The 451,389-nt window shown below is 64.3% G+C and carries 437 protein-coding genes, 11 tRNA genes and 1 other RNA gene (2 of these 449 only partly in view); 250 read left to right on the top strand and 199 right to left on the bottom strand.

All coding sequences use genetic code 11. From position 1 onward, the window contains the following. Both H6P80_RS12065 and H6P80_RS12060 read left to right on the top strand, forming a co-directional pair. Positions 1-785: the 3' portion of a winged helix DNA-binding protein gene (locus tag H6P80_RS12065; protein ID WP_185801613.1), read on the top strand. 145 nt of this gene lie to the left of the window's left edge; only the last 785 of its 930 coding nucleotides appear in the window; the start codon falls outside the window, past its left edge; it ends in the stop codon at positions 783-785. A 105-nt stretch (positions 786-890) separates the two neighbouring features. Continuing rightward, positions 891-966: transfer RNA gene (locus tag H6P80_RS12060), tRNA-Val, on the top strand. 387 nt (positions 967-1,353) lie between these two features. Here the strand turns inward: H6P80_RS12060 and H6P80_RS12055 are convergent. From H6P80_RS12055 to H6P80_RS12045, 3 genes are read right to left on the bottom strand one after another with little or no spacing between them, the layout of a single operon-like run. After that, the gene (locus H6P80_RS12055) at positions 1,354-1,647 is read right to left on the bottom strand and encodes a hypothetical protein (RefSeq protein WP_185801612.1); all 294 of its coding nucleotides are present in this window, start codon (positions 1,645-1,647) and stop codon (positions 1,354-1,356) included. 12 nt (positions 1,648-1,659) lie between these two features. Continuing rightward, a complete protein-coding gene (locus H6P80_RS12050; RefSeq protein WP_185801611.1) occupies positions 1,660-4,839 on the bottom strand; it encodes a type ISP restriction/modification enzyme in 3,180 nt (1,059 codons plus the stop codon). Between the two features lie 44 nt (positions 4,840-4,883). Beyond that, a complete protein-coding gene (locus H6P80_RS12045) occupies positions 4,884-5,447 on the bottom strand; it encodes a helix-turn-helix domain-containing protein (RefSeq protein WP_185801610.1) in 564 nt (187 codons plus the stop codon). Positions 5,448-5,703: 256 nt separating this feature from the next. Between H6P80_RS12045 and H6P80_RS12040 the strand changes: the two genes are divergently transcribed. Both H6P80_RS12040 and H6P80_RS12035 read left to right on the top strand, forming a co-directional pair. Then, positions 5,704-6,252, top strand: coding sequence for a DUF6456 domain-containing protein (locus tag H6P80_RS12040; protein ID WP_221892997.1), 549 nt, complete (start codon positions 5,704-5,706; stop codon positions 6,250-6,252). 56 nt (positions 6,253-6,308) lie between these two features. Beyond that, positions 6,309-7,016, top strand: a complete 708-nt coding sequence (locus H6P80_RS12035) for a 2OG-Fe(II) oxygenase (RefSeq protein WP_185801609.1) — start codon at positions 6,309-6,311, stop codon at positions 7,014-7,016. 121 nt (positions 7,017-7,137) lie between these two features. On the opposite strand, the gene H6P80_RS12030 is transcribed toward H6P80_RS12035, so the two are convergent. Further along, on the bottom strand, positions 7,138-7,500 hold the full coding sequence (locus H6P80_RS12030) for a PRC-barrel domain-containing protein (RefSeq protein ID WP_235973878.1): 363 nt from the start codon (positions 7,498-7,500) through the stop codon (positions 7,138-7,140). 89 nt (positions 7,501-7,589) lie between these two features. Between H6P80_RS12030 and H6P80_RS12025 the strand changes: the two genes are divergently transcribed. Continuing rightward, the gene (locus tag H6P80_RS12025; RefSeq protein ID WP_185801608.1) at positions 7,590-7,913 is read left to right on the top strand and encodes a hypothetical protein; all 324 of its coding nucleotides are present in this window, start codon (positions 7,590-7,592) and stop codon (positions 7,911-7,913) included. 46 nt (positions 7,914-7,959) lie between these two features. Next, positions 7,960-8,604, top strand: coding sequence for a glutathione S-transferase family protein (locus H6P80_RS12020; protein ID WP_185801607.1), 645 nt, complete (start codon positions 7,960-7,962; stop codon positions 8,602-8,604). Positions 8,605-8,632: 28 nt separating this feature from the next. Here the strand turns inward: H6P80_RS12020 and H6P80_RS12015 are convergent, their stop codons facing one another. Further along, positions 8,633-9,271, bottom strand: a complete 639-nt coding sequence (locus H6P80_RS12015; protein ID WP_185801606.1) for a YiiX/YebB-like N1pC/P60 family cysteine hydrolase — start codon at positions 9,269-9,271, stop codon at positions 8,633-8,635. 8 nt (positions 9,272-9,279) lie between these two features. After that, positions 9,280-9,669: a DUF4878 domain-containing protein gene (locus H6P80_RS12010; RefSeq protein WP_185801605.1), complete on the bottom strand. Its 390-nt coding sequence runs from the start codon at positions 9,667-9,669 to the stop codon at positions 9,280-9,282. A gap of 149 nt (positions 9,670-9,818) precedes the next feature. Between H6P80_RS12010 and H6P80_RS12005 the strand changes: the two genes are divergently transcribed. After that, positions 9,819-10,565, top strand: a complete 747-nt coding sequence (locus tag H6P80_RS12005) for a class I SAM-dependent methyltransferase (RefSeq protein ID WP_235973877.1) — start codon at positions 9,819-9,821, stop codon at positions 10,563-10,565. Between the two features lie 21 nt (positions 10,566-10,586). On the opposite strand, the gene H6P80_RS12000 is transcribed toward H6P80_RS12005, so the two are convergent. Continuing rightward, positions 10,587-11,168 (bottom strand): YqaA family protein, encoded by a 582-nt coding sequence (locus H6P80_RS12000; protein ID WP_185801604.1) that lies wholly within the window; start codon positions 11,166-11,168, stop codon positions 10,587-10,589. A gap of 159 nt (positions 11,169-11,327) precedes the next feature. Here H6P80_RS12000 and H6P80_RS11995 point away from each other — a divergent pair, with 159 nt between their 5' ends. Then, positions 11,328-14,168 carry a TonB-dependent receptor gene (locus H6P80_RS11995; RefSeq protein WP_185801603.1) on the top strand — a complete coding sequence of 947 codons (2,841 nt, stop codon included), beginning with the start codon at positions 11,328-11,330 and terminating at the stop codon, positions 14,166-14,168. A 13-nt stretch (positions 14,169-14,181) separates the two neighbouring features. After that, complete coding sequence (locus tag H6P80_RS11990; protein ID WP_185801602.1) at positions 14,182-15,216, top strand: phytase; 1,035 nt, start codon at positions 14,182-14,184, stop codon at positions 15,214-15,216. A gap of 30 nt (positions 15,217-15,246) precedes the next feature. Here the strand turns inward: H6P80_RS11990 and H6P80_RS11985 are convergent, their stop codons facing one another. Next, positions 15,247-16,830, bottom strand: coding sequence for an alanine/glycine:cation symporter family protein (locus H6P80_RS11985; RefSeq protein WP_221892996.1), 1,584 nt, complete (start codon positions 16,828-16,830; stop codon positions 15,247-15,249). A 120-nt stretch (positions 16,831-16,950) separates the two neighbouring features. On the opposite strand from H6P80_RS11985, the gene H6P80_RS11980 reads away from it, so the two are divergent. The 7 genes from H6P80_RS11980 to H6P80_RS11950 all read left to right on the top strand — a co-directional run bounded on the left by H6P80_RS11980 (position 16,951) and on the right by H6P80_RS11950 (position 22,971). Then, positions 16,951-17,307 carry an ArsR/SmtB family transcription factor gene (locus H6P80_RS11980; protein ID WP_185801601.1) on the top strand — a complete coding sequence of 119 codons (357 nt, stop codon included), beginning with the start codon at positions 16,951-16,953 and terminating at the stop codon, positions 17,305-17,307. Beyond that, positions 17,304-17,879 (top strand): SRPBCC domain-containing protein, encoded by a 576-nt coding sequence (locus H6P80_RS11975; RefSeq protein ID WP_185801600.1) that lies wholly within the window; start codon positions 17,304-17,306, stop codon positions 17,877-17,879. Before H6P80_RS11980 ends, H6P80_RS11975 begins: the two co-directional genes overlap by 4 nt. A gap of 50 nt (positions 17,880-17,929) precedes the next feature. Next, positions 17,930-18,487, top strand: a complete 558-nt coding sequence (locus H6P80_RS11970; protein WP_185801599.1) for a DUF4287 domain-containing protein — start codon at positions 17,930-17,932, stop codon at positions 18,485-18,487. A 48-nt stretch (positions 18,488-18,535) separates the two neighbouring features. Further along, positions 18,536-19,009 (top strand): MgtC/SapB family protein, encoded by a 474-nt coding sequence (locus H6P80_RS11965; RefSeq protein ID WP_185801598.1) that lies wholly within the window; start codon positions 18,536-18,538, stop codon positions 19,007-19,009. 129 nt (positions 19,010-19,138) lie between these two features. Next, complete coding sequence (locus H6P80_RS11960) at positions 19,139-20,332, top strand: PepSY-associated TM helix domain-containing protein (RefSeq protein WP_185801597.1); 1,194 nt, start codon at positions 19,139-19,141, stop codon at positions 20,330-20,332. Between the two features lie 92 nt (positions 20,333-20,424). Then, positions 20,425-22,203 carry a patatin-like phospholipase family protein gene (locus H6P80_RS11955; RefSeq protein ID WP_185801596.1) on the top strand — a complete coding sequence of 593 codons (1,779 nt, stop codon included), beginning with the start codon at positions 20,425-20,427 and terminating at the stop codon, positions 22,201-22,203. Positions 22,204-22,245: 42 nt separating this feature from the next. Then, positions 22,246-22,971, top strand: coding sequence for a CPBP family intramembrane glutamic endopeptidase (locus H6P80_RS11950; protein ID WP_235973876.1), 726 nt, complete (start codon positions 22,246-22,248; stop codon positions 22,969-22,971). A 64-nt stretch (positions 22,972-23,035) separates the two neighbouring features. On the opposite strand, the gene H6P80_RS11945 is transcribed toward H6P80_RS11950, so the two are convergent. Further along, positions 23,036-23,668, bottom strand: a complete 633-nt coding sequence (locus tag H6P80_RS11945; RefSeq protein ID WP_185801595.1) for a hypothetical protein — start codon at positions 23,666-23,668, stop codon at positions 23,036-23,038. A gap of 144 nt (positions 23,669-23,812) precedes the next feature. Between H6P80_RS11945 and H6P80_RS11940 the strand changes: the two genes are divergently transcribed. The 4 genes from H6P80_RS11940 to H6P80_RS11925 all read left to right on the top strand — a co-directional run bounded on the left by H6P80_RS11940 (position 23,813) and on the right by H6P80_RS11925 (position 27,756). Then, entirely contained in the window at positions 23,813-24,397 is a 585-nt protein-coding gene (locus H6P80_RS11940; protein WP_185801594.1) for an SOS response-associated peptidase family protein, read from the top strand. 133 nt (positions 24,398-24,530) lie between these two features. Then, positions 24,531-25,760, top strand: coding sequence for a GGDEF domain-containing protein (locus H6P80_RS11935; RefSeq protein WP_185801593.1), 1,230 nt, complete (start codon positions 24,531-24,533; stop codon positions 25,758-25,760). A gap of 144 nt (positions 25,761-25,904) precedes the next feature. After that, positions 25,905-26,435 (top strand): hypothetical protein, encoded by a 531-nt coding sequence (locus H6P80_RS11930; RefSeq protein WP_185801592.1) that lies wholly within the window; start codon positions 25,905-25,907, stop codon positions 26,433-26,435. Further along, entirely contained in the window at positions 26,428-27,756 is a 1,329-nt protein-coding gene (locus H6P80_RS11925; protein WP_185801591.1) for a DNA-packaging protein, read from the top strand. Before H6P80_RS11930 ends, H6P80_RS11925 begins: the two co-directional genes overlap by 8 nt. Positions 27,757-27,760: 4 nt before the next feature. Here the strand turns inward: H6P80_RS11925 and H6P80_RS11920 are convergent, their stop codons facing one another. Beyond that, the gene (locus H6P80_RS11920) at positions 27,761-28,321 is read right to left on the bottom strand and encodes a hypothetical protein (RefSeq protein ID WP_185801590.1); all 561 of its coding nucleotides are present in this window, start codon (positions 28,319-28,321) and stop codon (positions 27,761-27,763) included. 49 nt (positions 28,322-28,370) lie between these two features. Between H6P80_RS11920 and H6P80_RS11915 the strand changes: the two genes are divergently transcribed. Genes H6P80_RS11915 through H6P80_RS11905 form a run of 3 tightly spaced genes read left to right on the top strand, consistent with a single transcriptional unit; the run spans position 28,371 to position 30,177 of the window. Then, on the top strand, positions 28,371-29,483 hold the full coding sequence (locus tag H6P80_RS11915; protein ID WP_185801589.1) for a phage portal protein: 1,113 nt from the start codon (positions 28,371-28,373) through the stop codon (positions 29,481-29,483). After that, positions 29,480-29,794 carry a DUF6127 family protein gene (locus H6P80_RS11910; RefSeq protein WP_185801588.1) on the top strand — a complete coding sequence of 105 codons (315 nt, stop codon included), beginning with the start codon at positions 29,480-29,482 and terminating at the stop codon, positions 29,792-29,794. The genes H6P80_RS11915 and H6P80_RS11910 overlap by 4 nt, the downstream gene beginning before the upstream one ends. Beyond that, positions 29,791-30,177: an HK97 family phage prohead protease gene (locus tag H6P80_RS11905; protein ID WP_185801587.1), complete on the top strand. Its 387-nt coding sequence runs from the start codon at positions 29,791-29,793 to the stop codon at positions 30,175-30,177. Before H6P80_RS11910 ends, H6P80_RS11905 begins: the two co-directional genes overlap by 4 nt. Here the strand turns inward: H6P80_RS11905 and H6P80_RS11900 are convergent, their stop codons facing one another. Beyond that, the gene (locus tag H6P80_RS11900) at positions 30,178-30,666 is read right to left on the bottom strand and encodes a DUF2165 domain-containing protein (RefSeq protein WP_185801586.1); all 489 of its coding nucleotides are present in this window, start codon (positions 30,664-30,666) and stop codon (positions 30,178-30,180) included. Positions 30,667-30,807: 141 nt separating this feature from the next. On the opposite strand from H6P80_RS11900, the gene H6P80_RS11895 reads away from it, so the two are divergent. Continuing rightward, positions 30,808-31,212 carry a hypothetical protein gene (locus H6P80_RS11895; RefSeq protein WP_185801585.1) on the top strand — a complete coding sequence of 135 codons (405 nt, stop codon included), beginning with the start codon at positions 30,808-30,810 and terminating at the stop codon, positions 31,210-31,212. Here the strand turns inward: H6P80_RS11895 and H6P80_RS11890 are convergent. Beyond that, positions 31,209-31,481, bottom strand: coding sequence for a DUF3297 family protein (locus H6P80_RS11890; RefSeq protein ID WP_185801584.1), 273 nt, complete (start codon positions 31,479-31,481; stop codon positions 31,209-31,211). The two genes, H6P80_RS11895 and H6P80_RS11890, sit on opposite strands and share 4 nt — an antisense overlap. A gap of 57 nt (positions 31,482-31,538) precedes the next feature. Continuing rightward, complete coding sequence (locus H6P80_RS11885) at positions 31,539-32,042, bottom strand: hypothetical protein (RefSeq protein ID WP_185801583.1); 504 nt, start codon at positions 32,040-32,042, stop codon at positions 31,539-31,541. Between the two features lie 154 nt (positions 32,043-32,196). Here H6P80_RS11885 and H6P80_RS11880 point away from each other — a divergent pair, with 154 nt between their 5' ends. The 5 genes from H6P80_RS11880 to H6P80_RS11860 all read left to right on the top strand — a co-directional run bounded on the left by H6P80_RS11880 (position 32,197) and on the right by H6P80_RS11860 (position 35,222). Further along, the gene (locus H6P80_RS11880) at positions 32,197-33,369 is read left to right on the top strand and encodes a phage major capsid protein (RefSeq protein WP_235973875.1); all 1,173 of its coding nucleotides are present in this window, start codon (positions 32,197-32,199) and stop codon (positions 33,367-33,369) included. Positions 33,370-33,582: 213 nt separating this feature from the next. Beyond that, positions 33,583-33,864, top strand: coding sequence for a phage fiber-tail adaptor protein (locus H6P80_RS11875; protein WP_185801582.1), 282 nt, complete (start codon positions 33,583-33,585; stop codon positions 33,862-33,864). Further along, positions 33,864-34,406, top strand: a complete 543-nt coding sequence (locus H6P80_RS11870) for a head-tail connector protein (protein ID WP_185801581.1) — start codon at positions 33,864-33,866, stop codon at positions 34,404-34,406. The genes H6P80_RS11875 and H6P80_RS11870 overlap by 1 nt, the downstream gene beginning before the upstream one ends. Beyond that, on the top strand, positions 34,403-34,795 hold the full coding sequence (gp17, locus tag H6P80_RS11865) for a tail completion protein gp17 (protein WP_185801580.1): 393 nt from the start codon (positions 34,403-34,405) through the stop codon (positions 34,793-34,795). Before H6P80_RS11870 ends, gp17 begins: the two co-directional genes overlap by 4 nt. Positions 34,796-34,814: 19 nt before the next feature. Next, positions 34,815-35,222, top strand: coding sequence for a phage tail tube protein (locus H6P80_RS11860; protein WP_185801579.1), 408 nt, complete (start codon positions 34,815-34,817; stop codon positions 35,220-35,222). 15 nt (positions 35,223-35,237) lie between these two features. Here the strand turns inward: H6P80_RS11860 and H6P80_RS11855 are convergent, their stop codons facing one another. After that, positions 35,238-35,837 (bottom strand): pyridoxamine 5'-phosphate oxidase family protein, encoded by a 600-nt coding sequence (locus H6P80_RS11855; protein WP_185801578.1) that lies wholly within the window; start codon positions 35,835-35,837, stop codon positions 35,238-35,240. A gap of 61 nt (positions 35,838-35,898) precedes the next feature. On the opposite strand from H6P80_RS11855, the gene H6P80_RS11850 reads away from it, so the two are divergent. The 9 genes from H6P80_RS11850 to H6P80_RS11810 all read left to right on the top strand — a co-directional run bounded on the left by H6P80_RS11850 (position 35,899) and on the right by H6P80_RS11810 (position 44,714). Further along, a complete protein-coding gene (locus tag H6P80_RS11850; RefSeq protein WP_185801577.1) occupies positions 35,899-36,219 on the top strand; it encodes a gene transfer agent family protein in 321 nt (106 codons plus the stop codon). Next, positions 36,216-36,419, top strand: coding sequence for a phage tail assembly chaperone (locus H6P80_RS11845; RefSeq protein ID WP_328805000.1), 204 nt, complete (start codon positions 36,216-36,218; stop codon positions 36,417-36,419). The genes H6P80_RS11850 and H6P80_RS11845 overlap by 4 nt, the downstream gene beginning before the upstream one ends. Then, positions 36,412-36,990 (top strand): tail tape measure protein, encoded by a 579-nt coding sequence (locus tag H6P80_RS11840; RefSeq protein WP_185801576.1) that lies wholly within the window; start codon positions 36,412-36,414, stop codon positions 36,988-36,990. Before H6P80_RS11845 ends, H6P80_RS11840 begins: the two co-directional genes overlap by 8 nt. Before the next feature lie 14 nt (positions 36,991-37,004). After that, positions 37,005-39,326, top strand: coding sequence for a DUF2460 domain-containing protein (locus tag H6P80_RS11835; RefSeq protein WP_185801575.1), 2,322 nt, complete (start codon positions 37,005-37,007; stop codon positions 39,324-39,326). 37 nt (positions 39,327-39,363) lie between these two features. Then, a complete protein-coding gene (locus H6P80_RS11830; protein ID WP_185801574.1) occupies positions 39,364-40,185 on the top strand; it encodes a DUF2163 domain-containing protein in 822 nt (273 codons plus the stop codon). Continuing rightward, entirely contained in the window at positions 40,185-40,586 is a 402-nt protein-coding gene (locus H6P80_RS11825; RefSeq protein ID WP_185801573.1) for an NlpC/P60 family protein, read from the top strand. Before H6P80_RS11830 ends, H6P80_RS11825 begins: the two co-directional genes overlap by 1 nt. 2 nt (positions 40,587-40,588) lie before the next feature. Beyond that, positions 40,589-42,784, top strand: coding sequence for a phage tail protein (locus tag H6P80_RS11820; RefSeq protein WP_185801572.1), 2,196 nt, complete (start codon positions 40,589-40,591; stop codon positions 42,782-42,784). A 15-nt stretch (positions 42,785-42,799) separates the two neighbouring features. After that, positions 42,800-43,300, top strand: coding sequence for a DUF2793 domain-containing protein (locus H6P80_RS11815; protein WP_185801571.1), 501 nt, complete (start codon positions 42,800-42,802; stop codon positions 43,298-43,300). 226 nt (positions 43,301-43,526) lie between these two features. Beyond that, positions 43,527-44,714: an OmpA family protein gene (locus H6P80_RS11810; RefSeq protein WP_185801570.1), complete on the top strand. Its 1,188-nt coding sequence runs from the start codon at positions 43,527-43,529 to the stop codon at positions 44,712-44,714. 183 nt (positions 44,715-44,897) lie between these two features. Here the strand turns inward: H6P80_RS11810 and H6P80_RS16715 are convergent, their stop codons facing one another. Continuing rightward, positions 44,898-46,904, bottom strand: coding sequence for a glycosyltransferase (locus H6P80_RS16715; RefSeq protein ID WP_185801569.1), 2,007 nt, complete (start codon positions 46,902-46,904; stop codon positions 44,898-44,900). Positions 46,905-46,962: 58 nt separating this feature from the next. Here H6P80_RS16715 and H6P80_RS11800 point away from each other — a divergent pair, with 58 nt between their 5' ends. The 7 genes from H6P80_RS11800 to H6P80_RS11770 all read left to right on the top strand — a co-directional run bounded on the left by H6P80_RS11800 (position 46,963) and on the right by H6P80_RS11770 (position 55,729). Continuing rightward, positions 46,963-48,270 carry a glycosyltransferase family 2 protein gene (locus H6P80_RS11800; protein WP_185801568.1) on the top strand — a complete coding sequence of 436 codons (1,308 nt, stop codon included), beginning with the start codon at positions 46,963-46,965 and terminating at the stop codon, positions 48,268-48,270. Positions 48,271-48,281: 11 nt separating this feature from the next. Further along, positions 48,282-49,964 carry a hypothetical protein gene (locus tag H6P80_RS11795; RefSeq protein ID WP_185801567.1) on the top strand — a complete coding sequence of 561 codons (1,683 nt, stop codon included), beginning with the start codon at positions 48,282-48,284 and terminating at the stop codon, positions 49,962-49,964. A 73-nt stretch (positions 49,965-50,037) separates the two neighbouring features. Further along, positions 50,038-51,354 (top strand): UDP-glucose dehydrogenase family protein, encoded by a 1,317-nt coding sequence (locus tag H6P80_RS11790; protein WP_185801566.1) that lies wholly within the window; start codon positions 50,038-50,040, stop codon positions 51,352-51,354. A 4-nt stretch (positions 51,355-51,358) separates the two neighbouring features. Further along, a complete protein-coding gene (locus H6P80_RS11785; protein ID WP_185801565.1) occupies positions 51,359-52,216 on the top strand; it encodes an ABC transporter permease in 858 nt (285 codons plus the stop codon). A gap of 5 nt (positions 52,217-52,221) precedes the next feature. Further along, positions 52,222-52,881: an ABC transporter ATP-binding protein gene (locus tag H6P80_RS11780; RefSeq protein WP_185801564.1), complete on the top strand. Its 660-nt coding sequence runs from the start codon at positions 52,222-52,224 to the stop codon at positions 52,879-52,881. Then, a complete protein-coding gene (locus tag H6P80_RS11775) occupies positions 52,878-54,038 on the top strand; it encodes a hypothetical protein (protein ID WP_185801563.1) in 1,161 nt (386 codons plus the stop codon). Before H6P80_RS11780 ends, H6P80_RS11775 begins: the two co-directional genes overlap by 4 nt. Before the next feature lie 200 nt (positions 54,039-54,238). Beyond that, a complete protein-coding gene (locus tag H6P80_RS11770) occupies positions 54,239-55,729 on the top strand; it encodes a polysaccharide biosynthesis/export family protein (protein ID WP_221892995.1) in 1,491 nt (496 codons plus the stop codon). 48 nt (positions 55,730-55,777) lie between these two features. Here H6P80_RS11770 and H6P80_RS11765 read toward each other — a convergent pair whose 3' ends face one another. Beyond that, positions 55,778-57,097: a capsule biosynthesis protein gene (locus H6P80_RS11765; RefSeq protein ID WP_185801561.1), complete on the bottom strand. Its 1,320-nt coding sequence runs from the start codon at positions 57,095-57,097 to the stop codon at positions 55,778-55,780. 151 nt (positions 57,098-57,248) lie between these two features. On the opposite strand from H6P80_RS11765, the gene H6P80_RS11760 reads away from it, so the two are divergent. From H6P80_RS11760 to kdsB, 3 genes are read left to right on the top strand one after another with little or no spacing between them, the layout of a single operon-like run. Then, positions 57,249-58,232 (top strand): KpsF/GutQ family sugar-phosphate isomerase, encoded by a 984-nt coding sequence (locus H6P80_RS11760; RefSeq protein ID WP_185801560.1) that lies wholly within the window; start codon positions 57,249-57,251, stop codon positions 58,230-58,232. Beyond that, positions 58,225-59,058, top strand: coding sequence for a 3-deoxy-8-phosphooctulonate synthase (gene kdsA, locus H6P80_RS11755; protein WP_185801559.1), 834 nt, complete (start codon positions 58,225-58,227; stop codon positions 59,056-59,058). The genes H6P80_RS11760 and kdsA overlap by 8 nt, the downstream gene beginning before the upstream one ends. Further along, entirely contained in the window at positions 59,042-59,788 is a 747-nt protein-coding gene (gene kdsB, locus H6P80_RS11750) for a 3-deoxy-manno-octulosonate cytidylyltransferase (RefSeq protein WP_221892994.1), read from the top strand. Before kdsA ends, kdsB begins: the two co-directional genes overlap by 17 nt. Here kdsB and H6P80_RS11745 read toward each other — a convergent pair. Beyond that, positions 59,785-61,056: a nucleotide sugar dehydrogenase gene (locus tag H6P80_RS11745; RefSeq protein ID WP_185801558.1), complete on the bottom strand. Its 1,272-nt coding sequence runs from the start codon at positions 61,054-61,056 to the stop codon at positions 59,785-59,787. The two genes, kdsB and H6P80_RS11745, sit on opposite strands and share 4 nt — an antisense overlap. Before the next feature lie 142 nt (positions 61,057-61,198). On the opposite strand from H6P80_RS11745, the gene H6P80_RS11740 reads away from it, so the two are divergent. Next, positions 61,199-61,729, top strand: a complete 531-nt coding sequence (locus tag H6P80_RS11740; RefSeq protein WP_185801557.1) for a superoxide dismutase family protein — start codon at positions 61,199-61,201, stop codon at positions 61,727-61,729. Here the strand turns inward: H6P80_RS11740 and H6P80_RS11735 are convergent. Beyond that, on the bottom strand, positions 61,726-63,324 hold the full coding sequence (locus H6P80_RS11735) for a spinster family MFS transporter (RefSeq protein ID WP_185801556.1): 1,599 nt from the start codon (positions 63,322-63,324) through the stop codon (positions 61,726-61,728). The two genes, H6P80_RS11740 and H6P80_RS11735, sit on opposite strands and share 4 nt — an antisense overlap. 103 nt (positions 63,325-63,427) lie before the next feature. Here H6P80_RS11735 and H6P80_RS11730 point away from each other — a divergent pair, with 103 nt between their 5' ends. Beyond that, positions 63,428-63,883: a low molecular weight protein-tyrosine-phosphatase gene (locus tag H6P80_RS11730; RefSeq protein WP_185801555.1), complete on the top strand. Its 456-nt coding sequence runs from the start codon at positions 63,428-63,430 to the stop codon at positions 63,881-63,883. Between the two features lie 37 nt (positions 63,884-63,920). Here the strand turns inward: H6P80_RS11730 and thpR are convergent, their stop codons facing one another. After that, positions 63,921-64,391, bottom strand: a complete 471-nt coding sequence (gene thpR, locus H6P80_RS11725; RefSeq protein ID WP_328805032.1) for an RNA 2',3'-cyclic phosphodiesterase — start codon at positions 64,389-64,391, stop codon at positions 63,921-63,923. Positions 64,392-64,581: 190 nt separating this feature from the next. Here thpR and H6P80_RS11720 point away from each other — a divergent pair, with 190 nt between their 5' ends. Continuing rightward, the gene (locus tag H6P80_RS11720; RefSeq protein ID WP_185801553.1) at positions 64,582-65,334 is read left to right on the top strand and encodes a Bax inhibitor-1/YccA family protein; all 753 of its coding nucleotides are present in this window, start codon (positions 64,582-64,584) and stop codon (positions 65,332-65,334) included. Between the two features lie 85 nt (positions 65,335-65,419). On the opposite strand, the gene H6P80_RS11715 is transcribed toward H6P80_RS11720, so the two are convergent. Beyond that, positions 65,420-66,049, bottom strand: a complete 630-nt coding sequence (locus H6P80_RS11715) for a glutathione S-transferase family protein (RefSeq protein WP_185801552.1) — start codon at positions 66,047-66,049, stop codon at positions 65,420-65,422. A gap of 146 nt (positions 66,050-66,195) precedes the next feature. Here H6P80_RS11715 and H6P80_RS11710 point away from each other — a divergent pair, with 146 nt between their 5' ends. Continuing rightward, the gene (locus H6P80_RS11710) at positions 66,196-67,440 is read left to right on the top strand and encodes an adenylate/guanylate cyclase domain-containing protein (RefSeq protein ID WP_185801551.1); all 1,245 of its coding nucleotides are present in this window, start codon (positions 66,196-66,198) and stop codon (positions 67,438-67,440) included. A 24-nt stretch (positions 67,441-67,464) separates the two neighbouring features. Here the strand turns inward: H6P80_RS11710 and H6P80_RS11705 are convergent, their stop codons facing one another. From H6P80_RS11705 to H6P80_RS11695, 3 genes are all read right to left on the bottom strand, one after another. Beyond that, the gene (locus tag H6P80_RS11705; RefSeq protein WP_185801550.1) at positions 67,465-69,591 is read right to left on the bottom strand and encodes a transglycosylase domain-containing protein; all 2,127 of its coding nucleotides are present in this window, start codon (positions 69,589-69,591) and stop codon (positions 67,465-67,467) included. 61 nt (positions 69,592-69,652) lie between these two features. Continuing rightward, positions 69,653-71,983, bottom strand: a complete 2,331-nt coding sequence (gene clpA / locus H6P80_RS11700; protein ID WP_185801549.1) for an ATP-dependent Clp protease ATP-binding subunit ClpA — start codon at positions 71,981-71,983, stop codon at positions 69,653-69,655. Positions 71,984-72,128: 145 nt separating this feature from the next. Then, entirely contained in the window at positions 72,129-72,326 is a 198-nt protein-coding gene (locus H6P80_RS11695; RefSeq protein ID WP_185801548.1) for a DUF1192 domain-containing protein, read from the bottom strand. Positions 72,327-72,400: 74 nt separating this feature from the next. Here H6P80_RS11695 and H6P80_RS11690 point away from each other — a divergent pair, with 74 nt between their 5' ends. Then, the gene (locus H6P80_RS11690) at positions 72,401-73,402 is read left to right on the top strand and encodes an NAD(P)H-quinone oxidoreductase (protein WP_185801547.1); all 1,002 of its coding nucleotides are present in this window, start codon (positions 72,401-72,403) and stop codon (positions 73,400-73,402) included. Beyond that, complete coding sequence (locus H6P80_RS11685; RefSeq protein WP_185801546.1) at positions 73,399-74,019, top strand: glutathione S-transferase family protein; 621 nt, start codon at positions 73,399-73,401, stop codon at positions 74,017-74,019. Before H6P80_RS11690 ends, H6P80_RS11685 begins: the two co-directional genes overlap by 4 nt. A gap of 17 nt (positions 74,020-74,036) precedes the next feature. Here H6P80_RS11685 and H6P80_RS11680 read toward each other — a convergent pair whose 3' ends face one another. After that, positions 74,037-74,744, bottom strand: coding sequence for a cysteine hydrolase family protein (locus H6P80_RS11680; RefSeq protein ID WP_185801545.1), 708 nt, complete (start codon positions 74,742-74,744; stop codon positions 74,037-74,039). 167 nt (positions 74,745-74,911) lie between these two features. On the opposite strand from H6P80_RS11680, the gene H6P80_RS11675 reads away from it, so the two are divergent. From H6P80_RS11675 to H6P80_RS11660, 4 genes are all read left to right on the top strand, one after another. Next, positions 74,912-75,775: a UDP-2,3-diacylglucosamine diphosphatase gene (locus tag H6P80_RS11675; protein WP_221892993.1), complete on the top strand. Its 864-nt coding sequence runs from the start codon at positions 74,912-74,914 to the stop codon at positions 75,773-75,775. After that, entirely contained in the window at positions 75,772-76,797 is a 1,026-nt protein-coding gene (locus H6P80_RS11670; RefSeq protein ID WP_185801543.1) for a glycosyltransferase family 4 protein, read from the top strand. Before H6P80_RS11675 ends, H6P80_RS11670 begins: the two co-directional genes overlap by 4 nt. 108 nt (positions 76,798-76,905) lie before the next feature. Beyond that, on the top strand, positions 76,906-77,670 hold the full coding sequence (locus H6P80_RS11665; RefSeq protein WP_185802120.1) for a DUF1013 domain-containing protein: 765 nt from the start codon (positions 76,906-76,908) through the stop codon (positions 77,668-77,670). Positions 77,671-77,748: 78 nt separating this feature from the next. Then, a complete protein-coding gene (locus tag H6P80_RS11660) occupies positions 77,749-79,416 on the top strand; it encodes a long-chain-fatty-acid--CoA ligase (RefSeq protein WP_185801542.1) in 1,668 nt (555 codons plus the stop codon). A 10-nt stretch (positions 79,417-79,426) separates the two neighbouring features. On the opposite strand, the gene H6P80_RS11655 is transcribed toward H6P80_RS11660, so the two are convergent. After that, a complete protein-coding gene (locus H6P80_RS11655; RefSeq protein WP_185801541.1) occupies positions 79,427-80,791 on the bottom strand; it encodes an NAD-dependent succinate-semialdehyde dehydrogenase in 1,365 nt (454 codons plus the stop codon). A 98-nt stretch (positions 80,792-80,889) separates the two neighbouring features. On the opposite strand from H6P80_RS11655, the gene H6P80_RS11650 reads away from it, so the two are divergent. From H6P80_RS11650 to tgt, 6 genes are all read left to right on the top strand, one after another. After that, entirely contained in the window at positions 80,890-81,141 is a 252-nt protein-coding gene (locus tag H6P80_RS11650) for an exodeoxyribonuclease VII small subunit (RefSeq protein ID WP_185801540.1), read from the top strand. Between the two features lie 44 nt (positions 81,142-81,185). Continuing rightward, entirely contained in the window at positions 81,186-82,043 is an 858-nt protein-coding gene (locus tag H6P80_RS11645) for a polyprenyl synthetase family protein (protein WP_407947247.1), read from the top strand. Then, a complete protein-coding gene (gene coaD, locus H6P80_RS11640; RefSeq protein ID WP_185801538.1) occupies positions 82,043-82,552 on the top strand; it encodes a pantetheine-phosphate adenylyltransferase in 510 nt (169 codons plus the stop codon). The genes H6P80_RS11645 and coaD overlap by 1 nt, the downstream gene beginning before the upstream one ends. A gap of 145 nt (positions 82,553-82,697) precedes the next feature. Continuing rightward, on the top strand, positions 82,698-83,384 hold the full coding sequence (locus H6P80_RS11635; protein ID WP_235973874.1) for a peptidylprolyl isomerase: 687 nt from the start codon (positions 82,698-82,700) through the stop codon (positions 83,382-83,384). A gap of 7 nt (positions 83,385-83,391) precedes the next feature. After that, positions 83,392-84,417: a tRNA preQ1(34) S-adenosylmethionine ribosyltransferase-isomerase QueA gene (gene queA, locus H6P80_RS11630; protein WP_185801536.1), complete on the top strand. Its 1,026-nt coding sequence runs from the start codon at positions 83,392-83,394 to the stop codon at positions 84,415-84,417. Positions 84,418-84,426: 9 nt separating this feature from the next. Next, a complete protein-coding gene (tgt, locus tag H6P80_RS11625) occupies positions 84,427-85,551 on the top strand; it encodes a tRNA guanosine(34) transglycosylase Tgt (RefSeq protein WP_185801535.1) in 1,125 nt (374 codons plus the stop codon). Here tgt and H6P80_RS11620 read toward each other — a convergent pair. The 4 genes from H6P80_RS11620 to H6P80_RS11605 form a co-directional block, all read right to left on the bottom strand. After that, positions 85,530-87,074, bottom strand: coding sequence for a flavin-containing monooxygenase (locus H6P80_RS11620; RefSeq protein ID WP_185801534.1), 1,545 nt, complete (start codon positions 87,072-87,074; stop codon positions 85,530-85,532). The genes tgt and H6P80_RS11620 overlap by 22 nt on opposite strands. A 49-nt stretch (positions 87,075-87,123) precedes the next feature. Beyond that, positions 87,124-88,125 carry a glutathione S-transferase family protein gene (locus tag H6P80_RS11615; RefSeq protein WP_328804998.1) on the bottom strand — a complete coding sequence of 334 codons (1,002 nt, stop codon included), beginning with the start codon at positions 88,123-88,125 and terminating at the stop codon, positions 87,124-87,126. A 4-nt stretch (positions 88,126-88,129) separates the two neighbouring features. Continuing rightward, a complete protein-coding gene (locus tag H6P80_RS11610; protein WP_185801532.1) occupies positions 88,130-89,518 on the bottom strand; it encodes a DEAD/DEAH box helicase in 1,389 nt (462 codons plus the stop codon). A 108-nt stretch (positions 89,519-89,626) separates the two neighbouring features. Beyond that, positions 89,627-90,073, bottom strand: a complete 447-nt coding sequence (locus H6P80_RS11605) for a hypothetical protein (RefSeq protein WP_185801531.1) — start codon at positions 90,071-90,073, stop codon at positions 89,627-89,629. A 108-nt stretch (positions 90,074-90,181) separates the two neighbouring features. Between H6P80_RS11605 and H6P80_RS11600 the strand changes: the two genes are divergently transcribed. Together H6P80_RS11600 and H6P80_RS11595 are read left to right on the top strand one after the other, a co-directional pair. Continuing rightward, a complete protein-coding gene (locus H6P80_RS11600; protein WP_185801530.1) occupies positions 90,182-91,621 on the top strand; it encodes an FAD-binding oxidoreductase in 1,440 nt (479 codons plus the stop codon). Positions 91,622-91,690: 69 nt separating this feature from the next. Further along, positions 91,691-92,497 carry a SapC family protein gene (locus H6P80_RS11595; protein ID WP_185801529.1) on the top strand — a complete coding sequence of 269 codons (807 nt, stop codon included), beginning with the start codon at positions 91,691-91,693 and terminating at the stop codon, positions 92,495-92,497. 180 nt (positions 92,498-92,677) lie between these two features. Here H6P80_RS11595 and H6P80_RS11590 read toward each other — a convergent pair whose 3' ends face one another. Then, complete coding sequence (locus H6P80_RS11590; RefSeq protein ID WP_185801528.1) at positions 92,678-93,568, bottom strand: N-formylglutamate amidohydrolase; 891 nt, start codon at positions 93,566-93,568, stop codon at positions 92,678-92,680. A 137-nt stretch (positions 93,569-93,705) separates the two neighbouring features. Between H6P80_RS11590 and cpdR the strand changes: the two genes are divergently transcribed. Both cpdR and H6P80_RS11580 read left to right on the top strand, forming a co-directional pair. Further along, positions 93,706-94,083: a cell cycle two-component system response regulator CpdR gene (gene cpdR / locus H6P80_RS11585; RefSeq protein ID WP_185801527.1), complete on the top strand. Its 378-nt coding sequence runs from the start codon at positions 93,706-93,708 to the stop codon at positions 94,081-94,083. Between the two features lie 56 nt (positions 94,084-94,139). Continuing rightward, positions 94,140-94,214: transfer RNA gene (locus H6P80_RS11580), tRNA-Val, on the top strand. A 28-nt stretch (positions 94,215-94,242) separates the two neighbouring features. On the opposite strand, the gene H6P80_RS11575 is transcribed toward H6P80_RS11580, so the two are convergent. The 3 genes from H6P80_RS11575 to H6P80_RS11565 all read right to left on the bottom strand — a co-directional run bounded on the left by H6P80_RS11575 (position 94,243) and on the right by H6P80_RS11565 (position 96,299). Next, entirely contained in the window at positions 94,243-94,662 is a 420-nt protein-coding gene (locus tag H6P80_RS11575) for a hypothetical protein (RefSeq protein ID WP_185801526.1), read from the bottom strand. Between the two features lie 184 nt (positions 94,663-94,846). After that, on the bottom strand, positions 94,847-96,043 hold the full coding sequence (locus tag H6P80_RS11570) for a thiolase family protein (RefSeq protein ID WP_185801525.1): 1,197 nt from the start codon (positions 96,041-96,043) through the stop codon (positions 94,847-94,849). Positions 96,044-96,068: 25 nt separating this feature from the next. After that, positions 96,069-96,299: a DUF6356 family protein gene (locus H6P80_RS11565; protein ID WP_185801524.1), complete on the bottom strand. Its 231-nt coding sequence runs from the start codon at positions 96,297-96,299 to the stop codon at positions 96,069-96,071. 179 nt (positions 96,300-96,478) lie between these two features. Here H6P80_RS11565 and H6P80_RS16535 point away from each other — a divergent pair, with 179 nt between their 5' ends. Together H6P80_RS16535 and H6P80_RS11555 are read left to right on the top strand one after the other, a co-directional pair. Beyond that, positions 96,479-97,039 (top strand): DUF484 family protein, encoded by a 561-nt coding sequence (locus tag H6P80_RS16535; protein ID WP_235973873.1) that lies wholly within the window; start codon positions 96,479-96,481, stop codon positions 97,037-97,039. Continuing rightward, complete coding sequence (locus H6P80_RS11555; RefSeq protein WP_407947246.1) at positions 97,024-97,953, top strand: tyrosine recombinase XerC; 930 nt, start codon at positions 97,024-97,026, stop codon at positions 97,951-97,953. The genes H6P80_RS16535 and H6P80_RS11555 overlap by 16 nt, the downstream gene beginning before the upstream one ends. Positions 97,954-97,966: 13 nt before the next feature. Here H6P80_RS11555 and H6P80_RS11550 read toward each other — a convergent pair whose 3' ends face one another. From H6P80_RS11550 to rsmI, 4 genes are all read right to left on the bottom strand, one after another. Then, on the bottom strand, positions 97,967-98,563 hold the full coding sequence (locus tag H6P80_RS11550) for a DedA family protein (protein WP_235973872.1): 597 nt from the start codon (positions 98,561-98,563) through the stop codon (positions 97,967-97,969). 3 nt (positions 98,564-98,566) lie between these two features. Beyond that, complete coding sequence (gene gshB / locus H6P80_RS11545) at positions 98,567-99,511, bottom strand: glutathione synthase (RefSeq protein WP_185801521.1); 945 nt, start codon at positions 99,509-99,511, stop codon at positions 98,567-98,569. Positions 99,512-99,575: 64 nt separating this feature from the next. Then, positions 99,576-99,926 (bottom strand): YraN family protein, encoded by a 351-nt coding sequence (locus tag H6P80_RS11540; protein ID WP_185801520.1) that lies wholly within the window; start codon positions 99,924-99,926, stop codon positions 99,576-99,578. Next, positions 99,923-100,762 carry a 16S rRNA (cytidine(1402)-2'-O)-methyltransferase gene (gene rsmI / locus H6P80_RS11535; RefSeq protein ID WP_185801519.1) on the bottom strand — a complete coding sequence of 280 codons (840 nt, stop codon included), beginning with the start codon at positions 100,760-100,762 and terminating at the stop codon, positions 99,923-99,925. Before rsmI ends, H6P80_RS11540 begins: the two co-directional genes overlap by 4 nt. A 13-nt stretch (positions 100,763-100,775) precedes the next feature. On the opposite strand from rsmI, the gene H6P80_RS11530 reads away from it, so the two are divergent. After that, entirely contained in the window at positions 100,776-101,957 is a 1,182-nt protein-coding gene (locus tag H6P80_RS11530; RefSeq protein ID WP_185801518.1) for a penicillin-binding protein activator, read from the top strand. A gap of 11 nt (positions 101,958-101,968) precedes the next feature. Here the strand turns inward: H6P80_RS11530 and H6P80_RS11525 are convergent, their stop codons facing one another. The 6 genes from H6P80_RS11525 to H6P80_RS11500 form a co-directional block, all read right to left on the bottom strand. Next, the gene (locus H6P80_RS11525) at positions 101,969-102,259 is read right to left on the bottom strand and encodes a YMGG-like glycine zipper-containing protein (protein WP_185801517.1); all 291 of its coding nucleotides are present in this window, start codon (positions 102,257-102,259) and stop codon (positions 101,969-101,971) included. 114 nt (positions 102,260-102,373) lie between these two features. Further along, on the bottom strand, positions 102,374-103,510 hold the full coding sequence (gene hemW, locus H6P80_RS11520; RefSeq protein WP_185801516.1) for a radical SAM family heme chaperone HemW: 1,137 nt from the start codon (positions 103,508-103,510) through the stop codon (positions 102,374-102,376). Further along, positions 103,503-104,117: an RdgB/HAM1 family non-canonical purine NTP pyrophosphatase gene (gene rdgB, locus H6P80_RS11515; protein WP_185801515.1), complete on the bottom strand. Its 615-nt coding sequence runs from the start codon at positions 104,115-104,117 to the stop codon at positions 103,503-103,505. Before rdgB ends, hemW begins: the two co-directional genes overlap by 8 nt. Beyond that, complete coding sequence (rph, locus tag H6P80_RS11510; protein ID WP_185801514.1) at positions 104,114-104,827, bottom strand: ribonuclease PH; 714 nt, start codon at positions 104,825-104,827, stop codon at positions 104,114-104,116. The genes rdgB and rph overlap by 4 nt, the downstream gene beginning before the upstream one ends. A gap of 98 nt (positions 104,828-104,925) precedes the next feature. After that, positions 104,926-106,785, bottom strand: a complete 1,860-nt coding sequence (locus H6P80_RS11505; RefSeq protein WP_185801513.1) for a M56 family metallopeptidase — start codon at positions 106,783-106,785, stop codon at positions 104,926-104,928. After that, positions 106,775-107,191, bottom strand: a complete 417-nt coding sequence (locus H6P80_RS11500; protein ID WP_185801512.1) for a BlaI/MecI/CopY family transcriptional regulator — start codon at positions 107,189-107,191, stop codon at positions 106,775-106,777. Before H6P80_RS11500 ends, H6P80_RS11505 begins: the two co-directional genes overlap by 11 nt. 152 nt (positions 107,192-107,343) lie before the next feature. Here H6P80_RS11500 and hrcA point away from each other — a divergent pair, with 152 nt between their 5' ends. Continuing rightward, positions 107,344-108,387 carry a heat-inducible transcriptional repressor HrcA gene (gene hrcA / locus H6P80_RS11495; protein WP_185801511.1) on the top strand — a complete coding sequence of 348 codons (1,044 nt, stop codon included), beginning with the start codon at positions 107,344-107,346 and terminating at the stop codon, positions 108,385-108,387. A gap of 9 nt (positions 108,388-108,396) precedes the next feature. Continuing rightward, on the top strand, positions 108,397-108,987 hold the full coding sequence (grpE, locus tag H6P80_RS11490; protein ID WP_185801510.1) for a nucleotide exchange factor GrpE: 591 nt from the start codon (positions 108,397-108,399) through the stop codon (positions 108,985-108,987). Between the two features lie 6 nt (positions 108,988-108,993). On the opposite strand, the gene H6P80_RS11485 is transcribed toward grpE, so the two are convergent. The 6 genes from H6P80_RS11485 to H6P80_RS11460 form a co-directional block, all read right to left on the bottom strand. Beyond that, the gene (locus H6P80_RS11485) at positions 108,994-109,965 is read right to left on the bottom strand and encodes a hypothetical protein (RefSeq protein ID WP_185801509.1); all 972 of its coding nucleotides are present in this window, start codon (positions 109,963-109,965) and stop codon (positions 108,994-108,996) included. A 64-nt stretch (positions 109,966-110,029) separates the two neighbouring features. Then, entirely contained in the window at positions 110,030-111,199 is a 1,170-nt protein-coding gene (locus H6P80_RS11480) for a PrnB family protein (RefSeq protein ID WP_185801508.1), read from the bottom strand. Positions 111,200-111,562: 363 nt separating this feature from the next. Then, a complete protein-coding gene (locus tag H6P80_RS11475; RefSeq protein WP_185801507.1) occupies positions 111,563-111,742 on the bottom strand; it encodes a hypothetical protein in 180 nt (59 codons plus the stop codon). A gap of 7 nt (positions 111,743-111,749) precedes the next feature. Continuing rightward, positions 111,750-112,217, bottom strand: coding sequence for a vgr related protein (locus H6P80_RS11470; protein ID WP_185801506.1), 468 nt, complete (start codon positions 112,215-112,217; stop codon positions 111,750-111,752). A gap of 79 nt (positions 112,218-112,296) precedes the next feature. Further along, positions 112,297-113,202, bottom strand: coding sequence for a hypothetical protein (locus H6P80_RS16400; RefSeq protein WP_221892991.1), 906 nt, complete (start codon positions 113,200-113,202; stop codon positions 112,297-112,299). A gap of 118 nt (positions 113,203-113,320) precedes the next feature. Then, complete coding sequence (locus H6P80_RS11460) at positions 113,321-113,800, bottom strand: copper chaperone PCu(A)C (RefSeq protein WP_185801505.1); 480 nt, start codon at positions 113,798-113,800, stop codon at positions 113,321-113,323. Positions 113,801-113,965: 165 nt separating this feature from the next. Between H6P80_RS11460 and dnaK the strand changes: the two genes are divergently transcribed. The 4 genes from dnaK to H6P80_RS11440 all read left to right on the top strand — a co-directional run bounded on the left by dnaK (position 113,966) and on the right by H6P80_RS11440 (position 119,510). Next, the gene (dnaK, locus tag H6P80_RS11455; RefSeq protein ID WP_185801504.1) at positions 113,966-115,882 is read left to right on the top strand and encodes a molecular chaperone DnaK; all 1,917 of its coding nucleotides are present in this window, start codon (positions 113,966-113,968) and stop codon (positions 115,880-115,882) included. A 70-nt stretch (positions 115,883-115,952) separates the two neighbouring features. Then, entirely contained in the window at positions 115,953-117,077 is a 1,125-nt protein-coding gene (gene dnaJ / locus H6P80_RS11450) for a molecular chaperone DnaJ (RefSeq protein ID WP_185801503.1), read from the top strand. Positions 117,078-117,147: 70 nt separating this feature from the next. Further along, positions 117,148-118,089, top strand: coding sequence for an MBL fold metallo-hydrolase (locus tag H6P80_RS11445; RefSeq protein ID WP_185801502.1), 942 nt, complete (start codon positions 117,148-117,150; stop codon positions 118,087-118,089). 107 nt (positions 118,090-118,196) lie between these two features. Further along, positions 118,197-119,510 carry a calcium-binding protein gene (locus H6P80_RS11440; protein ID WP_185801501.1) on the top strand — a complete coding sequence of 438 codons (1,314 nt, stop codon included), beginning with the start codon at positions 118,197-118,199 and terminating at the stop codon, positions 119,508-119,510. Between the two features lie 25 nt (positions 119,511-119,535). Here the strand turns inward: H6P80_RS11440 and purB are convergent, their stop codons facing one another. The 4 genes from purB to radC form a co-directional block, all read right to left on the bottom strand. Continuing rightward, entirely contained in the window at positions 119,536-120,852 is a 1,317-nt protein-coding gene (gene purB, locus H6P80_RS11435; protein WP_185801500.1) for an adenylosuccinate lyase, read from the bottom strand. A 97-nt stretch (positions 120,853-120,949) separates the two neighbouring features. Next, positions 120,950-122,416, bottom strand: a complete 1,467-nt coding sequence (locus H6P80_RS11430; protein ID WP_185801499.1) for a DUF692 domain-containing protein — start codon at positions 122,414-122,416, stop codon at positions 120,950-120,952. After that, positions 122,391-122,618 (bottom strand): hypothetical protein, encoded by a 228-nt coding sequence (locus H6P80_RS11425; RefSeq protein WP_185801498.1) that lies wholly within the window; start codon positions 122,616-122,618, stop codon positions 122,391-122,393. The genes H6P80_RS11430 and H6P80_RS11425 overlap by 26 nt, the downstream gene beginning before the upstream one ends. Before the next feature lie 197 nt (positions 122,619-122,815). Beyond that, positions 122,816-123,499 (bottom strand): RadC family protein, encoded by a 684-nt coding sequence (gene radC, locus H6P80_RS11420; RefSeq protein ID WP_185801497.1) that lies wholly within the window; start codon positions 123,497-123,499, stop codon positions 122,816-122,818. A 53-nt stretch (positions 123,500-123,552) separates the two neighbouring features. Here radC and H6P80_RS11415 point away from each other — a divergent pair, with 53 nt between their 5' ends. Genes H6P80_RS11415 through H6P80_RS11405 form a run of 3 tightly spaced genes read left to right on the top strand, consistent with a single transcriptional unit; the run spans position 123,553 to position 127,318 of the window. Further along, complete coding sequence (locus H6P80_RS11415; protein ID WP_185801496.1) at positions 123,553-126,702, top strand: intermembrane phospholipid transport protein YdbH family protein; 3,150 nt, start codon at positions 123,553-123,555, stop codon at positions 126,700-126,702. 11 nt (positions 126,703-126,713) lie between these two features. Then, a complete protein-coding gene (locus H6P80_RS11410; RefSeq protein ID WP_407947245.1) occupies positions 126,714-126,938 on the top strand; it encodes a YnbE family lipoprotein in 225 nt (74 codons plus the stop codon). Beyond that, complete coding sequence (locus H6P80_RS11405) at positions 126,935-127,318, top strand: YdbL family protein (RefSeq protein WP_185801495.1); 384 nt, start codon at positions 126,935-126,937, stop codon at positions 127,316-127,318. Before H6P80_RS11410 ends, H6P80_RS11405 begins: the two co-directional genes overlap by 4 nt. A gap of 6 nt (positions 127,319-127,324) precedes the next feature. Here the strand turns inward: H6P80_RS11405 and H6P80_RS11400 are convergent, their stop codons facing one another. Next, positions 127,325-128,071: a polysaccharide deacetylase family protein gene (locus tag H6P80_RS11400; RefSeq protein WP_185801494.1), complete on the bottom strand. Its 747-nt coding sequence runs from the start codon at positions 128,069-128,071 to the stop codon at positions 127,325-127,327. 176 nt (positions 128,072-128,247) lie between these two features. On the opposite strand from H6P80_RS11400, the gene H6P80_RS11395 reads away from it, so the two are divergent. The 5 genes from H6P80_RS11395 (at position 128,248) to H6P80_RS11375 (ending at position 130,786) form a co-directional block, all read left to right on the top strand. After that, the gene (locus tag H6P80_RS11395; protein WP_185801493.1) at positions 128,248-128,568 is read left to right on the top strand and encodes an AtpZ/AtpI family protein; all 321 of its coding nucleotides are present in this window, start codon (positions 128,248-128,250) and stop codon (positions 128,566-128,568) included. Between the two features lie 66 nt (positions 128,569-128,634). Next, positions 128,635-129,387 (top strand): F0F1 ATP synthase subunit A, encoded by a 753-nt coding sequence (locus H6P80_RS11390; protein ID WP_185802116.1) that lies wholly within the window; start codon positions 128,635-128,637, stop codon positions 129,385-129,387. A 50-nt stretch (positions 129,388-129,437) separates the two neighbouring features. Then, positions 129,438-129,662 carry an ATP synthase subunit c family protein gene (locus H6P80_RS11385; RefSeq protein WP_185801492.1) on the top strand — a complete coding sequence of 75 codons (225 nt, stop codon included), beginning with the start codon at positions 129,438-129,440 and terminating at the stop codon, positions 129,660-129,662. A gap of 67 nt (positions 129,663-129,729) precedes the next feature. Next, positions 129,730-130,221, top strand: a complete 492-nt coding sequence (locus H6P80_RS11380; RefSeq protein ID WP_185801491.1) for a F0F1 ATP synthase subunit B family protein — start codon at positions 129,730-129,732, stop codon at positions 130,219-130,221. Then, positions 130,214-130,786, top strand: a complete 573-nt coding sequence (locus H6P80_RS11375; RefSeq protein ID WP_185801490.1) for a F0F1 ATP synthase subunit B family protein — start codon at positions 130,214-130,216, stop codon at positions 130,784-130,786. Before H6P80_RS11380 ends, H6P80_RS11375 begins: the two co-directional genes overlap by 8 nt. A 56-nt stretch (positions 130,787-130,842) precedes the next feature. On the opposite strand, the gene H6P80_RS11370 is transcribed toward H6P80_RS11375, so the two are convergent. Further along, the gene (locus H6P80_RS11370) at positions 130,843-131,232 is read right to left on the bottom strand and encodes a cupin domain-containing protein (protein ID WP_185801489.1); all 390 of its coding nucleotides are present in this window, start codon (positions 131,230-131,232) and stop codon (positions 130,843-130,845) included. A 112-nt stretch (positions 131,233-131,344) separates the two neighbouring features. Here H6P80_RS11370 and uvrC point away from each other — a divergent pair, with 112 nt between their 5' ends. Continuing rightward, on the top strand, positions 131,345-133,282 hold the full coding sequence (uvrC, locus tag H6P80_RS11365) for an excinuclease ABC subunit UvrC (protein WP_185801488.1): 1,938 nt from the start codon (positions 131,345-131,347) through the stop codon (positions 133,280-133,282). A 9-nt stretch (positions 133,283-133,291) separates the two neighbouring features. Beyond that, positions 133,292-134,245, top strand: a complete 954-nt coding sequence (locus tag H6P80_RS11360) for a polysaccharide deacetylase family protein (RefSeq protein ID WP_185801487.1) — start codon at positions 133,292-133,294, stop codon at positions 134,243-134,245. Between the two features lie 49 nt (positions 134,246-134,294). Here H6P80_RS11360 and H6P80_RS11355 read toward each other — a convergent pair whose 3' ends face one another. From H6P80_RS11355 to H6P80_RS11345, 3 genes are all read right to left on the bottom strand, one after another. Next, entirely contained in the window at positions 134,295-136,598 is a 2,304-nt protein-coding gene (locus H6P80_RS11355) for a patatin-like protein (protein ID WP_185801486.1), read from the bottom strand. A gap of 49 nt (positions 136,599-136,647) precedes the next feature. Beyond that, positions 136,648-138,273: a hybrid sensor histidine kinase/response regulator gene (locus H6P80_RS11350; RefSeq protein WP_185801485.1), complete on the bottom strand. Its 1,626-nt coding sequence runs from the start codon at positions 138,271-138,273 to the stop codon at positions 136,648-136,650. A 114-nt stretch (positions 138,274-138,387) separates the two neighbouring features. After that, entirely contained in the window at positions 138,388-139,224 is an 837-nt protein-coding gene (locus H6P80_RS11345; RefSeq protein WP_328804997.1) for an LD-carboxypeptidase, read from the bottom strand. Between the two features lie 52 nt (positions 139,225-139,276). Here H6P80_RS11345 and H6P80_RS11340 point away from each other — a divergent pair, with 52 nt between their 5' ends. The 6 genes from H6P80_RS11340 (at position 139,277) to H6P80_RS11315 (ending at position 145,493) form a co-directional block, all read left to right on the top strand. Continuing rightward, positions 139,277-140,683, top strand: coding sequence for a Mur ligase family protein (locus tag H6P80_RS11340; protein WP_185801483.1), 1,407 nt, complete (start codon positions 139,277-139,279; stop codon positions 140,681-140,683). A gap of 41 nt (positions 140,684-140,724) precedes the next feature. Then, positions 140,725-142,098: a DNA repair protein RadA gene (gene radA, locus H6P80_RS11335; protein ID WP_185801482.1), complete on the top strand. Its 1,374-nt coding sequence runs from the start codon at positions 140,725-140,727 to the stop codon at positions 142,096-142,098. A 9-nt stretch (positions 142,099-142,107) separates the two neighbouring features. Further along, the gene (locus H6P80_RS11330; protein WP_185801481.1) at positions 142,108-142,626 is read left to right on the top strand and encodes a CvpA family protein; all 519 of its coding nucleotides are present in this window, start codon (positions 142,108-142,110) and stop codon (positions 142,624-142,626) included. 77 nt (positions 142,627-142,703) lie between these two features. Then, positions 142,704-143,246 (top strand): hypothetical protein, encoded by a 543-nt coding sequence (locus H6P80_RS11325; protein WP_185801480.1) that lies wholly within the window; start codon positions 142,704-142,706, stop codon positions 143,244-143,246. A 10-nt stretch (positions 143,247-143,256) separates the two neighbouring features. Beyond that, positions 143,257-143,688 (top strand): iron-sulfur cluster assembly scaffold protein, encoded by a 432-nt coding sequence (locus H6P80_RS11320; protein WP_185801479.1) that lies wholly within the window; start codon positions 143,257-143,259, stop codon positions 143,686-143,688. A gap of 62 nt (positions 143,689-143,750) precedes the next feature. Continuing rightward, positions 143,751-145,493 (top strand): monovalent cation:proton antiporter-2 (CPA2) family protein, encoded by a 1,743-nt coding sequence (locus H6P80_RS11315; protein ID WP_235973927.1) that lies wholly within the window; start codon positions 143,751-143,753, stop codon positions 145,491-145,493. On the opposite strand, the gene aroB is transcribed toward H6P80_RS11315, so the two are convergent. Next, complete coding sequence (gene aroB / locus H6P80_RS11310) at positions 145,490-146,593, bottom strand: 3-dehydroquinate synthase (protein WP_185801478.1); 1,104 nt, start codon at positions 146,591-146,593, stop codon at positions 145,490-145,492. The genes H6P80_RS11315 and aroB overlap by 4 nt on opposite strands. Next, on the bottom strand, positions 146,590-147,150 hold the full coding sequence (locus H6P80_RS11305) for a shikimate kinase (protein ID WP_185801477.1): 561 nt from the start codon (positions 147,148-147,150) through the stop codon (positions 146,590-146,592). Before H6P80_RS11305 ends, aroB begins: the two co-directional genes overlap by 4 nt. Before the next feature lie 194 nt (positions 147,151-147,344). On the opposite strand from H6P80_RS11305, the gene H6P80_RS11300 reads away from it, so the two are divergent. The 4 genes from H6P80_RS11300 to H6P80_RS11285 all read left to right on the top strand — a co-directional run bounded on the left by H6P80_RS11300 (position 147,345) and on the right by H6P80_RS11285 (position 152,585). Beyond that, positions 147,345-149,153, top strand: a complete 1,809-nt coding sequence (locus tag H6P80_RS11300) for a hypothetical protein (RefSeq protein WP_185801476.1) — start codon at positions 147,345-147,347, stop codon at positions 149,151-149,153. A 3-nt stretch (positions 149,154-149,156) separates the two neighbouring features. Next, positions 149,157-150,077 carry a tyrosine recombinase gene (locus H6P80_RS11295; RefSeq protein WP_185801475.1) on the top strand — a complete coding sequence of 307 codons (921 nt, stop codon included), beginning with the start codon at positions 149,157-149,159 and terminating at the stop codon, positions 150,075-150,077. 10 nt (positions 150,078-150,087) lie between these two features. Beyond that, positions 150,088-151,032: an acetyl-CoA carboxylase carboxyltransferase subunit alpha gene (locus H6P80_RS11290; RefSeq protein ID WP_185801474.1), complete on the top strand. Its 945-nt coding sequence runs from the start codon at positions 150,088-150,090 to the stop codon at positions 151,030-151,032. A 92-nt stretch (positions 151,033-151,124) separates the two neighbouring features. Continuing rightward, positions 151,125-152,585: a M48 family metalloprotease gene (locus H6P80_RS11285; protein WP_185801473.1), complete on the top strand. Its 1,461-nt coding sequence runs from the start codon at positions 151,125-151,127 to the stop codon at positions 152,583-152,585. Positions 152,586-152,722: 137 nt separating this feature from the next. Here the strand turns inward: H6P80_RS11285 and H6P80_RS11280 are convergent, their stop codons facing one another. After that, a complete protein-coding gene (locus H6P80_RS11280) occupies positions 152,723-152,887 on the bottom strand; it encodes a Flp family type IVb pilin (RefSeq protein WP_185801472.1) in 165 nt (54 codons plus the stop codon). Positions 152,888-153,054: 167 nt separating this feature from the next. Then, positions 153,055-153,228: a Flp family type IVb pilin gene (locus tag H6P80_RS11275; RefSeq protein WP_185801471.1), complete on the bottom strand. Its 174-nt coding sequence runs from the start codon at positions 153,226-153,228 to the stop codon at positions 153,055-153,057. Between the two features lie 77 nt (positions 153,229-153,305). Between H6P80_RS11275 and H6P80_RS11270 the strand changes: the two genes are divergently transcribed. Then, on the top strand, positions 153,306-153,710 hold the full coding sequence (locus tag H6P80_RS11270; protein WP_185801470.1) for a (deoxy)nucleoside triphosphate pyrophosphohydrolase: 405 nt from the start codon (positions 153,306-153,308) through the stop codon (positions 153,708-153,710). On the opposite strand, the gene H6P80_RS11265 is transcribed toward H6P80_RS11270, so the two are convergent. Further along, on the bottom strand, positions 153,707-154,615 hold the full coding sequence (locus H6P80_RS11265; RefSeq protein ID WP_407947244.1) for a methyltransferase domain-containing protein: 909 nt from the start codon (positions 154,613-154,615) through the stop codon (positions 153,707-153,709). The genes H6P80_RS11270 and H6P80_RS11265 overlap by 4 nt on opposite strands. Before the next feature lie 6 nt (positions 154,616-154,621). Here H6P80_RS11265 and H6P80_RS11260 point away from each other — a divergent pair, with 6 nt between their 5' ends. From H6P80_RS11260 to H6P80_RS11225, 8 genes are all read left to right on the top strand, one after another. Continuing rightward, positions 154,622-155,371 (top strand): ComF family protein, encoded by a 750-nt coding sequence (locus tag H6P80_RS11260; protein WP_185801468.1) that lies wholly within the window; start codon positions 154,622-154,624, stop codon positions 155,369-155,371. Positions 155,372-155,416: 45 nt separating this feature from the next. After that, complete coding sequence (grxC, locus tag H6P80_RS11255; protein WP_185801467.1) at positions 155,417-155,680, top strand: glutaredoxin 3; 264 nt, start codon at positions 155,417-155,419, stop codon at positions 155,678-155,680. A gap of 2 nt (positions 155,681-155,682) precedes the next feature. Next, on the top strand, positions 155,683-156,513 hold the full coding sequence (locus H6P80_RS11250; protein WP_185802114.1) for a carbon-nitrogen hydrolase family protein: 831 nt from the start codon (positions 155,683-155,685) through the stop codon (positions 156,511-156,513). Further along, complete coding sequence (locus H6P80_RS11245) at positions 156,510-156,992, top strand: DUF1178 family protein (protein ID WP_185801466.1); 483 nt, start codon at positions 156,510-156,512, stop codon at positions 156,990-156,992. The genes H6P80_RS11250 and H6P80_RS11245 overlap by 4 nt, the downstream gene beginning before the upstream one ends. Before the next feature lie 35 nt (positions 156,993-157,027). Further along, positions 157,028-157,104: transfer RNA gene (locus tag H6P80_RS11240), tRNA-Arg, on the top strand. A 237-nt stretch (positions 157,105-157,341) separates the two neighbouring features. Beyond that, positions 157,342-157,530, top strand: a complete 189-nt coding sequence (locus H6P80_RS11235; protein WP_185801465.1) for a hypothetical protein — start codon at positions 157,342-157,344, stop codon at positions 157,528-157,530. Between the two features lie 105 nt (positions 157,531-157,635). Beyond that, positions 157,636-158,253: a GTP cyclohydrolase I FolE gene (folE, locus tag H6P80_RS11230; RefSeq protein ID WP_185801464.1), complete on the top strand. Its 618-nt coding sequence runs from the start codon at positions 157,636-157,638 to the stop codon at positions 158,251-158,253. A gap of 56 nt (positions 158,254-158,309) precedes the next feature. Next, complete coding sequence (locus H6P80_RS11225) at positions 158,310-158,825, top strand: hypothetical protein (RefSeq protein WP_185801463.1); 516 nt, start codon at positions 158,310-158,312, stop codon at positions 158,823-158,825. A gap of 7 nt (positions 158,826-158,832) precedes the next feature. Here the strand turns inward: H6P80_RS11225 and H6P80_RS11220 are convergent, their stop codons facing one another. The 7 genes from H6P80_RS11220 to H6P80_RS11190 all read right to left on the bottom strand — a co-directional run bounded on the left by H6P80_RS11220 (position 158,833) and on the right by H6P80_RS11190 (position 163,464). After that, positions 158,833-159,495: a Fe2+-dependent dioxygenase gene (locus H6P80_RS11220; RefSeq protein ID WP_185801462.1), complete on the bottom strand. Its 663-nt coding sequence runs from the start codon at positions 159,493-159,495 to the stop codon at positions 158,833-158,835. A gap of 11 nt (positions 159,496-159,506) precedes the next feature. Further along, a complete protein-coding gene (locus H6P80_RS11215; protein ID WP_185801461.1) occupies positions 159,507-160,547 on the bottom strand; it encodes a hypothetical protein in 1,041 nt (346 codons plus the stop codon). Between the two features lie 84 nt (positions 160,548-160,631). After that, a complete protein-coding gene (gene rplI, locus H6P80_RS11210; protein ID WP_185801460.1) occupies positions 160,632-161,387 on the bottom strand; it encodes a 50S ribosomal protein L9 in 756 nt (251 codons plus the stop codon). Between the two features lie 10 nt (positions 161,388-161,397). Continuing rightward, positions 161,398-161,622, bottom strand: coding sequence for a 30S ribosomal protein S18 (rpsR, locus tag H6P80_RS11205; protein WP_185801459.1), 225 nt, complete (start codon positions 161,620-161,622; stop codon positions 161,398-161,400). Positions 161,623-161,647: 25 nt separating this feature from the next. Then, positions 161,648-162,031, bottom strand: a complete 384-nt coding sequence (rpsF, locus tag H6P80_RS11200; RefSeq protein WP_185801458.1) for a 30S ribosomal protein S6 — start codon at positions 162,029-162,031, stop codon at positions 161,648-161,650. 361 nt (positions 162,032-162,392) lie between these two features. Next, positions 162,393-163,088 carry a helix-turn-helix transcriptional regulator gene (locus H6P80_RS16710; protein WP_185801457.1) on the bottom strand — a complete coding sequence of 232 codons (696 nt, stop codon included), beginning with the start codon at positions 163,086-163,088 and terminating at the stop codon, positions 162,393-162,395. Positions 163,089-163,092: 4 nt separating this feature from the next. Continuing rightward, positions 163,093-163,464, bottom strand: a complete 372-nt coding sequence (locus H6P80_RS11190) for a VOC family protein (RefSeq protein WP_185801456.1) — start codon at positions 163,462-163,464, stop codon at positions 163,093-163,095. Between the two features lie 180 nt (positions 163,465-163,644). On the opposite strand from H6P80_RS11190, the gene H6P80_RS11185 reads away from it, so the two are divergent. Further along, positions 163,645-163,881: a hypothetical protein gene (locus tag H6P80_RS11185; protein WP_185801455.1), complete on the top strand. Its 237-nt coding sequence runs from the start codon at positions 163,645-163,647 to the stop codon at positions 163,879-163,881. 27 nt (positions 163,882-163,908) lie between these two features. Here H6P80_RS11185 and H6P80_RS11180 read toward each other — a convergent pair whose 3' ends face one another. The 3 genes from H6P80_RS11180 to H6P80_RS11170 form a co-directional block, all read right to left on the bottom strand. Beyond that, positions 163,909-165,078, bottom strand: coding sequence for a JmjC domain-containing protein (locus H6P80_RS11180; RefSeq protein WP_185801454.1), 1,170 nt, complete (start codon positions 165,076-165,078; stop codon positions 163,909-163,911). 78 nt (positions 165,079-165,156) lie between these two features. Further along, positions 165,157-165,456, bottom strand: a complete 300-nt coding sequence (locus H6P80_RS11175) for a hypothetical protein (protein WP_328804996.1) — start codon at positions 165,454-165,456, stop codon at positions 165,157-165,159. Positions 165,457-165,570: 114 nt separating this feature from the next. After that, the gene (locus tag H6P80_RS11170; protein WP_185801453.1) at positions 165,571-166,233 is read right to left on the bottom strand and encodes a hypothetical protein; all 663 of its coding nucleotides are present in this window, start codon (positions 166,231-166,233) and stop codon (positions 165,571-165,573) included. 65 nt (positions 166,234-166,298) lie between these two features. Here H6P80_RS11170 and H6P80_RS11165 point away from each other — a divergent pair, with 65 nt between their 5' ends. From H6P80_RS11165 to mltG, 6 genes are all read left to right on the top strand, one after another. Further along, positions 166,299-166,769: a PaaI family thioesterase gene (locus H6P80_RS11165; protein ID WP_221892990.1), complete on the top strand. Its 471-nt coding sequence runs from the start codon at positions 166,299-166,301 to the stop codon at positions 166,767-166,769. 78 nt (positions 166,770-166,847) lie between these two features. Further along, on the top strand, positions 166,848-167,783 hold the full coding sequence (gene fabD, locus H6P80_RS11160; RefSeq protein WP_185801452.1) for an ACP S-malonyltransferase: 936 nt from the start codon (positions 166,848-166,850) through the stop codon (positions 167,781-167,783). A gap of 9 nt (positions 167,784-167,792) precedes the next feature. Next, positions 167,793-168,530, top strand: coding sequence for a 3-oxoacyl-[acyl-carrier-protein] reductase (gene fabG / locus H6P80_RS11155; protein ID WP_185801451.1), 738 nt, complete (start codon positions 167,793-167,795; stop codon positions 168,528-168,530). An 84-nt stretch (positions 168,531-168,614) separates the two neighbouring features. After that, entirely contained in the window at positions 168,615-168,851 is a 237-nt protein-coding gene (locus tag H6P80_RS11150; protein WP_176874255.1) for an acyl carrier protein, read from the top strand. A gap of 126 nt (positions 168,852-168,977) precedes the next feature. Continuing rightward, positions 168,978-170,234 (top strand): beta-ketoacyl-ACP synthase II, encoded by a 1,257-nt coding sequence (gene fabF / locus H6P80_RS11145; RefSeq protein ID WP_185801450.1) that lies wholly within the window; start codon positions 168,978-168,980, stop codon positions 170,232-170,234. A 9-nt stretch (positions 170,235-170,243) separates the two neighbouring features. Beyond that, entirely contained in the window at positions 170,244-171,215 is a 972-nt protein-coding gene (gene mltG / locus H6P80_RS11140; RefSeq protein ID WP_185801449.1) for an endolytic transglycosylase MltG, read from the top strand. Positions 171,216-171,232: 17 nt separating this feature from the next. On the opposite strand, the gene H6P80_RS11135 is transcribed toward mltG, so the two are convergent. From H6P80_RS11135 to H6P80_RS11115, 5 genes are all read right to left on the bottom strand, one after another. Next, the gene (locus H6P80_RS11135) at positions 171,233-171,676 is read right to left on the bottom strand and encodes a hypothetical protein (protein WP_185801448.1); all 444 of its coding nucleotides are present in this window, start codon (positions 171,674-171,676) and stop codon (positions 171,233-171,235) included. A gap of 82 nt (positions 171,677-171,758) precedes the next feature. Beyond that, positions 171,759-172,694, bottom strand: a complete 936-nt coding sequence (argC, locus tag H6P80_RS11130) for an N-acetyl-gamma-glutamyl-phosphate reductase (protein WP_185801447.1) — start codon at positions 172,692-172,694, stop codon at positions 171,759-171,761. Beyond that, on the bottom strand, positions 172,691-173,599 hold the full coding sequence (locus H6P80_RS11125) for a C40 family peptidase (RefSeq protein ID WP_185801446.1): 909 nt from the start codon (positions 173,597-173,599) through the stop codon (positions 172,691-172,693). The genes argC and H6P80_RS11125 overlap by 4 nt, the downstream gene beginning before the upstream one ends. Next, positions 173,526-173,882 carry a MarR family transcriptional regulator gene (locus H6P80_RS11120; protein ID WP_235973871.1) on the bottom strand — a complete coding sequence of 119 codons (357 nt, stop codon included), beginning with the start codon at positions 173,880-173,882 and terminating at the stop codon, positions 173,526-173,528. Before H6P80_RS11120 ends, H6P80_RS11125 begins: the two co-directional genes overlap by 74 nt. 94 nt (positions 173,883-173,976) lie before the next feature. Beyond that, on the bottom strand, positions 173,977-175,371 hold the full coding sequence (locus H6P80_RS11115) for a leucyl aminopeptidase family protein (protein WP_185801445.1): 1,395 nt from the start codon (positions 175,369-175,371) through the stop codon (positions 173,977-173,979). Between the two features lie 100 nt (positions 175,372-175,471). On the opposite strand from H6P80_RS11115, the gene H6P80_RS11110 reads away from it, so the two are divergent. After that, positions 175,472-176,029 carry a hypothetical protein gene (locus H6P80_RS11110; protein ID WP_185801444.1) on the top strand — a complete coding sequence of 186 codons (558 nt, stop codon included), beginning with the start codon at positions 175,472-175,474 and terminating at the stop codon, positions 176,027-176,029. Here the strand turns inward: H6P80_RS11110 and rimO are convergent. Further along, positions 176,026-177,378: a 30S ribosomal protein S12 methylthiotransferase RimO gene (gene rimO, locus H6P80_RS11105; protein WP_185801443.1), complete on the bottom strand. Its 1,353-nt coding sequence runs from the start codon at positions 177,376-177,378 to the stop codon at positions 176,026-176,028. The genes H6P80_RS11110 and rimO overlap by 4 nt on opposite strands. 122 nt (positions 177,379-177,500) lie before the next feature. Here rimO and H6P80_RS11100 point away from each other — a divergent pair, with 122 nt between their 5' ends. Next, the gene (locus tag H6P80_RS11100; protein WP_185801442.1) at positions 177,501-177,917 is read left to right on the top strand and encodes a DUF1761 domain-containing protein; all 417 of its coding nucleotides are present in this window, start codon (positions 177,501-177,503) and stop codon (positions 177,915-177,917) included. Between the two features lie 7 nt (positions 177,918-177,924). Here the strand turns inward: H6P80_RS11100 and H6P80_RS11095 are convergent, their stop codons facing one another. The 4 genes from H6P80_RS11095 to serS all read right to left on the bottom strand — a co-directional run bounded on the left by H6P80_RS11095 (position 177,925) and on the right by serS (position 182,135). Further along, a complete protein-coding gene (locus tag H6P80_RS11095) occupies positions 177,925-178,965 on the bottom strand; it encodes a potassium channel family protein (protein WP_235973924.1) in 1,041 nt (346 codons plus the stop codon). Positions 178,966-178,967: 2 nt separating this feature from the next. Next, on the bottom strand, positions 178,968-179,981 hold the full coding sequence (locus H6P80_RS11090) for a M23 family metallopeptidase (RefSeq protein ID WP_185801441.1): 1,014 nt from the start codon (positions 179,979-179,981) through the stop codon (positions 178,968-178,970). 106 nt (positions 179,982-180,087) lie between these two features. Then, positions 180,088-180,852, bottom strand: coding sequence for a 5'/3'-nucleotidase SurE (gene surE / locus H6P80_RS11085; RefSeq protein ID WP_185801440.1), 765 nt, complete (start codon positions 180,850-180,852; stop codon positions 180,088-180,090). Then, positions 180,852-182,135 carry a serine--tRNA ligase gene (gene serS / locus H6P80_RS11080; RefSeq protein ID WP_185801439.1) on the bottom strand — a complete coding sequence of 428 codons (1,284 nt, stop codon included), beginning with the start codon at positions 182,133-182,135 and terminating at the stop codon, positions 180,852-180,854. Before serS ends, surE begins: the two co-directional genes overlap by 1 nt. Positions 182,136-182,219: 84 nt before the next feature. Between serS and H6P80_RS11075 the strand changes: the two genes are divergently transcribed. The 3 genes from H6P80_RS11075 to dksA all read left to right on the top strand — a co-directional run bounded on the left by H6P80_RS11075 (position 182,220) and on the right by dksA (position 184,591). After that, positions 182,220-182,663, top strand: coding sequence for a host attachment family protein (locus H6P80_RS11075; protein WP_185801438.1), 444 nt, complete (start codon positions 182,220-182,222; stop codon positions 182,661-182,663). A gap of 158 nt (positions 182,664-182,821) precedes the next feature. Then, positions 182,822-183,343, top strand: a complete 522-nt coding sequence (locus H6P80_RS11070) for a hypothetical protein (protein WP_185801437.1) — start codon at positions 182,822-182,824, stop codon at positions 183,341-183,343. A 774-nt stretch (positions 183,344-184,117) separates the two neighbouring features. Further along, positions 184,118-184,591 carry an RNA polymerase-binding protein DksA gene (gene dksA / locus H6P80_RS11065; protein WP_185801436.1) on the top strand — a complete coding sequence of 158 codons (474 nt, stop codon included), beginning with the start codon at positions 184,118-184,120 and terminating at the stop codon, positions 184,589-184,591. Between the two features lie 25 nt (positions 184,592-184,616). Here dksA and H6P80_RS11060 read toward each other — a convergent pair whose 3' ends face one another. Beyond that, a complete protein-coding gene (locus H6P80_RS11060) occupies positions 184,617-184,772 on the bottom strand; it encodes a YdcH family protein (RefSeq protein ID WP_185801435.1) in 156 nt (51 codons plus the stop codon). 130 nt (positions 184,773-184,902) lie between these two features. Between H6P80_RS11060 and H6P80_RS11055 the strand changes: the two genes are divergently transcribed. Next, positions 184,903-185,100, top strand: a complete 198-nt coding sequence (locus H6P80_RS11055; RefSeq protein WP_185801434.1) for a YdcH family protein — start codon at positions 184,903-184,905, stop codon at positions 185,098-185,100. Positions 185,101-185,194: 94 nt separating this feature from the next. Here the strand turns inward: H6P80_RS11055 and H6P80_RS11050 are convergent, their stop codons facing one another. Continuing rightward, on the bottom strand, positions 185,195-185,662 hold the full coding sequence (locus tag H6P80_RS11050) for an Hsp20 family protein (RefSeq protein ID WP_185801433.1): 468 nt from the start codon (positions 185,660-185,662) through the stop codon (positions 185,195-185,197). Between the two features lie 248 nt (positions 185,663-185,910). Here H6P80_RS11050 and H6P80_RS11045 point away from each other — a divergent pair, with 248 nt between their 5' ends. Beyond that, complete coding sequence (locus tag H6P80_RS11045; protein ID WP_185801432.1) at positions 185,911-186,378, top strand: DUF1465 family protein; 468 nt, start codon at positions 185,911-185,913, stop codon at positions 186,376-186,378. 16 nt (positions 186,379-186,394) lie between these two features. Here H6P80_RS11045 and H6P80_RS11040 read toward each other — a convergent pair whose 3' ends face one another. From H6P80_RS11040 to H6P80_RS11025, 4 genes are all read right to left on the bottom strand, one after another. After that, complete coding sequence (locus H6P80_RS11040; protein ID WP_185801431.1) at positions 186,395-187,366, bottom strand: NAD(P)H-dependent flavin oxidoreductase; 972 nt, start codon at positions 187,364-187,366, stop codon at positions 186,395-186,397. A gap of 121 nt (positions 187,367-187,487) precedes the next feature. Next, entirely contained in the window at positions 187,488-187,940 is a 453-nt protein-coding gene (locus H6P80_RS11035; RefSeq protein WP_185801430.1) for a hypothetical protein, read from the bottom strand. A 141-nt stretch (positions 187,941-188,081) separates the two neighbouring features. Further along, the gene (locus H6P80_RS11030) at positions 188,082-188,267 is read right to left on the bottom strand and encodes a hypothetical protein (RefSeq protein WP_185801429.1); all 186 of its coding nucleotides are present in this window, start codon (positions 188,265-188,267) and stop codon (positions 188,082-188,084) included. Between the two features lie 229 nt (positions 188,268-188,496). Next, the gene (locus H6P80_RS11025; RefSeq protein WP_185801428.1) at positions 188,497-188,796 is read right to left on the bottom strand and encodes a UrcA family protein; all 300 of its coding nucleotides are present in this window, start codon (positions 188,794-188,796) and stop codon (positions 188,497-188,499) included. Between the two features lie 339 nt (positions 188,797-189,135). Here H6P80_RS11025 and H6P80_RS11020 point away from each other — a divergent pair, with 339 nt between their 5' ends. The 4 genes from H6P80_RS11020 to arsB are packed head-to-tail and all read left to right on the top strand — an operon-like array spanning position 189,136 to position 191,522. After that, entirely contained in the window at positions 189,136-189,483 is a 348-nt protein-coding gene (locus tag H6P80_RS11020) for an ArsR/SmtB family transcription factor (protein WP_185801427.1), read from the top strand. Next, a complete protein-coding gene (locus H6P80_RS11015) occupies positions 189,480-189,929 on the top strand; it encodes an ArsI/CadI family heavy metal resistance metalloenzyme (protein ID WP_185801426.1) in 450 nt (149 codons plus the stop codon). The genes H6P80_RS11020 and H6P80_RS11015 overlap by 4 nt, the downstream gene beginning before the upstream one ends. Before the next feature lie 25 nt (positions 189,930-189,954). Beyond that, on the top strand, positions 189,955-190,461 hold the full coding sequence (locus tag H6P80_RS11010; RefSeq protein ID WP_185801425.1) for an arsenate reductase ArsC: 507 nt from the start codon (positions 189,955-189,957) through the stop codon (positions 190,459-190,461). Further along, on the top strand, positions 190,458-191,522 hold the full coding sequence (arsB, locus tag H6P80_RS11005) for an ACR3 family arsenite efflux transporter (protein ID WP_185801424.1): 1,065 nt from the start codon (positions 190,458-190,460) through the stop codon (positions 191,520-191,522). The genes H6P80_RS11010 and arsB overlap by 4 nt, the downstream gene beginning before the upstream one ends. 43 nt (positions 191,523-191,565) lie before the next feature. On the opposite strand, the gene H6P80_RS16705 is transcribed toward arsB, so the two are convergent. Both H6P80_RS16705 and H6P80_RS10995 read right to left on the bottom strand, forming a co-directional pair. Continuing rightward, the gene (locus H6P80_RS16705; RefSeq protein WP_221892989.1) at positions 191,566-192,093 is read right to left on the bottom strand and encodes a cupin domain-containing protein; all 528 of its coding nucleotides are present in this window, start codon (positions 192,091-192,093) and stop codon (positions 191,566-191,568) included. Continuing rightward, positions 192,090-192,614: a hypothetical protein gene (locus tag H6P80_RS10995; protein ID WP_185801423.1), complete on the bottom strand. Its 525-nt coding sequence runs from the start codon at positions 192,612-192,614 to the stop codon at positions 192,090-192,092. The genes H6P80_RS16705 and H6P80_RS10995 overlap by 4 nt, the downstream gene beginning before the upstream one ends. 78 nt (positions 192,615-192,692) lie before the next feature. Here H6P80_RS10995 and H6P80_RS10990 point away from each other — a divergent pair, with 78 nt between their 5' ends. Continuing rightward, the gene (locus H6P80_RS10990) at positions 192,693-193,466 is read left to right on the top strand and encodes a sulfite exporter TauE/SafE family protein (RefSeq protein WP_185801422.1); all 774 of its coding nucleotides are present in this window, start codon (positions 192,693-192,695) and stop codon (positions 193,464-193,466) included. 263 nt (positions 193,467-193,729) lie between these two features. On the opposite strand, the gene H6P80_RS10985 is transcribed toward H6P80_RS10990, so the two are convergent. Then, positions 193,730-194,383 carry a LuxR C-terminal-related transcriptional regulator gene (locus tag H6P80_RS10985; protein WP_185801421.1) on the bottom strand — a complete coding sequence of 218 codons (654 nt, stop codon included), beginning with the start codon at positions 194,381-194,383 and terminating at the stop codon, positions 193,730-193,732. Between the two features lie 233 nt (positions 194,384-194,616). Between H6P80_RS10985 and H6P80_RS10980 the strand changes: the two genes are divergently transcribed. Both H6P80_RS10980 and H6P80_RS10975 read left to right on the top strand, forming a co-directional pair. Beyond that, positions 194,617-195,504, top strand: coding sequence for a methylenetetrahydrofolate reductase (locus H6P80_RS10980; RefSeq protein ID WP_185801420.1), 888 nt, complete (start codon positions 194,617-194,619; stop codon positions 195,502-195,504). A gap of 97 nt (positions 195,505-195,601) precedes the next feature. Next, the gene (locus tag H6P80_RS10975) at positions 195,602-196,156 is read left to right on the top strand and encodes a 2,4'-dihydroxyacetophenone dioxygenase family protein (protein WP_185801419.1); all 555 of its coding nucleotides are present in this window, start codon (positions 195,602-195,604) and stop codon (positions 196,154-196,156) included. A 51-nt stretch (positions 196,157-196,207) separates the two neighbouring features. Here the strand turns inward: H6P80_RS10975 and H6P80_RS10970 are convergent, their stop codons facing one another. From H6P80_RS10970 to H6P80_RS10960, 3 genes are all read right to left on the bottom strand, one after another. Beyond that, positions 196,208-196,861, bottom strand: a complete 654-nt coding sequence (locus H6P80_RS10970) for a MarC family protein (protein ID WP_185801418.1) — start codon at positions 196,859-196,861, stop codon at positions 196,208-196,210. A 124-nt stretch (positions 196,862-196,985) separates the two neighbouring features. After that, a complete protein-coding gene (locus H6P80_RS10965) occupies positions 196,986-197,300 on the bottom strand; it encodes a hypothetical protein (RefSeq protein WP_185801417.1) in 315 nt (104 codons plus the stop codon). A 122-nt stretch (positions 197,301-197,422) separates the two neighbouring features. Next, a complete protein-coding gene (locus tag H6P80_RS10960) occupies positions 197,423-198,049 on the bottom strand; it encodes a cation diffusion facilitator family transporter (RefSeq protein ID WP_185801416.1) in 627 nt (208 codons plus the stop codon). A 193-nt stretch (positions 198,050-198,242) separates the two neighbouring features. On the opposite strand from H6P80_RS10960, the gene H6P80_RS10955 reads away from it, so the two are divergent. Genes H6P80_RS10955 through H6P80_RS10940 form a run of 4 tightly spaced genes read left to right on the top strand, consistent with a single transcriptional unit; the run spans position 198,243 to position 202,147 of the window. Continuing rightward, the gene (locus tag H6P80_RS10955; protein ID WP_185801415.1) at positions 198,243-198,641 is read left to right on the top strand and encodes a response regulator transcription factor; all 399 of its coding nucleotides are present in this window, start codon (positions 198,243-198,245) and stop codon (positions 198,639-198,641) included. 43 nt (positions 198,642-198,684) lie between these two features. Further along, positions 198,685-199,752: a YaiO family outer membrane beta-barrel protein gene (locus H6P80_RS10950; RefSeq protein ID WP_185801414.1), complete on the top strand. Its 1,068-nt coding sequence runs from the start codon at positions 198,685-198,687 to the stop codon at positions 199,750-199,752. Next, complete coding sequence (locus H6P80_RS10945; protein WP_185801413.1) at positions 199,752-200,723, top strand: HEAT repeat domain-containing protein; 972 nt, start codon at positions 199,752-199,754, stop codon at positions 200,721-200,723. Before H6P80_RS10950 ends, H6P80_RS10945 begins: the two co-directional genes overlap by 1 nt. Beyond that, positions 200,720-202,147, top strand: coding sequence for a glycosyltransferase family 2 protein (locus H6P80_RS10940; protein ID WP_185801412.1), 1,428 nt, complete (start codon positions 200,720-200,722; stop codon positions 202,145-202,147). Before H6P80_RS10945 ends, H6P80_RS10940 begins: the two co-directional genes overlap by 4 nt. A 41-nt stretch (positions 202,148-202,188) precedes the next feature. Here H6P80_RS10940 and H6P80_RS10935 read toward each other — a convergent pair whose 3' ends face one another. The 8 genes from H6P80_RS10935 to H6P80_RS10900 form a co-directional block, all read right to left on the bottom strand. Beyond that, entirely contained in the window at positions 202,189-206,061 is a 3,873-nt protein-coding gene (locus H6P80_RS10935) for a PAS domain S-box protein (protein WP_185801411.1), read from the bottom strand. 162 nt (positions 206,062-206,223) lie between these two features. Then, positions 206,224-206,299: transfer RNA gene (locus H6P80_RS10930), tRNA-Lys, on the bottom strand. A gap of 92 nt (positions 206,300-206,391) precedes the next feature. Then, on the bottom strand, positions 206,392-206,904 hold the full coding sequence (locus H6P80_RS10925) for a hypothetical protein (RefSeq protein WP_185801410.1): 513 nt from the start codon (positions 206,902-206,904) through the stop codon (positions 206,392-206,394). 38 nt (positions 206,905-206,942) lie between these two features. Beyond that, positions 206,943-208,055, bottom strand: a complete 1,113-nt coding sequence (rodA, locus tag H6P80_RS10920) for a rod shape-determining protein RodA (RefSeq protein WP_185801409.1) — start codon at positions 208,053-208,055, stop codon at positions 206,943-206,945. Then, positions 208,052-210,031, bottom strand: coding sequence for a penicillin-binding protein 2 (gene mrdA / locus H6P80_RS10915; RefSeq protein ID WP_185801408.1), 1,980 nt, complete (start codon positions 210,029-210,031; stop codon positions 208,052-208,054). The genes rodA and mrdA overlap by 4 nt, the downstream gene beginning before the upstream one ends. Then, positions 210,028-210,543, bottom strand: coding sequence for a rod shape-determining protein MreD (locus tag H6P80_RS10910; RefSeq protein ID WP_185801407.1), 516 nt, complete (start codon positions 210,541-210,543; stop codon positions 210,028-210,030). The genes mrdA and H6P80_RS10910 overlap by 4 nt, the downstream gene beginning before the upstream one ends. Next, on the bottom strand, positions 210,540-211,460 hold the full coding sequence (gene mreC, locus H6P80_RS10905; protein WP_185801406.1) for a rod shape-determining protein MreC: 921 nt from the start codon (positions 211,458-211,460) through the stop codon (positions 210,540-210,542). Before mreC ends, H6P80_RS10910 begins: the two co-directional genes overlap by 4 nt. 18 nt (positions 211,461-211,478) lie before the next feature. Then, positions 211,479-212,519 (bottom strand): rod shape-determining protein, encoded by a 1,041-nt coding sequence (locus H6P80_RS10900; protein WP_185801405.1) that lies wholly within the window; start codon positions 212,517-212,519, stop codon positions 211,479-211,481. Between the two features lie 336 nt (positions 212,520-212,855). Between H6P80_RS10900 and mutL the strand changes: the two genes are divergently transcribed. The 4 genes from mutL to H6P80_RS10880 all read left to right on the top strand — a co-directional run bounded on the left by mutL (position 212,856) and on the right by H6P80_RS10880 (position 216,140). Continuing rightward, positions 212,856-214,679, top strand: a complete 1,824-nt coding sequence (mutL, locus tag H6P80_RS10895; protein WP_185801404.1) for a DNA mismatch repair endonuclease MutL — start codon at positions 212,856-212,858, stop codon at positions 214,677-214,679. A 4-nt stretch (positions 214,680-214,683) separates the two neighbouring features. Then, complete coding sequence (locus H6P80_RS10890; protein WP_185801403.1) at positions 214,684-215,043, top strand: GFA family protein; 360 nt, start codon at positions 214,684-214,686, stop codon at positions 215,041-215,043. Further along, positions 215,040-215,582, top strand: a complete 543-nt coding sequence (locus H6P80_RS10885; RefSeq protein WP_185801402.1) for an MOSC domain-containing protein — start codon at positions 215,040-215,042, stop codon at positions 215,580-215,582. Before H6P80_RS10890 ends, H6P80_RS10885 begins: the two co-directional genes overlap by 4 nt. A gap of 159 nt (positions 215,583-215,741) precedes the next feature. Then, on the top strand, positions 215,742-216,140 hold the full coding sequence (locus H6P80_RS10880) for a DUF4168 domain-containing protein (protein WP_185801401.1): 399 nt from the start codon (positions 215,742-215,744) through the stop codon (positions 216,138-216,140). Positions 216,141-216,175: 35 nt separating this feature from the next. Here the strand turns inward: H6P80_RS10880 and leuA are convergent, their stop codons facing one another. Then, positions 216,176-217,846, bottom strand: a complete 1,671-nt coding sequence (gene leuA / locus H6P80_RS10875; protein ID WP_185802108.1) for a 2-isopropylmalate synthase — start codon at positions 217,844-217,846, stop codon at positions 216,176-216,178. Between the two features lie 283 nt (positions 217,847-218,129). Here leuA and H6P80_RS10870 point away from each other — a divergent pair, with 283 nt between their 5' ends. Beyond that, positions 218,130-218,528, top strand: a complete 399-nt coding sequence (locus H6P80_RS10870; RefSeq protein ID WP_185801400.1) for a BLUF domain-containing protein — start codon at positions 218,130-218,132, stop codon at positions 218,526-218,528. A gap of 49 nt (positions 218,529-218,577) precedes the next feature. On the opposite strand, the gene ilvC is transcribed toward H6P80_RS10870, so the two are convergent. The 5 genes from ilvC to miaA all read right to left on the bottom strand — a co-directional run bounded on the left by ilvC (position 218,578) and on the right by miaA (position 223,210). Further along, complete coding sequence (gene ilvC / locus H6P80_RS10865) at positions 218,578-219,597, bottom strand: ketol-acid reductoisomerase (protein ID WP_185801399.1); 1,020 nt, start codon at positions 219,595-219,597, stop codon at positions 218,578-218,580. Between the two features lies 1 nt (position 219,598). Beyond that, entirely contained in the window at positions 219,599-219,913 is a 315-nt protein-coding gene (locus tag H6P80_RS10860; protein ID WP_185801398.1) for a hypothetical protein, read from the bottom strand. Positions 219,914-219,925: 12 nt separating this feature from the next. Next, on the bottom strand, positions 219,926-220,441 hold the full coding sequence (gene ilvN, locus H6P80_RS10855; RefSeq protein WP_185801397.1) for an acetolactate synthase small subunit: 516 nt from the start codon (positions 220,439-220,441) through the stop codon (positions 219,926-219,928). Further along, complete coding sequence (locus H6P80_RS10850) at positions 220,441-222,189, bottom strand: acetolactate synthase 3 large subunit (RefSeq protein ID WP_185802107.1); 1,749 nt, start codon at positions 222,187-222,189, stop codon at positions 220,441-220,443. The genes ilvN and H6P80_RS10850 overlap by 1 nt, the downstream gene beginning before the upstream one ends. Positions 222,190-222,274: 85 nt before the next feature. Then, entirely contained in the window at positions 222,275-223,210 is a 936-nt protein-coding gene (miaA, locus tag H6P80_RS10845; RefSeq protein ID WP_185801396.1) for a tRNA (adenosine(37)-N6)-dimethylallyltransferase MiaA, read from the bottom strand. On the opposite strand from miaA, the gene serB reads away from it, so the two are divergent. After that, positions 223,203-224,087, top strand: a complete 885-nt coding sequence (serB, locus tag H6P80_RS10840; RefSeq protein WP_185801395.1) for a phosphoserine phosphatase SerB — start codon at positions 223,203-223,205, stop codon at positions 224,085-224,087. The genes miaA and serB overlap by 8 nt on opposite strands. A gap of 20 nt (positions 224,088-224,107) precedes the next feature. Here serB and H6P80_RS10835 read toward each other — a convergent pair whose 3' ends face one another. Together H6P80_RS10835 and H6P80_RS10830 are read right to left on the bottom strand one after the other, a co-directional pair. After that, positions 224,108-224,416: a hypothetical protein gene (locus tag H6P80_RS10835; RefSeq protein WP_235973870.1), complete on the bottom strand. Its 309-nt coding sequence runs from the start codon at positions 224,414-224,416 to the stop codon at positions 224,108-224,110. Between the two features lie 82 nt (positions 224,417-224,498). Further along, positions 224,499-225,542 (bottom strand): SPOR domain-containing protein, encoded by a 1,044-nt coding sequence (locus tag H6P80_RS10830; protein WP_235973869.1) that lies wholly within the window; start codon positions 225,540-225,542, stop codon positions 224,499-224,501. A 183-nt stretch (positions 225,543-225,725) separates the two neighbouring features. On the opposite strand from H6P80_RS10830, the gene H6P80_RS10825 reads away from it, so the two are divergent. From H6P80_RS10825 to H6P80_RS10815, 3 genes are all read left to right on the top strand, one after another. Further along, a complete protein-coding gene (locus H6P80_RS10825; RefSeq protein WP_185801394.1) occupies positions 225,726-226,451 on the top strand; it encodes a ParA family protein in 726 nt (241 codons plus the stop codon). 79 nt (positions 226,452-226,530) lie between these two features. Further along, positions 226,531-227,442 carry a hypothetical protein gene (locus tag H6P80_RS10820; protein ID WP_185802165.1) on the top strand — a complete coding sequence of 304 codons (912 nt, stop codon included), beginning with the start codon at positions 226,531-226,533 and terminating at the stop codon, positions 227,440-227,442. A 16-nt stretch (positions 227,443-227,458) separates the two neighbouring features. After that, positions 227,459-228,922, top strand: a complete 1,464-nt coding sequence (locus H6P80_RS10815) for an SPOR domain-containing protein (protein WP_185801393.1) — start codon at positions 227,459-227,461, stop codon at positions 228,920-228,922. Positions 228,923-228,944: 22 nt separating this feature from the next. Here the strand turns inward: H6P80_RS10815 and H6P80_RS10810 are convergent, their stop codons facing one another. The 5 genes from H6P80_RS10810 to H6P80_RS10790 all read right to left on the bottom strand — a co-directional run bounded on the left by H6P80_RS10810 (position 228,945) and on the right by H6P80_RS10790 (position 234,570). Further along, entirely contained in the window at positions 228,945-230,174 is a 1,230-nt protein-coding gene (locus H6P80_RS10810) for a dihydroorotase (RefSeq protein ID WP_185801392.1), read from the bottom strand. Beyond that, complete coding sequence (locus H6P80_RS10805) at positions 230,171-231,160, bottom strand: aspartate carbamoyltransferase catalytic subunit (RefSeq protein ID WP_185801391.1); 990 nt, start codon at positions 231,158-231,160, stop codon at positions 230,171-230,173. The genes H6P80_RS10810 and H6P80_RS10805 overlap by 4 nt, the downstream gene beginning before the upstream one ends. A gap of 26 nt (positions 231,161-231,186) precedes the next feature. Next, entirely contained in the window at positions 231,187-232,800 is a 1,614-nt protein-coding gene (locus tag H6P80_RS10800; RefSeq protein WP_185801390.1) for an ABC-F family ATP-binding cassette domain-containing protein, read from the bottom strand. 136 nt (positions 232,801-232,936) lie between these two features. Further along, positions 232,937-233,398 (bottom strand): Holliday junction resolvase RuvX, encoded by a 462-nt coding sequence (gene ruvX, locus H6P80_RS10795; RefSeq protein WP_185801389.1) that lies wholly within the window; start codon positions 233,396-233,398, stop codon positions 232,937-232,939. Continuing rightward, positions 233,395-234,570, bottom strand: coding sequence for a DUF3089 domain-containing protein (locus H6P80_RS10790; RefSeq protein WP_185801388.1), 1,176 nt, complete (start codon positions 234,568-234,570; stop codon positions 233,395-233,397). The genes ruvX and H6P80_RS10790 overlap by 4 nt, the downstream gene beginning before the upstream one ends. A 124-nt stretch (positions 234,571-234,694) precedes the next feature. Here H6P80_RS10790 and gatC point away from each other — a divergent pair, with 124 nt between their 5' ends. Genes gatC through H6P80_RS10770 form a run of 4 tightly spaced genes read left to right on the top strand, consistent with a single transcriptional unit; the run spans position 234,695 to position 238,297 of the window. Beyond that, a complete protein-coding gene (gene gatC, locus H6P80_RS10785; RefSeq protein ID WP_185801387.1) occupies positions 234,695-234,982 on the top strand; it encodes an Asp-tRNA(Asn)/Glu-tRNA(Gln) amidotransferase subunit GatC in 288 nt (95 codons plus the stop codon). Continuing rightward, positions 234,982-236,463 (top strand): Asp-tRNA(Asn)/Glu-tRNA(Gln) amidotransferase subunit GatA, encoded by a 1,482-nt coding sequence (gene gatA / locus H6P80_RS10780; protein ID WP_185801386.1) that lies wholly within the window; start codon positions 234,982-234,984, stop codon positions 236,461-236,463. The genes gatC and gatA overlap by 1 nt, the downstream gene beginning before the upstream one ends. After that, a complete protein-coding gene (gene gatB, locus H6P80_RS10775; protein WP_185801385.1) occupies positions 236,454-237,959 on the top strand; it encodes an Asp-tRNA(Asn)/Glu-tRNA(Gln) amidotransferase subunit GatB in 1,506 nt (501 codons plus the stop codon). Before gatA ends, gatB begins: the two co-directional genes overlap by 10 nt. Before the next feature lie 41 nt (positions 237,960-238,000). Beyond that, positions 238,001-238,297: a DUF1330 domain-containing protein gene (locus tag H6P80_RS10770; RefSeq protein WP_185801384.1), complete on the top strand. Its 297-nt coding sequence runs from the start codon at positions 238,001-238,003 to the stop codon at positions 238,295-238,297. Positions 238,298-238,318: 21 nt separating this feature from the next. Here the strand turns inward: H6P80_RS10770 and H6P80_RS10765 are convergent, their stop codons facing one another. The 8 genes from H6P80_RS10765 to H6P80_RS10730 all read right to left on the bottom strand — a co-directional run bounded on the left by H6P80_RS10765 (position 238,319) and on the right by H6P80_RS10730 (position 245,968). Further along, positions 238,319-239,122: a phosphoadenylyl-sulfate reductase gene (locus H6P80_RS10765; protein ID WP_235973868.1), complete on the bottom strand. Its 804-nt coding sequence runs from the start codon at positions 239,120-239,122 to the stop codon at positions 238,319-238,321. Continuing rightward, complete coding sequence (locus tag H6P80_RS10760; RefSeq protein WP_185801383.1) at positions 239,085-239,510, bottom strand: DUF934 domain-containing protein; 426 nt, start codon at positions 239,508-239,510, stop codon at positions 239,085-239,087. The genes H6P80_RS10765 and H6P80_RS10760 overlap by 38 nt, the downstream gene beginning before the upstream one ends. Then, positions 239,503-241,137, bottom strand: a complete 1,635-nt coding sequence (locus H6P80_RS10755; RefSeq protein WP_185801382.1) for a nitrite/sulfite reductase — start codon at positions 241,135-241,137, stop codon at positions 239,503-239,505. The genes H6P80_RS10760 and H6P80_RS10755 overlap by 8 nt, the downstream gene beginning before the upstream one ends. A 1-nt stretch (position 241,138) precedes the next feature. Further along, on the bottom strand, positions 241,139-241,435 hold the full coding sequence (locus H6P80_RS10750) for a DUF2849 domain-containing protein (protein WP_185801381.1): 297 nt from the start codon (positions 241,433-241,435) through the stop codon (positions 241,139-241,141). Continuing rightward, positions 241,432-242,229: a uroporphyrinogen-III C-methyltransferase gene (gene cobA, locus H6P80_RS10745; RefSeq protein WP_185801380.1), complete on the bottom strand. Its 798-nt coding sequence runs from the start codon at positions 242,227-242,229 to the stop codon at positions 241,432-241,434. Before cobA ends, H6P80_RS10750 begins: the two co-directional genes overlap by 4 nt. A gap of 62 nt (positions 242,230-242,291) precedes the next feature. Further along, a complete protein-coding gene (locus H6P80_RS10740) occupies positions 242,292-242,993 on the bottom strand; it encodes a class I SAM-dependent methyltransferase (protein WP_185801379.1) in 702 nt (233 codons plus the stop codon). 97 nt (positions 242,994-243,090) lie between these two features. Beyond that, positions 243,091-244,530, bottom strand: a complete 1,440-nt coding sequence (gene astD / locus H6P80_RS10735; RefSeq protein WP_185801378.1) for a succinylglutamate-semialdehyde dehydrogenase — start codon at positions 244,528-244,530, stop codon at positions 243,091-243,093. 34 nt (positions 244,531-244,564) lie between these two features. Then, positions 244,565-245,968 carry a protein adenylyltransferase SelO family protein gene (locus tag H6P80_RS10730; RefSeq protein ID WP_185801377.1) on the bottom strand — a complete coding sequence of 468 codons (1,404 nt, stop codon included), beginning with the start codon at positions 245,966-245,968 and terminating at the stop codon, positions 244,565-244,567. A gap of 37 nt (positions 245,969-246,005) precedes the next feature. On the opposite strand from H6P80_RS10730, the gene H6P80_RS10725 reads away from it, so the two are divergent. From H6P80_RS10725 to H6P80_RS10710, 4 genes are all read left to right on the top strand, one after another. Beyond that, positions 246,006-246,896: an alpha/beta fold hydrolase gene (locus H6P80_RS10725; protein WP_328804994.1), complete on the top strand. Its 891-nt coding sequence runs from the start codon at positions 246,006-246,008 to the stop codon at positions 246,894-246,896. Positions 246,897-246,982: 86 nt separating this feature from the next. Beyond that, positions 246,983-247,804, top strand: coding sequence for an outer membrane protein (locus H6P80_RS10720; protein ID WP_185801376.1), 822 nt, complete (start codon positions 246,983-246,985; stop codon positions 247,802-247,804). Between the two features lie 39 nt (positions 247,805-247,843). Continuing rightward, entirely contained in the window at positions 247,844-248,980 is a 1,137-nt protein-coding gene (locus tag H6P80_RS10715; protein ID WP_185801375.1) for a glycosyltransferase family 4 protein, read from the top strand. Between the two features lie 63 nt (positions 248,981-249,043). Further along, positions 249,044-250,447, top strand: a complete 1,404-nt coding sequence (locus H6P80_RS10710) for an NAD(P)H-dependent flavin oxidoreductase (protein ID WP_185801374.1) — start codon at positions 249,044-249,046, stop codon at positions 250,445-250,447. Positions 250,448-250,483: 36 nt separating this feature from the next. On the opposite strand, the gene H6P80_RS10705 is transcribed toward H6P80_RS10710, so the two are convergent. After that, positions 250,484-251,788 (bottom strand): ammonium transporter, encoded by a 1,305-nt coding sequence (locus H6P80_RS10705; protein WP_235973867.1) that lies wholly within the window; start codon positions 251,786-251,788, stop codon positions 250,484-250,486. A gap of 32 nt (positions 251,789-251,820) precedes the next feature. Continuing rightward, positions 251,821-252,810 carry a 2-hydroxyacid dehydrogenase gene (locus H6P80_RS10700; RefSeq protein ID WP_185801373.1) on the bottom strand — a complete coding sequence of 330 codons (990 nt, stop codon included), beginning with the start codon at positions 252,808-252,810 and terminating at the stop codon, positions 251,821-251,823. A gap of 127 nt (positions 252,811-252,937) precedes the next feature. Between H6P80_RS10700 and H6P80_RS10695 the strand changes: the two genes are divergently transcribed. The 14 genes from H6P80_RS10695 (at position 252,938) to gspN (ending at position 265,332) form a co-directional block, all read left to right on the top strand. Then, positions 252,938-253,414, top strand: coding sequence for an SH3 domain-containing protein (locus tag H6P80_RS10695; RefSeq protein WP_328804992.1), 477 nt, complete (start codon positions 252,938-252,940; stop codon positions 253,412-253,414). A gap of 18 nt (positions 253,415-253,432) precedes the next feature. Then, the gene (locus H6P80_RS10690) at positions 253,433-254,230 is read left to right on the top strand and encodes a prepilin peptidase (protein ID WP_185801371.1); all 798 of its coding nucleotides are present in this window, start codon (positions 253,433-253,435) and stop codon (positions 254,228-254,230) included. A gap of 97 nt (positions 254,231-254,327) precedes the next feature. Continuing rightward, entirely contained in the window at positions 254,328-255,197 is an 870-nt protein-coding gene (locus H6P80_RS10685; RefSeq protein WP_185801370.1) for a type II secretion system protein N, read from the top strand. A gap of 17 nt (positions 255,198-255,214) precedes the next feature. Then, entirely contained in the window at positions 255,215-257,326 is a 2,112-nt protein-coding gene (gspD, locus tag H6P80_RS10680; RefSeq protein WP_235973866.1) for a type II secretion system secretin GspD, read from the top strand. 1 nt (position 257,327) lies between these two features. After that, positions 257,328-258,908: a GspE/PulE family protein gene (locus H6P80_RS10675; protein WP_185801368.1), complete on the top strand. Its 1,581-nt coding sequence runs from the start codon at positions 257,328-257,330 to the stop codon at positions 258,906-258,908. Further along, complete coding sequence (gene gspF / locus H6P80_RS10670) at positions 258,901-260,142, top strand: type II secretion system inner membrane protein GspF (RefSeq protein WP_185801367.1); 1,242 nt, start codon at positions 258,901-258,903, stop codon at positions 260,140-260,142. The genes H6P80_RS10675 and gspF overlap by 8 nt, the downstream gene beginning before the upstream one ends. Before the next feature lie 9 nt (positions 260,143-260,151). After that, entirely contained in the window at positions 260,152-260,604 is a 453-nt protein-coding gene (gspG, locus tag H6P80_RS10665) for a type II secretion system major pseudopilin GspG (RefSeq protein WP_185801366.1), read from the top strand. Positions 260,605-260,632: 28 nt separating this feature from the next. Continuing rightward, positions 260,633-261,076, top strand: a complete 444-nt coding sequence (locus tag H6P80_RS10660) for a prepilin-type N-terminal cleavage/methylation domain-containing protein (RefSeq protein WP_235973865.1) — start codon at positions 260,633-260,635, stop codon at positions 261,074-261,076. After that, a complete protein-coding gene (gspI, locus tag H6P80_RS10655) occupies positions 261,063-261,443 on the top strand; it encodes a type II secretion system minor pseudopilin GspI (protein WP_328804991.1) in 381 nt (126 codons plus the stop codon). Before H6P80_RS10660 ends, gspI begins: the two co-directional genes overlap by 14 nt. After that, positions 261,440-262,042 carry a type II secretion system minor pseudopilin GspJ gene (gene gspJ, locus H6P80_RS10650; RefSeq protein WP_185801364.1) on the top strand — a complete coding sequence of 201 codons (603 nt, stop codon included), beginning with the start codon at positions 261,440-261,442 and terminating at the stop codon, positions 262,040-262,042. The genes gspI and gspJ overlap by 4 nt, the downstream gene beginning before the upstream one ends. After that, entirely contained in the window at positions 262,039-263,028 is a 990-nt protein-coding gene (gspK, locus tag H6P80_RS10645; RefSeq protein ID WP_185801363.1) for a type II secretion system minor pseudopilin GspK, read from the top strand. Before gspJ ends, gspK begins: the two co-directional genes overlap by 4 nt. Further along, a complete protein-coding gene (gene gspL / locus H6P80_RS10640; protein WP_185801362.1) occupies positions 263,025-264,128 on the top strand; it encodes a type II secretion system protein GspL in 1,104 nt (367 codons plus the stop codon). Before gspK ends, gspL begins: the two co-directional genes overlap by 4 nt. Next, positions 264,125-264,610, top strand: a complete 486-nt coding sequence (gene gspM / locus H6P80_RS10635) for a type II secretion system protein GspM (RefSeq protein ID WP_185801361.1) — start codon at positions 264,125-264,127, stop codon at positions 264,608-264,610. The genes gspL and gspM overlap by 4 nt, the downstream gene beginning before the upstream one ends. Continuing rightward, entirely contained in the window at positions 264,610-265,332 is a 723-nt protein-coding gene (gene gspN, locus H6P80_RS10630; protein WP_185801360.1) for a type II secretion system protein N, read from the top strand. Before gspM ends, gspN begins: the two co-directional genes overlap by 1 nt. Here gspN and H6P80_RS10625 read toward each other — a convergent pair. Beyond that, positions 265,302-266,240 (bottom strand): XdhC family protein, encoded by a 939-nt coding sequence (locus H6P80_RS10625; protein WP_185801359.1) that lies wholly within the window; start codon positions 266,238-266,240, stop codon positions 265,302-265,304. The two genes, gspN and H6P80_RS10625, sit on opposite strands and share 31 nt — an antisense overlap. A gap of 91 nt (positions 266,241-266,331) precedes the next feature. Between H6P80_RS10625 and H6P80_RS10620 the strand changes: the two genes are divergently transcribed. Then, on the top strand, positions 266,332-267,153 hold the full coding sequence (locus H6P80_RS10620; RefSeq protein ID WP_185801358.1) for a crotonase/enoyl-CoA hydratase family protein: 822 nt from the start codon (positions 266,332-266,334) through the stop codon (positions 267,151-267,153). Next, positions 267,150-268,160, top strand: a complete 1,011-nt coding sequence (locus H6P80_RS10615) for a zinc-dependent alcohol dehydrogenase family protein (protein WP_185801357.1) — start codon at positions 267,150-267,152, stop codon at positions 268,158-268,160. The genes H6P80_RS10620 and H6P80_RS10615 overlap by 4 nt, the downstream gene beginning before the upstream one ends. Before the next feature lie 6 nt (positions 268,161-268,166). On the opposite strand, the gene H6P80_RS10610 is transcribed toward H6P80_RS10615, so the two are convergent. From H6P80_RS10610 to H6P80_RS10580, 7 genes are all read right to left on the bottom strand, one after another. Then, positions 268,167-268,619, bottom strand: a complete 453-nt coding sequence (locus tag H6P80_RS10610) for a c-type cytochrome (RefSeq protein WP_328804990.1) — start codon at positions 268,617-268,619, stop codon at positions 268,167-268,169. 64 nt (positions 268,620-268,683) lie between these two features. Then, on the bottom strand, positions 268,684-271,359 hold the full coding sequence (ppc, locus tag H6P80_RS10605) for a phosphoenolpyruvate carboxylase (RefSeq protein ID WP_185801355.1): 2,676 nt from the start codon (positions 271,357-271,359) through the stop codon (positions 268,684-268,686). Positions 271,360-271,397: 38 nt separating this feature from the next. Beyond that, positions 271,398-272,381: a glucokinase gene (glk, locus tag H6P80_RS10600; RefSeq protein WP_185801354.1), complete on the bottom strand. Its 984-nt coding sequence runs from the start codon at positions 272,379-272,381 to the stop codon at positions 271,398-271,400. Positions 272,382-272,429: 48 nt separating this feature from the next. After that, positions 272,430-273,278, bottom strand: a complete 849-nt coding sequence (locus tag H6P80_RS10595) for a cupin domain-containing protein (RefSeq protein ID WP_185801353.1) — start codon at positions 273,276-273,278, stop codon at positions 272,430-272,432. Between the two features lie 4 nt (positions 273,279-273,282). After that, a complete protein-coding gene (locus H6P80_RS10590; RefSeq protein ID WP_185801352.1) occupies positions 273,283-274,674 on the bottom strand; it encodes an FAD-dependent oxidoreductase in 1,392 nt (463 codons plus the stop codon). 12 nt (positions 274,675-274,686) lie between these two features. After that, a complete protein-coding gene (locus H6P80_RS10585) occupies positions 274,687-276,156 on the bottom strand; it encodes an aldehyde dehydrogenase (protein WP_221892987.1) in 1,470 nt (489 codons plus the stop codon). A 110-nt stretch (positions 276,157-276,266) separates the two neighbouring features. Then, positions 276,267-276,341, bottom strand: a tRNA-Glu gene (locus H6P80_RS10580). A gap of 116 nt (positions 276,342-276,457) precedes the next feature. Between H6P80_RS10580 and H6P80_RS10575 the strand changes: the two genes are divergently transcribed. The 4 genes from H6P80_RS10575 to H6P80_RS10560 all read left to right on the top strand — a co-directional run bounded on the left by H6P80_RS10575 (position 276,458) and on the right by H6P80_RS10560 (position 281,512). After that, positions 276,458-277,141 carry a DsbA family oxidoreductase gene (locus H6P80_RS10575; protein ID WP_185801350.1) on the top strand — a complete coding sequence of 228 codons (684 nt, stop codon included), beginning with the start codon at positions 276,458-276,460 and terminating at the stop codon, positions 277,139-277,141. A 101-nt stretch (positions 277,142-277,242) separates the two neighbouring features. Beyond that, complete coding sequence (locus H6P80_RS10570) at positions 277,243-277,752, top strand: DsrE family protein (protein ID WP_235973864.1); 510 nt, start codon at positions 277,243-277,245, stop codon at positions 277,750-277,752. Positions 277,753-277,861: 109 nt separating this feature from the next. After that, a complete protein-coding gene (locus tag H6P80_RS10565; RefSeq protein ID WP_185801348.1) occupies positions 277,862-279,631 on the top strand; it encodes a sensor domain-containing diguanylate cyclase in 1,770 nt (589 codons plus the stop codon). 72 nt (positions 279,632-279,703) lie between these two features. After that, complete coding sequence (locus H6P80_RS10560) at positions 279,704-281,512, top strand: sensor domain-containing diguanylate cyclase (protein WP_185801347.1); 1,809 nt, start codon at positions 279,704-279,706, stop codon at positions 281,510-281,512. Positions 281,513-281,731: 219 nt separating this feature from the next. Here H6P80_RS10560 and H6P80_RS10555 read toward each other — a convergent pair whose 3' ends face one another. Both H6P80_RS10555 and H6P80_RS10550 read right to left on the bottom strand, forming a co-directional pair. Beyond that, complete coding sequence (locus H6P80_RS10555; protein WP_185801346.1) at positions 281,732-283,108, bottom strand: class II 3-deoxy-7-phosphoheptulonate synthase; 1,377 nt, start codon at positions 283,106-283,108, stop codon at positions 281,732-281,734. A gap of 110 nt (positions 283,109-283,218) precedes the next feature. Further along, the gene (locus H6P80_RS10550; protein ID WP_185801345.1) at positions 283,219-284,652 is read right to left on the bottom strand and encodes an 8'-apo-carotenoid 13,14-cleaving dioxygenase; all 1,434 of its coding nucleotides are present in this window, start codon (positions 284,650-284,652) and stop codon (positions 283,219-283,221) included. A 107-nt stretch (positions 284,653-284,759) separates the two neighbouring features. On the opposite strand from H6P80_RS10550, the gene H6P80_RS10545 reads away from it, so the two are divergent. Beyond that, positions 284,760-285,359, top strand: coding sequence for a TetR/AcrR family transcriptional regulator (locus H6P80_RS10545; protein WP_328804988.1), 600 nt, complete (start codon positions 284,760-284,762; stop codon positions 285,357-285,359). Here H6P80_RS10545 and H6P80_RS10540 read toward each other — a convergent pair. Further along, a complete protein-coding gene (locus H6P80_RS10540; RefSeq protein ID WP_185801343.1) occupies positions 285,356-286,336 on the bottom strand; it encodes a tetratricopeptide repeat protein in 981 nt (326 codons plus the stop codon). The genes H6P80_RS10545 and H6P80_RS10540 overlap by 4 nt on opposite strands. A gap of 146 nt (positions 286,337-286,482) precedes the next feature. On the opposite strand from H6P80_RS10540, the gene H6P80_RS10535 reads away from it, so the two are divergent. From H6P80_RS10535 to H6P80_RS10520, 4 genes are all read left to right on the top strand, one after another. Beyond that, the gene (locus H6P80_RS10535; RefSeq protein ID WP_185801342.1) at positions 286,483-288,927 is read left to right on the top strand and encodes a cyclic nucleotide-binding domain-containing protein; all 2,445 of its coding nucleotides are present in this window, start codon (positions 286,483-286,485) and stop codon (positions 288,925-288,927) included. Between the two features lie 2 nt (positions 288,928-288,929). Continuing rightward, on the top strand, positions 288,930-289,826 hold the full coding sequence (locus H6P80_RS10530) for a hypothetical protein (protein WP_185801341.1): 897 nt from the start codon (positions 288,930-288,932) through the stop codon (positions 289,824-289,826). A gap of 7 nt (positions 289,827-289,833) precedes the next feature. Further along, positions 289,834-291,675, top strand: a complete 1,842-nt coding sequence (locus tag H6P80_RS10525) for a cytochrome c3 family protein (protein WP_185801340.1) — start codon at positions 289,834-289,836, stop codon at positions 291,673-291,675. Positions 291,676-291,740: 65 nt separating this feature from the next. Continuing rightward, positions 291,741-292,610 (top strand): phosphodiesterase, encoded by an 870-nt coding sequence (locus H6P80_RS10520; protein ID WP_185801339.1) that lies wholly within the window; start codon positions 291,741-291,743, stop codon positions 292,608-292,610. Here the strand turns inward: H6P80_RS10520 and H6P80_RS10515 are convergent. From H6P80_RS10515 to H6P80_RS10435, 17 genes are all read right to left on the bottom strand, one after another. After that, positions 292,607-293,188, bottom strand: a complete 582-nt coding sequence (locus H6P80_RS10515; protein WP_185801338.1) for a hypothetical protein — start codon at positions 293,186-293,188, stop codon at positions 292,607-292,609. The genes H6P80_RS10520 and H6P80_RS10515 overlap by 4 nt on opposite strands. Before the next feature lie 180 nt (positions 293,189-293,368). Then, positions 293,369-294,073 carry an alpha/beta fold hydrolase gene (locus tag H6P80_RS10510; protein ID WP_185801337.1) on the bottom strand — a complete coding sequence of 235 codons (705 nt, stop codon included), beginning with the start codon at positions 294,071-294,073 and terminating at the stop codon, positions 293,369-293,371. A gap of 13 nt (positions 294,074-294,086) precedes the next feature. After that, positions 294,087-294,794, bottom strand: coding sequence for an alpha/beta fold hydrolase (locus H6P80_RS10505; RefSeq protein ID WP_185801336.1), 708 nt, complete (start codon positions 294,792-294,794; stop codon positions 294,087-294,089). Between the two features lie 34 nt (positions 294,795-294,828). Beyond that, a complete protein-coding gene (locus H6P80_RS10500) occupies positions 294,829-295,617 on the bottom strand; it encodes an SDR family NAD(P)-dependent oxidoreductase (RefSeq protein ID WP_185801335.1) in 789 nt (262 codons plus the stop codon). A gap of 72 nt (positions 295,618-295,689) precedes the next feature. Further along, positions 295,690-300,033, bottom strand: a complete 4,344-nt coding sequence (locus tag H6P80_RS10495; RefSeq protein ID WP_235973863.1) for a hypothetical protein — start codon at positions 300,031-300,033, stop codon at positions 295,690-295,692. A 1-nt stretch (position 300,034) separates the two neighbouring features. Next, positions 300,035-302,311, bottom strand: a complete 2,277-nt coding sequence (locus tag H6P80_RS10490; RefSeq protein ID WP_407947242.1) for a hypothetical protein — start codon at positions 302,309-302,311, stop codon at positions 300,035-300,037. 3 nt (positions 302,312-302,314) lie between these two features. Beyond that, positions 302,315-304,300 carry a heme-binding protein gene (locus tag H6P80_RS10485; RefSeq protein WP_185802098.1) on the bottom strand — a complete coding sequence of 662 codons (1,986 nt, stop codon included), beginning with the start codon at positions 304,298-304,300 and terminating at the stop codon, positions 302,315-302,317. Further along, on the bottom strand, positions 304,300-305,694 hold the full coding sequence (locus H6P80_RS10480; RefSeq protein ID WP_185801334.1) for a multiheme c-type cytochrome: 1,395 nt from the start codon (positions 305,692-305,694) through the stop codon (positions 304,300-304,302). Before H6P80_RS10480 ends, H6P80_RS10485 begins: the two co-directional genes overlap by 1 nt. A gap of 134 nt (positions 305,695-305,828) precedes the next feature. Then, positions 305,829-307,478 carry an acetolactate synthase large subunit gene (locus H6P80_RS10475; RefSeq protein WP_185801333.1) on the bottom strand — a complete coding sequence of 550 codons (1,650 nt, stop codon included), beginning with the start codon at positions 307,476-307,478 and terminating at the stop codon, positions 305,829-305,831. A 67-nt stretch (positions 307,479-307,545) separates the two neighbouring features. Then, positions 307,546-308,496, bottom strand: a complete 951-nt coding sequence (locus H6P80_RS10470) for a D-2-hydroxyacid dehydrogenase (RefSeq protein WP_185801332.1) — start codon at positions 308,494-308,496, stop codon at positions 307,546-307,548. After that, the gene (cysS, locus tag H6P80_RS10465) at positions 308,493-309,965 is read right to left on the bottom strand and encodes a cysteine--tRNA ligase (protein WP_185801331.1); all 1,473 of its coding nucleotides are present in this window, start codon (positions 309,963-309,965) and stop codon (positions 308,493-308,495) included. The genes H6P80_RS10470 and cysS overlap by 4 nt, the downstream gene beginning before the upstream one ends. A gap of 76 nt (positions 309,966-310,041) precedes the next feature. Beyond that, entirely contained in the window at positions 310,042-318,261 is an 8,220-nt protein-coding gene (locus H6P80_RS10460) for a hypothetical protein (protein WP_185801330.1), read from the bottom strand. Between the two features lie 30 nt (positions 318,262-318,291). After that, on the bottom strand, positions 318,292-320,040 hold the full coding sequence (locus H6P80_RS10455; protein WP_185801329.1) for a ShlB/FhaC/HecB family hemolysin secretion/activation protein: 1,749 nt from the start codon (positions 320,038-320,040) through the stop codon (positions 318,292-318,294). Between the two features lie 227 nt (positions 320,041-320,267). Further along, positions 320,268-320,984: a hypothetical protein gene (locus H6P80_RS10450; protein ID WP_185801328.1), complete on the bottom strand. Its 717-nt coding sequence runs from the start codon at positions 320,982-320,984 to the stop codon at positions 320,268-320,270. Beyond that, positions 320,965-323,010 carry an adenylate/guanylate cyclase domain-containing protein gene (locus H6P80_RS10445; RefSeq protein ID WP_185801327.1) on the bottom strand — a complete coding sequence of 682 codons (2,046 nt, stop codon included), beginning with the start codon at positions 323,008-323,010 and terminating at the stop codon, positions 320,965-320,967. The genes H6P80_RS10450 and H6P80_RS10445 overlap by 20 nt, the downstream gene beginning before the upstream one ends. Before the next feature lie 21 nt (positions 323,011-323,031). Continuing rightward, positions 323,032-326,106 carry a CHAT domain-containing protein gene (locus tag H6P80_RS10440; RefSeq protein ID WP_185801326.1) on the bottom strand — a complete coding sequence of 1,025 codons (3,075 nt, stop codon included), beginning with the start codon at positions 326,104-326,106 and terminating at the stop codon, positions 323,032-323,034. 154 nt (positions 326,107-326,260) lie between these two features. Beyond that, the gene (locus H6P80_RS10435) at positions 326,261-328,855 is read right to left on the bottom strand and encodes a glycosyltransferase family 4 protein (protein WP_185801325.1); all 2,595 of its coding nucleotides are present in this window, start codon (positions 328,853-328,855) and stop codon (positions 326,261-326,263) included. A 103-nt stretch (positions 328,856-328,958) separates the two neighbouring features. On the opposite strand from H6P80_RS10435, the gene H6P80_RS10430 reads away from it, so the two are divergent. Genes H6P80_RS10430 through H6P80_RS10410 form a run of 5 tightly spaced genes read left to right on the top strand, consistent with a single transcriptional unit; the run spans position 328,959 to position 337,568 of the window. Next, the gene (locus tag H6P80_RS10430) at positions 328,959-329,888 is read left to right on the top strand and encodes an NAD-dependent epimerase/dehydratase family protein (protein ID WP_185801324.1); all 930 of its coding nucleotides are present in this window, start codon (positions 328,959-328,961) and stop codon (positions 329,886-329,888) included. Positions 329,889-329,938: 50 nt separating this feature from the next. Continuing rightward, positions 329,939-331,078 (top strand): glycosyltransferase, encoded by a 1,140-nt coding sequence (locus tag H6P80_RS16700; RefSeq protein WP_185801323.1) that lies wholly within the window; start codon positions 329,939-329,941, stop codon positions 331,076-331,078. After that, positions 331,075-331,836: a hypothetical protein gene (locus H6P80_RS10420; protein ID WP_185801322.1), complete on the top strand. Its 762-nt coding sequence runs from the start codon at positions 331,075-331,077 to the stop codon at positions 331,834-331,836. Before H6P80_RS16700 ends, H6P80_RS10420 begins: the two co-directional genes overlap by 4 nt. Continuing rightward, positions 331,833-333,959 (top strand): glycosyltransferase, encoded by a 2,127-nt coding sequence (locus H6P80_RS10415; protein ID WP_185801321.1) that lies wholly within the window; start codon positions 331,833-331,835, stop codon positions 333,957-333,959. Before H6P80_RS10420 ends, H6P80_RS10415 begins: the two co-directional genes overlap by 4 nt. A gap of 39 nt (positions 333,960-333,998) precedes the next feature. Beyond that, entirely contained in the window at positions 333,999-337,568 is a 3,570-nt protein-coding gene (locus tag H6P80_RS10410; RefSeq protein ID WP_185801320.1) for a hydantoinase B/oxoprolinase family protein, read from the top strand. Positions 337,569-337,599: 31 nt separating this feature from the next. Here H6P80_RS10410 and H6P80_RS10405 read toward each other — a convergent pair whose 3' ends face one another. Continuing rightward, a complete protein-coding gene (locus H6P80_RS10405) occupies positions 337,600-337,833 on the bottom strand; it encodes a hypothetical protein (protein ID WP_185801319.1) in 234 nt (77 codons plus the stop codon). Positions 337,834-338,084: 251 nt separating this feature from the next. Between H6P80_RS10405 and H6P80_RS10400 the strand changes: the two genes are divergently transcribed. The 4 genes from H6P80_RS10400 to H6P80_RS10385 are packed head-to-tail and all read left to right on the top strand — an operon-like array spanning position 338,085 to position 341,938. After that, complete coding sequence (locus H6P80_RS10400) at positions 338,085-338,780, top strand: DUF969 domain-containing protein (protein ID WP_185801318.1); 696 nt, start codon at positions 338,085-338,087, stop codon at positions 338,778-338,780. Next, positions 338,777-339,727: a DUF979 domain-containing protein gene (locus H6P80_RS10395; RefSeq protein ID WP_185801317.1), complete on the top strand. Its 951-nt coding sequence runs from the start codon at positions 338,777-338,779 to the stop codon at positions 339,725-339,727. Before H6P80_RS10400 ends, H6P80_RS10395 begins: the two co-directional genes overlap by 4 nt. After that, positions 339,727-340,743 carry a DUF2891 domain-containing protein gene (locus H6P80_RS10390; RefSeq protein WP_185801316.1) on the top strand — a complete coding sequence of 339 codons (1,017 nt, stop codon included), beginning with the start codon at positions 339,727-339,729 and terminating at the stop codon, positions 340,741-340,743. Before H6P80_RS10395 ends, H6P80_RS10390 begins: the two co-directional genes overlap by 1 nt. Positions 340,744-340,759: 16 nt before the next feature. Beyond that, complete coding sequence (locus H6P80_RS10385; protein WP_185801315.1) at positions 340,760-341,938, top strand: BaiN/RdsA family NAD(P)/FAD-dependent oxidoreductase; 1,179 nt, start codon at positions 340,760-340,762, stop codon at positions 341,936-341,938. Positions 341,939-341,973: 35 nt separating this feature from the next. Here the strand turns inward: H6P80_RS10385 and H6P80_RS10380 are convergent, their stop codons facing one another. Both H6P80_RS10380 and H6P80_RS10375 read right to left on the bottom strand, forming a co-directional pair. Continuing rightward, positions 341,974-343,812, bottom strand: coding sequence for a caspase family protein (locus H6P80_RS10380; protein WP_185801314.1), 1,839 nt, complete (start codon positions 343,810-343,812; stop codon positions 341,974-341,976). A 156-nt stretch (positions 343,813-343,968) separates the two neighbouring features. Next, positions 343,969-344,042 (bottom strand) — tRNA-Cys (locus H6P80_RS10375). Between the two features lie 192 nt (positions 344,043-344,234). On the opposite strand from H6P80_RS10375, the gene H6P80_RS10370 reads away from it, so the two are divergent. The 12 genes from H6P80_RS10370 to H6P80_RS10315 all read left to right on the top strand — a co-directional run bounded on the left by H6P80_RS10370 (position 344,235) and on the right by H6P80_RS10315 (position 357,001). Continuing rightward, positions 344,235-344,885 carry a protein-L-isoaspartate O-methyltransferase family protein gene (locus tag H6P80_RS10370; protein WP_185801313.1) on the top strand — a complete coding sequence of 217 codons (651 nt, stop codon included), beginning with the start codon at positions 344,235-344,237 and terminating at the stop codon, positions 344,883-344,885. 11 nt (positions 344,886-344,896) lie between these two features. Continuing rightward, positions 344,897-346,351, top strand: coding sequence for a TolC family outer membrane protein (locus H6P80_RS10365; RefSeq protein WP_235973862.1), 1,455 nt, complete (start codon positions 344,897-344,899; stop codon positions 346,349-346,351). A 15-nt stretch (positions 346,352-346,366) separates the two neighbouring features. After that, positions 346,367-346,888, top strand: a complete 522-nt coding sequence (locus tag H6P80_RS10360; RefSeq protein ID WP_185801312.1) for a DUF2497 domain-containing protein — start codon at positions 346,367-346,369, stop codon at positions 346,886-346,888. 60 nt (positions 346,889-346,948) lie between these two features. Next, complete coding sequence (locus H6P80_RS10355; RefSeq protein WP_185801311.1) at positions 346,949-349,021, top strand: S9 family peptidase; 2,073 nt, start codon at positions 346,949-346,951, stop codon at positions 349,019-349,021. 87 nt (positions 349,022-349,108) lie between these two features. After that, positions 349,109-349,495, top strand: a complete 387-nt coding sequence (locus H6P80_RS10350) for a response regulator (protein WP_185801310.1) — start codon at positions 349,109-349,111, stop codon at positions 349,493-349,495. A gap of 207 nt (positions 349,496-349,702) precedes the next feature. Then, positions 349,703-350,125, top strand: coding sequence for a response regulator (locus H6P80_RS10345; RefSeq protein WP_185801309.1), 423 nt, complete (start codon positions 349,703-349,705; stop codon positions 350,123-350,125). 56 nt (positions 350,126-350,181) lie between these two features. Further along, a complete protein-coding gene (locus tag H6P80_RS10340) occupies positions 350,182-352,830 on the top strand; it encodes a valine--tRNA ligase (protein ID WP_185801308.1) in 2,649 nt (882 codons plus the stop codon). Position 352,831: 1 nt separating this feature from the next. Further along, entirely contained in the window at positions 352,832-353,203 is a 372-nt protein-coding gene (locus H6P80_RS10335) for a VOC family protein (protein WP_185801307.1), read from the top strand. 144 nt (positions 353,204-353,347) lie between these two features. Then, the gene (locus H6P80_RS10330) at positions 353,348-354,826 is read left to right on the top strand and encodes an MATE family efflux transporter (RefSeq protein WP_185801306.1); all 1,479 of its coding nucleotides are present in this window, start codon (positions 353,348-353,350) and stop codon (positions 354,824-354,826) included. Between the two features lie 56 nt (positions 354,827-354,882). Continuing rightward, positions 354,883-355,878, top strand: a complete 996-nt coding sequence (gene hemB / locus H6P80_RS10325) for a porphobilinogen synthase (protein WP_185801305.1) — start codon at positions 354,883-354,885, stop codon at positions 355,876-355,878. Next, the gene (locus tag H6P80_RS10320) at positions 355,875-356,453 is read left to right on the top strand and encodes a GNAT family N-acetyltransferase (protein WP_328804987.1); all 579 of its coding nucleotides are present in this window, start codon (positions 355,875-355,877) and stop codon (positions 356,451-356,453) included. Before hemB ends, H6P80_RS10320 begins: the two co-directional genes overlap by 4 nt. Further along, the gene (locus tag H6P80_RS10315; RefSeq protein WP_185801304.1) at positions 356,450-357,001 is read left to right on the top strand and encodes a gamma carbonic anhydrase family protein; all 552 of its coding nucleotides are present in this window, start codon (positions 356,450-356,452) and stop codon (positions 356,999-357,001) included. The genes H6P80_RS10320 and H6P80_RS10315 overlap by 4 nt, the downstream gene beginning before the upstream one ends. Here H6P80_RS10315 and H6P80_RS10310 read toward each other — a convergent pair. Further along, a complete protein-coding gene (locus H6P80_RS10310) occupies positions 356,988-357,491 on the bottom strand; it encodes a hypothetical protein (RefSeq protein WP_185801303.1) in 504 nt (167 codons plus the stop codon). The genes H6P80_RS10315 and H6P80_RS10310 overlap by 14 nt on opposite strands. Positions 357,492-357,572: 81 nt before the next feature. On the opposite strand from H6P80_RS10310, the gene H6P80_RS10305 reads away from it, so the two are divergent. Beyond that, a tRNA-Arg gene (locus H6P80_RS10305) sits at positions 357,573-357,649 on the top strand. Positions 357,650-357,662: 13 nt separating this feature from the next. Here the strand turns inward: H6P80_RS10305 and rfbB are convergent. The 4 genes from rfbB to rfbA are packed head-to-tail and all read right to left on the bottom strand — an operon-like array spanning position 357,663 to position 360,992. After that, positions 357,663-358,724, bottom strand: coding sequence for a dTDP-glucose 4,6-dehydratase (gene rfbB / locus H6P80_RS10300; RefSeq protein ID WP_185801302.1), 1,062 nt, complete (start codon positions 358,722-358,724; stop codon positions 357,663-357,665). After that, a complete protein-coding gene (rfbD, locus tag H6P80_RS10295; RefSeq protein WP_185801301.1) occupies positions 358,721-359,578 on the bottom strand; it encodes a dTDP-4-dehydrorhamnose reductase in 858 nt (285 codons plus the stop codon). Before rfbD ends, rfbB begins: the two co-directional genes overlap by 4 nt. Next, positions 359,575-360,117 carry a dTDP-4-dehydrorhamnose 3,5-epimerase gene (gene rfbC / locus H6P80_RS10290; RefSeq protein ID WP_185801300.1) on the bottom strand — a complete coding sequence of 181 codons (543 nt, stop codon included), beginning with the start codon at positions 360,115-360,117 and terminating at the stop codon, positions 359,575-359,577. The genes rfbD and rfbC overlap by 4 nt, the downstream gene beginning before the upstream one ends. Next, positions 360,114-360,992, bottom strand: a complete 879-nt coding sequence (rfbA, locus tag H6P80_RS10285) for a glucose-1-phosphate thymidylyltransferase RfbA (protein ID WP_185801299.1) — start codon at positions 360,990-360,992, stop codon at positions 360,114-360,116. Before rfbA ends, rfbC begins: the two co-directional genes overlap by 4 nt. A gap of 117 nt (positions 360,993-361,109) precedes the next feature. Between rfbA and H6P80_RS10280 the strand changes: the two genes are divergently transcribed. Then, the gene (locus H6P80_RS10280) at positions 361,110-362,066 is read left to right on the top strand and encodes an MBL fold metallo-hydrolase (protein ID WP_221892986.1); all 957 of its coding nucleotides are present in this window, start codon (positions 361,110-361,112) and stop codon (positions 362,064-362,066) included. Here H6P80_RS10280 and H6P80_RS10275 read toward each other — a convergent pair. The 4 genes from H6P80_RS10275 to H6P80_RS10260 all read right to left on the bottom strand — a co-directional run bounded on the left by H6P80_RS10275 (position 362,063) and on the right by H6P80_RS10260 (position 365,941). After that, on the bottom strand, positions 362,063-362,311 hold the full coding sequence (locus H6P80_RS10275) for a hypothetical protein (RefSeq protein ID WP_407947241.1): 249 nt from the start codon (positions 362,309-362,311) through the stop codon (positions 362,063-362,065). The two genes, H6P80_RS10280 and H6P80_RS10275, sit on opposite strands and share 4 nt — an antisense overlap. Before the next feature lie 133 nt (positions 362,312-362,444). Next, positions 362,445-363,698: an N-succinylarginine dihydrolase gene (locus tag H6P80_RS10270; protein WP_185801298.1), complete on the bottom strand. Its 1,254-nt coding sequence runs from the start codon at positions 363,696-363,698 to the stop codon at positions 362,445-362,447. A gap of 9 nt (positions 363,699-363,707) precedes the next feature. Further along, the gene (locus tag H6P80_RS10265; protein ID WP_185801297.1) at positions 363,708-364,736 is read right to left on the bottom strand and encodes an arginine N-succinyltransferase; all 1,029 of its coding nucleotides are present in this window, start codon (positions 364,734-364,736) and stop codon (positions 363,708-363,710) included. After that, on the bottom strand, positions 364,733-365,941 hold the full coding sequence (locus tag H6P80_RS10260; RefSeq protein ID WP_185801296.1) for a hydrolase: 1,209 nt from the start codon (positions 365,939-365,941) through the stop codon (positions 364,733-364,735). Before H6P80_RS10260 ends, H6P80_RS10265 begins: the two co-directional genes overlap by 4 nt. A 133-nt stretch (positions 365,942-366,074) precedes the next feature. Between H6P80_RS10260 and H6P80_RS10255 the strand changes: the two genes are divergently transcribed. Beyond that, positions 366,075-368,171, top strand: coding sequence for a malate synthase G (locus H6P80_RS10255; protein ID WP_185801295.1), 2,097 nt, complete (start codon positions 366,075-366,077; stop codon positions 368,169-368,171). Here the strand turns inward: H6P80_RS10255 and H6P80_RS10250 are convergent. Genes H6P80_RS10250 through H6P80_RS10240 form a run of 3 tightly spaced genes read right to left on the bottom strand, consistent with a single transcriptional unit; the run spans position 368,168 to position 370,572 of the window. Further along, positions 368,168-369,067, bottom strand: coding sequence for a DUF481 domain-containing protein (locus tag H6P80_RS10250; protein WP_185801294.1), 900 nt, complete (start codon positions 369,065-369,067; stop codon positions 368,168-368,170). The genes H6P80_RS10255 and H6P80_RS10250 overlap by 4 nt on opposite strands. A gap of 22 nt (positions 369,068-369,089) precedes the next feature. Next, positions 369,090-369,572 (bottom strand): RNA pyrophosphohydrolase, encoded by a 483-nt coding sequence (locus tag H6P80_RS10245; RefSeq protein ID WP_185801293.1) that lies wholly within the window; start codon positions 369,570-369,572, stop codon positions 369,090-369,092. A 10-nt stretch (positions 369,573-369,582) separates the two neighbouring features. Then, positions 369,583-370,572, bottom strand: a complete 990-nt coding sequence (locus tag H6P80_RS10240; RefSeq protein ID WP_185801292.1) for an alpha/beta hydrolase — start codon at positions 370,570-370,572, stop codon at positions 369,583-369,585. A gap of 196 nt (positions 370,573-370,768) precedes the next feature. Here H6P80_RS10240 and H6P80_RS10235 point away from each other — a divergent pair, with 196 nt between their 5' ends. The 9 genes from H6P80_RS10235 (at position 370,769) to H6P80_RS10195 (ending at position 381,666) form a co-directional block, all read left to right on the top strand. After that, a complete protein-coding gene (locus tag H6P80_RS10235; RefSeq protein WP_185801291.1) occupies positions 370,769-372,643 on the top strand; it encodes a 2-oxoacid:acceptor oxidoreductase subunit alpha in 1,875 nt (624 codons plus the stop codon). A gap of 86 nt (positions 372,644-372,729) precedes the next feature. Further along, on the top strand, positions 372,730-373,743 hold the full coding sequence (locus H6P80_RS10230) for a 2-oxoacid:ferredoxin oxidoreductase subunit beta (protein WP_185801290.1): 1,014 nt from the start codon (positions 372,730-372,732) through the stop codon (positions 373,741-373,743). Between the two features lie 137 nt (positions 373,744-373,880). Next, positions 373,881-375,260: a cryptochrome/photolyase family protein gene (locus tag H6P80_RS10225; protein ID WP_185801289.1), complete on the top strand. Its 1,380-nt coding sequence runs from the start codon at positions 373,881-373,883 to the stop codon at positions 375,258-375,260. A 72-nt stretch (positions 375,261-375,332) separates the two neighbouring features. Then, on the top strand, positions 375,333-376,607 hold the full coding sequence (locus H6P80_RS10220; protein ID WP_185801288.1) for an SAM-dependent methyltransferase: 1,275 nt from the start codon (positions 375,333-375,335) through the stop codon (positions 376,605-376,607). A 40-nt stretch (positions 376,608-376,647) separates the two neighbouring features. Then, positions 376,648-377,910 carry a serine hydrolase domain-containing protein gene (locus tag H6P80_RS10215; protein ID WP_185801287.1) on the top strand — a complete coding sequence of 421 codons (1,263 nt, stop codon included), beginning with the start codon at positions 376,648-376,650 and terminating at the stop codon, positions 377,908-377,910. A 335-nt stretch (positions 377,911-378,245) separates the two neighbouring features. Beyond that, entirely contained in the window at positions 378,246-379,121 is an 876-nt protein-coding gene (locus H6P80_RS10210) for an OmpA family protein (protein WP_185801286.1), read from the top strand. Positions 379,122-379,180: 59 nt separating this feature from the next. After that, complete coding sequence (locus tag H6P80_RS10205; protein WP_185801285.1) at positions 379,181-379,576, top strand: GFA family protein; 396 nt, start codon at positions 379,181-379,183, stop codon at positions 379,574-379,576. A gap of 117 nt (positions 379,577-379,693) precedes the next feature. Then, an RNA gene (gene ffs / locus H6P80_RS10200) (signal recognition particle sRNA small type) lies at positions 379,694-379,778 on the top strand. A 178-nt stretch (positions 379,779-379,956) separates the two neighbouring features. Continuing rightward, positions 379,957-381,666 (top strand): NHL repeat-containing protein, encoded by a 1,710-nt coding sequence (locus tag H6P80_RS10195; protein ID WP_185801284.1) that lies wholly within the window; start codon positions 379,957-379,959, stop codon positions 381,664-381,666. Positions 381,667-381,676: 10 nt separating this feature from the next. Here H6P80_RS10195 and H6P80_RS10190 read toward each other — a convergent pair whose 3' ends face one another. Both H6P80_RS10190 and H6P80_RS10185 read right to left on the bottom strand, forming a co-directional pair. Continuing rightward, a complete protein-coding gene (locus H6P80_RS10190) occupies positions 381,677-382,435 on the bottom strand; it encodes a hypothetical protein (RefSeq protein ID WP_185801283.1) in 759 nt (252 codons plus the stop codon). Positions 382,436-382,629: 194 nt separating this feature from the next. Beyond that, on the bottom strand, positions 382,630-383,379 hold the full coding sequence (locus tag H6P80_RS10185; protein ID WP_185801282.1) for an SDR family NAD(P)-dependent oxidoreductase: 750 nt from the start codon (positions 383,377-383,379) through the stop codon (positions 382,630-382,632). Positions 383,380-383,498: 119 nt separating this feature from the next. Here H6P80_RS10185 and H6P80_RS10180 point away from each other — a divergent pair, with 119 nt between their 5' ends. Beyond that, on the top strand, positions 383,499-384,407 hold the full coding sequence (locus H6P80_RS10180) for a LysR substrate-binding domain-containing protein (RefSeq protein WP_185801281.1): 909 nt from the start codon (positions 383,499-383,501) through the stop codon (positions 384,405-384,407). Positions 384,408-384,436: 29 nt separating this feature from the next. On the opposite strand, the gene H6P80_RS10175 is transcribed toward H6P80_RS10180, so the two are convergent. From H6P80_RS10175 to purF, 3 genes are all read right to left on the bottom strand, one after another. Next, positions 384,437-384,664 carry a hypothetical protein gene (locus H6P80_RS10175; RefSeq protein WP_185801280.1) on the bottom strand — a complete coding sequence of 76 codons (228 nt, stop codon included), beginning with the start codon at positions 384,662-384,664 and terminating at the stop codon, positions 384,437-384,439. A gap of 113 nt (positions 384,665-384,777) precedes the next feature. Next, positions 384,778-385,506 (bottom strand): SDR family NAD(P)-dependent oxidoreductase, encoded by a 729-nt coding sequence (locus H6P80_RS10170; protein WP_185801279.1) that lies wholly within the window; start codon positions 385,504-385,506, stop codon positions 384,778-384,780. Then, positions 385,503-386,975 (bottom strand): amidophosphoribosyltransferase, encoded by a 1,473-nt coding sequence (gene purF, locus H6P80_RS10165; protein WP_185801278.1) that lies wholly within the window; start codon positions 386,973-386,975, stop codon positions 385,503-385,505. The genes H6P80_RS10170 and purF overlap by 4 nt, the downstream gene beginning before the upstream one ends. Before the next feature lie 134 nt (positions 386,976-387,109). Between purF and H6P80_RS10160 the strand changes: the two genes are divergently transcribed. From H6P80_RS10160 to H6P80_RS10135, 6 genes are all read left to right on the top strand, one after another. Continuing rightward, the gene (locus H6P80_RS10160) at positions 387,110-387,358 is read left to right on the top strand and encodes a DUF7218 family protein (RefSeq protein ID WP_185801277.1); all 249 of its coding nucleotides are present in this window, start codon (positions 387,110-387,112) and stop codon (positions 387,356-387,358) included. An 8-nt stretch (positions 387,359-387,366) separates the two neighbouring features. Then, the gene (gene hisI, locus H6P80_RS10155; protein ID WP_185801276.1) at positions 387,367-387,723 is read left to right on the top strand and encodes a phosphoribosyl-AMP cyclohydrolase; all 357 of its coding nucleotides are present in this window, start codon (positions 387,367-387,369) and stop codon (positions 387,721-387,723) included. Between the two features lie 85 nt (positions 387,724-387,808). Beyond that, a complete protein-coding gene (locus H6P80_RS10150) occupies positions 387,809-388,252 on the top strand; it encodes a MerR family transcriptional regulator (protein ID WP_185801275.1) in 444 nt (147 codons plus the stop codon). A gap of 22 nt (positions 388,253-388,274) precedes the next feature. Further along, positions 388,275-390,077: an acyl-CoA dehydrogenase C-terminal domain-containing protein gene (locus H6P80_RS10145; RefSeq protein ID WP_185801274.1), complete on the top strand. Its 1,803-nt coding sequence runs from the start codon at positions 388,275-388,277 to the stop codon at positions 390,075-390,077. Continuing rightward, the gene (locus tag H6P80_RS10140) at positions 390,074-390,520 is read left to right on the top strand and encodes an ester cyclase (protein ID WP_185801273.1); all 447 of its coding nucleotides are present in this window, start codon (positions 390,074-390,076) and stop codon (positions 390,518-390,520) included. Before H6P80_RS10145 ends, H6P80_RS10140 begins: the two co-directional genes overlap by 4 nt. A gap of 76 nt (positions 390,521-390,596) precedes the next feature. Further along, on the top strand, positions 390,597-391,292 hold the full coding sequence (locus H6P80_RS10135; protein ID WP_185801272.1) for a hypothetical protein: 696 nt from the start codon (positions 390,597-390,599) through the stop codon (positions 391,290-391,292). A gap of 3 nt (positions 391,293-391,295) precedes the next feature. Here the strand turns inward: H6P80_RS10135 and H6P80_RS10130 are convergent, their stop codons facing one another. Genes H6P80_RS10130 through H6P80_RS10120 form a run of 3 tightly spaced genes read right to left on the bottom strand, consistent with a single transcriptional unit; the run spans position 391,296 to position 394,275 of the window. After that, a complete protein-coding gene (locus H6P80_RS10130) occupies positions 391,296-392,045 on the bottom strand; it encodes an NRDE family protein (protein ID WP_185801271.1) in 750 nt (249 codons plus the stop codon). Between the two features lie 17 nt (positions 392,046-392,062). Next, positions 392,063-392,980, bottom strand: coding sequence for a cysteine synthase A (cysK, locus tag H6P80_RS10125; protein ID WP_185801270.1), 918 nt, complete (start codon positions 392,978-392,980; stop codon positions 392,063-392,065). Continuing rightward, a complete protein-coding gene (locus tag H6P80_RS10120) occupies positions 392,977-394,275 on the bottom strand; it encodes an MFS transporter (RefSeq protein ID WP_185801269.1) in 1,299 nt (432 codons plus the stop codon). Before H6P80_RS10120 ends, cysK begins: the two co-directional genes overlap by 4 nt. A 108-nt stretch (positions 394,276-394,383) precedes the next feature. On the opposite strand from H6P80_RS10120, the gene H6P80_RS10115 reads away from it, so the two are divergent. Further along, complete coding sequence (locus H6P80_RS10115; RefSeq protein ID WP_185801268.1) at positions 394,384-394,992, top strand: hypothetical protein; 609 nt, start codon at positions 394,384-394,386, stop codon at positions 394,990-394,992. 3 nt (positions 394,993-394,995) lie between these two features. Here H6P80_RS10115 and H6P80_RS10110 read toward each other — a convergent pair whose 3' ends face one another. Both H6P80_RS10110 and H6P80_RS10105 read right to left on the bottom strand, forming a co-directional pair. Further along, positions 394,996-396,537 carry a M20/M25/M40 family metallo-hydrolase gene (locus H6P80_RS10110; protein WP_185801267.1) on the bottom strand — a complete coding sequence of 514 codons (1,542 nt, stop codon included), beginning with the start codon at positions 396,535-396,537 and terminating at the stop codon, positions 394,996-394,998. Between the two features lie 59 nt (positions 396,538-396,596). Continuing rightward, positions 396,597-398,870: an ATP-dependent helicase gene (locus tag H6P80_RS10105; RefSeq protein ID WP_328804985.1), complete on the bottom strand. Its 2,274-nt coding sequence runs from the start codon at positions 398,868-398,870 to the stop codon at positions 396,597-396,599. Positions 398,871-398,987: 117 nt separating this feature from the next. Here H6P80_RS10105 and H6P80_RS10100 point away from each other — a divergent pair, with 117 nt between their 5' ends. Continuing rightward, the gene (locus tag H6P80_RS10100) at positions 398,988-399,380 is read left to right on the top strand and encodes a cupredoxin domain-containing protein (RefSeq protein ID WP_185801266.1); all 393 of its coding nucleotides are present in this window, start codon (positions 398,988-398,990) and stop codon (positions 399,378-399,380) included. Positions 399,381-399,393: 13 nt separating this feature from the next. Here H6P80_RS10100 and H6P80_RS10095 read toward each other — a convergent pair whose 3' ends face one another. From H6P80_RS10095 to H6P80_RS10080, 4 genes are all read right to left on the bottom strand, one after another. Next, positions 399,394-399,561: a hypothetical protein gene (locus H6P80_RS10095; RefSeq protein ID WP_185801265.1), complete on the bottom strand. Its 168-nt coding sequence runs from the start codon at positions 399,559-399,561 to the stop codon at positions 399,394-399,396. Between the two features lie 105 nt (positions 399,562-399,666). Then, positions 399,667-400,206, bottom strand: coding sequence for a 16S rRNA (guanine(966)-N(2))-methyltransferase RsmD (gene rsmD / locus H6P80_RS10090; protein ID WP_185801264.1), 540 nt, complete (start codon positions 400,204-400,206; stop codon positions 399,667-399,669). After that, positions 400,203-400,958, bottom strand: coding sequence for a pseudouridine synthase (locus tag H6P80_RS10085; protein ID WP_235973861.1), 756 nt, complete (start codon positions 400,956-400,958; stop codon positions 400,203-400,205). The genes rsmD and H6P80_RS10085 overlap by 4 nt, the downstream gene beginning before the upstream one ends. 42 nt (positions 400,959-401,000) lie before the next feature. Further along, positions 401,001-402,134 (bottom strand): aromatic ring-hydroxylating oxygenase subunit alpha, encoded by a 1,134-nt coding sequence (locus tag H6P80_RS10080; RefSeq protein ID WP_185801262.1) that lies wholly within the window; start codon positions 402,132-402,134, stop codon positions 401,001-401,003. Positions 402,135-402,200: 66 nt separating this feature from the next. Here H6P80_RS10080 and H6P80_RS16520 point away from each other — a divergent pair, with 66 nt between their 5' ends. After that, a complete protein-coding gene (locus tag H6P80_RS16520) occupies positions 402,201-403,895 on the top strand; it encodes an AmpG family muropeptide MFS transporter (protein WP_235973860.1) in 1,695 nt (564 codons plus the stop codon). On the opposite strand, the gene H6P80_RS10065 is transcribed toward H6P80_RS16520, so the two are convergent. From H6P80_RS10065 to H6P80_RS10030, 8 genes are all read right to left on the bottom strand, one after another. After that, positions 403,892-404,308 (bottom strand): DUF6628 family protein, encoded by a 417-nt coding sequence (locus H6P80_RS10065; protein ID WP_185801261.1) that lies wholly within the window; start codon positions 404,306-404,308, stop codon positions 403,892-403,894. The two genes, H6P80_RS16520 and H6P80_RS10065, sit on opposite strands and share 4 nt — an antisense overlap. Positions 404,309-404,373: 65 nt before the next feature. Next, on the bottom strand, positions 404,374-405,690 hold the full coding sequence (locus H6P80_RS10060; protein WP_185801260.1) for a bifunctional folylpolyglutamate synthase/dihydrofolate synthase: 1,317 nt from the start codon (positions 405,688-405,690) through the stop codon (positions 404,374-404,376). Between the two features lie 9 nt (positions 405,691-405,699). After that, positions 405,700-406,554: an acetyl-CoA carboxylase, carboxyltransferase subunit beta gene (gene accD, locus H6P80_RS10055; RefSeq protein WP_185801259.1), complete on the bottom strand. Its 855-nt coding sequence runs from the start codon at positions 406,552-406,554 to the stop codon at positions 405,700-405,702. Continuing rightward, positions 406,551-407,363, bottom strand: a complete 813-nt coding sequence (gene trpA / locus H6P80_RS10050) for a tryptophan synthase subunit alpha (RefSeq protein WP_185801258.1) — start codon at positions 407,361-407,363, stop codon at positions 406,551-406,553. Before trpA ends, accD begins: the two co-directional genes overlap by 4 nt. After that, positions 407,360-408,598 carry a tryptophan synthase subunit beta gene (gene trpB, locus H6P80_RS10045; protein ID WP_185801257.1) on the bottom strand — a complete coding sequence of 413 codons (1,239 nt, stop codon included), beginning with the start codon at positions 408,596-408,598 and terminating at the stop codon, positions 407,360-407,362. The genes trpA and trpB overlap by 4 nt, the downstream gene beginning before the upstream one ends. Next, on the bottom strand, positions 408,595-409,239 hold the full coding sequence (locus H6P80_RS10040) for a phosphoribosylanthranilate isomerase (protein ID WP_185801256.1): 645 nt from the start codon (positions 409,237-409,239) through the stop codon (positions 408,595-408,597). Before H6P80_RS10040 ends, trpB begins: the two co-directional genes overlap by 4 nt. Position 409,240: 1 nt before the next feature. After that, positions 409,241-409,915 (bottom strand): orotidine-5'-phosphate decarboxylase, encoded by a 675-nt coding sequence (gene pyrF, locus H6P80_RS10035; RefSeq protein WP_185801255.1) that lies wholly within the window; start codon positions 409,913-409,915, stop codon positions 409,241-409,243. Continuing rightward, the gene (locus tag H6P80_RS10030; protein ID WP_185801254.1) at positions 409,912-410,286 is read right to left on the bottom strand and encodes a lipopolysaccharide assembly protein LapA domain-containing protein; all 375 of its coding nucleotides are present in this window, start codon (positions 410,284-410,286) and stop codon (positions 409,912-409,914) included. Before H6P80_RS10030 ends, pyrF begins: the two co-directional genes overlap by 4 nt. Before the next feature lie 169 nt (positions 410,287-410,455). Here H6P80_RS10030 and H6P80_RS10025 point away from each other — a divergent pair. From H6P80_RS10025 to clpX, 5 genes are all read left to right on the top strand, one after another. After that, a tRNA-Leu gene (locus tag H6P80_RS10025) sits at positions 410,456-410,540 on the top strand. A 70-nt stretch (positions 410,541-410,610) separates the two neighbouring features. Then, entirely contained in the window at positions 410,611-412,152 is a 1,542-nt protein-coding gene (gene tig, locus H6P80_RS10020) for a trigger factor (RefSeq protein WP_185801253.1), read from the top strand. A gap of 88 nt (positions 412,153-412,240) precedes the next feature. Further along, a complete protein-coding gene (locus H6P80_RS10015; RefSeq protein WP_185801252.1) occupies positions 412,241-413,230 on the top strand; it encodes a glycosyltransferase family 2 protein in 990 nt (329 codons plus the stop codon). 66 nt (positions 413,231-413,296) lie between these two features. Beyond that, a complete protein-coding gene (locus H6P80_RS10010) occupies positions 413,297-413,944 on the top strand; it encodes an ATP-dependent Clp protease proteolytic subunit (RefSeq protein WP_185801251.1) in 648 nt (215 codons plus the stop codon). Between the two features lie 101 nt (positions 413,945-414,045). Then, positions 414,046-415,317: an ATP-dependent Clp protease ATP-binding subunit ClpX gene (gene clpX, locus H6P80_RS10005; protein ID WP_185801250.1), complete on the top strand. Its 1,272-nt coding sequence runs from the start codon at positions 414,046-414,048 to the stop codon at positions 415,315-415,317. Here the strand turns inward: clpX and H6P80_RS16695 are convergent. Further along, complete coding sequence (locus H6P80_RS16695) at positions 415,314-416,894, bottom strand: tetratricopeptide repeat-containing sulfotransferase family protein (RefSeq protein WP_185801249.1); 1,581 nt, start codon at positions 416,892-416,894, stop codon at positions 415,314-415,316. The genes clpX and H6P80_RS16695 overlap by 4 nt on opposite strands. A gap of 201 nt (positions 416,895-417,095) precedes the next feature. On the opposite strand from H6P80_RS16695, the gene lon reads away from it, so the two are divergent. The 5 genes from lon to H6P80_RS09975 all read left to right on the top strand — a co-directional run bounded on the left by lon (position 417,096) and on the right by H6P80_RS09975 (position 421,442). Continuing rightward, positions 417,096-419,504, top strand: coding sequence for an endopeptidase La (gene lon, locus H6P80_RS09995; RefSeq protein ID WP_185801248.1), 2,409 nt, complete (start codon positions 417,096-417,098; stop codon positions 419,502-419,504). 162 nt (positions 419,505-419,666) lie between these two features. Further along, on the top strand, positions 419,667-419,939 hold the full coding sequence (locus H6P80_RS09990) for an HU family DNA-binding protein (protein WP_185801247.1): 273 nt from the start codon (positions 419,667-419,669) through the stop codon (positions 419,937-419,939). A 150-nt stretch (positions 419,940-420,089) separates the two neighbouring features. After that, positions 420,090-420,164 (top strand) — tRNA-Val (locus H6P80_RS09985). A gap of 97 nt (positions 420,165-420,261) precedes the next feature. Continuing rightward, positions 420,262-420,338: transfer RNA gene (locus H6P80_RS09980), tRNA-His, on the top strand. Positions 420,339-420,392: 54 nt separating this feature from the next. Next, on the top strand, positions 420,393-421,442 hold the full coding sequence (locus H6P80_RS09975) for a Glu/Leu/Phe/Val family dehydrogenase (RefSeq protein ID WP_185801246.1): 1,050 nt from the start codon (positions 420,393-420,395) through the stop codon (positions 421,440-421,442). Here H6P80_RS09975 and H6P80_RS09970 read toward each other — a convergent pair. Beyond that, entirely contained in the window at positions 421,439-422,350 is a 912-nt protein-coding gene (locus H6P80_RS09970; protein WP_185801245.1) for a DMT family transporter, read from the bottom strand. The genes H6P80_RS09975 and H6P80_RS09970 overlap by 4 nt on opposite strands. A gap of 133 nt (positions 422,351-422,483) precedes the next feature. Here H6P80_RS09970 and ccmC point away from each other — a divergent pair, with 133 nt between their 5' ends. The 7 genes from ccmC to H6P80_RS09935 are packed head-to-tail and all read left to right on the top strand — an operon-like array spanning position 422,484 to position 427,349. After that, complete coding sequence (ccmC, locus tag H6P80_RS09965; RefSeq protein ID WP_185801244.1) at positions 422,484-423,200, top strand: heme ABC transporter permease CcmC; 717 nt, start codon at positions 422,484-422,486, stop codon at positions 423,198-423,200. A 2-nt stretch (positions 423,201-423,202) separates the two neighbouring features. Next, positions 423,203-423,340, top strand: coding sequence for a hypothetical protein (locus H6P80_RS09960; RefSeq protein WP_185801243.1), 138 nt, complete (start codon positions 423,203-423,205; stop codon positions 423,338-423,340). After that, positions 423,337-423,768 carry a cytochrome c maturation protein CcmE gene (ccmE, locus tag H6P80_RS09955; RefSeq protein ID WP_185801242.1) on the top strand — a complete coding sequence of 144 codons (432 nt, stop codon included), beginning with the start codon at positions 423,337-423,339 and terminating at the stop codon, positions 423,766-423,768. Before H6P80_RS09960 ends, ccmE begins: the two co-directional genes overlap by 4 nt. Next, a complete protein-coding gene (locus H6P80_RS09950; protein ID WP_185801241.1) occupies positions 423,765-425,684 on the top strand; it encodes a heme lyase CcmF/NrfE family subunit in 1,920 nt (639 codons plus the stop codon). Before ccmE ends, H6P80_RS09950 begins: the two co-directional genes overlap by 4 nt. After that, entirely contained in the window at positions 425,681-426,271 is a 591-nt protein-coding gene (locus tag H6P80_RS09945; protein ID WP_235973859.1) for a redoxin family protein, read from the top strand. Before H6P80_RS09950 ends, H6P80_RS09945 begins: the two co-directional genes overlap by 4 nt. Before the next feature lie 41 nt (positions 426,272-426,312). Then, positions 426,313-426,684: a cytochrome c-type biogenesis protein gene (locus tag H6P80_RS09940; protein WP_185802092.1), complete on the top strand. Its 372-nt coding sequence runs from the start codon at positions 426,313-426,315 to the stop codon at positions 426,682-426,684. After that, positions 426,684-427,349, top strand: coding sequence for a tetratricopeptide repeat protein (locus tag H6P80_RS09935; protein WP_185801240.1), 666 nt, complete (start codon positions 426,684-426,686; stop codon positions 427,347-427,349). Before H6P80_RS09940 ends, H6P80_RS09935 begins: the two co-directional genes overlap by 1 nt. Here the strand turns inward: H6P80_RS09935 and ald are convergent. Then, the gene (gene ald / locus H6P80_RS09930) at positions 427,342-428,436 is read right to left on the bottom strand and encodes an alanine dehydrogenase (RefSeq protein WP_185801239.1); all 1,095 of its coding nucleotides are present in this window, start codon (positions 428,434-428,436) and stop codon (positions 427,342-427,344) included. The genes H6P80_RS09935 and ald overlap by 8 nt on opposite strands. 233 nt (positions 428,437-428,669) lie before the next feature. On the opposite strand from ald, the gene H6P80_RS09925 reads away from it, so the two are divergent. The 3 genes from H6P80_RS09925 to H6P80_RS09915 are packed head-to-tail and all read left to right on the top strand — an operon-like array spanning position 428,670 to position 431,566. After that, entirely contained in the window at positions 428,670-430,514 is a 1,845-nt protein-coding gene (locus H6P80_RS09925; RefSeq protein ID WP_235973857.1) for a potassium transporter Kup, read from the top strand. Positions 430,515-430,526: 12 nt separating this feature from the next. Next, on the top strand, positions 430,527-431,063 hold the full coding sequence (locus H6P80_RS09920; protein WP_185801237.1) for an NTP transferase domain-containing protein: 537 nt from the start codon (positions 430,527-430,529) through the stop codon (positions 431,061-431,063). Next, the gene (locus H6P80_RS09915; RefSeq protein ID WP_185801236.1) at positions 431,060-431,566 is read left to right on the top strand and encodes a 2'-5' RNA ligase family protein; all 507 of its coding nucleotides are present in this window, start codon (positions 431,060-431,062) and stop codon (positions 431,564-431,566) included. Before H6P80_RS09920 ends, H6P80_RS09915 begins: the two co-directional genes overlap by 4 nt. Here H6P80_RS09915 and H6P80_RS09910 read toward each other — a convergent pair whose 3' ends face one another. Beyond that, positions 431,567-431,980: a DUF3775 domain-containing protein gene (locus H6P80_RS09910; protein ID WP_185801235.1), complete on the bottom strand. Its 414-nt coding sequence runs from the start codon at positions 431,978-431,980 to the stop codon at positions 431,567-431,569. A 139-nt stretch (positions 431,981-432,119) separates the two neighbouring features. On the opposite strand from H6P80_RS09910, the gene H6P80_RS09905 reads away from it, so the two are divergent. After that, positions 432,120-432,196, top strand: a tRNA-Met gene (locus H6P80_RS09905). A 106-nt stretch (positions 432,197-432,302) separates the two neighbouring features. Next, positions 432,303-433,256 (top strand): thioredoxin-disulfide reductase, encoded by a 954-nt coding sequence (gene trxB, locus H6P80_RS09900; RefSeq protein WP_185801234.1) that lies wholly within the window; start codon positions 432,303-432,305, stop codon positions 433,254-433,256. Here trxB and H6P80_RS09895 read toward each other — a convergent pair. The 4 genes from H6P80_RS09895 to H6P80_RS09880 are packed head-to-tail and all read right to left on the bottom strand — an operon-like array spanning position 433,253 to position 436,066. Next, complete coding sequence (locus H6P80_RS09895; protein ID WP_185801233.1) at positions 433,253-434,065, bottom strand: hydrolase 1, exosortase A system-associated; 813 nt, start codon at positions 434,063-434,065, stop codon at positions 433,253-433,255. The two genes, trxB and H6P80_RS09895, sit on opposite strands and share 4 nt — an antisense overlap. Then, complete coding sequence (locus tag H6P80_RS09890; RefSeq protein ID WP_185801232.1) at positions 434,065-434,757, bottom strand: alpha/beta hydrolase family protein; 693 nt, start codon at positions 434,755-434,757, stop codon at positions 434,065-434,067. The genes H6P80_RS09895 and H6P80_RS09890 overlap by 1 nt, the downstream gene beginning before the upstream one ends. Continuing rightward, positions 434,757-435,029, bottom strand: a complete 273-nt coding sequence (locus tag H6P80_RS09885; protein ID WP_185801231.1) for an acyl carrier protein — start codon at positions 435,027-435,029, stop codon at positions 434,757-434,759. The genes H6P80_RS09890 and H6P80_RS09885 overlap by 1 nt, the downstream gene beginning before the upstream one ends. Before the next feature lie 35 nt (positions 435,030-435,064). Then, positions 435,065-436,066, bottom strand: coding sequence for a GNAT family N-acetyltransferase (locus H6P80_RS09880; protein WP_185801230.1), 1,002 nt, complete (start codon positions 436,064-436,066; stop codon positions 435,065-435,067). A 58-nt stretch (positions 436,067-436,124) separates the two neighbouring features. Here H6P80_RS09880 and H6P80_RS09875 point away from each other — a divergent pair, with 58 nt between their 5' ends. From H6P80_RS09875 to H6P80_RS09820, 12 genes are all read left to right on the top strand, one after another. Then, a complete protein-coding gene (locus tag H6P80_RS09875) occupies positions 436,125-437,645 on the top strand; it encodes an acyl-CoA ligase (AMP-forming), exosortase A system-associated (RefSeq protein WP_185801229.1) in 1,521 nt (506 codons plus the stop codon). After that, positions 437,642-438,889 (top strand): pyridoxal-dependent decarboxylase, exosortase A system-associated, encoded by a 1,248-nt coding sequence (locus H6P80_RS09870; protein ID WP_185801228.1) that lies wholly within the window; start codon positions 437,642-437,644, stop codon positions 438,887-438,889. The genes H6P80_RS09875 and H6P80_RS09870 overlap by 4 nt, the downstream gene beginning before the upstream one ends. A 112-nt stretch (positions 438,890-439,001) precedes the next feature. Beyond that, the gene (locus tag H6P80_RS09865; RefSeq protein WP_185801227.1) at positions 439,002-439,643 is read left to right on the top strand and encodes an XrtA/PEP-CTERM system exopolysaccharide export protein; all 642 of its coding nucleotides are present in this window, start codon (positions 439,002-439,004) and stop codon (positions 439,641-439,643) included. Between the two features lie 46 nt (positions 439,644-439,689). Further along, positions 439,690-441,243, top strand: a complete 1,554-nt coding sequence (locus H6P80_RS09860) for an XrtA system polysaccharide chain length determinant (RefSeq protein WP_185801226.1) — start codon at positions 439,690-439,692, stop codon at positions 441,241-441,243. 13 nt (positions 441,244-441,256) lie between these two features. Beyond that, positions 441,257-442,246, top strand: coding sequence for a P-loop NTPase family protein (locus H6P80_RS09855; protein WP_185801225.1), 990 nt, complete (start codon positions 441,257-441,259; stop codon positions 442,244-442,246). Continuing rightward, positions 442,246-443,859 (top strand): hypothetical protein, encoded by a 1,614-nt coding sequence (locus tag H6P80_RS09850; protein WP_185801224.1) that lies wholly within the window; start codon positions 442,246-442,248, stop codon positions 443,857-443,859. The genes H6P80_RS09855 and H6P80_RS09850 overlap by 1 nt, the downstream gene beginning before the upstream one ends. 30 nt (positions 443,860-443,889) lie before the next feature. Then, positions 443,890-444,999, top strand: coding sequence for an XrtA/PEP-CTERM system-associated ATPase (locus tag H6P80_RS09845; RefSeq protein WP_185801223.1), 1,110 nt, complete (start codon positions 443,890-443,892; stop codon positions 444,997-444,999). 28 nt (positions 445,000-445,027) lie between these two features. Then, a complete protein-coding gene (locus tag H6P80_RS09840; protein WP_185801222.1) occupies positions 445,028-445,873 on the top strand; it encodes an XrtA system polysaccharide deacetylase in 846 nt (281 codons plus the stop codon). Then, positions 445,870-446,937: a FemAB family XrtA/PEP-CTERM system-associated protein gene (locus tag H6P80_RS09835; RefSeq protein ID WP_185801221.1), complete on the top strand. Its 1,068-nt coding sequence runs from the start codon at positions 445,870-445,872 to the stop codon at positions 446,935-446,937. The genes H6P80_RS09840 and H6P80_RS09835 overlap by 4 nt, the downstream gene beginning before the upstream one ends. Continuing rightward, positions 446,937-448,169 carry a TIGR03087 family PEP-CTERM/XrtA system glycosyltransferase gene (locus H6P80_RS09830; RefSeq protein WP_407947238.1) on the top strand — a complete coding sequence of 411 codons (1,233 nt, stop codon included), beginning with the start codon at positions 446,937-446,939 and terminating at the stop codon, positions 448,167-448,169. Before H6P80_RS09835 ends, H6P80_RS09830 begins: the two co-directional genes overlap by 1 nt. Next, the gene (gene xrtA, locus H6P80_RS09825; protein ID WP_328804981.1) at positions 448,166-449,695 is read left to right on the top strand and encodes an exosortase A; all 1,530 of its coding nucleotides are present in this window, start codon (positions 448,166-448,168) and stop codon (positions 449,693-449,695) included. The genes H6P80_RS09830 and xrtA overlap by 4 nt, the downstream gene beginning before the upstream one ends. Positions 449,696-449,702: 7 nt before the next feature. Then, positions 449,703-451,389 carry the 5' portion of an XrtA/PEP-CTERM system amidotransferase gene (locus H6P80_RS09820; protein ID WP_185801219.1) on the top strand. The gene runs 212 nt beyond the window's last position, so 1,687 of the gene's 1,899 nt are visible here — the first part of the coding sequence; its start codon is at positions 449,703-449,705; its stop codon lies off the right edge, out of view.

The raw sequence follows: 451,389 nt of genomic DNA, 5'->3' as shown, positions 1-451,389 counted from the left end.
CGCCCGGCGAGGCGCTGGACCGGCTCTCCGGTCCCATCGGGCTGGACGTCGTCATGGTCGAGATCGGCCAGGATCACGGTGCCGCCCTCGATGCGCTTGTCGCCGAACTTTCGCGAAGCGCGAAAGCCGGGCGGTATCGCAGCGTCGTTTCGGTTCCGATGGATCTTGTCGACATCGTCGACGCTGCGATCGGCCATGGCGATGTGACGCTCCTTTGCCCGCCCAACGAGATGGACTGCGCGCTCGCGCTTGGCGAAGCCCTGTCCCGCCGGTCGCTCGCGCTTCACGATATCGGCAGCGAGCATGGCGAAACCCGGTTGCAGCGCCTGAGCGAGGAAGTCGGCCGGATCGCCCGCGCGCTGGAAGAGCTGACCCATGACGACGGCCCGCGCGGCGACCGCCATCTCTCCGAGGCACGCCCGGCCTTCCGCACGGCCCCGCGCACATTGGGCGCCGATCATATCCGCGCCAAGATCCGCATGCGCCGCCTGCGCGCCCGCTTTTTCGACGAGGACCTGTTCGCCGATCCCGCCTGGGACATGCTGCTCGACCTGATGGCCGCGCGGCTGGAAGGGCGGCAGGTCGCCGTCTCCAGCCTCTGCATCGCCGCCGCCGTGCCGCCGACCACCGCGCTGCGCTGGATCCGCACGATGACGGAACGCGGCCTGTTCGTCCGCCATTCCGATCCGCGCGACGGCCGCCGCGTCTTCATCGACCTGTCCGACGAGGCGACCCAGGCGATGGAACGCTGGTTCGCCGCGCTCGGCGAAAATGGCGAGGGCTGATCCCGCCCCGGGCCTCCCCCTTCATCCCGGCCTGCAACCACATCTTGCTTTGGGCCGCCGCTTTTGGCAGGGGCGGAGCGCAGTTTTCGAAAGCGGAAACCGTGCGGGCGCTTAGCTCAGTTGGTAGAGCATCTCGTTTACACCGAGAGGGTCGGCAGTTCGAGCCTGTCAGCGCCCACCAGCATCATAAAAAGACGTTCGGGGAACGCCTTTTTGTGATGCTCCCGAAGCGAAGCGGAGGGGAGCCGCGCGAAACAGAAAATGCGCTGGGCGCATTTTCCCCGAAATCTCCCGAGCGACAGCGAGGGGCAGGGCGCAAAATCTCCCGAAAAACTCCCGAGCGATAGCGAAGGGCGGCCTCGAAATCACCCACCTTCCCGCCAAGCCCCGGTTGACACTGGTTGACACAGGTCGGGGGTAATCCCCCCTCTGCTGTCCCCCGCCGCTCTCCTATCCCGTTATCCGCCTCTCCCTGCCCAGGAATCGCACGTCCGCAACGCATCGTTCCTGTGTTTCACGGATTTTCCAAATAGGACAGGGGCGAATAGGACCGCGAATGCGGGAGGGGTTATGCCGCCTTTTTCAGGCGCTCGATTTCCTGCGCGAACTCGAAGCGGAGTTGATCGGCTTCGTCATCCGGCAGCCAGTTTGCCATTTGCGGGAAGATGGTTTCGATGGTGCGCGCCTCGCGTTCGGGCCAAGGCATTGCCCGTGCCGCGCGGGCCTCCGCCAGAAAGCGATTGAGCCGACGTCTTACCCTGTCCGGATTGGCACGAAATTCATAGCCGGGCCGCTCCTCGCTTGCGAAGAGATCGGCCTGGGGCGGGGCGTTGCCGAAAAGGTCCGTATCGTTTCCGTCCATGTCTCGGTCCGGTTATTCGGTTTCGTCGTCGAACAGCTTATCGCGCGACAGGGTCGAGGCGAGCGCCGCTTCGAGCACCGTATCCGCCTGCGCGAAGAGATCAATCAGCTCGGCGATCCGGCTGGTGATATCTGTGATCTGGTCGACGAGTGCCTTGTCGACTTCGAGCCCTTCGCGGGCATCGAGCCAGCGCTTCAACACGCGATAGCCGCTGACCTCGAACTTCCAGACGTCGGCCGGAATGCCGCTCAATCGCCCGCTGCCATCGGCGCAGAGCGTCATCGCGCCTTCGCCCCAGTCCGAGGCGTCGAGCGTTCCTTCGGGCTCGTCTTCGAGCTTGGCGGTCCGAAATTTCGGATCGGGATCGCGCGCGAAAGTCTCGACTGCGCGGATTTCGGCGCCAATTGAGGCCGCGTTGTCGAAAACGGCACGGTCGGCGGGGAAGGGGATATGGGGAAAGACGTCTTCGAGATCCTCGGCGAAGCGGGTCGTGTAGGAGGTCGCCGAGAGCAGCGCGAGGATCGCGTCGAACACGGCCTCGGGTTCGACCGGCGCGCCATAGGCTTCGCCGAGGCCGTCTAAAAGTTCGGACGAGAGGTTTATGGAGTCGTGGCCGGGTCGGCGATCATAAAGCGGGAAGGCATATCCGCCGTAGCTACCGCGGAAGGCATGATTGTCTGGTAGAACGGAATGACACCAGACACTTGCACCCTGTCCAACGCCCGCTGCCAGTGTGTACATGCATAGATTGCCAGTCCCCCATGCAGCCTGAAGGTCTGGCCGTGGCCGATCGATAAACGCGCGTTTGTTGTAGAGAAATCGAACATCCAGAGGACGATAGGCAGCGGGCATTATCAAGTTTTCCTCGATCTCCTCCGCCTGTGCTGCAGAAGCAGAACGAGCAGCCGTTACATGAAATTGTTGGCGTGCGGCTTCCTGCGAAAAAGATTTGAATTTATTCAGTCGAGCTAAAAGCACGTCTTCGGAGCAAGCATAGGCGAAGCTATCTCGTTTTGTTTGAATACCAGACGATCTGAAATCAAAAGCTTTTCCTAGGCTGATCCATTCTCCATTTTGGAATGGGATAGGCCGCATGTCGTCGAGCATGCCTCTCTCGACAACAAGCATATCCGGCATTTCTCCTACATCTGATGTCTCGTAAAGCCATGAAAGCTTTGACTTTTGTGTGAACTGTCCCTGACTCCAGCTGTCGACGTAAAGCACATCCGCCAAGACGTCGGCAGCTTTTTCACCCGTGGAAATTGCAACCGCAATCGCGGTGCCCACTTGAATGTTAAACACACCCTGATCTCCGGTGATGCCGGCACGTTCGCCTAGGCGAACATCGCCGCGCAAGTCGATGACTTCAATTCGGTCAAAGCGTTCACGCATCATCTTGCGTAAGCCGGCATAGGGCTTGCCTTTGAGAAAGGTTCGGTTGGTGATGAAGGCGACAATCCCCTTTTCAGGTGCGTTGTCCGCCTCGAACAGTTTCCAAATTGCCCAGCGCCAAAAAGCGACCGAAAGTTCAGGGAAGGTGTTTAGTTGGTTGCCCCAACCCTCTGCCCGTACCGGTTCCTTCAAATCATCCCACAACTCGTCCATCCATCGGCCGATCAGCGTCTCGTTTTCGCCCGCTTCCAGCCGCCGATAGGGCGGGTTACCGATGATCGCGAGGATCGGCTGTTCGGTCTTGATCCGGTCCGCCTCGCGGCGCTCCTCGCTGATCTGATCGCCGAGCATCTTGCCGAGCGCGCTATCGGGTGCGGTCGTGCCGGGCTCGGCCAACGTGTCGGCGAGATAGACGCCGAGCCGGTCGAGCGCCCTGACCATCGGATCCTTCTCGCCTTCGGGACGGGTCAGCTTGTGATGCAGGCGGTAATGCGCGACGGCATAGGGGCCGACGAGCAGCTCGAAGCCAAACATGCGCGTGGCGAGATCCTTCAGCGCCAGCGCGGCCGCGCCCTTGCCGTCGGCCTTCTCGACATCGGCGAAGACGCGCTCGGCTATACCGAGGAGGAAGGTGCCGGTGCCGGTCGCCGGATCGAGGATCGTGACCTGGTCGTCGCTTAGTCCCTTGGTATCAAGATTCTCGCGCAGCGCCCTATCCAGCGCGCCGACCATATATTTCACCACCTCGACCGGCGTATAATAGACGCCGTAGCGGTCGCGCGCCTCGGGATCGAAGGTTTCGAGAAAGTCCTCGTAGAAATAAAGGATCGGATCGCGCTTGCCCGGTTTCGGCTTCAGCAATTCGGGGTCGAAGCTGTTGACCGTGTCGATCATCACGTCGAGCCCGCTGCCCATCTCCTCCTGTATTTCCGGCTGGCTCAATACCCGGAGCGTCGAGCGCATCAGCGGGTGGATATCGGGCATATGCTCCCAGGCGTGTTCGTCGACCTTTTCATCTATTGCTTCGCGCACGAGGAGCAAGCCGAAGGCGAGCGTCTGGGCGAAGGCCGAAGAGAACATCTCGTCGAAGCTTGAGCCGCGATAGCCGGCCGCTTCGGGATGAGCGAAGAGGATGTTGCGAAAATCCTCGCGCACGATCTGGAGAGGGGCTCCCTTGGACTTCTCGTCGGCCAGTTCCTCAAGCCTGTCGGCGATGATGCCACGCACGATGCGCGAGGCATGGGCGAGATTGGCCGCCATTTCCTCGGCATTGGCGGCGCTTGGCGGCTCAGCCGTGGCGAGTCGCGTAACAATTTGTTCGAAAGGCTGCGGATCGATCTCATCGATCAGTGCATCCGCTTTTTTGTCGGGTGTGTCGGGATCGAGCGCCTTGGCGGGAACGACGGTGGCAGGCGAAAGCAACGGGTCTTCGAGCTGGAAAAGTCGGATCTCGGAGAAATTGCAGGCAGCCCAAAGGTGTAGCGACTGGAAGTTCGCATATTGGCGTTTGTCGTGCTTGAGCTTCCAGCGATCGGGATCGGCTGGCTTTTCGGGGCTCTTGAGCTCCACGAAGGCGCGGGCGGGTTGGCCGGTTTTTTTAAGCGCTATATCGGGTCGACCGATGCCAGGTTTTGCATATTCGGCAATGGCCTGAATTTCAGCTCCGGTTACGAGCGTTGGGATGAGTTCTTCGAGCAACAGCTTGAACTCGGGCGCCAGTGCCTGCTCGACATTGGTGGCGCCTGCACGAAGCTGGTTGCGGCAGCGCAACGCATAATTCTTGAGCAAGGCAATTGTCATCGATCACGCATGTAAGAAAAACCCTAGTCTAGCAAGAAAGCCCCTCACAATCCCCGCACCACCTTCACCGCCATCCCGATCCAGGGCGGGTCGCTGACCACCTGCTGCTTGCCGCCGGCTTCCAGCGGCAGCACCTGCAGCCGGTCTCCCTCGCGCCCGATCAGCCGCCCGAACAGATAGCGGCCGGCGGGGCGGGGGAGGAGGACGTCGCGGTTGAGGGCGCTGGCATAGGCGTCCGGCTCCAGCCGTTCGCACCAGATTTCGTCGCCGGGGCGATAGTCGCCGATGCCGGTCGCGGCCTGGACGGCGACCATGCCCGGGGTCGGGCGCGGCGGGGCGAGGCGGGTTTCGTGGCGCGGCGCCTGCGCGCCTTCGGCAGACAGGATCGCGGCGACGGGCAGGTCCCCCTGTTCGGGCAGGCGCACGAGATCGCTTGCCTCGACGCCCAGCGCATCGGCGATCCGGTTGAGCCAGGCGACCGAGACGGTGCGCATGCCGGTTTCGAGCCGGCCGATCGTCTGGGCCGTGGTCGGCGGCGCGCAGCGTTCGGCAACCTCCTGCAATGTCAGCTTTTTCGCCTTGCGGATCTCACGGATCGCGGTGATCATGACCTACTCCCTGTTTTTCGTCAGACCTTCGGCTTTGCCTCAGGCTCCGCACCGGCCCGCACCCCCACCCGGCCTCCCACGAGTGTACCCTGAATGGGAGGCCGGGTGGGGTGCGGGCCGGTGCGGCGATCTTGCTGCGGCAAGATTCTGACACGTCTCATCCTCTAAACGAACCAATATGGTTTTTCTCTTTCCTACATTATTGCCGAAGTGGCAAGAGTCGCTTTCCTCGATTCTTCGCCGAAAGGGCTCCTCCATGTCGAAATCCCGTCGCGCCCGCTCGGCGTCTCCAGCCAAGCACAGAGACGAGGGGCCCCGGCTGCTGGTCGAACGGCCCTTGCCGCAGGACGGCGCGGCGCCGGGCAAGCGCGGGCGGATGGCGCGATCGGTGACGGTGAACCTTGCCGAATCGCCGCTCTCCTGGTTGCGCGCGCGGGGCCATGTCACGGCGCGGCATTATGATGCGGGGGAGGCGCTGCGCCGCGATTATGAGCTCGCGCAGCTGCCGCCGCGGGTGACGATGCAATGGGATGCGCCGCCGCAGGGCAAGTCCGCACGCAAGAGCGGGGGGCGCGCGCCGCGCGGGCTCGATCCCGGGGAGGCGCAGCTCATGGCGCAGCGCCGGTTCGAGGCGGCGATGGCGGCGCTCGGCCCGGGGCTGGAGGATATCGCCTGGCGCGTGCTGTGCGCGGGCGAAGGGCTGCGGGTGGCGGAGGGCGCGCTGGGCTGGCCGGCGCGGGCGGGCAAGCTCGTGCTCGTCATCGCGCTCGACCGGCTCGCCGATCATTATCGGCTGCCGGGTTAGGCTTTGGCCGCAAGAAACGGAATGAAGTGGGGCGGCGGCGCGGCTATCATGCGCCCATGACCGACACGCCCGCACTCGCCGCCATCGACTGGAACGCCATTGCCGGGCAACTGGACAGCGGTGGCCATGCGGTGATCCCGGGGCTGCTTTCGCGGGAACGCTGCGCGGCGGTGGCGGCGCTCTATGGCGAGGAAGCGCGGTTTCGCAAAAGGATCGTCATGGGCCGCCACGGCTATGGCAGCGGCGAATATCAGTATTTCGCCTATCCGCTGCCGGGCGAGGTCGCGGCGTTGCGCGCCGGTCTCTATCCGCCGCTCGCCGCAATCGCCAATCGCTGGCAGGCGGCGCTGGATCGGGAGACGCGCTTTCCCGATAGCCATGACGCCTATCTTGAGCGCTGCCATGCGGCCGGGCAGGTGCGCCCGACCCCACTGCTGCTGCGCTATCGCGAGGGCGATTATAACCGGCTGCACCAGGATGTTTACGGCGCGCTGCTGTTTCCCTTGCAGGTGATCGTGCTGCTTTCCGATCCCGACCGCGATTTCGAGGGCGGCGAGTTGATCGTCACCGAACAGCGCGTGCGGATGCAGAGCCGCGCCGAGGTCGTGCCGCTGCGCCAGGGCGATGCCGCGGTCATCGCGGTGCGCGATCGGCCGGGGCAGGGGGCGCGCGGCCCGGTGAAGATGGCGATGCGCCACGGCGTCTCGCGCGTCCGTTCGGGCGAGCGGCACACGCTCGGCATCATCTTCCACGACGCCAGCTGAGGTTTCGGCCCGGCTGCAAATCGGTCTTGCGGGAGCGCAAAAGGAAAATCCCCGCTGCGGGGGCAGCGGGGATTCCCGTAGAGAAAGGTTGCGGCGTCCGCGACGCGGAGCCCGCGCCCTTCTACCAGTAGGGGGTGACCGTCCAATATTCGTAGACCGAGGTCTGGTAATCGCGGTCATAGGGCCGCTCCGCGTCATTCTCTGCGAAGCGCGGGGCGTTTTTCAGCTCTTCCTCGGTCACGTCGAGCTTGTAACCGCCGAGGTCCACATCGTAATCGAGCTTGCTCCAGGGCAGGCTGTGCAGGTCGCTGCCGAGGCCGAGAAAGCCGCCGACGGAAACGATCACGTCCTGGACCTGGCCGCCGCGTTTCTCGATCAGCAATTCCTTGACCGAGCCGATATGATTGTCTTCGCGTCCGTACACGGCGGTACCTTCGACGCGGTTGCTGGAGATCAGCGCATGCGTTTTTTCCTTGAGCATCATAGGGGTTCTCCCGTCTCTTCTGACGAAACCCGCGTGGCCGGAAAGGCGAATTTCGCAAGGGTTGAGGCGTGTCCGGCCTTACCTAACCAATGGACAAGCCTTTGATTGGTTGCATATTTTTCCAGATCTGCGCCGTGCCGTGCCGCTTTGGCGATCTGCCGCCGCACCCGGGATCGGCCGAGCTGCTGGCGATCATCTTCGGCATCGTCGGCCTGGGCAAGGAGACCCGCAAAGGTTTCGGCATCGCCGGGATCATCAACGGGGGCGATCGATCTCGGCGAGGAGATCGGCCGCGAATATGGCGGGCAGATCCGCGCCGAACAGGCGGGGCGGGATGCGACGGAGCGCAACCGGGCGGAGGCATCGCCAAGCCGCGGGCTATTTCAGTTGCGAAACGCAACTATCCTGAATAAGATCGGAGCGCCGCCGTGGCCATCCCCTTAGTCAGGAGAAGATTCCATGATCCTTTACGGTGCATCCCTGTCCCCGTTCGTCCGCAAGGTCGGTGCGATACTGGGCGAGAAGGGACTCGATTTCGAGCATAAGCCCGTCGCCCCGGGCGCCGACGATCCCGAGTTCAAGCAATGTTCGCCCTTCGGCAAGATTCCGGGTTTCCGCGACGGCGATTATTGCCTCGCCGATTCGAGCGCGATCACCCATTATCTGGAGGCCAAGCATCCGGGCACGGCGATGATACCCGCAGATGCCGAGGCCCGCGGCAAGGTGCTCTGGTTCGAAGAGGTGGCCGATACCGTGCTCGTGCCGCCGATGGGCGCGATCTTCTGGAACCGCGTCGTCGCCAGGCTGATGGGCACGGAGCCCGACGAGGCCGCCGCCGTCAACGCGGAAGAAAACACGCTGCCGCCGGTGCTCGCCTATCTCGAAAGCCAGCTGGCCGACGGCCGCGACTATCTGGTCGGCGATAGCCTGACCCTGGCCGATATCGCGGTCGCCTCGCCGTTCAAGAATCTCGAATATGGGCGGGCCAATATCGATTGGGGCGCCTATCCGAAGCTCAGGGCGTTCGTCGATCGCATCCTCGCGCGCGACAGTTTCGCGCGGATGCTGGAAGCGGACATGGCGATGATCGGCGCGGTCGCCTAGGCGTCTTCATCGGGAAAAGGCCAAGCGTTCAGGAACGGTCGACTGCGTCGATTTCGGTAAAGCTGCCGGAGCGCAGCAGATCGGCCGGAAACACGACATTATCGACGATGGAAAAGCGGTTTCGCGCCAGCCTTTCGGGGCTGAGCGCGGAGCCGCTTTCTTCATAGGCGATCAGCACCAGCTCGGTGCAGTAGATCGCGCCATCGTCCGCCAGGTCGAAATCCTCGTCGAAGGGAATGCGGCGTTCGGCGAGCCTGCGAGCATGGCCCACGGCGCTCGCTCCGGCTTCGGGCGTCATCCCCGCGTGCCGATAGAAAACGATGTCGCTGGCATAATGCGGCGCGTTGAACGCGGCGAGCGAGACGCGCTCGACATGGCCCCGTCCGCCATTTTCGGGCGGCGCGGCATGGATGACGAAGATCCGGCCGCGCTCGTCCCGCTCGACAATCCCCACATGGGAAAAGACGGTTTGCGACATCACGCGCACGGCATCGGCTTCCCAGCCGCGTCCGGCGCGGAAAACGAGATCGCCGGACCGGAGCAGGGCGGTATCGACCTGCCGGGTTTCGATCCGCGAACCGGAAAGGGCCGAGCTTCCGGGCACCGATACCAGCGCGACAAGCGCGGCGGCGGTCGGCGCGAGGAGCCCGGCCCGTTTAGGCCACATGGCTGCTATCAGCTGCCGTCGGCCTGGATGGCCATATACCAGACGCCGTCGACCTGGGTCAGCGTTGCGCTATCCTCTTCCTCGGTGCCGTCGCCATAATGGGTCTTGTAGGTTACCGTGGCGGTATCCCCATCGACTTCCTCGGAAAGGATCTCGACGCTGTCGAGGCCGCCGCGCTGTTCGGTCTGCTGGGCGGCGAGCGAAGCGATCAGGCCGAGCTTCGGGCGCAGCGTTTCGCGATCGGAGGGCGCGATATGCTCGATCATCGCGTCGCTATCGCCTTCGGAGATCGCGGTGGTGAATTCCTGTACGACGCTGCCGGGGCCGGATCCACCACCCGAACAGGCGGCGGCAAAGGCAAAGAGCAGTGGCGCAAGCAGCTTGAACACGAACTTCATATTTTCCCCCTTAGGATAGACGCCGACCGGCGCGAACGAGGCGGAGAGTATCCCCGGTCCGCGCTCCTGTCTATTACAGGTGCGACATCGACCGCAAAATCGGGGATCGCGGATCCGGCACCGGACATGGATGAAGGCGCCGCCGCGATATGATACGCGAAGCCATGGCCAGCTCGTACGACAGGATCGGGATCAACTATGCCGATCTGCGGAAACCGGACCCGCGCATTGCGGCCGCGATCGAACGGGCGCTCGGATCGGCATCTACCGTCCTGAATGTCGGCGCGGGGACGGGATCCTATGAACCCGCCGGCCGGGCCGTCACGGCTGTCGAACCGTCGGCGGAAATGATCCGGCACCGGGATCCCTCGGCGGCGCCCGCCATTCGGGGCCGTGCCGAAGACCTGCCGTTCGGCGACGACAGCTTCGATGCCTCGATGGCGGTCCTCACCGTCCATCACTGGGCCGACAAGGCGAAGGGCCTTCAGGAAATGCGCCGCGTGACGCGCGGTCCGGTCGTCCTGCTGACATTCGATCCTTCGTTTCGGGGCGCGTGGCTGACGGATTATATTCCGGAGCTCGTGGCATTGGACGAGGCGCAAATGCCCGGCATGGACGACTATGGAAACTGGCTGGGGCCAGTGGAGATTTCGGCCGTGCCCATTCCGCACGATTGTTCGGACGGTTTTCTCTACGCCTTTTGGCGGCGGCCCGAGGCCTATCTCGATCCCCGAATCCGGACGGGCATGTCGTCCTTCTGGGCGATCGACACCGTCGACGAAGGGCTGGAAAGGCTCGCGGACGATCTGGAAACCGGCGCATGGGCGCGGCGCTATTCCCATCTGCGCGATCTCGAAGAATGCGATCTCGGCTACCGCCTGGTTATAGCGCGATGACGGCCGGCTGGGCCTGAGCGGCTAGAAGAGGTAGCGGACGGCAACGAAGCCGCCGATGCCGGCAATGGCCACCGCGGTCGTGATCAGCCCGAAATGCCGGTCGATGATCCGCTTCATGGGTTCGCCGAATTTCCAGAGCAGCGCGGCGACAAGGAAGAAGCGCGCCGACCGCGCGATCACCGAGGCGAAGATCAGGATATGGAGCGGCATCGCGGTTGCGCCCGCGGCGATCGTGATGACCTTGTAGGGCAGCGGTGTGAAGCCGGCGATCAGCACGATGATCCAGCCCTGCTCGTTGAACCGCTCGGCGAAGGAACTGAACTCGGCGGAAAGGCCGTAGAAGCGCAGGATCGGCTCGCCGACCGTTTCGAAAAGGAAATAGCCGATGGCATAGCCGAGCATCGCGCCGAGGATCGAGGCGATCGTGCAGATCGCGGCATAGCGAAAGGCGCGGGCCGGCTGCGCCAGGCACATCGGCAGCAGCATCGCATCGGGCGGAATCGGGAAGAAGCTCGATTCGGCGAAAGACAGCCCCGCGAGCCAACGCTCGGCATGGCGGTGTCCGGCCTTGTCGAGCGTCCATTCGTAAAGCCGTTTCAGCATGGCGGCGGGCTTTATCGCGGATAGATCGGGCCGTCACTCGATTGTTTTTGTGCAACGCAGCAGAAATATCGTTCGTGTCACATACGAGTCACCGAACCATCATCTCCCCGCAACGCAGGCCTCCTATCGCGCGGCCAACTCAACAGGGGGATCCATCTCGTGACCAAGAATTTCGCCGCGCGTTCCGGCGCCCGTTTCGCCACCGCTCTTCTCCTTTCTACCGCGCTCGCCGGTCCCGCGCTCGCCGGCACCATTGTCGGCACGGTGCGGGACGCGACCGACACCCGCGCGCTGCAGTCCGCGCAGGTTCGCATCGTCGAACTGGACCGCGTCACCGAAGCCGGCCGCGACGGCAGCTTCCGCTTCGCCGATGTGCCGGCTGGCGACTATACGCTCGAAACCCGCTATGTCGGCGCCGATAGCGTCACGACGACGATCAGCGTTCCCGATACCGGAGCCGCGAATGCCGACATCGTGCTCGGCACCAGCGACTACGGCATCCTCGTCATCGGCCAGCGCGCCAACCAGGCGAGCGCGCTTTCCCGCCAGCGAGAGGCGGACGGCGTTTCTTCGGTGCTGACCCGCGACGCGATCGGCCAGTTCCCCGATCAGAATGTGGCCGAATCGCTGCGCCGCCTGCCGGGCATCAATATCCTCAACGATCAGGGCGAGGGCCGCTTCGTTTCGGTTCGCGGCCTCGATCCGAACCTCAACTCCTCCTCGATCAACGGCACCCGGATCCCGTCTCCCGAGAGCGATGTCCGTGCGGTTGCGCTCGACGTGATCTCTTCGGACCTGATCGAGTCGATCGAAGTCCGCAAATCGCTGACGCCCGACATGGACGGCGACACGATCGGCGCCTCGATCGAGATCAACACGGTCAGTTCGTTCGACAGCCGCAGCAATTTCGTCACCGCGCGCGTCGAAGGCAGCTACAATGAACTGCGCGACGATATCACGCCCAAGGCAAGCATCGACTTCTCGACCGCACTGTCCGACAATTTCGGCATTTCAGGCGGGCTTTCCTATTATCTGCGCCGCTTCGAGACCGACAATGTCGAGGCCGATGGCTGGACGACGGGCGACGACGGCACCGATTTCGTCGAGGAAATCGAATATCGCGACTATGACGTCGAACGCGAGCGGATCAGCGCTTCGCTGTCCTTCGATTTCCGGCCGAGCGACACGACGACGCTGTATGCGCGCGGCATCTTCAGCCAGTTCGACGACCAGGAATATCGCCGCCGCCTGAGCTTCGACTTCGGCGATTTCGACCAGGTGTCGGGCGGGGCGGGCAACAACGTCCTGTTTTCCGATGCCGACGAAGAGATCGGTACCGAGCGCGATCTGAAGGACCGGTTCGAGCGCCAGCGGATCGCTTCGATCAGCCTTGGCGGCGAAACCGAAACCGGCCCATGGACGATCGACTATGCGGGTAGCTGGTCGCGGTCTTCCGAGCGCGAAAACGGTTCGATCGACCCGGCGACCTTCGAGCGCGATTTCGACGATGAGGGCTTCGCCGTCGGCATCGATTACAGCAACCCGATGATCCCCGGTTATTCGGTAATGAGCGGCGGCAACCTGTTCTTCGATCCGACCGAATATGCGCTCGACGACATCGAATATACGGCGCTGTCGGACTCGGTGGACGAGGAATGGATGGCGCGGCTCAATGTCGCCCATGTCTTCCCGACATCGAGCGGCGATTTCACCGTCCAGGCCGGCGCCCAGGCCCGCTGGCGCGAGAAGAGCTACGATGCCAATGTCGAATTCTACGAAGACGATACCGGGACTTTCACCCTAGCCGATGCCGCGGGCTTCCCCACCTATCGGATCGCCGATATCGGGCCCGTGGCGAGCTTCAGCGGTCCGCGCCGTTATTTCGACGCCAATTTCGGCGATTTCGAACTGCAGGATATCGACACCCAGTTCGATTCGTCGGTGTCCGACTATGTGAACCAGGAAGATATCTATGCCGGCTATCTGCTGGGCCGGTGGGACAGCGACACCCTGCGGGTGATCGGCGGCGTCCGGGTCGAGCATACCGAGAACGACATCAGCGCGAGCACGACCGAGCTGATCGAGGAGGGCGCGACCTTTGGCGGCGTGGTGCTCGACGACGATATCGTCGTGGTCACGCCCAACAATTTCACGCGCAGCTATACCGACTGGCTACCGAGCCTCAACGTCCGCTGGGAACCGATCGACAATCTGGTCGTCCGCGCGGCCGGCTATCGCAGCCTCGTGCGCCCGAATCTCGGCGATCTCGCGCCGATCTTCGCGGTCGAGCAGAATGACGATGACGAGCGCGAAGGCGAGTTCGGCAATCCCGATCTGTTGCCCTATGAAGCCTGGAATTTCGACGCCTCGGTCGAATATTATTTCAGCTCCAACGGCGCGATCTCTGCGAACCTGTTCTACAAGGATATCAACAACTTCATCGTCGATTTCAACGATGGCGACGGCGGCATCTATAACGGCATCGCCTATGACGAAGCGGTGATCCCGATCAACGGCGAGGGCGCCGATATTTTCGGGATCGAGTTCAGCTTCGCCCAGGCTTTCACCTTCCTGCCGGATCCGTTCGACGGGCTGCTGTTCAACTTCAACTATACATATACCGATGCCGAGGGGACGGTGCTCGACGAGGACAATGTGCCGCGCAGCATTCCGCTGCCCTCATCGTCGGAGAACACGTTCAACATCGTGCTCGGCTATGAAAAGGGGCCGTTCTCGGTTCGCCTCGCGGGCACCTATCGCGACGGCTATCTCGACGAGCTGGGCGGCGCGCCGGAAGAGGATCGCTATGTTCAGGATCACTTCCAGCTCGATGCCAGCGCGCGGTTCAACGCGACCGAACGCCTCCAGTTCTTCTGGGAGTGGATCAACATCACCGACGAACCCTATTTCGCCTATCAGAATTATAACGGCCAGCGGCGGATTCTTCAGTATGAGGAATATAGCTGGACGATGAAGTTCGGCGCCCGGATGCGGTTCTGACGGGGGAAGTAGAATGAGGATTTGCGTATCGCTCGCGGCGCTTGCCGCCACCCTAGCCGGCTGCGCTACCATGCCGCCGCCCGATCCGGCGCGCGGCATCCCGGTGACCGCCAGCGGCCAGACCCAGCCCGTCGCCAGTCGTGACGATGCCGCCGACGATCCTGCGATCTGGGTGAACAGCGCCAACCCGGCGGAAAGCCTGATCGTGGGTACCGACAAGCAGGCCGGCCTCTATGTCTACGGCCTCGACGGGACGGTTCGGGCCTTTGCCGAAGCGGGGCGCGTCAACAATGTCGATCTTGTCGATGGCGTGTCGTTCGGCGGCGAGGAAGCCGTCATCGTTGCCGCGAGCGACCGCAACGACATCGCCAATGCCCATGTCGCGCTCTATCGGCTCAATACCGATCCGGTCGCGCTCGAACCGATCCTCCGCGTTCCGGCGGGGCCGGGCGAAGGCTATGGTTTCTGCATGGCGTTGATGCCCGAAGGCGAGCTTTTCGCCTTTGTGAACACGACCCAGGGCTCGATCTACCAGATGTCGATCGCGCTCGAGGGTACGGCCGTTTCCGGGACGGTGCGGACCATGACCGTGCCGAGCCAACCCGAGGGCTGCGTCGTCGATCCGCGTACCAACAGCCTTTATGTCGGCGAGGAAGCGGCGGGCATCTGGCGTTTCGATCTTGCGACGGGGCGCGGGACGCTGGTCGTCCAAGCCGATGGCGCCCGGCTGGTGCCCGATGTCGAGGGACTGGCGCTGGCGCCGCAAGGGGCGGATGGCGGTTATCTCGTCGCGTCGAGCCAGGGCGACAGCGCCTATGCCGTCTATGCGCTGCCCGATTATCGCTATGTCGGCCGCTTCTACGTCGCCGATGGCAACGGCATCGACGGCACGACCGAAACCGACGGCATTGCGATCAGCACCGCCAATCTCGGTCCGCAATTTCCCGGTGGCCTGATGGTCGTGCAGGACGGCATGACGCCGGCGGGGACGCAGAATTTCAAGCTGATCGACTGGCGCGCGATCCGCGCGGCACTCGGCCTCGACTAGGCGGTTCTCTGTTCGCGCGGGGCGATCGCGCTAGGCGTTGTCCCCCGGCGCGATCGTCGCTTCCTTGACGAATTCGCCCGGTGTGTCGCGGCCATAATCGGGGCCGGCATCGCGGACCCCCCTGGCCAGCGCGAACACGACGCCCGAGAGCGCCATCAGCGCAACGATGTTGGGCAACGCCATCGCGGCGTTCGAGATATCGCCGAGCCGCCATACCAGCTCCAGATTCTGATAGGAGCCGATATAGATCACGAGACACCAGAGCAGCTTCCACAGGAAGTGCAGCCGCTTTTCGCCTTTCAGGCTGGCGCCGGGAACCATGTCGTAGAGATAGGTGATCGCGCGCTCGCCATAATAGCTCCAGGTCAGCAGCGTCGTGAAGACGAACAGCAGCAGCGCGACCGAGGCGATCAATGTGCCGATCGGTATCGAGGCGATTTCGAAGGGGAAGGCCGCCGCGAACGCGCCCGAGGTCATCGCGAAGCCGTTAAGGTCCGATTGCCAGGCATGCTCCACCGTCGTCACCGCGCCGGTGACGGCGTCGGTCGATGTGAATTCGCCGCTGACCGTCAGCATGACGAGCGCCGTCATCGTGCAGATGACGATGGTGTCGATAAATGTCCCCATCATCGCGAACCGGCCCTGGGCTGCCGGGTCGTTGGTTTGCGCGACGGCGTGGGCGATCGGGGTCGAGCCTTGCCCCGCCTCGTTCGAGAAGAGGCCGCGGGCGACGCCGGCGCGGATCGCGATCATGATCATCGCGCCGAGGAACCCGCCGGCCGCGGCGTCGTAGCCGAAGGCGCCGGAGAAAATCCGGCCGAAGGTTTCGGGCAGATAGGGGAAGTTGATGATCAGCGCGATGATCGCCATCAGGATATAGGCGCCGGCCATCCACGGGACGATGGTTTCGGCGACGCGGCCGATGGACTTGATGCCCCCGATGATGACCACGAACACCGCGACCGCGGCGATTGCGCCGCCTATCCGTTCCTGCAGGCCGGTAAGTTCATGGACGGAATCGCCGAAGCTGTTGGCCTGGATGCCGTTGCCGGTGACGAGCGCCGAGAACAGGGTGCCGATACAGAAGAGGATCGCCAGCCATTTCCATTTGGGCCCAAGGCCGTAGGCGATGTAGGACATGGGGCCGCCGCGATAGACGCCCTCGGCCGTGCGTTCGCGATAGCGAACGGCGAGCGAGCCTTCGGCGAAGGCGAGCGCCATCCCGAACAGGGCCGTCACCCACATCCAGAAAATCGCGCCGGGCCCGCCCAGGGTGATGGCGGTCGCGACGCCGGCCAGGTTGCCGGTGCCGACCTGGCCCGATAGCGCGGTCGAGAGCGCGGCGAAGGGCGAAATCTCGCCTTCGCCTTCCTTGTCCGATTTCTTGAAGATGCCGGCGAGCGAACTGAACAGCTTGCGCAAGGGATAGAAGCGCAGGCCGATCATGAAATAGAGGCCGGCGCCCAGCAGGATGATCACCATCGGCGGGATGGCCTGGCCCATCAGGCTGATCACCGGATCGCCATTCCAGGTGCCGCCCCAGATGAAATCGCTGACATTCGTGACTCGGTCGATCACCGCTTCCATGCCCGATGCGGGCGCGTCGGTCGTCATCTGCAGGCTCCCCGTAAAACCGTCTGTTGGCGGCAAGGTTTAACGCAACGCGGGACGATGTAAACGCGCGGTGCGCACAGGGGCGCTTGACTCGGCTCCAATATGTAATAATGTAATTACATGATTACCGAATCGGATATGGACCAACTCTTCCACGCACTCGCCCATGAAGCGCGGCGCAAGATACTGGACCTGCTGCGCGAAAAGCCGGGGCAGGGAGTGGGGGCGCTCGCCCGGTCCTTCGATGTCAGCCGGATCGCGATCATGAACCATCTGGCGGTGCTGGAAAAAGCGGGCCTGGTGGTCAGCGAGAAGGAGGGGCGGACGCGGCGGCTCTATCTGAACGCCGCGCCGATCCAGCTCATCCACGATCGCTGGACCGATGATTATAGCGCCCATTGGGCAGGCCGGGTGACCGGCATCAAATTCGCCGCCGAAGCCGCGGCGCGCAAGGCAGAGCAGGGAGAAAAGCCATGAACAGTGCGACCGGGGACACGCCCTTGGCGCAGGCCGGAACGGCCGAACGCGCCTATTACAAGGTGACGATCGAGGCACCGATCGAAACGGTGTGGAACACGCTGGTGAAGACCGACGACGCGCTACCCTTCTTCTTCGGGGCGATCTGCCGCACGCCGGGGTCGCTGGAGCCCGGCGCGCCGATCGCGATGGAAACGAAAGACGGCAAGTTCCGGAGCGTGGTCGGCGAGGTTCTCGAATTCAGCCCGCCCCATCGCTACGCCCATACGTTCAAATTCACCAATATGGAGGATGCGCCCTGCACGGTGATCTACGAGCTGAAGGCAATCGCCGGCGGTACCGAATTCACCCTGATCACCGAGAATGTGCCGGTCGGCACCAAGACCGAAAAGTCGATGGCGCAGGGCGGGCCGTTCATCACCGAAAATCTCAAATCGTTGGTCGAAACGGGCAAGCCGCTGATGAGCGGCAAGATGGTGATGATGCTCGGCCCCGTCATGGGCTGGTTCACGCCCCGGGTCTGTCGCAGCGAAAACTGGTCGTTCGATAGAATTCGGAAGCTGGAAAAGTGACATAGGCCCGCCCCGTGGAGGGGAGAAGAAATCGAGAAAGGGAGGCAAAGATGGCGACACCCGAGGAAATGGCCGCTTCGATGATCGCGAACATGCCGGAAAAGACCGGAAAGCCGCTGGACGCGTGGCTCGGCATCGTCGCGAAGGCCGGCGTCGAAAAACATGGCGCGATCGTCAAGATGCTGAAGACCGAGCACGGCATGAGCCATGGTTTCGCCAATCTCGTCGCGCACAAGGCGCTCGAAGCGGGCGGGGCGACCCAGGCCGGCGATCTGGTGGCCGCGCAATATGCGGGCGACAAGGCGGCGCTCAGGCCGATTTACGATGCCATCGTGAAGGCGGTGCAGAGTTTCGGCGCGGATGCGGAACTGGCGCCGAAAAAAACCTATGTCAGCCTGCGCCGTTCCAAGCAGTTCGGGCTTGTCCAGCCCAGTACGAAGACGCGGGTCGATCTCGGGCTGAACCTGAAGGGCGTCGAGCCATCCGGGCGGCTGGAAGCGTCGGGCAGTTTCAACGCCATGGTTTCGCACCGCGTGCGGCTGGAACGGCCCGGCGACGTCGATGGCGAGGTGAAGGGATGGCTGAAAGACGCCTATGGCCGGGCCTGATCGCGCAGGCCCGGCGCAACCATTTTCCCGCACGGCCGTTTCTCGGTGATGGACTGGTTGCCCGGCAACGCCGAAACGGCGGAAACCCTGTTGGAAATATCCATGCGGCTCGGCATCGCCGTGCTTTTGTGCGGCATTCTGGGCCTGGAGCGAGAGCGCAAGGAGCGCCCTGCGGGGCTACGCACCTATATGATGGTCGGCCTCGCCGCCGCGCTCTTCACCGTGATCACGGTCGAGATGAGCCTCGGCCTTTCCGACGAACAATCCGGTATCCGATCCGACCCCATCCGCATCATCGAAGCCGTGACGGCCGGGGTCGCCTTTCTGGCCGCCGGCACGATCATCATTCGCCGCGGCGATGTTTCCGGGCTGACAACCGGCGCGGGCATGTGGATGTCGGGCGCCATCGGCGTCGCCTGCGGTGCCGGCTATTATGCGGTCGCTTCCGTCGCCACCGTGCTGGCGCTGGTGATCTTCGTGATCGTGCGGCTGTTCGAGAATCGCCTGCCGAAAAAGGAATAGCGGCGCCGTATTGTTGCTATTGAGATTGACTTGCAAAAGCAGAACGCTATGGCGGCGGCCATGGCGACAGTTGCACGATCGGCGAATCTGGACGAAAAGCCCCTCCGCATAAAGAGGAGCCGGGCCCGCATGTGGTTCCGAATACACAGTTTTATCGGGCTCGGCCTGTCGCTGGTCTTCGCCTTCGTCTTCCTTACCGGCACGCTCGCCGTTTTTTCGAGCGAGATCGACTGGCTGCTGACGCCGGAATCGCGCGTCGCGCCATCGAGCGTAAGCGGGGAAACGAACTGGGCCGCCGTGGCGCGGTCCGCCGCCGATTACGAGCCGGATCTCGCCTTCGACCTGATCGAGGCGCCGGTTTCGCCGATCTTCGCCGCCGAAGTCTATATGACCCGGCCCGATGGCGGGCTGCGCGTGCTGTACGTCCATCCGGAGACCGGCGCGGTGCAGGGCGAGGGCGCGATGCTCAGCGCCAAGGCACTGCTGCGCCAGGCCCATCGCAACTGGCTGCTGCCCGATCGTATCGGCATCCCGCTGGTGACCCTGACCAGCCTGTTCCTGCTGGGGAGCCTGATCAGTGCCATGATCGTCTACAAGCGCTGGTGGCGGGGCTTTCTCGCCTGGCCGCGGCGCGGACGCGGCAGCCGGGCCTTTTGGGGCGATCTCCACCGGTTCGTCGGCGCCTGGAGCCTGGCCTTCGGTTTCGTCTTCGCGCTGACCGGCGCCTGGTACCTGGTGGAGCAGCTCGCGGCGCCCGCGCCGGCCTTCGAAACCCCGTTCGTCGACGATGTAAAGCTGACCAACCGGGAGGTCGCCCGCGCGTTGCCGGAAGCTCTGGCGCTCGCCCGGCGCGACTATCCCGAGCTTTCGGTCCGGCAGATCGGCTGGCCGGGCCCTGCAGGCTCCGCACTCGGCTTTTACGGGCAGGACGGCACGCTGCTCGTCCGCCCGCGCGCCAATGCGATCTTCGTCGATATTTTCGGCAACAAGGTGGCGGGGCGGCATTCGGGGAGCGATGCGAGCGCTCACCAGCGGATTTCCGAGGCCGCCGACCCCGTCCATATGGGGAATTTCGCCGGTTACTGGTCGAAGACGCTCTGGTTCCTGGCCGGCGCGCTGCTGACCCTGGTCGCGATGTCGGGCGCGGTAATCTACGCCAAACGCGCTGCCGCGGGGGGCAGGGCGGCGTCCGCCGACGCCCCGCGCGGCCGCTGGGGCTGGCTGTCGCTGCGCAAGGGCATCGGGCTGAGCCTGTTCATGCTGGCGATGTTGCTGATCGCCGCCGGATTGCAACTTCCCGGGCTGATCGCACTGATGCGTTAGCTGCTCTCTTCCCAATCGCGCACAAAGTCCGCTAGAACGAAGGCATTACCCACCAGAGGGTCGCACCCGGGGGACTTGAGAGGGGCGCGAGGATGGCGAACGACTTTTCACAGGTCGAGGCTTTTGCAGGGCTTGACGAAGCCGCGCTGCAGGCCTTGCAGAATGCCGCGAAGGCCGTCCCCATAAAGGGCGGCGATTATCTGGTACGCTACGGCGAGGAAGCCGATGCGCTGTTCCTCGTGCTGACGGGCCGCTTTTACGTGCAGCTGCCCAATGGCCGCGTGGTCGCGGAAATCGGGGCCGGGGAGCCGGTCGGCGAGCTTGCCTTCTTCTCCGGCGGCACCCGCACGGCCGATGTCCGCGCCAGCCGCGACAGCACGGTCTACGAACTGTCCCGCGATGCCTATGACGGCGTCGTCGCCGAGCACCCGAAAATCGCCGATGGTATCCTCGCCGCGGTTTCCGAGCGCCTCGCCATCGCGACCCGCTCCGCCCAGGCGATGGAAGCGAAGCCCGGCAAGGTTCTCGCGCTCATCACATCGGCCAATACCGGCCTGCCCGAAGGCTTTGCCGAGCGGATCTGCGTGGCGCTGCAGCATCATGGCGAACCGCGCATGGTGACGATCGCCGACAAACCCGCCGGAATCGTGCCGGACAGCGAGGGTTTCGGGCGCTGGCTGGGCGAGCTCGAGCGTAGTGCGAAACGCATTATTCTGGTCGCCGCCGGCGATCCCGAATGGGATCGCGCCATCGCCCGGAATTCCGACGATTTGCTGCTTGTCGCGCCTCTGTTCGAGGAGGAATGCGCGCGGTCCGAGCTCGAAGATTACGCCATACCCCTGTTCCTGCGCGCCAATCGCACGCTGATCCTGTGGCGCGAGCGCGAAGCGCAGGAAATCACCGGGTCGGGCCGCTGGCTCGATAGCCGCAATGTGAAGACCCATCATCATGTACCGCTCGATTGCGACGCGTCCTTCGCGCGGGTCGGGCGGTTCCTCAGCGGCAAGGCCAACGGCGTCGTGCTGGCGGGCGGCGGGGCGCTGGGCTGCGCGCATATCGGCGTGATGCAGGCGCTGGTCGAAAACGGCATCCCGATCGATTTCTACGGCGGCACCAGCGCCGGCGCGGCGATGGGCGGGGCGCTCGCCCAGGGGCTGACGCCCGAACAGACGATCCTGCAGATGGAGGAGATGTTCATCCGCAAAAAGGCGATGCGGCGGATGACGATCCCCGTCCATTCGATCCTCGATCCCCGGGTGTTCGACGAGGAGCTGAAGGAGCGCTATACCGAGAAGGATATCGCGGACCTGCCGTATAATTTCTTCGGCGTCTCGACGAATCTTTCGACCAACAGCGTTTACGTGCATCGCCGCGGGCCGCTCTGGCACGCGGTGCGCGCTTCGGGCTCGCTGCCGACGATCCTGCCGCCCTTCATCACCGAGGAAGGCGATATCCTGGTCGATGGCGGGGTGCTGGACAATATCCCGGTGACGATCATGCGGGAGGCCAAGGCCGGGCCCAACGTCGTCGTCTCGCTGCGCAGCGACGCGGGCGAGGACTGGCGGCTGGAAACCAAATATCACCATCTGCGCACGCGCGGGCAGCTGCTGCGCGACGTGCTGTTCCGGCGCAAGGCGAAGCAGGAATTTCCGAGCATCGTGGAGATCATGTCGCGATCGATGGTGGTTTCGAGCGCCAGCGCGGTGCGCGAAAGCCTGTCCCAGGCCGATGTGCTGCTCGTCCCGCCGGTCCCCGAAACGATGAAGATCCTCGACTGGCATCTCGGCAAGGATCTGAGCGAGGCCGCGCGCGTCTTCACCACCCAGCGGATCATCGAGAATTTGAAGCTCGCCGATATGAAGGCGGTCTGACCGGCTCTCGACTGTATTAGAATAATAATACACGAAGTGGTTTTGACCGAAACCCCGCCCGCCGCTCCGCCTTCGCCGCCGAACCGGCTCGCTATCCTCGCCGAGGTCGCCGGCTTCGTCGCGGTCGCGCTGTTGCTGCGCTACGCGATGACCTTCTTCTTCTGGCGCTATGCCGGGCCGGTGTCGCTCGGCGTGATGATCCTGCTCGTGACCTTGTATATGCGGCGGCAGGGGATCGGCTGGCGCGACATGGGGCTCGTGCCGCTGCCCGGCATCCGGGCCAAGCTGATGGTGGTGCCCATGGCGCTGCTCGCGTTCGTCGCCTTCGCTATCGCGGTGGGAGCGACGGCGTTCGGCCTGCCGGCGCTGGGCCTCGATTTCATGACCGAGCTGCCGCAGGGCGTGGAGGATCGCTGGGGAGACATACGCGGCAACCTGCCGCTGTACTTGCTCTGGGTCGCCATCGCCTGGATTTCCGCCGGTTTCTTCGAGGAAATGTTCTTCCGCGGCTATATGATCACCCGGCTGCGCGCGGCGTTCGCCGGCATCCCCTGGGGGGCGCTGCTCGCGGTGATCCTCGCGGCGCTCGTCTTCGGCTATGGCCATTTCTACTATCAGGGCTGGCGCGGGCTGATCGTGACCGGCGCGATCGGCGTCGCGTTCGGCAGCATGTTCCTGCTCTATCGCGGCAATTTATGGCCGATGATCCTGCTCCACGGCGTCGTCGACACGCTCAATTTCACGGCGCTCTATGGGGAGTGGGAGTGAGGGGGGCAGCCGCGCATTTAAAAAGCAGAGACTGAGGTAACGTCTGAGATGATCGAGGCGGAGGCTACTTGCCTTTTTTTTGAGGATGAGCTTTTCGGCGGGTACGCCGTTTCTGCGGTGGGAGAAGTTGTAAGCGAGGTTTTCGGCAGAATGGGTGTGGCCGATCAAGTAAGAGTGCCGTGTCTATGCTGATCGCATAGCTTTCTATGGCGTGGAGATCGCCGCGTAGCGACTTCCAGTATTTTGGGACGGGATTATTTTCCAGACGCTCTATCGCTGGGAGTCTCGCTCCAAATTGCCTGTGTTGGACCCCAAACTTCGGGTCAGCGTGCATTCCGACATGGGCCGCATCGTTCCGGTAACTGGACAATTTTTGCAGTGCTTGGGTGCACCAGAGAACGGCCTTCAGAAGCTGCTTTTTGTCCCTGAGCTTTGCGGTCGCCGTGACTTCAAGCAATTCGCGTTGAGCTCTATCGCTGTAAAGCAGGGACCAGATTGCGCGAGCCTTGTCTTCCTCTTGATTTGTGAACAGATCGGAAAAAATCAAATAGAGCGTGGTGTGTGCTGCGTTCCATGCAAGAACGATTTCCCCGACCATCCATGCCAGATCCCTATGCGCTTTGTTGCCTTCGCCTTCTCTTGTTCGGTTGGGATACCAACAAGGTTCACTTGCAGTGGCGCCGGAGTTCTTAGCCATGACTGATCCTAACCAAAAGAAAGAAGACGCGGTTCTGAAGCGTGTGCCAAATACGCTTTTGATGCCGCATTCGCCCATTAACAATAAGAGGTGCGCCCCGTTTAATCGCGGGTTCTGCGTCCCGCTTCAATTTTCGAGAACCTAATGTGCAACCACTATCACAATTTACCCGAAGCGCTGGCGACGATCGAAGCGTGGAAAGAATATGTCAGCCATTTCGATGAAGCGCCGCCCACCGATGTCTGGCCAAAGCGCAAGGGCGTTATCGCCCGGATAACAGACGGAGAGAGGCGGCTTGAGGCGCTCCAATGGGGCGTGCCGCTCACGATGAAGGGCAAGCGGCCCGGAACGACCGTGACGAAACGCATAACGAACGTCCGCAACCTGAAGAGCAATTTCTGGCGCTCGATGTTGGAACGACCCGAAAACCGGTGCCTTGTGCCGTTCACGCAATTTGCTGAACCGAAACCCAATGCTGGCCGGGAAGAAGTCTGGTTCACCATCTCGGACGCGGACGTGTCCGCCTTTGCCGGGATCTGGCGGGAAACCGAAGAAGGCCCGGCCTATGCCTTTCTGACTTGCGATCCGAATCCGCTGGTCAAGCCGATTCATCCCAAAGCGATGCCGGTGATCCTCCAACCCGAGGATTACGACCGATGGCTGGAAGGGGACGCGGCCGAAGCGTTTCAGGAACCATTTCCATCACAGCTGATGTCTATTGTTCCCTAGACTTGCAGCGGCGTTACCGCTGCTGAGGCCCCCCCTTGTTATGCCCCACAACCTTTTTGAAGGCTTTTTGCCCTATTCATCCGGCGGGGTTTGAGTTTCGGCTATCTGAATCAGCTTTTCGGGATGGGGTCGCGTGGACTGGTCGACGGTATTTTTGGGGATGTTCCTCGGCTTCGTGCTGCTGCCCGTCATTTACAATGCCGGGCTGTATGCGGCGATGCGCGAGCGGTTCCTCGTCTGGCACAGCGCCCGGCTGATCGCGATGGCGGTGATGGCGCTGGTCGGCACCGAGATCTTTCTCGGGGCCTGGCTCGCCGATCCCGCGCTGCGCAACCAGATCAAGCTGTTCGCGCTCGATATCGGTATCGCGATGACCGGCCCGTTCCTTGTCGCCTATGTCGAGGAAGGGAAGCTGGGGCCGCGGCTCAGGCGGGCGCTGCTCTGGTCGCCCGCGCTCATCCTCGCGGTCACCTTCATCCCCGTTCTCGCGCCCGACCAGGCGGTGCCCAACGCGATCCGCCATTTGGTCTTCCTGGGGCTGATCGCGCTGTTCATCGCCGGCAGCGTCCAGGCGCTGCGGCGGGGCAGCCGCGCGGCGCGGTTCCAATCGGCGGCCTGGTCGGTGATCATTGTCGTCAGCCTTGTCGCGGTCGGCCATGAACTCGCCTTCAACGCCGAATGGCCGCTCTGGCATTATGCGATCCTGGTCGGGCTCGCCATCGAGGTGGTGGTGAGCGCGATCGGCGTCGCCGACCGGTTCATGGGGCTGCGGGGCGAACGCGACGAGGCGATCGCCCGCGAAGCCCTGTTCGCCCAGATCGCGGCGACGGATTCGCTGACCGGCCTGCCCAATCGCCGCGGGCTCCATGCGCGGCTGCGCGACGCCGAAGCGCCGCTCCCGGCCGCCGTGGCGGTTGTCGATCTCGATCATTTCAAGCGCATCAACGACAGCCATGGCCATGCGATCGGCGATCGCGTGCTGAAAGCCGCGGCGTCCGCGCTTCTTCATGACGATATGTTCGCCGCGCGCGTGGGCGGCGAGGAATTTGCGCTGCTGCTCTACGGCGCGGACCCGGTGGCCGATGCCGATGCGGTGCGCGCGCGGATCGCCGAGGCCGCGAAGGTACGGATCGCCGAGATAGGCTGGCCGGTTTCGGCGAGCATCGGCGTATGCCCGGTCGGGGATCGGCGGGGCCTCGAGGATGCGATGCGCAGGGCGGACGAGGCATTGTACCTGGCGAAGCAGGGCGGGCGGGACCGGACGGTCGCGCTGCCGATCACGGGCCAGGGCGCCCCGGAGGGCAGGAAATCGCCGACAAAATCCGCGCGGATCGCCGCCCATGGGCTCGCTCGAGCCGGATAATATAACCAAATCGGTAAAAATATCTTGACAGCGTCACGCTGTTTGGGTACAAAAAGCGAACATCGAGAAATGTGAGTCGGGGCCGGGCGCTGGAAAGGCGCTTCCGGCCCTTTGCTTTGCACAGAGGTTTTCGGGCGAGAGTATATGGCCAGAACACAGGCGGCAACACGGCTGGCGCGCAACCATACGGGCGACGCGCCGGGCCGGGCGCAGCTTCGCGCGGTGCGGCACGACGGCTGGACCGAAAAGCGCCGGGAGATATTCCTCGAAACGCTGGCGGCGACCTGCAACATCACGGCGGCGGCGGCCGAAGCGGGCAAGACCGCGAAAACGGCGCGCGATCTTCGCAAGCGCGACCCGGCGTTCCGCCAGGCATGGGACGAGGCGATCGCGATCGCCTATGAACGGCTCGAACTCGTGATGCTCGACCGGGCGATCAACGGTACGCAAAAGCCGATCGTGCGCGGCGACAAGGAAGTCGCGACGATGACCCATTATAGCGACGCTGCCGGCCTGCGACTGCTGCAGGCGCATCGAGAAACGGCGTTGCGCCACCGCGACGGGGACGGGCGGGCCTGCGACCCGGAAGAAGCCTTTGAGGAGTTGAAGCGCCGCCTCGACGAAATGCATCGGCGGCTGAAGAGGGAGGAGGAAAGCGGCGCGAGCGATGGATGACCCGTCCATCGCGGAACAGCTGGCCCGGCTGGATCTCCCGCATCGCATGGAGCTCCTCTCGGATCTCGATCCACTGCAGCGCGCCCAATTCCTGCGCTATTGGGATATGTGGTCGCGCGGCAACCAGCGCGTTCCCCCTGGCGCCTGGCGGGTGTGGCTGCTGCTGGCCGGGCGCGGCTATGGCAAGACGCGGGCCGGGGCCGAATGGGTGCGCGGCTTCGCAAGCCGGCATGGCGCCTGCCGCATCGCGCTTGTCGGCGCGACGATGCAGGACGCGCGCGCGATCATGGTGGAGGGCGAAAGCGGGCTTCTTGCCGTCAGCGACGGGCAGGAACGGCCGAAGTTCGAACCTTCGCTCGCGCGGCTCAAATGGACCAACGGCACGATCGCCATGCTCTATTCGGCGGCCGAGCCGGAAAGCCTGCGCGGCGCCGCCCACCATCTCGCCTGGGCCGACGAGATCGCCAAATGGAAAGAGGGCGTGGCGGCCTGGGACAATCTGATGCTGGGCATGCGGCTGGGCGATTATCCGCGGGTGATGGCGACGACGACGCCGAGGCCGGTGCCGCTGGTGCGGCGGCTGCTCGCCGATCGCCAGGTGGCGGTGACGAGGGGGCGGACCGCGGATAATCGCGGCCATCTTGGCGACGGCTTCGTCGCCGCGATGACGCGCGCCTATGGCGGCACGAGGCTGGGCCGGCAGGAGCTGGACGGCGAACTGATCGAGGATGTCGAGGGCAGCCTGTGGCCGCGCACGCTGATCGAGGCGTGCCGCGCGGGGGAGGCGCCCGAGATGAAGCGCGTCGTGATCGGCATCGATCCGCCGGCCGGGGCGGGCGCCGAACAAGGATCGAGACGCTCGGACGCGTGCGGGATCGTGGTTGCCGGGCTGGGCGCGGACGAGCGCGGCTATGTGCTGGCCGATGCGAGTGTGGAGGGCCTGCGCCCCGAAGGCTGGGCGATGGCGGCGGCGCGGGCGGCGGAACGCTGGCAGGCCGACCGGGTGATCGCCGAGGCGAACCAGGGCGGGGCGATGGTCGAAAGCGTGCTGCGCGCGGTGAAGAAGCGGCTGCCGCTGCGGCTCGTCCATGCGACGCGCGGCAAGAGCGCGCGCGCCGAGCCGGTCGCCGCGCTCTACGAGACGGGCGCGGTGAGCCATGCCGGGGCCTTCCCGGCGCTGGAAGACGAGATGGCGGGAATGACGATCGCGGGCGGCTATGAAGGGCCGGGGAGAAGCCCCGACCGCGCCGACGCGCTGGTCTGGGCGTTGACGGAACTCATGCTGGGCGCCGAGGGCAGGCCGCGGGTGCGGGGGATTTAACCGGTTAGAAGGAGGGATCCATCGCCACGCACTGGCGGAGCATGGCGGCAAGGTCCGCGCTGCCCGCTACCGGAAATGCGTCGACCACTTCCCCATTGCGCGCGACAGTCAGCGTCGTTCCGGTTTCGAGGGCGTCGAGAAATTCCTGCTGGAGCAAGCCGATGCGCCAGATCGGCCGATCGGGTTCGGCCGGATCCCGGCTATCGGAAATCAAGGTGCCGATGTGGTAGGGAACAAGATCGATTTCCAGCCCCACGCCCCAGCCGCTTGATGCCTGTTCTTCCCAGGCGTCGATCGCGTCGGCGCCGGCCTCCTCGCCCGGTTCGGGGTCGGCGATCGGTTGGAGGCCGGGTCGCCAATAGAGCAGGCTGTCGGAAAGGTCGTCCCATTTGGTGAGGGCCATCATCGCATAGCTGCCGTCGTCGCGCTGATAGCGTGCGATGCAATTGTTGCCGGCTTCGCCGAAGACCCAGCCATTGTCGAATGGAACGAGCGGTTGCTCCTCTTGGGCCAAGGCGGCCACGGAGAGTGTGCAGGCCGCCAAGGCGGCAACGGATTTGAACATGAACGGTCGCCCCGGATCGTGAAACGCAACAACAAGGAAAGCCCATAATATGAAACTCTTCGGACGCAAGTCCGGGGGCGCTTCGGCGCGTCCGGCGTTGTTGCGCGCGCCCTGGGGTGCGTTGACCTTGGGCGATTGGCCGCGCGGTTACGAGGCGCAGGTGCGCGCGGCCTATTGCGAGAATGCGGTGGCCCAGCGCGCGGTGCGGCTGGTCGGCGAAAGCGCCGGCGGCGCGCCGCTGGACGGCGGCGCGCGGGAGGTCGCCCTGGCCTCCGCCACTTCCGCCGGGCAATCGCTGGTCGAGACCGCGGCGATCCATCTGCTGCTTCACGGCAATGCGTTCCTGCGCCTGCTCTGCGATGCGGACGGGGAGCCCGCCGAGCTCTACGCGCTGCGCCCCGAACGGGTGACGGTGGAGCCCGACGCGCAGGGCTGGCCTGCCGCCTTTCTCTACCGCGTCGGTGAGAGCGTGGAGCGGCTCGCGGCGAAGGACGGGCTGGGGCGCCCGGGGCTCGTGCATATCCGCGCCATGCACCCGCTCGACGACCATTACGGGCTCGGTGCCTTGGGCGCGGCGGCGGGCGCGGTGGCGATCCACAACGCCGCGACCCGCTGGAACAAGGCGCTGCTCGACAATGCCGCAAGGCCCAGCGGCGCGCTGGTCTACGATCCCGGCGATCCGGGCGCTGCGCTCTCGCCCGAACAATTCGCGCGGCTGAAGGAGGAGATGGAGGCGGGCTTCCAGGGCGCCGCCAATGCCGGCCGCCCGATGCTGCTGGAGGGCGGGCTCAAATGGCAGGCGATGAGCCTGTCGCCCGCCGACATGGATTTCGTCGGGCTGAAGGCTGCGGCGGCGCGCGAGATCGCGCTCGCCTTCGGCGCGCCGCCGATGCTGCTCGGCCTGCCCGGCGACAACACCTACGCCAATTATCGCGAGGCCAACCGCGCGCTGTGGCGGCTCGGCGTGCTGCCGTTGATGACGAAGATCCTCTCGGGCATCGCGCAGGGGCTCTCCGCCTGGTGGCCCGAGGCGCGGCTGGCGGTCGATCTCGACCGGGTGCCCGCGCTGTCCGAGGATCGCGAGCGGCTCTGGAAACAGGTCAGCGCGGCGGATTTCCTCAGCCCCGAGGAGAAGCGGCAAATGCTGGGAATCGCGCCATGACCGACGATACCGAAATGCTCACGCGCCTCGTCGCCCAGCTTGCCGATCGCGGCGGCGATCTCGTGACGATCCGCGCGGTTATCGAGGAGGCGAGCGAGATCGGCGCGGCGCGGGCGATGCACAAGCTCGGCCTGTCCGATCCGCGCGCCGCCAAGGATATCGGCGAGCTGCGCGAACTGCTCTCCGCCTGGCGGATCGCGCGGCGCGGGGCGATCCGGTCCGCGCTTGGCTGGCTCGCAAAAGCGGTGATCGCGCTGATGCTGTTCGGCTTCGCCATACGCTTCGGCCTTATGGACGGCGTCGGGCGATGAGCGGGGTGCGCTTTGCGGGCTATGCCGCCATCTTCGATCGCCCCGATCGCGGCGGCGATGTGATCCGCAAGGGCGCTTTCCGCCGCGCGCTGGGGCAGGGGGCGGATGTGCCGCTGCTCTGGCAGCATGAGCGCGGCCATGTGATCGGCCGGATCGAAAGCCTTGAGGAAGACAGCCGCGGCCTGCGGGTCGTCGCCGAGATCGGCGATCCGGTGCTGGCGGAGAGGCTGGGGCAGGGCGCGCTCGGCGGGCTCTCCTTCGGCTATCGCGTGCGTGAGGGCCGGCAGGGCGAACTGCGCGAGCTTATCGACCTCGATCTCGTCGAAGTCAGCCTCGTCGCCGTCCCGATGCAGCCGCTGGCGCGGGTGCATGCGGTCGTCTGATCAATCGTCCGGCGTATGGCAGACGAACAGGAGGACGATGGCCGACGACATGGCGTACATGAACGCGCCTTGGAGGGCGGCGATCCCGGCGGGGGTCTGCCACATCTGGAAGAAGGCGCCGCCGACGCCCATGAACAGGCCGAACCAGAGGAACAGGGCCAGGCCCGCGCTCGCAATACCGTAGCGCTTGGCGGCCTGGAATGCCGCAGGGTTCGCGTTGCGCGCGGCGAACAGGTCCCAGCCGCCCTTGATGCCGAGCAGGCCGATGGCGAGTTCGCAGGCGATGATGAACCACAGGATGACCGCGTGGAGCGCCGGGCTCGTGATCGCGAAGAACATGGTTTCGGGATAGGATTCATGCCCGGTAAGGCTGAGCGTGCCGCCGACAAAGGCCTGGGCGATTTCGAGATTGGCGATATTCTGGAGCCCGTAGAACAGGGCCTGCAGGCCGACGAACATTATCAGCAAGGATTTCAGTATCCGGATCATTTTTCGCCCCCTCCTGCAAAAATGAAGGGGAGGGTGGGACGAGACATGTAGAATGTAAAGTTGCCGTCGAGTTGCAATCGCTCACTATGAACTTTGAGGTGATGGATTGAGAACTGACCCCAACGGCGACTAATATATAATATGAGCCAATCGCAAGAGGCACTTTCTGGAACGCGGCTTCTCGCCGCCACCGCTGCTGCGGCCGCTGTCGTTGGCGTCATTTACACCGGAAATCAGCCCGCTCCGCTTATCTTTCTTCTGGGATTTGTGTTTGCCTTCGTATTTATTCTCATTATCGGGCTGCCGCTGTACGTTTTAGCACGCGCGACAATCGGAGTTAGCGCCGTGAGTGCCGCGCTGGCCGGCCTTCTAGGAGGCAAGTTATCGATGTTGATACTGGGCGGACCGAGCCGAATCTTCGAATTCGATACCGAAATTCACAGCCTCTTTCTTGGTGGCGGGTTTCTGGCCGCGATTACTTTTTATCTCGTCATGCACGGCTTTCGCTGGCGGGCCGTTTCTAGCTCGTCCGATAACGCGGCTTAGCCCTCGCCCGCATCCTCATACCACGCCTCGACTTCGCCCGAGAGCTTGATCGTCAGCGGGTTGCCGTGGCGGTCTCGGGTCTTGCCGGCCTGGACGCGGATCCAGCCTTCTGAGAGGCAATATTCCTCGACGTCGCGGCGCTCGCGGCCCTTGAAACGGATGCCTATGCCGCGCTCCAGCACCGCGGGCTCGTAAAAGTCGCTCGTCGGATTGTTGGAGAGGCGGTCCGGCGGAGTGTCAGCCGCTTTCTGTTCGGTAGGTTCGGTCATGGCGGTGCGTTTAGGGCCATTTGACGGCCAAGGAAAGCGCTTCCGGCGTGCCCGGCGCTAGCCTTCGAAGTTGGCGATCCGGCCCAGCGCGTGGTCGACGCCTTCGACGAATTCGCCGCGATCGAAATAGGCGGCGGTTTCCTCGGCGAGCTCGGCGCGGAAGTCCTCGAAATAGGCGAGGCCCTCGTCGCCGGCGAAATGGATTTCATGCTGGCTGGTGGAAACGACGATCGCCGGCATGCCGAGATCGAACGACGCTTTGCCGGCAGCCGTCCAGTGGTCGTCGCCTTCGAGGGCCTCGACCACGACTAGACCGAACGGGCCATATTCGTTGGCGAAGTCAGCGAGCCGCGCGTCGATGGCGGCGTGGGTTCCGGGATCCTCGATGCCGGTCCAGTCGGCGGCCTGCGGTTCGGTGGCGCTGTCGGGCGCATCGTCCGACACGGCGACGGCCTCGACATTGTCGCCGTCCGCGCTGGCGGCATCGGTTTCGCCCGAACAGGCGAAGAGGGTGACGGAAAGCGCAGCGAGAGTACCAGAACGAGTAATGATAGGCAGCATGGGCAGACTGATCCTCTGATTGTTTTCAATGCGATGCGTGACCCTCGCTAGGTAGGCCTGGCTTTCGCGTCAACACCGGCATCCCCGCCGGTCCTTCGCCTCCGTGCCGTCCGGCCCGGGGGTTTTTTTGTGCCCCCAACCGATGGAGAAACTGATGGATATCGAAACCAAGATGGATCCGCTCGCGGCGAGCTTCGCGGCGATGGAGGAAGCGCCGCACGAGGAGGTCGCCGAGGACGAAGCCGAGCCGACCGCCGCCGAGGCGCTGGCCGAACATATGGCCGCGATGAAGCGCTGGATGGATGCGCATACGGTGGCCGCCGCGCGTCCCGCGCTGGAAGGCACGAAATCCATGCCGCAGGGCGAGGGCGATTTCGCGCGCCGCTATCTGCGCCGCGGCCTCGAAACGGGGCTGGAGCGCAAGGCCTTCGAAGGCACGTCCGGCCCGGCGGGGGGTTATGCGGTGCCGCAGGAAATCGACGCGGTGATCGACAAGACGCTTGTGTCGATCTCGCCGATCCGCGCGATCGCCAATGTCGTGAAGGTCGGCAGCGCCGGCTATCGCAAGCTGGTGACGACCGGCGGCACGCCCTCGGGCTGGGTCGCCGAGGATGCCGCGCGGCCCGAAACCGATACACCCGATTTCGCCGAGATCGCGCCGCCGATGGGCGATCTCTATGCCAATCCGGCGGCCAGCCAGGCGATGCTCGACGATGCGGCGTTCGACGTCGAAGCCTGGCTCGCCGGCGAGATCGCGACCGAATTCGCCCGGGCGGAAGGCGCGGCCTTCGTGTCCGGCAACGGCACCAACCGGCCCGAGGGTTTGCTTAGCGGAACGATCACGGACGAGGCCGACGATGTCCGCGCCTTCGGGTCGCTGCAATATATCGCGACCGGGGCCGACGGCGCCTTTGCCGGTTCGGAGCCGGAAAACGCGCTGATCGATCTCGTCCAGGCGCTGCGTTCGCCCTATCGGCAGGGCGCGCATTTCGTGATGAACTCGGCGACCCTCTCGGCGATCCGCAAGTTCAAGACGAGCGACGGCGCGTTTCTCTGGCAGCCGGGGCTGGTTGCGGGCCAGCCCGATACGCTGCTCGGCTATCCGATCGTCGAGGCCGACGACATGCCGGACATCGCTTCGGACGAGTACGCCATCGCCTTCGGCAATTTCCGCGCCGGCTATCTGATCGCCGAGCGGGCCGAAACGGCGATCCTGCGCGATCCGTTTTCGAACAAGCCGTTCGTCCATTTCTACGCGACGAAACGCGTCGGCGGGCAGGTGTCGAACTCCGAAGCGATCAAGCTGCTGAAATTCGGGGCGAGCTGATCCTTCCCGACTTCCGTCATGCTGAACTTGATTCAGCATCCATTGGCCGATCCGTGGCGATCCGATCGCATGGGCTGCGCCAATGGATCCTGACCTTCGTCAGGATGACGGGGACGGCGGGAGAGCCTTGGCTTTCCCGCCCGCGCCGCGCCCCGTTGTCCCCCTTCCTCGGGGCGCGGCGCTTTCCTTTTCATCCCTTCGCGGGAGCCCATCATGACCCCCATATTCAAGGACCCCGACGCGGTCCTCAGCTACACCATCGCCTGGCCGGTGACGGTGCTCGACGGCGCGGCGATCGCGTCCGCCGACTGGACCGTCGAACCCGACGAGCCGGGCGGCATCGCCGCCGCCGCGCCTTTCATCGATGGCGGCGAAACCGGCGCGCAATTTTCCGGCGGCGTGCCCGGACAGGTTTATCGCGCGCGGTGCCAGATCGCCCTTTCGGATGGCCGCAGCGACGATGGCTCGGTCGTGATCCGCGTGGAGGAGAGGTGATGCGCGCGGTGGAAGCGATCCCCGCGCTCGCCCCGGTCGCGTTGGACGAAACCAAGGCCTATCTGCGGATCGCGCAGGACGAGGACGACGCGCTGCTCGCCGGGCTGATCCGCTCGGCGACGCAGGTCTGCGAACGGTTCGTCGGCCAGGCGCTGCTGACGCGCGAGGCGGAGGAGACGATCCCCGTGTCGAGCGAATGGCGGCGGCTGAGTCTGACGCCGGTCTCGGCGATCACGGCGGCGTCCGGCGTTTCCGAGGAGGGCGCGTCCTTCGCGCTGCCGGTCGAAGCCTATGCCATCGATATCGACGGCAATGGCGATGGCTGGGTGCGGGTGACATCGCCGGGCACCGCGCGGCGCGTGACCGTGACCTACAGCGCCGGCATGGGGCCGGACTGGAACGCGGTGCCCGAGCCTTTGCGCCAGGGCATCATCCGCCTCGTCGCGCATCTCTTCGCCCATCGCGACGATCCGGGCGAGCAGGGCCCGCCCGCCGCCATCGCGGCCTTGTGGCGGCCGTGGCGCCGGATGGTGTTGCGATGAGCGCCGGGATCGCGCTCGCCGCAGCGGTGCTCGTCGCGCTGCAGGATCATGCGCCGCTGCGGGGCCAGGTGAACGGTATCTACCTGACGCCGCCGGGCCGGGCGACGCCGCCCTTTGTGCTGCTCGGCGAGATCGCCTCGATCGACTGGAGCACCAAGACCGAGGCGGGCCGCGAGATCCGCTTCGCCGTGCTGGTGCGCGAGGAGGCGGAGCGGGCCGAGCGGCTGGGAAGCCTCGCCGAAGAGGCCGAGGCGGCGGTCGCCGCGATGCCCCGCGATATCGAGGGCTGGCGCATCGTCAGCCTCGCGCTCCAACGCAGCCGTATCCTCAGGACCGAGGGGCCGTGGACGGCCTCGATCGAATGGCGGGCGCGGATGCTCGCCGCGTGACTTTTCAAGGAGAAACATCATGGCAGCGGAAAAAGGTTCGGCCTTCTTGCTCAAGGTCGGCGATGGCGGTGGACCGCCCACATACAGCACGGTCGCGGGGATGCGCACGACGCAGCTCTCGATCAACGGCGAGCCGGTGGTCGTCACCAACAAGGATAGCGGGGGCTGGCGCGAATTGCTTTCGGGCGCGGGCGTGCGCTCGGTCTCGGTGACCGGGGCGGGCATCTTTACCGGGTCCGCCGCCGAGACGCGGCTCAAGAACAATGCGCTGGCCGGCGCGCTCGACGATTACGAGCTCAGCTTCGAAAGCGGGGAGCGGATGCAGGGCAGCTTCCTGATCGCCCGGCTCGACTATGCCGGCGACTATAATGGCGAGCGCAACTACACGCTGGCGCTGGAAAGCTCGGGCCCCGTCGCGAGCCTCTAAGGCGCTGGCGGGCCTCTAGCCTTCGCCGTTCAGCACCACGCCCTGGGGTTGCCAATTGTCGGGGCTCACCGGGATCCCGTGGCCCGCGACTTCGAGCCAGTCGGGCACGAAGCGGATCATCGCCGTGTTGGCGGGGAAGTCCGGCCAGAATTCGTCGAGATCGGCACCTTCGTAGAAGATGTTCGCGCGCAGCGTTTCCTCGTCGGTATGGACGGTGGCGCGGCCCATGAAGCTTGCATAATAATATTGCGCATCGTCGCTGAAATAGAGGGTCGCGCGCTGATTGGCGCGGAGCTGGGCGACTTTTCGGGTATCGGGATGGGTCGCGATCCACATCGCCATGTCATAATCGGGCGCGGACACGCCGACCGAACGGCTGCGCGGATGGCCGGCTTCGTCGACGGTGATCAGCGCGCCGACCGTGTCCTCGTCGACGATCGAACGGGCGGCCGAGATGATCACCGTCTCGTCGTTGACGCGATAGACCGCGCCGCGGGCCGGCGCGGCGGCGGGCGCTGCGTCCACCGCCTGGGCGGCGAGGCGCGCATGGACGCCGGCGATCCCGGCGATCGGCAGGGCGGACAACAGGGTGCGGCGGGAAAGCGAACTGGTCATCGGGATCTCCTCGGTGCCTGAGCGATATGCCCGGCGGAATACAGAAACAAGGAAGCATGCGATGAATGACGGTGCATCGGCCAATCCGGTTCGCGGCGAGGCGGCGATTGTCGCCGCTGGAGAAACGCTCCTGCTGCGGCCGAGTTTCGCCGCGCTGGTCGCGGCCGAGGAGGAGCTCGGCCCGCTGTTCGCGCTCGTCGAAAGGGCGGCGGAGGGGCAGCTGAGGCTCGCCGAGATCGTCACGCTGTTCTGGCACTGCCTGGCCGACCGGCCCGAGGCATTGACCCGCGAACGGTTCGGCGAGGCGGTGGCGGGGCAGGGGTTCGCGGCGGCTATGCCCGCGCTGAAGACCTTGCTCGCGCAGATCCTGCAAGGGCGGTGAGCGATACATTTGCGGTCGCGGCGCGGCGGCTCGCCGGCCTGTCCGCCATGCTTTTCTGCTGGCGACCGGCCGATTTCTGGGCGGCGACGCCGGCCGAACTGGCGGCGATCTTTGCCGCAATGCGCGGGGAAGAGCCTGAAGGCGATCCGCTGGCGCCCGGCGATTTCGCCCGGCTGATGGAGCAATATCCCGATGGATGATTTCGAAATCCCGCTCGCAACCGTGCGCGCCGATAGCCGGGCCTTTCGCCGCGATGTCGAGGAGATGCGGCGCACGCTCACCGACGGTCTCGGCGGCGCGGCCGATATTGCCGGGCGCAGGATCGAGAGCGCATTGCTGCGTGCCGTCCGCACCGGCAAGTTCGGTTTCGAGGATCTGAAACGCACCGCGCTCGCGATCCTGAGCGAAATCGCCGGGGCCTCGATCCGTACCGGGCTCGACAGCGCTTTCGGAGGCAAGGGCGGCGGCGGATTGCAGGGCGGGTTGCTCGCGATAGGCACACAGCTCGCCTCGGCCTTTCTCGGCGTGCCGGGACGGGCGGCTGGCGGACCGGTTTCGCCCGGACGCGCCTACCGGGTCGGTGAGCGCGGGCCCGAACTGTTCGTGCCGACGGCGAGCGGACGCATCGAAACGCCGTCCGCGGCGCCGGGCCGCGACGTCCGCGTCTCGATCACCCTCAACGCGCCCGAAGGCCGGGAGCCCGAGGCGCTCGCCCGTTCGGGCCGTCAGATCGCCCGCGATGTCCGCCGGGCGCTCGAACGCAGTTTCTAAGGAAAGCGAAGGCCATGCCCTATTGGCTCGCCCAGCCCGGCGACGCGATGCAGTTCGCCCATATCAAGCGGTTCGATCCGCGCTTCTGGACCGTCAATTTCGCCCAGCCGATGATGGCCTCGGTCGTCACTATCGGACCGCAATCGCTGCGCGCCGAGGCGGTCTGGTACAAGGCGGACGATCTCGCCGGGCTGATCTGGGACAGCGCCGACGCATGGGATCATCCGCTGCTCGCCTACGAAACGGCGCGCGATTATCGCGGCTGCAGACTCTCCTTCCATTGGCGCTCCGGCGGCGTGATGCCGCTCGACGCGGTCGACGGACCGACCTTGACCATCGAAGGCCGCGACGAGGGTGGCAGCCCGCGCACCTGGTATGTGCGGCTCTGGAACTATGCGAGCGGCACAACCCAAGACGCGGATATCACGCTCGATTTCGACGATCTCGACGGCGGCTTCCTGCTGCCGGGCGAGGCCGATCCGGTCTGGGCCGGGGATGTCGACCGGCTGTTCATCTCGCTGATCCCGCCTGGCTATACCGGCGCCGACACGCAATTCGCCTCGGAAGCCACCGGCTGGGTCGAGATCGAGGATATCGCCTCTACCGGCCCGGCATCGACCCTGAAGATCGGCGATACGATGCTGCCCGAACATGGCCTGCGCATCGCGACCGGCTATGACGACGCCTATAACCAGACGCCGGCGCGGCTGCTGCGGAGCGCGCTCCATCTCGGCTATCGCGACCTCATCAACCATTATGTCGGGATGAGCCATTACTACCGGCTTCGCTGGGTCGGCAGCAACGTGCGGCTTCAGCTTTCGGACGAGAAGCTCAACGCCGCCTGCATCGCGTGGCACGAAGATTTTGCCGTGCGGGCCAAGGCGCTCGGCTATGCGCTGATCTTCTCCATCTCCTACGAGGCGCTCGACAGCGTCGTTTATGACAGCTGGAAGCAGCGCGCGGAAAATGGCGATCCGGCGCTGACCTTGTGGGATCCGCCCTCGACCCTGCTGACGCCCGCGCGCCCTGCCGTCGTCACCTATATCGCCCGGGCCGCGCGCGAATTCGCGGACATCCTTGCCGCGGCCGGGCAGCCGGTGAAGATCCAGATCGGCGAGCCCTGGTGGTGGATCATGCTCGACGGCACGGATCGCATCTGCCTCTACGATGCCGATGCGCAGTCGGCGTTCGGCGAGAATCTCGTCTCGATCCCGACGGTCAAGGGCGCGATGACGCCGGAACAGGTTTCGATGCTGGACCAGGCGGGCACCATCCTGGCCGCCTCGACGGCGGCGATTGCGGCGGAGGTGAAGGACGATTACCCGGCGGCGGAGATGCACCTGCTCGTCTATCTGCCGACCGTGCTCGACGAGGCCGCGCCCGAGGCGAAGCGCGCCAATGTGCCGCCGGGCTGGGCCGATCCGGCGTTCGATGTCCTGCAGCTCGAGGATTATGACTGGGTGACGAGCGGCAATAGCGGCGCGACGGCGCGCGGTATTGCTGCGATGACGGCGCGGCTCGGTTATCCGCAGAGCCGCCAGCATTATTTCGCGGGGTTCGTGCTCACCGCCGAGGAGGACGCGCAGTGGCGCGCCATCGATGCCGCCGCCGAGGCTGGCAGGGCGCGCGGTGCCGCCGAAACCTTCTTCTGGGCGCTGCCCCAGGCCGCGCGCGACGGATTCACCCATTTCGATTCCCCCGAGGAGGATGCCGTGCAGGCTTTCGACGACGAAGTTTTTCCACTGGCGCTGGGCCGCGAGGCGATGGCGGAGCCGGGTTTCTCGACCGCGATCGTGACGACCGCATCGGGCGCCGAGCATCGCAATGCGGACTGGTCCGACGCGCGGATGCGCTACGACGCGGGGCCGGGCGTCCGCTCCGAAGAGGATGTCGGCGTGCTGATCGCCTTCTTCCGGGCCCGCCGGGGGGCGGCCCGCGCTTTCCGTTTTCGCGATCCCTTCGATCACAGTTCGAACGGCATGACCGGGACGCCGCATCCCGGCGACCAGTTTCTCGGTATCGGCGACGGCGTTTCAACCCGTTTTCCGCTTGTGAAGCGCTATGGGGAAGTCGCCGACCAGCAGCTGCGACCGATCACCCGGCCCATATCCGGCAGCGTCCGCGTCGCGCTCGACGATATCGAACAGCCGGACGGCTGGACTTTCGATGCCGGCGATATCGTCTTCGATGCCGCGCCCGCCGACACGGTGGAGATACGCGCCGGCTATCTGTTCGACGTCCCGGTCCGCTTTGCCGAAGACCGGCTGGAGATCAGCCGCGCCACCTTCCAGGCCGGGGACGCCCCGCGTGTGCCGCTGATCGAGGTGCGGCAATGATTCCTTCTCCCGCTCGCGGGAGAAGGAGGAGATTCCCATGACGGCTTTTCTCGACGCGCCCGTCACCACGGTCGCCTTTTGCTGGCGCTTGCAGCGCCGCGATGGCGTCGCGATCGGTTTCACGACGCATGACCGCACACTGGAAATCGGCGGCATCGTCTATCGCGCGGCGCCGGGGATGCTGCCGTCGGCGATAACCTTGAACGATGGCTTCGACGCCGGTTCGATGGATGTCGTCGGCGCTTTGACAAGCGACGCCATCGCTGCGGCCGATCTCGCCTCCGGGCGATGGGACGGCGCATCGGTCCGGCTGTTCGCAGTCGATTGGGACGATCCCGAGGAAGAGCAACTGCTGCTGGCCCGCGGCGTGCTTGGCGCGGTGTCGCAGGAAGGCGGGGCTTTCACCGCCGAATTGCGCGGCCCTGTCGCCCAGCTCGACCGGCCGGTCGTGGAGCTGACCTCGCCCGAATGCCGGGCGCGGCTGGGCGATAGGCGTTGCCGCGTCGATCTCGCGCCGCGCACGCGGATCACTACCGTAACCGCCGTCATCGACGAAACGAGTTTCGATGTCGCCAGCGCCAGCGTCGAAACCAACGCCTATGGCTATGGCCGGCTGCGCTGGCTCACCAGCGAGAATAGCGGGCTCGGCGCGGCCATCCTGCGCTCGGCGGGCAACCGTTTGACCTTGCGCGATCCCGTGGCCTTCCCGGTGGAAACCGGAACGCTCGTCGAGATCGTCGAGGGCTGCGACAAGCTATTCGCGACTTGCGCGGGCCGCTTCGCCAATAGCGCGAATTTCCGGGGCGAGCCGCATCTGCCGGGCAACGACCTTCTCACGCGTTATCCGGGGGCGAGTTGATGGACAGCGACATCATTGTCGGCGCGGCGCGGGGCTGTATCGGCGCGCCGTTTCGCTTCCAGGGGCGCGATCCCGCCACGGGGCTCGATTGCGTCGGGCTCGCTGCTCATGCCTATCGCGCCGCCGGGGCGTCGCCGGTCCTGCCGCAAGGCTATGCGCTGCGCGGCCAGCGGCTTCCCGATGTTTCGACCTGGATCGAAGCGAGCGGGCTGCGCCGTATCGATGCGCCGTCCGTGGGGGCAGGGGGCCTGCTCTTGCTCGATCCCGGCGCGCGCCAGCTCCACCTCGCCATCCATAGCGGCGCGGGTTTCATCCATGCCGATCTTGGCCTGCGCCGCACGGTCGAAACGCCGGGCGCACCGCGCTGGCCGGTTCTCGCTGCCTGGCGCTGGAGCGACTGACCATGGCCACTCTCGTCCTCAACGTCGTCGGCACCAAGCTGTTCGGCCCGATCGGCGGCGCCATCGGCGCGATCATCGGCCAGACGATCGATGCCGAAATCTTCAAGCCGAAGGGGCGGCAGGGCCCGCGCCTCAACGACCTGCGCCTGCAGACATCCTCCTATGGCACGCCGCTCCCGAAGATCTTCGGGACGATGCGGGTTGCCGGCACCGTCGTCTGGGCGACGGACCTGCAGGAGGATCGGAACAAGGAAGGCGGCGGCAAGGGGCGCCCCTCCACGACGACCTATAGTTACAGCGCTTCCTTCGCGGTGGCGTTGTCGGCGCGGCCGGTGAGCGCGGTCCATCGCATCTGGGCCGATGGCAAATTGCTGCGCGGGGCGGCGGGGGACCTCAAGACCGAAGCCGATTTCCGCTTCTATCCGGGCGACGAGGGCCAGGATGTCGATCCGCTGATCGCGTCCGCCGAAGGGATGAACGGTACGCCGGCCTATCGCGGACTCGCGCTGGCGGTATTCGAAAATATGCAGCTGGCCGATTTCGGCAATCGCATCCCTTCGCTCACCTTCGAGGCGGAGGCGGAGCCCGGCGCGGTATCGCTGGCGACGATCGTCGGCGAACTGAGCGCCGGCGAGGCGAGCGCCGAAACGAGCGCGACGCTCACCGGCTATGCCGCCCATGGCGACAGCGTGCGCGGCGCGATCGAGACGCTGACCGAGGCATTGCCGCACAGCCTGACCGATGACGGCGTCGGTCTGCGCCTCAGAGAGGATGATGGCGAACCGGTGCCGCTTGACGAACTGCTGCTCGGGGCCAGCCCGGGCGAACAGGGGCGGCCGGCGATCCAGCTCGAACGAGCGGCCGCCGATGCCGTGCCCGACGAGATCGCGCTGCGCTATTATGAGCCGGCGCGCGATTATCAGGTGGGGCTCCAGCGTGCGCGGATCGAGGGGCCGGGGTTTCGCGCGGAACGGATCGACTTTCCGGCGACACTGGCCGCCGGCCGCGCCAAGGCGATCGCCGAACGCCGTCTCGACGCCGTCTGGGCGGGGCGGGCCACCGCCGCCCTGTACCTGCCGTGGCGGACCATGGCGTTGCGGCCGGGAATGGTCGTTACCATCCCGCAACAACCCGGTCTGTGGCGTATCGCCGAATTTTCGCTGGAGAAGATGGCGGTCGGCCTCGACCTCGTCCGCGTTGCCGGGGGCGGACCGCTGGTGGCCGATGCCGCCGCTTCGGGCCGCGCCGTCGTCGATCCCGATCTCGAACATGGGCCGACGGTTTTGGCGCTGCTCGATCTGCCCGCGCTCGATGACATGTTGCACGCAGCGCCGCGCCTTTTCGCGGCAGCCGCCGGGCCGTCTCCGGGCTGGCGGGCGGCGGCGCTCGAATATAGCCTCGATGGCAGCGCCAGTCTTGTCAGCCTCGGCCAGACCGCGCCGCCCGCCATTCTCGGCGAGACGGTGACCGCACTGCCGGACGGCCAGGCTGCGCTGATCGACAGCCGCGCCGCGGTCGAGGTCGAACTGCTCCACGACCAGATGTGGCTGGCAGGCGCGAGCGACGATGCGCTTGTCGCCGGTACGAACCTGATCCTGATCGGAGACGAACTCCTCCAATTCGGAACGGTCCAACCGCTGGGCGCGAACCGCTTTCGCCTGTCCCGCCTGTTGCGCGGCCGGCGCGGCACCGAATGGGCGATGGGCGGGCATATGGTCGGCGAGCGGTTGGTGGCGGTAGACGAGGCGACGCTGCGCGCCTTCGATCTACCGGTCGCGGCTCTCGGTGCGCCGTTCGAGCTGCTCGCCACGGGCCTTGGCGATGGCAGCGCGCCCACGAGTGTGAGCGGCGAGGTCGCGGGCCATTCGATCCGTCCGCCGGCGCCGGTGCATCTCGCCGCGCGGCGAGCGGCAGGCGGCGATATCTTGTTCCGGTGGGTGCGGCGCAGCCGGCTCGGCTGGGCCTGGACCGACAATGGCGACATCCCGCTCGGCGAAGAGGGCGAGCGCTGGCTGGTCACGGTGACGCCCGATATCGGCGCGCCGCGCGTGCTCGAGACTGACGTCGCATCCTTCGCTTATTCGAGCGCCGAACAGGCCATCGACGGCGCCGGGAGCGCAACCAACTTCACGCTCACCGTCGCGCAACTTGGATCGCTGGCCGCCTCGCTGCCGGCGCAGCGCAGTTTCACCCTGTAGCCGGAAGGACCCCGAATGACCGACACCACCGCCCGCTTCGCGCTGCCTCTGCTCCAGCCCGGACAGGCGCAGAAGGAACTCTATCACAACGAGGCGCTGGCGTTGCTCGACAGCGGGCTTCATCCGGTCGCCGAAACATCGGGCGAGGTTGTGCCGCCGCCGAGCCCCGATCCGGGGCAGTCCTGGATCGTCGGATCCGCGCCGACCGGGGAATGGAGTGGGCAGGCCGACGCGCTTGCAACATGGACCGAATCCGGCTGGCGAATCCTCGATCCGGTGGAAGGAATGTCGGTCTGGATACGCGCGGACCAGTTTTTTGCACGCTGGGATGGCGCGGCATGGATTCCGGGCGAAGTTATTGGCGAATCACTCAAATTGGGCGGGGAGCAGGTCGTCGGAGCCCGCAAGGAAGCGATTGAAAATGTTTTCGGCGGCGTAACGGTCGATGCCGAGGCGCGGGCGGCAATCGCCGCTATCCTTGCTGCGCTGCGGGATCACGGGCTTATCGCGACATGATGTTTCGCGCGGTGACAATTAAATAACCACCTTTACTTGCCACTATGCAACCATATCGGCATAGACGCGTTGTTGTTCTGTTGCCGGGTTTTGATGCGGTCATTTGGTTTGTCCGATGAGGCATTTTGGCAACAGAAACGCCAATTGTCCGCTTGCGTGGACGTGTTGGTTTCGATATGGATTTTGCCATTCCTAGGCTAGGAATTTGTAAGAAAGGGGAATGTTTATGCGCAAGTTCGCCATCAAAGCGGCGCTAGCTACATCCGCGCTCACCGTTGCGATGACGCCGGCGCTGGCTCGTGACGATACGTGGTATATCGGTGCTGAGGCTGGTGGAACGATCATCGGTAACACCGATATTGATTCCACGAATTCTGCCGGTGTGTTTCTGAACAACGCCTATAGCGTGAATACGGAGCCTGGCTTCGACGTTGGCGGTGTTCTCGGATACGATTTCGGCTGGTTCCGTCTGGAAGCTGATGTTTCCTACCGTCGTGCCGAAGTGACCACGATCGAGCAGAACCTCGGTTCGATCCTCCCGATTGACGGTACGCCCCGCGCTGACGGCGGTGTGAACTACAATCCGGGCGGCCCCAACGGTAACGCTCCGGGCAACCCGTTCCAGTGGAACGGCGCCATGGGCAGCATCCGGGTTCTCGCCTTCATGGCCAACGGTCTTCTCGACTTTGGCGATGACGACGGCTTCCAGGGCTATATCGGTGGTGGTGTCGGCCTTGCGCGCACCAGCTTCGACAGCATCCGCGTGACGGACGCTGCGCCGATCCAGCTCGACGATTCGGATTCGGGCTTCGCCTGGCAGCTTGTTGCCGGCGTCCGCTATCCGCTGTCCAACAACTGGGACGTCGGTGTGAAGTATCGCTTCTTCAACCAAGACGAAGTCGATATGCGGAGCTTCTACAGCCAGGACGAGACGACGGATGTGCGTACGCACAGCTTGCTCGCGACTCTGACCTATAACTTCGGGTCACCGCCGCCGCCCCCGCCGCCTCCTCCGCCTCCGCCGCCGCCTCCTCCGCCTCCGCCGCCTCCGCCGCCGCCTCCGGCGTGCGAGCCTGGCCCGTTCCTCGTCTTCTTTGACTGGGATCAGTCGGACATCCGTCCGGACGCGGCTTCGGTGCTTGATGCGGTTTCGGCGCAGTACCAGTCCGGCCGTTGCCCGACTTCGGTGATGCTTGCTGGTCACGCTGACCGTTCCGGTTCGGCGACCTACAATGTGGGCCTTTCCGAGCGTCGTAACGCGTCGGTCCGTGCATACCTCGCTTCGCGCGGTGTTCCGGATGCTGCGATGTCCAGCGAAGCCTTCGGTGAGAGCCGGCCTCTGGTCGACACTGCCGATGGTGTCCGCGAACAGCAGAACCGTCGTGTCGAGATTACCTACGGACCTGGTATGTAATCGACGGCATTACGCCTCAAAAAAAGAAGGGCCGGTCTTCGGATCGGCCCTTTTTTTGTGCCTCCTCGGCGTGACATGCGATCAATACGCGCATGGAAAGATGACGAAGGGAAAGAGAAGAAGCGAGTGATCCGGGGCTTTATTCTGAAACTGGGCTCCTGTTGGGGCCGGAATGCGGATCCTCTATTCTTGCTCCGCGAATAGCTCGATCGTTCGATCGATCATCCGGTCCATCGCGAAATGCCGTTCGGCCCAATGCTTCAAGGCGATGCGATCCGCTTCGCGATCGGGTTCGCCGCGCTGCGCCAGCCTCGCAAGATGGGCCGCTGCTTCGACCGCATCGGGATGATCGGCGTCCGCCAGCAAATGGTTCGCGGCCATCGGGGCAACCGCTTCCGCGGCGCCGCCGGCGGGCGTCGACACGACCGGCAACCCGGCCAGCTGCGCTTCGATCAACGCATTGGGCATCCCTTCGTGCCGCGATGTCAGCGCAAGGGCATCCATCCTTTCCAGCCAAAATCCGATATGGGCGCTGCGGCCGACGAATAGCGTCCGCTCTCCCATCCCCTTGTCCTGCGCATAGGCGCGCGCGGCCTCCCGAAGCGGGCCATTTCCGGCCAACACAAAACGCGCCTCGGGAACGCTTTTCGCCAGCGCCGCGCAGATTTCGAGCCAGAACAGCGGTCGCTTGTTTTCGTCGAGGCGCATGACGCCGCCGAGCGTAAAGCCGCCGCCCGTCCGCCGGTCGAAAGCCTGCCAGCGTGCCTGTTCCTCGTCCGAACTCTCCGCCGGTAGCCGCGCGACGCCATTGGCAATTACGGCGACGCTTCCCGGCGCCAGTTCCAGCCATTCTTCATAGGCGCGCGCCACCATCGCCGAATTGGCGGACAGCGTGACGCCCGCCGCCGATAACAGGCCCCGGTACAGCACATGCTGCTCGGGCTTTTGCCGGTCCCGCCGGGCGCTGGGCGGCATCGTGCGGACGTTGAGGATGATGCGCGGCACGCCGGCGAGCAAAGCGGCCAGCCCGGCCGCGAAGATCATGCCATCCTGCCAGATCTGCGCGATATCGGGCGCTTCGTAACGCAGCGTTTCGGTGAGATGGATGATCCCTTCGCGCATCCGGGGTGGGAGAAGAGCGACCAGCGCGCGGAGCTGCTTGCGATCCGGCGAATTCGTCAATCCGCCCCAGGGCGGCGCGGCGAGGTAATCGCCCACGCGAATGCCCGCCTGTTCGAGCCGGGGCAGGTAGAAATCATTGGCGCGCCGCGTATCGAGCTTGCGGCAGAATATGCTGACGGGACCGCCGATACGCCCGTCGCGCCGTGCGGTTTCCCCCTGCAGGCCCATCGCGGTGTTGACGAGTTGCCGTTCCGCGCCGCCGCCGCCCAGCGTTCCCCCTATCAGCACGATACCGCCGATCGCGCGTCCCGCCCGGCGCGGCGGACGCTCCCGGCGCGCGGCCAGCGTGTCGTCGAGGATCGCCTGCAGCGCGGTGACGCTCGGCGGGCCATCATGGCTGGCGCTGCCGAACAGGCGAACGGCCGTCGCGATCTCGCGATCCGCCCCATTACCCGCCTGCGTCAGCGTCCGGGCGGCATCCTCATATCGACCTTCCTCCTTCAGAAGCCGGGCCCGCTCCGTCGCGAACTCCGCCGCCAGAACGCTGCCGCCGTCCCGCCCGTCGAGAATGGTTCGCGCCTCGGCTTTCCGCCCGAGGGCGAGGAAACAGCGCGCCGCCAGCAAGGCGTCGGCATCGTTGGCGGGAGCTTCAGGCACGGGCAGATAGCCGGCAAGCATTGCGCCGGCCGTTTCGACATCGAGCGCTTCCGATGCAGCCTTCATATATTCCGGCAAGATTATGAAAGAAGAAGGGAATCGCTGCGCCATGCAACGCCAGCAGGCGAGGCTCTCCTGCCGGTCGCCGGCAATGGCGATGAGCTTTCCGACATGCCATTGCAGCCGTTCCTCGACCGGGAACTGGGCCGCGAGATCGATGGCGCGGGACAGCAGCCATGGCGTGAATTCCCCCCGGTCGGCTTCGTCGAGCAGTGCCGCGGCTTCCGCCAGAGCGTCGTCCAATGTCATGGCACAGGCGACCGGATCGACAAGCGGTGCGTCGAGCGCGAGGCTCAGCCGGTCGGAGGCCGGGTCGGGGCGTTGCGCCCGGGCGGTGAAGCTGCCAGTCACAGTCATCGCATAGAATGGGGCGGCGCGAGCCGCAACGCGAAGGGAAGAGGGGACGAGGTTGGCGCGGTTTCCGGGCGATACCCTGCTCGAAAAGCTGGCAGCAAGCCGCCATTCCGGGCTGCGGCGCTGGGCGGCGCGCAAGGCGGCGGATCGTGCGCTTCACTGGGCCGCATTGAAGGGCGGCGCGGACGACCCCTATGTGCTAATGCGCCTCGGCCTCTATCCTTATGCGCTGGCAAAGCCTGCCGGTGATCGCAAGGGCGAGGTCGCGCAGACCATTGCCGCGGCGGCGATGGGCGAGGGCGGCCCGAATGCCCCGGTTCCTGCGACACTGAAACAGGTTGCCGCGCGCGCCATTGCGCCCGCCAACCCCAGGGCGGCGTTGGCGCTGCTTCCCGGTGATGCGATAGAGGCCGGCGCAGCCTGTCTCATCGCGATGGGCGATGCCGTCGCCGCAGCCGCGCTCGTCAGCGAGCTGGACTCGCGCGAGGCGTTGGCGATGCGCGCGCATATCGCCGTTGCCGCCGGCGATCCGGGCGGTGCCCGCCGCTTGCTGAACGCGATGTTCGTCAATGACGGGCTGGGCCCGCCGCTGGGCGACGGGGACGGCGCATTCGGGATAGACGCGCTGCAAAGCCCAACGCCCGAGCCGCTCGATGGGCCCCAAGTGTCGGTTGTCGTGCCCTATCACGATGCCGCCGACACGCTCCCCGCTGCCGTCGAATCCCTGCTCGCCCAAAGCTGGCGGAATCTCGAAATCCTGCTCGTCGACGATCGGTCCACGGACGAAAGCCCGGCCATAGCCGCCGCGCTCGCCGCGAAAGACGGTCGGGTCGTTACCCTCGAAAATCGGCAGAACTCCGGCGTTTATGGCGCGCGGAATACCGCGATCGATGCGGCGACCGGCGAGTTCGTGACCTTCCTCGATGCGGACGATTGGTCGCCTGCCGAGAGGATCGCGCGTCAGGTACACGCGCTGGGCGGGCACGCGCTTGCCATCGCCAACCATATCCGGATGGATGAGGCGGGCTGCCCGGTGGCGCCGCGGGTCTATCCGCTGGTCCGGCCCGTGCCGATCACGATGTTGCTGCGCCGCGCTACCCTGGTCGAGGCGGGCCCGTTCGAACAAACCAAAACCGGTGCCGATTCCGAAATGTTCGCACGCCTGGAGATGCTGCACGGCAAGCGTTCGGTGGCGCGCGATGCGGCGATCTTGCTTGTGGCGCGTTGGCGTTCGGGCTCGCTGAGCGATGCGAGCGAAGGCGGGATGCTCGGCACCGAGCGCTACGCCTATCGGGCCGACTGGATGTTCCGGCATGCCGGACTTGCGCCGCCGCGCTTGCCAGTCGCGCCGGGCAATGCATAGACACGGCGGCGATGCAAAGCGATCCTCCTTCCAAGACCTCTTCCCGCGAACCGGGCGATGAGGCGCGCGCGGTGCGGGAAGCGGCGGAGCGCGAAATCGCGGCGCTGAAGGCAGAGAAGCGGTTGCTCGAATATCGCGTCATCAACGCCAATCGCACGCTTGCCTACGGCCTTGGCCGGGCGATGATTGAGGCGCGGAGTTTGAAGGGTTTTTTCACGCTGCCCTCCAAGGTCATGCGATTGCGGTTGAAGCAGAAGGCGAAGCGCAAGCAACGGGTCCCCGACAGCTTCGCCAAGGACATGGCCGAGCGGTTGAAATTCGTCGAGCCGGTACTGGACAAGGCGGCATCGGACGGGGTTGCGGTCGCGGCCGCATGGCTCAGGCAGCAATCCGGCGATGCGGCGGCCAAGGGGAGGGCGCTTGCCGAACTCGCCCTGACGACCGTCCGCGACGATCTGTCTTCCGCCGCGGCCCTGGGTGAGGAAGCGGCATCGCATGCGTCCGACGATCCGCGGCTGATCGCCGTCATGATCGCACTCGCCGACCGGGGGATGGTTCACGCGCCGGCCGCAATCGCGATGGCTATCCGGCGGGAACAGCCCCTGTCCGAACCGCAGCGCCGGCTGATCGAGAACCTGCTGCGCGACGCGCATTTGCTGGACGAAACGGCCCAGGGCTTTCCGGCGCTGCCTGCGCCTGGCGGCGAAGAGAGGGCGCGCGCCGTCGTCATTTGCCCGCAACGCTGGCGCCGAACCCATCGTGTTGCGGAAGCTGTGGTGGCCCTGGAGGAGCAGGGCTTCGATCCCCAATTCGCCGACACGATCGACGATGCCGACTGTAGGCAAGCTGCGCTCGTTCATCTTTTCTGTGACGCGCTCGATACCGCCGAGGCCGCGCTCCGCATGGCGCACCGCGACGGCGCGCGCTTCATCCTCGATCTCGATGGCATTCCTCCGGCCGTTCGCGACACGCCCGGCAGCGAATCGGATGCGGCGGCCAGGCTCCGTCTCACGGCGCTCGGTGCCGCGTCCGAAGTCGTCCTGTTGCGCAATCGATCGCCTTTGACATTCGGCCCGAACGCCGAGCTCCTCGGCGCTTCCGATAGCGAGATGGCCCGCCCCGATGCCCAAGTAGTGGCGGCGGCCTTCGCCGAATTCGGGCTGGATGCCCAGCTCCCCGTCGTCGCCTGCCTTGCCGATCTCGATACTGCGGAGGGAGCGGCCCATTGCTTGCACGCCTTTGCGGATCTGTTTGCGGCGGGCGAGGCACGGCAGCTGCTGCTGATGGGGAAGGGCGCGGCGGTCGGCGCGATCCGGCGCGATGCCAAGGCGCTGGGTCTTGGCGATGCGGTCTGCTTTGCGGGAATGCCTGCGCCGGTTCGCTGGCCCGCCTTGCTCGCCGGATGCGAGGTCGCGGTCTTTGCCGATCCGCGTGACGCCGCGCTCGGCTCCGAGATCGGTTTGGCGATGGAGTGTGCGCGCGCGCTCCGCGTTCCGGTCCTCGCGACCCGTGCAGCCTGGGCGTCGCAGGGCCTTGATTCGGACGAGGTTGACGGGCTCCTTCGCGAAAAAGGCGGTTGGGTATCGATGCTTCGGACGGTCCTGTCTCGGCAACGGCCTGCCGCGCAAAAGGCTCCCTATCGCCGCCCAATCGCGGAAATCTATCAAAATATTCTGCAGGCTACTGTAAAATAAAGATATTATACCGGGCTGGCGCTCGCCGAACGGCTATTGTAACAGCGCCCAAACGCGGTTTTGGGATGGGTTTATGCGTATTGCCATGATCGGCACTGGCTATGTCGGACTCGTGTCCGGCGCCTGCTTTTCCGATTTCGGCCATCAGGTCGTCTGCGTCGACAAGGATGCCGACAAGATTGCGGCGCTCGAGAACGGTATCATGCCGATCTATGAGCCGGGGCTCGACGCGCTGGTCGAAAATAACGCGAAGGGTGGGCGGCTATCCTTCACCACCGATCTTGCGGCGGGTGTCGCCGGGGCCGATGCGGTCTTCATCGCAGTCGGAACGCCGTCCCGCCGCGGTGACGGCCATGCCGACCTCTCTTATGTCCATGCCGCCGCCGAGGAAATCGCCCGTGCGCTGACCGGGCCGGCCGTGATCGTCACAAAATCCACGGTTCCGGTGGGAACGGGCGACGAGGTCGAAAGGATCGTGCGCGAAGCGGCGCCGACTGCCGAAGTCTCGGTCGCCTCCAACCCTGAATTTCTTCGCGAGGGTGCCGCGATCGGCGATTTCAAACATCCCGACAGGATCATCGCCGGCGTCGAGGACGATCGCGCCAAGGACGTGCTTCGCGCGATTTACCGGCCCCTCAACCTCAACAAGGCACCGCTCCTTTTCACGAGCCGGCGTACGGCCGAGATTATCAAATATGCGGCCAACGCCTTTCTGGCGACCAAGATCACCTTCATCAACGAGATCGCCGATCTGTGCGAAGCGGTGGGCGCGGATGTGCAGGATGTGTCGCGCGGGATCGGGCTCGATAATCGCATCGGCCCCAAATTCCTGCATGCCGGGCCGGGCTACGGTGGCTCCTGTTTTCCCAAGGATACGCTGGCCTTGCTCAAGACCGCGGAGGACGAGCAGACGCCATTGCGCGTCGTCGAGGCCGTGGTGAAGGTCAACGATGCGCGCAAGCGGGCGATGGGTCGCAAGGTCGCCAAGGCGATGGGCGGCGATGTCAGGGGCAAGACGGTCGCGGTTCTCGGCTTGACCTTCAAGCCCAATACCGACGACATGCGCGATGCGCCGTCGCTGTCGATCATCCAGGCGCTCCAGGACGAGGGCGCGATCATACGCGCCTATGATCCGGAAGGTGTCGATCAGGCGCGCCCCTTGTTAAAGGATGTTCAATTCTGTCCCGATCCCTATGATGCGGCCGATGGAGCGAACGCGTTGGTGATCGTAACCGAATGGGACGAGTTCCGGGCGCTCGATCTCCAGCGGATGGCGGGGATGCTTGCCGATCCGCTGCTCGTCGATCTCCGTAACATCTATTCGGTGGAAGAAGCCCGTGCCGCCGGCCTTGCCTATGTCGGCATCGGCCGGGGACAGGCCGGGGCCTGACGCAATGGTGAACGGGATCCAGAAGCGCGACACGGCGCGGCGACCGTTCAGCCCCGAATGGATGGCGGAACTGCGCCAGTCCCTGGCGGTCATGGGGCGGGTCATCTTCGCGGTGATCCTGCGCGAATCCCGGACCCGCTACGGCGATTCGAACATCGGCTACGCATGGGCGATCATCGATCCGGCGATCCAGATGACGGTGTTCGTCGGGGCCTTCATCCTGCTGGGGCGATCCTCGCCCGTCGCGGCGCCGCTCAGCGTGTTCTTCCTTACCGGCATAGTCCCGCTGTTTTTCTGGCGCGGCGTGGTCAGCCAGTCTGCGAGCGCGATCAAGGCGAGCCTCGGCCTTCTCACCTATCCGCAGGTGATGCCGGCGGATGTCGTTATCGCCCGGATTCTGCTTGAGTCGGCGACCACCATTATTGTGTTTATCGTTATCGTCATCGGTCTCGCGCTGGTCGCGGATGTATCGCCATCCTTCTTTTTCGGCGATCCGCTCGGGATCGTGCTCGCCACGGCCGGCCTTGTTTATTTCACAATCGGGTGCGGGTTCCTGAGTTCGGGGCTCGGCCGCGTGCTGCCGGTCTGGAGCAATATCTGGGGCTATATGGGCCGCCCGATCTACCTGCTGTCGGGCATTTTCTTCACACTGGAACAGCTACCGGACGGCGCCCGCCAATATATGGCCTATAATCCGGTAGCCCATTCTGTCGAATGGTTGCGGTCGGCGATGATACCGACGTTCGAAAGCCATGCCTATAACCCTTGGTATCCGGCGCTTTTCGGGACGGGCGCCTTGCTGATCGGGCTGATAATCGACCGCATTCTGTTGATGACCGGCGATGAAGAGATAGTTAGCTGAACACGATGGCGATTGAACTGCACAATATTTCGAAAACCTATCGGTCTCGGCGCACTGGAAAGAAAACCGTGCTCCACAACATCAACGCTGTTTTCGAGCGCGGGCACAGCTATGGCATATTGGGTATCAACGGTGCCGGAAAATCGACGCTTTTGCGGATCATATCCGGCGCCGAACGTCCGACATTCGGCGAGGTTCGCAAGGATGTTTCGATCAGCTGGCGGCTCGGCTTCGCCTCATCCTTCAACAGTTCGCTCACGGGGATGGAAAATCTGCGGTTCGTTTGCCGTATCTACGACGCCGATATCGAGGAAGTTTCCGAATTCGTCCAAGATTTCGCCGAGATCGGCGGTGCGATTCACGAACCGGTACGCAACTATTCTTCGGGCATGCGGGCCAGATTGGCATTCGGCCTGAGCATGGCTATCAGGTTTCAGGTCTATATCATCGATGAGTCGATTTCGGTCGGCGATTTCACCTTCCAAGAAAAGTGCAAGGCCGAGTTCGAGCGGCGTAGGGAAGAGGCGGATATCTTGTTAACTTCCCATATGCCGGCAATGATCAAGCAATATTGCGATCGCGGCGGCGTCGTCCATGGCGGCCGGTTGGAAATGTTCGACGACGTCGAAGAGGCCGTCAGCTATTATGAGCAGATAACGCAATGATCTCCCGTCAGGAACTCGTCGGCAAGGCCCGCACATGGTTGAGTGCGGACAGCGAAGGCGCCGATCCTCGCAGAGCGCGCCGTACCCGGCGATTCCGGTACATCGCCGTGGGCATAGCGATTCCGACGTTAATCGCGTTCCTATATTACGCGCTGTTTGCACGACCCGAGTACGACACGGAAATGAAGTTCACGATCCAGGGGCTCGAGCAGCGGCCGCCCGATCTGCTGGCCGGCATCGGCTTGCCTGCCGTTACCGGTGCCGCCAATGATGGTCAGGTCGTCGTCGAATATATCCAATCGGCGGCACTGGTTAGCCAACTGGTCGATGACTATGGTTTCGATGCTGCCTATGGCAATTGGAGCTTCGATCCTCTTGCCCGGGTTTCCCGCAGCGCACCGCTCGAGGACAAGGCCGATTTCTGGTTGTCGCAGAGCAGTGCCACCTACGACGCCACTTCGAACATCATAACCGTGAATGTACGGGCCTTTACGGCCGAAGATTCGCTGAGAATCGCGCAAGGCGTTCTGGCCGAAACCGAGCAGGTCGTGAATTCGCTCAATAGCCGCGTCCAGGATGAAGCCGTTCGCGTCGCGACCGAGGAGGTAGCGGCACGCCGCGAAGCCTATAACGAAGCGCGTCGCGACGTTATCAACGCGCGGGCCAATCGTGCGACTACCTTGGAGGGCGAGGCGGCCCAGCAGGTTGGCCTAGTTGGTCAGATCGAGAGTCAGCTTGCCAATACGCGGGTCGAACGCGCGGCTGCGATCGCGCAGTTCCGGCCCGATTCACCGCAGATCAGGGCCATGGACGAACGCATCGCGGCACTCGTTCGGCAGCGCGACCAAGCGATTGCCGATGCGCGGGGCGGCTTTGGAATGACCGAAGCATCGCGCGACGTTGGCGCGCAAACGGCTCTGCTCGACTACCAGTTCGCGCAGACCGCCTATTATTCGGCTATCGAGGCGCAGCGTGGAGCCGTTGCCAACCGGGCCAACGAGCGCCGCTACCTCGTTGCCTTCGTACCGCCGCGGATTGCCGAGATCTCCAACTATTGGAGCCGTTTCTGGAATGTGTTTGCCGTGGCCCTTATCGCCGGCTTCTTGATGGCGATCGGGTCGCTAGGCTATTCCATCGTCAAGGACCATTTGGAATGATCAGTCTCCTGCGTAGCTTGTCCGGTATTGCCCTCCTCTTTGCGGGGGTGTTGCTGTTTGCAACGGCTATGCCGGCTGCGGCACAAATCGATCAGGACAGCGGCGCGAGCGCAGTCGGAGCGGGCTCGGCCCCTTCGGCTGTTCTGCAAGACGACCAGCGCGGGACCGACGTCCTCGAATCGACGCTGCGCCAGGATCAGATGGCCGGACGGCGGCCGACGCCCTTCGGTTCGGAACTGTTCCTCACTCGGAATGCGCAGGAAGATATCGGCGCCAACGATCCCAATTATGTCGTGCAGCCCGGCGATCAGGTCGACGTGACGACCTTCGGACTCGTCAACGAATCGGCGCGGCTTCTCGTCGACTCGGAAGGCAATATCGCGCTTCCCAATGTCGGGCCGGTGCCGATCGCGGGTACGCGCTCCGAGGACGTCAACGATGTCGTGAGCGCGGCGGCTTCGCAGGTCTACCAGTCGACGGTTCAGGTATACGCCACTGTATCCAATGCCGGACGTATCCAGGTGTTCGTGACCGGGCCGGTTTTGCGGCCGGGCGGCCACCAGGGGACCAGTCAGGCGTCCGAAATCGGCTTTCTCCAAATGGCTGGCGGCATCGATCCGCAGCGCGGCAGCTACCGGCACATCGTGGTCCGGCGTAACGGCGAAACCATCGGTTCGATCGATCTCTACGACTTCCTTCTCAATGGGGCCCTCTCCGGTGTGTCGCTGCGCAACGGCGATGTCATCGTCGTCGGCCAACAAGGGCCGGTCGTGTCGGTCAGCGGCGATGCGCGCGCGCCTTTCACCTTCGAATTCGCGACCGCAGCGGGCAGCGGCGGGGAGCTGCTTCGCTATGCACGGCCGCGTCCGGAAGTCACCCATGTGTCGGTGCTCGGCACGCGCGACGGCGTGCCGTTCAATGCCTATATGACGCGCGAGGAGTTCGCGTCGCTGATGCTTTCGGACGGCGATCGTGTGCGCTTCGAAGCCGATGCGCCGGCAGACACCTTCATCGTCCGTGTCGAAGGCGCGCATACCGGCCCGTCGGCCTATGTGGTCAATCGCGGCGATTATCTGGGGCCGCTGCTTGCGCAGATCCCATACGATCCGCTTGCCGACATCCAGATGATTCATATCGAGCGCCAGAGCGTTGCCGAAACGCAGCGCGTGCTCCTTCAGGAAAATCTCGCCCGGCTCGAACGCGTCATGTACACGCAACCGGCGGCGACGCCTGCCATCGCGCAGGCACGGGCCGCGCAGGCGCCGGCGTTGGCGCAGTTTATCGCCCGGGCGCGTCAGGTTCAGCCGCGCGGGCTGGTCGCGCTTCCCGACGATGCCGATCTTAGCCAGGTCTTGCTGGAGCCGGACGATGTGATCGTCATTCCCTATGTCAGCCAGACGGTCGTCATCGCTGGCGAGGTCGAACTGCCGCAAACGCTTCTATGGACGCCGGGCAACGACGCGCGCGATTATGTGCGGCAGTCTGGCGGCTATACGCAGCTTGCGAACCGGTCCGATACGCTCGTCATTCATCCCGACGGCAGCGTCCAGCGTGGTGGCGATGTCCGCGCCGGCGACCGGATTCTCGTGCCGCCCAAGGCGCCGGGTCAGGTGCTCCAGCTCATCCGCGATATCGCGACGATCTTCGGCCAGGTCGGCCTCGCAGCGGCGTCGTTCACGCGGGTTTTCTAATGGCAAGGTGTGGCCTGGGGGTAGTCGCCAGTTGATTTGCCGGCCGGCTTATCTGCCCGGTTTGGCTTGTCCGCGTGACCAGTCGATCCCGGCCAGCGTGCCGGGGATGTTGATCCGCCGGTAGAAATTTCCGTTGATCTGTGTGCGGTAGATCAGGTGGTGACGGAAGCTCTTGTAAAGATCGACATGGACAGGGAAATCCAGGGCCCGGGTCCAGAACTGGTCGAGCGTCGTCGCTGCCGTCAGCCCGTCGATCCGGTAGATCGCGTTACCGAGCGCCAGCGTCGGCTTGCCGTGATGGATCGCCGACATTCCGGTCGTGCTGTTGATCGTCACGATGCCTGTGGCCCGGTTGAGCAGCGTCGGCAGGTGCGGATCGTGAACATAGATCAACCGGTCGCCCAGCCCGGTTTCAGCCCGCAGTTTCCGGATCAGGCGCGTATAATCCGTATAGGGCCGATCCATCGGATGGTGTTTGAACACGAGCAGGGCGTCCTTCGGCGCATGCGCTGTGAAGGAAAGCGTCGTGTGCCGGATGAACTGCTCGACGGTGTCGAACACGGAATGGACACCGATCTGCGCGTCGTTATGCACCTGTAGCGGCACCAGGAAGAAGGGGGGGTGGCTCTCGGCGGTAAGGCGCGCCACGTCCGGGCGGTTCTTGAGCCGGTACCAGTATTTTCGGGCCGCGCCCTGTACCCATGCGAGCCCCTCGAACCAGCTGAGCGGCCGGTGATGGCGGTAGCGCGGGAAGAAGGGCCACAGGATGATGGCCCAGAAATAATAGGTGAAGGCCCATCCGGTGGCGTGCCAGATCGACTGGCCGACCGTGCTCGTTTCGGCGGGTTCGGGTGCTGACGAGTTCAGGTAGAAGATGCCGGCGCGCGGCATGGCGCTGCGGCCGTTCACGCCGAACCGCTCCATCGTGATATAGTCGGGCCGGATATAGCCCTCCTCGAACACATAAACTTCGATACCGTGTGCCTCGGCGATCTCGCTGGCGATGCTGTGCATCGTGCGGCAATCGCCGAAAAGCATGATTGTATCGATGCGCTTTTCCTCGCACACCCGTTCAAGAAAGCGCGGAAATTTCTCGATACTGTCGGTAAAGCTGCTCGCGCCGCGCGGAAAATAAAACCAGTCGCCGCCATTGAAATTTATCTTGTGGATATTCGCGCCGACCCAGCGCAGGTCTTGGGCAAGGCGTGCGAAGAAGGGGCCGACCGGGCCCTGGAGCATCAGGATATTGCGACCGCGAAAGCAATAGGGCGCATCTGCGGGAATTTCGGGAAGCTGGGGGGCCTTTTCGTGCCGGTCGGCTTCGCCATTGTCCCTGACGAGCCGCGCGGGTGACGAGGGGCTGTCCATATACTTCGCTCCGCTGTTGCCCGCCCGAAGACGTACTATTGTTGCGCTACAGCAAAGTCATCATTAGAAACGAAAAAAGAACTTAAAAGTGCGAAGAGTCCGATGAGTTGTGGCGAAAATGCTTCAATCCGGTTCGCAAAAAGGGGCCCAGATGACTGATTCCATTGCCCGTACCCGGTCAAATCCCGAAAACCAGCCAACCAGCCCATTGCGTGCGGCCGCGCACGCCCTGGCAATCAACGCCGCGGCGGTCGCAACGCTTGCCGGTAGAATAGACGGAAAATTCGGCGAAGCGGTGGATGTGATCCTCGGCCAGCCCGGGCGGGTTGTGGTGTCGGGAATGGGAAAATCGGGCCTGGTCGCGCGCAAGATCAGCGCGACCTTGGCCTCGCTCGGCACGCCGAGCCTTTTCGTTCACAGCGCCGACGCCAGCCACGGCGATCTCGGAATGATCGCGATTGGCGACACCGCGGTCCTGATTTCGGCGAGCGGGGAGACGGAAGAGGTTCTTGGGCTCATTCCCTATCTCCGCCGCCTCAATATTCCGATTCTCGCCCTGACCGGCGATATGCGATCCACGCTGGCTCGGCAGGCCGATGTTGCGCTCGACGGTTCGATCGAGCGCGAGGCTTGCCTTCACAATCTCGCGCCGACGACATCGACGCTCGTCGCCATGGCGCTGGGCGATGCATTGGCGATCGCCTTGTGCGAGGCGCGCGGTTTCCAGGCGTCCGACTTCGCCGAATATCATCCAGGCGGAAAACTCGGAAAGCGGCTCAAGACGCCGGTGCGCGACGTGATGCATAGGGCGGACCTGCCGATATGCGCGCCCGATACGTCGCTTAAGGCGATGCTGCCGACTATGTCGGAAGGGCGGCTCGGCCTTATTCTTGTGATGGATGGCCAGACGTTGCACGGGATCGTCACCGATGGCGATCTCAGGCGCGGGCTGGAGCGCGCCGATGATCCCGGCAGCCTGCAGGCAGAATCGATCATGACCAAGGATCCGCTGACGATCGGTCCGGATGCGACGCTGTACGACGCCGATGTGCAGATGCACGAATCCAAGGTGACCGCTCTCGTGGTCGCCGATCCGGCGAAAAAGGTTCTCGGTGTCATCCAGATTCATGACTGACGTCGCAAAGCCGTCCTGGGCAGGGACGGACATGTTCATCATTGCCGGTCCTTGCGCGATCGAATCGCGTACTTTCGCCCTTGAAACGGCCGAAGAATTGCGCGGTATCTTCGCCGATGCCGGCATCGGCCTTCTTTACAAATCCTCCTTCGACAAGGCGAACCGGACTTCCGCGTCCAGTTTCCGCGGCGTGGGCATGGACAAGGGCTTGGAAATCCTCGCGGAAGTTCGCGAGAGCCTTGGCGTGCCCGTCATCACCGACGTTCACGATGCGGATCAGGCTGCGCCGGCGGCCGAGGCGGTCGATATGCTCCAGACGCCAGCCTTTCTCTGCCGCCAATCGGATTTCATTGCCGCGGTCGCGCGCACGGGAAAGCCGGTGAACATCAAGAAGGGCCAATTCCTGGCGCCCTGGGACATGGCCAAGGTTATCGAGAAGGCCCGGATCGCCGCGCAGGAAGCGGGCGTGTCGTCGCAATTTTTCGTTTGCGAACGCGGCACGAGCTTCGGCTACGGCAATCTCGTCGTCGATATGCGCGGTCTTACCATTATGGCCGAAACGACGGGTTGCCCCGTTATTTTCGATGCAACCCATTCGGTGCAGCTTCCCGGCGCCAAGGGCGAAAGCAGTGGCGGCGAGCGCAAGCACGCCCCCGCACTGGCCCGGGCGGCGGTGGCGACCGGTGCGGTTTCCGGCATATTCATGGAAACCCATCCCGATCCCGACAATGCGCCGTGCGACGGGCCCAACATGCTGCCCTTCGAATGGCTGCCAGGTCTGCTTGCCGAGCTGAAGGCGATAGCCGCGATTGCGCGCGGCGCCTGATACGAGCGCGATGAAGATCGTCGCCCTTATCCCGACGCGCTGGGGTTCGACGCGCTTTCCCGGTAAAGCGCTGACGCCGTTGCTCAACAAGCCGATGGTCGCCCATGTCTGGGAAAAGACTATTGCCGCCAAAGGTATAGACGATGTGATCGTCGCGACCGACGACGAGAGGATCGTTCGCGCGGTCGGAGAATTTGGCGGCCATGTTGAAATGACGCGCGCGGACCATGACAGCGGCAGCGACCGGATCGCCGAAGTCGCCGAGCGGATCGAGGCGGATGCGATCATCAACGTGCAGGGCGACGAACCGCTGGTGCGGTCCTCAGACCTTTCGCGGCTGGCGGAACTGATGCGCGACGATCCCGAAGTGCAGGTTGCCAGCCTCTGCCATGCTATTCCGGCGAAAGAGGCAGCCAATCCCAACCGGGTGAAGGTCGTGCGCAATGCCCTTGGCGATGCACTCTATTTCAGTCGTTCGCTGATCCCGCACCCCCGCGACGAGGGCCATGCCCGCTACTGGCAACATGCCGGTGTCTATGCCTATCGCCGCGAGGCATTGCTCGCTTTTCCGGGACTTCCGGTTCCCTCGGAGGAACGCGCCGAGGCGTTGGAACAACTGCGTTTCCTCGCTGCCGGTATATCGATCAGGCTCATCGAAACCGAACCGAGCGGCCCGGGCGTCGATACGCCCGAAGATGTCGAGACGGTCGAGAAATTGCTGGGCGGCTAGAGCGTCCAGCGAGCGATGCCGCCGAGTGTGCGGTCGCGCCACATACCCTTGAGATCGGCGATGGTACCGCCATCTGCCACCAAAGCTGCAATGGCGTCGTCGCTCAACTCCCGATATCCGCGATGCGGCACGGCGGCGAAGACGAGATCATGGGGGCCGGACGGAGCTTCGCTTTCCAGCGTTATTCCATATTCCACTTTGGCTTCCGCGGGATCGGCGAGCGGATCGTGGACGCACACCTCGTGGCCCAGCGCCTTCAGCCGCTCGATGACATCGACGACGCGCGAATTTCTGAGGTCCGGCACGTCCTCCTTGAAGGTGAGGCCCAGCACCAGCACCCGCCCTGCTTCGCCGTTGCGGGCCGCGTGAAGCCGGTCCGCGATCCATGCGCCCATCCCGTCGTTGATGTTGCGCCCGGCAAGGATCACCTGCGGGTCATGGCCCTGCTCCGCGGCGCAATGGGCGAGATAATAGGGATCGATGCCGATGCAGTGACCACCGACAAGGCCTGGCTGGAAGGGCAGGAAGTTCCACTTCGTTCCCGCAGCGTCGAGCACATCCCATGTCGAAAGGCCCAGCGGCGCGAACACGCGCGCGATTTCGTTCATGAAGGCGATGTTGATGTCGCGCTGGGCGTTCTCGATCACCTTGGCTGCCTCGGCTACCTTGATCGAGGCGGCCTTGTAGGCGCCGCCCTCGGTGATCTTGCCGTAGATATCGGCGAGCCTTTCGGCGACCTCCGCATTCTCGCCGGCGACGACCTTCACGATCTTGTCGATACTGTGTTCGCGGTCGCCTGGATTGATGCGCTCGGGCGAATAGCCAAGGAAGAAGTCCGTTCCGCGCGTTAGCCCCGACGCCTTTTCGAGCGCGGGGCCGCAGATATCTTCCGTCACTCCCGGATAAACCGTCGATTCGAAGACGATGACGGGGAGTCTGTCTGCCTCCAGCAGCGGTCCGACCATTTCCGTCGCGCCCAGCAGCGCGCCGAGATCGGGGCGATTTTCGGCGTCCACAGGCGTCGGCACCGCGACGATGTAAATGTCGGCGCCAGCGGCTTCCGACGCGTCGCTCGAAAGGCCAAGCGAGGAGGAGGCCAGGGCGTGCCGTTCGATTTCGCCGGTCCGGTCATGGCCGTCTTTCAGTTCAGCAATTCGGGTTTCGCTGGCGTCGATGCCGATGACGGAGAAGTGCCGGGCAAGCGCAACGGCGAGCGGCAGACCGACATAGCCGAGGCCGATAACAGCGATATGGGGCGATTGCGTCATCTGATCTCCGTTGCACTCGAGCGCGACGATCCGGCCCTATAGCGGGAAGCATCGGCTTTGCTAAGCCAAACCCTTCTTTGCTATGCGGATCACGGGCACTGCGGGGCACGACGGGAGACTGACTATGTACGGGAAACAGTTCTTGGTTCTGACCGCGGCGATCGGCGTTTCGGGATGCCTGTCGGACCCGATGCCGCCGCAACCGTCCTTACCGCCCATTCAGCAGGCGCGCGCGACCCTAACCACCGAGACCGGTATGCCGGCGGGCGAAGCGAGCTTTACCCAGCTCGACAACGGCATTCGCGTCGTCTTGAACGTCGAAGGCCTGCCGCCGGGTGTCCATGCCGCGCACATCCATGGAACCGGCGTGTGCGCCCCCCCTGGTTACCAGTCCGCCGGGGGCCATTGGAATCCGGAAGGCCGCCAGCACGGTCGCGATAACCCCGAGGGCCAGCATATGGGCGATATGCCGAATATCATCGTCGGCCAGTCGGGAACCGGAACGCTGGAAGTGACGATCAGCTATGCCTGGATCGGCGAGGGCGATGGAACGCTGCTCGACGACGACGGCGCGGCGATGATGATTCACGCCGGGCCCGACGATTACCTGTCGGATCCCGCCGGCAATGCCGGGCCGCGCATCGCTTGCGGGGTCATCGAGCCGGCCGGCTAGACGTTTTCGCCGGCCGCGCGGGCCCGTTCCAGAAGGGTGCGTTCGGCGTCGGGCACGGTTCGGTAGGCGAAGAAGAGCATCGTGATCCCGATCGGAGCGGCGACCAGCAGGCTCAGCACGCCGGTCGACAGGCTTCCGGTTACCGCCGAAACCTGTCCCGCCATATAGGGGCCGAGCGCGAGGCCGATCAGCGTCGTCGCCAGGAAGAAAGTGGCGGTTGCCGTGCCTCGCATCCTCGGCAGCACCAGATCCTGCGTGGTGGCCGCAGCGGCGCCCAGCGCCGAGCTCGCGAACAAGGTCATGATGAAGCTCAGGACATAGAAGAGCGCGGGGTTGGTTGTCGTGAATGCGATGATGAGCGGTATGACCGGGGCCAGCACGCCAAAGGCGATAACGAGGATACGGCCCGAAGGATTGCGCTGCCGTAGCCAGTCCGACACTCGCCCGCCGATAATGACGCCGAGAAATCCGCCGACGGCGCCGGGGCCGCCGAGCCACCAGCCCGCGTCGCCCGGCGCTTCTCCGATGATGCGAATGGCATAGGGCGCTGACCAGAAAGTGACGGCATAGGACGCAAAGGCGACCATCCCATAACCGATGATCGTCGTCAGGAAGGCCGGGTTGCACCATATCAGCCGGAACGTTGGCGGGTCGCGATAGCGAAGCGTGGAAGCCCAGGAAAAGACGGCATAATAGCCGATTCCGATGGCGATCCATTGCTGGATATTGCCCGTGGCCGTCGCAAGGAGCGTGCAGATGAGCGCAATAATGATGGCCGCGGCGACATTCCTTATCAGCTCGGTGCCCCCGCGCTGTCCGGCGGAAAGCAATGTGAAAGGCGGGATGATCGCGAAGAGTTCGCGCAGAAACCCCCGAAACGGATCCGGCGAGGGGGGCGAGGGGATTCCTTCGCTCTGTCCGCGTAGCGGTTCGCGCAAGGTGATCACCAGACAGGCAAGCGCGATGCCGGGCAGGCCGACAATGATGAAGGCCGCTTGCCAGCCAGCGAGGCCCAGCGGCGCGTCGGTCGGATAGGCGGCGTTCCACCATTCGACGATCTTGCCGCCGATCAGCAGCGATACGCCGCCGCCCAGATAGAGGCCGGAGGAATAGATGGCGAGCGCCGTCGCCCGCATCCTTTTCGGGAACCAGTCGGAAATCAGCGAATAGGCGGCAGGCCCCGCTGTCGCTTCGCCGACCCCAACGCCGATCCGGGCGATGCTCAGGGTCGCAAAGTTGCGCGCGAAGCCCGACAGCGCCGTCATGGCCGACCAGAGCGTCAGCCCCGTCGCCATCAGGCGGACTCGGTGCCAGCTGTCGGCGAGCTTGCCGAGCGGAATACCGAACAGCGCGTAGAACACGCCGAAGGCGGTGCCGTAGAGGAAACCGAGCTGGTCGTCGCGCAGGCCCAGATCTGCCTTGATGTCCTCTGCCAGGATCGAGAGGATGTTCCGGTCAATGAAGTTGAGGACGTAGATGACGACGAGAATGGCGAGGACATACCAGGCGTAGCCGGTGGCCTTTGGCTCTTCGCTTGCCGGGCTTGCCGAAACCGGTTCGCCGTCTCCGACGTTCTCGCCGCTGGTGCCTGTCATGAAATGGGATCCCCGATGATGTTTTCTTTTTTTAGATGTGTAACAGCGACCACGGCATTGGCAAAAGGATAAACCGCGTCCGGTGCCGGAGGTTTGGGGATTTATGAGCGTTTCTATTTTGTTTGTTTGTCTGGGCAATATCTGCCGTTCGCCGCTCGCCGAGGGTGCTATGCGCGCGCTGGCCGATGGCAAGGGGCTGGACTGGACCATCGATTCCGCCGGAACCGGGCCTTGGCATATCGGCGAGCCGCCGGACCCGAGAGCGATGCGCGTCGCCGCCGATAATGGCGTCGATATCTCCGAGCAGCGCGCCCGGCAGATCCAGCGGGAGGATTTCCATGCCTTCGACCATATTGTCGCGCTCGACGCCCAGATATTGGCGCATCTCCACTCGTCCATGCCGGACGATGCCAGCGCCGCGCTTTCGCTCTTTTTCGATCATGTCGAAGGGCGTGAGGGGGGCGATGTCGCCGATCCCTATTATGGCGGTGAGGAAGGATTCGCCGTGACCTGGGCGGACGTGAATGCTGGCGCCGAGGCGCTCGCGGCCAAGCTTTGACCGGCCTGACCGGTCGGCTTGCGCGCACAAACGACGTCTAGGCCAGCGGGTAGCGCGCGATGGTTTCGTAGCGGGCGCCTTCCCTGCCCAGAGAGCTTTCGAACAACGCAAAATGACCGACGGCGAACGGATCGCTCGAAAGTCCGCCATGGGTTTCAGCGAACGCGTCGATCGGGCCGGCGTTTCGGTTCAGCCGTGCGATCGTGATATGCGGCAAAAAGGCGCGGCGATCCGGTTCGATGCCGATTTGCCGCAACGCGCTATCGACCTTGGCGTGCAGTTTTTCCAGATCGCGATGCGGCGATACGCCCGCCCAGAGCTGCCGCTGCCGGCTGAGGTCTCCAAAATGGCCGATTCCGCGGAGCGCGATCTCGAATTGGGGAAAGGCGATATGGCCCAGCGCGGCCGCGACATCCTCTGCCCGGTGGCGGTCTACATCACCGATGAACCGCAAGGTCAGGTGCAATTGCTCGTCGGAATGCCAACGCGCGCCCGATATGCCCTGCATGAGAGCGAGAAGCTGCTCGCGAATGGCTCGTGGCGGGCGGATAGCGACAAAAAGCCTGTGCATGGCAAATCCATTCTAGCCGATTCGTTTGCAGATGGCGCGCCCACTGGCCTTGAAAATCACGGGGAAATAGCCGATATTGTGGAGGAATTCAGCAGTTTTGGCTGATTTGACAAGGAGATGACAGGAAATGGCCAACTGGTCCGATCCGAATGCCGGCCTTCAGGGGCAACCCCGGGGCAGGCTCGACACCCGCGAACGGGACGTCACTTTCGACGCCGGTCTCCGGTCTTACATGCTCAAGGTCTACAATTACATGGCTTCGGGCGTGCTTTTGACGGGCATCGTCGCGATGCTGTTCGCGCGCGGCGGCGTGGAATCGCCGGCAGCGACGATCATCCTTGCCGGCGGTCCGCTCGCCTGGGTTATCATGCTCGCACCGCTCGCCTTCGTGCTGGTAATGAGTTTCGGGCTCAACCGGCTTTCCACCGGTGCGCTTCAGGCCTGTTTCTGGGGCTTTGCGGTGGTAATGGGCCTGTCCCTGTCGACCATCTTCCTGCGCTACACGGGCACTTCGATCGCGCAGACCTTCTTCGCGACTTCGGCCGCGTTCGTCAGCCTCAGCCTCTGGGGTTATACGACGAAGAAGGATCTTAGCGGCTGGGGTACCTTCTTGCTGATGGGGCTGATCGGCCTGATCGTCGCGATGGTGGTCAATATTTTCCTCCAGTCCGAGGCAATGAGCTTCGTCATCAGCGCGATCGGCGTGCTGATCTTCGCCGGCCTCACCGCCTACGACACGCAGAAGATCAAGAGCATGTACGCTTATGTCGCGGGTACCGACATGATGGGGAAGACGGTGATCATGGGGGCGCTGAACCTCTATCTCGACTTCATCAACATGTTCCTGTTCCTGCTCCAGTTTATGGGCGGCCGCGACTAGGATCGCTTGATAGAAAAACGAAAAAGGCCCGGCGGGGAAACTCGCTGGGCCTTTTCTTTTTCAAACCGCGTTTTGGTCTTGGCGACTAGCTGGTTGCGGGTTGTTCCTGCGGCATCAGCGCCTGATCGATTTCCTTGGCCTTCTTGTAGGCTGCGCGACCACGCAGGCGCTCGGCATAGGCCGTGAACGCCTCGCATTCGGGAATCGTACCGAAGGTCAGCCCCCAGTCCACTTGTGCGCCGACATAGACATCGGCGGCAGTGAAGCGGTCTCCGCAGACATAGTCGTGCGTGGTGAACCATTGTTCGAGCGCGCCGATCGCGTCATCGAACGAACCAAAGCCGAGAGTCGCCTTCTGCTCGTCGGTCGGCTCCCATTGCATATGTCTGCTGGTCACCGCCGCTTCCACCGGTCCCGCCGCGAAGAACAGCCAGCGGTAATAGTCCGCGCGCTCTTCAGCCGTGGGCGCGAGCCCGGCATCGGGATAGGCCTCGGCCAAATAGGCGCAGATCGCGGCCGCTTCGGTGACGACGTGATTGCCATCCTTGATCGCGGGGACCTTGCCCATCGGATTGATCGCGAGATATTCCTCGCCTTTCATCGTCGTTCCATAGTCGAGGATAACCTGGTCGTAGGGTTCGCCGATTTCTTCCAGCATCCAGCGGGCGATCTGCCCGCGCGACATCGGATTGGTGTAAAAAGTGAGTTCGGCCATGCAAGCGCTCCTTCTGCGTGTGGCGAGAATAGCCGATTTGCGTGACATTGTTGAGAGCCGGACGGGGGACCGATCCGATTTCGCGCTTTTTCCATTGCTAAACGCTTCGGTGCTATGAACAATCGATGTCACGGGAGAGGGGCGGCATGGCAGTTCCGTTGATGGGCCGATTCGACGAGGAAACCGAAACGCGTTTCCTGCGCGCCGAACGCGAGCGGCTGGTACCTTTCGTCCGCGCTTATGCAGTGATCGTTGGCGCGATCCTGATGGTCTATACCGTCGTCAATCCGCTCTTCTTCGACCAGGGCGACGAAATCCGGTTTTCAGGGTTGCTGGCCACCGCCTTGCTCGTGCTCGGCGGCTATTTCGGGGCGACCTTTTGGCACGGTTATCTCATACGCCCGGCCATAGATTTCATCTGCCTGCTCGCCCTTGCGACGATCCTTACGGCCGATAATGTCATCCTCTACAACGAGCTGAACCGGATCGGCGCCGGCGGCCATGCCAGCATCGCGATAAGCGGACTGATCGTCAGCGCCTTCGTCGCGATATCCTTTGCGGGTCGGCCTCGCTGGTTCCTCGGCTGGTTCGCCTGCCATGCTATCGTATTCTCGGTCGTGTTGTTCCTGCTCGAATCGACGGCGGCCGGTCATGTCTATTCGGGCCTCAGCTATCTGACTGGCGCGATCGTGATGTTCGTGCTGAACCTCGCGCTGACCCGCGCCCACCGCCAGTCCTTCGTGCTGCAGGAAGAACTCGATATCGAGCGGGCCAAGACCGAAGAATTGTTGTTCAACGTACTGCCGCAAACCGCCGCGCAACGGATCAGGGCAGGGCAGGTCGTTGCCGACGCCTATTCCGATGCCTCGGTCGTGTTCGCCGATGTCATGGGCTTCACCCAGCTTTCGAAGAGCGTATCGCCCGGGCATCTCATCGATCTGCTCAACTCGCTGTTCTCGGTCGCCGACCGGTGCGCGGCGGAAACCGGGGTAGAGAAGGTCAAGACGATCGGAGACGCCTATCTGGCGATCAGCGGCGGCAATTCGCCGGCCGAGAATAGCGCCTTGTCTGCGATCGCCTTTGCTCGCGCCCTGATAGCGGGCCTGGAAGAGGTGCGAGCATCGACCGGGCTCGACGTGCATGTGCGGATCGGCATCCATTCGGGGCCCGTGGTTGGCGGGGTAATCGGCGAAACCCGGATGGCCTATGATTATTGGGGCGAGACGATGAATATCGCCAGCCGGATCGAGGGCGTTGCCGATCGCGATGGCATCGCCGTTTCGGAAGCCACCTATTTGCGGTCCAAGGGCGAATATGAATTTGGCCCGCCCGAAGCGATCATGCTCAAGGGCGTCGGCGAAATGCCAGTCTACAAGATGGCCGCGCGTTAGCATCGGTATGGGCCCGAAAACCGCCTAATTGCCGTCCGCAGGCGGCTTTTCTCCGGCATTACCGATCCGTTCCAGCTCGTCGAGGCGGCGGCGAATTTCCGGATCCGGTTCAATGTCGATACCGTCATCGTCGACGGTGATGCGCGCACTGCCGGCGCTGGTGCCGATGGTGACTCCGTCCGCATCGATCGTGATGTCCGGCTTGTCGAATTCGGGTTCTTCGGGTTGCTGTACCGGTGCCGGCCGCGGCAGCTGGCGCGGTGCGGCATCGGCGATCGCGCTGGTCATGAAATTGCGCCAGATTCGCGCGGGCGCTCCGCCGCCGCTGGCATGGCCGAGCGGCGTGTTGTCGTCATTGCCGATCCATACACCGACGACAAGATCGCCCGCAAAGCCGATGAACAGCGCGTCGCGGCTGTCCTGGCTCGTCCCGGTCTTGCCATAGGCCGGGATGGGAAGGCGGGCCGCAGTGCCGGTGCCATCGTCGATCGCGGTGCCGAGCAGGTCGAGCAATTGGCCGCGCCGCCGGGTGGACAGGGTGTAGCCGGAATCGAAAATGCGTTCGAAAAATCCCGGATCGGGCTGAACGAGCGCATGTGGTGTGACCGGCGATGCGCCGTTGGCGACGGCGGCATAGGCAGAAACCAGTTCGATCAGTGTCATGCCTCCGCTACCAAGCGCCGCGCTCGCATTGCCGGGAAGCTCGCGCTCGAGCCCCAGCTTCTGTGCGGCATCCGCGATCGCCGCCGGGCCGAGCTGCTGGTAGAGACGAACGGCGACAACATTGCTCGAGCGGGCAAAAGCTTCACGTAGGGTGATCCGGCCGCGATACCGTCCGCCGGCGTTTTCCGGACGGTATTCGCCAAATTCGATCGGGCTGTCCTCGACCATGGTGTCGGGCGTCAGTCCGGCCTCGAGCGCCGCAAAATAGACGATCAACTTGAAGGTCGATCCCGGCTGGCGCACGGCCTGTGTGGCCCGGTTGAAGGGCGAGGCGTCGTAATCCTGGCCGCCGACCATTGCGACGACTTCGCCATTGGTCCGCATGGCCACGAGGGCAACTTGCGCGCCCGCTGGCGTACCCTGCCGCGTCACGCGCTCTGCCAGCGACTGGAAATGGGCGTTGAGCGTGGTGCGGATCTCTATCGTGTCATACCCCGTTGCATGGGTTTCCCTGGCCTCGGCGAGCGCCCAATCGGCGAAGTAGCTGCCGCGCGGCATCGGCGGAGGAGGGCGGTGATCCACGGTTGCAGGTTCCACTGCATCGGCCTCCGTCTGGGTCAGATAGCCGGCATCGACCATCGCAGAGAGCACGATGCGCTGGCGGGCCTGCGCCAGTTCCAGATTATGGGTCGGCGCGAGGCGGGAAGGTGCCTTGACCAGCCCCGCCAGCATGGTCGCCTGGCTGAGCGTCAGATTTTCGGGTTGCCGGTAGAAATAGTGAAGCGAGGCGGCGCGCAGCCCGTACACATTGTCCCCGAAATAGGTGTTCGACAGATAGCGTTCGAGGATTTCGTCCTTGGTCAACCAAAGCTCGAGCCAGAGCGCAATAGGCACCTCGCGGATTTTCCGGAACAGGGTGCGTTCCGAATTCAGATAGGTCAGCTTGGCGAGCTGCTGGGTGATTGTGCTGCCGCCATGCGTCTCGTCCGAGGTAATGTTGGTCCAGAGCGCACGGGCGATACCCTGCGGGTCGATACCCCAATGATCGTCGAACCTTCTGTCCTCGATCGCAAGAAAGGCCTGGCGGACATGGGGCGGCAATTCGCTCATCCGGACCGGCGCCTCCATGATCGGGCCCATCCGCGCTATCGGTGTGCCGTCAGAGGCGGTCAGCACTATCGGCGGCGGGACGAGGGGCTCTGCCGTCCGCGAAACCGGTGCCCATATCAGCAGCCAGCCAATGAGTATCGCGAGCAGTGCCAGGGATATGCGAAGGCCCCACCGCGCGATCCGCCAGCGTCGCCGCCATTTGCCGCGCGGCGGTTCATCGGGGAACTCATCGCCTTCGTCCGAGGGCTCGCCATGGGGCGCGTAATATTCGTCATAGGGATCGTCGTCGTACGGGTCATGGTCGTAAGACGCGCGATCGCCCGGCGCGGATCGCGCGAAGAGGCCGCTCCAGGGGAAAAGGCGGTTGCTCGAAGCCATGCTGTATTATTTATATAATACACAAATGGCGGCCACGCCAGCCCGTGCCGGCGTGCCCCATCTAAGCCTCTTCTTCAGGGGCCTTTTTCTTCTTCTTTTTCGGTGGCTTGCGCTTCGGCGGGGCCGGAGTCAGTTCGAAGTCGAGCGCGCCGTCCTTGAGGCTGACATTGACTTCGCCGCCGTTGACGAGCTTGCCGAACAGCAATTCCTCGGCGAGCGGCTGTTTGATCTTTTCCTGGATCAGCCGGGCCATCGGGCGGGCGCCGTAAAGCTTGTCATAGCCGCGCTCGATCAGCCACGCCTTGGCATCTTCGTCGAGCTTGATGTGAACGTCGCGATCGGCAAGCTGGAGCTCGAGTTCGAGAACGAACTTGTCGACGACCCGCGACACCACGGCCGGCGGCAGATAGCCGAACGGAACGATCGCATCGAGACGGTTGCGGAATTCCGGCGTGAACATTTTCTTCACCGCCTCTTCGCTGGCATCCTCCCTGGAAATATTGCCGAAGCCGATGCCTTCGGACGCCATGTCGGCCGCGCCGGCGTTGGTCGTCATGATCAGGATGACATTGCGGAAATCGACAGTCTTACCGTGATGATCCGTCAGCTTGCCATTATCCATCACCTGCAGCAGCACGTTGAAGAGATCCGGATGCGCCTTCTCGACCTCGTCGAGCAGCAGCACGCTGTGCGGGTGCTGGTCGACGGCATCGGTCAACAGGCCGCCCTGATCGTAGCCGACATAGCCGGGCGGTGCGCCAATCAGCCGCGAGACGCTGTGGCGTTCCATATATTCCGACATGTCGAAGCGCTGGAGCGGAATGCCCATGATATCCGCGAGCTGGCGTGCGACCTCGGTCTTGCCGACACCGGTCGGGCCGCTGAACAGATAATTGCCGATCGGCTTGTGCGGCTCTCGCAGGCCTGCGCGCGACAGCTTGATTGCCGAGGCCAGCGTCTCGATCGCCAGATCCTGGCCGAAAACGACGCGCTTGAGATCGGTTTCGAGCGTTTCGAGAGCTTGTTTGTCGTCGCTCGATACCTGTTTCGGGGGGATGCGCGCCATCATTGAGACGACCTGTTCGATCTCGTTGGGCGTGATCATCTTGCGGCGCTTCGAGGGTGCGACGAGCATCTGGCTGGCGCCGGATTCGTCGATCACGTCGATCGCCTTGTCGGGTAGCTTGCGGTCATTGATGTAGCGCGAGGAAAGCTCCACCGCGGCCTTGATCGCATCGGCCGTGAACTTGACGTTGTGATGCTCCTCATAGTGCGGACGCAGGCCCTGAAGGATCTTGATCGTGTCTTCGATCGTGGGTTCGTTGATGTCGATCTTCTGAAAGCGCCGGAGCAGGGCGCGATCCTTCTCGAAATGATTGCGGAACTCCTTGTAGGTCGTCGATCCGATGCAGCGGATCGAACCCGAGGAGAGCGCCGGCTTCAGCAGGTTGGAGGCGTCCATCGCGCCGCCGGACGTGGCGCCGGCACCGATCACGGTGTGGATCTCGTCGATGAACAGGATCGCGTCGGGAAGCTTTTCGAGCTCGTTGACGACCGCTTTCAGCCGCTCTTCGAAATCGCCGCGATAGCGTGTGCCTGCCAGCAGCGCGCCCATGTCCAGCGCGTAGATGACCGCAGGCAACAGCACTTCGGGAACGTCGCCCTCCACGATCCGGCGGGCTAGGCCCTCGGCAATCGCCGTTTTGCCGACACCGGGTTCGCCGACATAGAGCGGGTTGTTCTTCGAACGGCGGCAGAGAATCTGGACGGTGCGGTCGACCTCGAGCGCCCGCCCGATCAGCGGATCGATCTTGCCGGCTTGCGCTTTCTCGTTGAGGTTGACGCAGAACTGCTTGAGCGCGCTTTCGCTTTTCTTTTTGCCGCCCTTGGGTTCCTGTTCCGGCTCATCATTTTCTTCGGCGCCGCGAATCTCGCGGCCTTCGTTGATCTGGTCGCCCTTGCCGACGCCGTGCGAGATGAAGCTGACAGCATCGAGACGGCTCATATCCTGCTGCTGCAGGAAATAGACGGCGTAGCTTTCGCGCTCGGAAAAAAGCGCGACGAGCACATTGGCGCCGGTCACTTCGTCGCGGCCCGAAGACTGGACGTGGAGGATCGCGCGCTGGACCACGCGCTGGAAACCGCTGGTCGGCGAAGGATCGGTGCTGCCGTCGATACGCAGAGCTTCGAGTTCGCTGTCGAGATAAGTCGCAACCGCTTCCTGCAGTTCGGAAATCTCGACGCCGCACGCGGTCATCACCTGCGCGGCGTGATCGTCATCGGTCAGCGCCAGGAGAAGATGCTCGAGCGTTGCATATTCGTGCTTGCGGTTCGCCGCCTCAGCGAGCGCATTGTGCAGCGTCTGTTCCAGTTCGCGAGCGAAAGAGGGCATCAATTAACTCCTTGCCGGCCCCAAATACTCCGGGGCGAGGGATAACCTATATGGGAATGGTTAACGGAAAAGTTAACAAATCGGTCAGAAAGAGCGGCGATTTTGCCCTGGGCAGTGCCTCCGAGGCGAGAAATCCGCCGCTTCGTCATCGCTTGAACAGCTCATCTGCCGCTTTGCGGTGGGTGACCGCACCATCGAGCTTTTTCCGTACCCGGACGATTTCGCCTTCCAGCGCCTCGATCCGCGCTTCCAGCTCCTCGACCGATAGCGGGTCGAGATCCTGCTTGCACAGCTGTGTCAGCGGTTCTTCAGGCGTCTTGGCGAAAAGTTCGTCCAGATCCATGCACCTAAAGTTGACCCTCGCCCCCCCGGTGTCAATATGGCCGTGTAAATTCACGTGCCTTGTAGGGGAAAATGATGGGCGCGTTTCCAGACGAAATGACCGCAATCGATTTCAATGATCCGGGGCCTCCGGAGGTTCTGCAACCCGTTACTCGACCCGTACCGCGGCCCGGGCCGGGCGAGGTCCTGGTCAAGGTGGCGGCGGCCGGCGTCAATCGTCCGGACGTTATCCAGCGTAGGGGTTTCTACCCGCCGCCGCCGGGTGCGCCAAAAATTCCCGGGCTTGAAATCGCGGGCGAGGTCGTCGCGCTCGGCGAAAATGTCGACAGGCTGCTGATCGGACAACCGGTCTGCGCACTCGTTGCCGGCGGGGGCTATGCAGAATATTGCGCGGCGCCTGTGGGTCAGTGCCTTCCCGTGCCCGAGGCGCTTTCCATGCGCGAGGCCGCAGCGTTCCCTGAAACGCTGTTTACCGTCTGGCACAATCTGTTCGAGCGCGCCTATGCGCGAGAAGGCGAAACCGTTCTCGTTCATGGCGGCACGAGCGGCATCGGTTCGATGGCGATCATGCTCGGCAAGTTGTTCGATCTGACCGTGATCGTGACCTGCGGCAGCGAAGCGAAATGCGCTGCCGCGCTGGAAATCGGCGCGGCCCATGCGATCGATTACAAGACGCAGGATTTCGTCGAGGAGGTGAAGCGGATCACCGGCGACACGGGCGTCGAGATCGTGCTGGACATGGTCGCGGGCGATTATGTGCCGCGCAATATCCGGTGCCTGAAGGAAGATGGACGGCACGTCACGATTGCCGTTCAGGGCGGGCTCGAGGCGACCATAAACATGGCGCAGATTATGTCGCGGCGGTTGACCCTGACCGGATCGACGCTTCGTGCGCGTTCGGTGGAGTTCAAGAGCTTGCTCGCCGACGAGATCGAAGCGACCGTCTGGCCGTTTGTCGCGGAAGGCAAACTCCGCCCGGTGATGGACGAGAGCTTCCCGCTTGCCGAAGCCGCCGCAGCCCATGCGCGAATGGAAGCCGGCGATCATATCGGCAAGATCGTGCTGTCGGTCGAATGACGCGGGACCTGGTCCTCCACGAGGACGCTGGCAGCGGCAATTGCTACAAGATCCGGCTGACGGCTGCGCATCTGGGCATCACGCTCGACCGCAAGAGCTATGACATCATGGCGGGCGAGACGCGAACGCCCGAATTTCTCACGCGCATTAACGCCATCGGCAAGATTCCGGTGCTGCAGATCGGCGACCGCTTTCTCGCCGAGAGCAATGCCGCCTGCCATTGGCTCGCGGCCGGAAGCACGCTGATCCCGTTCGACCGGTTCGGCCATGCGGACATGCTGCACTGGATGTTCTGGGAACAATATTCTCACGAACCAAACATCGCGACGATGCGCTACTACAAACTTTATGTCGGCGAGGAGAATATGTCGGCCGAGCAGCGGGCGTTGGTGCCCGGCAAGATTGCCGGCGGCGAAGCGGCGCTGACCCTGATGGACGAGCATCTGGGGCGTCATCCCTTTCTCGCTGCCGACCGGTTCAGTCTCGCCGACATCTGCCTTTACGGCTATACGCATGTCGCCGGACAGGGCGGGTTCGACCTTGCGCGCTGGCCCCATATCGGCGCCTGGCTGGAGCGCGTTGCCGCGATTCCCGGTCACATCTCGATGGATGCGTAAGCCGGCGACCGGCGATCCTACTCCGCGGCGACGGCCGCCGGGGCTTTCCGCTCAAGTGCTTCGAGAATTTCTTCGGTCGACATCACGTCGCAGAACAGGGCGCACATATTGTTGAGCGTCGCATTATGTTCGGCGTCGGTGAGCGTGGCGTTGGCGTCGCTTGCGAAAATGATCCGGTAGTTGAGCTGCATCGCATCGCGCGCCGTGGATTCGCAGCAACAGTTGGTAAGCGTTCCGGTGATGAGCAGAGTGTCGATACCCCGGGCCTGCAGGATTTCGTGCAGGTTGCACGTATCGGGAATGAAGGCAGAAAATCGCTGTTTGTCGACCGCAAGATCGTCGGCACGCACATCGAGCTCGTCCCAGAGCTGCCAGTAATGTGCGCCCGGGGCAAAAGCCGCCTGATGTGCCTGACGCACCTCCTTCGGAAACCGCTTGTAGAAGCTCGACCAGCCATCCAGGGTTTCGGACGGCGTCGTGAAGCGCACGAAAATATTTGTTCCGCCGGCCTTGCGGATGGCCTCGCTAATCGTGTTGACGTTGGGCACGATCGCCTTGGCGAGCGGGACCTCGACGGGCGCCCCGGGTTCCATGAAACCATTCTGCAGATCGATGACGAGATGCGCAGTCCGCGCCGGATCGAAATCGTCGAAAACATGCAGGCGTCCGCCGCGTTCCACCGTCAGCCTTTCAACGAGCGCGGGATCGAGTTCGATCTTGTGCATGGCACCGCTCCTCCTCTTCCAGAGAGGGAATCCTACACGCTCGAGCGGCCGATTGGCAAAAAAGCATGAAATTGTGCGGCGCGGCAAAAAAACCGCCCTGCGTCGTTCAGCTGTAACAATAAAACGTCATAGGCTGCCAGGCGATGCAACCGGACAAGGAATTTGCCATGGATGCAGCGCGAGATTTCCTCGCCGATACCGCCGTTTTCCGTCTTTCCGGCGATAGCGAAGCACGCCCTGAGCCGAAGCGCGAGCGACGCCGCTACCGGACGATCTGGATTTCCGACATCCATCTCGGCACCAAGGGATGCAATGCCGACATGCTGATCGATTTTCTCGACAGCACCGACAGCGAGACGATGTATCTGGTCGGGGACATTATCGACGGCTGGCGGCTGAAAAAGCGCTTTTACTGGCCGGCCGAACATAACGATGTCGTCTGGCGGATCCTGAAGCGCGCCAAGCGCGGCACCCGAATCGTCTATATTCCCGGCAATCATGACGAGATGTTTCGCCAGTTCACCGGCCTCGATTTCGGCGGCGTCGAAATCCGGCGCAAGGCAATCCACGACACGGCCGACGGCAAGAGGTTGCTGGTGCTCCATGGCGACGAGTTTGATGCGGTCATGCTTGCGCATCGCTGGCTCGCCCATCTCGGCGACATGGCCTACGAACTGTTGATGGGCCTTAACCGCTGGGTCAATGCGGTGCGGCGGCGGCTGGAGCTTCCCTATTGGTCGCTCTCGAAGATGGCCAAACACAAGGTAAAGAATGCCGTCGAATTCATATCGCATTTCGAGGAAGTGGTTGCGGAACAGGCCGGAAAGCGCGGCGTCGATGGCGTCGTTTGCGGCCATATCCATACCGCGGAAATTCGCGAGATCGAAGGCATCGACTATTATAACGATGGCGACTGGGTGGAAGGTTGCACGGCGTTGGTCGAGCATTTCGACGGCCGGATGGAAATACTCCACTGGGCAGAGGAGATGGCGCTGCGCGACGCCGTAGCCGAAGCAAGGGCGGCGGCGTGAGAATCGCTCTCGTCACCGACGCCTGGGCGCCGCAGATCAACGGTGTCGTGCGAACGCTCCAATCGGTCCGGCGCGAACTCGAAAAGATGGGTCACGATATTCGCGTCTTTTCGCCCGACCAATTCTATTCGGTGCCATGCCCGACCTATGGTGAGATCAAGCTTGCACTGGTGACCGCCGGCGCGCTGGGGCAGGCGCTCGCCGCAGTCGTGCCCGACGCGATCCATATCGCGACCGAGGGCCCGCTGGGGCTGGCCGCCCGGCGCTGGTGCCGCCGCAACGGTTTTCCCTTCACCACCGCCTATCACACCCAGTTTCCGGACTATGTCTCGAAGCGGACCGGGTTGCCATCGGAATGGATCTGGCCGTTTATTCGCCGGTTTCATGCGCCGTCCCAGGCGGTTCTGACGGCGACGGATTCGGTGCGGCGGGAGCTCCGCGCCCATGGCATCGGCCATCTGCGCCATTGGGGCAGGGGGGTCGATCTCGACGCCTTTTCGCCCGGTGTGCCGCCGCATCCTTGCTATGCGCAGCTCGCGCGTCCGATCCAGCTCTATGTCGGCCGGGTAGCGGTCGAGAAGAATATCGAAGCCTTCCTGCAGACACGCCAGCCGGGCACCAAGGTGGTCGTTGGCGACGGCCCGGCGCGCGCCGCGCTTCAAGCGTGTTATCCCGACATATTGTTCCTGGGCGCCCTTTCGGGAGCGGCGCTGGCGGGCGCCTATGCCGGCGCCGACGTCTTCGTTTTTCCCAGCAAGACCGACACGTTCGGCCTCGTGATGATCGAGGCGCTGGCATCTGGCACGCCGGTTGCCGCCTATCCCGTGACCGGGCCGATCGACGTGGTGACGTCCGATGTCGCTTGCCTCGACGCCGACCTTGATGTCGCGATCGCCGGGGCACTGATGCGGGATCGCGCGCGGTGTGCCGCATTCGGCTCCGGTTTCACCTGGAGGCGTAGCGCCGAGCAGTTTCTCGCCGCGCTCGCCCCGATCGAGGAGCATTTCGACGAAGCGGCTTAGCGCTCTCTTGCCCCGAACAACGCTTTCTCCTACATAGGCATCATATTCCGGCCGTCCCGTGAGGGGCGGCCCTTTTATTATCCGGAGTTCACCATGGCCCATCCCCTGATGCCCCATGCTACGGCCAGCTGGCTGGTCGACAACACCTCGCTCGGCTTCGATCAGATCGCCGAATTTTGCGGTCTGCATATCCTGGAAGTCCAGGCGATCGCCGACGATACCGCCGCGACCAAGCTTACCGGCCGCGATCCTATCGCGGCGCACGAACTGACGATGGAAGAAATTGAGAAAGGCCAGTCCGATCCCGAATATACTCTCCAGATGTCCAAGGGGCCCGATCAGGTCCGCCGTACCAAGGGGCCTCGCTATACGCCGGTTTCCAAGCGGCAGGACAAGCCGGACGGCATTGCCTGGCTGCTGCGCAACCATCCGGAGATTTCGGATGCGCAGGTCGGTAAATTGATCGGCACGACCCGCAATACGATCAACGCGATTCGGGATCGTACCCATTGGAACATCGCGGAAATCGTTCCCAAGGACCCGGTGACCCTGGGCCTGTGTTCGCAGCGCGAGCTCGACGCCGTTGTCGCCAAGGCGGCCAAGAAAGCCGGCCTTGAAGCGCCGAAGGACGAGACGATCGAAGGCGATCGCGCCGCGCTCATCGAAGAGCTTCGCCACGAGCGCGAAACGGCACATGCCGAAGCCGAAGCGGCGCTGGCCGCGGAAGCCGCGGCGCTCGAGGGCGAGGCTGCGGAAGGCGAGGCGGAAGACACCGCGCCGGCATCCGGCTGGCCTGACCTACCGGCCGACGAAGCCGCTCCCAAGGCACTTCCCGAAGGCGCGGAAGAGCTTTTCCGCAAGAAGGACGACTAGCGAGCCCGCAAATCGTCAGTATTACTTACATAGCTGTAAGTAATTTGATTTGTATTTGTGCGTTGCTATAGGGCGCTCATGGTTTCGATCCCCGACATATGGCGCGATAGTTTTCAGCATCCCGGCCTGTGGGACCGGAGCTACCCGCCGCTGTCCGTGCCGCAGATGTTCGCGGAGAGCGCGGCGGCGCATCCCGACGCCTATCTCGCGGACTTCATGGGCCGCAAATTCAGCTATGCGGACGTTCGGCTGGGCGTAAACCGCGTCGCGCGCGGGCTTCAGCAGTTGGGCGTCAAGAAGGGCGATCGGGTGGGTCTCTTCCTGCCCAATGTGCCGCACTATCTGGCGGCCTATTATGGCGCGATGAAGATCGGCGCGATCGCGGTCAATTTCTCGCCGCTCTACACGGTCGAAGAGCTTGCCCATCAGGTCGAGGATTCGGGCACGAAGATTCTCGTTACCCTGTCGGCGTCGGCCTTGCTGCCGACCGCGCTCAAGGTGCTGGACAACAGTTCGCTCGAAAAGCTTGTCGTCGGTACGGTGGTTGAGGCGCTGCCGATGGCGAAGTCGCTGCTGTTCCGGATGTTCCAGCGCGATCAGTATGTCGATGTTCCCAAACGCCGCGATGTCATCCCCTTTGCCGAACTCGTCGACAACAAGGGCGATTGCGACAAGGTGCCGATCGATCCGCGCAAGGATATCGCACTGATCCAGTATACCGGGGGAACGACGGGAACGCCCAAGGGGGCGATGCTGACTCATCAGAACATCACCGCCAATGCCCGGCAGACCAACGATCTCGATCCCGACCAGCAGGCCGAGGACCGGATTATCGGCGTGTTGCCCTTCTTCCATGTCTTCGCCAACACCACGGTGTTGAATCGCACGGTGGTTCGCGGCGGAGAAATCATCATGTTGCCGCGCTGGAATGCCGCGCAGACCCTAAAGGCGATCGAACGCACCAGGGCGACTGCGCTTCCCGGCGTACCGACGATGTACACGGCGCTGCTCGATCATCCGCGGACCGCGAAGACCGATTTCAGCTCGCTGCGAGTGTGCATTTCGGGCGGCGCGCCGTTGCCGCTGGAAACCAAGACGAAGTTCGAGACGGCGACCGGCGCGAAGCTGGTCGAAGGCTATGGTCTTACCGAAGCTTCGGGCGTCGTTTCCACCAACCCCTACGAAGGCGAAGACCGGCCCGGATCGATCGGCCAGCCGCTGGCCGGCACGATCGTTAAACTGGTCGACAAAGAAGACCCGTCCGAGCCCGCGACGGAGGGCGAACCGGGCGAGATACTGGTCGCCGGGCCGCAGGTCATGCTCGGCTATTGGAACCGCCCCGATGCCGACGAGAAAGTGCTTCACGACGGCTTTCTGCGAACCGGCGATGTCGGCAAGATCGATGCCGACGGCTATATCTATATCGTCGACCGTCTGAAGGACATGATCGCGGTGTCCGGCTACAAGGTGTTTCCGAGCCAGATCGAGCAGATCCTGTACAAGCATCCCGCGGTTAAAGAGGCGATCGTGCTCGGCGTGCCGGACGATTATACCGGCGAAAAGCCCAAGGCGTTCGTATCGCTGCAAACGGGCAGCGAAACGGCGGGCACGGAAATCCTCGAATGGCTCAATCCGCAGCTCGGCAAGCACGAACAGGTCGTGGCCGTCGAGGTCCGCACGGACCTGCCGAAAACGATGGTCGGCAAGCTCGATCGCAAGGCATTACGCGCCGAAGAAGGCGTTTGAGCGCCCTCCCTTATTCGGGCAGCATCACATTCTTCAGGTTCATGAACTCGTGAAGCCCGTAGGGGCCTAGCTCGCGGCCATGGCCCGACCGCTTGACGCCGCCGAACGGTGCGTAGGGGTCGGAGGCCAGCATCTGGTTCACCGCCGTCATCCCCGCCTCGATATCGCGAATAAAGCGTTGTTGCTCGGCCTCGTCCGTCGTCCAGACGCTGGAGCCGAGTCCGAAAGGGATGTCGTTGGCGACGGCCACCGCCTCGTCGAGATCCTTGATTTTGAACACCATGGCGACCGGACCGAAGAATTCCTCGCAGGCGATGGGCGCGCCTGCGGGAATGTCCGTAAGGATCGCTGGCGTCATCCAGGCACCCGGCTTATCGGGAATATCGCCGCCGTAAAGCTTGGTGGCGCCTTGCTGGACCGCCTTTTCGAGCTGCTGCGCGATATCGTTGCGCGCGCCCTCGCTCGAAAGCGGGCCCATTTCCGTCGCTTCGTCGGTTGGGTCGCCGATCTTGATATTCTTCACGCCCTCGACGAAAATCTCCATGAAGCGGTCGTAGACATCCTCGTGAACGATCATTCTCTTGCCGCAGATGCAGGACTGGCCGGCATTCTGGAGCCGGGCGGTAACGGCGGTCCTGGCGGCCTGCTCGACATCCGCGCTCGGCATGACGACATATGGATCCGATCCGCCAAGTTCGAGAACGACCTTTTTGAGATTGTGTCCCGCCTGTTCGGCCACCTTGATGCCCGCGGCTTCGCTGCCTGTGATGGTCACGGCGACGACGCGCGGGTCGTCGATGATCCCGGCGACTTTCGACGCACTGATGTGAAGGTTCTGGAACAGCCCGGCGGGGCCGCCGGCGTCGAGCACCATCTGTTCCAGCATGGCGGCGCATTCGGGGGTCGAGCTGGCATGTTTCAACAGGCCGACATTGCCCGCCATGATTGTCGGGGCGAGGAAGCGCACGACCTGCCAAAAGGGATAATTCCACGGCATGATCGCGAGAACCGGGCCCTGTGGCAGCCAGTGCGATACCGAGCGCCCGCTCACCAGCGGCTTTTCGATCGGCTTCAGCATGTCAGGACCGTTATCGGCGTAAAAGCGGAAACCCTTGGCGCATTTGTCGATCTCGGCGCGGGCCTGCTTGATCGGCTTGCCCATCTCCGCGGTAATGATCGCTGCGAGCTCTTCTCGTTGCGTATCATACTGATCCGCGATTTTTCTCAGAAGGTCCGTGCGCGTTTCATAGTCGGTCGTGCGCCAGCCGCGATAGGTGCTGACCGCCTGGGCGATCTTCGCTTCGATCTGGCCGTCGTCCAGCGCTGGAAAGGTCTTTCCCTCTTCCCCTGTAGCGGGATTCACCTGGGTTGGCATCGCAAACTCCTCCGAAAGATTCCTGAAGGCTGAGCGAATCGCCCAGCCGCGCCCCGACTGGCTTGACCATAGCTCGGTCGCTCGCCCATAGCGACTGCATGACGGACGAACGCGCAGAGGATATTTCGGGCCTTTCTTTCGAGGCGGCATTGGAAGAACTGGAACGCATCGTGCGCCAGCTCGAAGCGGGCGAGGCGCCGCTCGACGAATCGATTACGCTCTACGAACGCGGCGATCGGCTGCGCACGCATTGCGAAGCCCGGTTGAAAGCCGCGCAGGCACGAATAGAGAAGATTCAGCTCGATGCCGACGGCAAGCCGGCGGGTACCGAACCGCTCGATCCGGCCTAGGAATGGCAGTCGTTTCCATAGGATTGAAGCCGGCGCTCGATCGTATGGCAAAAGATGTCGACATCCTGTTCGACACTTGGCTGAAGGTGCCCGGTGATTCGCGGGCAAAACTTTACGAAGCGATGCGTCATGCGGCGATCGGTGGCGGCAAGCGCCTACGTCCGATGCTGATCGTGGCCGCCTGCGAGGTTTTCAACGTCGATCGCGACAGCGCGATGCGTGCGGGCTTCGCGGTCGAATGTATCCATGTCTATTCGCTGATCCATGATGACCTTCCTTGCATGGACGATGACGATCTCCGCCGCGGCAAGCCGACCGTTCACAAGGCATTCGACGAAGCGACCGCAGTGTTGGCGGGAGATTGCCTGCTGGCGCTGGCCTTCGAGATTCTCGGAGAGAAGGCCACGCATGCCGATCCCTTCGTACGGGCGGAATTGATGGCGGAATTGGCCCGGGCCAGCGGCCCGGCGGGCATGGGCGGCGGTCAGATGATGGATCTGGAAGCGGAACATCGCGAACTCGACCTGCCGGCTGTGACGCGGCTCCAACAGCTCAAAACGGGCGCGCTTATCGGCTTCTGTCTTGAGGCGGCGTGTATTATGGCGCGGATACCGCCTGAGCATCGTACGCATCTGCGCGGCTATGCGCGCGACCTTGGCCTGGCCTTCCAGATCGCCGACGATTTGCTGGACGTCGAAGGCGATGAAGAAAATACCGGCAAGCGCGTGGGCAAGGACGCGGAAGCCGGCAAAGCGACCTTCGTGTCGTTGCTCGGTGTCGACCGTGCCCGGCAACAGGCGGAAATGCTTGTCGATCAGGCGATCGATCACCTGCGCGATTTCGGCGAGGAAGCGGATATGCTTCGCGCGATCGCGCGCTTCGCGATAGAAAGGACGCACTGATGGGTACCGACCGCACCGGCGTTTATCCGGGCACATTCGATCCGATAACGCTCGGCCATATGGATATCATCAGGCGCGGGGCGAAACTCGTCGATACGCTGATTATCGGCGTGACGACCAACCCTTCGAAATCGCCGATGTTCAGCGACGAGGAGCGGCTCTCCATGGTGGAGCGGGAGGTCGCCGATTGCGAAGGCCATATCCGCGTTGTGCCGTTCAATTCGCTACTGATGGATTTTGCCGAACGCGAGGGCGCGACCGTTATCATCCGCGGTCTGCGCGCCGTGGCGGATTTCGAATATGAGTATCAGATGGCGGGCATGAACCAGCAGCTCAACGACGATATCGAGACGCTGTTCCTGATGGCCGATGTCGCGCTCCAGCCGATTGCGTCCCGACTGGTAAAGGAAATCGCCATGTATGGTGGCGACATCCACAAGTTCGTGACGCCAGCCGTTGAAACCGAGGTGGTAGCGCGTGTGGAAAAGATAGGCCGCAAGGGAGATTAGACGGTCGCCGTTCATATGGCTTTCAGGCGCACTCTGCTTGGGGTAAGGGAGCTTTCAATTCGTCGGCCGCTGCGCGATAGGCGGCACAATCGAATTCTACGAGGATAGTATGCGTTTGAAATTCTTACTCTTTATATTGGCCTCCATGGCTTTCGGCGCCGCTGCGGCCGCGCAGGACGAAGACAGGCCCTTTGCCGTCGAGGAAGTGACCGATACCGCGCCTGTCGTCGTCGGCACCGCAGCGACCCCTGCCGCCGATCCGGAAAACACACTGCTGTTGGACCTGTCGACCGGCGGGCGTGTGGCCATCCGGCTGCGGCCCGATGTCGCACCGCATCATGTCGAGCGGATTAAGACATTAACGCGCCAAGGCTTCTACAATGGCCTTGTGTTCCATCGCGTGATCGAGGGTTTCATGGCGCAGACCGGTGACCCGACGGGAACCGGGCAGGGCGATTCGCCGCTTCCCGATCTCGAGGCCGAGTTCAACAGGTTGCCGCATGTCCGCGGCACGGTATCCATGGCGCGCACGACTGATCCGAACAGTGCGAACAGCCAGTTTTTCATCATGTTCATGCCGAACCTCAATCTCGACCAGAATTATTCGGTCTTCGGCCGCGTGATCAGTGGCATGCAATTGGTGGATGCTATTCCGCGTGGCGAACCGCCGGCCAATCCAGCGCGCATCATTCGCGCGTCGATCCAGTCCGACAATGTGCCGCCGCCGACCGCTGCAGAGATCGCCGCAGCCAGCCGTCCTGCCGCGCAGAGCGGAACGGCGGCGCTCGAAGCGGCGCTAGCGGCCGAAGGGTCGGGCACCGCGCCGCAATAAACACGCCGTGCGCGTAGACCTTTTCGATTTTGCGCTTCCCGAAGACCACATTGCGCTGAGACCCGCGGACCCGCGGGACAGTGCGCGTATGCTGGTTCTCGAAGGCGACGCGACAACCGATCGCGTGGTCAGCGAATTGCCCGATTGCGTGCGGCCTGGCGATGTCCTCGTTTTCAACGATACACGCGTCATTCCGGCGCAACTTGAGGGGAAGCGCGGCGACGCGAAGATCGGCGCGACGCTGCACAAGCGCGAAGCGCTGCGCCAATGGCGCGCCTTTGTCCGCAATGCGAAACGCCTAAAAAATGGCGACCGGATCGATTTCGGCGAAGGCGTTACCGCCATCGCCAGTGATCGCGGCGAAGATGGCAGTTTCCTGCTGAGCTTCGAAGGCGGCGAGCCGGTGGAGACGTTGCTGGAACGGGCAGGGCGTATGCCGCTGCCGCCCTATATCGCCGGAAAACGCCCCACCGATGCGCGCGACCGCGAAGACTATCAGACGATGTTCGCCGAAAAAGAAGGCGCGGTCGCTGCGCCCACGGCCGCGCTGCATTTTACGCCTGCGCTGATGGAGCGCCTTGAGGCGGCCGGTATCGGCCATGAGACGCTGACCTTGCATGTCGGTGCGGGCACCTTTCTGCCGATGAAGGCGGAGGACAGCGACGACCATGTCATGCACGCCGAATGGGGCCGGATCGACGATGCGACCGCGGCGCGGCTGAACGCCGTACGTGCCGGGGGCGGAAGGGTGATCGCCGTCGGTACGACGAGCCTGCGTCTCCTGGAAAGCGCGACCGGCGAAGAAGATGTCATCCGTCCGTTCGAAGGCGATACGGCGATTTTCATCACCCCCGGCTATCGCTTCCGCGCCATCGACGGGCTGATGACCAATTTTCATCTGCCGCGGTCGACCCTGTTCATGCTCGTCAGCGCGCTGATGGGCCGCGAGCGGATGCTCGCTGCATATGACCATGCGATAGCGGGCGGCTACCGCTTCTACAGCTATGGTGACGCGAGCCTCTTGCTGCCTTAAGGCGCGCTGATGACCAAGCGCTTCGCCTTTTCGATCGCCGCGACCGACGGCCGCGCGCGCACAGGCGCGATCCGGATGAAGCGCAGCGAAATTCGTACGCCCGCTTTCATGCCCGTCGGTACGACGGCGACCGTGAAAGCGATGAAGCCCGCCGACGTGCGGTCCTCGGGTGCCGATATCATCCTCGGCAATACCTATCACCTGATGCTCCGCCCCGGCGCCGAGCGCGTCGCCAAGCTCGGCGGGTTGCACGGTTTTATGGGTTGGGAGCGCCCGATCCTGACCGACAGCGGCGGCTATCAGGTGATGAGCCTGTCGGATCGTACAAAGGTCAGCGAGGAGGGCGTCCAGTTCGCCAGCCATATTGACGGTTCGCGCCATATGCTGAGCCCCGAGCGCTCGATGGAAATCCAGACCTTGTTGGGATCCGACATCGTCATGGCGTTCGATGAGCTGGTGAAGACGACCGACACGCCCAGGGCGCAGTCCGAAGCAATGGAACGCTCGATGCGCTGGGCCAAGCGTTCGCGGGAGGCGTTCGATGCGCTCGGCAATCAAGGTGCGCTGTTCGGTATCCAGCAGGGCGGACTCGACGAGCGATTGCGCAAGGTCTCGGCCGAGGCGCTGATCGATATCGGCTTCGATGGCTACGCAGTCGGCGGGCTCGCAGTCGGCGAGGGGCAGGAGGCGATGTTCGGCTGCCTCGATTTCGCACCGGGCCAGTTCCCAGCAGACAAGCCGCGCTATCTGATGGGGGTCGGCAAGCCCGACGATCTTGTCGGCGCGGTGGAACGCGGCATCGACATGTTCGATTGCGTGTTGCCGACGAGAAGCGGGCGGACGGGACAGGCGTTCACGGGCTCGGGATCTATCAACATCAAGAACGCCCGTTTCGCGGAAGATACCGGTCCTTTAGACCCCGATTGCGCCTGCCCGGTCTGCGACACCTGGTCGCGCGCCTATCTCCATCACCTGATCCGGTCCGGCGAAATTCTCGGCGCGATGCTGATGACCGAGCATAATCTATATTTCTACCAGGCGCTGATGGCGGATATGCGTGCGGCGATCGGCGAGGGGCGCTTCGCCGCGTTCGCCACCGATTTCAGGAGTCGCTATTCGGCAGCGACGGCCTGAGGCTCTTCTTCTTCGCCGGTCCGCGCCGTTTGTCCCACGGGATGGCGCTTGGTGAACTCCATCGCCTCGTCGGCGATCTTTCCATATTTGAGCGCAAAGATGTCTTTCGGGTAATTTTGGAGGTTCTTCCAGACGCCCCTGTCGCCTTGCTTGGGCAGCTTGTCCGCCGCGCGCTGGAAATAGCCGGAAGAAAAATCGACCCAGGGCAGGCGTGCGATTTCCTCGTCCTTGGGTAGGCGCGGCGTCGCGATTTCGGTGCCGGTTGCGTCCATATGGTTGATCAGGCGGCAGACATAATCGCAAGTCAGGTCCGCGCGCAGCGTCCAGGAGGCGTTGGTATAACCAAAGGAGATCGCGAAGTTCGGCACATCGTCGAACATCATCGCCTTGTAGCTGACATGTTCCGCCATATTTACCGGCTCGCCGTCGACTTCCGCGGAAATGCCGCCGGCCATCTGAAGTTCCAGCCCGGTCGCCGTCACGATGATATCGGCTTCCAGTTCCTCGCCCGATTTCAGCAGGATGCCTTTCTCGGTGAAGGTGTCGATATGGTCGGTGGCTACCGAAGCCTTGCCACGCTTGATCGCGTTGAAGAAATCGCTGTCGGGCACGAGGCAAAGCCGCTGTTCCCAGGGATTGTAGCTGGGCGTGAAATGCGTTTCGACATCATAGTCGGGGCCGAGCTCCTCACGCACTTGTTTGATCAGGAACTCCTTGATCGGCGCGGGCTTGGTGCGTGCCCGGCGGAAGATGAGCTGCTGGAGCAGCACATGTTTCCAACGGATGATCGCATAGGCCATTTTTGAGGGCAGGATCTTGCGCAGCCGATTGGCGAATTTGTCGCTGGCCGGCCGCGAGACCATATAGGTCGGCGAGCGCTGGAGCATGGTGACATGTTCGGCCGGCGTGTCGCTATCCACCAGCGCGGGAACCAGCGTCACCGCCGTCGCGCCAGATCCGATGACGATAACCCTCTTGCCTTCATAAGCGAGATCTTCGGGCCAGAGCTGCGGATGGACGATCTGGCCCTGGAATCGGTCGGTGCCTTTGAAATCGGGCGTATAGCCGGCCTCGTAGCGATAATAGCCCGAGCACATGAAAAGGAAGTTGCAGGTATAGCGTTCCGGCTGCTTGTCTTCGCCGATCTCAACGTCGACGGTCCATTGCGCTTCCTCGGTCGACCAGGAGGCGTGGCGCACCATGTGGCGATAGCGGATCTTTTCGTGAATTCCGTACTGGGTCGCCGTCTCGTCGAGATAGTTCATGATCGAGGGGCCGTCGGCGATCGCCTTCTGCTCGGTCCACGGTTTGAACGCATAGCCAAGGGTGAACATGTCCGAATCCGAACGGATGCCGGGATAGCGGAAGAGATCCCACGTCCCGCCGAAATTCTCGCGGCCTTCCAGGATCGCATAGCTTTTTTGTGGGCAGTTTTTCTGCAGATAATAGCCCGCACCAATGCCGGAAATGCCGGCGCCCACGACGATCACGTCGAAATGTTGGGGTGCATCCTCGCGCGCCATGGCCGCGTTCCTCTCGCTATTTAAGTTGCAAAATAGAACGGGTTTACGTTTACGTCAAGGTGCGCGTGGCTACCCCCTTGCCCGAGAGGGCGTCGCGTCCGGGTGGGCCGTCGATGTCGATTTCCGGGCCGATGGGAACGATCTGCGTCGGATTGACCGTACGGATGCCGTAATAGCCGCGCTTGATATGATCGAGGTTCACGGTGCCGGCGATGCCCGGCCATTGGTAGATCTCGCGCAGATAGCCGGGCAGGGCAGCGTATTCGTCGATATAGCGCAGGTTGCATTTGAACGCGCCGTAATAGGCGATGTCGAAGCGGATGAGCGTGACGAACAGCCGGATATCAGCCTCGGTCAGCCATTCGCCCGCGAGATAGCGGTGCGCCGCGAGATGCGCGTCGATTTCGTCCAGCGCTTCGAATACGTCGCGCACGGCCTCGTCATAGGCGTGCTGGGCCGTCGCGAAGCCGGCCCGGTAAACGCCATTGTTGAGAGCTGGATAGATACGGTCGTTCCAACGGTCGATCTCCGGTCGCAGCGCTTCGGGATAGAGATCGAGATCGTTGCCGGCGATACCGATAAAGCCATCATTGAGGATGCGGACGATATCGGCCGACTCATTGTTGACGATGCGGCCTTCGGCGCGATCCCAGAGCACGGGCACCGTCGCCTTGCCGGTGAATGCGGCATCGGTGGCCGTGTAGAGCCGGTGATGGTTGTGAAACGGCCCGGTCGCGCCGCCATTCTGCTCTTGGGCGTAGTGCCAGCCTTCCGATCCCATGAACGGTTCGGCCGCATGGACGGCTATCGCGTCTTCAAGGCCTTTGAGCGCGCGGACGGCGAGCGTGCGCGAGGCCCAGGGGCAGCTATAGGCGATATAGAGTTCGTAGCGGCCTGGTTCGGCAGCAGAGGCGGACTTACCGTCCGGCCCGGGGCTGCCATCGGGTGTGATCCAGTCGCGAAACGGACTTTCGAGCCGGTGAAAAGCGCCACCCTTGATTTCGTCCGCTGCGGGCGGTTTGTCACGCCATTCGCCGTTTACCAGCGGCACGGCGTCAGTCTTTCGTTCCCGGCGAAGCGCTGAGGAAAGAGGGAACCGGACCGTTCCATTCGTCATCTGCGTCGACGACGGGCGCGTCCGGTTGTTCGTTCCGCCTCGCGGCCGGTTTCGGCGGCGATTTCGGCGCGGTGTTGGCAGCCTCGGTTGGCTTGCTACGACCGCGTCCGCGGCGCGCCGGCTTTTCCCGGTCGGGTTTCGCATCCGATTTCGCCTCGGGCTGCGCTTCGGACTTCACTTCGGCTTGGGGCTTTTCGGCTTCCGGCGGCTTTGCGTCCTTGCTGCCGCTGCCGATCTTCTGGCCGGTGAGCTTTTCGATATTTTCCACGGCCTCGTCGTCGGCAGGCGTGGCGAGCGTGATTGCGATGCCCTTGGCGCCTGCGCGGCCGGTGCGTCCGATCCGGTGAACATAGTCGTCGGGATGCCATGGCACATCGTAATTGAAGACATGGCTGACGCCCTTCACATCGAGGCCGCGCGCCGCGACATCCGAGGCGACGAGGATGTTGATCTCACCGTCCTTGAAGCGTTGCAGCTCGGCCGTGCGCGAGCTTTGGTCCATATCGCCCTGAATCTGGCCGGCGCGAAAGCCTTCGCGTTTCAACGCCTGCTCCAGATCGCGTACCGTCGTCTTGCGGTTCGAAAAGACGATCGCCGTTTCCACCTTCTCGTTTTTCAGAATATCGATCAGCGTCGATTTTTTCGAACGCGGGCTCGTGCGAACGATGCGCTGTTCGATGTTGGCCGCGGCCGTTGCAGGGCGGGCCACTTCGATATGCTTGGGATTCGATAGAAATTTGTCGGACAGCTTCTTGATCGGAGGCGGCATCGTGGCCGAAAACAGCAACGTCTGCCGGTTGGCCGGAAGCTTCTGGCAGATGCTCTCGATATCCGGGATGAAGCCCATGTCGAGCATCCGATCCGCCTCGTCGATGACGAGCAGGTTGCAGCCCGAAAGCAGGATCTTGCCGCGATCGAACAGGTCCATCAGGCGCCCCGGCGTGGCGATCAGCACGTCGACGCCCTTTTCCAGCGCCTTGACCTGATCGCCCATCTGCACGCCGCCGATCAGCAGCGCCATGGAGAGCTTCTGATACTTGCCGTATTTGTCGAAATTCTCAGCCACCTGCGCGGCGAGTTCGCGCGTCGGCTCGAGGATCAGCGAGCGCGGCATGCGCGCGCGGCTGCGGCCGTGGCTCAATATGTCGATCATCGGCAGCACGAAACTGGCCGTCTTGCCGGTGCCGGTCTGCGCGATACCGATGATGTCTTTCATCATCAGCACCGAAGGAATGGCCTGCGCCTGGATAGGCGTGGGCTCGGTGTAGCCGGAGTCGCCTACGGCGCGCAGCAATTCATCAGAGAGGCCGAGGTCGGCGAAGTTCATGCGATACCCGATTTGGAGTTGATCGTGCGCGGCACAATATGGGCGCGTTTGCGGGGTGGCGATTGGGCTTTGGGGCTTGAAAAGTCAAGCGGAAGCCGCGCTTTTCGGTCAATTGGCCGAGCGCGGTTCCAGTATCCTGAAATTGGAAATCGTGCACTCGCTGCCAGCGCGCGAGACGATTGCGTCGCGATTGGCGCACACCCGCCCGTCTTCGCCCGGAACCAGGTAGAAGGCCGAATAATATCCGAGGCCAAGGCATTCGCCGTCGAGACGGGCGCGGAGCAGCCGCCGGTCGGTCATCAGCATGTCGACGATGCCCGGCCTGGTAAAGCGCGCCCGCGCGATCGACGAGGCTTGCTGGCATTCGTCGGCCGGCCGCTCGCGCCAGCCTGCGGGCCTTGAATCGGAGGACGAAGAGGGCGTCCGGGGGCGCAGCGAACGGCGCGTCGGGATACGGATGATGATCCGCTGCTCAACCACCTGCATGGCGACCTGATAGGGCGCCATCGGTGCAGGCGCAGCAATCAGCAATATGGCAATTCCGAATGGTGGCACATGCAATCCCGGCTTTTGTCGGCCCAGCTTTTGGTAGCATGTTGCCCCTCGCCGTTTAACCGAAGATGAATTGGCCGCAGGCGTGCGACCGGCTATGGGCGGGCTGCGATGGATGACGGTGAATTTCTCGACAAGCTGCGGGCGGCGCTCGGCGAGGGCGGCGTCACCGCCGATCCCGCCGATCTCGAGCCGTGGCTGACGGATTGGCGCGGCCGGGTAACGGGCAACGCGCTGGCATTGGTGTCTCCCCGAAACGCTGGCGAGGTTCAGGCCGTGGTGCGACTGGCGGCGGCAGCAGGCATCCCGATCGTACCCCAAGGAGGCAATACCGGGATGGTCGCGGGCGGCGTCCCCCGGCCCGGCGATCGGGCGATCGTCCTCTCGCTGCGCAAGATGAACGCAATCCGCGGCATCGACGCTGGCGATAACAGTCTCGTCGCCGAAGCCGGCGTGATATTGAGCGAAGTCCATCGCGCGGCGGAAGAGGTCGGTCGGCGGTTCCCGCTTTCGCTGGCCGCCAAGGGCAGCGCCACGATCGGCGGGCTGGTCTCCACAAATGCCGGTGGTACGCAAGTGCTGCGCTTCGGGCCGATGCGGTCGCTGATCCTGGGTATCGAAGCAGTTCTGCCCGATGGCAGCCTGTTCGAAGGGCTTTCCTCGTTGCGCAAGGACAATCGCGGTTATGATCTGCGGCAACTGCTGGCGGGCGCCGAAGGGACGTTGGGGATCGTTACGGCGGCCAGCCTGAAACTGGTTCCTGCCGCCCCGCACCGGATCGTTGCCTGGCTGGGACTGGGATCGGCCTACGATGCATTGTCGGGTTTGCGCGCACTCGAAGGTGCGGTCGGCGATGCGGTCGAAAGCTTTGAACTCGTGCCCGCCAACGCGTTGGCGCTCGTCCTCAAACATATTCCCGATACGCGCGCGCCGCTTAGAAGCGACCATGACTGGCACGTCCTGGTCGAAATGCGGACATCGGGGGACGTTGCGATGCTGCGCACCATAGCCGAGACCGCGCTCGCTACGCTTCTCGAAGACGGCCTGATCGCCGACGCGGCGATCGCCGAAAGCGAGGCACAGGCCGAGGCCTTCTGGAAACTACGCGAAACCATTTCCGAAGCCGAGCGGATCGACGGAACCGGGGCGAAGCACGATGTTTCGGTTCCCGTTTCGGCAATGCCGGGTTTCATCGAGAGCACGGCTCCGCAGGTAGAAGCCGAATTTCCCGGCTGCCGCGTTATAGCCTTCGGTCACCTCGGCGATGGCAACGTTCATTTCAACGTTCAGCCGCCAAAGGATGCCGCGCCCGGCTGGGTCGCGGAAACCGGCGTACTGGTCAGCCGCTTCGTCCATGATCGCGTGCGCGAGGTTGGCGGGTCGCTCTCCGCCGAACATGGTATCGGCCAGCTCAAGCTCGAAGAATTCGCGCGCCTTGCCGAACCGGCTCGCCTCGCCGCGATGCGATCGATCAAGCACGCGCTCGATCCCAAGGGCATCATGAACCCCGGCAAGCTCGTTCCGCTTGCGAATCCCGGCGAGAATTCATAGAGGGCAGGGCGATCAGGGCTGCTGCGCGAAGCGGCGGCCTACCGTAATTCCGGCCACAGGAGATATTTCATGGCTAGCGCTGCCCCGCAGCAGAATTTTCCGCTGTTGTATAATGATGTCGTTCCGCTCTCGAGCCAGCAGCATGGAAACTACAAGCTGCAGATCCGCCCGAAGCTCCCCTTTCTTACCGGAACCCATGCCGTTCCGGTCACCATCGATGAATTCGTGGTCATCCAGCGCTATATGCCGATCGTGTTTTCGTCCGGCGAAAATCCGGTACCGCTCGCGCTGATGGGGCTCAATCAGGGCGTGAACGTCTTTCTCAACGATGACGGAACGCTGATCGACGGCCGCCCGGTTTACATGCCGGCTTATGTTCGCCGTTACCCGTTCCTGCTCGCGCGCCTGACCGAGGAATCGCAGGAGCTTTCGCTCTGCTTCGACCCGACGACGGATATCGTCGGCGAACACGAGGAGGGGGATCCCCTGTTCGAGGGCGCCGATGCGAGCCAGACGACGAAGGATTTGCTGGGCTTTTGCGAGCAGGTCGAAACGTCGGGCCACCGTACGGTCGCGTTTGTCAAGGAACTGCAGGATGCGGACCTGCTGATGGAAGGCGAAGTGTCCATCGACACGCCGACTTCGGACAAGCCGTTCGTCTATCGCGGTTTCCAGATGGTCAACGAAGAGAAGCTGAAAGAGCTTCGCGGCGACCAGGCCCGCAAGTTCGTCCAGAACGGTATCATGCCGCTCATCTATGCGCACATGATGTCGTTGCAGCTGGTCCGCGATATTTTCGCCATGCAGCTCCAGCAGGGCAAGGTTCCGCCTCAGCCCGACGCCAACGTGCCGCAGGGCGTCGTCGAGCCGAGCTAAAAATCGAGCTTTTCCGGGGCTTTGCGGCGAAGCTTGAAACCCTGCGCAATCGTTAATATCTTGGGGGGGCAGCCGGTTGCGTGCCCCCCTTTCGCAACCGGATGTGGGCGCGCCGAAAGGCGTGTTCCCTCCCTGAACCTGGCCGCCTCGCGCTCCCCTGCGCGGGGCGGTTTTTTTTGTTTATTCCGCCGCGAGGGCGTCTGGCGGGGACAGGGCTTCTTCGGAAAGCCCTTGTGCTACCGCCTCGACCAGCGTGATCATGCGCGCCGCGCCGGGCGCTGGCTTGTCGAGCGCTTGATCGAGATACAGCGAACGGCAGATTTCCAGCTGCAATGCATGGATATCGCGTTCAGGTCGGCCATGCCGGGCCAGAATATGGCCACCTGCATAGGGTGCGTTGCGCGCGGTGCGAAAGCCCTGTTTGCGGCAATGCAGGGATATACGGGCTGCGAAGGCCGGGGCCGCACTCTGGCCGTCGCGATCCCCGATCACGATTTCCGCCGGTGCCTGGCCTGATTTCGGCCGGAGCGGCGGCATCGAATGGCAATCGAGCAATATCGCGACGCCGAACAACCGGCGAGCCGCATCCAGAGCGTCTGACAGCGTCGCATGATAGGGACGATACGCGGTCGCGATACGGTTGGCGAGATCGGCAGCGGCGATCGGCTGGCGATAGATATTCCCATGCCGCGCCAGGCGCCGCGGCACGAGTCCGAGCCCGCCGCGAACCTTGGCGCTGGCCTCCAGGCCGGCGCGCGCGGGCTGCGGAATAATCATTTCGGGGTCGATTTCGCGTTCCGACCGGTTGAGGTCGATCCAGGCCCGCGCGACATTGCCGACAATCACCGTGAAGCCGCTTTCGGCAAGCGGCGTCACCAGCATATCGACATGACGGTCTTCGAGCGCGCGCAGCCTCTCTTCGCCGATACGGGCATCGTGCAGCAGCCTGGCGGGATAGAGCCGGCCGGCATGCGGCACCGAGAGGATCACCGGGAAAAGCGGTTTTTCCGGGCCGAGCCGGATGACGGGATCGGCGGCTGGCGGATCGGGCGCGCGGCCTTTGTCTAGCATGGGCTTGGCCTATTATTCCGCCGCTCCGAACGCAAGCCCGCCAAAATTTCGCGCAAAGACTGGAAAATCTTAAGGGCTGTTGACTATAAGGGGGCTCGATGCGCCGGGGGAGGCGTGGACGCAATAATGGGACAAGCATGATCCGTATCCTTTTGGCAGAGGACGACACGTCGATGCGCGAATATCTGAAGCGCGCGCTCGAACGCACCGGTTATGAAGTCGATGCGGTCGATTCGGGCCTGTCGGCCCTGCCTCTGCTGAAAAGCGAGACCTACGATCTGCTGCTCACCGACATCGTGATGCCGGGCATGGACGGTATCGAGCTCGCGCAGGAAGCATCGACCATCGCGCCGGACATGCGCGTCATGTTCATTACCGGTTTTGCCGCAGTGGCGCTGAAGAACAACAAGACGCCGCCAAACGCCCGGGTTCTCTCCAAGCCTTTCCACCTTCGGGATCTGGTTCTGGAAGTCGACCGGATGTTCGAGGTCGGTGACGCTTCGGGCCTTCAGTAAATCCGAAAATCAGCGGTTGCGCCTTTGCGCGACCTCGCCTAAATGGCCCGTCTCGTGGGCGCGTAGCTCAGTGGTAGAGCACTGTGTTGACATCGCAGGGGTCGCTGGTTCAATCCCAGCCGCGCCCACCATTTTCTCCATAAATCCGATAACATAAGTCTAGAACTCGACGCCCTCGGGATAGGCGAGGGAATCGACCGAGCGCATCACGCCGTCTTCGTGGCTCGACCAGACGGTCAGCGTGCAGTGGTCCGCGGCCCAGGTCTGTTCGAGGATTTCGCGCCAGCCATTTTCCGGCATCGGATAGATGTTGAGCAGCTCGATCGTGAACTCGTTGATGCCCTCTTCGAGCCGGAATCGGTGGTTATTTTCCGCCGGCCCGAGCATCGCCATCAGCTCCGATTGGGATTTGCCCACGAACTGGTTTGCCGCCCCGGGCGTTTCGCAATCGGCTTCCGCCCAATCGAGATGCGGGGTTTCGGTTTCGGTGCTTTCGGCGGCGCAGGAGCGGAGAAGGCCGAAGGAAAAGCCGGCGATGATCAGGGCGGGCAACAGCGAACGCGCGGTCAATCCTGCCATCTTTCGCCTCCCTACCAAACTGGTGAGGGGCCATCACGGCGTCCGGCCGGGTCGCAAAAAACCGGATGAACCATGATGGCCCTGGAGAGGTCGAGCCCGAAGCTTTCGCTCCCCGGAAGCCGTTATGGGGAAGGCGCATGAATAGGCCTGTGACGGAGGTCACAGGATTTCATGGAAGGGTTTCTCAGACGATTTCGAACAGGCCCGCCGCGCCCATGCCGCCCGCCGTGCACATCGACACGACGACATAGCGCACGCCCCGCCGGCGCCCCTCGACCAGCGCATGGCCGACAAGCCGGCTGCCGGTCATGCCGAAGGGATGGCCGATCGCGATGGCGCCGCCGTCGACGTTGAGCTTTTCCGGATCGATGCCCAGCGTATCGCGGCAATAGAGGCATTGGCTGGCGAACGCTTCGTTGATTTCGAACAGGCCGATTTCATCCATGGCAACGCCGGTGCGTTCCAGCAATTTGGGAATCGCGAACACAGGCCCGATGCCCATTTCCTCCGGCGCGCATCCGGCGACCTGGAAACCGCGATAGATGCCGAGGATGTCCTTGCCCTCGGCCTCGGCGGTCGCCCGGTCCATCAGAATCTGCGCCGAAGCGCCGTCGGAAAGCTGGCTGGCGTTGCCGGCGGTGATGTTCCTGCCTTCCTTGATGACGGTTCCGTCTTTCCAGACGGTCCTCAATCCCGCCAGCCCTTCGGCGGTCGTTCCGGCGCGCAGCCCTTCGTCGTGGCTCACCGTGACCGTCTCCATGCCCGCCTTACTGCCGTCCTTTTCATAAAGCTGCTTTTCGACGGTGATCGGCACGATTTCCTCGGCAAGGCGCCCGGCTTCGGTCGCGGCGACGGCGCGCTGCTGGCTCATCGCGCCGAATGCGTCCTGCGCCTCGCGGCTGATGCCATAGCGCTCCGCGACGATCTCGGCGGTCTCGATCATCGGCATATAGGCGTGCGGGACGTGTTCGATGACGGATTCGTTGATGTAGCGCGGCGCATCGGCGGTTACAGTATGGGTGATGCTCTCCATGCCGCCCGCCATGGCGACATCCGTCTCGTCGCAGATGATGGCGCGGGCGGCGAGCGCCACTGCCGTCAGGCCCGATCCGCATTTCCTGTCCAGCGTGAAAGCGGGAATCGTGTCCGGAAGCCCGGCGGCGAACAAGGTCATCCGGCCGAGATTGGCGCCCTGCGTACCCCATTGGTTGCCGGCACCGAAAAAGAAATCGTCGATACGCTCAGGGTCTACGCCCGCGCGCTCGATCGCGGCGTTGACGACATGGGCGCCAAGCGCCGGTGCTTCGGTGGCGTTGAACGCGCCGCGATAGGCTTTGCCGATCGGCGTGCGCGCCGTCGAAACGATGGCGGCTTCGCGCATGTGAATTCCTCTTCCCAAACTGTCTTTAGATTACCCAATGCTCGTCATAGGCCTTGCGACGTTTGATGACCATTTCGTCATGCAGCGCGCTGACCGTGTCGCTCGCCGTTCGCTTGAAGAGGAAGGGGAGGATGCCATGTACGAAGCAGAGAAAGCCCGCGGCCATCATGCGAAGCCCGAAACCGGATGCGGTGACGAGATGTTCGCCATAGCTTTCATCGACTTCGTTCAGATGCTCGGTAATCGGATTGGCCATCATATTTTCCGTTGTTGCGGGCTGGCGGAGCCACGCTCCTAAGACATGTTCGTGGCGAAAGCACGGCCCGCTCGCGCCGTTTATGGGCAAAAGCCGCACCGTTTGCCGCTGCACAAGGGACGCCATCGGGTGGATAAACTCATATCTTCTTAACCATCTTTCCGTTAGAATCCCGAGCCATGGGGACGGTGATAGACTTTGAGACCGGAGCGGTGGCGCAATTGCAGCGCCGCGTGGCACAGGCCGAGGAAGACAATCGCGACCTGCTCGCCTTCGCGCACGGCCATTCGGGCGCGACGGCGGCGATCCACAATGCCGTGCTCGCGGCAATCGAGGCCGACGGACTGGATCACCTGCTGCACATCGTGACGCAGCAATGGCCGGATATCCTTGGCGTCGATGCGGTGAGCCTTGCCCTTTATGTCGGCGATCGCGGCGTGCGTGCCGATATTTCCGGCATGCAGTTCGTGGAGCGGGCGATCATCGAGAAAGCGGCCGGGGAGATCGAGGGCGTCTTGCTGCGCGCTTGCGAACAAGGCCACCCGCTATTCGGCCCGTCTTCGGCGCTTGTGCAGGCCGAGGCGTTGGTCCGGCTCGACAATGCCGCGCCGCTGCCTTCGGGGCTACTGGCGCTCGGTCAGCGCGAAAGCGAAGACTTCGAGACCGAACATGGCGCGGACCTTTTACGCTTCTTGGGAGACAGCCTCGCCCGGCTGATCGGGCGTTGGCTGCTGCCCTGACCCTCGATAACCACTCCGCGTCCCGCCTTGCCGAGGATTGGGGCGCGCATCTTCGCCGTGACCGGCGACGTTCCCCCCATACCGTTCGGGCCTATGTCGCGACCGCACATCGGTTGATCATGTTCCTGGGCGAGCACTTCGCAGAAGCGGTGTCGCCTGCCAGTTTGCGCAAGATCGAGGCCGCCGACTTGCGCGCCTATCTGGCGCGACGCCGTGGTGACGGGCTCGCCAACCGGTCTACGGCGCGCGAGCTTTCCGCCATCAGGGGGTTTTTGAACTTTGCTGCCGAGCGATCGGGTGAGGATGCGGCTTTGCCCCGGGTCAAAGGGCCAAAGCTCAAGCCCGGCGTGCCACGCCCGGTATCGCCGGACGAAGCGCTGGCGCTGGCCGAAGATATCGCGGCCCAGGCCGACGAGCCATGGATCGGCGCGCGCGACTGGGCGGTGCTGCTGCTGCTCTATGGTGCGGGCTTGCGCGTCGGCGAGGCATTGGGGCTGACCGGCGCGGTATTGCCGCTGGGCGAGACACTGAGCGTGACCGGCAAGCGGGACAAGACGCGGATCGTGCCGCTGCTGCCCCAGGTGCGCGAGGCGATCGAAAATTACGTGAAACTCTGTCCGTGGCCGATCGGCCACGACGACCCTGTATTTCGGGGCGCGCGCGGCGGACCGTTGGGCAGCGATATCGTACGCCGGGCGGTGCGCGGCGCACGGGTGCGGCTCGGCCTCTCGGGCCGCACGACGCCGCATGCGCTGCGCCACAGTTTTGCGACGCATCTGCTGGCGCGGGGCGCCGACTTGCGTTCGCTTCAGGAACTGCTCGGCCATGCCAGCCTCAGCTCGACGCAGATATATACGTCGGTAGACGCGGCGCACCTGCTCGACGTTTACCGCCATTCCCATCCGCGGGCCTAGCGCGGTTCCCCCATTAGCGTGGCTTCCACGTCGCCACGCGATAAAGATAGCCGCCGATCAGCAAAGCCAGCACGACGTTGGAGGCGGGATTCAGATAACGCCCGACCGCCGCGTATTGGTCACCCAGCATATAGCCCGCCGTGGCGAGAAGAGCGGTCCATCCCAGGGTGCCCGTTGTCGACCACAGGAGAAAGGGCAAGGCACGCATCTCGAACAGTCCGGCCGGAATCGAAACCAGAGAGCGGATGGTCGGCACCATCCTTCCCAGACAGACGAACCAGCGATCATAGCGATCGAACAGCCGGTCGCCGCGCTCGATCTCTGACCAGGTCAGCGTGAAGAACCGGCCATGCCTTTCGACAAGCGGCTTGAAACGGTTCTTGCCGATGCGTCGTGCCAGCGAGTACCAGAAAAAATTCCCGGCCATCGCGCCAGCGGTTCCTGCGAGAATGCCGCCCAACAAGCTGATCGATCCGCGCTGGGCTTCGAGCCCGGCGAGCGGCATGACGATTTCGGACGGGATCGGCGGAAAGACGGTTTCGAGCATCATCATCAGGGCTATGCCGGCATAGCCCGATTGCTCGATCCATGACGCGACCCAATCGGCCAAATGTCAGACCTTGGCCTCTATCGCATCCCAGATCTTCGCCGCCGTATCGGTGCCGTTGAACGCATCGATCGAGACGATGCCGGTAGGAGAGGTAACGTTGATCTCGGTCAGCTTGCCACCGATCACGTCGATGCCGACGAAGAGCAGGCCGCGCTTCTTGAGTTCCGGTCCCAGTGCCTCGCAGATTTCGAGTTCGCGCGCGCTGAGTTCGGATTGCGCGCCCGATCCGCCGACCGCGAAGTTGGAGCGGATTTCGCCCGCCTTGGGGAGCCGGTTGACGCCGCCGGTCGCTTCACCGTCGACAAGAATGATGCGCTTGTCGCCCTGCGCCACGTCCGGAAGGAAGGCCTGAACCATGAACGGTTCGACCCAGACCTGGCTGAAAAGCTCGGTGAGCGCGGGAAGGTTGCCGTCGTCCTTGCCGATTTTGAATACGGCGGTGCCGGCATTGCCGTAAATCGGCTTGATAACGACCTCGCCATGCTCGCGCTGAAAGGCGCGCACGTCCTCCAGATTGCGTGTGATCAGGGTCGGCGGCATGAATTCCGCGAAATCGAGAACGAAGATTTTCTCCGGCGCGTTACGGACCGAGGCGGGATCGTTGACCACCAGCGTGTCGGGATGGATGCGCTCAAGCAGATGCGTTGCTGTGATGTAGGAAAGATCGAAAGGCGGGTCCTGTCGCATCAGCACGACGTCGATGTCCGATTTAAGGTCGATCCTTTCCCACTCGCCAAATTCGTAATGATCGCCCTCGACGCGCTGAACGGTTACAGGCCGCGCCCGCGCCGTCAGCGTGCCGTCCGCATTGTAGCAAAGATCGTGCACGCCATAATGCCATAGGCGATGACCGCGCGCCTGCGCCGAGAGCATGATTGCGAAGGTCGAATCCCCCGCGATCTTGATCGATTCCATGGGGTCCATCTGGACCGCGACATTGAGCGACATTCGCGTCTCCTGTTCGGATCAGAGGGATAGCGCAGCGTGGCCGGCAATCAACCGCAGACATGCTTTACCCCAGCCAAGCATTTTCGATGTGCTGCGGCCATTTGCCCCGCGCGATCAGAATCACGTCGATGCGGATATCTTCGTCACGCGCCGCGAAACGGGCGCTGAGCATTTCGGCGGCGGCGGCAACCCGGGCCAGGCGGCGTTCGTCGATGGCGAGGGAAAGCTCCGCTTCGGTGTCGCGTGTCTTCACCTCGACAAAGGCGATGGTGCGGCCACGCTTCGCGACGAGATCGACTTCGCCACGCGGCGTGCGCAGGCGTTTGCCAAGGATGCGATAGCCTTTCAGCCGCAAAAACCAGGCGGCCAACCATTCGCCCCGCCGTCCCCGCCGTTCGGCCTGCTCGCGCGTCAATCGCCGCTTCTCAGGGCAAGGGCGCGGTCGTAAAGATCGCCGCGCCGGAGACCGAATTTCGTCGCGACCTCGCCTGCGGCTTTGCCGACCGGCAGGCGCTCGAGCGCGTCGGCAAGCGCGGCATCGATCTCGGTATCGCTTGCTGCCGCCGCTTCGCCCGGCGGTGCGATAACGATGACGATCTCGCCCTTGGGCGGCGTTTCGGCGTAGCGGGCGGCAAGCGCGCCGAGCGTGTCGGTCACCGTTTCCTCGAAGGTCTTGCTGATCTCCCGCGCGACTGCCGCTTCGCGCTCGCCAAGGCCTTGCGCGAGCGCAGCAAGACTTTTGCCGAGCCGCGGGCCGGACTCGTAGAACACCAAAGTCGCGCGGACGGCGCCGAGCTCGGCTATTGCGTCATCGCGCGCCTTGGCCTTGGCCGGTAGGAATCCGGCGAACAGGAATCGGTCGGTCGGCAGCCCGGCCAGAGTGAGTGCGGCGATGGCGGCACAGGGGCCGGGGATACTCGTCACCATATGGCCTTCGGCGCGCGCATCGCGGACAAGCTTGTAGCCCGGATCGGAAATCAGCGGCGTGCCGGCATCCGACACGAGCGCGATGGCCTTGTCGGCCATCTGGGCGACGAGCCCGGGCCGCACCTTTTCGGCGTTGTGATCGTGATAGGCGGCAACCGGTTTGCGGATTCCGAGATGATTCAACAGCTTGGATGTCACCCGGCTGTCCTCGGCAAGGATCAGGTCGGCGCTGCGCAGCGTCGTTTCGGCGCGCGCCGATACGTCTTGCAAGTTGCCGATAGGCGTGGCCACGATATAAAGGCCCGGGTTCAGGGTATCGTTCATCAGGATTCTTGTCATGGCACTACAGCGGCTCGGGGGGCAACGGCCCTCGCTACTTTTCCGGCTTGGCCTCATCGTCGGCACGCTGGCGCTCGCGGGCTGTCAGACCATCCTCCCGGGATCGGGGAGGCCCGACGAAGGCACGCAGCAGCCGGACATCACCCAGGGCATTCCACAGGATGAACAACGCCAGCGCGTGGCCCTGCTCGTTCCGATGTCGGGCAACAATGCCGGGGTCGGCCAGTCGATCGCCAATGCGGCCAATATGGCGCTTCTCGATACCAATGCGGATCGCGTGCGCATTACCACCTATGACACCGCCGGCGCCGGCGGCACGACCGCAGCCGCGAACCGGGCGCTTTCCGATGGCAACCGGCTGTTCCTCGGGCCGCTGCTCGCCGAGAATGTCCGCGCTGCAGCGCCGGTCGCGCGCAGCGCCGGTTTGTCGATGATCGCCTTTTCGAACGACAGCAGCGTTGCCGGCAATGGCACCTATTTGATGGGTTTTACGCCGACCCAGTCAATCGCGCGGGTGACGAGCTTTGCGGCTGGTCGCGGTGCGCGGCGTTTCGCAGCGCTCATCCCCGAAGGTCTTTATGGCCAGCGCGCGCTCGAAGCCTATCGTCAGGCCGTGCGCGATGCCGGCGGCACGCTGGTCGCGACCCGCACCTATTCGCGCTCGGGTCGCTCGCTCCAGCTGGCCGTCACCCAGCTTAACGGGGAAGGGGCCTTCGATGCGGTGCTTATCGCCGATAGCGGCACCACCGCGCGCCAGGCGGTTACGATGCTGCGCGATCGCGGCGCGACCAGGGCGCAGATCCTCGGGACCGAACTCTGGAACAACTCGCCCGATCTTGCTCGCGATCCGGCGATGCACGGCGCACTGTTTGCGAGCGTGCCGGACAGGATGTTCCAAACGCTGAGCAATCGTTATCGCTCGCGGTTCAGCGCCGATCCCTACCGGCTTTCCAGCCTCGGTTACGATGCCGCATTGCTCGTCGTGCGAATTTCGCGCGGATGGAATATCGGACGGCCGTTCCCCGTGAGCGAATTGACCGACAGCGACGGATTCACCGGCGTGGACGGCGCTTTCCGGTTCGGGAGCGACGGCATCGCCGAGCGGGCGCTCGAGGTGCAGCAGATCGGCCCCGGCGGTTTCACCGTGGTGTCGCCGGCGCCGAACGGCTTTGGCGGCTAGATCAGAACGCGCTAATCCCGGTAGCGGTCGGGATATCCCTCGCGGCCATAGCAATCGGGATCGAGACGACCGCGCCGGTCATAACCGTCGCAATCGCCGTCGCGTTCGATTTGTGAGCCGATAGCAGCACCTGCGGCCGCGCCGACAGCGGCGGACGTCTCGTCGTCAAGATCGGTGCTGGCACCGACGACGGCGCCGGTCGCAGCGCCAACCGCCGCGCCTTCAACCGCATAATTGTCAGCACAGGCGGAGATCGCGAGCGCGGAGGCGCAGGCTGCTGTGGTCAAAATCATCTTTTTCATGGTGAAAACTCCTTATTTTACAGGAGATTCAACAGACGGGCCGCGCAATAGTTGCAAAAAAGGCGCTCATTGGTCAGGCAGGGGAGACGGTCCGCCTCGTTTCGCGGCGCGAAATCACGCGGGAAGGGTGGGCGCGTCCGCGATTATTTCGGCAAGCAGGCTGTTGAGAACGAGGCGACCTGGCAAAGTCGCCGCGATCCGGCTCCCCTGCTTATGGAGCAGCCCCAATGCCGCGAGCCTGTCGACATTCGCCTCGTCGATAACGGCTTGGCTCAATGCGGTTCGGTCAATGCCTTCGTTGAGCCGCAGACCCATCATCACCGCTTCGACGGCCTCGTCACGCGAGGCAAGGCGTTCCTCCGCCTGCAGGCCATGGCCGTTGCGCGCAACCGCCATTAGCCAGTTCTCCGGTTTCTTGTGCCTTACCGTGGCCATAGCGGTGCGCCGGCCATGGGCACCGGGACCGATGCCCGCATAGGGCCGGTAGCGCCAATAGGCGAGATTGTGGCGGCTTTCCTCGCCGGGCCGGGCATGGTTGGAAATTTCATAGGCGGGCAGGCCAACGGCTTCGGTCAGATCCTGCGTCGCCGTATAAAGCGCTGCTCCGTAGTCCGGATCGGCCTCCGCAATCTCGCCCCGTGCGGCCAGCGTCGCGAAGCGCGTGCCGGGCTCGATGGTAAGCTGGTAAAGCGAGAGGTGGTCGGTGCCAAAGGCCAGTGCGCTTTTCAGCTCCGCTGACCAGGCCGCTTCCGTTTGTCCGGGCAGGGCATAGATGAGATCGAAGCTGACGCGGGTGAAGGCCTGTTGCGCAGTCTTGAGCGCAGCCAGGCTCTCGGCCACGTCATGCGCGCGGCCAAGAAAGCGCAGCGCCTCGTCGTCGAGCGACTGGAGACCCAGGGAAACGCGGTTTACGCCCGCCCGGGCGAGATCGCCAAAGCGCGCAGCCTCGACCGAGGACGGGTTGGCTTCCAGCGTGATCTCCACAGCGTCGTCCATGCGCCAATGTTGCCCGGCGGCCTCGATCAGGGCCGCGACGGTCTCCGGCGGCATCAGCGACGGTGTGCCACCGCCAAAGAAGATCGATATCAGCCTGGCATCGGGCAGCAGCGAGGCCTCATACGCCAGATCCGCGAGCAAGGCATCCCGCCAAAGATTCTGATCGACATTGTCCCGGACATGGCTGTTGAAGTCGCAATAGGGGCATTTCGAAACGCAAAAGGGCCAGTGGATATAGAGGGCGAGCTCAGTCATCGCTCCGGAACACGGCCCTGATCAATTTCGCGAAAGCGTCGGCGCGGTGGCTGATCGCATGTTTGCGTGCCGGTTCCATCTCGCCGAAGGTGATATCATGCCCCGCCGGTCGGAAAATGGGGTCATAGCCGAAGCCCTTATCGCCGCGGGGCGGCCAGACAAGCGTGCCATCTACGCGACCCTCGAAAGTTTCTACATGGCGGTCGGGCCAGGCGAGCGAGAGCGCACAGACGAAATGGGCGTCGCGCGAGACTTCGGCGCCGATCGTCTGGAGCTTTTCCTCCACCAGCGCCATTGCCGCTCCGAAATTGCGATCGGGGCCAGCCCATCGCGCCGAATAGATGCCCGGATCGCCCCCCAGCGCGTAGACCGAAAGGCCGCTATCGTCGGCAAGGGCGGGCAGACCGGCCGCGGCTGCCGCCGCCAACGCCTTGAGTTCGGCATTGCCGGCGAAGCTGTCTTCGGTCTCTTCGGGTTCGGGCAAGCCCAGCTCGCCGGCACTCACCACGTCCATACCGAAGGGGGCAAGCAGGTCGGCGATTTCACGCACTTTCCCGGCATTATGGCTGGCGATCACCAGCCTGCCGGGTTCGAGCGTGCGGCTCACCGGGTCGCGGCCTCCTGCGCCGCGAAGATTTCCGTACAACCGATCCGCGCGAGACGGAGGAGGCGCAACAGCGTTTCCTCGTCATAGGTATCGCCCTCGGCGGTCGCCTGCGCCTCGGCGATATTACCGTCCTCGGTAAGCACGAAATTGGCATCGGCCCCGGCGTTGGAATCTTCGGGATAATCGAGGTCGAGAACAGGTTCGCCCTCGAAAACGCCGCAGGATATGGCGGCGATCTTCTGGGTCAGCGGATCTTCGGACAGCTTACCGCTCGCGAGCAGCGAATTGATCGCGAGGCGCAGCGCCACCCAGCCGCCGGAGATCGACGCCGTGCGCGTGCCGCCATCGGCCTGGATAACGTCGCAATCGACCGTGATCTGCAATTCGCCGAGTTTTTCGAGATCGGTCACGGCGCGCAGCGATCGGCCGATTAGCCGCTGGATTTCCTGGGTGCGGCCCGATTGCTTGCCACGCGCGGCTTCGCGATTACCGCGGGTATGGGTTGCGCGCGGCAGCATGCCATATTCGCCCGTTACCCAGCCCGAACCCTTGCCGCGCATCCACGGCGGCACGCGGTCTTCGACGCTGGCGGTGCAGAGCACCCGCGTCTCGCCGAAGCTGATGAGACAGGAGCCTTCGGCATGGGTGGTAAAGCCGGGTTCGATGGTGATTGCCCGCATCTGATCGGGGGCGCGGCCGGAGGGGCGCATGGTCTAAATCCTTTTCGGAAAATGTTGGCCATGCCCCTAAAGCGGGCGCGGCAGCGCGTCCACCCGCTTCATGGCGCGATTGACGGTTTGGTGTTGCGTCAGCCCGTGGGTGTAAGACGGAATGTGCCTTGCTGGGTGGGTGTCGCGAAGCTGATCGTGATGACCGGTGCGACCGGCGCTACAGGCGGCTCGGGCGGTGTGGGAACCCGGTTGCGCTGGCGCACCCGGGAATGGTCCACAACCGCGCGAGCGCGCTCTGAACGGGAACGGGCGCTTGCCGCCGCACTGCGGGCGCGTTCCAATGCGCGATGCGTTTCCGCGCTAGCGAAGGTTTCAGCGCCGGCGACCTGTTCTTCGACGCGCTCCATAATCCGCTCAAGTTCCGCCTCGCGCGCTTCGGCTTCGCGTTCCAGCCGCGCTTCGAGGCGCTCCAGCTCGCGCTCACGGCGGGCCTCTTCCCGTTCCTGGGCGCGTTCGCGGGCTGCTTCGGCGCGCTCCAGGCGTGCTTCCCGTCGCGCCATCTCATGATCGCGCCGTTCGTCGCCCGCTTCCTTGTCGTCGCAACGATCTTCGTCCGCCGCTATCTGCTCGTCGAAATGCTCTTCCACATCGGGCTGGTAGACCGCGCTTTGAAAAAGGTTCGGTGCGGATGTTTGTGCGGCAGACCATGCGATCCGCCCGATGGCCTTGGGGATGACGTTCTCCGGATCGGTAAAGCTGATACTCCAGCTTGCCGGAGCCACCGGCTCGGCGTTGCGCGCCCGGCTGCGTTCGCCATTGCGCGCGCCGCGATTGCGATATTTGTCCGCGTTTTCGGCGCCGCTGCGCGAAGCATGATCAGCCGAACGCGCTGTTTCATGCGCTGTGCGCGCGGCGTCGTTGTTCTGCGCCGCGGTGCCGGTCGTATCTTCCAAGGGCGTGGCCGCCGCGCGCTCCGCATCGCCCTTGTCGCTGTCGCTCTCGGGCGGGGCATTTTCGAAGGCGGCCTCCGCCGATACGGCGATGGTCAGGCACGCCGCGAACACCATGGTCAGCGCTGCAGCCGGCAGGGTTGAGCCGCTTTCGCGGCGGAAGGGTCGCTCGCGCAGCCGGGTGATGCGATCGACGATCGGGGACCGATTGCCATTGGCGGCCATAGCAAAGCCGGGCAGCATATCGCGGCTTTCGAGCGCGACCTTGGAAAGCCCCTTGGCCAGCGCTTGCGTATTCCCGGTTTCGCGCACGACCCGCGCATCGCAGGCAAATTCGCGTTCGAGATCTATCTGGCGCGAGATCCAGCCGATCGCCGGGTGGAAGAAGAAGATGTTGCAGATCATCGCCTGGACCAGGCCCATCAGATAATCCTGGCGGCAGATATGCGCGATTTCGTGAACGAGGATCGCTTCCGCCTGGTCCATTGGCAGGCGCAGGAAAAAGCCGGTGGGCACGAGCACGATCGGTTTCAGCGACCCGATGGTGAGCGGTGTCGTGATCCGAGAGGATTGAAGGATGGTGGCGGCGCTATCGGCGCCGAGCCGTTCGATCCAGAGCCGGAACCGCGCTTCCCATTCGGCAGGAACCGGGGCAATGCCTTCGCGGCGCAGCCGGTTGGTGGCGCGCAGCGCCTGAACATAGCGTATACCGAGCCAGCTGAAGCCCAGCGCCCAGGCCAGGCTGACCAGCCATGTCGTCTGGCCCAGCATCTGAATGAGCGCGGCAAAGCCTTCTACCGACGGCATATTTCCGACGACTGGCGCGGTCGTTGCCAGCGTGCGGTAGCTGATGCCCCAAGTCGCCAGGAACGCCAGCAGCGAAGCCGAGAGGCCGCCATAAGCGATCAGGTAGCGAAGCTGCGCATGATGGCGCGGCAGGAATCGCAGCGCCACCGCAATCAGGGCGGCGATCAGCGCGATCTGCCAGATCGAATGAAGCAAGGCCCAGCCGAGGCTGTCGGCAAGCAATCCCGCGTTAACCCGCATCCTCGTTGTCCCCCTGTTCGGCCTCCAGCTCAGCAATGAAGGCCTTGATTTGCTCTATCTCGCTCGTCGAGACGTCTTCGCGCCCCAGCGCGTGCATCACGAGATCGTTCGTCGAATTGCCGAAAACGGTGCGCACGAGCCGGTCGAGCAGGGTTGCGCGGGTTTCCGATGCGGGCTGGGTCGCGACATAATCGAAGGATTTGCCCTTGCCAGGAATCCGGTCCACCAGCCCCTTGTCCAGCATCCGCTGAAGCTGTTTGAGGACGGTCGTATAGCCGACATCGCGGCTTTTGCGGATTTCCTCATGGACGGTGCGCACGGACACAGGCTGGCGCTGCCAGACTATCTGGAGGATTTCCGCTTCGGCCTCGGAAGGCGGGGGTAGGGTTTTGTCGGTGTTGGCCATAGTCGGGACTCTAGGAGTCCGCGCGTATCGAATTTGCCAATTTACGTCAAATGTCGTGGTTCGCTCTTCGACGAACGGTTGGCCAAAGACGCCGAACGGCAGGATGAGCTAAGCCACTGGCGCAATGACCGCGGATTACCTACATCTCCGGAATGACAGGGCCGAGCGTCAACGAATTGTCCGAACGCGCGCGCGAAGTGTTTCGCACCGTTGTCGAAAGCTATCTGGAGAGCGGCGAGCCGGTCGGATCGCGCACGATCTCCAGAATGGCGGCGCTCAGCCTGTCGCCGGCATCGATCCGCAACGTGATGCAGGATCTTGAGGAGCTGGAACTGCTGGCCGCGCCGCATACCAGCGCCGGCCGAATGCCGACCGAACTGGGGCTGCGGCTCTTCGTCGACGGGATGATGCAGGCCGGCAAGCTGACGGCCGCCGAACGCAAGGCGCTGGAATCGCAGATCGACAGCGGCGACCCCGTCGAAGAAGCGGTTTCGCGAACGACGGCGGCGCTTTCAGGGCTTTCTGCCTGCGCCGGCATCGTCCATGTCCCGAAACGCGAACCCGTGCTGAGCCAGTTCGGCTTTGTTCCGCTTTCCGATGGCCAGGCGCTGGCCGTGCTGGTGGGCGGTGACGGCACCGTTGAAAATCGCGTGATCGATCTGCCCAGTCCGGTTCCCGCGTCGACGCTGGCAGAGGCTGCGAATTATATCAGCGCGCGGCTGACCGGGCTGACGCTCGAACAGGCGCTGGCGCGGCTGGAGACGGAGATTTCGCGCGGCAAGGCGGCGCTCGATGTGGCGGCGCAGGATCTGATCGCGCGGGGGCTCGCCACCTGGTCGCGCGACGGATCGCAGCGGCCGGTGCTGATCGTTCGCGGGCAGGCGAATTTGCTCGACGAAACCGCCGCAGCCGATCTCGATCGCATCCGCCAATTGCTCGACGAGCTGGAGGGCAAAGAGGAAATCGCGCTGCTTCTCGATTCCGCGCGCGACGCCCGGGCGATGAAGATTTTCATCGGTTCGGAGAACAAGCTGTTCTCGCTTTCGGGCTCGTCGGTGATCGCTGCGCCCTATCATGATAGCGAGGGGCAGGTGGTCGGCGTGGTCGGCGTAATCGGCCCGACACGCTTGAACTATGCGCGAGTCGTTCCCATGGTGGATTTCACCGCACAAACCTTATCGAAATTAGTGAGCTAGAATACGATTATGGACGGCCAGAAGACCGAGAATATCGAAGACGAGATCCTGTCGGACGAGGCGGAAGCCGAACTGAAGGGTGTACCCGAAAGCATGCGCGACGACGGCGACGAGGACCAACCGTCCGATGCCGATCGTATCGCCGAACTGGAAGAGGCGCTCGCCGTCGCCCAGCAGGATGTGCTGTACGCGAAAGCCGAGGAGCAGAATACGCGCCGCCGGCTGGAGCAGGAGCGGCAGAATGCGAGCGCCTATGCGGCGACCGCTTTCGCCCGCGATATTCTGTCGGTGGCCGACAATCTTGAACGCGCGCTCGGGAGCATTCCCGAAGAGTTGCGCGAAGACGAGAAGTTCAAGGGGCTTGTCACCGGGCTCGAAGCGACCGGCAAGGAACTGATCTCGGTTTTCTCGCGGCACGGCATCGAGGAGATCGAGGCGCTGGGCCAGTCGCTCGATCCCAACAAGCATCAGGCGATGGTCGAGATCCCGGATGGCGAGGCCGAACCCGGCACGATCGTTCAGCAGATGCAGCGCGGTTATATGATCAAGGACCGGCTGCTCCGCCCGGCGATGGTCGGGGTCGCCAAAAAGCCCGAATAGTAGCGGTCAGGCCTGAAGCGTGTAGCGAGACTCTCCCGGCGCGCGGCACATCGTTTTCTGCGCCGTGGTTTCCTGGCCGTCGATGATGACGACATCGGTTACCTCGAGGCACGTCGCGCCGCTGGGTTCGGAATTCAGCGCGGTCACCGTCGAGCTGCCCGAAACGTCGCCGCGGACCGGGCTGGTCCATTCCGCCGTTGCGCCGACCTCTTCCCGCTGGGTCACTTCCTCGGTCGCTTCGGCGGCGAGCTCCTGCTCTTCCGTGGTCAGCTGGCAGGCGATCTCGGCGACGAGCACGCCGGCGAACTGGCCGGCGATGATCCCGCCCAGGGTGCCGATGCCGAGCCGGTCTCCGGCGATCCCGCCCAGAATCCCGCCGAGGATGCCGCCGCCCGCGCGTTCGGTGCCGCAATCCTGGTCGCCATTGCCACCGCCACCGCTTCGTCCGCCGCTCGCCACGGCCGTCGGTGCAGGACGGCCGTCGCACTGGACATAGCTGCAAAACGTATCCTGCAGGTAGGCGCGGTCGCCCTGATAGCGCGTTTCCAAGGCGCGATGGGTTTCGAAATGGGCGCCGTCGGGGTTCGAGGCTTCATGCTCCTGCGTCACTTGCGCGAAGAAGCCGTCGGCCTGTTCCTGGGTATAGTCGAAATCATTCTGGACCTGCTCGGTATAGATCCGGGAAATCTCGCCCTGATGTTCGATCATCGCCGACCGATAGGGGACGAGGACCTCGGCATTATAGGCGTCGAGCCGGGCGATGCAGCGATTGGTTTCCTCCGCCCGTTCATTGGCGTCGCCGCGGCGCTGCCAATCGTCCCGGCATTCGGGATAGGGTTCGTCGGCCAGCTGCGGCGTCGCCGGCAGCTCGGGGAGCGGCGGGGGCGGCGGACGCTGCGAGAACGCGACCATCGGCAGCGCGAAAAGCGCCGCGATTCCAGCCATTACGCCCCAGCGCTTGCAAAAACCGAACGCCATTGAAACTCTCCCCACTATTAGCGGCGAGGATAGCCCGGGCAGCACCCGTCGGCAACGCCAGGCATCAGACGCGCTGGGCGCGGTTTTCGTCGCGATGCTTTTTCAGATATTTCATGAAGGGCGTGCCGCCGGTGCCGACATCGGTGGCGTTGCCGGTGCCCGATTGCGCCTGCTTGTTGATATAGCTGGCCGCATATTCCAGGTGCCGGGTGCGGAAGCGCGCGACATGCTCCACGCAGATATTGAACGCGTCCTTCACGGCCGTGTTCGCTTCCTTGGCAAAGGCGCGCAGGCCGCTCGCCGCTCCCAGATCCTCGATGAAACGGCGATGCGGCACCGGGCGATAGGCGTGAAGCTCGTCCAGATATTCGCGCAGCGGATCGTTTTCATGGGTGACGTTGAACAGCGCGTCCATCGCCGGGACGATCGAGCTTTGCGATCCGGTTTGCCCGCGAAAGGCCTGCGGCTTGCCGCCATAGCGCTCGACGCCTTCATAGATCAGGCCTTCGGAAATCGCCGGATTGTTCTTCCAGCCATGGATATAGGGCCGCACGCGCTGATAATAGATATAGGGATCGCAGCGCTCGGGCATCCGGTCGAAATGCCGGTTGATGCGCCGCCAGACGGTATCCATCGTCTGCAGCAGCTTCTCGACTTGGTCGGCATCGCCATCATCGCTGGCACGGACGAGATCGACGCCGAGTTCGAGCGCGCGGCCCGCTTCCGCCTCGATCGCGACATGGACGAGCACGAACCAGTTCTCGTCGACCCCGCCGAAGAAATTCTGCCGCATCGCAATATTGTCGAGCGCGATATCGCCGGCCTTGTCGAGCCGATACCAATTGTCGAGCACATAGCCCGAATAGGGGAGCAGCGGGGCCTGGCCCAGCGCGTTCGCCAGCGCGTCGATCGGCACCGCCAGATTGGCGGGCAGCACGGTCGGCGCATGATGCTCGCCCCAGACATAGGCCTGGACGAGGAAGGAATAGCGCACCATCGCGACGCGGATTTCGGCATTGCTCGCCTCGTTCAGGAACGCGGCCATGTCCGGCTGGGGCAGGGCTTCGAGCCAACGGCGGACGCGGCCCGAAGTGAGCAGAGCGGAAAGATCGTCGGCCGCGGCGACGATGGGATCGAAAGCGGCGGGCAGGACGATCTCGTCGATTTCGAAGTCCGACAGATAGCCGCGTTCGCCCGACAAGCCGTAATGGCCCAGGTCCTTCAGTGCAGTCATGTCATCCTCAATCTTGAAATTTTGTTATGGCGCAGGCTTATCATCTTTCGCCCTGAGTCGCTACACAGGTCGCCAGATGCCGGGCACGGATCCGGTTGACACTGGTTGACACAGGGCGGGGGTCGCCGGGGCCATTCCCGCCCTAAATTTACAAACTTCACACACAGCGTTGCGTGCGCGGGCAATTATATTTCCCACCCTGTCCGGCAAGTTGCGAAAGTCACGCACCGGAACGGCGGGGTGGCAGACGGGGTCAAAGAGCCTGCGAGCTTGGGGACTCGGAAGCACCATCGTGAGGGAGGTTTTCCTATTTTGGAAGGGAAATCATATTCGGGGATTTAGCAGAACACTGCAATCCAACAGTCAACTTAGCGCCTTCACAATCAGCCAGGCACCCAAACCGCACATGATCAATCGCACCACAATTGTAGCTGCAAGACTGCGGTTCTTGGAAACCGCCGCCACGGCAGCGCACACGACGAAAAAATTCCAAACAACAATAGTCGCCAGAAAGATCACAAAAACGATATTTGCGACGCTCATCTAATTGCTATCCCGCCTTGAACGGCAAGATCGCCTCATAGCTCTTGAGCGACGGCGCGCCCGGCACGGTCTCGCCTTCGCGCAGCAGGAAGGTGTGGCGGACGATTTCGGCCTGCTGCTCGATGCCGTAGCGCCCCAGCGGCCAGCCGGGTTTCAGGCTGTAGGAATAGCGGCAGAAGGGATGGCGTTTCAGCGGCAGGAAGATGCCGCACTGATACTGCCAGACATGGGTCATCTCGTGGAGGAACAGCGCCTGCAGCTTGCGCGGCGCGTCGCCGAAATCCGCGCGCCAAAAGGGGCCTTTGGGATGGAACCAGATGCCGCCGGTCGGCGCCATCAGCACGTCGCGCGGCTGGAAGGGAAACCAGCGTTTCCGGTGCAGCTTCACCCGATCATAGTCGATCGCCTTGCCGAAGATGCTGGCGGCCAGGGCTGTCTCGGCATGGGTGAGGGGGCGGCTAACGGCGTCGGTCATGACGCCCTTTCACCGGCTTTGCGGCAAGAGGGCAAGCCGCTTGTTCGCGGCTCGCCCTCCGTCGCACCCCCCGCTGCGATCAGTTGCTGTAGAGTTCGGATATGTCGAGGATCGCCGATTCCAGCCGGGTGCTGCCGAAGGTGCCGACCCAGATATCATATTGGCCCGAGCGCGGCGTATCGAACCGGATCGACGGGTTGAGCCCGTCGCCGCCATCGTCGTTGCAATACCATTCGCCGCTGGGCCCGTTGACGACCAGGGTGGTATCGGAGCTGGAGGCGACCGAGATGATCAGCGGCAGCCGGCCGCTTGTATAGCGAACCCGGTAATCGGGCGCGCGGGAGATATTGCCGCGGCACGAACTGTCGACCACCGACGCGCTGATCGGCCCGCCGGACTGGAGGCGGATCCGGTGCGGATCGGGCGTGAAGCCGGAACGCAGGGTGGCCGATCCATAGGTGGGATCGAGGCTGAAATCGGGCGCGCCGCCGGAGCCGCCCGAACGGTTGGAAATATCGTCATAGAGTTCCGAAACGCCGAGCACCGCCGCGCGCACGCTGGCGCTGCCATAGGTGCCCACCCAGACTTCGTAGCGGCCCGAAAGCGGCTGGTTGAAGCGGACCGACGGGTTGAGGCCCTCGCCGCTGTCATCGTCGCAATACCAGCGGCCGTCGGGCGCGTTGACGACGAGCGTGGTGTCCGAATCGGAATCGGCCGAGAAGATCAGCGGCAGGCTGCCGCTCGAATAGACCACCCGCACATCGGGCGCATTGGCGACAAAGCCGCGGCACGGGCTGCCGATCGCCGAAGCGTCGATACTGCCGCCGGATTGCAGCTGGACAAGCCGCGGATCATTGTTGAAACCTGCCCGCAGCTCCAGCGTGCCATAAGTCGGATTGAGATCGGCATTCTGCGCGACGGCAGGCGCCGAAATCGCTGCGGTAAAAACAGCGGCCGTAATGGCGAAGCTGCGAAAACTCGTCATGGTAATTCCCCCCTCATCACAAAAAGCTGCGACCCTTATTGCGAATTGATCGCAAGCTAGCCCAAGCCGGCTGGACAATCCAGCATTTAATGCCATCTTTTTCCGATAGTTGACCCGTTCAGTGCGCGCCGTGATCCTGCCCGGATTCCTGCGCCGGCGCGTCGTCGCCGGCGTCGATCGTGGCCGCTTCGATCGAGACATCGCGGCCGCTGTCGAAGCGGAAGTGGAGCGTCAGGTTTGTCCCCGCCGTCACTTCGGGATCGACGCCGAACAGCATCGCGTGGCGGCCGCCGGGTTCGAAGGCGATCGTCTCGCCGGCCGGAATATCGACCGACATGATCGGCCGCATCCGCATCGCGCCGCCTTCCATCGTCGTCTCGTGCAGTTCGATGCTAGCCACCCGTTCGCTGTCGACCGCGATCAGCGTGTCGCCGGCGTCGCCGCCATGGAGCGTGAAATAGGCCGCGGCCGGCCGGCCATCGACCGCCGGAAGCCGCACCCAAGCGTTTTCGACCGGATCGGCAGGGGCTTCGTCGGCGCCTTGACTGCAAGCGGAAAGGGCGATGGCCGCGAACCCGGCCAGGAGAGCATAGCGCATTGAAATCCCCAAATCTTGACGAGGGCTTTCCATTAGTTGCGCCAGGTGCTTGCAGCAAGGAAAAGCCCACCTATATCGCCCAGTGAAGCCGCGCCGCCGGCTCTCGCTTCTTTATAAGGGGAGCCGACGGCTCCGCCAGTTATTGGGGAAATTCAGAGGGATAGAATGGCAAAAGTTATTGGTATCGATTTGGGCACGACGAACTCGTGCGTTGCTGTCATGGAAGGCGGCAAACCCAAGGTCATCGAAAATTCGGAAGGTGCGCGCACGACCGCGTCGATGGTCGCCTTCACCAAGGATGGCGAGCGCCTTGTCGGCCAGCCGGCCAAGCGCCAGGCCGTCACCAATCCGGACAATACGGTTTTCGCGGTGAAGCGCCTTATCGGCCGCCGCTTCGACGATCCGTTGACCAAGAAGGACATGGAACTCGTCCCCTATGACATCGTCAACGGGGGCAATGGCGACGCCTGGGTGAAGGCGGGCGGCGAAGATTATTCGCCCTCGCAGATCTCGGCCTTCATCCTGCAGAAGATGAAGGAAACGGCGGAAAGCTATCTCGGCGAAACCGTCGAGCAGGCCGTCATCACCGTGCCCGCCTATTTCAACGACGCCCAGCGCCAGGCGACCAAGGACGCCGGCAAGATCGCCGGCCTCGAAGTGCTGCGCATCATCAACGAGCCGACCGCGGCCGCGCTCGCCTACGGGCTTGAGAAGAATGACGGCAAGACGATCGCCGTCTACGATCTCGGCGGCGGTACGTTCGACATCTCGATCCTCGAGATCGGCGACGGCGTGTTCGAGGTGAAGTCGACCAATGGCGACACCTTCCTCGGCGGCGAGGATTTCGATTCCAAGGTCGTCGCCTTCCTGGCCGACGAATTCAAAAAGGCCGAAGGCATCGATCTGCGCGGCGACAAGCTGGCGCTGCAGCGGCTGAAAGAGGCCGCCGAAAAGGCGAAGATCGAGCTGAGCTCCGCCCAGTCGACCGAGGTCAACCTGCCGTTCATCACCGCCGACCAGAACGGGCCGAAGCATCTGGTGAAGACGATCACCCGTTCGGACCTGGAAAAGCTTGTCGGCGATCTCATCAAGCGCACGCTCGATCCCTGCAAGAAGGCGATCGAGGATGCCGGCATCGCTTCGGGCGATATCGACGAGGTGATCCTTGTCGGCGGCATGACCCGCATGCCCAAGGTCCGCAGCGTGGTTGAGGATTTCTTCGGCAAGGAACCGCATACCGGCGTCAACCCGGACGAAGTCGTCGCCATGGGCGCGGCGATCCAGGCCGGCGTTCTGCAGGGCGACGTCAAGGACGTGCTGCTGCTGGACGTGACCCCGCTCTCGCTCGGCATCGAAACGCTGGGCGGCGTCTTCACCCGGATGATCGATCGCAACACGACGATCCCGACGAAGAAGACGCAGGTCTATTCGACCGCCGACGACAACCAGAATGCGGTGACGATCCGGGTTTTCCAGGGCGAACGCGAAATGGCGGCCGACAACAAGATGCTCGGCCAGTTCGATCTGGTCGGCATTCCTCCCGCGCCGCGCGGCGTGCCGCAGATCGAGGTCACGTTCGACATCGACGCCAACGGCATCGTCAACGTTTCGGCCAAGGACAAGGGCACCGGCAAGGAACAGCAGATCAAGATCCAGGCGTCGGGCGGCCTCAACGACGAGGACATCGAGAAGATGGTCCAGGAGGCCGAGCAGTTCGCCGATGACGACAAGGCGCGCCGCGTAGCGGCCGAGGCCAAGAACCAGGCCGAAAGCCTCGTCCATTCGACCGAGCAGCAGCTTGCCGAGCATGGCGACAAGATCGACGCCGAGCTGAAGGCCGATATCGAAGCCAAGCTTGCCGAAGCCAAGGCGGCGATCGAGGACGACGACAGCGAAGCGATGAAGACCACTTCGGAAGCGCTCGCCCAGTCCGCGATGCAGATGGGCCAGAAGATCTACGAGACCCAGCAGGCCGAGGCCGGCTCCGCCGAAGGCGAAGCGGGCGCGGAGGAGGCGGCACCGGCCGACGAAGATGTCGTCGATGCCGAATTCTCCGAGGTCGACGAAGACAACAAGGCGTGACACGTAAAGGGGGAGGAGACATGCGCGCTCCTCCCTTTTTCGTCCCATTATACGGCATGCTGGGGCAGCAATGACCGAAGTCGATTTCTACGAACTTTTGCAGGTGGAGCGGGGTGCCGACGGCGCCACGATCAAATCCGCCTATCGCAAGCTGGCGATGGAATGCCATCCCGATCGCAATCCCGGCGATGCCGAGGCCGAAGCCAAGTTCAAGACCATCAACGAAGCCTATGAATGCCTGAAGGATCCGCAAAAGCGCGCGGCCTATGATCGCTTCGGCCATGCCGCCTTCCAGAATGGCGGCGGCGGGACCCCGGGCGGCGGCGATGGTTTCGGCGCCTTTTCCGACATTTTCGAGAATATCTTCGGCGAGGATTTCATGGGCGGCCGGGGGCGTGGCGGCCGGCAGGATGTCCGGCGCGGCGCGGACCTGCGCTACGATTACGAGATCACGCTCGAAGACGCCTATCACGGCAAGGACGCGGAACTGACGCTGGACGTCGCGGCCGCGTGCGACGCGTGCGAGGGTTCGGGCGCGAAGCCCGGCACCGGCGCACAGACCTGCGCCACCTGCCAGGGCCATGGCAAGGTCCGCGCGCAGCAGGGCCTGTTCCTGGTCGAACGCACCTGCCCGAGCTGCCACGGCATGGGCCAGGTGATCGCCGATCCGTGCGACCAGTGCCGCGGCGAGGGCCGGGTCGACCAGACCAAGACGATCGACGTCAAGATCCCGCCCGGAGTCGACGAAGGCACGCGCATCCGCGTGTCCGGCGAGGGCGAGGCGGGCGCGCGCGGCGGGCCGGCCGGCGATCTCTACATCTTCGTCCATCTTTCGCGCCACCAGCTGTTTCAGCGCGAGGGCACGGCGCTGTTCGCGCGCTGCCCGATCTCCTTCACGACCGCCGCGCTCGGCGGCTCGATCGAGGTGCCGGGGCTCGACGGCGAGGTGCATGAATTCGTCGTTCCCCCGGGAATGCAGACCGGCAAGCAGCTGCGGAAACGCGGCGCGGGCATGCCGGTGCTCCAGGGCCGCGGCCATGGCGATCTCGTCGTCCAGTTCGATGTCGAAACGCCCACCAAGCTCTCCGCGCGGCAGAAGGAAATCCTCCAGGAATTCCGCGAAACCGAGACCGGCGAGGAATGCCCCGAAAGCGCGGGCTTCTTCGACAAGCTCAAATCCATGTTCGGCGAGTGACGGGCGCCGCCGGCCAAGCTTCGACTCACCGCCGCTGAATTGATATGGCATCCGCAACAGGAGGATGCCGATGACCCGCTTCGCACCGCTTACCGCCCTTGCCATGATCCTTGCCGCGCCCGCCGCTGCGCAAGACGCCCAAATGGCCGATGTCGAAATCACCGCTACGCAATTGACGCCCGGCATCGCCGTATTGTTCGGCCGCGGCGGCAATATCGGCGTCTCCTACGGCGAAGACGGCACCGTGCTGATCGACGATCAGTTCGCGCCGCTCACCGCGCGCATCCAGGCGGCGATTGCCGATCTCGGCGCAGAGCCGGTGCGCTTCCTGATCAACACCCATTGGCATGGCGACCATAGCGGCGGGAACGAGAATTTCGGCGAGGCCGGCGCACTGATCCTGGCGCACGAAAATGTGCGCATCCGGATGGCCGAAAACGGCGCGGAAGGCCGCACGGTGCCCGCCGTCGCGCTGCCGGTGGTCACCTATGAGGATGGCCTCAAGCTCCATCTCAACGGCGATACCGTCCATGTCATCCATATGCATAACGGCCATACCGATGGCGATTCCATCATCTGGTGGGAGAATGCCAATGTCGTCCATATGGGCGACCTGTTCTTCAACGGAGGCAGCTTCCCCTACATCGATCGCGATTCCGGCGGCGCGGTGCAGGGCGTCGTCCAAGCCGCGACCCGGGTTATCGACATGACCGACGCCGAAACCCGGATCATTCCCGGCCATGGCCCGATGGCGACGCGCGCGGACCTGATCGCCTATCGCGACATGATCGGCGCGCTGATGGGGCAGGTGGAATCGGCGATCGCGGCGGGACGGACCCTGGAGGAAATCCAGGCGATGAATTTCCCGGCCGACTATGCGGACCGCGAGGGCGGATTCATCTCCGGCGAGCAGTTTATCGGTTTCATCTATGAAAGCCTGACGGACCCGCAGACGATGGAGCATCATCACGATCACGGCTCCAGCCATGAAGATGGCGACGATATCCATTGAGCGGCCCGCCCCGCTGCCATGAAAATGCAAGACCAGTGCGCTCGGTCACACCGCCGCTCGCGCCGATTCCCTAAACCTCCTCAATCGAACGATTGTGGAGACGATAAATGGCGACGATTTACGGCACGGCTGCTGCGGACACGATTTTCGGCCCGCTCTGGGAAGCGAATTTCATCTTCGGCGAAGCCGGCAACGACATTCTCTATGGCGGCAACTACCAGGATCCGACCACGCCCGCGGACATGCAGGGCGTGGGGGCGGACTATATTCGCGGCGGGCTCGGTAACGACCGGATCTACGGCCTTGGCGGCAACGACCTGCTGCGCGGCGACGAAGGCGACGACTATCTCGACGGCGGCGACGGCAACGACCTGCTGCGCGGCGGATCGGGCACCGACTATTTCGTCGGCGGCGACGGCGAAGACCGGATCAGCCTCTTCCATCTCGATGCGACGCAGGGCGCCTATGTCGATCTGCGCAAGCAGTTCGTTTACAATGACGGCTATGGCAATGCCGAAAAGCTCGTCTCGATCGAAGGCGTCGGGCAGGGCACCCAGTTTTCGGACACCTTCATCGGCACCGATGCCCGCAACGTCATCCTCGGCGACTGGCAGGACAAGATCGAGGCGCTGGGCGGCGACGATTATGTCCAGGTGGGCGGCGCGCCCGGCTATGCCGATGGCGGCAAGGGCAACGATACGCTCAGCTTCGGCGTCTATACGCTCGGCCCCGATGGCGATGGCGACGGGCTTGCCGATCTCATCTACGCGACCAAGGGCGTTCACGCCGATCTTGCCGCGAACATGATCTTCGACGACGGCTTCGGCCGCAGCGGCAAGATCGTCAATTTCGAGAATCTCACCGGCACGATCTTCAACGATACGCTGGCGGGCGATAGCGGCGCCAATGTGCTGATCGGCGGCGACGGCCATGATTATCTCGAAGGCCGCGAGGGCAACGACACGCTGGATGGCGGCGCGGGCAACGACGCGCTGATCGCGGGCGAGGGCGACGATCACCTGCTCGGCGGCGCCGGCAAGGACAAGCTCTATGCCGGCAAGGGCAATGACAAGCTGGTCGGCGGCGAGGGCGGTGACTATCTGTTCGGCGAGGACGGCAAGGACGCCTTCATCTACGACAATGCGATCGACAGCGATGCCACCGGTGCGATGGACTATATCGGCGACTTCGAGCACGGCGCGGACTGGATCGACATTTCGGGCCTGTCCGACGAAGTGGCCGGCGGCGGGCCGTTGGTCTTTACCGGCGTGTTTTCCGGCACGGCGGGCGAAGTGACGCTGGACCATGTCGGCGGCAGCGTGTTCGAACTCTCGGTCGATCTCGACGGCGACGCATCGGCGGATTTCGCGGTGACGATCAATGCGGTCGTCGCGCCGACCTTCGCCGACATCATCGTCTAGCCGCGGCTAGACCGGGGAGGGCGGCTCAGCCTTCCCCGAAGACGCGCGCGAAGATCGTGTCGACATGTTTCAGGTGATAGCCGAGATCGAACCGTTCCTCGATCTCGGCATCGCTGAGCGCGGCGGCGACTTCCTCGTCGCCCTTGAGCAATTCCATCAGCGATAGCGCGCCGTCCGATTCCCACACCTTCATCGCGTTGCGCTGGACGAGGCGATAGGCGTCTTCGCGCGAAACGCCGGCCTGGGTCAGCGCCAGCAGCACGCGCTGCGAGTGGACCAGCCCGCCCATCTTGTCCAAATTCTTCTGCATGCGCTCGGGATAGACGAGCAGCTTGTCGATCACGCCGGTGAGGCGCGCGAGCGCGAAATCGAGCGTAATCGTCGCATCGGGCCCGATATAGCGTTCGACCGAGCTGTGGCTGATATCGCGTTCGTGCCATAGCGCGACATTTTCCATCGCGGGAAGCGCATAGCTGCGCACCATGCGGGCGAGGCCGGTCAGGTTTTCGGTGAGGATCGGGTTGCGCTTGTGCGGCATCGCCGAGGAGCCTTTCTGGCCCGGCGAGAAATATTCCTCCGCTTCCAGCAATTCGGTGCGCTGGAGATGGCGGATTTCGGTGGACAGCCGCTCGATCGAGCTGGCGATTACGCCCAGCGTCGCGAAGAACATCGCGTGGCGATCACGCGGGATCACCTGGGTGGAGACGGGCTCCACGGTCAGGCCGAGCTTCTCGGCGACATGGGCTTCGACGGCAGGGTCGATATTCGCGAAGGTGCCGACCGCGCCGGAAATCGCGCAGGTCGCGATATCCGCGCGCGCCGCCTCCAGCCGCGCCTTGCAGCGGGCGAACTCGGCATAGGCTTCGGCCATTTTCAGGCCGAAGGTGACCGGTTCGGCATGGATGCCGTGGCTGCGGCCGATGGTCGGCGTCATCTTGTGTTCGAAGGCGCGGCGCTTGAGCGCTTCGAGCAGCGCATCGAGATCGGCGAGCAGCAGCGCCGCGGCTTTGTCGAGCTGCACCGCGAGACAGGTGTCGAGCACGTCGGAGCTCGTCATGCCCTGATGCATGAAGCGCGCTTCCTCGCCGACATTTTCCGCGACCCAGGTCAGGAAGGCGATTACGTCATGCTTGGTCACCGCCTCGATGGCGTCGATCGCGGGTACGTCGATTTCCGGGTTCGTCGCCCACCAGTCCCATAGCGCTTTGGAAGCCGATTCCGGCACCACGCCGAGTTTCGCCAGCGCCTCGGTCGCATGCGCCTCGATCTCGAACCAGATGCGGAACTTGGCTTCCGGTTCCCAAATGGCGGTCATTTCCGGGCGTGCATAGCGCGGGATCATTGCGGGCGAATCCTTGCGAAACGGGGTGTGAGGAATTGAGCCGCGCGCTTAGCAGGGAAGGGCGATTTCGACAAATGGGCGAAGCCCGCCGGGCGGGTCAGGCGGCGACCGGTTCGGGCGGGCGGACTTCGAGCTCTACCGTTTCCGGCGCGATGGCGCCGGGCGTTTCGCCGCTCTTGATCGCGGCGAGCAGCAGGCCGGGATCGCAGCCAAAGGCGATGGTCTGGCATTCGCCCGAGCTGGCCGCGCGCTGGGCGGCGAATTCGAACGCCGCGACATCGGCGAGATAGGGCGCGTCGGGGCATTGCGCATCGACGAAAGTCGCGAAGCTGCGCGCCTCGTCGGCCATGAAGGGCTGGGGCGCGGTGATCGCGAAATATTCGCCGAAAAGCGCCTCGATCCCCGCCTCGCCGTAGAGCATCCAGAGATAGCGGGCGGTCAGCGGCAGCGCGTCGACGATGCTGCCGCGTCGCGCCATGTGGATGAGGTCGTAATAGATTTCGAAGGCGGGATCGGCGGTGTCGGGGTTGGCGCCGCTGCGATGGCGCTCGATGCCGCGGCAGATCGCCGCTTCCCAGCCCGCCGGCGAGCCTTCGGCGTTGAGGAAGCGCTCTTCCCGCTCGCTCGATCCGCGGCTGCTGGGCCAGTGCGGGGCGGCCGGCGCGCCGGAATCGCGCCAGAGGCCTTTCACCCGCGCGAACATGGCGCGCAGCGCGTTCTCGGGAATCGCGTTGGCGTCGATATATTCGGGGATGATTTCGAACAGGATCGCGCGCAGGCTGGGCAGCCGGGGCAGCGCGGCTTCGAGGATTTCGAACAGCGCGTCGGGCGGCAGGCCGCTGTGCGAGTCCAGCCAATAGCCCTTATGTTCCTGCCCGTTGGCGAGATGGATTTCCCACACCCGTTCCAGCGGCAGCGCATTGAGCACCGAGAGGACCGAAGAACGGCCGTTACAGGCATTGGTCCAGATATTGTGGAGATCGAGCAGGATGCCGCAGTCCGCCCGGTCGGCGATGGCGCCCCAGAATTCGCCGTCCGGCAGTTCGCCGGGCTGGGGTGCGAAATAATTGACGCCGGTTTCGAAGGCGAAGGGCAGGCCGATCGCATCCTGCAATTGCTTGATGTGACCCACGATCATCTCGACGCTGTCCGCGCTCTGCAGCGGCGGCATCAGGAAGCCGACGCCGCGCCGCGCATTGCCGTTGCCGACCGAGGAAAAGCTCGCATGGTCGCTCCACCATTGCGGCCGCAGCATCGCCATCGTCTGGCGCAGTCCGTTTATCTGGCCGGGCTCCAGGCCGTTAGAGCCGGCGACGGGCGAGCCGACGCTGTGGACGAGCAGGGGTTTGCCGAGCGCCTGGAGCGCGGCGAGCTTGTCGACGCCGATATCATAGGCGGCGGCATGGGGCCGCCCGCTGTCTGCGGGCCGGTTGCGCCAAAAGGCCTGCGGCTCGACCTCGAACAGGTCGCAGTCCGGGGCAAGGCGTTCTGCCAGGGCTTCGAGCCCCGGCAGATACACCATACCGACGCCGAGGGGCCTAGCGGAAAAGGCCTTGCTCGACATTCAGCTTCTCGTCGACGCGGAAATCGCGGAAGATATCCCACCGGATATCCCAGCCCGAACAGCAGGCGAGACAGCCGAGGCGACCCAGAATATCCTTCTGAACCTTCTGGAACTTGTCGAAATCATACGCGACATTGGCGGGCAGGGAGACGCGGATCGGCGTCGCTGCGATCGCCCTGGAAGCGGTCAGTTCTTTAGGCATTGGTTATTCCTCCATTCTGGGGAGGAGCGGTTTAGGCCGGCCTTTTGGAGATTGATTGGACGGAATCGCCAATAAAATTGTACAAATACGACAGTCTATTTCATTTCGTTCGTGAAATGGTAAATATAGATTAAATAAACTGTCATATTTGTCTTGGTTTTGCCTTGGCCGGATCGGGGCCCCCGTCGAACCGGATTTCAGATCAGGCCCTGGCTGCGCATGCTGCTTTCGCCGCGCAGCCCGACGATCAGATGATCGTGAACCGCGATGTCGAGCGGGCGGGCGGCCTCGATCAGTTCGCGTGTCAGGCGGATATCGGCCTTGCTCGGCGCCGGATCGCCCGAGGGATGATTATGGACGAGGATCAGCGCGCTCGCGTGAAGGTCGATCGCCTTGCGGATGATCTCGCGGACGTAAACGGCGGCCTGGTCGATGGAACCCTCGGTGACGAGTTCGTCGCGGATCAGCACATTTTTCGAATCGAGATAAAGCGCGCGGACCCGCTCGATGGGCTCGTGCGCCATATCCGCGCGCAGATAATCGATCAGCGCCTGCCAGTTGGAAAAGACCGGTTTGTCGCGAATCGGATGGGCGAGCAGGCGCAGCGCGGTCGTCTTGGCGATCATCAGCGCCGCCACCGCGCCTTCGGAAAGCCCGCCGATCCGGGCCAGCGCCTCGGGTTCCGCCGAGAGCAGCGGCCCGAGCCCGCCAAAATCATTGAGCAGTTTTTTCGCCAGCGGTTTGGTGTCGCGGCGGGGAATGGCGAGCGCGAGCAGATATTCGACCAGTTCGTGATCGAGCAGCGCGCCGTGCCCGCCCTCGATCAGCCGCTTGCGCAACCGCGCACGGTGACCGGTGCCGTCGGTAGGAGCGTCTGCCATGCCCTGCTGCTATCGGGATGGCGGCCTTGGTGCAATCGCGCTAATCGTGCGGCATGACCGACGGCGACGCGCCACCCACGGCCCGGCGATGGCGCAAGCGCTACCTATTCGGCGCCTTGCTGGCGATTGCCCTTATTGCGATCGGGATCGTCTGGTCGCAACGCTATGGCATTGCCGAAAATGTGATCGACGACCAGCTTTCGCAGCTCGGCGTCGACAGCAGCTATTCGATCACCGATTTCGATGTCGCGCACCAGCGCGTCGAAAATCTCGTCATCGGCGATCCGGGCAATCCCGATCTCACGGTCCGCCGCGCCGATATCTATTTGCGCTTCGGCTTCGGCTACCCCTCGATCCGCCGGATCGACGCCGAAGGGGTGCGGGTGCGGGGGCGGCTGGTGGACGGCGCGCTGACTTTCGGCGCGCTCGACCAGCTATTGCCCGAACCGACCGGGGAGCCGTTCGCGCTGCCCGACATGGAGTTGACCTTGCGCGATGCCCGGATCGGGCTGGCGACGCCCTATGGCCCTGTCGGACTGGCCGGTGGCGGATCGGGCGATCTCACCGGCGGCTTTCGCGGTTTCGTGGCGGCGGCGAGCCCTGCGCTTGCCGCCAAGGGCTGCCGGATCGCGCAGCCGCGCCTCGCCGCGGCCCTGCGGGTTACCGACCGGCGACCCGAAATCGACGGCCCGATGACCGCGTCCCGGATAGAGTGCGCGGAACGGGCGCTTGCGATCGATGCGCCGGAACTCGCGCTGCACGCGATCTTCTCCGAAAGCTTCGATCGCTGGGGTGGGGAAGCGGGCCTGGCGACGCCGGCCTTCGCCATGCAGGGCCTGACGAGCGGCCCGGCCCGGATCGGCGTTGCCTTCGACGGCGAAGCGGGCGGTGAAACGCGGGGCGCGGCGCAATTGCGCGCCGTCGATTTCAGCAGCGCCGATTTTGGCGCGAGCCTGGTCGCGGTGCGCGGTCACTACCGGGTGCGCGGCGGCGAGATCAGCTTCGATGGCGATGCGGAACTCGACAATGGCCGCGTAGCGCCGGTCCGCCTTGCCAGCGTCACCAGCGGCCTGCGCGGCGCGGAGGGAACGCCGCTCGGGCCGGTCGGCCGGACGATCGGCCGCGCCGCCGAGGCCGCGGCGTCCGATTTCGGCGGGCATTTCGCCCTGAGCGCCGCCTATGTCGATGGCGCGATGGCGCTGCGGCTCGCCGAGCTCGATGCCGAGAGCGCGAGCGGCGCGCGGCTGGTTTTCGAAAGCGGGGAGGGCATCCATTTCGTCAGCCCGCGCCGGGGCGTGCGGCTCGACGGGGTCATGCTCCTTGCCGGCGGCGGCTTTCCCGAAGCCCGTATCGAACTCGCGCAGGAACGTGCCGGGGCGCCGCTCACCGGGCTGGCCGAGATCGCGCCGATCGATACCGGCAATGCGCGGCTTCGCCTGATGCCGGTGCGTTTTTCGGCGAGCGCGGACGGGCGGACCCGGATCGTGACCGCGATCGAGATGTCCGGCCCGCTTGCCGATGGGCGCGTCGAACGGTTGCGGCTGCCGGTGGCGGGCTATCTCGGCAGGGGCGGGCGGCTGGCCTTTGGCGAAGGCTGCGTGCCGCTGCGCTGGGACAGGCTGACCGTGGCGAGCCTTTCGATCGGCGCATCCGAACTGCCGCTATGCCCGATCTCGGGCGGCTCGCTCTTCCGCTATTCGCCGCAGGCCGGGATGGACGGCGGCGCGCGGATCGCCCGGCCGCGGATCAGGGCCAGGCTCGGCAATTCTCCCTTGCTCGTCGCCGCGCGCGAATTTCGCCTGCCGCTGGCCCGGCCCGGCTTCGCCGCCGATGCCGTTGCCGTGCGGCTGGGCGAGACGGGCAGCGAATCCTGGGCCGATATCGGCAGCCTCGAAGCCGGGTTCGTGCCGGGCGGCGTCGATGGCCGTTTCGCGGGAGCCTCGGGCGCGCTCAGCGGTATTCCCGTAAGGATGGGCGATGCGGGCGGGGATTGGCGCTTTGCCGGCGGGGTGCTGACGGTCGATGGCCGCGCAACCGTCAGCAGCGATAGCCCCGATCCCCTGTTCAATCCGCTCGATGCCCCGCAATTTTCGATGGTCATGCGCGACAACCGGATCGCGCTGACGGGCGCGCTGCAGGCGCCGGAGAACGGCACGGAGCTCGCCGCCATCGATCTCCGCCACGATCTGGGTAGCGGGCGGGGCGAGGCTGTGCTCGAAACCGGGCTCGTGCGGTTCGACCAACGCCTGCAGCCCAGCGATCTCACGCCGCTCGTGCTCGGTATCATCGCCGATGTGAACGGGCTGGTGAGCGGTACCGGCACGGTCCGCTGGGGGCCGGAAGGGGTGACGAGCGACGGCGTCTACCAGATGACCGACATCGATCTCGCCGCGCCCTTCGGGCCGGTGGTGGGCCTCAATGGCGAGGTTCGCTTTACCGACCTGATCGGCATGAATACGGAACCCGGCCAGCTGGCCACGATCCGCGGAATCAATCCGGGCGTTCTCGTCGAGGACGGCGTCGTTCGCTACCAGCTGCTCTCGGCCAACCAGGTTGCGGTGGAAGGCGCGCGCTGGCCCTTTGCCGGCGGCGAGCTCGTTCTCGAGCCGACCGTACTCGATTTCGGCGTCGACCGGGAACGGCGTCTGACCTTCCGCGTCATCGGGGTCGATGCCTTCCAATTCCTCGAAGCGCGGGATTTCGAGAATATCATCGCCACGGGCATATTCGACGGCACCTTGCCGATGGTGTTCGACAATGACGGCGGCAGGATCGAAAGCGGCCAGCTGGTATCGCGCGGCACCGGCACTTTTTCCTATACCGGCGAGATCAGCGACGTGAATCTCGGCGTTTTCGGATCGCTCGCCTTCAACGCGCTCGAACTGATCCGCTACACCCGGCTGGAAATCAATTTCGACGGGGCGATCGACGGCGAGATGGTGACCAATGTCGAATTTACCGGCGTCTCGCCCAACCTGGCGCGCGAAGGGCAGGGCTTCATCGTCGGCGGCTTTACGCGGGAGCTGGCGGAGATTCCGATTCGCTTCAACATCACGATGCACGCGCCATTCAACCAGATGCTCTATTCGTTCCGATTGCTCGACGATCCGGCTTTCCTCGTGAATCGCGCGATCCAGGGGCGGATAAGCCGAATGAGAGCCGAACGGGACGTTCAGGCCGGGGAAAGCGACGATCTGCCATGAAGACTGCGATATTGACGAAGAAGGAGTGCAATGCGACCCACGATCTCATGAACCGCTCCCCAGCCATCGCGGCGGCGCTCGTCGCCGCTTTGACAAGCGGTTGCGTGCAGGTTTCGGCTCCCGAAGAGCCGATCGTGATCGAACTGAACATCAATGTTCAGCAGACCGTGGACGTGAATTTGCAGGAAGACGTCGAAAATCTGATCGAGAATAACCCGGAGCTGTTCCCACAATGACCAAGCGTAACACAATCATCGCCATCCTTGCCGCAGCGACCGCGCTGGCCGGCGGCGTGGCGACCATGGCCCCGGCGCAGAACGCGCAGATCAGCCAGGCGATTGCCGCCGGCATCGTCGGCGAGACCGCATCGGGCTATCTCGGCTTCGCGCAGACGCCTTCGGCGGAACTGCGCGCGCAGGTCGATGCCCTCAACCTCAGCCGCCGCTCGGCCTATGCCAACCTCGCCCAACAGCGCGGCGTGACGCGCCAGCAGGTCGCGGCCGAAACCTTCTGCGCGCAGATTCCGCGGATCGATCCGGGCGAAGCCTATCAGCTGAGCGACGGCGTGTGGCGGGTTCGCGGCGCCGCGCCGATTCCCACGCCCGCCAACTGCTAGGCGGCGCTAGCCCTCGGGCAGCGCGAAGGCATCCCGGTATCGGGGAGCCAGCAAATCGATTAGCGGCTGGGTGACGGGCACGTCGATCTCGAATTCGCCGGCCACATAAGGCCCGGCGACATAGGGCGCGATCCGGATCGCGATATGCGTAAATGCGCCGCCTTCCTCGCCCACCGGGAAGATCGTCTGTTCGTGCAGCAACGGGCAACGGCCCCAGAATTCATCCTCGTCCACCGCAATGCCGCGTTCGGCCTGCATTGCCTGCAACTGCGGGCAATAAGCGCGGTCGACGATCGCATAGGCTGCGTAGCGATCGGTGAAGAGGTTGGGAAAATCGGTCCCGCGATCCGCCTCCACATCCCATAGCCGGGCGGCGAATTCGCTGTTGCCGTGCGCGCCGCCGTCATAGCGATAGATGTGCGAGGCGAGGCTCATCAGCCGACCGGCCAGCCCGGCGATTCCCCAGTCCTGGGAATAGATGAGCGGCGGGGCAGGGTAATCGGGAAAATCGATCGCCGTCTGCGCCTGCTCGGCTTGGCGTTCCTCGAAAGCCATGCGCGCCTGTTCGCGTTCGGCGCCCAACTGTTCGGCCAGGCCCGGCAGCGCCATGGCGGCGCCGGGCAGATGATATTCGAAGCTCGGTTCGCTTTCGGCTCGATTGTGCGAATCGTCCGGCTGCGCAGGGGCGGGCGCGGCGAGGGCGCCCAGCGCGATCGCAGCGGCCAGCAGCTTGTACGGATCGAACACAGCCATGGGTTTTCCTGACAAATTCTTGCTGGAAAGACCAGCGAATTTGCCGCGCTCCTTACCCCCATTTTGCGCCGCAGCATGGAGTTGACTTGGCTACACCCCCTCACTAAACGGGCCCTGCCTTGGCGGGGTCGCTCGCCTCCATGCGTGTGTCCGGTGTTCAGGCTTAGGGAGCAAGCATGGCGGAGAACGAACCTGGGCGGGATTCCTTCGTCGCGGAAGATTCGCGGCTTCAGTCGCTCGAAAAGCGATTGCAAGCCGCGCAACGCGCAGAAGAAGTCCGATCGGGCAGGAACGAACAGTCCAGCGGTAACGGCATGAATGTCGCGTCCCGGGCTGTGAGTGAGCTGATCGGAGGTCCTGTCGGTGGCGCCGTGGTCGGTTGGTTATTCGACTGGCTGTTCGGTACCTACCCCTGGTTCTTGATGGGGATGATGTTCCTTGGGTTCGTCGTCGCCGTGGTGAATGTATATCGTATGACGAGCAAGCCGCCTCAATAGGGCGGCTTTGCCGGACTGAGACGGGAAGAGCGCGTGGCTGAGGCTGAAGGTAGCGGCATCGATCCGATGCACCAGTTCCAGATCGAGCCGTTGTACGGCGCCTGGGATCCTGCTGGCGGCAGTATTGCGTTCACCAACTCCACCTTGTGGATGCTGCTCGCACTGGCCGCCGTCTGGATCTTCATGCTGGGCGGTATGCGCCGCGAGCTCGTTCCGGGCCGCTGGCAGATGGCCGTCGAGAGCGTCACCGGGTTCATCGACGATCTTCTGGTCCGCAATGTCGGGCCCGCGGGGCGCAAATATGTCCCATATATCTTCACGATCTTCATCTTCATCCTGTTCGCCAACCTGCTCGGCCTGATGCCGATCGGCGTTCTCGGCCTGCATCCCTTTACCGTCACCAGCCATATCCTCGTCACCGGCGTGATGGCGGTGATGAGCTTCCTGATCGTGCTCGTCGTGGGCTTCTGGAAGCACAAGCTCAAATTCTTCACGCTGTTCGTGCCGCACGGCACGCCGCTGCCGATGGTGCCGCTGCTCTTCTGCATCGAGCTGGTATCCTTCATGGTGCGGCCGTTCAGCCTTGCGCTGCGACTGTTCATCGCGATGACCGCGGGCCATGTGCTGCTGAAGGTGTTCGCGAGCTTCTTCATCCAGGGCATCAACGCCGGGCCGGAATACGGCCTGATGGTCAGCCTGCCGAGCTTCGCGCTGATGCTGTTCGTCAGTGCGCTCGAAATCCTGATCTGCGGTATCCAGGCCTATGTCTTCGCGCTGCTGTCCGCGCTCTATATCAACGATGCAGAAAATCTGCATTGATCGCACGATCCATCAACACCAACTAGATTTACGCAAAGGGAGTTAATTCAATGGAAGTTGAAGCTGCACGACTGATCGGTGCCGGCCTTGCCGCCATCGGCGCTGGCGCCGCCGCCGCGGGTGTCGGCTATATCTGGGGTTCGTTCCTTCAGGGCGCGCTCCGCAATCCGGAAGCCGCCAATGGCGAGCAGGCTCGCCTCTATATCGGCTTCGCCGTTACCGAACTGCTCGGCCTGATCGCGGCCGTTATCGGCTTCATCCTGCTGTTCGGCTAAAAACGTCAGCGCCGCCTGCGGCGTAGCTTCCGGGCTGCGCCGCCGGGCGGAAAAGGGATAACACTGCATGCCACAGCTAGATCAGATCACGGTCAGCTTTCTGTCGCAGCTCATTCCGCTGCTGGCAGTGCTCGCGCTCATCTATGTGATGGCCGCGCTGCTATTGCCGAAGGTCCAGGGCACGATCGACGCTCGCGCAAAGCGGGTGGCCGACGATCTCGATGCCGCGGACAAGGCGCACGCTCGCGCCGACGAAGTCGAGGAAGACTATCGCACGAGCCTCAACGAGGCGCGCGGCGAGGCCAATTCCCTGACATCCGACGCCAAGAGCCGCGTGGCGGCCGAGAATGAAAAGCGTCTGGCCGCCGCCGACGAGCGGCTCAACGCCCGGCTTGCCGAGGCCGAGGCCGAGCTGAACAAGCAACGCGAAGCGGCACTGGCAGAAATCTCGGACGTCGCCGCCGACGCGACCCGGCAGATTGTCGAGCGTGTCTCGAGCGGCAGCGTAACCGCGGCCGAAGCGCAGGCAGCGGTGAAGGAGGCGATGGCCAATGGCTGAGCACAATCCGATGGTCGAACAGCTCGACGCCGACATGCATCTCGAAGCCGGCGAAGAGGCGCATGTCGATCAGACCGCGCTCGGCTTCGACACGACCGGCTGGGTCGCCTGGGCGATGATCGTCGTTATCCTGATCATGATCTGGAAGAAGGTGCCGCAGGCAATCGGCAGCGCTCTCGACAAGCGGATCGCGGCGATCCGCGGCGAAATCGACGAGGCCGCCAAGCTGCGCGCCGAAGCCGAAGCGCTGAAGGCCGAATATGAGGCCAAGACCGCCAATGCCGGCGAAGAGGCCAAGGCCATCCTCGCCCGTGCGCAGGAAGAGGCCGCCGAAATCGTCGAGCAGGCCGAAAAGGATGCCGACGCGCTGATCGAACGCCGCGGCAAGCTGGCCGAGGACAAGATCGCCGCTGCCGAACGCAGCGCCGTCGCCGAGGTTCGCGCCAAGGCCGCCAGCGCCGCCACGGCCGCCGCCGCCGCGCTGATCGAGGCGAAGCACGATGCCGCCGCCGACAAGGGCCTGATCGACAGCACAATTTCCGGGCTGGACGCGCGCCTTAACTAGGCTCTGTACGAATTTTCTCCGCCATTCCCGCGAAAGCGGGAACGGCGGGGACGTGCCTATTCGCCTTTCGGTTCCACGATCAGATAGACGCTCGTCTCGCTGCCGACATTGACGGCCTCGTGCCACTCTACGCCGTCGCTCCACCAATTGCCGCCGCTTTCGGTGGTGACGTCTTCGGTGCCGTCGGCATCGGTGATACGCATCGTTCCGCCCTGCAGGATATAGCCCCAATGCGGCCGGTGATAATGGCGCTCATGGCCGATGCCGGACGGAAAGGTGCAACGCGCGACGCGCATCTCCGCATTCTCGAAAAGCCGCTCGCACACATCTTCTCCATTCCATCCGGCGTCGAAGGCGCTGGGCAGGGTTTCGTCCGATTGCGCGGCGAGCGGGGCGGTTGTGGACAGGGCGGCAGGCAGCAGTAGCAGGGAGGTGGCTTTTCTCATCGCGGTACGCCTCTTTCTTGGGAAGTACGGGATTGATAGGGGCGCCAGCTGTGCCGGACAATGTCTGCGGCAGCCGTTTGCCGTGCGCGGCACGAATGCCTAAATCGATCCCGTGAAAGCCGACCGACCAGACGATCCCAGGGGCGCGAACCGCTTCAACGAGGAAAAGGCCACCTACGCCCTGCGCGGCACGGGACAGCCCGATCTCGATGCCGGCGTCGCTGCGATCCGCGATACCGTGAAGACCTTGCCCGCGCGGCCCGGCGTCTACCGGATGCTCGATGCGCGCGGCGATGTTCTGTATGTCGGCAAGGCGGCGACCCTGAAGAACCGCGTCCCGAACTACACCCAGGTCCAGCAGCTGCCGAGGCGGCTCCAGCGCATGGTCGCCCAGACCCGCGCGATGACGATCGTCACGACCGAGACCGAGGCCGAGGCGTTGCTGCTCGAAGCGCAGCTCATCAAGCGTTTCCGGCCCGCTTACAACGTGCTTCTGCGCGACGACAAAAGCTTCCCCTTCATCCTGCTGCGCGAGGATCATGACTATCCCCGGATCATGAAGCATCGCGGCGCGCGCAAGGCGAAGGGGCAATATTACGGGCCGTTTGCCAGCGCCGGATCGGTCAACCGCACGATCAATGCGCTGCAGAAGATGTTCCTGCTGCGAAGCTGCTCGGACAGCTTTTTCGCCAATCGCTCGCGGCCTTGCCTGCTCTACCAGATCCGCCGATGTTCGGGTCCGTGCGTCGAGCGGATCGACGCGGCCGGCTATGACGAGCTGGTCGAAGACGCGAAAGCGTTCCTGTCGGGCAAAAGCATCAAGATCCAACAGAAGCTGGGCGCGCAGATGGAAAAGGCGGCCGAGGATCTCGATTTCGAGATGGCCGCCGTCTACCGCGATCGGCTGAAGGCATTGACCTTCATCCAGGGCAGCCAGGCGATCACCGCCCAGGGCGTGTCCGACGCGGACGTGTTTGCGCTGGCCGAGAAGGCCGGGACGGTCGGCATCCAGGCCTTTTTCATTCGCGGCGGCCAGAATTGGGGGCATCGCGCTTTCTTCCCGGCGCACACGAAAGACGTGCCGGTGGAGGAGGCGCTGCAGGCGTTCCTCATGCAGTTCTACGAGGAGGTGCCGCCGCCCCGGCTCGTGCTGCTCGATCGCGAACTGCCCGAAGCCGAACTGCTGGAGGAGGCGCTGGCCGAGCGGGCGGACCGCAAGGTGACGCTGAAAATCCCGCAGCGCGGCGACCAGCGCAAATTGCTGGAACAGGCGAAGCGCAACGCCAGCGAAGCGCTGGACCGGCGGATGGCCGAAAGCTCCAGCCAGGCCAAGGTGCTGCGCGAAATGGCGGAGCTGTTCGAGCTCGACGATCTGCCCGACCGGATCGAGATCTATGACAACAGCCATGTCCAGGGTACCAATGCGGTCGGCGCGATGGTCGTCGCCGGGCCCGAGGGTTTCCGCAAATCCAATTATCGCAAATTCAACATCAAGAATCCGGACACGGCGCCGGGGGACGATTTCGCGATGATGCGCGAGGTGTTCCAGCGCCGCTTCGCCCGCGCGGAGAAAGAAGATCCGGACCGCAGCCGCGGCGAATGGCCTGATCTCGTGCTGATCGACGGCGGCAAGGGGCAGGTGAGCGCGGCGGTCGAGGCGCTGGAGGAAGCGGGCATCGCCGATGTCGCGCTGATCGGCATTTCGAAAGGGCCGGACCGCAATGCCGGGCGCGAGCATTTCCATTTTCCCGACGGGCGGGAGCAGATGCTGCCGCATAACAGCGCGCTGCTGTTCTATCTCCAGCGGCTGCGCGACGAGGCGCACCGCTTTGCGATCGGCGCGCACCGGCAGAAACGGGCGAAAGCCATGGGCACCAGCCCGCTCGACGATATTCCGGGGATCGGGCCGGCGCGAAAGCGCGCGCTGCTGCTGCATTTCGGCACCGCCAAGGCGGTAAAAGCCGCGGGATTGGCCGATCTGGAACGGGTTCCGGGGGTTTCCGGGGCGATGGCAAGGAATATTTACGATTATTTTCATGCCAGTGGGTAAAGCCTTCGCATGGGGACGCGGGCACTTATTACCGTCGATACCGAGCTCACCTGGCGCCATCACTGGGCCGGGCGGGGCTGGGCCGACAATTATGCGCGCAGCGTGGAGCCGGCGGCCGTCGGGCTCAGCTACCAGCTCAAGCAGCTCGCCCGCCATCGCCTGAAGGGCGTGTTCTTCGTCGATCCGATGCCGGCGGTGCTGTTCGGGCTCGAGCCGGTCAAACGCATGGTCGATACGGTGCTGATGGCCGGGCAGGAGGTGCAGCTCCATATCCATCCGATGTGGGACGAAGCCTCCCGCCACGGCGTGATCGGCGACGATGCCGATTTCGAACTGACGGGTTTCGACCGCGAGGGCCAGCGGCGGCTGATCGAACAGGCGCGCACCATCCTCGTCGAAGCCGGCGCCCCGGAGCCGATCGCCTTCCGCTCGGGCAGCTATGCGGTGAATGCCGATACGCTGCACGCTCTGGCCGATCTCGGCATCCGCTACGACAGCAGCCATAATGGCTGCGCCGCGCCCTGGCCGAGCGCGCTCGGGCTCGATGCCGAATGGGTCACGCCGGTCAAGCAGCATGGCGTGATCGAGGTGCCGGTTTCCCAAATGAGCCAGCCGGGCGGCGCGCTCCGCCATATGCAGATTTGCGCGGTGACCCTGGGCGAGATGAAGGCCGGGCTCGATTTCGCGGTCGTCAACGATCATCCGGTGTTTACGATCGTCAGCCACAGTTTCGAGCTGGCGACGCGCGACGGCCGCCGCGCCAACAAGATCGCCAAGCGGCGCTTCGATGGGCTGTGCGCCTATCTGGCCGAGCGCCGCGACGAAGCCCCGACCGCGCATTTCGCGGATCTCGGCGACCTGTGCCTCAAGACCGAGGGCGAACCCGCCAGCGTTTCGCCGGTTCGGGTCGCGCACCGCATGGCCGAACAGCTCTGGTCCAACATGGTCGAAGAGCGGGGCTGAGCGGCGCGGGGCACGCCTGCCGTTTTCCGGTCGCCGGGCGGATCGGCCGCTAGCCGATTTCCCCTTCCAGCTCGGCGAACAGGTCCGGGATATTGGTCAGCCGATCGCGTTCTTCCTCGATCACCGCGCGAAAGGCGCGGCGCTTGAATTCGGCGACCCTGCCGGGCGCGAGCCTTTTGCCCTCGGGGATGGTCGAAACGATAATGTCGATCAGCCGCTCGGCGCCGTGCAACCGGCCCCAGAGATAGTCGTTCTCGCGATAGACCCGGCTGAAAAAGGCGCCGAAGCTGTTGAACTCGATCCCCTTGAGCGTGGCCTCGACGCCGCCCTCGCGGATCGACTGCGCGTCCTCCGGCGCGATCCGGTCCACCTTGATCGGATCGAATTCGTCGAGCCCTTCGCCCTGCAGCAGCGGCAAGGTGGCGATGTCGTAAAAGGGAAAGCCGAGATAGGCGAACAGCATCGTCCGCCGTTCGGGTTTGGGCAGCGCCGCCAGCGCTTCGGCGAGGCGCTGTTCGGCACGGGTATCGGCGGATTTGAGGTCGCGCGCCTTGGCCAGCGCGGACAGCGCGGCGGCGGGATCGGCGATCGTCTGCCCGGCGAGCGCCGCGATTTCGGGCGCATAGAATTCGATCCGCTCGCGTTCCAGATAGTCGCCCAGCGTATCATAGACCGCGTCGCGCGCCGCGTTCAGGCTGTCGGCATCGCATTCGCCCAGCTCCTCGATCTGGGAAAGCCGGCGCAGCATGAAGCGCAACCGGCGCACGCGGAACAGCAGGTCATGGTCGCGGAAAAAGGCGATCGCCGCATCGCTGGCCCCGGTGGCCGACAGCGCGTCGGGATCGTTGAGGCCGAGCACGCGGACTTCGCCCCACAGGGCGCGCCGCAGCGCCATATCGTCGTCGCCCTTATGCCCCGCGAGCGTGGTCAGCATCTGCGCAATTTCGTCGACGATGCCGGAAAGCTTGAGCTGTCCGTATGACGCATAGGCATAGCCGGCTTCCGCCGCGGCGAAATTCTGCGCCTTGCTGCGCCAGGCCGCGAGCCGCTGGGGCGTCGGCTTGTCGAGGAAAAAGGTGCGCCCGAAATCGCTTTCTATCGCGGCTTCCACCTGCGGGCGGATTGCGTCGACGATCCGCCGCAGCCGCCGGATGCGCCGCGAGCGCGCTTCGATCGCCTCCAGATTGTCGCGGATCGGCTGTTCGCGGGGGATGTCGGAAAGCGCGCCGAAGATCGTGCGGAAGAAGCCGGGCACCGCGTCATTCTCGCTACCCATGCGGATGCTGCGCACGCCCGGCTTGGGATCGATATAGACGAACCGGCGATCGACCTCGCGATGGGCGGGCCGATCCCGTAGCGCATCGACGGCCGGGCCGAAGGGCGCGTTGGCGAGTACCGATCCGTCGATCAGCGCGGTCGTTTCCGCGGTGCCCGCCGCATAGTGGCGCGGCAGGACGCGCTTCAGAAAGGCGTCGCGGCCCGGCCAGGCTATGCCGCGTTCTTCGAGAACCCCGTCAAGCTCCCCGACCGTGAAGGGCGGGAAGGCGCCCGGGAAGCTGGCCGTCGCGCGCGCGGCGAAGGTCAGTTCGGCGGTCGCGCCCAGTTCGCGCGGTTCCGCGCCATGATCGGTGAAGGGCAGGGTCAGCCGGTGTTCGGTCTCGACGATCGCTGCCGGGCTGTTGAGGCGCAGCCCTTGCGGGTGGCCATGAAAATCCGTCACCGTTACGAACAGGTCGAGCGGCTGGCCCTCGGGCAGGAGCGGCTTTTCGGCGGGCAGCGCGTCCATCGCCTCGAACGCGTCGAGGATCAGCCTGACAAAGCCCTTGCCGCCAAAGGGCGGCTGGAACCATTTGGATCGCACGAAACGCGACAATTTGGCGCTGACTTCTTGCTGCGCTTCGGGCGCCACCGTGGTCTCGACCGGCCCGCCGGTGCGGCGGGCCACCGCCCAGGCGATCGGCGTCGCCCAGAATTTGGTGAAGCGCGACACCGGCCGCTTGTCGGGCGCAAGCAGCACATCGACATCGGCGCGTTCGAGCCACAAATCGGTAAGCGGCTCGAGCGATTTCCCGCTCGCTATCGCCTGCGCCAGGAAAACGCCGTTGATGCCGCCGGCACTGGCGCCCGCGATGATATCGACGAGCACACGCAGCTTCACCCCGGTTTCCGCCTCGATGGCGGCGAGCAACTCGCGATAGACGCGCTGCGATGTGGTGGCTGGCGTTAGCGCATCATGGAAAGCGCGGCTGGCGCGGGCGAGGCGCCAGATCTCCTTGGTGATGCCGTGCATGTAGATGGCGAGGCTGATGCCGCCATAACAGACAAGGGCGAGGCGCAGTTCCTTCTCCCGCATGGCAGGAGGCGATGGCAGGCGGCGGCGATTTTGTCGAGCGTAGCGCGGTTCAGAGTGCGCGATGAACCGGAAGATAAAGGCGCACGGTTGTGCCGATGCCGGGTTCGGATTCGATCTGCACATCGCCGCCCGATTGCTTGGCGAAGCCGTATATCATCGACAGGCCGAGCCCGGTTCCCTTGCCGACCGTCTTGGTCGTGAAGAACGGCTCGAACGCGCGTGCCTTGGCCTCCTCGTCCATACCATGGCCGGTATCGACGGCTGAAATAAGCGCATAGTCGCCCGGCGCGAGTTCGGCTGAGTCGCCTTCTTCGATCGTCACCGGTTCGGTGCGGATCCACAATTCGCCGCCATCGGGCATCGCGTCGCGCGAGTTGAAGGCAAGGTTGAGCAGGACATTTTCAAGCTGATGATCGTCGACGAACAACGGGGCTATACCCGTGCCGGGATCGGCCCGGAACACGATATTCTCGCCGATGGTCCGTTCGATCATATCCGCGAGATCGGCGATCAGCAGGTTGACGTCGAGCGCCTTGGGTTCGAGCGGCTGGCGCCGTGAAAAGGCCAGCAGCCGCTGGGTCAGCGATGCGGCCTTTTTGGCCGCGGCGTCGATGCTGCCCAGATGGCGCGTTACCTTTTCGTCCTCGATATCGCCCAGTCGAAGGTCGAGAAGCTGAAGGCTGCCGAGGATGACGGTCAGCAGGTTGTTGAAATCATGCGCGATGCCGCCGGTCAGCTGGCCGACCGCTTCCATCTTCTGCGCCTGGCGCAGCGCGGCCTCGGCGGCCTGGCGCTCGGCCATCGCCTGTTCGACGCGCGATTCGAGAGTTTCGTTCAGCAGCGCAAGGCCGGCCTCGGCGGCATGGCGCGCAGTATCGTCGCGGATCGTGAGCGATCCGCCGATCTGCTTGCCGCTCTTGTCGTAGATCGGCTTGGCGGTGCCGATCGCGATCACTTCGCTGCCGTCCGGGCGGCGGATCAGCCAGCGTTCGTCGATCACGGTCTCGCCGCTGAGCACGCTGCGCGAAAGGGGCAATTTATGGGGTGGGTAGGGATCGCCATCGATCGTGAACAGGCTATAGGCTTCGGAATAGGCATCGGGATTGACGCTCAGTTCCCGGATGCCGTGGAGCCGGACCGCCGCTTCGTTGATGAAGGTGATCTGGCCTTCCGCATTGGTGACGATCACGCCTTCGCCGAGCTGGTCGAGCACGGTGGCATATTCGGCTTCGCTGAGAATGGTGTCGCCGGGCGAGATTTTGAGCTGGCGCTCGGTCTTTTCGCGCCGGGCGGAATAGATCGACATAGCCGACCAGCGATTGACGCGGCCCTCGGAATCGAAACTGGGCACGGCTTTCAGCGCCCATTCCTGCCAGTCGCTGTTGATCGAGCGGAGGCGGTGGGAATGGGTGAAAACGCGGCGTTCGGCCTCGGCCAGTTGCCAGGCCTCGATCGTCGGCTCGGCATCGTCCGGGTGGATCGCGTTGATCCAGCCATGTTCGGTATAGTCTTCGGGGCCCTGGCCGGTCAGCAGCTTCCAGCCCGGTTGTTCGCCATGCATTTCGAAATCGCGACCCAGCGACCATATAATCGCGCGCGAACCCATATCGCCCGCGACGGGACTGCCGTCGGGATCGCGGCTGTGAAGATTCCGTTCAGAGCTCAAATCGACCAAATATCCGCGCCTTCAATGCGATCCGCAGCGGCGGTTCGCTCGTGTCCGGCGCTTATGGACAATCGTACCTAATTAAGCGTTAAAGTCGGACCATTCTGGCACGAAAATTAACGATCAGGAAGTACCGAACGGCACGATGCGGTTCGCCGCGTCATGGCCGATATCGGCCTCGCCGAGCCAGGCGATGCCGGAAACCCCGCACCAATGGCGGACGACCTCTTCCGCAGTCATCCCGAAATCGGTTTCGTTTTCGGGGATGTCGCTGCACCGGCCGAGCCGGATTCCGGCGATTTTCCGGATATCGGGATTGGCGGTGATATGGTGCATGGCCCGGTCTATCCGATACATATATTCGGAGACCTCCTCGAGCATCAGGACATGGTTTTCGAGGTCCGGCTGGAGCGGCGTGCCGATGATCTGGCTGAGCGAGATCATGTTGAAGGCCGCCGCCGGCCGGCCATCGGCCAGGCTCGGCTCCAGCGTCGCGGGATCGCGCTCGATCAGCCAGCGCAGCGCGCGCTCGATCGCGGCTTCGCCGTCCGTGCGCCAGATATCCTGGCACATCGGGCCATGGGCGACGCGGCAGCCGGCCTTGTAGAGCCCCGCCAGCAGCACGCCGGCATCGCTATAGCCCAGATACTGTTTGGCCTTCGCCGCCGGCTCCAGCTTCGCCAGCACGGTCTCGGCGATCCGGCAGGCGCCATAGCCGCCGCGCGCGAACCACAGCGCGTCGATATCGGGATCGTTGGCGATGGCGAGAAAGGCTTCGGCGCGCGCGGCGTCGTCGCCGGCGAAATGATTGTGGCGCAGGAAGCTGTTCGGATGGACGACGAGCGCGGGCGGGTTTTCCGGATAGAGCGCGGCCGCCAGCGCCTCGACGCGTTCGGCGGTGTCCCGTTCGAACGGGGAGCTTGTGGCGACGATGCCGATCCGCGCCCTTTTATCCGCCACCATATCGCCCTTCCGAATTGAAAAACCGCGCCGCTCCCCATAGCGAGGCGCGATGGACAACGACAAATCCTATTTCTTCTGCGGGATCGGCGGCAGCGGGATGCTGCCGCTGGCGAGCATCCTGCGCGGCCGCGGCTTTACGGTGAAGGGTTCCGATCGCGCGCTCGACCAGGGGCGGACGGGCGCGAAATTCGATTGGCTGCGTGCCCAGGGCATCGCTCTTTTTCCCCAGGATGGGAGCGGATTAACCGATACAAACCAGATACTTGTGGCGTCCGCGGCGGTCGAGGACACGATCCCTGACGTCATGGCGTCACACAAGCTTGCCCTTGATCGGCTCACCCGGCCCGAACTTTTATCCGAACTTTTCAACGGCGCAGCCTGCGGCATCGGCGTCGCCGGAACGTCGGGCAAATCGACGGTGACCGGGATGATCGGCTGGATCCTCCACGCATGCGGCCGCGATCCGACGGTGATGAACGGCGCGGTGATGAAGAATTTCATCGCCGACGACACGCCTTTCGCCAGCGCGCTGGTGGGGCAGGGCGATGCGTTCGTTTCCGAAATCGACGAGAGCGACGGATCGATCGCCCTTTATGCGCCCGATATTGCCGTGCTCAACAATGTCTCGCTCGATCACAAGTCGATGGAGGAGTTGCGGTCGCTGTTCGGCGATTTTCTGGCGAAAGCGGGCCGGGCCATCGTCAATCTCGACGATGCCGAGAGCGCGGCCCTGGCGAGCGCGATTCCGGACGAGAAATTAACCGGTTTCGGGATCGAGAATGACGCGGCGGACCTGACGGCCACGAATATCGTGGAAGCGCCGCTTTCGGTCGCTTTCGATCTTGCCGAACGGGCGTCGGGCGATGGCGCCCATGTCGAGCTCGCGGTTCCCGGACGGCACAATGTCTCCAATGCGCTTGCAGCCATTGCCGTCGCCCGGGCCTGCGGTATCGGGCTGGCCGAAGCGGCCGCGGCAATCGGCCGTTTTCTGGGCTTGCGCCGCCGTTTCGAGATTGTCGGTACGGCCGGCGGCGCAACCGTGATCGACGATTTCGGCCATAACCCGGACAAGATTGCCGCGACCTTGAAAACCCTCCACGCTTTTTCCGGCAGGCTGCTGATCTTCTTCCAGCCGCATGGCTACGGTCCGCTCAAGAAAATGGGCGCCGAACTTGCCGCGTGCTTTATCGAGAATATGTCTGAAGAAGACTGTCTAATCCTCTGTGATCCCGTCTATTTTGGTGGAACGACGGATAAAAGCGTCGGCAGCGATGCGATTGTCGAAAATGTCGCCAAAGCGGGCCGACATGCTGAGCATATCCCCGATCGCGCCGCCTGCGGCGCCCGGCTCGCCGCCCTCGCACAGGACGGGGATCGCATCATCGTGATGGGCGCGCGGGACGACACGCTGTCCACCTTTGCCGCCGACATCCTTGCCGCCGTCGCGCGCGGATAAACCCTCTAGTATTCCCCTTTTGTTCTCGTTATGGGAAGGCCATGGCGAAACCCCAGAAACGCTATGTCTGTCAGGCCTGCGGTGCGGTGGCGTCGAAATGGCAGGGCCAGTGTGGCGATTGCGGCGAGTGGAACACGCTGGTCGAGGATGCCCGCGCGGTCGTCACGCCGTTCCAGAAAAAGCATAACCTGCAATCGGGCGGCGCGACCCTGTCGCTGGTCGGCCTCGATGCCGATGTGCCGCTGCCCGATCGCATGGAAACCGGCATCCCCGAGCTCGACCGCGCCATCGGCGGCGGCTTCGTCACCGGATCGGCGACATTGCTCGGTGGCGATCCTGGCATCGGCAAATCGACGCTGTTGTTGCAGGCTGCGGCCCGGCTTGCTTCGGCGGGCCGGGAGATCGCCTATATTTCGGGTGAGGAGGCGGCCGACCAGATTCGGCTGCGCGCGCGGCGGCTGGGGCTGGGCGATGCGCCGATCAAGCTCGCTGCGGCAACCTCGGTCCGCGATATCCTGACGACCCTAAGCGAAAGCGCGCCGCCCGCGCTTCTCGTCATCGATTCGATCCAGACCATGCATTCGGACCTGATCGAGGGCGCGCCCGGCACGGTGAGCCAAGTGCGCGCTTCGGCGCAGGAACTGATCCGCTTCGCCAAGGAACGCGGCACGGCGCTGGTGCTGGTGGGCCATGTCACCAAGGACGGCTCGATCGCCGGCCCCCGCGTGCTCGAACATATGGTCGATACCGTGCTCTCCTTCGAGGGCGAGCGCAGCCATCAGTACCGCATTTTGCGTGCGATCAAGAACCGCTTCGGCGGCACCGACGAGATCGGCGTCTTCTCGATGGCCGAAGGCGGGCTGGAAGAGGTTTCCAACCCCTCGATGCTGTTCCTGACCCAGCGCGAGGAATCGGTGGCGGGCGCGGTCGTGTTTCCGGCGCTCGAAGGCACGCGGCCCGTGCTGGTGGAGATTCAGGCGCTGGTCGTGCGGCTTGCGAGCGGCGCGACGCCGCGCCGCGCGGTGGTTGGCTGGGACTCCGGACGACTGGCGATGATCCTTGCCGTTCTGGAGGCGCGCTGCGGGCTCAGCTTCTCGACATCGGAAGTCTATCTCAACGTCGCTGGCGGTTATCGCGTCGCCGATCCCGCCGCCGATCTTGCGGTGGCGGCGGCGCTCGTTTCGGCGCTTGCCGAGCAGCCGATCGCGGCGGATAGCGTGGCGTTCGGTGAAATTTCGCTTTCCGGCGAAGTGCGCAGCGTTGCCCATGCGCCGATGCGGCTACGCGAAGCGACGAAACTGGGATTTTCCAAGGCCTTGCTGCCCGCTGCTGTCGACACGCGGGAATCGGGGATCACGCTCGCCGGCTTTTCCACGCTGCGCGGATTGGTTGACCATTTGCTGGGCCGCGCCTAGCGGGCGAATATGACGGCGCTCGATGCGATAGTTTTGATTCTGGTCGGCGGCGGCGCGATCCTCGGCGCGATGCGGGGTTTTACCTATGAGGTGATGACCCTGCTGGCCTGGGTGATAGGCGTCCTCGCGCTGCGGCTTCTCTACGAACCCTTTAACACCGTGATTGGGGGCTTTGTCGGCGCGCAGGGCGCCGCGCCGGTGCTTAGCTTCGCGATCATCTTCGGCGTCTTCTTTTTCGCGAGCCGGTTTGCCGGGCGGCGGCTGGGTATCGGCGTGCGCGAATCCTTTATCGGGCCGATCGACCGCATCCTTGGTTTCGGGTTCGGCGCGCTCAAGGGCCTGATCGCAATTACACTCGTCTTCCTGCTCGCCAATCTCGCCATGGATATCGCCTATGGCGGCGGGTCTGACCGGCCCGACTGGATGCGGGAATCGCGCACCTATCCGCTGCTCAACGCCAGCGGCCGGGCGATTGTCGATTTCGTAGAGATGCGGAAGGAAACCGGTGAAGAGGAGCCGTCGGCCTGATCCTCGCGTTGATTGGTCGAACGGCGCTGGCCTGATCCTCGGCCGCCCCTAGGCTGACATGCGAACGGGGGGCTGCCATGATCCGACATTCCACGCCTTGCATTTTCGCGCTCGCCGCCATGCTTTCGCTGTTTCCCGCCGCGGCGCAGGAGGCGGAACAGCCACCCGCTCCGCCAGCCCAGCCTGGCTGCGAGGGTTTGGCCTATCGCGCTTTCGATTTCTGGATCGGAGATTGGGAGGTCCGCACGCCTGACGGGCAACTCGCGGGCACCAATTCGATCCAGCCGATCAACGGCGGTTGCGCGCTGCTCGAACGCTATTCGCAGGGCGGTAATCCAGCCGGCCAGTCCTATAATTTCTACGATCCGGTCCGCGAGATCTGGACCCAGCTCTGGCTCAGCCCCGGCGTGATTATCCGCATCGAGGGCCCGATCGCCGAGCCCGGTACGCTGACCCTGGCCGGGACCATCACCTACACCAACCAACCCGCGCCGCGGGCCTTTACCGGGCGCTGGACGCTGCAGGAGGACGGCACGGTGCTCCAGGAATTCTGGGAACAGGATCCCGGGAGCGGCGAATGGACGAACTGGTTCACTGGCATTTACATAAGAAGCGACTAAATCGAACGGCATGTCCGCCGCACTCTATAATGCCGAGATACTTCGTCTCGCGACCGAGATACCGCACCGCACGCGGCTCGATGCGCCGCAGGCCAGCGTCGAGAAGCGTTCGCCGGTTTGCGGCAGCCGGGTGACGGTCGATGTGACGATGGGCGCGGATGGCCGGATCGCGGCGCTGGGGCAGGAGGTACGCGCCTGCGCGCTGGGCCAGGCTTCCGCTTCGCTGATGGGCCGCAACGCCGTCGGGCGGACGGCCGGCGAGCTCGCGGTGGCGCGCGATGCACTGGCCGAATTTCTCGCCGGTGATCGCGACGACGCGGGCGATTGGCCGGGGCTCGAAATCTTCGCGCCCGCCATTCCGCACAAGGCGCGCCATGCTTCGATCCGTCTTGCCTTCGAGGCTGTGGCCGAGGCCGCCGCAATGGCCCGGCAAACCGCATGATGGAGCAGGCCGTGGAGGCGACGACACAGTCGGCTGCGGACCACGGCTCGACCGGCATTCTGATGTTCGACGGCTTCGTGCTCCTGGGCGCGGCGCTGCTGTTCGTGCTCCTGTTCCGCAAGCTCGGGCTCGGTGCCGTGCTGGGTTACCTGATCGCCGGTATCGCCGTGGGCCCGTTCGGTCTCGGCTTTGTCGAGGACCCGGAGGCGATGCTGGCGGTGGCCGAAATCGGCATCGTGCTGCTGCTGTTTCTCGTCGGGCTGGAGCTCGCGCCGCGCCGACTGTGGCGGCTGCGCAAGGATATTTTCGGATTTGGGCTGTTGCAGGTAGTGCTGTGCGGGCTCGCCATTTCCGCGCTGATTTACGGCGTAACCGGCTTCTCCTGGGGGGCCGCGCTGGCGCTCGGCCTGCCGCTCGGCCTCTCGTCGACCGCGCAGGTGTTGCCGTTGCTCCAGTCGCGCGGACGGCTCAACACACCGGCGGGCGAGCGCGCCTTTTCGATTCTGCTGTTCCAGGACCTGTCGATCGTGCCGCTGTTGACGGTGGTGGCGGCGCTTTCGCGCGCGCCCGCCGATCCCGGGGCGCCGCCGGGCTGGCTGCTTGCGATCTACGCAGTCGTGGCGGTTGTCGGGCTGGTTCTTGCCGGCCGCTATCTTCTCAACCCGATGCTGAAGCTGGTGGGCCGTATCGCCGAGCGCGAACTGTTCATCGTCGCGGGCCTGTTCACGGTCTGCATGGCCGCCGCGGTGATGGACGCGCTCGGGCTGTCCATGGCGCTCGGCGCGTTCGTAGCGGGGGTCATGCTCGCCGATTCACCCTATCGGCACGAGCTGGAGGCGGATGTGGACCCGTTCCGCTCGCTGTTGCTCGGCCTGTTTTTCCTCGCCGTCGGCATGATGCTCGATGTCGATGCGATCCTGTCCAATCCGCTGTTCATCATCGCCATGGCCGCCGCGCTCGTCGCCGTAAAAGTCATCATCATCTTCGGTCTCGCCAAGGCCTTCGGGACGAGCACGCGGGCCGCCTTCGTGCTCGGCCTGCTGCTCAGCCAGGGCGGCGAGTTCGCTTTCGTCCTGTTCGCGGAGGCGCAGCGCGCATTGCTGATCGCCGAGCAGGCGGCGAGCCAGTTCGGCGCGGTCGTCACCCTGTCGATGGCGACGACCCCGTTCCTGATGGCGCTGGGCCGCCGGTTCGGCGGCGTCCAGCAGCAAAGCGCGGACCGCGACGATCTGGACGGGCCGGAGGCGGCGAGCGATTCCAATGTCATCGTCGTTGGCCATGGCCGTTTCGGCCAGGTCGTCGCGCAGATCATGGCGGCGGCGAATCTTTCGGTGACCCTGATCGATTCCAACCCGGACCAGATCGACGTCAGCCGCGAATATGGCCGCACCGTCTATTATGGCGATGGCACGCGGCTCGATCTGCTGCGGCTTGCCGGGGCGGATCAGGCGGCGGCGCTGTTCTTCTGCCTCGATGGCACGACGCTCGATACGAGCGCGCTCGAACCGATCGTCGAAGCCTTTCCCGATGCGCGCATCTTCGTTCGCGCCTATGACCGGCGGCACGAACTGGCGCTGAAAGGGATCGAGGTCGACGGCATCGTGCGCGAGGTTTTCGAATCCGCGATCGTCATGGCCCATCGGGGGATGCTCGCGATGGAGCTGGAAGACGAGCTTATCGAGCGGGTCGAGGAAGAGTTTCGCGATCGGGATACGCGACGGCTGGAGGCGCAGCACGAAGCCGGGGACCTTCATGCCGGGTCCGAGCATAGTTTCGGGATAGCGGCGTCACGGCCGATGGACTAGCGCGCTTCCCCATCGAGGAACGCCGCGACGTCGGCGAGGTCGACGTCCTTGGCCAGGAAGGTTTCGCCGATTCCGCGAGCGAGCAGGAAGGGCAGCGTGCCGCCCTCCATCTTCTTGTCATGGAGCATATGCCGGGTCAGCGTCGCCCCGTCCGCGGCAACGCCTGCCGAGGCAAGACCGTGCGGGAGGCCGGCGGCCTCGATATGGGCGGAGACGCGCTCGGCATCGGTATCGCTGCAAAGCCCGCGCCGCGCGGAATAGCGGAAGGCAAGCGCCATGCCCGCCGCCACCGCTTCGCCATGGAGCAGGGTGTCGGAAAAGCCGGTTTCGGCTTCCAGCGCGTGGCCGAAAGTGTGGCCGAGATTGAGCAGCGCGCGGCGGCCGGTGCGTTCGGTCTCGTCCTCGCCCACGATCCGCGCCTTGGATTCCACGCTGCGGCGGATCGCTTCGGTCTGGGCCGCGCGGTCGCCGCCGAGCAGCAGGGCGCCATTCGCTTCGCACCAGGCGAAGAAATCGGCATCGTCGATCAGCCCATATTTGACGACCTCGGCATAGCCCGCGCGCATTTCGCGCGGCGGCAGCGTAGCGAGGACGGAGGGATCGATCAGCACGAGCGCGGGCTGATGGAAGGCGCCGATCAGGTTTTTCCCCGCCCGGCTGTTGATCGCGGTCTTGCCGCCCACCGAGCTATCGACCTGCGCCAGCAACGTCGTCGGGATCTGTACGAAGCCGCATCCGCGCTTGAGGATCGCCGCGGCAAAGCCGGTGAGATCGCCGATCACGCCGCCGCCCAGCGCGACGATATGGTCGCCGCGTTCGATGCCAAGGCCGAGCAGCGCGTCCGTGAGTGTTTCAAGCTTTTCCCAGCTTTTCGTCGCTTCGCCCGGCGGCAATATGATGGGGTTCGGCATTTTGCCGCCCGTGAGCAGCGCGGCGTTCAGCCTTTCGAGATGGTCGCGCGCAACATTCTCGTCGGTGACGATGGCGACGCGTTCGCCGCGGAGGAACGGCGCGAGCACGTCCATTGCCCGGTCCAGCAGGCCGTCTTCTATCCGGATATCGTAACTGCGCGCGCCGAGCGCGACGGGAACGGTGGTCATTTCGCGAGTGCCTCTAAAATCCGTTCGACGGTTTCCTCATGCGCGCCGTCATTGCTGCGGACATGAATCTGCGCCTGTTCGTAAAAGGGCCGGCGTTTCTCGGCGAGTTCGCTGAGCACCATATGGGGATCGGTATCCCTGAGCAGCGGCCGTGTGTTGCGGCGGGACACCCGTTCGGTCAGCACGGCGATATCGGCGTCGAGCCACACCGCGATCGCCTCTTTGAGGATAAGCTCGCGGGTTTCCTGCTGGACGAAGGCGCCGCCGCCGGTGGCGATCACCTTTACCGCGCCGTCGATCAGTCGCGCGATCACCCGCCGTTCGCCGTCGCGGAAATAATCTTCGCCGTAATTCTCGAACAGTTCGCCGACCGTCATGCCCGATGCCTTTTCGATTTCGTCGTCGGAATCGATGAAAGGCAGGCCCAATCGGGTGGCGAGCCGCCGCCCGATGGTCGATTTGCCGACACCCATCAGCCCGACCAGCACGACCGGCTTGTCGATATGCGATCGCGTGGCGGCAGGTGCCGGGCTATGTTCGGATGGGCTATGCGTCATGGCGATTGGTGTATAGACAGGGCTTTCATTCGCAGCAAAAGCCCAATTGAGGGTGCAATGAAGGTTTTCCCGTTTTATGTCGCGTAAGTCCGTACTCTGGCTCGTCATTCTCGTGGGTTTGGCGCTTTTCATCTACTATCTTTCCACGATAGATACCGCCGTCGAACCTCAGACAATCGAAGAACCCGTCCCGGATGAAGCGCTGGAAAACTAAATCCCTGATCATTACGCTGGGTGTCGGGGCGAGCGTGAGCGCGCTCGTGCTGCCCGCATTCGGCCAGGATTCACCCGAATCGCTGCTCCCCCCGGGATTCAACGATCCTGTGCCGCCGGCACCGCCTCCGCCACCCCCGCCGCCATCTTCTCCCACGGCGCCGACCCGGCCCGGACCCACGGCTTCGCTGCCGCCGCCGTCATCCGATCCCGATCGGCTTGGCGGGGAAGGGGATATAGACGAATTCGATCTCGCCGAACTCGAATTCGAGGACATTCCGCCCGAATATGAACTGCCGCCCCAGGCGCGGCGTTCGCTGGAATTTGTCGGTCCGCTCGGCCCGAACAATGGCGGTTATGGACGCGCGGCGTTCGGCGATGCCGATGGCCGCTATCTCGAAGCGCTGATGCGTTCGCTCGATGCGCCGGTCGCATCGCGCTGGATGCATATCAGCCTAAGGCGGGCGGTTCTTTCCAATGTGCCGACACCGCGCGGTGTCGTCGCGCCCGATTGGGTGGCCGAACGCGCATGGCTGCTGCTGCGGATGGGCGAGGTCGATGGCGCACGGATGCTCGTCCAGCGTGTCGACAGCGTCCGATTCACGCCCAAGCTGTACGCGGTGGCGATGCAGACCGGGCTCGCCTCGGCCGATCTTGCGACCTTCTGCCCGCTGGTGACGGGCGCGCGCCGCAGCGCCGATTCGCCGGCCTGGGTGATGGCCGAGGGCATCTGCGCCGGGCTGGGCGGCGAAAGCGCCCGCGCCGCCGCCGAAATGGGCGAGGTCCGACGCCGGGGAATCACCAACGGTTTCGATATTCTGCTTGCCGAACGCGCGGCCAATGCCGGCTCAAATCCGGTCGAGATCGACTGGACCAATGTCGAGCGGTTGAACGCCTGGCGCTTCGGCCTCGCCAACGCGACCGACGAGGATATTCCCGACGAACTCTACGCGACGGCGGGCCGCCAGGTTGCCGCATGGCGCGCGCGCGCGCCCTTTATCGCGCTGGCCGATCGGGTGGCGCCGGCGCGCGACGCTGCGGTGATCGGCGTGTTTTCGAGCCAGTCGCTGGTGTCGATGTACAGCGCGCTGCTCACCGATCTCGATCCCGCGGCGATACCGGGCTCGACGACCGATTTGTTGCGCACCGCGTACGTCCAGCCCGATGAAGGCGAGCGGGTCGGCGCGATGCAGACGCTCTGGGCCGGGGACGAGGGGCTCGATCCCCGTTATGCCGGCCTCATTCTCACCGCGCGCGCCGCCGCCCGGATCGAGCCGAGCGACCGCTTTGCCGATAGCGCCGACGAACTGATCGCCTCCATGCTGACGGCGGGGCTCGATCTGCAGGCCGTGCGCTGGGCCGCCGTGGTCGAGGACAGCGACAATGCAGACGCTTGGGCGCTGCTTGCCGTGGCCGCGCCCGAACAGGTCGTGGATACCGATCTCGGCCGGGTCGAAGACTATGCCGAAAACGCCGGCGCCGCCGGTCGCCATCGGGCGGAGCTTCTTGCCGCTGCGCTAGCCGGGCTCGGCCGGATCGATGCCGACGGAGCAGATCGATCCTTCGGCCTGCGGCTCGGCGAACGCAACGTCTGGACGCGGCAGCTCGACCGGGTCGCCCAGCAGCGCCGCGTCGGCATGGTCGCCGTGCTCGCGGCGATCGGGATGCAATCGTCGAGCTGGGACGGAATCCCCCCGCGCCACCTCTACCATATCGTGCGAGCATTCCGGCTGGCCGGCCGTGAACCCGAAGCCCGGATGATCGCCGCCGAAGCCGTTACCCGCGCCTGATCGATGGCCGTTTCGCGCGTCGATCAGCCCGCAGGCGAGGATGCCCGGCTGATTGCGCTTTTTCTCGAAATGCTGGCTGCCGAAGCCGGGGCCGCGCGCAACACGCTGGCGGCTTATGAGACCGATTTGCGCAAGGCCTCGGCCGAATTGCAGGGTGGGCTGGCGTCGGCCGATCGCGCGGGGTTGGAGCGTCTAGGCGAAAGCTGGGCCGATCTTGCCCGGACGACGGTGGCCCGCAAGGCGGCGGCGCTCCGGCGCTTTTTCGGGTTCCTCGCCGAGGAAGGGCTGCGCGCGGACGATCCTTCGCCGGCACTGCCGCGCCCGCCCGCAGGGCGCCCGCTCCCGAAAACGTTGAGCCATGCCGATATCGAACGGATGTTCGAAACGCTGGACCGGGAGGCGGCTTTGGAAAAACCGTTGGCGATCCGCCTGCTCGCGCTGGTCGAACTGCTCTACGGATCGGGGATGCGAGCGAGCGAACTGGTTTCCCTTTCGCGAGAGACCATCCGCCAAGGCTCGCCCTTCCTGATTCTCCGGGGCAAGGGAGGGCGCGAGCGGCTGGTGCCGATATCGGATCGCGCGCTCGCTGCGGTCGAGCGCTGGCGCTCTCATGTGCCGGCCGACAGCCGCTGGCTGTTCCCGTCGGGCAAGGCGCATCTGAGCCGCGTCCGGCTGTACCAGCTGGTCAAGGAACTCGCCGCGCGCTCGGGAATTCCGCCGGAGCGGGTCAGTCCCCATGTGTTGCGTCACGCCTTCGCGACGCACCTGCTGGAGGGCGGCGCAGATCTGCGCACTTTGCAGACCTTGCTCGGCCATGCGGACATCGCCACGACACAGATTTACACGCATGTCGACAGCGCCCGGCTCGTCGCGCTGGTTAACGCCCGACATCCCCTCGTTGACGTGCCCCGCAGGGGAGCTTAACGGCCCGGGTATGCAGCAATTTCTGGATTTTGAAAAACCGATCGCCGACCTGCAATCGCGTGTCGCAGAACTGCGCGATACCGCCGATACCGGGTCGATGGATATCGAGAAGGAAGTCAGCCGGCTCGAGGCCAAGTCGGAGAAAATGCTCCGCGATACCTATGAGCGGCTTACGCCCTGGCAGAAGACGCAGGTCGCCCGTCATCCGGATCGCCCGCACTTCAAGGACTTCGTAGCCGGCTTTGTCGACGATTTTACGCCGCTCGCCGGCGATCGCGCCTTTTCGGACGATCTTGCCATTATCGGTGGCTTCGGCCAGATCGATGGGCGCAAGGTGATGGTGATCGGCCATGAAAAGGGCGACGACACCTCCAGCCGTCTCAGGCATAATTTCGGAATGGCCAAGCCCGAAGGCTATCGCAAGGCGATCCGCCTGATGAACCTGGCGAACCGTTTCAAACTGCCGATTGTGACCCTGGTCGATACGCCCGGCGCTTTTCCCGGCATCCAGGCCGAGGAGCGCGCCCAGGCCGAAGCCATCGCCCGTTCGACCGAAACATGCCTGCAGGTGAAGGTGCCGATCATTGCCGCAATCACCGGCGAAGGCGGATCGGGCGGCGCCATCGCGCTGTCGAGCGCGAACACGGTGCTGATGTTCGAGCACGCCATCTATTCGGTGATTTCCCCCGAAGGCTGCGCGTCTATCCTGTGGCGCACGGCCGACAAGGCCGCCGACGCCGCCGAGGCGATGAAGGTCAATGCCGGCGATCTCAAAAAGCTTGGGGTAATCGACCGCGTTGTGCCGGAACCGGTCGGCGGCGCCCATCGCGACCCCGCCGCCGCGATCGGGATGCTGGGCAAAGCGATCCGCGAGGAACTCGGCAAGCTCAGCCAGATGTCCGGAGACAAGCTGCGCCAGAAGCGCCGCGACAAGTTTCTCGATATGGGGAAATAGCCGGCGCCTCGGCGGTTCTTTGCAGACATGCGGAACGAATTGCCGCAGTTCATGGTTATTGAAGCGAAACGAACTCGCGAGGGAGAGAGACCGTGAAATTCCGCTTGGCCTATTCGCTTACCGCTTTCGTCGCCGCCACCAGCTGCGCCGGCCTGCCGCTTCCGGGATCCGGCAGCGAGCCCGGTGGCGCGATTTCCCAATCCGAACGGCAACAGGGCGCGCAGGCGCATCCCCAGCTGCTGCAACAATTCGGCGGCACCTATGAAGGGCCGCAATCGGCTTATGTCGTCCGGGTGGGCCAGCGGATCGCGGTCCAGTCCGGGCTCTCGAACGCGCAGAATGATTTCACCGTCAGCCTGCTGAACTCGCCGGTCGACAACGCCTTCGCGCTCCCCGGCGGATACGTCTACATCACCCGTAACCTCGTCGGGCTGATGAACAGCGAGGACGAACTCGCTTCGGTGATGGGTCACGAAGTCGGCCATGTCGCCGCCCGCCACGCCGCGCGGCGCAGCAGCACCAACACGATCGGGCAGATTCTGGCCGTCGGGCTCGGCATTCTCACCGGCAGCGGCGATCTCGCCAATCTCGCGGGGCAGGCGGCGCAGCTCTACACGCTGCGCTATTCACGCCAGCAGGAATATCAGGCCGACGAGTTGGGCATCACCTATCTGTTCGGTGCCAATTACGATCCCTTTGCGGCGGCGGACATGCTGGCGTCGCTGGCCGCCCAGACCCGCCTCAATGCGCAGATATCCGGCGGCAATGCCCGCTCGCTTCCCGAATGGGCAAGCACGCATCCCGAGCCTGAGGCGCGCGTGGCGCGGGCACGCACCCAGGCATCGGCAGGCGGCGCAGCGCCGGGCGCACGGGCGCGCACCCGCGACGCCTTTCTCAATGCGATCGACGGCATGCTGTATGACGACGATCCGCACCAGGGCGTGATCGAGGGCAACACTTTCAAACATCCGGACATGCGCCTGCAATTCTCAATCCCCCAGGGCTATACGATGCAGAACGGGACGAGCGCGGTCGTGGTAACCGGATCGAACGGCCAGGCGCAATTTGGCGGCGGGCAGAGCTCGTCCAGCCTTGGCGCCTATGTCGGCGAGGTTTTCCGGGCGGTCGGCGGCGACCAGACGATCGATTATGGCAATGTTCGCAGCGGCAGCGTCAACGGTCTGCCGACCGCGCAGGCGACGGCGCGCGTCACGAGCGGATCGAGCCAGGTCGATGTGACGGTAACCGCCTATGATTTCGGCAATGGCCGCAAATATCATTTCCTCACGGTGACGCGCGCGGGGCAGGGGATCGGCCCGTTCGGATCGATGCTGGGGTCGGTGTCACGGCTTTCGGCTTCCGAGGCGGCGGCAATCCGCCCGCGGGTGATCGACGTCGTGACCGTGCGGCGCGGAGATACCGTCAGCAGTCTCGCGTCGCGCATGGCCTATCAGGATAATCGGGAAGAACGGTTCCGGGTGCTGAACGCGTTGGGATCGGGCAATACGCTTGAAGCCGGACAGCGGGTGAAACTGATCGTTTACGGCAACTAGGACCGCGAAGTGCCAAAAGAAAAAGCGCCCTGGACGCAGGCGGCGCTCCAAAAAAGACCGGCAATTCAGGATCGGCAAAACAAAACGGGCGGCGAATTGCTTCGCCGCCCGTTCCGGTGTCTCATAGCGAGAGTGGCTTAGCCAGCCATCTCGTTCGAAACGTTGTTGAAGGTGTTGCCAAGCGTGTTGCCGAGAGTCGACATCGCGGTGATGGCAGCAACAGCAATCAGAGCAGCGATCAGGCCATATTCAATGGCGGTGGCGCCCTTGCTGTCTTTCAGCATTTTACGGAAAAACTTCATTTCTGGTCTCCTTGAGTTCCAATTGCAGGTCCAAATACCCTGCCGATTCAATTCCCTCGAACCGACCTTCCGGGTTGTATGAGCGAGTTCTTGCCAAACGTTTAAAACCAAACCTTATCGGCCCATTAACCCGCGGCCCTTACGGTTGTGGCTCGTCAGGCGGCCCGCTAACTATTGGATTCGACGGTGTTCGACACATTGTTCCACATGCCGGTCGTCGTATCCGCGAGTACAACAAGGGCGCCGACCATCGCGATGACGACCAGCGAAACGATCAAGCCGTATTCGATCGCCGTGGCGCCGCGTTCATCACGCGCAATTCTTCCAAGCCAATGTCTCATGGCGCTATAACCCCCAAATATTCCATACCCACCTCAGGACCTCGCATTTCCGGATTAAGAAAGAGATAAAGGAAAGCATGAACGCCACGATTTTCACGGTTGTCGCGGCGGCTCTCGTTGATCGCGATGGCCGGATTCTTGTCCAGAAACGGCCGGAGGGAAGCTCGATGGCGGGGCTGTGGGAGTTCCCGGGGGGCAAATTGGAACCGGGCGAAACGCCGGAAGCCGCGTTGGTGCGCGAGCTGAAGGAAGAACTTGGAATCGAGACCGACAAATCCTGCCTCGCGCCGGCGACCTTCGCCAGCGATGCGTTGGGAAACAAGCACTTGGTGCTGCTTCTTTATATTTGTCGGAAATGGCAGGGGACGGTGGAGCCGCTCCATGCCGCGGCCGTCAAATGGGTGTATCCGCGCGATCTCTATGCGCTCGAAATGCCGCCGGCGGACCGGCCGCTGATCGGCTTGCTGGAGGCGTTGCTCTAGCTTTTGGGCTTCAGCACATCGGCCAGCGACGCAGTTCCGCTGCCCCGGACTGCCGCTTTCGGCTGATCGGGGGAAGGCGCCCAGCCCGTTAAGTATAATATGGCGAATTTTTCGGCGGTTTTGCCGTCGACCTGGGCCGACTCGAACGCCGCGGCGGCGGCTGCATAGGCCGATTTCGACAAGGGCGGGCCGCCGAGCAGGCTGGAATTGGCCGATCCGCGCAGATCACCGATCAGCCGTCCGAAACTTGAAAAACGCACCGTCAATTCTTCGCAATCGGCAACCTGCAATGCGAATCCCGCCCTTCCGAGCAGGTCTCCGGCCGCGCGAATATCGATTTGGGGGTGAATGCGCGGGGCAGCCCGGCCCGAGACCATATCGGCCTCATGCATCGCGCTGCGCAGGACAGGAAGGCTGCCGGCGCCCAGGCAGGCGCCGAGAAACAGCCCGTCGGGGCGCAACACGCGTCGAATCAGGTGTAATGCGCCCGGCAAGTCGTTGACGGTATCGAGGAGGCCCGCCGAAAGGACGAGATCGAAGCTTTCCGCCGCGAAAGGCAGCCGGTCTTCGTCGCACTGAATCCCGCCGTCCGATTCGGCGAAGGAAAATCCCGGATCGGCGGTGATATGGGTGATAGTTCGCGATTCGAGCGCGCGGGGCAGGGCATCTCCAGAATGGCCGAGAATCAGGGCGCGCGAGAAATCGCGTTGCACGGTATCGAGCCGCTCGGCCAGCTCCTCGGCCATCGCCTGCTGGAGAAAAGCGTGCTCTGCCCAGCCTGCAAAAGCGCGATCCCGGCGGGTCCGTCGCAAATTACGGTCGAACGGTTTGTCGCCGGGGTTTTCGTTATGGTCGGCCGAGGCGTTCATGGCCGGGCTTGTGCCCGCCGGCGCGGTGCGGAACAAGGTGCCATGATCTCCATGCCCGCCCCGCTGCGCGCCGCCGCCCGCCCGATTGTCGGCTTCGCCTTGCCGTCGCGCTGTCCTGCCTGCGGAACGGTGGTGGAGGGCGATGGGCATTTTTGCATCGATTGCTGGACTGGTCTCGATCATCTCGACCAGGGATGCGCGCGGTGCGGCGAACCCTCGATCATGCTCGCCGATTCCGATTCGCTGTGCGGCGCCTGTCTGGCCGATCCTCCACCCTATGCGACGGCGCGCGCAGCGGTCGCTTATGGCGATATCGCGCGCGGCATCGCGTTGCGTCTCAAATATAGTGGCCGGATCGGCCTTGCGCGGACGATCGCGGCCGCCATGCAGCGGCACATGGCCAGGCTCGACGACGCTCTGTTGATCCCGGTGCCTCTGCATCGCCGGCGGATATGGGGGCGGGGCTATAATCAGGCGGCGCTGATCGCACGGGCGCTTGCCGGCGACGATTCGGAAAAATTGCGACTCGAAACGCTGATTCGCGCGAAATCCACGCCGGTCTTGCGGGGAATGGGCGCAAAAGCGCGCGAGCAGGCCGTGCGCGGCGCCTTTGCTGTCCCCGATGCGCGGCGCGCGGAAATCAGGGGCCGACGGCTCGTGTTGATCGACGATGTCTATACCAGCGGCGCGACGGCGAAGGCTTGCGCGCGGGTGCTGCTGCGCCACGGAGCGGCCGAAGTCCATGTCCGCTGCTGGGCGCGGGTTCCGGCCCATGATGACGCCGCCTATTGACGTAACCTGCTGCGCTGCACAGATGGAGGGCAGGAACCCGAATTTATGGCAAAGGTCGAAATCTACACGAAATTTCTCTGCGGCTTTTGCGTCCGCGCCAAGCACCTGCTCGCGTCCAAGGGCGTAGAGATCGAGGAATTCGATATCACGATGGATGCCGAGAAGCGCGCCGAGATGCTGGAGCGTGCCCATGGCCGGATCACTGTCCCGCAGATTTTCATCAACGGCCGCCATGTCGGCGGATCGGACGACCTTGTCGCGCTCGAGGCCACCGGCCAGCTCGACGAATGGCTGAATACGCAAAGCTGACGATGCGCCTCGCTCTTTTCCAGATGAACAGCGGGATCGAGCCCGCGGCGAATGCCGCCGCGCTGGCGGCTGCAGTGCGCGAGGCGAAGGCCGGGGATGCCGCCATGCTGTTCACGCCCGAAATGAGCGGAATGCTCGACCGCGACCGCAAGCGCGCCGCCGACCATCTCCAAACCGAAGCGGAGGACCAGGTTCTTGCGGCGGTGCGCGAAGCGGCGGCGGAGGCGGGCATATGGGTGCATATCGGCTCGCTGGCGCTGCGTTCGGACGCCGATCCCGACCGCCTCGTCAATCGCGGTTTCGTGATCGGCGACAAGGGCGAAATTCGCGCGCGTTACGACAAGATCCATTTGTTCGATGTCGATCTCGATACCGGCGAAAGCTGGCGCGAATCCTCGATCTATGACGCGGGAGAAGCGGCGCGGATCGCCGAAACGCCGCTCGGCATCCTGGGTCTTTCGGTTTGCTACGACCTGCGTTTTGCCGATCTTTACCGCTCTCTCAGCGATGCCGGGGCGACCCTGCTCGCTATTCCCGCCGCCTTCACCGTGCCGACCGGCAAGGCGCACTGGCATGTGCTGATGCGCGCGCGGGCGATCGAATCGGCTGCGTTCGTTGTCGCGGCGGCCCAGTCCGGCAAGCATGAAGACGGCCGCGAAACCTTCGGCCATAGCCTTGTCGTCGATCCCTGGGGCGAGGTTCTGCTGGACATGGGCGAGGGGACCGGCATCGGCTTTACGGATATCGATCCCGCGCGGCTGGAAGATGTGCGCCGCCGCATTCCTGTCCTGTCGCACCGCCGCGCCTTTGCGGCGCCGGAGAATGCGGGGTGATCGTCTTCGATCTTCAATGCGCTCCCGCCGGCCATGTGTTCGAGGCCTGGTTCGGATCGAGTTCCGATTTCGAGGAGCAGAAACAGCGGGGGCTCGTTGCCTGTCCGGTATGCGGTGCGGAGAACGTTTCCAAGGCCGTGATGGCACCGGCCGTGGGCGCCAAGGGAAACAAGGGCGGCCGCGAGACCGGCAAAAGCGTTCCGATGGCCCATGCGAGCGAGGGCGGCGGGCAGCCGGATCCCGCCGCGATGAAGGCAATGCTCGCGAAACTCGCCGAGGCGCAGGCGAAAGCGCTCGAAAAATCGGATTATGTCGGCAAGGATTTCTCGAACGAGGCCCGCGCCATGCATGATGGCGCGATCGACGAACGCCCGATCCACGGTGAAACGACGCTCGAGGATGCGAAATCGTTGATCGAGGACGGCGTTCCGGTTTCGCCGCTGCCGCTTCCAGTCCGGCCGCCCAAAACGGACAATTGACGCTTTCCGGGCCGCCGCGTAACGAGCGCGGCGAAGCGCCCGTAGCTCAGTCGGATAGAGCATCAGATTCCTAATCTGGGGGCCACAGGTTCGAATCCTGTCGGGCGCGCCATCCTGCAATGCTGGGTTAGCCGACCCACTCGGCTACCGCATCGGCCAGAAACGGCAGGCGGCCCAGCGCTGCAACGGACAATGAGCGGGCGGAAATCGCTCTTTTCGTGACGATCCTTCCAGCAAACCGCGCGAGCAGAACCCGTTTCGAATGGTCGTCGATCCGGGCTTGGTGTCAGCAGGTCGGTTGGCGCAAAACCCTCAAATCTGCTATTCACGGAATCAAGGAGAGTAGATTATGTCCGCCTTTCGTTTCGCCCCGCAGGGGCTGGTTCGCATCGATTCCCCATTTGCCGCGCGCTGCCATCCGGTCGCACGCTATGCCGGCGCTAAGGGCCGCAAGGCATCGCGCCTCATGGTGCCGCGCTCGGCGCCCGATCTGCGCGTCGATCGCGGCCGTCTCGTGCGCGCCGACCGCATGCGCTAGCGCCCGGCAATCGATCCCTGTTTCTGCCGATTTCGCCTTTCGCGGAGACCCGGCAACGCGCGGTTCCTCTGGCATTTGCCGCACATTTCTGGAAAGAGTCGCCCCATGAGCGAATACGACCATGCCGTGGACGGCGATCTTATAGGGGAGCCCGGCAAGATCGCCGTGCCCGATGACGTGCAGGATGCGATCCGCACCCTGATCCGCTGGGCGGGCGACGACCCCTCGCGCGAAGGGCTCGCCGATACGCCCAAGCGGGTCGGCCGCGCCTGGAAGGAATATTGCCAGGGCTATGACGAGGATCCCGCCGCGCACCTTTCCCGGACCTTCGAGGAGGTAGGCGGCTATGACGAACTCGTCCTATTGAAGGACATTCCCTTCCAGTCGCACTGCGAGCATCACATGGCGCCGATTATCGGCACTGCCTCGATCGCCTATATGCCCAAGGAGCGGGTGGTCGGGATTTCGAAACTGGCGCGGGTGCTCAACGGATATGCGCGGCGCCTGCAGGTGCAGGAACGGCTGACCGCGGAGATCGCGCAATGCATCTGGGACCATCTGCAGCCCAGCGGGGTAGCGGTTGTCATATGCGCCAGCCATAGTTGCATGACCGCGCGGGGCGTACGCACGCCGGGGGTCAGGATGATGACGTCGCGGCTGCTCGGATGCTTCCTCGACGACGACCGCAGCCGCAAGGAAGTGCTGTCGCTGATGGGCTATTGAGCCCGTCGGTAATGGGGCCGGAAATACGGCCGGAAACGCGAAAAGAACGGAAGACCATGACTATCGTGAGGCGTAAATCGGCGATCCTTCTGGCGGGCGGCATGCTGGCGCTGGCTGCATGCAGCAGCGGCGACGGAGAAACCCAGGTCACCTCGACCGTCGAGGAGGGCGATTCCCATGCGGTGCAGGCGCTCACGCCGGTCGATGCGCCGCCCGAGATAGAGGCGCCGGCGCTTGCCGCAGTCGCGCGCGTCGATATCGAAGCGGAACTGGAACCGGGGGCGGGGTGCAGCGTGGAGCAGGACGGAAAGTCGCTGCTCGTCGCGGTGGAAGGCGATGCGATCGCACGGCCTTATGGCACGTTGCGTCATTTTGCGTTCGCGGGCGATCTCGATGCGCTGTGGGACGGCGGCGAGTTCACCGCCGGCGCAATCACCATCGTCGTGACTCCCGAAGACGGTGAGGGCGAGCAGATCGACACGGTGACGGTGAAGCAAGCCTCTGTACGGGTTCGCGAGGACGGACAGGAAGGCGAAGCGGAGCTACGCGCCGAATGGCACTGCGGAGCCTAGAAACGCGCTAGCAGTCGCCCCAGCGACGGAAGAGATTCTGCTGCACCGTCTGGAGCCGGGTATAGCTTTCGGTCGATATGTTGGCGCCCTCGATCGCGGCAACCTCGTTCAATTCGTAGATCAGTTCCCGCTTCGCCGGATCCACCACCTGGCTCTCGATGAAGGTGATGCCGACAAGCCGTTCGCCGCGCGTCACCTTTTCCACTTCGTGAAGGGTGGTCGAGGGATAGACGATTGCCGATCCGAGCTCACCCTTGAAGCGTAGATTGCCATCGCCGAGCTTGATGTGGAGCTCGCCGCCTTCATAGCTGGCCGGATCCTGCAGGAAGATCGTGCAGCTGAGGTCGGAGCGGATCGGGCCCTCATGCGTCCGCATGAACGCCATGTCCGGATGCAGGCCATAGCGCATCTCGGGCTCGTAGCGGGTGATCAGCGGCGGCGCGATCTTCTTGGGGATCGCAAATCCGCGGAACTCCTCGTTGCGCATCAGCGCGCCGGCCATGATCGCGGAGGAGCGCTTATAGGCGTCCTCGTCGTTCAGGTGCAGATTGTGCTTCACCTGCGAATGGGGGTTGGAGATCTTGCCGTCGACAAAGGTCGCCGCGGCAGCGATCTCGCGCAGCTCCCCCAGTTCCTGCCCGTTGAGAAGGCCGTAAATATGCTTGAACATCGCTTCCCGCCTCAGCTGTGTGCCGCAATGATGTGTGCGAGCCTATCGTCCATCGCCGCCGCTTCGTCCAGCCACGCCCGGGCTTCAGCCAGATCTTCGGCATGGGCGTCGCGCGTCTCGGCCAGCAATTGTTCGCGCTGCTCCGCATTGTAGCCATATTCCGGCGCTTTCGAATATTGGCCCATGATCGGGCTCTTGGCGAGCGCGATGGCCTGGGCTTCGTCGAGCGCATGGCCGAAATGCCGGGCAATGCCGAGAAGCCCCTCCGCCGGATCGGCGAGGAACATATCGAAATCGAGCCACAGGATATTGTCTTGCGAGCCAGTCTCCGCCGCTGCGCCGAGCGCGGCCATTTCTGACAGCCAGCTCATCGCCGCGCGCGCGGGTTCTGACAGGGCCCATAGATGCCAGGGCTCGCGGCCCATCCTGGCGTGCAGGCGGTTGAGCCGGGTGGTTCCCAGAACCGCCAGCTCCTGCCGCGAATTCTCGCCGGACAGGATGGCGGTGATATAGCGTTCGGCGGGAAGAGTGAGGAACAGCGCCTTGCGGTTGGCGCCCATCAGGTCGCGCGCGATCTCGCTGACGAAGCTCGTCGCCTTGATCATCGCGCGATCGCCGGGATCGAAGGTGCGCGAGAGCCAGCCGACGATCGTGCCGAACCGGTCCTCGAACCGGGCGGGCGGCCAGGGCGATCCGGATTTCGTGCGCAGGGCATCGAGATCGGCGAGGTTGCGGAGGATCTGGGGTTCGCGCAGCGCGAAGACGCCGTCGATCTCGCCGAGCAGGCGGGAGATCAAGGTCGATCCGACATGGCCGATATGGAAGATGAAATCGGCATCGCGGCGCTTGGCCTGATCCGCCGCCTCGAGCTCCGTCCAGGGCGCCCATTGCGGCTGGCTGTGGGGGCCGAACATTCGCTGATCGAGGAAGCTCGCCTTGCGATATTCCTCCTCGGTCACCTTCACGAGCAGGACGCGGTCGGTTGCCGCGTCGAGCTGCTGGGGAAACCAGGTCGGGCCTTGCGCAAAGGCTTCAGCGAGGGGGCTCGTCATGACGCCCTGCCTAAAAGAGAGGCGGGCGGAGCGCCAGACCCGAAAGTCATGGCACGCCGCCCGCCCATAATCGCTTCGAGAGGGCTAGGCCTTCTCTTCGCCGCCTGCTTCGCCGTCTTCGGCGGGCGTTTCGTCCGCAGCTTTGGCAGCAGCCTCTTCGGCCGGAGCCGCTTCTTCGGCGTCCTCGGCGGGGGCCTCATCGGCTCCATCCTCGGATTCGGCGTCCGCAGCCTGGGGAGCCGGAACCGGCTCGGGCGTGTCTTCTTCTTCGTCTTCGATCGCGGCGATCTCGCCAGGTTCGGCGTCGGGGTTGAAGTCCTCGACAATGTCGGCCTGGGCCTGTTCGAACATCTCGGCGATGATATCGATGCCTTGTGCCTGTTTCTCGGCCTCTTCGGGCGAGCGGGCGACATTGACCTTCACCGTCACATCGACTTCGGCGTGCAGGTTCACCGCGATGTCGTACATGCCGATCGCCTTGATCGGGCGTTCGAGAACGACCTGCTGCTTGGTGACGGTTTCGCCTTTTTCGCCAAGCGCCAGAACGATGTCGCGGACCGAAACCGAACCGTAAAGCTGGCCGGTGTTCGAGGCCTGACGGATCAGTTCGATCGTCATGCCTTCGAGCTTGGAGCCTTCCTTCTCGGCGGCCGCGCGGCGTTCTTCATTGTCTTTTTCGAGCTGTTCGCGATTGGCTTCGAAAACGGCCTTGTTCGCGTCATTGGCGCGCAGGGCCTTCTTGTTCGGTAGCAGGAAGTTACGGGCGAAGCCGTCCTTCACGGTGACGATGTCGCCGATCTTGCCGAGATTGCCGACGCGCTCGAGCAGAATGATTTCCATGGTCCTGCTCCTATTTCACGATGTAGGGCAGCAGGCCGATATGGCGGGCGCGCTTGATCGCACGGGCCAGCTCGCGCTGCTTTTTCGCCGAAACGGCGGTGATGCGGGAAGGAACGATCTTGCCGCGCTCGGAGAGGAACCCCTGGAGCAGCTTGACGTCCTTATAGTCGATGACCGGCGCATCCTTGCCCGAAAAGGGGCAGCTCTTGCGGCGGCGGAAAAATGGGCGTGCCATGATCTATATCTCCTCTGTCGCCGGTCTAATTGTCTTTGCGGTCGCCGCGATCGCCGCGATCGTCGTCGCGGCGGCGCTTGTCGCGATCGCTCTTGCGCATCATCACCGACGGGCCTTCTTCATGCTCGTCGACCTTGATCGTGATATAGCGGATCACGTCTTCGTTGATGCGGGTCTGGCGTTCCAGTTCCTCGACGACCGAACCCGGCGCATCGACATGCAGCAAGACGAAATGCGCCTTGCGGTTTTTCTGGATCGGATAGGCGAGCGACTTGAGACCCCAGGTCTCCGTCCGCGTCACCTTGCCTTCATTCGCCTCGATGATCTTGGTCGCTTCCTCGGCGAGGCTGTCGACCTGGGCTTGAGCCAGGTCCTGACGCGCGAGGAAGACATGCTCGTAAAGAGCCATGCTTCTTTCCTTCATTGGCCGATCGCTGACGCCGCACCATGCGAACGCCCCTCCGGCTTTCTTCTCAATAAATCAGGGGCGGAAAAGCGATGCTTCCGCCCCGGAAGCGGGCCGTTTAGGCGAGTGGCGCCCGATTGGCAAGGGAGAAGCGCGGCTTTCCGCGATTCGCGGATCCTTCCTCAAAGGTCACGAAAGACACGTTCCGTCGTTGGGAATGGTTACCAGAAATTGCGCCTTGGTGTTCGATTATTATAGGCGACGATCCCGTAAATCGGGCGTCGACCGGCATCCTATCATGGCCGTCGGCCTGTAGGACAGCGCAATTCTCCGCGCGAACACGAAGCCTTTCGCGGGCGACGGTTTATCGCTGCGGGCCGTATTCCGCTTCAATCTGCCGCAAACACTCGGCGAGCGAGCGCTCCGCCACGGGCGTGTAGCTTCGTCCCGCAGCCTTCATTTCCGCGATCCGATCCAGCCGGAACATGCGGAAATCGTCGCGGAGTTCGCACCAGGCCACGAGCGTCCACACCTTGCCCCAGAACCACAGGCCGAGCGGCTGGACGTCGCGATCGGTCGCGGAGCCCTGTTCGTCGCGATAGGCGAGGGACAAGATGCTGCGCGCCTCGATCGCGGCCTCGCAGGCGTCGATCGCCTGCCGGGTTTCGTCGCTGATGCCCATATAGGGCGCGAATATCTTGGTAGCGGCGACGCGGTCCCGGTCGTTTTCGGGCAGCACGGCCTCGATTTTCACCAGCGCCTCTTCGGCCGCGCGTGCCATCGCGACCCCGCCCCAGGAGCGGACGATGCGGGCGCCGGCGACGAGCGCGACGATTTCGTCATGGGTGAACATCAGCGGGGGCAGATCGAAGCCGCTGCGCATGATGTAGCCGATGCCCGCTTCGCCATCGATCGGCACGCCGGTCGACTGGAGGTCGGCGATATCGCGATAGATGGTGCGTTCGGAGACTTCGAGCCGCTCGGCCAGCTTTGCAGCGGTGACGAGCCGTCCGCCTCTCAGATATTGGACGATCTGGAAGAGGCGGTCGGCCCGGCGCACCCCGTTATACCTTGAAGAAACCGACGGAATTGCCCTCGGTATCGATGGCGTAGAAAAAGGATCCGGACGGGATGGTGATCACGTCGGATGCGATCTCGCCACCGCCTTCGCCGACCCGGGCCATCACGTCGTCGAGTTCGGCATCGACGGCGACATGCACGGTCGTGCCTTCGCCGTTTTTTGCCGGCGTGCCCGGATAAAGATGGCCGGACGCGCCATTGCCGCCGGGATAGGGCAGTATCGCCATCGGGTTGGGGCCGGTATCGTCGCGCGTCAGCTTCTCGCCGATCACGGTTTTGTAAAAGGCGGCGGCGCGATCCAGGTCGGTGGCGGGAATTTCCACCCAGGCGATGCGGTTGGGGTGTCGCTCGGTCATCGATATTCTCCTTATCGGGTTGGGACCGATGCTCCAATCGCATACCCCTACTGACAGCATAGTGTCAGGAGTGATTGGCCGACGCGAGATCGCGATGCGCGTGTTGTGACCTGGCTCACAAAAAACGTCCCTGATCATGCTATGGGGAGGCATGGGAAGCGTATTGAGAAAGGAAAAATCATGGCCGACAGGAAGAAGTCCGATCCCAGCACGCCCGCGGAAATTTCCGAGGACGATCTCGATTCCGTTACCGGCGGCAGCGACGCCGTCCCCGCCACGCAGGTGATTATCCTGCAGCCCGGCGATCTGAGCGCGAACGGATTCGAAGCCGCCGCGGAAGTGACTCCGATCAAGGAAGTCGCGCAGGTGACACCGGCGCGCCAATTTTCGCAGGTTACCCCGATCAAGAAGCGGTAACCGGACCGGCTCCCGCCGGTTCGCGGCCTATCCGTCGCGGCCCGACACGATCTGGACGACGCCGCGGCGCGCGAGTTTGCGCGCGATCGCGACCTTGGATGACGGGCTCAGCACCGAACATATGTCGACGATCCGGAACGGCGATGTCGCTTCGGCGATAAACCGGAACGCCGCCAGCGCGTCGATCGGGCCGCTTATGGGGTCGTCATAGGCGCTGACGAGGAATGCCCTTTCGCCATCGCTGCTGACCAGCGGAGCCGGGCCGGGACGAAGCCGGATCAGCGTATCGGCATCGAATATGTCCACGGCGAGCGCGGTTTCCAGATGGTTGGCGGGCAAACCCTGAAGGGACGCGGCCCGCTCCGCTGCGATCCGCGCCGCAAAAGCCGTCGGATCGAGCGCATCCAGCGCGGCCTTGAGTTTTCCGCGCATCGCTTCGAAATCCCCGGCTATGCCATCGGGCGGCAAGGCCTGCCAAAAGTCGCGGTCGTCGCCGATCGTTTCGGCCAGATAGTCCGCCAGTTTTTCCCAGCTGGGCGGCGCGAACACCAGCGAAGCCGAAATCGCGAGACCTTCGCCTGAATCCACGCGGTGCGCCTGTCCCTTCGGCACGTAGAGCATGTCGCCGGGTTCCAGCGTGACGCTTTCCCGCGGCGGCTGGCCGGGGTCGATCGCCTCGTCGGCCGTCATCGGCGCATGGAAATCGAACAGATGCCAGGTTTTGCGCCCCGCAATCTGCAGGGTGAAAACCTCGAACGGGTCCTTGTGGACCGGGATGGCCTGGCCGGGCGGCGACAGGAAGACCGCTATCTTCTGCGGCTTTGCGCCGATCAGCGCGCCCAGCGCCTGAAACGCGCTGGCGAGCGGATGCGTATCGGGCAGCACGCGCTCTATGCCGACAAATTGCACGGCGCCGCCCTTGGAGAGGTTTTCGTAGACATCGGCGGGCCGGCTCGCGAACGCAGGCGCATCCTGGCCGATTATGCGCAACGCCACGGTGAGCGTGTCGAAAAAGCCCGGGGCGCGCATCAGCGCCTCGATTTCCGCAACCTCCGCATAATCGGTGAACCGTGCAGGATCGGGCGCTGCAAAATGCATCGCGCGGCGCGCATAGGCATCGGCAAGGAAGGTTTCAGCGCCCGTCGGCGCCAGTAGCGCATCGGCGAGCGTATAGCTGTGCGACTGGCAATCCGTCATCGCGCCGTCCTTTCGGAAGCGAGCATAGATGAGCGCGCGCGCGGAACCTAGGGCGGCGAACAGGCGGCGGATTCGCGCCTAGATGGCGAGGAGAAGCGTGTCGTCCGGCTTCGGTGCGGCGGGCTGGAACGAGGGCAGGGGCTCGAAACCTTCTTCCGTCAATTCCGTCCGGGCAAGGCCGTCGAGCTTGAAATGGCCGAGCCGGCGCTCGTCGTCCGACCGCCAGTTCTTGCTCATGTTCAACGCGCTGACGAACAGGTCGCCATGGCGCTCGAACAGCAAATGCGGGGCCAGTTTCATCTGGTTGCCGTTATAATGGGCAAGGACCGCCTTTTGACGCGCAATCCCCTCCATAAGCTGCAATCGTGTCTCGCTCACTTTTTACCGTCCGCCATCTTATCGTTATTGTGCGTTGCAACATAATGCAGCGATGGCGGCAGTGACAAGAGGCAAAGTGTGCCGGCCGACGCATTTTTTTGCGCCGGCCCCGGGCTATTCCTTCGCGCCGGCCTGCCGGGCGACGAGCATCGCCGCCAGGCCTGTAAACAGTGCCGCCGCCGTCCCGGTTGCGCCCGCCGGGAAGATCAGCGCCATGCCCTGCGGCAAGGTCGCGATATTGGCGATGGCCGCAGCCGCGCCGACCAGGATGCTCGATATGGCGACGACCTTCGTCATCGCGGATGGCTCGCGCCAAAGGGCGAGGCCGAAGCCGATCCCGGCGAGTCCGATCAGCGCCTTGGCGAGAAAATAGAAGAAGAAGGCGCCGCTGACGATAATATCCAGCACCGGTTGCAGCTCCGCGCCGCCGGTAGCGGCCGGTTTGAACATGGCAAGGCCCATGCCGAGCTGGATGAGATTGAACGCGCCCGCCAGAGCAAGGGCGCCCCATGCCCAGGACATGGGGGCGCCGCGCGTCATCGCGACCAGCGCGGCGATCGCGATCAGCGCGAAGGCTGCAAGTTCGATCATCCAGACCGCGGCGATCTCGGCCCAACGTTCGGTGAAATAGGCGACGACATCGGCATGGGTCACGCCCGCCGCCGGATCGGACGGTTGCGGTCCGCCCAGCGTCGCCATGTAGAAGATTTGCGTCGCGATGCTGACGATCAGCGCGATGGCGATAATCGTGCCGGCGCCTTTGGTTGTCATGTCCATGGTTTCGTCCCCTTGCGCGTATTTTGTCGTGCTTCGCTGCGCCGGGGCGGAAGGTTACGCCCGGCATGCTTGACAGGCGCGGCATTCGCCCGTCCAATTCATGGATGGTCGATGCTGCCGCAGAAATTCCCGACGGCTTTGAACCGTTCACGCGCGAAAGCCCGCTGCTCGAGCCGTGGCGCCCGCTCTTTTGCCGGATGGAGCCGGACCGGCTGGTGATAGCGCTGACGGTGCGGGAGCCGCACTGCAATTCCCGCGGGACCGTCCATGGCGGGCTGTTCGCCGCGCTCGCCGATCAGGCGATGGGCATGTCGAGCGCCATCAAGCTGCGCGCGGCGGGGCAAAAGGTGCAGAATCTGTGGACCACCTCGATGACCGTCGACTATCTCGGTGTCGCGAAACAGGGGCAGTGGCTGGAGTTCGACACGCTGTTCTCGAAAGCCGGACGAAGCAATTGCCATGCCGAAGCCGATATCCGGGCCGACGGGAAAACCGTTGCCCGCGCACGCGCCGCGTTTCGCATCGTGCTGCTCTGACGAGGGCACGGGACCGGCGAACGCTTGCCTTGCGCCGCGCCGCTGCCTAGTCGAAGCGCAAACGTGAAGGGGTCAATAATGCGCGCATTCATCTTTCCGGGACAGGGCAGCCAGGTCGTCGGCATGGGCAGGGATCTGGCCGACGCCAGCGCGGCGGCCCGCGAAGTGTTCGAGGAGGTCGACGAGGCGCTCGGCCAAAATCTCTCCAAGCTGATGCGCGAAGGGCCGGAAGACGAACTGACGCTGACCGAGAACGCCCAGCCCGCGATCATGGCCAATGCCATCGCCGTGCTGCGCGTGCTGGAAAAGGAAGCCGGGATCGCGCTTGCGGGCACCGCCGATTTCGTCGCCGGTCACAGCCTTGGCGAATATACGGCGCTCTGCGCGGCGGGCGGCTTCGATCTCGCGACGACGGCGAAGCTGCTGAAGCGCCGCGGCCAGGCGATGCAGGCCGCGGTGCCGGTGGGCGAGGGGGCGATGGCGGTGTTCCTCGGCCTCGATTTCGATGCCGCCGAGGCGGTGGTCGAAGAAGCGGCCGAAGGCGATGTCTGCGTGATCGCCAACGACAATGCGCCCGGGCAGATCGTGATTTCGGGCCATTCCGCCGCCGTCGAACGCGCCTGCGATCTCGGCAAGGAACGCGGCGCGCGCCGGGCGATGCCGCTTGCCGTTTCCGCGCCGTTCCACTGCCCGCTGATGAAGCCGGCCGCCGACGCGATGAACGAGGCGCTGGAAACGGTCGAAATCCATCCGCTTGCCGCGATGCTCTACGCCAATGTCACCGCCTCGCCGGTCGGCGAGCATGAGGCGATCCGCGGGCTGCTCGTCGAGCAGGTGACGGCGATGGTCCGCTGGCGCGAGAGCATCGAGGAAATGGCGAAACAGGGCGTCACCCATTTCATCGAATTCGGCGGCAAGGTCGTCGCGCCGATGGTGAAACGCATCGCGCCCGAGGCCGACCAGACCAGCGTCGTTTCGATGGACGATGTCGAGGCGCTGGCGAAAATTCTGTAAGGAAAAATGATGTTCGATCTTTCAGGCAAAACCGCGCTGGTGACCGGCGCTTCGGGCGGCATCGGGTCCGCCATCGCCAAGGCGCTGGCCGCGCAGGGTGCGCGCGTCGCGCTGTCGGGTACGCGCGAGGACGCGCTGAAGGCCGTGGCGGCCGAGATCGGCGGCGATCCCGTGATCCTGCGGTGCGATCTTTCCGATCCCGAAGCCGTGGATGCGCTGGTGCCCGCTGCCGTCGAGGCGCTGGGGCAGCTCGATATCCTCGTCAACAATGCCGGGGTTACGCGCGATAATCTCGCGATGCGGATGAAGGACGAGGAATGGGACATGGTGATCCGGGTGAACCTGGAGGCCGGGTTCCGGCTCGCCCGCGCCGCGATCAAACCGATGATGCGCGCCCGCACGGGCCGGATCGTTTCGATCACCTCGGTGGTCGGCGCGACCGGCAATCCGGGCCAGGCCAATTATGCCGCCTCGAAAGCCGGGCTCGTCGGCATGTCGAAAGCGCTGGCGCAGGAAGTCGCGAGCCGCGGCATCACCGTCAATTGCATCGCGCCGGGTTTCATCACCTCGCCGATGACCGACGAACTGCCCGAGGCGCAGAAAGAGGCGCTTTTGGGCCGGATTCCAGCGGGAAAGCTGGGCGAAGGCGCGGACGTCGCCGCCGCCGCCGTCTATCTGTCGTCGGACGAAGCCGCTTATGTGACGGGACAAACCTTGCATGTGAACGGCGGAATGGCGATGTTATAGGCCTTCGAGAGGAATGAACGGGGCTTGCGCGCGAAAGCGCGGGCTACTAGGAAATTCGGGAATCAGAAAAGCAAAGGATAATTCATGAGCGACACCGCCGATCGTGTGAAAAAGATCGTCACCGAGCATCTCGGCGTCGAGGCCGACAAGGTGACCGAGGATGCCGCCTTCATCGACGATCTGGGTGCAGACAGCCTCGACATCGTCGAACTGGTCATGGCGTTCGAGGAAGAATTCGGCGTCGAAATTCCGGACGATGCCGCCGAGGACATCGCGACCGTGAAGGACGCGATCGCCTATATCGACAAGCAGAACGCCTGATTGCCGAAAACCCGGTAAACGGGGGCAATCATAGCCCGGTCAGCGACCGAGCCGAAATTTGTCAAAACGGCTCTCCGGCCTAGACGATCGGGGAGCCGTTTTTCTTCGCGTTGAGGAGTGTTTGAAATGCGCCGTGTAGTCGTCACCGGACTGGGTCTCGTCACGCCTTTGGGCGGCGATGTCGAAACCACATGGAAAAACCTGCTCGCCGGCAAGTCCGGCGCGGGCCAGATCACCCGGTTCGATCCCGTCGATCAGAAATGCACTATCGCCTGCGAAGTGAAGCCGCCGGAGCATGAATTCGGATTCGATCCGGGCTTGCGGGTCGATCACAAGATTCAGCGCCAGGTCGATCCGTTCATCATCTTCGGGATCGATGCCGCCGGCCAGGCGATCGAGGATGCCGGGCTCACGGACATGACCGAGGAAGAACGTTTCCGCGCCGGCGTTTCGATCGGTTCGGGTATCGGCGGGCTTCCCGGGATCGAAAGCGAATCGCTGCTGCTGGCCGAAAAAGGTCCCGGCCGCGTCAGCCCCCACTTCGTCCATGGTCGCCTCATCAACCTCATCTCCGGACAGGTGTCGATCAAATACGGCCTGATGGGCCCGAACCACGCCGTGGTCACCGCCTGTTCGACCGGCGCGCATTCGATCGGCGATGCCGCGCGGATGATCGCGCTCGACGATGCCGATGTCATGCTCGCCGGCGGGTCCGAATGCGCGATCTGTCCGATCGGCATCGCCGGCTTCGCGCAAGCCAGGGCGCTCTGCACCGATCGCAACGACGATCCGGAAGGGGCGAGCCGGCCCTATGACAAAGGCCGCAGCGGTTTCGTGATGGGCGAAGGCGCGGGTGTCGTCGTGCTGGAAGAATATGAACATGCCAAGGCGCGCGGCGCGAACATCTACGCCGAAGTCGTCGGCTATGGCCTGACGGGCGACGCCCATCATGTCACCGCGCCCCATCCCGAAGGGCTCGGCGCTTATCGCTCGATGGAAATGGCGATGCGCAAGGCCGGGATCGATGCCGCGGATATCGATTATATCAACGCGCACGGCACCTCGACCATGGCCGACCTGATCGAGCTGGATTCGGTCAAGCGCCTGTTCGGCGATGCCGCCGGCTCCCTGTCGATGAGCTCGACCAAATCGGCCATCGGCCACCTTCTGGGCGGCGCGGGCGCGGTCGAATCGATCTTCTGCATCCTTGCGCTGCGCGACCAGATCGTGCCGCCGACGCTCAATCTCGACGATCCCGAAGAAGGCACCGAAGGCATGGACCTCGTTCCGCACCAGGCGCGCGAACGCGAAGTGAAGGCCGTGCTCAACAACAGCTTCGGGTTCGGCGGCACCAATGCCAGCCTCGTGATGAAAGCCGTCTAGGCCAAGCCAATGTGGAAATTCGGTCGTATCGCGCTGGCGCTCCTTTCGGCCCTGGCGCTGTTCGGGGCGGTCGCGGTCTATGGGGGCTGGCACGGCGCCGGCCCGCTGGAAGAAGCGACGACGATCACGATCGACGACGGCGCGACGCTCACCGGCGCAGCGCACCGGCTGGAGGATGTCGGCGTGATCGCTTCGGCCGACCGGTTCCTGCTGTTTGCGCGTTTCCTGGGCGGCAACGCGCCGATCCGCGCCGGCGAATATGAAATGCCGGCCGAAGTCAGCCCCAGCGAAGTGCTGCGCATCCTGCAGGAAGCCGTACCCGTCCAGCGCTTCGTGACGGTTCCCGAAGGCATGCCTTCGGTGCTGGTGCACGACCGGTTGATGGCGAACGAACTGCTGACCGGAGACATCCCGGTTCCCGCCGAAGGATCGCTGCTCGCCGACAGCTACGCCTATGAGCGCGGGGAGAGCCGCGCTGCGGTCGTCGCCCGGATGCAGGCGGCGATGGAACGCGAACTGGCCCGGCTATGGGAAGCGCGCAGCCCCGACACGGTGGTCCGCAGCCCTCGCGAAGCCGTGATCCTCGCCTCGATCGTCGAAAAGGAGACCGGCGTCGCCGCGGAACGCCCGATCATCGCCGGCGTCTATTCGAACCGCTTGCGGATCGGGATGCGGTTGCAGGCCGATCCGACGATCATCTACCCGGTCACCCGGGGCCGCCCGCTGGGCCGCCGTATCCGGCGCTCGGAAATTGCCGCGGAGAACGGCTACAACACCTATGCCATGGACGGGCTGCCGCGCGGGCCGATCGCCAATGTCGGGCGTGAGGCGATCGAAGCGGTGCTCAATCCCGCCGAAACCGACGCGCTGTTCTTCGTCGCCAATGGCGAGGGCGGCCATATCTTTGCCGAAACCCATGCCGAGCATCGGCGCAATGTCGAGCGCTGGTATGCGATCCGCCGCCAGCGCGGCGAAATGTAGGCCGGGCGGCTGACGGCCTAGCGCAGCCAGCCGCGCTTGATGCCCTTATGGGCCATCCAGATTTCGAAAGCGGCGACGGTGATCACGATGATCGGGCTGATCGCGGCCATGGGACCGGCGACGGCGAGATAGTCGCTCAGCGCGAGCGTCCAGAAATGCTGGACGAGGACGCCGGCGAGCGAGAGGATGAACATCGACCGCGCCCACATTTTCCGGGCGATCAGGGCCGTCGAGCCGACCAGGCCAGCAAAGACGGCGATCGCGAAGGCGCCGGTCACCCAGGACGGTACGGTCGCGATGAAATTGTAAATGGCCTCATCTTCGACCTGCATCGCCAGCTGTTGCGGGCTGGCAAGCGAGAACATGAGATATTGGAATACGCCGAAACCGTTCCATACCAACAGGATAACGGCGGTTATTCGAAACCATGACGGCGGTTTGGCGCTGAGAACGGTGTTCACGGCAGCCCCCTTTTGTGCAGACCCAGCTACTCCCTACCGTAATCGGCGGAAAATGTGAATAAACTGGGGATAAGTACGGGGACTATAGTCTTAATCCGGTGATTTCCTCGAACCCTGCCATGATATTGAGGCTTTGGACCGCATTGCCCGCCGCGCCCTTGCCGAGATTGTCGAGCGCCGCGCATAGTCGGGCCTGGCCGGTCGCGGGATTGGCGAAGACCATGATTTCCAACCGGTCCGTGTCGGCGCAGCGTTCGAGGGTCACGAAGTCGAGCGCTGCGGTTTCGGCTTCGCCCAGCACGGTAACGACCCGGCTGCCGGCATAGGCCTCGGCCAGCGCGCCGCGCAGCGCGGGCGCGTCGGCCGCGATCGCCGAAAGGTGCAGCGGCACCTCCACGATCATGCCGCGATAGGTGTTGGCCACCGACGGCGAAAAGAGCGGTGCGGCGTCCAGGCCGGAATGTTCGTGCATCTCGGGAATATGCTTGTGCTGGAGCGCGAGCGCATAGTTGCGAAAGGCGGTCGGGGCGTCGCCGCTTTCGAATTCCGCGATCATCGCCTTGCCGCCGCCCGAATAGCCCGAGGTCGCATTGACCGTCACCGGATAATCGGCAGGCAACAGGCCGGCACGCACCAGCGGGCGGACCAGGGCGAGGAAGGTCGCCGCATAGCAGCCATGGTTGGAGACGCGCGCCGCGCCCGCGATTTCCTCGCGCCGTCCGGCCTCCAGTTCGGGGAAGCCGTAAACCCAGCCGGGCGTGGTCCGGTGCGCGGTCGAGGCGTCGATGATGCGGACATTCGCGCCCTCGGCCAGCGCCACGGCCGCGCGGGCCGCGTCGTCGGGCAGGCAGAGCACGGCGAAATCGGCGGCGTGGAGCGCATCGCGCCGCGCGCCTTCGTCCTTGCGCTCGGCATCGCCAAGCTCGATCAGCGCGATCTCTTCGCGCGCGGCGAGCCGATCGCGGATTTCGAGACCCGTCGTGCCGTGGCCGCCGTCGATAAAGACCGAAATAGTCATAGCTTCACCCTGCGTTTCGCGAGCACGGGCCTATTGTGCTTTTCGGCGATTCGCGCAACCGCCTGCGCCAGCGGCTCGCTCGTCACCGCGCCGGCATGGCCGCTGGCATGAAGCAGCGTCTCGCCATCGGTCATCATCCCGACATGGGCCGGGAAGAAGACGATATCCCCGCGCCGGAGCGGATCGCCCTCGGCGATGTCCGTGCCGATTGCCGCCAGCTGCAGGTCGCTGTCGCGCGGAACGGCAAGGCCCGCCATGCCAAAGGCGATCTGGACAAGCCCCGAGCAATCGATGCCGCGCGCGCTGCGTCCGCCGAGCAGATAGGGCGCGCCGATCAGGCTTTCAGCGATAGCGACGGGATCGTCGACCTTTTCGCCGATCGGCAGCAGGTCGGCGAGCGGGATCGATCCGGTTCCGGTATCGAGGATTTCGCCGTCGATCGTGCCGCCGACGCGGCTTGCGAGGAACAGCCCGCTCTCCGTTTGCGGCACCGCGACGACATGGCTCGGTTCGGATACCGGGCCCAGTGCATCGGGCCGCAGGAAGCCGACGAAACCGTCATGCGCGCCATAGCCCCAGGCCCAGCCATTCTCGTCCGCCAGCAGCGCGAAACGTTCGCCATGGAGAAGCTGCGATCCGAGCTCGGCCTCGTCGGACGGGTCGGCGCGAAGGTCGGCGACGGGCACGACGATCTGGCGTTTGGCCGGCGCGATATAATGGGGCAGGGCCAGCCGGTCGGCGAGCGCGATATCGGCGCGGTCGCCCCGAAAGGCGTGGATCCGTGGATCGAGCGCCGGCGTGCGGCCCAGGGAAAAGCTGGGACGCGAAACGCTAGGCCTTTTTGGCGGTTGCGGGTTTCCGGGCCTTGGGCTTGGCCGGCTGGAGGAGTTTTTCGAATCGTTCAAGAAAGCGCGCCCCGTTTCGTGTGTGGGCGATGATTACACTTCGACGGTCGTTTTCATCGCGCTGGCGCCGCAGATAGCCGAGTGCGGAGAGGGTATTCAAGGCGCGCGTGATGACGGGCTTGGATACCTTCAAGGTCGCGGCCAGGCCACGCACGGTATGCGGGCCGGGCGTGCGGTAGACGATTATCATCAGGGCCATCTGCCGGTTGGTGAGATCGGGCCGGCCGGAGCGGATATAGGCGACCAACGCTTCCATCCAGGTATCGAGGGGGCTCGAAGCCATTAGGCACTCCTGCTTCGCTTGGGGCCGCGGGCCCGGGCTACCGTATCAACCATCGAAGCGAGGCATTGTTTCATCGGCAAAGCCGTTCCCTGTCTTAGTCGTCCCTGTACCGCGCCTTCAGCATCTCCCAGCTCGCCCGCAGGCCCAGCGCCTCGCCGCCCTTGGGGCGCCCGGGCTTGGCCGCCGACCGCCAGGCGAAGGTATCGAAATGCGCCCAGAGCGTGCCCGGTTCGACGAATTTTCGCAGGAATATCGCCGCCGTCGTCGCGCCGGCCATCGGCACCGAGGAATTGTTGGAAAGATCCGCGATCTCGGATTTCATCCATTCCTCATAACCGTTCCAGATCGGCAGCCGCCAAACCGGATCGTCGATCGCCGAGCCCGCGCCGGAAAGCGCGGCGGCAAGTTCGTCATCGTCGGTGAACAGGGCGGGCAGGTCCGGCCCGAGCGCCGCGCGCGCCGCGCCCGTCAGCGTTGCGAAATCGATCATCAGGTCCGGACTGTCCTCGCACGCCTTGGCGAGCGCATCGCCCAGGATCAATCGTCCCTCCGCATCGGTGTTGCCGATTTCGACGCTCAGCCCCTTGCGGCTCTTGATGATGTCGCCGGGCCGGAAAGCATTGCCGGCGACGGCATTTTCGACCGCCGGGATCAGAAGGTGCAGGCGAACGGGCAGTTTGAGGCGCATGACCAGCAGGGCCAGCGCCAATGCATGGGCCGCCCCGCCCATATCCTTCTTCATCCAGCGCATGCCGGCCGCGCTCTTGATGTCGAGCCCGCCGGAATCGAAGACCACGCCCTTGCCGACGATGGCGAGGCGCGGATGCTTGTCGTGGCCCCATTCCAGCTCGATGAGCCTTGGCGCGCGGTCCTGCGTCGCCGCCCGGCCGACCGCGTCGATCATCGGATAGCCGTCGGCAAGACCCGCGCCCTTGGTTGTGGTGACTTTCCCGTCATGGTCGCGCGCGGCCTTTTCGACCGCGTCCTGCAATTCCGCCGGGCCGAGATCGCCGGCCGGGATATTGACGAGCGAGCGCACGAGATCGGTGGCCTCGGCGATCGCGACATATTCGTCGATCGGCGCGGGCTCGCCGGTGTGGAGGATGCGCTGCTGTTCGGGATCGGGCGCCTGCTTATAGTCGTCGAAGCGATATTGGGCGAGCAGCCAGCCGAGCGCCGCCTTGCCGGGCGTGCCCTCAGAAAGCCGGTAATCGCCCTCCGGCAGCGTCGCCGCCGCCTTGGCAAGGCACCAGGTGGAAAGCGCCTCGGGATCGGCGACGCCAAGCACGGCGGACCACTGGTCTGCCTTCTCGCCCGGCAGGATCGCGAGTTCGTAGCCCTTGCCGGCGAATGCCTGCGCGCGAACCGCTTCGCGTTCGCCTTCGGGGCGCGATTTCAGCCAGTCTTCGAACCCGGCCTCGTTGACGAGGTGGAGGTCGTGGGCCTGTTGGCCCTTGTCAGGCTTCAGCAGTGCGGCATAATCGGTCATAGATCGGATTTAGACACAACCGCGCGCGAACCCAAGCCCGTTCGCACATGCGCATCGGGGGGAGGGCGTTATGCGGCCGACACTATTCAGGAATCTAGCCATGATGCTGTTCGCGGCGATGCTCGCGGCCTGCACGATGGAAGGCATGATCGACAGGATGGTCGGGGAGGAAGACCAGGCCTTCGTCCAGCAATTCGTTTCGGACATGCGCGAGGGCGACATGGAGGCCCTGGAGGCCGTCATCGACCCCGATATCTGGAAGGAAAGCGCAGGCGAGTTCGAACAGGCCGCGGCATCCTATCCCGAAGGCGAGGGCGAAACCCGGATCATCAGCTACAGCATGAACAGCACCAGCCTTGGCGATAACGCGCCGACCAACAAGGAATTCACGCTGGTGACGACCGACGACAGCTATTGGACGGTCACGCGCATCAATACCTATCAGCGCGGCGGCAGCCCGACGGTTACCGCCTGGAGCGTCGAGGGCATGGACGAGCCGCCCGCCGAGATGGAAGCGCTCGAAACCGTGGGCACCGTGCTGACGGTGGCCGGAATCGGGCTCCTCATTTTCGTCGGGATCGTGATCTGGCTGGTCGTCTTCCTGGTCCGCCGGTCGAACCGCAAGTCTCGCGAACGGAGAAATGCCGGGATCAGCTAGGCCGGCATTTCCGGCACGCCGAACAGATCGTGCTCGTCGGCGTCTTCGATCCTCACATCGACCATATCGCCGGCTTCCAGCCCGTGGGCGTCGCGCAGATGGACTTCACCGTCGATTTCGGGGGCATCGGCCTGCGAACGGCCGGTTGCGCCGCCTTCGCCGTCGGCCACGTCGATGATCACCTTGCGCATACTGCCGATCTTGGCCTGGAGCTTGGCGGCGGAGATCGCGGCACATTTCTCCATCAGGCGCGCGTAACGCTCCTCGGTCACTTCGTCCGGCACGGCATCGGGCAGGGCGTTGGCCTGCGCGCCTTCGACCGGTTCGAAGCGGAAGGCGCCGACGCGGTCGAGCTGGGCCTCGTCGAGCCAGTCGAGCAGATATTGGAAATCCTCCTCGGTTTCGCCCGGAAAACCCGCGATGAAGGTCGAACGGATAGTGAGATCGGGGCAGATGGCGCGCCACTTGGCGATCCGCTCCAATACCTTGGCCTCGTTGGCCGGTCGCTTCATGGCTTTCAGGATGCGCGGCGAGGCATGCTGGAAGGGAATATCGAGATAGGGCGTGATCAGTCCCTCGGCCATCAGCGGAATGACCTGATCGACATGCGGATAGGGATAGACATAGTGGAGGCGGACCCAGACCGGGTTTTCGGCCGTGCCGAGCTTGCCGAGTTCGCGGGCAAGGTCGGTCATATGCGCGCGGACGTCTCCGTCTTTCCACGGCCATGAGGCGTGTTTCAGGTCGAGCCCGTAAGCCGAGGTGTCCTGGCTGATGATCAGCAGTTCCTTCGTCCCGGCCGCGACCAGCTTTTCCGCCTCGCGCAGCACGGCGTCCGGCCGGCGGCTGACAAGATCGCCGCGGATCGAAGGGATGATGCAGAAGGCGCAGCGATGGTTGCAGCCCTCGGAAATCTTCACATAGCTGTAATGGCGCGGCGTGAGCTTCAGCCCCGCTTCCGGGACGAGATCGACATAGGGCGAAGGCGGCATCGGCGCGGCTTCGTGCACGGCGCCGACAACCTCTTCATATTGCTGCGGCCCGGATACGGCGAGCACATCGGGGAAGCGCGCGCGGATGACGTCCGCTTCCTTGCCCATGCAGCCCGTCACGATGACGCGGCCATTCTCGGCGATCGCCTCTCCGATCGCTTCGAGGCTTTCCTCCTTGGCGCTGTCGAGAAAGCCGCAGGTGTTGACGAGCACCACGTCCGCGCCGTCGAAATCGGGCGACAGGCCATAGCCGTCGGAGCGCAGCTTGGTGAGGATGCGTTCGGAATCGACAAGCGCCTTGGGGCAGCCGAGCGATACCATGCCGACCTTGGGCGGGGAGGGAATTCGGGTTGCCATGATGCGGCGCGGCATAGGCCGATTTGCGGGGATTGTCACTTGGTTTGAGAACGGCCGTTCGCCGATATTTTTGCGCGCCGATTTTGTGATATGCTGCACGGATAACAAGAAGGAGGGGAGCGATGGATATCTTTGCGGTAAACTGGCTGGCCGTCATCCTGGCCGCAGCAGCGGGTTTCGTGGTCGGCGGCCTTTGGTACGGGCCGCTATTCGGCAGGCTGTGGATGTCGGCGGCGGGCATTTCCGAAGACGATATGAAAAACTCGACCGGCGCGGACATGGCGCGGCGCTACGGCTTCACATTCCTGCTGAGCCTGCTCGCTTCATGGACGCTGGCCCATGTCTTCGCCACCTATCCGGATCTGGCGTTCGGCGTGATGGTGATGACGGCCTTCGGCGTTGCACTCGGCTTCATCGTGCCGGCCCTGTGGACCAATTATCTGTTCCAGGGCGCGAAACGGACGCTATTCCTGGTCGATGCCGGCTATTGGCTGGTCTTTTACACGGTGATGGGCAGCGTCCACGCCGCGTTTGCCTGACTGGAGGCTAAATCTCTTCGGGCTTGCCGACGATCTCGACGATCAGGTCGCCCTCCAGGATCTGTTTGGCTTCCTCTTCCCAGAAGCCGAAGGGCTTGCCGTTGCGGTAGATGCGCACGCCGAGGCCGGTCTGGATCGCGCCCAGCGGCAGGCCTTCCTCCATATGGGTCGCCATGCGTTCGCGCAGGGCCACGCGGCCCGTCGCCGAGGCGAGATCGGCCATATAGTCGGAAATATGCGGGCCGTGGCAGGATCCGGCAAGCAGCAGCCCGGCAAAGCTGACCGGGTTGATGACGTTGGTAGCGCCGGCCTGGCGCGCCAGCCGCTCATTGTCCGATGCGCGGACAAGGACGCTGATCGCAAGCTTGGGCGCCAGCGCGCGCGCCGTCAGCACGACAAGGATCGAGGTATCGTCGCGGCCGGCCGATACGATCATCGCCCGGGCGCGCTCGACGCGCACCTGGCGCAAGGTCTTGTCGCGCGAGGCATCGCCCTCCATCACGTTGCAGCCGCGCCGCTCGGCCGCTTCCAGCCGTCCGTGATCGCCGTCGATGACGACGATCTCGGTCGGGTCGATGCCGCGTTCCAGCAGTTCGTCGACCGCTTCGGAGCCCGAAATGCCGAACCCGGCGACCACGATATGGTTGTGAAGATTTTTCTGGATGATGCTCATGCGCCAGCGGCTCCAGCTCTTTTGTAGCAGAAAATCATAGGCCGTTCCGAGAAAGATCAGCCAGATGAAAAGGCGGATAGGGGTGACGAGTACGGCCTCGAACAGCCGCGCGCGGTCCGACACCGGCACGATATCGCCATAGCCGACGGTCGTGATCGTCACCATCGTGAAATAGAGGACGTCGGGAAAGCTGATATTGCCGTCCGAATGATCGACATAGCCCGCGCGGTCGAACCAGTGGACGCCGATCGCGATGCCGACGAGGAAGAACACGACCGCGGCGCGCAGGACGAGCGACATCCAGCGCGATAGCCCGCTCTTGCGGCGGATTTCGCCCGTCGTTTCCTGTTGGGGTTGGCGGCGATCGAACATCATCACTATCCGAGATCCGGCAGATGGAGCGCCGGGTCAACCGGCTGGCGATTGCGGCGGATTTCGAAATGGAGCTGCGGACGATCGACCTGGCCGGTGTCGCTGGCGCGGGCGATCATCTGGCCGCGCTCGATGCGCTGGCCGCGGGCGACCTGCAAATCCTCCAGATGGGCATAGGCGGTGATCCAGCCGTCGCCGTGGCTCAGCAGCACCAGCCCGCCATGCACCTGGATTTCGTCGCCGGCATAGAGCACGACGCCCTCGGCCGAGGCGAGGACCGGCGTGCCGCGGGCGGCGGCGATGTCGATGCCGTTGTTGCGCAGCCCCTCGGTGCCGCCGACGCCGAAGCGCGAGAGGATCGGGCCGGTCATCGGCCAGCCGAACCGTCCCGCGAAATTGGCCGGCGAGCGAACGGCGGCGTCGGGCGGTAGCACCCGTTCGGCGGTACGGACCGGCGGGGTCGTCGCTTCGTTTTCGGCCAGGGCCGGTTCGCCGCCCGTCACGATATCGTCGATATCGAGATCGAAAGCGGCCGCCCGCTGTTCGCGCGTCATCGACGAGACTTCGGCTTCGCTGGGCAGCCGGATACGCTGGCCCACGCGCAGGATATAGGGTTCGTCCAATTGGTTCAGCGTTACGACCCGGGACCAGTCGACCCCATAAGCGCGGGCGATGGCGATGCCGGTCTCGCCGCGGCGAACCTCATGATAGCGGCCCCCCGGGATATCGAGCGTCTGCCCGGGCCGGATCAGATAGGGCGGCGGAAGCGCGTTCGCGCGGGCGATGGCGTCGACACCGGCGCCGGTCTGCCGCGCTATGCCGCTCAGCGTGTCGCCGGGCTGCACCGTGTAGCGGGTCGCCTGGACGGTGTCGGCATTGGCGAAAACGGATTGTGCGCGCCAGACCGGCTCCTGCGCCGTCGGTTGCACGCTGGCGGGCGGGGACGGCGATGGCGGAGGGGCCACTCCGGGCGGTGCCGAGGCCGGAATGCAGGCGCTGAGCAAAAGCGCCGATGCCATCGGCAAAATCCATGGTGCCCGCCCTCGCATCCGCCGCTCTTACCACGATTTCCGGGCGTTTCCAGCGTCGCCGAGGCGTCGGCCGGGGATGGCGGCGGTCAATGCGTCAGTCGAAAATCGTGCCGAGCGCGGCGAGCGACTCATGATGGGTCATGTCGAGGTGCAGCGGCGTGACCGCGATATAGCCGTCGGCGATCGCCTCGAGGTCCGTCGAATGTTCGTGCGTACCGACCATCGGGCCCAGCCCGAACCAGTAATAGGGAAAACCGCGCGGATCTTTGTTTTCCACGATCCGCAAACGCCCGTAATCGCGCATGCCCTGGCTCACGGTGCGGATGCCCTCGATCTCCGCGGCGGGCAGCGCCGGAAAATTGACGTTGATCAGCGTGCGCGGCGGAAACCGGTAATCGAGCAGGGGTTTCAGCACCTTGCCGCCCCAGGCCTCGGCGGCGGAGAAAGGCACATTATTGCCCATCGCCTCGGCCGCGTAGCATTGGCTGAGCGCGATCGAGGGAACGCCGGCGAGCGCCCCTTCCATCGCCGCAGAGACCGTGCCCGAATAGGTCACGTCCTCGGCCAGGTTTGCGCCGCGATTGACGCCGGAAAGAAGGAGGTCGGGCGGATTGTCCTTCATGACGAGGCCGAGCCCCATCATCACCGCGTCGGTCGGCGTGCCGGTGACGCTGTAGCGTTTCTCGCCGAGCTGGCGGAGCCGCAGCGGCTGCGTCAGGGTCAGCGAATGGCCGGCGCCCGATTGCTCCTCGGCGGGCGCGACCACCCAGATATCGTCGCTTATCGTCGCTGCGATCTTTTCGAGAACCGCAAAACCCGGTGCGTAGATGCCGTCGTCATTGGACAGAAGGATGCGCATCAGCGTGCAGGCTCCAGCAGTTCCATTCCGCCCATATAGGGCCGCAATGCGTCCGGAACGATGACGGAACCGTCGGCCTGCTGACCGTTTTCAAGAATCGCGACGAGCATCCGCCCGACGACGAGCCCCGATCCGTTGAGGGTGTGGACGAAGCGCGTGCCCTTGGTTTCGCCTTCGGGGCGGTAGCGCGCATTCATCCGCCGCGCCTGGAAATCCCGGCAGGTCGAGCAGCTGGAAATCTCGCGATAGGCGCCCTGGCCCGGCAGCCAGACTTCGAGATCGTAGGTCCGGGCGGCACCAAAGCCGAGATCGCCGGTGCACAGCTCGATCCGGCGGTAGGGCAGGCCGAGTTTTTCGAGAATGTCCTCGGCGCAGCCGGTCATCCGCTCATGCTCGGCGTCGGAGGCTTCGGGCGTCGTTATCGAGACCATCTCGACCTTTTCGAACTGGTGCTGGCGGATATAGCCGCGCGTATCCTTGCCCGCCGCGCCGGCTTCGGACCGGAAGCAGGAGGTGAGCGCGACGAAGCGCAGGGGTAGCGCGTCTTCGGCCAGGATGTCGCCGCGCACGATATTGGTCAGGCTCACTTCGGCGGTGGGGATCAGCCAGCGGCCATCGGTCGTCTGGAACAGGTCTTCGGCGAATTTCGGCAGCTTGTCCGCGCCATACATGGATTCGTCGTTGACGAGCAGCGGCGGATAGACCTCTTCATAGCCATGATCGCCGGAGAGCGTAACGAGCCCGAACTGGCCGAGCGCGCGGTGAAGCTTGGCGATCTGGCCGCGCACCAGGGTGAAGCGCGCACCGGACAGCTTGACCCCGGTCTCGAAATCGAGGCCGAGCGGCGGGCCGAGATCGGCATGGTCCTTCGCCTCGAAATCGAAGGCGGGAAGATCGCCTATCGTCTTCAGCTCGACATTCTCGTCTTCGCTGGCACCATCGGGCACGGCCTCGGCCGGGATATTGGGTAGCGCGGCAAGGATCGCCTCGATCTGCTCGGCGAGCGCCTTCTGCTCGTCCTCGATTTCCGGCAGGCGCTTCTTGAGGTCGCCCACTTCTGCCATCAGCGCCTGCGCGGTCTCTTCGTCGCCCTGCGCCTTGGCCTGGCCGATCGCTTTCGAAGCCTCGTTGCGCCGCGCCTGGCCCTGTTGCAGCTCGGTCAGCAGGGCGCGGTTCGCTTCGTCGCGGGAAAGGATGTCCGCCGCTACGGGATCGAGCCCGCGTCTCGCCATGGCCGCGTCGAAGGCGTCGGGATTTTCGCGGATTAATCTGAGGTCGTGCATGGCTGCGCGCTATGGCTTTCCGGCCGTTCCAGCGCAACCCTGAAGCGGTTGGCGCGTTGAAGGGTAAAGCAAGGAGAAAAGCCGATGCGAATACCCAACGACACATGCATATTGGTTGCCGATGGCCGGAAGATGCTGTTTTTCCGCAACGAAGGCGATGCCGATTATCTGCAGCTCGAACTCGAAACCAAACGGACGCAGGACAATCCCCCCAACCGGGAACACAAGACGGATTCGGCCGGGCGGAATTTCTCCAGCGCCGGCCCGCGGCGCAGCAAGATGCAGGAAACCGATTTCCACCAACTGGAAGAGGATCGATTTGCCGCCGAAACCGCCGACCTGCTCTACAAGCGCGCCCATGCCGGCGAGATCGAGAAGCTGTTGATCGTGGCACCGCCCCGCACCTTGGGCGAATTGCGCAGACATTATCATCGCGAAGTGGAGGAGCGGCTTGTCGGAGAGATCGACAAGGACCTGACCGGGCATAGCGTCGCCGATATCGAAAAGGCGATTCTCAACGCCGGATAGGGCGCCGCACGCGCACAAAAAAATGGCGCGGTCCAAAGGGGTAGGACCGCGCCATTCTCTCGTCTGTCAGACGAAACGGTTAAGCATTCTGCTTCTTTTTCCGCCGCAACCGCCGCCGCGCGACGAGCGTGCCGGCGCCTGCGCCGAACAGCAGCAGCATGCCCGGTGCCGGGACGTCGGTGCCGCTGCTCGAACCGTGGCTCGACGAACCCCAGCTCGACGAACCCCAGCTCGAAGATCCGTGGCTGCTGGAACCGTGGCTGGAAGAGCCGCGGCTGCTGGAGCCATGGCTGGACGAGCCGAAGCTCGATGAGCTGCTGGTCGCGCCGCTCGACGTCGAGGAGCTGGTCGACGAGCTCGTCGAACTGGATGTGGACGAGCTGGACGAGGAACTGGTCGAGCTCGATGTCGACGAAGAGGTGCTGACATTGCCCGAGCTGCTGCTGGTCGAGCTGACATTGCCCGAACTCGTGCTGGTCGAGCTGCCGCCGGTGGAGGTGGAACTGCCACCCGTCGATGTCGAGGTGGAGCTACCGCCGGTGGAGGTGGAGCTACCGCCCGTGGAATTCTCGTTCTTGATGATGATATCGCCTTCGCGGACGAAGAAGCCGCCGCCGCCGGAAGAGGATCCGCCGCCGCCGAAAAAGCCTCCGAAGAAACCGCCGCCACCGCCGCCATAGCCGCCGCTGCCGCCGATCACGCCGCCATAGCCGCCACCGCCGCCAAAGCTCGGCACTTCGCCGATAAAGGGCGCGGGAGGCGGTACCTCGTACACCGCCGGCATCGGCGGGGGGCCGGCGACCTGGTTGGTCACGCTGACCACGGTCGGTGTTTGCGGACAGCTCGTCGTCGTGGTGACGCGGCGCACGCGACGAACCTGGCGTCGGGCCGGGGCGCGGTGGCCGATCTGGCGGGCGCCGACGACGCGCGGCTGCTGTGCGCGAACCTCGGTCGGGCCTTCGGCAACATGCACTGCGCCGCCGCCGACGAGCGCGCCGCCGCATGCGCAGGCGCAAAGTTTTGCAAGAGCCATTCTGACAGACATGGGTTTCTCTTCCCTTTTGTTCTGAGCGCGGGCCCGACGTCTCGGCGACGGATGCGACCCTTTGCTCGGCACCCGGAGAAGGCCCCAATATTAATCGGAGCGCAATATCGTTAACCATGATTATCGCGGTTAATCAGTGTTTTGCGGCGAATCCGCTCTAACAAAAATGGTTAATGTCCCGTTGAGGGTCACATCGTTAGGGCCGGGATGAGGCCGCGTTGTCCGCAATTAAGGTAAATGCGGCTGCGGCATTGCGGCCACGCCGTAGCGGCTTCGTCGATTCGCGGCTTGTGTGCGCCGATAGGGCTGAGTATAGGCGCGCGCCGTAAGGGTGGTTCGGGCGCTTGATTCGAGCATGCCCCGGGATCGCGAATGTCATTGGTGCCGCTTTGCGGCCGGGGAGGTGAAAATGGCTACGGTAATGCGATCATCTGAGAAGAAGAAATCCGTTCCCGCCAATGACGACGCCACCGCGATCGCGGTGGACGGCCCGCCGCTCGATCACGACGCGCCTTTTATGGGCGAAAGCCATCAGCGCTATTTCAAAAACAAGTTGCTCGCCTGGAAGGCCGGCCTTTTGGAAGACGTCAACGGCACGCGCGAACAGCTGCGCGAAGGGCCGATGCGCGAACCCGATGCCACCGACCGCGCGTCCAGCGAAACCGACTGGTCGATCGAGCTGCGCCGCCGCGACCGCCAGCGCAAGCTGGTGTCCAAGATCGACGCGGCGCTGCGCCGCCTCGAAACCGGGGAATATGGCTATTGCCTGGTAACCGGCGAACCGATCGCGCTGGCGCGCCTCGATGCCCGCCCGATTGCGACGATGACGGTGGAGGCGCAGGAGCGCCACGAACGGAACGAAAAGCTGACCCGCGAAGACTAGATTTCGGCGGGTTTTTTAACGCCCGCTAATGGGCGCCGAGCTGTTCCTTTATCCGCAGTTTCTGTTTCTTGAGATCCGCGAGCCGGATCTGGTCGGGAGAGGGGCGCTGCAATTCCGCTTCGATCTTTTTGTCGAGGCCGGCATGCTTGGCGGCCAGGGCGGTTTCATGAGCGTTTTCCATTACTCTCTCCTGGGCGGTTGAACGGGTGCAAAGGTAACCCGATTCCTGCCTTGCTGTCTGCCCCTTTATTCACGCCGCGCGACAATCCGTGGCCTTGCATCCACAGGGCGTTGATGACATCGCAATTGCCATGGAAGAAGCGATCCTGCGCGTGAAACTCGCGGCGTTGAAGTCGGAGCATCGCGATCTCGACGACGCGATCGACGTGCTTTTGGAGCAGGCTTCGCAGGACCAGCTCCAGCTCGCCCGGCTGAAGAAGCGCAAGCTGCGGCTGAAAGACGAAATCTCGGAGATCGAAGACCGGCTTCTGCCCGATATCATCGCCTGATTTCGGCCGCCCGGAAGCCCACAAAAAGGGCCGGCCCGAGTTGCCCCGGACCGGCCCCCTGCGAGCGAAAAGCCGCAATCGGAAACGCTCGGCCTTAAGCGGCTTCGCGATCCTCGTTCTTGACCGCTTCGATCTTGGGCTGGCCGCCGATGGCGATCTTGCGCGGCCGCTTCTCTTCGGGAATCTCGCGGACGAGATCGATGTTGAGAAGGCCGTTTTCATAGCCCGCATCGGTCACCTGGATGGTGTCGGCGAGTTCGAAACGGCGCTCGAAGGCGCGGGTGCCGATACCGCGATGGAGGAATTCGCGGGTTTCCTCCTCTTCGCGTTCGGAAACGCGGCCCGACACGATCAGCACATTTTCATGCACCGTCACGTCGAGATCGTCTTCGCCGAAACCGGCCACCGCCATCGAGATGCGATAGGCGTCTTCGCCGACTTTCTCGATATTATAGGGCGGATAGGCCGAGCCTTCGCCGCGGGTGGCGGCATCGACGAGGCGATTGAGATTTTCATAGCCGATCGAGGACCGGAGCAGGGGAGCGAAATCAAAACTACGCATGGCAAAATCCTTTCGTTAAGCGATTTTGTGGTTGTTGGGGCCGTGCGGAAACGCCCGCAGGGCCTGTCCTTGCCGCCCCTCAAAAGGCGACGGCGCCGACACGGGCGAGATGGGAATTCGACGCCCGATTTCAAGAGCCCGCGGACCGGTTTTGCGGTGCCCCGGAGAGGGACAATCGGCGTTAACCCCATCCATTGGCGCTGTTTGCGCTTGGAGACTCGCAAGCGGCTGTGGCACAGTATCTGGCTATGGCCGAAACCGTCTCCGAGAACCGCCTGACCCGCAAGCTCGTCGACTCGCTCTATGTCGAGGCGATGGTGCTGGCCGACGAGGCGCGCGCCTATTTCGAGGATCACGGCGTCACCGCGCGGGACCAGCTCTCGCCCGCGACCCGGGTCGGCTATGCCGTCGAGAGCCTGAAGGTGACGACGCGGATCATGCACGTCATCGCCTGGCTGCTCACCTGGCGCGGCGAAGCGGCGGGCGAGATCGACGCCGAAACCGCCCGGCGCCCGGATCGCCGCCTCGGCGAAGCGGGCACGACCGACGCCGCGGCCACCGAGCAGTTCCCCGAAGGCGCGCAGCAGCTGATCGTCGCCAGCACGGATCTTTACGACCGCGTCCGCCGGCTGGAACGCGAACTCATCGATCCGCCCGAACGCCAGCGGCCGAGCCCGGCGCGCAGCCTGCTCGGACGGCTGGAGCGGGCCTTCTAGTCCTGTCCCGCCCGGGCTAGCGCATCTTCGCCGCCAGCTCTTCCTTCGCCGCTGCATATTCCGCAGCCAGCCGGTCGATCCGGTCCGCGACGCTTTCCACCGCGGCCACCGCGCCGATGCCCTGGCCCGAACCCCAGATATCCTTCCACGCCTTCGCCTTGGGCGCATTGCCGGATCCGAAATTCATCGTCTTCAGGTTGCCCTCGGGCAGCGCATCGGGATCGAGCCCCGCCGCCTCGATGGAGCCGCGCAGATAATTGCCGTGCACGCCGGTGAAGAGGTCCGAATAGACGATGTCCGCGGCGCGCCCTTCGACGATGCCCTGTTTATAGCCGTCCATCGCGACGGCTTCCTCGGTCGCGATAAAGGCCGATCCCATATAGGCGAGATCCGCGCCCATCGCCTGCGCGCCGAGGATCGCGTGCCCGCTGGCGATCGCCCCGGAAAGGATCAGCGGCCCATCGAACCATTGCCGGATTTCGCCGACCAGCGCGAAGGGCGAGATGGTGCCGGCATGGCCGCCCGCGCCCGCGGCGACGGCGATGATTCCGTCCGCGCCTTTCTCGATGGCTTTCCGCGCGAAGCGATCGTTGATGATGTCGTGCAGCGCGATGCCGCCCCAGCCATGCACGGCCTGGTTCAGCTCCTCGCGCGCGCCCAGCGAGGTGATGGTGATCGGCACCTGCCATTTCTCGCAGGTCGCGAGATCGGCCTCCAGCCGGTCGTTCGATTTATGGACGATCTGGTTGACCGCGAAGGGCGCCGCCGGCCGGTCCGGATGATCGCGGTTATGCGCGGCCAGCGCCTCGGTGATCTCGTGCAGCCATTCGTCGAGCAGGGATTGCGGCCGCGCGTTCAGCGCCGGGAAGGAGCCGACAATGCCGGCCTTGCACTGGGCGATGACGAGCGCGGGCTGGGAGATGATGAACAGCGGCGCGCCGATAAGGGGCAGCCGCAGCGGATCGAAGAGGGGCGATGGAAGTGTCATTTCAGTTGTGTAGCGAAACGCATTTGGCAGGCAAGCCGCTAATTTCGATAGTGCGGGTGCAGCACGCGTGCGGACCGAAAGGTCATGAAGGTCAGCATATGTAGCCGCACAATGCGCCGCCTTATTTCGCGGCCCGGAAATTATATTCCAGGCGATCATGTTTCGCGCGGCCGTGCCGCGCCGCCATCCGGTCCATCGTGCTGAGCGCCGCGCGCAGCAGGGAATTGTCGTAGCGCCGCCGCACGCCGATCTGCTTGCCGCGATAGAAGACCGGCTCCGGCACGCCGTCCGTCGCCCGTTCGATAGCGCAATCGAGAGCCATGCCCTGGCCCATGGCGAGCGCGGCGTCCCAGGCGCGGCGGAAGCTTGCGGCATCGTCGCGGTCGCGCAGCCGATAGGCGGATTTGGGCGATTTGCCGACCGCCTCGGCGGCCGCTTTCACCAGCCCGATGCGGGAAAGCGCGTCGATAAAGCGATATTGCCGCTCGGGCGTCCACCCGTCGTGCCGCGCGCGGACGGGAACCGGCTTGAAGGCGAGCGGATTATCGGGGTCGAGGGGAGGGGGCCGGTCCATCGACCAGCTTATGCCTGATTCGGGTGCGTGTAGGACAGGGAAAACTATGAACCCACGCCCGGTAGAGATCGAAGGGATAGCCGCCGCCTGCCGACCGGCGGGCACAAGGCCGTAAGGTTTCGTGTCAGGCCGGGGCTTTCGTTATTCCCCTTTCTTGCCGCTTTCGGCGAATCCCTTTTTTCCGCTTTCCGCGAATCCCACCTTTTCGCCGCCGATGCCATCGAGCTGGCCGATGGCCGCTCCGGAAACGTCGATCGCCTGGGATGCCCCGCCCTGAACATTGTCGAGATCAGCGTCGCCAAGTTCCACGATTTTCTTGTCCGTCATAGTCAGCTCCTCGAAGCAATTGCCATGGTGCGACCCGGTATCCGGTATTTGATATCACGGGATGTGTCGCTGGTCACAGATTATTGCGGGGAGCCGGCGGCTACCGCCGAGTGGCCGATGGCGGGTATATGGCGGGTATCCGGCGAACGCGCCGATGCCGTGTCGTTCAGGGAGAAAAACGAGGGCATTGGCCTCCGCGGATATGGGAGCGTCCGCGGAGGCCTTGCCGCTAGCTGCCTTGCGACATCTCGACGGTTTCGAGCGCCTGCTGGACGCAGCGGCGCGCTTCGTTGCGGCTGTTGAGATCGAAGCCGTATCCGGTTCCGCACACTTCGCGCGCGGCCCAGCGCAGGCGGCGGTCCAGACGGTCCCGGTCGGCCTGGTTGCCGAGATCGAGATCGCCGGTACGGATCTCGATCCGGGAGACTATCGGCTCCCCCTGCGGCGCGGCAGCGACCGGCAGGGAAGCGCCGCAAATAAGGATGGCGGCCAGGATCGTGCGAAAGGTCTTCGTCGTTGCAAAAGTCATGTGTCGGTCCCTCAATCGAATGGGACGGCATCGAATGCCGGCGGCCGGGCCGGGCGCTCTTCCATCGTGTGACGGCAAAACGCCCATGACCCGGTGCCGGCGATGGTTCGATCCCGGTACCCGTGTCTTGTTATGTGTTCAGTTTCCCGGCCAGCGACCGGTTGAGGGGCATTTATTATGGGGGCGTTGTAGGCATCGTTGTACGAAGCGTGGAAATTGCAGGGGGAAGGCATTTTTTGCGTCGAAGGGGCAATTCGTGCCGTCCTGACCCCGGGATACAGTCCGGGTGAGGGGCGGGCAGTCTTGACTCATCTGCATCAATTCCATAATTCTCGAAATATGGAAACGACTCGACCCAGCCCCGAAACCATCGTCGCCGCCTTGGCCGCGCTCGCGCAGGAGCATCGGCTCGCCGTGTTCCGCGCGCTCGTCCAGGCGGGGCCGGAGGGAATGGCGGCGGGGGCGATTGCGGAGCGGCTCGGCGTGCCGGCCTCTTCGCTGTCCTTCCATCTCGCCCAGTTGCGCCATGCCGGGCTCATCACCCAGCGGCGCGAGGGGCGGAGCCTGATCTACGCCGCCGACTATGCCGCGATGAACGGCCTGGTCGGTTACCTGATGGAAAATTGCTGCGGCGGCGCGGGATGCGTCGATACGCTGTCCGATACCCTGGAAAGGATCGCCTCATGAAACGCCTGCATGTGCATGTCGGGGTCGCCGATCTCGACGCCTCGATCGCCTTCTACTCGCAGTTTTTCGGCGCGGAGCCGGTGGTGACCAAGGGCGATTACGCCAAGTGGATGCTCGAGGATCCGCGCGTCAATTTCGCGATCTCGACCGGCGCCGAACGCGCGCCGGGGATCGCCCATCTCGGCGTGCAGGCCGAGGACGAGACGGAACTGGCCGAGGTGTACGGCCGGCTGGAAGCGGCCGGGCGGCCCGTGCTCGAGGAGGGCGCGACGACCTGCTGTTATGCGCAATCGGAGAAAAGCTGGATCGCCGATCCCGACAATATCGTCTGGGAGGCCTTCCTCACCAATGGCGAGGCGACCTTCTACGGCACCGGGCCTTCGCGCGACGCGGTGGTGGCGGCGACCGGAGACGCGGGCGACCATGGCGCCCGTTGCTGCGGCTGAGGCGACATTTGGGGGAGCGAAGGCCATGGCCGACAAGATCTATAATGTGCTGTTCCTGTGTACCGGCAATTCGGCGCGCTCGATTCTCGCCGAGGCGCTGCTGAACCGGGACGGGCAGGGGCGGTTCCGCGCCTTTTCCGCCGGCAGCCAGCCGAAAGGCGAAGTCCATCCGATGGCGCTGGACGTGCTCGCGCATACCGGGTTCAAGACCGACGGGTTCCGCTCGAAAAGCTGGGACGAATTCGCGCAGGCCGATGCGCCGCGGCTCGATTTCGTGTTTACCGTCTGCGACAATGCGGCGGGCGAGGCCTGCCCCGTCTGGCCCGGCCAGCCGATGTCCGCCCATTGGGGAATCGAGGACCCGGCGGCGGTGGAAGGCGAGGGACAGCGCGAAGCCTTCGAGCGCGCGCTCCTGTATCTGCGCAACCGCATCGCGCTGTTCACCGCGCTGCCGATCGATTCGATCGACGCGATGAGCCTCCAGACCAAGCTGGGCGATATCGGCCGCAGCGACGGGGCGACCGGCGGATGACCGAAGCGACGCTGCCGCCGCCGCAATCCGCGGGGCTTGGACTGTTCGAAAAATGGCTGTCGCTCTGGGTCGGCATGTCGATCCTTGCCGGCCTGCTGCTGGGCAACCTGTTTCCCCCGCTGTTCGAGGCGATGGCGGCCGTCGAATATGCCTCGGTGAACCTGATCGTCGCGGTGCTGATCTGGGCGATGATCTATCCGATGATGATCGGCGTCGATTTCGCGAGCCTGCGGCATGTCGGCGACAAGCCCAAGGGGCTGATCATCACGCTTGCCGTGAACTGGCTGATCAAGCCGTTCACCATGGCGGCGCTGGCGGTGCTGTTCTTCAACTGGATCTATGCCGGGATGATCTCTCCCGACGACGCCCGGCAATATATCGCCGGGCTGATCCTGCTCGGCGCGGCGCCCTGCACGGCGATGGTCTTCGTCTGGTCGCAGATGACCCGGGGCGATCCGGCCTATACGCTGGTCCAGGTCTCGGCGAACGACATCGTGATGATCTTCGCCTTCGCGCCGATCGTCGCGCTGCTGCTCGGCGTCACCGATATCGCTATTCCCTGGGAAACCCTGCTGCTCTCGGTCGCCCTTTATGTCGTCGTGCCGCTGGCCGCCGGCGCGATCACGCGGCGCGCGCTGCTGGGCCGGGCCAATGGCGACGAGGCGGCGGTGACGGCGTTTACCGGGCGGCTCAAGCCGCTGTCGGTGATCGGGCTGCTCGCCACCGTTGTCCTGCTGTTCGGCTTCCAGAGCCAGGTGATCACCGGCCAGCCGCTGCTGATCGCGCTGATTGCCGCGCCGATCCTCGTCCAGAGCTATGCGATCTTCTTCCTGGCCTATGGCGCGGCGTGGCTGTGGCGGGTGCCGTACAATGTCGCCGCGCCCTGCGCGCTGATCGGGACGTCCAATTTTTTCGAGCTGGCCGTCGCGGTCGCCATCGGCCTGTTCGGGCTCGGCAGCGGCGCGGCGCTGGCGACCGTTGTCGGCGTGCTGGTGGAGGTGCCGGTGATGCTCTCGCTCGTCGCCTTCGCCAACCGGACGCAGCGAAGCTTCGCGCCATAGCGCCGTTGGCGCTGCCCGCCTGCGAAGGCGACGGGGCCGGGATCTATTCCGCGGGCACCAGCACGCGTTCTTCCTGCCCCGCGACATGGACGCGGAAGACGATGGCGCGCGCGCCCTGCGGCCCGCCGCGCGGGGCGTGGATTGCGCGGGCGGGGATGGCGTAACCGTCACCGGCCGTCATTGCGATATCGGCCTGGCCCTCCTGCACATGGGTCGCCGTGCCCTCGATCAGGTAGAGAAATTCCTCGCCCGGATGATAGTGGCGCGGCACGGTGGCACCCGGCGGGATCACGACGTCGGAGACGATCACCTCCAGCCCCTCGGCAAGGCTGAGCGACGAGCGCAGCACCTCGTTCGATCCGGGCGGCAGCGAGGGAAGCATGGCGAGCGCGATCCCTTCCTCCGCGCTCGGCGCTTCCGCCGGATCGCCGTCGACCCTGTCGCCGGCGGCTTCCATCGCATCGGGCATCGCATCGGGCATCTCATAGGCATCGACATGGCCGTCATGCGCGGCGAGCGGGGCGGCCAGCGCGGCAAGGCTTGCCGCAAGGGTGAGGGCAATCGGTTTCACGGGCATTCTCCTTCGCACAGGTGGACGGTGGCGAGATAGCGCTCGGCCCAGGCGACGTCTTCGGCATCCGGAACGTAGCGGAAGGCGGCCTGGACGATGAAGAGATCTTGGGCGCCGGTGATCGCGCGGAAGAAGGTGATTTCCGGGCTGCCGGTCATCGGGTTGGACGGGCAGTCGGATCGCATCGCGGCGGCGCCCGCGCCGCCGATGTCGAACTGGCGCTGGCCGGTGACGCGGGCGCCTTCGCAGACCTGGGGAAGCTGGCCCTGGAGATGCCCGAGAAAGCCCGGCGCGGTGATCCCCTGTGCCGCGAGCCCCGGCATCCGGTGGACCGTCACCATGCGCGTCCAGTCATGCACCGTCTCACCGGCCGGGACATATTCCTGCATCTGCGAGGAGCCGTCGTCGGCCTCGAAACCGAGCACGAAGCCGGGCAGGGGGCCGCGATCGAGCTGCTGGGCCGGCTGGGCGGAGAGCGCGGCGGGCACGGCCGCCAGCGCGGCGAACAGGATGGTCTTCATGATGCCCCGGCTCCTCTTGCTGTGCCCGTTTCCCTTACCATTCTTTTGCCGGAATGACGAAACGTGTAAGGGCCGCCGATGGTTCAGCTCGCCGGCCTGTTCGCGCTTACCGCGCTGCTCTACGCGATGGTCGGGTTTGGCGGCGGATCGACCTATAACGCGCTGCTGGTGCTGCACGGCACCGACTACCGGATCCTCCCGTCGATCGCGCTCCTCTGCAACATCATCGTCGTCGCGGGCGGCAGCTGGCGCTTCTGGCGGGCGGGCCATGTCAGCGTCGCGCGCATCCTGCCCTGGATCGTGATCTCGGTGCCCGCGGCCTGGCTCGGCGGGCGGATCATGGTGTCGGAAGTCGTGTTCATCGGCGTGCTCGGCGGATCGCTGCTGGTTGCCGGCCTGCAGCTCGCTTTCGAGAGCAAGCGCGCGGTGGAGGCCGATGCGATACGCCCCGTATCCCGCCCGGTCAGCTACGGCGTCGGCGGCGGTATCGGGTTCCTGTCCGGTCTGGTCGGCATCGGCGGCGGAATATTCCTCGCGCCGGTGCTCTACCTGCTGCGCTGGGGCAGCCCGCGCGAAATCGCCGGGACGGCGAGCGTCTTCATCCTCGTCAATTCACTCGCCGGGCTCGCCGGGCAGATGATGAAGCTCGAAAGCAGTTTCGGCGTCGCCAGCGCGTGCGAAATGCTGCAGGCCTATTGGCCGGTTTTCCCGGCGGTGCTGATCGCCGGGCAGATCGGATCGCGGCTCGGCTCGGCACGGATCCCGCCGCTCGCCGTCAAGCGGCTGACGGCGGCGCTGATCCTTTACGTCGCCCTGCGCCTGATCTGGCGCTGGTTCGGCCTGATCGCCTGATCGCCTGATCGCCCCGGAACCGCGCGGAAAAACCCCGCGCAAAAAGAAGACGCCGGCGCGCCCTCACTCGTGCGGGAGGGGGGAGGCCGACGTCTTCCCCGCTTTCCGGGTTGCCTGGAAAGCGGGTGGGTGAAGGTTTCCGGCACCGGAAAAAGGGGGGAGGTATTTCCCGGCGCCGGGGTTCGATAAGCTCGATTCGTTGACGATCACCATGGGCCTGTCGCGCGGCGGGATCGATATGTCCTTTGGGGCAGGTGTTGCGGCTAGAGCCCGGCCTCGACCGCAATACGGACGAGATCGGCCGCCGATTGCGCGCCGAGCCGCTTCTTCAGTTGCGCGCGGTGCATCTTCACGGTGCGCTCGGCGATGCCGAGCTCGCCGGCGATCTGCTTGTTGCGCAGGCCCTTGGCGACGCGTTTCAGCACCTGCACCTGGCGGCCGGGCAGCGTATCGATCGCGGCCAGCGCGGTATTCCGGCGATCCCGGGCCGATGCGGCGGCGGCGTCCGGCGGCACTTCGCGCTGCGAACCGATATAGAAGGCGATCCGCTGCGCGCTATCGAATACCGGCGCCACGAGCACGGCATTGCGGAACGGCGTGCCATCCCGCTTGTAGTTCAGGATTTCGATCAGGGCGGGGACCTGCCGCTCGATCGCGTCGCGCATCTTTGCGCGGTCGGCCGGGTCGGTGTCCGGCCCCGCGAGAAAGCGGCAATTGCGGCCCAGAATCTCGTCCCGCGCATAGCCGGTCAGCGTGCCGAAGGCGTCGTTCATCTCGATCACGGGATTGTCGGGCTGGTGCGGATCGGTGAGGATCGTCGCGGTGGGGCTATGGGCGATGGACGAGGAAAGTTCGCGCCGGATGCTGCGATGTTCGTCGGTATCGGAAAAACCCGGATCGGCCGGCCAATGCTCCATTGCCTTGTCCACGACCGCCGTAGCGCCCGTGCTCCCCTGTACGCACGCAATAGGGAAAGGATAGCGCGCCGCGCGGCCCTGCGGAAGTGCGGGAGGGCAAGAGATAGGTCCGGTTCGGAACGGGGCGGATCGCCGCGGCGCAGCGGGGGGAATTGGGGAATTGTCTCAAACCCATTTTGTATGTAATGCTGCATAAATAGCAAAACAGCCAGCGACTCTTGGGAGGGAGCCTGATGAATACACCCGTGATCCACCCGAACTGGGATCTGCCGCCCGAGGTCATCACCGACGGTTTTTCCATCGAGATGACGGCCAAGGACATCGAGGCGCTGGAAGAAGCCGCGCCGCTGATGGCGCCGGAAACGCCGGTGGCCGTTACCTTCCTTCCCGGCGAGAATCTGGAAATGCGGATCGAGGCCGCCAAGGCCGTACGCCGGCTGGGCTTCGAACCGATGCCGCATTTTTCCGCCCGCCGCTTCCTCAGCCAGCATGAGTTCGAGGAAATGGCCCGCCGCGTGGTTGCCGAAGCCGATGTGAAGCGCGTCTTCGTGATCGCCGGCGATCCCCCCGAAGCCGAAGGCCCGTTCGCGGATACGAGCGCGATCCTCGCGACCGGCCTGCTGGAGCAGGTCGGCATCCAGGCGGTCGGCATTGGCGGCCATCCCGATGGCCACCCCAACATGACCGACGAGGAATGCTGGGCCGTGCTGAAATCCAAATGCGCCGATATCGAAAGCCGCGGCATGGCATCGCTGATCGTCACCCAGTTCGGTTTCGATCCCGATCGCTTCCTCGACTGGCTGAAGGAACTGCGCGAGCGCGGCATCGAAACGCCGGTCCGCATCGGCGTGCCCGGCCCGGCGGGTCTCAAGAAGCTGCTGCGTTTCGCCGCGCGCTGCGGGGTCGGCGCTTCGGCGTCGGTGATGAAGAAATATGGCGTGATGTCGCTGACCAACCTGCTCGGCACGGCCGGGCCGGACAAGATGGTCGACGCCTTCGCCGCGGGGCTCGGCCCCGAACATGGCAAGGTGCGCCTGCATTTCTATCCGTTCGGCGGGATGAAGGCGACGATGGAATGGATCGACGCCTATGCCGCGCGCCAGAAGGAAGTGGCGGCCTGAAAAACCGGCCTGCGGATTGCCGAGAGTGAAACGCGCCCCGATCGTGGTTTGACGGTGGCTGCCTTGTGCGCTTGAAAGGCGGCAAAGGAGAGTAACCATGGCCACGACCGCACCCGCAAAGCCCCATAACGCGCCGCCTTCGACCAAGGCCGAGATCGTCGATGTCCGCTATCCGCACAAGGAACTGGTGGAGCGGCTGAGCCCCGGCGGCCGCTATATCGACGCGCAGACGGACGTGGACAGCCCCTGGGTGCCGTTCGGCGATACCGCCGCGATCAAGCATCTCGCCTTCGACGTGCGCCGCAACCTGTTTTCCAACATCCTCTGGGTGAAGGGCCCCGGCGTCGTCGGCACGCATCTCCATCGCGGCACGATCACCATGGTCTGCCTCGAAGGCAGCGTGAAATATCTGGAATATGACTGGGTCGCGAGCCCCGGCGGGCTGATCCTCGAAGTGCCCGGCGAAGCGCACACGCTGGTCACCGACCATCCCGACGGCGTGAAGCTGTTCGGCTGGATGGAAGGCCCGATCGAATTCTACGACGATAACGGCGACTTCAGCTTCACCGCCGATGTCTGGTGGTTCATCGAGCATTATGAAAATTACTGCAAGGAACAGGGCATCCCGATCAACGAGAAGCTCTACCTATAGCAAGGCTCAACGGGGCCGCTCGCGCGGTGCCTAGCGCGGTGCAAGCCCGATCTATTCGGTTGCGATGGCGGTCGCAGGCGCGATGTCCAGCACGTTCAGCGCGTCGAGGCCGCCAAGGATGGCGTCCACGGCGATCGTGGCCAGAATGATTCCCATGACGCGGCTGATCACGCTGGCGCCGCTGTTGCCGATCGTTCGGTGAATAACGCTCGCCGATAGAAGAAGCACCAATGTGATCGCGAGGACCAGAACCAGGAGCCCGGCCGTGACCGCCTGTTCATAGACGGATTCTGTATGGTTGTCGGTCAGTACCACAATCGCGAGCATGGCGCCGGGCGACGCGATGGAGGGCATGGCAAGCGGGAAGACCGCGCCCGCGAGATGATCCCGCTCCGCTTCTTCGATCTCCCGGCTCGGTTTGGATTCGCCAAAAATCATCGTCAGCGCGAACAGGAACAGGATCATTCCACCGGCGATCTGAAAAGACCCCAGGCGAAGGCCCAGCACTTCCAGGAGCGCCTGACCGCCGACGAGGAACGCCAGCAATATGATCGTTGCGATAAAGATCGAACGGATGGCGATGCGCCGATGCAGTTTTTCGGGAACGCCCTGGACCGCGAAGAGATAGACCGGGATCGTTCCCACCGGATCGATAACGACCAGCAACGTCACGAAATCGCGGACGATAGTGGTCAGATCCAGCACTGTATCGCTCCTGTTGCGAAGCGCTGTGGATGGCGCTTCACATTCTGTTTGGTGTTGTCCGAATAGCCGCTTTTTCGGCGGCGATCGCTATTTCGGAACGGAACTACGAAATTCGTTTGCCGCTCTATCGCTCGATACAAAGTGTTTCGCCGGGGGCAAGCCTGTGGCTTGGCGATAATCCCTTGAGATAAAGCAGCGTTTCGGCCTCTTCTTGCGTCATCCCCATGGCGGCCGAATATGCCATGAGTTCATGTATCGTGTAACTCTGGGGCCGTTCATCCCCGATTTCGGGGCCGGTCAGGAAAATGCCGGCGCAATCCGCCTCGTCGACCGGCTCGCCATCGCTGGCCGCGCAACCGCTGAGCGTCAGCCCGAAAGCCATGCTGAACCACATATTCCGCATCACCGCGTTCCAGGGTTTCGCGCTTTGGCGGGACATGCCCATGCGCTGATTATCGTGGTGGAGAATGGAGTGGAGCGCACGCCTTTCCCCTAGAGCAAATGGACGGATTTGTCAGCCCTTGCCTAGTTTATCCCGGGTGCGGGGAGGCAGAAATCCCGCTAAACGGTTCCCGCCCGCCACATCGGCCAGGCTTCGGCCAGCACCCGCACCGCAGAGCGCAGGAACACCGCTGCGATCAGCAGGCCGATGACGATATCGGGCCAGGGCGAAGCGGTGGCGAGGACGGCGGCGGCGGCGATCAGCACGCCGGTGTTCGCGATCAGGTCGTTGCGCGAACATTCGAACGAGCTCGACATGTTCACGTCCTGCGTCCGGTAACGCCAGAGCAGCGCGAAACAGCCAAGGTTCACGGCCAGCGCGAGGCTGCCGAAGATAAACATCAGCGTCGAGGACGGGGGCACGCCGACCATGGCCTTGGAAATCGCCTCGACGACGATCACCGCGCCGAAGACCAGGATGAAGACGCCCTTGGCCATCGCCGCGCCGGCCTTCCACCGGCTGCTGCGGGTCAGCGCGTAGAGGCTCAGCACGTAGACGAAGGCGTCGCCGAGCATGTCCACCGAATCCGCCATCAGCGCCGTCGATCCGGCGATCAGCCCGGCCGTGAACTCGACGAAGAACATCGCCGAGTTGAGCAGGAGTACGACGATCAGCACGCGCCGTTGCCCGGCCTGGCGGGCCATTTCCTCGATCTCGCACCCCTTGGCGGAACAGCAATCGGTCATGCGCGAAGGATATGGAAGCCGGGGCCGGTTCACAAGCGGCGAAAAAGCGGCATTTCTCGCCGTCGGCGCCAGCGCGCGTAAATATCGATAACATTAATAAAATCATGTTAGGGACGAAGTCGGGCAAATAGGCGGCGCGTTTCTGAGGGAACGATGCCGGAGCATGATAGTTTAAGTGCTCCAGGTGTGTTGCATGGCTAAAATATTGGTAGCTGACGACGATGATTTGTTGGGCGAGCTGGTCCGGTTCAAGCTGGATCAGGGCGGCCATCAGGTCGAAACGGCCGAAGACGGCGAAACCGCGCTGAAAAAGGCGCGGGAAGGCGGATTCGACCTTGTCGTCCTCGATGCGATGATGCCGGTGATGTCTGGCTTTGCCGTTCTGGAAGCGTTGCGCGCGGAGGCCGCGACAAGCGCCCTGCCGATCGTGATGCTGACGTCGCGGCGGGCGCAGGAAGACGTCGTGAATGCGCTCAAGGCAGGTGCCAACGATTATGTTACCAAGCCCTTCATTCCCGACGAGCTTGTCGCGCGCGTCGATGCGATCCTCCAGAAAACCGGCCGGAAAGAAACCGCGACCCCGGATTCCTGACGCCCTTCTGGCGCTGGGCCTTTGCTGTTTGCCGGCGCCGGCCTTGGCGCAGGACACCGCGGATCCGCTGGCGGCGGGCCTTGCCGCGCGCGAAGCCGGCGATCATGCCGCCGCGTCCGCGCATTTCGCCCGGGCGCTTGCCGCCGATCCCGACAACGCCAACCTGCTTCGCCTGCTCGGCACCAGCTACGCCTTCCAGGGGCGTCATGCCGAGGCGGTGACCATGCTGGAACGGGCGCGCGCGCTGGCTCCCGACGATCTCGATATCCGGGCGGCGCTGGCGCGGGCCTATCTCTGGTCGGGCCGCGAAGGGCAGGCGGCGGACGAATTGAACGCCATAGAGGCCCGCGATCCGGACAATGCCGATCTCGCCCTCATCCGGGCGCAGCTGCGGCGGCCCGCGCCGGACGGCACGCCGCGCGGCGGGGGCGGAGGCGTCTATGCGAACCAGACGGTCGCCTGGATCGATCTCGCGAGCGGGAAGCGCACCTGGTATGAAACCACGCTCGGCGCCTATGTCCGCGCCAGCGACCGGCTGTCGCTGGGCGGCGAGGTGGAACGGGCCGACCGGGTGTTCGCCACCGACGTAACCGGCCGCGTTCGCGCCGATATGGCGCTCGGCGATGCCACGCGCGGCTATGTCTCGATATCGGCCACGCCGAACGCCGATTTCCGCGAGCAATGGGGCGTCCGCGCGGGCGTGGAGCAGGATGTGGGCGCGGCGATCACGCTGCTCGCCGATTTTCGCTATGCCCAGTACGCGTCCGGCGACGTGATCGTCGCCGAACCCGGCGTCCGGCTGTTCTTCGGACGCAACCGGGCGAGCCTGACCGGGAAAATGATCAACCTGCGCGATATCGAGGGAGATCATCGCATCGGCTGGTCGGGCCGGCTGGATGTGCCGCTGCCCGAAGGGATTCTGGCCTTTGCCGGCGCCGCCACCTATCCCGATACCGAGGCCGGCATTACCCGGCGGGTGCGCGCGGTGTACGCGGGAGCGGCGATCCCGGTTGCGGACCGCATCACGCTAAGGCTGACTGGGGACTATGAGGAACGCGAGAGCAGCTATGAACGCGCCGCTGTGTCGATCGGCCTGGCCCTGCGGTTCTGATGACCTTTAGTCCCTCTCCGGACGGGATGGCCGAATCCGCGATCGCGATTTCGGTGGTCGGCTTCTCGATCATGACGATCCTGCTGCTGCTGCTCGTGCTCCGGCGCTACTGGATAGAGCAGAGGCAAAATGAACGCCGCGACAGCCTGAGGATGATTACCGCCCAGCTCATGGTCTGGCTGTCCGGCGACGATGTCGGCGCGAAACTCGCCGATGCCCCGCGGCAGGACAAGCTCGACGCGCTCGTCCATCTCTACCAGCTGGTGCGCGGCAGCGACCGGCAGAAGCTCGGCCAGTTCGCGATCGACAACCGGTTGCTGCAGCCGATCATCGCCCGGGCGCGGCGCGGGTCGGTCAACAGCCGCATCGATGCGGTGCGGATCCTGGAATGGGTCGGCCAGGACGAATCGATAAAGGCGCTCAAACAGGTGCTGCTGCGCGACGCCAATCCGCGTATCCGGCTCGAAGCGGCGGCGGCCCTCGCGCAGCTGGACGCGCTTCCCTATCCCAAGATACTCGTGACGGCGCTCGATCTGGAAACCACCAAGCCCACCCGGCTCCACCGCGCGCTGTTTCGCGCCGCGGCCCCGAAATACGGGCCCGAACTGGTCGCTATGCTGCGCCGGAAGATACCGGACGAGCTGCGCGCGGCGCTTGTCGATGCGCTCGGCTGGACCGGCGATTATTCCTCGCTCGAACATCTGGCGGCCGCCTCCCATCACGCAAACCCGCTGGTGCGGCGCGCCGCCCTGCGCGCGGCAAGCCAGGTCAACCACCCGGCGGCGGCGCCGTGGATCTTCGCGCTTCTCGACGACCAGGACGAAACCGTGCGGGAGCTGGCGGCGCAGACATGCGCGCATCTCGGGCTCCGCAAGGCGATGCCGAAACTGCGCGAGATGGAGCGGGACGCGTCTCCCTGGGTGCGGCTGCGCGTCGAACAGGCGCTGGGCGCGATGGCGGAACCGGCATGAACGCCCCGGCGGCCGACGACTGGCTGGTGACGACCGCGCTGTGGCTGGCGGCGATCGCTTTCGCGATCGTGTCGCTGCGCAATATCGTCGCCGTGATCCAGCTGATCGTCGCCGTGCGGGCTTTCCGGCGGCGCGTGAAGCCCGCGCGCCGGCCGCTGCAGCTGTGGAGCCGCTATGCCGATCTCAGCATGGCCGTGTCGGTGATCGCGCCGTGCTTCAACGAGGAGCTGTTCATCGTCGACAGCGTCAAGGCGTTGCTCGGCCTGCAATATCCCAATCACGAGGTGATCGTCGTCAACGACGAATCCACGGACAATACGCTGGGCGTGCTGATCGCGGAATTCGGGCTGAAGCCGATCCAGAGGGAAAAGCTGGCCGATCTGACGCCGTCCGAGATTTTCGGGATCTACGGCTCGACGAAATTCCCGAACCTGATCGTCGTCGACAAGGCCAATGGCCGCAAGGCGGACGCCGTCAATGGCGGGCTGCAATATGCAACGACGCCGCTGATCTGCGTGATCGACGCCGATTCGATCATAGAGCCCGACGGGCTGCTGCGCTCGACCGAACCCTTCATGGCGGACGACGGCTCGCTGGTCGCCGTCGGCGGCGCCATCCGGGTGATCAACGATTCCCCGGTGCGGGGCGGCTATGTCGAAACCGTCAGGCTCCCCAAGGGCTGGCTGCCGCGTTTCCAGCTGCTCGAATATCTGCGCGCCTTTCTAACGGCGCGCGTGGCGATGGCCGAACTCAACATGCTCGTGCTGATTTCGGGGGCCTTCGGGATATTCCGCCGCTCGACGCTGGTCGAGATCGGCGGGTATCGGCACGATTCGCTGGCCGAGGATTTCGAAGTCGTGACGCGGCTGCACCGCCATATGCGGGAGCAGAACAGGCCGTACCGGGTGGAATTCATCCCCGAAGTGGTGTGCTGGACCGAAGTGCCCTTCGATTATGCCGGTATCCGCAACCAGCGGACCCGCTGGCAGCAGGGGGGGATGGAAACGCTGCGCAGCCACCGCAAGATGCTGTTCAACCCGCGCTATGGCAGGGTCGGCATGGTCGCGCTGCCGCTCGTGATCCTGGAGGATATCGTCGGCCCGCCGTCGGAGCTGATGGGCTATCTGCTGATCCCGCTCCTGTTCTTCACCGGCTTGCTGTCGGGAACCTCGGCGATCGCCTTTTTTTCGATCACCTTGCTGTTCGGCACCGCGCTCAGCCTCGGTACCCTGGCGCTGGAGGAAACGCAGCTGCGGCGGACGCCGAGCGCGCGCGACCTGCTGATCATCGGCTGCGCGGCGGCGCTGGAGAATTTCGGCTATCGCCAGTTTCTCCTCTATTTCCGCATTCGCGGCATCTGGAAGTTTTTCCGCAAGGAACGGGGCTGGGCGGCGGTGCCGCGGGCGGGCTTCACCCGCGATTGAGCGCGGGCCCGGACGGGGCCCGGATGGGCGAGGGGCCAGGCTCAGGCCGGCCGGCGCATCCGCGTCATCGCTTCCCTGAGGTCGCCGGTATCGCCGGCGGCTTCGAACTGCTCGATCACCTGTTCCAGTTCGGATGCGCGTGTGCCCAGCGTCGTATCGCCGAACATCGCGGCCGATCCCGACAATTTGTGCATCAGCCGTTTCAGCTCTGCGATATCGTCGGGCTTCGGATGGGGCAGGGCGGCGTAGCAGCGTTCCAGCTGGGCGAGCGTCTTGCGCTTGAACGTCTCGTAGCGCGGACGCAGCGCTTCCACGGTGCTGTCGGAACCCTCCGGCACATCGGCCTGGCGGCGTTTGGGCAGCCAGTGGTCGAGCACGCGCGCCAGTTCGGTCATGTTGACGGGCTTGCCGATATGCGCCTGCATGCCGGCCGCGAGGCATTCGTCGATATCGCTCTGGAAGGCGTTGGCCGTCAACGCGATGATCGGCAATGTTTCGCCCGGCAGCCCGGCCGCGCGGATACGCCGCGTCGCCTCGATCCCGTCCATGTTGGGCATCTGGATATCCATGAGCACAAGGTCGTAGAGCCGGCCTTCGCGCTGGGCGCGCTCGATGCTGTCGATCGCTTCGACCCCATCGGTTGCGACCTCGAAGCGGAATCCGGCCTTTTCGATAAGCGCGGTCACCAGCAGGCGGTTGATGTCATGGTCTTCGACGAGAAGGATGCAGCGATCGTCGTGATTCTCCGCGTGCTGGTTCCGCCGGTCTTCCGCGTCCTCCTCGCGGGCCTCCGGGGTATCGGCGGCAACCAGCGGAAAGCGCAGGATGAAGGTCGAGCCCTGGCCCACCTTGCTCCGTAGCGACAGCGACCCGTTCATCAGCCCGGCAAGCCGGCGGCTGATCGAAAGGCCAAGCCCGGTTCCGCCATATTGCCGAACCGTCGATCCGTCGGCCTGCACGAATTCGTCGAAGATCGCGGCCTGGCGATCGGGGGAAATGCCGATGCCGGTATCGGTGACGGCGATTTCGAGAAACGGTTCGCCCTGTTCGGCGACGCGCTGGGCCCTGATCCGGACCGACCCGCCATTGGTGAACTTGATGGCGTTGCCGACCAGGTTGGAAAGGATCTGGCGGATGCGCAATTTGTCGCCGAGGATATGTTCCGGCAGGCCGTCTTCGATCTCGGATTCCAGCACGAGCCCCTTGTTCGTCGCCGCGGCGATCATCAGGCGCAGGGTGCCGTTGATGGTGTGGCGCAGGTCGATCGGCTGCGAAGCGATCGTCATCTGGCCGGCTTCGATCTTGGACAGGTCCAGAATGTCGTTGATCAGCGCGACCATGGACCGGCCCGATTCCGCGATCAGCTCGGCATGTTGCCGCTGCTCGGCGTCGAGATCGCTCTCCAGCAGCAGATCGGCAAAGCCCATCACGCCGTTCATCGGGGTGCGGATCTCGTGGCTCATATTCGCCAGGAAGCTCGATTTGGCGAGCGCGGCGGCTTCGGCCGCATCGCGCGCGGCGCGCAGCTTTTCTTCCATGATCTTGTGTTCGGTGATGTCGCGCACCGAAGCGATGACTTCCTGCGGCGCGCCGTCGTCCGGGTCGCGGACGAGCCGGGCGTTGGATTCGTGCCAGCGCCAGCCCTTCTGCTTATGCTCGGTGCGATAGCGCAGCACGGCGCGGTCTTCCTGGCCGGCGAACAGTTCCTCATAGGTCCTGACGATTTCGGCGGCATCCTCCTCGTCGATCGGGATTTCCACCGGCCTGCCGACCACCTCTTCGGGCCGGTAGCCGGTGAGTTCGAAAAAGGCCGGGGAGGCATAGCGGCAGATATTGTCCGGCCCGGTCGTGATGATCGCGTCGGTGATATTCTCCGCGAGGAACTTGAAGCGGCTGCGCTCCCGTTCCAGCGCCTGGCGCGCCTCGACGACTTCGGAAATATCGAGCACGACGCCGATATGGCCCTGCACGCTCCCGTCCTCGGCATGTTCGGCGGTCGCAATGCCCATGACCCAGCTCACCGAACCGTCGGGCTGCCGGAACCGGTATTCGGCCTGGAACGGCGTGCCGGTCGCGATGGCTTCCGCCCATGTCGCCCTGACATTATCGGCGTCGTCGGGATGGAGCGCCTGGGCCCAGCCCGGACCCATCGTGTCCTCGCGGCTCAGCCCGGCAATTTTCAGCCAGGCATCGTTTACATAGGTGCAGTTGCCGACCGCATCGGTGCGGTAGATCCCCGCGGGAGACAGGTTGGCGAGGGTCTGGAAGCGCTTTTCGCTCTGCCGAAGTTCTTCGACCATCCGCCGCTGGTCGGTGACGTCGACGATCGCGCCGACGAAACCGGCGATCTTGCCCGCGCGGTCGAAAACCGCGGTGTTGACGGTGCGCAGCCACAGGTCGGTCCCGCCGGGCGTCTTGAAGTGATGTTCGCGTTCCTTGCGATCGCCGGGCTTTTCGAAGCCCTGCCAGGCGGGGTCGGCGTCGAGGTCGTCGGTGTTCACGACCTTGGATCGCCAGGCATCGCCGAGCGCCGCTTCCGAGGAGAGGCCGATCTTTTCGGTCCAGCCCGGGCTGACATAGGTAAGCTCGCCATCGACGTTGGCCTGGAAGATTCCGATCGGCGCGGTTTCCGCGAGCATCCGGAAACGCTCTTCGCTCTCGCGCAGCGCCTGCTGCGCCTGACGGGCTTCGGTGACGTCCCGGATATTGCCGCTGGCGCCCAGAAATTCGCCATTCTCGCCGCGCAGCGCGCGCACGCTGACATCGATATGCAGGATTTCTCCGTCGGCGCGGATAAAGCGTTGCTGCAGCACCAGTTCGTCTACCTCACCGCTGATGAGCGGCGGATATTGCGTTTGGGCTTTTTCGAAATCCTCGGGAACGAGAAGCTTGGTCGTATGCGTGCCGAGGCTTTCCTCGATGCTGTAGCCGGTCAGCTCTTCCCAGGCAGGGTTCAGGAAGGTCCATCGGCCATCGGCATCGGACCGGAAGACGACTTCGCGCATATTGTCGAGGATGGACTCGGCAAAATCGCGGCTATGCTCGAGCTGCTCCTGTAGGCGATTGCGCGCCTTGAGCATCGAAGCGATCGGCAGCGATCCGGCATAGGTGAAGAGCAGGAAGATCTGCAGGACCTCCACCTTGGTGTGCAGGCTGCCCTGGACGAGGTGGATGGGCCCGCTGTCGAGCGAGGTCGCGACCGTTGCCACGGCGGCGACGATGACCGTGGAGATCGCCGCGCCGGTCACGCCAAGCCGGATGGCGGCGAGCAGCACGAACAGCGAGGCCATGAACAGGAAGGGATAGCTCGTCTGGAAGAACACCAGCGCGGTCGCGATCGTGCCCAGACCGATCACCGCGACCCATTCCAGCGCGGCGGCGCGCGTCCATGTCCGGGGTTTGCGCAGTTCCTGGCCGAGAACGACGAGCAGCGGCGCGGCGATCAGCATGCCCAGGCCGTCGGCAACCACCCAGGTGAGCCAGGTGCTCGCCAGCGGAACGGCAGCGGTGATCGACAATATGGCGACCGCCAATGTGGCGGAAACGGCCGGCGCGCCGATGCCGCCGATGAGCGAGAACCAGCCGAGCGTCTTGAAATGGGTAAGGTCCGGCTGGCTGCCGACGATTCGGCGGAGGCCGAAATAGACGATCAGCACCTCGGCGCTGTTGCACAGCGCGAGCCCGACAGCCGTGACGACGGTATCGCCGATGCCGATACCGACGGCGATATTGGCCAGGTTGCAGGCTGCGACGAAGCGCAGGGCGTTGGCGCGTTTTTTCCGGAGAATAACGGCCACGAGCAAGGCATTGGGAAGCCAAAGCGCGGCGATGCGCCCGGCATCGCGCGTCAGGGTGATGCCCATCCACGCCAGACAGGCGAAAACAGCCGCGACCAGCACAAGCCGGACGGCCAATCCCAAACGCCCCCCCGGAACGAACCCCGAGAAAAGTGTCAACGCATCACTCCCGTGTTTCCGGAGAAACGGTTTTGGCAAATTGTGGCTTAGATATGATTAATGCGCGCGAGAGAATTCACGCGCGGCCGGCGCGATCGGGCCTGGTTGTCGGGGGAAGGATGGTGGACGCACACGGGCTCGAACCGTGGACCCGCTGATTAAGAGTCAGCTGCTCTACCAACTGAGCTATGCGTCCATTCCATTCTTGGCGTTCCTGACGGGGCTTTGCCGTCGGGAAGGCGGCGCGGTTAGCATGGGTGCAGGCACACCGCAAGCGCCAAGCGCGCCTCAGCCTTCCTCGTCGCCATAGGGCAGGGGAGCGGCCGGCGGGGGGCAGCCGCGCGCCGATCCGATACCCTTGAGATAGGCCCGCCGGGCCACCCCGCGGCTGTGGAATTCGAGCAGGCGGCGCTCGCGGTCCCGGGCGCCGGAAATCTCGCGCACGATGCCGCGAAAGGGCAGCACGAGCCCGCCGACGATCGACGAGGCGCCGCGCTCCACCCGCTCCAGCGTATCGGGGTCGGTTTCCTGCGCGATATCGATATCGGGGCCCAGGGCTTCGTCCAGGCCCGCAATCTCGCGGGTGAGGCCGTCGCAGCTGCCATCTTCAATCGGCTGATAGGGCGAACTGATCTGCGCCAATATCTCGGGCACGCTCTCGCCGCGCAGGTTGAGGTCGCTGAGCGGCGTCAGTGCGACATCGCGGGCGGAACGGCCGACATCCTCGGCGCTTTGCGCATGGGCGGGCGCGAGCGGCAGGAGCAGTGGCAGGGCAAGGGCGGCGATCCGGCGCGGTTTCATGGCCGCGATACTAGGCGCTTTCGCGCCGTTTGTCAGGCCTAGCGCCGCCGCCGGTTCTCGCGATCGATCGACATCAGCACGCCGATGCAGAACAGCACCGTCATCATCGCCGATCCGCCATAGGAAACCAGCGGCAGCGGGATGCCGACGACGGGGGCCAGCCCCATCACCATCATCAGGTTGATCGCGACATAGAAGAAGATCGTCACCGAAAGCCCGGCGGCGGTGAGCTTGCTGAAGGTCGATTGCGATCGCTGGCCGACGCGAATGCCCCAGCGGATCATCAGCGCGAACGCGCCGATCAATAGCAGGCCGCCCAGCAGCCCGAATTCCTCGGCCATCGTCGCGAAGACGAAATCGGTATGGCCTTCGGGCAGATAGGCGAGGTGGCTCTGGGTGCCGTTCAGATAGCCCTTGCCGAACAGACCGCCCGATCCGATCGCGATCTTGGACTGGGTGATGTGATAGCCGGTGCCCAGCGGATCGTTTTCCGGGCTGAGAAAGGTGAGGACGCGATTGCGCTGATATTCCTCGAGCAGGAAGGTGAAGGCGATCGGCACGAGCGCCGCCACCGCCAGGGTGCCGCCGATGAACAGGCGCAGCGGCAAGCCGGCGAGGAACATCACCGCGATGCCGCCGACCGCGAGCGCAACCGTCGTTCCGAGATCGGGCTGGATGACGACGAGCGCGGCCGGCATGCCGATGAGCAGGGCGGCGGGCCAGATCGCATTGAAACCGCGCAGCTCGCCGGCCGGAAGCCGGTCGTAAAAGGCGGCGAGCGCAAGGATCAGCACGGGCTTCATGATTTCGGAGGGCTGTAAGGTCATGAAGCCGAGATTGAGCCAGCGCTGGCTGCCGCCGCCGACCTGGCCGATAATCTCGACGCCGAGCAGGCCGAGCAGGGTGATCGCGTAGACGGGATAGGCGAGCATTTTCCAATGCTCCTCGCGGAAATGCGAGATGAAGATCGCCATGCCCAGAAACACGAAGAAGCGTACGGCCTGGGTCGCCGCCCAGGGCGTCAGCGATCCGCCGGCCGCCGAATAGAGGATGGCGAGCCCGAATATTCCGATCGCGAGGACGAGCGAGATCAGCCGCCAGGGCAGTTGCGCGATGCGTTCGGGAACGACGGAATCGTAGAGGGCGCTCATGCCGGGGGCGATCCTTCGCCGTCGGGATCGGGTGGCAGGTCCACCTCGGGCAGGTTGGGCAGCGGATCGAGACCGTTCACGGCGCGATATTCGGCTTCCTGCACGGCCATGCGTTCGCGGATATTGCCGCCCCATCCGGCTTCGTAGCGGTCGAGCCGTTCTTCCGCCTGTTCGCGGTCGAACAGGTAAAGCAGCGAATCCGCGGCGACCGGCGATGCCGCCCGGCCCCCGGACATGCCATGTTCGACGACGACGGCGCAGGCGTACATCGGCTCCTCGACCGGCGCGAAGCAGACGAACAGGCCGTGATCGCGATAGCGCCAGGGCACGCCCATGCCGCCGCGCCCGCGCGAGGAGATGTTGACGACCTGCGCGGTGCCCGTCTTGCCCCCGAGCCGCACGTCGTCGAGCGGCAGGCGGGCGCGCCCGGCGGTGCCGTTGCCGTTGACGACCTCGTCCATGCCCGAGCGGATCATCGCCAGATGTTCCTGCTCGACGCCTTCGAGCAGCGGCGGCGGGCGGCGGGTGCCCTGGGTCAGCTTGGGGACGACATGGCGGCCCGAGGCGATCCGCGCCGACATCACCGCAAGCTGGATCGGCGTAAGCTGGAGATAGCCCTGGCCGATCGAGGTGTTGAGCGTGTCGGAATCGGTCCATTCGCGGTTGTAGCGCCCCATCAGCCATTCGGCGTCGGGCACGGTGCCGTAATTCTGGTTGGGCACGGGAATCGGGAATTCGTCGCCGAGCCCCATGGTCCGCGCCGCCCAGGCGATGCGCGAGATGCCGTAGCGGCGGCCCATCGTGTAGAAATAGGTGTTGCAGCTCTTGGCGATGGCGCGGTGGAGGTTGACCCCGCCATGGACGCCGAGACAGCCGAAGCGGCGGTTGCCGAGCGTATAGCCGCCGTTGCAATAGACGACCTCTTCGGGATCGACCCCGCCGGCGAGCGCGGCCATTGCCGTCATCGGCTTGAAGGTGGATCCGGGCGGATACATGCCGAGCAGGGATTTGTTGCGCAGCGGCACGCGTTCGTCCGCGGTCAGCATGTCATATTCGGGATGGCTGATGCCGTCCGAAAAGCTGTTGGGATCGAAGCTCGGCATCGATGTCATCGCCAGCACGTCGCCGGTGCGGCAATCGAGGATGACGGCGGAGCCGGACTCGTTTCCAAGCCGCCGGGCCGCGAATTCCTGCAGGCCCGCATCGACGGTCAGGTGGACGGTTTCCCCGGGTTCGTCAGGCCGGGTGTCGAGTTCGCGGACCAGTTCGCCGCGCGCCGTCACCTCGGCGCGCCGGGCGCCGGGTTCGCCGCGCAATTCCTGTTCGAAGGTCTTTTCGAGCCCGTCCTTGCCGACCTTGAAGCCGGGGAAGAGCAACAGGGGGTTGTTGCCCTCGGCTTCATAATCCTCGCGGCTCGGCGCGCCGACATAGCCGACCAGATGGCCGACCGCGCCGGCCGCCGGATAGTAGCGCGAAAAGCCCTGCAGCGGAGAAACGCCGGGTAGATCGGGCAGCCGGACATTGACCGCCGCATATTGCTCCCATTCGAGGCCCGCCGCGACCTGCACCGGTTGATAGCCCGAGGCGGCATCGAGTTCGGTGCGAATGCGGCTGACTTCGTCTTCGGGCAGCGTGAGCAGGTCCGCCAGCGTCGCGATGACGGCGTCGGCGTCCTGCACCCGGTCCGGGATCAGGTCGACGCGGAAGTCGGAGCGGTTCATCGCGATCGGCTGGCCGTTGCGATCGACGAGCCAGCCGCGCCGCGGCGGTATGAGGCTCAGCTGCACACGATTGGATTCCGAGAGCATCTGCCAGCGATCATTCTCGGCGATCGCGATCCACGCCATGCGCGCGCCCAGCAGCCCGGCCACGCCGAGCTGCGCGCCGTTCACCAGCACCGAGCGCCGCGAGAACATCTCCTTGCGCACCGTGTCGTTCATCGACGGGCCCGATATGCGCCGGCGCGGCTTCTTCACAATGTCAGCCTGCGCCGATCGAGGCGCGCGCACAGCCGCAGCACGATCGGAAAGAGCAGGATCGTTGCGACGATCTGCGGCAGCAGCGGCAGGAGGCCCCAGCCGCCATAGGCAAAGGAATTCAGCGCCATGGCAGCGATGATATAGAAAATCAGCGCGGCTGTCGCGACCACCCAGTCGATCCAGTAATCGCGCCACATCGCGCGATTCTCGGCGAGATCGAGCGCGATCAGGATAACCGTCCACAGCAGCATGCCGCTGCCGATCAGGTTGCCCGAGAGCAGGTCGTCGAACAGGCCGAAGGGCAGGCCAGCCCAGATCGGCCAGATTTCGGGACGCAGGAAACGCCAGCCGAGAAAGATCATCAGCGCCATCGGGGGCAGGATCGGTGCCTGCGTGACCAGCGGCACGAGGTTGAGCAGCGAGCCGAAAAGCACGCTCGCCGCCGGGATCAGCGCGAGCTGCGCCCGGACGAGCGCAAGATTTTCGTCGGCGGCGACGATGCGGCTCATGGTGTCTCCGGGCTGTCCGATCCGGACTCTCGCGGGTTCGCGGCACCGTCCGGGTTGGTCGTGCTTTCGTTCTCGGGGGGCTCGTAGACGGGCTGGACGATTGCGAAATCGAGCGAGCCGGGATTGGCGAAGGGCGCAGCGAGCGCGCTGTCTCCGAACACGTCGAGGATCACCGCGACCGGGATGTTCGGCGGATAGATGCCGCCGGTGCCGCTGGTGATCAGGATGTCGCCCTCCCGGAAGGGGCGCCGTCCGGCTTCCAGCGAATGGACTTCGACCCGCCCGTCGCCGCGGCCCGAGGTGAAGGCCGGGGTGCCATCGCGGGCGAGCTTCACCGGTACGATGTTCGAACGATCGGTCAGCAGCAGCACGCGCGACGCGCTGTTTCCGCTATCGATGATCCGGCCGACAAGGCCGTCGGCGGCGCGCACCGGCTGGCCCGGCAGCACGCCGCGGTCCCTGCCGGCGAACAGCGTCGCGGTGCGCCGCGCGCTGGTGAGCGAGCTGTTGACGAGCCGCGCGGTTGCGATCGGTTCGGACTGGCCTTCGAGCAGACCGACCAGCGCGCGCAACCGGCTGTTTTCCAGTTCGGTCGCCCGGGCCTGGATCAGCCGCCGCCGCGCGACGCGCAGTTCGGCGCGCAGTTCGGCATTCTGCTGTCCCGCATTCCACCAGTTGGCGACATAATTGTCGATCCGTCCGCCGGACTGGACGGCGCTGCGGCCGCTCGCCGAGACCGGGGCGGTGACGTCCGCGGTCGCTCCGCGAATGCTGGCGAAGCCCTGCGGATCGAAGATCGCGATAAGCACGAGCCCGAGACCGATCAGCGCGCCGGTGATGGCGACGACATATCCTACGAACAGGCCGAAGCGCGCGCGGCGGGAGAAACCGGGGCGCTTCGATCCGCTTGCTGCCATTGAAATCCGCTCCCGGCGCTAGCCCGTGGTCAGGACGCCGCGGAAGATTTCCTCTTCCAGCGCGCGGCCCGTGCCCAGTGCGACACAGGTAAGCGGATCTTCGGCGATAGTCACGGGAAGCCCGGTTTCGCGCCGCAGGACCTCGTCGATCCCTTCGAGCAGTGCGCCGCCGCCGGTAAGCACGATGCCCTGGTCGACGATATCGGCGGCCAGTTCGGGGGCGGTATTTTCCAGCGCGATGCGCACGCCCTCGACGATCGTGCCGACGGGTTCGCTGAGCGCCTCGGCGAGCTGGCCCTGGTTGATCGCGATTTCCTTGGGCACGCCGTTGACGAGGTCGCGGCCCTTGATGTGGATCGTCTGGCCCTTGCCGTCCGCCGGCATCAGCGCGACGCCGACTTCCTTCTTGATCCGCTCGGCCGTGGCTTCGCCGATCAGCAGGTTGTGGTTGCGGCGGACATAGGAGGAGATCGCCTCGTCCATCTTGTCGCCGCCGGTGCGGACCGAGGTGGTATAGGCAAGGCCGCGCAGCGAGAGCACGGCGACTTCGGTCGTGCCGCCGCCGATATCGACGACCATCGATCCGATGGCTTCGGTCACGGGCATGTCGGCGCCGATCGCGGCAGCCATCGGCTCCTCGATCAGCCACACCTGGCTGGCGCCGGCATTGGAGGCGGCGTCGCGGATCGCGCGCCGTTCGACCTTGGTGGAGCCCGACGGCACGCAGATCACGATTTCGGGCCAGCGCGGAAAGCGCCGGGGCCCGTGAACCTTCTGGATGAAATGCTTGATCATCTGCTCGGCCACGTCGATGTCCGCAATCACGCCGTCGCGCAGCGGCCGGATCGCCTGGATGGCGTCGGGGGTCTTGCCCATCATCAGCTTGGCGTCGTCGCCGACCGCGCGGACGCGCTGGATGCCGTTTTCGGTCTCGATCGCGACCACCGAAGGCTCGTTGAGGACGACACCGCGTCCGCGAACATAAACCACAGTATTAGCCGTGCCGAGGTCGATAGCCATGTCGTGCGACATGAGCTTGAATAGATTCTTGAACCACATGATGCGAACAGTCTCGTCTAAACAGTTTGAGTCTTGCGGGAATCAGCCCTTTTTGGCCTTGGCATTCCCATAACGATTATCGGCACGTTTGCGAGTATTAATTATGAATATTGGGGGATTGAACGCGCGGAGAGGACGCTTCGCCGAACCTCGAGGACGCGATCGAAAGCGGCCCGGTACTCAAATGACCGAAATAGAGTCCCCTTTCCATCGGCTTGCCAACGCGGCGAGCTATCGAGCGAGGGTGCCATGTTCGCGCCGCGAGCGTCAATCCATCCACGATAACGCCCCGGGGAATGCTCGCGACCATGCGCCGGGTGCGCTAATCATCGGCCCATGCCGATCCGCCGCCTGCCAGACCATCTGATCAACCGCATCGCGGCCGGCGAAGTGGTCGAGCGGCCGGCCTCCGCGCTCAAAGAATTGATCGAGAATGCGGTGGATTCCGGGGCGTCCCGGATCGTCGTCAAGCTCGTTTCCGGCGGCATCGACCGGATCGAGGTGGTCGATGACGGCTGCGGAATGAAACCCGAGGAAATGGCGCTCGCGCTCGAACGCCACGCCACGTCCAAGCTTGTCGGCGACGATATCGAAGGCGTCGAAACGCTCGGGTTCCGGGGAGAAGCGCTGCCCTCGATCGCCAGCGTCGCGCGGATGACCGTCGAAAGCCGGGTGCGCGGCGCCGACGGATCGGAAGGCGGCTGGCAGCGGGTCGTCGACAATGGCGCGGTCGAACATGAAGGGCCGGCCGCGCTCCCGCCCGGCACCCGCGTTGTCGTTGAACATCTCTTCGAGCGGGTGCCCGCGCGCAGGAAATTCCTGCGCACGCCGCGCTCCGAATATGCCGCCGCCGCCGATACGGTGCGGCGGCTCGCCATGGCCCGGCCCGATATCGGCTTCACCCTGGAACATGACGGCCGCACCAATATTTCCGTCCAGCCGGGCGAGGGGCAGGCGGCGCGGGTTGCCGCGCTCACCGATCGCGGGCTCATCGAAAACAGCGTGGTCGTGGACTATGATCGCGGCGATATCCGGCTCGAAGGCGTCGCCAGCCTGCCGACCTTCAACCGCGGCGTCGCCGATCACCAATATCTGTTCGTCAACGGCCGGCCGGTGAAAGACAGGTTGCTGATCGGCGCGGTGCGCGGCGCGTATCAGGATCTTCTGGCGCGCGACCGGCACCCGGTGCTCGCGCTGTTCCTCACCGTCCCGCATGGCGAGGTCGATATCAACGTCCATCCGGCCAAGACCGAGGTGCGCTTCCGCGAACCCGGTGCGATCCGCGGGCTGATCGTCGGCGGCCTGCGCCACGCATTGGACGAGGCCGGATTTCGCAGCGTCCAGCGGGCGAGCGCGGCGGCGCTCGGCAACTGGCAGGCGGAACCGGTCGGGGGCGGCTCGCCCACAGCCTATCCCCAGGCTTTTCAACAGCGCCCGGCCTTCTTCACGCCGCCGCCGCTTTCCTCCGGCTCCGGCGAATCCGGCGCGGAACCGCGGGTTTGGGAGCAGTCTCCCGACTATCGCCCCGCGCCCGAAGGCCGCGCCGAGGCCGCCGAACAACCCGTGCCCCGTGCCGTGGATCACCCGCTCGGCGTTGCGCGCGGGCAGGTATCGGAAACCTATATCGTCGCCGAAGCCGAGGACGGGTTGGTGATCGTCGATCAGCATGCCGCGCATGAGCGGCTGGTGCTCGAGCGGATGAACCGGGCGATGGCGCAGGGCGGGGTGGCGAGCCAGGGCCTGCTCGTCCCCGAAGTCGTCGAACTCGACGAAAGCGCCTGCGACAATCTGGAAAGCCGCATTTCCGAACTCGCCGAAATGGGCCTGGAGCTCGAACGTTTCGGCCCCAAGGCGATCCTCGTGCGCGCGACCCCGGCGATGCTGGGCGCGGGCGACGTGACCGGCCTCGTCACCGACCTTGCCGACGAAATCGCCGCTTATGATCAGGCGCTGAGCCTGAAGGAACGGCTCGACCATGTCGCCGCGACCATGGCCTGTCATGGCTCCGTGCGGGCGGGAAGGGTGCTCTCGGTCGCCGAAATGAACGCGCTGCTCCGCGAAATGGAGGTCACCCCGCATTCGGGCCAATGCAATCACGGCCGCCCGACCTGGGTGAAGCTCGGCCATGGCGATATCGAGAAGCTGTTCGGACGGAAGTGAAGCGATGACCCGCTATACCGGCTCCTGCCATTGCGGCGCGGTGCGGTTCGAGATCGAGGCCGATCCGGTCGAGACGACGAGCTGCGATTGTTCGATCTGCGCGAAGAAGAATGCGCGGATGATCCAGGTGCATGAGAGCGGGTTCACGCTGGTCGCAGGCGAGGAATTCCTATCCACCTATCAGTGGAACATGAGGATCGCGCGCCACCATTTCTGCGCGCGCTGCGGCATCTACACCTTTCACCGCAAGCGGATGGCGCCGGACAGCTATGGCATCAACATCTACTGCCTCGACGGCTTCGACGAGCGCGCGCTGCCGCACCGGCGCACCGAAGGCGCGGCGCTGAGCGTGGCGGAGGAGTGAGCGCTTTCGTCGTCGCGGTGAGCCGCAAGGCGGAACATGGCATCGCCAAGCCCAATGTCGACACGATCCGGCTGATCGCGGGCGAGGGCGTCGAGGGCGATGCGCATTCCGGGGCGAAGGTGAAACATCGCTCGCGCGTCGCGCAGAATCCGGGCCAGCCCAATCTCCGCCAGCTTCACCTGATCCATGCCGAATTGTTCGACGAACTGGCGAGGCAGGGGTTCGCCGTCGCGCCCGGGGATATGGGCGAAAATGTCACGACGCGGGGAATCGACCTGCTGGCGCTGCCCGAACGGTCCGAGCTTCGACTGGGCGATACGGCGCGGGTGCGGATCACGGGGCTGCGCAATCCCTGTATGCAGCTCAACGGCCACGCGCCCGGGCTGATGGACGCGGTGCTCGATCGGGACGATGCGGGCGATCTCGTTCGCAAGGCAGGCGTGATGGCGATTGTCCTCGCGGGCGGCGAGGTGAAGGCCGGGGATCCGGTGACCGTGCATATTCCCGATGAGGCGACCAATGCGTTGAAACCGGTTTGACTGGCTTTGCGCCCCCGTTTCACGCGATTCCACAAGTCGTCCTGCCATCGCCTCGGCGCATCCCGGTTTGAAGGCGTTTCCGGAACTATCGCCTCCGTTCTTGGTCGGTAGGGCGAACCAGCCTTCTGGTTTCCTGACATTTCAAACGGAGAATGACCGATGTCCATGATCAAAACCGCCGCCGGCCTTGCCGCGGCCAGCCTGTTTTCGATGACCGCCGCCTCGGCGCAGACCGCCGAGCCCGCTGCGCCCGCCGCGGCGGCTGAAGCGGCGGCCGACGCTACCGTCACGCCGCCGACGGCCGAAGAAATCTCGCAGTTCGCCGAAGCCTATATCGCCATCGGCAACATCCAGACGGCCGCCCAGGAAGCGACCCAGCAGGCGACGCCCGAAGACCGTTCGGCGGTCGCCCAGCAGATGCAGCAGCAAATGGCCGCCGCGGTGGCTGCGGCCGGGCTCACGCCGGCGCGGTTCAACGCCATTGCCGAAGCCTCCCAGTCGGACCCCGAACTGACCGCGCAGATCCAGCAGGAACTGCAGGCCAGCCAGGGCGGCTAATCGATCCGGAAATGCGGCGGCGGGCCGGCGGGGAATCAGCCCTGCCGGCTCGCTCCGTTTACCGCGCTGAGCACGGCGCGCACGCTTGCCGTCGCGACGTCGCGGCTGATGCCGACGCCGAACACCGTCTTTCCGTCGGCGTCGGTGCATTCGATATAGGCGGCGGCTCGCGCATCCGAGCCATGGCCTATCGCGTGCTCGTCATAATTGACGACGTCGAGCGCAATGCCCCATTCGTCGCGGATCGCGGCGATCACCGATGACAGCAGTCCGTTGCCCCGGCCCGACACCGAGCGTTCCTCGCCCTTGTGGCGGATCGTGCCGGTAAAGACGCGGTCGGCGCCCGCGCGGCTCTCGCTATAGTCGACAAGCGCGAAATCCTGGCTTCCGCCCAGGCCGTAATGGCGTTCGAATTCCTGCCAGATATCCTCCGCATTGAGTTCCCGGCTCGTTGAATCGGCCAGTTCCTGGACGACATGGCTGAAGCTTGCCTGCAACCGCTTGGGCAGTTTCAAGCCCTTGTCCTGCTCCAGCACCCAAGCGACGCCGCCCTTGCCGGATTGCGAATTGACGCGGATCACCGCCTCGTAGGAGGTACCGATATCGTTGGGATCGAGCGGCAGATAGGGCACTTCCCATTGCTCGTCATTGCGCGCTTCCTGCGCCGCGAACCCTTTCTTGATCGCGTCCTGGTGCGATCCGGAAAAGGCCGTGAAGACGAGATCGCCGCCATAGGGGTGGCGCGGATGAACCGGGATCTGGTTGCAATATTCGACCGTGTTCTTGATTTCCTCGATATCGGAGAAATCGATGCCCGGATGCACGCCCTGCGAATAGAGGTTGAGCCCCAGGGTCACGAGGTCGCAATTGCCGGTGCGCTCGCCATTGCCGAACAGGCAGCCCTCGACCCGGTCCGCGCCGGCCATCAGGCCGAGCTCGGCCGCGGCGATGCCGGTGCCCCGGTCGTTATGCGGGTGCAAGGAAATGACGACACTGTCGCGGCAGGAAATCGCGCCGCAGAAATACTCGATCTGGTCGGCATAGATGTTGGGCGTCGCCGCCTCGACGGTCGCCGGGAGGTTGAGGATCAGCGGCTTTGCCGGCGTCGGCCCGATAATGGCGATCACCGCCTCGCATACCTCGATCGAGAAATCGATTTCGGCGGTGCTGAAGGTTTCGGGCGAATATTCGAAATGCCAGTCGGTTTCGGGATATTTCGCGGCCTGCTCGACAAGCTTGCGGGCACCGTCCCGGGCGATCTCGGTCACCCCGGCGCGGTCCATCTGGAACACGATCTTGCGCCATGCGGGCGAGATCGCGTTGTAGAGATGGACGATCGCCTGTTTCGCGCCGGCCATGCTGGCGAAGGTCGTTTCTATGAGGTCGCTGCGCGATTGCGTCAGCCCCTGGATGAAAACGTCGCCCGGAATCGCGCCGCTATCGACGAGCCCGCGGATGAAATCGAAATCGGTGGCGCCGGACGCCGGGAAGCCGACCTCGATCTCCTTGATGCCGATCTTGACGAGCAGGTCGAAGAAGCGGCGCTTCTTCTCGGCGTTCATCGGGTCGATCAGCGCCTGGTTGCCGTCGCGAAGATCGGTCGAAAGCCAGCGCGGCGGGGCGGTGATCGTCCTGGACGGCCACTGCCGGTCGGGCAGGTCGATCTGCGGAAAGGGTCGGTATTTTTGCGAAGGGTCGCTCAACATGGGCATGGCAATGGCCTTAATCTTCTTCGGGTTTCGATGCTTTGGAAAAGAGCCCTTAGGCCGTGTGTGCCGCGCGCGGCACGAAAGGCACGCCTAAGGGCGTGTAAGTCGAAGAAGCAGGGCCAGCCGTGCGGTCATGGGAAAGCCTATTGGCGATTATCGGTTAACAAGTCCAGACCCTCGCCGCGTCGATCCGGCAGGATATGGCGCAAATACCTGTATTCATGAAAAATTTATCATGGTCTGCGAAAGGCGCCTGATAGGCAGCAAGGGGGGCTTTGCCATGTATCGTCTTATCTATGTCAGTTCGGTTCGGCCGCATGTCGGCGTGCTTGAGGTCGAACAGATCGTCGATGTCGCGCGGGATCGGAACGCGGATCGCGATCTCACCGGGCTGCTGATCTACGACGGCAAGCGCTTCCTGCAATATCTTGAAGGCGAAGAAGCCAAGGTCGAAGCCGTTTTCGAACGGATCGCCGAGGATGAACGCCACTATGCGCTGGTCGTGCTGGCGCGCGGCGATGTCCAGCGCCGCCAGTTCCCCGACTGGGCGATGGCGAGCCGCAATGTCGACGATGGCGATACGCTGACCATGGCCGTTGCGCGCATGGTCCAGGGCTGCGACGAGCATGTCGCCGCCGAGCTCATCGGTTTCGCCGAGGCCCGCGAAAAGGCCGCGTAACAGCCGGGCAAGCCGTCACCCCGGATCGCGTCCGGAGTGACGGAAAGGCCTAATTCTTTTCCTTGTCGACGAGCTTGTTCTTGCCGATCCACGGCATCATCGCACGCAGCTCGCTGCCGACCTTTTCGATCGGATGGGCTTCGGCGGCCTTGCGGCTGGCCTTGAGCTCCGGCTGGCCGGCGCGATTGTCGAGCACGAAATTCTTCACGAAACGCCCGGCCTGGATGTCGGCGAGCACGCGCTTCATCTCGGCCTTGGTTTCCTCGGTGATGATCCGCGGGCCGGTGGTGATGTCGCCATATTCGGCGGTGTTCGAGATCGAATAGCGCATGTTGGCGATGCCACCCTCATAGAGCAGGTCCACGATCAGCTTGGTTTCGTGCAGGCATTCGAAATAGGCCATTTCCGGCGCGTACCCGGCTTCGGTCAGCGTTTCGAAACCGGCCTGGATCAGATGGGTGATGCCGCCGCACAGCACGGCCTGTTCGCCGAACAGGTCGGTTTCGCATTCCTCGCGGAAGGTCGTTTCGATGATCCCGGACCGGCCGCCGCCGACGCCGCTCGCATAGGCGAGGCACAGGTCATGCGCATTGCCGGTCGCGTCCTGCGCGATCGCCATCAGGCAGGGGACGCCGCCGCCGCGCTGATATTCGCTGCGCACGGTGTGGCCGGGGCCCTTGGGCGCGATCATGATGACATCGATATCGGCGCGCGGCTCGATCAGCCCGAAATGGATGTTGAGGCCGTGCGCGAAGGCGAGGGCGGCGCCCTCCTTCATGTTCGCGGCGATATCCTCGGCGTAGATCTGCGCCTGATGTTCGTCGGGCGCGAGGACCATGATGATATCGGCCCAGGCCGCGGCCTCGGCATTGCTCATCACCTGGAAGCCCGCCTCTTCGGCTTTCTTGCGCGTGGCAGACCCTTCGCGCAGGGCGATCGCCACTTCGGCGACGCCGCTGTCCCGCAGGTTCTGGGCATGGGCATGGCCCTGGCTGCCATAGCCGATAATCGCGATCTTCTTGCCCGTGATCAGGCCCAGATCGGCATCGGCATCGTAATAGACGCGCATTTCAAACTCCCTGTTTTTGTGGCGGGCGCCGCAGATAATCGGTCAGCAGCGTCCAGTAATGAGAAACGACATAGAAGGCGATCGGCGCGGCGAGCGCGATCGACCAGTACCAGTTCCAGCCCCAGACATGATTGGCGCCGATAAAGGCAAGCAGCGGCAGGATGAACCAGAGGCGCAGTACTATCAGCCAGGCCATGGCGAAAAAGGCGAGCACCCAGTGCATCTGTTCTTCGAGCGCCATGAAGACCGCCCCGCCGAAGGCGAGAAAGTAGAAAAAGGCGGCGATAATCGCCGTTATGCTGATCGCTTCGCGCATGTCGGCCTTGCCCTAGCTCGGTTCCTTGCCGCGGCCAATGGCGACGACGCCGGTGCGGGCGACTTCGACCAGGCCGACTTCGCGCATCAGTTCGATGAAGCTGCCGACCTTGTCGCTGTTTCCCGTCACCTCGAAGACGAAGCTTTCGGTCGTGGAATCGACGACCCGCGCGCGATAGACATCGGCGAGGCGGAGCGCCTCGATCCGGTGCTCGCCGGTGCCGGCCACCTTCACCAGCGCCATGTCGCGTTCGACATGCGGGCCGATCTCGGTCAGGTCGGTCACCTTGTAGACGGGCGGCATCCGCTCGGTCTGGGCGATGATCTGGTCGATCACATGCGGCGAACCGCTGGTGACGATGGTGATGCGGCTCACCGTTTCGTCCTCGGAAATGTCGGTCACCGTCAGGCTGTCGATATTATAGCCGCGCGCGGTGAACATGCCGGCGATGCGGGCGAGGATGCCCGGCTCGTTGTCGACCAGGATGGAGAGCGTGTGGCGCTCGGATTCTTCGGTACGGATTTTCATCAGACGAGCGCCTTGGCCTCATCCTCCATTTCGCCCGACACCTGGTCGGACTGGAGGATCATGTCGGTATGGGCGTTGCCCGACGGGATCATCGGGAAACAGTTGGCGAGCTTCGCGACGCGGCAATCCACCAGGACCGGCCCGTCATAATCGAGCATCTCGCCGATCCCGGGTTCCAGCTCCTGCTGGCCCTCGATGCGGATGCCTTTCCAGCCGTACGCCTCTGCGAGCTTGACGAAATCGGGCAGCGAATCGCTGTAGCTTTCCGAGTAACGGCCCGAATAAGTGAGTTCCTGCCACTGGCGGACCATGCCCATATATTCGTTGTTGAGGATGAAGAGCTTCACCGGCAGGCGATACTGGCTCGCCGTGCCCAGCTCCTGGATGTTCATCTGGATCGAGGCTTCGCCGGCGATGTCGATAACGAGCGCGTCGGGAAAGGCGACCTGCGCGCCGATCGCGGCGGGCAGGCCATAGCCCATGGTGCCGAGGCCGCCCGAGGTGAGCCATTTGTTGGGGTTCTCGAAATCATAATGCTGGGCCGCCCACATCTGGTGCTGGCCGACCTCGGTGGTGATGATCGGGTTGCGCTTGTGCGTCGCCTCCCACAGCGCGCGAATCGCGGCCTGCGGCATGATTTCCTTTTTCGAGGCCGGAAATTCGAGGCATTTGACCGAACGCCAGCCCTCGATCCGCGCCCACCAGTCCTGCAGGTCGGCCTTTTTGTGCTGCCTGGCCTTCCAGACCTTGACCATATCCTCCATCGCGCGCCCGGCATCGGCGTTGATCGCGAGGTCGACGGGCACGATCTTGTTGATCGAGCTGCGGTCGATATCGATGTGGATCTTCTTGGAATCGGGTGAAAAGGCGTCGAGCCGGCCGGTCACGCGATCGTCGAAGCGGGCACCGATGGCGACGATCAGGTCCGCCTTGTTCATCGCCATATTGGCTTCATAGGTGCCGTGCATGCCGAGCATGCCCAGCCATTCCTCGCCCGAAGCCGGGAAGCAGCCGAGCCCCATCAGGGTGGAGGTGATCGGCGCGCCGGTGATCCGCACGAGCTCACGCAGCATCTGGCTGGCGCCCGGCCCGGCATTGATGACGCCGCCGCCGGTATAGAAGACCGGCCGTTCCGCCGCCGCCAGCATCTCGACCGCTTCCTCGATACGATGCGCATCGGGCTTGTCGTGCGGGACATAGGCCTTGTGCGGTTGCGGGCCCGTTTTCCGGTATTTTCCGGTGGCGACCTGCACATCCTTGGGAATGTCGACGACGACCGGGCCAGGGCGGCCGGTGGTGGCGATGAAAAAGGCCTCGTTGACGATCGTGCCGAGCTTGTCGGGATCCTTCACGAGATAATTATGTTTCGTGCAATGGCGCGTGATGCCGACGGTATCGGCCTCCTGAAAGGCATCGGTGCCGATCAGCCCAGAGGGCACCTGGCCGGTGATGACGACCATCGGAATCGAATCCATCAGCGCGTCGGTGATGCCCGTGACCGCGTTGGTCGCGCCCGGGCCCGAGGTGACGAGCACGACGCCGGGCTTGCCGGTCGCCCGCGCATAGCCTTCCGCTGCATGCGCCGCGCCCTGTTCGTGCCGGCACAATATGTGGCGGATCCGCTCCTGCTTGAAGAGCGTGTCGTAGATCGGGAGGACGGCGCCGCCCGGATAGCCGAATACGACCTCGACGCCGCAATCAATCAGCGCCTCGACCAGTATATCCGCTCCGCATTTTTCGGCCGTCATCATTCCCAATCCATATCCCGAAGTGGCGCCGCGATAGCAGCACGAAGGATGGGCTGCTAGAGATGCAAAAATTTTCTGTCAACGATTATTGCTGTAATATCGTTACGATTTTATGGCTATAATCGTTATATTGTGATTCATCGATGCGGGCCCAATCGGCGGGAGGCTGGTTCGAGAACCAGGTATATTGCCGCTTCGCGTAGCGCCGGGTGGCCTGTGCCGCGGCCGCGACCGTCTCTTCCTTCGATGTATTTCCTGCAAGAAAATCAAGGATTTCCGGAACGCCTATCGCGCGCATGATCGGAAGGTCGGGATCGAGATTGCGGGCCGCCAGCGCTTCGACTTCCTCTACCGCGCCGCTTTCGATCATGTCCGCGAAGCGTGCGTTGCAGCGCGAATAGAGCCAGTCGCGATTCGGCAGCAGGATGAGGGGGGCGAGCGAAATCCGGTCGGCAATCCCGCCGCTTTTCTCCATCTGCCACGCCGCGATCGGCCGGCCGGTCGAGCGGACGATTTCGAGCGCGCGCGCGACGCGCGTCGTATCCGCGGGCTTCAGCCGGGTCGCCGCCTCGGGATCTTCGCGGCGCAGCGCTTCATGGGCATCGGCCACGGCCAGCGCGCGAACCGCCGCGCGGATATCGGGATCGATCTCCGGAATCGGCGCGATGCCCTCCAGCAATGTCCGGTGATAGAGCCCGGTTCCGCCGACCAGGATCGCCGGTTTTCCTTGCTTTTCAGCCTCTTCGATTGACGTCATGGCGTCAGCCGCCCAGCGCGCGGCCGAACAGGCCTCGGCGCCGTCGATATAGCCGAACAGGCGATGGGGCAGGGCGGTTTCCTCGGCCTCGCTCGGCCGCGCGGTGACGATGCGGAGATCGGCATAGACCTGGGCGCTGTCGGCGTTGACGATGACCCCGCCCGTGCGCTCCGCCACCGCCATCGCGAGAGACGACTTGCCGCTGGCCGTCGGCCCCGCAATAAGCGCGACTTTCGGAAGAGGGGAAGGCTCGGCCATGTTCATCGCCACGCTCATAGCAGCAGATCGTCTCGCGGCGGGCGATATTTCGCGCGCCCGCGACGCGCTGGCGGCAGCCGGTACCGAGCCGGGCGAGGCGGCGTGGCTCGAGGCCGAAAAGGCGGCCGATATTCCCTTCGCCGGCGATCCGGCAGCGGCGCGCGGCGCGCTCGATGCGCTGGGCGGCGGCACCGATCATGTCGTGCAGGCCGCGGAAAACCGGCGTAAAAAGCTGTTCGTCGCCGATATGGATTCGACGATGATCACCGTCGAATGTCTCGACGAGCTGGCCGACTATGCCGGCTTCAAGGATCATGTCGCCGCGATCACCGAACGGGCGATGCGCGGGGAGCTCGATTTTATCGAGGCGCTCGATGAAAGAGTATCGCTTCTCAAAGGTTTATCGAGCGATATTGTCACGCAATGTCATGAAGAGCGAGTGCGGCTGATGGCCGGCGGGCCAACCCTGGTGCGGACGATGAAGGCGCATGGCGCGCGCTGCGTGCTGGTGTCGGGCGGATTCACCCTGTTCGCCGACCGCGTCGCCGCGGATATCGGCTTCGACCGGGCGATTGCGAACACGCTCGTGATCGAGAATGGCGCGCTGACGGGCGCGGTCGCGCGGCCGGTGGTCGACAGCGCGACCAAGGAGCGTGTGCTCGGCGAGGAAAGCGCCGCGCTCGGCCTGCAGGCGGCGGAAACGCTGGCGATTGGCGATGGCGCCAACGATCTGGCGATGATCCGCAAGGCGGGGCTCGGCATCGCCTATTACGGCAAGCCCAAGCTGCGCGAGGCCGCCGATGCGCGGATCGATCACGGCGATCTGACGGCGCTGCTCTATGCGCAGGGCTATCGGCGGGAAGACTGGGTGGCGGAAGCCTAGATTTTCGAAGTTTTCAGCCGCTAGCGCGTCATATCCGCGGCGATCGCGCCGAGCGCGAAAGCGACCGATTCCTCGTCGCCGGCAAAGGCGAGTTCGATGCCGTTATCGGTGACCGCATGAACCTCGGCGCGGATCTCCCCGGCCGCCGGGTGGACGAGCGTGACGATCGAGCCCGAAGCGGGCCGCACATTGCTCCTGAGCTGCGCGCCGCGCCCGGAAATCCGCTCCAGCGCGACGGGCGCCGGCCGGTCCGCGTGCAGCACGCACATCCGGCGGCGGCGCCAGGGCGAGGCCATCGCGGTCGTGCTCGTGCGGTGAATTTCGGCCATGCTCTCTCCCCGGTTGGAAAGAGGGCTTAGACGCGCGCTCGCAAAAATTGCGTTAAGCGCCGGCCGGTTATCGCTTCGCCCTTTATTCGCGGCGGACGGCGATACATTCCGATCCTGCCGCGCGTGCCGCCTGGCAGGCGCGCAGCGCCTCATTCTGCGTGGCGAAGGGGCCGGCCTGGAGCCGCGTATAGGGCCCGGCGCGGACGAGATAGGGCTGGAGGCCGGAGAGCATCGCGTTGCGGCCGCTGACATCGAGCCACAGCCGTTCGGCGCGCGGCCGTTCACGGAAGGAGCCGAGCTGGATTCGCCAGTCGCCGCTGCGTGCGGCGGGCGGCGGCGGAGCGGCGGGCGGCGGCGCTGCCTGGGCGTGCTGGACCGGGGCCGGCGGGGTAGGCGGCGGCGCCTGGACCTGCGCCTGGCGCGGCGGCGATGCAGGCGGCGGGGCCGTCTGGACCGGCGGCGGCACTTCGACCGGGGTGAAGGTCTGCTGCGGCACCGCGGAAGGCGGCGGCGCGGAAGGCGGGGGAGGCGGCGCAACCGCGACTTCCATCGCCGCATTGTCGCTCGCCATCTGATCGGCCATCGCCAGGCCCTGTTCGCGTTCGGCGGCCGGGATATGTTCGTCCATCTGCTCGATGCTCGCCAGCGCCTGGGGCAGCCCGGCGCCCGCGGCCTGCGCCATCATCGCATAGGCGCGTGGCCAATCGCGCGGCGCATGATCGCCGTTGAACAGCGCGGTACCATAGACATATTGCGCGCGCGGCTCGCCGCGTTCCGCCGCGGCTATTATATATGGCATCGCGGTTTGCCGATCGCCCTCCTGGAACAGGATGAGCCCGTAATTGGCCTGGGCCTGGAGATGGCCCTGATCGGCGGCGAGCCGGAAAAGCTCGCGCGCCCGGCCCATATCCTGCGACAGGCCGCGGCCGAGCTTGTAGGCCTGGCCGAGATTGAACTGCGCATCGGGATCGCCGGCATCGGCGAGCGGCCGCCATTCGGAAATCGCGCGCGCATAATCGCCGCTCCGCCACGCATCCACGCCTTCCTGTACGCCTGCAAAAACTGACGTCGGTGCCGCCATGAGAGCAAACGCCGCGCCGAGCATGAGGGTTCGCCTGATCGTCATCTGCCAATCTCCAGCAATTCGGGCCTTTTTCCTGTTTGCCACTAACAGGGTTAAACAAGGATTAGCAAAGTTGAAGCGTCATTTTCTGCGACTTCAAGGAAATTTTGGGAGCTATCATTAACCAGATTTTAGTTACCGTGGTGGCAATCCCCTCGCCGAGAGACCGCGAGCAAAGGGGATACCATGCGGGTTTTGGCATTAGCATCGCAAAAAGGCGGTTCGGGCAAGACGACGCTCTCCGGCCACCTTGCCGTTGAGGCACAGCGTAGTGGCGCGGGGCCAGTCGTCCTGATCGATATCGATCCTCAAGGTTCGCTTGCGGACTGGTGGAACGAACGCGAAGACGACATGCCTGCCTTTGCGCAGACGACCGTCGCCCGGCTTGCGGCGGATCTCGAGATTCTTCGCCAGCAGGGATTCAAGCTCGCCGTCATCGATACGCCGCCGGCGATCACGATGGCGATCCAGAGCGTTATTCAGGTCGCCGAGCTTATCGTCGTTCCGACGCGCCCGTCGCCGCACGATCTTCGCGCCGTCGGCGCCACAGTCGATTTGTGCGAACGCGCCGGCAAGCCGCTGATCTTCGTCGTCAACGCGGCGACCCCCAAAGCGAAAATCACCTATGAAGCCGCCGTCGCGCTTTCGCAGCACGGCACCGTTGCTCCGGTTACGCTTCACCACCGCACGGATTTCGCGGCGTCGATGATCGATGGCCGCACGGTCATGGAGATCGACCCCGAGGGCAAGTCCGCCCAGGAAATGCAGGAACTCTGGATCTATATCGCCGACCGTCTCGAAAAGAATTTCCGCCGCACCGTTTTCAGCGGCCCGAAATTTGCGCCCCAGCAGCAGGGCGCCGCTCCGCGTCCAGCAGCTGGAGGCTTCGGTCGCCGGGTGACGGGACAGTAGGAGCGTGACAATGGGCGAAGAAAAATTCGCGTCGCTTTCCTCTGGATTGCTAGCGCGTAAAGGGGCCGCCAAGCCCGCCATGCGACGTCAAGGCTTCATGAACCCCGACGGCGATGTGGCCCCCGGCGATCTTCACGACGATCTCGGCTGGAACGACATGGGGCACGATGTTCCCCATCCGGTCGATGCCGACAACCAGGACGGCTTTGGCGAGGCTTCGGTTCCCGAAGTGCGCAAGCAACTCGACAGGCTCAACGAGGATCTGGCCGACGAATCGACGTCGGGCGGCTTCACCGTCGCCGATCTCGAGAGCGAGCTGACCGACGATTATGACGATCGGCCGACGATCACGACCAACAGCCATGGCGGCCTGACGCCGATGGGTGCGGAAGACGGCGATTACGAGGAAGATCCGGAAGACGAAACCGCCGACATGGAAACGCCGGGCGCCGAAGCCTGGTCGATGCCGCCGGTATCCGAGCATCACGCCGAGTTTTCGGCCGATGACGAGGAAGACGCTGCTGAGATCGAAGCCGTCGAGACCGGTGGCTTTGCCACCATCGAGCCGGTCGGCGAACCCGACGCGATCGAGGAATTCGCCGAGGCCGCGGAAGCCGAAGACGCTTCCGAAGCCGAGGAGGTGTCCGCAGTCGAAGAGGTGGCGGAAGCCGAGGAATTTGCAGAGGCCGCAGAGGACGACGAACCGTCGGAACCGACCCAGCCGCCCGCGCCTCCCTCGATCCCGCATCCCATGCGTCGTCCGCTGATGATGCCGACCATTTCGGTCGGGGAAGACATGGTCCCGGCGCGCGAGAAGATCGCCTTCACGCTGCGTCTCGACAAGGAACGTCATCTGAAGTTGCGGCTGGCTTCGGCGGTTACGAACCGCTCGGCCCAGCGGCTTGTTACGGCTGCTCTCGACCAGTTCCTCGAGAGCATTCCCGAAGTCGAAGCGCTCGTCGAGAAAAGCTCGGGGCGCAAGACACATTAAGACGGAGGATCGATAGATGAAACCGACTTTGGTTAAACTCGCAGCATCGACGATGCTGGTCGGTGCATCGGTGGCGGGGGTGTCGCCTCTTGTACAGCAGGCCGTTTCCACCGGTACCAGTGCATCCGAAACGCAAGCCGCGCGCGCCGCTTCCGAAGCGGCCGGCGTCGCTCGGGCCGCGCTGGGGCGCGGCGATAGCGCCGCGGCGGTTTCCAGCGCCGAACGCGCCGTCGAATTCATGCCGAACAGCGCCGAATATCGGCATCTGCTCGGCCGCGCCTATCTGGCCGCCGGACGGTTCAACTCGGCCGAAACCAGCTTCCAGGACGCGCTGACGCTGAACCCGGATCTCGACCGGACCGCCTTCAACCTGGCGCTCGTCCAGATCGCCCAGGGCGACCGGGCCGACGCGCTGGCCGAACTCAACGCGCTCGAAGGGCGTATCGGCGCGTCCGATCTCGGCCTCGCCATGGCGCTCGCCGGCAATCACGATCGCGCGATCGAAGTGCTTCGCCAGGCGGCCCAGGTCGAGGGCGGGGATCCCCGCGCGCGCCAGAATCTGGCACTCACCTATGCAATGGCCGGCCGCTGGGCCGAATCGCGGATCACCGCCGCGCAGGATGTCAGCGCTGCCGAACTGAATTCGCGCATGCAGGAATGGGCGCAATTCGCCGCGGCCGAACGGCAGCCCGATCAGGTTGCCTCGCTGCTCGGCGTGTCGCCCAATGCCGGCGATCCCGGCCAGCCCGTCCAGCTCGCGCTGAACGCCGCGCCGACGCCGGTGATGACCGCCGATGCGGAAACGCAGAATGCCGTCGTCGCCTATACGGCCCCGGCCGAAGACGATTACAGCGTCGCCCGTTCGATCGACGAGGTCGACGTGCCCGAAACCATCACGGCAGACAGCACGCCGGTGCGGGTTGCCGCCGCCGACGGCTTTGTCGTCGAAGACGAGGACGAAGGCCAGTGGGTTGCCGCCGATGAGGCGATCGCCGCTGCCGCGCCGGCTCCGGTCGCGCCGCGGGCCGCTCCGGTTCGCATTTCCGCGCTGCCGGCGCCGCAGGCGACGAGCGCCGGGCGCTATGTCGTCCAGATCGGCGCTTTCGAACAGGAAGCCCTTGTTTCGGTTGCCTGGGACCGCGCCGTCAGCCGCAATGCCGAGCTCGCGCAATATGAGCCGCGCCGCACGGTCTTCCAGCACGGCCAGACCTATCATCGCCTGTCGTTCGGCGGATTCGACAATTGGGCCGAAGCCAACACGCTGTGCCGCTCGCTCAAAACGCGCGGCCAGCAATGCTTCGTCCGCGAGCGGGTTGCCGATGCGCCGACGCGCGCCGCCGCGGTTACGCCGGCTTCCGCCTCCGTGTCGGTGGCCGTGGCTACCGCCGAGCGCGGCGGTCGTGGCTGGTTCGCCGGCCGTCTGCGCGGCGATGTCGTCGCCTCGCGCGAAACGGGCGCCACGAGCGGCTGGTTCGCCTAGAAATTACCCTCGAAAAACGACGTTAAACGGGCGGTCGATCGAGAGATCGGCCGCCCTTTATCGTTTCGACGACCTTGCCCTGTACGGGGATGCCGTCGAACGGCGTATTGCCGGCGCCCGATACCATCGCGGCGCTGTCGATCTTCCACGGCGATCCGGCATCGAACACGATGAGATCGGCCGGCGCGCCGACATTGACCGAACCGCCCGGAATGTTCAGCAGCTTCGCCGGATTGGCGGAGAGCAGCGTGAACAGGCTTGCCAGGTCAAGATGCCCTTCGCGCACCAGGTTGAGCGACAGGGCGAGCAGCGTTTCCGCGCCCGATACGCCCGGTTCGGCGTCGGAAAAGGGCAGGCGTTTCGCCTCCGGCCCCTGCGGATCGTGGCCCGAACAGATGACGTCGATCGTCCCGTCGGCCAGCGCGGAGAGTGCGGCCTTGCGGTCCTCGGGGCTGCGCAGCGGCGGCGAGAGCTTGGCGAAAGTGCGATAGGCGCCGATATCGACGTCCGAAAGCAGGAGATATGCGGGACTGATCCCGCAGCTGACCTTCACGCCGGTTTTCTTGGCTTCACGGATCATTTCGAAGCCGCGCGCCGTCGTCACCTCGCGGAAATGGACATGGCCGCCGGTATCGGCGGCGAGCATCACGTCGCGGGCGATCGAGATCGCTTCGGACATCGCCGGCGCGCTGCTGAGGCCGAGCCGGGTCGCGGTTTCGCCGTCGGTCGCCGTGGCATGGCCCGACAGGCCTTCATCCTCGGCATGGGTGATGACGATCAGGTCTAGCGCTGCCGCATAGCTGAGCACCTTGTGCATGACGCCGCTATCGGCGATCCGCTTGCGGCCGGTCGATACCGCCACCGCGCCCGAACGCTGCATCAGGCCCATTTCGGCGAGTTCGGTGCCTTGGAGGCCGCGGGTCGCCGCGGCGATGGGGTGGATCCATACCTGCGGCTTGCCGGCATTCGCCGCCCGTTCGACGATCGCCGCTTCGTCCAGCACCGGATGCTGGTCCGGCATCAGCGCCGCGCGCGTGATGCCGCCGGCGACGAAGGCCGGAATGTCGATCGCGAAACAGCCCATGTCGATGATACCGGGCGCGACATAGCGGTTCTTGGCGTCGATCCGGCTGGCGCCGCGCCCCGGGTTGTCGTCGATCAGCCCGTCGCGGACATGGATGTCCCGCTGTTTGATCGTACCGGCCACCGGGTCGACCAGCTTGCCGTCCTTGATCGTCAGGCTGCCGGTCATTTCCAGCCCTTGGTGCCGCGCCGCTCGCGCGTCAGCACGTCGAGACAGGCCATGCGCACCGCGACGCCCATCTCCACCTGCTCGGTGATCGCCGAGCGATCGATATCGTCGGCCACGTCGCTGGCGATCTCGATGCCGCGGTTCATCGGCCCGGGATGCATGATGAGCGCATCGGCCTCGGCATTTTCCAGCCGCTCGCGCGTCAGCCCGTATAGCGCATGAAATTCCCGCGCCGAGGGAATGAAGCCGCCGTTCATCCGTTCGTTCTGGAGGCGCAGCATCATCACCACATCGGCGCCGCGAATGCCCTCGTCGAAATCGGTATAGGCGGTCACGCCCAGCCGCTCGATCGCACGGGGCATCAGGGTCGGCGGCGCGATCACGCGGACCTCGGCGCCGAGTGCGGTCAGGCACAGGATGTTGGAGCGCGCGACGCGGCTGTGCAGGATATCGCCGCAGATCGCGACCCGCTGCTTGGCGATATGCCCGCGGCGGCGGCGGATGGTGAGCGCATCGAGCAGCGCTTGCGTGGGATGTTCGTGCCAGCCGTCGCCGGCGTTCAAGACCGGGCAATCGACCTTGTCGGCGATCAGCGCGACCGCGCCCGAAGAGGGGTGCCGGATCACGATCATGTCGGCGCGCATCGCGTTGATCGTCGCGGCGGTGTCGATCAGGGTTTCGCCCTTTTTCATGCTCGATTGGCCGGCATGCATGTTGACGACATCGGCGCCCAGCCGCTTGCCGGCGATCTCGAACGACAGCAGCGTGCGCGTCGAATTTTCGAAAAAGGCGTTGATCAGGGTGAGCCCGGCGAGCCGGTCGTCATGCTTGGACGATTGCCGGTTGAGGTCCACCCATTGCTCGGCTTCGTCGAGCAGGAAGGTGATCTCCCACGGCTGGAGCCCATCGATTCCCGTCAGGTGCCCGTGCGGAAACGGATGGGCGCCTTCGGGTACGACGGCCGTTTTGATATCGGCGATGGACATTAAAGGAATTCTTTAGCGACAAGTGGTTAATGGAGCAATATTCTTTCATCGCTTTGCGGCGATGACGCCAGCGCAATCTCCAGGTCATAGCCTATCGTATCGAGGAAGCGGCGGTCATGGCTGACGAGGAGCAGGGCGCCGTCCCATGACGACAGCGCGGCCTCGAGCATTTCGATCGCCTCGATATCCAGATGGTTGGTCGGTTCGTCGAGAATCAGCAGCTGCGGCGCGGGTGTGCCCGCCGTCGCGATCGCGAGCCCCGCGCGCAGCCGTTCGCCGCCGCTCAGCGTCGCCGCGGGGCGCAGCGCGTCGCGATTGCGGAACGCGAAGCGGGCGAGGATTTCATGCGCTTCTCCCGGCGTCATTCCGGGATGATCCGCTTGCATATTGGCGACGAGATCCAGCGCCGGGTCCAGCCCCGCGACATGCTGGTCGAGCATCGCGATGGCGCCGGGCGCGCGTTCGACCGTGCCGCCCGTCGGCTCCCGGTCGCCGGTAACGATCCTGAGCAGGCTGGTCTTGCCGCTGCCATTGGCGCCGCCGACGACGACCCGCCGCGGCCCGGTGATTGCGAAGGACAGCGGCCCGAAGAGCCGGCGCCCGTCCTGTTCCAGCGTCACCGCGTCGAGGCGCAGAAGCGTCCGGTTGGCCGGCAGCCCGGCGGGCGGCAATTCGATGCGAAGCGGGGTTACGATCTCGACCTGCGCGCGCGCCTGTTCGGCGGCCCGCCCGGCGTCCTCCAGCAGGCGCTCGCCGAGATGGCGCTCGCGCGCGCCGCTATGTTCGGCGCGCTCGGCCCGGGAGTCGAGCAGCATTTTCGGGGCATCCCCCCGGGCACGACTGGCCTTGCCGCGCTTGTCGCGCCGCGCTTTCTTTTCGGCCTGGCGTTGAACGTCCTGCGCTTGGCGTTTCAGCTCGTGCCGGGTGCGGTCGCGTTCCGCCTCGGTCCGTTCGCGCAGGGCGTCGCGCGCCGCGGCAAAGGCGCTCCACCCGCCGCCGAAACTCATGATGCCGGTCGGCGAGAGATGGACGATCCGGTCCACCCGCTCCAGCAGTTCGCGGTCATGGCTCGCGACAAGCGCGCCGCCGGTCCAGCCTGCGAGCAGTTCGGCGATGGCGCTTCGGCCATCCTCGTCCAGATTGTTGGTCGGCTCGTCCATCAGCAGCAGGTCCGGCGCTTCGAGCAGCATCGCGGCAAGCCCCAGCCGGGTGCGCTCCCCGCCGCTCAGCGTCGCCATCGGCCGGTCGAGCGCGATATCCGGCAAGCCCACTTTCCCGAACGCTTCGGCGATCCGCGCTTCGAGCGTCCAATCGGCCCGGGCCGCGTCGTCCCCGCTGCCCTTGCCGGCTTCGAGCCGGGCGAGCAGCGCGAGCGCATCGGTCAGTTCCAGCGCCTCGGCCACACTGCCCGTCGCGTCCGGCAACTGGCGGAGCATCGCAAAGCGGCCGCTGCGCGTCACGCTGCCCGAATGGGGTTCGCTTTGGCCCCCGGCCATTGCGAGCAGCGTCGATTTGCCCGAGCCGTTGCGGCCGACAAGGCCGACAGTCTCCTGGCCGATGGCCAGCGTCAGATCGGAGAAAAGCCGGGTGCCGTCAGGCGTGGCGGCGGAAATTCGGTCGAAGGTCAGAAAGGCGGGCATGGGCAATCTCGGCGCAGGGGAAGCGGGCAGGGCGATCCGGGGCCGGATTGTTCATGGTTCAGTCCTTCGATTTAGTGGCCACCAATATTGGCCAAGCGGCGCGGCCGGTCAATGCCGGGAACAGGCGCGCGGCGATTTACAGCCCGACCAGCGCGTCGATCGCGCCCTGCAGGATGAACGCCGCTGCCGCCGCATCCACGCGTTCGGCGCGCTTTTTCCGCGTCATATCGGCGTCGATCATCGCGCGCTCGACGGCCTGGGTGGACCAGCGTTCGTCCCAGAGGAGAATGGGAAGCCCGGTCTGATCCATATTGCGCGCAAAGGCGCGGACGGACTGGGTTTGCGGGCTGTCCGACCCGTCGAGGTTGAGCGGCAGCCCGATCACGAGCCCGGCGATTTCCTGTTTTGTGAAGATCGCCTTCAGCGCCTCGAGATCCTTGGAGAATTTCGTTCGTTTCACCGTTTCGGCGGCGCTGGCGAAGGTCCATTCGCCATCGCACAGCGCTACGCCGATGGTTTTCGATCCGACATCGAGCCCGGCGAGGCGGCCGCCGCCGGGCAGCGCATCGCGAAAGGCGGCGGCGCTGTCGGCGATCACGCAGCGTCCCTCAGGCCTGCCTCGAAGGCCGAAGTCCGGCGCGCCACATCCTCGCGCAGATTGGCCCAGAAAAGCAGGAAATCGAAGACGTGATAATTGTTGCCGGGCAAGACATAGCGGTCATAGCCTTCGGGCGGCTGGCCGATCACCAGCAGGCCTTGCTCGTCGCAGCGCGCGGGAATGCGATTGGGCTCCAGTGTCGCATTTTCCATATTTCCGTCGGGCACGAGCGCGCCGTTATTGGCCTCCGCCCCCGCGACGCCGTCACGCGTTCCGGTGAGCGGATTGATGCAGAGCAGGGACGTTTCGCGGCGCGGCGCGCCGGTATAGCCGGTGGTTTCGTCATAGATGCGGCGCACCTGGTGCGGATCGGCGGGATCGGCGAAGCTCTGAAAGGCGATGATGCAGTTGGAAGAGCGCGCCGTTTCGCAGGGCGGCAGGGGCAGGGCGGGGAGATCCGCCTCCACCGAGATCGGCCAGCCGATGATATAGGCCGCCGCGATCCGGCCCTGCGCATCGGTGCCCGCGATATGTTCGCGTAGCAGGGTGAGGAGGTGGAGCGCGCCCTGGCTGTGCCCGGCCAGGATGAAGGGCCGGTCTTCCCCGATTTGCGAGAGGAAATAGTCGAACGCGGCTTCCACGTCGCGATAGGCATAGTGGAGCGAAACTTCGGATTCGCGCCGTTCGGTCATGAACGCGCCGATCACGGCCTGGCGGTAGAGCGGCGCCCAGACCTCGCCGATATCGTTGAAAACGCTGGCCTGGCTCGATGCGAACAGGCGTTGGCGTTCCAGCGCGGCCGGGCTGCGCAAGGGCGCGTTCCAGCGGTCGCTGTCGAGATAGGTGGTCGGCAGGACGTAGAAGACGGGGATGCGTTCGCCTTCGGGCGCCGCGGCGGCTTCGGTTTCTTCGTCGATAATCTCGTCGGCGTCATGATCGACATAATTGTCGGGCAGCCAGTCGCTGGCCGGGTTCGCGATATCGGGCCGGATCAGCCACATATCGGCGGCCGCATATTCGCTTTCCGGCATCGGCTCGAGCACCTCCAGCGGCGCATCGGGCACGAAATACCAGGCGAGCAGTTCGTCCGAAAACACCGTCCACACCACGCCCGCGGCAAGGATCAACGCGATGATTCCGGCGATCAGATACAGGAAGATGCGAACGGCCATGACGAACTCTCAAACGATCCGGCGCGCGACATAGGGCAAGCGGCGGAAAAGTCCAACGCGCGCGAACGCTTTTCGCGCGTTTCCGCGCTTGCAGCAGGGGCGGGCGGGTGCTAGCCGCGCCGCCATGTCCGTCGATACCGAAACCGTGCTGCGCATCGCCAATCTTGCGCGGATCGCGATGAGCGAGGAAGAGGCCGAGCGCCTGAAACCCGAGCTGAACAACATCCTTGGCTGGGTCGAACAGTTGGGCGAAGTCGATACCTCCGGCGTCGAGCCGCTGGCGATGGTGATCGCCAACCACACGCATATGCGAGAGGATATGGTCACCGACGGCGACAAGCGCGACGAGATACTCGCCAATGCGCCGCTGGCCGAACATGGCTTTTTCGCCGTGCCCAAGGTGATCGAATAATGGCGAACATTACCGATCTTGGTGTCGCGGAAATCCGCGACGGGTTCCGCGCGAAGGATTTCTCCGCGCGCGAAGTGGCGGGCGCGTTCAACGATGCGGTCGCGGGGGCCGAAGCGCTCAACTGTTTCATCGTGACGACGCCGGAAAAGGCGCTGGAAGCCGCGGATGCCGCCGATAGCGCGCTGGCCGCCGGCACGGCCGGGCCGCTTGCCGGCGTGCCGCTGGGCATCAAGGATCTGTTCTGCACGAAGGGCGTCCAGTCGACCGCCGCCAGCCATATCCTCGAAGGCTTCACGCCGACCTATGAATCCACCGTATCGGGCAAGCTGCTCGAAGCGGGCGCGGGAATGCTCGGCAAGCTCAACATGGACCAGTTCGCGATGGGGTCGTCCAACGAGACGAGCTATTTCGGCAATGTCGTTTCGCCCTGGCGGCGCAATGACGGCGGCAACACGCCGATGTCGCCGGGCGGCAGCTCGGGGGGCACCTCCTCGGCGATCGCCGCGCATATCGTGCCCGCCGCGACCGGCACCGATACCGGCGGCTCGATCCGCCAGCCCGCCGCCTTTACCGGCATTTGCGGGATGAAGCCGACCTATGGCCGCTGCTCGCGCTGGGGCATCGTCGCCTTTGCAAGCTCGCTCGACCAGGCCGGGCCGATGGCGCGCAGCGTGAAGGATTGCGCGATCCTGCTCGAAGCGATGGCGGGCTATGATCCGAAGGATTCGACCTCGCTCGACGAACCGGTGCCCAGCTGGGAAACCGCGCTCTCCGGCGACCTCACCGGCAAGAAGATCGGCATCCCCAAGGAATATCGCGTCGACAACATGCCCGAGGAAATCGATGCGCTGTGGAAGCAGGGCACCGAATGGCTGAAGGATGCGGGCGCCGAGATCGTCGAGGTTTCGCTGCCGCACACCAAATATGCGCTGCCCGCCTATTACATCATCGCGCCTGCCGAAGCCTCGGCCAACCTCGCCCGCTATGACGGCGTGCGCTACGGCCTGCGCGAGCTGCCCGATGGCGCGAACCTGCAGGATATGTACGCGGCGACGCGCGCGGCGGGCTTTGGCGAGGAAGTGAAGCGCCGGATCATGATCGGCACATATGTGCTCTCGGCCGGTTTCTACGATGCCTATTATACCCAGGCGCAGAAGGTGCGGACGCTGATCGTGCGCGATTTCGACAATGCCTGGGCGCAGTGCGATTACCTGCTGACGCCGACCGCGCCGTCCGCCGCCTTCGGGCTCGGAGATCTCTCGGACGATCCGATCGCCATGTATCTGAACGACGTCTTCACGGTGCCGAGTTCGCTCGCCGGGCTGCCCGCGATCGCGGTGCCTGGCGGCCTCGACAAGCAGGGCTTGCCGCTCGGCCTTCAGGTCATCGGCAAGGCGCTCGACGAACAGGGCGTGTTCAATGCGGGGCTGGCGCTGGAAGAACGGGCCGGCTTCTCGGCGCGCGCGGAGAAATGGTGGTGAGCGAATATCGCATCCAGGGCGAGACGGGCGAATGGGAGGTCGTGATCGGCCTCGAGGTCCATGCCCAGATCACCTCGAAAGCCAAGCTGTTTTCGGGCGCCTCGACCGAATTCGGGTCGGAGCCCAATTGCAATGTCTCCCTCGTCGATGCGGCGATGCCGGGAATGCTGCCGGTGGTAAATGGCGAGTGCATCCGCCAGGCCGTGCGCACGGGGCTCGCGCTCAACGCGCAGATCAACCTGTGGTCGCGCTTCGACCGGAAGAATTATTTCTACGCGGATCTGCCGCAGGGCTATCAGATTTCGCAGCTCTACCATCCGATCGTCGGCGAGGGCGCGATCGATGTGCCGCTCGACGAGAAGGACCCGGACGGCGAGGTCAAGACGATCGGCATCGAGCGCCTGCATGTCGAGCAGGATGCCGGCAAGCTGATGCACGATCAGCATCCCACCATGTCGTACGTCGATCTCAACCGTTCGGGCGTGGCGCTGATGGAGATCGTGTCGCGGCCCGATATGGGCTCGCCGGCCGAGGCCGCGGCCTATGTTCGCAAGCTGCGGTCTATCCTGCGTTATGTCGGCAGCTGCGACGGGAATATGGAACAGGGCTCGATGCGCGCCGATGTGAACGTGTCGGTCCGCAAGCCGGGTGGGGAGCTGGGCACGCGGACCGAGACGAAGAATGTCAACTCGATGCGCTTCATCCAGCAGGTGGTCGAAACCGAGGCGCGCCGCCAGGTCGATCTGATCGAGGATGGCGGCACCGTTGTCCAGGAAACCCGCCTCTTCGATCCCGACAAGGGCGAAACCCGGTCGATGCGCTCCAAGGAAGATGCGCACGATTATCGCTACTTTCCCGATCCCGACCTGCTGCCGGTGGAACTGACCGAGGAATTCGTCGCCGAAGCGCGCGCGAGCCTGCCCGAACTGCCGGATGCGAAACGCCATCGTTACGAGCAAGAGCTGGGCCTCTCCGCCTATAACGCCGCCGTGCTGACCGCCGAAGCGGAAACCGCGCGCTGGTTCGAAGCTCTGCTCACGGAAAGCGCGGCGGCGCAGAAGGCATCGGAAGCGGACGTCGCCAAGCCCGCGGCCAACTGGCTGATTTCGGAACTGTTCGGCGCGCTCAACCGCCTCGGCAAAAATCTCGACGAAAGCCCGGTCAGCCATGAACATGGCGCCGAACTTCTCGCCCTTGTCGCGGACGGCACCTTGTCGGGCACACTCGCGAAGCAGGTGTTCGAGATCATGCTCGAAACCGGCGACGCTCCGGCAGAGATCGTCGAGGAAAAGGGCCTGAAGCAGACCAGCGATACCGGCGCGATCGAAACGGTGATCGCCGATATCCTCGCCGCCAATGCCGACAAGGTCGAAGAATATCGCGGCGGCAAGGACAAGCTGTTCGGCTTCTTCGTCGGCCAGACGATGAAGGCGATGGCCGGCAAGGCCAATCCGCAGGTTGTCAACGAGCTGCTCCGAAAGGCGCTGGACGGCTGATCCCGGCCCTGGTTCCCACACTCTCCTGAAAGGATGCGCCCATGGCCGCCTATTTCGTCGCGAACTACCGGATCACCAATACCGAGGATTACAAGAAATATGGGGCCGTGGTCGGGCCGACGCTGGCGCCGCATGGTGCCGAGGTTCTGGCTGCCGATCCCGCGAGCGAGCCGATGGAAGGCGAGCCCTGCGACGTGACGGTCGTCATCAAATTCCCGTCGAAGGAGGCTGCGAAAGGCTGGTATAATTCGCCTGAATATCAGGCGATCCTGCCGCTGCGCACCGATAATAGCGAGGGCGCCGCCGTCCTAGCCGCCGGGCGCGAACCCCCGCAATAGGAGGCAGGGCGGCAGCAGCGGCTAGAAAACCGGCTGGTTGGCGGGATCGTCCGGATCGACCGGCGTGTGGATGCCGCATTCGGTCTTGTCCCATCCGCGCCAGCGGCCCGAGCGCGGGTCTTCGCCCGGTAGCACTTTCGACGTGCAAGGCGCGCAGCCGACCGAGAGGAAGCCCTCGGCCTCGAGCGGATGGCGGGGAAGATCATGCTCGGCGAAATAAGCTTCGAGATCGTCCTTGGTCCAGTCGCCGAGTGGATTGAGCTTCATCCGCCCGTCCTCGACCTCGAAACGCGGGAGATTCTGCCGGGTGACCGACTGGAACGCCTTGCGCCCTGAAATCCATGCGTCGAGGCCCGCCTTGGCGCGCGCCAGCGGTTCGACCTTGCGGATCGCGCAGCAGCCATCGGGATCGAAAGACCAGCGCAGGCCGTTCTCGTCCTTCTCGGCCAGCACCGCGGCGTCGGGCTCGACGACCGAGGCGTTCTCGATCCCGAACCGCTCGATCAGCGTTTTGCGATAATCCAGCGTTTCCGGGAACATTTTCAAGGTATCGACGAAGATCACCGGGATCGATGGATCGGCCTGGGCCACGAGGTGCAGCAGCACCGCGCTTTCCGTACCGAAAGAGGAAACCACCGCGATCGTGCCGAGGGCGTCTTCGGCGAACAGCGTGCGGAGCATCTCGGGCGCGCCGACGCCTTCGAAGCGCGCGTTCAGCGCATCGGCATCGGCCTGCGTAAAGCGCGGGCGGACGTCGATCATGTCGGTCTTGCGGGCGGCGGCGCCGTTATGCATGGCGCTTGGCCCAGATCGGTTGCCGGTCATCCGCCGCTTTCTGGTAGACTTCGTCCCAGCGTGCGAGTGCATTTTCGGCATCGACGGGATCGAGCGGCTTTTCAGGGGCAAGGCTGTCGAAGCCGCAGCGCCGCATGAAAGCGATCTGGTCGACCAGGACGTCGCCCTGGGCACGCAATTCCCCCGTATAGCCATGCTCGCGCAGGATGCGAGCGGCCGAATAGCCGCGGCCGTCGCCGAAATTGGAAAAGCCGATTTCGATCAGCGCCAGCCGTTCAAGATAGGGGATGAGCTTGCGCGCGTCCTCACCATCCTCGAGCCGTACGGCGGTCGCGTTGGACTGGTCGAGAAAAGCGTCGAGGGTGACGGCGGGCTCTTCATGGGCCTCGTCGTCGCGGAAGCGAAGGATATCAGCCATAGAGCGCCTCCTTGAAAGGATCGATGCCGACCCGGCGATAGGTGTCGACGAAGCGCTCGCCTTCCTCGCGCGCGCCGAGATAGACTTCGGTGACCTTCTCGACCGCATCGACGATGCCGTCTTCGTCGAAACCGGGACCGGTGATCTTGGCGAGGCTGACATCCTCCGCGCCCGAACCGCCGAGCAGCAGCTGGTAATTCTCCGTGCCTTTCCGGTCGACGCCGAGAATGCCGATATGGCCGGCATGGTGATGGCCGCAGGCGTTGATGCAGCCGGAAATCTTGAGCTTGAGTTCGCCCAGTTCCTTCTGCCGGTCGATATCGGCGAACCGTTTCGCGATCTTCTGCGCCACGGGGATCGAGCGGGCATTGGCGAGGCTGCAATAATCGAGCCCCGGGCAGGCGATGATGTCGCTGATCAGGTCGAGATTGGGTGTTGCCAGCCCCGCCGCATCGAGCTTCTGCCAGATCGCATAAAGGTCCGCCTTTTTCACATGCGGCAGCACGATGTTCTGGGCATGGGTCACGCGCAGCTCGTCGAAGCTGTATTCCTCGGCAAGGTCGGCCATCAGGTCGATCTGCGCCGAAGAAGCGTCGCCGGGAATGCCGTCGGTCGGCTTCAGGCTGATGACCGCGACCGCATAGCCGGGCCGTTTGTGCGGATGCGTGTTCTGGTCGAGCCAGACCGCGAAATCCGGATCGGACCGGTCGATCTCGTCGGGCAGGCCGGCCTCGAAGAGCGGATCGGCGAAATAGGCCTTGATCCGCTCCAGTTCTGCGGCGGGCGCATCGATGTTCAAGCCTTTGAGATGTTTGAACTCTTCCTCAACCTCGGCGATGAACGGTTCGGCGCCCATCTCGTGGACAAGGATCTTGATCCGCGCCTTGAACTTGTTGTCGCGCCGCCCGTAGCGGTTGTAGACCCGAAGGATCGCCTCGGCATAGCTGATAAGCTCGGCGATCGGCACGAAATCGCGGATCAGCGGCGCGATCATCGGCGTCCGGCCCATGCCGCCGCCCGCATAATAGCGCGCGCCGATTTCACCGGTGTCATTCTTGACGATCTGGATGCCGATATCGTGGAGCCGCATCGCCGCGCGATCTTCGTCGGCGGCGATAACCGCGAATTTGAACTTGCGGGGCAGATAGTTGAATTCCGGGTGGAAACTCGACCATTGCCGCAGCAATTCGGCATAGGGACGGGGATCGACGAGCTCGTCGGCCGCGGCGCCCGCATATTGATCCGAACTGATATTGCGGATGCAGTTGCCGCTGGTCTGGATGGCGTGCATCTCGACGGTGGCGAGATCGGCAAGGATGTCCGGCGCGTCCTCCAGCTTGATCCAGTTATACTGGATATTCTGCCGGGTCGTGAAATGTCCGTAATCGCGATCATATTTGCGGGCGATATGGGCGAGCATCCGCATTTGCTCGCTGTTCAGCGTGCCATAGGGCACGGCGACGCGCAGCATATAGGCATGGAGCTGGAGATAGAGACCGTTCTTCAGCCGCAACGGCTTGAACTGGTCCTCGGTTATCTTGCCGGCGAGGCGGCGCTCGACCTGGTCGCGAAACTCCGCGACCCGCGTGTCGACCATCTGCTGGTCGTAATTGTCATATTTATACATGTCAGATCACCCAGTTTCCCGCGGCCGGATCGGGCGGCGCGAGCTTGAGATCGGGACGGACCGTGGGGCCGGTGGCGCGGATCTTTTCCTTGATATGGACGGGGAGGATACCCTCGGCCGTGCGCTCGGCATCGACCAGATAGCAATCCGAAACCGTGCGGGCGGCGATTTCGCGTGCCATCACATCGGGAGCGTTTTCGCCCATTTCGGCGGCGTCCGAAACATGGCGCGACCAGGCTTCGCCGGTCCACCAGACGACGTCGCCGGTCTTCAGGTCGTTGCCGGTGAGGATGTTCATGCGAGCTTCTCCGCGGATTTTGCAAAGGCGATGAGCTTGTCCTCGGCATTCGAACGATCGACGACTTCGCCGACGACGATAATTGCCGGGCTCTCGACGCCTTCGCGCTCTACCATGTCGCCAAGATCGGCGAGCAGCGAGCGGATCGCCCGCATGTCGGGCCGCGAGGCGCGTTCGATGACGGCGACAGGCATGGCCGGCGATACACCGTCGGCGATGAGCTTGTCGGCGATGTCGGTGGCGGTGGCGACGCCCATGTAAATGACAAGCGTGCGGCCCGTGCCGGCAAGGCCCGACCAATCCTGATCGGTCAGCCCCTTGCACTGGCCGGCAACGAAAGTAACCGCGCTCGACGCATCGCGATGCGTGAGAGGGAGCACTGCGTCAGCGGCAGCGCCGAGCGCGGCGGATATGCCGGGTACGATAGAGACATCGACGCCGGCCTTCCGGAGCGCTTCGGCTTCTTCGCCGCCGCGCCCGAAAATGAACGGATCGCCGCCCTTGAGGCGGACGATGGTGAGGCCTTCCCAAGCCTTTTCGACGAGCAGCGCGTTGATGCCGGGCTGCGGAACAGTGTGGCGGCTGCGCTGCTTGGCGACCGAGATACGCGGGGTTTCCGCCGGTATCAGCGCCAGGATGCGCGGGTCGACGAGCCCGTCATGAACGACCAGGTCGGCGGTGGCGAGCGCATTCACCGCGCGCACGGTCATCAGATCCGGATCGCCGGGGCCGGCGCCCACGAGGAGCACCTTTCCCGCGGCCCTGGGGCCGGTAGCTGTGGTCGGCTTTTCCATGCAGCCTAAATGGCCAAAATCCGGTTCACAGACAAATGATGCTTGCTTGGCGCGGGTTTAGTTCAGCTTGTCGGTGCCGGGAGCCGCGCATACCAGCCCGCGATCAGGCCGGTGCGCAGTATCTGCACCGGCTTTTCGAAGCCGGTGCGTTCAAGCATGGCTTCGATCGCTGCTGGCGGGAGGAGCGCGACGGCCTGGGCGATCGCCGTTCGATACTGTTCCTGCCGGTCTCCGGAAATGCCGGCATAGCCCATTGCCTTGAGCCAGAAATCGAACAAGGGGGTATCGGTGGCTTCGTCGGAAAGGTCGGCGCTTACGAGATGACCCCCGGGGGATAGCCGGCGCGCGATATCGGCGAACAGGGCATCGCGCGCATCCTGGTCCAGCAGGAAATGCGATACGAGCAGGCAGGTTGCCGCATCGAACGGCTCGGTTTCAGACAGCGACTCAAGAAAGCCGGCGTGATAGCGGCACCGGTCCCCGGCTCCGATCGCGTCCATCTTCTCCCGGCATACCGCCAGCATGTCTGCGGAGGGATCGACCGCGACAAACGACCAGCCCGGATGTTTTTCTGCGAGGAACAGGATTTCCTGGCCGGTGCCCGCGCCGACGCTCAGGATACGGGCCTTGGCGGGCAGTTCGTCAAAAGCAATGTCGAGCAGGAGATGCTGGACCCGGCGGAACGGGTCGAGCTTCGACCATTGATCGTCATAGGAGCGGGCATTTTCGCCTTTGAAGGCGTCCTGGATCACAGTGTCGGACATGGCGGGGCTTCCTGATTGTCTTGATATAACATTATATAATCGGAAGCAGATGCGTCAATCGCCGGCGGCGAATAACGGAGCGAGTCGCGCGAAGCGCCTATTCCTTGAGGCCGACACCGATCGTGGCGCGGGCCGAGGGCGCTTCGGACGAAGCGACCGGATAGGCGCAATAGTCGGCGGCATAATAGGCCGCCGGGCGGTGGTTGCCCGAATAGCCGACACCGCCGAAAGGCGCCCGGGACGAGGCCCCGTTGGTCGGCTTGTTCCAGTTGATGATTCCCGCCCGCGCGCCGGCCCAGAAGCGATTATAGAGTTCGGGCGACCCGCTGATCAGCGAGGCCGACAGACCGAACCGCGTATTGTTCGCCTCGGCGATCGCCGATTCGAAATCGGGGACGCGGATAACCTGGAGCAACGGACCGAAAACCTCTTCGTCGGGAATGTCATCGACGCCGGTAACGTCGATCAGGCCGGGCGTGAGGAACGGTTTATCGTCTTCGGTGCGATGCATGTAGGAGATCGCCTTGCCGCCCTTCATCAGGATGTCCATGAAGCTTTCCATCACCTGGTCGGCGGACTGATTGTCGATCACGCAACCCATGAACGGCGCCGGAGTGGCGTCGGGTGGGCCGACGATGATCTTCTCGATGATCTTTTCGATCTCTTTAAGCAGCGCCTGTTGCTTGCCGTCTTCGACGATCAGGCGCCGCGCGGCGGTGCAGCGCTGGCCTGCGGTCATAAAGGCGGACTGGACGGCCAGTGCCGCCGCCGCACCGAGATCGGGCGCGTCCCAGACGACGAGCGGATTGTTGCCGCCGAGTTCGAGCGCGAGAATCTTGTCGGGCCGATCGGCGAAATGCTTGTGCAGCGCCATTCCGGCACGCGCCGAGCCGGTAAAGAGTACGCCGTCGATACCTTCGCACCCCGCAAGCTGCTGGCCCTGCTGAGGCCCGCCGACGAGCAGCCGGACGACATCTTCCGGTACCCCGGCCTCGTGGTAGCAATCGACCAGATATTCGCCGACCGCGGGTGTCTTTTCCGAAGGTTTGAAGACGACTGCGTTGCCGGCAATCAGGGCGGGCACGATATGGCCGTTGGGCAGGTGCGCCGGGAAATTGAACGGCCCGAGCACCGCGAGCACGCCGTGCGGCTTGTGGCGCAGCGCATTCTGCTCGCTAAGCGCACCTTCCTTGTGGAGCATCGGGGTGCGCTCGAAATAGGATTCGACCGAGATATCGACCTTGTTGATGACGGCCTCGACCTCGGTCCGGGTCTCCCAGAAGGGCTTGCCGGTTTCCGCCGATATGAGCTTCGAGAATTCTTCGAGCTTGCCGCGCACGATATTGGCAAAACGCCGCATCGTTTCAATGCGATAGCTGTGCGAACGCGCCGCCCAGGCGGCCCAGCCGCCACGGGCGATTTCGACTTCGGTCTCGGCATCGCCGACAGGGCGTTCCCAGATATTCTCGCCGGTCGCCGGATTGGAAGAAAAGATCGATTCGGTCACGAGTTGCCCAACATGATTTCGCCCAACCATGCCCGCGCGCCCCGGTAGAGGCAAGCGGCGAGATTCACGTCTGTTTCCCGCCCATTGCATCGCCCATTCGGCGGATGGCGGCGATCTTGTCGTGAAGGGCTTGCCAGTCGTCGGCCTCGTCGATCCGCGCCCAGATCGCCTCGACTTCGTCGATATGCATCGAGCAGGGGGCCGCGTCGGACCAATAGGGATGGACTGGCGCTTCGGCGGCATAGGTGGCCATCGCGTCGGCAACTTTGCGGAACGGGTCGGCGGCGTAGAGCGTGTCGGCGGGGGAGGGCGCGCGCCGCTGTCCGCCGCGCCAGTCGAAGAAGAAGCGGTCGATGGCGATATCGGCGTCGCGCATCGCTTCTTCGATCGCGGTCAGCAGGGTGATATCCTGGTTCATGCCGCGGCTGGCGACCCCCAGGCGCGCGAGCATCGCATCGACATAGGCCTGGCGGTACCGCTCGCCGAAGCTTTCGACGAGCGGGATCAGCGGTTCGGCCTCGGCGATGAGGCGCAGCGAAACCGCGAGCTGGGCGATACCCCAATGGATCGCTTCGGCCTGCCGCGCGAAGCAATAGAGCCCGGCCTCGTCGAAATAGGCGGCGGTGAAGCCCGGCGTCCAGTTGGGGGTGAAGCGCCAGGGGCCGTAATCGAAGCTTTCGGTCGTGATCGCGATATTGTCGCTGTTGAGAACGCCATGGACGAAACCGGCGGCCATATAGGAAGCGGCGAGCTTCGCTCCGCCTTGCACGACATGGGCGAGCAGGCGCTCGGGCCCATCCGCACCGCCCTGCTCGCCGAAATACCGGTCGAGGCAATAGGCGACGAGCTTTTGCATATTCTCCGGCTGGCGGAGCGTAGCGAGCCGCTGAAAAGTGCCGATGCGGATATGGCCGTGGGAAAGCCGGACCAGCACCGAGGAGCGGGTGGGAGAAGGTTCGTCGCCGCGTTCCAGCGCTTCTCCCGTCTCGATCAGCGAAAAGCTCTTCGAGGTTTCGACGCCGAGCGCCTCGAGCATTTCCGTCGCCAGGATTTCGCGCACGCCGCCCTTCAATGTGAGCCGCCCGTCGCCGAAACGGCTATAGGGTGTCCGGCCCGATCCCTTGGTGCCGAGGTCCATCAACCGGTCCAGTCCATCGCGCATCTGGGCGAAGAGGAATCCCCGGCCATCGCCGATATCCGGGTTGTAGTTGCGGAACTGGTGGCCGTGATAGCGCAGCGCCAGCGGCTGCGGCAGATTGCCGTCGAGCGGCTGGAACCGGCCGAAATGGGCGAGCCATTCCTCGTCGGAGAGATCGGCGAGCCCCACCGTCGTCGCCCAGCGATCGTTGCGGAACCGCAGGATTGTCTGGGGAAAGTCCGCCGCTTCGACCGGATCGTAGAAATCGGGGCCGAGCTCGAGGATCGCCGGATCGGGCGTGTAGGACGACGCTTGCGGGGAAATGGCCATTGCTCGATATGGGGGGCTCTGATGGAAGGAAGCAAGCGTGCCGGAAACTCGGGCGGAATATAAAGACGGTGTGTGGTGGTCGAAAGACGGGCTGCGTCTCCACTATCGTCTCTATGACGGGCCGGCCGAAAAGCCGCCGATCATCTGCATGCACGGGCTCACGCGCAATGCGCGGGACTGGGAGCCGGTTGCCGAGCGGCTGGCCGGGGACTGGAAGCTGTACGTGCTGGAAATGCGCGGCCGCGGCGAGAGCGCCTATGCGCCCGATCCGCTAAGCTATGTTCCGCTTACCTATGTGCAGGATGTCGAGGCGTTTCTGGCGGCCGAGAAGATCGGACGCTATGTCGCGTTCGGCACGTCGCTGGGCGGAATCGTGACGATGCTGCAGGCGGCGACACGGCCGGAGCGGCTTGCGGGCGCGCTGCTCAACGATATCGGCCCGGTGCTGGAAGACGAGGGTCTGGAGCGGATCAGGGGCTATGTCGGCAAGGGCGGCAATTTCCCGACTTGGCTCCACGCGGCGCGCAATCTCCAGAACGGCTTTGGAGACGTGTATCCGAACTGGGCCCTGGAACAGTGGCTGGCGATGGCGAAGCGGCTCTGCAAGCTCCAGCCGTCCGGGCGCATCGGCTATGACTACGACATGCGGATTGCCGAGCCGCTGCGCGTGACGGGCGGCGAATCGGGCTTCGATATGTGGACGGCCTTTGCCAAACTCGCCGATGTGCCGACAATGCTCGTGCGCGGCGCGCTGTCCGAGCTTCTGTCCGCCGCCACTGCCGCCGAGATGCAGCGCCGCAAGCCCGATCTCGACATTACGGTCGTGCCCGACACGGGCCATGCGCCGCTGCTCGACGAACCCGAAGCGGTTTCCGCCATCGACCGGTTGCTGGAACGGGTGGAAGAGCGCGAACGACAATCCGCGTGATTGTCTGCTGCGCCGTTGCGGGGGCGCGGCAACTCGACTATTCGCGGGACCCGTAATTCCCCGAGTTCTGGAGAGGATAGCCCGCCGTGTTCAAGAAAAGCATATTCCTTACCGCCGCGTCCGTCGCTGCATTTGCCGTTCCCGTAACCGGGGCGTCCGCCGAAACCAGCGCGCGCGATCCCTTTTCGGGGGTTTATGCGGGCATTCATGTGGGGATGACCCGGGGCACGATCAGCCTGGGTTCGCGGACCGTGACCCGACCGGAAGAAACCATTCCCGGCGCAACCGCCGGCGATCCCGATATCGTGCTGCCTGCCGCCGATGCGACGATCCCGCGTGATAGCAACGGTAGCGGCCTCAGCCTGCTCGGCGGCGGCCAGGTCGGGTTCAACTATGCGACGCGCGACATGCTGTTCGGCATCGAGGTCGATGCCTCGATCACCACCGCGGGCACCAATTACGAGGCCCAGCTGATCGAAGAGGTTACCGGCGACCCCGCGCCGCCGGCGCGCCTGCTGACCAGCAATGTCTCGGCCGATATCGACTATTCCGGCTCGGCTCGCGTCCGGGTCGGGATGCGCAACGAGGATCTCGTCTATTTCGTCACGGCAGGTCTCGCCGCGGCGCATGTCAGCGTCGATAGTGTGGGCAATACGCTGGTGCAGGACGGCGTCGACGGCACGCGCACGGTTACCGCTTCGGACAGCGCCAACCATATGGGCTGGACGGGCGGCGCAGGCATTCTCGGCTGGTTCGGCGGGCACGCCCTTGGCAGCATAGAGCTGCGTTATTCGAACTATGGCTCCAAAACCTACGATGTCGCGGGCTCGGCCGATACGCCGACGGTCCCGACCCGGGTCGGCCTGTCCGATATCCAGCTGCTCGTGCGGATGAGCTACCGCTTCTAGGGCTGATCTGCGGAGTTTCGTTGGGGGGAGGGGGGAGTAATGGCCGCAACGCCGCACATCATCCACCTCCATTCGACCTTTTCGCTTGGCGGAAAGGAAGCGCGCGCGATTCGCCTGATGAACGATTTCGGCGAGCGCGTGCGCCATTCGATCGTCAGCGCCATGCCCGATCAGCTCGGCGCGCGCGCGGCGATCGACCCCGGTCTCGCCGTCGATTTCCCGGAAGATGCTCCGGCGCTTGCCGGAAGGCCGACGAGCGCCCGGATGCGCGCGCTGGCGGCCTATATGAAAGGCTTCGATCTCGTGCTCAGCTATAATTGGGGCGCGATGGACGGGGTGATGGCGCATCGGCTTGCCGGCAGCGGTCTGCCGCCGATCATTCATCACGAAGACGGTTTCAATGCCGACGAGGCCGACGGCCTCAAGCTCAGCCGTACTCTCTACCGCCGACTGGCCTTTCGCACACTCTATCGGCTCGTCGTGCCCTCGAACAGGTTGCAGGACATCGCCCGAGCGGTCTGGAAGCAGCCCGACGAGCGGGTGCGGCACATTCCGAACGGCATCGCCACAGCCCGCTATGGCGGACCGCCCGAACGCGATGCGATTCCCGGTTTCGAGCGGCGCGAGGGAGACATGGTAATCGGTACGATCGCCGGCCTGCGCGCGGTGAAGGACCTGCCCCTGCTCGTGCGCGCCGTCGCGCAGCTTCCCGATCATGTCCGGCTGGTCATCGTCGGCGAAGGTCCCGAGCGCGAAGCGATCGAGGCGGAGGCGATGGCCTGCGGCATTTCGGACCGCGTGCTGCTGGCCGGTTTTCTCGAACGGCCCTGGCGCTATGTCGGCCATTTCGACATTTTTGCGCTCTCCTCTCTCAGCGAGCAATTCCCGATCTCGGTCGTCGAGGCGATGGCTGCCGGATTGCCCGTGGTATCGCCCGATATCGGCGATGTCGCTTCGATGATCGCGTCGGAAAATCGGCGATTCGTGGTCGAGAGGAGCGCCGATGCGCTGGCCGGCGCGCTTGACATTCTGGCCATGGATCGCGATGTCCGAAGCGCAACGGGCGCAGCGAACCGCGAAAAAGCGCGCGCCCAGTTCGATGAAATCCACATGATCGGGGAATATCGCGCACTTTACGCGGCCGCATTGGGCCGTCCGGAACTGTTCACAGCCTGAGCAAAGAGGTCGCGCACCTCCGAAAATGCCAGTATAGGCCAAAAAAAACGGGTCGGAGACACTATGTTCAAGGGTATCGAAGCGATCAGCTACGGCGGGCGCGAAGTGCTGCCGCTGATCGAAGGCGGCAAGGGCGTTGCCGCGACCAACCATATGAGTTCCGGCGCCTGGGCGGCGGCCGGTGGCATCGGTACGGTTTCGGCCGTCAACGCCGACAATTACGACGCCGATGGCCGGGTCATCCCGCAAGTCTATCACGGTGCCAAGCGTGTCGACCGGCACGAGGAACTGATCCAGTATGCGATCGACGGCGCGGTCGAGCAGGTGAAGCGCGCCTTCGACGTCGCTAGCGGACGCGGCGCCATCAACATCAACGTGCTTTGGGAAATGGGCGGGGCTCAGGCCGTTCTCAACGGCGTTCTCGAACGGACGAAGGGGCTGGTTTCCGGCGTCACCTGCGGCGCGGGCATGCCCTACAAGCTCTCCGAGATCGCCGCCCAGTACGAAGTTCACTATCTGCCCATCATCAGTTCGGCCCGCGCCTTTCGCGCGCTGTGGAAGCGCGCTTACTCGAAGGCCGCCGAATGGCTGGGCGCGGTCGTTTACGAGGATCCGTGGAAGGCCGGCGGCCATAACGGCCTGTCCAATGCCGAAGACCCGGAAAAGCCCGAAGATCCCTATCCGCGTGTCAAGGAATTGCGCGATGTGATGCGCGCCGAAGGGATTTCGGACGACCTGCCGATCGTGATGGCCGGCGGCGTCTGGTATCTGCGCGACTGGGAAGAGTGGATCGGCAACCCCGAGCTCGGCCAGGTCGCCTTCCAGTACGGCACCCGTCCGCTGCTGACCCAGGAAAGCCCGATTCCGCAGGCGTGGAAAGACCGGCTGATGACCCTCGACGAGGGCGATATCCTGCTCCACAAATTTTCGCCCACGGGCTTCTACTCTTCGGCCGTGCGCAACGATTTCCTCAAAAATCTCGAGGGGCGATCGGAACGCCAGATCGCCTTTTCGCTCGAAGCGGCCGGCGATCACCAGTATCAGCTCGATGTCGGTGTGCGGGGCAAGAATTACTGGGTCACCCGCAACGACCTGCTGCGCGCCCGGGAATGGGATGCGCTGGGCTTTGCGATGGCGCTGAAAACGCCGGACAACACGCTCGTTTTCGTGACGTCCGAAGAAGCGGCGCTCATCCGCAAGGATCAGGCCGATTGCATGGGCTGTCTGTCGCAGTGCCAATTCTCGTCTTGGAAGGACAAGGACAATTACACGACCGGCCGGCTCGCCGATCCACGTTCCTTCTGCATCCAGAAGACCCTGCAGGACATCGTCCATGGCGGGCCGATGGAACATAATCTGATGTTCGCCGGGCACAACGCCTTCAATTTCAAGACGGACCCCTTCTATTCAAACGGCTTCGTGCCGACCGTGAAGCAGCTCGTCGAGCGTATCCAGACCGGGGATTAGCGCCCCGGCCCCTTATGGGGCGTTCGTTCGCAATCCCTATTCGAAATCCCAGGCCTTTTCGCCATGCTGGGAGAGGTCCAGCCCTTCCAACTCCTGATCGCGCGTCGCGCGCATCGGGAAGACGATGCCGGTGATCCAGGCGAGCGCGGCGGTCGCGACGAGCGACCACAGTGCGACAACGCCGACCGCGACGAGCTGGGTCATCAGCTGATTTGCCATCGTGTTGCCATCGGCATAACCGACGCCGCCCAGCCCGGGCGCCATGAATATGGCGAGCAGGATTGCGCCGAGCATCCCGCCGACGCCGTGGACGGCAAAGACGTCGAGCGAATCGTCGATCGCGAAGCGCCGCTTGATCAGGCCGACGGCGCCGAAACAGATGATGCCCGCGAGAAGCCCGAGCAGCATCGCGCCGCCGATGCCGACGACATTCGCCGCCGGGGTAATCGTCGCTAGGCCTGCAATGACGCCGGTCGCCATGCCGATTCCGGTCGATTTGCCGAAGCGGATCTTTTCGATCGCGGCCCAGCTCAGCGCGGCCACACTGGCTGCGATATGGGTGTTGAGGATCGCCTGACCGGCGCCGAAATCGGCAACCAAGCCCGATCCGCCGTTGAACCCGAACCAGCCGACCCAGAGCAAGGCCGCGCCCGCCATGGTGACGGCGGCGCCGTGCGGCGGGATCAGTTTCTTGGGAAAGCCGTCGCGGCGGCCCAGCAGCAGGGCGATCACGAGCGCCGAGACGCCAGCCGTGGTGTGGACGACGATGCCGCCGGCGAAATCCATCGCGCCGCGGGTTGCGAGCCAGCCGCCGCCCCAGATCCAGTGTGCGACCGGCACATAGACGATCAGCAGCCACAGCGAGCAAAACACCATCACCCAGCCGAAACGCGCGCGCTCCACCCAGGCGCCGACCATCAGCGCGGGGGTGATGATCGCGAAGGTCATCTGGAACAGCGCGAAGCTGGTTTCGGGAACGGTGGTGCCGGGAAACACTTCGCCTAGCCCGGAAAGCATGGCGAGGCCGGTACCGCCCAGGAACGGCGATCCTTCGGCAAATACGAGGCTGTATCCGATCGCCACCCAGAGGATGGAAGCGATACAGGCGATGCCGAAAACCTGGATGACGACCGAGAGGAAATTCTTGGTCCGCACCAGCCCGCCGTAGAAAAGCGCAAGGCCCGGCAGCGTCATCATCAGCACCAGCGCGCTCGCGGTGAGCAGCCAGGCGGTATCGCCCGAGTTGACGACGACGGGCGCGGGGAGGCCGGTTGCCCCATGCGCGGTTCCCACCATGACCGCCGCCGCCGTAGCGGCCGCCGCTTTCAAAATCCTCGCCATCGTCGCTCCCCCGATTATATAATTAGTTGGGCTCAGGCCCAGCCTTCGAGCACCTGGTCCGGCGGCCTGTGGCCGTCCGCCCAGACGCGGATATTCGCGATCACCCGGTCGCCCATTGCCTCGCGCCCTTCGAACGTCGCCGAGCCGAGATGCGGCAGCAGCACGACATTTTCGAGCGCGAGCAGCCGTTCGCCGATATGCGGTTCGTTCTCGTAGACATCGAGGCCTGCACCGGCGATCGTGCCTTTTTCCAGGGCGTCCGTCAGTGCCTGTTCGTCGATGATTTCGCCGCGCGCCGCGTTGATAATGTATACGTCGGATCCCAGCAGCGCGAGCCGCTGCTCGTCGATCAGGTGACGGGTTTCGCTGGTATAGGGACAATTGATCGTGAGGATGTCGATATCGGCGAGCATGTCGTCGAGATCCTCGTGATGGGTTGCCGCCAATTCCTCTTCGACCTGGTCGGGTAGACGATGGCGGTTGTGATAATGAATCTCCAGGCCGAAGGCGCGGGCGCGCTGGGCCACGGCCCTGCCAATGCGCCCCATGCCGATTATGCCGAGCCGCTTCCCGTTGACCCGGTGGCCGAGCATGCCGGTCGGCGCCCAGCCTCGCCACTTGCCAGCGCGCACCTGCTTTTCGCCCTCGGCGAGGCGGCGGGGCACGGCAAGGATCAACGCCATGACCATGTCCGCGGTGTCTTCGGTCAGCACGCCCGGCGTGTTGGTGACGAGGATGTCCTTCGCGCGGGCGGCCGCCAGGTCGATATGATCGACCCCGACGCCGAAATTCGCGATCAGCTTCAGTTGCGAGCCGGCGGCCGAGAGTACGTCCGCCGTAATATCGTCGCTTACCGTCGGTACGAACACTTCGCAGCGCGCAACCGCTTCCTTGAGCTGCGCCTCGGTCATCGGCACGTCGCTGGCGTTCAGCTCGAGATCGAAAAGCTCGGCCATCCGCGCCTCGACGGCGGCGGGTAGTTTGCGGGTGACGATCGTCTTCGGGCGGTGGGTTTCTGTCATCGCAAGGGGAATTGGCGCGTGCGCCGCCATGCGTCAAGCGGATCGCGGCTTGAAGCGGAGCCGTGGCAGTGTTTAGAGACGGTTGGCGACCACAGGCAGAAGGGGCAGCGCGAAAATGAGAAGGGGCTTGCGATTCTTGACGGCGATCGTCGCGCTGCTGAGCCTGACGATTCCCCAAAGCCTTGCCGCGCAGGACCGCGACCCGCCCTATTGGGCATCGGTCGCCGCGGGGCAGGCACGGATGCGCACGGGCCCGGGGCGCAACTTCCCGATCAGTTGGCTTTACCAGCGTGAGGGGCTGCCGGTGCGGGTCATCGAGATTTATCAGAATTGGCGCAAGGTCGAGGATCCGGAAGGCGTGCAGGGCTGGATGCTGGTCAATTTGCTGTCGAGCGAACGCACGGCAATGATTGTCGGCGATGTCCGGCCACTGCGCGAGGCCCCGCAGGCGGGCGCGGGAATTCGCTATCGCGCGGAGCCGGGAGTTGTAGGGCGGATCAGCCACTGCCGGAACGGCTGGTGCGAGTTCGACGTCCATGGCCGCAGCGGTTTCGTGGAGGTCGGCCATATCTATGGCGTCGGAGCCGATGAGCAGGTCGATTAGCCGAGCCGATTTCCTCTGATGGATGAAATTGTCGCAGCGGCGGCGGCGCTCCCTGTAGAGGCGCGCGCGGGGTTCGGTTTTCTGCTGGGCGTTATCGTTGGCAGCTATCTCGCCACGCTCGCGATCCGCTGGCCGGCGGGGCGCGGGGCGACAAGGGGGCGTTCGCATTGCGATGCCTGCCGCGCGCCACTCGCCCCGCGAGACCTTGTCCCTCTCCTCAGTTTCCTGGCCAATCGCGGACGCTGCCGGCAGTGCGGCGGCGATATCGACCGGGCGCACCCGGTTGCGGAACTGGCCGCGGGACTGGTCGGTGCGCTGGCCTTTATTTTCCATCCCGGGCTTGTCGGGTTGGGTGGCGCGATTTTCGGATGGGGATTGGTAGCGCTTGCAATACTCGACATCCGCCATTTCTGGCTGCCGGACAGGCTCACCATGCCGCTCGTGGCATTCGGCTTCGTTTTTTCCTGGCTGACGGAGCGGCCAGCGCCGGCCGACAGCCTGGTCGGCGCGACCGCGGGGTTCTTCACGCTGTTCCTGATTGGCCAGGCCTATCGGATGATCCGCGGGCGCGAGGGGCTGGGCGGCGGCGATTCGAAACTGCTCGCGGCAATCGGCGCCTGGCTCGGCTGGACGATGCTGCCTTTCGTGCTGCTGCTCGCGAGCGTGACGGGGCTGCTCGCGATTATTTCTTCGCGGGCCCGCGGCGAGCCCGTGACCGCTACCGACAGGTTTCCCTTTGGTGCTTTCCTTGCCGTTGCGGCATGGCCGCTCTGGCTGGCGCGCGACGCGATTTCGGCAATTTTTCCGGGGCTTTGAGTCGCTCTCAGAGTCGCACATGTCACCGAATTGTCATAAAAGCCGTCATCGGGGTGTAACACTGTGCGCCTAGCGGGCGTGTTTCGGGGAACTATTCATGCGCCTATCGCTCGATGCCCGTGCCCAGCGACTGCTGAGACGGCTACCGCGTACAAACTGGATTTCCGCGCTGGAGCTGCTGCTGCTGGCGGTGCTTGCCGTCCAGTGCGCGCGGCTGTTCTGGGCGGTGGCGACGCCGGTTGGCCCGGTCGGCGAGTGGCGCAGCGATGGTGGAATGCCCGCTCTGGGCGCGCCCGATATGGCATTGTTCGAAAGCTTCGACCCGTTTTTCCGCCTTGAGGGCGATGGCCGGATCGTCGTCACCGATCTCGATCTCAAACTCTATGGCGTGCGGCAGGACCAGGCGAGCGGACGCGGATCGGCGATTATCGCTCTGGCCGGCGGCCAGCAGGACAGCTTCACCGTCGGCGACGAGATCATGCCGGGTGTCGTGCTGGAAGCGGTCGATTTCGATTTTGTGACGATTTCCCGGGGCGGCGCCAGCGAACAGATTTTCCTCGATCAATCGACGTCACCGTCCGCGCCGCCCGCGCAACAGGCCGCCGCATCACCTGCTGCCAGTCGGCCGGCCGCATCCGCCCCGTCGCCCGCCGCGCAAGCGGCGCGGCGACCGTCGGGCGGCCGTGCGGTCACGCCGTCCCAGCTTGCCGGCGGCACGCAGATTTCGCCGCGCCGCGAAGGTAATCGCGTCACCGGCATCATTCTCCAGCCGAGCGGCGAAGATGCGGCGGCGATGCGCGCCGCCGGTTTCGAGCCCGGCGACATCATCACCTCGATCAACGGCGAGCGGGTTCAGGATATGGGGCAGGCCGTCACCTTTGCCAGCCAGTTGGGGCAGGGGGACGGCTTCGTCCAAGTCGAACGCAATGGCGAAACCGTTTCGTTTCGCGCAAGGGTAAGCGAATGAAGAAAATCTATTCCGTTATGGCCCTCTTGGCCCTGATCGCCGCACCCTTGGCGCCGGTCAGCGCGCAACATGTGCTGAACCTGCGCAACGCCGATGTCCGCGCCTTTATCCAGGATGCGTCGCGGGTCACCGGACGGACGTTCGTGATCGATCCCGCCGTCAGCGGTACAGTGACGGTGGTGACGGACCGGCCGCTTTCGCGCTCCGAATATTTCGAAGTGTTCCTCTCCACGCTGCGCGCCAACGGTCTCGTCGCCGTGCCGACCGCGGGCGGCGCCCTGCGTATCCAACCGACCGCCAACGCCGCCGCGCAGCCGACAGCGGTCGGATCGGCGCGCGCCTCCAACAACGCTTTCGTCACGGAGATATTCCGGCTGCGCAATATCCCCTCCACGAGCGCGGTCGAAACATTGCGTCCGCTCGTCAGCCAGGAGGGCTCGATCACCGCCAACACCGCGGGCAACTCGCTCGTCATCGCCGATTTCGCCGACAATGTCCGGCGGATGCGCGAAGTGATCTCGCGGGTCGATATCGACAATTCCAACAGCGAGGTTATCTCGCTTTCCAATGCCGGCGCGCGCGAAATCGCGGCTTCGCTGCAGGCGCTGGTGACCGGAGGCGAAGGTCCGGCGCCCGCTGCCGTGGTGCCGGTCGACAGTTCCAATTCGTTGCTGCTGCGCGGTGACCCGGCCACCGTTTCCCGGCTTGCCGCACTCGCCCGCGAACTCGATGCGCGCGCCGCCAGCGGTACCGAGATTCGCGTGATCTTTCTGGAATTCGCCGATGCCGCGCAGATCCTGCCGGTGCTCGAACGGGTGACCGGGCAGGCGTCCAGCGTATCGGGCGCAACGTCCAGCGGGGCACCCGCACCTGCAGCCGCGGCCGCTCCGGCTTCGGGTGGCGGCGATGCCGCATCGATCGGCGGACGTCCCGGCCAGCAGGTCATCGTCACCGGCTATGAAGGTGCCAACGCGATCATCATCTCGGCGCCGCCCGAAATGCAGCGGACCTTGGGCGAGCTCGTCCGCCAGCTCGATACGCGGCGCGATCAGGTGCTGGTCGAGGCGATCATCGTCGAGATTTCGGACCAGGCGGCGCGCGAGCTCGGCGTCCAGTTCCTGTTCGGCGGAGAGGACGCGCCGTTCGCCGTTACCAACTATTCCAATGTCAGTCCCCGCATCCTCGATCTTGCCGGTGGCGTACTCGCCGACGAACTCGATCAGACGACTACGGTCATCAACGGGAATGTCGTTACGACCACCAACAATTCGGGGGTTGGCGATCTGCTGCGCGAAAATGCGGCGCGCTCGATCCTCGGCGCCCGCGGCGGCTTTCTCGGCTTCGCGTCCGAAATCGGGTCCGACCTGATCTTCGGAGCCATCCTCAACGCGGTGCAGGAGGATACCGATTCCAACGTGCTTTCGACCCCGTCGATCACCACGCTCGACAATCAGGAAGCCCATATCCTGGTCGGCCAGGAAATCCCGATCTCGACCGGCGAAGCGTTATCCAGCAATTTCGACAACGCCTTCCGGACGATCCAGCGGGAAAATGTCGGCATCGAGCTGGAGGTCCGGCCGCAGATCAACGCCGGCGGGGCGATCCGGCTCGATATCCGGCAGGAAGTGAGCTCGATTGCCGGGCCAGTGTCGGACGATTTCAACGAGCTGATCATCAACAAGCGCGAGATCCAGACGACGGTCAGCGTCAATGACGGTGAAATCATCGCGCTTGGCGGCCTGCTCGACGACAATGAGAGGCGCACAATCCAGCGCATCCCCATCCTCGGCGATATCCCGATCATCGGCGAGCTGTTCCGCTCGCGTGGGCGCTCCCGGGTCAAGACCAACCTTGTCGTCTTTATCCGGCCGACGATCCTGAGCACGGCGGAGGACCGGCGCGAAGTGATGGAGCGGCGCTACGGCTATGTCCGCGCGCAGCAATATCTCGCCAATCCCGATCGTGAGCCGCCGATCGACACCTTGGTGCGCCAATATCTCGGTATGACGCCGCCGGGCCGACCGCCCGTAGTCCCACCGCCTATCGATCCCCAAATCATCCTGCCCGAAGTCAGCACTAGCAGCACGACGGTGCGCACCGTGCCGGTGCCGCAGCCCGAGGAGGAGTGAGATGACGACGGTCAGGCGCGGCGACGAGATAGGCGGTACGGACACGCCTGCCGAAGCGGCGGCCGCGATCGCAGCCGGGGACGCCGAACCGGTGTCGGGCCTCTCCGTCAACATCCCCTATGGCTTCGCGCGCAAATTCGGCGTTGCGCTGCTCGAAGGCGAGGAGAGCGACGCGCGCTTTCGGGTGGCGCTGCGCGAAGGTGACGATCCGCGCGCGCTGCTTGAGGTTCGCCGCTTCCTCTCCCGTCCGTTCGATGTCGAGATGGTGGCGCCCGCGCAGTTCGATACGCTGCTTTCCGAACGCTATGCGATCGACGGCCGTATCGCTGCCGACGCAGCAAGCGGGCTCGGCGATCTCGATACGTTGGCGAGCGATATCCCAACCGCCGAGGATTTGCTCGACAGCGCCGACGATGCGCCGACGATCCGCCTAATCAACGGCATCATCGCCGATGCCGCGCGGCAGGGCGTGTCGGACATTCACATCGAACCCTATGAAACCGGCCTTGTGGTGCGCATGCGGATGGACGGCGTGCTGCACGAAACCCTGCGTATGCCGCCGCATGTCGCTTCGACGATCGTGAGCCGTATCAAGGTGATGGCGCGGCTCGACATTGCCGAACGCCGGGTGCCGCAGGACGGGCGCATAGCGCTGACCCTGGGCGGAAAGATGCTCGATGTGCGCGTATCCACCCTGCCGAGCCGGGCAGGCGAACGCGTCGTGCTGCGCATTCTCGACAAGGACAATGCCGGTTTCGGGTTGGAAGAACTCGGCATGCCTGAGCGGGTCGACACCGTATTCCGCAGTGCGATGGGCGAGCCCAACGGTATCATCCTCGTTACCGGACCGACCGGATCGGGCAAGACGACGACGCTTTACGGCGGGCTGCGGCTGCTCAACGACGGTACCCGCAACATCCTCACGGTCGAGGACCCGGTCGAATATGCGATCGACGGCGTCGGCCAGACCCAGGTCAACCCGAAAGTCGGGCTGACCTTTGCAAGCGGCCTGCGCGCGATCCTGCGGCAGGATCCGGACGTTGTCATGGTCGGTGAAATCCGCGACCGGGAAACCGCCGAGATCGCCGTGCAGGCCTCGCTCACCGGCCATCTCGTGCTGTCCACGGTCCATACCAATGACGCGGTCGGCGCGATCACGCGGATGCGCGATATGAAGATCGAACCGTTCCTGCTGGCGTCCACCTTGCGGGCCGTGGTCGCCCAGCGCCTCGTGCGCAAACTGTGCGAGAATTGCCGCGCGCCTGTCCAGGCATCGAGCGCGGTTGCGGCGCTGCTCGGCTTCGACACGGGAACGCCGATCTACGAAGCGCGCGGCTGCCCCGAATGCAACAATACCGGCTATAAGGGTCGGATCGGCGTGTTCGAAATCATCCGTATCGATGACGATATCCGCCGGATGATCAATGCCGGCGGCGACGAATCGCAGATCGCCCGACACGCTTTCCTTCACGCGCCCAATCTTGGCTCCGCCGCGCGGTCGCTGGTGCGCGAGGGCATGACATCGGCCGAGGAAGCGGTGCGGGTGTCGCGGGCGGAGGAGCCCGAACCGGTCGATGCCTAGCTTCGATTATCTCGCCATCGATCCGGCGGGCCGCGAAAAGCGCGGTACGGTCGACGGCGAGTCTCTCGCCGATGCACGGCAGCGGCTCGATGCGCGGCGACTTTACGTCGTGCAGATTGCGCAAGGCACGGGCGCGAGGCCCCGGGCCGCGGCGAACGATACGACGCCGCTGCTCAGCCGTTCGATTGAGTTGCGCAAGCACCTCTCGGCCAAGGAACTGACGCTCTTCACGCGTCAGCTGGCGACGCTGGTCGATGTCAGCCCGCTTGAGGAGGCGCTGCGCACTATTGCCCTGCAGGCTGAAAAGCCGAGCGTGCGCCGCGTGCTCGATGCGATTCACAGCGGCGTCACCGAGGGTCAGCGGCTCTCCCGCGCGATGGAACGCGAAAAGAAAAGCTTCCCGCCGCTCTATCGCGCAATGATCGCGGCCGGCGAAAGTTCGGGCGCGCTGCCCACCATCCTCACTCGGCTCGCGGACCTGCAGGAGCGCCAGGCCGAGGTGCGAGGCAAGGTGCTGACGGCGCTCGCCTATCCGATCATGCTGACCTTCGTCGCCATCGCCGTGGTCTTCGCGCTGATGATTTTCGTGGTGCCGCAGGTGGTCGACCAGTTCGACAGTGTCGGGCAGGAATTGCCGCTGCTGACGCGGATCGTGATCGGGCTTTCGAGCTTTCTTGCAAACTGGTGGTGGGCGATCCTGATCGTGTTGGCGCTTGCCGGGTTCGGCCTGTGGCGCGCATTGCAGAATGACGATTTCCGGCTGCGTTTCGATCGACGCGTGCTGCGCCTTCCGATTCTCGGACGTTTGATCCGCGATCTCCACGCCGCGCGCATGGCGCGGACCCTGGCCACGATGATCGGCGCACGCCTGCCGGTTCTCGAAGGCCTGACCCTCACTGCGCGGACAGTCCACAACCGCGCGCAGCAAAAGGCATCCGAAGAGATTGCCGAAGCGGTACGCCAGGGTGGCAGCCTGTCCGCTGCGATGCGCAAGTCTGACATCTTCCCGCCGCTGCTCGTCTATATGGCGTCGAGCGGTGAAGCCTCGGGCCAGCTCGATACCATGCTGGAACGGGCCGCCGACTATCTCGAGCGCGAGTTCGACGCCTTTACGCAGGCGACGCTGGCGCTGCTCGAACCGGCGATCATCATCGTCATGGGCGCAGTGGTGACCCTCATCATCCTCGCGATCCTGCTGCCCATTCTGCAGCTCAACACTTTGGCCATGTCCTAGGAAAGAATCATGTTGCTTGCCCGTCTCATCCGCCCCGCCTTCGACGAGGAGGGCTTCACCCTGACCGAACTCATGGTCGTGCTCGTCATTCTCGGCCTGCTGGCGACGATCGTAATCATCAACGTGCTGCCCGCCGCAGACCAGGCGAACAACACCAAGGCGCGCGCGGACATCGCGACCTTGGAATCGGCGCTCGAACAATATCGGCTCGACAATATGACCTATCCGCGCAGCGAACAGGGCCTGCAGGCGCTGATCGCGCCGCCCAGCGATCTCGCCCAGCCTCAACGTTATCGGCAGGGCGGCTATATCAGGCGACTGCCGAACGATCCCTGGGGCAACGCCTATATCTATGTGGCGCCGGGCACGCGGGGCGGCGGCCCCTTCGATATCATGACCTATGGCGCCGACGGCCAACCGGGCGGCGAAGCGGAAAATGCGGATATCGGCAACTGGCAATAGCAGCGGCCTTCACGCCATGAGGCGCGCCATGCGCGAGGCCGGTTTTACCCTGACCGAGCTGATGGTGGTGCTCGTCATCATCGGATTGCTCGCGTCTACCGTGGTGTTGACGATGCCCGATCCGCGCGGCCGGCTTGTCGACGAGGGCGAGGCTTTTGCCGCTCGCGCCCGGGCCGCGCAGGAAGCGGCGGTCGCCGAGATGCGCGATACGGCGCTATGGGTGTCGCCCGCGGGTTACGGTTTCGAACGGCATGACGGGGAACGCTGGGCTGCGATGGAGCGTCCGCCCTTTCAGGACCGGCAATGGCCGGAAGGAACCCAGGTGACTGTCGCGCAGCAGGACGGGGAGCGCACGCGCGCGATTTTCGATGCGACGGGACTGACCGATCCGCTGGACCTGACCCTGGCGCGCGACGGCCAGCAAATCGGCGTCACCATCGGCGCCGACGGAACGATCCGTGTCCAGGGATAGGTGCCACTCCAGAGAGGCGGGCTTCACCCTGCTCGAAATGCTCGTCGCGCTCGCGGTGTTCAGCATCGCTGCGCTGGCGCTGCTCAATCTCGAAACCGTGACAGTTGCCAACACCACCCAGATCGCCGACCGCACGATCGGCCAGATCGTCGCCCGCAATATTGCGGTCGAAGCGCTCACCGATCCACAGCCCCCGTCGATCGGCACGGAGACCGGTAGCGAAGTGAGCGGCGGGCGCAATTGGCAATGGGCCCGCGTCACCGATCAGTCGCCCGAATCGCGCATCCTGCAGATCGAAATCGCCGTCGCCGATGAAAACGGCGCGCAGGCGGCGGGCCTCACCGTGTTCCGGTTTGCCGCGCAATGAGGGGGAGGCAAAACTCCGAGCGCGGCTTCACTCTGACCGAGCTGATGGTGTCGCTGTTCATCTTCAGCCTGATTTCGGCGGCAGGTGTCGCGCTGCTCCGTTTCAGCGTGGATTCGCAGGCCGCTTCGGCCGACGCGCTTGCCGATATGGGCGCGATCCGGCGGATGAACGCGCAGCTGACCAGCGACCTCTCGCAGATCGCCCCGCGCCCCGCGCGCGACGAGGCGGGGGCGCGGCAGAATGCCTTTTTCGGCGGCGGCGGCGCGGACGGCGATTTGCTGATCAGCTTCGTGCGCCGCGGCTGGACCAATTATGACGGCGAGGCGCGCTCCTCGCTGCAAAAGGTCGATTACCGCCTGGTCGACGGTACGCTCGAACGCATTGCCTATCCCTATGTCGATGGCGCGGAAGCCCTGCCGCCGGCGCGGCTTGTCCAGGGTATCGAAAGCGTCGCGCTGCGTTACCGGAGCGAGGGCGACTGGCGCGAGCGTTGGGATCCGACGCTCGCGACCGAGCTTCCCGATGCTGTCGAGCTGACGGTCGTGATCCAGGGCCTCGGTCCGGTTCGCCAACTCTTCCAGACGGGAACGGTGCTGTGAGGCCGGGCAAGCCCTCCGAGGAAGGCGCGGCTCTGCTTGCGGTGCTGCTTGTCGTCGCGGTGATGTCGACTCTGGCCGCGGCCTCGCTCGAACGGCTGCAATTCGCGACCCGGCTTGCCGGGAATATTTCCGCGCTCGATCAGGCGCGCGCCTATTCGACCGGCGCGGAATCTTTGGCCGTTGTCCGCATCAACGATTTGCTCGCGCGGTCGCCGGGCAAGACGACGCTCGAAGGCGATTGGCAGGGGGAGGAAACCCTGCTTCCGCTTCCCGACGGCGGCGTGGCGCGTGCGCGGGTCTGGGACGGCGGCAACTGTTTCAACGTCAACAGTCTGGGGCAGGGCAATGACCCCGCCGCGCTGACCACCGATCAGGTCGCGGTCATCCAGTTTACCGCGCTGATGACCGCGCTCGAAATCCCGCCGGGAGACGCCGAGCGTATCGCCTGGTCGGCCGCCGACTGGATCGATGCCGATAGCAGCCCGGCGCGCCAGGGCAGCGAGGACCGCAATTATAGCGGCGCGGACCAACCCTATCGGACCGGCAACACCGTTTTTGCCGAAGTCAGCGAGCTGCGCGCGGTTGCCGGGGTCACGCCCGCCTATTATGAGCGGATGCGCCCTTGGCTCTGCGCCCTCCCGACGACCGAATTGTCGCCGATCAACGTCAACACCCTGCTTCCGGAACAGGCTCCGCTCGTCGCCATGCTGCTGCCCAACACCCTGAATATCGCCGGCGCCGGCCAGGCGATCGCCGCGCGTCCGGCGACGGGCTGGAATTCGGTCGCCGATTTCTGGAACCAGCCGGCGCTGGCCGGACAGGAACCGCTGGCCGAGGTGATCGGCCAACCGCAGATCCGTTCGCGCTATTTCCGGCTCGAACTCGAAGTCGCGCTGGGCGAGGTCGAACTCGCGCAATCCGCGCTGATCGACGCCAGCCTTGCACCCGCTCGGGTCGTGTCGCGGCGCTGGGGAGCGGACGAATGAGCGAGCGCGGATTCCTGATCGTCTATCTCGGTGCCGAGCCGGGCTGGCTACGCATTGCCGATGGCCGGATCGTTATCCGCCAATCGGGACATGAACGACTGCCGATACCGGGCGAAGATGAGGGCGAGGCCGTCGTGCTCGTTGTGCCGGGTAGCGATGTTGCGATCCATTGGGCCGCGATACCCGGCTCGCTCGCACCGCCGCAGGCGCTTGCAGCGGCCCGGATCATGGCGGGCGAGGTCAGCGCGGAACCCACCGACATGGTGCATGTCGCCTACGGCCCTGAGGCGGACGAAGATGGCGAACGCCCGCTCGCAATCGTCGCGCGCGGAACGATCGATGGCTGGCTCGCCGAAGCGGCCGCGCTTGGGCTCGATCCCGATATCGTCGTGCCCGAACCGATGCTGCTCGCGCCGCCCGAAGATGGCGTGCGCCTGTTCAAGCGTGCAGGATTCGACAATGTCCGCGGGCCAAAGCGCGCCTTTGCGGCGGAGCCGGAAATCGCGGCGCTACTCGTTGGCGACGAGCGGGTCGAGAGCATCGATGCCGCCGCGTTCGATAACGATCTCGGCGCGGTGCTTGACGGCGGCACCCTGAATTTGCGGCAAGGCAGCTATGCGAAGCGGCGGCGCTGGAAGCTCGAGGCCGGGCTGGTGAAACGGCTCGCGCTGATCGGTGCGGCGATCCTGCTCGTCACCCTGCTGATCCAGCTGACGATGATCGCGCGCTACAGCTTCGCCGCCGATGGGCTGGAGCGCGAAGCGGTGGCGCGGGCGCGCGATGCGATCCCCGGTAATGTCGAGATCGTCGATCCCGAGGCGCAACTGCGCGAACGGCTGTACCAGGCGGGCGGCGGCCCCGGCTATGGCGAGATCGCCAGCGCCGCCTTCGCGGCGATCCGCGATACGGCCGGCGTCGAACTGCAGTCGATGATCTATGCGCAGGATGGCAGCTTGCAGATTGTTGCCGCGGCTCCCGGCCAACCCGAGCTGACGGCGTTGCAGCAGCGCATGGCGCAGGCCGGGCTCGTCGTGACGCCCGGCGCGGTGCGCGATGGCGGCGGACGGCAGATCGGCGATTTTACGGTGAGGGCGCCATGAGCGAACGGTTCCAGCGATGGTGGTCGACGCGCACCCAGCGCGAGCGCTGGCTGTTTCTCGGCGCGGCGGGCCTTTTCGCAATCGTGCTGGCATGGCTGGCGATCGTGCGTCCGCTCGGCATGGCGCTGGATTCGGTGAAGGCGCGGCACGACATGGCAGTCATTGCGCTGGGGCGGGTGGATAACCGTCTCGACCAGATCGAGGCGGCGCGGACAAATCCCGTTACCGCGCCCGAAGGCCGCATCGTCGATATCGTTCTCGCCGAAGCGGTGCGTACCGGCTTCAACACGGCCGAGACCGAGCCTGTCGGCACTGACGGCGTGCGCGTCATCATCGGCGCGGTTCGGCCCCAGACTTTTTTCGCCTGGGTGGCAGGCCTTGAAGGCCGGATGGGGCTCTCGGTCGACGCGCTGACGGTACGGCCCAATTCGGACGAAACCCTATCGGTGGATGTTACCTTCCGGCGTGGGGGGCAGGGCTGATGCGCATGCCGATGGGCCGCCGGGTCTTCTTCCTGATCATTTTCCTGATCGCGCTTCTCGTGTCGATCCCGATGCGGTTCGGGCTCGGCTTTCTCGGTTTCGACGATCAGGGACTGACGGCGCGTGAGGCGCGGGGCAGCATCTGGAGCGGGCTGCTGCTCGACGCGCGCTATGGCGATGCGGGGCTCGGCCATCTTGATGCCGGGCTCGGCTTTTTCCCGCTATTCGCCGGACGGGCGCGCGTTTCGATCGAAAGTCATCTCGTAGCCGGACAGGATATGCAGGGGCTCCGCGCCGCGTTGACGATCGCGGGAAGCGAAGCGGGGCTCGACGATGCGACCGTTTCCGTGGCGGCGGGCCAGCTGCTTGCGCCGCTACCCGTGTCGCTGCTGAATCTGGAGGATGTCAGCGTCCATTTCGCGAACGGGCTTTGCCAGGACGCGTCGGGCCTGGTCCGCGCGGAACTGGGTGGGTCCATGGGCGATGTGATCGCGGCACGGACCCTGGTGGGCAATGCGCAATGCGCCGAAGATGCGCTGCTGCTGCCGCTGGCCAGCGACGGCGGGATGGAGCGGCTCGACGTCCGGATCGGCGCCGACGGCAACTATGTCGCCGACCTTTCGGTCCGCGCCGAGGATGATTCCGCGCGCGAACGACTGACACGGGCGGGCTTTCAGCCCGGCCCCAACGGCTATGCGATGCGGGTCCAGGGTTCCTTCTGAGCGAAGGCCGCGACCATGCCGGCCGCGATCGACAAGGCAATTTCGGCCGGGCCCATCGCGCCGATCGGCAGCCCTGCGGGAGCGTCCATCCTGGCAAGGTTTTCTTCTGAAATCCCGGCCTCGCGCAACCGTTTGATCCGTGCGGCATGGCTCTTTTGCGAACCGAGGGCCGCAATATAAGCGGCAGGCGTTGCCAGCGCGGCGATCAGCCCGGCATCGTCGATCTTGGGATCGTGGCTTAGCGTGACAATGGCCGCCGCGCTGTCGATTTTGTGCGCAGCAATCGCCTCGTCCGGCCAGCGGTCGTCGAGCGGCGTGTCGGGAAAGCGCTCGGCGGTCAGGAAGCGCGCGCGTGGATCGATCACGGTCGGTGCGACATCGATTTCGCGCGCGATCCGGGCGAGATGCTGCGCGATCTGGACGGCGCCGACGATCAGCAGGCGGCGCGGCGGGGTGTAGATATTATCCCAATCCTCTTCACGGGCGCCGGGGTGCGTCAGTCCCGTTTGGAGGTTGGTCGACAGTGACAGCGATTGTCCAGCGGTCCGGGCTTCGGCGATCCGGTCGAACAGCATCGGCGCGAAGCCATCGTCGCCCACGGGCTGCACCAAAATCGCGATCTTGCCGCCGCAGGGAAGGCCCACGTCCCATGCGCTTTCGTCGGCGACGCCAAAGGTCAGCTGCCGAAACCTGCCATCAGCAATCACCTCGGCGGCTGCCTGCAACACCTCGCCCTCGACGCAGCCACCCGATACCGATCCCGCGAAACGGCCATCCTCGTGAATGAGCATATGGCTTCCGCGCGGACGGGGCGCCGATCCCCAAGTGCTGAGCACAGTTGCCAGCGCCGTCTTCGCGCCGCGCCATTCGGCGGCGCGTGCCAGCAACCGGTCGAGATCTCCGTTCATGCCGTCCTTTGGCCCGTTCGGCGGCGAAAGCGCAAGCCGGTTGCGCGGCCTCGCAAGCCTGTGCCAGAGCATGAAAGAAAAGGAGTTTGGGATGACGGAACGCGTGACCATCGCCATCGGCGAGGATGGCGTCGCCGATGTGCGGCTCAATCGGGCGGACAAGATGAATGCGCTCGATCCGGCAATGTTCGACGGAATCATCGACGCGATCGACCGGCTGAACGGAGAAAGCGGCCTGCGGGTTGTCGTACTGTCGGGCGAGGGCAAGGCCTTTTGCGCCGGTCTCGACATGGCGAGCTTCGCCGGGATGGCGCAGCAGTCGGAAGCCGGTACGGCCTCCGGTTCGAACCACCTCGAGGGCCGTACCCATGGCGATGCCAATCGTTTCCAGCAGGTCGCCTGGGGCTGGCACACCTTGCCGGTGCCGGTGATCGCGGCCGTGCACGGCGTGGCCTTTGGCGGCGGGTTTCAGATCGCTTGCGGAGCCGATATCCGGATCACCGCACCGGACACGCGCCATGCGATCATGGAGATGAAATGGGGGCTGGTGCCGGATATGGCAGGCATCGCCATCGTCCGTTCGCTCGCGCGCGACGATGTGGTGCGGGAGCTCACCTTTACGCACCGAGAATTCGATGGAAATGCGGCGCTGGAATTCGGCTTCGCAACGCATGTCTCCGCAACGCCGCTCGAAGACGCGATGGCGATGGCGCGAGAAATTGCGACGAAGAGCCCGGACGCCGTTCGCGGCGCGAAGCGCCTGCTGAACATGTCGCGCGATTTCGGCGCGGCGGAGATTTTGCTCGAAGAATCGCGCGAACAGGGCGCGGTAATCGGCAAGCCCAACCAGATCGAGGCGGTGATGGCCGGCATGCAGAAGCGCGCGGGCAATTTCACCGATGCCGCCCGATGAAGGTCGCGGCGCTCAAGAAACCCGGCGGGCTCGACAATATCGCAATTCTCGAACGCGACCGGCCGGAACCGGGGCCGGGCGAACTGCTGGTGAAACTCGCGGCGAGCTCGCTCAACTATCATGATTTCGTCGTAGCGCTGGGCGGGATTCCGACCGGTGACGGGCGTATCCTGATGTCCGACGGCGCGGGCGAAGTTGTCGAGCTGGGCGAGGGCGTTTCGGGCTGGAAGCCCGGCGATACGGCGCTTTCGGCCTTTTTCCCCAACTGGCAGGACGGCGAGGGAACGACCGAAAGGCGGGCTGGTGTGCCCGGCGATCATGCCGACGGTTTCGCGGCGGAATATGTCGCGATGCCCGCGAACGCGTTTACCCGCGCACCCAAGGGCTACAGCATGGCCGAGGCGGCGACCCTCCCTTGCGCCGCGCTGACAGCCTGGCGTGCGCTGTTCGCGGTGACGACGACCAAGCCCGGCGATATCGTGCTGGTGCAGGGATCGGGCGGCGTCTCGATCTTCGCGCTGCAATTTGCCAAGGCGGCCGGCGCGACGGTGATCGCGACCTCGTCATCGGGTGAAAAGCTGGACCGACTCGAGGATCTCGGCGCCGATCACCTGATCAACTACAAGGAAACTCCCGAATGGGGGAAGGCGGCGCTCCAATGGACCGGCGGGCGCGGCGTTGACACGGTGGTCGAGGTCGGTGGGCCGGGCACGCTCGAACAGTCGATCCAGGCCGCGCGCAGCGGCGGGCATATCGGCCTGATCGGGGTATTGACCGGCACGAGCGGCGAGGTGCCGACCGCGCTCTTCATGATGAAGAATCTCGTGCTGACCGGTATCACCGTCGGCAGCCAGGCCGACCAGCGCGACATGATCGAGGCGATCGAGGCAAATGGTATCAAGCCGGTGATCGACAGCCATTATCCGCTGGAAAAACTCGCCGAGGCCTTCGCGCATCAGGCCTCGCAACGGCATTTCGGGAAAATCGTTCTCGATATTCCGGGCTGACGGCGCCTATTGCAGCGTTTCGAGATAGGCGATCAGATCGGCGCGGCCCTGCGGGTCGCGGACGCCGATAAAGCTCATCCGGGTACCGGGTATCGTCTGCATCGGCCGTTCGATGAACCGGTCGAGTTCCTCCGCCGTCCAGGTGATGCCGCTGTCGCGCATCGCGGGCGAATAGCTGAAACTGGCGTCCGCGCCCGCCGCCCGGCCGAAGACCCCGTGCAGCGAGGGACCAAGGCCGTTGCGTCCGGGCTCGACAGAGTGGCAAGCCATGCACTGCGCGAAAAGCCGTTCGCCCGCAGCCGCGCTGCCCGCTTCTTCACCGCCTTCAGGGGCGGTTTCCGGTGGCCCGCCGCTCGTTTCGGTCACCGTCGTTTCGTCATTGCCGCTGTCGCCGGACCCGCAGGCGGATAGCGCGCTCAGGGTAAACGCAGCGATGACTATTCTGTTCGGTGTTTTCACGGATCGTTCCCCTCGGCAGATTTCGCGCGCGCTTTGCGGCATTTTCCTCGCGCGCGTCAATCGCCTAGCCGCTGTTGCGCAGCGCCGTCGCAATCGCATTGATCGAGAGCTGGATGCCCTCGGCGATCCGCTCGTCGGTTTCGCCGGCGCGGTGCCGTTTCAGCAGCTCGATCTGGAGCAGGTTGAGCGGTTCGATATAGGGGAGGCGCAGCCGGATCGAGGTGTCGAGTTTCGGCGATTTTTCCAGCAGCCGCGTCTGGCGGGTCGCGTAAAGCAGCGAATCGTGGGTCAGGCTCCATCCTTCGCGGATTTGCGCGAAGATCGCCTCGCCCTTTTCCTTGTCCTCGACGAGCCCGGCATAGCGCTGGGCGATGCCCATGTCGGATTTGGCGAGCACCATTTCCATATTGCCGAGCGTCGATTGCAGGAACGGCCATGCTGCAGCCATTTCGCGCAGCAATCCCTTGTCCTCGAATGCCGACAGCGCGTGGCCGACGCCGTACCATCCGGGCAGCATGACCCGCGCCTGGCTCCAGGAGAAAACCCAGGGGATGGCGCGCAGATCCTCGATCTTGCCGGATTTCTTGCGGCTCGCCGGGCGTGAGCCGATCTTCAGATTGGCGATCTCCGCGATCGGTGTCATCTGGCGGAAAACGCCGGCAAAGTCGGGCGTGTCATAGACGAGCGCGCGATAGGCGCGGAACGCATCGCCCGAGAGCGTGTCCATCGCTTCGGAAAAGCGCTCGCGGTCCTTGGCCGAAAGCTGCTCGGGCTCCAGCGTGGCAAGGATCGTGGCGGCCGCCATCGCTTCCAGGTTGGAGCGCGCGCCTTCGGGCGTGCCATATTTGGCGGCGATCACCTCGCCCTGTTCGGTGATCCGGATGCGGCCGTTGACGGTGCCTGCGGGTTGACCCCGGATCGCCTCGAAGGCCGAACCGCCGCCGCGGCCGACCGATCCGCCGCGGCCGTGGAACAGCTGCATCTTGATCCCGTTATCGGCGAAGACGGGCGCCAGCGCTTCGCTCGCCCGGCTTAGCATCCAGCTCGATGTCAGATAGCCGCCATCCTTGTTGGAATCGGAATAGCCGATCATCACTTCCTGATGCCCGCGCGCCTTCACCAGTGCAGCGATTTCGGGCAGCGCGAAATAATCGCGCATGATCCCCGGCGCGTTTTCGAGATCGCCGATCGTTTCGAACAGCGGCACCGCCATGATCGGCGCCTGCGGGATTTCCCCGGGGCGGTAGAGACCGGCTTCCTTCAGCATCAGCTGCACTTCGAGCATGTCCGAAACCGTTTCGGCCATCGAGATCACATAATTGGTGATGCATTGCGGGCCGTATTTGGCGTGCGCGTCGGCGGCGGCCTCGACGATCGCGAGTTCGCTCCGCGTTTCGTCGGAATAGTCGGCCCATTTCGTTCGCAGCGGCCGCGGCGAGGCAAGTTCGGTACGCAGCAGTTTCACTCGCGCCGCTTCGTCGAGCGCGAGATAATCGGCCTCGACGCCTGCCTTTTCGAGCAATTCGGCAACGACACGCTCATGAACGGCGCTGTTCTGCCGCATGTCGAGCGTAGCGAGGTGGAAGCCGAATGTGCGCACCGCGCGGATCAGCCGCCCAAGCGCGCCGCTCGACGCCAACGTCTCGCCACCGCGCGCGACGAGCGAGCGTGCCAGCGTGCGCAGGTCGGTCTGGAGGTCGTGCGGACTGGCATAGGCTGCTGCGGCAATCGCGGCCGGGCGGGCAGGGGGTTTGCCGGTCAGCTGGCAATGCGTTTCGGCGACCCGCGCGTAGATGCCGGCGATCGCGCGGCGATAGGGTTCGTCGGCGCGGCTCGGCGCTTCGTCCCCGCTCGCATCGGCGAGCGCGATGACGGCGGGTTCGATCTCCGAAACCTCGCTCGAAATGGAGAGTTCCGCGCCCAGTTCGTGGAGCATGTCGAGATAGTGGCCGAGCACGGTTTCAGCGGCCCGGCCGAGCGCAAGTTTGAGCTCCCTGGCCGTGACATAGGGATTGCCGTCGCGATCCCCGCCAATCCAGCTGCCAAGACGAACGAAACTAGCGGGGCGGTCGCCCAGCGCTTCTTCCCAGCGATTATAAAGGCCGGGCAGAACCGGCAGGAAGATCTCGCGCAGATAGGAGAGCGCGTTCTCGACCTCGTCTGCGACGAAGAGCCGCACGCGACGCAGCTGCCGAGTCTGCCAGAGCAGGGCGATCTGGCGGACGATCGAATCTTCGACATCGTCGCCCTCGAGCGTTTCGACTCGGCCGCGATCGCGCATCCGCATCAGCTCGGCGATCCGGTTGCGGTGATCGATCACGCTCTTGCGCCGAACCTCGGTGGGATGCGCTGTCAGCACGGGTACGATCAGCGCATCTTCAAGCATTGCCACCACGTCCTTGCTCGCAATTCCATGCTCCTTGAGCTCGGCGAGCGCTTCGGCGAGGCCGGTGTCGGTGGGGTTGAGCAGATCCTGCCGATCCTCGGCAAGGTTGGCGAGCATCGAAAACAGGCCGAAGCCGCGGACGAAAGACAGCGTTTCATCAAGGGTCAACGCGTCGATACCGGGATCGATGGCGTCGGATCCGGCTAGTCCCCGATGCCGGTCTACCGAGGCGGCACGGATATATTCGGTGCGGCGGAACAATGTATCGCCGCCATAGGCGCGGATCACATCGCCGAGCAGTTTTCCGAGAAAGCGGACGTCTTCGTTCTGCGATATCGGCGGTGGAGTAGGCATATGCTCATGTTGCATCGCAGCATGGGGCGGGTCAATCGCTATGTCGCGTCAACGCCTCCGCGATAAGCCTGCGCAAAGGCGGCAGCTGCGCCATACAGGCCGGGTTCGGGATGGGTAATGAGCTTTACAGGCAGCGCGCGCATCAGCGTTTCGTAGCGGCCCTTGGCGGCGAAGCGTTCGGCGAAACCCGATTGCGGCAGCAACGCGCGAAGCCGGTAGCCCAGCCCGCCGGCGATCACGACCGGGCCGGGGCCGTGGGAGAGCGCGATGTCTCCTGCGACCGCACCGAGCGACAGGCAGAAGCGGTCGAGCGCAGCCACAGCTAGGCTGTCGACACCTTCGAGCGCGGCCGTCCACAGCGCGCGGTCGTCCCCTCGCGGCATGGCGCGGTTTTCGATCTCGGCGAGCGTTTCGTAAATGGCGCGCAGGCCGGGCCCGGACACGATCCGCTCCACCGAAACCCGGCGGTGCTTTTCGCGCATCCGGGAGAGCAGCCGGTCCTCTATACCGTCGAGCGGGGCGAAATCGACATGCCCACCCTCGGTCGCGATAACGCGCTGGCCGCCGGGTTCGCGGAGCAGCGCGGCGACGCCAAGACCGGTGCCGGGGCCGACGACGCTGACGATGCCGGTGTCGGGCAGGGGAATGTCGGGCCCGCAAATCGTGGCGAAATGAGATTCGTCGACCGCGCCCACGGCATGGGCGATGGCGGCGAAATCGTTGAGCAAAACATGATGCTCGACGCCGAGTTCTTCGGCGAGCTTCGCAGGTCGCATCACCCAGGGGCTGTTGGTGAGCTTTATGACATCGCCACGGATCGGCGCGGCGATGGCGATAGCGGCTGCCCTGGGCAAATTTTCGCCGAGCGTTGCGCCGAACGCTTCCCAGGCGGTGGTCAGGCTCGCATGATCGCCGGTGCGCATCTTCACTGGTTCGCCGAGCGCGATGACGCGGCCTTGGTCGACCTCGGCCAGAGCGAAGCGCGCATGGGTTCCGCCGATATCGGCTGTCACGATCTGCATGGCGCCTGACTGTAGGCGCGATTGGGAACACCTCAAGGGTTTTGCGGATCAGGGCGCGCGCAAAACCCTAGCTACGCCGATCGCCAGGCAGCGCGTATCGGTTTCGGCGTGTAGTATCTCGGTGGCTCTCCAATCCGACCGGACAACGCTTTCCTTTTCGTAGCGATCCGGACCGATCGCGCCGCTGCCTTGGAGCAGGTACAGGAAATCGAGTCGGCCATCGTCGCAAAGCGTGGCCGTCGATCCCGCGGCGATATCGTAGAGCGCGACCGTCAGTCCGCGATGCGGGAAGACGCCGGCAAGCTTGCGGCGCACGCCGGTTTCCCCGGTATCAGACCAGGCCAGTGCCTCGGGTCTCATCACGACCGGTGTCTTATATGCGGGATCGGGATAGGCGAGCGGCTCACCGGTGATGTGCTGCCAGATTGCTTCATAGGCGTCCTGGTTCGTTCGGCCTTCGCCGTCTGTGCGCGAGAAGACGCCTTTTTCGAAACGGCCGAAGGCCTGCATTTCGATGCGCGCAGCCTTTAGCCTTTCGGCCCCGAAATAACCGAGCTTGCTGGCGCCCCCAAACTGGAGCAACAGTTCGATCCGGTCGCCGCCCCCTTCCTGCGGGCCGTAATGGGCGCCTTCCGGAAAATAGGCGGCCTCTCCTGCCGCGACGCCCAGCCCTTTGCCGATCGGTACGGTGCCGGTAAGGCAATAGCGGACCTGATCCCAGGGATGGCGGTGTCGCGGCGAGAAATAATCGTCCTTCTCGTCGGCGAGCACGAGCATGTAATTGTCGGGGCTGCCTTCTTCGCCCTCGAACAGCAGCTTGTGCGCCATGCCGCCCGATCGCTGGGCAGCGAGATTTTCGCCCCAGGGCATGCGCGCGGTGTGAATGATCTCGGCCATCGGGCTAGTTTCCCGCCGTGGCGGCGATCTCGCGCGCGGCGATCCGCCCGAAGGTCGCCGAGCGCAGTACCGAGGTGCCCGCTGGATATTCCTTGTAATAAAGTCCTGTGACTTCGCCCGCCGCATAGAGGCCGGGGATCGGTGTGCCGTCGGGCCGGACGACGCGGGCCCGGCTATCCGAGCGGAGGCCACCGAACGTGAAGGTGATCGCGCAGGTCAGCGGCCAGGCGAGGAAGGGGGCCTGTTCGACCGTTTGCGCCCAGTTCGATTTCGGCGGCGTAAGCGAAGGAGCGGCCTTGCCATCACGAATCGTCGGGTCGAACTCTCCCGGCTCGACGGCCTCGTTATATTCGGCGACGGTTGCTTCGAGCGCGGCGGGATCGAGGCCGAGTTTTTCCGCCAGTTCGGCAATGGTGTCTGCTTCGATAGGCGGCTGATCGGACAGGTTGATGCCTTCAACATTGGGGATGGCGAGAAACTGCTGGTCGGCGATCAGGAACGCCGTCTGGTTCTGGTTCTTCCAGATCTCGTAGCCGAGCAGCTCGAAAGTCGAATCGAAACTGTCCTGGCCCTCGTCGAAGAAGCGCTTGGCCTCGCCGTTGACGAGGATGCCGAAGGGGTAGGGGTAGACAACGGCATCGGGCTTGGACGAGCGCGTGTCGACGGGTTCGCCATGGAACATGTCGAACTGGCCGGCGGTGTCGGCGCCGAGCGCGGTCGCCATCCTCAGCCCGTCGCCGGTATTGTTGACCAACGTCGGGGCGATTACGTCGAGCTCTGCTCCGCGCGCGCCGAGATGTTCGGCGAGCATGGCCTTGTTTCCCTCGAAGCCGCCGCAGGCGATGACCACAGCGGGGGCGTTCAAGACATGTTCGGCGCGGTCGGGGTTGCGGACGACGACGCCGTCGACCCGGCCTTGCTCGTCCTGCGTCAGCCGCACCGCTTCGGTCTCATAAAGAATGTCGGCGCCTTCGGACGCTTCGAACCGGGCGGCGAGCCCGTCGACGATACCAGCGCCGCCCTGCGCCGGCATGCCGAGCCCGCCGCCGGTGTTGCGGTTGGCAAAGGGCTGTTTGAAGAAAATCAGCTCGACGCCATGCCCTTCGAGAAAATCGAGCGTGGCCCTGGCTTCTGCCTCCAGCATACGGCAATAGTCGAGATCGGCCTTGCCGCCCGATACTTCTTCCATCTTGCCGATAAAGGCCGGATCGAGCTGGCGGTCTTCGGTGATCCGGAACCAGCTGCTCGTCCAGCGCGTCGCACCTCCTCGGCCCTTCCTTGTTGCGCGTTCGAGCACGGCAATTTTCGCGTCGGGCCTCGCCTCGGCATAGGCGACCGCCGTCGACAGCCCGGCCGCGCCGCAGCCGATAACGATGAGATCGTATGTCTCGCTCATCCTGTTCCTCTCCTACCCCACCTGAAATTCGACCGGATTGCCCTGGTCGATCCAGATGCTCTTCAACTCGGTATAGGCGTCGAGCGCCTGTGCGCCCATTTCGCGTCCAAGCCCGCTTTGCTTGACGCCGCCAAACGGCATGGTGTGCCCCAATATCCGATAATTGTTGATCCAGACGGTGCCGGCGCGCAGCGCATCGGCCATGCGATGGGCGCGGCGGACATCCTCGGTCCAGGCCGCGGCGGCCAGTCCGTAGCGCGTATCGTTGGCGATGCGCACGGCTTCCTCCTCGCCCTCGAAACGGATCAGCGCGACGACTGGCCCGAAAATTTCCTCGCGCGCGATCCGGCAATCGTTGGAAACGTCGCCATAGACGGTCGGCGCGACGAAGAAGCCGGCCCTGTCGAGGCGCTTGCCGCCGGTAAGGCATTGGAGTCCTTCCTCCCTCGCCACCTCGAAAAAGCCGAGCACCTTCTCGAGCTGAGCGCGTGAGGCGAGGGGACCGAGCTGGGTGCCGGGATCAAGCGGATCGCCGGCGATCATCTTCTCCGCCCGTTCGACGAGCAGTTCGGCAACCCGATCATAAACCGGCGCTTCGACGAGCACGCGCGATCCCGCCATGCAGCTCTGTCCGGTTGCGGCGAAGATACCCGCCATCACGCCGTTCACGGCACTGTCGATATTGGCATCCGCAAAGATGATGTTGGGAGATTTGCCACCCATTTCGAGTGACACCCGCGCTGTGCGTTTTGCCGCTTCGACCGCAATCGCCTGGCCGGTCGCCGTTGAACCGGTAAAGGCAATCTTGTCCACTTTCGGATGTGCGACGAGCGCCACGCCGGACGCGCCGTGACCGGTGATGACATTGATGACGCCGGGAGGAAAACCGGCCTGCTCGGCAAGCTCGGCAAGCAATAGTGTGGAAGTCGGCGTTACTTCGGAGGGTTTGACGACAAGGGTGTTGCCGGCAGCGAGTGCCGGGCCGAGTTTCCAGCCGAGCAGCGCCAGCGGCGTGTTCCACGGCGTGATCGCAGCGACCACGCCGATCGGTTCTCGCTTCACATAGGTGGTGAAATTGGGCCGGGGCGGCGGCACGGCGAAGCCGCTATGCGCTTCGGCGAGACCCGCGAAGAAGCGGGTGTCGCCGGCCAATGCGCCGATGCCCGGACGCATCTCCGATATGAGTTTGCCGTTTTCGAATATCTGCTGCCGCGTCAGTTCCTCGCCATGCGCTTCGACGAGATCGGCGAGACGATAGAGAAGCCGCGCGCGCTCGGCCGCCAATGTCGTGCGCCAGCTATCAAAGGCTCCGGCGGCCGCTTCGACGGCATCACCTATGTCGGTTGCCGAGGCTTCGGGCACCGCGCCCCATTCGGTTTCGGTGTAAGGATCGATGCACGGGAAGCTTTTCTCGGCATCGCGCCATTCGCCACCGATCAGCATCCGCCATTCGCGCTCCGCGGGCTTCTCCCTTTCTGCCACCATCTTCTCCTTCGATATCGAAGGTAGGTGATCTAACCGGCCTTGAACAAGCAAAGGCTTGCCCGGACTTTTCATCGGGTGGAATGCGTGCGTGCCGGGAAGGAATGCCCTGGTGACCCCTACGGGAATCGAACCCGTGTTTCAGCCGTGAGAGGGCCGCGTCCTAACCGCTAGACGAAGGGGCCATAAGCGGGCGGCTGATTTAGGGGTGAGGGGAGGCGAGGTCAACTCCCGCGCGGATCTGTGCTATGATCCGCTCTTCGGCGTTTCGCCGACTCCGTACAGCGCAGGGAGAGCCGCCATGGCCGTTCGTCTCAAGATCGATTTCGTTTCCGATGTCTCTTGCCCCTGGTGCGTGATCGGGCTTCGCAATCTCGAAGCGGCGCTCGACGCGATCGGCGACGAGATCGACGCGACCGTTCGCTTCAACCCATTTGAACTCAATCCCGATATGCCCGTCGAAGGCGTCGACCGGGCCGAATATTTTGCCTCAAAATACCGGATGCCCGCCGAAGAGGCGAAAGCGCGCAGCGACGAGATCAAGGCGCGGGCCGAGGGAACGGGCTTCGCGATGAACGCCGGGCCGGGCTTTCGCGTCTACAACACTTTCGATGCGCACCGACTGCTCGAATGGGCGGTGGACGAGGGCAGGCAGCGTCCGCTCAAGCACGCGCTGTTCCAGGCTTATTTCACCGATTGCCGCAATATCGGCGATCACGAGACGCTGGCCGATATCGCGGCAAGCGTTGGACTGGACCGGGCGAAAGCGATGGAGGTGCTGACGAGCGGATCCTATGCCGGGCATGTCCGCGCCGAGCAGCGGCACAACCGGGATCGCGGCATCCAGTCGGTTCCCACGATAATCATCAACGATATCTATGTGATCAATGGCGGCCAGCCCGCGCCGACATTCGAAAAGGCACTGCGGCACATCGCCGGCGAAATGTCCAAGCCCGTATCCCCGCTTTCCGCCGTTCCTGCCTGAACATTTTGTTTTCGGCGCGGTCCCGCTAGGCTGGGTCCTCCTCGACGGAGCCAGGGAAGGGCGCGGACATGTCTTTGAAATGGGGTATTATAGCGGCCTTGATGGCGGCCTCTGCGCCCGCGGCTTCGCAAAGCGATGCTTTTCATCCCGGTCCCGTCATCCCGGGTTTCGGCAATGTCGCCAATGTCGAGCAGGATATGGAAATTCCAGCCGACGCAGAATTTCGGGTCGTCTTCGACGTTTCGACGGCTGCGGATCCCGGCGAGATCAACCGGACGTTCGCCAGCGCCGCCCGGTTTCTCAATATGCACGCCGAAGCCGGGGTTCCGGAAGAGCGCATTCACCTTGCGATCGTCATTCACGGCCGGGCGGTGCGGGACGTCACCCGCGACCCATTCTATGGCGCGCATACTGACGGCGCTGAAAACGGAAGTGGTGCAGCGGTTGCCGAGCTTCAGCGTCACGGCGTCCGCTTCTATGTCTGCGGCCAGAGCGCGGCCTATTACGGTGTCGCTAATGCCGATCTTCTGCCCGGGGTAGAGATGGCCTTGTCCGCGATGACGGCGCACGCGCTGCTCCAGCAGCAGGGCTATACACTGAACCCGTTTTAGCCCTGAAACGCCCCGATGGCGGCGGAGATCGCAACGCTCGGTTAACCTTTATTCAAATGCTTGGCCGTAAACCCTTTTCGGTATTTGGGGTTTGGAACGCATGGGCCGAATGGCGCTTTTTCTGACGGCGTTGCGATGGAGCGCCGGGAACGCGCGCGCGATTTTCGCGCTCGCAGCAGCGCTATTGGTGCTTCTGGGCCCCGTCCAGGCATCGGCTGAACCCGGGGTTCAGCCTTTCGAAGACGGCTGCCTTCTCCAGACGGACACACCACTCAGTTTCGCCGAAGCCGAAGCGCGCAGTGCCGATTTCGATTGCTCGGCCGGTTCAGCGGAGGTTTTCGGCCTCTATGCCTGGGTCCGGCTCACGACGGCCGATGCTGGCCTGCCCGATGGCCCGCTCTACCTCGAAAGCGATATCGCCCCGGTGGACGAGCTTACGGTCGCCCTGCGCGGGTCCGATGGACAATGGTCGGTGCGCCGGTACGATTCGGAAGATATCGCGAGGCGCTGGACCGCGGGCGCCCGCTATTCGATCCGCATCGATGGCGGCGAGCGCGCGGTCGAGGAGATCCTGATCGGCGTCGACGGGCTCTGGTCGCGCGCCTCGATCACGACGGTCGAAATCGTTTCGGCGAGCACGGCCGCGCATCAGCGCTACGGCCGTTCGGTGGTCTTCGCCATTTTCTGCGGGCTCGTCCTCCTGCCGATCCTCTATAGCGGCGCCTTCTATTTCTTCCTGCGCTATCGCTTCATGCTGCTGCACGCGCTCATGGCGACCAGCATCGTCGTCTATACCCTGTGTTCGTCGAACCTCGTGATGTTCTTCTTTCCCGAGACCGGGCTCTGGCTGCGGATCATCCTTGCTTATTCGGCCCTGTCGATGGCCGTCGCCTTCGCCGGCTTCTTTTCGCTCGCCTTTATCGAAGAAGGGATATTCTCGGAGCGGCAAAAGCGCTTCGTCGTGGGGACCAGTATCCTGCTTGCCGTCAATGCGGCCTGCATGATGACCATCTACCCGATGATGCCCTTTATCGGGCGCAACCTGTATCACCTCGCCTATCTCCCGCAGCTCGCGGCGTTCGTAGTCCTGATCCCTTATGCCCTGCGCAAGGGCAGCAAGGCGGCATGGTTCATATTGGGCGGCTGGTCGCTGTCCGCCTTGCTCGCCAGCGAGCGGATCATGCGCGGACTCGATCTCTACATCCTGCCGACGGAAATCGACTATACCCTCTATCTGGGCCTCAGCCTCGAGGCGATCGTTACGGCGATGGGCGTTGCCTATCGCGTCATGGTGCTGCGCCGTGAGCGCGACCAGGCCGTCGCCCGGGAGCAGGAGCTGCAGAAGCTCGCCGATACCGACGGGCTCACCGGACTTGGCAACCGCCGCAGCTTCGATCTCGCGCTGACGCGCAATCCCACCGGCGCGCTGGCGATCCTCGATCTCGACCATTTCAAGCAGATCAACGACCGTTACGGCCACCAGGTTGGAGACGATGTACTGCGCGAATCCGGGAAGCTGATGCGCAACGTGCGGGCCAAGGGCTATTGCCGCAAGGCGTACCGGCTGGGCGGCGAGGAATTTGCGCTGATGCTCGATGCCCGGAACGCCGAGGAGGCGCGTATCCTCGCCGATGCGATCCGCATGACCTTTATAGTAACGATCGAACAGGCGGTGCGATCGCTCAACGAACCGATCACGGTCAGTATCGGGGTCGCGATGATCGACGGCAGGCCGGCCGACGAAATCTTCAGCGCAGCGGATACCGCCCTTTACGCCGCCAAGCTGGAGGGCCGGGACCGGGTCGTGCTGGAAGGCGGGTCCGGCAATGGCCCGGAAGCCGCGCAGGGCGGAGCGGTGCTCAATCCGCGCACCGCCTGACCGCATCGCGCGCCGATGCGCGGTTCCGACCGTTAACCTTTATCCCATCATGTTCGATTAGGACCGATTTTCATGCGGTTAGCGACAATCACGAACTGGGCCTATGGGGCGACGGTGGCGCTCACGGTCGTTTCGGGCACGACGATGCTGCTGGCGTCGAGCGCTCATGAAAAGGAGCGCGCGGCTGTCGAGCAACGCTATCGGCTCGACCAGGCGACGTCGCGGCTGGATGCGGAAATATACCGGCTCACCGATCAGGCGCGCGAATATGTGATCACCGGGGATCCGGTCCATCTTACGGTTTACCGGCGCCATGTCGATCAGCTCGACGAAATCCAAGGCCGGATATCCCATATCGAGGATGCCGGCGCGCTTCCGGACGAGCTCGACGCCCTGGCCGAAGGCATAGGCTGGGCCGACACGCTGCATGACGAACAGGAGGCGGCGATCGCGGCCTATCAGGGCGGCGACAGCGATACGGCCCGCGGGATCATGTTCGGCCCGGAATATGAGCGCGAACTCGCGCGCATGGACAATATGATCGAACGTTTCCAATATCGTCTCGATCAACGGACCGCCAACGAGGTCGCCGATGCCGAACGGGCGGCGCGGCTCTGGCGGACCATTTCGGAAATCGTCGTCGCGATCACCGCGCTGCTCTTCTTCTGCGTTCTCTTCTTCGTGTTGCGCCAACGCATCTTGCGGCCCGTGGTCCGGCTCAGCGACGTGCTCACCCGTCTCGCGGCGCAGGATTACGAGGTGGAAGCGCCCGATTATGACCAGGTCGACGAGATCGGCGATATGGCCGGAGCGATTCGCGTCTTTCGCGAAAACGGCCTTGAACGCCAGCGTCTCGAACGCGAGCGCGAGGCCGACCGGGCGGCGCGCGACCTGCTGTCGCGCATGATCCAGCGGATGCAGGGCTGCCAGACGATGGCCGACCTCAACGGCATCGTCGAACGCTTTGCGCCGCAAATCATCCCCAGCCATGCCGGGCGCCTTTATGTGCTCGACGGAGCGCGCAGGGTGATGGCCGAGAGCTGTAGCTGGCTCGATCCTCGGCATTCGGGCGCGGAATTTCCGCTCAACAGCTGCTGGGCCTTGCGGCGCGGTGTGATGCACAAGCCGCTCGGGGACGATATCGATATAGCCTGCGAGCATCTCGGCGCGGCGGATGGCGAGATCGTCGAAAGCATCTGCTTGCCGCTGACGGTCCAGCAGGAAACGATCGGCCTGCTGTATCTCGAAGCGCGCGAGCCGGGCAGCGCGCAGGACGACGCCGCCGAAATCTACATCAACCTGCTGGCGGAGAATATCGCGTCGTCGCTGGCCAATTTCCGGCTCCGCGAAGCCTTGCGCGAGATGGCGATGATCGACGGATTGACCGGGATTCCGAACCGGCGTTCCTTCGATGAAAATCTCGCGGAACTCGCCGGCGCTGCAGGACGGGGCGATTTTCCCCTGAGCTGCCTGATGCTCGATGTCGACCATTTCAAACGGTTCAACGATACCCATGGCCATGAAGCGGGCGATATCGTGCTGCGGGAAATCGGTACCGTACTTGCAAATTCGACGCGGGAAGACGGTATGGCCTTCCGCTATGGTGGCGAGGAATTCGCGCTGCTGATGCCCGATTTTGGCCTCGACGCGGCAAATGATCGCGCCGAACAGATCCGCGCCGAAATCCGCGCGCTCAGCCTGCACCAGGGCGACCGCGCTCTCGGCGCGATCACGGTGTCGATCGGCCTTGCAAGCGCGCCCGAACTGGTCCCCGTCGACCGCTTGATCAACGCCGCCGATGCGGCGCTGTATCGGGCCAAGGAAAGCGGTCGCGACCGCATCGTCGTGGCGACCGCGCGCGACAAGAAAGCCGCCGCCTGATCCTGCCGGCCGGAGTGAAAGGTCACATCCGGTTGACACTGGTTGACACAGGCCGGGGGTAATCGCCGAAGGTTACGCCCGGCGCGGATGGGCCGCAAGGCATCGCCCACCGGCCGAGGACCGGTGCTCATATACCGCTGAGAAAGAACCGGGTTTCAGGATATCAAAACAGGGCCCGTGTAGGACAGGAAAATCCGCAGTGCTTTCGTGCGTATCCGCTTAAGCCGCCGCTGCCTCTTTCTCGCGCGCCGCCATTTCGGTGTTGAGCATCTCGGCGAGCAGGAACGCCAGCTCGATGCTTTGCCCCGCATTCAGGCGCGGATCGCAATGGGTGTGGTAACGATCGCCAAGATCCTGGTCGGTGACGTCGATCGCGCCGCCCGTGCATTCGGTCACGTCCTGGCCGGTCATTTCGCAATGGATGCCGCCGCCATAGGTGCCCTCGGCGCGGTGGACGGCGAAGAAGCCCTTCACCTCGGCAAGGATACGCTCGAAAGGCCGGGTCTTGTAGCCGCTATCCGCCTTGATCGTGTTGCCGTGCATCGGGTCGCACGACCAGATCACCGGATGCCCTTCGGCCTTCACGGCGCGTACGAGCCGCGGAAACTGCTCCTCGATACTGTCATGCCCGAAGCGGCTGATCAGCGTGATCCGGCCGGGCGAGCGTTCGGGGTCGAGCGTGTCGAGCAGCTTGAGCAGATCGTCGGGATCGAGGCTCGGCCCGCATTTCATGCCTATCGGATTGGCGATGCCGCGGAAATATTCGACATGGGCGGAATCTTCGAACCGCGTGCGGTCTCCGATCCAGACGAAATGGGCGGACGTGTCGTACCAGTCGCCGGTCAGGCTGTCGCGGCGGGTCAGCGCCTCCTCATAGGGCAGCAGCAGCGCCTCGTGAGACACATAGAATTGCGTGCCGTTCAATTGCGGCACCATGTCGGCGTTGATGCCGCAGGCGTCCATGAAGGCCAGCGCCTCGCCGATCCGCCCGGCCAGTTCCTCAAACTTCGTCGCCCAGGGGCTCTTGCCCATGAAATCGAGCGTCCAGCTATGCACCTTGTGGAGGTTCGCATAGCCTCCGCTCGCATAGGCGCGCAGCAGGTTGAGCGTCGCGGAGGCCTGGCTATAGGCGCGGATCATGCGCTGGGGATCGGGAACGCGCGAGGCTTCCTCGAACGCGATGTCGTTGACGATATCGCCGCGATAGGAGGGCAGCGAGACGCCGCCCTGTTCCTCGACGTCGGACGAGCGCGGCTTGGCGAACTGCCCGGCCATCCGCCCGACCTTCACCACCGGCACCTTGGACGCATAGGTCAGGACCACGGCCATCTGCAGGATGACGCGGAAGGTATCGCGAATATTGGTCGGGTTGAACTCGGCGAAGCTTTCCGCGCAATCGCCGCCCTGGAGCAGGAACGCCTTGCCCTGCGCGACCTCGGAAAGGTCGGCGCGCAGCTGGCGGGCCTCGCCGGCGAAAATCAGCGGCGGATAGTTGGCGAGCGTCGCCTCCACCGATGCGAGTGCATCCGCATCGGTATAGTTGGGCATCTGGATGCCATTGGCATCACGCCAGCTCTGTGGTGTCCATTCGCGCATATTTGCCGCCTAACCTCGATTTCGGGCGGTTTCATGCGGGAGAGGGCCCCAAATTGCAACGAAAGAAGTCGTTTGCGCCGGAAAAGCTCGCTTTCGCTCTTCGCGCGGGATCAGCCGGCCACCCAGTTGCCGTGAAAGCCCGGCGGGATGCGGTGGGGCAGGCGGACGGTGCCGACCGGCGGCGCGGTGAAATTCGCCGCGTCGAGGATCGCGAGCTCGGTCGTGTCGTCGGTCATGTCGATGACGAGGCCGACGAGCCAGCCTTCATCTTCCCCGTCTCCGCGCGGTACGAAAACGAATTCGCCGGGATGGCGATGCGGCCCGAAATCATGGACCTCGCGGGTGCCGGCGTCGAGATCGTGCTTGAACAGCCGCGTGTCGGCGATCAGCCCCGGGATGTCGTGCGGGTTTTCCGCCGCCATGCAATAGGCGTAGCGATAGGGCTTGCAGGTCCGCCGTTCGTCGTAGCGCGGAAATTCCTGCATCTCGCCGTCGACGACCGTGCGTTGCACCTTGGTGCCGCCCGCCGGCAGCGTCCAGCGTTCGAAAGCGGAGCGCGATCCGTCCGGCCCGTCATGGCCGTCGTCGAACATCTTGTCGTGCGCGACCACGTCGATGATCACGCTGCCGTCTTCGGTTTCAAAGGCATTTGCCGGGTGGAAGACATAGCAGGGCTCGACATCGAACCAGTGCATATCGGCATTCGTGCCGGTGCGCGGCATCAGGCCGACCCGCGCCCTGTGCTCGGGATTCCAGCGATAGGGGAAGGGGTGGCCGCCCATCAGCGTCTTCATCGAGAAAGTGACGGGCAGGTCCAGGACGATCACGTAATTTTCGGTGATCTGGCAATCATGGATGCTGGGGCCGTGGGCGACCGTGATCGGTTCTTCGCGGATCACCTTGCCCGCGCTGTCGAGAACGGTGTGCCAGACGGTGTCCTGCACGTCGCCGCGATAGCAGATGGCGTGGCTTTCGCCGGTCGCCGGATCGAGATGGGGGTGGGCGGTGTAGGAATTTTGCAGCGATCCGTCGAACGGGTTGATCGACAGCGTTTCCAGTTCCTCGGAAAGCTCGACCGGCGAATTGCCGGCTTCGATGATCGCCCAGGTGCGGCCGCCGATGCCGACGATATTGGTATTGGCGGTCCCGCGCTCGCGGCCATGGGGCGAGGGTGCGGGCGGTTCGCCCAGCGCCTTGCTGACGGCTTCGGAGCGAATCCAGCGGTTGCGATACCAGAGCGCCTTGCCGCCGCCGATCTTCAGGCCGTGCGCCATGCCGTCGCCGATGAACCAGTGATGGGTCGCGGGATTGACCTCTGCCACCGGGTTGGGGCCGATCCGCAGATAGCGGCCGTCGAGTTCGGCGGGGATCGAGCCCTCGACCTCCAGCTCGGTGAGGGTCAGCTCCTCGGCCATCGGCTTGTGAATGCCGGTGAGATAGGGATGATCGCCCTCGCGGCTCTTGAGCGCGGCGCTGACCTTGGCGACGCCGAGGATGCCGGAGGTGACGGTCTTGCGGATGGTCTTTTCGATAACGCTGGCCATGGGGCGATTTCCTCTGCCGATACGGTGTTCGGGGTTGATTTCGACTCGCTATGTTTACATTGTTAAGATTGGCGTTTAATGGTAACGATGTCAACATAGGAAAAAGCGTGAAAAAACAGAGCTATCATCACGGCGATCTGCGCAGCGCGCTGGTGGAGACGGGTTTGCGGCTGCTGCGGGAAAAGGGCGATGGCGATATCGGCCTGCGCGAAGTCGCCCGCGAAACCGGGGTCAGCGCCACCGCCGTGTACCGGCATTTCCCGGACAAGGACGCGCTGCTCCACGCGCTGGCCCGGGCAGGCTATGAGAAGCTTTTCGATGCGCAGGAGGCCGCGGCTGCCGGCAAGCCCGACCGCGAACAGGCCTTTCGGGCGACCGGCCAGGCCTATGTCCATTTCGCCGTCGCCAACCCGGCGCTGTTCGGCCTGATGACGGCCTATATGCCCGCGGCCGGGGAAGAGGAGGCGCTGGCCTTGTCGACCGAGAGCCGGGCAGGCGTGTCGCTGCGCGAGAATATCGCCGCGCTGATGCCCGAAGGATCGGGCAGGCGCGCGCAGGACATCGCGGCGATACAGGCGATGGCGCTGGTCCACGGGCTGGCGCAGCTCGTTATCGGCGGCCAGGTTCCCAATGATCCCGAGCTGATCGACGCCGCGGTCGACCAGTTCGGCGACTGGCGGCATTCACACGCCCAGGCGGAAAGCTAGGCCCCCGGCACGCCCAGTGCGCGGGCGGAATTGTTGATTCGCTCGAGCTGCGCGGAATTGTTCGCAAAGGCTTCGCGCGCGCGCCGCCAGGCCTGGCTCGCCCGCGCCGACTGGCCGAGCTGCATGCGCGAGCGCATCAGCATGATCCAGCCATCGGCATCGTTGGGATTGCCCTGCAGCCGCTGATCGAGCCCGTCGACCATATCCTCGACCATCATGTCCTGCTGGCCCTGGGGCAGCTGGCTGGCTTCGCGCATCTGTTGCGGCGTCGGCCCGGGAATGCCCTGCGTGACGGCGGCCGGGAGGTTGGTCTGGGCGGCGGTGCCGGGCGGCGGGACGCGGCCTTCGATGTCGATATTCTCGGCCTGCGCCACCTGCGCGATCAGCTGGCGGAGATCGCCCTCCCAGGGAGAACCGGGCGGCGTATCGCGCAGCAGCGCGATCCAGTCGTCGACCGCCCCCCGATGATCGCCGGCCATGTCCTTGCGGACGCCTTCGAAATAGCGGGCGCGGGGATCGGCGGGATCGAGCTCCAGCGCGCGGGCAAAGGCCTGCGCCGCTTCGGCGGGAAAGGCGCCGTCGGCGGCCAGCGCAAGCGCTTCGCCGCGCGCCGAGAAATAGCGGGCATTGGTAGAATCGAGCGCGCTCGCCCGGCCATAGGCCTCGGCGGCGTCGGGGTAGCGGCCGACCTGGTAATAGGCGAGGCCGAGCATCGCCCAGCCTTCCTCATCCTCCGGATTGGCCTCGACCCGTGCTTCGAGATCGGGAATCGCGCCGGCAATATCCTCGTCGGTTAGCGAGGGGTCGATCGCGCCGCTCGGCGCTCCGCTGGCCGCCGCGCCCCGTTCGTCGCCCCGGGCTATCGCATAGCCGATGGAAAAGGTGGCGATCGCGGCGGCGGCGATCAGGGCGTAGCGGGCGGTTCCCACGCTTCCCCGGCCGCGATTTTCGCTTTTCGATTCACTTGCTTGGGTCATGCCGGCACTATTCCAAAAAATGCCCGCCCTATCTAGCTTGTCCCTGCAAAGATGATAGAGTGGTGATCGGGCGCACAGGAATTCGTTGAGAATCCGGGCAAAACCGGATCATTATTCGATTTGGGCCGGGACGGCAGGGGGAAGTTGTGGCAGACGCCTATCGCATAGCGATCATCGGCTCTGGGCCTGCCGGGCTCAGCGCGGCCGGACGTGCGGCGGAGCTGGGCCTGTCCCACGTCCTTCTCGAAAAGACCGACCATCTTTCCGATACGATCTACAAGTATCAGAAGGGCAAGCACGTCATGGCGACGCCGAACCAGCTGATCCTGCGTTCGGACATGGATTTCGACGCCGGCAAGCGCGAAGTGGTGCTCGGCACCTGGGACGAGCAGGCGGCCAGCCTCGGCGTCAACGTCAAGCTCAACGCGGACGTGACCGAAATCACCGGCGATGCCGGCAATTTCCAGATCAAGCTGGCGGGCGGCGAGACGATCCAGGCCGAAAATGTGATCCTCGCCATCGGCACGCAGGGCAACCCGAACACGATGCGGGTTCCCGGCGGCGACAAGCCGCATATCCAGTACCAGCTCGACGATCCCACCGAATATGTCGACGAACATATCATCGTCATCGGATCGGGCGATGCGGGAATCGAGAATGCGCTCGGCCTCGCCGCCGATGCCGAGCAGGGCAATGTCGTCACCATCCTCAACCGTTCGGCCGAGTTCGCGCGCGCCAAGGATGCCAACGTCAAGCTGCTCCAGCAGGCGGGCGAGCAGGGCCGCATCAACATCATGACCGAGACGACGCCCTCCGAGGTGCTCGACAAGCAGATCATGCTCGACACCCGCGACGGGCAGACCAAGATCCGGTGCGACCGGATCATCGCGCGGATGGGCTCCGCGCCGCCGCGCAAATTCGTAGAAGCCTGCGGCGTCGAATTTGCCAGCGAGGAGCGGGAGGCCTTTCCCAAGCTGTCGCCGGCCTTCGAATCGACGAAGAAGGGAATCTTCGTCATCGGCGCGCTCGCCGGTTATCCGCTGATCAAACATTGCATGAACCAGGGCTATGACGTCGTCGAGTTCATCAACGGCAATACCGATCTCAAACCGGCGGACGAGCCGCTGCTCGAGGAAAAGTTCCGGGGCCTTCCCGGCGGCCGCTCGGTGGCCGACTGGCTGGAATTTCTGCGCGCGCGCGTCACCATCCTCAACGAGCTTTCGCCGCTGCAGATGCGCGAATTCATGCTCGATTCCGAAGTGCAGTTCTTCCGGCGCGGGGCGACCATTTTCGAAAAGAACGAGCCCGGCTCCTCGCTGTTCGGCATTGCCGAGGGCAAGGTGTCGGTTCAGTTGAGCGAGGCCGATCCCTCGCTGACGGCGCCGATCGACCAGGGGTCCATCTTCGGCGAAGTCGGGCTGGTTTCCGGCCGCCGCCGCGGTTCGACGATCACCGCCGCGGAAGACACGATCGTCGTCGAAATCCCCCGCATGGCGGCGCTCAAGCTGATGGCGACGGTACCGGCGGCCAAGCGCGCGATCACCAACATCTCCACCGAGCGCCAGCTTTTGCAGATGTTCGGATCGGGCCTGACCTCCGAAGATCTCGTCGAGGTCATGAAGACCGCCGAAATCGTGAATGTGAAGGCGGGCGAGGCGATCATCAACGAAGGCGAGGAGGGGACCGATATCTTCGTCATCCGGTCCGGCTCGATGGTCGTCGAGAAGATGGTCGGCCGGAAACCGGTCTTCCTCTCCTATCTGCCGGCGGGCAGCTATGTCGGCGAAATGTCGCTGCTCGACGGCGGCCGCCGGACCGCGACCGTGCGCGCGGCGATCAAGTCCGAAGTCATCAAGGTCGATGGCGCGGCGTTCGGTACGCTGCTCGAGCGCAAACCGCAGCTGCTCGACCGCGCCCGGCGCGACATGTCCGCGCGCGAAGACGTGAACAATTTCGTCGAGGCGAAGAAGGACAGCTTCTCCGGCGTCGTCGACATGTACAGTTCGGTCGCCTCCTTCCTGGTCGAAAACGGCATCGGCGAAGCGACCGACGTGCTGTTGATCGACGAACATCTGTGCGTCGGCTGCGACAATTGCGAAAAGGCCTGCGCCGACAGCCATGACGGGCTCTCGCGTCTCAACCGCGAAGCCGGGCGTACCTATGCGCATCTCCATGTGCCGACATCCTGCCGCCATTGCGAACATCCGCATTGCATGGCCGATTGCCCGCCCAACGCGATTCATCGCGGCGACGATGGCGAGGTGTTCATCGACGAGACCTGCATCGGCTGCGGCAATTGCCAGCGCAACTGCCCCTATGGCGTGATCCGCATGGAAAAGACGCCCCCGAAAAAGCCCTCGCTGCTGAGCTGGCTGTTCTTCGGCATCGGCCCGGGCCCTGGCGAGCCCGACCATGACTGGATCGATGCCAATGTCGCGGACGACACGCCGAAAAAGGCGATCAAATGCGATATGTGCGCGGGGATCGAGGGCGGCCCGGCCTGTGTGCGTGCCTGCCCGACCGGCGCGGCCATCCGCGTGGCGCCGGAAGAATTCCTGTCGGTTTCCCGGCTCGAAACGGAGCAGCTCTAGCCATGGCGACACGGGGCGCGGAACCGACCGGCGGCGAAATCGACCGCACGACCCTGAAGGGCGGCGTGCAGCATGAGGGCTTCCTGCGCTATCGCCGCCTCTATTGGGCGAAGATGGCCGGCGCGATCTCGGCCACGCTGATCGTCGCCTATCTGCTGATCGATATCAAACCGCGGCCCAATGGCGGCAGCTGGTTCGGCTATACGCTGGGCACCGCAGGCGTGCTGCTGATCGTCTGGCTCGCCTTTCTCGGCGTCAGGAAACGCGCGATGACGCCGGGTCGCTGGTCGCTCAAGGCCTGGACTTCGGCGCATGTCTATCTGGGCCTTTCGCTGATCGTGATCGGCACCTTGCATACGGGCTTCCAGCTGGGCTGGAACGTCCACACCCTGGCCTGGGTGCTGATGATGATCGTCATCCTCTCGGGCCTGTTCGGGATCACGGCCTATACGACCCTGCCGGGCAAGCTCAGTACGAACCGGGACGAGACGACCGAGGCGCAAATGCTTGAGACGCTGGCCGATATCAATCGCCAGCTATTCGATGCCGCCCAGCCGCTCGAAGCCGGTAGCGCGGCGGTCGTGCAGCGGGCGATCGACGAGAACGCCTTTTCCGGCGGGATCTGGCGGCGCCTGTCCTCGCGTCAGCAGATCGGCGGAACCGCCGAGGCGCTGGCCGAATTCCGTGCCCGGTCCAGCGCCGGGGATTCGCCGCTCGACACTCTCTACGACCGGCTGGAGGCGCTGCTTTCCCGCAAGCAGGCGGCGCTCGCCCGGGTTCGCCGCCATCTGCGGATAAAGGGGCTGTTGCAGGTCTGGCTGTATATCCATGTGCCCGTCACCTTTGCGCTTCTCGCAGCGCTTTCGGCGCACATCATCAGCGTGTTTTTCTACTGGTAGGGGCGCGATGAGCTTTGTCGTAAAATATCGTTCGCGCACCTCCGGTGGCCGCGAGATCATCCGCTCCAAGACGGTCGACAAGGATTCGCTGTCGGTCGGCCGCGCATCCGAATGCGATATCCTGCTCTCCGATCTCGGGGTTACGCTGCACCATGCCACGCTGACGCGCGAGGGCCGCAACCAGGTTCGCGTCGTCACGGAGGAAAATCTGCCGGTCAACATCAACGGCCGCTCCACGACACGCGGAGACATCAGCGCCCAGCGCGGCGGCAATATCCGCATCGGCCCGCATCGCCTGAGCGTCGCGATGGGAGACGGCGAAGACGAAGGCCGGATCGCGATCACCGTCGATCGCGAAGAGGCGGCGGACAAGGTCGCCGCGCACAAGCTGTTCAATCTCGCCGGCATCGTACCCGGCAAGCGGATCAGTTCCTGGGTGTTCGCGGTGTTGATCCTGGTCGCCTGCCTCGCCTGGCCGATCTTCGCCTATTTTTCGAGCCAGGGCGTCGAAGAACGCGGGCCCGGCTTTCATGCCGATACGATGTGGATCAGCGGGCCGATGTCGCAAGCGCATTCCAACCTCGCCAATGATTGCCAGTCCTGCCATGTCGAGGCGTTCGTTTCGGTGCGCGACAGCGCCTGTCTCGAATGCCATGCCGGCGTGCCCGATCATGCGCCGGCCGACCGGATGGCGATCGCCGAACCCGAACTGGGCCTTGGCCGATCCTTCCTGCGCTCGGTCGCCCATGCCTTCAACCGGCCGGACAATAGCTGCGCCTCCTGCCATATCGAACATGAAGGGTCCGGCCCGATGCCGGCGGCGCCGCAGCGCTTTTGCGCGGATTGCCATACCGGCCTGGATGCGCGGCTCACCGACACCCGGTTCGAGGATGTTCACGACTTTGTCGATGGCCATCCCGAATTCCGCCCGCGGATCATGCTGACGCCCGGCGGCGTCGATGGATCGCGGCCGCAATATCGGCGCACCAGCCTCGATACCGAGGATCTGCGCGAAGATAACGGCCTCAAATTCCCGCACGAGCTGCACCTTTCGCAGAGCAACGGCGTGGCCCGCATGGCCCAGCGGCTGAGCGCGCAATATGGCTTCGGCAACGCGCTCGATTGCGCCGATTGCCATGTCGAGACGCCCGACGGCGTGCGCTTCGAGCCGATCACGATGGAGGCCAATTGCCAGATGTGCCACAGCCTTGCCTTCGATCGCATCGGCGGCACGATCCGCACGCTGCGCCATGGCGAGCCCGAAATGGTGGTGGCCGATATCCGCGCCTTCTATCGCGGCACCGCGCCGCCGCGCCCGATCGACCTGTCCGGCATGCACCGGCGTCGGCCCGGCGACGACAGCCAGGCGCGGACCGTGGGCCGCTACCAGTTCGCCGCGCGCACCCGCTATGCGCGCGCCGACCAGGCCATCCGCGCGGTCTTTTCGCGTGACGGCGCCTGCTATGATTGCCATCAGGTCGTGCAGCCGCCGATCCGCGGGAGCCTGAACTTCGATATCACGCCGGTGCGGCAGATCGCGCGCTACATGCATTATGGCTGGTTCGATCATAAGGCGCACGAAACCGAGGAATGCAGCACCTGCCATGCCGCCGATACTTCCGAAGAGGCGAGCGACGTGCTGCTGCCGCGCATCGAAACCTGCCGCGAATGCCATGCCGGCGGATCGCCGAGCGGCGAAAGAATCGTTTCGACCTGTGCTATGTGTCACAGCTATCATGCCGACGATGCGGCACCTTATCTCGTCCGCGCTCGGAACAACCGGGGCCAGAGGCCGGAGCGCGTACGCGATTATGGCGGGTTGGCAATCAACCCAAGGGAAGACCGCTGATTGGGATCGGCGGTCATGGGGCAGGACAGGGGAGGTCGCATGGTAGGACGTGAAGACCAACGACCATGCTGATTGCGCAGATCACCGATATTCATCTGGGCTTCGATCCGGACGACCCCGCGGAATTCAACCGTCGCCGGCTCGATCAGGTATTGCACCGCCTGGGCGATATGGAGCCGCGCCCCGATCTGCTGCTCGCCACCGGAGACCTCACCGACAAGGGCGATGCCGACAGCTATCGCCGGCTCAAATCCGCCTTCGGCCAATGCCCGTTTCCGGTCTGGCCGTGCATGGGCAATCATGACGATCGCGAAAATTTCCGGAAGCTCTTCCCCGAAGTGCCGCATTCGGGCGGCTTCATCCAATATGTCGTCGACGAGGAGAATTGGCCGATCCGGCTGATCGTGCTCGATACGCTGGAACCCGGCCGTCACGGCGGCGCATTCTGCGAAGCGCGCGCAGAGTGGCTGTCCGAAAGGCTCGCGGAGGAAACCGAAAAGCCGGTGTTGATCGTTCTCCACCACCCGCCGATCGAAACCGGCATTCCCTGGATGACGACCGAACCGGAAGCGGCATGGGTGAAGCGGCTGCGCGAGGCGCTGTCGGGCGCCGACAATGTCATCGGCATGGTCGCCGGGCATATCCACCGGCCGATCATGACGGGCTGGTCGGGATTGCCGCTTGCGGTGACGCCGTCGACGGCGCCGCTGGTGGCGTTGGATCTCCGGGAGATCGATCCCGGAAAACCCGACAAGCGGCCGATGATCGTCGCGGATCCGCCCGGCTATTCGCTCCATTACTGGAACGGCGACGCGCTGATCACGCATATGGACGACGCGGAGGAGCATGTGCAGCTCGCCCGCTATGACGAAACGATGCAGCCGCTCGTCCGCTATCTTCTCGACGAGCACGCCAAGGACAAGACTGCAAGCTAGCGCGGGTCCGACGCATATTCCTTGAGGATGGCCGGCGCATTGATCGCCTTGTTGAGCGACAGGATCGCCATATAGTCGATCCGTTCGGCGACCTCGTAAACCTCGAGTACCGGTTCGTAGTGCGGGCGCAGGTAGAAATCGTGAAATACGAGGGTCGATCCCGGCGCGCGGATCGCGGCCTGCATCGCACAGGCGATGCGAAACCGCCCGTCGACGAGGATAAGATCATAGGCGCGGGGAAACCGGTCCCAGACTTCCCGATGATAGTTGGGCCAGTCTTCGATATGGCTTTTGTCGGCGGGCCTGCCCCATGCGCCGACCTCGCCGATGTCCGCATGAACCGGCTGCCAAGCGCCGCTCTGCACATAGGGCGACATCGCGGAATGGGTCCGCAGGCGATCCAGCCACAGCTTGTCGGATTCCACGCTGGTCACGGTCTGGACGCCGTTCTCGAAGGCCAGGAGCGTGCTTCCGCCCGCCCCGAATTCCAGCACATTGGATGCGCGAGACGCCAGCTGCGCATAGCGCTGCCGTTCATCGCCCGTCATGCGGGGTTTGAGGCTCGGCTCGTCGATCATATGTCCCGTCGGTCGTGGAAAAAATACGCCAGATGGAGAACGCTGTGATCGCCCAGCAGTTCCATGGGCGACATTTCCTTCGGCCTGACTATCCCCATGGCATGCAGTGTATCGTGATCAAGTCGAGACGATACGAGGAAGCGCAGGCCAAGCACATATGACCCGAATGGGGCAGCTCGCTTAAGGAATAGCGCGTAACAATATCTCCGCCGTTTCCTTCGGCGCGTCGATCATCGTCATGTGCCCGCAGTCGATTTCTTCGACCGTCCAGGACGGATCCGCCCGCAATTTTCGGGCCGTATCAGCATTCCCGCCGGGGTTGGTCGCGGCCAATACATAAGTCTTTTTGGCGATGCGGTCGCGCGCGCCGGTGAGGCGCGCCGGTTCGAACAGCGCCGCGCGGGGGTGCGGCGTGCCACCCTTGGTCAAAAGCGCGGTGAGCGCCGCATTGTCGCCGCCGAACCAGTTGGGTGGCGGCACCGGGTCGTCCTTGCCGATGATCGCCTCGAGCGCCTCGGGCGGAAAGAAGTCAGCGACCGACTGGCCGTCTTCGGGAAAGAAGGCGTCGAGATAGACGATCGAGCGGATTATTCCTTCCGGAACATTTTCCGCGACGCCCGAAATCACCATGCCCGCATAACTGTGGCCGACCAGCACGATGTTATCGAGCTCCTCCCATTTGATGAGGTTGGCGATATCCAGAATATGCGTGCTGAGATCGACATCCGGCGAGAGCAGGTGCGAACGCGGCCCAAGGCCGGTGAGCACCGGCGTGTAAACGCTGTGTCCGGCGGCGCGCAGCGGTTGTGCGACATCCTTCCACCACCAGTCACCGGCCCACCAGCCGCCATGGACGAGGACGAATGTCGCAGGGTTCGTGGACATCAGCCAATCTCCTTTATCGCGCGGCGTTAAGCAGTATCTGGGCGACTTCTTCGGGAACGCTCAGCGGCAGCTCATGGCCGTGCTCGACGATTTCGGTGTGCCAGTCCGATTTGTCCCTGAGGCGCTTGTAGCATTGCTCGAATGCTTCGATCCCGCTGTTTCGCGCCCAGATGAAGGTCTTGTTGGGAACCTTGTCGCGTGCGCCCCCGACGCTTGCGGGTTTCAGCAGGGTCGCGGCAGGTTGCGGGGTTTGGCGACGTACCGCGCTTTCCAGTTGCGCCTCGTTCAGTTCATGGGAGCCGAAAGTCTCGATCGGCGGGACGGGGATTGGATCGTGATCGCCTACTGCTTCCCGAAAACCCGGCGCATGATCCGCCATCGACTCTCCATCGTCCAGATACAGCGCGTCGAGATAGACGATCGAACGGATCGCCCCTTCGGGAACCGCATCGGCGATCCCGGAAATGACCATGCCGCCATAGCTATGGCCGACGAGAACGATATCGCTCAACTCTTCCCATGCGATGAGATTAGCGACGTCCATGACGTGCGTCGTGACGTCGATATCCGGAGAGAGAAGATGCGAGCGATCTGCGCACCCGGTAAGCGACGGCGCGAACACGCGGTGGCCTTGCTGGCGCAATATGTCCGCGACCGGGCGCCAATACCAGCCGCCGACAAAGCCGCCATGGACGAGGACGAATGTCGAAGCTGCCGTCATATCTGCCTCCCTCGGCGATAGCGTTTCCAACGCCCTATCGGGCGGCGTCGATTGCGCCTCCGCCGTCGGCCATGAACGTATAGCCCGTCATGTAACCTGAATCCGGACTGGCGAGAAATAGCGCGACCGGGGCGATATCCTCTTCCGCCGAACCGATGCGCCCAACGGGTGTTTCGGGCGGCCTCGGCGGCGGCGCATCGGGATTCGCCGCAGCCACTGCCATGAACTTCTTGCCCATCTCCATCATCCCGTCGGTCATCGCGAAGGGACAGATCGCGTTCACCGTGATCTTCTCCTTCCCCCATTCGTGCGCGGCGACGCGGGTGAGGGCGCGAATCCCTTCCTTGGCGATGGCGAGATGGGCGAGGCCGGGAATGCCCTTGATGCCGAGCGCGGTGCCGAAATTGATGATCCGCCCATAGCGACCGGCCATGTGCGGATAGCAGGCTTGCATGAAATGGAGGGATGCAACCGGCCCGGCGTCGACCAGCCGGTGGATGAGATCGGGCGTCATTTCAGTGAGCGGTAGCATCGGAAAATCATGAGCGAAGGCGTTGTTGACGAGAATGTCGACCGGGCCGAACGCCTCGACCGTCCGTTCCACCGCCGATACGATCTGAGCGGCCTCGCGCACGTCGCACGGCACACCGAGCGCAGTTCCCCCCGTCGCTTCGATCTCCGCAACGGTTTCATCGATCTTTTCCGGTGTCAGCGAGACGATGGCGACCTTGGCGCCTTCGGCAGCAAAGCATTTGGCGATCGCCCTACCGAGGCCGCGTCCGCTGCCGGTAACGATTGCCACCTTGCCGCTCAGCCGTGCCATACGCCCTCCCAAAGCTCTATTGTTGGCGAGTATAGCAAATTTGAGCAGCTCGCGCACCCAGGGCGCAAAGCATCAGCGTCGGGTGAAGGCGGTCTCCACCCATTCGTCCATGTTGACGTCGTCGCTCACCAGATAGGGCGTCCCGCGGCTGTTGAGGAACAGCCGTTCCATTTCCTGGCGGGTGAAGGGACGGGAGCCGTGCCGGCCGAACACGGCCATCTGCCCGCCGGTTTCATCGACGGCGCGGTCTCGGTCGAGGCCCTTGGAGAGCGCCAGTGCGCGCGAGGAGGTGCGCATCCAGGCGATGAGTTCGGGCACCGGCGCCGGCGAGAAGCCGTAGAAATTGGGCTGGCTGTCCGGGCTCGTCAGCTGCAGCACCTTCATCCCGTTCACGCCGTCGGCGATATAGGCGAAGAGCGAGGCGTTGGTCGAACCGACGATCACGTCCTGCGTGTCGGGCGTTTCGCCCTCGCGCGCATAGCGGGTATGCTCGACCGGCGCTTCGGGATTGGTGACGTTGAGGATCACCAGCCCGTCGCGCCCGGCTGCGACATAGGCATAGGTGCGGGCGACATAGAGCCGGCGGGCATCGGCCAGCGGGAAGGTGGCGCCAGGGATGTGGCGCGGGTTTTCGAGATCGGTAACGTCGACCAGCTCGACGCCGGCCGCCGTCGTCACCCAGAGATAGCGGAACTGCAGCGCCGAGGCGCGCGCGTCCGTCATCGGGATGGTCGCGACATGGCGCGGGCTCAGCGGATCGTCGAGATCGACCACGACGAGGCCGGCATCGGCGGCGATATAGGCATAATGGCCGCCCAGCACGATATGCCGCGCCCCGTTCAGCACGCCATTCTCGTTCCAGGCCCGCTCGCCGTTCGAAAGCTCGGCGCGGCGCAGGAAGTTGTTGCGAAATTCGCCGTCGGCCATCGTGTTGACGTTGACGAGGAACAGGCCTTCGACGCTGTCGGTAACGACCGCGTAATTGTAGATCGGGTGGAAGCGCTGTTCGCGGTTGATGTCGAGCAGGCTGTGCTGTTCGCCATCCGGCCCGGTCACCATCGTCGCCGCCATCGTTTCCTGCCTTGTCGGCGCGATATTCTGGTTGGTGGGCAGCGCCATGCAGGTCGCGTTGGTACTGTCGACGCGCGTATCATGGCCGAGCGGGGAGAAGGGGGCGGTGATGATGCGCTCGGAGAAACCTTTATTGGCAACGCTGGCGACGTCATAGACCTGGAAGCCGCCACGGCCTTCGGCGACGAACATATATTCGCCGCGCAGCTGCAGGCATCGCGCCGCTCCGTTGGTGCGCTGGGTGATGTGCTGGATTTCCTCGACCGCGCGGGTTTCGCCGGAAATGTCGTCGTCGAAGATTTCACCGCGCACGAATTCGCGCAGTTCGCGATCATGATCCTCGACATGGATGCGGTAATAATCGGGGTAAGCGTACCGATGAAGGTACGAACCGAACACGGTTTGCGGCTCATCCCATTCGGTGACGCGGACGGCCTGGAAGCCCTGATCTTCGCCGACCCAGGCGTTGAGGCCCACGAAGTTCACGAAGTTGGTGCCCTGCAGCAGCAGCTGCGCCATGATCGCGTTGTTGTTGTTCTCCTGGCTCAGATGGCAATCGGTGCAGGTCTTGGTCTCGGTCAGGCGCACGGTGTGCGGGAAATGCGGCGCAAAGGCCTGGCTCGAATAGCCCGATGCGGAGATCGGCGGCTGCTGCACATAGATGCGTTCGCGGTTGATGTTGGTCGAGGACAGGACCAGCGCCGAGCTGGAGCGGACCGGGGCGATGATGTTGCCGCGCGTGTCGCCATGCCGCCCGAGCTGGAACATCTGGTCGCGCGCGACCTGCGGATTATAGGTCGCGAAGTTGCGGCTCTGGATGCCGTCATAATGGTTGCTGGACGTGAGCGCATTGGCCTCGATCGGCAGGTGGCAACCGCCGCACGATGTCGTCCAGCTCAGATGGCAGGTGAAGCACGCCATCTCGTCGTCGGGATGGGCGCGGTCTTCGGGCGCAACGCCGGGCCCGAATTCGAACACGCCGGTTTCCGCGCCGCTGCGGCCCATCAGCTTGGCGCGCGCCGAGGACTCGTTGAAATCGGGATGGGTGCGGTCGACGCTGTCGCGGACAAGGCTCACTTCCCATTCGAGATCGGGATCGATGATCGAGCGCTGGACGAGGATCCGGCGCCCCGCATTGTCGCGCATCCATTCGAAGCGGCGCTGGCCGTCCGGGTTGCGCATCAGCATCAGGTTATTGCCGGTCGGCGGCGCGGCCGGGCCGGACGTCCGCAGCGTCGGATATTCGTCGGCGGTGCCGTGGCAATCGCGGCAGCCGATCTCGATCGCGCTCGCGACTTCGCCATAGATCAGGCCGTTGCCATGGCTATCCTGTCCGAAATGGCAATCCGCGCACTGCATGCCGCGTTCGGCATGGATATCCATCATATGGACGGCGCGGCCCGGATTCGTGCCGACCTCCACGAACTGGCCTTCGCCTTCGCGCCGGAACAGCTCGGGATCGTCGGGATCGAGGATATTGCCGTCCTCGTCCAGCATATTGCCTTCCCGGTCCCGCCGGAAAATGGCGCGGAAGTTCCAGCCATGGCTGTGATAGTCGGCGAACTGCGTGTTGCGCGCCTGCGGATTTATGAGGTCGGTCACGTTGCGGACAAAGTCGATATCGCCCCAGCAACCGCGCACCGACGCCATTTCCGGGTTGCGATCGAGGATCGCGAACATCTGCTCGGCGGTGCGGTAGACCTGTTCGCGCGGCCACATCAGCGGCGCGTCGCTCTCATAGTCCCACATCGTGTAGCCGAGGAAGCTGTTCAGGAAGACGTTGGGCTGGTGCATGTGACAGCTCATGCACTGCGATGTCGGGATCGCGCGGGTGAAGGCGTGGCGCAGCGGATGGCCGCGCTCGCGCAGCTCCATCGGCACTTCGCCCGATTCGCCATGCGCCGCGTCTTCTTCGGGGCCGCCGACGCCGTCATGGGCTTCGGTTTCATGCTCCTCATCATGGGGCGCGTCGCCGCTTTCGTGATGATCGCCGGCCTCGCCATGGCCGCCGCCCGAGCCGCGAATGCCCTGTTCCTCCAGCCGGCGGGCCAGCAGGTCGAAGGCCGCGCCGCACTGGCCGGGCCGCATCGACACATCGACCTCATGCTCCTGGCTATCCTCGTCGGTCGGATTGCCCTCGATATTCGTGCGGTGCTGGCCCTGGCGCAGCCGGTTGATCGTCGGATCGACGGTGATCGTCTGCCCGTCGCGGCCGAACTGGGAATAGGTCAGCGAATGGCGCGGCTCGCGGTCATTGGCATAGACGACATGGCAGGAGGCGCAGCCCGAATGGCGATAGTCGCCGGGCTGTTCGCTCGTGCCCATGAACCAGGTGAAGGGATCGTTGAGCCGCGTCTTGTGGATGTTGAGGACGGGGATCGAGACGCGCAGGCCGGTGCCGCTGCCCCGGTTGGACTGGCGCAGGTCCGGCCGGCCATTCTCTTCGAGCCGCTGGATGTTGCCGCCGATATTGGGAATGCCGATCTCGGGGAATTGCGAGTTGATGTTGCGGCCGCCGCGTTCGAACACGCGGAAGATGTCGCCCGGCGGCACGACATGCCAGGTCGGCAGCGGGACGAGGCCGGGCAGGGCGCCGCGATTAGCATGGGCTTCGGTGATCCGGCTCTGGTCGAGCGGGTCGATGACTTCGCCGTCTTCGCCCGGCGCGGTGCGCGGCGAAGCGAGCGCGGCGGGTTCGCTGTCGCGGGTATAAGCCTCGCCGTTGATATAGACTTTGAAGGGGAGGATGCCGTTATTATAGGCGGCCCCGCCCCAGAGCATCGCGCCGGTCGCCATCAGCGAGCGTTCGGCCGCCTCGATCACCTCGATATGACAGGCGCCGCAGGCTTCGCGCACGACGCGATAGTCGGACGGATTGACGAAGCGGATATATTCCGGGCTTTCCCGGTTGAGCAGCGTGTAGCTGCGCGCCGGATTGGCGCTGCCCGGCCAGTGCCAGGCCTGGGGATAGAGCGGCAGCACATGCGCGCGGTTCTGCACCGCGAGATAGGCGGGATCGTCGAAATCGAGCGCCGGATCGGTGAGCGCGACGTCCGGATTGCCGCCATGGCAATCGGTGCAGCCGAGGATCACAGCCGGCGTCGCATGCATCGAAAGCTCGTCGGTATTGGTGTGACAGCTCATGCAGCCGGCGCTCTTGGCGTCGGCCTCTTCCTGGGTCTGGTTGCGCGGCGAGGGTTCGGCGAGGACGCCGGCCGCCTCATAGTCGCGCGGGATCGCGACTTCGCCGCCGGCCGCGACGATCGGGCCGGCGAGAATCGCGAACAGCGCCACGGCTCCAGAGAGCATCAGCGCCATGCGCGGAAGTGTGAGCCAGCCCCCCATATCAGTAGGTCAATATCGCATTGAAAAGGACGGAATAATAGGTGCCGGAGCGCCGATCCTGGGCGAAAAGGTCCGAAAAGCCGTCGCTCGCCTCGAACACCGCGCCCGACAGGCGGAAAACGAGATTCTGCGTGGCGAGCGGGCGGTAGATGGCCGAAGCGGAAAGATCGTAGCCGATCGAGCGCGGCACGCTGCCCTCGTTGCGCAGCGCCTGCAGGGTTGCCGTGTCCTCGAACCACAAATGGTTGGCATTGGCCGATACCCGCAGCTGCGGAGTGATATCGAAATCCGCGCCGACGCCGACCAGCAGGGTGCCGGGATTGTTGAAGTTGGACTGGCCCTGTTCCTTGGACGAGCGCAGCGAATTGAGGATGCCGTTGCGGCCGTTGACGCCGACCGCCCGGCCGCCGCCGGCGAAGGGGATGACCTGACGGATCCAGTAGCTGGTGTCGGCGCCCGCGAAGATTGGATTTTCGAAGATCGCGTCGAAGCCGCGCTCGGTATTGTCATAGGGATTGCCGTCGCCCGATGCGTAAAGCCCGGAAAGCCGGAACCGCATCCAGTCGACATCGTAGCTGAGCTCGGCCGCGCCGAAATAGGCGAAGATGTCGGCGGGCTGGTCGGTGAAGAAGCTGTTGCGATCCTCGCCGAGCGCCAGATAGGCCGATCCCGACAGGTTGATCCGCCCGATCCGGCCGTCCGCATTATAGCCGAGATAGACGACGTCATATTCGCGGCCCTGCAACGATCCGAGCAGCGCCGGGCGCACGGGGAAGCCGTTATCGTCGATCTCGACGTCGTTGCGTTCCCGATTCATGTTGTAGGTAACGCTGATCTGGCTCGTCAGCCCGGGAAAGGGCAGATCCTGCCGGAAAAGATTGGCGTGGAACACATAATCCGAACGCGGCGTCGAAAACAGGTCGTTCAGCCCCGAATTCGTATCCTTTTCCAGCCGCGTGAAGGCGGCGATATTATACTGGAAACGGTTATTGTCGCGGGTGCCGAAGAAGCGCACGCCCAGCTGGTTGTCCTGGAATAGGAAGCCGCGGAAATCGGCGTTGAACGGCTGCACGCCGACGCGCACCGAATCGAAATCGTAGCGCCGCGAGGTGTTGCGGAAGTGATAGTCGATGAAGAGTTCCTGGACGCCCGTGAACCAGTCGAACCGGTGGGTCGGGCGGCTCGGCTCCACGAACAGGATGCGGCGCTCGTTGACATCGACATAGTTGAACTGGGTGGCAAGCGTGACGCGATATTCGACATCCGGCGGCCGATAGGCGGTCGAGCCCTTGATCAGCGCGAAACCGGTGATGAAGGTCTGCGCGAGCACGAGGCTGTCGCCCTGGCCGAATACGTCGATACTGTCGGGTTCCGCGGTGGTCTGGACGCCGACCGGGGTCGGGAAGCTGCGCGGCTCGACGACCGTGTCCGACACCGCGTTGAGGACCAGGAACCAGTCGTCGCCGTTGATCGGCAGCCAGTCGGGCAGGCGGTGCAGCGGTATCGGCCGATCGCCCTTCAGCGTGTTCTGGTTATAGGGATCGAGCAGGTTCTCATGGACGCCGATCGCCTCGGCGAGCCGCCAGCGATCGGGAACCGGAAATTCGTCGCCGCGAAAAGCCTGGGGCGGCGGCGCGCGGACCGCGCCGATATTTTCCTGGGTCACGGGGTCGGGCAGGTCCTGCTGGGGCACGCCCGGGCGTCGGCGGCCCTCGATCAGCGTGTCATCGGCATCGCCGGGTTCGCGTTCGTCCTCGACCTGAACCTCGTTGAGCCCGGTTTCGTCCTCGCCCGGCACGCGGCGGCGCATCGTGCCCGTGCTCTGCATCGCCGCATAGACGGCGAAGGAGGCGGCCAGCGGAATCGGGTTGGCCGAGAGCGGCGAAGCGAGAATGTCCGCGCTTGCCAGTTCCAGCGGCTGTTCTTCCATCGCCGGCGTCAGCTCGAGTTCCAGCTGGATCATCGCGTCGGTCAGTTCGAGCACCGCCAGCGCTTCCTCTTCGCCGTTGTCGGCAAGGATCGCGGGTACGGGGTCCGCCGCGAGCGCGGCCGACAGCGCGGCCTGGGACGTCGAGGGCGGCAGCTGCACCACGCCGATGCTGCTGAGTTCCAGTATCTGGTCGCGCTGCCCGTTTTCCGTCGCCGCGAAGATCGCATCGACCAGTTCGCGGGCTTCCGGGCTGACATCGGGATCGGCCGCCGCTTCGAGAAAATCCGCGGGAAGCCCGCCATGCGGGCCGGCCGCCGCCAGATAGATCAGGGGAAGCGCCGCCGCCATCGCTTACAGTCCCTGGCAGACATTGTTCTCGTCGGTGTCGAGGAACGGCGCGAACGGGCAGTTGACATAGCGCAGCCGCACATTGTTGCCGCCGACATTCACGACGATCCGGTCGGCGCGCATTTCCGGCGGGGCATTGTTGATGGTGCCGGTCCGTACCGACGCATTATGCGCGCCGAGAAAGCTGATCATGTCGTCCTGGTCGATACCGTCGCCCGACACGCCGATGCCGCCGACCAGCACATTGCCGCGATAGATGGGTACCGAGCCGGGGAAGATCTGGATGCCGTTTTCCAGCGGGTTCTGGCCCGGCGCGACATCCGGCATCGCCGTGCAGCGCGCCGGCGTGTCCGGGTTCATGCCGAAGATGAAGCCGACATGCTGGATTATGTTGCCGACGATCAGGTTGGATTGCAGGCCGGTCGAGAAGGGGTTGAAGCTGTCGATCGGGCGCGACAGGGGCCCGTTGGGGCGGCCGACTTCGCCGTCCGGGAAATAGGGGCGCGAAAGATTGCCGCCGGACCGGTCGGCAAAGGCGAAGGTGCCGGTCAGCGCATTGGGATCGTTCAGGAAAGTGCGCAGCGCGGGCACGAAGGCCGGAACGCCGGCATCGGTATTGGCGAGCAGCAGGTTGCCGGCCTGGGCGCCCGAGAAGAAGGTCGCGGTGCGCGCCTTTTGCAGCGACACATCGGTGCCGAAGATCGGCGCGTCGGGCGAGCGCACGATGCCCAGCACCTCGCCATGGGTATCGACGATCGAAATCGTCACCTGGGCGCGGCTGTCGAGCGGGCGGCGGATTTGCGCGCGCGCGCGCTGCATGACGGTAAAGGCCTCTTCGAGCACCGCCGTCACTTCCGCCGCCGTCAGCGGCTGCGTGACGTCCGCCCCGTCGGTCGCGGCGCGGATCGGGAAGCGGTTGGTGCCCGATCCGTTCGACAGCACGAACGCGTCGCGGATCGAGAATTCGGCTGCCGTCGAGGCGCGGATGCCCGAGGCTTCGGATCCATAGGCGGTGCCGGCGACGATCCCGCCTGCTGCCATGAAATAGCCGGGCACGTCGACCAGCATACCCGCGATCGAGCCAAAGGCGGGCGGCGCATCCGGATTGCTCTGGAAATCGCCGGTCGACGCATCGCTATATTTGAGCGTCGTCCCGTCGACCGGAATGCGGTTGGCGCGGATCGAGGCGGGCGGCGTGAAGCCGTTTGTCGCGGCGAGCGCGATCGCCTCCTCGTCGTCATTGTCATTGTCGAGCCGGTTGGGGTCGAAGCCGTAAACGCCGTCGCCCATCACCCCGACGCCGCCGACAACGACGCCGTTACGGTAGAGCGGAAAACCGCCGGGATCGGCGGACAGGCCGAGCGGCGTGCGCTTGGGCCCGATCAGCGCGCTCGGGCCCATGCCGCCGGTGAAGCGGCGGGCGAGGTCGGAGCAGGGCAGGGAGCTGAACTGCACGCCGAACAGCGGCCCGGATTCCAGCCCGACCGTGGTCGGCGCGGGCGGGAAATGCTGCTGGACGATCTCGCTCGCCGTGCGCGTGGAAAAGGCGTTGCCGCCCGAAGAGAGATAGGCGCCGGTGATCGCCTTGGCGATCGCGCCCGCGCGCGCGGCGGGGGCGGGCAAGGCAAGCCCCTGAAGATCGAAATTGGTGCCGGGCGGGGCGGGGATGTTTAGCGCCTCGTTGGCGCCGTTCATCCGGTACACGGCGAGCACATTGCCGACCCGGTCGACGACCGCGATCACCACGGGAAGCCCGCGCGCGCTCGCTTCGCCCGCGGCCTGCGCGATCACGCGCTGAACGTCCGCGGCCGAGAGGGATCGCTGGGCAGGGACGTCGTAGAGCTGGGTCGATCCCGGCGGCGGGGGCGGCGGGGGCGGTGCGGGATTGCCCTGGGTGTTGCCGGGTGTGCCGCCGCTGCCACCGCCGCCGCAGGAGGCGAGGACGAGCGCGCTTGCCGTTAGCAGCGCGGTAATCTTGCCGGAACGCATCATCTCAGGCGCCTTATCGCAGCGGCCGCGCGGCCGAGTGCCGCCCGGAATTCGGTGGGCCGGTAGGAATTGGGCTCGCGCACCGCGGCATAGGCCGCGTTGATATCGGCGCGGATGCCGCCGACCGCGCTCTCGTTGACCGTGCCCTGGCTGACGAGCGCGTTGAGCAACGTGTCGGTCGCCATCACCGCCTGCACGCTGCCCTCATAGTCGGTATAGCGTTCGGCGATCGCGCCGCTGGCGACCGCGTCGATGATCGCGAAGCTCTGGTCGCGGGTGAAGCTGGCCCCGGCAAAGGCGTCGCCAAGCCGGCCGGCGCTGGCGCGGAGCCGGGCGGCGGCCTCCAGCGCGGCGCTCCGCCCCTGTGCCATGGCGCCGTGGAACGCGCGGCTGTCGCGATCGAAGTCGGCGGCGACGCCCGGCGCGATGACGCGCGCGGCGGCCGACAGCATGATCATATTCTCGTCCTGATAGGCCGGGAAGCCGCTCGGGATCGGGCGTCCGGGGTTCGGCATCCCGGTCGGCTGCGCATTGGGGTTGTCGTAGATCCGGCGATGGCAGGTGTGGCAATCGAAAAAGTAGAATTCGGGGAATAGCCCTTCGGTGCCCAGCCGCTGGTTCTGGAACAGGGTCAGCGAGCGTTCGAGCGCCGTCGCCTGGCCGACCGCCCACATCCGCACATGGTTGGTACGGCCCTTGCGGCGCGCATAATCGCCATCCTCGTCCCAATGCTGTTGGAGCGTGGAAAAGAGATCGAGTTCGAACACGATGCGGGGATGGCCGGCGGCCATGATCCGGTGATTGACGAACTGGTTTTCGCTGGCGCTGCCGAAATGGCAGTTGAGGCACAGCGAGGCGCGCGCCCGGGCATTGTCGAGCGGGTAAAGGCCGCGCGAAACATTGCGGCTATGGGTGTTGCCGACCGCATAATGGCTGGCCAGCCAGCCGCGATCGCCGCCGCCCGCGCCGCCATGACAGGCTTCGCAGCCCACGCCTTCGGACATCTGGAAGCGCGGCCCGCGCTGGGTGGCGGGAACGTAATCGGTATGGCAGCCCAGGCACATCGGCGCGCTCGAGGCGTTGCCGATGCCGAGCCGGTTGGCGATCCGCTGAGACCGGGGATTGGTGAGTATGGCGAAGGCGCGGCTGTGCGACCCGGTGGCGCTGGAGGGTTCCTGCCAGCGCATAAGCTCGTCCTGCCGCACGACCGCGCCATCGGCTTCCTGCCGGCCATGGCAGGTGGTTCCGCCGCAGCTGGCTACGCCGACATGGGTGTTCGACGATGTCTGCGCGGCGACCGCGGGCGTATCGGCGCCCTGGCCTATACCCACGGAAAAGCCGGCAATCGCCGCCAGCGCCGCCAGTCCGATCGCCCACTTCGCTTTCCCCGCCATAAATCTCCCCTGGCGCGGTTGCCGACCATAATGGGCGCCTAAAGCGCCCCCCGAATTTCTTGCGACCCCTTTATTGCGCAACTTATGTTCGTTCTGGCGCTGCCTTGCAAGCGTTCACCACGCCGCTTAACCGCCTAAAGTGCTAAATTTGCGCTCAATTCCTTGATTTCGTGATTGAGGATGCGGTCATTGTCCGAATAGTCGACCGGACAGTCGATCAGATGCACGCCCTCGCTGTCGCGGCAGGTGACGAGCAGCTCTTCGAGATGGTCGGCGCTTTCGACACGATGCCCATGGGCACCGTAGCTTTCGGCATATTTCACGAAATCGGGATTGCCGAAGGTGAGGCCGTAATCCTCGAACCCCATATTGGCCTGTTTCCAGCGGATCATGCCATAGCTGTCGTCGCGCAGAATCAGCACCGTGAGGTTGAGCTTGAGGCGAACCGCCGTCTCCATCTCCTGGCTGTTCATCATGAAACCGCCATCGCCGCAGATCGCCATCACCTTGCGGTCCGGATAGACCATCGCCGATCCCATCGCCGAGGGCAGGCCCGCGCCCATCGTCGCCAGCGCATTGTCCAGCAGCACGGTATTGGGCTGGCGGGCATTATAGTTGCGCGCGAACCAGATCTTGTAGACGCCATTGTCCAGGCAGATGATGCCGTCGGCCGGCATCGCTTCGCGCACGGCCTTCACGAGATGCGGCGGATAGATGGGGAAGCGCATATCGTCGTCGAGCGTGGCCGTATGTTCCACTTCCGCGGCGTGCGCCTTGAGCATCTTGTCGAAATTCCAGTGACCTTGGGGAAGGATGTCTTCCTTGATCTGCCAGATCGCGTTGGCGATATCGCCGATCAGCTCGATCTGCGGGAAATAGACCGGATCGACCTCGGCCCGGTTCATCGAGACATGGATCACCTCGGTGCCGCCGCGTTTCATGAAGAAGGGCGGTTTTTCAATGACATCATGGCCGATATTGACGATCAGGTCGGCCGATTCGATGGCGCGGTGGCAATAATCGCCCGCCGATAGCGCCGCGCAGCCGAGATATTTGTCGCTGGTTTCGTCGATCACGCCCTTGCCGAGCTGGGTGGTGACGAAGGGGATGCCCGTCTTTTCCACGAACTGGGTAAGCATCCGGCTCGTCATCGTGCGGTTGGCGCCGCCGCCGATGACCAATACCGGCGATTTGGCTTCCTCGATCTTGCGGCGCGCGGCGTTGATCGCCTTGGCTTCGGCCACCGGGCGGCGGCAGATGCTGCGCGCGATCGGCGTCGAATCGGTTTCCTCGTCGGCGATATCTTCGGGCAGTTCCAGATGGACCGCGCCGGGCTTTTCTTCCTCGGCCAGCCGGAAGGCTTCACGGATGCGCGAGGGGATATTGTCGCCCGAGGCAAGCTGGTGGGTGAATTTGGTGATCGGCCCCATCATGTCGACGACGTCGAGGATCTGGAACCGGCCCTGTTTCGAACTCTTGATCGGTTTCTGGCCGGTGATCATCATCATCGGCATGCCGCCGAGCTGGGCATAGGCGGCGGCAGTCACGAAATTGGTCGCGCCGGGGCCCAATGTGGCGAGGCAGACGCCGGTCTTGCCCGTGTGGCGGCCATAGGTCGCGGCCATGAAGCCCGCGCCCTGTTCGTGCCGCGTCAGGATAAGCTTGATCTTCGAGCGGGAGAGGCTGTCGAGGAAATCGAGATTTTCTTCGCCGGGTACGCCGAAGACATATTCGACACCCTCCTCTTCCAGGCACTGGATGAAGAGATCCGAAGCTTTCGTCATAGTGCTAATCCCCTGTCTCGCGCCCGAATTTCGGGACGTTACACAGGGAAATGCCTCACGTCACGCCTCAATAGCCGAGTGCCGGGTCGGCGACGCCGATCAGCGGTTCGCCGGCCTTGTAGCGTTCCAGATTGTCGAGAAACCGGCGCACGCCGCGCTGGAACATCAAGGTCTGCGAACGCCCCGACATGTGCATGGTGATCAGGCAATTGGGCGCATCCCAGAGCGGATCGTCGGCCGGGAGCGGTTCGGGATCGGTGGGATCGAGGAACGCGCCCATGATGCTGCGCTTTTCGAGCGCATCCCTGAGCGCGCCCTGATCGATCAGCGAACCGCGCGCGATATTCACGAGATTGGCGGTCGGCTTCATCGCGGCGAGTTCCTCGGCGCCGATCAGGTGCCGGGTTTCGCCGGTGGCGGGCGCAGCGATAACGACCCAGTCGAATTCGCTGAGCCGCGATTGCCATTCGTCCGGCCCCAGCACATTCGGGCTTTCATCGGGCGAGCGGCGCACGGCGGTGACCTCCGCCTCAAAGCCGGAAAGCATTTGCGCGATCCTCTGGCCGATCGCGCCATAGCCGATGATCAGCACCTTGGACCCGTATAACTCCGCCTTGCCCGGGGAATCGCCGGGCCATTCGTGGCGATCATGCGCGCGGACGATCTCGTCGAGCCGTTTCGCGAGCAGCAGCATTCCGGCAACCGCATATTCGGCGACGGGAATCGCGTTGATGCCGACGCCGTTGGTCAAGGCCATCCCGCGTTCGACGACGGTATCGAGCGGCAGGTGATCGAGCCCGGCATAGATGGTGTTGAGCCATTTCAGCCCTTCGCCGGCGCGAATCGCGGTCGCCATCGCGTCCTTGTCGTACATGTCGAACCAGCCGATTTCGGCGTCTTTGGCGGCTTCGACGGCCTCTTCCGGCGACATCCACCAATGCACATCGAGCCCCTGGATCTTGTCTTCGATCAGGGGGCGGACCAGCCCGGACAATGCGGCCTTGATCGGCGTGGTCATGCCCCGATCCTCCATTCCCAGCGCAGCGGATCGCCGTCCATGATCTCCACGCCCTGTTCGGTGAGCATGTCGCGGATCGCATCGGCGGCCGGGAAATTCTTGTCCCTCTTGGCCTGTTGGCGAAGATCGAGATGGCGTTCGATTTCTTCCGCGGAGATAGTTGCGGCGGCCGGGCGGACGCGCAGGTCTGCGCGGACCAGCGAGCCGAGTTGCAGCCCGAGCACTTCGTCCATCGCCGCGATCGCCGCCAGGCGCTGCGAGCTGTCGATCTTTTTCTGGGCCAGCACCTCGTCGAGCGTGGTCAGCGCCTTGGGCGTATTGAGATCGTCCGACACGGCCTCGTCGAACGCGGCCAGCAATTCGAGGAGGCGGGGATGGTCGGGTTCGGCGGCGTCGCCATTCTCGCGAAGCGGCTCGATCGCCATGACGAGGCGTTTGAGCCGGGTGAGCGCCGCGAGCAGATTGTCCCAGCTGAATTCCAGCTCGCTGCGATAATGGGCCTGCAGGCACATCAGGCGATAGGCGAGGGGGTGGACGCCCTTGTCGACCAGCAGTTGCAGCGTCAGGAACTCGCCCGCCGACTTGCTCATCTTGGCCGCGTTGCCGTCCCTGGCGCGATCGACGAGGAAATTATTGTGCATCCAGATGCTCGCGCCGGTATCGGCAGAGCAGCTATGCGCCTGGTTCTGCGCGATCTCGTTGGGGTGGTGGATCTCGCGATGGTCGATGCCCCCGGTGTGGATATCGAAATGCTCGCCGAGATACATCTTGCTCATCACCGAGCATTCGAGATGCCAGCCCGGCGCGCCCTTGCCCCAGGGTGAATCCCATTCCATCTGCCGCGTCTCGCCTTCGGGCGTCTTGCGCCAGATTGCGAAATCGGTGGCGTGGCGCTTGCCCTCGACCGGGTCGATCCGGCTTTCGCTCCCGGAATCATTGGCGTCGGTCGCGGCGCGCGCAAGGCTGCCATAATCCGGGACGGTCGCGGTATCGAAATAGAGGCCGCTATCGAGCTGGTAGCAATGCTTGTCGGCGATGCTTTTCGCGAAATCGATCATCGCCTCGATATGGTCGGTGGCGATCGACCATTTTGCGGGCTGGCGGATATTGAGCCGCTCGACGTCCGCCCAATAGGCTTGCGTGTAGAATTTCGCGATGTCCCAAGCTGACTTGCCGGCCTCGCTCGCCGCTTTCTCCATCTTGTCGTCGCCGGCATCGGCGTCCGACGTCAGATGGCCGACATCGGTGATGTTGATGACATGGGTGAGCTTGTAGCCTTTCCAGCTTAGCGTGCGGCCCAGCGTGTCGGCGAAGATATAGGCGCGCATATTGCCGATATGCTGGAAATTATAGACGGTCGGCCCGCAGCTATAGACGCGGGCTTCGCCCGGATGGGCGGGCGCGAACGCCTCCGCTTGCCGGGTGAGGCTGTTGAAAAGCGTCAGCGGGGCGGGGCGCGTCTCGGTCATGATCGCGACGGATGACGGGCGCAGCGCGTCACGTCAAATCTTTCGCGTGCAAATGCGCGCCGGGACGGCGGTGGGCCTAGTCCTGGTCACCGCCTGCCGATGTCTGCAGCCAAAGGTCGTCATTGCCTGCGCCGGTCACCGGATCGTCGATGATCGGGCCTTCGCGGTTCGGGAAGATCTCCACGGTTTCGATCAGCGGGCTGACCGGCATGCCCTCCAGGCCGTCCTCGTCCTTCTCCTCGACATCCTCTTCGATCAGATCCTGTACGGGAACGTCGAAACGCGGATCGGGCGTGGTGGGCGTCGGGACGAGACCGCAGCTTGCCGGATTGACGATCAGGCAGCCGTTGATCGTGGAGGTCGGGTCGAAGGCCCCGGCGATCGCGGTTGCAGGGATCAGGTCGATGCCGGTGATGGTGCCGCTCGTGCCGCGCTGCACGCCGTTGACGACAATGGCGAGATTGGCGCCTTGCGCCGCGTTGATCGCGATACCGCCATCGCCGACCACGAAGCCGCGGCGGTCCGCGAAGTCTGTTCCCGGCACGCTGTTCTGGATGAACGCGCCGGTCGCAGCGGTGATCACCATGCCGCCCGCCTGGATGAATCCGTCGTCGCGATTGATGCCGTCGCTGTTGGCGAGGCGCAAATCGATGGCGCTGGCCGTCGCACCGGCGATGTCGGCGACGGCCGCGTCGGTCGCGACGACAACGGAGGGCGCGGTGAGCGTCAGCAGGCCGCCCAGGCCGCCATCGTCGTTGAGCACCGAGATATTGGCGGTCGAGGCATCGACGCGGATGCCCGTGTCGGAAAGCAGGGCGAGCACATTGGTGGACGTCGCATCGGCAAGCGACAGTTCGCCATTGACGCGCAGCTGGCCTTCGCTGGCGAGCAGCAGGGTGCCGGTCATGCCGATATTGCCGTCCTGCGGGCCGCCCGCGCCACTGGCGACGAACGCGGTCAGCCCGCGCACGATCATCGAGGGCGCAGCCGATCCGGTATCGACCGCGAACAAGGTCAGGTCTCCGCCCGAGAAGATCAGCGCGAACTCGTCATTGTCGAGGCTGAACACTCCGGTTGCCGCCGGTCCGCCGAGCACCATCTGGTTGGTGCCGTTGCTCTCGATGAATATGTCCTGCGTATAATCCGACGTGCCGAGCTGGCCGCCGCGCGTGATATCCATATCGGCGCTGCTGGTGTTGATCGACAGGGCATAGGCCAGCGCCTGGATGTCGATCAGGCCGCCGGCATCGATCAGCAACAGGTTCGGTGCGAAGACGTCGTCGAGGATGACCGCATCGGTCGCCGCCGTGATCGTGATGTCGCCGGGGCCGGGCGAACCGACGACCGTGCCGAGCGGAACGAGATTGCCCGGCTGCGGTTGCCCGCCCGCCTGCATGACGGTGGCGACGCCCGCTTCGAGCGAGCCTACGGTCACGGCGCCGCCCGTGCTGGTGAGGTTGATATCGCCGATCGACTGCGAAGAGCCGACGAACAGATCGCCGACGGTGACGATATCGACATCGCCATTGGTCGCGCGTGCATCGGACACGGTGAGATCGCCGAGAGAATTGAGCGAAACGGCGCCGCCGCTGGCGAGAACCTGGCCGGCGACCGTGATATCCGTCGTCACGACCACCGCGCCGGTGTCGGACCGCAATTCGGCATCGCCGCCGGCAGCGAGAATATCGAGGACGATGCCGCCCGCGCCGCGCGCATCGACCATGCCGCCGGCATCCATCGTGCCGCCGGTGATCGACGCACCGTCGAAGAGGATGTCGTTCGAGGCGGTGGCGCTGGTAAAGGCGATGTCGTCGCCGGCATCGGCGGTGAAATCGCCGCCCTGAGCTTCGAGCGAGCCGAAGCCGATGGCGCCGCTCGCGTCGAGATCGATGGCGCCGCCCACGACAATGGTGCCGTTGCCGTCGATATCGCCGTCGGTCGCCGTCAGGGTCAGGTTGCCGCCGATGGCGCCGTTGTTGAGCGCGACCTGCTGGCCGACGATCGTCGTGTCGCCGCCGCTGTTCGCGGTATCGACACGCGCCGCCCCGCCGCTCGCCTGGACGTTGATCGTGTTGCCCGCATCCAGCGCAAACAGGTCGACGCCTGCCGGGCCATCGATGGTGATATCGCCGCCCGCACTTGCCGCACCGCCAAAGACATCGCTGCTGGCAAACAGGTCGATCGCATTGCCGGCAGAGATACCGCCGATCTCGATGGTCGTGGCGTCGATCGCGATATTGGCGGCGCCCGATGTGCCGCCGAGATAGGCGTAATCAGTCGCCGACAGGATGATGTCGCTGCCCGGCACGCTGACATCGCCGAGCACGATATCCTGGCCCGCAACGATATCGACATTGCCGGTGCCCACGCTGAGGAATCCGACATTGATGGTGCCGGGCACGACATATTGCCCCTCCAGCGGGCCGCCGATATCCGCGGCTTGGGTCAACTCGCCGCCCGCGTCGATACTCGCGGCGAACAGGTCTCCGCCCACCGTAATCCCGACATCGCCTGCGCTGGTAATCGAACCGGTGCCGAGCAGGCTTCCGGCGGCGACGATCTGTAGCGTACCGCTGTCCAGCGCGGCGTCGCGCAGGTCGATATCGCCTTCCTGGCTCTCGATCAGCATCTGGTTGCTGGCCGAGAAACTGGACGCGACACCGTCGATGCCGATGATCATGCCCGACCGCGTCGTGATCAGCACATCGTTGGCGGCGACGGCGCCGCCATCGAGGATAAGCGCAATCGGCACGCCGGTCTGCCCGATCGCGACGATATTGTCGGCGAACAGGCTTCCCAGGCAGGCATTGCCCTCGACACAGGCCGCGCGCAGCAGGCCGTTATCGTCGGATTGCGCGACGCCGTTGGGCGGCGCGTTGTTTATATCGACGCTGAGCGAGCTGCCCATGATCGCGCCGCCGACGCCGTCGATCGCCTGCGCCGTCATGATGACGGCGCTGTTATTGGAATCGATGGTTCCCGCCGAAACGATCGACGCGATCGGCGTCAGCGCCGGCGAGAGCAGTTGGCCCGCCGTGCCGATGTCTCCGGCGAGCAGGGACAGGTTGGTGAGATCGGTGAAGGGCGAGGCAGGATTGGGCGCGACGAAGGGATTGGCGCTCGCGGCGACCGTGGCCCCCGCACCGATGACGATATCGTCGCCGGTCCGCACCGTCAGCCGGTCGTCGGCGATCGTGTTCGATCCGGCCATGAACAGCGCGCTGCCGCCCGAAGAAACGGTAATGACGCCGGTCGAGGTGACGTCGCCGGTGATCGTGGCGCTGTAATTGGGGTCGAATCGTTCGAAGGTCGGATCGTTATCCGAACCGGCTTCGATATTGATGCCGGAAACGACGATGCTCGTCAGGCCAATATTGACGGTGATCGGCGGTCCGACGACCGCGGCGTCGTTGATCAGCGCGTCCATCCCAGCCGAAAAATCGATGAAGCCGAACGCCTGGAGATTGTCGGCGGACGCGTTGCCTTCGGCCCGTACCGAAATCTGCGTCGTATCGCTGACGATGCGCGATCCGGCCATGGCGTTGAAATCGCCCCCGGCGGCGAAGTCGGCATCGCCGTTCACGCTGATCGAATCGACGCCCGGCGTGCGGTTGGTATGCGAAACGAGGATCGAGGAAAGGCTCGAGACGCTGAGCGCCCCGCCCACGACGAACTGGCCGTCATCCTCGAAGGCGAACTCGACATTGTCGCCGGCGCTGATCGTGGCGTCGTTGGTGACGCTGATCGCGCCGCTGTTCGAACTGATGAAGACGCCGCTGCCCGGCGTGCCGGGAACCACATTGGCGCTGATATCGAGCGAATCGAAGCTGATAAGGCCCAGCGGGTCGGTCGAGGTGTCGGCAATGATGACGGTGCCGCCATAGGCATAGGGCGAGACCGCGCCGATCGAATCGAGCCCGTCCGCCTGGATGAGGACGGCGCCCATGGTGATGATGCCGGGGCTGCCTTCCTGCACCTCCACGATGCCGGTGCCGCCGGTGCCGGTGCCTTCGGTGCCGTCGAAGCCATTGGTGCCGAAAGCACCGTAAACGCCCCCGCTCCCCGCGGCGCCCGCGCTGCCGGTCACCAGGATGTTCACATCGTTGGTTGTGATCTCGCCGCCCTGGGCGAGGAAGCGCGCGGTGCCGCCGGTGCCCGAGCCGCCGTCGCCGCCGTCGCCCGAGGCACTGTCGTAGGAGTTGGCGCCCGATCCGCCATCGCCGCCGACCCCGGTGCTCGAAAAGTAGAAGGCGGAAGACGTGCCGATGGTGATCGTGCCGCCGGTCCGAGCGATGATTTCGGACACACCGCCGGTGCCGGAGCCGCCATCGCCGCCGTCGCCGCCGTCGATCCCGCCGCCGAACTGGTAATATCCGTTCGTGCCGTCCCCGCCATAGCCGCTGGAATCGATCACGAAGCCGCCGCCGCTGATATCCACATCGCCATTGGCGCCGATGACTTCGAGCCGCGCGGTTCCACCGGTTGCGGTGCCGCCGCTACCGCCATTTCCAGTGATGGCGTTGGGCGTGCCGCCGTCGCCGCCGGTCGCCACGGCGGTGATCGTCGAGGAATTGAGATCCGCCGCCACGTTGTTGACGTTGATCGTCGCCGTGCCGGCCGTGGCGTTGCCGCCATTGCCGCCGGTAATGCCCTGGCCGCCGGTACCGCCCGTAGCGTTCGCCGATACGGTATAGTCGGGGGTGGAAAGATCCGGCTGGTTGAGGTTGATCGTCGCGATACCGCCGATGCCGTCGCCGCCATTCCCGCCGAAATCGTCGGCGATGCCCGGCGACGAAGCCCTGCTGTCGGCGCCGTCGCTGCCGGTGCCGAGCGCCTGGACGGTGAGCGAGGTAAAGCTGATCGTGCCGGCCGTATTGTTGAAAATCGCGGTACCGCCGGTGCCGGTGCCGCCATCGCCGCCGCGGCCGGCGGGTTCGCCGCCGAATCCCTGATCGGAATCCGCTGCATCTCCGCCCGCACCGTCGGCCTGGACGAGCACGGTGCCCGCGGAGATGGTCGAGGTGCCGTCGAAATTGAAGGTGGCGGTGCCGCCGGTGCCGTCTCCGGCATGGCCGCCGTCGACGCCGCGCCCGAAGCCGCCGTCGCCGCCCGTGCCGTTGGCCGCCACGGTAAGCTGGTTGGTGACCGTGAGGGTGCCGGTGATCGCATTGAACGTGGCAGTGCCGCCGATACCCGCGCCGCCCGAACCCGATCCGGAAACGCCGACCGAGCCGTACGAGCCGTCGCCGCCAAAGCCGTCGGCGGAAACGGTGAGGTTGGTCACGGTGGCATTGCCGCCGTTGAGGTTGAAGACGACGGTCCCGCCCATTCCCGTGCCGCCATCGGCCGCGGGGTCGGGCGGCAGCGCCGAGGGTGCGAGGCCGAAGGCCGTCACCAGGCCCGGCCTCGGGCGGCCGAATCCGGAAAGCGCTACGATTTCGCCATTCTGCACGATATCGCGGATTGCGCCGCCCCTGCCGCCGAAACCGTCGGCCGAAACGTCGAGAAGGTTGGCGTCGAACGTGCCGCCGAGAATGTTCAGCGTGAACGTACCGCCGACGGCGCTGCCGCCGATGCCTTCCGGGAAGGTGCCGCCGCCTTCGCCATCGAAATTGATAGCCCCGTCGGCGTCCGCAAATACGCGGCCAAATCCCAGAAAGCCGCCGTCGATGCGGAACTCGATGTTACCGCCAAAGCCGGTCGGGCCGCCATTGGCACCGGGAATGGAATTGCCGCGGCCATCGGCGCTGAGAAAGGCAAAGCCGTTCAACCCCGAGCCGAAGTCGATCACGCTGTTGGTGTCGACCGAAATCAGGATGGAGCCGCCCTGCGCAATACCGCCGGCGTCATTGGCCGCCGCCGCATCGACGGAAACGCCGATAAAGCCGCCATAGATCGCGCCGCCATTCTGGGCGTAGATCGCGACATTGCCGCCCTGTTTGTCGCCGCCGGTGCCGGTGCCGCCATAGGAGGTGCGCGAATAGGCATAGACGTCGATCGAATTGGTGTTGAGGACGCTATCTGTCCCGTCCACGGTGATCGTCGCATTGCCTGCCTGGTTGATGACGACCTCGTTGCCGTCGCGGGCGGTTGCCCGGATCGCCAGGCGATCCGTGTCGAGCGAAGCCCCGTTGGCGATATCGACAACGATATTCGCCGCATTTGCGCCGGTCGTGACGCCGTCGGTGCTGGCGTCCATGAACACCGTGTCGCCGACGGAAACCAAGGTCGGTCCGGTCACGAGAAGGTTTATGGTGCCGCCATTGGCAAGCCCGTCGGTCGGGGTGCCGCTCGCGTCGATCGCGTCGCCATGGCCGGCCAGCGCGCTCATCGTGAAATCGCCGATATCGTGCGAACCGGCGGAAAAAGTGGCATTGACCGTGCCCGCGGTAGCATCGTTGCTGACCGGGCTTCCGTTGGTTCCCGGCGCGGCAAAGGCATCGGCGAACAGGCCGATAAATCCGGCGTCTATCGTTCCGCCGGTCACGTTCAGCGTCACCGTTCCGCCGAAACTGTCGCCGCCCTCGGCCGGTGGATTGAATATCGTATGGTTCGCCTGGCCTTGGGCCGACGCGCCCAGCACCAGGCCGCCGACGTCGATCAGGCTGGCTTCGCCTTCCGAATTGGCGCCGTCGAGGTTGAGCGTGACAGTACCGGCCCGGGCCGTCCCGGCCGTATCGCTACCTTCGCCGGCGATCGCATCGGCAAGGAAGATCGCCGTGCCGCCGACGCTCAGAATGCCGCCATCCAGGACGTTGATGGTCAGCGTGCCGCCTTGCGCGTCCTGGCCGCTTATTCCGATGCCCTGGGTGCCGTAGGCGCCGACATCGACCGTGAAATTGCCGCCGATGGCAATCTCGCCGCGGGTTTCGCTGCCGACATAGCCGGTATCGATGCCGACATTGATGATGCCGCCCTGCGTCGCCGTTCCGGCGCGAAGGGTAACATTGCCGTCGACATCGACGCGGCCGCCGTTCGTGCCGCCGAAATCGATCTGTTGCCCCGCGATCAGCGTCAGATCGTAGTTGCTCCTGATGGAATTGGTGTTCGCGCCGAGCGCATCGATCGTGCCGCTCGCGAAAACGGTCATGTCCGACGTGAACTCGACGCTTCCGAGCGCGATGTTGACCGGGATCTCGTTGACCGGGCTGGAAGCGACGACCGGAATCGGCGCCTCGTCCGTTCCCCCGACCGAGACATTGTAGCCGGAGCTGAGGATGATGTTGCCGTTCTGGATATCGGCGCTGGCGGCGGCATCATAGCCGATATCGCCGCGGACGAGCATGGTGATCGCGTCGTTCTTCGGAACCGCGACGAAATAGATCGCCTGGGCGTCGGGATTGGCCGGGATCGGCTCTTCGCCGGGCTCGCCGTCCTGTGCCGGGGTCGGGCTGCTCGCCGGCCCGATGGTGAAGCCTGTGTGGACGACCCCGTTCGCATCGGTCGTGCCGACGGTGACGTTGATATCGAAAAGGCCGTTGTTGATCATGATATCGGCTTGTTCGGCCGCGACATAGGCGACCGAACCATTGACGTTGACGACGCCGTGCTGCTCGATCCGCGGCGCGACCAGCGCGACGTAGCTGCCATTGTTCGAGGCATCGATATTGGGGCTGGGCAGGCCCCTGTTTTCTTCGATGACGATCGAGGAGCCGGCGATCGAAGCCTGGCCGAAGCGGATCTCTCCGCCCGGGCCGAACAGGGTGGTATCGCCGTCGGTATCGATCGGCAAAGAGGTGAGGACGAGGCTGCCGACGTCGAACGAACCCCGGGGCCCGATGACGAAGCCGCCCGGCGTGTAGAACCAAAGCGCCGGCGATCCGACGATATCGCCGTCGATCCGGATTACCGGGCTGCCGGAGATATGGTTTATCCGGTTGAGGACCGTCTGGTGGCTGCCGCCGTTGAACGCCAGCCGCTCGCCGTCCTGAAGGAAGAAAGCTTCGCCGGCGGGGTTGAGCGCACCGTTCAGGTTCCAGTCGATAATCGCTTCGCTCGACGTGACGGTGACGATGTCGGTCGTCGCGCCGGGCGTGTAGGTTCCGCTGCCGAGCGTAAAGCTGGGCGCGCTGCTCACCGGGATGGAATGCGGTTGAGGGATGCCGCCCGATCCCGCCGGCGCCTGCGGCTGGTTGGCAACGATCATGTTGCCGGGAATGTGCGGAATATTCTCGACGATCATGCCGGGCACCGGTTGCGCCAGCACCGGCTGGGTGGCGAGGGCGGCAACCAGCACGGTTGCCGCGCAGCTGCAACGGAACAGGCTCTTGGTACGGCGTGCGGGCTTACCGGTCATAACATATTCCTCTCGCCTGACCCTTCATCGTCATCGTGCGAACCTGATCAGCATGGATATAAGCAGCCGCGGATCGGGCCTGGTGCGCGTGATGTTCGTGCGTTCGATCGGGACCGTGAACGTCGCGTCGAAGCGCGCCAGATCGCCATAATTGGCGCGGAGCCCGGCACCGGCCGACCACAGCTCGTCGCTGCCGCCGAAGCCGGAAAAGACCGGATCGTCGTTCCATACCCAGACGGCGTCGAAAAAGCCGTACGGTTGCAACGCCCAGCTCTCACGCGTGCGCGGAACGGCGCTGCTGAAGCGGATTTCCGAGCGGAAGCCGAAGCCCTGATCGCCGATGATCGTGCCCGGATCATAGCCGCGCCCGACCGTATAGTTGCCGGCCGAAAATTCCTCGTAGGAAAGGAGCGGATCCCAGCTGATCTGCGCGCGCGGCTGCAGCACGAAGGCGATCACCGGGCTCGGCCGGAATTCGGCCAGCCCCTCGAACCGGATGACGGTCGCGCCGGCCTTGCCCGCGGTCCGCGTCTGGGGGATGGCGACCGCCGGGAAGATGCCGGGGTCGGTCGCATCGAAAATATCCAGCCCCTGGCGGATCTCGGCCGAACCGGCGAAGCGCCAGCGCGGTTCGGCGGCGCTGAAGCCGCCATGGCCGTCGATGCTGGCGCGGTCGATCACCTGCGCGTCAAGGCGCGCATAGGCGACGCGCAGCCGATCCCGGTTCAGCGGCGCACCGCCGAATTCGATCTGCTGGTTGATGAAGTCGAAGCCCGCGGTTCCGCCGATCCGTGTGCCCTGGTCCAGCACGAAGGGGTAGCTGACAAAGGCGCTGGCGATCATCGTTTCGGTGTCGAACGGGCTCGCGCCGGCGATCGTCGGATCATTCCAGGCATAGGTGAAGGAGCCGCCGACGCGCATCCCGTCATTGCCGGCCGCGAAGCTGTGCGCGAGGCTGACGACGAGCTGTTCGTTGAAATCGGCGCTGGCGAAGAAGGCGATGTTGGTGCTGTCGCCCATGCCGGTCAGGTCGTTGAACTGGGCGCGTGCCTGACCGCCGAACCGGCCGGTCGAGTGGGAACTGTAATTCTGGACGTTGAGTTCGCCGACAAAGCCGGTGCGCTCGACGCGGACATCGCCGATCACCTCGCCCGGCGCGCCGTCGGCGGGGCGCAATGTGAGCCGGGTATCGAAGCCGGGAAGTTCGCGGGCGAGCAACAGGTTGCGCTCGGCCGCGCGCTGGTTGAACGGCCCGGCATGGGTCAGCGGTTCCAGATAGCCGGCGATCCGGTTTTCCGAATTGCCGGTTTCGCCGCGCACCTGGATGCGCGTCATCTGCGCGGTCAAAATATCGAAGCGGACTATGCCGTCATCGCCGATCTGCTGCGGCGGCACCTGCACGGCGGCGAGATAGCCCTGATTGCGCAGGATTGTCGCGGCGCCGTCGCGAATGTCGCACACGGTTGCGATCGGTACTTCCTGGCCCAGATATTCGGCGAAGGAGGGCGCAAGATCGGATTCGGAAATCTCACCGAGATTGGAGAAGGTGGCGCCGCGCAGGGTGAAGCGGACATTTTCGAAGCGCGGCTGGGCAAGCGGGCAGGGCGCGCGCTCGATCCCGCCTTCGACTTCGATCCGCTCGGGGCGCTCGCCGATGCTGGTATCGGGTTGGCGGAGGATTTCCTCGCGTGTCGGCGCCGCCGTCGTCTGGGCTATCGCTGCCGCAGGCCAAGCCGCAAGGACAAAGCCTGATATTAAACCCAGATTACGCAATGCCACGCCGTATTTCCCCCTGGCAAGTGACTGACGCACCAAGGCCAAGAGGCAGAGGCAAGCAGTCGCATTCGGATCCGATCCGGACCCATTGATTGGTACCGCAAGATTGCTGCGGTGTCCCGGCAATAACCATCTTTTGCGACCCTAAAGACGGTTATGCGCTATTCGAATTTACCTGAATCCCAATTCTCCATTTCGCTGGCAAGCTTAAATTCGGCGATTGTCGCCGCTTAGCTTGCATCCCCAGCTTCCGATTCGTTCTCGGTGGCGAACGCGCTCAGCTGCTCGTCGCAACCGTTTTCGAGCAGCGCAGCGCCGACCGCCACGGGATCCGTCAGGTCGACCGCCAGCGAAGTGATGACGATCTCCTGCGCATTATATCCTCCCGGCCCTTCGACGCGATAGGTGCCGTTGTGCGGAACGAAGCTTGACGGCCAGGCCGACTGATTTTCACCCGCTGAAAAGGCTACGGTAGCGCTCGAACTGTCGACCAACCGGGTCACCGTGTAGGAGGCCGCCCCTTCCGTGTCATAACGCCAGAACGAGACCGGCTGGCCCTGGGCAATGCAGAAGGGGCCGCTCATGCCGATTTCGATCTGCCATGTGGCCGGCGTCGAAACGGGTTCGCCGGTGCGGCTGACACCCGTACGGGCTATCGCGTTGGTGAAGCCCACGCCGTTGGACGCGGCAAGCCGCGGCCCGCTGAGCGGATATCGGCCAGGACGGCTATATTGGCGCGTCCCCCGGCTGGTAAGAATGGTGATGCTGTCGCCGGCACCCAATACGATGACCTGATTGTCGTCGAGCCGCGTACCGCGCGGATACTGCCGCGCCGCCGCGCCGCTGGACCGCGTAACGAGCACATCGGCCATCGCTGCGCTGCCCATCGATGCGACCGACAGGCCCATCGTTGCATAGATAAGAGCTTTATTTGCCTTGTAGAACATAACTGCCTCCCGGTTCGGTTTCTTTCAGCCGCGACGCGAAATTTTGCAATGCCGCATCGCCAGGGTTCTGCCCGGCCAATGCCACTATTTCGTCGCGGGCTTTCAGGTCGCCCTGTTCGAATTTACGCCATAAGGATTGCAGCAAAGAAGCTGAACCTGCCGTGATTTCCAGCACAGGTTCGTGGATTTCCACCGGTGTCGACCGGCCCGACAGGGTGACGCGCCCTAACGGCCTGAAATTGACGGTTTTTACCTCTTCCACCGCTTCGCCGCTCGCCAGGGCGACGGTTTCGAGCCACTTGTTCGCGCCTTCGAGCCGGGCGGCGGTGTTCATGGCGTCGCCGAGCGCGGTATACTGGATGCGCTCCTCGCCGCCGAAATTGCCGACGATCGCCTCGCCCTTGTGCAGGCCGACACGGGTGCGGCCGACCGGCGGCACCCCATCGGGCACCGATTGGCGGAATTCCTCGCCGATTCGCCACATCGCCACCGCGCATTGCGCGGCGCGTTCGGCATCGTCGGGCCGCGAAATCGGGGCGCCCCAAAAGGCGACGACGGCATCGCCGACGAACTTGTCGATCGTTCCGCCATGATCGAGCACCGCCTCGCTCATCAGGTCGAGATAGCGATTGAGCAGGGTTGCAACCATTTCCGGTTCGATCGCGTGGCTCAACTTCGTAAAGCCCTCGAGATCGGTGAAGATCACGTAGAGTTCGCGCTTTTCGCCGGTCAGCGACAGCCGGTTGGGATCGGCCAGGATCTGGGTCGCGACGTCGGACGGCAGATATTTGTTGAGCGCGCCCTGCACATATTGCCGCTTTTCCGCGCCGACCGAACGCGCCGCCGCGCCGACGGCGGTGAAGGCGATCATCCAGCCGGCGCCCCAGCCGAAAACCGGGAGCGTCTGGGTATCCGTTCCCGCCCGGTGGAGGGCGAAGGGCACGAACACGAGGAAGGCGGCCTGCAGGATAATCAAAAGGCCGAGCTTCCAGAGCCTGAGATCGCTGAGGCTGGTTAGCGCGCCGGCGAGCACGACGAGGAACGCGGTGGCCCATAGCGCCCATCGGGGCACGGCGCGCAGCATCGTTCCGTCGAGCATTTGCGACAGGAGATGCGCATGAACCTCCACCCCGGCAATGGGCGGATCGCCGCGCAATCGCGTGCGCGGGGTTTCGAACCGGTCCACGTCGGGAATGTCGGTGCCGATCAGGATATACCGGCCCCTCACAAAATCGGCCATGAAGGAGGCTTCCTCCGGTTCGCCGAAGAAATCGATGGGCAATTTGGTGAAGACCGCGCCATCCTGAAAGGTGGGGCGCCGATATGTCATGCTGCCCCTGTGGGACCGAAAGGCCTCATGCCCGGGTGCGAGCGAGTTCGCCATGAGCGGCGGCAAGCCTTCGGGCTGTTCGGGCCAGCTTCGCACGACATTGTCGCTGTCGGCCTCCAGCTTCACGCTGGTCGGCCGGACGAGCGGGTTGGTTATCCGGCGATGGAAATCGTCTATAAAATCGACCTGGCGCGGCTGGAGCTGGAGATTGGGATTAAATTCCGGCGTGACGAAGGCGAGATAGGTCGGCGTGCGCATCGCGTTGAGCGCCGCCACGAGCTGTTCGTCATTGGCCGTTTCCTGATCGATCAGGATGTCGATCGCGATCGCGCGCGGTTCCATCGCGTCCAGCGCCGTCAGGCCCCGGGCCAGGATGGCGCGATCGAGCGGCGAACGAATGCCGGTATTGAGGAGCGTGTCTTCTTCATAGGTGACGATCGTGATGCGCTCGTCCTCCTCGGCCAGCGGCATCGCATATGTCGCGCGCAGGTCATAAAGAACCCGTTCGATCTCCTCGACGCCGGGCATCGTCCAGCTGAAACGCGCAATCAGCACCGCGATGAACAGCAGGGTGACGCAGGCGATGAAACGGAGCGGCCCGACTGCGCTCCAGATGCGGACGGTCCACGGCACCCAGTGGCGGTCGACGAGTTCTTGGCGCTCTTCGTCTGTCGCTGCGGGTTCTTCGATTGCCATGGCCCGGACTTCCTCCCGGCCTTAATTGGCGCGGGTAACGGGTTGCGTGCCATCGCCGATCACGGCGAAGCCGGACCAGTAATAGGGATGCGAGGTCGCGGGATCGTCCATCAGCCCGCGCTGCGCATTGCGCATCGCTTCGCCGAGGGAGACGTCCTGTCCGCTGCGGAACAGGCCGGTGATCAGCCTTTCGGTCGCGTCGTAATCGTCCGGTGCAGGCCAGTGGCTGGCGATGACGACACGGCTGCCGGCGCCGACAAAGGCGCGCACCAGGCCATCGAGCGCCGAACCGCCGCCGGTGACGCCCGCCGCGCGCGAAGCGGCGATCCCGGCCGCGCTCGCCGTGTCGCAGGCCGAAAGGATGACGAGATCGGCGTCCAGCTTGAGGTCGAAAATCTCGGCGAATTCGAGCAGCCCGTCCGAGCTGTCGCTATCGCCGAACGATGTGAGAAGCGCCGGCTGGGGCGGGCAATCCCGCCGGGCCGGCGTAATAAGCCCGTGGGTCGCGAAGTGGAGGATGCGGAAATCGTTGAGGTCGCCGCGCTGCATCACCGCCATGTCGGTAAAGGCATCGCCGGTGACGACGCTCGATGGGTCGGAGCCGATCAGCCGGCGGACCGTCTGCAGCTCGCTCGCCGCTATCGGCGACCGCCAGAATTCGAGCGGCCAGGTACAGTGCGAATAGGAACTGGAAAGTTCGGCGTTCGCCCTCTGCAGGCGTGCCCGCGGCCGGGAATTTTCCCCGAAGCCGAGATAGGCGCGCGAGGCGCTCGACGGCGGAAGGTTCCTGATATCGCGAAAGCCGCGCGCGGAAATCGCGGTGCTGATCGCATGATCGCGGCCGAGCCAGGCAACGCCGGTGAAATCGAACGGATCGCCACCGGCTTCGACGCGGCGCTCATAGGCGGCCACGCCGGCCTCGTCGGTGACGAGCAGGTTCGCGGGCAGGCGCAGCATTCCGCCATCGGGCTCGACGATCAGATGGTCGACCCCGGCCATCCGGCCCGCGACCGGGCCGAGCAGCTCGGTAAACAGATCGAAGGCCTGGCGGACGTCGAAGGGAAAGGTCAACCGCTGGCCATTGTCCACGAACGAAATGGTTTCGCGCAGCAAGGTCACCCGGCCATCGAGAATATCGGCGTCGAGATCGGGCCGGTAGGGCAGGACGCTGTCCTGCGTGACGAAGATCACATAGACCTGCCCGGCCACCTGGCTGAGCTTTACATAGGCTTCGCCCGGCTGGAGCGAGGCCTGCAGATCTTCCAGAGTCAGCGCCGCGGTCGACACCGCCTGGTATCGCGGAAAGCCTGCAAGCTGGGCGGTCGTCGCCGCCTGTCCTTCGGTCAGCTCGGCCAGTTCGGTTTCCAGTGCGGCGATGCGCTGGAAGGTGAGGCTGGTCGGTTGCTCTATCCCGCGCAGCCGCGCAAGTTCGATACGCGCGGTCTCGATCGCGCGGGTGAGCGTCACCGATTGGCGGAACAGCCGCGCGGCTTCGTCATTCCCGTTCGATAGCTCGCGGGCGAGCACGGCTTGCGTGTTCGCGACGCCCGGGCGGACAAGGGTTTCGGTTGCCAGGAAGAAATCGGCGGCGAGCCCAGGGTTGGTCGGCATCTCGTCGAGCATCAGCTCGAAATAGGGCGACAGCTGGTTTTCCAGGCTGGTGCGCGGGGTCGCGCGGCCCCGGTTTTCGGCGACGACCTGCGCGAACAGGCCGAGCGCGGTATCGGTTGCGCCGCGCCGGGCATAGTAAGCGGCGAGCCGCGCCTTGGCGGCGCTCGATGCGATCGAGAGTGGATATTGCGCTTCGAGCAGACTGACCGCCAGTTGCAGCCTTGCCTCGGCAGAGGCGAAACTGCCCTCTGCTTCGTCGATCTCGGCAAGTTCGGTCAGGGCCTGTGCGCGCAGCCGGGCGGTCGAGCGCACCCGCCCGTCGCGCACGGTGGCGATTTCCGTAAGCGACCGGCTCAGCGCCGTGCGGGCCTCGTCGGTGCGGCCCTGAATGCGCAGGATAGCGCCGCGCAACTGCCGCGCCTGTGCATCGAGGATGATTGCGCGCTCCGTTACGGTCAGCCTTTCGCTCTCCTCGCCGCCGAGCTGGCGGGCGAATTCGGAACCGCTGTTGATCTGTTGCGAAGTATCGCTGGTAATCGCGGCGTCTTCGGCCTCGGCTCCCGGGGTCATCAGGGCGGCAAGCCCATCGTCGAGAATCGCGAGCGCTTCTTCCGGGCGCTGCTGGTTCAGCAGGTGGAGCGCCTGGAAATTGCGGCGCAGACGCAGTTGGGTCGGACTGGCGCTGGGAATCGCGAGAGCGCGGGCATAGGTAGCGTCCGCGGTTTCGAAATCGCCGAGATTGGATTGCTGCAGCGCCTGGTTGATCAGATATTCGCCGGCGCGCTCGTTGGAATTCGCGCCGCCGTTCTCGGCATTGCGCTGGAGCAACGTTTCGAAGAATTCGGCGGCTTCGGCATAATTGCCGCTATTGTTGCGCCGATAGCCTTCGGCGAGTGCCTGGTCCGTATCCAGCGTGCCGGCCTGGACGCGCGCAAAGGCGGCTTCGTCGCCCATGCCGGTGGTGGCGATGCTGAGCTCCCCGGGCAGCATGGTATCGGTATAGATGGTGCGCAGCCCGAGCTGGAGCGCGCTGTCATAGCCGGTGAGGCCCTCGGCGACATAAAGCGTGTCGCCGGACGAATGGGCGTAGACGGTGTAGGCGACCTCCGCCGCGCGCAATCCGCAATCCCATTTGCCGACGCTGCCGATATCGGCGATCGTCACCGCGGCTCGGGTCGCCCCGCACTCGACCTTGGCCTGGCGCAGCCCCGCGAGCCGGGCCTCGGCATCGGTTCCGGTGCGCAGGGCGTAGATATAGCCGACGGGTTCCGCGGCATCGCGGCAGACGATCGCATAGGCGCGGTCGAACATCGTCGCCATGGCGGGATCGGTCAGGCGCGACTGGACCCGGCAAAGCAGACCCGTGCCGCTGCCGAGACGGAAACTGTCTTCGAGACTGGGGCGCAATTGCTGGGCTGGCGCCGCCGCCGCGGCCGTTAACGCCATCGCGACCGCAACGGCCTTCACCCCATCGAACCAACGCATACAGCCCTCCCGCCGCACAAATCATGATGCATCGCAGAATCGAACCGCAACGCAGAATACAGATTTTTTAGCGACCCTTGAGCGGCTTATATCAGCCAAAGGGCGGAATCCAGTGCCGCAGATCACATCGGCCGGAAACGGGACGCCGCGTCAACTAGCGGTCGTTTAGCCTTGCGCGAAGTTTCGTGGCGAGCGAGGGCGCGCGCGCCGGCATCCGGCGCAAGGACGGCAGCGGGGATGCGGCGCGCTCCCCGCCAAGCAACGCCAGCGCCTCGGCGAAGTCTTCCTCCCAGAAGATGGGGCTGCGCGCGCTCAGCATGTAGATGTCGGGCTCGATCCGCTGGGCAAGGATCGAGGCGAAGCGCTGCTTGCCCGTGCGGACAAGTTCGATGCGCAGCCGCAGCCGGTCCGTATTTTCGAGCAAGGGCAGGAGGTCGATCGCCGATGCGGTAAATTCGCCGCGCGCGCCGAAATCGGGATCACGGCGGATTTCCGCGCCGTTCGCGCGGATCGTCAGCGCGCCTTCATGGAGCGCCGCGAAATCGAGCCGGGCGGCATCGGCATCGAAGCCGAGCAGGATATGGTGCCGGTTCGGCAGCGCGTCTGCCGTCCGGCCGATCTTCGCACCGTTCGTCAGCCAGGCCGTCTCGCCTTCCTCGCGATGCGCCTGGCCGAGGATGATCCGCCCGGCATTGCCCGGCGCGCGGACCGCTTCCGGCTTGTGCAGCAGCAATTTGCGCACCGGCAGCCGGGCCGCGTCGAGCAGGGGTTTTTGCGCCAGATAGGCGGCCGTCCCCGTTATCGCCGTGACCGTTTCATAATCGCCGGAATAGCGAAGCAGCGGTTCGGGCAGCACGAACAGGTCCCGCCCGGCCGCCTCGGCGCGCGCGGTATATTCGTGAACGATGCCCCGGGGCGTGCGATAGGCTTCGAAGTCGCCGAGCCGATCGAAAACGGCCTTGCGTCCCGCGATAATCTCGAGCCCGTGCGCCGCGCCGGTCAGCGCCTGGGTCGCCGGGTCGCCGCCCAGCGGCGCGAACAGCGCATCCAGCCTGCCATCGGCGTTCGAGGAAAAGCGGAAGGCGGCCGTGACAAGATCGGCGGGCCGGGCGGCACTGGCGTCGCGCAACGCGGCGGCGAAGCCGGCATCGAGCGACAGGCCGGCGGCCGCCTGGAAAATCAGGATCGCGCCTTTCGCGGCTTGGAGCCCATGGTTGAAACAGGCGCCCGCGCCGGTGCCGATGGCTTCTATGATCTCGATACGATCGTCGGCGAGCCGGTCATGCGCCTTGCGCTGATCCTTGCTGACGGTCGCGGCGGTGTAGATCAGGATTTCGTCGATGCCCTCGGCATCCAGCGCTTCGGCGACGGCTTCGTCCAGCGCGTCGCGGGTCGGCGCATGGACGACGAGGCTGATCGCCTCCGCCTCTTTCGGCGCGTCTACCGGCGGCATCAGCGCTGCAACGCCTTCCGCCGCCAGATAGCGGTGGAAGCCATACCATTGCGCAAGGTTGTCATCATTGTCGAAGGCCGGGCGGGCAAGCGGCTGTCCGTCGATCAGCGCGAGGCGGAGCCGCAGCGCCAGCGCTTCGGTATCGGGCGGCACCAGGGTCGCGTCATGGTCGGCCGGCGCGATCAGTTCGGGCGTGCCGCCGACGGCTGTCGCGACGAACGGGATGTGATGGACGAGCGCCTCATAGACGGCCATCGTCGAATTCTCGATCAGCGAGGGCATGGCGGCGATCATGTCGCGCGAGCACATAAGCGAGAGCGCTTCGGGCTGGTTGAGATCGGTGACGATATCGACGGGAAACGGCCAGCGCGCGGCGTGTTCCTGGATGAAATCCAACGGTTGCACATCGCCTTCGCTGGCCAGCGGCTCGCCGGGCTTGCCGAGGAAGGTGACGCGCTCGATGGAAACGCCCTGCGCAACCAGCATGTTCACGGCGTGGACGAAGAGGTCGAGCCCCTTGCGCGGTTCGAGCCGGCCGAAGAAAACCAGTTCCCGGGCCTTCACGACATCGCCGATCGCGCGCTTCGGTCTCCGATCTTCGACCTGCACCTCTGCAAAATCGACGATATTGGGCTGCACATAGGTGCGGCCTTCGGGCAGCGTATAGCCGATATGACCCATGAAGCTGAGGAGATGCGCGCTGCCGCCCACGACCATGTCCGCCCATTCGACGCATTTCTGCTCGGCGAAGCTGGCAATCAGCAGGTCGACATTGTCGATCGGCTGCATCTGATAATGCCGGTTCCAGATATAGGGCGAGGACGTTTTGGTGACGAACAGCGTGTCCTGGAAGGCGAGGCCCAGCCGCTTGGCCTGCAGCGCATAAAAGGCGCCGCCCCGCCATTCGGAACTGTGGACGACGTCGAAGCGCGGCTCGGCCCGGAGCCAGCGGTAGAAGGAGAGCCAGCGCGCCTGCCATTTGGCGCTCGCCCCGGCCAGCGGTTCGCCGAGATCGGGCAGCGGCACGAAGCGGATGCCATATTGTGTGTAGAAACCGACCCAATGTTCGGCCGTTTCATTCTCGACCTCGCGGCCCTTCAGGTAGCAGACGGTAACGTCATGGCCCTCTGCGGCGAGCCCGCGGGCGAGATGATAATAGGTGGAGGCGATGCCGCCATTGCGGACCGGCCCGACAATCTCTTCGGTCGCGATCAGGACGCGCAGCTTGCCCGGCGCGTCGCTCTGGAAGGCGGCGAGCGAGGGGAAGGACTGAACGGCGAAGTCGTCGCGCTGCATCTAACGGGGTCCAATCGGGCGTTTACGCATAGCCGGGCGTCGATTAGGGCGATGCCCGATCCTTGGCAACCATATGGCCAGCTTGGCCCGAGCAGGTTTTGAAATGAAGATTTTGGTGACCGGCGGCGCCGGATTCGTCGGCAGCAACCTTGTCGCGCGGCTCGACGCGCTGGGCGGTCACGAGATCGTCGTGCTCGATAACGAGGTGTCGGGCGCGCGGGCGGCGATTGCCGATTGCGCGCATACATTCATCGCGGGTGACATCACCGATCCGATCGCGGTCGAGCGGGCGATGGAAGGCGTCGAGGCTGTCGTCCATCTCGCCGCCGATACCCGCGTCATCCCTTCGATCGAAGCGCCCCGGTTCAATTTCGACGTCAATGTCGCAGGCAGCCTCGTGATCCTGGAAACGATGCGCAAGCTGGGCATCAAGCGGCTCGTCAACGCCTCGACAGGCGGCGCGATTATCGGCGATGCCACGCCGCCCGTGCATGAAGGCATGGTCGCCGCGCCGCTTTCGCCCTATGGCGCCTCGAAATTGGCGGTGGAGGGCTATTGCTCGGCCTATGCCGCGAGCTACGGCATGAACGCCGCCTCGCTGCGCTTTTCCAACGTCTATGGCCCGCGCTCCTGGCACAAGGGCAGCGTCGTCGCGCTGTTCATCAAGCAGATCCTGAAGGGCGAGACGCTGACCGTCTATGGCGATGGCGGCCAGACGCGCGACTATGTCCATGCGCGCGACCTTGCCGACGGCATCGTCGCCGCGCTGGGGTCGGACGTTTCGGGGCCGGTCCAGCTCGGTACCGGGATCGGCACGCCGCTGGACGAAATTATCGACTTGCTGCGCGAGATCAGCGGCGAGGATATCGCGGTCGATTATAAGCCGTTCCGCGCCGGGGAGATCGTCCACAACTGGTGCGATATCGGCCATGCCCGCGCGGCGATCGGCTATGATCCCAAGATCGGCCTTGCCGAAGGGCTGGAAGAGACCTGGCGCTGGTTCGTCGACAACCGGGAAAAGCTGGCGCTCTAGCGTGGTGCGCCGCTTGTTTATGGCCTGCGATATTCGCTAGGGCGGTTGGCGTGACGCATATCGCTTTTTTCGAGCCGCCCTGGGCCGTGCACAATCTCCGCGATTGGGAGATACGCGGCAGCTACAAATATCCGAGCTTGCTCGGCGATCTCTCGCAAAAGGCGCAAGTCACCTTGCTGATGCGGGACCTGCCGCCCGAAGGCGATCCCCATCGCCAGCGGCTGGAACGGGACCATGGCGTGACCTTTCGCCGGCTCGCTTCGCTGGAGGATGGCAGCGCCCCAGCCGGCGAACTCCTGCTCGCCGATTATGCCGCGGCGATCGGAGAGTTGGCACCCGATATCGTCAGCACGCTCAACGGCCGGATGATCGGCTTCAATTTCGCGCTGGCCCGCGCGGCGCGCGATCAGGGGGCGGAATTTGTCTACCGGATCGCCGGCAACGACATCGCCACCCAGACGGCGGTTCTCGAAGCGGCGGGCAGGCCGGTGACGGGCACCGCCTTGCTCGGCAATCTGATGGCGCAGGAACGCTTTGCGGCGGAAGCCGCGCGCACCGTGATCGTGATGGGCGGCACGGAGCGGGCGAGGGTGGCGCCGCTCGTCTCCGATCCCGACAAGATCGCCATTTGCCGCCGGGGCGTCGACCGCACCCATTTCGCGCCACCCGGGCAGGCGCCGGGACACTGCACCGACATCCTCTTCGTCGGCCGTAACAGCGAGGAGAAAGGCATCGACCTGATCGAAGGCGCGGCCGCCATCCTCGCCGCGGAACGCCCCGATGTCCGCATCACCATCGCCGGGGATTTCGCGGAGCGGGAGGAAGGCAATCGCCGCTATCTCGGCTTTCACGATTATGACGCGCTCCCCGGCCTTTATCGCGCGCATCACGGGCTGCTGCTGCCCGCGCGTTCCGAAGGTTTTCCCCAGGTGGTGATGGAAGCGATGAGCTGCGGCCTGCCGGCGATCCTCTCGCATATCCTGTTCGCCGAGGATTTTGGAGCGGGCGAGGGCGCCTGCCTCGTCGATCTCGATGCCCGCGCGATCGCCGATGCGATCATCGCCTGGCACGGCGATGCCGCTGCCTTCGCGGCGGCCCGCGACCAGGCGCTCGCCCATGCCGCCCGGCATTTCGATGCCGCGGCCAATGCACCGCTCTATCATGCCGCACTGCTGGGAGAGCGCGTATGAGCCTTGGCCCCACCGCGCGCCGCTACTGGTTTGCCGATCGCGCCGGCCTCGACACGCTGGCCGCCGCCATCGATCCTCCGGACTGGGACGATGCTGACCTGCCTATGATCGTCTTTTGCGACGATGACAGCGCAAAGGCCGACATCGCGGCAATCGCGCCGGATGTGGCGATCCATCCGGCGGATGCCTTCGCTTTCGTGCTGGCCGGCGAGACGGCGGATTATGTTCAGCTCGCCTTTCGCGCGGTCGAGGATTTCGGGCCCGGGCTGGAACTGGCGATGGAGCGGCTTGAGAGCGGCGAGGCGGACTGCCTCACCACGGCCATGCTCGCCGTATCGCAATGCACGACGATGCCCTGCGACGATGGCGAACCGCCGGCCGAAGCCTGCTGGGTCAAAACCGAGCGATTGCGCGCGGCAACGGCAAGCGATCCCGGGGCGGCTCTCGCCGAAGCGAGGCAGGCAGCGCCGGTCGTCATCCACCTTCCCATTGTCGCGGGTGCGGTCTTCACGGGCGAACCGGGCGACGAGGCCGCGCAATGGCGGGCGCGCGCGGCGGCGAGTCATGCGGAGAATGATCGGCTACGGACCGAACGGCGCGTGCGGCTGGGCCGCGAGGCGGCGCTCAAGGCACGGCACGAGCGAGACCTCTCCCGGCAAGCCGAGCGCAGCCGCGAGGAGATCGAGCGGCTGCATCAGGCCGCGGGCTGGGCCGGGCGCTGGAAGGCGCGGCTAGCGCGTATCTTCGGCAGCAGATGAGTGGCTGGCCCCTGCCGCCCGGCGGGCCGCTGGCCGCGGCCATCGCCGCAACCCGGCAACAGGCCTGGCCCGACGCTATCGATCTCTGGCGCGATATCCTGCGCAGCGGCAAGCACACGCACTTGGCTGCCGGATGCATCGCCGAAGCGGCCTTGCGGACGGATCGGCGCGGGCTGGCGGATCAGATGCTGGGCCAGTTCGACGCCGTGCCGCCGCACCTCCTCGCAATGGCGGAAGACCCCGGCAGTTCCGAAGCCAACTCGCCTTTCGAATTCGACAGCGGCTGGGCCGGGGCCGTCACGGCGTTCCGGGACGGTCATCCGCTGGGCGGGTTGCTCCCGGCCGAAACGCTCGTGGCCCATGACTCGCCGGACAAGGCACACTCCAAGCTGAAAAGCCTGTTTGCGCCGCGCGCCGACCGGGTTGCCCGCGATATCGAACGGTTTCTTGCCGCCCGCGATATGGCCGTGCTGCGGGACTATGCCGAGGGCCTGATCGAGCGGGGCTCCAAACCCGATGCCCTGCACTGGGCGCTGCTGGGCCTGCGCAAGGCAGGCGTTGCGGAAGAAGATCCGCTGTTCCGCCGTCTGACCGCGCGCTTTTCGGCCTTTCCGCTGCCCGAAGACGATCGCGCGCTGGCCGATGCGCATCTGCTTCGCGGGCTCGGCTATCCGGCGCTCGCGCGCCTGTCCCTGCTCGATGCGCTGAAAGTGTCGCACAGCGCCAGGATACGCGGCCGCATTCGCCGACGATTGGCCCGGCTCGCCGCCGAGCGCGACCGCTGGCTCGACGATGCCGATATCCTGAGCCGCGCCGATTTCGGTGGCGAAACGCCGGCGCGCGATGCGCTGTTGGAATGGGCGGGGAAAGGTGGCGCTCCCGCGCAGGAACCGCTTGAAACCGCTTTCGCCTGGCTGCTGGAAGCGGGATTGGCGAGCGCCCAACCCTATGATGCCGAAAACCGCCTGCTGATGGTCGGCAACACGCTGGGCTGCGGCGGGATGGAGCGGATGCTCGCCCGCGCCTATCGGCATTTCTCTGCGAGCGATGCATTCGAGACGGTCGACCTCGCGCTGCTCGACTACGCCGATGGCGCGCCTTCAGCTTTCTATGCCGAGGAGGCGGGGGTGAGCGCCGCCGATATCCTGCTGCTCGGGCGCGACGGCCCGGCCGCCATGCCCTTCGCGCTGTTGCCGGGAAGCTGGAAGGCGCGCGCGCAAAAGCTCCACGACCATGTCGCCGCCACCCGCCCCCGTGTCATCCACGCCTGGAACGACCTGACCGGCCTGCTCGCCGCCTATGCCGGGCTGGCTGCCGGCTGCAGCAAGATCATCGTCCATTTTCACCACGCGCCGGGCGTGCCCCTGTCGGGGCGCGGCGAACCGATCGCCGCTTATCCGGCTGTCTATCGCAGGCTCCGCGAACGGGCCGAGGTGGAAACCCTGTTCTGCGCCCAGGCGTCAGCCAATGGCTATGCCCGATGGTGGCGGGTGGCGCAGGATGAGCGGTTTTGCATCCTCTATAACGGCTTCGATTGGGCGGGGGCGGATGCGGACAAGGCACAGGCCAAGCAGCAGCTCGGCATTGCCTCCGATGCCCCCGTAATTGGTACCGTGATGCGTTTCGCTCCGGTCAAGCAGCCGCTGGTCTGGGCCGAGGCGGCGATAAGCCTCGCGGCGGAGCGGTCGGACGCGCATTTCCTGATGGTCGGCGAGGGGCCGCTGCGCGAGGCCGCCGCGATGCGCTTCGCCGATGCCGGCCTGTCCGAGCGATTGCACATGCCGGGACAGGTGGAAAATGTTGCCGATTATCTCGCCGCGATGGACCTGTTCTGGCTGAGTTCGGCGACCGAAGGCCTGCCCAATGTGCTGATCGAGGCGCAGTTTTCCGGCGTACCCATCGCGGCGTTCGACGTCGGCGGCGTGGGGGAGACCTTCCTGCCGGACGAAACCGGCGCGCTGGTTTCCGCCGGAGACAGCGATGCGCTTGCGGCGCACAGCCTCGCGCTGCTCGAGGACGAAGTGTGGATGGACGGAGCATCCGCCAAGGCCGTTACGCAGGCAGAAGAACGCTTTTCGGCAACCGCCTTTTTCGGTGGGCTCTCCGCGCACTATGCCGGTTGATCGCTTGCCTTCCCACGTCGGCGCTGTTTGAACGGCGCGATGGAGCCGAATACCGAAAACAGGGGCTGGCGTTTCGCGATCGATCGCGGGGGTACGTTTACCGATGTCGTGGCAACCGCGCCGGACGGGACGCTGCACGTCGAGAAGTTGCTCTCCGACAATCCCGAACAATATGACGATGCGGCGGTGGCGGCGATTGCGAAGCTGACAGCCGCGGATGGCGGCGAAGCAGCAAGCGTGAAGATGGGGACGACGGTTGCCACCAACGCGTTGCTGGAACGCAAGGGCGAGCGCGTGGCGCTCGCCGTGACCCGCGGCTTCGGCGATGCGCTCAGGATCGGCTATCAGGCGCGGCCAGAGATTTTTGCGCGGCATATCGTGCTGCCGAGCCAACTCTACGACAATGTCATCGAAATCGACGAGCGCGTGCGCGTCGATGGTACTGTCGAAACATCGCTCGACGAAGCCCGGGCCCGGACGGATTTCGAGGCGGCATTCGCACAGGGCTATCGCGCGATCGCGATCCTGCTCATGCATGGCTGGAAATATACGGAGCATGAGGGGCGGCTCGCGGCCCTCGCGCGCGAAACGGGCTTTACCCAGATTTCGGTCAGCCATGAGGTCGGGCCGCTGATCAAGCTGGTCGGGCGCGGCGATACGACCGTGGTCGACGCCTATCTCTCGCCAGTGCTGCGCCGTTATGTGGATAAGGTCGTGGACGGGATCGGGGATAAAGCCCGGCTCCAGTTCATGCAGTCGAGTGGCGGTCTTGCCGACGCGAGCGCCTTTCGCGGCAAGGATGCGATCCTTTCGGGGCCCGCCGGCGGCATCGTCGGCATGGCAAAAACCGCCGAGCAGGCGGGATTCGGGCGGATTATCGGCTTCGACATGGGCGGCACCTCGACCGATGTCTCGCACTATGCCGGGCAATATGAGCGCACCAACGAAACGGTGGTCGCGGGCGTGCGCATCCGCGCGCCGATGCTGCAAATCCATACCGTGGCCGCGGGCGGCGGCTCGATCTGCCATTTTGACGGCACGCGGTTTCGCGTGGGGCCGGACAGCGCGGGCGCGGTACCCGGACCGGCCTGTTACCGGCGCGGCGGGCCGCTGACGGTGACCGATTGCAACGCCGCGCTCGGCAAGATCAGCCCCGATCATTTCCCCCATGTTTTCGGGCCCGACGGCGACGAGCCGATCGATGTGGGCATATCTGTGGATAAGTTTGGGGAAATGGGTGGGGAAATCGAGGCGGCGACCGGCAACCGGATGAGCGTCGAGGATATCGCCGAGGGTTTCCTGCGGATCGCGGTCGACAATATGGCCAATGCGATCAAGAAGATATCGATCGCCCGGGGTCATGACGTGACCCGTTATACGCTGGCCTGTTTCGGCGGAGCGGGCGGCCAGCATGCCTGTCTCGTCGCCGACGCGCTGGGGATCGAACGGATCCAGATCCATCCGCTGGCGGGCGTGCTGTCCGCCTATGGTATCGGCCTTGCCGATGTCACGGTGCTGCGCGAGGAGACGTTCGGAAAGGCTCTGGGCGAAGATTATGATGCGGCGCTACAGGCACTGTCCAAAGAGGCCGAAGCCGCAGTGGGCGAACAGGGCGTCGATGCCGGCGATATCGCCGTCGAACACCGTCTGGCGCTTCGCTATGCGGGAAGCGACAGCGCGCTCGAGGTCGCAAAGGCCGCGCCGGAGGCGATGCGGAGAGCCTTCGAGACCCGGCACAAGGCGCAGTTCGGCTATGCCGATGCCAGTGCCGACGTGATCGTCGAGACGCTGGTCGCAGAGGCGACGGGCCGGACGGGGGGCGGCGTTGCGATGCAAATGCGTGAACCGGGTGGTGGCGAATCCATAGAATCCGAAACCGAAGGCGTGATCCGGCGCGATGCGATCCGGCAAGGCGCTCCCGTCGCCGGACCCGCGCTGATCGTCGAGGACACCTCGACCACCGTCGTCGAACCGGGATGGCAGGCCGAGTGCGACCCGCATGGCAACCTGATCCTCACCCGCGCCGTGCCACGCGAAGAGAGCCATGCCATCGGCACAAAGGCCGATCCGGTGATTCTCGAAATCTTCAACAACCTGTTCATGGCGATCGCGGAAGAAATGGGCGTCGCGCTCCAGAACACGGCCAGCTCGGTGAATATAAAGGAACGCCTCGATTTCTCTTGCGCGCTGTTCGATGCGGAGGGCGCGCTGATCGCCAATGCGCCGCATATCCCGGTCCATCTCGGCTCTATGGGTGACAGTATCCGCACGATCATCGAGGCGCGCGGCGGCCATGCCGACGGACGCGGCATCCGGCGCGGCGATGCCTATGTGCTCAACGCGCCCTATCGCGGCGGCACGCATCTGCCCGATATCACGGTGATCGTCCCGGTCTTCTATGGCGAGGAAGCCGAACCCGCCGCCTTCGTCGCGGCTCGCGGCCACCATGCCGATATCGGCGGGATCGCGCCCGGATCGATGCCACCCAATAGTCGCAGCATCGATGAGGAAGGCGTGCTGCTCGACAACGTCTTGCTGGTGGACGAGGGCCGCTTTCTCGAAGCCGAGATGCGTGCGATCCTTGGCGCGGGCGAATGGCCGGCGCGCAATCCTGACCGCAACATTTCCGATCTCAAGGCGCAGCTCGCCGCCTGCACGCGCGGCGCCGAGGAGCTGGCGCGGATCGCGGGCGATTATGGCCGCGAGGTTGTCGAGGCCTATATGGGCCATGTCCTTGCCAATGCCGAAGAGGCGGTGCGGCGGCTGATTGCGCGGCTCGACGATGGTCGTTTCACCTATGCGATGGACAATGGCGCGCAAATTTCGGTGACGATATCGGTGGACCGCGAAGCCCGGTCGGCGACCATCGATTTCACCGGCACCAGCGACCAGCTGCCCGACAATTTCAACGCACCTTATTCGATCACCCGCGCCGCGACCCTCTATGTCGTGCGCACCCTGATCGACGATATGATCCCGATGAACGACGGCTGCCTGCGGCCGATAAAGCTGGTCGTTCCCAGGGGCTCGATGCTCAACCCCGAATATCCGGCCGCGGTCGTCGCCGGCAATGTCGAGACGAGCCAGGTCGTCACCGATGCGCTGTTCGCGGCTACCGGAAAGCTGGCGCCCTCGCAGGGCACGATGAACAATTTCACCTTCGGCAATGAGCGCCACCAATATTACGAGACGATCGCGGGTGGGTCCGGTGCGGGGCCGGACCATGATGGGACGAGCGCCGTCCAGACGCATATGACCAACAGCCGGCTGACCGATCCTGAGATCCTCGAAACGCGCCTGCCCGTACTGCTCGAAAGTTTCGCGATCCGGAAAGGATCGGGCGGAGAGGGCGCTCATCATGGCGGCGATGGCACGGTTCGCCGCGTGCGTTTCCTTGAAGCGATGCAGGCCAATATGCTCGCCAATCGGCGCAAGATTCCGCCGCGCGGCATAAAGGGCGGCAGCGATGCGGCGCCGGGCCGAAATTACGTTCTGCGCACAGACGGGACACGCGAAATCTTGCCCGCCACCGCCTCGGCAGCGATGGAGGTCGGCGATGTGTTCGTTGTAGAGACGCCCGGCGGTGGCGGATTTGGCACGGCGAAGTGACCGCGCTTCCTGCCTTATACGGGGCGCGGGTTCACGCGAGAGTGGTGGATGAAAAGACGGTGAACACGACGAGCATCGCAACGAGAAGCACCCAGGCCATAAGGAAGGTCTTGTTGCGTTCCTTCGGGCTGGCATCGCGCGGCATCTTGAGGAATATTATTGCGGGCGCGAGCGCAAACAATGCCGCCAGCAACGGCAACCACGCCGCGTATTCCGTCCAGCCTGTCCAGAAGATTGACGCGAACACGACCGCGACGACGGCCATGGCGAAAACATGCAGCAGGGGCCATCGCGCGAACATGGCACGGAATAAAATGAACGTGCTGCATCGACAAGAAAAAAGCGCTCGCCAAGCCGTCGCCCGCACAAGGGACCGAGCCGGACGGGATGAGATACGAAACAGCGTAGGGGCACGCGGGCCGATGCATCGTCAGCCACCTTTTCTCCCCTTCATCTTTTCGCGAAGCCTCGTAGGAAAACGAGCCCTCTCTCTTCCGGAGCTGACGGAGATTTTCGATGTCTGACTATCTCGTGCTGACCGGCATCCTCGTCGTAGTTGTCGGTTTTGCGCTGCGAATGAATCCGTTGCTCGTCGTCACCGCTTCGGCGATCACGACGGGGGTTCTCGGCGGGCTCGATTTCGTCGAGGTCATCTCCGCCTTCGGCAGGGCATTCAACGAGAACCGCTATATCAGCGTCGTCTGGATCGTGCTGCCGGTGATCGGCCTGCTCGAACGCTATGGGCTGCAGCAGCGCGCGCGTCTGGTGATCGAGGATCTCAAGGGCGCGACGATGGGCAAACTGCTGCTGCTCTACCTGATTTTTCGCCAGGTCACCGCCGCGCTAGGGCTGACATCGGTTGCCGGCCCCGCCCAGACAGTGCGTCCGCTGGTCGCGCCGATGGCCGAGGCCGCGGCGGAAAAAACGCATGGCGAACTCAGCGAAGACGAGCGCGAAAGGGTGCTCGGCATGTCCGCTGCCACCGACAATGTCGGGCTGTTCTTCGGCGAAGACATCTTCGTCGCCATCGCGTCGATCCTGCTCATCCAGGGCATTTTCGCGACCTATGGCTATGAGCTGACGCCGCTCCAGCTTTCGGTCTGGGCAATCCCGACGGCAATCTGCGCCTTCTTCATCCATGGGTCGCGCCTGCTGCTGTTTGACCGGTCACTGCGGAAAACGCCCGCGCCCAAAGCGGAGGGCGAGCAATGATCACCCTCTATTGGCTCTATGCGCTCGCCGGGATCACCTTCACTTTGTTCGCCCTGTTCAGCGCCTTCGACCGGACCAACGGCAAACGCTTCGGCAATGCGGCGTTCTGGGGCCTGCTCGCCGTGAGCTTCTTTTTCGGCGATATGCTCGGCGATCTCGGTAACGGTATCCTCGTGCTGCTACTCGTCGGGCTTGCCGGTTTCGGTCTGCTCGGGCGGGGCGAACCGCCGACGACGAGCCTCGAAACGCGGTTCAACCTGTCGGCGGAGCTCGGCAACAGGCTGTTCCTGCCCGCGCTCATCATCCCGGTCACGGCCTTCGCGGGGACGATCCTTTACAATTACACGCCGTTCGGGAATTCCGGCCTGTTCGAAGAGCGCTGGGTCACGCTGATCCTGCTGGGCACCGGCGTCCTGATCGCGCTGTGCGTCTGCATGGCCTGGCTGAAACCGCCGCTCGTCGCGCCAGTCAATGAGGGCCGCCGGCTGATGGATTCGATCGGCTGGGCGTCCGTGCTGCCGCAGATGCTCGCCGCGCTCGGCGCGGTCTTCGCGATGGCCGGGGTCGGCGATGTGATCGGCGATATCGCGCGCGGCATCCTGCCCGAGGGCAATATCTTCCTTGCCGTGCTGATTTACGCGCTCGGCATGGCGCTGTTCACCATGGTGATGGGGAACGCCTTTGCCGCCTTCCCGGTGATGGCGGCGGCGATCGGCATTCCGTTCCTGGTGGAAGATTTCGGCGGCAATGCGCCCGTGATCGGCGCGATCGGGATGCTCGCCGGATTCTGCGGCACCTTGATGACCCCGATGGCGGCCAATTTCAATGTCGTCCCTGCAGCGCTGCTGGAGATGAAGAGCCAGTATGGCGTGATCCGTATGCAGATCGGCACGGCGATCCCGCTGCTCGCCTGCAACATCCTTTTGATCTATTTCCTGGCTTTCTGATGACCACGACACTCACACCCGATCTCGCCGCGCAATTCGCCCGCATCGCGCTTGGCCATGTCACCCGCGAATATCCGCACAAGCTGGACCATGTGCTGAACGGGCCGGAGGATGCGCGCACGCCCAGCCAGCTCCACCCGATCTTCCATGGCAGCTTCGACTGGCACAGCTGCGTTCACGGTTACTGGATGCTGCTGACGTTGCGCCGACTCTATCCCGATGCGCCCTTTGCCGAAGAGGTGGTCGCGCTCGCCGACCGGATGCTGACCGAGGACAAGGTCGGCGCGGAACTCGCCTATCTCGACCGCGAATATTCGGGCGGGTTCGAGCGGCCTTATGGCTGGGCCTGGCTGTTGGCGCTGCACGGCGAGGCGGCGCGGCACCAGGATCGCGATTGGGGCGCGAACCTAGAGCCGCTGGCGCGCGAATTCGCCGCGCGCTTCAAGCTGTTCCTGCCGAAACAGGGCTATCCGATCCGAACCGGCACCCATTACAACACCGCCTTCGCACTGGTTCTCGCCCATGGCTGGGCGATGGAGCATGATGCCGATCTTACCGGGCTGATCGCGGAGCGTGCGGGCTTCTATTACGGCATGGACAAGGACTGCCAGGCCTGGGAGCCTGGCGGCGACGAGTTCCTGTCCTCGGCGATGATCGAGGCGCTGATCATGCGGATCGTGCTCGGCAAACCCGATTTCGCCGGCTGGTATTCCGGCTTCCTGCCGCGCATCGATATCGGCGATCCGCCGAGCCTGTTCACGCCCGCCGCGCCCAGCGACCGGTCCGACGGCAAAATCGCCCATCTCGACGGCTGCAACCTTGCCCGGGCCTGGTGCTGGCGCGGTATCGCCGATGCGCTGCCCGAAGATTTGCAGGGGATCGCGGACGACCTTGCCGAGCGGCATATCGCCGCGAGCCTGCCCCATGTGCAGGGCGATTATATGGGCGAGCATTGGCTGGCGAGTTTCGCGGTACTGGCGCTGACCGCCGGTGCGGCCGAAGACCAGGGGCGTTGACAGCCTCTCCATCGCCATGACGGACCAGGCACATGATGCGGTGATCCTAGGCGCGGGCGCGGCGGGGCTGTTCTGCGCGGCCGAAGCCGGGCGGCGGGGCCGCCGGGTCGCGCTGATCGAGCGTGCCGAAAAGCCCGGCAAGAAGATTCTGATTTCCGGCGGCGGGCGCTGCAATTTCACCAATATACACACCGCGCCGGACCGCTATCTGTCCGCCAATCCGCATTTCGCGAAATCGGCGCTGAGCCGCTACACGCCCGCCGATTTCATCGCGCTGGTCGAAAGCCACGGCATCGCCTGGCACGAAAAGACGCTAGGCCAGCTCTTCTGCGACGGGTCCGCGCGGCAGATCGTGGACATGTTGACCGGCGAATGCGCGCTGAGCGGCGTCGACATCGCCTGCGGGCAGGAGATCGCCGAGGTGACCCATGTCGACGGGCTGTTCCGGGTACGGACCGGGGATCGCACGCTGTCTGCGCGATCGCTGGTGATTGCGACCGGCGGGCCGTCCATCCCGAAGATGGGCGCGACCGGCGTCGCCTATGATCTGGCGCGGCAATTCGGGTTGAAGGTGATCGAGCCCCGCCCGGCGCTGGTGCCACTGACACTTGGCGGCGGCGATGTGCTGTTCCGCGACCTGTCCGGGGTCGCCGCCGAAGTCGTTGCGTCCTGCGGCAAGGCGGCGTTTCGCGAGGCTGCCCTGTTCACCCATCGCGGGCTTTCGGGCCCGGCGATCCTGCAGATTTCCTCCTATTGGCGGCACGGCCAGGAGGTCGGCATCGATTTTTTGCCGGCTCGGGACGGGGATTGGCTGATCGATGCCAAGCGCGCGACGCCCGCCACGACATTGCGCGCGCTGCTTCGCGACGCCTTGCCGGACCGGTTGGCCGCGACATTGGCCGACCGGCTTGCGCTGGACGGCGATCTCGGCAACCGGACGGACGAGGCGCTGAGGCAGGCGGCGGCGCGGCTCGGCGACTGGCGCTTTACGCCCAACGGCACAGAAGGCTTTGCCAAGGCCGAAGTCACGATCGGCGGCATAAGCACCGCCGAGCTTTCCTCGAAGACCATGGAAGCGAAGCGGGTGCCGGGCCTCTACGCGATCGGCGAAGCGGTCGATGTCACCGGCTGGCTCGGTGGTTATAATTTCCAATGGGCCTGGGCGAGCGGATGGGCGGCGGCGCAGGCGCTCTGACCGGGCCTCATCGGCGCGGCTCGACCGCGTCGGCGCTATTCGCCGAGGATCGTTGCCATCCGCGCGCGCAGGCCTTCGGAAAGGTCGAAGCTCTCCGTGGCGATGCGCGCCCAGTAGCGGGCCATGCCGGGTGACCGCTCGACGCCTTCGCCAGTGTCGAGCATCAGCGCCGTATAGGCCCGCGCGATCGTATAGCCGTCGCGCGCCGCCGTCTCGCAGTGGCGATAAGCTTCGTCGATCGCGAAGCTGCTCTGCGAAAGTTCGCATAACCAGCGGTCGCCTTCGCGATTGCCGCTTTCGGAGAGCGCGCGCAGCCGCGCAATCTGGGTCGGCGGATCGTCCTGGCGAATGGAGAGAGCGTAACGGGCATAGGCATGGCCAAGCTCGGCGGCCTCCCGGTAAAGCCGGGTAGCCTCCTCCGCATAGCGTTCTCCGGAGGGGCCGGTCAGCAGCGTGGAGGCCAGGTGCGACTTGGCCTTGGCATAGCCCGTGTCGCTTGCTGCGATCAGCAGGGCGAGGGCGTCTTCGCGTTCGGCCTCGCTGCCGTGCCGCTGCAGGAAATAGCCGAGTTCGAGCTGGCCTGCGGGATGTTCGGTCGCCGCCGCCAGTTCCAGCCATTGCCGCGCCATATCGAGATCGCGCGGCAGCCCCGCGCCGAATTCATACATATAGCCGACGAGATATTGCGCCACCGGATCGCCGTGCCCGGCCATGGCCAGGACCTCCTCCGGGCTATGGCGTTCCAGGACATCGAGCACGATACGGTCGTCATCGACCGTGCTGAGGCGGGAGAAGGGGATATCGAGGCGAGGGGGCTGGTCCTCTTCGTCGGCGCCGGGCGGCACGGGTGGCGTCATTCCCGAAAGCTGCGGGCCCGCGGGCGGCGATTGGCGGGCTCGGCGATCGCTGCCGGCGGATCGCGTTCGCCCGTCCGCCATCGCATAGGCCGTGTCCTGCGCATGGCTTTGTGCGAGCGCCAGCGACTGGCCCGCCGAAGCCGGCGCGCTGGCCGGCACGAAATAAAAGGGCCGCGACCAGGAACCGACAAAGATCGGCTGTTGCGGCGGCGCGTAAATATCGGTCGCTTCGCGCACGTCTTGCGTAACGCTGGTCAGCACATAGGGAATGTCGAGCCCGGGAAGGCTGATCGCGCGGCCGACCGCCGAGGCGAAGGGGCTGAGCGGTTCGTTCGGCGGCGCGGCGTCATAGGCGACCTCGCCAAGGACCGTGGCGTAGAATACCACCGATCGCGGTGCCTCGATCGCGCCGAAATAGCCCGCCCGTTCGGCATCGCCGCTGGAGCCCCGTCCAACGAACGGCCCGCGTACGCGGCAGGCGTCGAGGAAGAACATCTGGAAGCCGCGCGCTTCGGCCAGCCCGACAATCTGTTCCATGCCGATGAAATGCTGCTCGATCTGATATTGCGAGACCTGCCCCGGCGCATCGACCGGCACGATGAAATTCTCGCGGCCATATTCGAATCCGTGGCCTGCATAATAGACAAGGCTAACATCGGCGTTGGCGGCGCTTTCCGCAAAAGCGGCCAGCCCTTCCAGTATCTCTTCCATCGTACCGTCGGTGATGAGCGTGACTTCGAACCGCGAAGCGCCGCGCGCCGAATCGCCGAGTAGCCGGGCGATATGCCGCGCATCGTTGGCCGCGTTGGATAGATCGGCCCAGGCGGATTCCTCCCGATAGTCCGAATTGCCGATCACCAGCGCCACGCGGCGGCCATCAACGGCGCGCGGCAGCTGGCCGGTATCGTCCTGCGCCATGGCCCATGCCGGCGTGATCAGCAGCGCCAAAAGGGTGATGCACAGCAGCAGGCCAGCCAATATGCGTTTCGCCATCTTTTTCGCGCTGTTTCGCTGCATGGGCCCTCCTGCCGGCCGGCGTCTCTTATCCGGTTCAGGAACCGCTATATGCTTCCCGAGCCTCGCAGACAAAGGGATCGTCCTGCGATGGGGAGGAGATATGCGGACTCGCGACGCGCAACCATGGGCATCGCGCAAGGCAAATTGTCGAAGGGGTGGAGGCCCGAGCCGGAATCGAACCGGCGTACACGGATTTGCAATCCGCTGCGTCACCACTCCGCCATCGGGCCGTCAGGGTGGAGGGCCGGGCAAATGCGCAAGCTGTGGCAATCTGTCAACCTCAACCGCACATTCGTCGAAACGGAGGCACTCGGCGCTTGGCCTCAATGGGGATAGCCGGTAGAAGGCACCGTTGACGCAGCTGTATTGCTTATATAAGACAGTTGCCGAAACGATCCGACGTTCCATGAGGTTGCAGCCCGATGAGTCACGATTTCGAAGCGATGCGGTTCGCGATGGTCGAAAGCCAGCTTCGCACGACCGCGGTCGACGATCTGCGGGTCGTCAAGGCGATGGGGCATATTCCGCGCGAAGCCTTTGTGCCGGCTGAAAAGTCCGCGCTCGCTTATGCCGATATGCTCTTGCCGCTCGGCGAAGGGCGGCGGATGAACCTGCCGATGGCGACCGGACGGTTGCTCACCGAATTGGCGCTCACGCCCGACGATCATGTTCTCGTGGTCGGGGCGGGCAGCGGCTATAGCGCCGCGTTGTGCGCCGAACTCGCGAAAAGCGTTGTCGCGCTGGAAGAAAATGCGGAAATCGCGGCCATCGGCGCCGATGCGCTGCGCGCGCTGGGCAATGTCGAGAGCGCGGCCGGTCCGCTCACCGAAGGCTGGGCGGCCGGCGCGCCCTATGACGCGATCCTCGTCGATGGCGCGGTCGAGCATCTGCCGGGAGCGATTATCGACCAGCTGGCGGATGGCGGCCGGCTTGCCGCGGCGCTGGTCGAGGACGGCATGATCCGGCTCGTTTATGGGCGCAAACAGGGCGGATCGTTCGGCGCGACCGCCTTTGCCGATGCGCTCGCTGCGGGATTGCCCGGCTTCGAACAGCCCAAGGCCTTTGTTTTCTAGGGAAGATTAATATGGCGTCCATGGCCCGAACCCTGTCGATCGGCATCGCGGCGGCTGCGCTTGCCGCGCCGCAGACGCCCGCCATGGCGGAAACGCTGCGCGAGGCGCTGCTCCTCGCCTATCAGACCAATCCGACCCTGAACGCCGCGCGCGCCGGGCAGCGCGCGACGGACGAGAATGTGCCGATTTCGCTCGCCGATGGCCGCCCCTCGGTCAACGTCAACGGATCCTATCAGGAAAATGTTCGCACCTCGGCCAACAGCTTTACCGCGCCAAGCCGGCTGGCGACCGGGACTGTCGAGGCGCAGCTGCCCATCTATCAGGGCGGAACGGTGCGCAACCGCACGCTCGCGGCACGCGACCGTGTGGAGGCCGGGCAGGCGGAATTGCGGTCGACCGAAGCCAATCTCTTCACCAATGTCGTGGCCGCCTATCTCGACGTGATCTCGAACCGCAATATCGTCGAACTCAACGAGAATCAGGTACGGGTGCTCGATACCAATTTGCAGGCGACGAGCGACCGTTTCGAAATCGGCGATCTGACACGCACCGATGTCGCGCAGGCCGAGGCGCGGCTTTCCACCGCGCGCAGCCGGCTGGAGCAGGCGGAGGCCGAGCGCCAGGCGGCCGAGGAGAATTATCTCCGCCTCGTCGGCGACTGGCCGGATACTCTGGAAGCGCCGCCGCCGCTGCCCGCTCTCCCCAACAGCCCCGACGCGGCCGAGGATATTGCGATCGTCCAGAATCCGGACCTGATCGCGGCCCAGCATCGCGTCGATGCCTCCCGCCGGGATGTCGGCGTGGCGCGCGGATCGCGGATGCCGCGGCTTTCGGCGTTCGCGCGTGGCAATTACACCAATTATCTCGATACGCTGGGCGGCGCCGTGGGCGGCCAGTTCGTGCAGGAAGAAACGACCGCGACGGTCGGCCTGCAGGCGACATTGCCGCTGTATCAGGGCGGGCGTCCAGCCGCGCAGGTTCGCCAGGCGCAGGCGCGTCAGTCCCAGGCGATGGAAACCGCGCTTGCGACCGAACGCGCCGTGGTTGCTGATGTCCGTGCCGCTTTTTCCCGCTATCGCGCGGCGCTGCAGGTGATCGAATCGACGCGCGTCGCGGTGGAAGCCAACGAATTGGCGCTGGAAGGTGTGCGCGCGGAAAATTCCGTCGGTTTGAGAACGATATTGGACATTCTTAATGCCGAGCAGGAACTGTTGAACAGCCAGGTCGACCTCGTGACCGCGCGGCGAAACGCCTATGTGGCGGGTTTCAACCTGTTGGCGGCGATGGGCCAGGCGGAAGCGGCGGATCTGGGGCTCGACGGCGGCGTCCTCTACAATGCCGCGGGAAATTACGAGCGCGTGCGCAATATCTGGTTCGATTGGGACGAAGATCCGCGCCCTGTGCCCCAATCGACACGCACGGTTGATAATCCTGAACGGGATATCGTGACAAATCCCGAAAATTAGGGCATGCCGCGCCGCATGGGCGACGTTAACCATGAACCAACGATGGAGGAGATCCTCGCTTCCATCAAAAAGATCATCGCGGAGGATGGCGATGGGCCGCTTTCCGCGCCCGAAGCCCGGCGCACGCGCGCCCGGCCGGAGCTGACCCCCGGGCCGGTTTCCGACCCCGCCGACATCGAAGACGAAGCCGGGGATGAGGACATTCTCGAGTTGACCGACCAGATGGACACGACGGATGCCGAGCCCAAAAAGCCGGCACGCGCCCAGCCCGAAATCGACGAAGTGGCGGCGCCGACCGAAGCGATCGCTTCGGAAGAAACTGTGGAAGCCAGCAAGGCCGCGCTTGCGGCGCTCTCGGCGATCGCCGCGCATCCCGGAACCGAGGGCGCTGCCGCGCTGGACGCCCATCCGCTCGAAGGCATGGTGCGCGAAATGCTGAAACCGATGCTGAAAGACTGGCTTGATGCGAACCTGCCTGCGATGGTGGAGGAAATGGTCGCGCGCGAGATTGCCAGAATCGCCGCCGGAGGAAAGTAAGCCGGCTTGCCCGCCTTCAATCATTCACCTGTTCGGTTCGCCCTGAAAAACACAGCCATCATGGCCGTTGCCGCGATGCTGGTAGCAAGCCCGGCGGCCGCGCGGCCCTTTGCACCTGAAGACCTGATCCAGCTGCGGCGGATTGGCGGTAGCAGCGTTTCGCCCGATGGGTCACAGCTCGTTTTCACGCTGAGCGAGACCGATCTTGCCGCCAATGCGCGCCGCAACGATCTCTGGCTGCTCGATCTGGAATCCGAGGGCGCGGTGCCGGTCCGTTGGCGGCCGACGCCCGATGCGAATGAGGACGCGCCCGCTTTTGCGGCAGATGGCAGCGGGATCTATTATCTGAGCGATAGCGGTGGTTCGACGCAAGTCTGGCGCGCCCCGCTAGGCGAGGGCGAGGCGCAGCAGGTGACCGACGTGGATGCCGATGTCGCTGGTTTCAGCATCGCGCCCGGCGGCGGCCGTATCGCGCTCTGGTTCGACGAGGACGTATCCTGCGAGGCAACGAGCTGTGCCGATACCGCGCCGCCCAACGATGCCGGGAGCGGGCGGACCTATGACGAAATCTTCGTGCGCCACTGGGGTAGTTGGGAGAACAGCACCCAATCGCGGCTCGTGACCTTCGAACTGGCGGACGGGCTCGCGAGCGGCGAAGGCGTGGTCGTGTCGCGCCCGCTTTCGGGCAATGTGCCGTCGCGCCCCTTCGGCGGCGGGGACCAGATCGCCTGGCATCCGACCGGCGCTTCGCTGTTCTTCACCTTGCGCGAGAGCGGCCCGGCCGAACCGACTTCGACCGATCTCGACATCTATCGTGCGCCCGCCGACGGAACCGCGCCGCCCGAACTGCTGACCGCAGACAATGAAGCGCTGGATTCGCTGCCGACACCGTCGCCGGACGGGCGCTATCTTGCTTACGTCGCTATGGCGACACCGGGCTATGAAAGCGACCGGCAGGTCCTCCAGCTGCGCGATCTCATCACCGGCGAAAGCCGCGCGCTGACCCAGGCCTGGGATCGGTCGATCGAGGCTATCGGATGGTCGGCGGATATGCAGTCGCTCTGGCTGGTCGCCAAGGACGGGCTTGAAACGGCGCTTTTTCGCTACGCGCTTACCGAGGGCACCCTCGAACGCATGACCGGTACCGAGCGCAGCGTCGGGGCCGCCTCGCCCTTGCCTGATGGAACCGTGCTCGCGACGATGGCGAGCGCGCTCGCGCCTTCGGACATCTACCGGATCGGCGCCGATGGCCGGGAAATCCCGATCACCAATGTCAATGGCGATCTGCTCGGCGATCTCGACATGCCGACGCGCACCGAATTCGCCTTCGAGGGCGCGGACGGGGATATCGTCAGCGGCCAGTTTTTCCGCCCGCCGGGCCTTGCGGAGGGCGCGCGCGCGCCGGTCGCGCTGTTCGTCCATGGCGGGCCGCAGGGCTCGTTCAGCAATGACTGGTCCTATCGCTGGAACCCGGCATTGATGGCCGCGCAGGGCTATGCCGTTGTCACCATCGATTTTCACGGCAGCACCGGATACGGCCAGGCCTTCACCGACAGCATTACCAATGACTGGGGCGGAAAGCCGCTGCGCGATCTGCAGATCGGGTTGCAGCATGTGCTCGATCGCAATCCCTGGATGGACGGCGATCGCATCTGCGCGCTGGGCGCTTCCTATGGCGGCTATATGATGAACTGGATCGAGGGCAATTGGCCCGGGCGGTTCGATTGCCTCGTCAATCACGCCGGTATCTTCGATCTTCGCCAATTCTACTATGCGACCGAGGAATTGTGGTTTCCCGAACATGATTTCGGCGGCCCGTATTTCGACCGCGAAAGCGCCTATGAGCGCTGGAACGCGGTGAGCCATGTCGAGAATTGGCGGACGCCGATGCTGGTGACGGTGGGCGAGCGCGATTTCCGAATACCCTATCCGCAGAGCCTTGGCGCCTTCACGGCGTTGCAGAGGCGGAACATACCTTCGCGGCTGCTCGTGTTTCCGGACGAAAATCACTGGATCAACAAGCCTCTTAACAGCTTGCAATGGCATCGCGAGGTATATGACTGGATCGCGCGCTGGACGGCACCGGATTCGCCGGCGCAAGAAAGGCAAGCGGGAACCGGGGAAAGTCCGTAAGGAACGATCCGGGTTGCGAGACATTGATCAAGCAACACCGACACCGGCAATTACGGAAACGGCGACAAGGCCGAAAAGGGGAGAGAGGTGAGCGAAAGCAAAATCGAAGGCCGCGGAGAGAAAATCCTGTTCGTCGAGGATCAGGAGGACGTCGCCGAAGTCGCGCAGGCGATGCTTGAGGAACTCGGCTATGCCGTGATCTATGCGCCCAATGCGCAGGCCGCGCTCGACATTCTCCAGGAGCGCGATGACATCGACCTTCTGCTGACCGATATCGTGATGCCCGGTTCGTTGAACGGCGCCGACCTCGCTTTGCGCGTGCAGGAAGAAATAGGCCTGAAGGCGGTGCTCGTCACGGGCTATGCCGACAAGGCCATCCCCTCGGACCAGTTCGATCGGTTCGACGTGATCCTGAAGCCGTTTCGCATGGAGGAACTGGGCGAGCGCGTCCGCGCCGCTCTCGATGCCAGCTAGCGGCGGAAAACGCGGTTAAAGGTCTGGATACCGCATTCCGAAAGGAACGGTTAAGGCTCGGAAAGCCGGCGAAACCTTTCGATAACATCTTGATACATCAGTCTAAAAATTGATTTTGCGGTCCGCGGCGAAGCGCGGGTGCGCGCGACGCACCGTTCGCGGCGCAAGACGAGGGAACCGGGCGGCATTCCGCGCGTTTCGGACCACATGGCTATCTTCAGCGCCCTCAGCAAAATCATCAGCAACGATGCTGCGCGTTTCGTCGCGGAATCGAAAACCATCCTGCTCGTCGACGACCAGCCGGAGGTTGGCGACACGGTCAAGGAGCTGATCGAGGAACTCGGCTATCGGGTCGTGCTCTGCTCCGAAGCGGCCAAGGCGCTCGATATCCTGGCGACGCGCTACGATATCGATCTCGTCATTGCCGATGTCGTGATGCCCGGAACATTGGGCGGACCGGATATTGCCGAGTTCGCCAAGGAAATGGCGGGCCTGAAGACGATCCTTATCAGCGGCTTCCCGCATCACCGGATGACCATCGACAGCCTCGGCCAGCACGACGTGCTGCTGAAGCCGTTTCTCGTCGAGGAGCTGAACGACCGCATCCGCACCGCGCTCGATATCGAATAGGCCGCACATAAAGCCGGTAGCGCGGCGGGAGAGGGCTTGCTAACGGCTCTCCCGTCATGACCGAGCTTCCAAAAACATTCGATCCCGCCGAAATAGAGGCGCGCTGGTATTCCCATTGGGAAGAAAAGGGCCTGTTCCGCCCCGAACGCGGTGACGCAACGCCTTTCACCATCGTCAACCCGCCGCCCAATGTGACGGGCAGCCTGCATATCGGCCATGCGCTCGATAATACACTGCAGGATATCCTGATCCGCCACCAGCGGCTGCTGGGCAAGGACGCGCTCTGGGTGGTCGGCACCGATCATGCCGGCATCGCCACGCAGATGGTCGTCGAGCGACAACTGAACGAGCAGCAGCAGAAGCGCACGGATTTTTCGCGCGAGGATTTCATCGCCAAGGTCTGGGAGTGGAAGGAAGAGAGCGGCGGCACGATCACCGGCCAGCTCCGCCGCCTTGGCTGTTCGATGGACTGGGCGAATGAGCGGTTCACGATGGACCCGGGCTTCTGCGAGGCGGTCAACAAGGTGTTCGTGGATCTGTTCAACGATGGCCTGATCTATCGCGACAAAAGGCTGGTGAACTGGGATCCGGGCCTGAAAACCGCGATTTCCGATCTCGAAGTCGAAAATACCGAGGTCAACGGCCATTTCTGGCACTTCGCCTATCCTCTGGAAGACGGCAGCGGCACGATTTTGGTCGCGACAACGCGGCCCGAGACGATGCTCGCCGATATGGCCGTCGCCGTGCACCCGAGCGACGAACGCTACACGGCTATGGTCGGCAAGATGGTGAAACTGCCGATCACCGGTCGGCTCGTCCCGATCATCACGGACGAACATGCCGACCCTGAACTGGGCAGCGGCGCGGTGAAGATCACGCCGGGGCATGATTTCAACGATTTCGAGGTCGGCAAACGCGCGGGCTTCGCGCCCGCCGACATGCTCAACATGCTCGATGCCGAGGCGAAGGTCGTGCAGACGGCGGACGGGCTGGTGCCCGACGAGTTGATCGGCATGGACCGGTTCGATGCCCGAAAGGCGATCGTCGAGATGATCGATGCCGCCGGCCATCTCCAAAGCGTCGAGGATCGCGTCGTCGTCACCCCCTATGGCGATCGCTCGAACGTCGTCATCGAGCCCTGGCTCACCGACCAATGGTATGTCGACGCGGAAACGCTGGCCGGGCCGGCCATGGCCGCCGTGCGCAATGGCGATATCGATATCGTGCCGAAAAGCTGGGAAAAGACCTTCTTCAACTGGATGGAGAATATCCAGCCCTGGTGCGTGAGCCGCCAGCTCTGGTGGGGGCATCGGATCCCGGCCTGGTATGACGAAGACGGCAACGTTTACGTCGCCCCTGACGAAGCGGCAGCACAAGAACAGGCCGGGGAGGGCGTTTCCCTCTCTCGCGATCCCGACGTCCTCGACACATGGTTCTCCTCCGCGCTCTGGCCATTCGGCACCTTGGGCTGGCCTGAGGAAACCGACGATCTCAAGCGCCACTATCCCAACGACGTCCTGATTTCCGGCTTCGATATCCTGTTCTTCTGGGATGCGCGGATGATGATGCAGGGCATCCAGTTCATGGGCGCGGCCCCGTGGAAGACGCTCTACCTCCACGGACTTGTCCGCGCGGCGGACGGGCAGAAGATGTCGAAGTCCAAGGGCAATACCGTCGATCCCTTGGGACTGATCGACCAGTACGGCGCCGACGCGCTGCGCTTTTTCATGGCAGCGATGGAAAGCCAGGGCCGCGACATCAAGATGGACGAGGGCCGGCTCGCCGGATACCGCAATTTCGCGACGAAACTGTGGAATGCCGCGCGTTTCTGCCAATCCAACGGTATCGGCGCGTCGGCAACGCTTGCCGCGCCGCCCGCCGAGCTTCCGGTCAATCGCTGGATCATCTCCGAGGTCGTCGAGACGCTGGGCAAGCTCGATACGGCGCTCGCCGAATTCCGCTTCGATGCGGCTGCAAACACCCTCTACCATTTCGTCTGGGACCGCTTCTGCGACTGGTATCTGGAACTGATCAAGCCCGCCTTTGTCGGTGACGAAAAGGGCGAGATCGACGAGGAGACCAAGATCGTCGCGGGCTGGGTGCTCGACCAGATTTTCGTCATGCTTCACCCCTTCATGCCCTTCGTCACCGAAGAGCTTTGGAACGGCATGGGCGACCGCCATTACGATCTGATCGTCGCAAAATGGCCCGATCCGCAGGTGGCGATTGACGAAGACGCCGCCAGCGAAATCGATTGGCTGATCCGCCTCGTCGGCGAAACCCGTGCGGCGCGATCCGAGCTGAACATCCCGCCCGGTGCCAAAATGCCGTTGATCGTCCGTGATGCGTCCGACCTGACCAAGGCCCGGCTTTCCAGCCAGTCCGCAGCATTGGCGCGGATGGCGCGGATCGAGAGCGTCACTGTCGATGGCGAAGCCGACGGCAGCGCCGCCCAGATTGTTGTTGATGAAGCGACCTTCGTCCTTCCGCTCGAAGGCGTGATCGATCTCGACGCTGAAAAGGCCCGGCTCGCCAAATCGCTCGAGGCCGCCGAGAAGGAAGCGATCTCGCTCGACAAGCGGCTCTCCAATCCGCAATTCGTCGAAAAGGCGAAGCCTGAAGCGGTTGAAAAGGCGCGGGCGGACCATGCGGAAAAATCAGCCGAGGCGGAACGGCTGCGGGCGGCGCTCGAACGGCTCGGCTAGCATGGCGGCGAAGCTCGATCATCTCGTCATCCTCGTCTCTTCCTATGACGAAAGCCTGCCCTGGTATGGCGCGCTGCTGCCGCTGCTCGGTTTCGAAAAGACGCGTGATCATGTCTGGGTGAACGGGCAGGGGATCGGTTTCGACGTGCGGCTCGCGGAGGAAGATGCGCGGCCCTATGAGCGGTTCGGCGCGGGCCTCAATCATATCGGGCTGGAGGTCGAGACCGTAGAGGCGCTGGAAGCCGTACGCGCGGCCATGGCGGAGGCTGGCTTCCCGGTCCCCGAAATCCAGCCTTTCGGTGAGGATCGCGCCTGCTTCTTCAAGGACCCCGATGGTTTGCGGGTCGAAGTGGGTTGGACGGCCGCGCCTTAGCCTTCGGGTGCATCTTGGGCCCAAGTCACGCCATGGCGTTGTAAAGGCCAAGCTTCTGGACATTCGGCGCGCCAGTGTCGATGGAGGCGGCGTGGCCCGGCAGCCGCATTTCACCCACGCGCGCAAACAGCAGGGAGGCGGGCAATGAACGACGTACAACGCCCCGCCGCTTCGCCGCCTCGCGGGCGTAAGGGGGATCTCACCACCGGCCCGATCGCCAAAACCCTGCTGCTGTTCGCGCTGCCCACGCTTGCCTCGAACATCCTGCAATCGCTGAACGCCACGGTGAACACCATCTGGATCGGCCATTTCCTGGGCGAGGAAGCGCTGGCGGCGACGTCCAACACCCATATCATCATGTTCCTGCTGTTCGCCGGCGTTTTCGGTTTCGGCATGGCGGCGACGATCCTCGTGGGGCAGAGTTATGGCCGCGGGGATATCGACAGCGCACGGCGCACGGTCGGCAGTTCGGTGGGGATGCTGTTGTTCGGCGCGCTGGCGATAGGCACCCTGGGCTGGACGTTCGCGCCCGAACTGCTCGCCTTTCTCGGCACGCCGGGCGAAGCGCAGCAGCTCGCCGAGGAATATCTGCGCGTCGTCCTCTTCTCTTTCCCGTTCGTGATGATCTTCGTGGTCTCGATGATGGCGCTGCGCGGGGTCGGCGATTCGATGACGCCGCTCTGGTTCATGGGGCTGGCGGTGATCCTCGATGTCGCGCTGAACCCGGTGTTTATCCTGGGCCTGGGCCCGGCGCCCGAAATGGGGATTTCGGGATCCGCGATGGCAACGGTGATCGCCAATGTCGTCGCCCTGTTCGGGATGCTCGTCTTCATCTATGCGCGCGATCTGCCGATCCGGCTGCGCGGCGCGGAATGGGCGTATCTCAAACCCGATCCGAAGCTTGCCCGGGTGATCCTTGCCAAGGGCTTGCCGATCGGCGCGCAGATGCTCGTCATATCGGGCGCCGCGTTGGCGATGATCGGGCTCATCAACCGCGAGGGCGTCCATACCGTCGCCGCCTATGGCGTCGTCCAGCAGCTGTGGAATTATGTCCAGATGCCGGCGATGGCGATCGGCGCGGCGGTGTCCGCCATGGCCGCGCAGAATATCGGCGCCGGGCGGTGGGACCGGATTGGCCGGATCACCGCTTCCGGCTTCGTTTTCAGCCTGGTCATCACATTGGGCATGTCGATCGCGATCATCCTGTTCGATCGGCCGCTTTTGAGCATGTTCGATCTCGGCACGTCCTCGCCCGCCACGCCGATCGCCGAACGGATCATGCTATTCGCCACCTGGGGGTTCGTGCTGTTCGGCATTACCATGACGGTGCTTTCCACCGTGCGCGCCAATGGTGCGGTGATCGGGCCGTTGCTGATCTTCGCGACCGCGCTGATCCCGGTGCGGATCGGCTTCGCGCTGGCGATGGAGCCCTGGCTGGGTTCGGATTCGCTGTGGCTCAGCTTTCCGGCGGGTTCGTTCGTCGCCGCGATCCTGTCGCTCGCCTATTATCGTTACGCGCCTTGGCGCAAATCCGCGCTGCTCGACAATGTCGACGGTGCCTATGCGCGCGAGGAAACCCTGGCGAGCGGCGAACAGTCCGGCCGGCTCAATCCCAGCGGGTAAATCGGGTTTCTTCGCCGGGGTGACGAGGTCGCAGTTTGAGGATAAACGCTCATCCCATGAACACGCCCGCTTATCCCGCCCTGCGCCTGCGCCGAACCCGTATGACGGCCTGGTCGCGCGCGATGGTCGCCGAAACCCGGCTCGATCCGTCGGACCTGATCTGGCCGCTCTTCGTCACCGAGGGTGAAGAGGAGGCGCCGATTGCGTCGATGCCGGGCGTATCGCGCTGGCCGGTGGAGCAGATTGCTGACCGGGCGAAGGAGGCCCGCGATGCCGGCATTCCCTGCCTCGCGCTGTTTCCCAATACGCCCCCCCCGCTGCGATCCGACAAGGGCGACGAGGCGCTCAATCCCGATAATCTGATGTGCCGCGCGATCGGCGCGATCAAGGATGCGCTCGGGCACGATATCGGCATTCTCACCGATGTCGCGCTCGATCCCTATACGGCGCACGGCCAGGACGGGCTGGTTAACCGGGATGGCGAGGTGGTGAATGACGACACCGTCTCGGTGCTCGTCGAACAGGCGCTCAACCAGGCGCAGGCCGGCGCCGATATCATCGCGCCGAGCGACATGATGGACGGCCGGGTCGGCGCGATCCGCGCTGCGCTGGAGGATGATGGCTACACCAATGTCCAGATCATGGCCTATGCCGCCAAATATGCGAGCGCCTTTTACGGCCCGTTCCGCGATGCGGTGGGGTCGGGCGGGTTGCTGAAGGGCGACAAGAAAACCTATCAGATGGATCCGGCCAATGCCGAGGAAGCGCTGCGCGAAGTGGCGCTCGATCTTGCCGAGGGCGCGGACAGCGTGATGGTGAAGCCGGGGCTCGCCTATCTCGATATCGTTGCGAAGGTGAAGGCGCGGTTCGACGTGCCGGTCTTCGCCTATCAGGTGTCGGGTGAATATGCGATGATCGAGGCTGCCGCTGCCGCCGGGGCCGGGGATCGCGAAGCGCTGGTGCTGGAGACGCTGCTGGCGTTCAAGCGGGCAGGGGTTTCCGGCGTGCTCACCTATCATGCGCTCGATGCGGCGCGCCTGCTGGGATCGTGACGGACATCGTCATCGACACGCCAAGGCTGAGCTTGCGGAACTGGAGCGACGCCGACCGCGAACCGATGTTCGCGCACTGCAATTCGCAGCCCAATGTGATGCGCTGGCTGGGCGGCGTGCAGACGCGCGAAAAGACGAACGAGATGATCGACAAGCTCCTCCGCTGGCAGGCCGATTATGGCCACAGCTTCTGGGCCGTCGAGCGCAAGGAGGATGGCGAGCTGCTCGGTTTTTGCGGGCTGAAGCGGATCGACCGCGCCTGCATCCCCGATATCGGCACGCCCGAAATCGGATGGCGGCTGCGCGAGGATGCCTGGGGGCAGGGCTATGCGCGGGAAGCCGCCGCTGCGTCGCTCGATTACGGCTTCGATACGCTCGGCATGGCATTTATCACCGCGCTGACCCTGCCCGGCAATGCGGCGTCCTGGGGCCTGATGGAACGGCTCGGCATGACGCGGCGCGAAGACCTCGATTATTATGACGAAGAGGATTGGGGGCCGAAGGTCGGCAAGGAAATCGTCTATCGCATCGCCCGCGAGGACTGGGCCCGGATTCGTCAGGAGAACGCCGCATGAAAGACGTCACCATCGTTCCGTTCAACGGCAAGACGCCGCAGATCCACGAAACCGCCTTTGTCGCGCCGGGCTGCCGCATCATCGGCGATGTCACGATCGGCGCGGGATCGTCGATCTGGTACAATTGTGTGTTGCGCGGCGATGTGAACCGGATCGTGATCGGCGAACGGTCCAACATCCAGGATGGCACCGTCGTCCATTGCGACGGCGATCATGGTCCGGAATTTCCCGGCTCTCCGATGATCATCGGCGACGATGTGCTGGTCGGCCATATGGCGATGCTTCATGGCGCGGTGCTGCACGACAAGAGCTTCGTCGGGCTCGGCGCGATCGTCATGGACGGCTGCGCGATCGAGAGCGGCGGGATGATCGCGGCGGGCGGCATGCTGACGCCGGGCAAGACGATCCTCGCGGGCGAAATGTGGGGCGGACGCCCGGCGCGCAAGATGCGCGACCTGACCCCACAGCAGCAGGCGATCAACGGCTTCGGCACCGCGCATTATGTCGAAAATGCCAAGGCTCACGCCTTGGCCGTCAGCGAGTCCTGAGCCTCCCGTTAAGCGCGTCGTAGCGCGCCGCCTGGCCGGCATGGAGCGTCGCGACCCGGTCGCGGGCGGCGGCGAGCCTCGCGGTTTCGGCGGGTTCGCCCGAAGCGGCCTGTTCTGCGAAGATCCCATCCAGTTCGCCCAGGGCCGTGGTGGTCGGGCTGCCGGCATTGCCGAGCGCCGAGATGGCAAGATTGGCCTCTATCCAGGCTTCGCTTTCGACCGCCGCATTCGATGCTGCGGCGATCGCGCTCTGGGCGGCCGGATAGGCCGCGAGAAACGCCTGTTCGCCCTGTTCTGCCTGCGCGACGAGCCCGTCGATGCGCGCGGCAAGCGCCGGATCATCGGCCGAGGGAACCGGCGCTATGGCATAGACGGGCGCATCGAGAATGCCCTCGACCGGCCGGGGCCCGAGCGATGGCGGTTCGCCTTCGGGCCCGGCGCAGGAGATGAGAGCCAGAAGGCAGGCAAGCGGGGCAAAGCGCGGTTTCATTGCATCGCTCTAGGCGGCCACGCTTTTCCCCGCAACGGGGTTGCGCGTTCCTTTCAGTGCGACTACATCGCCCCTTCCCGCGCGCCCGTAGCTCAGCTGGATAGAGTACTTGACTACGAATCAAGGGGTCGGAGGTTCGAATCCTTCCGGGCGCGCCATTTCTTCGAAAATCTAAACTTGCTTCGCCATCACCGTGCGCCACCATGGCTCGTTGGCGAGATACCAGCCAATCGTTTCGGTCAGTCCATCGTCGATTTCGTGTATCGGTCGATAGCCGAGTTCGGCCGCGATCTTGCCGGCGTCGATGGCGTAACGGCGATCATGCCCGAGCCTGTCCTCGACATGACTTTTGAGCGTCGTCGTGGGTTCACCGCGCGCTGCGGGTGCGTCGGGAAAGCGCGACGCCAGCGATGGGTCTGCGGCGAAGGCTGCATCGACGGCCGCGCAGATCCGATCGACGAGATCGATGTTGGGAAGTTCTGTCCCGCCACCGACATTATAGACCTCGCCGGCAGTCCCTCGCTCCAGGATAGCGGCAATCGCCGCACAATGATCGGCGACGTGAAGCCAGTCGCGCCGCTGCATCCCGTCGCCATAGATCGGCAGCGCCTCGCCGTGCAGCGCGTTGATGAGGAAAAGCGGGATCAGCTTTTCCGGATATTGGTAGGGGCCGTAATTGTTCGAACAGTTGGAGGTCGTAACCTCCAGCCCATAGGTGTGGTGGTAGGCTCGGACGAGATGGTCGGAGCCGGCCTTCGACGCCGAATAGGGCGAGTTAGGCGCGTATGGCGTGGTCTCGCTGAACGCCGCATCGTCGGCGCCGAGCGTACCATACACTTCGTCGGTCGAGATATGGTGAAACCGGTGCGGCTGTCCGCTGCCCGTGTCGAGCCAGGTGGCTTTGGCGGCCTTCAGCAGCGATAGCGTGCCCAGGATATTGGTTTCGACGAAGACGTCGGGGCCGTGGATGGACCGGTCGACATGGCTTTCGGCGGCGAAATGGACGATCCGGTCGATGCCGCGCTCCTCGAGAAGCGTGCGGGCGAGGTCGAAATCGCGGATATCGCCGTGGACGAAGTCGAGCCCTTCGACACTGTCTAGGCTCTCGCGGTTGCCCGCATAGGTGAGCGCATCGAGCACGATAACAGCGTCTTCCGGCCGATATGCGCGCCAGTGCCGCACGAAATTGGCGCCGATAAAGCCTGCGCCGCCGGTGACGAGTATCGCGCTCATGCCGCCGCCTTCCGCTCCGCCAGCACCCCATCGAGCTCGTCGTTCCAATCCTGCGGTGTACCGGTGATCGGCCAGGTCCCGCGGCAATCGAGCACGCTGAATGCCGGTCGAGGGGCGGGGGCGCCATAATCGGCCGCGGTCGTTGGCGTGACGGTGCATCCGTCGAGCAGGCCGAGTTCCCGGGCCTTTGCCTCGATCGCCTTGGCGAAGCCGTGCCAGCTCGTCTTCCCGGCATCGGTGAAATGGTGAATGCCGCGCGCCTCCGCGTCGAGCAGCGCCCAGATCGCGCGGGCGAGGCTTTTCGCATGGGTGGGCGTGCCCGTCTGGTCGGCGACAACCCTGATTTCGTTGCGTTCGGTCATCAGCCGCAGCATGGTATCGAGAAAATTGCGGCCATGGGCGTCATAGACCCAGGCCGAGCGGATCAGCAGGGCATCGGGATATTCCTGCACGGCCTGTTCGCCGGCCAGCTTGGAGCGGCCGTAGACGCCGAGCGGCGCGGGCCGGGCGTCGGGGCGGTAGGGCGTCGTAGCCGTCCCATCGAACACATAATCGGTCGATATATGGACGAGACGGGTGCCGGATCGGGCGCAGGCCGCGGCGATGGCGCGCGGCGCTTCCGCATTGATGCCGAAGGCTTCCTCCTCATGGGCTTCGGCGGCATCCACATCGGTATAGGCGGCAGCATTGATCGCGGCCTGGGCCTGCTCGCTCGCGATCAGCGCCGTGAGCGCTGCGGTATCGGTAATGTCGAGCGCGTTCCGGTCCAGCGCCAGCAGGTCGCATCCCTCGGGCATCGTTGCGGTGAGGGCATGGCCGATCTGGCCGGCGGCGCCGAGGAGGAGAATCTTCACGGGTACAGCTCGGCTTCGGCGAAAGGCACGCCCTGCGCATCCTTGCCCGAGAGCGACGGGTCGCCGTCCAGCGGCCAGCCGATACCGATATCGGGGTCGTTCCAGAGGATCGTGCGCTCATGCTCGGGTGCATAATAGGCGGTGCATTTATACTGGAAGTCGGCTTCGTCGGAGAGCGTCAGAAAGCCATGGCCGCAGCCCGGCGGCACCCAGAGCATCAGCCGGTTGTCTTCGCTGAGCTCATGGCCGGTCCATTGCCCGAAGCTTGGCGAGGAACGGCGCAGGTCGACCGCGACGTCGAACACCGCGCCGCGCGTCGCACGCACCAGTTTTCCCTGCGGTTGCTGGATCTGATAATGGATGCCGCGCAGCACGCCCTTGGCAGAACGGCTGTGATTGTCCTGCACGAACGGACCCGCGATACCCGCCTCGGCATAGACATCCTGCCGCCAGCTTTCGTAGAAGAAGCCGCGATCGTCGCCATGGATCTGCGGTTCGATCAGCAGCACGCCCTGGACGGCGGTTTGCGAAACCTTCATGCGCCTTCGCCGTCCGCGATCTTCAGAAGATAGTCGCCATAGCCGCTGCGTTCGAGCGTGGTGCCGAGATCGCGGAGTTGGCTGCGGTCGATAAAGCCCTTTCGCCAGGCGATTTCTTCGGGGCAGCAGATCTTCGTGCCCTGCCGTTCTTCGACGATGCGCACGAACTGTCCGGCATCGGCGAGCGCGGCATGGGTGCCGGTATCGAGCCAGGCGAAGCCGCGCCCCATCGCTTCGACCGCAAGCGCGCCTTCCTCCAGGTAGCGCCGGTTCAAGTCGGTGATCTCAAGCTCGCCACGTTTGGAAGGCGTGAGCGAACGAGCCAGTTCGGGTGCACGGCCGTCGTAGAAATAGAGCCCCGTCACCGCATAGTTGGATTTCGGCTTTTCGGGCTTTTCGTCGATGCTTTCGGCAACGCCGTTCGCGTCGAAGGAAACGACGCCGTAGGCACCGGGATTGTTGACCGAATAGCTGAAGATGGTTGCGCCTTCGGTGCGGCCGTCCGCGGAGTTGAGCAAGTGTTCCAGTCCATGGCCGAAAAAGATGTTGTCGCCCAGGATCAGCGCCGAGGGTTCGCCGCCGACGAACTCCTCGCCGATCAGATAGGCCTGCGCCAGGCCCTTGGGCTCGGGCTGGACCGCATAGCTGAGGCGGATGCCCCACTGCGAGCCATCGCCCAGCAGCTTTTCGAACAGGGGCGCATCGCCGGGCGTGGTGATGATCAATATGTCGGCGATACCCGCGAGCATCAGCGTGCTCAGCGGATAATAGATCATCGGCTTGTCATGGACCGGCATCAGCTGTTTCGAAATCGAGATTGTCAGCGGATGCAGCCTCGTGCCCGATCCGCCCGCAAGAATGATGCCTTTCCGCATGCCGTAACCTGCTCCAATCCTTGCCCAACGCGGAATAGAAACGGCCTAATCGCTCGCCCCGGAAGGCGCAACTGCACGGGCTTTCCACAGCACGCGCTTTTTGCCATCGTCCCGCGCATGACGACCGCCAATCCCTGGACCTATGCGAAAGGGCTCCACGAGCTGGGCAACGGCGCCTGGGCCTGGCTCCAGCCCGATGGCGGATGGGGCTGGTCCAATGCCGGGCTGATCGTCGATGGCGACCATTCGCTGCTCGTCGACACTTTGTTCGATGCGAAGATGACGCGAACGATGCTGGGCGCGATGCGGGATGCGACGGGCCTTGCCGCCGACGATATAGGCACGCTGGTCAACACCCATGCCAATGGCGATCACACCCATGGCAACGGGCTGTGCGGCTGCGCGGAGATAATCGCTTCGACGGCAAGCGCACGCGAGATGGAAGAGGTCAGCGCCGCCCGCCTTGCCGCGATGATGGCCGCCGCGCCGGACCTTGGGCATACCGGCGCTTATCTTACCGAGATATTCGGCGCTTTCGACTTTACCGATGTCGCAGAACGCGCGCCGACACGGACATTCTCGGGCGCGCTTTCGCTGGCTGTCGGCGACAAGGCGGTCGAGTTGATCGAGGTCGGCCCGGCGCACACGGCGGGAGACGTGCTCGTCCACGTGCCGGGCGACCGCATCGTCTATACCGGCGATATCCTGTTTATAGACGGCACGCCGATCATGTGGGCGGGGCCGGTGTCGAACTGGATCGCCGCCTGCGACCGCATCCTCGCCATGGATGTGGAGACGATCGTGCCGGGGCACGGCCCGATCACCGACAAGGCAGGCGTACGCAAGGTGCAGGATTATCTGTGCTATATCAACGGGGAGGCGCGCAAGCGGTTCGACGCGGGGCTCTCGGCGCGCGAGGCGGCGCACGATATCGCGCTGGGGGATTTTGCAAGCTGGATCGATGCCGAGCGGATCGCCGTCAATGTCGATACGCTTTACAGGGAGTATCGCGGCGACACATCGTCGCCCGATATTGTTGCGCTATTTGGCCTGATGGCCGAGTTGAAGCGCTAGCTTTCGACGTTGGAGCGCCAAGCGCGCGCAAGCTTTCTTACCCGCAGCTTCTTTTTCGGTGTCGCGTCGAGGATCTTGGCGCCGCCGAGAAACACCGCGCCGGTACAGCAAACCGCGAGCACCCAGCCGAACCGCCCAGGATACTGGATAAGGTAGAGCTGTGCCCGCGCCATCGCGCCGACCGCCAGCGCGTAGATGATGAGATAGGCTTCGAACCGGTTCTTGATGACAAAAAGACGGGCCATACGGCGGAGCAGCGGCATAACCATTTGTTAAGCAATTGCCGTGCCAACCCCGGATTTCCGCCGATTAGCCATTAAGCTTCATGGTAAATTGTAAATTAACCCGACACTCGGCGGGCAAGTGTCGGCGGCATCGTCAGATGAGTTCGGATAGCCCCAATGTTTCGTAGAGCGCGGCGCGGGCTTTCTCGATGGCGCTCCACAGTTCGGCGTTGCGAAGCTGCTCGGCGTCGATGCCTTCGGGCCATGTTTGGGCGATGGTTGTGGCGATGGCGTCGAGCTTGGCTTCGTCCATCAGGAAGTGCGGGTCGATATGTGCGGGATCGGCAAGCACGCGCAGGCGCAGGCAGGCCGGGCCGCCGCCATTGGCCATCGACTGGCGGACATCGACCGGGATTAGCTGGCGGATCGGCCCATTGCCCGCAATCATCTCTTCCAGCCAGCCCCAGACGCGTTCGCTCTCCTGCGCCTCGGTCGGCAGGATCAGCGCCATCCCCCCTTGCGGCAAGGTTACGAGCTGGGCGTTGAAAAGATAGGTGCGGATTGCCTCGGGGAGCGAAACCCGGTCGGCCGGAACCTCGACGATTTGCGCCTCGGGCATCTTGGCGGTGAGGTCCGCGAAGAACCCTTCACGGTCGGCAAAGGCCTGTTCGTGGCAGAAGAGGACGGTCTCGTTCGCCACAGCGACGACATCGTTGTGAAAAGCCCCGGCGGCGATCGCTTCGGGCGATTGCTGGACGAACAGCACGCGTTCGGGATCGAGCCTGTGGATTCGCGCGACGGCCTTGGAAGCCTGGACATGCTGACGGGCAGGGAAGGGAGCGCCGGTTTCGCCATAGACGAAGATTTCGAGGCCGGGCTCGCCATGCGCGCGGGTCAGCCGCATGAAATTGGCCGCGCCCTCGTCGCCGAAGGGCGCGGGTACCGGGTCGTGAACCTTGAAATAGCTATCGTCGGCAAAGGCGCAGCGCAGCTGGGCCAGCGTTTCAGGCCATTCGAGACTGCGATGAGGCATGGTGACGAGATTGGCCGGGGTGAGATGGCATTTGCCGTCCGCCGTATCTGGCGCGGGTGAGACGGTCGCCGCGTTCGCCGTCCACATGCACGAGGCCGACATGGCGTTGGCGAGCAGCGCGCTATCCGCCTCCTCGGGCGACGTTGCCAGTCGCTCCAGCCAGAGCCGGTTGGGCCGGCGCTGCGGCAGGAAGGCACCCTGCGCCAGACCGAGGCGCAGGTTCGCGCGCATCTTTTCCACGCCCTGCAGCGCCGCCGCGCGTGGCTGCGAAATCTTGCCGGCATTTTTCGACGAGGCGAGGTTGCCGAGACTGAGCCCTGCATAATTATGCGAGGGGCCGACAATGCCGTCGAAATTGATCTCGGTCAGCGCCATCGCGATGCCCTACCGCGCCACGTGCCGGACCTGCGCGCCAGGCTTGACCGAAAGGGTGTTTGCCGTTTCGGCGGGAATCGCGATTTCGCTTTCGCCGCGTTCGACGATATCGGTATAGGCGCAGCGGAATTCCTTGAGCGTTCCGGTGGCGACCAGCGATCGCGTGCCGTCCTGCGCATCGGTGCAGGCGATCCTGGCTTCGCGCGATTCGGCGACGCTCTTCACCTCGTCGATCTTCGCTTCCATGGTCGGTCCACCGTCGAAAATGTCGACATAATTGTTGAAGTGGAAGCCTTCCTTTTCGAGCATCCGCATTGCGGCGCGGCCCGACGGATGTGGCTTGCCGATCACCTGCCGGGCGGCCTCGGGGAGCATGTCCATATAGATGGGATGTTTCGGCATCAGGTCCGCGATGAACTGGTTGCCCTTTTTGGCGTTGAACTCGTCGGCCTCGTTGAAGCTCATGCCGAAGAATTTCCCGGCCAGCGCATCCCAGAAGGCCGAGCCGCCGGATTCGTCGATCACCCCGCGCAGCTCCGCGATCACCGTGTCGCCGAACCGTTCGCGATGCCCGGCGATGAAGAGATAGCGGCTGCGCGCGAGCAGCAGGCCGAGCCCGCCCGCGCGTTCGCCGGGATGGAGAAACAGCCCGCCGACTTCGGACGCGCCTTCATAATCGGTCGTCAGCGACAGGATCTGCGCGGAGAAGGTCCGGTCCAGCTCCTGACTGTACTGCGAATAGGTATTGATGCGATAGCTGTAGAAGGGCCAGCGCTTGCCGACCGCGGCAAATATCTGCGCGGTCCCGCGCACCTGCCCGGTTTCGGTGTTTTCGAGCGCGAGCAGGAACAGGTCGTTGGCGGACTCGCCGTCGGTTTTCGAAAAAGCCTCGTCCGAGCGTTCGAGCTTTTCCGTCAGCGCGGCGCGGTCCGGCGGCAGGTTGGTGAAGCCGCCGCCAGTCAGCTTCGCCATCTCGTAGAGCTGGTCGAGATCGTCCTTGCGCGCGGCGCGGACGATGAAGCGGTCGGGGGAGCTCATAAACTGCCTTTCTCGGCGAGGCGGAGGATGACGAGCGCCGAGAGCTGGGCGCGCTCGGCCAGGCTGTCAACGATCAGGAATTCGTCCGACGAATGGATCGCGCCGCCGCGCACGCCCATCGTATCGACGACGGGTACGCCGCAGGCCGCGATATTGTTGCCGTCGCATACGCCGCCCGTCGATTTCCAGGCGATATCGAAGCCGAGATCGGCGCCGCAGCTTTTGACGAGCCCGAACAGCTTTTCCGCGCCCGGATCGATCGGCTTTGGCGGACGGCCGAAACCGCCATGGATGTGGATATCGACCTCGCGCCGCGCGGCGATATCGGCAACCGCTTCATCGAGCAGGGCTTGCGCGCGTTGCTGGTCCTCCAGCGTTTCGGGCCGCATGTTGACGCGAAGCACGGCATGATCGGGCACGACATTGTTGGCGCCGCCGCCTTCAATCTTTGCCGGATTGACCTTGAGGCCGGGACCGATCGCGGCTTCGAGTTTCAGCGCCAGTTCGGCCGCGGCGAGCAGCGCGCTTCGGCCTTCCTCCGGATTGCGGCCGGCATGGGCGCTTTTCCCGGTGAAAACGATGGACCAGTTGCCGCTGCCGCCGCGCGCGCCGGCCAAGGTGCCGTCGGGCAGGGCGGGCTCATAGGTGAGGGCGGCGAGTTTCCCCTGCGCGGCCTGGGCCAGCAACGCAGCGGAGCCCGGCGACCCGATCTCCTCGTCCGAATTGATGACGACCTCATAACCGATGCGCCCGGCGAGCGGCGAAGCCTCGACAGCCTTCAGGGCCGCGAGCATCAGTGCGATGCAACCCTTCATATCGGTAACGCCGGGGCCGTTCAGCGTGGCATCGTCGATCCAGGTCAGTTCCTGAAACGGATGATCGACGGCGAACACGGTATCCATATGACCGGTGAGCAACAGTTGCACGGGCGCTTCGGGGCGCACTGTGAGATGAAGATTCTGCCCGGTTTCGCGCGCGATGACACTGCCATCGCCCTGCACGATTTCTCCCGGCACCGGGTTGCGCAGCGCGAGATCGCCGGGAAGCGCGGCAAAGGCGTCGGCAAGCTTGGCCGCGACCGCTTTCAGCCCGGCAAGGTTTGCCGATCCGCTGTTGATCGCCGCCCAGTCTATCGTTTGGTCGAGCATCGGCGCGGCGGCGGCCCTGTCGAGTGTTTCGGTTTCTTCGCGGGAAAGCGCATTCATGGCGTGCAGTCTTAGCCGCAGGATTTGCAGGCGTCACCGCCTTGCATCCACCAACGCGGGGCGGCATAGGGCGGTTGCTCCTCCCCGGCACATTCGAAACGGCGCCCCGCGCCACGCAGATCAGGGATTTTCCATGACCGATTATGTCGAACGGGCTGGCTTGCAGGTTGCTGCGATCCTTGCCGATTTTACGGAAAAGCAGGCTTTGCCGGGCCTCGGGATCGAATCCGCCAATTTCTGGCAGGGCGTCGCCGATATCTATGCGAAGTTCGCGCCGGAAAATCGCGCGCTGCTGGAAAAGCGGGAAACACTGCAGGCGAAGATCGACGATTGGCTCCGTGCACGGCAGGGCCAGCCGATCGACATGGCTGAATACAAGGCGTTTCTGAGCGAGATCGGCTATCTGGTGCCTGAGCCCGCGGCTTTTTCCATCGGCACCGGCAATGTCGACGACGAGGTTGCGCGGATCGCCGGGCCGCAGCTGGTCGTGCCGGTACTCAATGACCGGTTCGTGCTCAACGCCGCCAATGCCCGCTGGGGCAGCCTGTACGACGCGCTTTACGGCACCGATGCGCTGCCGGGCGCGGCGAAACCCGGCGGCTATGACGCGGAGCGCGGCGCGCAGGTGATTGCCGCGGCGCGCGATCTGCTCGACGAGGTCGTGCCGCTGGCAAGCGGAAGCTGGAAAGATTATGCGGGCGGCGATCCGGTGCTTGCCGACCCCGCGCAATTTATCGGTCGCAACGGGGAATCGCTGCTGCTGCGCCATAACGGCCTGCACATCGAAGTGGTGGTCGACCGCGAGCACCCGATCGGGCGCGGCGACAAGGCCGGCATCGCCGATGTCGTGCTCGAAAGCGCACTGACGACGATCGTCGATCTGGAAGATTCGGTGGCCGCCGTCGACGCGGAGGACAAGACGCTCGCCTATCGCCACTGGCTGGGCCTGATGCGCGGCGATCTCGAGGCTTCATTCGAAAAATCTGGTAAGACGATGACCCGCGCGCTGGAGGCCGACCGACGGTTTGCCGCCACGGATGGCACGGAGATCACACTGCCCGGCCGCAGCCTGTTGTTCGTGCGCAATGTCGGGCATCTGATGACGACCCCGGCGATCATGCTGCCGGGCGGCGGCGAGGCGCCCGAGGGTATTCTCGACGGTATCATGACCAGCATGATCGCGATGCACGACCTGAAGGGGCTGGGAAGGCACCGCAACAGCCGCGCGGGCTCCGTCTATATCGTGAAGCCCAAGATGCACGGGCCCGAAGAGGCCGGCTTCACCAACCGGCTGTTCGATGCGATCGAGGATATGCTCGGACTCGCCCGTTACACGGTCAAGGTTGGCGTGATGGACGAGGAACGGCGCACCTCCGCCAATCTTGCCGCCTGTATCGAAGCCGTGAAGGACCGGATCGTCTTCATTAATACCGGCTTTCTCGATCGCACAGGCGATGAAATCCACACCTCGATGCGTGCCGGCGCCATGCTGCGCAAGGCCGCGATGAAGGAAGCAGACTGGATCCAGGCCTATGAGGACCGCAATGTCCGCATCGGGCTGGCCGCCGGCTTTTCCGGCAAGGCGCAGATCGGCAAAGGCATGTGGCCGTCGCCGGACCTGATGGCCGACATGATGAAAGCCAAGATCGGCCATCCGATGAGCGGCGCCAACACCGCCTGGGTGCCGAGTCCGACCGCGGCGACCCTCCATGCCATCCATTATCACCGGGTCGACGTGTTCGCGCGGCAGGCCGAGCTTGCGGGCGAGGCCGTCCCCGCGCTCGACAAACTGCTGACCATTCCGCTCGCGCAGGGCACGAACTGGTCGCCCGAGGAAATCCGCGAGGAGCTCGACAACAACGCGCAAGGCATACTCGGCTATGTCGTGCGCTGGATCGATCAGGGAGTCGGCTGCTCGAAGGTGCCGGATATCCATGATGTCGGCCTGATGGAGGACCGCGCGACGCTGCGGATCAGCTCGCAGCATATGGCGAACTGGCTGCTTCACGGGGTTTGCTCTGAAGAGGAAGCGGACGCGGCGCTGGCGCGGATGGCCGAAAAGGTCGACGGGCAGAATGCGGGCGATCCGCTCTACACGCGGATGGCCGGCAATCCGGACAGCATCGCCTTCAAGGCGGCCCGCGCGCTTGTGTTTGAGGGCGTGACCCAGCCGTCCGGCTATACCGAGCCGTTGCTCCACGCCTTTCGGCGGCAGGTAAAGGGCAGCTAGAAGCCGTAAACCAGCGTCGCGCGAGTGAGCGTGTCGGTACCTTCGCGGCCGAAGGGCGGCGAGGTTTCATGTTGGACCACATAGGACAGGCGTGCCGACAGCGCGCCGATTAGCTGTGCTTCGAGCCCCGTTTCGGAGGTCAGCGTCGTGTCGCCGCTTTCGACCAGCACCGAAGCGCGTTCGCGTAGGGCGAAGCCATCGGCGATCTCCCAGCGATAATCGAGCGAGGCCAATGCGGCGAGCGATGAGTCGGTGCCGCCGCCGGTAAATTCGCTCTGCCGCCAGGCCGGGCCGGCGCGGAGGTCCAGAGTCATGTTCTCGGCATCGATCACGCGATAGCCGAGCCCGCCCGAAAGCGTATAGCGCGCCGAATAGCCCTGAAACCGGTCGCGTTCATATTGGGCGAGACCGTATGCGAAGAGCCGGTCGTCGAACTTATATTGGGGCTCGAGGGAAACGAGGAACTGCTCGCGTGTCGTTTGTCCGCCCGAACGCTGGAAATCGGCCCGGGCCCGGAAAGCGTGACGCCAGCGCAAGCCTTCGCGATCCAGCGCGATGCCGATCGCCACGTTCGTGCTGTCGCTATTGCCGGTCGATTGCGAAAAGCCGATCTCGCCTTCGCCGGACCAGCCTTCGAAGACGCTTTGTTCGCGCAGTTCTTGCGTCCGCACCGCTTCGCGATCGGCAGTATAGGCGGCAAGTAGCGCGTCGATCTCGGCCTCGTCGCCGGGATTGGTGCGCTTGGCCAGCGCGATCACCGTATCGATGGCGGCCGCATCGCCGTCTTCGAACGCCGCGTCGATCATCGCCCGTACCGGCTCGGGAAGCGCGGCATGAACGGATTGTGCGGCGGCGAGCGCCGCGACGAGCGCCGCGCTGCGGATCAGATATTGCATGAAATCCCCCGTAAGGTCGGTGTCAGAGGTCCAGATGCTCGGCGAATTCGGCCAGGATGTCCTCGTAGAGCGTGCGTTTGAACGCGATAATCAATTCGGGAAGATGCGCGGGATCGGCCCATTGCCATGACGAGAATTCGGGGTGCGCGGTCGCAATGTCGATATCCTTGTCCTCGCCCGTGAAGCGCGCAAGGAACCAGTGTTGCCGCTGGCCCCGATATTTCCCTTTCCAGATTTTTCCCAACAGTTCGTCGGGCAGGTCGTAAAACAGCTCGCGCGATGCGCGGGCGACAAGCGCGGTCTTGTCCCGGGTAACGCCGGTCTCTTCCTCGAGTTCCCGAAAGGCGGCATCTTCGGCTTCTTCGCCCTTGTCGATCCCGCCTTGGGGCATCTGCCAGGCGCCGATGCGCGCGTCGATCCGCTGGCCGACGAACACGCGGCCATCTGCGTTGAGCAGCATCACGCCCGCGCAGGGGCGGTAGGGGAGCGCTTCCCGGTCGATCATTGCAGCCGTGTCATTCGGCGGCGGCGGCCTGTTCCATTACCCGTTCGGCCTCGGCCTCGTTGATCACCGCTTTCAGCGCGGTCAGGCAACCAGCGATATCGCCGCGTGAGGACGGCACGGCTTTCGCCATGTTGACGAAGCCATGGACGTTGCCCTTGGCCTCGCGGAACACCGTCGGCACGCCCCCGGCGATCAGCTTGGCGGCATAGGCGCGGCCTTGGTCGCGCAGCGGATCGAGGCCCGCGGTGACGAGCACCGTCGGCGGCATGCCGTGCGCATCCTGCAGCATCGGGCTCGCGCGCCAGTCCGTATTATCGGCCGCATAGTGGGACATGAACCAGCCCATCGTATCGGTTTCGAGGAAATAGCCGACCGCGAATTCCTCCATCGATCCGCTGTCCGCGTCCATGTCGGTGGCCGGATAGATCGGCCATTGCGCGATCACCGGCGCGTCGGCCGGTTCATCCCGCAGGGCCAGCCCGACGACGAGCGTGAGATTGCCTCCGGCGCTGTCGCCCGCCGTCACCAGCCCGGTGACATTGAGGCCGAGTTCGGACGGGCTCGAGGCGACCCAGCGCGCGGCGGCGATGCAATCCTCGGGCGCGGCGGGGAAGGGGCATTCCGGCCCCATCCGATAGTCGACGGCGATCACCGGCAGGTCTAGCTGCCGTGCCATTTCGCCGCAAATCCCGTCATGGCTATCGAGATCGCCGATCACGAATCCGCCGCCATGGAAAAAGACCACCGCCGGGCCGGGTTCGCGGCTCGATTGCGCGTCGTAATAGCGTAGCGGCACATCGCCTGCGGGGCCAGGAAAGCTGAGATCGCGCTTGATCGCGAGTTCGCCGGCATCGACATCCGCGATCTGCACCATCGCGCCCATCATCCCGCGCGCGACTTCCGGCTCCACCTCATGGGTTTTCGGGCCTTCCTGCGCGGCGAGCAGGCTGAGGAACATTTTCACATCGGGGCGGACATAGGGCTCGGTAGGCTCGGTCATCGGGTATCCTTCCTTGCGGCTTTGCGGCGTCTGCGCGCCATTTCAGTCTGTCATAACAACTGATTTTCGGCTGTGCCAGCCTGCAGCGCGGCCGGGAGCGCGCAAAGCGTTGCTCCACACCTTGCCATATTTTCTACTTTGTTCCCGCGCGCCGCTGTGCATAGGATAAAAGAAAACCTCATTCAGCGGGACGATAATGGCCAGCGCGGCACAGACTATAGAACGCAACAAGCCCGAGGATTCGGGCAACGTCGTCGTACGGTTCGCCGGCGACAGCGGAGACGGCATGCAGCTTACCGGCGGGCAGTTTACCCTGTCGACGGCGTTGGCCGGCAACGATCTTGCGACCTTCCCTGATTTTCCCGCCGAAATTCGGGCGCCGCAGGGCACGCTGTTCGGCGTTTCGGCTTTCCAGATCAATTTCGGCAGCCGCGCGATCCGCACCGCGGGCGATGCGCCCGACGTGCTCGTGGCGATGAACCCGGCGGCGCTCAAGACCAATCTCGCCGATCTCGTCGAGGGCGGGCTGATAATCGCCGATAGCGGATCCTTTTCGGACCGGAATCTTTCCAAGGCGGGCTATGACGAAAACCCGCTGGAGGACGGCAGCCTCGCCAAATGGCAGCTGCTTTCGCTCGATATGTCGCAGATGACGCTGGATGCCGTGAAGCCGTTCGGGCTCGGCAACAAGGAAGCGCTGCGCTGCAAGAATATGTGGACCCTGGGGCTGGCGCTCTGGCTGTTCGACCGCTCTCGCCAGCCTATCGTCGACTGGCTCAACGCCAAATTCGCGAAGAATCCGGTGATCGCCGAAGCCAATATCGCCGCGCTCAATGCGGGACACGCCTATGGCGAGACGGCCGAACTCGGCGTCGGCTTCGCGCCGCGCTCGCTGGACGCGGCGCCCGCCGCACCGGGGCTCTACCGCACGATCACCGGCGCCGAGGCGATTTCGCTCGGCCTGGTCGCGGGCGCCAAGCTGGCCAAGCTGCCGATGTTCTTCGGCGGTTATCCGATCACGCCGGCTAGCGCGATACTCCACCATCTTTCGCGGCTCAAGCAGTTCGGCGTCACCACCTTCCAGGCCGAAGACGAAATCGCCGCCATCGGCGCGGCGATCGGTGCCTCCTATGCCGGCTCGCTCGGCGTCACCTCCTCCTCCGGCCCCGGCATCGCGCTGAAGGGCGAGGCGATGGGGCTGGCCTTTATCACGGAACTGCCGCTCGTAATCGTCAATTCGCAGCGCGGCGGCCCCTCGACGGGCTTGCCGACCAAGACCGAACAGTCGGACCTTTATCAAGCGGTGTACGGCCGCAACGGCGATGCGCCGCTGCCTGTCATCGCGGTGCGTTCGCCGTCGGATGCGTTTGAATGCGCGATCGAGGCCTGCCGGATCGCGACCCGCTTCATGACGCCGGTAATGTTGCTGACCGATGGCTATATCGCGAATGCCGCCGAGCCGTGGAAAATTCCCGATGTCTCCGATTTCGACGAATTCCCGGTCGAATTCTACACCGCTGCGCCGGGCGAAGGCGAGAAGTTCAATCCCTATCAGCGAGACGAGAAACTCGCGCGGCCCTGGGTGAAACCGGGCACGCCGGGCCTGATGCACCGCATCGGCGGCATCGAGAAATCCTCAAGCAGCGGCAATATCGATTATTCGCCGGCCAACCATCAGGCGATGACCGATATCCGCGCGCAGAAGGTGCTGAACGTCGCCGACGATATTCCCGATCAGGAGATCGAGCTCGGCGATGCCACCGATACGCTCGCGCTGGTGGGTTGGGGTTCAACCTATGGGCCGATCCACCAGGCCGTGAACCGCGCCCGTGAAAAGGGGCAGAGCGTCGCCCAAATCCATATCCGCCATATCTGGCCGCTGCCGAAGAATCTGGGCGAGTTGCTCAAGGGCTTCGACAAGATCCTCGTGCCGGAAATGAACAAGGGGCAGCTCAAGACCGTGCTGCGCGATCAATATCTGGTCGACGCGCAACCCCTGAACAAGGTTTCCGGCCAGCCCTTCCGCATTCGCGAGATCGAGGCGGCCATTGATGAGGCGCTCGATGGATAAGCCGAAAAGCGTTTTGCCGCTGCTCGGCGCGTTGGTCGTGGTCGGCGCCGTGATTTACATGCTTTGGGCCCAGTAAGGAGGGCGCTATGAACGATATGACTCCCGTCGAAACGACGCTCAAGGATTGGGAAACCGATCAGGAGGTCCGCTGGTGCCCGGGTTGCGGCGACTATGCGATCCTGAAGGCCGTGCAGCGCACGATGCCCGATCTCGGCGCCGATCCCGCGAACACCGTGTTCATCTCCGGCATCGGCTGCTCGTCGCGTTTTCCCTATTATATGGAAACCTACGGCTTCCACACGATCCACGGCCGCGCGCCGACGGTGGCTACGGGCGTGAAGCTCGCCAATCCGGATCTCGACGTCTGGATCGTCACTGGCGACGGCGACGGCCTTTCGATCGGCGGCAACCACACCATGCACGTGCTGCGCCGCAATCTCGATTGCCAGATCCTGCTTTTCAACAACGAGATTTACGGCCTGACCAAGGGCCAGTACTCGCCGACATCGCGTTCAGGCACGCGCAGCCCCTCGACGCCCTTCGGCTCGGTGGACCGCCCGATCAGCCCGTGCGCCTTCGCACTCGGCTCCGGCGCGCGTTTCATCGCGCGCGGCATCGATGTGCACAAAAATCTCGGCAACACCTTCAAGGAAGCCCATGCCCATCGCGGCGCAAGCTTCATCGAAATCTTCCAGAACTGCATCGTCTACAATGAAGACGTGTTCGAGGATTTCGTGAACAAGAAGACCGCGCCCGAGACGCAGGTCTGGGCCGTGCATGGCGAGCCGCTGCTGTTTGCGAACGGCGAGAAGGGGCTGGCGCTCGACGCGGACACGCTCGAGCTCAAGGTTGTCAAGGTGATTGATCGCGATTGGCAGGGCGCGGGCGTGATGATCCACGACCAGACCAACCGCAGCCTCGCGATGCTGCTTGTCCAGATGCCGTTCGGCGAATTCCCGATGGCGCTCGGAACGCTCTACAACGATCCCGCGCCGACCTTCGACGCCGCCGTGATGGCGCAAAATGCCGCGGCCTCGGAAGGCAAGGACGCGAACCTTCAAGCGCTGATCTCACAGGGCCAGACCTGGACGGTGGAGTAGCGTCATCCGCCAACCGGTTGCCCTGAGCTTGTCGAAGGGCTGTCTTTTTCTTTGGGTCGGCGAAAAGAAAGTGCAGGGCTTCGACAAGCTCAGGCCGAACGGGATATTTCTGACCCCCCGCATGTTATCGAATCCGTATGACTGATCCTGCCATCGTCTGGTTTCGTCGCGACCTGCGCCTGTCCGACCAGGCGGCGCTGGCCGCTGCCGCTTCTGACGGCCCCGTCATCCCCGTCTATATCCTCGACGACGACACACCGAAGCATCGCAAGATGGGCGCCGCGTCGCGCTGGTGGCTGCACCAATCGCTGCAAAGTCTCGACGCAAGCTTGGGCGCCAAGGGTTTGCGGCTGATCCTGCGGCGCGGCGAAAGTGCAGCAATGCTTGCCGATATTGTGCGCACAACGGGCGCAGCATCGATCCACGCTCTGCGGCATTATGAGCCCTGGTGGCGCAATGCCGAGCGCGCGGTGCGTGAAGAATTGGGCGAGGATTGCCCGCTCGAACTCCATGACGGCAACTATCTGATGCCGCCGGGTTCGGTGACGACGGGGCAGGGCGAGCCCTACAAGATCTACACGCCTTTCTGGCGGGCGCTGAACGAGCATATGCCGCCGCCCGAACCCTCGCGCACGCCGCAGAAAATTGCTGCTCCGGAGCGCTGGCCCGACAGCGACGATCTTGGCGGCTGGGATTTGCTGCCGACCCAGCCCAACTGGGCGACGGGCTTCGCGGAAGCCTGGACGCCGGGCGAGGCGGGCGCGCGGGTCAAAGTCGATGCCTTTATCGACGAGGCTACGGGCTATGACGCATCCCGCAACCTCCCCTCCATCGAGGGCACATCGCGCCTGTCGCCGCATCTCCATTTCGGGGAGGTTTCACCCTCCACTGTTTGGCACCGGGTGACCGGGCGGGGCCGCGATGTGACGACCTTCTGCAAGGAAATCGCCTGGCGCGATTATGCCCAGAACGCGGTCCTGCAATTTCCCCAATACGGTGCCGAAAGCTATCGCGAACAGTTTGCGGATTTCCCCTGGCGCGATGCGCCGGAGGAGCTGGCGTGCTGGCAGCGCGGCGAAACCGGCTACCCGATCGTCGACGCGGGGATGCGCGAGCTTTGGGCGACAGGCTGGATGCACAACCGCGTACGGATGATCGCCGCGAGCTTCCTTGTGAAACATCTGCTGATCGACTGGCGCGAGGGCGAGCGCTGGTTCTGGGATACGCTGGTCGATGCCGATTACGGATCGAACGCCACCAATTGGCAATGGGTGGCGGGAACCGGCGTCGATTCCAATATGTTCGTCCGCATCATGGCGCCGCTCAGCCAATCCGAAAAATTCGACGCCGGCGACTATATCCGCAAATGGGTGCCCGAACTCGCCGATCTCGACGATCCCTATGTCCACGATCCCGAGGACCATGGCTGCAAGCCCGGCGATTACCCAGCAAAAATCATCGGCCATCGCGAAGCGCGGCAGCGGGCGCTGGACGCCTATGCCGAGATAAAGGGCTAATCGCGTCGCAATTCTTGCCCCCCGACCCGGTTTTCGGCAATAAACCGGCGCGAAGGGACGCAAGGGAACGCAATGGCCAGCAATCCATCATCGCGGGGCGAGCATCTGCTCAAGGCCGATCGTGGATTCTCGACGGGATCGACATGGATTTCGCGGCTGTTCGCGCCCGGCTTTCACAAGCTGCTCGATCATATCCATCGCGGGCTCGCCGCCGGCAGCCTGGAGGCGAAACTGCCCGACGGGCGCACGCGGCTGCTGGGCGGCCATGCGCCGGGAGTCGAGGCGAAGGTGGAGCTGAAAAGCTGGCGGCCGCTGGTGCGGCTGATGACCTCAGGCTCGGTGGGCTGGTATCGCGGCTGGGCCGACGGAGAATGGGTAAGCCCCGATCCGCCCAAGCTGTTCGAACTGTTCGTCATCAACCGCCGCACGCTCGGCAATGTCGGGCGTGCCAAGGGCGTGTCCCGCTGGCGCAACCTGCTCGCCCATTCGAAGCGCGCCAACACCCGTGCCAATGCCCGGCGCAATATCGAGGCGCATTACGATCTCGGCAATGATTTCTACGCGCCCTGGCTCGATGACACGATGACCTATTCGAGCGCGATCTTCGCGAAGCCCTTTTCGGCGGACGAAGCGCTGGAAGACGCGCAGCGCAAGAAGGTGCGCGCGCTGCTCGACCGGCTCAACCTGAAGCCCGGCGACAAGCTGCTGGAAGTCGGCTGCGGTTGGGGCGGGCTGATGGAGATCGCCGCGAAAGACTATGGCGCGGAGGTCACCGGCATCACCCTGTCGCGCGAACAGAAGGCCTTTACCGAAGAGCGGCTTGCGAAGGCCGGGCTGACCGACAAGACCAAGGTCGAACTGGTCGACTATCGCGATGTTCGCGGCACGTTCGATGCGATCGCCAGCGTCGAGATGGTCGAGGCGGTGGGGCAGGAATTCTGGCCGGCCTATCTCCAGTCGATCGCGGCGCGGCTGAAGCGGGGCGGCAAGGCGGCCATCCAGCTGATCTCGCTCGATAGCGAAACCTTCGATGCCTATGCGGCGAGCGCCGATTTCATCCAGACGTACATCTTTCCCGGCGGGATGCTGATCGACGAACAGCGCTTTGCTGCTATCGGCCGCGAGGCCGGGCTCGCCTGGGAAGACCGGAAGGGCTTCAACCTCCATTATGCCGAAACGCTGCGGCGCTGGCGTGACCGCTACGAAAGCGCGATTGCGGAGAACCGTCTGCCGCAGGGGTTCGACGAGCGGTTCCACAATCTCTGGCGCTATTACCTCATGTATTGCGAGGGCGGTTTCCGCGCCGGAGGCATAGACGTTGCGCAGGTTACGCTGCGAAGGACATGACGCCCGCAAAAAGCGGCGCGCAAGGATAGGGGACAAGGGCATGAGGAACGGTTTTGGTGTGGCCGGGATTGCCGCTTTGGCGCTCGCCTGCTCGGCCTTTGGGTTCGCGTCGCCGGCCATGGCGCAAACCATGGTCTATCAGATCGACGCGCCGGCCCGAGCGCCCGCCGCCGAAGCACCTGCCGCCGAAGCACCTGCCGCCGAGGCTACCGAAATCCCGGCCGATCTCAACATCCTGTTCTGGACGCAGGACCAGCGCGACTATGCGTTCCGCCGGATGGAGGAACTGGCCCCGGCCCGGGTCGTCGCGCATGGCGATCATGTGCTGACGCTGGGGCAGGGCGGTCCGCTCGATGTCTCGGTGGAGGTCGAGGGCGAAAGCTGGGACGTGGACGCCTATATGGCGGACCAGCGCGCGGCGAGCCTGATCGTCGTCCAGAACGGCGAGGTGCGGCTCGAACGCTATGCGCTGGGCGCCGACGCCGATACCCGCTGGACCAGCTTCTCGGTCGCGAAATCGCTGACCTCGACCCTGGTCGGCGCGGCGATCGAGGACGGATATATCGATTCGCTGAATGCCCCGGTGACGCAATATATCCCGGAGCTTGCGGGCAGCGGCTATGACGGCGTCACCATCGCCCAGCTGCTCACCATGACATCGGGGGTGCGCTGGAACGAGGATTATACCGATCCGAATTCGGACGTCGCCTTGTTCAACAACGTGACGCCCGAACCGGGCATCGACCCCATCGTCACTTATATGCGGACTTTGGAAAGCGAGGCCGAGCCCGGCACGCGCTGGCAGTATAATACCGGCGAGACCAATTTGATCGGCGTGCTCGTCGCCAATGCGACCGGGCGGACGCTATCGGAATATCTCTCCGAAAAGATCTGGCGGCCCTTCGGCATGGAGCATGACGCGGTGTGGATGCTCAACGCGGGCGGGCGGGAGATTGGCGGCTGCTGCATCTCGGCGACGGCGCGGGACTATGCCCGTTTCGGCATGTTCGTGCTGACCGGCGGCAACGGCGTGGTGCCGGACGGATGGTTCGGGCTGGCGGGCAGCAGGCAGGCCGATATCGGCGCGCCGGGCCGCGGCTATGGCTATCAATGGTGGACCTTCGACGATGGCAGCTTCGCCGCGCAGGGCATTTTCGGCCAGGGCATCTTTATCGATCATTCGCGGGGCCTCGTCATCGCGAGCAACGGCGACTGGACGACCGCAACCAGCCAGGCGATGGGCGCGCGCCGGATCGCCTTCTACCGGGCGGTGCAGGCGACAATCGATGCGGAGGCGGAATAACGGGCAGCCGGCAGCGGCCCCGCGCCCGGAATGCCGGCGAGAAAAGCGCTCGAAATCGCCGTGAAATCGGCCTTGCGGCGCTATCTACAACGGTTCGCCGCACGATGCGCTCGAATGGCCCCAATCGCCTGTGCGGCTATGGGAACTCTTCATATGCCAAGATGGTTAGCGTGAACATTCAACAATGCCGAGGCGATCGGCCGCCGTGTGGGTATCGGAGGTCCGATTTGCCGGAAAGCAGGGGTATCGGGGGCCGGGCATAGCGCCATGGCCCCGGTCGACCGAAATTTCGTTACCGTGCGGGGTTGGTTTTGGGGGATTGAAGGAGAATTAAAGTGGGTATTGTTTCCAGAAGGCCGACGGCCTTTTTGCTGGCCGCCACGCTGGCCGGATCGGTGTCGGGCGGCCTTTTCGCGCAGCAGCCGATCGAGGACGAGAATTCGATCTACGTCTATGGATCGCCGCCGGCCGATCTGACCGGACTGACCGAGGGCCCCGATATCGAAGGCTTCATTTCCGCGCGCAGCGATGACGGAATGCAGGTGACGACCGCCGATGGCGGCAACACGACCGTGCTCATTTCCGAAGCCACCGAAATCCGGGCGCGCGGCGGCTTTCTCGGCCTCGGCCGCACGGCGCTTGGCGCGGACTCGCTGCTCAACGGCCTGCCCGTCACGGTGGAGACCGTGGAATGGGGCGGCGGCCTGGTGGCGAGCGCGATCCGGTTCAGCAATAACGATCTCGAGACCGCGACCATGATCCGCACCGGCACCGCCCAGGGCTTTGCCGAACAGACCGCCGCGACCGAGGCGCTGCGCGGCCGCGTCGGCGATATCGACCAGTATAATATCCGCGGCACGACCAACGTCTATTTCGATACCGGCCGGTGGCGGCTTTCGCCCGAGGCGGAGCGGGATCTGTGCGCCGCGGCCGCCGAAGCCGATGCGATGGACAACGCCCTGCTGCTGGTCGTCGGCTACACCGATTCGGTGGGAGACCAGGAGTATAACCAGGTGCTGAGCGAGCGGCGGGCCGGCCGCGTCGTCAATTATCTCCAGCAGAATTGCAGCTGGGCGCCCTATCGGATGCTTACCCCCACAGGGATGGCCGAAGCGGACCCGCAGGCCGACAATTCGACCGCCCAGGGTCGCGCGCAAAACCGGCGCGTTTCTGTGAATATCCTCGTCAGCAAGGCCGTCGACGGGCTGTAAGATGCACCCGGGGTGGGCGACCCTGCCCACCCCGGCACTACGGCCTGAAAGGACGGGGCATGGGCGACCAGTTCACCGGCGGCTGTCTGTGTGGCGATATCCGGATCGCGGCGTCGGGCCCTCCTAACCGCGTCGGCCTGTGCCACTGTATGGAATGCCGCAAACATCACGGCGCGCTGTTCCACGCCTCCGCGATATTTCCCGAAGATGCGGTAACCGTCGAGGGTGAAACGCGCGATTATGCCGGGCGGTTCTTCTGCCCCCGCTGCGGTTCCTCGGTCTTTTCGCGCAGCGCGGACGAAATCGAAGTGCATCTGGGCTCGCTGGACACGCCGGACCGGCTGATGCCGACTTACGAACTATGGACCGTCCGCCGCGAGTCCTGGCTGCCGGAGTTTTCGCTCGCGCAGCGCTATGAACGCGATCGCGATGCCACGGATCGCTCCGAGGAATAGGCCGGTATCCGCTGCGAATGGCGGAAGTCCTTTTGTCGGGCGGTTGAGACGCGGTGGATGCAGCGAGGCAAAGCTTCGCTGCCGCCAGCATTGAATTTCCGGGCCGATATCGCCTTATGCGCCGGGAGTCGCATTCGCCAACCCGGACAGGTCCGGAAGGAAGCAGCCGCAACGATTTCGCCGCGGTCGTTCCGGCTCCCACTCCAAACCATCGCCGAACAGCCGGCCACGCCGCCCCGATATGGGTAGATGTAGTACATCCGCTTTCCTATGGCGCGGCCGCGCTCCCGCCACGCGATTGACAGTTTAGCTGATACCAAGATACCCTTGACCTCCGGCGGTCAGCGACAAGCGCGGCGCCACAGGAGGGGAGCGGGAGCATGGCCAACCGGCGCGAGGAAGAGCGAAACGGCCGGGGCGCGCTGCGCCTGTCCATTGCCCTGATTGTTGCCCTGTGTGTGGTCGCCTGGCTCGCCTTTGGTGCTGCGGCCCCGGCCCGCACGGCGACCGGCGAGGATCCCGCCTATCGGGTCGATCCCCGCTGGCCAGTCTTGCCGCAGGGCTGGCTGCTCGGCGATGTGCCCGGCGTCAGCGTGGATCGGCACGATCATGTCTGGGTGTTGCACCGTCCGCGCACGCTGCGCGCAGTCGATACTTTGGCCGATGACGATCCGCCGACCGCCCATTGCTGCGCCGCGGCACCGCCGGTGCTGGAAATCGATACCTCGGGCCAGGTCCTCCGCAGCTGGGGTGGACCGGGGGAAGTCGAGGGCTGGTTCGAAACCGAACATTCGATCTTCGTCGATGCTGAGGATTTCGTCTGGGTTGTCGGCTCTGGCGCGCGTGACGGGCAGGTGATGAAATTCACCATGGACGGCGAACTGTTGCTGCGGATCGGCGGGCAGGGCGATTTTATCGCGCCCGACGATCCGGCGATGCTGGGCCGCCCGACCGATATCTATGTCGATACAGGGCGCCGCGAAGTCTTCGTCTCGGACGGCTATCGCAACCGGCGCGTGATCGTGTTCGATGCCGATACGGGCGCGTTCCTGCGCCAGTGGACGGCGTTCGGGCGGGCGGTCGATCCGGCTTTTGTCGCGGGCGTGGACGGCGATGGCGATATCGAGAATTTCGCGATCGTCCATTGCGTGACGATGATCGAAGGCGAGGTTCATGTCTGCGACCGCACCAATAGCCGCGTCCAGGTGTTCACGCCGGCGGGCGAATTCCTGCGCGAGCTGTTCTTCAACCGCAGCATGGCCGGGGCGCAGGGCGGCGTTTGGGATGCCGCGCCGGTACCGGGCCGGCCCGGTCTTGTCTTCGTGCTCGACGGGATCAACAGTGAGATCGCGCTGCTGGACCGCCGCAGCGGCGATGTCGTTGCCAGTCATCGGAGCAAGGGCCGCTATGCGGGGCAGATGCACTGGCCCCACCAGCTCGCCGCCGACAGCGCGGGCAACGTCTATGTCGCCGAGGTCGGCGGCTCCCAACGTATCCAGCGCTTCGTGCCGCAGGGCGTATCGCCGGCCGGGGGCGGCGCGGCGACCTTCGTGACCGAAGCGGAGATCGCCCGCACGCTGGAGGCCATGCCGTTCGGCGACCGCAATATCCGCGTCGTCGATATCGGCCATGAGAATTTCGCGATCGGCTTCGTGCATCGCGGGCGGACGGTGAACGGCGTCGCCGAGAACCGCCCGGCCTATGAGGGCCCGCCGCCCGGATCATGCGGGTTGGCGGAAGATATCCTGCCCCAGGGCGGGCGCCGCGCGGGCATCGTCCACTATGCCCAGACCGAGGGCTATTATGTTACCTCCGGCGGCGGAACGATGTTCACCGGCGGTTACCTCGTCAATGGCCGGGAATATCCGCAGGTCCATCTCAACGGCCCGACCTGTATCGGCACGGCCTATGACGTGACCGTGCGGAGCGTGGAGGCGGGCGATGTCGTGGTCGTCCCGGCGGGCGTCGTCCATGGCTGGATCGATGTACCCGATCATGTCGACTATATCAGCTTCCGCCCCTCGCCGGGGATATTGGAGGCGGGTTGGGTTCATCCGGCCATCGGCGAGCCGATGACGACCGGGGAATGAGCCTGCGGCGCTATTGTCGCCTTATGTCATAGTCGATTCTGATGCCCACCCAGGTGCCGACCATCGATCGGCCGCCGATCCGGGGCGGGCGCACGCGGAACTGCCAGGCCGCCGCCAGCACCGATCGGCCGATATTCGATCCGCGCGGATATTCGTCGACCAGCACGCAATCCTCGACCCGGTACTCGGCCACCGTGCGGCAGGCGATCAGGCCCCAGCCCGGTCCGCGCGATGTCGAGAGATAGCCGGCGAGTTCGCCATTGGTCGGCTCGCGATACCAGGCGGCGGCGTAGAGCGGCTCGCCGTTCGGGCCCGAACCGCCCATGCGCGGCGTATCGGCGGGCACGGCGGGGGGCGGCGGGCCGACCGGCGCGCTGGGAGTCGCGGGGCGCCGCGAGGGAATTGTGGCGATGTCGGTGTCGGCCATCTGCCGGCGCGTAAAGGGCAGTAGGGCAGGGGGAACGCGCTCGGGCGGCGCGGCGTCGGGCTGTGGCTGCGGCAGCGCCTCTTCGGGCTGGGTGGGCTGCGCGCCTTGCGCACTGGGTTCGGGAGGGGCGTTGTCCGGCTCCGGATTGGGATTGAGGGCGAACCGCGTTATCCGCGTCACGGTTTCTTCGACCGGCGGGTTCGACTGGTTGAGGGTCAGCAGGAATAACAGCAGCAAGGCTTCGACAAGAATTGCGAGGGCGAAGCCCGTCGCGCGCCGCCCCAGCCCGACGCGAAGCCGTTCGGGCATATAAGGGGAAACGGCGCGGATCGGGTGGAACACGAAAATCTCGACTCCGGCGACCGGGCCGATCCGGGCCAGTCTTGCGATGGGATTAAGAAGGCGCAGTCTGACCCTGTGCGGCCCTGCGCCTGAATGTCGGCTTACAGAAACCGCGCGGGACCGCAAGATCGCCGTGCCGGCCGGGGCGATCAACCTTGGGCAGGGCTGACCTTCCCGGCCTGGCTGGCTTCGGCTCAGATCTGGTTCATGCCGCCATCGACGAAAAGCTCGATGCCGTTGATGAAGCTGGCGTCCTCGGAGGCAAGGAAGAGGACCGCATGGGCGACCTCTTCGGGCTGGCCGATCCGGCCGGCGGGGACCGATCCGATCAGATACTCCTTCGTCGCTTCGGCGTCTGCCCCGCCGCCAAACAGGTGGTTGAGGCCTGCTGTTTCCGTCAGGCCAGGGCTCACCGCATTTACGCGGATGCGGCGATCCTTGAGGTCGAGGATCCAGTTGCGGGCAAAATTGCGGACCGCCGCCTTGGTGGCCGAATAGACGCTGAAATTCTCCGTACCGGCGCTGGCCGTGGTGGACGCGGTCAGGACGATCGAAGCGCCGTCGCGCAGCATGGGAAGCGCCTTTTGCACGGTGAAGAGCACGCCCTTCACATTGGTATCGAATGTCCGCTGATAATGGTCTTCGGTGATCGCGCCGAGCGGCAAGAGCTCGCCGCCGCCGGCATTGGCGAAAAGCACGTCGATCTGCGCATGCGCCTGCTGCACCGCGTCATACAGCCGGTCGATATCGGCGAGATTGGCCATGTCGCCGCGCACGCCGGTCACATTGCCGCCGATGGCCTTCACCGCGGCGTCCAGCGCTTCCTGGCGCCGCCCGGTGACGAACACTGCCGCGCCCTGTGCCGCGAACGCCTTTGCGGTCGCAAGTCCGATGCCGCTCGTGCCGCCGGTTACCACCACAACCTTGTTATCAAACTTGCTCATTGTCTGTCTCCTCGATGTGTCGGCAAGACTGTCTTGCCGCTTTCAAAGGAAATGATCCCGAAACGATCTGGCGTGTAGATACCAAGTTTGATATCTATCGTTCTAAATATGGAACGCTTATGAAGGCCGATCTGAACGACTTTGCCTATTTTGCCGAGGTCGTGACCCATGGCGGGTTTGCGGCAGCGGGCCGGGCGCTGCGCGAGCCCAAGTCCAAGCTCAGCCGCCGCATCGCGAGGCTAGAGGACCGTCTCGGGCTGCGGCTGATCGAACGAACCAGCCGCCGCTTTCGTGTCACCGATGTGGGCCAGGCCTTTTACGAGAGGTGCCGGACGATCCAGCTGGAAGCCGAGCAAGCCGAGGCGCTGGTGACGCAGGCGCAGTCCGAACCCCAGGGACTTGTTCGTTTCAGTTGCCCGACCGGGATGATCGAGGTGATCTCGGATCTGATCGGGACGTTTCTCGAGCGCTATCCGAAGATGCGCCTGCAGTTGATCGCGACCGATCGGCCCGTGGACCTGATCGGCGAGCGGATCGACCTTGCCTTGCGGGTCCGCGTCGCGCTGACCAGCGATGCCGAACTCACCATGCGCTCTCTTGGAAGCTCTACGCGGATTCTCATCGCGAATCCGGCAATGGCGCATCGGCTCCGCGATCCGGACCAACTGGCACAGCTTCCAACGCTGGCGACCGACGACGCGGACGCCGAGACGGAATGGCATCTGGAAACCGAGGCTGGTCAGACACACACGCTTCGTCATGAAGCGCGCCTAGGCTGTGGCGATATGGCTGCGGTGCGCGAAGCGGCGATCGCCGGCCTCGGCGTGGCGCTGTTGCCGTACCATGTCTGCCTTCAAGCTTTGAACCAAGGGCGCCTCGTCCGGGCGCTACCCGACTGGCGGGGTCAGAAAGGCCTGGTGCACCTGGTTTTCACGACTCGGCGCGGATTGCCTCCAGCCGTCCGCGCCCTGATCGACCACCTCGCGGCGGGGTTCCCGCGCGATGTTTTGGATGCCCCCGCAGCCTGAAGTCCCTCGTTCCGCGTGCCGACGCGGTTTTAAAAGTCCGAACCGTCGCCATTGTTGACGATCAACAGGTCGTCGCCGTCCTGACCTTTGTCGGTGCCGCCGCCATAGACTGTGTTGTTGATGACGCGATGGAAGGGCACGGCGGCATCGACGCTCGGATTGATGCTATCGCGAATGAACTTCACGCTGCCGTCGGCACCGCCGGCGACCTGGTCGAGTTCTTCGGTGCTGAGCGTTTCGGTGGATTTCTTGGTCATTTCGATCATCTCCGGATTGTCTCCGGGCATCGGGATAGGCTCGGCCCGGCAACGGTGCTGTGATCGAAATCAACAGTAGGGATTTCGCCGCCCTGAGTCGACGGTGGGGCGTATCAGCCCTCGATATCGACCCGCAACCCGGTCTCGAAATTCTCGGATGCGAGATCGGCAATCCGCTGGGCGACAGTTTCGGGCGTTTTGAGGGTCGCCTGATCCTCGCCCGGATAGGCAAGCTGGCGCATCGCGGTGGCTGTCGCGCCGGGATTGACGAGGGCTACGCGCAGGGGCGCGAGGTTCTTCACCTCCTCGCCATAGCTTGTCACAAGCGCGTCGAGCGCGGCTTTCGAGGCGCCATATCCGCCCCAATAAGCGCGCGGTCTCGCGCCGACGCTGGAGGTGATCGCGATCAGCCGTCCCGCCTCGCTCTTGCGTAGCATGGGATCGAACGCGGCGATCAGCGCCTGCTGGGCGATGAAGTTGAGCGTCATCACTTCCGAGAGTTCCTTGGCGGGGATCTGCGCGACCGGGGTCAACGAGCCGAGTTTTGCGGCGTTGAGGACGAGGATGTCGAGCGCCTGCCAACGTTCGCCGATCGCGGTGGCGAGCCGCGCGATGCTATCGCCATCGACGAGGTCCAGCGGGGCGATCGTCGCGCTGCCGCCTGCCTGGTGGATCGCATCCTCCACTTCCTCGAGCCCGCCGGCGGTGCGCGCGACCAGGATCACATGCGCGCCGCGTGCAGCCAATTCCTTCGCGGTCGCCGCGCCGATGCCCCTGCTGGCGCCTGTGACGACCGCCAACTTGCCTTCGAGAGGCCTGGCTTCCCCGGATGCGGCCGTCATTTGACGCGTTCGGCGAGGAGCGGAAGCTGGGTCACGGTGGCGAGGCCGTCATGATCGGTGAGCGGGGTGGGATATTCGCCGGAGAAACAGGCATCGCAACGCTGCGGATGCTCGGCATTGCGCCCCGCTTCGCCGAGCGCGCGGTAGAGGCCGTCGATCGAAATGAAGGCAAGGCTGTCCGCTTTTATATATTCGCGCATATGCTCGACATCCATTTGGGCGGCGAGAAGTTTTTCGCGTTCCGGCGTATCGACGCCGTAAAAGCAGCTGTTGGTCGTCGGCGGACTGGCGACGCGCATATGGACTTCGGTCGCGCCGGCCTCGCGCATCATGTCGACGATCTTCGTGCTGGTCGTGCCGCGGACGATCGAATCGTCGATCAGCACGACCCGCTTGCCTTCGATCAGCGGCCGGTTGGCATTGTGCTTCAGCTTCACGCCGAGATGGCGCACCTTGTCGCCGGGCTGGATGAACGTCCGCCCGACATAGTGGGAGCGGATGATGCCGAGCTCGAAGGGAATGCCCGATTCCTGCGCAAAGCCGATCGCGGCGGGGACGCCCGAATCGGGCACCGGGATCACGAGGTCGGCCGGGGCGGGGCTTTCGATCGCCAGTTCGGCGCCGATCTGCTTGCGCACCGAATAGACCGACTGCCCGTCGACGATCGAATCGGGGCGCGAGAAATAGACATGTTCGAAGATGCAGGGGCGCGGCGCGAGCGGCGGGAAGGGGCGGTGCGATTTGATGCCCTCGTCGTTGACGATGATCAGTTCCCCGGGATCGACCTGGCGGATGAAATCGGCGCCGACGACATCGAGCGCGACCGTTTCCGATGCGAAGATCACTGCATCGCCAAGCTTGCCCATGACGAGCGGACGAATGCCGAGCGGATCGCGGCAACCGATCATCCCCTCGGGCGTCAGGCAGACGAGCGAATAGGCGCCTTCGACCTGTTTCAGCGCGTCGATGAACCGGTCGAGCAATGTCTTGTAGGCCGATGTCGCGACGAGATGGATGATCGTCTCGGTGTCAGAGGTCGACTGGAAGATCGAGCCATGGCTGACGAGTTCCCGTCGCAAGGTCATCGCGTTCGAGATATTGCCGTTATGCGCGACGGCGAAGCCGCCCGAGGAAAGCTCGGCATAGAGCGGCTGCACGTTGCGCAGTCCCGATTCGCCGGTGGTCGAATAGCGGACATGGCCGCAGGCCGCGTCGCCGGGCAACTGGCGGATCACATCCTCTTCGTCGAAATTGCCGGCGATATGGCCGGTCGCCCGGTGGCTGTGGAAATAGTTGCGGTCATAGCTGGAAATGCCCGCGGCTTCCTGGCCGCGGTGCTGGAGTGCGTGCAGCCCCAGCGCGACGACGGCGGAGGCGGTGTCGGCGCCCCATATGCCGAATACGCCGCATTCTTCGCGCAGCTTGTCTTCATCTGCATCGGAAACGTCGAAAGGATTTGTGGTCAGCATAGCGACTCCGGCCCATGGTCGGTCACGGGCGTGCATATAGGGTGCCCGCTGCGGCTTGTCTCGCCTTTGTCATAAATATTTGCCGAACTTTCCGCGGGGCCCATGCGTTTGGGCCGGGAAAGGAGTATAAAACCATGGCCAAGGATCACGGACCGAGCGTCAAGGACGACGAAAATTACGATGCGTTGCGCGAGGAAGGCGCTTCGAAGGAGAAGGCCGCGCGGATCGCAAATGCCCAGGCGAACGATAATGTCCGGCCGCGCGGCACCCGGCTTGAAGAACGCAGCAAGGACGATCTTTACGAGGAGGCCAGGAAGATCGGTATCGAGGGGCGATCGGAAATGGATAAAGAAGAGTTGATCGAGGCCATCCGCTCGCACTAGCAGGGGGGATGGACCGCGAAACCGGCGATAGCCTCGATCCCAAATTCGACGATAAGGGCCTGCTCACGGCTATCGTGACCGACCGTGTGTCGGGCGATCTGCTGATGGTCGCCCATATGAACCGCGAGGCGCTGGACCTGACCCTCGAAACCGGTATCGCCCATTTCTGGTCGCGCAGCCGCGAGACGCTGTGGAAGAAGGGCGAGACCTCGGGCAACACGCTGTTTGTTACGGAGATGCGCATCGATTGCGACCAGGACGCGCTCTGGCTGATCGCGGATCCGGCCGGGCCGGCCTGTCACACGGGCGAGCGGAGTTGCTTCTATCGTCGCGTCGACGGCGGGAAGCTGCGCCGTATTTCCTAACCCCGCGGCGCCGAGAAAACCTTCCAGCCTTGCCGTAGCGTCATAGCTTGACGTTAACGTGAACGGTATCTAAGTCTCGGGGACTATGGCTAGCAGAACCCTCCCCGAAGCGGGCATCGACACGCCCGACGCAAAAAATCGCGAAACCTTCACCATCTCGGACCTTTCCGCCGAGTTCGGCGTAACGCCGCGCGCGCTGCGCTTTTATGAGGATGAAGGGTTGATTTCGCCGGAACGGCACGGCCTTTCGCGCGTGTACACCAAACGCGACCGTGCCCGGCTCGCCTGGATCCTGCGCGCCAAGCGTGTCGGATTCAGCCTTGCCGATATTCGCGAAATGATCGATCTTTACGATCTCGGCGACGGCCGGACGAAACAGCGCGCAGTGACGCTGGAAAAATGTCGGACGCGCATCGAAACGCTGAAAAGCCAGCGTGTTGATATCGATTCGTCGATCGCCGAACTCGAGAACTTCGTCGACCTTGTCGAGGAAGCGGACAAAGAAGAAGCCGCGAAAAAGCGCGCCTAAGCAAATCACAGGATAGGAAACCATGCCCCAATATACGCCCCCCGTCCGCGACAGCCGTTATGTGCTCGACCAGGTCGTCGGTCTTGAGCGCTATTCGAACTTGCCGGGCTTTGAAAACGCAACCGCCGATATGGTCGACGCGATCCTCACCGAAGGCGGCAAATTCTGCGCCGAAAAACTCTTCCCGCTGAATCAGGTGGGCGACGAGGAAGGCTGCACCCGCCATGACGACGGATCGGTAACGACGCCCACGGGCTTCAAGGCCGCCTATGACGAGTTCATCGCCGGGGGCTGGACGACGCTGTCGGCACCGCCGGAATTTGGCGGACAGGGTTTGCCGCATGTGCTTTCGACGGCCTTCGAGGAATATCTGATCAGCTCGAACATGGCCTTCGCCATGTACCAGGGGCTGACGATGGGTGCCGTCGCTTCGATCATCACCAAGGGATCGCAGGAACAGCAGGAAAAATACCTGCCGAAGATGATTTCGGGCGAATGGGGCGGCACGATGAACCTGACCGAGCCGCAATGCGGCACCGATCTCGGGATGATCCGTACCAAGGCCGAGCCGCAGGCCGACGGCAGCTATGCCATTACCGGCACCAAGATTTTCATCTCGGCCGGCGAGCATGACCTGACCGAAAACATCATCCATCTCGTACTGGCGAAAACGCCCGGCGCGCCGGACAGCTCCAAAGGTATCTCGCTGTTTATCGTGCCTAAGTTCATGGTCGGCGACGATGGCTCGCTCGGGGCGCGCAATGGCGTATCGTGCGGATCGATCGAAGAAAAGATGGGCATCCACGGCAATTCGACCTGCGTCATGAACTATGACGGCGCGACCGGCTTCATGGTCGGCGAAGAAAATAAGGGCCTTGCCGCCATGTTCATCATGATGAACGCGGCGCGGCTCGGCGTGGGTCTCCAGGGCCTGGCCCAGGGCGAAGTCGCGTTCCAGAACGCGGTTCAATATGCGAAGGATCGCCGTCAGGGCCGGGCGCTGACCGGCCCTGTGGATCCTGAAGAAAAAGCCGATCCGATTTTCGTCCATCCTGACGTACGCCGGATGTTGATGGAGTCGAAGGCCTATCTCGAAGGGGCCCGGGCGCTGTGCCTGTGGGGCGCGCTGCAGGTCGATCTTATCCATCTCGCCCAGACCGAGGAGGAGCGGCAGCAGGCCGATGACTTGATCTCCCTGCTCACGCCGGTGATCAAGGGTTATGTCACCGACAAAGGCTATTATGTCGCGACGATCTCGCAGCAGGTCTATGGCGGCCATGGCTACATCCGCGAATGGGGGATGGAGCAATATGTCCGCGATGCCCGGATTTCGATGATCTATGAAGGCACCAACGGTGTCCAAGCCATGGATCTGGTCGGCCGCAAGCTGGCACAGAATGGCGGGCGAGCGGTCCAGGGCTATCTCGCACTCGTCGCGCAGGAAGCCGGCGAGGATAGCGAGGACGATACGGTCAAACAGGTCGGCGCGGCGCTCGCCAAGGCCAATGGAGAGCTGCAGGCGGCAACGATGTGGCTGATGCAGAATTCGATGCAGAACTTCAACAATGCCGGCGCTGCGGCATACAGCTATATGGAGCTTATGGGCGTCGTCACCCTGGGCCTGATGTGGCTGCGCATGGCCAAGGCGAGCGCGGCGGCCATCACCGCAGGCGCCGAAGACAAGGCCTTCCATGAAGCCAAGCTCGTGACGGCGCGCTTCTATGCCGAGCGCATCATGCCCGAGGCCGGTGCGCATCGTGCGAAGATCGAAGGCGGTTCGGAAAGCCTGATGGCGCTCGATCCCGAAATGTTCGTGGCCGCATGACGGGAGTTTCCGAAGTCGTCCGCACTTGGCGGGAAGAGGTCGTCCGCGATCATATGGAATCGGAGAACGTCCATGAGTTCGACCGGACGATCGAGACCTTCACCCATCCGCGTTACGAGCTGATCCCGAGCGGCACTGTGTTCGAGGGCGAAGAGGAAGTCCGCAAATATTACGAGATATCCCGCGCGTCCTTTCCGGACCAACGCAACGAACCGATCGAATTCCATCATACCGACGATGGCGTGCTGGTCGAATTCTGGCTGATGGGCACGCATAAGGGGCCGCTGAAACTGGGCGGTACCGAAATCCCGCCCACCGGCAAGGATTTCCGGATTCGCATGGCCGCGCTCTTCACCTTCGACGATGATGGCATAACCAACGAGCGGGTTTGGTACGACCAGCTTTCGGTCATGCAGCAACTCGGCCTGCTGCCCGGCGGTTGATACGGTTCAGCGCGCCGCGCTAGACGGTGCGCTGCCATTTCCCCTAAAAGCCGCAAATCGGCAGGAGAGGATAAGGGTGTCTCGCAAAGCCCACTGGATTCTCGGGATTTTGGGCGTCGTGATCGTCGCGACGGCTGCCTATTTCGCAGCGATGAGCATGGGGCTCGGCGATTATGATGGCGGCATAGACGAGGCGGCCCCCGAAAGCGCTACCGACGATCTCGCGGCGATGTCGCCTGGCGAGCGGCTGTGCAGCGCCCAATCGACGGTCGATTCCATTCGCCAGCGTATCTTCAGTCGTGCGCGCACCACGCGCGAGGACGACGGCGAGATGTTGTCGCGGCTCGAAACCGGAACCGTGGCCCGTATCGAGGGTGCTCATCTGGTGAACTTCAACGAAAGTACCGAAGAAGCGCGCTGCGAGGGTCGGCTCGTGCTCGAGCTGCCGCGCGGCACCGAACCGGCTTTCAACTATAGCCGCAGGCTGACCGCGGAACTGGATTTCGTCGCACAGCCGACGGTGGGCGGGCGGGGGATGGTCTCGCGGATGACCGGCGCGGACATGATCATCGATCGGCTCGCCGATGCGGATCTCGTCGCGCGCGCCGACAGCCAGGAAGACGAACTGCGTTTCCCCGATCGCGAAAAGGAAGAATTCGATCCCGAATTGCCCGATCCCGAATATTACGAACCCGATCCCCGCCTTCCCGAGCTCGATGGCGATTCGCCCGAAAATCTTCTCCCACCTGATATGCGTCGTGGCGGGAACTAGCGACTAGGCTGACAGCCGTTCGCGCGGCCAATCGAATGCGATCCGCGTTTCGCCTGTCGGCGTGCCTTCGGCGTCATAGCTTCGCTCTACGATCCAGCCCTTGCCCCGCGCATTAACCGCCGCGATGGTGCTGCAGCGCGTGCCGTAAACGGGATTGCGGATGAAGATCGGACTGAGATCGGCTTGGCGCGGTTCCACCTGTGGCGAATCGTCGGACCGCATCCAGTCCAGCAGCGCGCCCTGGTCGTCTTTTCCGGATCGCAACCAATCCTCGAGCATCGCCTTGATTCGCTCGATCTTGGGCCAGGGATCGTCGAGCGCACCGTTGGAAAGGCCATAGAGACCGGGCCCGAGCCGTGTTCGCAAAGGTCCCGGTCGGTTCGAGAGAAATTGCGCGCTATTGCCGTCTACGGTGATCAGGTTGAAGGGATTGAAGTCCTCCAAGTCGTTTTCGCGGGGCCGAGCATAACGCCCGGTGCCTGCCAGTACATCCAGCACGAGCGCGCCGCGCGATGCTTTGTCTGGCGCCCGGCCGTTGGGATTCGCGCGGTTGGTGATCACGGCGAGCCGGCCCTCTGCCGAAACGCCGAGCCAGGTGCCGCCCTGTTCGATATCGCGCCCGGCGATGATGTGCGAAGGATTGTCCCAGCGCGCAAGGGGGGCCGCAGGGCGGGCGTGCAGTTCGTCGCGATTGCCTATGACGACCAGCGGCCAATCGGAATGCGCATTCCACGCGAACGCCAACACGCACATGGGAGCGGTTCCTCCTGCTATTCCTCCGGCAGGAAGTCCGGGACCGAAAGATAGCGCTCGCCGGTATCGTAGTTGAAGCCGAGTATGCGCTTGCCCTCGAGTTCCGGCAGTTTCTGCGCGATGGCCGCCAGGGTCGCGCCGGAACTGATGCCGATCAGCATGCCTTCTTCGCGCGCCGCCCGCCGGGCCATTTCCTTGGCGTCTTCGGGATCGACCTCGATCGCGCCGTCGATAGCGCTCGTGTGCAGATTTTCCGGTATGAATCCCGCGCCGATGCCCTGGATCGGGTGGGGGCCTGGCTGACCACCCGAAATGACCGGCGAGAGCGTCGGCTCGACGGCATAGGCTTTCATCTCCGGCCAGGCTTTTTTGAGCGTTTCCGCACACCCCGTCAGATGCCCGCCCGTGCCGACGCCGGTAATCAGCACGTCGATCGGGGTGTCGGCGAAATCGGCCAAAATCTCTTCGGCGGTCGTTCTGACATGTACGGCGATATTGGCCGGATTGTCGAACTGTTGCGGCATCCAGGCATTGTCCGAAGCGGCGACGAGTTCCTGCGCCCGTTCGATTGCGCCCTTCATGCCCTTTTCCTTGGGGGTCAGATCGAATTTCGCGCCGTAGGACAGCATCAGCCGCCGCCGTTCTATCGACATGCTTTCCGGCATGACGAGCACCAGCTCATAGCCTTTGACCGCGGCCACCATAGCGAGGCCGATGCCGGTATTGCCCGATGTCGGCTCGACGATCTTGCCGCCGGGTTTCAACGCGCCGGAAGCCTCGGCATCCTCGATCATCGAAAGCGCGATACGGTCCTTGATCGATCCGCCGGGATTGGCGCGTTCTGACTTGATCCACACCTCAGCGCCGGCGAACAGGCGTTGCATCCGGATATGGGGGGTGTTGCCGATCGTCTCGAGGATATTTGCTGCCTTCACGTCAAAGTCTCCTGCAAAGTTTGTTCTGGGGTTTCGGCGTCGTCGACAAGATGGTCTGGCGGATCGAAAGTCCGCGTATGTCGCAGAACCGGAAACCATCGCGCCCATAATAGCACCGTCGCAATCGCGCCGATACCTCCCGAAACGACGGCAAAGATCGGCCCGAATATCCATGCGAGGCCGCCGGAGAAGAAATCGCCGAATTCGTTCGAGGCAGATATGGTCAGCATCGAGACCGAAGACACCCGCCCGCGCATGTCGTCCGGCGTGTGGAGCTGAATCAGCGACTGGCGGATATAGACCGAGAACATATCGGCCGATCCGACGACCACCAGCGCGGCGAGCGACAGCGGCATCCAGGTCGAAAAGCCGAAAATGATTGTCGCAAGCCCGAACAGCGCGACAGACCAGAGCATTTTGGGCCCGACATTGTTCTTGAGCGGCTTGAACGAGAACCAGAGCGCGGTAAGCGCGGCACCGATGGCGGGAGCTGCGGCAAGCTGGCTGAGCCCGCGCGCGCCGACGTCCAGCACGTCGCGGGCATAGACCGGGAACAGCGCGGTCGCGCCGGCAAGGAAAACGGCGAACAGGTCCAGCGTGATCGCGCCCAGCACCATCTTGTTGAGGCGGACATAGCGCAGTCCTTCGACAACCTGGCCGATGGGGCGGGGGGAGCCGGTGATTTTCGGGCGGGGCACCTGGCCGATAAAGCCGAGCGCGATAAACGAGAGCAGGAACAGGGCAAATGTCGCTGCATAGGGCAGGGCGGGCTCGACGACGTAGAGATAACCGCCGATCGCCGGCCCGACGATCATCCCCGATTGCCAGGCGATCGATGAAAGCGCGATGGCGTTGGGCAGCACCTCTCGCGGCACCAGGTTAGGTGCCAACGCCGCGAGCGCAGGGCCCGCGAAGGCGCGGCCGATCCCGAGCAGAACCGCGATCACGAACAGGATCGGCAAGCTCATCGCATCGAGCCATGTGAAGGTTGCCAGCGCGCCGGCACAGGCGATCTGGACCAGCAGCATCAGCCGCGAAAAATTTCGCCGGTCGAACCGGTCGGCGGCGAGACCCGCAAAGGGCGTCAGCAGGAACAGCGGCACAAATTGCAACAGGCCGATGATCGCGAGCTGCCCCGAAGCACCGCCGACGCTCATGCCGCCATCGCGCGCCAGGTTGTATGCTTGCCAGCCGATAATCAGCATCATCGCATATTGGCCGAGCGTCATCGCCAGGCGCGACGCCCAATAGGCTCGGAAATTGGGGATTTGGAACGGGTGCGGGGCGTCGGCCATTATCTCTTCTAAGAGGCGGCGATAGCGGGCCGCAAGCGAGGCTCGCTTTCAACGGGACAAGCGCTGCTTGCTGCTGTAGATTGAATGGATAAAGGCAGGAGATTCAAGATGCTTAGATTGACGATTGCGACACTGGCCGCGATATCGCTGACAGCCTGTTCGAGCGAACCCGCATCCGAAGCCGGCGATAGCGGCGCAGAGGCCGCCGAAACGGCGCAAGCTGCCGAAACCGCCGAAGAACCGCAGCTGACGGCGGAGGGCTATGGCGCCCTGCGGATCGGCATGACGGTCGACGAGATCACGGCCGAGTTCGGTGAGGATGCGAACCCCGAAGCCGTCGGTGGCCCGGATCCGGAATCCTGCAGCCAGTTCCGTCCGCAACGCGCGCCCGAAGGCCTGCTGTTGATGATCGAGCAGGGCGTTCTTACCCGTGTTTCGATCATCGATCCCGGTGTGGAAACCGATGCGGGGCTAACCGTCGGCGCGACGTCAGCCGCAGTGCGCGCGGCCTATGGCGAAGCTATTCAGGCATCACCGCACACCTATGTCGAAGCACCCGGCGAATATCTGACCGTCTGGTCCACGGGCACGCCCGAGGGCCCCTATGTCCAGGACGCGAACGCGCGTGGCATCCGCTACGAAGTTGGCGAGGACGGCACGGTGCAGGTGATCCACGCCGGTGGGCCCAGCATCCAGTATGTCGAGGGCTGCGCGTAGCGGCTAGGCGGCGCTCGCCAGCTGGTACAGCATCTCGACATAGCTCATGGTCGCATCGGTGATGCCGGCGATGCCCTCGCGTGTCGGTTCGATCACGAAATACTCGTTCGGCGCGTGGGCACCGGTGCCATAGCCCATGCCGAAATGGCCGGCGGGTTTTGAGAGCGGCGGGGCGGTGAAGGTTACGCCCGGCCACGAACCGGCGACGCGCGGGTTTATCGCCGTCTCGACGCCGAGGGCGCTATAGGCGGCAAGTTGGCTCTGGATGAGACGGCTGTCTTCGGCTGTCTCGGTCGGGCCATAGCCGCCGGAAACATTCACCTCGATATCCGGATAGCCCGCCGCATCGAGATGCGCGCGCAGTTTGCGTTCGGCTTCCTCGCGCGTCTGGTTGGGAACGAGGCGCAGATCGATCTTGGCTACAGCCCGGTGCGGCAGGATGGTCTTGCCGCCGGGCCCCGTATAGCCGCCGACCAGCCCCTGGATGTTGATCGAGGGTTCCTGCGCGAGCCGCACGATCGCGTCCTCGAAGTCCATATCGTCAACCCAGTGCGAGACGCCGAGTGCCGACATCAGCGCGGTTTCGTCGGCGCGTCGCGCCCATCCGACGGCGAGCGCGCGTTCGCGGTCGGTGAGCGCACGTACATTCTCGTACCAGCCGTCGACCGCCGGACGGTTACCCATGTCGGTGGTTAGCGTGTTGAGCGCGTTGACGAGGCGCCAGGCCGGGGAGTCGACGATTGGGTTGAGGCTCGAATGGATGTCGTGGGTCGGCCCGCGGCCCCAGCTTTCGCCGCTTGAGACTATTTCCAGTTCGACCGCGCCCTTGGCGCCGAGGTTGACCGTCACCTCCCCGTTGGCGCCTTGCGATGCGCTGGGCATGAATACGCCCTCGGCGCGCGCGAAGGCGTCGCGGATATGCGGCCGAGCGAGAATTTGGTGGAAATTGGGTGAGGCGATCTCCTCCTCTCCCTCCGCGACGAAGACCAGGTTGACCGGCGGCGCGACCCCGGCATCGCGCATCGCGCGCAACGCCGCGAGGAAGGTCGCTTCGGGACCTTTCTGGTTGACCGCGCCGCGCCCCATGATCGCGCGGCCGAAGCCATCGACTTCGACAATATGTGCCTCGATCGGATGAGAACGCCACTCCGAGGGATCGAACTGTTTGACGTCGTACATGAAGTAGATGCCGAGTGTCCGTTCGGCGCCGTTGTCCATCAGCCCGAACACGCCGGGATGGCCGTCCGTCGCCACGATTTCGACGTCGGTAAAGCCGACCTCGCGGATCATTTCCGCCATATATTCGGCGCCGTCCGGCATGTTGAGGTTTTCCGCGGCGATCGAGGGCAGGCGGATCCAGTCCTGGATGCGGGCGATATCCGCCTCGCGATTGGCGAGCGCGGCGGCCCGGATCGCATCATGATGCGGAGAGGTCGCCAGGGCCATGCTCGCGGGCCAGAGCGAGGCGGCGGCGCCCGCCATCATCGAGGCGCGCAGGACGTCGCGGCGTGTGGTGCCGGATTGGGAATCGGAATGGTCGGTCATGATCTGCTCCCTTTTCTTGTGGGGATCATGATCGCGCGTCCCGGCGCTGGCAAGCTCGGTCAGGCCGGTTCGACGAAGCTGTCGAGCACGCGCTTGCGCCCCGCCTTTTCGAATTCGATTTCCAGCTTGTTGCCCTCGATTTCCTGCACCGAGCCGTACCCGAATTTTTCGTGGAAGATGCGCTGTCCGAGCGCGATGTCGGTTCGTGGCTTCGCGCCGAAGCTGACGGCGCTGGCCCGCGCTTCCATCACCTTGCCGGTCTTGGGCAGGGCGCCGGATGTCGCGGCGCGTCGCCAGCCGGGGCCTCGTCCCCCGGCGCGCGCGACATTGGCGAAGGGATCGCCCTGTTCGGACCAGTTGGCGCGCCACAGGCTCTCGCCTCCGGTCATGCTGGTCTCGGAATCGATATGCTCTTCGGGCAATTCGCCGATGAAACGGGAAGGGATCGAACTCGTCCATTGGCCGTAAATCCGCCGATTGGCGGCATGAACGATATGGGCGAGCCGCCGCGCGCGGGTGATCGCGACATAGGCGAGGCGGCGTTCCTCCTCGAGGCTCTTGTTGCCGCCTTCGTCGAGCGAACGCTGCGAGGGAAACACGCCTTCCTCCCATCCGGCGAGGAATATCGTATCGAATTCCAGCCCCTTGGCGGCGTGGATGGTCATGATCGTCACATGTTCGCGATCCTCGCCCGCGTCATTGTCCATCACCAGGCTAACATGCTCGAGGAAACTGCCGAGCGTGTCGAACTCCTCCATGGCGCGCGCAAGTTCGGTCAGGTTTTCGAGCCGGCCGGCGGCCTCGGCGGACCGATCCGCCTGCCACATTGCGGTATAGCCGGATTCGTCGAGCACGATCCGCGCCAGCTCGGCATGGGGCAGGTCGTTTGCCGTATCGCGCCAGCGCGCGAAATTCGCGACGAGATCGCCGAGTGATCGGCGCGCCTGCGGCGTCAGCTCGTCGGTGTCGATAATTCGTTTGGCCGCCAGCGAGAGTGGGATATTCTCGGCGCGCGCATAGGCGTGGAGCTTCGCCATCGCCTTGTCGCCGAGGCCGCGCTTGGGCGTATTGACGATACGTTCGAAGGCGAGATCGTCTGCGGGTTGGGTGACGACGCGCAGATAGGCGAGCGCATCGCGGATTTCCTGCCGCTCGTAGAAGCGGAATCCGCCGATGATACGATAGGGAAGGCCGATCTGGATGAACCTGTCTTCGAATTCGCGCGTCTGGAACTGGGCCCGGACGAGAATCGCGACATCGTCGAGCGATCCGCCCTTGCTCTGGAACGCTTCGATCTCTTCCCCGACGCGCCGGGCTTCCTCCGGCCCGTCCCACACGCCGATGACCTTGACCTTCTCGCCCTCATCCGCGTCGGTCCACAGCTCCTTGCCGAGCCGTCCGCCATTATGGGCGATGACGCCCGACGCGGCGGCGAGGATATGGGGCGTAGACCGGTAATTCTGCTCCAGGCGGACGACCTTGGCGCCCGGAAAGTCCTTTTCGAATTTCAGGATGTTGGCGACCTCGGCGCCGCGCCAGCTATAGATCGACTGGTCGTCGTCGCCGACCACGCAGATATTCTTCCGCTCCTGCGCCAGCAGACGGAGCCAGAGATATTGGGCGCTGTTGGTATCCTGATATTCGTCGACGAGGATATATTTGAACCGCTGTTGATAGTGTTCGAGCACATCGCGATGAGTCTTCAGGATCACCAGCATATGCAGCAGCAGGTCGCCGAAATCGCAGGCGTTGAGATCCTTCAGACGGTCCTGATAGGCATGGTAGAGCTGCTGTCCCTTGCCGTTGGCGTACTGCTCGCTCTCGCCGGGCGTCACGTCCGCCGGCATCCAGCCGCCATTTTTCCAGCGGTCGATAAGCCCGGCGAGCAGGCGTGGCGGCCAGCGTTTCTCGTCGATTTCGGCCGCCTGGATCAGCTGTTTGAGCAGCCTTAACTGATCGTCGGTGTCGAGGATCGTGTAGTTGGATTGCAGGCCGACCAGTTCTGCATGTCGTCGCAACATCTTCGCGCCGATCGCGTGGAAGGTGCCGAGCCAGGGCATGCCTTCCACATCCTGGCCGAGAGCGCGAGCGACGCGCTCCTTCATCTCGCGCGCGGCCTTGTTGGTGAAGGTGACCGCCAGGATTTCGGACGGCCAGGCTTTCCGCGTCCAGATAAGGTGGGCGAGCCGCGCAGTGAGACACGCCGTCTTGCCGGTTCCGGCGCCGGCAAGCACCAGAAGCGGGCCTTCCGTTGTGAGTACAGCCTCGCGCTGCGGCGGGTTGAGCGCGCGCAAATATGGCGGTTCGGGGCTTTGAAGGGCGGGTTCGGTCACCCGTGAACAGTTAGGGAACGGAACCGCCGGCGGCAAGCCGCTCGTCACCAATATGCTATAGCGAAGCGGCGAAATCGGCTAAGAGGTGGATTGGGGGTAGAAACGAGGAGCGCCGCCATGCGTCGATACCTGATTTTGCTCGTTTTTCTGATTTTACCGACCGCCGCTCCTGCCCAGATCGATTGGTCGCAGGCGGAAACCGTGACGGTTACCTTGTCGAGCTTCGCCTTCACGCCCGAGACGATCGAACTCGACCATGGGCGCCCCTATCGGCTGCATTTCGTGAACGGTTCGGATGGCGGGCACAATTTCGCGGCTCGTGATTTCTTCGAGGCTGCGGAACTGGGGCCGGGCGCGGCCGAGATGCTGGACCGCGGAAGGATCGAACTGGATGGCGGCCAGAGCGCCGATATCTATGTGATGCTCGCCGAGCCCGGCGAATATGAGGTGCACTGTTCGCACTTCATGCACACGACGTTCGGCATGAGCGGCGATATCGTCGTGCGCTGAAAAGCGGGTTGGGTTACGCGGCTTCGGCGTCGAGCTTGAAGAAGCGGCGCGCCTTGTCCCGCCAGTAATTCTTGCCATAGCCCGGATAGTCCCGAAGTCCGGACCATTCGACGCCGGCCGTTGCGGCCAGCGCGCGGGCGAGCATTTCGGTGTCGAGCATCAAATTGTCGCGATACTGCATTTTCGTCTCCCGGCAGGATCTCCAATGATCGGCTGCCAGGGCTCTTGTCGCAGGAATGGCATATCGGCGCTGTGACGGGGCGCACAGATTTGCAGGTTCGCGGGGTCAGGAGGCGGGGCGAAGCAACGTGATCTGCGCCTTGCCGATGGCACGCGTGACATCCTCGGAAAATCCCGGGATTTCGATATTTTCGTCGCGCTCCGTCTCAATGCTGATCCAACAGGAAGGCGACATCCAGCCCTGTTTCAACAGCCGGGGCAGCGCCGTTTCGGCGAGGCCCGAGCGATAGGGCGGATCCAAGAAGATCACATCGCAGGGCTGGACGGCAGAGCCGATCGATTCGGCGAGGGCCGCGCGAATGTCGGCGCTCGCTTCGAGCGCATCGATATTGACGCGCAAAGCAGCGATGGCAGCGCGATCCTGCTCGACGAAGGTGCAATGGGCGGCTCCCCGCGACAGGGCTTCGAGGCCGAGCGCCCCGCTACCGGCGAAGATATCCGCGATACGCAGCCCTTCGAAACTGCCGATCCGGCTCTGGAGCATCGAGAACAAGGCTTCGCGCACCCGATCGGCAGTGGGTCGGGTCGCCTGGCCTTCTGGCGCGACAAGTTTGCGCCCACGCCATCCGCCGGAAATGATCCTCATTTGAGGGTTTGACGGAATTTCACGAGGTCGTGCTGACGGATCGACAGGACATCGCCTTTGGCGAGATCGCCCAGCGCAAAAGGCCCATAGGCGGTTCGGATCAGGCGACTGACCTGCAAGCCGAGATGTTCGAGCACCCTGCGCACCTCGCGATTCTTGCCTTCGGCAAGCTTCATCTCGATCCACTGATTGCGCCCGGTTCGTCGCTCCAGATTGGCGTCGATGGGCCCGTAGCGCATCCCGTCGATGGTTATGCCCTCGATCAGTGCCTCGAGTTGCTCCTGGGTGATCGGGCCGAAGGCGCGTGCCCGGTAGACGCGCTCGACCCCGGAGGACGGCAATTCCATCTGCCGCTTCAGCCCGCCGTCATTGGTCAGCAGCAACAGGCCCTCGGTATTGAGGTCGAGCCGGCCGATCGGCATCACCCGCGGCAACCCCTTGGGCAGCTTGTCGTAGATGGTCGGCCGTCCCTTCGGATCGCGCTCGGTGGTCAGCACGCCGGCCGGCTTGTGGAAACAATAGAGCTTCGCGGGGATGGGCTGGGCGACAGCCGCGCCGTCAACGGTTACGCCGTGGAGCGATTTCAGGAGCGTGGCCGGGGTATCGAGAATCTTGCCGTCGATGGCGATGCGCCCGGCTTCGATCATCCGCTCGACTTCGCGACGCGACGCGACGCCGGCGCGCGCCAGAAGCTTGGCGATGCGCTGCGGCTCCTTGGAGGATTTGGATGGCGGGGATTTGGGGGGAGGCATGGGCGTCTCCATAGCCGGAGAATGGGGACGCGGGGAAGCGCCTTAATCGCCGACGCGTTTCTCGATCTCGTTATGGAAGGCGCGGATGCCGCCTTCCAAGGTGCCGAGCGTGATATCCTCGATTGCGCCGGACGAGAGCCCTTGTTGGCCGAGCGCGGCCGCGCGGAAATCCTCCGCACCGAACACCTGGCCGTCGAGCAACGCCCAGCTGCGTTCCCAATGATCGAGCGCCTTGTCGTCCTTGGGTTCTTCGTCGATCAGCATGAAATCCTCGACCAGCAACCGGTCCACGCCCTGGGGCATCAATACCATCAGGTTCACATAGTCCGGGCTGACGACGATCACCGTCGCGGGGAACAGTTGATAGGCGAAGGTCACGCAGCTGCGGAGCGCCGCCCAATCGGACAGGTCGAGCCCGGCGAGATCGGCGGCCCGGCCGACGGCCGAGCGACGATGCGGGCCGACATTGTCACCCGAGGTGATGCCGTCCTTGAAGAAGGGGCCGATCGTCTGCGCATGAAGCCGCTGGACGTGATAGCTTTCGAGAAAAGCATCCATCACCAGCTTCCAGTTGGCCGGCACGTCATGGGTACGGCGACGGAACAGATATTGGTCCTTGAGGCCGAAGGCGTCGAAATCCTCGCCCAGCTCGGCCGGGTAGGCAAAATCGGCGGTTTCATCGAAGGAGAACCAGATCAGCCCGCCCGCTTCGAGCGATGGAAGCTCTTTCAGGCCGTGCGCGCCCTTGTCGAAGCCGGGAAAGGTCTCGGGGCGTGGCAGGCCCTTGAGGCTGCCGTCGAGCGTATAGCTCCAGGCGTGATAGGGACAGATGAGCAGCTTCGAACATACGGTCTCCCCGCCCTCTACAAGCCGCGTGCCGCGATGCTGGCAGACGTTGAGGAAGACATGCGCCTTGCCCGCGGCGTCGCGCGTGACGAGCAGCGGCTTGCCGAAGCCGTCATGCGGGATCGCCATATTGGGCTCGGGCAGTTGTGCCGAAGGCGCGATCACCTGCGGCATCGTGTCGAACAGCGCGGCCATCTCGCGCGCGTGCCAATCGGGATCGGTGTAGCGCGCGGCGGGAACGCGGGTCACGGCCTCGCCGCCTTCGTTTCCACCCTCGCTGCAGAGCTCGGCCAGGGCCAGCTGGCCTTTTGTCGGGGTCAGAGCGTTCATAACGGGACTATCCATAGCGAATTTTGCCGCTAGGTTCTTGCAAAAATCAACGCGGGGAGCACGACAATGGCCGATACCAGCGATGCCGTAGCGTCAGCCGACGAACGGCCCGGCACGTTTCTCGAAGGCTTGAAGCCCTATACGAAGCCGGCGCCGCTCGCCGCGCTGTTTCTCGGCATTTCCTCGGGCTTCCCGTTCGCGATGATCGGCGCAACCCTGACGACGCGGCTGGCGCAGGACGGGATCGAGAAATCGGCGGTTACCGCCTTCGCGCTTACCTTTCTCGCCTATAATCTGAAATGGGCCTGGGCGCCGATCATCGACAAGGTCCAAATTCCCATTCTCGGCCGGATGGGGCAGCGGCGGTCATGGCTGCTCGTGATCGGCCTTGCGGTGATGGGCGCGGTGGCGCTGCTCGGCAATATCGATCCCAACAGCTCGCTCCCCTTTGTGGCGCTGGCCGCAATCCTTGTCGGCGTGATGGGCGCGACTTTCGATATCGTTATCGACGGGTACCGGATCGAACTGCTCGAGCCCCATGAGCTCGGCATCGGTTCGGGGATGAGCCAATATGGCTGGCGGATCGGCGCGGCCGTGGCCGGCGCGTTGGCGCTGGTGGTGGCGGCCCGTGCCGGATGGGGAGCGGCCTATATGGTTTGCGCTTTGCTCGCCCTGCCTGCGGTGCTGACGGGTTTCATCATGGGCGAGCCGAAGCGCAAGGTAACGCGTGAATGGCCCGAATATATGACGCGTACACCTTATGCGATTTTCATCCTCAGCTTTCCGGTCGCCTATATTCTGGGCGTCCTGCTGGATCGCTGGCTCGGCGTGCAGATTCTGAGCCTGATGGTGATCGTCGGTTTCGTTTTCCCCTTTTTCGACCTGACCGCCCGCCGCGCTCGGGACATCGGATGGTCGGGCAAGATCAACTGGGTGTTGCTGCCGCCGCTGGCCGCGCTGGTCGCGATCCTCGTCACCGACTGGGCTACGATCACCGCCTATCTGGGCTCGGGCCTGTCCGTCCTCCTCTATCTGTTGCTGGCGGTGGGCGCGGTGCTGGTCGCGATGCTCTGCACGACGCCGACACGCACGGCAGGCCGAACCGAATCGACAGTCGTGGGTCCGCTCGTCGAATTCTTTACCCGGGAAGGCGCGCTGATCGTTCTCGCCTTCGTCCTCATCCACAAGCTTGGCGATACGCTCGCCAATCTCACCTTCCGCCTGCTGTTCGAGGAACTCGGCTACACCAATGACGAGATCGCGCTCTACGATGTCGGGCTGGGTTTCTGGGCGCTGCTGGCGGGAGTGTTCGTCGGCGGCTTCCTCTATGCGCGCATGGGAATGAAATATTCCGTGCTGCTGAGCCTCGTGCTGATGGCGATTTCCAATTTCAGCTTTGCCGGCCTTGCCGCGGTTGGCCACAGCAATGCCGGGATGGCGGGCGCGATCGGATTCGAGAATTTCGCGAGCGGGATCGGCGGGGTCTGCGTCGTCGCCTATCTCTCGGCGCTGTGTAACCTCAAATTCACGGCGACCCATTTCGCCCTGTTGTCGGCGGCGGCGAGTATCCTTGGCCGTTTCCTGACCGGCACTTCGGCGGGCTCGCTGATCGAATCCATGGGCTATGTGAATTTCTACCTGCTCACCACGGCCGTCGCCTTTCCCGGCGTTATCCTGTTCTGGTGGATGATCCGCTCGGGCCTCGTCGATCGTTCGCTCGGCTCGGCCGGAGGCGAGGAGGCCGAGGACTTGGCCCCTTAAAGCCGCAGCGGCTTTCCCATCGCTACGAGGCTGTCCGACAGTGCGGCGATCGTCGCCATCGGTCCGTCGGCTTCGTTCCGGTCCATGAGCGCGGCGATCGCCTCGCCGCTACTATCCGGATCGGCGATCGCCTGAAGCAATGTCCGTTCGGCGCCGGTCATGCGCGGCGTGCAGCAGGAGGCGACGATGATGTTTCTGCGCGACGCCCGGGCGATATCGACGAGGATGGCGCGCAGCAGCACCATGGGGCGGCGGTAACGCAAGCCGTAACAGCTCAGTAGCGCATTGGCGGCGAAAGCGTCTTCGAGACCGTGCACTGCCATCCGGCGCAGCGCGAAGAGCAGTATCCGGGCATCGCCGCAGGTCGGTGCGGGATAGGGGAGGATCGTGTCGAGCTTGGGGGAATCGGTCACGGGCGTCCTTTCGCTATGGAGCCCATCTGACCTCAAATGCTATTGCAAGTCAATCGCAACTAATATCATTCCGGGAAGCTTTCGTTGAACCGAAGCACTTCGCCGGCCAGGTAGAGCGAACCGACCACGGCGATCGTCGCCGGAGGGCTGCTGGCATTGGCGTAATTCCAGTCGGCCAGCGCCGACGGGACGTCATGGGCGGTAAAGGCCGTGATGCCATATTTCCGCGCGACGGCCGCGAGATCCTCGGGGCTATGGCATTCATGGCCCTCGGTCGGCACGAAGGTTGCGGACTGGGTGTTGCCGGCGAAACGGGCGAGGAACCCGTCGGGATCCTTGTTAGCGAGCATACCCATGACGAGGTGGAGGTTCGGCGCTTCGGCGAAGTGCCGGGCGATGACGTCCGCGGCGAGCGGGTTGTGGCCGCCATCGACCCACAATTGGGTGCCTTCCGGAAGCAGGCTGACGAGCGGACCGCGGTCGAGCCGCTGGAGTCGCGCGGGCCAGTCGGCCCAGCCCATTGCTGCGCGCAGGGCGGATTCGGGAATAGCAAGCTCGCGCTGATGGCTCAGCATCGCGATGGCAAGCAGCGCGTTATCCGCCTGATGCGCGCCGGCGAGCCGGGGCAGGGGCAGGCGCAGTTTTTGCTCGGCATCGTGGTAATGGAGCTCGCCGCGATAGGCCGCGCCCTTCCAGTCGCGGCCGCGGGCAATCCATTCGGCGCCGTTCGCCAGCGCTGTCTTGGCGATCGCTTCGCCCAGTTCCTCTTCATATTGCTGCGTGACGAGCGGCCGCCCACGCTTGGCGATCCCGGCCTTTTCGGAGGCGATTACAGCGATATCGTTGCCGAGGAAGGATTCGTGATCGACGCCGAGATGGGCGATGCCGGCGACCAGCGGTCGCTCGATGACGTTGGTCGCGTCCAGCCTGCCGCCCAGCCCGACCTCGATCACGCAGGCGTCCGCCGGATAGCGCGAAAAGGCAAGGAAGGCCGCTGCGGTCGTGACTTCGAAGAAACTGGGGTTCACATCCTCCGAGATATCGAGAACCTCGGCGAGCACCGCGGCGAGCTGCGCGTCGGAGATCAATTTGCCCGCCAGCCTTATCCGCTCATTGAAACGCACGAGGTGCGGGCTGGTATAGACATGCGCCTTGAGGCCCGCCGCCTCGATCGCGGCGCGCAGAAAGGCGCAGACCGATCCCTTGCCGTTGGTTCCCGCGACATGGAGCACCGGCGGCAGGTTGCGCTGGGGGTTGTCGAGCCGCTTGCACAGCTCGGTAATCCGCTCGAGTCCCAGCACATCGCGACCGGGCGAGAGGATCGTCAGCCGGTCGAGCTGTTTCTGGACGGCCGGATCGTCCGAATGGGCGTGATCGGCCATGCGAGAGACTCAGGCGGCTGCCCGGGCGGGGGTCATATAGTCGATCAGCTTGCCGAGCGTATCGCGCAGGTCCGCGCGGGCGACGATCATGTCGAGCGCGCCATGTTCGAGCAAATATTCGGCGCTCTGGAAATTGTCGGGCAGCTTTTCGCGGATCGTGTTTTCGATGACGCGCCGGCCCGTGAAGGCGAGCAGAGCCTTGGGTTCGGCGATCTGGACGTCGCCGAGCATAGCATAGCTCGCCATCACGCCGCCGGAGGTCGGGTCGGTCAGCACGACGATATAGGGCAGGCCGGCCTCGCGCAGCTCCTCGACGGCGACCGTCATCTTGGGCATCTGCATCAGCGAGAGCGCGCCTTCCTGCATGCGCGCGCCACCCGAGGCGGTAAACACGATGTAGGGGCATTGCGCGGCGATCGCCGCACGCGCACCGCGGACGAAGGCCTCGCCGACCGCCAGGCCCATGGACCCGCCCATGAAGGCGAAATCCTGCACGCCTATGATGGCGTCCTTGCCGTGGATCGTTCCTTTGGCGTTGAGGAAGGCGTCGCTTTCGCCGGTCGCGGCGCGCGCGGCCTTCAGCCGGTCGATATATTTCTTCTGGTCGCGAAATTTGAGCGGATCTTCCTTCACCTTGGGCGAAGCGAGGACTTCCCAGCTATGTTCGTCGAACAGGTGCAGGAAGCGCTTCATCGGGCCGATCCGGCCATGGAACCCGCATTCGGGGCAGACCGACTGATTCTCCTCATATTCCTTGATGAAGATCATCTGGTCGCAATCGCGGCATTTGTGCCAGAGCGTGTCCTCGGTCGACCGCTTCGAAATGAAGGGGATGCGGTTACGAACCTTGTTGAACCAGTTCATGAAACGTCCTTTCGTGCCGATCCTATAGCGGCGGCGAGCGAAGCAACATAGTCGCGCACCGGGCCGGCTGCATCCTTGCCATGCTCTCCGACCAGTTCGACGATCGCCGAGCCGACGACGACACCGTCCGCGACGCGCGCGATGGCGGCGGCCTGTTCGGGCGTACGCACGCCGAAACCGACCGCGACGGGAAGCTCGGTATGCGCTTTCAGGCGCGCCACGGCATCCTCGATCGAATCCATCGCCGCCTGCTGCTTGCCGGTGATCCCGGCGACCGACACATAATAGAGGAATCCCGATGCGCCTTCGAGCACGGCGGGCAGCCGGGCCTCGTCGGTGGTCGGCGTCGCAAGGCGAACGACGGCGATTCCCGCCTCCCGCAGCGCCGGGCCGAGATCCTGATCCTCCTCGTTCGGAATATCGACGCAGATGATTCCGTCCACGCCGGCATCGGAGCATTGCCCGGCAAACCAGTCGGCGCCGCGCCGTACCATTGGATTGGCATAGCCCATCAGGACGAGCGGCACCGCCGGATGGCGCTCGCGAAACGCTGTGGCGATGGAGAAAAGATCGGCGGTCGTCGTCCCCGCGCCAAGCGAGCGCAGGTTCGCCTCCTGGATTGAAGGGCCGTCGGCCATCGGATCGGTGAACGGCATGCCGAGTTCGATCACGTCCGCACCACCCTCGACAAGCGCGTCGAGAATTGCGCCGGTGTCGGCCGGCGTGGGGTCGCCGCCGGTCACGAAAGCAACGAGCGCGGCTCGCCCTTCGTTGCGGCATTGGTCGAACCGGACGCTAAGGCGCTTCACATCTCCACTCCCAGCGCCTCGGCGACCGTAAAGATATCCTTGTCGCCGCGACCGCAGAGGTTGGCGAGGATGATCGCATCCTTGTCCATCGTTTTGGCGCGCTCGGTAACGGCCGCGATAGCGTGGCTCGGCTCAAGCGCGGGAATGATGCCCTCGGTACGGCAGAGCAGCTGGAACGCATCGAGCGCTTCGGTGTCGGTTACATTGGTATAGTCCACACGCCCCGATTCCTTGAGCCATGCATGTTCGGGGCCGATGCCGGGATAATCGAGGCCGGCGGAAATCGAATGCGCCTCGGCGATCTGCCCGTCCTCGTCCTGTAACAGATAGGTCTTGTTGCCGTGGAGGATGCCGGGATCGCCTCCGGCGAGGCTCGCAGCATGCTTTTTGTCGAGCCCTTCGCCCGCCGCCTCGACGCCGAGCATTTTCACCTCGGGATCGTCAAGGAACGGGTGAAACAGGCCAATGGCGTTAGAGCCACCGCCGATCGCCGCGACCAGCAGGTCCGGCAGTCGGTCGATCCGGGCGAGCATCTGCGCGCGGGCTTCCTTGCCAATCACGCTCTGGAAATCGCGGACAAGCTCGGGATAGGGATGCGGGCCGGCGGCCGTGCCGATGATGTAAAAAGTGTCGTGGACGTTGGCGACCCAGTCTCGCAGCGCCTCGTTCATCGCATCTTTCAGTGTGTTGGCGCCGCTCGTCACCGGCACGACTTCGGCGCCGAGCAGTTTCATGCGAAACAGGTTGGGCTGCTGCCGCGCGACATCCTTCGCGCCCATATAAACGACGCAGGGCAGGCCGAAGCGTGCCGCCACCGTCGCTGTAGCGACGCCGTGCTGCCCGGCGCCGGTTTCCGCTATGATCCGCGTCTTGCCCATGCGGATCGCGAGCAGGATCTGGCCGATGCAATTGTTGATCTTGTGCGCGCCGGTGTGATTCAGTTCGTCACGCTTGAACCAGATTTGCGCACCTTTTCCCTTCGGCGCGTCCCTGCGGACTTGCTCGGTCAGCCGCTCGGCAAAATAGAGCGGAGAAGGGCGGCCGACATAATTGGCGAGCAGATCGTCGAACTCGGCGGCAAAGGCCGGATCGGCCTGGGCTGCGCGATATTCCTTTTCCAGCTCCAGGATCAGCGGCATCAGTGTTTCGGCGACGTAGCGGCCGCCGAAATCGCCGAAATGGCCCCGCGCGTCGGGCTGGTTGCGATAGCTGTTGAGGAGAGGCGTTTCGGTCATGTGGCTTTCACGGCTTCCATAAACTGGGCGATTTTTTTTGGGTCCTTGATCCCCGGCGCGCTTTCGACGCCCGAAGAAACATCGATAAGCGGTGTGCCGGTGACGGCGATGGCTTCGGCGACGTTGACCGCAGAAAGCCCGCCTGAAAGACCCCAGGGCATTTTATGTTTGATGCGTTCGAGCAATTTCCAGTCGAAGGCAATCCCCATGCCGCCGGGCAAACGCGAAGCCTTGGGGGTTCGCGCGTCGAACAGGATCAGATCGGCGATCCCTTCATAGCGCCGCGCCTTTTCAAGGTCGCTGGCGGTGCTGACGGGAATCGCTTTCCAGATCGCAATCTTGTGACGGCCCTTGATGGCTTTCAGGCGCTCGGGCTTTTCGTCGCCATGAAACTGGACGATGTCGAGCCGGGCGGCCGTGATCGCCCGTTCCAGCAGCGAATCTTCGGGGTCGACGAATACGCCGACGCGCTGCATCGATTCGGGGACATGCTTGGTCAGCGCGGCGGCATCGAGAGGGCGGATATTGCGGGGGCTGGCTTCGAAAAACACGAAGCCGGCATGGCTCGCACCGCCATCGGCGGCAGCCTCTATCGCTTCGGCCGTGGTCAGACCGCAGATTTTCACATCGATGTCGGCCATGTCAGAGAGTCGCTTCTATCGCCCTTGCGGCAAGATCGGGTTCCTCGGCCTGGGTGATCGGGCGGCCGATGACGATGATCGAGGCCCCCGAATGGAGCGCGTCGGCCGGCGTTACCACGCGTTTCTGGTCGCCCGAATTGCCGGCCACCGGCCTCACGCCGGGAACGACGAAAAATCCGTCGGGCCAGATCTTCTTTGCCGCCTTCACTTCGCGGCCCGAGCAGACGACGCCGTCGAGCCCGGCTTCGCGGGCAAGCTCCGTCATGCGGACGACATGGTCGTGCGCTTCCCCGGCGATGCCCATGTCGTGGAGATCGCTATCGTCGAGGCTGGTGAGCATCGTCACCGCAACCACCTTGGTGTCGATCGGCGCGGCGGCTTTCGCGTCTTCCATCATCGCCCGCCCCCCCGAGGCGTGGACGGTAAGGATCGCGGGTTCCAACGGCCGCAACGCCTGGATCGCCTTGGCGACCGTGTTCGGAATATCGTGCAGTTTCAGGTCGAGAAAGATCGGCAGGCCGAGCGCCGCCATTTCCTTGATCCCCGCGGGGCCGTTGGCCGCAAAGAATTCGAGGCCGAGCTTGATCCCGCCGATATGATTGCGAATGGCCGACGTGACGGCCTTGGCGCGGTCGATATCGGGCGTGTCGAGTGCCACATAGATCGGGCTTCTCATTGCGGCGCCTCGCGCGGTTCCGCGCCGGGCGGCGGCGCGCCGTCCGCGGGGGTGTCGAGCTCCAGCTCGCTCGATTTCGCCGCCTTGTGCTCGGCGCGTTCGGGTTCGCGAAAGCGTTTGAGCCCGCGTTCGTCGGCCAGTTCGCGCTCGGCTGCTTCCAGGCGCCGACTTATCCGCCACGCCTTGGTGCGGTAATAGGCAATGGTCGGCACGAACCCGACCAGGAAGAAGAACAGCAACAGGATAGGCATCTTCACGTCCGCCTGAAGCCCGCCCCAGAGGTTAACCGTTACCGGCAGCCAGTTGTTCAGCGAAAAGAGCACGACCACCGCCGACAGCACAATCCAGAACAGGGTTTTCAAAAAACTCATTGCGATCCCATATTTGGTTTCGTGCGACTTCTAATAGCGGAAAGGTCCGATGGCCAGCAGGGGTCATGCGAAATTTGGGTTCCGACCCCATCCACGAAACCGTCGGTGGAATGCCTGCTTGCCCTTCGGCGCGTTATTGTTATAGACGCCGCCGACCGGCGGTCCTCTAGCGGGCGTGGCGGAACTGGTAGACGCGCTTGGTTTAGGTCCAAGTATCGAAAGATGTGGGGGTTCGAGTCCCTTCGCCCGCACCAGCTTTGCCACTAGCTCGCTCCAATGCCGCCCCGCGAAACTCCCTTGTTACGAAGGCTTGATTGTAAAGACATGCAGACTGTTGAAACGCTCAATGAAGGCCTGAAACGCGCCTACACGCTGACCATCCCGTTCGCCGACATCGAAAAACAGGTCGACGAACAGCTGAAAGAGGTCGCTCCGCAGGTGCGGATGCCCGGTTTCCGGCCCGGCAAGGTGCCCGCGAACCTGGTGCGCAAGATGCACGGCGATTCGATCGAACAGGATGTCGTCAACAAGGCGATCCAGCAGGGCATCCAGGATGCGATGTCTGAACAGAATATCCGCCCGGCGATGCAGCCCGAAATCGAGCTGGCCGAGGACTGGGAGCGTGGCAAGGACATCGAGATTTCGATGAAGGTCGAGGTTCTTCCCGAGATTCCCGAGCCGAAGATCGACGATATCACGCTCGAACGGCTGACGGTCGAAGCCGACGACAAGGCGGTCGACGCCGCCGTGTTGCAACTTGCCGAAAACCAGAAAAGCTATGAAGCCGCTGCCAAAACCTACAAGGCGCAAGAGGGCGATCTCGTCGTCATCGATTTCGAGGGCAAGGTCGACGGCGAACCCTTCGAAGGCGGCAAGGGCGAGGGCATGTCGGTCACCATCGGTTCGGGCCAGCTCATCCCCGGGTTCGAAGACCAGCTGGTCGGCGTAAAAGCCAATGACAGCAAGGAAGTGAAGGTCACCTTTCCCACCGATTATAATGTCGACTATCTGAAGGGTAAGGACGCCGTGTTCGACGTCACCGTTGGCGAGGTTCGCAAGCCGGTCGAAGCCAAGGCCGACGACGATTTCGCGAAAACCCTGGGTCTGGACGGCATCGACAAGCTGCGCGAGATCATGAAGGGCCAGGTCGAGCAGGAGCTCAACAACCTCACCCGCACCCATATGAAGCGCAAGCTGCTCGATTATCTGGCGGCAAACCACGATTTCCCGGTGCCGCCGACGATGGTGGAATCGGAATTCAACCAGATCTGGCAGCAGCTCGAGCATGAAGCCGAGCATGAGGAAGATCCCGAAGCCGCGCGCAAGGAAATGGAAGCGGAAAAGGGCGAGTATGAAGCGATTGCCGAACGGCGCGTTCGCCTCGGTCTGTTGCTCTCCGAAATCGGCCAGAAAAACGGTGTCGAGATCAACCAGAGCGAGATGAGCCAGCTGATCGCCCAGGCCGCGCAACGCTACAATGCCGAGGATCGCGAGCGTTTCGTGCAGTATATCCAGCAGGATCCGATGGCCGCCGCGCAACTCCGCGCCCCGCTTTACGAAGACAAGGTCGTCGACTTCCTGTTTGAAAACGCGACTGTCACCGATCGCAGCGTGACTCGCGAGGAGCTGGAAGCGGCTATCGAGGCGGAAGAGGACGAGCCGGCCAAGGCGCCGGCGAAGAAAGCGCCGGCGAAAAAGGCTCCGCCCAAGAAAGCGGCCGCCACGAAAACCGCGGCGGCAAAGAAGCCGGCTGCGAAAACCGCTGCAAAGCCGGCCGCCAAGAAAGCACCCGCGAAAAAGGCTCCGGCAAAGAAGGCCCCTGCAAAGAAGCCCGCCGCCAAGAAGGAAACGGCGCCCAAAAGCTGATTTTCCGCCGGAAATCCGGCCCGCCAACGGCTTGTTAACCACTGCTGCCTAGAAGCTTTTTCCTGACGGAAATGGCCAGGGACGGGCAATGGAGCATATCAGGGAATTCGTTGCGGACGCCGAAGTCACGCTGACTTCGGCCGATGCGCCGACAATCGCGGTGATCCTGCCCTGCTATAACGAGGAAGCCGCCATCGCGCAGACGGTGGAGGATTTTCGTGTCGCGCTGCCCCAGGCCGCGATCTACGTCTATGATAACAACAGTTCGGACCGCACTGCGGAAGTCGCGGGCGCAGCCGGCGCCATCGTCCGCACCGAGCGGATGCAGGGCAAGGGCCATGTCGTACGCCGGATGTTCGCCGATGTGGAAGCCGATGTATATATCATGGCCGATGGCGACGCGACCTATGAGGCCGCCGCCGCGCCGCGGCTCGTCCGCCGTCTCGTCGAGGAGCAACTCGATATGGTCGTCGGCGCGCGCAAGACCGAGGTGGAGGCCGCCTATCGCAGCGGGCACCGGCTCGGCAACGCGCTCCTTACCGGCATCCTTGCCCGGCTTTTCGGGCGCAGCTTCAACGATATCCTTTCGGGCTACCGCGTCTTTTCGCGTCGTTTCGTGAAGAGTTTTCCGGTGCTCAGTCAGGGTTTCGAGATCGAGACCGAAATCAGCGTTCACGCGCTCGAGCTGAAAATGCCGGTTGCCGAAGAGGTTACGGAATATAGCGCGCGGCCCGAAGGCTCCGAATCGAAGCTTTCAACCTATCGGGACGGATTTCGTATCCTGCGCACCATGGCGACCTTGTTCCGCATGGAGCGGCCTGTGCTGTTCTTCGGCCTGATCGCCGGGTTCCTGGCGTTGACGGCTATCGCGCTCGCGATCCCTCTGGCCTTCACCTATGCCGAAACCGGCCTTGTGCCGCGCCTTCCGACGGCGATCCTGGCCACCGGGCTGATTATCCTGGCCGCGCTCAACCTGTTCGCCGGGCTGATCCTCGACACCGTCGTGCGCGGTCGCCGCGAGCTTCGCCGGCTTGCCTATTTGGGTTTTTCGGCACCGGGAATGTCTTTCAGGCGCTAACCCCTCTTGAAGCCGGGCGCGGAAGTCGCGATGTTGGCTTTCGAAGTTTTCCCGGAAAGGCATGAAATGAACGATCCCATCCAGAACGCGCTCGTCCCTATCGTCATCGAGCAATCCAATCGCGGCGAGCGCAGCTTCGACATTTTCTCGCGGCTGCTGCGCGATCGCATCATTTTCCTTACCGGGCCGGTCGAGGACAATATGGCCTCGCTGATCACCGCCCAGCTCTTGTTCCTGGAATCGGAGAATCCGAAAAAGGACATCTTCATGTATATCAACTCGCCGGGCGGGTCGGTGACGGCCGGCATGGCGATCCACGATACCATGCAATATATCCGTCCGCGCGTCGGCACGGTGTGTATGGGCTTCGCGGCATCTATGGGCGCGTTCCTGCTTGCCTCCGGCGAACCGGGGATGCGGATTGCGCTCTCCAATGCCAAGGTGATGATCCACCAGCCCTCTTCGGGCATGCAGGGCACGGCGGCTGATGTTGAAATTCACGCTGCCGAACTGCTCAAGACACGCCACAAGATGAATGAATTGATGGCGAAATATACTGGCCAGCCGATCGATGTGATCGAAGACAATGTCGATCGCGACAAGTTTTTCACCGCTGACGAAGCCAAGGCTTTCGGCCTTGTCGACGATGTTTTCGAAAAACGCCCGGCCTCGACCGAGGGCGAAAACGGCAAGGACGAAGACGGCAAAGGTTAAGCCGTTAGCCATTTTCTTGTGCAATAAGTGATTGTCTGGACCGAGTGTGGCGGTTTAGACTGCGTACGGTCGTCGAAAGGACGACCGGAAGGAATGCAAATATGACGAAGCTTACCGGCGGAGACTCCAAGAGCACGCTTTACTGCTCATTCTGCGGCAAGTCGCAGCACGAAGTCCGCAAGCTCATCGCCGGGCCCACCGTGTTCATCTGCGACGAATGCGTCGAGCTCTGCAATGATATCATTCGCGAAGAGACCAAAGGGGCGATTGCCTCGAAGCGGGAAGGCGGCGTTCCGGCGCCGGCCGAGATCTGCGAGGTCCTCGACGATTATGTGATCGGCCAGGAACGCGCCAAGCGCGTCCTCTCGGTCGCGGTCCACAACCATTACAAGCGGCTCAACCATGGTGCGACGGGCGGCGAGGTCGAACTCGCCAAGTCCAACATCATGCTGGTCGGCCCCACGGGTTGCGGCAAGACGCTGCTCGCCCAGACGCTGGCGCGCATCCTCGATGTGCCCTTCACGATGGCCGATGCGACGACGCTGACCGAGGCCGGCTATGTCGGCGAGGACGTCGAGAACATCATCCTGAAGCTGCTCCAGGCGTCCGATTACAATGTCGAGCGCGCCCAGCGCGGCATCGTCTATATCGATGAGATCGACAAGATCAGCCGCAAGTCGGACAATCCTTCGATCACCCGCGACGTATCGGGAGAGGGCGTCCAGCAGGCGCTGCTCAAGCTGATGGAAGGCACCACGGCTTCGGTTCCGCCGCAGGGCGGACGCAAGCACCCGCAGCAGGAGTTCCTCCAGGTCGATACGACCAATATCCTGTTCGTCTGCGGCGGTGCTTTCTCAGGTCTCGACAAGGTGATTTCGGACCGGATGCAAGGCAAATCGATGGGCTTTGGCGCTCATGTCGAAGCGCCCGACGAAAAGCGGGTCGGCGAAGTGCTGCGCCATGTCGAGCCCGAGGATCTTCTGAAATACGGGCTGATCCCGGAATTTGTCGGCCGCCTGCCGGTCATCGCGACGCTCGACGATCTCGACGAGGATGCGCTGATCCAGATTCTGCGCGAGCCGAAAAACGCGCTAGTCAAGCAATATGCCAAGCTGTTCGAGATGGAGGATGTGAAGCTCGACTTCACCGACGATGCGCTGATCGCGGTTGCCAAGAAGGCGATCGAACGCAAGACCGGCGCGCGTGGCCTCCGCTCGATCCTCGAGGCGATCCTTCTGGATTCGATGTACGATTTGCCGACCCTGGAGGGTGTAGGCGAAATCGTCATCGACAAGGATGTCGCCGAGGGCCGCAAGGAACCGGTACGCGTGTTCGCCAAGCCGGAAGAAAAGACCGCCGACGACGCCGCCTAGGCGTCGATCTTCAACCCATGTTTCTCAAGGGCCGCGATGATTCGCGGTCCATTTTTTTCGTAGCGCTTCCAGCGCGCGACCGACGTCGAATAGACGGGTTGCCGCACCTGCGCCGCGCTGGCCGTGGCGACCGGCTGGAGATTGCGCTCGGGGGTCAGGCAGGCCTCCTCGAACGGTAGTCCGCAGAAATCGAGAAGCCCGCGCGTCGCCACCTCCTGGTTCGCGATAATATCCTCATAGGCGATGTCGCGGTAGCGATTCGAAGGGAGTTCGTCGCGATAGCGGTCGGCGAGCCGGTTGAATCCGGCCACGGTCATCGCCGTATCGTCGAGCTTGTAGACATAATTATAATAGCTCGCCTCGCCCGAAAAATGTTGGCGCATGTTGCTGAGCAGCGTGTCGGCGGGATCGCGACGCAAGCAGACGATATGGGCGCGGGGCAGGGCGGCAAGAATCGCGGGCGCGTAGAAGAAATTGAACGGCATCTTGTCGATGAAGCGGGGCGCATCCGGCGCGATTTCACGCGCGCTTTCGAGATAGGCACGGCCGAGCGCGGCAAGATCGACCTGCTGGCTGGCGGCGAGCGTCGCGGGATCGAGGGCTCGGGAAACCCGGACACCTGCGACGGTTTTCAACGCTGGTCCGAAATCCGGCAATTCGCCGGCGGAGGCGACCTGGCTATGGCTGCTCAAGATGCGTTCGACCAGCGTCGTGCCCGAGCGCGGCATGCCGATCACGAAAATCGGGGCGTCGCCGTCGTCGCCGCCGGTTCGTTGATGGGCGGGGATGGCGTTTTCGGCCGCCTCGAAAAGCGCGGCCTGACGCTCCTGACTGAACTGGGAGCGGGCCGCCATGGGCGCCTTGCCGCGCTCAAGCGCTTCGAAGGAGGTGTCCCATTCGCCGAAATCCTCGTAGGTCTTGGCGATCGCATGGCCGATAACCACGGCCTCCGGCGGTGGCAGGCCGGGCCGGGCCATCAGGGCTTCGAGATCCTGGAGGATGTTGTTGTCCGGCGTCTGCTTGTCGAGCTGGACGAGCGCGAGCCGCGCCGCGGCATTTTTCGGATCGATCTCCAGAATCTCGCGAAACCGCCGGCGCGCGCCATCGAGGTCGCCGTTGAAACGCAGCGAGATGGCAAGGCCGTGCAGGAAGGCGACTCTGCCGGGCGCGGCGGCGAGGGCGCGTTCAAAATAGGCCGGCGCTTCGGCATGTAGCCCGGCATGGGTGAGCAGAACGCCGATAGTATGGGCGACTACCGGATCGTCGATCGGTGCGTCGGCGGCCTTGCGGGCGGCCCGCCGCGCTTCGGCATAGCGGTTCATCGCGAGCAGCGCCCGCCCGCGGACGGCATCGGCCCAGCCCGCCCCACCATGCGCGGCCGCTTGCTCGGCGAACTGGAGCGCGCGGCTGAATTCATTCTGGTTGCAGGCGATCATGCCCAGCACCAGCAACGCCTCGGGCGCGTCGGGATCGATCGCCAGCGCCTGCTTCGCAGCCTGGACCGCCGGCGCGCCTTTGCCCGAAAACAAATGCCGTTTTGCCTGTTCAGCGAGCGATTGGGGGGTGTTTAGCTGCACTCAAACCTCTTCAAATCGTTACCGGCGCTAACCAATTCAGCAAGCCGTAACCCTAATATATCCGCCAAACAGGCTGAAATCCCGGGTTTTTGATGATCGACATGATGCACAATGAAATCGTCCCGTGGATTGATACGTTAACCTTGCACCCCATATATTCGGCTATGAACGGGCTAGACGCCCGGAATACGGAGTTTTCGGATGAGTGTTTCCCTGCCTTGCCTGCCACTGCGCGACATCGTCGTGTTTCCGCACATGATCGTGCCGCTCTTTGTCGGGCGGGACAAGTCGGTCGTGTCGCTGGAACGCGCCATGGCGGCGGACAAGACGATCTTTCTTGTCGCGCAGCTCGATCCGGCCGAGGACGACCCCGATCGCGACGCGCTCTACGATATCGGCGTCACCGCTTCGGTGCTCCAGCTGTTGAAGCTGCCGGACGGCACCGTGCGCGTGCTCGTCGAGGGCAAGGAGCGGGCAAAGCTCAGCGACGTGCATTTCCGTGACGAGCATCTGAGCGCCGACATCGAGATTCTCGAGGATAAGACCTCCGAAGGGCCCGAAGTAACCGCGCTGATGCGGTCGACCGTCGAACAGTTCGACAATTACGCGAAGCTCAACAAGAAGATTCCGGAGGAAACCGCGGTCCAGCTCGGCCAGATCGAGGAGGCCTCGCAGCTCTCCGACGCGGTCGCCGCAAATATCGGCGCCAAGGTGTCCGACAAGCAGGCGATGCTGGTCGAAAGCGATCCCGCGCGCCGCCTGGAGATGGCGTTCGCCTTCATGGAGGGCGAACTCGGCGTCCTGCAGGTCGAGAAGAAGATCCGCTCGCGCGTCAAACGCCAGATGGAGAAGACCCAGCGCGAATATTATCTCAACGAGCAGATGAAGGCGATCCAGCGCGAACTCGGCAACGAGGACGAAGAGGATGGTGACGAGATCGCCGAGCTGACGAAGAAGATCAAGGAAGCGAAGCTTTCCACGGAGGCACGCGGTAAGGCGCAGGCGGAGCTGAAAAAGCTGAAAGCCATGGCGCCGATGTCGGCCGAGGCGACGGTTGTACGCAACTATCTCGATACGCTGCTGGGGCTCCCCTGGGGCACCAAGACGAAACTGAAAAAGGATATAGGCGAGGCGCAGCTGGTGCTCGACGAGGACCATTATGCGCTGGAAAAGGTCAAGGACCGGATCGTCGAATATCTCGCGGTCCAGGCGCGCACCAACAAGCTTAAGGGGCCGATCCTGTGCCTGGTCGGTCCGCCCGGTGTCGGCAAGACGTCGCTCGGCAAGTCGATCGCCCGTGCCACGGGCCGCGAATTCGTGCGTCAGTCGCTGGGTGGCGTGCGGGACGAGGCTGAAATCCGCGGCCACCGGCGGACCTATATCGGTTCGCTTCCCGGCAAGATCGCGACCAACCTGAAAAAGGCGGGAAGTTGGAACCCGCTGTTCCTGCTCGACGAGATCGACAAGCTCGGCCAGGATTTTCGCGGCGATCCGGCGTCGGCACTGCTCGAGGTCCTCGATCCCGAGCAGAACGACAAGTTCCAGGATCATTATCTGGAGATCGATCTCGATCTGTCCGACGTTATGTTCGTGACCACGGCGAATACGCTGAACCTGCCGCAGCCGTTGCTCGATCGCATGGAGATCATTCGGCTGTCGGGCTATACCGAGGACGAAAAGGTCGAAATCGCCAAGCGCCACTTGCTGCAAAAGCAGATCGAGGCGCACGGGCTTCAGGAAGGCGAGTTCTCACTCTCCGACGAAGGCCTGCGCGACATGATTCGCCGCTACACCCGTGAAGCGGGTGTCCGCACGCTGGAACGCGAGATCGCGAAGCTTGCCCGCAAGGTGCTGCGTGAAATTCTCGAAGGAAAAGCGGAATCCATCGAGGTCACGTCCGCCAATCTTTCCGATTATCTCGGTGTGCCGAAATTCCGTTTCGGCGTCTCCGAGGAAGAGGATCAGGTCGGCGCGGTCACGGGTCTGGCCTGGACCGAGGTCGGCGGCGAGCTGCTGACGATCGAAGCGGTCACGGCGCCCGGCAAGGGCCAGATCAAGACCACCGGCAAGCTCGGCGATGTGATGGAGGAATCGATCCAGGCGGCGATGAGCTTCGTGAAGGCGCGTGCGCCGAGCTACGGCATCAAGCCGAGCATTTTCGCCAAGAAGGATATCCACGTCCATCTTCCCGAAGGCGCGGTGCCGAAAGACGGCCCCTCGGCGGGCATCGGGATGGTGACGGCGATGATCTCGACCCTGACCGGTATCCCGGTGAACCGGGAAATCGCGATGACAGGCGAGGTGACGCTACGCGGCCGCGTGCTGCCTATCGGCGGTCTCAAGGAAAAGCTCCTGGCGGCGCTCCGCGGTGGCATCAAGACCGTTCTGATCCCCCAGGAGAATGAAAAGGATCTTGCCGAAATTCCCGCCAATATCCTCGAGGGGCTCGAGCTTATTCCGGTCGGCCATGTCGATGAAGTGCTGGCGCTCGCCTTGACCGGAACGGTCACGGCGATCGAGTGGACCGAGGCGGACGATCTCGCGACGGAACCGAGTCCGCAAATCTCGCCGCCCGTTTCGGGTGATGGTGAGGCAACGGTGCGTCACTAATTCGCAAAAAATTTGCCATATCGGCCCGGAACACACGGTTTTTTGCCAGTTTTCTTTGGTATGGGGCTTTACAGCACCGGGCGAATTGGCCTTAGATGCAGCCATCGGCAAAGCCGTGAGTCCAAATATCAGGAACTAATAGACACAAGGGGTGCGGAGAGCATGAACAAGCAAGAACTGATTTCTTCCGTTGCGGACGCAGCGGGTCTGAGCAAAGCCGATGCCAGCAAAGCTTGCGAGGCGGTGTTCGATACGATCACCGGCGCCCTTGCCGGCGGCACCGAAGTCCGTCTCGTCGGCTTCGGAACCTTCTCGACCACGCACCGTAAGGCGTCGACCGGTCGCAATCCGCGCACCGGTGAAGCCATGCAGATCCCGGCTTCGATCCAGCCGAAATTCAAGGCAGGCAAGGGCCTTAAGGACGCCGTCAACTAAAGACGGATTTTGGATTCGTCCGGCTATTTCAGGGGCTGGACGGGCGAGCGGCAAGGCCTTATGTGCCGCGATAACGGGCGGACGCTGTAATGGCGTCCGCCCCTTTTCTTCGGTGCGGCACGCTTTAAATAGTAATGCCGTACCGAGGAGGGGCGCGTAGCTCAGCGGGAGAGCACTGCCTTCACACGGCAGGGGTCGCTGGTTCAATCCCAGCCGCGCCCACCATTATTCACTTGTCGTGGGTGCTCTGTAATTTTATTGCGTAGCGCCGATGCCGAGTCGAATGTGCCCTTGCGGCATTGCTGGCCCTGCGTCAGCCATGGCGACCGTAGTTCAATTGGTTAGAATGCCGGCTTGTGATGCCGGAGGTTGCGGGTTCAAGTCCCGTCGGTCGCCCCATTTTCCCGGCAATTTTCGAATTGCCCGGTCCAAGCGATACGCAGGAAAAACCAAATGTCCGCGACCTGGGATCTTCCCGACTTCGACGATCACGAATCCGTGCACCTGTTCCGCGATCCGGAATCGGGGCTGAGCGCGATTATCGCGATTCACTCGACCCATCTTGGTCCGGCGGCCGGCGGCGTGCGCTTCTGGCACTATCAAGACAGTACGCTGGCGATCACTGACGCGCTGCGCCTGTCGCGCGGCATGAGCTTCAAAAATGCCATGGCGGGCCTTCCCATGGGCGGCGGCAAGGCGGTGATCCTGGCCGATAAAGCCAGTACCAAAACGCCTGAAATGCTGCGCGCTTTCGGCCGGTCGATCGAAAGCCTCGGCGGCCGCTATGTCACGGCGGAGGATGTCGGGATGACCGATGACGACATGGTCGTGATCGGGAGCGAGACCGAACATGTCTCCGGCCTGCCGGTCGAAACCGGCGAGGCGGGCGGCGATCCCGGACCCTCCACCGCGATGGGTGTATTCCTGGGCGTGAAAGCGGCGATCAAGCGTGCGCTGGGCAAGGATAGCGTTGCCGACGTCCATGTTGCGATCCAGGGGATCGGCAGCGTCGGGGGCGGGCTCGCCAGATTGCTTGCCGGAGAAGGCGCACGGCTGACCCTCGCCGATGTCAATGAGGAGCGGGCCCGGGCATTCGCCGCCGATCTGGGTGGCGAGGCGGTTTCGCCCGATGCGATCCTTGCGGTCGAGGCCGATATCGTCAGCCCCTGCGCGCTCGGCGCCGTGCTGACCGAGCGGAGCATCGCCGAACTGCGCTGCGCGGCGGTGGCCGGCGGCGCGAACAACCAGCTGGAAACCCGCGAGGACGGGCGGCGGTTGTTCGATCGCGGCATTCTTTATGCGCCCGATTATGTGATCAATGCCGGCGGCATCATCAATGTGGGCCTGGAATATCTGGGGCAGGGCGATCGCGCCGAGGTGGAAACGCGGATTGCGAAGATTCCGGAACGTCTCGAGCAGGTGTGGCAGGAAAGCGCGGAAACCGGTGATCCCGCCTCCGAGGTCGCGGACCGGATCGCGCGCAGGTTGATCGGACGCCGCTAGGCCGCCGCTGCGCGACTTTCCATGCGCATCCGTTTCTGTTCGCGATACAATGTGTAGATGCCGGTCGCGGTGATGATCGCCGCGCCGATCCAGGTCGCGGCCGGCGGGATATCGCCCCAGATAAGCCAGCCGAGCATCACCGCCCATAGCAGCTGGCTGTAATCGAAGGGCATGACCACGGATATCGGGGCGAGCCGCAGCGAGGCGGTAATGAATATCTGCCCGAGCCCACCGAACAGCCCGACCAGAAGCAGCAATATCCAGCCCCAGCTATCATGCGATTGCATGACGAAGGGCTGCATCATGCCCAGCGGCACGATCGCGATCACCGCGAACCACAGGACGATGGCTTCGGAGGTTTCCGTCCGGCTGATCGAGCGAATCGTTACGGACACGCAGCCGACCCCCAACGCCGCCGCCAGCCCCACGGCGACGCCCATGAGCGGCAGGTGGCCGCTAAAGGGCTGGGTCACGATCAGAACGCCGACAAAGCCGACGGCGATGGCGCTCCAGCGATAGATGCCGACGCGCTCGGCCAGAAACAGCGCGGACAGCGAGGTCGCGAAAAACGGCGCGGCGAATCCCAGCGTCGTCGCTTCGGCCAGCGGCAACAGGCTGACCGACCAATAGACGAAATACATCGAGGACAGCCCGACCGCGGCGCGCCAGACATGCGCCATCGGCCGCCGCGTCCTGATCCGTGCAAAGCCGCCGCCCAGGCCGATCCATATCGCCGTGACCGGCAGCGCGAAGGCGAACCGCCAGAAGATCATTTCCATATTGTCGATGCCATATTCATGGCCGATCTTCACCGTGGCCATCATCAGCGACAGCGTGAACACGGCCAAGACCCGCAACGCGATGCCGAGCGTCGCGTGCTGGTCGGGCCGCTCCGGTTTCCCGGGCATGGCGTCGGCTTCGGAAATGGCGTCGTCTCCTCGCTGCTTTGGGCCCCCGGCGAAAAGCGATGGCGGGAAAGCGGGCGTCGGCGCGCTTCTTATGCTTTTCCCCGCCGGGATGCTACGCTAAGGCACCGCTTCCATGCATATATTTGCAAACCCGACCCGCTTTCTCTCGATCGCCCGGCCGCTGACTCCCTGGTTGTTCTGGGGCGGCGTTGCGCTGGTCGCGGTGGCGCTTGTGCAGGGCCTGTTTTTTGCGCCCGAGGACTATCTCCAGGGGGATCTGGTCCGGAACATGTATGTCCATGTTCCCGCTGCATGGCTGGGGATGGCCGGATGGAGCGGCATACTGGTCGCCAGCATCATGCAGCTTGTCTGGCGGCACCCGCTGGCCGGGATCGCCGCCCGCGCCATCGCCGCGCCCGGCGCGCTGTTCACCGCCCTCTGCCTGCTGACCGGATCGATCTGGGGGCGCCCGGCCTGGGGCACCTGGTGGGTGTGGGACGGGCGGCTGACCTCGATGCTCATCCTCCTCTTCCTCTATTTCGGGTTCATGGCGCTCGCTTCGGCCAGCGACGAGCGCGCGAGCATCAGCCGGATCGCCGCGATCTTCGGCGTTGTCGGTGCGATCAACATCCCGATCATCCGCTATTCGGTGGTCTGGTGGAATTCGCTGCATCAAGCACCGAGCATTTCGCTGGCGGGATCCACGATCGACGGCTCGATGCTCTGGCCGCTTTTCGGTTCGGCGCTTGGTTTTACCTTGATCTTCGCGGCGATCGTGCTGATGCGGATGCGCGGCATCATCGCCGATATCCGGATCGAGGCGCGGCTCCGCCGGATGGCGGAGGCATAGCCGTGGCGCATTGGCCCTACATCATCGCCTGCTACGCGCTGACGATCGGCGGCACGCTCGGCATGGCGATATGGAGTTATGCAGCTATGCGCGCGCGCGAGAAGAAGGTAACGGCACTGCGCAAGGGCGGTGACGAGTGAAAGCCAAACATCAACGATTGACCCTGGCGATCCTCGCAGTGATCGCCGTGATCGGCGCGGGCTTCCTTGCGCTTTACGGGCTTCGCGATAATGCGGCGCTGTTCCGCACGCCGAGCGAGATCGCCGCCGCGCCGGTTCCGGTGGGCCAGGCCTTTCGTCTTGGCGGCATGGTCGCCGACGGCTCGATCGAACATCTGCCCGACGGGGTGACGATCCGTTTCCTCGTGGAGGACGAAACCGCCTCGCTGCCCGTACTCTATTCCGGCATCACGCCGGATCTGTTCCAGGAAAACTCCGGCGTCGTCGCGGAGGGCGCGCTCAACGCGGGGGGAATTTTCGTGGCCGAGACGATCCTTGCCAAGCATGACGAGAATTACATGCCGCCTGAACTTGCGGAGCGGAATCTCGGGGGAGAGGCTTCTCAGTGATCGCTGAAACCGGTCTTGCCGCGCTCTGGCTCGCCGCAGCGCTTTGCGCGCTTCAATTGCTGTTCGGCATCGCGGTGCTGCGCGGCAATAGCGATGAATTGAGCAGCGCGGTGCGTCCCGTCGCCGTAGTGCAGGGCCTGTTGACCGGAATCTCATTCCTGATGCTGATCTGGCTGTTCCTGCGTACCGATCTTTCGGTCGAGCTCGTCGCGCTGAACAGCCATTCGGCCAAGCCCTGGCTTTACAAATTCGCCGGAACCTGGGGCAATCACGAAGGCTCGATGCTGCTCTGGGTCGCGATCCTTGCCGTTGCCGGTGGCCTCGTCGCACTGTTCGAGCGGCGGCTCAACGAGAGGACGCTGATCGCGACGCTCGCCGCACAAGCCGCGATCGGGCTCGGATTTTACGCCTTCCTGCTCTTCGCCTCCAACCCGTTCGCGCGGCTCAGCCCGGCGGCGGCCGAAGGGCAGGGGCTCAACCCGCTGCTGCAGGATCCCGGCCTCGCCTTCCATCCGCCCACGCTGTATCTGGGCTATGTCGGCATGTCGGTGGCCTTCTCCTTCGCGGTCGGCGCGCTGGTGACGCGCGATGTAGGCGCCGCCTTCGCCCGGGCGATGCGGCCCTGGGTGCTCGGCAGCTGGATCTTCCTGACCCTCGGCATCACGGCAGGCAGCTACTGGGCCTATTACGAACTGGGCTGGGGTGGCTGGTGGTTCTGGGATCCGGTCGAGAACGCCTCGCTTATGCCCTGGCTCGCGGCCACCGCCCTCCTCCATTCGGTGACGGTGCTCGCAACGCGCGACAGTTTGCGGGCATGGACGGTGATGCTCGCCGTCGTCGCTTTCTCGATGTCGATGGTCGGTACCTTCCTCGTCCGCTCGGGTATCCTGACCAGCGTCCACGCCTTCGCCGTCGATCCGCAGCGCGGCACCTTCATCCTTGCGCTGCTGGTGCTGTATATCGGCGGGGCGCTTGCGCTATACGGCCTGCGCGTCGGTACGGTGCGCGAAGGATCGCAGTTCGAACCGGTGAGCCGCGAGGGCGCGCTGGTCGCCAACAACCTGCTCTTTACCGCCATCCTCGGCGTTGTGCTGATCGGAACCCTCTATCCGCTGATCGTCGAGGCGGTGACCGGTGAGCAATTGTCGGTCGGACCGCCCTATTTCAATTCGACCGCGGGACCGCTGGCCCTACTGCTGGTCGTCGTGATGGCGGCGGGCCCGTTGATGCGCTGGCGCAAGGATGACTGGAAGAAGGTGGTCAATCGCATTTCGCTGCCGATCCTCATCGCATCGCTGGTGCTCGCCATCCTCATGCTGGCGGTATCGCCGATCGGGATATTGCCGACGCTCGGCCTGACGCTTGCCGCGGGCGTCGGCGCGGCAAGCCTCGCGCCCTTATGGGGCCGCAAGCTGCGCCGGACACCGCTTTTCACCTGGGGCATGGTGATCGCGCATCTCGGCGTTTCGGTCTGCATGGCCGGCATGGCGTTCGAAAGCTCGTTCAGCGAAGAGGTGCTCGTTGCCTCACGGCCCGGCGAGACGCACCAGGTCGGCCCCTATACGATCACCTTTCTCGGCACCGAGCCGGTTGCCGGGCCCAACTGGACGGCGATCGAGGCACGGCTTTCGGTGAACGGCGATCCGGAAGACCTGCTTCGCCCGCAATCGCGCATGTTCTCTTCGCCGCCGACCGAAACGAACGAGGCCGCGATCCGCACGGCGTGGAACGGCCAGCTTTATACCGTAATCGGCAATGGTGACGGCAGCGGCCGCTGGCAGCTCCGCCTCTGGTGGAAACCCTTCGTGACATGGATCTGGCTGGGCGGCGTGATGATCGCCTTTGGCGGCTTGCTGTCGCTGGTTGGCCGGGTGCGCCGCGAACGCCGCACCGCGCAGCGGGAGGCCTATGCATGACCGATGAAGCGCCCATGGCAGCGCCCACGGAAACGCCTACGGCGAAGAAGAAGCATCTGGTGCTCTGGGTGCCGCTCGCCTTTGCCGTGATCTTTTTCGGCTTCTTCGCTTATGCGCTCTATTTCGGAACCGATTCGCCGCAGCAGCGCGCGATCGAGTCCCAGATGGTCGGCGAACAGGTGCCCGAGATGGACCTCGATCCGGCGGTGCCGGGGCGACCCGGCCTGCGCACCGCCGATCTGGCGACCGGCGAACCCAAGCTGCTCAACGTCTTCGCCAGCTGGTGCGTGCCCTGTATCACCGAGGCGCCGCAGCTCATGCAGTTGCAAAATGCCGGCGTGACGATCGAGGCGATCGCGATCCGCGATAGGCCCCAGGACGTATATGGTTTCCTCCAGCGCTGGGGTGACCCGTTCAACCGGATCGGCGCCGATCCCAACAGCCAGGCCCAGCTCGCGCTGGGATCGTCGGGTGTGCCGGAAACCTTCGTGATCGATGGCAATGGCGTGATCGTCCATCAGCATATCGGCGAGATCCGGCCCGAAAATGTGCCCGAAATCCTGAACGCGCTGGAGAATGCCCGTTGAAGCGGCTGATCGCCCCGGTGCTGATCGCGCTGCTCGCCGCCATGCCGCTGCACGCGCAATCCCGGATGCCCGCCGCGCAATGGGCGAACCAGCAGCTTCCCGATCCTGCGCAGGAGGCGGAGGCCAAGGAACTGATGGAATCGCTGCGCTGCCTGGTCTGCCAGGGCCAGTCGATCGCCGATAGCGATGCCGAAATGGCGTCCGACATGCGCGCGCTGGTGCGCGAACGGATCGCGGCGGGCGAAAATCCGGACGATATCCGCGACTGGCTGATCCAGCGCTATGGCCGCTGGATCACCTATAATCCGCCGCTCGACACCGTGACATGGCCGCTCTGGTTCCTGCCGCTGATCCTGATCGGTGCGGGGGTCTGGCTGGCGCGTGGGCGCTTCCGGCGGCGAAAGGAAAGCTGATGGGCTGGTTCGCGGCGGTCGGCCTGATCGCGCTTGTTCTTTTCTGGCTGTGGCGGCTCGTCGAGTTTCGCGGGCGCAAGCTCGAATGGCTGGGCGCCGCGCTGCTCGCCGGCCTTGCTGGTTATGCCTGGCAGGGCAGCCCGGCGCTCCCAGGCCATCCGGGCATGGACATCCGGGATCGCCCGGCGGAAGGCACGGCCGATCTCGACGAAGATCTGGTCGATACCGACAATCCGAGCGCCGATCGCTGGATACGCTTTGCCGAGGGCCTTAATCGCGCCGGGCGGCATATGGATGCCGCGCACGCGGTCCAGAACGGCATCGAAACCCATCCCGACGACCCCGATCTGTGGGTTGCGCTCGGCAACGCGCTGCTGCTGCACGGCGAGGGGCAGATGAACCCGGCGGCGCAGCTCGCCTTCCAGCGTGCGGCGCAGATATCGCCGGATCATCCCGGCCCACCCTTCTTCCTGGGGCTGGCGCTGGCGCAGAACGGCCAGCTTGAGGACGCCGAAGCGACCTGGCTGGCGCTGCTCGAACGCACGCCGGAAGACGCGCCCTGGCGCCCCGATCTCGAAAGCAGGCTGGCGAGCGTTGCCAATGCGCTGGGGCGGCCAGCGCCGGTTTCCGAACCGCCCGCACAGGAAGATCAGCCCTCTAATTAAACGGCAGGTCCAGCGCTTCGGCGACCGCTTCGTGCCGGATCTTGCCGGCCGAGACGTTGAGCCCGGCGGCGAGGTGCACATTGTCCGCCATCGCCTTGTCCGGACCCTTGCTCGCCAGTTGGATCACATAGGGCAAGGTCGCGTTGTTGAGCGCGAAGGTCGAGGTTCGCGCCACCGCGCCCGGCATGTTCGCCACGCAATAATGGATCACACCCTCTTCCACATAGACGGGGTCGTCATGCGTGGTTGCGCGCGAGGTTTCGAAACAGCCGCCCTGGTCGATCGCGATATCCACGAGCACCGATCCGCGCTTCATGGTTTTCAGCATGTTGCGCGTGACCAGCTTCGGCGCCGCACCGCCCGGAACGAGCACCGCGCCGATGACGAGATGCGCATTGGGCACGGCCGCCTCGATCGCGGCCTTGGACGCATAGCCGGTCTTTATCTTGTTGCCGAAATGGGTGTCGAGTTCGGCGAGCCGATCGTTGGAGATATCGTAGATCGTCACATCGGCGCGCAGCCCCACGGCCATCTGCGCCGCGTTGAGCCCGGCAACACCGCCGCCGATGATCACGACCTTGGCGGGCGCCACGCCGGGCACACCGCCAAGCAGGATGCCGCGGCCGCCTTGTTCCTTTTCCAGATAATGCGCGCCGGCCTGGATCGACATCCGGCCCGCCACTTCGCTCATCGGTTTCAAGAGCGGTAGCGAACGGTTGGGCGAGGTGACCGTTTCATAGGCGATCGCCGTCGCGCCGGACGCCATCAGACCTTCGGTCTGCGGCTTGTCCGCGGCGAGATGGAGATAGGTGAAGAGGATGTGGCGCGGTTCCAGCATCGCCACTTCCTGCGGTTGCGGTTCCTTCACCTTCACGATCATGTCGGACTGGGCGAAGACGTCCGCCGCGGTATCGACGACCGTCGCGCCGACCGCGCGATAATCGTCGTCGTCGAAGTCGATGCCGGTTCCGGCCCGGGTTTCGACGACCACTTCATGGCCCGCCACGACCACGTCATGGACAGATGCCGGGGTCAGCCCGACGCGATATTCGTGATTCTTGATTTCCTTGGGAATTCCGACGCGCATACACGCCTCCTGAATGCGTTTGATGGCCGCGATATAGCGCTCGCAATTAAGCTTGTCGTCCCATTGCGAACCCGATTTTACCGTGATAGGCCGCGCGCTTTCTCGCGCCGGGCGGAAAATCCCGCAGAGTCGCGACAGAGACGGCATTCACATGGGGGCCGCATTCATCCAAAATGAGCGATAAAACCGCAGTTCCGCCCGTTTCGGGCCCGCCAACGCGCGAAGCGGCGACAATGAAGCTTGCCGTCGGCGCGATCGGCGTCGTCTTTGGCGATATTGGCACGAGTCCGCTTTACGCCTTTCGTGAGGCATTTGCCGGCCATCACCCGCTCTCGCTCGATCCGCTGCACATCTACGGCGTGTTGAGCCTGGTTTTCTGGTCGATGATGCTCGTCGTGACGATCAAATATGTCATGATCATCATGCGCGCGGACAATCGCGGCGAAGGCGGGAGCCTTGCCCTGCTCGCGCTGCTCGGCGGCCGCAAATCCGGAAAGCGATGGACGGGCGGTATCGTCATCCTTGCGATCTTCGCAACCGCGCTCTTCTATGGCGACAGCATGATCACGCCGGCGGTTTCCGTGCTCGGCGCGGTAGAGGGTCTCTCGGTGGTGAATCCGGCGCTCGGCGGATGGGTGATCCCGATCGCCATCTTCATCCTCGCCTTCCTGTTCGTGATCCAGCGCAGCGGAACGGCGCGAGTCGGCGCGTTTTTCGGCCCCATCATGCTGTTCTACTTCCTCGTCATTTCGGTGCTTGGCGCGATCAGTATCGTCCAGACCCCGGAAGTCCTGTGGGCACTCAGCCCGCATCACGCGCTCAATTTCTTCCTGCTGCGCCCCGTCGAGGCCTTTCTCGCGCTCGGCGCGGTCGTGCTTGCCGTAACCGGCGCCGAAGCGCTCTATGCCGATATGGGTCATTTCGGCCGCAAGCCGATCGGCCTGTCCTGGCTCTGCTTCGTCCTTCCCGCCCTGATGCTCAACTATCTGGGGCAGGGGGCGCTCGCGATGCGTATCGGCGAAGCCTCGCTCGAAAGCCCCTTCTATCTGCTCGCGCCGGACCAGCTGCAGATCCCGCTGCTCATCATCGCCACGCTGGCCGCGATCATCGCCAGCCAGGCCGTGATCTCTGGCGCCTTCTCGGTCACCCAGCAGGCGATCCAGCTCGGCTTCATGCCGCGGCTCAAGATCAACCACACCAACGCAGCGACGGTCGGGCAAATCTATATCCCGTTCATCAACTGGGCGCTGATGGTGATGGTGATCCTTTTGGTGCTGACCTTCCGTTCCTCCTCCAGCCTTACTTCGGCCTATGGCGTAGCGGTGACCGGGGCGATGCTGATCGACACCTGCCTGCTTACCGTCCTGCTGTTCGGCTTCTGGAAGTGGAACAAGTTCTGGGCCGGGCTGCTCGTGGGGCTGTTCTTCGTCGTCGACGGGCTGTTCTTCGCGGCGAACCTCACCAAGATCCCGGATGGGGGCTGGTTCCCGCTTGCCGTCGGCCTCGCCGCCTTTGTGATGCTGACAAGCTGGGCCAAGGGCAGATCGCTGATCATCGCGCGGATGCGCGAGGCGGCGATGCCGGTGCAGGTGTTCGTGAAGTCAGCCGCCGGTTCGGCGACCCGGGTGCCCGGCACCGCGGTGTTCATGACGACATCGCCGGAAGGCGTGCCGCACGCGCTGCTCCACAATCTCAAGCACAACAAGGTGCTGCACGAACGCATCGTGTTGCTGACCGTTTCGATTCTCGACCGGCCCTTCGTCGCCGACGAGGAGCGCATCCATTATGAAGATCTCGGGGCCGGTTTCTACCGTATCATCCTGCGCTACGGCTTCATGCAGGATACCGACGTGCCGATGGCGCTCGAAAAAATCACCACCTGCGGCCCGCCTTTCCGGATGATCGAAACGAGCTTCTTCCTGGCGCGGCAGACGCTGCTGACGTCCGAAAATCCGGGGATGGCGCCGTGGCGCGAGAAGCTGTTCGCCTGGATGTTGCGCAACGCGGAAAGCGCGATGCAATTCTTCCGCCTGCCGGCCAACCGCGTCGTCGAACTCGGCAGCCAGGTCGAAATCTAGCGGCGCGGCGGGATGCGCGCCGCCATCGTCCTCGCTGCCGGACGCTCCCGGCGGTTCGGCCAGGCAAACAAGCTGCTCGCGCGCTATCGGGGCAAAAGGCTTGTCGAGCACGCGGTCGCCGCTGCGCTCGCCGCGCCTGCGGGCCGGGTCATCATCGTGGCGGGCGGCGATGTGCGGGTCGCCCGGGCCGTGCGGGCTTTGGGCGGACCGCGCCTGTCGGTCGTTACCAGCTTGGCCCGGCACCGCCACGCGAACCTCAAGCGCGGACTGCAGGCGTTGCGGGCCCACGAAAACGAGGTTTTCGTCTTTCTCGGAGATATGCCCGATTGCCCGCAAGGCATCGGCCGGCGATTGGCCGGGAAGAAAGGGAATTTCGTGCGTGCCGTCCATCGCTGCGTGCCCGGCCATCCGATACTGATCCGCAATCCCCGGGCGGTGCGTGCGCGCCTTGAGCGGGGGAAACGTCCCTTTGAGAGCGGCCAAGCCGTGCGGATCGAGGCGGGGAAGGGGGCTATTCGCGATATCGACCGGCCGGGGGATCTGCGATGAACGCGCCGATTGTCGTGACCGCCCTGTTCGGCCCTAAGGATTTCGCCTGGCTCGACGGCCTGCGCAAACGGCATTTTCCGGCCGCGCGCAATCTCGTTCCCGCGCATCTGACCCTGTTCCACCATCTACCGCCCACCGTGGCCGACGAGCTCAAGCGCCGGTTATCGGCGGAAACGCGGGGCCTTCCGCCGCCTGCCGCGCGGATATCGAAGCCGATGCTGCTAGGGCAGGGGGTCGCGTTCCGGGTCGTGAGTGACGGGTTGGAGGAAATTCGCGAAGGGATTGCCGACGCCTTCGAAACCCTGCTCGTGCCGCAGGACCGGCGCGGATGGCAGCCGCATGTGACTATCCAGAACAAGGCCGATTCCGAAGATGCGAAGGCGCTGTTCGCCACGCTCTCCCGGGACTTTAAGCCGCGTCCGCTCGCTATCGCGGGCCTTGCCAGCTGGTATTATCGCGGCGGGCCCTGGGAGCCGCTGTCGCGCCATATGTTCAGCGGCTGATCAGTCGATCTGGCCGACGCCGCTGCAACTCAGGCCGAAGCTTTCGAGTCCCGATTCCAGATAGGCCGCCAGCATCGGCATCTCCATCAGCTGGTCGGCGGCAGGATCGCTTTCCTTGTCGCCCGCTTCCTCCAGCGCCTCTTCCCAGTCGCTGGCGTCATAGGTGCCGCTGCCGATCCACGCGAGCGCGAGAACTTCGGCCAGCTGGTCTTCGGCGAGATCGTCGAGAAGCGCTAAGATTTCCTCTTCGACCGAATCGTTCTTCTCGTCTATCATCACGTCATAGGGATCGTCGGTCGACATCGTCTGTTCGTCTTCGACATCGTCGGATTCGTCTGCGGGGACCTGGGCGTCCCATTCGCGGGCCCGGACGATGAGCCGGCAAATCGTGTCTAGTGGCGTTTCGAGTTCCATGGTGCGCCTCCTGATTGCAGGGATTTATACGCCAACAACGCGCGACCAGCCAATCCTTTCCCAAATCGGTTGACCCTGATCTATGCCCTGCCTATAGGCCCCGCACGCCCAATTTGCGGCGCTCGCCCGTTGCTTCTGGGGCGGAGTAGCTCAGCTGGTTAGAGCAGTGGAATCATAATCCATGTGTCGGGGGTTCGAGTCCCTCCTCCGCTACCAAGTTTCCCTTTGCCCTGTGCAAGCAATCGCCGTGGATGAACGGCTTGTGCCGGGGCCTTATGGCCTCCTATCTCTGGCCTGAAACAACCTGATCAGGACGGACCCAATGGCCGAACATCGCACGAAAATGCTCATCCTCGGATCGGGCCCCGCCGGGCTCTCGGCGGCCATCTACGGCGCGCGCGCCGGCATGGCGCCGATCGTCGTCCAGGGCATCGAGCCGGGCGGCCAGCTGATGACGACAACGGACGTCGAGAATTATCCCGGCTTTGCCGACGTCATTCAGGGCCCCTGGCTGATGGAGCAGATGCAGAAGCAGGCCGAGCATTGCGGGGCCAAGATGATGTGGGATTCGATCGTCGAGGTCGATCTCTCGCAGCGCCCGTTCCGCATGGTCGGCGACGGCGGCGACGAATATTTCGGCGATACGCTGGTTATCGCGACCGGCGCGCAGGCGCGTTGGCTCGGCCTGGAAAGCGAAACCCTGCTGCGCGGCAAGGGGCTTTCAGCCTGTGCGACCTGCGACGGCTTTTTCTTTCGCGGCAAGAAGATCGCGGTCATCGGCGGCGGGAATACCGCGGTAGAAGAGGCGCTCTACCTCACCAATCACAGCGACGATGTGACCCTGATCCATCGCCGCGACGAGCTGCGCGCCGAGAAAATCCTGCAGGAGCGCCTCTTCGCCAATCCCAAGATCACCGTGCTCTGGGATAAGACTGTGGATAAATTTGTGGGCGAAGGCGATCCGCTTGGGCTGGTCGCGATTGATCTCAAGGACACCAAAACCGGCGAGATTTCTCAGATTGCGGCGGAAGGCGGCTTTATCGCCATCGGCCACGACCCGGCGACCAAGCTGTTCGCGGGGCATCTGGAGCTCGATGGAGACAATTACATCAAGGTGGAGCCCGGCACGACGCGCACCAGCGTTCCCGGCGTTTTCGCTTGCGGCGATGTGATGGACAAGATCTACCGTCAGGCGATCACCGCTGCGGGCACCGGCTGCATGGCCGCGCTCGACGCCGAAAAATTCATCGGCGAGAACGAGTTCGAGCAAGGCTAGGAGTTTTCGAACCGCCGGATCGCGGCCAGGCAGTTTTCGGCCAGCTTCTCGAAATCGCCCTCCCGGGCAAAACTGTGCGCGTCGCTTTCGATCGTATCGAGGGTGAACCGCGCCTCGCCGGCTAATGCCGAGAGCGCGCCCTTGCGCCATTCATGCTCGAAGCCGATCGCGGTCGCATCCCCGCTCGCCAGCACGACATGCGCCGGAGCCGATGAAGCCGACAGTGCATTGGCCGTGCGCTCGGCCAGGCTGCCTTCGTTTTTTTGCGGTTTCAGCAACTTGAACACGCCCCGCACCGCCTTGCGATAGTCGATTCCGCCGGTCAGCAGCCGCTTCCAGCCGTCGAAGCTCGACAGCTGGTCGCGATAATGGCGGCTGATTGCGGCGGGCGGCGGTTCGCCCGATGCGGCCTCGACGACCCAGGGATTGGCAAGGATCATCGCGTCCACCCCGCACGCGGCATGGTGGAGGCACAGCGTCGTCGCGCCGTCGCACAGCCCGAAGCCGATAACCCGTTCCAGGCCCGGCGCGCGTTCGCGGAATGCCGCGACCGCGGCCGCAAGATCGGGCGCGCTGACTTCGAAACCGGGATCGTCTCCCGAACTGTCGCCGACGCCGCGCCGGTCATAGCGCAACACCGGATAACCGGCTGCCGACAAAGCCGAGGCGAGTAGCGCAAAGCCCCGATGCGCGCCGAAGCGCGTCTGGCCGCCGCCCGTGACGATCACGACGCCGCTTTTGCCATCGGCCCCGTCGAGCGAGGCGGCGAGGCATTCGCCGGCACAGTCGAAGGAAAGGAGCGCGCGCATCAGCTGAGCCACGCCGCGATATTGTCGGCGAGCGCGCCGGACAGGGCCGGATCGCCGGTCGGTTCCGCGCGCCGCCAGAGCGGAGCGCCCGCGATATGGCTATCGGCTTCGCCCCGGTCGCCCTCCAGCCTCACGACCGTAACGGAAGACCCTGATCGGGGTTCGGCATCGCGGACGGCGCAGGCGAGTTCGGCGCCGATCGGGTATCCGCCCAGCATGGTCGGGCCAGTGACGAAAACGGCTTTTTGAGCCTCGGCGTCGAACGCCTTGTCGGTCACGCTGCGGGAGCGGACGAGATCGCGGATCAGCCGCTTTCCCTCCACCGGCGCAAAGCGCAGCGTCTTTTCGCCCTGATGCGCCGTATCGAGGAGGCAGCCGCCGCGCACCGCGACCACCGCCCCGGCATCGCACACGTTCGAGGCGGCAGCGACAGCCGCTTTCCAGTCGTCCCAATTCGCGTCCGCAAGAATGGTCTCGCTCTCCCCGGTTCCCGGCAGCTCAGGCAGATGCGCTCCGATCCCGCGCCCGGCGAGCGCGCGCATCAGGTCCGAAAGCAGTTTGCGGGTGCGGTTCAGTTCCTCGAAGAGGGGCGGCACGATCAGGATCGATCGCCCGTCTTCGGGTCCGAGGCTTGTCAGCCAGTCCTGGCCCTTGCCCCAGTCATAGCGCCTGAAACGCGGGGCGGGGGGCATTAGTGGAGCGCCTTTTCCCGCGCGAAGGCCAGCAAATTGCCGAAGCTTTCGAGCATCTCCGCTTCGAACTCGTCATCCTCGATCCAGATGCCGAGCCGGTCCTCGATTTCGGTGAGCAGGCCGGCGACCGCCATTGAATCAAGTTCGGGAATCGCGCCGAACAATTCGGTATTTTCGTCGAACTCGGCCACGTCCCCGGCATCAAGCCCCAGAACGTCGACCAGCACCGCGCGCAACGTCTCTTCGACCTCGATAGCGCCTTCGGATGCCATGCAATTTCCCCTGCTACGCAAACGTCCGGGCCCGCCTAGTCGGTTGCGGAGCGGCGGACAAGGGCGGATAATTTGCGTTTGAGCAGCGGCGCCCAGGCGGCGGGTTGCCGGGGATTGAACAGTTCGATCCGGTAGAGCGGGCGCGGCGCATCCATCCAGTCCGCCTTGTACGGCTCATTGCCCGTTCCATAGTCGATGGTGGCAGGCCGGTCCTCCTCGATCACGTGCCGGAACATCGCTTCCCCGAGAATCGAGCCCGGCGAATGGGATTTCGCGCTTTCGGCATAGGCGAGCTTGTGGATTGTCGCATGGCCGTTTTCGACGTGCCAGAGCTGCGCGGCGACCGGGCGGCCTTCCTGATAGGCGATGCCGAGCCGCAGGCTGCCCGCTTCGCCTTCTTCCGTCACGAAGTCGCGCATGAAATCCCAGGAGCCTTCTTCGGGTTTCCAGCTTTCCGCATAGATGGCCTGATAATCCGCCCAGGCGTCTTCGTCGAAAGCGCGATGGATGCGGATTTCGAGATTGGCCTTTTTCGCCTTGCGCTTGACCGTGCTGCGCAGCTTGCCGGGGCGCGCAGCCCAATAGGCATCGAAGCTGTCCGGGACGCGCAGCTGCCAGTTCTGCGTCGATCCTTCGACAAAGGCCTTCCACCCTGCCGCCGTGAAGCCTTCGACGATCCGCGCTGGTGACGCCATCGGCGCCAGGCTGATTCGCGCCAGATCCCCCAAATCCCCCGCGATCGCCTCGATCAGGCCGCGATCTTCGCCCCGCCGGACGATATCGAAAGCCAGAGTGTACCAGCTGGTCAGCGCCTCGGCCGAGCGCTTGCCGGTGCGGCACAGGAACATCCAGGCGGCGCTGTCTCCCTGCATGGCCCGGACCACCAGGGGTGTCCGCCCGTTGCCGCAATGTTTTTGCGTCATCTCGAACCAGCGCATCCGGTCGTAAAGGATGGGCTGCTGCCCGCGCGACAGCGCATCGCCGGCATCCTCCGCCACATCGGCGAGCTGATCGAATATCTTTACCTCAACGGACATGTCGCATCCCGGGGCCTGTGCTGATAGAGCGCATGCGGCCACCTCCTAGACGGAAGCGATGACGAAAGAGCTAATAAATCCTCAACCCAGCCCGATCGACCATTTGACGTCACGCGGCGAGCCCGGAAATCCGGCGCTGGCGGACAAGGCGGGCATGCTCGATTTCGCCGGGCTGGAAGCGGCGGTCGGCGCGCTGGCGGCCTGGCTGGCGGACCAGGGGCTCGGCGAGGGCGACCGGGTCGCGAGCTGGCTCGCCAAGACGCGGCTCGCCTGCCTGATGCCGCTGGCGGCGGCGCGGGCAGGGCTCGTCCATGTACCGGTCAATCCGCTGCTGAAACATGCACAGGTCGCGCATATCCTGGCCGATAGCGGCGCAAAAATGCTGATCGCGGGACAATCGCGGCTCGGTTCCCTCGAAGCCGGCGATCTGCCTGTAGGATGCGCGGCGATCGACGAGAAGGAGGCCCGGCTGGCCGGTGACGTCATGCCGCCATCGGCGCAGGATCCCCAGAATCTTGCGGCGATTCTCTACACTTCCGGGTCTACCGGGCGGCCCAAGGGCGTGATGCTCAGCCATGCCAATCTCTGGCTCGGCGCGGTCAGCGTGGCGCGCTATCTGGATATTGCGAGCCAGGACCGCACGCTGTGCGTCCTGCCGCTGAGTTTCGATTATGGGCAGAACCAGCTTTTTTCGAGCTGGTATGCCGGCGCCTCGGTCGTTCCCTTCGATTACCTGGTTCCGCGCGACGTGATGAAGGCCATCGGGCGTCATGACGCCACCGTTTTGGCCGGAGTTCCGCCACTTTGGGTACAACTGGCCGAGCTTGAATGGGAACCGGACATAGCCGCGAAGCTCCGCATCCTCACCAATAGCGGGGGCAAGATGCCGGTGCCGCTGGTGCGAAAATTGCGCGAAACTTTCCCGAACGCGGCGCTCCATTCGATGTACGGGCTTACCGAGGCCTTTCGCTCTACGACGCTGGACCCCGCCCTGCTCGACATGATGCCGGAGAGCATCGGCAAGGCGATTCCCCTGGCCGAGATCATGGTCGTGACCGGGGAGGGGGCCGAGGCGGCACCCGAGGAGCCCGGCGAGCTCGTTCATGCCGGGCCGCTGGTCGCCCAGGGCTATTGGCAGGATCCCGAACGCACCGCGCGACGCTTCAAGCCTGCGCCCGCCTTCTCCGAATATGGCGGCATGGCCGTCTGGTCCGGCGATACGGTGGTACGGGATGCCGAGGGTTTTCTCCGCTTCGTCGGCCGCGACGATGCGATGATCAAGACAGCCGGTAACCGGATCAGCCCGAGCGAGATCGAGGATGCCGCGATCGCCAGCGGAAAAGTGGCGGAAGCTTGCGCTTTCGGCGTGCCCGACGAACGGCTCGGACAGGCCATTCATCTGGTCGTCCGGCCGTCCGGCGCCGAGGAGGATGAGGCGCTGAAACGATTTCTCAAGGCCGAGCTGCCTAATTTCATGCAGCCGAGCATGATCGTCTGGCAGAAGGAGCTGCCGCGTAATCCTAACGGAAAGCTCGATCGCACGGCTATAGAAGAACAATTTGGGACAGTGGGTGGATGAAACCGATCGGACCGATACCGCCGGCCTTTGCCGGCCAGCAGGGCGAATTGGCGATCGGCGGGGTTTCGGTGTCGGAACTGGCCGAAAAGGCCGGGCAAACGCCCTTTTACGTCTATGACTTGGCCTTGGCGAGCGCCCAGGTCGCGCGTTTCCGCACCGCGATGCCGGACGGACTCCATTTGCATTATGCTGTTAAAGCCAATCCATATCCTGCTGTAATACAACATTTTATGGAGCTGACAGACGGGCTTGATATGGCCTCGGGCGGGGAGCTGGCGGTGGTTCGCGATTGCGGGGCCGATATGGCCCATGTGAGCTTTGCGGGACCCGGCAAGCGCGACGGCGAGCTGGAACTCGCCATTTCGCTGGGTGCGACCGTGAATCTGGAGTCCGAAACCGAGGCTGAACGCGCGCTCGCCATCGCCGGAAAGCTCGCAATTACGCCGAAACTGGCGGTGCGCGTCAATCCGGATTTCGAGCTCAAGGGCTCGGGCATGAGCATGGGCGGCGGCGCCAAGCCGTTCGGGGTCGATCAGGAGCGCGTTCCGGCGCTTGTCTGGCGCCTGCTCGATGCCGGCGCGGACTGGCGCGGTTTCCATATCTATTCGGGCTCCCAGTCGCTGGATGCCGAGGCGATCGCGCAGAGCCAGGAAGCGAGCATCGCGCTGGCCGCCGATCTGGCCGAAACCATCGGAGAGGCTCCGAAAACCGTCAATCTCGGCGGCGGGTTCGGAATTCCCTATACCGCGAACGACACGCCGCTCGATGTCGAGCAGGTCGGCGAAAGGCTCGGTGCTGCACTGGCGGGCCGCGAGGATATCCTTGCCGACACGCAATTCATGATCGAACTCGGCCGCTGGCTGATTGGCGAGGCGGGCGTCTATGTCGCGCGCATCCTGGACCGCAAGGTCAGCAAGGGTGAGCTTTTCATCGTCACCGACGGGGGTATGCACCATCATCTCGCCGCGTCGGGCAATTTCGGGATGGTGATGAAGCGCAATTACCCGGTCGCCATCGCCTTGAAAATGGGCGCGGAGCCTGCAGAAAGCGCGACGATCGTCGGCCCGCTCTGCACGCCGCTGGACCGGCTTGCGGTGGATATCGCCGTGCCTAGGGCCGATATCGGCGATCTCGTCGCGGTGTTCGCCTCGGGCGCTTATGGTTTAAGCGCGAGCCCCATCCACTTCCTCAGCCACCCCAATGCCGCCGAAATCGTCGTAAATGAACGAAAAATAACCATATAAATCAATACGAACTTAACCCTTCTCTACGCATAAGGGGCCCCGAAACAGGCCGGTTTTCGCGCATGTTCCGGCGCGGATGACGTCACCGGTCCGTAACGAAAAGGGCCCCGACATGCGTATCTGCACCCTGAAACCCGCCATATTGCTGGGCGTTTCCGCCTTTGCGCTTTCCGGTTGCATGGGCGGCGGCGGCGCCGAGTTGCCGCCGGCAGCCTTTGTCAGCACCGGCCAGACTCAGGCCGAGGACTATGTCATCGGCCCGCTCGACACGTTGACGATCTTCGTCTGGCGCAATCCCGAGCTTGGCGCCGAGGAGGTGCAGGTGCGCCCCGACGGCCGCATCACCACCCCGCTGATCGAAGACATGGTGGCGGCCGGCAAGACGCCGGCGATGCTCGCCGACGATATCTCGGTGATGCTGGGCCAATATATCACCGACCCGCGTGTCTCGGTGATCGTCAACGAGTTTTCGGGCACCTATGCCCAGCGCGTTCGCGTGATCGGCGCGACCGAGCAGCCCGCATCGATTCCCTATCGCGCCAACATGACCCTGCTCGACGCGATGATCGAGGTCGGCGGCCTTTCCGAATTTGCGGCGGGCAACCGCGCGCGGCTCGTCCGCTACGACCGGGAATCCGGCCAGCAGCGCGAATATGCGCTGCGCATCGGCAGCCTGCTTCGCCGCGGCGACACCAGCGCCAATGTCGAGCTGCGGCCCGGCGATGTGATCATCATTCCTGAAAGCATGTTCTGATCGGACGGACTGACGGCCCAAGGACGCGAAAGGCGATAGCCACGGCATGAACGGCATCTACGAAGAAATCAGGATCGCGCTCCACGCGATCTGGCAACGCCGCTGGCTTGCGCTGGCTGTTGCCTGGGGCGTCGCCGTCCTAGGCTGGCTGGTGATCGCGCTGATCCCGAACAGTTATGAATCGCGGGCGCGTATCTACGTCCAGCAGCAATCGGTATTGAGCAACGAGATCGGCATTACCGAGCGCGAGCAGCGCGGCAATATCGAGCGGATTCGCCAAACCCTCGCTTCGACGAGCAACCTCGAACAGGTCGTACGGCAGACCGATCTCGCTCAGCAGGCATCGACCGACGCGCAGGTGCGGGCGCTCGCCGTCCAGCTGCGCGAGAATGTGACCGTTGCGGCCCAGCAGAATCCGAATAATTTCGGCGAACCCGGCAACACGTTCGAGATCAGCGCCCGCTGGGGCAGCCCGGGGCTTTCCCAGCAGATCAACCAGAAGCTGATCGACGTGTTCGTCGAGGCGAACCTTGCCGGCAATCGCGCCGAAGCGACCCAGTCGGTCGAGTTTCTCGATCGCCAGATCAGCGAGCGCGAAGCGCGCCTGCAGGAAATGGAAGCCCAGCGCTCGGAGTTCGAAAGCCAGTTCAACGGCCTGTTGCCCGGGGTCGGCACCCTGGAACAGCGGATCGCCCAGGCGCGCTCGGAACTGCGCAGCGTCGAATCCGATCTTGCGGCCGCGAACAGTTCGCTTTCCGCCGTCCAGGCGCAGATCAACGCTACGCCGCCCACCACCAGCATTCCCGGCAGCTATGCGCCGAGCGCGGCAGGCCCGGCCACGGCCCGGCTCAATGCGCTCCAGCAGCAGCTCGCCGATGCGCGGTCGCGGGGCTGGACCGACCAGCACCCCGATGTCGTGGCGCTCGAATCGCAAATCGCCCGCGCTCGGCCTCAGGCTCGCGGCGAAGGCGGTGGCGGCCGATCGGTCGGCGGCGCCACGGCGTCCAATCCGCTTTATACCTCGCTGCGTTCCATGCTGGCCGACCGCCAGGCCCAGGTCGCGGCGCTCACCGCCCGGCGCGATCAGCTGCGCGGCGGCATCGAGGCCATCGATCGCCAGCGCGAAACCGATCCCGGCGCGCTCGCCCAGCAGCTTCAGCTGGACCGCGACTATCAGGCGCTCCAGACCCAGTATAACCAGCTGGTTTCGGACCGCGAACGCGTCCGCCTGCGCGGCGATGTCGCGACCGAGACCGAAGGCGGCACGTTTCGTGTCGTCGATCCGCCCAGCATGCCGAGCGCGCCGGTGGCGCCCAACCGGCCGCTGTTCCTCGTGCTCGTGCTGGTTGCGGCGATCGCCATCGGCATCGGCACCGCCTTCGCGCAGAGCCAGCTCAAAACGACCTATTCCACGGCCCGTCGCCTCGGCAACGGCACCGGCCTGCCGGTGCTCGGCGCGATCAGTCAGATCGTCCGCCCCGCCGAACTCGAACTGCGCCGCCAGAACTTCCGCCGCTTCGCCGGCGGCACGGTGGCGCTGGTCGGCGTCTTCGTCCTGCTGATGGCAGTTGAATTCATCCAGCGCGGCCTGGCGGTCTGAGGAAGCGAGAGACATGAACCAGCACAGCTCCATCCAGACCAAGGGATCGCTGCTCGAACGCGCGGCGCAGAAATATGATTTCGGCGGCACGCTGCGCAAGCCGGCTAACGATGCGCCGCCGGCCGAGCCGGTATCCTTCGCCGAACCGGCGCCGCCGGCCCGCGATACCGCGCCGGAAGCCGCCCCTGCGCCCGAAGCTATTGCGGAACCGGTGCATCTTCCCGAACCCGTGCGGGTATCGGAGCCGCGCCGCCCGGCTCCGGGCGACCGGGCCGGCCATCGCACCGCGACCGTCGATCGCGTTTCTCTTGCCGAGGGCGGTTTCGCGCTGCCCGATCAGCGTCCCGGCGCGCTCGCCGAGGAATTCCGCATCGTCAAGCGCCAGCTGCTGCTGCGCGCGGAAAGCGGCGAGGCCGCGAACAACCGCATGGTCCTCGTCTGCTCGGCCAAGCCCGACGAGGGCAAGACCTTCTGCTCGATCAACCTCGCGCTTTCGATGGCGCGCGAAAAGGATCTCGATATCGTCCTTGCCGATGGCGATTTCTCGAAGCCCGAAATCGCCCGGATCTTCGGCATCGAAGACGGACCGGGCCTGCTCGATGCGCTGGCCGATCCCGCGATCGACATCGAATCCTGCATCGTCGAAACCGATATTCCCAATCTTTCGATCCTGCCCGCCGGGCGCGCGTCCGACGAGGCGACCGAATTGCTGGCCTCGCAGCACACGCGCGATGCCCTGCACCGGCTGACCGCGGCGAGCCCGCAGCGGATCGTGATCGTCGATTCGCCGCCGGCCCTGTCGGCTTCGCCCGCCTCCGTGCTCGCCATGCATGCCGGGCAGGCGATGATGGTCGTCAAGGCCGATACGACGAACGAGGCGGAGCTTCGCGAAGCGCTCGGCCTGCTCGACGGCTGCCCCAATATCCAGCTGCTGCTCAACAGCGTTACCTTCACGCCGAACGGCAAGCGTTTCAGCTCCTATTACGGTTACGGAGACGAATGATGGCCGCGCTTTCCCCTCGCATGATGGCGGGCGCTGGCCTGCTGGCCGCGACGCTGGCCGCGCAGCCTGCCGCCGCGCGCACCGATATCTCGCCCTATATCGAGGTCCAGCAGGTGTTGAGCTTCGATCTCAGCAACGACGATGCCTTGGGCGACGATGTGGTCACCTATACCTCGGTCGCTGCGGGCCTGGATGCCGCAATCTCGACCCGCCGGATCGAGGTGGGCGCCAGCTATCGCTACGAACGCCGCATCGGGTGGGGCGACAGCATCGCCGATGACGACATCCATAGCGGCCTTGTCCGCGCCAATGTTGCGGTCACCCGCGGCCTCAGCCTCGAAGCCGGCGCGCTTGCGGCCCGGGCTCGGGCGGAGATCGGCGGCGACGGTCTCGGCTCGCTGACCGGCGACAATCCCAATTCGACGCAGGTCTACACGATTTACGCCGGGCCGACCCTGTCAACCCATGCCGGGCCGCTGGAAATCGGCGCCGGCTACCGCGCCTCCTACACCCATGTCGAAGACAATAATGTCATCAACACCAATCCCGCCCAGGCCCCGGTCGATTATGTCGACCATTCGACCTACCACCAGGCGACGGCGAGCGTCGGCATCTCGCCGGGCGAAATGCTGCCCTTCGGATGGATCGTTTCGGGCGGCTATGAGCGCGAAGACGCGGCCCAGCTCGATCAGCGCTATGAAGGCTATTATGGCCGTGTCGACGTTACCGTGCCGGTCACGCCGACGCTCGCCCTGGTCGGCGGCGTCGGTTACGAGCAGATCGAGATCAGCCAGCGCGACGTGCTGCTCGATGCCGGCGGCAATCCGGTGCTCGACAATAATGGACGCTTCCAGGGCGATCCCAATTCGCCGCGCCTGCTCGCCTATGATGTCGACGAGATCATCTGGGATGTCGGGTTGCTGTGGCGGCCCAGCGCGCGCCTCGAACTCTCCGCGCGCGTCGGCCATCGCTACGACACGACCATCTATAACGGCTATCTGACCTATCAGACGAGCCCGAACAGTTCGCTCCAGGCCGCGGTCTATAACGAGATTTCGAGCTTCGGCCGCCAGACGGCGAATACGCTTTCGGGTCTGCCGACCGATTTCACGATCGGCCGGAACGGCTTTGGCCAGTTCAACGGCTGCGCCTTCGCCGACGATGGTAGCGGCTGTTTCGATACCGGCTTCCAGTCGCTCAACGCGGCGAACTTCCGTTCGCGCGGCGGCAGCATCGCCTGGTCGGGCGGGCGCGGGCCGTGGAGCTATGGCGTGGGTGCCGGCTACCAGAACCGCCGTTATCTCGCCCCGGCGACGGGCGCGAATTTCTCGCTCGACGGCGTCGAGGACGAAGCCTTCACCTTGCAGGCCAATGTCGGACACCAGCTCTCGCCGGTCTCCAGCCTCGACGGCAATCTCTACGCGAGCTGGTTCAACAGCGGCATTCCGGGTGAAGCGGACGTATTCAGTTCCGGCGGCTCGGCCACCTACAGCATGAGCTTCTATAACGGGCTCAGTGCCCAGGCATCGGCCGGGCTGTTCGCCAACGATGTCGATGGCGAGGACACCGAATGGCTCGGCACGGTGCTGCTCGGCCTCAGCTACGGATTTTAGGGAGGGCGTTCGCGCTCAAGGGAAAAAACGATGTACAGTGAACATTATGGCCTGACCGGCAACCCGTTCCAGCTGACGCCCGACGCGCGTTTCTGGTTCGAGAGCGAAACCCATAAAAAGGCGATGGCCTATCTCGGCTATGGCCTGTCGCAGGGCGAGGGCTTCATCGTCATCACCGGCGATATCGGAGCGGGCAAGACGACCCTCGTTGGCCATCTGATGGCGACCGTCGATACGACCCGCCTCACGCCTGTCCAGATCGTTTCGACCCAGGTCGAGGGCGACGGGCTGCTCCGCCTTGTCGCACAGCAATTCGGGATCGAGTCCCATGGCTGGAAAAAGGCCGAACTGCTCGACCGGATCGAGCGCTTTCTTCACGCCCAGGCGCGCGAGGGCAGGAAGACCTTGCTGATCGTCGACGAAGCGCAGAATCTTTCCGTGGAAGCGCTCGAAGAATTGCGAATGCTCTCCAATTTCCAGTCGGCGGGCCGCGCGCTGCTCCAGATTTTCCTGCTCGGTCAGCCCGAATTCCGGGACCGGGTGAAGAGCGCGCCCAATCTCGAACAGCTGCGCCAGCGCGTGATCGCGACCCATCATCTTTCGCCGATGCATGCGAGCGAGATCGAACCCTATATCGCTCACCGGATGAAAATCGCCGGGTGGCAGGGCCGCCCGCAATTCGCGTCCGAAGCCTTTGCCGTGCTGTATGCGGCAACCAATGGCGTACCGCGGCGGCTCAACACGCTGATGGCGCGCGTGCTGCTTTTCGGCGCGGTCGAGGATCTCGATATCATCGACGCGCAGGCGGTGGAGGCGGTCGTTGCCGATCTTTCGGGCGATAGCGAACCGGTCGAAACCGCACGGGCAGCGCCGGAGCCGCATGAGGCTACGCCGGCTCCCGATGTCTATGCCGAACTGGCGGCGGTTCCCGAGGCGCAGTCGCCTGCGCCGAGCCCCGCACCGGGCCCCGCAAAGAGCTCTGCCTCCGGCGACGATCTGCATGACCGGATTGCTGTTCTCGAAGCCCGTATCGACGAACAGGACGCGGCCCTGCGCCGTGTCTTGACCTTGCTCGTCCAATGGGTCGAGGAAGAAGAAGATCATCCGGGTTTCGATGTCGTTCGCGGAAGTGCGGCCTGAAAGGCCCGAGGGGAGGCTATGCGCCACTATGCTGAATGCGCTTTCGGTCGATGTTGAAGACTGGTTCCAGGTAGGCGCCTTTGAGACGGTAATCGCGCGCGATGACTGGGACGGGCTGGCCCATCGCGTCGAACGCAACAGCGATGCCGTGCTCGCCCTGTTCGAAGCGGCCAACGTCAAAGGCACTTTTTTCACGCTGGGCTGGGTCGCTGCGCGCTATCCGGCGCTGATCCGCCGCATCGTCGATGCTGGCCACGAAATCGCCAGCCATGGCTGGGATCATCGGCGCGTCTTCACGATGACGCCGGACGAGTTTCGCGCCGATCTTGCGCGCGCGCGCGCGGCGATCGAGGATGCCGCGGGCGAAAAGCTTTCCGGCTATCGCGCGCCGAGCTTCTCGATCGACGCGCGCACGCCCTGGGCGCACAGCATCCTCGCCGAACAGGGCTATGCCTATTCGTCCAGCGTCGCGCCGGTCGCTCACGATCATTATGGCTGGCCCGAAGCGCCGCGCTTCGCCTTCGCCCCTCTCGCCGATTCCGGCCTCATCGAACTACCGGTAACGACCGCGAGGCTGGGTAGCCGCAGGATCGCCGCAGGTGGCGGCGGGTTTTTTCGCCTGCTTCCCTATCGTTTCTCGCATTGGGCTATCGGCCAGGTGAACGGCGAGGAGGGCCGTCCGGCGATCTTCTATTTCCATCCTTGGGAAATCGACCCCGATCAGCCCCGGGTCGCCAATGCGCCGCTCAAATCTCGCGTCCGTCACTATAGTCGCCTCTCGGCCATGCAGGGCAAGCTCGAACGCTTGCTCGGCGATTTCCAATGGGGCCGGGTTGATCATGTCGCCGAACTGCAAAAGGCGACGATCCAGTGAACGCCCCCGCCGCCCTGCACAAGCTGCGCATCCGCAAGGCGGATCTGGCCGATCCGGCGGAATGCCGGCGGATCGAGGCCTATGTCCGCGGGCATGAGGCCGGTACGCCCTTCCATCTTCCGCAATGGCTGCAGGCGGTAGAAACGGGCTGCGGCCAGCGCGGGCATATGCTGCTCGCCGAACGGGCAGGGGGCTTGCGAGGCCTGCTGCCGCTGACCGAGATGCATTCGCCCCTGTTCGGGCGGGCGCTCGTGTCGAGCGGCTTCGCCGTGGCCGGCGGAACCCTGGTCAGCAATCCCCGGAACGCGACCGCCCTCGCCAATGCGGGCTGGGATCTCGCCGAGCGGCTGAGCTGTCCGGAGGTCGAACTGCGCGGCGGCGCGCTGCCCAAGGCGTGGCAGAAGCGCGAAGGCGTCTATGCGGGCTTCACGAAAATGCTCGCGGCCGATGAGGAGTCCGAACTGAAGGCCGTGCCGCGTAAGCAGCGCGCCGAAATCCGCAAGGCGTTCGAGAACGATCTCACGATCGACACCGGGCGCGCGGAACGCGACCGGGCCGCGCATTATGCCGTCTATGCCGAAAGCGTCCGCAATCTCGGCACGCCGGTTTTCCCGCGCGCGCTGTTCGACGCGATGCTCGACAGCTTTGGCGAGGAGGCCGACATCCTGACCGTGCGCCACAAGGGCGCGCCGGTCGCATCGGTGCTGAGCTTTTATTTCGGCGGCACCGTGATGCCCTATTGGGGCGGCGGAACGCGGGCGGCGCGGCATCTGCGCGCCAACGAACGCATGTATTTTGCGCTGATGAACCATGCCCGCCAACGCGGCTGCACGCGGTTCGATTTCGGCCGCTCGAAGATCGGCACCGGCCCCTATAGCTACAAGAAGAATTGGGGATTCGAGCCCGCGCCGCTGGTCTATGCCGGCCGTACCGCAAGTGGCGCGGCGCCGCGCGAAATGAACCCGAACAGCCCCAAATACCGGATGCAGGTATTGCTGTGGAAGCGGCTGCCGCTCGGCATCGCCACTCGCGTCGGGCCCTGGATCGCCAAGGGGCTGGGTTGATGGGCGATATCCTGTTCCTGGCGCACCGCGTTCCCTATCCGCCCGATCGCGGCGACAAGATCCGTTCCTTCAATATCCTGAAGCGGCTGTGCGAGCTCGGCACCGTCCATCTCGCCGCGTTCGCCGACGACGAGGCGGATCTCGCCCATGGCGAGGCGCTGCGCCAGGTTATGGGATCGCGGCTCGGTTCGCTCCATATCGAGCGGCGGAGCGTCTCGCGTCCGGTCGGCGCGACCAGGGCGATGTTGGCCGACAAGCCGATGTCCCTGCCCCTGTTCGACAGCGCAGGCATTCGCCGCTTCGTCGGCCAGACCCTCGACACGAAACCTGTGTCCACGGTTTTCGCCTTTTCCAGCCAGATGGCGCAGTTCGTGCCGCAGCTTCCGCCCGGCACCCGCTTCATCATGGATTTCGTCGATGTCGATTCGGAGAAGTTCGCCAATTATGCGCTGAAAACATCCTCGGCGGTGATGCAGTTCGTCTATCGGCGCGAAGCGAGGAAGCTCGGGGCCCATGAACGCGCCGTCGCCGAACGTGCCGATTACAGCCTTTTCGTGAGCGAGGCTGAGGCCGAGGTTTTCCGGTCCAAGACCGGCTTCCGTTCCGCGCGCATCCGGGTTCTCGAAAACGGCATCGACTGCGATCATTTCGAGCCCGATGGCGATTTCCCGATCGTCGATAAGCCCGGCGCGCCGCTGCTCGTTTTCACCGGGCAGATGGATTACCGGCCCAATATCGACGGCGCGATTTCCTTCGCCGACGATGTGCTTCCCGGGGTGCGGGAAATGCGGCCCGATGCCCATTTCGCGATCGTCGGACGCAATCCCACGCCGGAGGTGCTGCGTCTCGCCAAGCGCCGTGACATCACGGTCACAGGCGAGGTCGACGATATTCGCAGCTGGCTCCATGCCGCCGATCTGGTCGTCGCGCCGCTGCGCGTTGCCCGGGGCATCCAGAACAAGGTGCTCGAAGCGATGGCCATGGCCAAGCCCGTGATCGCCTCCAGCGATGCCTTCGAAGGCATAGACGCCGAACCGGGCCGCCATATCATGGTCGGCGATACGCCCAATGCCGGCGTGCACATGATCCTCGACCTGCTCGATAATGAAGCGATGGCGAATTTGATCGGGCAGGCGGCGCGCCAACGGATGCTGGCGCGCTATAGCTGGGAGTCCGCGCTCGCGCCGCTTGCCGAGATGATAACGATGCCACGCGGCGAAGCGGCAGCGTGACCGCCTATCGGGCCATCGAGGAAAACAGCGGAACTGGCCTTCCGGCGGCCTGGCGCGCGCCGCTCGCCATGCTCGGCGGATTTTCGCTGTTCCTGCTGCTGCTGTTTCACGCCGATGCGATCGCCATGGCGACGATCTGGTGGACCAGCTCGACCTTCAGCCATTGCCTCGTCGTTCCGCCGATACTGGGCTGGCTTGTGTGGCAGCGACGGCGCGAACTGGCGCTGCTGGTGCCTGCGAGTTCCTTCTGGGGCCTCGGGATCGTCGGCGCGGGCGGATTGGCCTGGCTGCTGGGCGATGCGGCGAGCGTCTCTTTCGGGCGCCAGCTCGGCCTCGTGCTGATGCTGCAGGGCGGAGTGGTTGCGTTCCTCGGCCTGTCGGTGGCGCGGGGACTGCTGTTCCCGCTCGCCTATGCCTTTTTCCTCGTGCCGTTCGGTGAGCAGTTCGTGCCGGCCCTGCAAGGGGTGACGGCGGAGCTTTCGATGCTGCTGCTCGGCCTTTCCGGCGTGCCCGCGCATATCGAGGGCGTCTTCATCACCACCCCGGCAGGCTATTTCGAGGTCGCCGAGGCCTGTTCGGGGATCAAGTTCCTGATCGCGATGATCGCGCTGGGCACGCTCGCCGCCAATCTCTGCTTCCGGTCATGGACGCGGCGGATCGCGTTTCTGGCGGCCTGTGTCATCGTACCGATTATCGCGAACGGCATCCGTGCTTTCGGGACGATCTACATTGCCGAGGGGGCGGGGATCGCCTTCGCGGAGAGCGTCGATCATGTCGTCTATGGCTGGTTTTTCTTCGCCCTGGTCATCGCGCTGGTGTTGGCGCTGGGCTGGCGGTTTTTCGACCGCAGCCCCGAGGACCGGGCCTTCGATCCGGCGGCAGCGCAGCGCTGGTATCGCGGCAAGGCGCAGAATCGCTGGGTCGCCGCTGCGCTCGCGGTCGCCCTCGTCGTCCTGCCGCCGCTTTGGATGAGCGCGACCGCTGCGGCGGGACGCGCCGAGATTCCGGCGCTGGCGCTCCCGGTCATCGCAGGATGGCAGCGCAGCGATACGGCGATGCAGTATCCCTGGCAGGCCCGTTATGCCGGGGCGGACCGGATTGCGGCGGGCCGCTTGTCCAACACCGACGGCGCGACCGTCGATCTCGCTGTCGGATTTTATGCCGACCAGCGCGACGGCCGCGAAGTGATCGGCTTCGGGCAGGGCGGCCTGCCGCCCGAAAGCGACTGGTCCTGGGTATCGGATAGCCGTGCCGTGCCCTCGGGCCGCGCCTATCGGATCACCGCGCCCGGGCCGGTCGTTCGCGAGGTCGCGCAATATGCCATCGTCGGCGGGGCGATCACCGGCAGCGACAGCCGCGCAAAGCTAGCAACGATGCGGGTGCGTTTGCTTGGCGGGGACCGGCGGGCCGTCGGCATCGTTATCTCGGCCGAGGGCGATGGCGCGCGCGCGGCGATCGATGCCTTCCTCGCCGATGCCGGCGGTATCGAACAACTGGTTGACCGGACCCCCGGCTTGGCCGACTGATCCGCGCATGTGCGGGGTAGCGGGCATCTTTCATCTCGAGACGGCGAAACCCGTCGATCCGGAGCGCGTTCGCGCGATGATCGACGCGATGCCGCATCGCGGGCCGGACGGCGCGGGCGTATGGACCGCGCAGGGCGTCGGCTTCGGCCATCTGCGCCTGTCGGTGATCGATCTTGCGACGGGCGACCAGCCGATGACGACCCCCGACGAAAAACTCGTCGTGACGTATAATGGCGAGATCTACAATTTCCGCGAAATCCGGCAGGAACTGGAAGCGGCGGGCCACGTCTTCCGGACCCATTCGGACACCGAGACGATCCTCCATGGCTGGCGGCAATGGGGCCCACGCTGCGTCGAGCATTTCCATGGCATGTTCGCCTTCGCGCTTTACGACGAAGAGGCGAAGACGCTATTCCTCGCCCGCGACCGGCTCGGCGTAAAACCGCTCTATTATGCCGAAGTGTCCGACGGCAGCCTGATCTTCGCCTCGGAACTCAAGGGGCTGCTCGCGCACCCGCTGCTCCGCAAACGCCCGAGCGAACAGGCGGTCGAGGATTTCCTCGCTCTGGGTTACGTGCCCGACGATGCCTGTTTCGTGGCGGGCGTGAAGAAGCTTCCGGCCGGCCATACGCTGATGACCCGGCGCGCGATGCCGCTCGCCGAGCCGCGCCCCTATTGGGATGTCGCCTTCGAGCCGAAACGGCGCAGCGCCGAGGCCGCCGAGGAAGAGCTTGTCGCGCATATGGGCGAAGCGGTGCGCAGCCGCCTCGTGTCCGATGTGCCGCTTGGCGCCTTCCTTTCGGGTGGCGTCGACAGTTCCGCGGTTGTCGCGATGATGGCCGAGGCGAGCAAATCGGCGGTCGAAACCTGCTCGATCGGCTTCGACGAGGCCGATCACGATGAAACCGAATATGCCGATGCCGTCGCGGCCCGCTTCGCGACCAACCACCGCAAGAGAATCGTCGCGGCCGACGATTTCGCGCTGATCGATACGCTGGTCGCGGCATTCGACGAACCCTTCGCCGACGCCAGCGCGCTGCCGACATACCGGGTGTGCGAACTGGCACGCGAAAGGGTGACGGTCTCGCTCTCGGGCGACGGCGCGGACGAAATCTTCGCCGGCTATCGCCGCCACATCTTCCATGCCGGCGAGGAACGCGCGCGGCGGTGGGTGCCGGGCATGGTGCGCAAACCGCTCTTCGGGACGCTCGGCAAGGCCTATCCGAAGCTGGATTGGGCACCGCAATATCTGCGCGCCAAATCGACCTTCACGGATTTGGGCAAATCGGGCGCGGAAGCCTATGCCGCGTCGGTCGGCGTGACGACGCCCGGGCAGCGGCACCGGCTCTATAGCGGCAGTTTCGTAACCGCGCTGGGCGGGCATCGCGCCGAGGATCGTTATGTGAAGGCCATGGAGAACGCCCCCGCGGCGGACGGCCTTGCGGCTGCCCAATATGCCGATCTCAAGATCTGGTTGCCCGGCGATATCCTGACCAAGGTCGACCGGATGAGCATGGCGGTGAGCCTTGAAGCGCGCGAGCCTTTGCTCGATCATCGCCTTGTCGAATTCGCCGCGACCCTGCCGCTGAAGCAGCGGGTGCGCGGCGGCGTCGGCAAATGGCTGATGAAGAAGGCGATGCGCCGCTACCTGCCCGAGGACATTCTCTACCGGAAGAAACAGGGATTCGTGACGC

Origin of the sequence: Parasphingopyxis marina, assembly GCF_014237875.1 — a bacterium.
In the GTDB taxonomy this organism is placed as follows: Bacteria; Pseudomonadota; Alphaproteobacteria; order Sphingomonadales; family Sphingomonadaceae; genus Parasphingopyxis; species Parasphingopyxis marina.
Note: the sequence above shows the minus strand (reverse complement) of the source record. Positions and strands in the feature narration are given on the sequence as shown.

Bases quoted from the DNA above. Each gene is read 5' to 3' on its own strand.
- H6P80_RS12055 (WP_185801612.1), bottom strand. From the start codon at position 1,647: ATGGACGGAAACGATACGGACCTTTTCGGCAACGCCCCGCCCCAGGCC.
- H6P80_RS12050 (WP_185801611.1), bottom strand. From the start codon at position 4,839: ATGACAATTGCCTTGCTCAAGAATTATGCGTTGCGCTGCCGCAACCAG.
- H6P80_RS12045 (WP_185801610.1), bottom strand. From the start codon at position 5,447: ATGATCACCGCGATCCGTGAGATCCGCAAGGCGAAAAAGCTGACATTG.
- H6P80_RS12040 (WP_221892997.1), top strand. From the start codon at position 5,704: ATGTCGAAATCCCGTCGCGCCCGCTCGGCGTCTCCAGCCAAGCACAGA.
- H6P80_RS12035 (WP_185801609.1), top strand. From the start codon at position 6,309: ATGACCGACACGCCCGCACTCGCCGCCATCGACTGGAACGCCATTGCC.
- H6P80_RS12030 (WP_235973878.1), bottom strand. From the start codon at position 7,500: ATGATGCTCAAGGAAAAAACGCATGCGCTGATCTCCAGCAACCGCGTC.
- H6P80_RS12025 (WP_185801608.1), top strand. From the start codon at position 7,590: ATGGACAAGCCTTTGATTGGTTGCATATTTTTCCAGATCTGCGCCGTG.
- H6P80_RS12020 (WP_185801607.1), top strand. From the start codon at position 7,960: ATGATCCTTTACGGTGCATCCCTGTCCCCGTTCGTCCGCAAGGTCGGT.
- H6P80_RS12015 (WP_185801606.1), bottom strand. From the start codon at position 9,271: ATGTGGCCTAAACGGGCCGGGCTCCTCGCGCCGACCGCCGCCGCGCTT.
- H6P80_RS12010 (WP_185801605.1), bottom strand. From the start codon at position 9,669: ATGAAGTTCGTGTTCAAGCTGCTTGCGCCACTGCTCTTTGCCTTTGCC.
- H6P80_RS12005 (WP_235973877.1), top strand. From the start codon at position 9,819: ATGATACGCGAAGCCATGGCCAGCTCGTACGACAGGATCGGGATCAAC.
- H6P80_RS12000 (WP_185801604.1), bottom strand. From the start codon at position 11,168: ATGCTGAAACGGCTTTACGAATGGACGCTCGACAAGGCCGGACACCGC.
- H6P80_RS11990 (WP_185801602.1), top strand. From the start codon at position 14,182: ATGAGGATTTGCGTATCGCTCGCGGCGCTTGCCGCCACCCTAGCCGGC.
- H6P80_RS11985 (WP_221892996.1), bottom strand. From the start codon at position 16,830: ATGACGACCGACGCGCCCGCATCGGGCATGGAAGCGGTGATCGACCGA.
- H6P80_RS11980 (WP_185801601.1), top strand. From the start codon at position 16,951: ATGATTACCGAATCGGATATGGACCAACTCTTCCACGCACTCGCCCAT.
- H6P80_RS11975 (WP_185801600.1), top strand. From the start codon at position 17,304: ATGAACAGTGCGACCGGGGACACGCCCTTGGCGCAGGCCGGAACGGCC.
- H6P80_RS11970 (WP_185801599.1), top strand. From the start codon at position 17,930: ATGGCGACACCCGAGGAAATGGCCGCTTCGATGATCGCGAACATGCCG.
- H6P80_RS11965 (WP_185801598.1), top strand. From the start codon at position 18,536: ATGGACTGGTTGCCCGGCAACGCCGAAACGGCGGAAACCCTGTTGGAA.
- H6P80_RS11960 (WP_185801597.1), top strand. From the start codon at position 19,139: ATGTGGTTCCGAATACACAGTTTTATCGGGCTCGGCCTGTCGCTGGTC.
- H6P80_RS11955 (WP_185801596.1), top strand. From the start codon at position 20,425: ATGGCGAACGACTTTTCACAGGTCGAGGCTTTTGCAGGGCTTGACGAA.
- H6P80_RS11945 (WP_185801595.1), bottom strand. From the start codon at position 23,668: ATGGCTAAGAACTCCGGCGCCACTGCAAGTGAACCTTGTTGGTATCCC.
- H6P80_RS11940 (WP_185801594.1), top strand. From the start codon at position 23,813: ATGTGCAACCACTATCACAATTTACCCGAAGCGCTGGCGACGATCGAA.
- H6P80_RS11930 (WP_185801592.1), top strand. From the start codon at position 25,905: ATGGCCAGAACACAGGCGGCAACACGGCTGGCGCGCAACCATACGGGC.
- H6P80_RS11925 (WP_185801591.1), top strand. From the start codon at position 26,428: ATGGATGACCCGTCCATCGCGGAACAGCTGGCCCGGCTGGATCTCCCG.
- H6P80_RS11920 (WP_185801590.1), bottom strand. From the start codon at position 28,321: ATGTTCAAATCCGTTGCCGCCTTGGCGGCCTGCACACTCTCCGTGGCC.
- H6P80_RS11915 (WP_185801589.1), top strand. From the start codon at position 28,371: ATGAAACTCTTCGGACGCAAGTCCGGGGGCGCTTCGGCGCGTCCGGCG.
- H6P80_RS11910 (WP_185801588.1), top strand. From the start codon at position 29,480: ATGACCGACGATACCGAAATGCTCACGCGCCTCGTCGCCCAGCTTGCC.
- H6P80_RS11905 (WP_185801587.1), top strand. From the start codon at position 29,791: ATGAGCGGGGTGCGCTTTGCGGGCTATGCCGCCATCTTCGATCGCCCC.
- H6P80_RS11900 (WP_185801586.1), bottom strand. From the start codon at position 30,666: ATGATCCGGATACTGAAATCCTTGCTGATAATGTTCGTCGGCCTGCAG.
- H6P80_RS11895 (WP_185801585.1), top strand. From the start codon at position 30,808: ATGAGCCAATCGCAAGAGGCACTTTCTGGAACGCGGCTTCTCGCCGCC.
- H6P80_RS11890 (WP_185801584.1), bottom strand. From the start codon at position 31,481: ATGACCGAACCTACCGAACAGAAAGCGGCTGACACTCCGCCGGACCGC.
- H6P80_RS11885 (WP_185801583.1), bottom strand. From the start codon at position 32,042: ATGCTGCCTATCATTACTCGTTCTGGTACTCTCGCTGCGCTTTCCGTC.
- H6P80_RS11880 (WP_235973875.1), top strand. From the start codon at position 32,197: ATGGATATCGAAACCAAGATGGATCCGCTCGCGGCGAGCTTCGCGGCG.
- H6P80_RS11875 (WP_185801582.1), top strand. From the start codon at position 33,583: ATGACCCCCATATTCAAGGACCCCGACGCGGTCCTCAGCTACACCATC.
- H6P80_RS11870 (WP_185801581.1), top strand. From the start codon at position 33,864: ATGCGCGCGGTGGAAGCGATCCCCGCGCTCGCCCCGGTCGCGTTGGAC.
- gp17 (WP_185801580.1), top strand. From the start codon at position 34,403: ATGAGCGCCGGGATCGCGCTCGCCGCAGCGGTGCTCGTCGCGCTGCAG.
- H6P80_RS11860 (WP_185801579.1), top strand. From the start codon at position 34,815: ATGGCAGCGGAAAAAGGTTCGGCCTTCTTGCTCAAGGTCGGCGATGGC.
- H6P80_RS11855 (WP_185801578.1), bottom strand. From the start codon at position 35,837: ATGACCAGTTCGCTTTCCCGCCGCACCCTGTTGTCCGCCCTGCCGATC.
- H6P80_RS11850 (WP_185801577.1), top strand. From the start codon at position 35,899: ATGAATGACGGTGCATCGGCCAATCCGGTTCGCGGCGAGGCGGCGATT.
- H6P80_RS11840 (WP_185801576.1), top strand. From the start codon at position 36,412: ATGGATGATTTCGAAATCCCGCTCGCAACCGTGCGCGCCGATAGCCGG.
- H6P80_RS11835 (WP_185801575.1), top strand. From the start codon at position 37,005: ATGCCCTATTGGCTCGCCCAGCCCGGCGACGCGATGCAGTTCGCCCAT.
- H6P80_RS11830 (WP_185801574.1), top strand. From the start codon at position 39,364: ATGACGGCTTTTCTCGACGCGCCCGTCACCACGGTCGCCTTTTGCTGG.
- H6P80_RS11825 (WP_185801573.1), top strand. From the start codon at position 40,185: ATGGACAGCGACATCATTGTCGGCGCGGCGCGGGGCTGTATCGGCGCG.
- H6P80_RS11820 (WP_185801572.1), top strand. From the start codon at position 40,589: ATGGCCACTCTCGTCCTCAACGTCGTCGGCACCAAGCTGTTCGGCCCG.
- H6P80_RS11815 (WP_185801571.1), top strand. From the start codon at position 42,800: ATGACCGACACCACCGCCCGCTTCGCGCTGCCTCTGCTCCAGCCCGGA.
- H6P80_RS11810 (WP_185801570.1), top strand. From the start codon at position 43,527: ATGCGCAAGTTCGCCATCAAAGCGGCGCTAGCTACATCCGCGCTCACC.
- H6P80_RS11795 (WP_185801567.1), top strand. From the start codon at position 48,282: ATGCAAAGCGATCCTCCTTCCAAGACCTCTTCCCGCGAACCGGGCGAT.
- H6P80_RS11790 (WP_185801566.1), top strand. From the start codon at position 50,038: ATGCGTATTGCCATGATCGGCACTGGCTATGTCGGACTCGTGTCCGGC.
- H6P80_RS11785 (WP_185801565.1), top strand. From the start codon at position 51,359: ATGGTGAACGGGATCCAGAAGCGCGACACGGCGCGGCGACCGTTCAGC.
- H6P80_RS11780 (WP_185801564.1), top strand. From the start codon at position 52,222: ATGGCGATTGAACTGCACAATATTTCGAAAACCTATCGGTCTCGGCGC.
- H6P80_RS11775 (WP_185801563.1), top strand. From the start codon at position 52,878: ATGATCTCCCGTCAGGAACTCGTCGGCAAGGCCCGCACATGGTTGAGT.
- H6P80_RS11770 (WP_221892995.1), top strand. From the start codon at position 54,239: ATGGCCGGACGGCGGCCGACGCCCTTCGGTTCGGAACTGTTCCTCACT.
- H6P80_RS11765 (WP_185801561.1), bottom strand. From the start codon at position 57,097: ATGGACAGCCCCTCGTCACCCGCGCGGCTCGTCAGGGACAATGGCGAA.
- H6P80_RS11760 (WP_185801560.1), top strand. From the start codon at position 57,249: ATGACTGATTCCATTGCCCGTACCCGGTCAAATCCCGAAAACCAGCCA.
- kdsA (WP_185801559.1), top strand. From the start codon at position 58,225: ATGACTGACGTCGCAAAGCCGTCCTGGGCAGGGACGGACATGTTCATC.
- H6P80_RS11745 (WP_185801558.1), bottom strand. From the start codon at position 61,056: ATGACGCAATCGCCCCATATCGCTGTTATCGGCCTCGGCTATGTCGGT.
- H6P80_RS11735 (WP_185801556.1), bottom strand. From the start codon at position 63,324: ATGACAGGCACCAGCGGCGAGAACGTCGGAGACGGCGAACCGGTTTCG.
- H6P80_RS11730 (WP_185801555.1), top strand. From the start codon at position 63,428: ATGAGCGTTTCTATTTTGTTTGTTTGTCTGGGCAATATCTGCCGTTCG.
- thpR (WP_328805032.1), bottom strand. From the start codon at position 64,391: ATGCAGGGCATATCGGGCGCGCGTTGGCATTCCGACGAGCAATTGCAC.
- H6P80_RS11720 (WP_185801553.1), top strand. From the start codon at position 64,582: ATGGCCAACTGGTCCGATCCGAATGCCGGCCTTCAGGGGCAACCCCGG.
- H6P80_RS11715 (WP_185801552.1), bottom strand. From the start codon at position 66,049: ATGGCCGAACTCACTTTTTACACCAATCCGATGTCGCGCGGGCAGATC.
- H6P80_RS11710 (WP_185801551.1), top strand. From the start codon at position 66,196: ATGGCAGTTCCGTTGATGGGCCGATTCGACGAGGAAACCGAAACGCGT.
- H6P80_RS11705 (WP_185801550.1), bottom strand. From the start codon at position 69,591: ATGGCTTCGAGCAACCGCCTTTTCCCCTGGAGCGGCCTCTTCGCGCGA.
- clpA (WP_185801549.1), bottom strand. From the start codon at position 71,983: ATGCCCTCTTTCGCTCGCGAACTGGAACAGACGCTGCACAATGCGCTC.
- H6P80_RS11695 (WP_185801548.1), bottom strand. From the start codon at position 72,326: ATGGATCTGGACGAACTTTTCGCCAAGACGCCTGAAGAACCGCTGACA.
- H6P80_RS11690 (WP_185801547.1), top strand. From the start codon at position 72,401: ATGGGCGCGTTTCCAGACGAAATGACCGCAATCGATTTCAATGATCCG.
- H6P80_RS11685 (WP_185801546.1), top strand. From the start codon at position 73,399: ATGACGCGGGACCTGGTCCTCCACGAGGACGCTGGCAGCGGCAATTGC.
- H6P80_RS11680 (WP_185801545.1), bottom strand. From the start codon at position 74,744: ATGCACAAGATCGAACTCGATCCCGCGCTCGTTGAAAGGCTGACGGTG.
- H6P80_RS11675 (WP_221892993.1), top strand. From the start codon at position 74,912: ATGGATGCAGCGCGAGATTTCCTCGCCGATACCGCCGTTTTCCGTCTT.
- H6P80_RS11665 (WP_185802120.1), top strand. From the start codon at position 76,906: ATGCCCCATGCTACGGCCAGCTGGCTGGTCGACAACACCTCGCTCGGC.
- H6P80_RS11660 (WP_185801542.1), top strand. From the start codon at position 77,749: ATGGTTTCGATCCCCGACATATGGCGCGATAGTTTTCAGCATCCCGGC.
- H6P80_RS11655 (WP_185801541.1), bottom strand. From the start codon at position 80,791: ATGCCAACCCAGGTGAATCCCGCTACAGGGGAAGAGGGAAAGACCTTT.
- H6P80_RS11650 (WP_185801540.1), top strand. From the start codon at position 80,890: ATGACGGACGAACGCGCAGAGGATATTTCGGGCCTTTCTTTCGAGGCG.
- H6P80_RS11645 (WP_407947247.1), top strand. From the start codon at position 81,186: ATGGCAAAAGATGTCGACATCCTGTTCGACACTTGGCTGAAGGTGCCC.
- coaD (WP_185801538.1), top strand. From the start codon at position 82,043: ATGGGTACCGACCGCACCGGCGTTTATCCGGGCACATTCGATCCGATA.
- H6P80_RS11635 (WP_235973874.1), top strand. From the start codon at position 82,698: ATGGCTTTCGGCGCCGCTGCGGCCGCGCAGGACGAAGACAGGCCCTTT.
- tgt (WP_185801535.1), top strand. From the start codon at position 84,427: ATGACCAAGCGCTTCGCCTTTTCGATCGCCGCGACCGACGGCCGCGCG.
- H6P80_RS11620 (WP_185801534.1), bottom strand. From the start codon at position 87,074: ATGGCGCGCGAGGATGCACCCCAACATTTCGACGTGATCGTCGTGGGC.
- H6P80_RS11610 (WP_185801532.1), bottom strand. From the start codon at position 89,518: ATGAACTTCGCCGACCTCGGCCTCTCTGATGAATTGCTGCGCGCCGTA.
- H6P80_RS11600 (WP_185801530.1), top strand. From the start codon at position 90,182: ATGGATGACGGTGAATTTCTCGACAAGCTGCGGGCGGCGCTCGGCGAG.
- H6P80_RS11595 (WP_185801529.1), top strand. From the start codon at position 91,691: ATGGCTAGCGCTGCCCCGCAGCAGAATTTTCCGCTGTTGTATAATGAT.
- H6P80_RS11590 (WP_185801528.1), bottom strand. From the start codon at position 93,568: ATGCTAGACAAAGGCCGCGCGCCCGATCCGCCAGCCGCCGATCCCGTC.
- cpdR (WP_185801527.1), top strand. From the start codon at position 93,706: ATGATCCGTATCCTTTTGGCAGAGGACGACACGTCGATGCGCGAATAT.
- H6P80_RS11575 (WP_185801526.1), bottom strand. From the start codon at position 94,662: ATGGCAGGATTGACCGCGCGTTCGCTGTTGCCCGCCCTGATCATCGCC.
- H6P80_RS11570 (WP_185801525.1), bottom strand. From the start codon at position 96,043: ATGCGCGAAGCCGCCATCGTTTCGACGGCGCGCACGCCGATCGGCAAA.
- H6P80_RS11565 (WP_185801524.1), bottom strand. From the start codon at position 96,299: ATGGCCAATCCGATTACCGAGCATCTGAACGAAGTCGATGAAAGCTAT.
- H6P80_RS16535 (WP_235973873.1), top strand. From the start codon at position 96,479: ATGGGGACGGTGATAGACTTTGAGACCGGAGCGGTGGCGCAATTGCAG.
- gshB (WP_185801521.1), bottom strand. From the start codon at position 99,511: ATGTCGCTCAATGTCGCGGTCCAGATGGACCCCATGGAATCGATCAAG.
- rsmI (WP_185801519.1), bottom strand. From the start codon at position 100,762: ATGAACGATACCCTGAACCCGGGCCTTTATATCGTGGCCACGCCTATC.
- H6P80_RS11530 (WP_185801518.1), top strand. From the start codon at position 100,776: ATGGCACTACAGCGGCTCGGGGGGCAACGGCCCTCGCTACTTTTCCGG.
- H6P80_RS11525 (WP_185801517.1), bottom strand. From the start codon at position 102,259: ATGAAAAAGATGATTTTGACCACAGCAGCCTGCGCCTCCGCGCTCGCG.
- hemW (WP_185801516.1), bottom strand. From the start codon at position 103,510: ATGACTGAGCTCGCCCTCTATATCCACTGGCCCTTTTGCGTTTCGAAA.
- rph (WP_185801514.1), bottom strand. From the start codon at position 104,827: ATGCGCCCCTCCGGCCGCGCCCCCGATCAGATGCGGGCAATCACCATC.
- H6P80_RS11505 (WP_185801513.1), bottom strand. From the start codon at position 106,785: ATGCGGGTTAACGCGGGATTGCTTGCCGACAGCCTCGGCTGGGCCTTG.
- H6P80_RS11500 (WP_185801512.1), bottom strand. From the start codon at position 107,191: ATGGCCAACACCGACAAAACCCTACCCCCGCCTTCCGAGGCCGAAGCG.
- hrcA (WP_185801511.1), top strand. From the start codon at position 107,344: ATGACAGGGCCGAGCGTCAACGAATTGTCCGAACGCGCGCGCGAAGTG.
- grpE (WP_185801510.1), top strand. From the start codon at position 108,397: ATGGACGGCCAGAAGACCGAGAATATCGAAGACGAGATCCTGTCGGAC.
- H6P80_RS11485 (WP_185801509.1), bottom strand. From the start codon at position 109,965: ATGGCGTTCGGTTTTTGCAAGCGCTGGGGCGTAATGGCTGGAATCGCG.
- H6P80_RS11480 (WP_185801508.1), bottom strand. From the start codon at position 111,199: ATGACTGCACTGAAGGACCTGGGCCATTACGGCTTGTCGGGCGAACGC.
- H6P80_RS11475 (WP_185801507.1), bottom strand. From the start codon at position 111,742: ATGAGCGTCGCAAATATCGTTTTTGTGATCTTTCTGGCGACTATTGTT.
- H6P80_RS11470 (WP_185801506.1), bottom strand. From the start codon at position 112,217: ATGACCGACGCCGTTAGCCGCCCCCTCACCCATGCCGAGACAGCCCTG.
- H6P80_RS16400 (WP_221892991.1), bottom strand. From the start codon at position 113,202: ATGACGAGTTTTCGCAGCTTCGCCATTACGGCCGCTGTTTTTACCGCA.
- H6P80_RS11460 (WP_185801505.1), bottom strand. From the start codon at position 113,800: ATGCGCTATGCTCTCCTGGCCGGGTTCGCGGCCATCGCCCTTTCCGCT.
- dnaK (WP_185801504.1), top strand. From the start codon at position 113,966: ATGGCAAAAGTTATTGGTATCGATTTGGGCACGACGAACTCGTGCGTT.
- dnaJ (WP_185801503.1), top strand. From the start codon at position 115,953: ATGACCGAAGTCGATTTCTACGAACTTTTGCAGGTGGAGCGGGGTGCC.
- H6P80_RS11445 (WP_185801502.1), top strand. From the start codon at position 117,148: ATGACCCGCTTCGCACCGCTTACCGCCCTTGCCATGATCCTTGCCGCG.
- H6P80_RS11440 (WP_185801501.1), top strand. From the start codon at position 118,197: ATGGCGACGATTTACGGCACGGCTGCTGCGGACACGATTTTCGGCCCG.
- purB (WP_185801500.1), bottom strand. From the start codon at position 120,852: ATGATCCCGCGCTATGCACGCCCGGAAATGACCGCCATTTGGGAACCG.
- H6P80_RS11430 (WP_185801499.1), bottom strand. From the start codon at position 122,416: ATGTCGAGCAAGGCCTTTTCCGCTAGGCCCCTCGGCGTCGGTATGGTG.
- H6P80_RS11425 (WP_185801498.1), bottom strand. From the start codon at position 122,618: ATGCCTAAAGAACTGACCGCTTCCAGGGCGATCGCAGCGACGCCGATC.
- radC (WP_185801497.1), bottom strand. From the start codon at position 123,499: ATGGCAGACGCTCCTACCGACGGCACCGGTCACCGTGCGCGGTTGCGC.
- H6P80_RS11415 (WP_185801496.1), top strand. From the start codon at position 123,553: ATGACCGACGGCGACGCGCCACCCACGGCCCGGCGATGGCGCAAGCGC.
- H6P80_RS11405 (WP_185801495.1), top strand. From the start codon at position 126,935: ATGACCAAGCGTAACACAATCATCGCCATCCTTGCCGCAGCGACCGCG.
- H6P80_RS11400 (WP_185801494.1), bottom strand. From the start codon at position 128,071: ATGGCTGTGTTCGATCCGTACAAGCTGCTGGCCGCTGCGATCGCGCTG.
- H6P80_RS11395 (WP_185801493.1), top strand. From the start codon at position 128,248: ATGGCGGAGAACGAACCTGGGCGGGATTCCTTCGTCGCGGAAGATTCG.
- H6P80_RS11390 (WP_185802116.1), top strand. From the start codon at position 128,635: ATGCACCAGTTCCAGATCGAGCCGTTGTACGGCGCCTGGGATCCTGCT.
- H6P80_RS11385 (WP_185801492.1), top strand. From the start codon at position 129,438: ATGGAAGTTGAAGCTGCACGACTGATCGGTGCCGGCCTTGCCGCCATC.
- H6P80_RS11380 (WP_185801491.1), top strand. From the start codon at position 129,730: ATGCCACAGCTAGATCAGATCACGGTCAGCTTTCTGTCGCAGCTCATT.
- H6P80_RS11375 (WP_185801490.1), top strand. From the start codon at position 130,214: ATGGCTGAGCACAATCCGATGGTCGAACAGCTCGACGCCGACATGCAT.
- H6P80_RS11370 (WP_185801489.1), bottom strand. From the start codon at position 131,232: ATGAGAAAAGCCACCTCCCTGCTACTGCTGCCTGCCGCCCTGTCCACA.
- H6P80_RS11360 (WP_185801487.1), top strand. From the start codon at position 133,292: ATGGGGACGCGGGCACTTATTACCGTCGATACCGAGCTCACCTGGCGC.
- H6P80_RS11355 (WP_185801486.1), bottom strand. From the start codon at position 136,598: ATGCGGGAGAAGGAACTGCGCCTCGCCCTTGTCTGTTATGGCGGCATC.
- H6P80_RS11340 (WP_185801483.1), top strand. From the start codon at position 139,277: ATGGACAACGACAAATCCTATTTCTTCTGCGGGATCGGCGGCAGCGGG.
- radA (WP_185801482.1), top strand. From the start codon at position 140,725: ATGGCGAAACCCCAGAAACGCTATGTCTGTCAGGCCTGCGGTGCGGTG.
- H6P80_RS11330 (WP_185801481.1), top strand. From the start codon at position 142,108: ATGACGGCGCTCGATGCGATAGTTTTGATTCTGGTCGGCGGCGGCGCG.
- H6P80_RS11325 (WP_185801480.1), top strand. From the start codon at position 142,704: ATGATCCGACATTCCACGCCTTGCATTTTCGCGCTCGCCGCCATGCTT.
- H6P80_RS11320 (WP_185801479.1), top strand. From the start codon at position 143,257: ATGTCCGCCGCACTCTATAATGCCGAGATACTTCGTCTCGCGACCGAG.
- H6P80_RS11315 (WP_235973927.1), top strand. From the start codon at position 143,751: ATGTTCGACGGCTTCGTGCTCCTGGGCGCGGCGCTGCTGTTCGTGCTC.
- aroB (WP_185801478.1), bottom strand. From the start codon at position 146,593: ATGACCACCGTTCCCGTCGCGCTCGGCGCGCGCAGTTACGATATCCGG.
- H6P80_RS11305 (WP_185801477.1), bottom strand. From the start codon at position 147,150: ATGACGCATAGCCCATCCGAACATAGCCCGGCACCTGCCGCCACGCGA.
- H6P80_RS11300 (WP_185801476.1), top strand. From the start codon at position 147,345: ATGAAGCGCTGGAAAACTAAATCCCTGATCATTACGCTGGGTGTCGGG.
- H6P80_RS11295 (WP_185801475.1), top strand. From the start codon at position 149,157: ATGGCCGTTTCGCGCGTCGATCAGCCCGCAGGCGAGGATGCCCGGCTG.
- H6P80_RS11290 (WP_185801474.1), top strand. From the start codon at position 150,088: ATGCAGCAATTTCTGGATTTTGAAAAACCGATCGCCGACCTGCAATCG.
- H6P80_RS11280 (WP_185801472.1), bottom strand. From the start codon at position 152,887: ATGAAGTTTTTCCGTAAAATGCTGAAAGACAGCAAGGGCGCCACCGCC.
- H6P80_RS11275 (WP_185801471.1), bottom strand. From the start codon at position 153,228: ATGAGACATTGGCTTGGAAGAATTGCGCGTGATGAACGCGGCGCCACG.
- H6P80_RS11270 (WP_185801470.1), top strand. From the start codon at position 153,306: ATGAACGCCACGATTTTCACGGTTGTCGCGGCGGCTCTCGTTGATCGC.
- H6P80_RS11260 (WP_185801468.1), top strand. From the start codon at position 154,622: ATGATCTCCATGCCCGCCCCGCTGCGCGCCGCCGCCCGCCCGATTGTC.
- grxC (WP_185801467.1), top strand. From the start codon at position 155,417: ATGGCAAAGGTCGAAATCTACACGAAATTTCTCTGCGGCTTTTGCGTC.
- H6P80_RS11250 (WP_185802114.1), top strand. From the start codon at position 155,683: ATGCGCCTCGCTCTTTTCCAGATGAACAGCGGGATCGAGCCCGCGGCG.
- H6P80_RS11235 (WP_185801465.1), top strand. From the start codon at position 157,342: ATGTCCGCCTTTCGTTTCGCCCCGCAGGGGCTGGTTCGCATCGATTCC.
- folE (WP_185801464.1), top strand. From the start codon at position 157,636: ATGAGCGAATACGACCATGCCGTGGACGGCGATCTTATAGGGGAGCCC.
- H6P80_RS11225 (WP_185801463.1), top strand. From the start codon at position 158,310: ATGACTATCGTGAGGCGTAAATCGGCGATCCTTCTGGCGGGCGGCATG.
- H6P80_RS11220 (WP_185801462.1), bottom strand. From the start codon at position 159,495: ATGTTCAAGCATATTTACGGCCTTCTCAACGGGCAGGAACTGGGGGAG.
- H6P80_RS11215 (WP_185801461.1), bottom strand. From the start codon at position 160,547: ATGACGAGCCCCCTCGCTGAAGCCTTTGCGCAAGGCCCGACCTGGTTT.
- rplI (WP_185801460.1), bottom strand. From the start codon at position 161,387: ATGGAAATCATTCTGCTCGAGCGCGTCGGCAATCTCGGCAAGATCGGC.
- rpsR (WP_185801459.1), bottom strand. From the start codon at position 161,622: ATGGCACGCCCATTTTTCCGCCGCCGCAAGAGCTGCCCCTTTTCGGGC.
- rpsF (WP_185801458.1), bottom strand. From the start codon at position 162,031: ATGGCTCTTTACGAGCATGTCTTCCTCGCGCGTCAGGACCTGGCTCAA.
- H6P80_RS11190 (WP_185801456.1), bottom strand. From the start codon at position 163,464: ATGACCGAGCGACACCCCAACCGCATCGCCTGGGTGGAAATTCCCGCC.
- H6P80_RS11185 (WP_185801455.1), top strand. From the start codon at position 163,645: ATGGCCGACAGGAAGAAGTCCGATCCCAGCACGCCCGCGGAAATTTCC.
- H6P80_RS11180 (WP_185801454.1), bottom strand. From the start codon at position 165,078: ATGACGGATTGCCAGTCGCACAGCTATACGCTCGCCGATGCGCTACTG.
- H6P80_RS11170 (WP_185801453.1), bottom strand. From the start codon at position 166,233: ATGGACATGACAACCAAAGGCGCCGGCACGATTATCGCCATCGCGCTG.
- H6P80_RS11165 (WP_221892990.1), top strand. From the start codon at position 166,299: ATGCTTGACAGGCGCGGCATTCGCCCGTCCAATTCATGGATGGTCGAT.
- fabD (WP_185801452.1), top strand. From the start codon at position 166,848: ATGCGCGCATTCATCTTTCCGGGACAGGGCAGCCAGGTCGTCGGCATG.
- fabG (WP_185801451.1), top strand. From the start codon at position 167,793: ATGTTCGATCTTTCAGGCAAAACCGCGCTGGTGACCGGCGCTTCGGGC.
- H6P80_RS11150 (WP_176874255.1), top strand. From the start codon at position 168,615: ATGAGCGACACCGCCGATCGTGTGAAAAAGATCGTCACCGAGCATCTC.
- fabF (WP_185801450.1), top strand. From the start codon at position 168,978: ATGCGCCGTGTAGTCGTCACCGGACTGGGTCTCGTCACGCCTTTGGGC.
- mltG (WP_185801449.1), top strand. From the start codon at position 170,244: ATGTGGAAATTCGGTCGTATCGCGCTGGCGCTCCTTTCGGCCCTGGCG.
- argC (WP_185801447.1), bottom strand. From the start codon at position 172,694: ATGACTATTTCGGTCTTTATCGACGGCGGCCACGGCACGACGGGTCTC.
- H6P80_RS11120 (WP_235973871.1), bottom strand. From the start codon at position 173,882: ATGGCTTCGAGCCCCCTCGATACCTGGATGGAAGCGTTGGTCGCCTAT.
- H6P80_RS11115 (WP_185801445.1), bottom strand. From the start codon at position 175,371: ATGACCGATTATGCCGCACTGCTGAAGCCTGACAAGGGCCAACAGGCC.
- H6P80_RS11110 (WP_185801444.1), top strand. From the start codon at position 175,472: ATGATGCTGTTCGCGGCGATGCTCGCGGCCTGCACGATGGAAGGCATG.
- rimO (WP_185801443.1), bottom strand. From the start codon at position 177,378: ATGGCAACCCGAATTCCCTCCCCGCCCAAGGTCGGCATGGTATCGCTC.
- H6P80_RS11100 (WP_185801442.1), top strand. From the start codon at position 177,501: ATGGATATCTTTGCGGTAAACTGGCTGGCCGTCATCCTGGCCGCAGCA.
- H6P80_RS11095 (WP_235973924.1), bottom strand. From the start codon at position 178,965: ATGATGTTCGATCGCCGCCAACCCCAACAGGAAACGACGGGCGAAATC.
- H6P80_RS11090 (WP_185801441.1), bottom strand. From the start codon at position 179,981: ATGGCATCGGCGCTTTTGCTCAGCGCCTGCATTCCGGCCTCGGCACCG.
- surE (WP_185801440.1), bottom strand. From the start codon at position 180,852: ATGCGCATCCTTCTGTCCAATGACGACGGCATCTACGCACCGGGTTTT.
- serS (WP_185801439.1), bottom strand. From the start codon at position 182,135: ATGCACGACCTCAGATTAATCCGCGAAAATCCCGACGCCTTCGACGCG.
- H6P80_RS11075 (WP_185801438.1), top strand. From the start codon at position 182,220: ATGCGAATACCCAACGACACATGCATATTGGTTGCCGATGGCCGGAAG.
- H6P80_RS11070 (WP_185801437.1), top strand. From the start codon at position 182,822: ATGCCCGGTGCCGGGACGTCGGTGCCGCTGCTCGAACCGTGGCTCGAC.
- dksA (WP_185801436.1), top strand. From the start codon at position 184,118: ATGGCTACGGTAATGCGATCATCTGAGAAGAAGAAATCCGTTCCCGCC.
- H6P80_RS11060 (WP_185801435.1), bottom strand. From the start codon at position 184,772: ATGGAAAACGCTCATGAAACCGCCCTGGCCGCCAAGCATGCCGGCCTC.
- H6P80_RS11055 (WP_185801434.1), top strand. From the start codon at position 184,903: ATGGAAGAAGCGATCCTGCGCGTGAAACTCGCGGCGTTGAAGTCGGAG.
- H6P80_RS11050 (WP_185801433.1), bottom strand. From the start codon at position 185,662: ATGCGTAGTTTTGATTTCGCTCCCCTGCTCCGGTCCTCGATCGGCTAT.
- H6P80_RS11045 (WP_185801432.1), top strand. From the start codon at position 185,911: ATGGCCGAAACCGTCTCCGAGAACCGCCTGACCCGCAAGCTCGTCGAC.
- H6P80_RS11040 (WP_185801431.1), bottom strand. From the start codon at position 187,366: ATGACACTTCCATCGCCCCTCTTCGATCCGCTGCGGCTGCCCCTTATC.
- H6P80_RS11035 (WP_185801430.1), bottom strand. From the start codon at position 187,940: ATGGACCGGCCCCCTCCCCTCGACCCCGATAATCCGCTCGCCTTCAAG.
- H6P80_RS11030 (WP_185801429.1), bottom strand. From the start codon at position 188,267: ATGACGGACAAGAAAATCGTGGAACTTGGCGACGCTGATCTCGACAAT.
- H6P80_RS11025 (WP_185801428.1), bottom strand. From the start codon at position 188,796: ATGACTTTTGCAACGACGAAGACCTTTCGCACGATCCTGGCCGCCATC.
- H6P80_RS11020 (WP_185801427.1), top strand. From the start codon at position 189,136: ATGGAAACGACTCGACCCAGCCCCGAAACCATCGTCGCCGCCTTGGCC.
- H6P80_RS11015 (WP_185801426.1), top strand. From the start codon at position 189,480: ATGAAACGCCTGCATGTGCATGTCGGGGTCGCCGATCTCGACGCCTCG.
- H6P80_RS11010 (WP_185801425.1), top strand. From the start codon at position 189,955: ATGGCCGACAAGATCTATAATGTGCTGTTCCTGTGTACCGGCAATTCG.
- arsB (WP_185801424.1), top strand. From the start codon at position 190,458: ATGACCGAAGCGACGCTGCCGCCGCCGCAATCCGCGGGGCTTGGACTG.
- H6P80_RS10995 (WP_185801423.1), bottom strand. From the start codon at position 192,614: ATGAAGACCATCCTGTTCGCCGCGCTGGCGGCCGTGCCCGCCGCGCTC.
- H6P80_RS10990 (WP_185801422.1), top strand. From the start codon at position 192,693: ATGGTTCAGCTCGCCGGCCTGTTCGCGCTTACCGCGCTGCTCTACGCG.
- H6P80_RS10985 (WP_185801421.1), bottom strand. From the start codon at position 194,383: ATGGAGCATTGGCCGGCCGATCCGGGTTTTTCCGATACCGACGAACAT.
- H6P80_RS10980 (WP_185801420.1), top strand. From the start codon at position 194,617: ATGAATACACCCGTGATCCACCCGAACTGGGATCTGCCGCCCGAGGTC.
- H6P80_RS10975 (WP_185801419.1), top strand. From the start codon at position 195,602: ATGGCCACGACCGCACCCGCAAAGCCCCATAACGCGCCGCCTTCGACC.
- H6P80_RS10965 (WP_185801417.1), bottom strand. From the start codon at position 197,300: ATGTCCCGCCAAAGCGCGAAACCCTGGAACGCGGTGATGCGGAATATG.
- H6P80_RS10960 (WP_185801416.1), bottom strand. From the start codon at position 198,049: ATGACCGATTGCTGTTCCGCCAAGGGGTGCGAGATCGAGGAAATGGCC.
- H6P80_RS10955 (WP_185801415.1), top strand. From the start codon at position 198,243: ATGGCTAAAATATTGGTAGCTGACGACGATGATTTGTTGGGCGAGCTG.
- H6P80_RS10945 (WP_185801413.1), top strand. From the start codon at position 199,752: ATGACCTTTAGTCCCTCTCCGGACGGGATGGCCGAATCCGCGATCGCG.
- H6P80_RS10940 (WP_185801412.1), top strand. From the start codon at position 200,720: ATGAACGCCCCGGCGGCCGACGACTGGCTGGTGACGACCGCGCTGTGG.
- H6P80_RS10925 (WP_185801410.1), bottom strand. From the start codon at position 206,904: ATGAAACCGCGCCGGATCGCCGCCCTTGCCCTGCCACTGCTCCTGCCG.
- rodA (WP_185801409.1), bottom strand. From the start codon at position 208,055: ATGAGCGCCCTCTACGATTCCGTCGTTCCCGAACGCATCGCGCAACTG.
- H6P80_RS10910 (WP_185801407.1), bottom strand. From the start codon at position 210,543: ATGAGCCGCATCGTCGCCGCCGACGAAAATCTTGCGCTCGTCCGGGCG.
- mreC (WP_185801406.1), bottom strand. From the start codon at position 211,460: ATGGCAGCAAGCGGATCGAAGCGCCCCGGTTTCTCCCGCCGCGCGCGC.
- H6P80_RS10900 (WP_185801405.1), bottom strand. From the start codon at position 212,519: ATGTGGTTCAAGAATCTATTCAAGCTCATGTCGCACGACATGGCTATC.
- mutL (WP_185801404.1), top strand. From the start codon at position 212,856: ATGCCGATCCGCCGCCTGCCAGACCATCTGATCAACCGCATCGCGGCC.
- H6P80_RS10890 (WP_185801403.1), top strand. From the start codon at position 214,684: ATGACCCGCTATACCGGCTCCTGCCATTGCGGCGCGGTGCGGTTCGAG.
- H6P80_RS10880 (WP_185801401.1), top strand. From the start codon at position 215,742: ATGTCCATGATCAAAACCGCCGCCGGCCTTGCCGCGGCCAGCCTGTTT.
- leuA (WP_185802108.1), bottom strand. From the start codon at position 217,846: ATGTTGAGCGACCCTTCGCAAAAATACCGACCCTTTCCGCAGATCGAC.
- H6P80_RS10870 (WP_185801400.1), top strand. From the start codon at position 218,130: ATGTATCGTCTTATCTATGTCAGTTCGGTTCGGCCGCATGTCGGCGTG.
- ilvC (WP_185801399.1), bottom strand. From the start codon at position 219,597: ATGCGCGTCTATTACGATGCCGATGCCGATCTGGGCCTGATCACGGGC.
- H6P80_RS10860 (WP_185801398.1), bottom strand. From the start codon at position 219,913: ATGCGCGAAGCGATCAGCATAACGGCGATTATCGCCGCCTTTTTCTAC.
- ilvN (WP_185801397.1), bottom strand. From the start codon at position 220,441: ATGAAAATCCGTACCGAAGAATCCGAGCGCCACACGCTCTCCATCCTG.
- H6P80_RS10850 (WP_185802107.1), bottom strand. From the start codon at position 222,189: ATGACGGCCGAAAAATGCGGAGCGGATATACTGGTCGAGGCGCTGATT.
- serB (WP_185801395.1), top strand. From the start codon at position 223,203: ATGTTCATCGCCACGCTCATAGCAGCAGATCGTCTCGCGGCGGGCGAT.
- miaA (WP_185801396.1), bottom strand. From the start codon at position 223,210: ATGAACATGGCCGAGCCTTCCCCTCTTCCGAAAGTCGCGCTTATTGCG.
- H6P80_RS10835 (WP_235973870.1), bottom strand. From the start codon at position 224,416: ATGGCCGAAATTCACCGCACGAGCACGACCGCGATGGCCTCGCCCTGG.
- H6P80_RS10830 (WP_235973869.1), bottom strand. From the start codon at position 225,542: ATGACGATCAGGCGAACCCTCATGCTCGGCGCGGCGTTTGCTCTCATG.
- H6P80_RS10825 (WP_185801394.1), top strand. From the start codon at position 225,726: ATGCGGGTTTTGGCATTAGCATCGCAAAAAGGCGGTTCGGGCAAGACG.
- H6P80_RS10820 (WP_185802165.1), top strand. From the start codon at position 226,531: ATGCGACGTCAAGGCTTCATGAACCCCGACGGCGATGTGGCCCCCGGC.
- H6P80_RS10815 (WP_185801393.1), top strand. From the start codon at position 227,459: ATGAAACCGACTTTGGTTAAACTCGCAGCATCGACGATGCTGGTCGGT.
- H6P80_RS10810 (WP_185801392.1), bottom strand. From the start codon at position 230,174: ATGACCGGCAGCCTGACGATCAAGGACGGCAAGCTGGTCGACCCGGTG.
- H6P80_RS10805 (WP_185801391.1), bottom strand. From the start codon at position 231,160: ATGTCCATCGCCGATATCAAAACGGCCGTCGTACCCGAAGGCGCCCAT.
- H6P80_RS10800 (WP_185801390.1), bottom strand. From the start codon at position 232,800: ATGCCCGCCTTTCTGACCTTCGACCGAATTTCCGCCGCCACGCCTGAC.
- H6P80_RS10790 (WP_185801388.1), bottom strand. From the start codon at position 234,570: ATGGCCGTTCGCATCTTCCTGTATCTGATCGCCGGAATCATCGCGTTG.
- gatC (WP_185801387.1), top strand. From the start codon at position 234,695: ATGTCCGTCGATACCGAAACCGTGCTGCGCATCGCCAATCTTGCGCGG.
- gatA (WP_185801386.1), top strand. From the start codon at position 234,982: ATGGCGAACATTACCGATCTTGGTGTCGCGGAAATCCGCGACGGGTTC.
- gatB (WP_185801385.1), top strand. From the start codon at position 236,454: ATGGTGGTGAGCGAATATCGCATCCAGGGCGAGACGGGCGAATGGGAG.
- H6P80_RS10770 (WP_185801384.1), top strand. From the start codon at position 238,001: ATGGCCGCCTATTTCGTCGCGAACTACCGGATCACCAATACCGAGGAT.
- H6P80_RS10765 (WP_235973868.1), bottom strand. From the start codon at position 239,122: ATGACCGGCAACCGATCTGGGCCAAGCGCCATGCATAACGGCGCCGCC.
- H6P80_RS10760 (WP_185801383.1), bottom strand. From the start codon at position 239,510: ATGGCTGATATCCTTCGCTTCCGCGACGACGAGGCCCATGAAGAGCCC.
- H6P80_RS10755 (WP_185801382.1), bottom strand. From the start codon at position 241,137: ATGTATAAATATGACAATTACGACCAGCAGATGGTCGACACGCGGGTC.
- H6P80_RS10750 (WP_185801381.1), bottom strand. From the start codon at position 241,435: ATGAACATCCTCACCGGCAACGACCTGAAGACCGGCGACGTCGTCTGG.
- cobA (WP_185801380.1), bottom strand. From the start codon at position 242,229: ATGGAAAAGCCGACCACAGCTACCGGCCCCAGGGCCGCGGGAAAGGTG.
- H6P80_RS10740 (WP_185801379.1), bottom strand. From the start codon at position 242,993: ATGTCCGACACTGTGATCCAGGACGCCTTCAAAGGCGAAAATGCCCGC.
- astD (WP_185801378.1), bottom strand. From the start codon at position 244,530: ATGGTTGGGCGAAATCATGTTGGGCAACTCGTGACCGAATCGATCTTT.
- H6P80_RS10730 (WP_185801377.1), bottom strand. From the start codon at position 245,968: ATGGCCATTTCCCCGCAAGCGTCGTCCTACACGCCCGATCCGGCGATC.
- H6P80_RS10715 (WP_185801375.1), top strand. From the start codon at position 247,844: ATGGCCGCAACGCCGCACATCATCCACCTCCATTCGACCTTTTCGCTT.
- H6P80_RS10710 (WP_185801374.1), top strand. From the start codon at position 249,044: ATGTTCAAGGGTATCGAAGCGATCAGCTACGGCGGGCGCGAAGTGCTG.
- H6P80_RS10705 (WP_235973867.1), bottom strand. From the start codon at position 251,788: ATGGCGAGGATTTTGAAAGCGGCGGCCGCTACGGCGGCGGCGGTCATG.
- H6P80_RS10700 (WP_185801373.1), bottom strand. From the start codon at position 252,810: ATGACAGAAACCCACCGCCCGAAGACGATCGTCACCCGCAAACTACCC.
- H6P80_RS10690 (WP_185801371.1), top strand. From the start codon at position 253,433: ATGGATGAAATTGTCGCAGCGGCGGCGGCGCTCCCTGTAGAGGCGCGC.
- H6P80_RS10685 (WP_185801370.1), top strand. From the start codon at position 254,328: ATGCGCCTATCGCTCGATGCCCGTGCCCAGCGACTGCTGAGACGGCTA.
- gspD (WP_235973866.1), top strand. From the start codon at position 255,215: ATGGCCCTCTTGGCCCTGATCGCCGCACCCTTGGCGCCGGTCAGCGCG.
- H6P80_RS10675 (WP_185801368.1), top strand. From the start codon at position 257,328: ATGACGACGGTCAGGCGCGGCGACGAGATAGGCGGTACGGACACGCCT.
- gspF (WP_185801367.1), top strand. From the start codon at position 258,901: ATGCCTAGCTTCGATTATCTCGCCATCGATCCGGCGGGCCGCGAAAAG.
- gspG (WP_185801366.1), top strand. From the start codon at position 260,152: ATGTTGCTTGCCCGTCTCATCCGCCCCGCCTTCGACGAGGAGGGCTTC.
- H6P80_RS10660 (WP_235973865.1), top strand. From the start codon at position 260,633: ATGCGCGAGGCCGGTTTTACCCTGACCGAGCTGATGGTGGTGCTCGTC.
- gspJ (WP_185801364.1), top strand. From the start codon at position 261,440: ATGAGGGGGAGGCAAAACTCCGAGCGCGGCTTCACTCTGACCGAGCTG.
- gspL (WP_185801362.1), top strand. From the start codon at position 263,025: ATGAGCGAGCGCGGATTCCTGATCGTCTATCTCGGTGCCGAGCCGGGC.
- gspM (WP_185801361.1), top strand. From the start codon at position 264,125: ATGAGCGAACGGTTCCAGCGATGGTGGTCGACGCGCACCCAGCGCGAG.
- gspN (WP_185801360.1), top strand. From the start codon at position 264,610: ATGCGCATGCCGATGGGCCGCCGGGTCTTCTTCCTGATCATTTTCCTG.
- H6P80_RS10625 (WP_185801359.1), bottom strand. From the start codon at position 266,240: ATGAACGGAGATCTCGACCGGTTGCTGGCACGCGCCGCCGAATGGCGC.
- H6P80_RS10620 (WP_185801358.1), top strand. From the start codon at position 266,332: ATGACGGAACGCGTGACCATCGCCATCGGCGAGGATGGCGTCGCCGAT.
- H6P80_RS10615 (WP_185801357.1), top strand. From the start codon at position 267,150: ATGAAGGTCGCGGCGCTCAAGAAACCCGGCGGGCTCGACAATATCGCA.
- ppc (WP_185801355.1), bottom strand. From the start codon at position 271,359: ATGCCTACTCCACCGCCGATATCGCAGAACGAAGACGTCCGCTTTCTC.
- glk (WP_185801354.1), bottom strand. From the start codon at position 272,381: ATGCAGATCGTGACAGCCGATATCGGCGGAACCCATGCGCGCTTCGCT.
- H6P80_RS10595 (WP_185801353.1), bottom strand. From the start codon at position 273,278: ATGGCCGAGATCATTCACACCGCGCGCATGCCCTGGGGCGAAAATCTC.
- H6P80_RS10590 (WP_185801352.1), bottom strand. From the start codon at position 274,674: ATGAGCGAGACATACGATCTCATCGTTATCGGCTGCGGCGCGGCCGGG.
- H6P80_RS10575 (WP_185801350.1), top strand. From the start codon at position 276,458: ATGGCCGTTCGTCTCAAGATCGATTTCGTTTCCGATGTCTCTTGCCCC.
- H6P80_RS10570 (WP_235973864.1), top strand. From the start codon at position 277,243: ATGGCGGCCTCTGCGCCCGCGGCTTCGCAAAGCGATGCTTTTCATCCC.
- H6P80_RS10565 (WP_185801348.1), top strand. From the start codon at position 277,862: ATGGCGCTTTTTCTGACGGCGTTGCGATGGAGCGCCGGGAACGCGCGC.
- H6P80_RS10560 (WP_185801347.1), top strand. From the start codon at position 279,704: ATGCGGTTAGCGACAATCACGAACTGGGCCTATGGGGCGACGGTGGCG.
- H6P80_RS10555 (WP_185801346.1), bottom strand. From the start codon at position 283,108: ATGCGCGAATGGACACCACAGAGCTGGCGTGATGCCAATGGCATCCAG.
- H6P80_RS10550 (WP_185801345.1), bottom strand. From the start codon at position 284,652: ATGGCCAGCGTTATCGAAAAGACCATCCGCAAGACCGTCACCTCCGGC.
- H6P80_RS10540 (WP_185801343.1), bottom strand. From the start codon at position 286,336: ATGACCCAAGCAAGTGAATCGAAAAGCGAAAATCGCGGCCGGGGAAGC.
- H6P80_RS10530 (WP_185801341.1), top strand. From the start codon at position 288,930: ATGGCGACACGGGGCGCGGAACCGACCGGCGGCGAAATCGACCGCACG.
- H6P80_RS10525 (WP_185801340.1), top strand. From the start codon at position 289,834: ATGAGCTTTGTCGTAAAATATCGTTCGCGCACCTCCGGTGGCCGCGAG.
- H6P80_RS10520 (WP_185801339.1), top strand. From the start codon at position 291,741: ATGCTGATTGCGCAGATCACCGATATTCATCTGGGCTTCGATCCGGAC.
- H6P80_RS10515 (WP_185801338.1), bottom strand. From the start codon at position 293,188: ATGATCGACGAGCCGAGCCTCAAACCCCGCATGACGGGCGATGAACGG.
- H6P80_RS10510 (WP_185801337.1), bottom strand. From the start codon at position 294,073: ATGTCCACGAACCCTGCGACATTCGTCCTCGTCCATGGCGGCTGGTGG.
- H6P80_RS10505 (WP_185801336.1), bottom strand. From the start codon at position 294,794: ATGACGGCAGCTTCGACATTCGTCCTCGTCCATGGCGGCTTTGTCGGC.
- H6P80_RS10500 (WP_185801335.1), bottom strand. From the start codon at position 295,617: ATGGCACGGCTGAGCGGCAAGGTGGCAATCGTTACCGGCAGCGGACGC.
- H6P80_RS10495 (WP_235973863.1), bottom strand. From the start codon at position 300,033: ATGGGGGGCTGGCTCACACTTCCGCGCATGGCGCTGATGCTCTCTGGA.
- H6P80_RS10490 (WP_407947242.1), bottom strand. From the start codon at position 302,311: ATGGCGGCGGCGCTTCCCCTGATCTATCTGGCGGCGGCCGGCCCGCAT.
- H6P80_RS10485 (WP_185802098.1), bottom strand. From the start codon at position 304,300: ATGCGTTCCGGCAAGATTACCGCGCTGCTAACGGCAAGCGCGCTCGTC.
- H6P80_RS10480 (WP_185801334.1), bottom strand. From the start codon at position 305,694: ATGGCGGGGAAAGCGAAGTGGGCGATCGGACTGGCGGCGCTGGCGGCG.
- H6P80_RS10475 (WP_185801333.1), bottom strand. From the start codon at position 307,478: ATGACGAAAGCTTCGGATCTCTTCATCCAGTGCCTGGAAGAGGAGGGT.
- H6P80_RS10470 (WP_185801332.1), bottom strand. From the start codon at position 308,496: ATGACCACGCCGATCAAGGCCGCATTGTCCGGGCTGGTCCGCCCCCTG.
- cysS (WP_185801331.1), bottom strand. From the start codon at position 309,965: ATGACCGAGACGCGCCCCGCCCCGCTGACGCTTTTCAACAGCCTCACC.
- H6P80_RS10460 (WP_185801330.1), bottom strand. From the start codon at position 318,261: ATGACCGGTAAGCCCGCACGCCGTACCAAGAGCCTGTTCCGTTGCAGC.
- H6P80_RS10450 (WP_185801328.1), bottom strand. From the start codon at position 320,984: ATGTTCTACAAGGCAAATAAAGCTCTTATCTATGCAACGATGGGCCTG.
- H6P80_RS10445 (WP_185801327.1), bottom strand. From the start codon at position 323,010: ATGGCAATCGAAGAACCCGCAGCGACAGACGAAGAGCGCCAAGAACTC.
- H6P80_RS10440 (WP_185801326.1), bottom strand. From the start codon at position 326,106: ATGCGTTGGTTCGATGGGGTGAAGGCCGTTGCGGTCGCGATGGCGTTA.
- H6P80_RS10435 (WP_185801325.1), bottom strand. From the start codon at position 328,855: ATGCAGCGCGACGACTTCGCCGTTCAGTCCTTCCCCTCGCTCGCCGCC.
- H6P80_RS10430 (WP_185801324.1), top strand. From the start codon at position 328,959: ATGAAGATTTTGGTGACCGGCGGCGCCGGATTCGTCGGCAGCAACCTT.
- H6P80_RS10420 (WP_185801322.1), top strand. From the start codon at position 331,075: ATGAGCCTTGGCCCCACCGCGCGCCGCTACTGGTTTGCCGATCGCGCC.
- H6P80_RS10415 (WP_185801321.1), top strand. From the start codon at position 331,833: ATGAGTGGCTGGCCCCTGCCGCCCGGCGGGCCGCTGGCCGCGGCCATC.
- H6P80_RS10410 (WP_185801320.1), top strand. From the start codon at position 333,999: ATGGAGCCGAATACCGAAAACAGGGGCTGGCGTTTCGCGATCGATCGC.
- H6P80_RS10405 (WP_185801319.1), bottom strand. From the start codon at position 337,833: ATGGCCGTCGTCGCGGTCGTGTTCGCGTCAATCTTCTGGACAGGCTGG.
- H6P80_RS10400 (WP_185801318.1), top strand. From the start codon at position 338,085: ATGTCTGACTATCTCGTGCTGACCGGCATCCTCGTCGTAGTTGTCGGT.
- H6P80_RS10395 (WP_185801317.1), top strand. From the start codon at position 338,777: ATGATCACCCTCTATTGGCTCTATGCGCTCGCCGGGATCACCTTCACT.
- H6P80_RS10390 (WP_185801316.1), top strand. From the start codon at position 339,727: ATGACCACGACACTCACACCCGATCTCGCCGCGCAATTCGCCCGCATC.
- H6P80_RS10385 (WP_185801315.1), top strand. From the start codon at position 340,760: ATGACGGACCAGGCACATGATGCGGTGATCCTAGGCGCGGGCGCGGCG.
- H6P80_RS10380 (WP_185801314.1), bottom strand. From the start codon at position 343,812: ATGCAGCGAAACAGCGCGAAAAAGATGGCGAAACGCATATTGGCTGGC.
- H6P80_RS10370 (WP_185801313.1), top strand. From the start codon at position 344,235: ATGAGTCACGATTTCGAAGCGATGCGGTTCGCGATGGTCGAAAGCCAG.
- H6P80_RS10365 (WP_235973862.1), top strand. From the start codon at position 344,897: ATGGCGTCCATGGCCCGAACCCTGTCGATCGGCATCGCGGCGGCTGCG.
- H6P80_RS10360 (WP_185801312.1), top strand. From the start codon at position 346,367: ATGGGCGACGTTAACCATGAACCAACGATGGAGGAGATCCTCGCTTCC.
- H6P80_RS10355 (WP_185801311.1), top strand. From the start codon at position 346,949: ATGGCCGTTGCCGCGATGCTGGTAGCAAGCCCGGCGGCCGCGCGGCCC.
- H6P80_RS10345 (WP_185801309.1), top strand. From the start codon at position 349,703: ATGGCTATCTTCAGCGCCCTCAGCAAAATCATCAGCAACGATGCTGCG.
- H6P80_RS10340 (WP_185801308.1), top strand. From the start codon at position 350,182: ATGACCGAGCTTCCAAAAACATTCGATCCCGCCGAAATAGAGGCGCGC.
- H6P80_RS10335 (WP_185801307.1), top strand. From the start codon at position 352,832: ATGGCGGCGAAGCTCGATCATCTCGTCATCCTCGTCTCTTCCTATGAC.
- H6P80_RS10330 (WP_185801306.1), top strand. From the start codon at position 353,348: ATGAACGACGTACAACGCCCCGCCGCTTCGCCGCCTCGCGGGCGTAAG.
- hemB (WP_185801305.1), top strand. From the start codon at position 354,883: ATGAACACGCCCGCTTATCCCGCCCTGCGCCTGCGCCGAACCCGTATG.
- H6P80_RS10315 (WP_185801304.1), top strand. From the start codon at position 356,450: ATGAAAGACGTCACCATCGTTCCGTTCAACGGCAAGACGCCGCAGATC.
- H6P80_RS10310 (WP_185801303.1), bottom strand. From the start codon at position 357,491: ATGAAACCGCGCTTTGCCCCGCTTGCCTGCCTTCTGGCTCTCATCTCC.
- rfbB (WP_185801302.1), bottom strand. From the start codon at position 358,724: ATGAGCGCGATACTCGTCACCGGCGGCGCAGGCTTTATCGGCGCCAAT.
- rfbC (WP_185801300.1), bottom strand. From the start codon at position 360,117: ATGAAGGTTTCGCAAACCGCCGTCCAGGGCGTGCTGCTGATCGAACCG.
- rfbA (WP_185801299.1), bottom strand. From the start codon at position 360,992: ATGCGGAAAGGCATCATTCTTGCGGGCGGATCGGGCACGAGGCTGCAT.
- H6P80_RS10280 (WP_221892986.1), top strand. From the start codon at position 361,110: ATGACGACCGCCAATCCCTGGACCTATGCGAAAGGGCTCCACGAGCTG.
- H6P80_RS10275 (WP_407947241.1), bottom strand. From the start codon at position 362,311: ATGGCCCGTCTTTTTGTCATCAAGAACCGGTTCGAAGCCTATCTCATC.
- H6P80_RS10270 (WP_185801298.1), bottom strand. From the start codon at position 363,698: ATGGCGCTGACCGAGATCAATTTCGACGGCATTGTCGGCCCCTCGCAT.
- H6P80_RS10265 (WP_185801297.1), bottom strand. From the start codon at position 364,736: ATGAGCTCCCCCGACCGCTTCATCGTCCGCGCCGCGCGCAAGGACGAT.
- H6P80_RS10260 (WP_185801296.1), bottom strand. From the start codon at position 365,941: ATGAATGCGCTTTCCCGCGAAGAAACCGAAACACTCGACAGGGCCGCC.
- H6P80_RS10255 (WP_185801295.1), top strand. From the start codon at position 366,075: ATGACCGATTATGTCGAACGGGCTGGCTTGCAGGTTGCTGCGATCCTT.
- H6P80_RS10250 (WP_185801294.1), bottom strand. From the start codon at position 369,067: ATGCAATATCTGATCCGCAGCGCGGCGCTCGTCGCGGCGCTCGCCGCC.
- H6P80_RS10245 (WP_185801293.1), bottom strand. From the start codon at position 369,572: ATGATCGACCGGGAAGCGCTCCCCTACCGCCCCTGCGCGGGCGTGATG.
- H6P80_RS10240 (WP_185801292.1), bottom strand. From the start codon at position 370,572: ATGACCGAGCCTACCGAGCCCTATGTCCGCCCCGATGTGAAAATGTTC.
- H6P80_RS10235 (WP_185801291.1), top strand. From the start codon at position 370,769: ATGGCCAGCGCGGCACAGACTATAGAACGCAACAAGCCCGAGGATTCG.
- H6P80_RS10230 (WP_185801290.1), top strand. From the start codon at position 372,730: ATGAACGATATGACTCCCGTCGAAACGACGCTCAAGGATTGGGAAACC.
- H6P80_RS10225 (WP_185801289.1), top strand. From the start codon at position 373,881: ATGACTGATCCTGCCATCGTCTGGTTTCGTCGCGACCTGCGCCTGTCC.
- H6P80_RS10220 (WP_185801288.1), top strand. From the start codon at position 375,333: ATGGCCAGCAATCCATCATCGCGGGGCGAGCATCTGCTCAAGGCCGAT.
- H6P80_RS10215 (WP_185801287.1), top strand. From the start codon at position 376,648: ATGAGGAACGGTTTTGGTGTGGCCGGGATTGCCGCTTTGGCGCTCGCC.
- H6P80_RS10205 (WP_185801285.1), top strand. From the start codon at position 379,181: ATGGGCGACCAGTTCACCGGCGGCTGTCTGTGTGGCGATATCCGGATC.
- H6P80_RS10195 (WP_185801284.1), top strand. From the start codon at position 379,957: ATGGCCAACCGGCGCGAGGAAGAGCGAAACGGCCGGGGCGCGCTGCGC.
- H6P80_RS10185 (WP_185801282.1), bottom strand. From the start codon at position 383,379: ATGAGCAAGTTTGATAACAAGGTTGTGGTGGTAACCGGCGGCACGAGC.
- H6P80_RS10180 (WP_185801281.1), top strand. From the start codon at position 383,499: ATGAAGGCCGATCTGAACGACTTTGCCTATTTTGCCGAGGTCGTGACC.
- H6P80_RS10175 (WP_185801280.1), bottom strand. From the start codon at position 384,664: ATGACCAAGAAATCCACCGAAACGCTCAGCACCGAAGAACTCGACCAG.
- H6P80_RS10170 (WP_185801279.1), bottom strand. From the start codon at position 385,506: ATGACGGCCGCATCCGGGGAAGCCAGGCCTCTCGAAGGCAAGTTGGCG.
- purF (WP_185801278.1), bottom strand. From the start codon at position 386,975: ATGCTGACCACAAATCCTTTCGACGTTTCCGATGCAGATGAAGACAAG.
- H6P80_RS10160 (WP_185801277.1), top strand. From the start codon at position 387,110: ATGGCCAAGGATCACGGACCGAGCGTCAAGGACGACGAAAATTACGAT.
- hisI (WP_185801276.1), top strand. From the start codon at position 387,367: ATGGACCGCGAAACCGGCGATAGCCTCGATCCCAAATTCGACGATAAG.
- H6P80_RS10150 (WP_185801275.1), top strand. From the start codon at position 387,809: ATGGCTAGCAGAACCCTCCCCGAAGCGGGCATCGACACGCCCGACGCA.
- H6P80_RS10145 (WP_185801274.1), top strand. From the start codon at position 388,275: ATGCCCCAATATACGCCCCCCGTCCGCGACAGCCGTTATGTGCTCGAC.
- H6P80_RS10140 (WP_185801273.1), top strand. From the start codon at position 390,074: ATGACGGGAGTTTCCGAAGTCGTCCGCACTTGGCGGGAAGAGGTCGTC.
- H6P80_RS10130 (WP_185801271.1), bottom strand. From the start codon at position 392,045: ATGTGCGTGTTGGCGTTCGCGTGGAATGCGCATTCCGATTGGCCGCTG.
- H6P80_RS10120 (WP_185801269.1), bottom strand. From the start codon at position 394,275: ATGGCCGACGCCCCGCACCCGTTCCAAATCCCCAATTTCCGAGCCTAT.
- H6P80_RS10115 (WP_185801268.1), top strand. From the start codon at position 394,384: ATGCTTAGATTGACGATTGCGACACTGGCCGCGATATCGCTGACAGCC.
- H6P80_RS10110 (WP_185801267.1), bottom strand. From the start codon at position 396,537: ATGACCGACCATTCCGATTCCCAATCCGGCACCACACGCCGCGACGTC.
- H6P80_RS10100 (WP_185801266.1), top strand. From the start codon at position 398,988: ATGCGTCGATACCTGATTTTGCTCGTTTTTCTGATTTTACCGACCGCC.
- H6P80_RS10095 (WP_185801265.1), bottom strand. From the start codon at position 399,561: ATGCAGTATCGCGACAATTTGATGCTCGACACCGAAATGCTCGCCCGC.
- rsmD (WP_185801264.1), bottom strand. From the start codon at position 400,206: ATGAGGATCATTTCCGGCGGATGGCGTGGGCGCAAACTTGTCGCGCCA.
- H6P80_RS10085 (WP_235973861.1), bottom strand. From the start codon at position 400,958: ATGCCTCCCCCCAAATCCCCGCCATCCAAATCCTCCAAGGAGCCGCAG.
- H6P80_RS10080 (WP_185801262.1), bottom strand. From the start codon at position 402,134: ATGAACGCTCTGACCCCGACAAAAGGCCAGCTGGCCCTGGCCGAGCTC.
- H6P80_RS16520 (WP_235973860.1), top strand. From the start codon at position 402,201: ATGGCCGATACCAGCGATGCCGTAGCGTCAGCCGACGAACGGCCCGGC.
- H6P80_RS10060 (WP_185801260.1), bottom strand. From the start codon at position 405,690: ATGGCCGATCACGCCCATTCGGACGATCCGGCCGTCCAGAAACAGCTC.
- accD (WP_185801259.1), bottom strand. From the start codon at position 406,554: ATGAACTGGTTCAACAAGGTTCGTAACCGCATCCCCTTCATTTCGAAG.
- trpB (WP_185801257.1), bottom strand. From the start codon at position 408,598: ATGACCGAAACGCCTCTCCTCAACAGCTATCGCAACCAGCCCGACGCG.
- H6P80_RS10040 (WP_185801256.1), bottom strand. From the start codon at position 409,239: ATGGCCGACATCGATGTGAAAATCTGCGGTCTGACCACGGCCGAAGCG.
- pyrF (WP_185801255.1), bottom strand. From the start codon at position 409,915: ATGAGAAGCCCGATCTATGTGGCACTCGACACGCCCGATATCGACCGC.
- H6P80_RS10030 (WP_185801254.1), bottom strand. From the start codon at position 410,286: ATGAGTTTTTTGAAAACCCTGTTCTGGATTGTGCTGTCGGCGGTGGTC.
- tig (WP_185801253.1), top strand. From the start codon at position 410,611: ATGCAGACTGTTGAAACGCTCAATGAAGGCCTGAAACGCGCCTACACG.
- H6P80_RS10015 (WP_185801252.1), top strand. From the start codon at position 412,241: ATGGAGCATATCAGGGAATTCGTTGCGGACGCCGAAGTCACGCTGACT.
- H6P80_RS10010 (WP_185801251.1), top strand. From the start codon at position 413,297: ATGAACGATCCCATCCAGAACGCGCTCGTCCCTATCGTCATCGAGCAA.
- clpX (WP_185801250.1), top strand. From the start codon at position 414,046: ATGACGAAGCTTACCGGCGGAGACTCCAAGAGCACGCTTTACTGCTCA.
- lon (WP_185801248.1), top strand. From the start codon at position 417,096: ATGAGTGTTTCCCTGCCTTGCCTGCCACTGCGCGACATCGTCGTGTTT.
- H6P80_RS09990 (WP_185801247.1), top strand. From the start codon at position 419,667: ATGAACAAGCAAGAACTGATTTCTTCCGTTGCGGACGCAGCGGGTCTG.
- H6P80_RS09975 (WP_185801246.1), top strand. From the start codon at position 420,393: ATGTCCGCGACCTGGGATCTTCCCGACTTCGACGATCACGAATCCGTG.
- H6P80_RS09970 (WP_185801245.1), bottom strand. From the start codon at position 422,350: ATGCCCGGGAAACCGGAGCGGCCCGACCAGCACGCGACGCTCGGCATC.
- ccmC (WP_185801244.1), top strand. From the start codon at position 422,484: ATGCATATATTTGCAAACCCGACCCGCTTTCTCTCGATCGCCCGGCCG.
- H6P80_RS09945 (WP_235973859.1), top strand. From the start codon at position 425,681: ATGACCGATGAAGCGCCCATGGCAGCGCCCACGGAAACGCCTACGGCG.
- H6P80_RS09940 (WP_185802092.1), top strand. From the start codon at position 426,313: ATGCCGCTGCACGCGCAATCCCGGATGCCCGCCGCGCAATGGGCGAAC.
- H6P80_RS09935 (WP_185801240.1), top strand. From the start codon at position 426,684: ATGGGCTGGTTCGCGGCGGTCGGCCTGATCGCGCTTGTTCTTTTCTGG.
- ald (WP_185801239.1), bottom strand. From the start codon at position 428,436: ATGCGCGTCGGAATTCCCAAGGAAATCAAGAATCACGAATATCGCGTC.
- H6P80_RS09925 (WP_235973857.1), top strand. From the start codon at position 428,670: ATGAAGCTTGCCGTCGGCGCGATCGGCGTCGTCTTTGGCGATATTGGC.
- H6P80_RS09920 (WP_185801237.1), top strand. From the start codon at position 430,527: ATGCGCGCCGCCATCGTCCTCGCTGCCGGACGCTCCCGGCGGTTCGGC.
- H6P80_RS09915 (WP_185801236.1), top strand. From the start codon at position 431,060: ATGAACGCGCCGATTGTCGTGACCGCCCTGTTCGGCCCTAAGGATTTC.
- H6P80_RS09910 (WP_185801235.1), bottom strand. From the start codon at position 431,980: ATGGAACTCGAAACGCCACTAGACACGATTTGCCGGCTCATCGTCCGG.
- trxB (WP_185801234.1), top strand. From the start codon at position 432,303: ATGGCCGAACATCGCACGAAAATGCTCATCCTCGGATCGGGCCCCGCC.
- H6P80_RS09895 (WP_185801233.1), bottom strand. From the start codon at position 434,065: ATGCGCGCGCTCCTTTCCTTCGACTGTGCCGGCGAATGCCTCGCCGCC.
- H6P80_RS09890 (WP_185801232.1), bottom strand. From the start codon at position 434,757: ATGCCCCCCGCCCCGCGTTTCAGGCGCTATGACTGGGGCAAGGGCCAG.
- H6P80_RS09885 (WP_185801231.1), bottom strand. From the start codon at position 435,029: ATGGCATCCGAAGGCGCTATCGAGGTCGAAGAGACGTTGCGCGCGGTG.
- H6P80_RS09880 (WP_185801230.1), bottom strand. From the start codon at position 436,066: ATGTCCGTTGAGGTAAAGATATTCGATCAGCTCGCCGATGTGGCGGAG.
- H6P80_RS09875 (WP_185801229.1), top strand. From the start codon at position 436,125: ATGACGAAAGAGCTAATAAATCCTCAACCCAGCCCGATCGACCATTTG.
- H6P80_RS09870 (WP_185801228.1), top strand. From the start codon at position 437,642: ATGAAACCGATCGGACCGATACCGCCGGCCTTTGCCGGCCAGCAGGGC.
- H6P80_RS09865 (WP_185801227.1), top strand. From the start codon at position 439,002: ATGCGTATCTGCACCCTGAAACCCGCCATATTGCTGGGCGTTTCCGCC.
- H6P80_RS09860 (WP_185801226.1), top strand. From the start codon at position 439,690: ATGAACGGCATCTACGAAGAAATCAGGATCGCGCTCCACGCGATCTGG.
- H6P80_RS09855 (WP_185801225.1), top strand. From the start codon at position 441,257: ATGAACCAGCACAGCTCCATCCAGACCAAGGGATCGCTGCTCGAACGC.
- H6P80_RS09850 (WP_185801224.1), top strand. From the start codon at position 442,246: ATGGCCGCGCTTTCCCCTCGCATGATGGCGGGCGCTGGCCTGCTGGCC.
- H6P80_RS09845 (WP_185801223.1), top strand. From the start codon at position 443,890: ATGTACAGTGAACATTATGGCCTGACCGGCAACCCGTTCCAGCTGACG.
- H6P80_RS09840 (WP_185801222.1), top strand. From the start codon at position 445,028: ATGCTGAATGCGCTTTCGGTCGATGTTGAAGACTGGTTCCAGGTAGGC.
- H6P80_RS09830 (WP_407947238.1), top strand. From the start codon at position 446,937: ATGGGCGATATCCTGTTCCTGGCGCACCGCGTTCCCTATCCGCCCGAT.